This is a genomic window from Neorhizobium alkalisoli, assembly GCF_002968635.1.
Lineage (GTDB): Bacteria > Pseudomonadota > Alphaproteobacteria > Rhizobiales > Rhizobiaceae > Neorhizobium > Neorhizobium alkalisoli.
This window is the reverse complement of sequence record NZ_PVBN01000001.1, coordinates 286392-737102: the sequence shown is the minus strand read 5'-3', so window position 1 is coordinate 737102 and position 450711 is coordinate 286392. Positions and strand designations below refer to the sequence as shown.

Annotated in this window: 433 protein-coding genes, 4 tRNA genes, 3 pseudogenes and 2 riboswitches; of the genes and pseudogenes, 185 read left to right on the top strand and 255 right to left on the bottom strand. The window is 60.8% G+C overall.

Annotated features, from left to right (window positions below; all coding sequences use genetic code 11):
- Positions 1 to 56: 56 nt before the first annotated feature.
- The 3 genes from trhA to C5L13_RS03610 all read right to left on the bottom strand — a co-directional run bounded on the left by trhA (position 57) and on the right by C5L13_RS03610 (position 1595).
- Positions 57 to 725 carry a PAQR family membrane homeostasis protein TrhA gene (gene trhA / locus C5L13_RS03620; protein ID WP_105381849.1) on the bottom strand — a complete coding sequence of 223 codons (669 nt, stop codon included), beginning with the start codon at positions 723 to 725 and terminating at the stop codon, positions 57 to 59.
- Between the two features lie 123 nt (positions 726 to 848).
- On the bottom strand, positions 849 to 1169 hold the full coding sequence (locus tag C5L13_RS03615) for a TraR/DksA family transcriptional regulator (RefSeq protein ID WP_105381848.1): 321 nt from the start codon (positions 1167 to 1169) through the stop codon (positions 849 to 851).
- A gap of 15 nt (positions 1170 to 1184) precedes the next feature.
- On the bottom strand, positions 1185 to 1595 hold the full coding sequence (locus tag C5L13_RS03610; RefSeq protein ID WP_105381847.1) for a universal stress protein: 411 nt from the start codon (positions 1593 to 1595) through the stop codon (positions 1185 to 1187).
- Positions 1596 to 1791: 196 nt separating this feature from the next.
- Between C5L13_RS03610 and C5L13_RS03605 the strand changes: the two genes are divergently transcribed.
- Both C5L13_RS03605 and C5L13_RS03600 read left to right on the top strand, forming a co-directional pair.
- Positions 1792 to 2655: a VOC family protein gene (locus tag C5L13_RS03605; protein ID WP_105381846.1), complete on the top strand. Its 864-nt coding sequence runs from the start codon at positions 1792 to 1794 to the stop codon at positions 2653 to 2655.
- Between the two features lie 87 nt (positions 2656 to 2742).
- Entirely contained in the window at positions 2743 to 3903 is a 1161-nt protein-coding gene (locus C5L13_RS03600) for an AI-2E family transporter (protein WP_105381845.1), read from the top strand.
- A 5-nt stretch (positions 3904 to 3908) separates the two neighbouring features.
- On the opposite strand, the gene C5L13_RS03595 is transcribed toward C5L13_RS03600, so the two are convergent.
- Positions 3909 to 4301 carry a DUF930 domain-containing protein gene (locus C5L13_RS03595; RefSeq protein ID WP_105381844.1) on the bottom strand — a complete coding sequence of 131 codons (393 nt, stop codon included), beginning with the start codon at positions 4299 to 4301 and terminating at the stop codon, positions 3909 to 3911.
- Between the two features lie 118 nt (positions 4302 to 4419).
- On the opposite strand from C5L13_RS03595, the gene C5L13_RS03590 reads away from it, so the two are divergent.
- From C5L13_RS03590 to C5L13_RS03570, 5 genes are all read left to right on the top strand, one after another.
- Positions 4420 to 4665 (top strand): hypothetical protein, encoded by a 246-nt coding sequence (locus C5L13_RS03590; RefSeq protein ID WP_105381843.1) that lies wholly within the window; start codon positions 4420 to 4422, stop codon positions 4663 to 4665.
- A gap of 186 nt (positions 4666 to 4851) precedes the next feature.
- Positions 4852 to 6960: a S9 family peptidase gene (locus C5L13_RS03585; protein ID WP_105381842.1), complete on the top strand. Its 2109-nt coding sequence runs from the start codon at positions 4852 to 4854 to the stop codon at positions 6958 to 6960.
- A gap of 33 nt (positions 6961 to 6993) precedes the next feature.
- Complete coding sequence (locus tag C5L13_RS03580) at positions 6994 to 7506, top strand: DUF1697 domain-containing protein (protein ID WP_105381841.1); 513 nt, start codon at positions 6994 to 6996, stop codon at positions 7504 to 7506.
- A gap of 12 nt (positions 7507 to 7518) precedes the next feature.
- Positions 7519 to 8058 carry a hypothetical protein gene (locus tag C5L13_RS03575; protein ID WP_105381840.1) on the top strand — a complete coding sequence of 180 codons (540 nt, stop codon included), beginning with the start codon at positions 7519 to 7521 and terminating at the stop codon, positions 8056 to 8058.
- A 136-nt stretch (positions 8059 to 8194) separates the two neighbouring features.
- Positions 8195 to 8455 (top strand): hypothetical protein, encoded by a 261-nt coding sequence (locus C5L13_RS03570; protein ID WP_158693375.1) that lies wholly within the window; start codon positions 8195 to 8197, stop codon positions 8453 to 8455.
- A 126-nt stretch (positions 8456 to 8581) separates the two neighbouring features.
- Here the strand turns inward: C5L13_RS03570 and dmeF are convergent, their stop codons facing one another.
- The 3 genes from dmeF to C5L13_RS03555 form a co-directional block, all read right to left on the bottom strand.
- Positions 8582 to 9556, bottom strand: a complete 975-nt coding sequence (gene dmeF / locus C5L13_RS03565; RefSeq protein ID WP_105381838.1) for a CDF family Co(II)/Ni(II) efflux transporter DmeF — start codon at positions 9554 to 9556, stop codon at positions 8582 to 8584.
- A gap of 29 nt (positions 9557 to 9585) precedes the next feature.
- On the bottom strand, positions 9586 to 9858 hold the full coding sequence (dmeR, locus tag C5L13_RS03560) for a Ni(II)/Co(II)-sensing transcriptional repressor DmeR (protein ID WP_105381837.1): 273 nt from the start codon (positions 9856 to 9858) through the stop codon (positions 9586 to 9588).
- A 71-nt stretch (positions 9859 to 9929) separates the two neighbouring features.
- The gene (locus tag C5L13_RS03555; protein WP_105381836.1) at positions 9930 to 10145 is read right to left on the bottom strand and encodes a hypothetical protein; all 216 of its coding nucleotides are present in this window, start codon (positions 10143 to 10145) and stop codon (positions 9930 to 9932) included.
- A gap of 84 nt (positions 10146 to 10229) precedes the next feature.
- On the opposite strand from C5L13_RS03555, the gene C5L13_RS03550 reads away from it, so the two are divergent.
- Entirely contained in the window at positions 10230 to 10646 is a 417-nt protein-coding gene (locus C5L13_RS03550) for a MerR family transcriptional regulator (protein ID WP_105381835.1), read from the top strand.
- Positions 10647 to 10710: 64 nt separating this feature from the next.
- Here the strand turns inward: C5L13_RS03550 and C5L13_RS03545 are convergent, their stop codons facing one another.
- Both C5L13_RS03545 and C5L13_RS03540 read right to left on the bottom strand, forming a co-directional pair.
- Positions 10711 to 11073: an HVO_A0114 family putative DNA-binding protein gene (locus C5L13_RS03545; protein WP_245423218.1), complete on the bottom strand. Its 363-nt coding sequence runs from the start codon at positions 11071 to 11073 to the stop codon at positions 10711 to 10713.
- On the bottom strand, positions 11054 to 11353 hold the full coding sequence (locus C5L13_RS03540; RefSeq protein ID WP_105382072.1) for a toxin-antitoxin system TumE family protein: 300 nt from the start codon (positions 11351 to 11353) through the stop codon (positions 11054 to 11056). Before C5L13_RS03540 ends, C5L13_RS03545 begins: the two co-directional genes overlap by 20 nt.
- Positions 11354 to 11684: 331 nt before the next feature.
- Between C5L13_RS03540 and C5L13_RS03535 the strand changes: the two genes are divergently transcribed.
- Positions 11685 to 12173, top strand: coding sequence for a GNAT family N-acetyltransferase (locus C5L13_RS03535; protein ID WP_407070397.1), 489 nt, complete (start codon positions 11685 to 11687; stop codon positions 12171 to 12173).
- A gap of 54 nt (positions 12174 to 12227) precedes the next feature.
- Here C5L13_RS03535 and C5L13_RS03530 read toward each other — a convergent pair whose 3' ends face one another.
- The 6 genes from C5L13_RS03530 to C5L13_RS03505 all read right to left on the bottom strand — a co-directional run bounded on the left by C5L13_RS03530 (position 12228) and on the right by C5L13_RS03505 (position 15765).
- On the bottom strand, positions 12228 to 12602 hold the full coding sequence (locus tag C5L13_RS03530) for a type II toxin-antitoxin system toxin MazF (RefSeq protein WP_105381833.1): 375 nt from the start codon (positions 12600 to 12602) through the stop codon (positions 12228 to 12230).
- Positions 12599 to 12862 carry a type II toxin-antitoxin system antitoxin MazE gene (locus C5L13_RS03525; protein ID WP_105381832.1) on the bottom strand — a complete coding sequence of 88 codons (264 nt, stop codon included), beginning with the start codon at positions 12860 to 12862 and terminating at the stop codon, positions 12599 to 12601. Before C5L13_RS03525 ends, C5L13_RS03530 begins: the two co-directional genes overlap by 4 nt.
- A gap of 58 nt (positions 12863 to 12920) precedes the next feature.
- Positions 12921 to 13835, bottom strand: coding sequence for a cytochrome c (locus tag C5L13_RS03520; protein ID WP_105381831.1), 915 nt, complete (start codon positions 13833 to 13835; stop codon positions 12921 to 12923).
- Positions 13836 to 13900: 65 nt separating this feature from the next.
- Positions 13901 to 14344, bottom strand: coding sequence for a c-type cytochrome (locus C5L13_RS03515; RefSeq protein ID WP_105381830.1), 444 nt, complete (start codon positions 14342 to 14344; stop codon positions 13901 to 13903).
- A gap of 173 nt (positions 14345 to 14517) precedes the next feature.
- The gene (locus C5L13_RS03510; RefSeq protein ID WP_105381829.1) at positions 14518 to 14961 is read right to left on the bottom strand and encodes a c-type cytochrome; all 444 of its coding nucleotides are present in this window, start codon (positions 14959 to 14961) and stop codon (positions 14518 to 14520) included.
- 171 nt (positions 14962 to 15132) lie between these two features.
- Entirely contained in the window at positions 15133 to 15765 is a 633-nt protein-coding gene (locus C5L13_RS03505) for a LysE family translocator (protein ID WP_105381828.1), read from the bottom strand.
- 133 nt (positions 15766 to 15898) lie between these two features.
- Between C5L13_RS03505 and C5L13_RS03500 the strand changes: the two genes are divergently transcribed.
- Together C5L13_RS03500 and C5L13_RS03495 are read left to right on the top strand one after the other, a co-directional pair.
- Complete coding sequence (locus C5L13_RS03500) at positions 15899 to 16588, top strand: helix-turn-helix transcriptional regulator (protein ID WP_105381827.1); 690 nt, start codon at positions 15899 to 15901, stop codon at positions 16586 to 16588.
- An 81-nt stretch (positions 16589 to 16669) separates the two neighbouring features.
- Complete coding sequence (locus C5L13_RS03495; RefSeq protein WP_105381826.1) at positions 16670 to 17323, top strand: ThuA domain-containing protein; 654 nt, start codon at positions 16670 to 16672, stop codon at positions 17321 to 17323.
- Between the two features lie 14 nt (positions 17324 to 17337).
- Here the strand turns inward: C5L13_RS03495 and C5L13_RS03490 are convergent, their stop codons facing one another.
- The gene (locus C5L13_RS03490; protein ID WP_105381825.1) at positions 17338 to 18180 is read right to left on the bottom strand and encodes a metallophosphoesterase; all 843 of its coding nucleotides are present in this window, start codon (positions 18178 to 18180) and stop codon (positions 17338 to 17340) included.
- 183 nt (positions 18181 to 18363) lie between these two features.
- On the opposite strand from C5L13_RS03490, the gene C5L13_RS03485 reads away from it, so the two are divergent.
- A complete protein-coding gene (locus C5L13_RS03485; RefSeq protein WP_105381824.1) occupies positions 18364 to 18828 on the top strand; it encodes a hypothetical protein in 465 nt (154 codons plus the stop codon).
- An 89-nt stretch (positions 18829 to 18917) separates the two neighbouring features.
- Here the strand turns inward: C5L13_RS03485 and C5L13_RS03480 are convergent, their stop codons facing one another.
- A complete protein-coding gene (locus tag C5L13_RS03480) occupies positions 18918 to 19520 on the bottom strand; it encodes a superoxide dismutase (protein WP_105381823.1) in 603 nt (200 codons plus the stop codon).
- A gap of 172 nt (positions 19521 to 19692) precedes the next feature.
- Here C5L13_RS03480 and C5L13_RS03475 point away from each other — a divergent pair, with 172 nt between their 5' ends.
- The 4 genes from C5L13_RS03475 to C5L13_RS03460 all read left to right on the top strand — a co-directional run bounded on the left by C5L13_RS03475 (position 19693) and on the right by C5L13_RS03460 (position 21486).
- The gene (locus C5L13_RS03475; protein ID WP_105381822.1) at positions 19693 to 20016 is read left to right on the top strand and encodes a hypothetical protein; all 324 of its coding nucleotides are present in this window, start codon (positions 19693 to 19695) and stop codon (positions 20014 to 20016) included.
- Between the two features lie 89 nt (positions 20017 to 20105).
- Complete coding sequence (locus C5L13_RS03470) at positions 20106 to 20852, top strand: sulfite exporter TauE/SafE family protein (RefSeq protein ID WP_105381821.1); 747 nt, start codon at positions 20106 to 20108, stop codon at positions 20850 to 20852.
- Between the two features lie 79 nt (positions 20853 to 20931).
- Positions 20932 to 21168 carry a CopG family ribbon-helix-helix protein gene (locus tag C5L13_RS03465; RefSeq protein WP_105381820.1) on the top strand — a complete coding sequence of 79 codons (237 nt, stop codon included), beginning with the start codon at positions 20932 to 20934 and terminating at the stop codon, positions 21166 to 21168.
- A gap of 6 nt (positions 21169 to 21174) precedes the next feature.
- On the top strand, positions 21175 to 21486 hold the full coding sequence (locus C5L13_RS03460; protein ID WP_105381819.1) for a type II toxin-antitoxin system RelE/ParE family toxin: 312 nt from the start codon (positions 21175 to 21177) through the stop codon (positions 21484 to 21486).
- Between the two features lie 21 nt (positions 21487 to 21507).
- Here the strand turns inward: C5L13_RS03460 and C5L13_RS03455 are convergent, their stop codons facing one another.
- Positions 21508 to 22395, bottom strand: coding sequence for a branched-chain amino acid aminotransferase (locus tag C5L13_RS03455; protein WP_105381818.1), 888 nt, complete (start codon positions 22393 to 22395; stop codon positions 21508 to 21510).
- Between the two features lie 226 nt (positions 22396 to 22621).
- Between C5L13_RS03455 and C5L13_RS03450 the strand changes: the two genes are divergently transcribed.
- The gene (locus C5L13_RS03450) at positions 22622 to 24157 is read left to right on the top strand and encodes a phospholipase D-like domain-containing protein (RefSeq protein WP_245423217.1); all 1536 of its coding nucleotides are present in this window, start codon (positions 22622 to 22624) and stop codon (positions 24155 to 24157) included.
- 239 nt (positions 24158 to 24396) lie between these two features.
- On the opposite strand, the gene C5L13_RS03445 is transcribed toward C5L13_RS03450, so the two are convergent.
- Positions 24397 to 25290, bottom strand: a complete 894-nt coding sequence (locus tag C5L13_RS03445; RefSeq protein WP_105381817.1) for an alpha/beta fold hydrolase — start codon at positions 25288 to 25290, stop codon at positions 24397 to 24399.
- A 169-nt stretch (positions 25291 to 25459) separates the two neighbouring features.
- Here C5L13_RS03445 and C5L13_RS03440 point away from each other — a divergent pair, with 169 nt between their 5' ends.
- The 3 genes from C5L13_RS03440 (at position 25460) to C5L13_RS03430 (ending at position 28337) form a co-directional block, all read left to right on the top strand.
- A complete protein-coding gene (locus tag C5L13_RS03440) occupies positions 25460 to 26182 on the top strand; it encodes a gamma-glutamylcyclotransferase (RefSeq protein WP_105381816.1) in 723 nt (240 codons plus the stop codon).
- Between the two features lie 71 nt (positions 26183 to 26253).
- Positions 26254 to 26913, top strand: a complete 660-nt coding sequence (locus C5L13_RS03435) for a glutathione S-transferase family protein (RefSeq protein ID WP_105381815.1) — start codon at positions 26254 to 26256, stop codon at positions 26911 to 26913.
- Positions 26914 to 27014: 101 nt separating this feature from the next.
- A complete protein-coding gene (locus C5L13_RS03430) occupies positions 27015 to 28337 on the top strand; it encodes an esterase/lipase family protein (RefSeq protein WP_158693374.1) in 1323 nt (440 codons plus the stop codon).
- Positions 28338 to 28356: 19 nt separating this feature from the next.
- Here C5L13_RS03430 and C5L13_RS03425 read toward each other — a convergent pair whose 3' ends face one another.
- Together C5L13_RS03425 and C5L13_RS03420 are read right to left on the bottom strand one after the other, a co-directional pair.
- A complete protein-coding gene (locus tag C5L13_RS03425; protein ID WP_105381813.1) occupies positions 28357 to 28692 on the bottom strand; it encodes a hypothetical protein in 336 nt (111 codons plus the stop codon).
- Between the two features lie 86 nt (positions 28693 to 28778).
- Positions 28779 to 29672 carry a LysR family transcriptional regulator gene (locus tag C5L13_RS03420; RefSeq protein ID WP_105381812.1) on the bottom strand — a complete coding sequence of 298 codons (894 nt, stop codon included), beginning with the start codon at positions 29670 to 29672 and terminating at the stop codon, positions 28779 to 28781.
- Positions 29673 to 30035: 363 nt separating this feature from the next.
- Here C5L13_RS03420 and C5L13_RS03415 point away from each other — a divergent pair, with 363 nt between their 5' ends.
- The 3 genes from C5L13_RS03415 to C5L13_RS03405 all read left to right on the top strand — a co-directional run bounded on the left by C5L13_RS03415 (position 30036) and on the right by C5L13_RS03405 (position 33234).
- On the top strand, positions 30036 to 31229 hold the full coding sequence (locus C5L13_RS03415; RefSeq protein WP_105381811.1) for an MFS transporter: 1194 nt from the start codon (positions 30036 to 30038) through the stop codon (positions 31227 to 31229).
- Between the two features lie 19 nt (positions 31230 to 31248).
- Entirely contained in the window at positions 31249 to 32286 is a 1038-nt protein-coding gene (locus C5L13_RS03410; RefSeq protein ID WP_105381810.1) for an aldo/keto reductase, read from the top strand.
- Positions 32287 to 32406: 120 nt separating this feature from the next.
- Positions 32407 to 33234, top strand: a complete 828-nt coding sequence (locus C5L13_RS03405) for an aldo/keto reductase (protein WP_105381809.1) — start codon at positions 32407 to 32409, stop codon at positions 33232 to 33234.
- Between the two features lie 47 nt (positions 33235 to 33281).
- Here C5L13_RS03405 and C5L13_RS03400 read toward each other — a convergent pair whose 3' ends face one another.
- The 6 genes from C5L13_RS03400 to C5L13_RS03375 all read right to left on the bottom strand — a co-directional run bounded on the left by C5L13_RS03400 (position 33282) and on the right by C5L13_RS03375 (position 39549).
- On the bottom strand, positions 33282 to 34676 hold the full coding sequence (locus C5L13_RS03400; RefSeq protein ID WP_105381808.1) for a calcium-binding protein: 1395 nt from the start codon (positions 34674 to 34676) through the stop codon (positions 33282 to 33284).
- Between the two features lie 158 nt (positions 34677 to 34834).
- Positions 34835 to 35878 carry a magnesium transporter CorA family protein gene (locus C5L13_RS03395; RefSeq protein ID WP_105382069.1) on the bottom strand — a complete coding sequence of 348 codons (1044 nt, stop codon included), beginning with the start codon at positions 35876 to 35878 and terminating at the stop codon, positions 34835 to 34837.
- Positions 35879 to 36126: 248 nt separating this feature from the next.
- Positions 36127 to 36336, bottom strand: a complete 210-nt coding sequence (locus C5L13_RS03390) for a hypothetical protein (RefSeq protein ID WP_105381807.1) — start codon at positions 36334 to 36336, stop codon at positions 36127 to 36129.
- Between the two features lie 97 nt (positions 36337 to 36433).
- Positions 36434 to 37954 (bottom strand): winged helix-turn-helix domain-containing tetratricopeptide repeat protein, encoded by a 1521-nt coding sequence (locus C5L13_RS03385; protein WP_105381806.1) that lies wholly within the window; start codon positions 37952 to 37954, stop codon positions 36434 to 36436.
- 104 nt (positions 37955 to 38058) lie between these two features.
- Positions 38059 to 38448 (bottom strand): hypothetical protein, encoded by a 390-nt coding sequence (locus tag C5L13_RS03380; protein WP_105371760.1) that lies wholly within the window; start codon positions 38446 to 38448, stop codon positions 38059 to 38061.
- Between the two features lie 81 nt (positions 38449 to 38529).
- Entirely contained in the window at positions 38530 to 39549 is a 1020-nt protein-coding gene (locus C5L13_RS03375; RefSeq protein ID WP_105381805.1) for a YihY/virulence factor BrkB family protein, read from the bottom strand.
- A gap of 111 nt (positions 39550 to 39660) precedes the next feature.
- On the opposite strand from C5L13_RS03375, the gene C5L13_RS03370 reads away from it, so the two are divergent.
- The 3 genes from C5L13_RS03370 to C5L13_RS03360 all read left to right on the top strand — a co-directional run bounded on the left by C5L13_RS03370 (position 39661) and on the right by C5L13_RS03360 (position 44692).
- Positions 39661 to 41229, top strand: coding sequence for a helicase HerA-like C-terminal domain-containing protein (locus C5L13_RS03370; RefSeq protein WP_105381804.1), 1569 nt, complete (start codon positions 39661 to 39663; stop codon positions 41227 to 41229).
- Positions 41230 to 41507: 278 nt separating this feature from the next.
- Positions 41508 to 43319 (top strand): hypothetical protein, encoded by a 1812-nt coding sequence (locus C5L13_RS03365; protein ID WP_105381803.1) that lies wholly within the window; start codon positions 41508 to 41510, stop codon positions 43317 to 43319.
- Positions 43316 to 44692 carry a type 2 periplasmic-binding domain-containing protein gene (locus C5L13_RS03360; protein ID WP_105381802.1) on the top strand — a complete coding sequence of 459 codons (1377 nt, stop codon included), beginning with the start codon at positions 43316 to 43318 and terminating at the stop codon, positions 44690 to 44692. Before C5L13_RS03365 ends, C5L13_RS03360 begins: the two co-directional genes overlap by 4 nt.
- 72 nt (positions 44693 to 44764) lie before the next feature.
- On the opposite strand, the gene C5L13_RS03355 is transcribed toward C5L13_RS03360, so the two are convergent.
- The 4 genes from C5L13_RS03355 to C5L13_RS03340 form a co-directional block, all read right to left on the bottom strand.
- The gene (locus C5L13_RS03355) at positions 44765 to 45067 is read right to left on the bottom strand and encodes an alkylphosphonate utilization protein (protein WP_105381801.1); all 303 of its coding nucleotides are present in this window, start codon (positions 45065 to 45067) and stop codon (positions 44765 to 44767) included.
- 172 nt (positions 45068 to 45239) lie between these two features.
- A complete protein-coding gene (locus C5L13_RS03350) occupies positions 45240 to 46055 on the bottom strand; it encodes a VOC family protein (RefSeq protein WP_105381800.1) in 816 nt (271 codons plus the stop codon).
- A gap of 57 nt (positions 46056 to 46112) precedes the next feature.
- On the bottom strand, positions 46113 to 46580 hold the full coding sequence (locus C5L13_RS03345) for a DUF1579 domain-containing protein (protein ID WP_105382068.1): 468 nt from the start codon (positions 46578 to 46580) through the stop codon (positions 46113 to 46115).
- A 43-nt stretch (positions 46581 to 46623) separates the two neighbouring features.
- Complete coding sequence (locus C5L13_RS03340; protein WP_105381799.1) at positions 46624 to 47376, bottom strand: DUF899 domain-containing protein; 753 nt, start codon at positions 47374 to 47376, stop codon at positions 46624 to 46626.
- A gap of 51 nt (positions 47377 to 47427) precedes the next feature.
- Between C5L13_RS03340 and C5L13_RS03335 the strand changes: the two genes are divergently transcribed.
- Positions 47428 to 47886 carry a MarR family winged helix-turn-helix transcriptional regulator gene (locus tag C5L13_RS03335; protein WP_105381798.1) on the top strand — a complete coding sequence of 153 codons (459 nt, stop codon included), beginning with the start codon at positions 47428 to 47430 and terminating at the stop codon, positions 47884 to 47886.
- Positions 47887 to 47934: 48 nt separating this feature from the next.
- Here the strand turns inward: C5L13_RS03335 and C5L13_RS03330 are convergent, their stop codons facing one another.
- Positions 47935 to 48357, bottom strand: coding sequence for an organic hydroperoxide resistance protein (locus C5L13_RS03330; protein ID WP_105381797.1), 423 nt, complete (start codon positions 48355 to 48357; stop codon positions 47935 to 47937).
- Between the two features lie 147 nt (positions 48358 to 48504).
- On the opposite strand from C5L13_RS03330, the gene C5L13_RS03325 reads away from it, so the two are divergent.
- Positions 48505 to 48957, top strand: a complete 453-nt coding sequence (locus C5L13_RS03325; protein WP_105382067.1) for a MarR family winged helix-turn-helix transcriptional regulator — start codon at positions 48505 to 48507, stop codon at positions 48955 to 48957.
- A gap of 145 nt (positions 48958 to 49102) precedes the next feature.
- Positions 49103 to 50305 carry an MFS transporter gene (locus C5L13_RS03320; RefSeq protein WP_105381796.1) on the top strand — a complete coding sequence of 401 codons (1203 nt, stop codon included), beginning with the start codon at positions 49103 to 49105 and terminating at the stop codon, positions 50303 to 50305.
- A 7-nt stretch (positions 50306 to 50312) separates the two neighbouring features.
- Here the strand turns inward: C5L13_RS03320 and C5L13_RS03315 are convergent, their stop codons facing one another.
- The 4 genes from C5L13_RS03315 to C5L13_RS03300 form a co-directional block, all read right to left on the bottom strand.
- A complete protein-coding gene (locus C5L13_RS03315; protein ID WP_105381795.1) occupies positions 50313 to 51197 on the bottom strand; it encodes an aminoglycoside phosphotransferase family protein in 885 nt (294 codons plus the stop codon).
- Between the two features lie 55 nt (positions 51198 to 51252).
- Positions 51253 to 51975 carry a L,D-transpeptidase gene (locus C5L13_RS03310; protein WP_105381794.1) on the bottom strand — a complete coding sequence of 241 codons (723 nt, stop codon included), beginning with the start codon at positions 51973 to 51975 and terminating at the stop codon, positions 51253 to 51255.
- 217 nt (positions 51976 to 52192) lie between these two features.
- Complete coding sequence (locus C5L13_RS03305) at positions 52193 to 53017, bottom strand: L,D-transpeptidase (RefSeq protein ID WP_105381793.1); 825 nt, start codon at positions 53015 to 53017, stop codon at positions 52193 to 52195.
- A gap of 72 nt (positions 53018 to 53089) precedes the next feature.
- Entirely contained in the window at positions 53090 to 53557 is a 468-nt protein-coding gene (locus C5L13_RS03300) for an Rrf2 family transcriptional regulator (protein ID WP_105381792.1), read from the bottom strand.
- 136 nt (positions 53558 to 53693) lie between these two features.
- Here C5L13_RS03300 and C5L13_RS03295 point away from each other — a divergent pair, with 136 nt between their 5' ends.
- Entirely contained in the window at positions 53694 to 54578 is an 885-nt protein-coding gene (locus C5L13_RS03295) for an NAD(P)/FAD-dependent oxidoreductase (RefSeq protein WP_105381791.1), read from the top strand.
- Between the two features lie 245 nt (positions 54579 to 54823).
- Positions 54824 to 55663 carry an oxidoreductase gene (locus C5L13_RS03290; protein ID WP_105381790.1) on the top strand — a complete coding sequence of 280 codons (840 nt, stop codon included), beginning with the start codon at positions 54824 to 54826 and terminating at the stop codon, positions 55661 to 55663.
- Here C5L13_RS03290 and C5L13_RS03285 read toward each other — a convergent pair.
- The 4 genes from C5L13_RS03285 to C5L13_RS03265 form a co-directional block, all read right to left on the bottom strand.
- Complete coding sequence (locus C5L13_RS03285; protein WP_105381789.1) at positions 55660 to 56613, bottom strand: alpha/beta hydrolase family protein; 954 nt, start codon at positions 56611 to 56613, stop codon at positions 55660 to 55662. The two genes, C5L13_RS03290 and C5L13_RS03285, sit on opposite strands and share 4 nt — an antisense overlap.
- Before the next feature lie 85 nt (positions 56614 to 56698).
- The gene (locus tag C5L13_RS03280) at positions 56699 to 58345 is read right to left on the bottom strand and encodes a cisplatin damage response ATP-dependent DNA ligase (RefSeq protein ID WP_105381788.1); all 1647 of its coding nucleotides are present in this window, start codon (positions 58343 to 58345) and stop codon (positions 56699 to 56701) included.
- Between the two features lie 253 nt (positions 58346 to 58598).
- On the bottom strand, positions 58599 to 59609 hold the full coding sequence (locus C5L13_RS03270; RefSeq protein ID WP_170117190.1) for a ligase-associated DNA damage response exonuclease: 1011 nt from the start codon (positions 59607 to 59609) through the stop codon (positions 58599 to 58601).
- Between the two features lie 43 nt (positions 59610 to 59652).
- Complete coding sequence (locus C5L13_RS03265; RefSeq protein ID WP_105381787.1) at positions 59653 to 61176, bottom strand: MDR family MFS transporter; 1524 nt, start codon at positions 61174 to 61176, stop codon at positions 59653 to 59655.
- Between the two features lie 117 nt (positions 61177 to 61293).
- On the opposite strand from C5L13_RS03265, the gene C5L13_RS03260 reads away from it, so the two are divergent.
- Positions 61294 to 61833 carry a MarR family winged helix-turn-helix transcriptional regulator gene (locus C5L13_RS03260; RefSeq protein ID WP_105381786.1) on the top strand — a complete coding sequence of 180 codons (540 nt, stop codon included), beginning with the start codon at positions 61294 to 61296 and terminating at the stop codon, positions 61831 to 61833.
- A gap of 20 nt (positions 61834 to 61853) precedes the next feature.
- Here the strand turns inward: C5L13_RS03260 and C5L13_RS03255 are convergent, their stop codons facing one another.
- Positions 61854 to 63371: a sensor domain-containing protein gene (locus C5L13_RS03255; RefSeq protein ID WP_105381785.1), complete on the bottom strand. Its 1518-nt coding sequence runs from the start codon at positions 63369 to 63371 to the stop codon at positions 61854 to 61856.
- Between the two features lie 229 nt (positions 63372 to 63600).
- On the opposite strand from C5L13_RS03255, the gene C5L13_RS03250 reads away from it, so the two are divergent.
- Positions 63601 to 64971, top strand: coding sequence for a TIGR03808 family TAT-translocated repetitive protein (locus C5L13_RS03250; protein ID WP_105381784.1), 1371 nt, complete (start codon positions 63601 to 63603; stop codon positions 64969 to 64971).
- 104 nt (positions 64972 to 65075) lie between these two features.
- Positions 65076 to 65723: a glutathione S-transferase family protein gene (locus C5L13_RS03245; RefSeq protein WP_105381783.1), complete on the top strand. Its 648-nt coding sequence runs from the start codon at positions 65076 to 65078 to the stop codon at positions 65721 to 65723.
- On the opposite strand, the gene C5L13_RS03240 is transcribed toward C5L13_RS03245, so the two are convergent.
- A complete protein-coding gene (locus C5L13_RS03240) occupies positions 65683 to 66627 on the bottom strand; it encodes a LysR substrate-binding domain-containing protein (RefSeq protein WP_105381782.1) in 945 nt (314 codons plus the stop codon). The two genes, C5L13_RS03245 and C5L13_RS03240, sit on opposite strands and share 41 nt — an antisense overlap.
- A 104-nt stretch (positions 66628 to 66731) precedes the next feature.
- On the opposite strand from C5L13_RS03240, the gene C5L13_RS03235 reads away from it, so the two are divergent.
- A complete protein-coding gene (locus C5L13_RS03235; RefSeq protein WP_158693373.1) occupies positions 66732 to 66935 on the top strand; it encodes a hypothetical protein in 204 nt (67 codons plus the stop codon).
- Position 66936: 1 nt separating this feature from the next.
- On the opposite strand, the gene C5L13_RS03230 is transcribed toward C5L13_RS03235, so the two are convergent.
- Positions 66937 to 67560 carry a glutathione S-transferase family protein gene (locus C5L13_RS03230; protein ID WP_105381780.1) on the bottom strand — a complete coding sequence of 208 codons (624 nt, stop codon included), beginning with the start codon at positions 67558 to 67560 and terminating at the stop codon, positions 66937 to 66939.
- A 54-nt stretch (positions 67561 to 67614) separates the two neighbouring features.
- A complete protein-coding gene (locus C5L13_RS03225) occupies positions 67615 to 67971 on the bottom strand; it encodes a DUF4406 domain-containing protein (protein ID WP_105382065.1) in 357 nt (118 codons plus the stop codon).
- 125 nt (positions 67972 to 68096) lie between these two features.
- Between C5L13_RS03225 and C5L13_RS03220 the strand changes: the two genes are divergently transcribed.
- Positions 68097 to 68852, top strand: a complete 756-nt coding sequence (locus C5L13_RS03220) for a DeoR/GlpR family DNA-binding transcription regulator (RefSeq protein ID WP_105381779.1) — start codon at positions 68097 to 68099, stop codon at positions 68850 to 68852.
- On the opposite strand, the gene C5L13_RS03215 is transcribed toward C5L13_RS03220, so the two are convergent.
- Positions 68849 to 69856 carry an asparaginase gene (locus C5L13_RS03215; RefSeq protein ID WP_105381778.1) on the bottom strand — a complete coding sequence of 336 codons (1008 nt, stop codon included), beginning with the start codon at positions 69854 to 69856 and terminating at the stop codon, positions 68849 to 68851. The two genes, C5L13_RS03220 and C5L13_RS03215, sit on opposite strands and share 4 nt — an antisense overlap.
- Before the next feature lie 84 nt (positions 69857 to 69940).
- Between C5L13_RS03215 and C5L13_RS03210 the strand changes: the two genes are divergently transcribed.
- Entirely contained in the window at positions 69941 to 70678 is a 738-nt protein-coding gene (locus C5L13_RS03210; protein WP_105381777.1) for a DUF3750 domain-containing protein, read from the top strand.
- A gap of 73 nt (positions 70679 to 70751) precedes the next feature.
- Here the strand turns inward: C5L13_RS03210 and C5L13_RS03205 are convergent, their stop codons facing one another.
- From C5L13_RS03205 to C5L13_RS03195, 3 genes are all read right to left on the bottom strand, one after another.
- Complete coding sequence (locus C5L13_RS03205; protein WP_105371790.1) at positions 70752 to 70898, bottom strand: DUF1127 domain-containing protein; 147 nt, start codon at positions 70896 to 70898, stop codon at positions 70752 to 70754.
- A gap of 225 nt (positions 70899 to 71123) precedes the next feature.
- Positions 71124 to 72173 carry a class I SAM-dependent methyltransferase gene (locus tag C5L13_RS03200; RefSeq protein ID WP_105381776.1) on the bottom strand — a complete coding sequence of 350 codons (1050 nt, stop codon included), beginning with the start codon at positions 72171 to 72173 and terminating at the stop codon, positions 71124 to 71126.
- 176 nt (positions 72174 to 72349) lie between these two features.
- Positions 72350 to 73408: an alpha/beta fold hydrolase gene (locus C5L13_RS03195; RefSeq protein WP_105381775.1), complete on the bottom strand. Its 1059-nt coding sequence runs from the start codon at positions 73406 to 73408 to the stop codon at positions 72350 to 72352.
- A 135-nt stretch (positions 73409 to 73543) separates the two neighbouring features.
- Between C5L13_RS03195 and C5L13_RS03190 the strand changes: the two genes are divergently transcribed.
- Complete coding sequence (locus C5L13_RS03190) at positions 73544 to 74086, top strand: chloramphenicol phosphotransferase CPT family protein (RefSeq protein ID WP_105381774.1); 543 nt, start codon at positions 73544 to 73546, stop codon at positions 74084 to 74086.
- 57 nt (positions 74087 to 74143) lie between these two features.
- On the opposite strand, the gene C5L13_RS03185 is transcribed toward C5L13_RS03190, so the two are convergent.
- Positions 74144 to 74596, bottom strand: a complete 453-nt coding sequence (locus tag C5L13_RS03185) for an Lrp/AsnC family transcriptional regulator (protein WP_105381773.1) — start codon at positions 74594 to 74596, stop codon at positions 74144 to 74146.
- A gap of 120 nt (positions 74597 to 74716) precedes the next feature.
- Between C5L13_RS03185 and C5L13_RS03180 the strand changes: the two genes are divergently transcribed.
- A complete protein-coding gene (locus C5L13_RS03180) occupies positions 74717 to 75697 on the top strand; it encodes a nucleoside recognition domain-containing protein (RefSeq protein WP_105381772.1) in 981 nt (326 codons plus the stop codon).
- A 426-nt stretch (positions 75698 to 76123) separates the two neighbouring features.
- On the opposite strand, the gene C5L13_RS03175 is transcribed toward C5L13_RS03180, so the two are convergent.
- Positions 76124 to 77128, bottom strand: a complete 1005-nt coding sequence (locus C5L13_RS03175; protein ID WP_105381771.1) for an NAD(P)H-quinone oxidoreductase — start codon at positions 77126 to 77128, stop codon at positions 76124 to 76126.
- A 78-nt stretch (positions 77129 to 77206) separates the two neighbouring features.
- The gene (locus C5L13_RS03170) at positions 77207 to 79012 is read right to left on the bottom strand and encodes a bifunctional diguanylate cyclase/phosphodiesterase (RefSeq protein ID WP_105381770.1); all 1806 of its coding nucleotides are present in this window, start codon (positions 79010 to 79012) and stop codon (positions 77207 to 77209) included.
- 88 nt (positions 79013 to 79100) lie between these two features.
- Between C5L13_RS03170 and C5L13_RS03165 the strand changes: the two genes are divergently transcribed.
- The 4 genes from C5L13_RS03165 (at position 79101) to betA (ending at position 84276) form a co-directional block, all read left to right on the top strand.
- On the top strand, positions 79101 to 79346 hold the full coding sequence (locus C5L13_RS03165) for a hypothetical protein (RefSeq protein WP_105381769.1): 246 nt from the start codon (positions 79101 to 79103) through the stop codon (positions 79344 to 79346).
- Positions 79347 to 79391: 45 nt separating this feature from the next.
- Complete coding sequence (betC, locus tag C5L13_RS03160; RefSeq protein ID WP_105381768.1) at positions 79392 to 80915, top strand: choline-sulfatase; 1524 nt, start codon at positions 79392 to 79394, stop codon at positions 80913 to 80915.
- Position 80916: 1 nt separating this feature from the next.
- A complete protein-coding gene (betB, locus tag C5L13_RS03155; protein ID WP_105381767.1) occupies positions 80917 to 82380 on the top strand; it encodes a betaine-aldehyde dehydrogenase in 1464 nt (487 codons plus the stop codon).
- Between the two features lie 243 nt (positions 82381 to 82623).
- Positions 82624 to 84276: a choline dehydrogenase gene (gene betA / locus C5L13_RS03145; protein ID WP_105381766.1), complete on the top strand. Its 1653-nt coding sequence runs from the start codon at positions 82624 to 82626 to the stop codon at positions 84274 to 84276.
- On the opposite strand, the gene C5L13_RS03140 is transcribed toward betA, so the two are convergent.
- The 10 genes from C5L13_RS03140 to C5L13_RS03095 form a co-directional block, all read right to left on the bottom strand.
- A complete protein-coding gene (locus C5L13_RS03140; RefSeq protein ID WP_105381765.1) occupies positions 84277 to 84648 on the bottom strand; it encodes a type II toxin-antitoxin system VapC family toxin in 372 nt (123 codons plus the stop codon). It lies immediately after the preceding gene.
- A complete protein-coding gene (locus C5L13_RS03135) occupies positions 84642 to 84857 on the bottom strand; it encodes a ribbon-helix-helix domain-containing protein (RefSeq protein WP_105381764.1) in 216 nt (71 codons plus the stop codon). The genes C5L13_RS03140 and C5L13_RS03135 overlap by 7 nt, the downstream gene beginning before the upstream one ends.
- A gap of 61 nt (positions 84858 to 84918) precedes the next feature.
- Complete coding sequence (locus C5L13_RS03130) at positions 84919 to 85389, bottom strand: DUF2214 domain-containing protein (protein WP_105381763.1); 471 nt, start codon at positions 85387 to 85389, stop codon at positions 84919 to 84921.
- 10 nt (positions 85390 to 85399) lie between these two features.
- Complete coding sequence (locus C5L13_RS03125) at positions 85400 to 85783, bottom strand: DUF6152 family protein (protein WP_105381762.1); 384 nt, start codon at positions 85781 to 85783, stop codon at positions 85400 to 85402.
- 102 nt (positions 85784 to 85885) lie between these two features.
- Positions 85886 to 87247, bottom strand: coding sequence for a virulence factor family protein (locus C5L13_RS03120; protein WP_105381761.1), 1362 nt, complete (start codon positions 87245 to 87247; stop codon positions 85886 to 85888).
- On the bottom strand, positions 87244 to 88563 hold the full coding sequence (locus tag C5L13_RS03115) for a phosphatidylglycerol lysyltransferase domain-containing protein (RefSeq protein WP_105381760.1): 1320 nt from the start codon (positions 88561 to 88563) through the stop codon (positions 87244 to 87246). The genes C5L13_RS03120 and C5L13_RS03115 overlap by 4 nt, the downstream gene beginning before the upstream one ends.
- 203 nt (positions 88564 to 88766) lie before the next feature.
- Positions 88767 to 89807, bottom strand: a complete 1041-nt coding sequence (locus tag C5L13_RS03110) for a sulfate/molybdate ABC transporter ATP-binding protein (RefSeq protein WP_105381759.1) — start codon at positions 89805 to 89807, stop codon at positions 88767 to 88769.
- 15 nt (positions 89808 to 89822) lie between these two features.
- Complete coding sequence (gene cysW / locus C5L13_RS03105) at positions 89823 to 90701, bottom strand: sulfate ABC transporter permease subunit CysW (RefSeq protein WP_105381758.1); 879 nt, start codon at positions 90699 to 90701, stop codon at positions 89823 to 89825.
- A complete protein-coding gene (cysT, locus tag C5L13_RS03100; RefSeq protein WP_105381757.1) occupies positions 90694 to 91551 on the bottom strand; it encodes a sulfate ABC transporter permease subunit CysT in 858 nt (285 codons plus the stop codon). The genes cysW and cysT overlap by 8 nt, the downstream gene beginning before the upstream one ends.
- A 13-nt stretch (positions 91552 to 91564) precedes the next feature.
- The gene (locus tag C5L13_RS03095) at positions 91565 to 92599 is read right to left on the bottom strand and encodes a sulfate ABC transporter substrate-binding protein (RefSeq protein ID WP_105381756.1); all 1035 of its coding nucleotides are present in this window, start codon (positions 92597 to 92599) and stop codon (positions 91565 to 91567) included.
- Positions 92600 to 92924: 325 nt separating this feature from the next.
- Between C5L13_RS03095 and greA the strand changes: the two genes are divergently transcribed.
- On the top strand, positions 92925 to 93407 hold the full coding sequence (gene greA, locus C5L13_RS03090; protein ID WP_105382064.1) for a transcription elongation factor GreA: 483 nt from the start codon (positions 92925 to 92927) through the stop codon (positions 93405 to 93407).
- A gap of 70 nt (positions 93408 to 93477) precedes the next feature.
- On the opposite strand, the gene C5L13_RS03085 is transcribed toward greA, so the two are convergent.
- From C5L13_RS03085 to C5L13_RS03075, 3 genes are read right to left on the bottom strand one after another with little or no spacing between them, the layout of a single operon-like run.
- A complete protein-coding gene (locus tag C5L13_RS03085; RefSeq protein ID WP_105381755.1) occupies positions 93478 to 93777 on the bottom strand; it encodes a type II toxin-antitoxin system RelE/ParE family toxin in 300 nt (99 codons plus the stop codon).
- Positions 93767 to 94012 carry a type II toxin-antitoxin system ParD family antitoxin gene (locus C5L13_RS03080; protein ID WP_105381754.1) on the bottom strand — a complete coding sequence of 82 codons (246 nt, stop codon included), beginning with the start codon at positions 94010 to 94012 and terminating at the stop codon, positions 93767 to 93769. The genes C5L13_RS03085 and C5L13_RS03080 overlap by 11 nt, the downstream gene beginning before the upstream one ends.
- A gap of 57 nt (positions 94013 to 94069) precedes the next feature.
- Positions 94070 to 94528 carry an RrF2 family transcriptional regulator gene (locus tag C5L13_RS03075; RefSeq protein WP_105381753.1) on the bottom strand — a complete coding sequence of 153 codons (459 nt, stop codon included), beginning with the start codon at positions 94526 to 94528 and terminating at the stop codon, positions 94070 to 94072.
- A 360-nt stretch (positions 94529 to 94888) separates the two neighbouring features.
- Here C5L13_RS03075 and C5L13_RS03070 point away from each other — a divergent pair, with 360 nt between their 5' ends.
- From C5L13_RS03070 to cysN, 3 genes are read left to right on the top strand one after another with little or no spacing between them, the layout of a single operon-like run.
- The gene (locus C5L13_RS03070; protein WP_170117189.1) at positions 94889 to 95671 is read left to right on the top strand and encodes a phosphoadenylyl-sulfate reductase; all 783 of its coding nucleotides are present in this window, start codon (positions 94889 to 94891) and stop codon (positions 95669 to 95671) included.
- 48 nt (positions 95672 to 95719) lie between these two features.
- Entirely contained in the window at positions 95720 to 96673 is a 954-nt protein-coding gene (gene cysD / locus C5L13_RS03065; protein WP_105381752.1) for a sulfate adenylyltransferase subunit CysD, read from the top strand.
- Between the two features lies 1 nt (position 96674).
- Positions 96675 to 98162, top strand: coding sequence for a sulfate adenylyltransferase subunit CysN (gene cysN, locus C5L13_RS03060; RefSeq protein ID WP_105381751.1), 1488 nt, complete (start codon positions 96675 to 96677; stop codon positions 98160 to 98162).
- Between the two features lie 184 nt (positions 98163 to 98346).
- Here cysN and C5L13_RS03055 read toward each other — a convergent pair.
- A tRNA-Pro gene (locus C5L13_RS03055) sits at positions 98347 to 98423 on the bottom strand.
- A 254-nt stretch (positions 98424 to 98677) separates the two neighbouring features.
- Here C5L13_RS03055 and C5L13_RS03050 point away from each other — a divergent pair.
- A complete protein-coding gene (locus tag C5L13_RS03050) occupies positions 98678 to 99034 on the top strand; it encodes a hypothetical protein (protein WP_105382062.1) in 357 nt (118 codons plus the stop codon).
- Between the two features lie 134 nt (positions 99035 to 99168).
- Here the strand turns inward: C5L13_RS03050 and rfbA are convergent, their stop codons facing one another.
- From rfbA to rfbC (C5L13_RS03030), 4 genes are read right to left on the bottom strand one after another with little or no spacing between them, the layout of a single operon-like run.
- Positions 99169 to 100101 carry a glucose-1-phosphate thymidylyltransferase RfbA gene (rfbA, locus tag C5L13_RS03045; protein WP_105381750.1) on the bottom strand — a complete coding sequence of 311 codons (933 nt, stop codon included), beginning with the start codon at positions 100099 to 100101 and terminating at the stop codon, positions 99169 to 99171.
- A complete protein-coding gene (gene rfbD, locus C5L13_RS03040; RefSeq protein WP_105381749.1) occupies positions 100098 to 101033 on the bottom strand; it encodes a dTDP-4-dehydrorhamnose reductase in 936 nt (311 codons plus the stop codon). Before rfbD ends, rfbA begins: the two co-directional genes overlap by 4 nt.
- Positions 101030 to 102091 carry a dTDP-glucose 4,6-dehydratase gene (rfbB, locus tag C5L13_RS03035; protein ID WP_105381748.1) on the bottom strand — a complete coding sequence of 354 codons (1062 nt, stop codon included), beginning with the start codon at positions 102089 to 102091 and terminating at the stop codon, positions 101030 to 101032. Before rfbB ends, rfbD begins: the two co-directional genes overlap by 4 nt.
- Before the next feature lie 30 nt (positions 102092 to 102121).
- On the bottom strand, positions 102122 to 102709 hold the full coding sequence (gene rfbC, locus C5L13_RS03030) for a dTDP-4-dehydrorhamnose 3,5-epimerase (protein ID WP_105381747.1): 588 nt from the start codon (positions 102707 to 102709) through the stop codon (positions 102122 to 102124).
- 406 nt (positions 102710 to 103115) lie between these two features.
- Between rfbC (C5L13_RS03030) and C5L13_RS03025 the strand changes: the two genes are divergently transcribed.
- The 5 genes from C5L13_RS03025 (at position 103116) to C5L13_RS03005 (ending at position 107504) form a co-directional block, all read left to right on the top strand.
- Positions 103116 to 103886, top strand: a complete 771-nt coding sequence (locus C5L13_RS03025; protein ID WP_170117202.1) for an ABC transporter permease — start codon at positions 103116 to 103118, stop codon at positions 103884 to 103886.
- Complete coding sequence (locus C5L13_RS03020) at positions 103883 to 104542, top strand: ABC transporter ATP-binding protein (protein ID WP_105381745.1); 660 nt, start codon at positions 103883 to 103885, stop codon at positions 104540 to 104542. Before C5L13_RS03025 ends, C5L13_RS03020 begins: the two co-directional genes overlap by 4 nt.
- A 1-nt stretch (position 104543) precedes the next feature.
- Entirely contained in the window at positions 104544 to 105878 is a 1335-nt protein-coding gene (locus C5L13_RS03015) for an RkpR, polysaccharide export protein (RefSeq protein WP_245423214.1), read from the top strand.
- A gap of 99 nt (positions 105879 to 105977) precedes the next feature.
- A complete protein-coding gene (locus tag C5L13_RS03010) occupies positions 105978 to 107261 on the top strand; it encodes a capsular polysaccharide export protein, LipB/KpsS family (protein ID WP_105381744.1) in 1284 nt (427 codons plus the stop codon).
- 105 nt (positions 107262 to 107366) lie between these two features.
- Positions 107367 to 107504 carry a hypothetical protein gene (locus C5L13_RS03005; RefSeq protein WP_205836806.1) on the top strand — a complete coding sequence of 46 codons (138 nt, stop codon included), beginning with the start codon at positions 107367 to 107369 and terminating at the stop codon, positions 107502 to 107504.
- A gap of 12 nt (positions 107505 to 107516) precedes the next feature.
- Here C5L13_RS03005 and C5L13_RS03000 read toward each other — a convergent pair.
- A tRNA-Gln gene (locus C5L13_RS03000) sits at positions 107517 to 107591 on the bottom strand.
- 185 nt (positions 107592 to 107776) lie between these two features.
- Between C5L13_RS03000 and C5L13_RS02995 the strand changes: the two genes are divergently transcribed.
- Both C5L13_RS02995 and C5L13_RS02990 read left to right on the top strand, forming a co-directional pair.
- Entirely contained in the window at positions 107777 to 108688 is a 912-nt protein-coding gene (locus C5L13_RS02995; RefSeq protein WP_105382060.1) for an MBL fold metallo-hydrolase, read from the top strand.
- Positions 108689 to 108698: 10 nt separating this feature from the next.
- The gene (locus C5L13_RS02990) at positions 108699 to 109151 is read left to right on the top strand and encodes a thiol-disulfide oxidoreductase DCC family protein (protein WP_105381743.1); all 453 of its coding nucleotides are present in this window, start codon (positions 108699 to 108701) and stop codon (positions 109149 to 109151) included.
- Positions 109152 to 109161: 10 nt separating this feature from the next.
- On the opposite strand, the gene C5L13_RS02985 is transcribed toward C5L13_RS02990, so the two are convergent.
- Positions 109162 to 110055, bottom strand: coding sequence for a DUF1499 domain-containing protein (locus C5L13_RS02985; protein ID WP_105381742.1), 894 nt, complete (start codon positions 110053 to 110055; stop codon positions 109162 to 109164).
- A 344-nt stretch (positions 110056 to 110399) separates the two neighbouring features.
- Here C5L13_RS02985 and C5L13_RS02980 point away from each other — a divergent pair, with 344 nt between their 5' ends.
- Complete coding sequence (locus C5L13_RS02980; RefSeq protein WP_105381741.1) at positions 110400 to 110666, top strand: hypothetical protein; 267 nt, start codon at positions 110400 to 110402, stop codon at positions 110664 to 110666.
- A 36-nt stretch (positions 110667 to 110702) separates the two neighbouring features.
- Here C5L13_RS02980 and C5L13_RS02975 read toward each other — a convergent pair whose 3' ends face one another.
- From C5L13_RS02975 to C5L13_RS02965, 3 genes are all read right to left on the bottom strand, one after another.
- Complete coding sequence (locus tag C5L13_RS02975) at positions 110703 to 111479, bottom strand: molybdopterin-binding protein (RefSeq protein WP_105381740.1); 777 nt, start codon at positions 111477 to 111479, stop codon at positions 110703 to 110705.
- 11 nt (positions 111480 to 111490) lie between these two features.
- On the bottom strand, positions 111491 to 112318 hold the full coding sequence (locus C5L13_RS02970) for a cytochrome b/b6 domain-containing protein (protein ID WP_105382059.1): 828 nt from the start codon (positions 112316 to 112318) through the stop codon (positions 111491 to 111493).
- 80 nt (positions 112319 to 112398) lie between these two features.
- Entirely contained in the window at positions 112399 to 112662 is a 264-nt protein-coding gene (locus tag C5L13_RS02965) for a pentapeptide MXKDX repeat protein (RefSeq protein WP_105381739.1), read from the bottom strand.
- Positions 112663 to 112845: 183 nt separating this feature from the next.
- Between C5L13_RS02965 and C5L13_RS02960 the strand changes: the two genes are divergently transcribed.
- A complete protein-coding gene (locus C5L13_RS02960) occupies positions 112846 to 113394 on the top strand; it encodes a sigma-70 family RNA polymerase sigma factor (protein ID WP_105381738.1) in 549 nt (182 codons plus the stop codon).
- Positions 113391 to 114035, top strand: coding sequence for an NrsF family protein (locus C5L13_RS02955; protein ID WP_105381737.1), 645 nt, complete (start codon positions 113391 to 113393; stop codon positions 114033 to 114035). Before C5L13_RS02960 ends, C5L13_RS02955 begins: the two co-directional genes overlap by 4 nt.
- A gap of 33 nt (positions 114036 to 114068) precedes the next feature.
- Here the strand turns inward: C5L13_RS02955 and C5L13_RS02950 are convergent, their stop codons facing one another.
- The 6 genes from C5L13_RS02950 to C5L13_RS02925 form a co-directional block, all read right to left on the bottom strand.
- Positions 114069 to 114428, bottom strand: a complete 360-nt coding sequence (locus tag C5L13_RS02950) for a VOC family protein (protein WP_105381736.1) — start codon at positions 114426 to 114428, stop codon at positions 114069 to 114071.
- A gap of 119 nt (positions 114429 to 114547) precedes the next feature.
- Complete coding sequence (locus C5L13_RS02945; protein WP_105381735.1) at positions 114548 to 114979, bottom strand: GNAT family N-acetyltransferase; 432 nt, start codon at positions 114977 to 114979, stop codon at positions 114548 to 114550.
- Complete coding sequence (ppdK, locus tag C5L13_RS02940; RefSeq protein WP_105381734.1) at positions 114976 to 117648, bottom strand: pyruvate, phosphate dikinase; 2673 nt, start codon at positions 117646 to 117648, stop codon at positions 114976 to 114978. Before ppdK ends, C5L13_RS02945 begins: the two co-directional genes overlap by 4 nt.
- A 364-nt stretch (positions 117649 to 118012) precedes the next feature.
- The gene (locus tag C5L13_RS02935; protein WP_105381733.1) at positions 118013 to 121474 is read right to left on the bottom strand and encodes a chromosome segregation SMC family protein; all 3462 of its coding nucleotides are present in this window, start codon (positions 121472 to 121474) and stop codon (positions 118013 to 118015) included.
- Between the two features lie 36 nt (positions 121475 to 121510).
- Complete coding sequence (locus tag C5L13_RS02930) at positions 121511 to 122215, bottom strand: DsbA family protein (RefSeq protein WP_105381732.1); 705 nt, start codon at positions 122213 to 122215, stop codon at positions 121511 to 121513.
- A gap of 146 nt (positions 122216 to 122361) precedes the next feature.
- Positions 122362 to 122886 (bottom strand): DUF721 domain-containing protein, encoded by a 525-nt coding sequence (locus C5L13_RS02925; RefSeq protein WP_105381731.1) that lies wholly within the window; start codon positions 122884 to 122886, stop codon positions 122362 to 122364.
- 161 nt (positions 122887 to 123047) lie between these two features.
- On the opposite strand from C5L13_RS02925, the gene mutY reads away from it, so the two are divergent.
- A complete protein-coding gene (gene mutY, locus C5L13_RS02920; RefSeq protein WP_105381730.1) occupies positions 123048 to 124151 on the top strand; it encodes an A/G-specific adenine glycosylase in 1104 nt (367 codons plus the stop codon).
- A gap of 20 nt (positions 124152 to 124171) precedes the next feature.
- Positions 124172 to 124786: an HAD family hydrolase gene (locus C5L13_RS02915; protein WP_105381729.1), complete on the top strand. Its 615-nt coding sequence runs from the start codon at positions 124172 to 124174 to the stop codon at positions 124784 to 124786.
- 42 nt (positions 124787 to 124828) lie between these two features.
- Here C5L13_RS02915 and C5L13_RS02910 read toward each other — a convergent pair whose 3' ends face one another.
- The 3 genes from C5L13_RS02910 to C5L13_RS02900 form a co-directional block, all read right to left on the bottom strand.
- Positions 124829 to 125188, bottom strand: a complete 360-nt coding sequence (locus tag C5L13_RS02910; protein ID WP_105381728.1) for a type II toxin-antitoxin system PemK/MazF family toxin — start codon at positions 125186 to 125188, stop codon at positions 124829 to 124831.
- Positions 125185 to 125409 carry an antitoxin MazE family protein gene (locus C5L13_RS02905; RefSeq protein WP_105381727.1) on the bottom strand — a complete coding sequence of 75 codons (225 nt, stop codon included), beginning with the start codon at positions 125407 to 125409 and terminating at the stop codon, positions 125185 to 125187. The genes C5L13_RS02910 and C5L13_RS02905 overlap by 4 nt, the downstream gene beginning before the upstream one ends.
- 282 nt (positions 125410 to 125691) lie before the next feature.
- Positions 125692 to 126822 (bottom strand): site-specific DNA-methyltransferase, encoded by a 1131-nt coding sequence (locus tag C5L13_RS02900; RefSeq protein WP_105381726.1) that lies wholly within the window; start codon positions 126820 to 126822, stop codon positions 125692 to 125694.
- 303 nt (positions 126823 to 127125) lie between these two features.
- Between C5L13_RS02900 and C5L13_RS02895 the strand changes: the two genes are divergently transcribed.
- Positions 127126 to 127854 (top strand): carbonic anhydrase, encoded by a 729-nt coding sequence (locus C5L13_RS02895; protein ID WP_105381725.1) that lies wholly within the window; start codon positions 127126 to 127128, stop codon positions 127852 to 127854.
- A gap of 72 nt (positions 127855 to 127926) precedes the next feature.
- On the opposite strand, the gene C5L13_RS02890 is transcribed toward C5L13_RS02895, so the two are convergent.
- Positions 127927 to 128274, bottom strand: coding sequence for an antibiotic biosynthesis monooxygenase family protein (locus C5L13_RS02890; protein WP_105381724.1), 348 nt, complete (start codon positions 128272 to 128274; stop codon positions 127927 to 127929).
- Positions 128271 to 128600, bottom strand: a complete 330-nt coding sequence (locus C5L13_RS02885) for an NIPSNAP family protein (RefSeq protein ID WP_105381723.1) — start codon at positions 128598 to 128600, stop codon at positions 128271 to 128273. The genes C5L13_RS02890 and C5L13_RS02885 overlap by 4 nt, the downstream gene beginning before the upstream one ends.
- Positions 128601 to 128671: 71 nt before the next feature.
- On the opposite strand from C5L13_RS02885, the gene C5L13_RS02880 reads away from it, so the two are divergent.
- Complete coding sequence (locus tag C5L13_RS02880; RefSeq protein ID WP_105381722.1) at positions 128672 to 129373, top strand: ArsR/SmtB family transcription factor; 702 nt, start codon at positions 128672 to 128674, stop codon at positions 129371 to 129373.
- On the opposite strand, the gene C5L13_RS02875 is transcribed toward C5L13_RS02880, so the two are convergent.
- The 3 genes from C5L13_RS02875 to C5L13_RS02865 all read right to left on the bottom strand — a co-directional run bounded on the left by C5L13_RS02875 (position 129306) and on the right by C5L13_RS02865 (position 131212).
- Positions 129306 to 129779 (bottom strand): DUF1284 domain-containing protein, encoded by a 474-nt coding sequence (locus C5L13_RS02875; protein ID WP_105381721.1) that lies wholly within the window; start codon positions 129777 to 129779, stop codon positions 129306 to 129308. The two genes, C5L13_RS02880 and C5L13_RS02875, sit on opposite strands and share 68 nt — an antisense overlap.
- Before the next feature lies 1 nt (position 129780).
- Positions 129781 to 130365 (bottom strand): biotin transporter BioY, encoded by a 585-nt coding sequence (locus C5L13_RS02870; RefSeq protein ID WP_105381720.1) that lies wholly within the window; start codon positions 130363 to 130365, stop codon positions 129781 to 129783.
- 184 nt (positions 130366 to 130549) lie between these two features.
- Positions 130550 to 131212 (bottom strand): GntR family transcriptional regulator, encoded by a 663-nt coding sequence (locus C5L13_RS02865; RefSeq protein WP_105381719.1) that lies wholly within the window; start codon positions 131210 to 131212, stop codon positions 130550 to 130552.
- Positions 131213 to 131352: 140 nt separating this feature from the next.
- Between C5L13_RS02865 and C5L13_RS02860 the strand changes: the two genes are divergently transcribed.
- Complete coding sequence (locus C5L13_RS02860) at positions 131353 to 132042, top strand: HAD family hydrolase (RefSeq protein WP_105381718.1); 690 nt, start codon at positions 131353 to 131355, stop codon at positions 132040 to 132042.
- Between the two features lie 15 nt (positions 132043 to 132057).
- On the opposite strand, the gene C5L13_RS02855 is transcribed toward C5L13_RS02860, so the two are convergent.
- Positions 132058 to 132627, bottom strand: a complete 570-nt coding sequence (locus C5L13_RS02855; RefSeq protein ID WP_105381717.1) for a PilZ domain-containing protein — start codon at positions 132625 to 132627, stop codon at positions 132058 to 132060.
- A 128-nt stretch (positions 132628 to 132755) separates the two neighbouring features.
- Between C5L13_RS02855 and thrC the strand changes: the two genes are divergently transcribed.
- Genes thrC through C5L13_RS02835 form a run of 4 tightly spaced genes read left to right on the top strand, consistent with a single transcriptional unit; the run spans position 132756 to position 139046 of the window.
- A complete protein-coding gene (gene thrC, locus C5L13_RS02850) occupies positions 132756 to 134156 on the top strand; it encodes a threonine synthase (RefSeq protein WP_205836805.1) in 1401 nt (466 codons plus the stop codon).
- Positions 134157 to 134186: 30 nt separating this feature from the next.
- Complete coding sequence (locus tag C5L13_RS02845) at positions 134187 to 135485, top strand: M16 family metallopeptidase (RefSeq protein WP_105381716.1); 1299 nt, start codon at positions 134187 to 134189, stop codon at positions 135483 to 135485.
- A gap of 43 nt (positions 135486 to 135528) precedes the next feature.
- Positions 135529 to 136140 carry a GNAT family N-acetyltransferase gene (locus C5L13_RS02840; RefSeq protein WP_105381715.1) on the top strand — a complete coding sequence of 204 codons (612 nt, stop codon included), beginning with the start codon at positions 135529 to 135531 and terminating at the stop codon, positions 136138 to 136140.
- Between the two features lie 50 nt (positions 136141 to 136190).
- Complete coding sequence (locus C5L13_RS02835) at positions 136191 to 139046, top strand: EAL domain-containing protein (RefSeq protein WP_245423245.1); 2856 nt, start codon at positions 136191 to 136193, stop codon at positions 139044 to 139046.
- 2 nt (positions 139047 to 139048) lie between these two features.
- Here the strand turns inward: C5L13_RS02835 and C5L13_RS02830 are convergent, their stop codons facing one another.
- Entirely contained in the window at positions 139049 to 139753 is a 705-nt protein-coding gene (locus tag C5L13_RS02830) for a winged helix-turn-helix transcriptional regulator (protein ID WP_407070396.1), read from the bottom strand.
- 203 nt (positions 139754 to 139956) lie between these two features.
- Between C5L13_RS02830 and C5L13_RS02825 the strand changes: the two genes are divergently transcribed.
- Positions 139957 to 141111 (top strand): acyl-CoA dehydrogenase family protein, encoded by a 1155-nt coding sequence (locus C5L13_RS02825; protein WP_105381713.1) that lies wholly within the window; start codon positions 139957 to 139959, stop codon positions 141109 to 141111.
- A 135-nt stretch (positions 141112 to 141246) separates the two neighbouring features.
- Here C5L13_RS02825 and C5L13_RS02820 read toward each other — a convergent pair whose 3' ends face one another.
- The 3 genes from C5L13_RS02820 to C5L13_RS02810 all read right to left on the bottom strand — a co-directional run bounded on the left by C5L13_RS02820 (position 141247) and on the right by C5L13_RS02810 (position 143294).
- Positions 141247 to 142311, bottom strand: a complete 1065-nt coding sequence (locus tag C5L13_RS02820; RefSeq protein ID WP_105382056.1) for a zinc-binding metallopeptidase family protein — start codon at positions 142309 to 142311, stop codon at positions 141247 to 141249.
- 91 nt (positions 142312 to 142402) lie between these two features.
- Positions 142403 to 142594 (bottom strand): CsbD family protein, encoded by a 192-nt coding sequence (locus C5L13_RS02815; RefSeq protein ID WP_105381712.1) that lies wholly within the window; start codon positions 142592 to 142594, stop codon positions 142403 to 142405.
- A 94-nt stretch (positions 142595 to 142688) separates the two neighbouring features.
- Positions 142689 to 143294, bottom strand: a complete 606-nt coding sequence (locus C5L13_RS02810; protein WP_105382055.1) for a YqgE/AlgH family protein — start codon at positions 143292 to 143294, stop codon at positions 142689 to 142691.
- 161 nt (positions 143295 to 143455) lie between these two features.
- Here C5L13_RS02810 and C5L13_RS02805 point away from each other — a divergent pair, with 161 nt between their 5' ends.
- Together C5L13_RS02805 and C5L13_RS02800 are read left to right on the top strand one after the other, a co-directional pair.
- Entirely contained in the window at positions 143456 to 144301 is an 846-nt protein-coding gene (locus tag C5L13_RS02805) for a protein-disulfide reductase DsbD domain-containing protein (RefSeq protein WP_105381711.1), read from the top strand.
- A gap of 92 nt (positions 144302 to 144393) precedes the next feature.
- On the top strand, positions 144394 to 144879 hold the full coding sequence (locus tag C5L13_RS02800) for a peroxiredoxin (protein WP_105381710.1): 486 nt from the start codon (positions 144394 to 144396) through the stop codon (positions 144877 to 144879).
- Positions 144880 to 144938: 59 nt separating this feature from the next.
- On the opposite strand, the gene C5L13_RS02795 is transcribed toward C5L13_RS02800, so the two are convergent.
- The 14 genes from C5L13_RS02795 to coxB all read right to left on the bottom strand — a co-directional run bounded on the left by C5L13_RS02795 (position 144939) and on the right by coxB (position 156022).
- On the bottom strand, positions 144939 to 145247 hold the full coding sequence (locus tag C5L13_RS02795) for a Dabb family protein (protein ID WP_105381709.1): 309 nt from the start codon (positions 145245 to 145247) through the stop codon (positions 144939 to 144941).
- A 66-nt stretch (positions 145248 to 145313) separates the two neighbouring features.
- Positions 145314 to 146123 (bottom strand): endonuclease/exonuclease/phosphatase family protein, encoded by an 810-nt coding sequence (locus C5L13_RS02790; protein ID WP_105381708.1) that lies wholly within the window; start codon positions 146121 to 146123, stop codon positions 145314 to 145316.
- 3 nt (positions 146124 to 146126) lie between these two features.
- The gene (locus C5L13_RS02785) at positions 146127 to 146855 is read right to left on the bottom strand and encodes a class I SAM-dependent methyltransferase (protein ID WP_105381707.1); all 729 of its coding nucleotides are present in this window, start codon (positions 146853 to 146855) and stop codon (positions 146127 to 146129) included.
- A gap of 20 nt (positions 146856 to 146875) precedes the next feature.
- A complete protein-coding gene (rnhA, locus tag C5L13_RS02780) occupies positions 146876 to 147316 on the bottom strand; it encodes a ribonuclease HI (protein ID WP_105381706.1) in 441 nt (146 codons plus the stop codon).
- On the bottom strand, positions 147313 to 148293 hold the full coding sequence (locus tag C5L13_RS02775; protein ID WP_105381705.1) for a homoserine kinase: 981 nt from the start codon (positions 148291 to 148293) through the stop codon (positions 147313 to 147315). The genes rnhA and C5L13_RS02775 overlap by 4 nt, the downstream gene beginning before the upstream one ends.
- Positions 148294 to 148427: 134 nt before the next feature.
- Entirely contained in the window at positions 148428 to 149444 is a 1017-nt protein-coding gene (gene ispH, locus C5L13_RS02770) for a 4-hydroxy-3-methylbut-2-enyl diphosphate reductase (protein ID WP_105381704.1), read from the bottom strand.
- Positions 149445 to 149448: 4 nt separating this feature from the next.
- Positions 149449 to 149814 (bottom strand): DUF1304 domain-containing protein, encoded by a 366-nt coding sequence (locus C5L13_RS02765; RefSeq protein ID WP_105381703.1) that lies wholly within the window; start codon positions 149812 to 149814, stop codon positions 149449 to 149451.
- 61 nt (positions 149815 to 149875) lie between these two features.
- The gene (locus tag C5L13_RS02760) at positions 149876 to 150646 is read right to left on the bottom strand and encodes an SURF1 family protein (RefSeq protein ID WP_407070395.1); all 771 of its coding nucleotides are present in this window, start codon (positions 150644 to 150646) and stop codon (positions 149876 to 149878) included.
- 66 nt (positions 150647 to 150712) lie between these two features.
- Positions 150713 to 151588 (bottom strand): cytochrome c oxidase subunit 3, encoded by an 876-nt coding sequence (locus C5L13_RS02755; protein ID WP_105381702.1) that lies wholly within the window; start codon positions 151586 to 151588, stop codon positions 150713 to 150715.
- 50 nt (positions 151589 to 151638) lie between these two features.
- A complete protein-coding gene (locus C5L13_RS02750) occupies positions 151639 to 152244 on the bottom strand; it encodes a cytochrome c oxidase assembly protein (protein WP_105381701.1) in 606 nt (201 codons plus the stop codon).
- A 10-nt stretch (positions 152245 to 152254) separates the two neighbouring features.
- Entirely contained in the window at positions 152255 to 152395 is a 141-nt protein-coding gene (locus C5L13_RS02745) for a hypothetical protein (protein ID WP_170117178.1), read from the bottom strand.
- Positions 152392 to 153348 (bottom strand): heme o synthase, encoded by a 957-nt coding sequence (gene cyoE / locus C5L13_RS02740; RefSeq protein ID WP_105381700.1) that lies wholly within the window; start codon positions 153346 to 153348, stop codon positions 152392 to 152394. The genes C5L13_RS02745 and cyoE overlap by 4 nt, the downstream gene beginning before the upstream one ends.
- Positions 153349 to 153416: 68 nt before the next feature.
- Positions 153417 to 155120, bottom strand: coding sequence for a cytochrome c oxidase subunit I (gene ctaD / locus C5L13_RS02735; RefSeq protein ID WP_105381699.1), 1704 nt, complete (start codon positions 155118 to 155120; stop codon positions 153417 to 153419).
- Positions 155121 to 155137: 17 nt separating this feature from the next.
- Positions 155138 to 156022: a cytochrome c oxidase subunit II gene (gene coxB, locus C5L13_RS02730; RefSeq protein WP_105381698.1), complete on the bottom strand. Its 885-nt coding sequence runs from the start codon at positions 156020 to 156022 to the stop codon at positions 155138 to 155140.
- 408 nt (positions 156023 to 156430) lie between these two features.
- On the opposite strand from coxB, the gene C5L13_RS02725 reads away from it, so the two are divergent.
- From C5L13_RS02725 to C5L13_RS02715, 3 genes are all read left to right on the top strand, one after another.
- Positions 156431 to 157066 (top strand): invasion associated locus B family protein, encoded by a 636-nt coding sequence (locus C5L13_RS02725; protein WP_245423212.1) that lies wholly within the window; start codon positions 156431 to 156433, stop codon positions 157064 to 157066.
- A gap of 75 nt (positions 157067 to 157141) precedes the next feature.
- On the top strand, positions 157142 to 158557 hold the full coding sequence (tldD, locus tag C5L13_RS02720) for a metalloprotease TldD (RefSeq protein ID WP_105381697.1): 1416 nt from the start codon (positions 157142 to 157144) through the stop codon (positions 158555 to 158557).
- Between the two features lie 2 nt (positions 158558 to 158559).
- Complete coding sequence (locus C5L13_RS02715) at positions 158560 to 159000, top strand: bleomycin resistance protein (RefSeq protein WP_407070400.1); 441 nt, start codon at positions 158560 to 158562, stop codon at positions 158998 to 159000.
- Here C5L13_RS02715 and C5L13_RS02710 read toward each other — a convergent pair.
- Entirely contained in the window at positions 158981 to 159289 is a 309-nt protein-coding gene (locus C5L13_RS02710) for a nucleoside triphosphate pyrophosphohydrolase family protein (RefSeq protein WP_105381695.1), read from the bottom strand. The two genes, C5L13_RS02715 and C5L13_RS02710, sit on opposite strands and share 20 nt — an antisense overlap.
- Positions 159290 to 159414: 125 nt before the next feature.
- On the opposite strand from C5L13_RS02710, the gene C5L13_RS02705 reads away from it, so the two are divergent.
- Together C5L13_RS02705 and C5L13_RS02700 are read left to right on the top strand one after the other, a co-directional pair.
- Positions 159415 to 160206: a sulfite exporter TauE/SafE family protein gene (locus C5L13_RS02705; protein ID WP_105381694.1), complete on the top strand. Its 792-nt coding sequence runs from the start codon at positions 159415 to 159417 to the stop codon at positions 160204 to 160206.
- A gap of 79 nt (positions 160207 to 160285) precedes the next feature.
- Positions 160286 to 161356 (top strand): polysaccharide deacetylase family protein, encoded by a 1071-nt coding sequence (locus C5L13_RS02700; RefSeq protein WP_342588149.1) that lies wholly within the window; start codon positions 160286 to 160288, stop codon positions 161354 to 161356.
- A gap of 8 nt (positions 161357 to 161364) precedes the next feature.
- Here C5L13_RS02700 and pdxH read toward each other — a convergent pair whose 3' ends face one another.
- On the bottom strand, positions 161365 to 161985 hold the full coding sequence (gene pdxH, locus C5L13_RS02695; RefSeq protein WP_105381692.1) for a pyridoxamine 5'-phosphate oxidase: 621 nt from the start codon (positions 161983 to 161985) through the stop codon (positions 161365 to 161367).
- 55 nt (positions 161986 to 162040) lie between these two features.
- Here pdxH and C5L13_RS02690 point away from each other — a divergent pair, with 55 nt between their 5' ends.
- The 4 genes from C5L13_RS02690 to C5L13_RS02675 all read left to right on the top strand — a co-directional run bounded on the left by C5L13_RS02690 (position 162041) and on the right by C5L13_RS02675 (position 165407).
- On the top strand, positions 162041 to 162499 hold the full coding sequence (locus C5L13_RS02690; protein WP_105381691.1) for an RT0821/Lpp0805 family surface protein: 459 nt from the start codon (positions 162041 to 162043) through the stop codon (positions 162497 to 162499).
- A 253-nt stretch (positions 162500 to 162752) separates the two neighbouring features.
- Positions 162753 to 163832: a DnaJ C-terminal domain-containing protein gene (locus C5L13_RS02685; RefSeq protein ID WP_105381690.1), complete on the top strand. Its 1080-nt coding sequence runs from the start codon at positions 162753 to 162755 to the stop codon at positions 163830 to 163832.
- A 146-nt stretch (positions 163833 to 163978) separates the two neighbouring features.
- On the top strand, positions 163979 to 164797 hold the full coding sequence (gene fabI / locus C5L13_RS02680) for an enoyl-ACP reductase FabI (RefSeq protein ID WP_105381689.1): 819 nt from the start codon (positions 163979 to 163981) through the stop codon (positions 164795 to 164797).
- Positions 164798 to 164819: 22 nt separating this feature from the next.
- Positions 164820 to 165407: a histidine phosphatase family protein gene (locus C5L13_RS02675; protein ID WP_105381688.1), complete on the top strand. Its 588-nt coding sequence runs from the start codon at positions 164820 to 164822 to the stop codon at positions 165405 to 165407.
- 51 nt (positions 165408 to 165458) lie between these two features.
- Here the strand turns inward: C5L13_RS02675 and C5L13_RS02670 are convergent, their stop codons facing one another.
- Positions 165459 to 165719: a DUF1344 domain-containing protein gene (locus C5L13_RS02670; protein WP_105381687.1), complete on the bottom strand. Its 261-nt coding sequence runs from the start codon at positions 165717 to 165719 to the stop codon at positions 165459 to 165461.
- Between the two features lie 291 nt (positions 165720 to 166010).
- Here C5L13_RS02670 and C5L13_RS02660 point away from each other — a divergent pair, with 291 nt between their 5' ends.
- The 3 genes from C5L13_RS02660 (at position 166011) to ribB (C5L13_RS02650) (ending at position 171514) form a co-directional block, all read left to right on the top strand.
- On the top strand, positions 166011 to 169172 hold the full coding sequence (locus C5L13_RS02660; protein ID WP_342588148.1) for a bifunctional diguanylate cyclase/phosphodiesterase: 3162 nt from the start codon (positions 166011 to 166013) through the stop codon (positions 169170 to 169172).
- A gap of 132 nt (positions 169173 to 169304) precedes the next feature.
- Positions 169305 to 170402, top strand: coding sequence for a chorismate synthase (gene aroC, locus C5L13_RS02655; RefSeq protein ID WP_105381685.1), 1098 nt, complete (start codon positions 169305 to 169307; stop codon positions 170400 to 170402).
- A gap of 11 nt (positions 170403 to 170413) precedes the next feature.
- Positions 170414 to 171514, top strand: coding sequence for a 3,4-dihydroxy-2-butanone-4-phosphate synthase (ribB, locus tag C5L13_RS02650; RefSeq protein ID WP_105381684.1), 1101 nt, complete (start codon positions 170414 to 170416; stop codon positions 171512 to 171514).
- Between the two features lie 12 nt (positions 171515 to 171526).
- On the opposite strand, the gene C5L13_RS02645 is transcribed toward ribB (C5L13_RS02650), so the two are convergent.
- Positions 171527 to 172528, bottom strand: coding sequence for a Gfo/Idh/MocA family protein (locus tag C5L13_RS02645; RefSeq protein WP_105381683.1), 1002 nt, complete (start codon positions 172526 to 172528; stop codon positions 171527 to 171529).
- 208 nt (positions 172529 to 172736) lie between these two features.
- On the opposite strand from C5L13_RS02645, the gene C5L13_RS02640 reads away from it, so the two are divergent.
- From C5L13_RS02640 to glgB, 3 genes are read left to right on the top strand one after another with little or no spacing between them, the layout of a single operon-like run.
- The gene (locus C5L13_RS02640; RefSeq protein WP_105381682.1) at positions 172737 to 175991 is read left to right on the top strand and encodes an alpha-1,4-glucan--maltose-1-phosphate maltosyltransferase; all 3255 of its coding nucleotides are present in this window, start codon (positions 172737 to 172739) and stop codon (positions 175989 to 175991) included.
- 11 nt (positions 175992 to 176002) lie between these two features.
- Positions 176003 to 179308: a maltose alpha-D-glucosyltransferase gene (gene treS / locus C5L13_RS02635; RefSeq protein ID WP_105381681.1), complete on the top strand. Its 3306-nt coding sequence runs from the start codon at positions 176003 to 176005 to the stop codon at positions 179306 to 179308.
- On the top strand, positions 179308 to 181515 hold the full coding sequence (glgB, locus tag C5L13_RS02630; protein ID WP_105381680.1) for a 1,4-alpha-glucan branching protein GlgB: 2208 nt from the start codon (positions 179308 to 179310) through the stop codon (positions 181513 to 181515). Before treS ends, glgB begins: the two co-directional genes overlap by 1 nt.
- 16 nt (positions 181516 to 181531) lie before the next feature.
- On the opposite strand, the gene C5L13_RS02625 is transcribed toward glgB, so the two are convergent.
- Positions 181532 to 182722 (bottom strand): winged helix-turn-helix domain-containing protein, encoded by a 1191-nt coding sequence (locus C5L13_RS02625; protein WP_105381679.1) that lies wholly within the window; start codon positions 182720 to 182722, stop codon positions 181532 to 181534.
- Between the two features lie 108 nt (positions 182723 to 182830).
- Here C5L13_RS02625 and C5L13_RS02620 point away from each other — a divergent pair, with 108 nt between their 5' ends.
- The 3 genes from C5L13_RS02620 to C5L13_RS02610 are packed head-to-tail and all read left to right on the top strand — an operon-like array spanning position 182831 to position 184705.
- Positions 182831 to 183508, top strand: a complete 678-nt coding sequence (locus C5L13_RS02620; RefSeq protein WP_105381678.1) for an energy-coupling factor ABC transporter ATP-binding protein — start codon at positions 182831 to 182833, stop codon at positions 183506 to 183508.
- A complete protein-coding gene (locus tag C5L13_RS02615) occupies positions 183505 to 184110 on the top strand; it encodes an energy-coupling factor transporter transmembrane component T family protein (protein WP_105381677.1) in 606 nt (201 codons plus the stop codon). The genes C5L13_RS02620 and C5L13_RS02615 overlap by 4 nt, the downstream gene beginning before the upstream one ends.
- A 31-nt stretch (positions 184111 to 184141) precedes the next feature.
- The gene (locus C5L13_RS02610; RefSeq protein WP_105381676.1) at positions 184142 to 184705 is read left to right on the top strand and encodes a biotin transporter BioY; all 564 of its coding nucleotides are present in this window, start codon (positions 184142 to 184144) and stop codon (positions 184703 to 184705) included.
- Here the strand turns inward: C5L13_RS02610 and C5L13_RS02605 are convergent, their stop codons facing one another.
- Positions 184706 to 185104, bottom strand: a complete 399-nt coding sequence (locus C5L13_RS02605) for an acyl-CoA thioesterase (protein WP_158693372.1) — start codon at positions 185102 to 185104, stop codon at positions 184706 to 184708.
- 131 nt (positions 185105 to 185235) lie between these two features.
- Here C5L13_RS02605 and C5L13_RS02600 point away from each other — a divergent pair, with 131 nt between their 5' ends.
- The 8 genes from C5L13_RS02600 (at position 185236) to dxs (ending at position 194525) form a co-directional block, all read left to right on the top strand.
- Positions 185236 to 186168, top strand: a complete 933-nt coding sequence (locus tag C5L13_RS02600) for a histone deacetylase family protein (protein WP_105381674.1) — start codon at positions 185236 to 185238, stop codon at positions 186166 to 186168.
- A 2-nt stretch (positions 186169 to 186170) separates the two neighbouring features.
- Positions 186171 to 186425: an exodeoxyribonuclease VII small subunit gene (locus C5L13_RS02595; protein WP_105381673.1), complete on the top strand. Its 255-nt coding sequence runs from the start codon at positions 186171 to 186173 to the stop codon at positions 186423 to 186425.
- Between the two features lie 172 nt (positions 186426 to 186597).
- Complete coding sequence (locus tag C5L13_RS02590) at positions 186598 to 187533, top strand: TAXI family TRAP transporter solute-binding subunit (RefSeq protein WP_105382050.1); 936 nt, start codon at positions 186598 to 186600, stop codon at positions 187531 to 187533.
- A 190-nt stretch (positions 187534 to 187723) separates the two neighbouring features.
- The gene (locus tag C5L13_RS02585) at positions 187724 to 189832 is read left to right on the top strand and encodes a TRAP transporter permease (protein ID WP_105381672.1); all 2109 of its coding nucleotides are present in this window, start codon (positions 187724 to 187726) and stop codon (positions 189830 to 189832) included.
- Positions 189829 to 190188, top strand: coding sequence for a DUF1850 domain-containing protein (locus C5L13_RS02580; protein WP_105381671.1), 360 nt, complete (start codon positions 189829 to 189831; stop codon positions 190186 to 190188). Before C5L13_RS02585 ends, C5L13_RS02580 begins: the two co-directional genes overlap by 4 nt.
- A gap of 176 nt (positions 190189 to 190364) precedes the next feature.
- Positions 190365 to 191480, top strand: coding sequence for a hypothetical protein (locus C5L13_RS02575; protein WP_105381670.1), 1116 nt, complete (start codon positions 190365 to 190367; stop codon positions 191478 to 191480).
- 101 nt (positions 191481 to 191581) lie between these two features.
- On the top strand, positions 191582 to 192505 hold the full coding sequence (locus C5L13_RS02570) for a pirin family protein (RefSeq protein ID WP_105381669.1): 924 nt from the start codon (positions 191582 to 191584) through the stop codon (positions 192503 to 192505).
- A gap of 100 nt (positions 192506 to 192605) precedes the next feature.
- Positions 192606 to 194525: a 1-deoxy-D-xylulose-5-phosphate synthase gene (dxs, locus tag C5L13_RS02565; protein WP_105381668.1), complete on the top strand. Its 1920-nt coding sequence runs from the start codon at positions 192606 to 192608 to the stop codon at positions 194523 to 194525.
- Between the two features lie 6 nt (positions 194526 to 194531).
- Here dxs and C5L13_RS02560 read toward each other — a convergent pair whose 3' ends face one another.
- The 4 genes and pseudogenes from C5L13_RS02560 to C5L13_RS02545 form a co-directional block, all read right to left on the bottom strand.
- Complete coding sequence (locus C5L13_RS02560) at positions 194532 to 195113, bottom strand: YceI family protein (RefSeq protein WP_105381667.1); 582 nt, start codon at positions 195111 to 195113, stop codon at positions 194532 to 194534.
- Positions 195110 to 195700 carry a cytochrome b gene (locus C5L13_RS02555; RefSeq protein WP_105381666.1) on the bottom strand — a complete coding sequence of 197 codons (591 nt, stop codon included), beginning with the start codon at positions 195698 to 195700 and terminating at the stop codon, positions 195110 to 195112. The genes C5L13_RS02560 and C5L13_RS02555 overlap by 4 nt, the downstream gene beginning before the upstream one ends.
- A 91-nt stretch (positions 195701 to 195791) precedes the next feature.
- Positions 195792 to 196787: pseudogene (locus tag C5L13_RS02550) on the bottom strand (DUF4424 domain-containing protein).
- 111 nt (positions 196788 to 196898) lie between these two features.
- Positions 196899 to 198839 carry a methyl-accepting chemotaxis protein gene (locus C5L13_RS02545; RefSeq protein ID WP_105381665.1) on the bottom strand — a complete coding sequence of 647 codons (1941 nt, stop codon included), beginning with the start codon at positions 198837 to 198839 and terminating at the stop codon, positions 196899 to 196901.
- 153 nt (positions 198840 to 198992) lie between these two features.
- Between C5L13_RS02545 and C5L13_RS02540 the strand changes: the two genes are divergently transcribed.
- Together C5L13_RS02540 and C5L13_RS02535 are read left to right on the top strand one after the other, a co-directional pair.
- Positions 198993 to 199748 (top strand): TlyA family RNA methyltransferase, encoded by a 756-nt coding sequence (locus C5L13_RS02540; RefSeq protein ID WP_105381664.1) that lies wholly within the window; start codon positions 198993 to 198995, stop codon positions 199746 to 199748.
- On the top strand, positions 199745 to 200989 hold the full coding sequence (locus C5L13_RS02535) for a class I SAM-dependent RNA methyltransferase (protein ID WP_105381663.1): 1245 nt from the start codon (positions 199745 to 199747) through the stop codon (positions 200987 to 200989). Before C5L13_RS02540 ends, C5L13_RS02535 begins: the two co-directional genes overlap by 4 nt.
- A gap of 42 nt (positions 200990 to 201031) precedes the next feature.
- Here the strand turns inward: C5L13_RS02535 and mcpU are convergent, their stop codons facing one another.
- From mcpU to C5L13_RS02515, 4 genes are all read right to left on the bottom strand, one after another.
- Positions 201032 to 203122, bottom strand: coding sequence for a methyl-accepting chemotaxis protein McpU (gene mcpU, locus C5L13_RS02530; RefSeq protein ID WP_105381662.1), 2091 nt, complete (start codon positions 203120 to 203122; stop codon positions 201032 to 201034).
- An 82-nt stretch (positions 203123 to 203204) separates the two neighbouring features.
- A complete protein-coding gene (locus C5L13_RS02525; RefSeq protein WP_105381661.1) occupies positions 203205 to 203504 on the bottom strand; it encodes a hypothetical protein in 300 nt (99 codons plus the stop codon).
- An 80-nt stretch (positions 203505 to 203584) separates the two neighbouring features.
- Positions 203585 to 204343: a crotonase/enoyl-CoA hydratase family protein gene (locus C5L13_RS02520; RefSeq protein WP_105381660.1), complete on the bottom strand. Its 759-nt coding sequence runs from the start codon at positions 204341 to 204343 to the stop codon at positions 203585 to 203587.
- Positions 204344 to 204355: 12 nt separating this feature from the next.
- On the bottom strand, positions 204356 to 206137 hold the full coding sequence (locus C5L13_RS02515) for an acyl-CoA dehydrogenase (protein ID WP_105381659.1): 1782 nt from the start codon (positions 206135 to 206137) through the stop codon (positions 204356 to 204358).
- 210 nt (positions 206138 to 206347) lie between these two features.
- Here C5L13_RS02515 and C5L13_RS02510 point away from each other — a divergent pair, with 210 nt between their 5' ends.
- The gene (locus C5L13_RS02510; protein ID WP_105382049.1) at positions 206348 to 207343 is read left to right on the top strand and encodes a transporter; all 996 of its coding nucleotides are present in this window, start codon (positions 206348 to 206350) and stop codon (positions 207341 to 207343) included.
- 58 nt (positions 207344 to 207401) lie between these two features.
- On the opposite strand, the gene C5L13_RS02505 is transcribed toward C5L13_RS02510, so the two are convergent.
- The 3 genes from C5L13_RS02505 to C5L13_RS02495 form a co-directional block, all read right to left on the bottom strand.
- Positions 207402 to 207899, bottom strand: coding sequence for a BA14K family protein (locus C5L13_RS02505; RefSeq protein ID WP_407070394.1), 498 nt, complete (start codon positions 207897 to 207899; stop codon positions 207402 to 207404).
- 197 nt (positions 207900 to 208096) lie between these two features.
- A complete protein-coding gene (locus tag C5L13_RS02500; RefSeq protein WP_105381658.1) occupies positions 208097 to 208516 on the bottom strand; it encodes a BA14K family protein in 420 nt (139 codons plus the stop codon).
- 121 nt (positions 208517 to 208637) lie between these two features.
- Positions 208638 to 209882, bottom strand: a complete 1245-nt coding sequence (locus C5L13_RS02495) for an aromatic ring-hydroxylating oxygenase subunit alpha (RefSeq protein WP_105381657.1) — start codon at positions 209880 to 209882, stop codon at positions 208638 to 208640.
- A gap of 94 nt (positions 209883 to 209976) precedes the next feature.
- A riboswitch (cobalamin riboswitch) is annotated at positions 209977 to 210191 on the bottom strand.
- A gap of 150 nt (positions 210192 to 210341) precedes the next feature.
- Between C5L13_RS02495 and C5L13_RS02490 the strand changes: the two genes are divergently transcribed.
- Genes C5L13_RS02490 through C5L13_RS02475 form a run of 4 tightly spaced genes read left to right on the top strand, consistent with a single transcriptional unit; the run spans position 210342 to position 213819 of the window.
- Positions 210342 to 210956 carry a DUF6656 family protein gene (locus C5L13_RS02490; RefSeq protein ID WP_407070393.1) on the top strand — a complete coding sequence of 205 codons (615 nt, stop codon included), beginning with the start codon at positions 210342 to 210344 and terminating at the stop codon, positions 210954 to 210956.
- Positions 210957 to 210990: 34 nt separating this feature from the next.
- A complete protein-coding gene (locus C5L13_RS02485; protein WP_105381656.1) occupies positions 210991 to 211968 on the top strand; it encodes an L-threonylcarbamoyladenylate synthase in 978 nt (325 codons plus the stop codon).
- A 16-nt stretch (positions 211969 to 211984) separates the two neighbouring features.
- The gene (locus C5L13_RS02480; protein ID WP_105381655.1) at positions 211985 to 213418 is read left to right on the top strand and encodes an FAD-binding oxidoreductase; all 1434 of its coding nucleotides are present in this window, start codon (positions 211985 to 211987) and stop codon (positions 213416 to 213418) included.
- Positions 213415 to 213819 carry a winged helix-turn-helix domain-containing protein gene (locus tag C5L13_RS02475; RefSeq protein ID WP_105381654.1) on the top strand — a complete coding sequence of 135 codons (405 nt, stop codon included), beginning with the start codon at positions 213415 to 213417 and terminating at the stop codon, positions 213817 to 213819. The genes C5L13_RS02480 and C5L13_RS02475 overlap by 4 nt, the downstream gene beginning before the upstream one ends.
- Here C5L13_RS02475 and C5L13_RS02470 read toward each other — a convergent pair.
- Positions 213816 to 216404 carry a DUF1217 domain-containing protein gene (locus C5L13_RS02470; protein ID WP_158693371.1) on the bottom strand — a complete coding sequence of 863 codons (2589 nt, stop codon included), beginning with the start codon at positions 216402 to 216404 and terminating at the stop codon, positions 213816 to 213818. The two genes, C5L13_RS02475 and C5L13_RS02470, sit on opposite strands and share 4 nt — an antisense overlap.
- Before the next feature lie 294 nt (positions 216405 to 216698).
- On the opposite strand from C5L13_RS02470, the gene C5L13_RS02465 reads away from it, so the two are divergent.
- Positions 216699 to 217265 (top strand): DUF6101 family protein, encoded by a 567-nt coding sequence (locus C5L13_RS02465; RefSeq protein WP_105381652.1) that lies wholly within the window; start codon positions 216699 to 216701, stop codon positions 217263 to 217265.
- A gap of 84 nt (positions 217266 to 217349) precedes the next feature.
- Here the strand turns inward: C5L13_RS02465 and ubiA are convergent, their stop codons facing one another.
- The 3 genes from ubiA to C5L13_RS02450 all read right to left on the bottom strand — a co-directional run bounded on the left by ubiA (position 217350) and on the right by C5L13_RS02450 (position 222081).
- On the bottom strand, positions 217350 to 218300 hold the full coding sequence (gene ubiA / locus C5L13_RS02460; RefSeq protein ID WP_105381651.1) for a 4-hydroxybenzoate octaprenyltransferase: 951 nt from the start codon (positions 218298 to 218300) through the stop codon (positions 217350 to 217352).
- A gap of 71 nt (positions 218301 to 218371) precedes the next feature.
- Complete coding sequence (locus C5L13_RS02455; RefSeq protein WP_105381650.1) at positions 218372 to 219625, bottom strand: SAM-dependent methyltransferase; 1254 nt, start codon at positions 219623 to 219625, stop codon at positions 218372 to 218374.
- A 158-nt stretch (positions 219626 to 219783) separates the two neighbouring features.
- Positions 219784 to 222081, bottom strand: coding sequence for a Tex family protein (locus C5L13_RS02450; protein WP_105381649.1), 2298 nt, complete (start codon positions 222079 to 222081; stop codon positions 219784 to 219786).
- 224 nt (positions 222082 to 222305) lie between these two features.
- Here C5L13_RS02450 and C5L13_RS02445 point away from each other — a divergent pair, with 224 nt between their 5' ends.
- The 4 genes from C5L13_RS02445 to C5L13_RS02430 all read left to right on the top strand — a co-directional run bounded on the left by C5L13_RS02445 (position 222306) and on the right by C5L13_RS02430 (position 226583).
- Positions 222306 to 222515, top strand: coding sequence for a hypothetical protein (locus C5L13_RS02445; RefSeq protein ID WP_105381648.1), 210 nt, complete (start codon positions 222306 to 222308; stop codon positions 222513 to 222515).
- A gap of 113 nt (positions 222516 to 222628) precedes the next feature.
- The gene (gene purD / locus C5L13_RS02440) at positions 222629 to 223900 is read left to right on the top strand and encodes a phosphoribosylamine--glycine ligase (protein WP_105381647.1); all 1272 of its coding nucleotides are present in this window, start codon (positions 222629 to 222631) and stop codon (positions 223898 to 223900) included.
- Positions 223901 to 223999: 99 nt separating this feature from the next.
- Positions 224000 to 224500 (top strand): plant virulence effector HPE1-like domain-containing protein, encoded by a 501-nt coding sequence (locus C5L13_RS02435; protein WP_105381646.1) that lies wholly within the window; start codon positions 224000 to 224002, stop codon positions 224498 to 224500.
- 247 nt (positions 224501 to 224747) lie between these two features.
- Positions 224748 to 226583 (top strand): methyl-accepting chemotaxis protein, encoded by a 1836-nt coding sequence (locus tag C5L13_RS02430; RefSeq protein WP_105381645.1) that lies wholly within the window; start codon positions 224748 to 224750, stop codon positions 226581 to 226583.
- Between the two features lie 60 nt (positions 226584 to 226643).
- Here C5L13_RS02430 and glyS read toward each other — a convergent pair whose 3' ends face one another.
- The 9 genes from glyS to C5L13_RS02385 all read right to left on the bottom strand — a co-directional run bounded on the left by glyS (position 226644) and on the right by C5L13_RS02385 (position 236245).
- Positions 226644 to 228863 carry a glycine--tRNA ligase subunit beta gene (gene glyS, locus C5L13_RS02425; protein ID WP_105381644.1) on the bottom strand — a complete coding sequence of 740 codons (2220 nt, stop codon included), beginning with the start codon at positions 228861 to 228863 and terminating at the stop codon, positions 226644 to 226646.
- An 89-nt stretch (positions 228864 to 228952) separates the two neighbouring features.
- Positions 228953 to 230878: a DUF2207 domain-containing protein gene (locus C5L13_RS02420; RefSeq protein WP_105381643.1), complete on the bottom strand. Its 1926-nt coding sequence runs from the start codon at positions 230876 to 230878 to the stop codon at positions 228953 to 228955.
- A 40-nt stretch (positions 230879 to 230918) separates the two neighbouring features.
- The gene (locus C5L13_RS02415) at positions 230919 to 232178 is read right to left on the bottom strand and encodes a 3-phosphoshikimate 1-carboxyvinyltransferase (protein WP_407070392.1); all 1260 of its coding nucleotides are present in this window, start codon (positions 232176 to 232178) and stop codon (positions 230919 to 230921) included.
- A 139-nt stretch (positions 232179 to 232317) separates the two neighbouring features.
- A complete protein-coding gene (locus tag C5L13_RS02410; RefSeq protein ID WP_105381641.1) occupies positions 232318 to 232869 on the bottom strand; it encodes a LemA family protein in 552 nt (183 codons plus the stop codon).
- 98 nt (positions 232870 to 232967) lie between these two features.
- Positions 232968 to 233921, bottom strand: a complete 954-nt coding sequence (locus C5L13_RS02405) for a glycine--tRNA ligase subunit alpha (RefSeq protein WP_105381640.1) — start codon at positions 233919 to 233921, stop codon at positions 232968 to 232970.
- Positions 233922 to 234018: 97 nt separating this feature from the next.
- The gene (locus tag C5L13_RS02400; RefSeq protein WP_105381639.1) at positions 234019 to 234210 is read right to left on the bottom strand and encodes a hypothetical protein; all 192 of its coding nucleotides are present in this window, start codon (positions 234208 to 234210) and stop codon (positions 234019 to 234021) included.
- A gap of 25 nt (positions 234211 to 234235) precedes the next feature.
- A complete protein-coding gene (locus C5L13_RS02395; RefSeq protein ID WP_105381638.1) occupies positions 234236 to 235102 on the bottom strand; it encodes a S49 family peptidase in 867 nt (288 codons plus the stop codon).
- Positions 235103 to 235223: 121 nt separating this feature from the next.
- Positions 235224 to 236024, bottom strand: coding sequence for a tRNA1(Val) (adenine(37)-N6)-methyltransferase (locus tag C5L13_RS02390; protein ID WP_105381637.1), 801 nt, complete (start codon positions 236022 to 236024; stop codon positions 235224 to 235226).
- Positions 236021 to 236245: a putative signal transducing protein gene (locus C5L13_RS02385; RefSeq protein WP_105381636.1), complete on the bottom strand. Its 225-nt coding sequence runs from the start codon at positions 236243 to 236245 to the stop codon at positions 236021 to 236023. Before C5L13_RS02385 ends, C5L13_RS02390 begins: the two co-directional genes overlap by 4 nt.
- Before the next feature lie 108 nt (positions 236246 to 236353).
- On the opposite strand from C5L13_RS02385, the gene C5L13_RS02380 reads away from it, so the two are divergent.
- The 4 genes from C5L13_RS02380 (at position 236354) to moaB (ending at position 240848) form a co-directional block, all read left to right on the top strand.
- Complete coding sequence (locus tag C5L13_RS02380; protein ID WP_105381635.1) at positions 236354 to 237370, top strand: polyprenyl synthetase family protein; 1017 nt, start codon at positions 236354 to 236356, stop codon at positions 237368 to 237370.
- Positions 237371 to 237531: 161 nt separating this feature from the next.
- Positions 237532 to 239367: a tetratricopeptide repeat protein gene (locus C5L13_RS02375; protein WP_105382046.1), complete on the top strand. Its 1836-nt coding sequence runs from the start codon at positions 237532 to 237534 to the stop codon at positions 239365 to 239367.
- A 21-nt stretch (positions 239368 to 239388) separates the two neighbouring features.
- Positions 239389 to 240303 carry a 4-(cytidine 5'-diphospho)-2-C-methyl-D-erythritol kinase gene (locus tag C5L13_RS02370; protein WP_105382045.1) on the top strand — a complete coding sequence of 305 codons (915 nt, stop codon included), beginning with the start codon at positions 239389 to 239391 and terminating at the stop codon, positions 240301 to 240303.
- Positions 240300 to 240848 (top strand): molybdenum cofactor biosynthesis protein B, encoded by a 549-nt coding sequence (gene moaB, locus C5L13_RS02365; protein WP_105381634.1) that lies wholly within the window; start codon positions 240300 to 240302, stop codon positions 240846 to 240848. The genes C5L13_RS02370 and moaB overlap by 4 nt, the downstream gene beginning before the upstream one ends.
- A gap of 12 nt (positions 240849 to 240860) precedes the next feature.
- On the opposite strand, the gene C5L13_RS02360 is transcribed toward moaB, so the two are convergent.
- Positions 240861 to 241379: a glycosyltransferase family protein gene (locus tag C5L13_RS02360; protein ID WP_105382044.1), complete on the bottom strand. Its 519-nt coding sequence runs from the start codon at positions 241377 to 241379 to the stop codon at positions 240861 to 240863.
- Positions 241380 to 241510: 131 nt separating this feature from the next.
- On the opposite strand from C5L13_RS02360, the gene C5L13_RS02355 reads away from it, so the two are divergent.
- Both C5L13_RS02355 and C5L13_RS02350 read left to right on the top strand, forming a co-directional pair.
- Entirely contained in the window at positions 241511 to 242668 is a 1158-nt protein-coding gene (locus C5L13_RS02355; protein WP_105381633.1) for a PA0069 family radical SAM protein, read from the top strand.
- Positions 242669 to 242877: 209 nt separating this feature from the next.
- Entirely contained in the window at positions 242878 to 243546 is a 669-nt protein-coding gene (locus C5L13_RS02350; RefSeq protein WP_105381632.1) for a ribonuclease HII, read from the top strand.
- A 114-nt stretch (positions 243547 to 243660) separates the two neighbouring features.
- On the opposite strand, the gene C5L13_RS02345 is transcribed toward C5L13_RS02350, so the two are convergent.
- From C5L13_RS02345 to C5L13_RS02300, 10 genes are all read right to left on the bottom strand, one after another.
- Entirely contained in the window at positions 243661 to 244146 is a 486-nt protein-coding gene (locus tag C5L13_RS02345) for a F0F1 ATP synthase subunit B (protein WP_105381631.1), read from the bottom strand.
- Between the two features lie 4 nt (positions 244147 to 244150).
- A complete protein-coding gene (locus C5L13_RS02340; RefSeq protein ID WP_105381630.1) occupies positions 244151 to 244798 on the bottom strand; it encodes a F0F1 ATP synthase subunit B in 648 nt (215 codons plus the stop codon).
- A gap of 84 nt (positions 244799 to 244882) precedes the next feature.
- Complete coding sequence (locus tag C5L13_RS02335) at positions 244883 to 245110, bottom strand: F0F1 ATP synthase subunit C (RefSeq protein WP_037158317.1); 228 nt, start codon at positions 245108 to 245110, stop codon at positions 244883 to 244885.
- Between the two features lie 66 nt (positions 245111 to 245176).
- Entirely contained in the window at positions 245177 to 245929 is a 753-nt protein-coding gene (locus C5L13_RS02330) for a F0F1 ATP synthase subunit A (protein ID WP_105381629.1), read from the bottom strand.
- A 53-nt stretch (positions 245930 to 245982) separates the two neighbouring features.
- Positions 245983 to 246345: an AtpZ/AtpI family protein gene (locus tag C5L13_RS02325; protein ID WP_105381628.1), complete on the bottom strand. Its 363-nt coding sequence runs from the start codon at positions 246343 to 246345 to the stop codon at positions 245983 to 245985.
- A 264-nt stretch (positions 246346 to 246609) separates the two neighbouring features.
- Positions 246610 to 247782: a cell wall hydrolase gene (locus C5L13_RS02320; protein WP_105381627.1), complete on the bottom strand. Its 1173-nt coding sequence runs from the start codon at positions 247780 to 247782 to the stop codon at positions 246610 to 246612.
- 137 nt (positions 247783 to 247919) lie between these two features.
- Positions 247920 to 249821 carry a potassium transporter Kup gene (locus C5L13_RS02315; RefSeq protein ID WP_105381626.1) on the bottom strand — a complete coding sequence of 634 codons (1902 nt, stop codon included), beginning with the start codon at positions 249819 to 249821 and terminating at the stop codon, positions 247920 to 247922.
- A 15-nt stretch (positions 249822 to 249836) separates the two neighbouring features.
- Positions 249837 to 250808 (bottom strand): magnesium transporter CorA family protein, encoded by a 972-nt coding sequence (locus C5L13_RS02310; protein ID WP_407070391.1) that lies wholly within the window; start codon positions 250806 to 250808, stop codon positions 249837 to 249839.
- 293 nt (positions 250809 to 251101) lie between these two features.
- Complete coding sequence (locus C5L13_RS02305; protein ID WP_105381625.1) at positions 251102 to 252262, bottom strand: Mrp/NBP35 family ATP-binding protein; 1161 nt, start codon at positions 252260 to 252262, stop codon at positions 251102 to 251104.
- 377 nt (positions 252263 to 252639) lie between these two features.
- Positions 252640 to 253368 (bottom strand): LuxR family transcriptional regulator, encoded by a 729-nt coding sequence (locus C5L13_RS02300; RefSeq protein WP_105381624.1) that lies wholly within the window; start codon positions 253366 to 253368, stop codon positions 252640 to 252642.
- 379 nt (positions 253369 to 253747) lie between these two features.
- Here C5L13_RS02300 and C5L13_RS02290 point away from each other — a divergent pair, with 379 nt between their 5' ends.
- The gene (locus C5L13_RS02290; RefSeq protein WP_105381622.1) at positions 253748 to 254629 is read left to right on the top strand and encodes an SMP-30/gluconolactonase/LRE family protein; all 882 of its coding nucleotides are present in this window, start codon (positions 253748 to 253750) and stop codon (positions 254627 to 254629) included.
- 198 nt (positions 254630 to 254827) lie between these two features.
- Entirely contained in the window at positions 254828 to 255433 is a 606-nt protein-coding gene (locus C5L13_RS02285) for a PRC-barrel domain-containing protein (protein ID WP_105381621.1), read from the top strand.
- Between the two features lie 94 nt (positions 255434 to 255527).
- Here C5L13_RS02285 and C5L13_RS02280 read toward each other — a convergent pair whose 3' ends face one another.
- Together C5L13_RS02280 and C5L13_RS02275 are read right to left on the bottom strand one after the other, a co-directional pair.
- On the bottom strand, positions 255528 to 256883 hold the full coding sequence (locus C5L13_RS02280) for a putative bifunctional diguanylate cyclase/phosphodiesterase (RefSeq protein WP_105382042.1): 1356 nt from the start codon (positions 256881 to 256883) through the stop codon (positions 255528 to 255530).
- A 100-nt stretch (positions 256884 to 256983) separates the two neighbouring features.
- Positions 256984 to 258651: a response regulator gene (locus C5L13_RS02275; RefSeq protein WP_105381620.1), complete on the bottom strand. Its 1668-nt coding sequence runs from the start codon at positions 258649 to 258651 to the stop codon at positions 256984 to 256986.
- A gap of 363 nt (positions 258652 to 259014) precedes the next feature.
- Here C5L13_RS02275 and mutL point away from each other — a divergent pair, with 363 nt between their 5' ends.
- Entirely contained in the window at positions 259015 to 260829 is a 1815-nt protein-coding gene (gene mutL / locus C5L13_RS02270; protein WP_105381619.1) for a DNA mismatch repair endonuclease MutL, read from the top strand.
- 65 nt (positions 260830 to 260894) lie between these two features.
- Complete coding sequence (locus C5L13_RS02265; protein WP_105381618.1) at positions 260895 to 261128, top strand: DUF2093 domain-containing protein; 234 nt, start codon at positions 260895 to 260897, stop codon at positions 261126 to 261128.
- Here the strand turns inward: C5L13_RS02265 and lpxK are convergent.
- From lpxK to C5L13_RS02235, 6 genes are all read right to left on the bottom strand, one after another.
- Positions 261125 to 262171 (bottom strand): tetraacyldisaccharide 4'-kinase, encoded by a 1047-nt coding sequence (lpxK, locus tag C5L13_RS02260; protein WP_105381617.1) that lies wholly within the window; start codon positions 262169 to 262171, stop codon positions 261125 to 261127. The genes C5L13_RS02265 and lpxK overlap by 4 nt on opposite strands.
- Positions 262172 to 262242: 71 nt before the next feature.
- A complete protein-coding gene (locus C5L13_RS02255) occupies positions 262243 to 262974 on the bottom strand; it encodes an HAD family hydrolase (RefSeq protein WP_105381616.1) in 732 nt (243 codons plus the stop codon).
- Positions 262971 to 264290: a lipid IV(A) 3-deoxy-D-manno-octulosonic acid transferase gene (gene waaA / locus C5L13_RS02250; RefSeq protein ID WP_105381615.1), complete on the bottom strand. Its 1320-nt coding sequence runs from the start codon at positions 264288 to 264290 to the stop codon at positions 262971 to 262973. The genes C5L13_RS02255 and waaA overlap by 4 nt, the downstream gene beginning before the upstream one ends.
- A gap of 172 nt (positions 264291 to 264462) precedes the next feature.
- Complete coding sequence (locus C5L13_RS02245; protein ID WP_105374115.1) at positions 264463 to 264705, bottom strand: DUF4170 domain-containing protein; 243 nt, start codon at positions 264703 to 264705, stop codon at positions 264463 to 264465.
- A 51-nt stretch (positions 264706 to 264756) separates the two neighbouring features.
- The gene (locus C5L13_RS02240; protein WP_105381614.1) at positions 264757 to 265557 is read right to left on the bottom strand and encodes a 3'(2'),5'-bisphosphate nucleotidase CysQ; all 801 of its coding nucleotides are present in this window, start codon (positions 265555 to 265557) and stop codon (positions 264757 to 264759) included.
- A 6-nt stretch (positions 265558 to 265563) separates the two neighbouring features.
- The gene (locus tag C5L13_RS02235) at positions 265564 to 266910 is read right to left on the bottom strand and encodes a TldD/PmbA family protein (RefSeq protein ID WP_105382041.1); all 1347 of its coding nucleotides are present in this window, start codon (positions 266908 to 266910) and stop codon (positions 265564 to 265566) included.
- 110 nt (positions 266911 to 267020) lie between these two features.
- Here C5L13_RS02235 and C5L13_RS02230 point away from each other — a divergent pair, with 110 nt between their 5' ends.
- The gene (locus tag C5L13_RS02230) at positions 267021 to 268829 is read left to right on the top strand and encodes a monovalent cation:proton antiporter-2 (CPA2) family protein (RefSeq protein ID WP_105381613.1); all 1809 of its coding nucleotides are present in this window, start codon (positions 267021 to 267023) and stop codon (positions 268827 to 268829) included.
- A 50-nt stretch (positions 268830 to 268879) separates the two neighbouring features.
- On the opposite strand, the gene C5L13_RS02225 is transcribed toward C5L13_RS02230, so the two are convergent.
- Positions 268880 to 269491, bottom strand: a complete 612-nt coding sequence (locus tag C5L13_RS02225) for a TetR/AcrR family transcriptional regulator (RefSeq protein ID WP_105381612.1) — start codon at positions 269489 to 269491, stop codon at positions 268880 to 268882.
- Positions 269492 to 269571: 80 nt separating this feature from the next.
- Here C5L13_RS02225 and C5L13_RS02220 point away from each other — a divergent pair, with 80 nt between their 5' ends.
- Complete coding sequence (locus tag C5L13_RS02220; RefSeq protein ID WP_105381611.1) at positions 269572 to 270174, top strand: NAD(P)H-dependent oxidoreductase; 603 nt, start codon at positions 269572 to 269574, stop codon at positions 270172 to 270174.
- 6 nt (positions 270175 to 270180) lie between these two features.
- On the opposite strand, the gene C5L13_RS02215 is transcribed toward C5L13_RS02220, so the two are convergent.
- Genes C5L13_RS02215 through C5L13_RS02205 form a run of 3 tightly spaced genes read right to left on the bottom strand, consistent with a single transcriptional unit; the run spans position 270181 to position 273752 of the window.
- Entirely contained in the window at positions 270181 to 271062 is an 882-nt protein-coding gene (locus C5L13_RS02215) for a patatin-like phospholipase family protein (RefSeq protein WP_105381610.1), read from the bottom strand.
- The gene (gene rsmD, locus C5L13_RS02210) at positions 271059 to 271634 is read right to left on the bottom strand and encodes a 16S rRNA (guanine(966)-N(2))-methyltransferase RsmD (protein WP_105381609.1); all 576 of its coding nucleotides are present in this window, start codon (positions 271632 to 271634) and stop codon (positions 271059 to 271061) included. The genes C5L13_RS02215 and rsmD overlap by 4 nt, the downstream gene beginning before the upstream one ends.
- A 6-nt stretch (positions 271635 to 271640) precedes the next feature.
- The gene (locus C5L13_RS02205; RefSeq protein WP_105381608.1) at positions 271641 to 273752 is read right to left on the bottom strand and encodes a pseudouridine synthase; all 2112 of its coding nucleotides are present in this window, start codon (positions 273750 to 273752) and stop codon (positions 271641 to 271643) included.
- A gap of 148 nt (positions 273753 to 273900) precedes the next feature.
- Between C5L13_RS02205 and C5L13_RS02200 the strand changes: the two genes are divergently transcribed.
- Entirely contained in the window at positions 273901 to 274383 is a 483-nt protein-coding gene (locus C5L13_RS02200) for a nucleoside deaminase (RefSeq protein WP_105381607.1), read from the top strand.
- Here C5L13_RS02200 and C5L13_RS02195 read toward each other — a convergent pair whose 3' ends face one another.
- Together C5L13_RS02195 and ileS are read right to left on the bottom strand one after the other, a co-directional pair.
- Positions 274384 to 275013 (bottom strand): hypothetical protein, encoded by a 630-nt coding sequence (locus tag C5L13_RS02195; protein ID WP_105381606.1) that lies wholly within the window; start codon positions 275011 to 275013, stop codon positions 274384 to 274386.
- A gap of 130 nt (positions 275014 to 275143) precedes the next feature.
- Positions 275144 to 278122: an isoleucine--tRNA ligase gene (ileS, locus tag C5L13_RS02190; RefSeq protein ID WP_105382040.1), complete on the bottom strand. Its 2979-nt coding sequence runs from the start codon at positions 278120 to 278122 to the stop codon at positions 275144 to 275146.
- A gap of 309 nt (positions 278123 to 278431) precedes the next feature.
- On the opposite strand from ileS, the gene C5L13_RS02180 reads away from it, so the two are divergent.
- Both C5L13_RS02180 and C5L13_RS02175 read left to right on the top strand, forming a co-directional pair.
- Positions 278432 to 278845 (top strand): antitoxin Xre/MbcA/ParS toxin-binding domain-containing protein, encoded by a 414-nt coding sequence (locus tag C5L13_RS02180; protein WP_105381605.1) that lies wholly within the window; start codon positions 278432 to 278434, stop codon positions 278843 to 278845.
- Position 278846: 1 nt separating this feature from the next.
- Positions 278847 to 279461 carry an RES family NAD+ phosphorylase gene (locus tag C5L13_RS02175; protein ID WP_105381604.1) on the top strand — a complete coding sequence of 205 codons (615 nt, stop codon included), beginning with the start codon at positions 278847 to 278849 and terminating at the stop codon, positions 279459 to 279461.
- A gap of 4 nt (positions 279462 to 279465) precedes the next feature.
- Here the strand turns inward: C5L13_RS02175 and C5L13_RS02170 are convergent, their stop codons facing one another.
- The 4 genes from C5L13_RS02170 to C5L13_RS02155 all read right to left on the bottom strand — a co-directional run bounded on the left by C5L13_RS02170 (position 279466) and on the right by C5L13_RS02155 (position 283571).
- Positions 279466 to 280446: a bifunctional riboflavin kinase/FAD synthetase gene (locus C5L13_RS02170; protein WP_105381603.1), complete on the bottom strand. Its 981-nt coding sequence runs from the start codon at positions 280444 to 280446 to the stop codon at positions 279466 to 279468.
- Between the two features lie 16 nt (positions 280447 to 280462).
- On the bottom strand, positions 280463 to 281311 hold the full coding sequence (locus C5L13_RS02165; RefSeq protein WP_105381602.1) for a TIGR01459 family HAD-type hydrolase: 849 nt from the start codon (positions 281309 to 281311) through the stop codon (positions 280463 to 280465).
- A 99-nt stretch (positions 281312 to 281410) separates the two neighbouring features.
- Entirely contained in the window at positions 281411 to 282769 is a 1359-nt protein-coding gene (gene chrA / locus C5L13_RS02160) for a chromate efflux transporter (protein WP_245423211.1), read from the bottom strand.
- Positions 282753 to 283571: a chromate resistance protein ChrB domain-containing protein gene (locus C5L13_RS02155; RefSeq protein WP_105381600.1), complete on the bottom strand. Its 819-nt coding sequence runs from the start codon at positions 283569 to 283571 to the stop codon at positions 282753 to 282755. The genes chrA and C5L13_RS02155 overlap by 17 nt, the downstream gene beginning before the upstream one ends.
- 297 nt (positions 283572 to 283868) lie before the next feature.
- On the opposite strand from C5L13_RS02155, the gene groES reads away from it, so the two are divergent.
- From groES to C5L13_RS02130, 4 genes are all read left to right on the top strand, one after another.
- A complete protein-coding gene (groES, locus tag C5L13_RS02145) occupies positions 283869 to 284165 on the top strand; it encodes a co-chaperone GroES (RefSeq protein WP_004675403.1) in 297 nt (98 codons plus the stop codon).
- Positions 284166 to 284224: 59 nt separating this feature from the next.
- Complete coding sequence (gene groL / locus C5L13_RS02140) at positions 284225 to 285868, top strand: chaperonin GroEL (protein WP_105381598.1); 1644 nt, start codon at positions 284225 to 284227, stop codon at positions 285866 to 285868.
- 141 nt (positions 285869 to 286009) lie between these two features.
- Positions 286010 to 287551 (top strand): cation:proton antiporter, encoded by a 1542-nt coding sequence (locus tag C5L13_RS02135; protein WP_105381597.1) that lies wholly within the window; start codon positions 286010 to 286012, stop codon positions 287549 to 287551.
- A gap of 165 nt (positions 287552 to 287716) precedes the next feature.
- Complete coding sequence (locus C5L13_RS02130) at positions 287717 to 288166, top strand: DoxX family protein (protein WP_105381596.1); 450 nt, start codon at positions 287717 to 287719, stop codon at positions 288164 to 288166.
- 65 nt (positions 288167 to 288231) lie between these two features.
- Here the strand turns inward: C5L13_RS02130 and C5L13_RS02125 are convergent, their stop codons facing one another.
- The 4 genes from C5L13_RS02125 to C5L13_RS02105 all read right to left on the bottom strand — a co-directional run bounded on the left by C5L13_RS02125 (position 288232) and on the right by C5L13_RS02105 (position 292434).
- Complete coding sequence (locus C5L13_RS02125) at positions 288232 to 288636, bottom strand: GFA family protein (RefSeq protein WP_105381595.1); 405 nt, start codon at positions 288634 to 288636, stop codon at positions 288232 to 288234.
- Positions 288637 to 288655: 19 nt separating this feature from the next.
- Positions 288656 to 289354, bottom strand: coding sequence for an ATP phosphoribosyltransferase (hisG, locus tag C5L13_RS02120; RefSeq protein WP_105381594.1), 699 nt, complete (start codon positions 289352 to 289354; stop codon positions 288656 to 288658).
- On the bottom strand, positions 289351 to 290535 hold the full coding sequence (locus tag C5L13_RS02115; RefSeq protein ID WP_105381593.1) for an ATP phosphoribosyltransferase regulatory subunit: 1185 nt from the start codon (positions 290533 to 290535) through the stop codon (positions 289351 to 289353). Before C5L13_RS02115 ends, hisG begins: the two co-directional genes overlap by 4 nt.
- Before the next feature lie 204 nt (positions 290536 to 290739).
- Positions 290740 to 292434 (bottom strand): histidine--tRNA ligase, encoded by a 1695-nt coding sequence (locus tag C5L13_RS02105; protein ID WP_105381592.1) that lies wholly within the window; start codon positions 292432 to 292434, stop codon positions 290740 to 290742.
- Between the two features lie 192 nt (positions 292435 to 292626).
- On the opposite strand from C5L13_RS02105, the pseudogene C5L13_RS02100 reads away from it, so the two are divergent.
- Positions 292627 to 293310, top strand: a pseudogene (locus tag C5L13_RS02100) (HAD family hydrolase); the annotation flags it as partial.
- A 7-nt stretch (positions 293311 to 293317) separates the two neighbouring features.
- Here the strand turns inward: C5L13_RS02100 and C5L13_RS02095 are convergent.
- On the bottom strand, positions 293318 to 293947 hold the full coding sequence (locus C5L13_RS02095) for a DNA-3-methyladenine glycosylase I (RefSeq protein WP_105381590.1): 630 nt from the start codon (positions 293945 to 293947) through the stop codon (positions 293318 to 293320).
- A gap of 225 nt (positions 293948 to 294172) precedes the next feature.
- On the opposite strand from C5L13_RS02095, the gene C5L13_RS02090 reads away from it, so the two are divergent.
- From C5L13_RS02090 to C5L13_RS02080, 3 genes are all read left to right on the top strand, one after another.
- The gene (locus C5L13_RS02090; RefSeq protein ID WP_105381589.1) at positions 294173 to 294937 is read left to right on the top strand and encodes a L,D-transpeptidase; all 765 of its coding nucleotides are present in this window, start codon (positions 294173 to 294175) and stop codon (positions 294935 to 294937) included.
- Between the two features lie 144 nt (positions 294938 to 295081).
- Positions 295082 to 295774, top strand: coding sequence for a L,D-transpeptidase (locus C5L13_RS02085; protein WP_105381588.1), 693 nt, complete (start codon positions 295082 to 295084; stop codon positions 295772 to 295774).
- Between the two features lie 179 nt (positions 295775 to 295953).
- Positions 295954 to 296667 (top strand): outer membrane protein, encoded by a 714-nt coding sequence (locus tag C5L13_RS02080; protein WP_105382039.1) that lies wholly within the window; start codon positions 295954 to 295956, stop codon positions 296665 to 296667.
- Between the two features lie 57 nt (positions 296668 to 296724).
- Here the strand turns inward: C5L13_RS02080 and glcF are convergent, their stop codons facing one another.
- Genes glcF through C5L13_RS02065 form a run of 3 tightly spaced genes read right to left on the bottom strand, consistent with a single transcriptional unit; the run spans position 296725 to position 300670 of the window.
- Positions 296725 to 298029 (bottom strand): glycolate oxidase subunit GlcF, encoded by a 1305-nt coding sequence (gene glcF / locus C5L13_RS02075; protein WP_105381587.1) that lies wholly within the window; start codon positions 298027 to 298029, stop codon positions 296725 to 296727.
- The gene (locus C5L13_RS02070; protein WP_105381586.1) at positions 298029 to 299234 is read right to left on the bottom strand and encodes an FAD-binding protein; all 1206 of its coding nucleotides are present in this window, start codon (positions 299232 to 299234) and stop codon (positions 298029 to 298031) included. The genes glcF and C5L13_RS02070 overlap by 1 nt, the downstream gene beginning before the upstream one ends.
- Positions 299231 to 300670: an FAD-linked oxidase C-terminal domain-containing protein gene (locus C5L13_RS02065; RefSeq protein ID WP_105381585.1), complete on the bottom strand. Its 1440-nt coding sequence runs from the start codon at positions 300668 to 300670 to the stop codon at positions 299231 to 299233. The genes C5L13_RS02070 and C5L13_RS02065 overlap by 4 nt, the downstream gene beginning before the upstream one ends.
- 290 nt (positions 300671 to 300960) lie before the next feature.
- Between C5L13_RS02065 and C5L13_RS02060 the strand changes: the two genes are divergently transcribed.
- The 5 genes from C5L13_RS02060 to C5L13_RS02040 all read left to right on the top strand — a co-directional run bounded on the left by C5L13_RS02060 (position 300961) and on the right by C5L13_RS02040 (position 306344).
- Positions 300961 to 301467 (top strand): NUDIX hydrolase, encoded by a 507-nt coding sequence (locus C5L13_RS02060; RefSeq protein WP_105381584.1) that lies wholly within the window; start codon positions 300961 to 300963, stop codon positions 301465 to 301467.
- 128 nt (positions 301468 to 301595) lie between these two features.
- Positions 301596 to 303101 carry an inorganic phosphate transporter gene (locus C5L13_RS02055; protein WP_105381583.1) on the top strand — a complete coding sequence of 502 codons (1506 nt, stop codon included), beginning with the start codon at positions 301596 to 301598 and terminating at the stop codon, positions 303099 to 303101.
- Between the two features lie 12 nt (positions 303102 to 303113).
- Positions 303114 to 303851, top strand: a complete 738-nt coding sequence (locus C5L13_RS02050; RefSeq protein WP_105381582.1) for a 16S rRNA (uracil(1498)-N(3))-methyltransferase — start codon at positions 303114 to 303116, stop codon at positions 303849 to 303851.
- 136 nt (positions 303852 to 303987) lie between these two features.
- A complete protein-coding gene (locus C5L13_RS02045; RefSeq protein WP_105381581.1) occupies positions 303988 to 305361 on the top strand; it encodes a glutamate--cysteine ligase in 1374 nt (457 codons plus the stop codon).
- Positions 305362 to 305447: 86 nt separating this feature from the next.
- Positions 305448 to 306344, top strand: coding sequence for a DUF937 domain-containing protein (locus C5L13_RS02040; protein WP_105381580.1), 897 nt, complete (start codon positions 305448 to 305450; stop codon positions 306342 to 306344).
- A gap of 76 nt (positions 306345 to 306420) precedes the next feature.
- Here C5L13_RS02040 and C5L13_RS02035 read toward each other — a convergent pair whose 3' ends face one another.
- On the bottom strand, positions 306421 to 306720 hold the full coding sequence (locus tag C5L13_RS02035) for a DUF1127 domain-containing protein (protein WP_105381579.1): 300 nt from the start codon (positions 306718 to 306720) through the stop codon (positions 306421 to 306423).
- Positions 306721 to 306914: 194 nt separating this feature from the next.
- On the opposite strand from C5L13_RS02035, the gene C5L13_RS02030 reads away from it, so the two are divergent.
- On the top strand, positions 306915 to 307865 hold the full coding sequence (locus C5L13_RS02030; protein WP_105381578.1) for a LysR substrate-binding domain-containing protein: 951 nt from the start codon (positions 306915 to 306917) through the stop codon (positions 307863 to 307865).
- A 65-nt stretch (positions 307866 to 307930) separates the two neighbouring features.
- Here C5L13_RS02030 and katA read toward each other — a convergent pair whose 3' ends face one another.
- The gene (katA, locus tag C5L13_RS02025; RefSeq protein ID WP_105381577.1) at positions 307931 to 309424 is read right to left on the bottom strand and encodes a catalase KatA; all 1494 of its coding nucleotides are present in this window, start codon (positions 309422 to 309424) and stop codon (positions 307931 to 307933) included.
- A gap of 122 nt (positions 309425 to 309546) precedes the next feature.
- Here katA and C5L13_RS02020 point away from each other — a divergent pair, with 122 nt between their 5' ends.
- Entirely contained in the window at positions 309547 to 310446 is a 900-nt protein-coding gene (locus C5L13_RS02020; protein ID WP_105381576.1) for a hydrogen peroxide-inducible genes activator, read from the top strand.
- Here C5L13_RS02020 and C5L13_RS02015 read toward each other — a convergent pair.
- The 4 genes from C5L13_RS02015 to C5L13_RS02000 all read right to left on the bottom strand — a co-directional run bounded on the left by C5L13_RS02015 (position 310443) and on the right by C5L13_RS02000 (position 314656).
- Positions 310443 to 311327, bottom strand: a complete 885-nt coding sequence (locus C5L13_RS02015) for a dienelactone hydrolase family protein (RefSeq protein WP_105381575.1) — start codon at positions 311325 to 311327, stop codon at positions 310443 to 310445. The two genes, C5L13_RS02020 and C5L13_RS02015, sit on opposite strands and share 4 nt — an antisense overlap.
- Positions 311328 to 311457: 130 nt before the next feature.
- The gene (locus C5L13_RS02010; protein WP_105381574.1) at positions 311458 to 311874 is read right to left on the bottom strand and encodes an MAPEG family protein; all 417 of its coding nucleotides are present in this window, start codon (positions 311872 to 311874) and stop codon (positions 311458 to 311460) included.
- A 110-nt stretch (positions 311875 to 311984) separates the two neighbouring features.
- Positions 311985 to 313490 carry an IMP dehydrogenase gene (gene guaB, locus C5L13_RS02005; RefSeq protein ID WP_105382038.1) on the bottom strand — a complete coding sequence of 502 codons (1506 nt, stop codon included), beginning with the start codon at positions 313488 to 313490 and terminating at the stop codon, positions 311985 to 311987.
- Positions 313491 to 313666: 176 nt separating this feature from the next.
- The gene (locus tag C5L13_RS02000) at positions 313667 to 314656 is read right to left on the bottom strand and encodes an MBL fold metallo-hydrolase (protein WP_105381573.1); all 990 of its coding nucleotides are present in this window, start codon (positions 314654 to 314656) and stop codon (positions 313667 to 313669) included.
- Between the two features lie 191 nt (positions 314657 to 314847).
- Between C5L13_RS02000 and C5L13_RS01995 the strand changes: the two genes are divergently transcribed.
- Complete coding sequence (locus C5L13_RS01995; protein WP_105381572.1) at positions 314848 to 316251, top strand: MFS transporter; 1404 nt, start codon at positions 314848 to 314850, stop codon at positions 316249 to 316251.
- On the opposite strand, the gene C5L13_RS01990 is transcribed toward C5L13_RS01995, so the two are convergent.
- Together C5L13_RS01990 and C5L13_RS01985 are read right to left on the bottom strand one after the other, a co-directional pair.
- A complete protein-coding gene (locus C5L13_RS01990; RefSeq protein WP_105381571.1) occupies positions 316252 to 316989 on the bottom strand; it encodes an RlmE family RNA methyltransferase in 738 nt (245 codons plus the stop codon). It abuts the gene before it with no gap.
- 17 nt (positions 316990 to 317006) lie between these two features.
- Positions 317007 to 318563 (bottom strand): Ppx/GppA phosphatase family protein, encoded by a 1557-nt coding sequence (locus C5L13_RS01985; protein WP_105381570.1) that lies wholly within the window; start codon positions 318561 to 318563, stop codon positions 317007 to 317009.
- Positions 318564 to 318779: 216 nt separating this feature from the next.
- On the opposite strand from C5L13_RS01985, the gene C5L13_RS01980 reads away from it, so the two are divergent.
- A tRNA-Gln gene (locus C5L13_RS01980) sits at positions 318780 to 318853 on the top strand.
- Between the two features lie 326 nt (positions 318854 to 319179).
- Positions 319180 to 321102 (top strand): site-specific integrase, encoded by a 1923-nt coding sequence (locus tag C5L13_RS01975; RefSeq protein ID WP_245423210.1) that lies wholly within the window; start codon positions 319180 to 319182, stop codon positions 321100 to 321102.
- 21 nt (positions 321103 to 321123) lie between these two features.
- On the opposite strand, the pseudogene C5L13_RS01970 reads toward C5L13_RS01975, so the two are convergent.
- The 8 genes and pseudogenes from C5L13_RS01970 to C5L13_RS29210 form a co-directional block, all read right to left on the bottom strand.
- A pseudogene (locus C5L13_RS01970) lies at positions 321124 to 323093 on the bottom strand (hypothetical protein).
- 219 nt (positions 323094 to 323312) lie between these two features.
- Positions 323313 to 323624 (bottom strand): hypothetical protein, encoded by a 312-nt coding sequence (locus C5L13_RS01965; RefSeq protein ID WP_105381569.1) that lies wholly within the window; start codon positions 323622 to 323624, stop codon positions 323313 to 323315.
- Between the two features lie 400 nt (positions 323625 to 324024).
- Positions 324025 to 324951: a DUF429 domain-containing protein gene (locus C5L13_RS01955; protein ID WP_105381567.1), complete on the bottom strand. Its 927-nt coding sequence runs from the start codon at positions 324949 to 324951 to the stop codon at positions 324025 to 324027.
- A 27-nt stretch (positions 324952 to 324978) separates the two neighbouring features.
- On the bottom strand, positions 324979 to 325353 hold the full coding sequence (locus C5L13_RS01950) for a hypothetical protein (RefSeq protein WP_205836804.1): 375 nt from the start codon (positions 325351 to 325353) through the stop codon (positions 324979 to 324981).
- On the bottom strand, positions 325353 to 325709 hold the full coding sequence (locus tag C5L13_RS01945; RefSeq protein WP_105381566.1) for a hypothetical protein: 357 nt from the start codon (positions 325707 to 325709) through the stop codon (positions 325353 to 325355). The genes C5L13_RS01950 and C5L13_RS01945 overlap by 1 nt, the downstream gene beginning before the upstream one ends.
- Positions 325710 to 325834: 125 nt before the next feature.
- A complete protein-coding gene (locus tag C5L13_RS01940; protein ID WP_245423209.1) occupies positions 325835 to 326536 on the bottom strand; it encodes a hypothetical protein in 702 nt (233 codons plus the stop codon).
- A gap of 78 nt (positions 326537 to 326614) precedes the next feature.
- Positions 326615 to 328615 carry a DEAD/DEAH box helicase gene (locus C5L13_RS29215; protein ID WP_245423208.1) on the bottom strand — a complete coding sequence of 667 codons (2001 nt, stop codon included), beginning with the start codon at positions 328613 to 328615 and terminating at the stop codon, positions 326615 to 326617.
- The gene (locus C5L13_RS29210; RefSeq protein ID WP_245423207.1) at positions 328563 to 329759 is read right to left on the bottom strand and encodes a DEAD/DEAH box helicase family protein; all 1197 of its coding nucleotides are present in this window, start codon (positions 329757 to 329759) and stop codon (positions 328563 to 328565) included. The genes C5L13_RS29215 and C5L13_RS29210 overlap by 53 nt, the downstream gene beginning before the upstream one ends.
- Positions 329760 to 330006: 247 nt before the next feature.
- Here C5L13_RS29210 and darT point away from each other — a divergent pair, with 247 nt between their 5' ends.
- From darT to C5L13_RS01875, 11 genes are all read left to right on the top strand, one after another.
- Positions 330007 to 331338: a type II toxin-antitoxin system toxin DNA ADP-ribosyl transferase DarT gene (darT, locus tag C5L13_RS01930; RefSeq protein ID WP_105381565.1), complete on the top strand. Its 1332-nt coding sequence runs from the start codon at positions 330007 to 330009 to the stop codon at positions 331336 to 331338.
- Positions 331339 to 331341: 3 nt separating this feature from the next.
- A complete protein-coding gene (locus C5L13_RS01925) occupies positions 331342 to 332814 on the top strand; it encodes a macro domain-containing protein (protein ID WP_105381564.1) in 1473 nt (490 codons plus the stop codon).
- 747 nt (positions 332815 to 333561) lie between these two features.
- Positions 333562 to 335634, top strand: a complete 2073-nt coding sequence (locus C5L13_RS01920) for an AI-2E family transporter (protein ID WP_105381563.1) — start codon at positions 333562 to 333564, stop codon at positions 335632 to 335634.
- Positions 335635 to 336543: 909 nt separating this feature from the next.
- Complete coding sequence (locus tag C5L13_RS29205; protein WP_245423206.1) at positions 336544 to 336912, top strand: hypothetical protein; 369 nt, start codon at positions 336544 to 336546, stop codon at positions 336910 to 336912.
- Entirely contained in the window at positions 336909 to 337736 is an 828-nt protein-coding gene (locus C5L13_RS01915) for a hypothetical protein (RefSeq protein ID WP_245423205.1), read from the top strand. Before C5L13_RS29205 ends, C5L13_RS01915 begins: the two co-directional genes overlap by 4 nt.
- Before the next feature lie 32 nt (positions 337737 to 337768).
- A complete protein-coding gene (locus C5L13_RS01910) occupies positions 337769 to 338641 on the top strand; it encodes a lipid kinase (RefSeq protein ID WP_105381562.1) in 873 nt (290 codons plus the stop codon).
- 791 nt (positions 338642 to 339432) lie between these two features.
- Positions 339433 to 339687, top strand: a complete 255-nt coding sequence (locus C5L13_RS01895; RefSeq protein ID WP_105381560.1) for a DUF1488 family protein — start codon at positions 339433 to 339435, stop codon at positions 339685 to 339687.
- 29 nt (positions 339688 to 339716) lie between these two features.
- Positions 339717 to 339983, top strand: a complete 267-nt coding sequence (locus tag C5L13_RS01890) for a hypothetical protein (protein ID WP_105381559.1) — start codon at positions 339717 to 339719, stop codon at positions 339981 to 339983.
- Between the two features lie 49 nt (positions 339984 to 340032).
- Positions 340033 to 340290, top strand: coding sequence for a hypothetical protein (locus C5L13_RS01885; RefSeq protein WP_105381558.1), 258 nt, complete (start codon positions 340033 to 340035; stop codon positions 340288 to 340290).
- A gap of 51 nt (positions 340291 to 340341) precedes the next feature.
- Complete coding sequence (locus C5L13_RS01880; RefSeq protein ID WP_105381557.1) at positions 340342 to 340629, top strand: hypothetical protein; 288 nt, start codon at positions 340342 to 340344, stop codon at positions 340627 to 340629.
- Between the two features lie 246 nt (positions 340630 to 340875).
- Positions 340876 to 341202, top strand: coding sequence for a hypothetical protein (locus C5L13_RS01875; RefSeq protein WP_105381556.1), 327 nt, complete (start codon positions 340876 to 340878; stop codon positions 341200 to 341202).
- 64 nt (positions 341203 to 341266) lie between these two features.
- Here C5L13_RS01875 and C5L13_RS01870 read toward each other — a convergent pair whose 3' ends face one another.
- Both C5L13_RS01870 and C5L13_RS01865 read right to left on the bottom strand, forming a co-directional pair.
- Positions 341267 to 342451 carry a sensor histidine kinase gene (locus C5L13_RS01870; RefSeq protein ID WP_105381555.1) on the bottom strand — a complete coding sequence of 395 codons (1185 nt, stop codon included), beginning with the start codon at positions 342449 to 342451 and terminating at the stop codon, positions 341267 to 341269.
- 89 nt (positions 342452 to 342540) lie between these two features.
- Positions 342541 to 343581, bottom strand: coding sequence for a fatty acid desaturase (locus tag C5L13_RS01865; protein WP_105381554.1), 1041 nt, complete (start codon positions 343579 to 343581; stop codon positions 342541 to 342543).
- Positions 343582 to 344119: 538 nt separating this feature from the next.
- On the opposite strand from C5L13_RS01865, the gene C5L13_RS01860 reads away from it, so the two are divergent.
- Entirely contained in the window at positions 344120 to 345271 is a 1152-nt protein-coding gene (locus C5L13_RS01860) for a glycosyltransferase family 4 protein (protein WP_105381553.1), read from the top strand.
- Positions 345268 to 347454, top strand: coding sequence for an amylo-alpha-1,6-glucosidase (locus C5L13_RS01855; RefSeq protein ID WP_105381552.1), 2187 nt, complete (start codon positions 345268 to 345270; stop codon positions 347452 to 347454). Before C5L13_RS01860 ends, C5L13_RS01855 begins: the two co-directional genes overlap by 4 nt.
- A 231-nt stretch (positions 347455 to 347685) precedes the next feature.
- Here the strand turns inward: C5L13_RS01855 and C5L13_RS01850 are convergent, their stop codons facing one another.
- The 8 genes from C5L13_RS01850 to C5L13_RS01820 form a co-directional block, all read right to left on the bottom strand.
- Entirely contained in the window at positions 347686 to 347952 is a 267-nt protein-coding gene (locus C5L13_RS01850; RefSeq protein WP_105381551.1) for a DUF982 domain-containing protein, read from the bottom strand.
- A gap of 1126 nt (positions 347953 to 349078) precedes the next feature.
- Positions 349079 to 349714 carry a 3,4-dihydroxy-2-butanone-4-phosphate synthase gene (ribB, locus tag C5L13_RS01845; RefSeq protein WP_105381550.1) on the bottom strand — a complete coding sequence of 212 codons (636 nt, stop codon included), beginning with the start codon at positions 349712 to 349714 and terminating at the stop codon, positions 349079 to 349081.
- A gap of 112 nt (positions 349715 to 349826) precedes the next feature.
- Positions 349827 to 349973: riboswitch (FMN riboswitch) on the bottom strand.
- Positions 349974 to 350162: 189 nt separating this feature from the next.
- A complete protein-coding gene (locus tag C5L13_RS01840; RefSeq protein ID WP_105381549.1) occupies positions 350163 to 350945 on the bottom strand; it encodes a glucose 1-dehydrogenase in 783 nt (260 codons plus the stop codon).
- Between the two features lie 53 nt (positions 350946 to 350998).
- Complete coding sequence (locus C5L13_RS28615; RefSeq protein WP_158693370.1) at positions 350999 to 351160, bottom strand: hypothetical protein; 162 nt, start codon at positions 351158 to 351160, stop codon at positions 350999 to 351001.
- A 4-nt stretch (positions 351161 to 351164) separates the two neighbouring features.
- Positions 351165 to 351953 carry an SDR family oxidoreductase gene (locus C5L13_RS01835; RefSeq protein WP_105381548.1) on the bottom strand — a complete coding sequence of 263 codons (789 nt, stop codon included), beginning with the start codon at positions 351951 to 351953 and terminating at the stop codon, positions 351165 to 351167.
- A 22-nt stretch (positions 351954 to 351975) separates the two neighbouring features.
- A complete protein-coding gene (locus C5L13_RS01830) occupies positions 351976 to 353454 on the bottom strand; it encodes a sugar ABC transporter ATP-binding protein (protein WP_105381547.1) in 1479 nt (492 codons plus the stop codon).
- Positions 353455 to 353484: 30 nt separating this feature from the next.
- Positions 353485 to 354414 (bottom strand): sugar ABC transporter substrate-binding protein, encoded by a 930-nt coding sequence (locus C5L13_RS01825; protein WP_105381546.1) that lies wholly within the window; start codon positions 354412 to 354414, stop codon positions 353485 to 353487.
- A 119-nt stretch (positions 354415 to 354533) separates the two neighbouring features.
- Positions 354534 to 355514, bottom strand: coding sequence for an ABC transporter permease (locus tag C5L13_RS01820; RefSeq protein ID WP_105381545.1), 981 nt, complete (start codon positions 355512 to 355514; stop codon positions 354534 to 354536).
- A gap of 203 nt (positions 355515 to 355717) precedes the next feature.
- On the opposite strand from C5L13_RS01820, the gene C5L13_RS01815 reads away from it, so the two are divergent.
- The 4 genes from C5L13_RS01815 to C5L13_RS01800 all read left to right on the top strand — a co-directional run bounded on the left by C5L13_RS01815 (position 355718) and on the right by C5L13_RS01800 (position 359990).
- Positions 355718 to 356527 (top strand): transketolase, encoded by an 810-nt coding sequence (locus C5L13_RS01815; RefSeq protein ID WP_105381544.1) that lies wholly within the window; start codon positions 355718 to 355720, stop codon positions 356525 to 356527.
- The gene (locus C5L13_RS01810) at positions 356527 to 357483 is read left to right on the top strand and encodes a transketolase family protein (RefSeq protein WP_105381543.1); all 957 of its coding nucleotides are present in this window, start codon (positions 356527 to 356529) and stop codon (positions 357481 to 357483) included. Before C5L13_RS01815 ends, C5L13_RS01810 begins: the two co-directional genes overlap by 1 nt.
- Positions 357484 to 357548: 65 nt before the next feature.
- Positions 357549 to 359015 carry an FGGY family carbohydrate kinase gene (locus C5L13_RS01805; protein WP_105381542.1) on the top strand — a complete coding sequence of 489 codons (1467 nt, stop codon included), beginning with the start codon at positions 357549 to 357551 and terminating at the stop codon, positions 359013 to 359015.
- A gap of 21 nt (positions 359016 to 359036) precedes the next feature.
- Positions 359037 to 359990: a sugar-binding transcriptional regulator gene (locus C5L13_RS01800; protein WP_105381541.1), complete on the top strand. Its 954-nt coding sequence runs from the start codon at positions 359037 to 359039 to the stop codon at positions 359988 to 359990.
- Between the two features lie 83 nt (positions 359991 to 360073).
- Here C5L13_RS01800 and C5L13_RS01795 read toward each other — a convergent pair whose 3' ends face one another.
- Complete coding sequence (locus C5L13_RS01795) at positions 360074 to 360931, bottom strand: sigma-70 family RNA polymerase sigma factor (protein WP_105381540.1); 858 nt, start codon at positions 360929 to 360931, stop codon at positions 360074 to 360076.
- Positions 360931 to 361398, bottom strand: a complete 468-nt coding sequence (locus C5L13_RS01790) for a carboxymuconolactone decarboxylase family protein (protein ID WP_105381539.1) — start codon at positions 361396 to 361398, stop codon at positions 360931 to 360933. Before C5L13_RS01790 ends, C5L13_RS01795 begins: the two co-directional genes overlap by 1 nt.
- Before the next feature lie 213 nt (positions 361399 to 361611).
- Here C5L13_RS01790 and C5L13_RS01785 point away from each other — a divergent pair, with 213 nt between their 5' ends.
- Genes C5L13_RS01785 through C5L13_RS01775 form a run of 3 tightly spaced genes read left to right on the top strand, consistent with a single transcriptional unit; the run spans position 361612 to position 365551 of the window.
- Positions 361612 to 362859: an NAD(P)/FAD-dependent oxidoreductase gene (locus tag C5L13_RS01785; protein WP_105381538.1), complete on the top strand. Its 1248-nt coding sequence runs from the start codon at positions 361612 to 361614 to the stop codon at positions 362857 to 362859.
- A gap of 33 nt (positions 362860 to 362892) precedes the next feature.
- Positions 362893 to 364251: a glutamine synthetase family protein gene (locus tag C5L13_RS01780; RefSeq protein WP_105381537.1), complete on the top strand. Its 1359-nt coding sequence runs from the start codon at positions 362893 to 362895 to the stop codon at positions 364249 to 364251.
- Between the two features lies 1 nt (position 364252).
- Entirely contained in the window at positions 364253 to 365551 is a 1299-nt protein-coding gene (locus C5L13_RS01775; protein ID WP_105381536.1) for an NAD(P)/FAD-dependent oxidoreductase, read from the top strand.
- A gap of 10 nt (positions 365552 to 365561) precedes the next feature.
- On the opposite strand, the gene C5L13_RS01770 is transcribed toward C5L13_RS01775, so the two are convergent.
- From C5L13_RS01770 to rirA, 4 genes are all read right to left on the bottom strand, one after another.
- The gene (locus tag C5L13_RS01770) at positions 365562 to 366215 is read right to left on the bottom strand and encodes a TetR/AcrR family transcriptional regulator (RefSeq protein WP_105381535.1); all 654 of its coding nucleotides are present in this window, start codon (positions 366213 to 366215) and stop codon (positions 365562 to 365564) included.
- Between the two features lie 216 nt (positions 366216 to 366431).
- On the bottom strand, positions 366432 to 366968 hold the full coding sequence (locus C5L13_RS01765; protein ID WP_280952587.1) for a gluconokinase: 537 nt from the start codon (positions 366966 to 366968) through the stop codon (positions 366432 to 366434).
- 66 nt (positions 366969 to 367034) lie between these two features.
- Positions 367035 to 368066 carry an AbrB family transcriptional regulator gene (locus tag C5L13_RS01760; RefSeq protein WP_105382035.1) on the bottom strand — a complete coding sequence of 344 codons (1032 nt, stop codon included), beginning with the start codon at positions 368064 to 368066 and terminating at the stop codon, positions 367035 to 367037.
- Positions 368067 to 368227: 161 nt separating this feature from the next.
- A complete protein-coding gene (gene rirA, locus C5L13_RS01755; RefSeq protein WP_105374620.1) occupies positions 368228 to 368695 on the bottom strand; it encodes an iron-responsive transcriptional regulator RirA in 468 nt (155 codons plus the stop codon).
- 172 nt (positions 368696 to 368867) lie between these two features.
- Here rirA and C5L13_RS01750 point away from each other — a divergent pair, with 172 nt between their 5' ends.
- Positions 368868 to 369914, top strand: coding sequence for a Fe(3+) ABC transporter substrate-binding protein (locus tag C5L13_RS01750; protein ID WP_105382034.1), 1047 nt, complete (start codon positions 368868 to 368870; stop codon positions 369912 to 369914).
- 130 nt (positions 369915 to 370044) lie between these two features.
- The gene (locus tag C5L13_RS01745; protein WP_158693369.1) at positions 370045 to 370323 is read left to right on the top strand and encodes a hypothetical protein; all 279 of its coding nucleotides are present in this window, start codon (positions 370045 to 370047) and stop codon (positions 370321 to 370323) included.
- Positions 370324 to 370537: 214 nt separating this feature from the next.
- Here the strand turns inward: C5L13_RS01745 and C5L13_RS01740 are convergent, their stop codons facing one another.
- The 3 genes from C5L13_RS01740 to C5L13_RS01730 form a co-directional block, all read right to left on the bottom strand.
- Positions 370538 to 371602 carry a M48 family metallopeptidase gene (locus C5L13_RS01740; protein ID WP_105381532.1) on the bottom strand — a complete coding sequence of 355 codons (1065 nt, stop codon included), beginning with the start codon at positions 371600 to 371602 and terminating at the stop codon, positions 370538 to 370540.
- Complete coding sequence (locus C5L13_RS01735) at positions 371592 to 372677, bottom strand: YjgN family protein (RefSeq protein ID WP_105381531.1); 1086 nt, start codon at positions 372675 to 372677, stop codon at positions 371592 to 371594. Before C5L13_RS01735 ends, C5L13_RS01740 begins: the two co-directional genes overlap by 11 nt.
- Positions 372678 to 372844: 167 nt before the next feature.
- On the bottom strand, positions 372845 to 374341 hold the full coding sequence (locus tag C5L13_RS01730) for a CoA-acylating methylmalonate-semialdehyde dehydrogenase (protein ID WP_105381530.1): 1497 nt from the start codon (positions 374339 to 374341) through the stop codon (positions 372845 to 372847).
- 191 nt (positions 374342 to 374532) lie between these two features.
- Here C5L13_RS01730 and C5L13_RS01725 point away from each other — a divergent pair, with 191 nt between their 5' ends.
- Together C5L13_RS01725 and C5L13_RS01720 are read left to right on the top strand one after the other, a co-directional pair.
- Positions 374533 to 374847 (top strand): putative quinol monooxygenase, encoded by a 315-nt coding sequence (locus tag C5L13_RS01725; RefSeq protein WP_105381529.1) that lies wholly within the window; start codon positions 374533 to 374535, stop codon positions 374845 to 374847.
- Positions 374844 to 375725, top strand: coding sequence for a LysR family transcriptional regulator (locus tag C5L13_RS01720; RefSeq protein ID WP_105381528.1), 882 nt, complete (start codon positions 374844 to 374846; stop codon positions 375723 to 375725). Before C5L13_RS01725 ends, C5L13_RS01720 begins: the two co-directional genes overlap by 4 nt.
- Positions 375726 to 375822: 97 nt before the next feature.
- Here the strand turns inward: C5L13_RS01720 and C5L13_RS01715 are convergent, their stop codons facing one another.
- The 3 genes from C5L13_RS01715 to C5L13_RS01705 form a co-directional block, all read right to left on the bottom strand.
- Positions 375823 to 376068: a helix-turn-helix domain-containing protein gene (locus C5L13_RS01715; protein WP_105382033.1), complete on the bottom strand. Its 246-nt coding sequence runs from the start codon at positions 376066 to 376068 to the stop codon at positions 375823 to 375825.
- A gap of 318 nt (positions 376069 to 376386) precedes the next feature.
- Positions 376387 to 376463: transfer RNA gene (locus C5L13_RS01710), tRNA-His, on the bottom strand.
- Between the two features lie 126 nt (positions 376464 to 376589).
- Positions 376590 to 377036, bottom strand: coding sequence for a phasin (locus C5L13_RS01705; RefSeq protein WP_105381527.1), 447 nt, complete (start codon positions 377034 to 377036; stop codon positions 376590 to 376592).
- Between the two features lie 233 nt (positions 377037 to 377269).
- Here C5L13_RS01705 and C5L13_RS01700 point away from each other — a divergent pair, with 233 nt between their 5' ends.
- Both C5L13_RS01700 and C5L13_RS01695 read left to right on the top strand, forming a co-directional pair.
- Complete coding sequence (locus tag C5L13_RS01700; protein WP_105381526.1) at positions 377270 to 381064, top strand: ATP-binding protein; 3795 nt, start codon at positions 377270 to 377272, stop codon at positions 381062 to 381064.
- Between the two features lie 66 nt (positions 381065 to 381130).
- Positions 381131 to 382780 (top strand): ABC transporter permease, encoded by a 1650-nt coding sequence (locus C5L13_RS01695; RefSeq protein ID WP_105382032.1) that lies wholly within the window; start codon positions 381131 to 381133, stop codon positions 382778 to 382780.
- 266 nt (positions 382781 to 383046) lie between these two features.
- Here C5L13_RS01695 and C5L13_RS01690 read toward each other — a convergent pair whose 3' ends face one another.
- Complete coding sequence (locus tag C5L13_RS01690) at positions 383047 to 384999, bottom strand: acetoacetate--CoA ligase (protein ID WP_105381525.1); 1953 nt, start codon at positions 384997 to 384999, stop codon at positions 383047 to 383049.
- A gap of 182 nt (positions 385000 to 385181) precedes the next feature.
- On the opposite strand from C5L13_RS01690, the gene C5L13_RS01685 reads away from it, so the two are divergent.
- Positions 385182 to 387032: an AsmA family protein gene (locus C5L13_RS01685; protein ID WP_158693368.1), complete on the top strand. Its 1851-nt coding sequence runs from the start codon at positions 385182 to 385184 to the stop codon at positions 387030 to 387032.
- Positions 387033 to 387053: 21 nt separating this feature from the next.
- Here C5L13_RS01685 and C5L13_RS01680 read toward each other — a convergent pair whose 3' ends face one another.
- The 5 genes from C5L13_RS01680 to C5L13_RS01660 all read right to left on the bottom strand — a co-directional run bounded on the left by C5L13_RS01680 (position 387054) and on the right by C5L13_RS01660 (position 392678).
- Positions 387054 to 387872, bottom strand: a complete 819-nt coding sequence (locus tag C5L13_RS01680) for an ABC transporter permease (RefSeq protein ID WP_105381523.1) — start codon at positions 387870 to 387872, stop codon at positions 387054 to 387056.
- Position 387873: 1 nt separating this feature from the next.
- Positions 387874 to 388791 (bottom strand): ABC transporter permease subunit, encoded by a 918-nt coding sequence (locus C5L13_RS01675; RefSeq protein ID WP_105381522.1) that lies wholly within the window; start codon positions 388789 to 388791, stop codon positions 387874 to 387876.
- 17 nt (positions 388792 to 388808) lie between these two features.
- Complete coding sequence (locus C5L13_RS01670; RefSeq protein ID WP_105381521.1) at positions 388809 to 389966, bottom strand: ABC transporter ATP-binding protein; 1158 nt, start codon at positions 389964 to 389966, stop codon at positions 388809 to 388811.
- 74 nt (positions 389967 to 390040) lie between these two features.
- Positions 390041 to 391138, bottom strand: a complete 1098-nt coding sequence (locus C5L13_RS01665) for a polyamine ABC transporter substrate-binding protein (protein WP_105381520.1) — start codon at positions 391136 to 391138, stop codon at positions 390041 to 390043.
- Between the two features lie 121 nt (positions 391139 to 391259).
- Positions 391260 to 392678 carry a helix-turn-helix domain-containing protein gene (locus C5L13_RS01660; RefSeq protein WP_105381519.1) on the bottom strand — a complete coding sequence of 473 codons (1419 nt, stop codon included), beginning with the start codon at positions 392676 to 392678 and terminating at the stop codon, positions 391260 to 391262.
- A gap of 204 nt (positions 392679 to 392882) precedes the next feature.
- Here C5L13_RS01660 and aceA point away from each other — a divergent pair, with 204 nt between their 5' ends.
- Both aceA and C5L13_RS01650 read left to right on the top strand, forming a co-directional pair.
- Positions 392883 to 394172: an isocitrate lyase gene (gene aceA / locus C5L13_RS01655; RefSeq protein ID WP_105381518.1), complete on the top strand. Its 1290-nt coding sequence runs from the start codon at positions 392883 to 392885 to the stop codon at positions 394170 to 394172.
- A 71-nt stretch (positions 394173 to 394243) separates the two neighbouring features.
- Positions 394244 to 394495, top strand: coding sequence for an SMc00767 family acetate metabolism repressor (locus C5L13_RS01650; protein WP_105381517.1), 252 nt, complete (start codon positions 394244 to 394246; stop codon positions 394493 to 394495).
- On the opposite strand, the gene C5L13_RS01645 is transcribed toward C5L13_RS01650, so the two are convergent.
- Positions 394496 to 395359, bottom strand: coding sequence for a LysR family transcriptional regulator (locus C5L13_RS01645; protein ID WP_105381516.1), 864 nt, complete (start codon positions 395357 to 395359; stop codon positions 394496 to 394498).
- Positions 395360 to 395449: 90 nt separating this feature from the next.
- On the opposite strand from C5L13_RS01645, the gene C5L13_RS01640 reads away from it, so the two are divergent.
- A complete protein-coding gene (locus C5L13_RS01640; protein WP_105381515.1) occupies positions 395450 to 395716 on the top strand; it encodes a hypothetical protein in 267 nt (88 codons plus the stop codon).
- Here the strand turns inward: C5L13_RS01640 and C5L13_RS01635 are convergent.
- From C5L13_RS01635 to C5L13_RS01630, 3 genes are all read right to left on the bottom strand, one after another.
- Positions 395656 to 397497, bottom strand: coding sequence for a methyl-accepting chemotaxis protein (locus C5L13_RS01635; RefSeq protein WP_105381514.1), 1842 nt, complete (start codon positions 397495 to 397497; stop codon positions 395656 to 395658). The two genes, C5L13_RS01640 and C5L13_RS01635, sit on opposite strands and share 61 nt — an antisense overlap.
- 162 nt (positions 397498 to 397659) lie before the next feature.
- Positions 397660 to 397797: a hypothetical protein gene (locus C5L13_RS28895; protein ID WP_170117184.1), complete on the bottom strand. Its 138-nt coding sequence runs from the start codon at positions 397795 to 397797 to the stop codon at positions 397660 to 397662.
- Positions 397798 to 397936: 139 nt separating this feature from the next.
- Positions 397937 to 399133: a BaiN/RdsA family NAD(P)/FAD-dependent oxidoreductase gene (locus tag C5L13_RS01630; protein WP_105382031.1), complete on the bottom strand. Its 1197-nt coding sequence runs from the start codon at positions 399131 to 399133 to the stop codon at positions 397937 to 397939.
- Positions 399134 to 399245: 112 nt separating this feature from the next.
- Here C5L13_RS01630 and C5L13_RS01625 point away from each other — a divergent pair, with 112 nt between their 5' ends.
- From C5L13_RS01625 to edd, 5 genes are all read left to right on the top strand, one after another.
- Positions 399246 to 400685 (top strand): glutamine synthetase family protein, encoded by a 1440-nt coding sequence (locus C5L13_RS01625; RefSeq protein ID WP_105381513.1) that lies wholly within the window; start codon positions 399246 to 399248, stop codon positions 400683 to 400685.
- Positions 400686 to 400696: 11 nt separating this feature from the next.
- Positions 400697 to 401986 carry an NAD(P)/FAD-dependent oxidoreductase gene (locus C5L13_RS01620; protein WP_105381512.1) on the top strand — a complete coding sequence of 430 codons (1290 nt, stop codon included), beginning with the start codon at positions 400697 to 400699 and terminating at the stop codon, positions 401984 to 401986.
- 102 nt (positions 401987 to 402088) lie between these two features.
- A complete protein-coding gene (zwf, locus tag C5L13_RS01615; protein WP_105381511.1) occupies positions 402089 to 403561 on the top strand; it encodes a glucose-6-phosphate dehydrogenase in 1473 nt (490 codons plus the stop codon).
- A gap of 23 nt (positions 403562 to 403584) precedes the next feature.
- Positions 403585 to 404283, top strand: coding sequence for a 6-phosphogluconolactonase (pgl, locus tag C5L13_RS01610; RefSeq protein WP_105381510.1), 699 nt, complete (start codon positions 403585 to 403587; stop codon positions 404281 to 404283).
- 81 nt (positions 404284 to 404364) lie between these two features.
- On the top strand, positions 404365 to 406182 hold the full coding sequence (gene edd, locus C5L13_RS01605) for a phosphogluconate dehydratase (protein WP_105381509.1): 1818 nt from the start codon (positions 404365 to 404367) through the stop codon (positions 406180 to 406182).
- A 45-nt stretch (positions 406183 to 406227) separates the two neighbouring features.
- Here the strand turns inward: edd and C5L13_RS01600 are convergent, their stop codons facing one another.
- The 32 genes from C5L13_RS01600 to C5L13_RS29460 form a co-directional block, all read right to left on the bottom strand.
- Entirely contained in the window at positions 406228 to 406584 is a 357-nt protein-coding gene (locus tag C5L13_RS01600) for a hypothetical protein (protein ID WP_162711464.1), read from the bottom strand.
- 178 nt (positions 406585 to 406762) lie between these two features.
- Complete coding sequence (locus C5L13_RS01595; protein WP_105381507.1) at positions 406763 to 407851, bottom strand: ABC transporter ATP-binding protein; 1089 nt, start codon at positions 407849 to 407851, stop codon at positions 406763 to 406765.
- A gap of 18 nt (positions 407852 to 407869) precedes the next feature.
- Positions 407870 to 409525 (bottom strand): beta-galactosidase BglA, encoded by a 1656-nt coding sequence (gene bglA, locus C5L13_RS01590; RefSeq protein ID WP_105381506.1) that lies wholly within the window; start codon positions 409523 to 409525, stop codon positions 407870 to 407872.
- A 36-nt stretch (positions 409526 to 409561) separates the two neighbouring features.
- Positions 409562 to 410722 (bottom strand): carbohydrate ABC transporter permease, encoded by a 1161-nt coding sequence (locus C5L13_RS01585; protein ID WP_105381505.1) that lies wholly within the window; start codon positions 410720 to 410722, stop codon positions 409562 to 409564.
- A 1-nt stretch (position 410723) separates the two neighbouring features.
- On the bottom strand, positions 410724 to 411737 hold the full coding sequence (locus C5L13_RS01580; protein ID WP_105382030.1) for a carbohydrate ABC transporter permease: 1014 nt from the start codon (positions 411735 to 411737) through the stop codon (positions 410724 to 410726).
- A gap of 91 nt (positions 411738 to 411828) precedes the next feature.
- Positions 411829 to 413190 (bottom strand): ABC transporter substrate-binding protein, encoded by a 1362-nt coding sequence (locus tag C5L13_RS01575; protein ID WP_105381504.1) that lies wholly within the window; start codon positions 413188 to 413190, stop codon positions 411829 to 411831.
- Positions 413191 to 413332: 142 nt separating this feature from the next.
- A complete protein-coding gene (folD, locus tag C5L13_RS01570) occupies positions 413333 to 414232 on the bottom strand; it encodes a bifunctional methylenetetrahydrofolate dehydrogenase/methenyltetrahydrofolate cyclohydrolase FolD (RefSeq protein ID WP_105381503.1) in 900 nt (299 codons plus the stop codon).
- Positions 414233 to 414358: 126 nt separating this feature from the next.
- A complete protein-coding gene (locus tag C5L13_RS01565; RefSeq protein ID WP_105381502.1) occupies positions 414359 to 416101 on the bottom strand; it encodes a GumC domain-containing protein in 1743 nt (580 codons plus the stop codon).
- Positions 416102 to 416185: 84 nt separating this feature from the next.
- The gene (locus tag C5L13_RS01560) at positions 416186 to 416839 is read right to left on the bottom strand and encodes a hypothetical protein (protein WP_105381501.1); all 654 of its coding nucleotides are present in this window, start codon (positions 416837 to 416839) and stop codon (positions 416186 to 416188) included.
- A 176-nt stretch (positions 416840 to 417015) separates the two neighbouring features.
- Entirely contained in the window at positions 417016 to 417555 is a 540-nt protein-coding gene (locus tag C5L13_RS01555) for a hypothetical protein (protein ID WP_105381500.1), read from the bottom strand.
- On the bottom strand, positions 417555 to 417920 hold the full coding sequence (locus C5L13_RS01550; protein ID WP_105381499.1) for a hypothetical protein: 366 nt from the start codon (positions 417918 to 417920) through the stop codon (positions 417555 to 417557). Before C5L13_RS01550 ends, C5L13_RS01555 begins: the two co-directional genes overlap by 1 nt.
- A 26-nt stretch (positions 417921 to 417946) precedes the next feature.
- Positions 417947 to 418498 carry a rod-binding protein gene (locus tag C5L13_RS01545; RefSeq protein ID WP_105382029.1) on the bottom strand — a complete coding sequence of 184 codons (552 nt, stop codon included), beginning with the start codon at positions 418496 to 418498 and terminating at the stop codon, positions 417947 to 417949.
- Positions 418499 to 418658: 160 nt separating this feature from the next.
- Positions 418659 to 419060, bottom strand: coding sequence for a hypothetical protein (locus tag C5L13_RS01540; RefSeq protein WP_105381498.1), 402 nt, complete (start codon positions 419058 to 419060; stop codon positions 418659 to 418661).
- A 9-nt stretch (positions 419061 to 419069) separates the two neighbouring features.
- Complete coding sequence (gene fliR / locus C5L13_RS01535; RefSeq protein WP_105381497.1) at positions 419070 to 419822, bottom strand: flagellar biosynthetic protein FliR; 753 nt, start codon at positions 419820 to 419822, stop codon at positions 419070 to 419072.
- Positions 419823 to 419894: 72 nt separating this feature from the next.
- Positions 419895 to 421982 carry a flagellar biosynthesis protein FlhA gene (flhA, locus tag C5L13_RS01530; protein ID WP_105381496.1) on the bottom strand — a complete coding sequence of 696 codons (2088 nt, stop codon included), beginning with the start codon at positions 421980 to 421982 and terminating at the stop codon, positions 419895 to 419897.
- A 119-nt stretch (positions 421983 to 422101) separates the two neighbouring features.
- The gene (gene fliQ / locus C5L13_RS01525; RefSeq protein WP_105381495.1) at positions 422102 to 422368 is read right to left on the bottom strand and encodes a flagellar biosynthesis protein FliQ; all 267 of its coding nucleotides are present in this window, start codon (positions 422366 to 422368) and stop codon (positions 422102 to 422104) included.
- A 29-nt stretch (positions 422369 to 422397) separates the two neighbouring features.
- Positions 422398 to 422883 (bottom strand): flagellar hook assembly protein FlgD, encoded by a 486-nt coding sequence (gene flgD, locus C5L13_RS01520; protein ID WP_105381494.1) that lies wholly within the window; start codon positions 422881 to 422883, stop codon positions 422398 to 422400.
- On the bottom strand, positions 422874 to 423323 hold the full coding sequence (gene flbT / locus C5L13_RS01515; RefSeq protein ID WP_105381493.1) for a flagellar biosynthesis repressor FlbT: 450 nt from the start codon (positions 423321 to 423323) through the stop codon (positions 422874 to 422876). Before flbT ends, flgD begins: the two co-directional genes overlap by 10 nt.
- A complete protein-coding gene (gene flaF / locus C5L13_RS01510) occupies positions 423320 to 423667 on the bottom strand; it encodes a flagellar biosynthesis regulator FlaF (RefSeq protein WP_105370673.1) in 348 nt (115 codons plus the stop codon). Before flaF ends, flbT begins: the two co-directional genes overlap by 4 nt.
- A gap of 35 nt (positions 423668 to 423702) precedes the next feature.
- The gene (locus C5L13_RS01505; protein WP_105381492.1) at positions 423703 to 424812 is read right to left on the bottom strand and encodes a flagellar hook-associated family protein; all 1110 of its coding nucleotides are present in this window, start codon (positions 424810 to 424812) and stop codon (positions 423703 to 423705) included.
- Positions 424813 to 424814: 2 nt separating this feature from the next.
- Entirely contained in the window at positions 424815 to 426287 is a 1473-nt protein-coding gene (gene flgK, locus C5L13_RS01500) for a flagellar hook-associated protein FlgK (RefSeq protein ID WP_105381491.1), read from the bottom strand.
- 46 nt (positions 426288 to 426333) lie between these two features.
- Entirely contained in the window at positions 426334 to 427650 is a 1317-nt protein-coding gene (locus tag C5L13_RS01495; RefSeq protein WP_105381490.1) for a flagellar hook protein FlgE, read from the bottom strand.
- A 106-nt stretch (positions 427651 to 427756) separates the two neighbouring features.
- Positions 427757 to 428428 carry a transcriptional activator Rem gene (rem, locus tag C5L13_RS01490; protein ID WP_105370669.1) on the bottom strand — a complete coding sequence of 224 codons (672 nt, stop codon included), beginning with the start codon at positions 428426 to 428428 and terminating at the stop codon, positions 427757 to 427759.
- A gap of 279 nt (positions 428429 to 428707) precedes the next feature.
- A complete protein-coding gene (locus tag C5L13_RS01485) occupies positions 428708 to 429367 on the bottom strand; it encodes a transglycosylase SLT domain-containing protein (RefSeq protein ID WP_105381489.1) in 660 nt (219 codons plus the stop codon).
- Positions 429297 to 430754, bottom strand: a complete 1458-nt coding sequence (fliK, locus tag C5L13_RS01480; RefSeq protein ID WP_105381488.1) for a flagellar hook-length control protein FliK — start codon at positions 430752 to 430754, stop codon at positions 429297 to 429299. Before fliK ends, C5L13_RS01485 begins: the two co-directional genes overlap by 71 nt.
- Positions 430751 to 432025, bottom strand: coding sequence for a chemotaxis protein MotC (gene motC / locus C5L13_RS01475; protein ID WP_105381487.1), 1275 nt, complete (start codon positions 432023 to 432025; stop codon positions 430751 to 430753). Before motC ends, fliK begins: the two co-directional genes overlap by 4 nt.
- A gap of 1 nt (position 432026) precedes the next feature.
- Positions 432027 to 433292 carry a MotB family protein gene (locus tag C5L13_RS01470; protein WP_105381486.1) on the bottom strand — a complete coding sequence of 422 codons (1266 nt, stop codon included), beginning with the start codon at positions 433290 to 433292 and terminating at the stop codon, positions 432027 to 432029.
- Positions 433289 to 433930: a hypothetical protein gene (locus tag C5L13_RS01465; protein WP_105381485.1), complete on the bottom strand. Its 642-nt coding sequence runs from the start codon at positions 433928 to 433930 to the stop codon at positions 433289 to 433291. The genes C5L13_RS01470 and C5L13_RS01465 overlap by 4 nt, the downstream gene beginning before the upstream one ends.
- Positions 433931 to 434188: 258 nt before the next feature.
- The gene (locus C5L13_RS01460; RefSeq protein ID WP_105381484.1) at positions 434189 to 435472 is read right to left on the bottom strand and encodes a flagellin N-terminal helical domain-containing protein; all 1284 of its coding nucleotides are present in this window, start codon (positions 435470 to 435472) and stop codon (positions 434189 to 434191) included.
- A gap of 330 nt (positions 435473 to 435802) precedes the next feature.
- Positions 435803 to 437071: a flagellin N-terminal helical domain-containing protein gene (locus C5L13_RS01455; RefSeq protein WP_105381483.1), complete on the bottom strand. Its 1269-nt coding sequence runs from the start codon at positions 437069 to 437071 to the stop codon at positions 435803 to 435805.
- A 257-nt stretch (positions 437072 to 437328) separates the two neighbouring features.
- Positions 437329 to 438600 (bottom strand): flagellin N-terminal helical domain-containing protein, encoded by a 1272-nt coding sequence (locus C5L13_RS01450; RefSeq protein ID WP_105381482.1) that lies wholly within the window; start codon positions 438598 to 438600, stop codon positions 437329 to 437331.
- 255 nt (positions 438601 to 438855) lie between these two features.
- Positions 438856 to 440127, bottom strand: a complete 1272-nt coding sequence (locus C5L13_RS29460; RefSeq protein WP_105381481.1) for a flagellin N-terminal helical domain-containing protein — start codon at positions 440125 to 440127, stop codon at positions 438856 to 438858.
- 330 nt (positions 440128 to 440457) lie between these two features.
- Between C5L13_RS29460 and C5L13_RS01435 the strand changes: the two genes are divergently transcribed.
- Positions 440458 to 442395 (top strand): O-linked N-acetylglucosamine transferase, SPINDLY family protein, encoded by a 1938-nt coding sequence (locus tag C5L13_RS01435; RefSeq protein WP_158693367.1) that lies wholly within the window; start codon positions 440458 to 440460, stop codon positions 442393 to 442395.
- Positions 442396 to 442432: 37 nt separating this feature from the next.
- On the opposite strand, the gene fliP is transcribed toward C5L13_RS01435, so the two are convergent.
- Positions 442433 to 443170 carry a flagellar type III secretion system pore protein FliP gene (gene fliP, locus C5L13_RS01430; protein WP_105381479.1) on the bottom strand — a complete coding sequence of 246 codons (738 nt, stop codon included), beginning with the start codon at positions 443168 to 443170 and terminating at the stop codon, positions 442433 to 442435.
- Positions 443171 to 443535: 365 nt separating this feature from the next.
- Here fliP and C5L13_RS01425 point away from each other — a divergent pair, with 365 nt between their 5' ends.
- The 8 genes from C5L13_RS01425 to C5L13_RS01390 all read left to right on the top strand — a co-directional run bounded on the left by C5L13_RS01425 (position 443536) and on the right by C5L13_RS01390 (position 450649).
- Positions 443536 to 444777 (top strand): glycosyltransferase family 2 protein, encoded by a 1242-nt coding sequence (locus C5L13_RS01425; RefSeq protein WP_105381478.1) that lies wholly within the window; start codon positions 443536 to 443538, stop codon positions 444775 to 444777.
- Between the two features lie 86 nt (positions 444778 to 444863).
- Entirely contained in the window at positions 444864 to 445637 is a 774-nt protein-coding gene (gene rfbF / locus C5L13_RS01420) for a glucose-1-phosphate cytidylyltransferase (protein ID WP_105381477.1), read from the top strand.
- Complete coding sequence (rfbG, locus tag C5L13_RS01415) at positions 445619 to 446701, top strand: CDP-glucose 4,6-dehydratase (RefSeq protein WP_105381476.1); 1083 nt, start codon at positions 445619 to 445621, stop codon at positions 446699 to 446701. The genes rfbF and rfbG overlap by 19 nt, the downstream gene beginning before the upstream one ends.
- Positions 446698 to 447258 (top strand): dTDP-4-dehydrorhamnose 3,5-epimerase, encoded by a 561-nt coding sequence (rfbC, locus tag C5L13_RS01410; RefSeq protein ID WP_105381475.1) that lies wholly within the window; start codon positions 446698 to 446700, stop codon positions 447256 to 447258. Before rfbG ends, rfbC (C5L13_RS01410) begins: the two co-directional genes overlap by 4 nt.
- The gene (locus tag C5L13_RS01405) at positions 447255 to 448478 is read left to right on the top strand and encodes a class I SAM-dependent methyltransferase (RefSeq protein ID WP_105381474.1); all 1224 of its coding nucleotides are present in this window, start codon (positions 447255 to 447257) and stop codon (positions 448476 to 448478) included. The genes rfbC (C5L13_RS01410) and C5L13_RS01405 overlap by 4 nt, the downstream gene beginning before the upstream one ends.
- A gap of 62 nt (positions 448479 to 448540) precedes the next feature.
- Entirely contained in the window at positions 448541 to 449029 is a 489-nt protein-coding gene (locus C5L13_RS01400) for an acyltransferase (protein WP_105381473.1), read from the top strand.
- Positions 449026 to 449829 carry an NAD-dependent epimerase/dehydratase family protein gene (locus C5L13_RS01395; RefSeq protein ID WP_105381472.1) on the top strand — a complete coding sequence of 268 codons (804 nt, stop codon included), beginning with the start codon at positions 449026 to 449028 and terminating at the stop codon, positions 449827 to 449829. The genes C5L13_RS01400 and C5L13_RS01395 overlap by 4 nt, the downstream gene beginning before the upstream one ends.
- A 40-nt stretch (positions 449830 to 449869) precedes the next feature.
- On the top strand, positions 449870 to 450649 hold the full coding sequence (locus C5L13_RS01390; RefSeq protein ID WP_105381471.1) for a cephalosporin hydroxylase family protein: 780 nt from the start codon (positions 449870 to 449872) through the stop codon (positions 450647 to 450649).
- Positions 450650 to 450711: the final 62 nt, after the last annotated feature.

The following is a 450711-nucleotide window of genomic DNA, read 5'->3' as shown; positions in this document are numbered from 1 at the left end:
ACGACGGTAAGAGCTTTGACGGTATCATTGAGGATATGGCGGCCTTCGGGCCGACTTCAGAGCCCGCCGCCCGAAAGGCTGAAACAGGTCATCACCGCGCCGTAATGCACCGCGGCGGCGGCGACCACGAAGCCGTGCCAGATGGCGTTCTGAAAGCGCAGCCTCTCCCAGACGTGGAAGATCACGCCGAGCGAATAGATAAGCCCGCCGATCACGATCAGCCATACGGTGACCGACGGCAGATAGGTGGAAACAGGCCCCATGACCATCACGCCGCTCCAGCCCATGCCGAGATAGAGCAGGATCGTCAGCTTGTCGTAGCGACCGGGAAACAGGCATTTCAGCAGGATGCCGACGACCGCCGTCGCCCAGATCGCCAGCAGCATGGCGAAGATCCAGGCATCCCCCGAGCCACGCTGCAGGAAAGGCGTATAGGTCGCGGCAATCAGGATAAAGATCGCCGAGTGGTCGAGACGTCTCAGGAACCATTTGGTGCGGGAATGCGGCCAGATGTTGTAGGTAAACGAAATCGACAGGCAGAGAACAAGGCCGAGGCCGTAGACCCATGCAGCGATGATCTCGCCGTGGCTCGACCAGAGCATCGCATAAAAGATCAGCGCGGTTGCCCCGACCAGCGCAAAAACGATCCCGATGCCGTTGATGATTCCATCCGCGACAATCTCGTGAAAATCGTAACGCCGTCCGAAGTTGAAGAGTTCGCTCATCCTGCTTTCCGCCTCCCCGTTTCAGAATGGCCATAGCAGCGGCGGAAGGCAAGAGACAAGCGTTTCACATTAGGTTTTAGGTTTTAACCTTCCGGCTCAGCCTTCCAGCGTAAACCCTTCTGCCTAGTCCTCGCCGGCGCAAACCTGGCACAGCGGGGTGTGCGGCACGGCATCGAGCCGTCTTTCGGCGATCGGCTGGCCGCATTTCGCGCAGGTTCCGAAGGTGCCGGCATCGATCCGGGCGAGTGCGGCATCGATAGCGACGAGTTCCTTCTCGCCAACCTCACCCAGCTCTTCCAGTACTTCGTCGTTATTGCGCTCGACGGCGCGGTCGTCGTCATCGGGATTGCGCGGCGTGGTGAAATCTTGCTCGATCCGGCTCAGCCGGTTCTCAAGTTCCGCCTTGCGGGCCTGCAGTATGTGTTCGTATCTGGCGACATCCATCTCGGCAACTCCTTCTCAGCGGTCGATCAGCACCGAGCATTTGGCGTGGCGCACGACCCGGTCGGCGGTGGCGCCGATGAAGTAGTTCGAAATGTCCGGCACATGGGAGGCGACGATGATGAGATCCGCCTTCCGGTGTTCGGCGGCGGCCAGGATCTCCCGCGCCGGAGCACCCTGGCGTATCTCGATATCGGCGGCGAGGCCGACCTTCTCGCGCAGGCCAACAAGAAGCTGTTCGGATTCCTGGCGTGCCTTGACCATCAGGTCGACCGAGATATCGGCCACGTAGTAGCCGGGCAGGTCTTCCACCACATTGAGCAGAACCAGGCTGCCTGCAGCATCGAGAAGCGTGGTTGCCTTGCGGAAGATCCTCTCCCCTTTCTCCAGTTCAGCTACGTCCACCGCGACGATGATCTTTGCGTACATTTCACCTTCCTCTTTCTTTGCATTGTTTTTAGGACCGCAGCCGATGGACTGCGTTGATCGAGATCAAAAGGCCACCCCTCATTGTCTACTTTTTTGAAACGATGAATCGTCTTTTCGCGATCTTTCGTGAACGGCCTGCCTGCGCCATATTGCCTTCAACACGGCGCTGAAGCGCCCGACCAATGAGGATGTTCCTATGAACGGCAATGTACAACCTTTCGCGCTGACGCGCCCGGCGCATGTCAAGGGCGCCCATCTCATCGTCGGGGATCTTGCCAAAGTCTCCGACTTCTACCGGCAGATCATCGGCCTCAAGGTGCTCGAAAAAAGCCCGAGCGGCGAGGTGCTGGGTGCCGGCGGCCAGCCGTTGCTGACGCTTTCGACGGGCAACAACGTCGCCCGTGCGCCACGCAATGCCGCCGGCCTGTTCCACACCGCCTTCCTGGTGCCGAACCGGCAGGAGCTCGCCCACTGGCTGGCCCATGCCGCGCACAACAACGTCCGCCTCGACGGCGCCTCGGACCATCTGGTCAGCGAAGCGATCTATCTGTCGGACCCCGAAGGCAACGGCATCGAGATCTATCGCGACCGGACGCCGGAAGAATGGACCTATCACCAGGACGGCACGGTGGAGATGGCGACCGAACGGCTGAACCTGCAGGCGCTCTACGAGATGGCACCGAAGGAGAACTGGGGCGGCATGGCGGATGGAACCGCCGTCGGCCACATCCATCTGCAGGTGGGCGACATTCCGGAAGCCGATGCCTTCTACCGGGACGTCCTCGGCCTGAAGGTCATGGCCCGATATCCGGGTGCGAGTTTCTTCGCCACCGGCGGCTATCACCACCATATCGCCGCCAATATCTGGAACAGCCGCGGCGCCGGCGTCCGCCAGGACAACATGACCGGCCTTTCGGACTACAGCGTTGTCTTCAACGACAAGGAAACGCTGGACACGGCGCTGGCGGCTCTCGACCGCCAGGAGATCGCCGCCACGAAAACCGCCGAAGGGTGGTCTCTGAAGGACCCCTGGGGCATCGGCCTGACGCTCGCAGCGTAAGTTTTTCCCGCGTTTTCCCCGCAAGGCGGCGCTCCGGAACCGGAGCGCCGCTTTCGCGTTAAAAGGCATCACGGGGACCGCTGGAACATGGCCATATTCGGTGCGCGCGGCGCAAAGCCGAAAAAACTACCTTTGGAGCTTGCGACCAACCGCAAGGAAGCGGTCGGCATCTATCCGGAAGAAGAAGATGTGACCGAGCATACGCCGCTCGGCCGGGAGGCTCTCGATGTAGCCATGGCCTGGGCGGTGATCGGCATCTTCGGGATCGCATTCTTTGCCATCCTTCACTACATGTCGATGATCCTGATCCCGGTCACGCTCGCCATCGTGGTCGGCCTGATCCTCGGGCGTGTGGCGGACCGTCTGGGGGAAGCGGGCGTGCCGCGTTTCGGGATCGCGTTCATCCTCTCGACGCTCGTTTTCGCGGTGCTTTTCCTGATTATCAATTCACTGGCCGAACCCGTCAGCATCCTTATCAAGGAAGGCCCGAACTTCATGGAGCGGACGATCAACCGCATCATGCCCTTCCTGGAAAGCCAGCACTGGCTGAACGTCTCGCCGGCGACCTTCGAGACCGGGCCGATGTCGATGCAGGCCCTGATCGAGAACTCCAGCAACATCCTGGGCGTAATCACCGCCAACCTGACGCCCGCGATCATCCAGGGGTTGATCTTTTTCGCGGCGCTTTTGCTTTTCCTCTACGGCAGACTGAAGCTGAGGAGGACGATCATCCTGGCTTTTCCGACGCGGCGTCAGCGGCTGATGGCGATCCGGGTGCTGAACTCGATCGATCAGGTGCTGGGTTATTATTTCGCGACCGCCAGCGTGCTCTATCTCGCGCTCGGCGTGTCGATGACGCTGATCGCCTATTTCGGCGGGCTGGCCATGCCGATGCTGTGGGGCATGTTCGCGTTTCTCTCCAGCTTCATTCCGTTTCTCGGCATCACGCTGATGACCCTCTCGGTCGCGATTGCCGGGATCCTCACGCACGACGCGGTCTTCGTCGGGCTCATTCCGGCCTTCATCTTCTTTTCCGTCCACCTCGTGATGGAGAACCTGATCTTTCCTGCGATCATGGGCCGCCAATGGGAGATCAATCCCTTCGTCGTGTTTATCGCCATCCTGTTCTGGACCTGGATGTGGGGAGCGGTCGGCGCCATGCTGGCATTGCCGCTCTCCCTCATCGTGATGACGACGCTCTCCGAACTTTTCCCGGAGCGCAAGACGACGCCCAACCTGCCCGGCTGACCATCTCATTCATAGAGGTAATGCTGCTCCCACTCGTTGCGGGGCACCTTCGAACCGATCTTGTAGTCGAAGGACATGACCGTCAGGCCTTCCTCGCCGGTCTCGCACTTGTACTTCAGGCGGTACCAATCGCCGCCGCTGCGGAAAACGGCACCGGGCGCGCGGATCAAGTTGCCGGTCTCGATCGGGTCGGCAAAGGTGTAGGCGATCACCTTGTCGGGCTTGTATTCACCCTCGGCGTCTTTCTTGATGCGGTCGATCGCTTCGAGATCGCAACGCTGCTCCCGGCGTTCGTCAGGCGCAAGCGCGTCGAGCTGCTTGGCGATACGGGAGTCGAGAGCATGTGCCGGCAGGGCGGAAAGAACGAACAATGCTGCCAGCGACCAGTGTTTTTTCATGGGCATTCCCATCCAATCTGACTCGGACGGCGCGGAAACTAGGAGATGGACGACCCGTTGACCACCTACCAGAACGGGAAATAGGGTGATGTGATCGGGACTGGGGATAGCGGGATCAATGGCAGAAGAGGCGCTTTCGGATACGGAGAAAGAACAGATCAAGCTGCGCGCGACGTTTCTCAACAATATCGGCATCGGGGCAATACTCGTGGGAACTCTCACACCGATTACCCGTCTTATCTACGGGGAAAGTAACGGCGGCCTAGCCAGCGCCGTGGCTCTGGGCACGCCCGTTGCTTGTTTTATTATTGGCGTCACGCTACATTTAACGGCGATGAAGGTGCTTGAAAGGCTGAATAGATGATCGAGAACCTTATGCTGCTTCTGACCCCGATGGTGGGGCTGCTGTTGATTGCAGCTTTCGTCTATTGGCAGAACGAACGTGACGCCAAGCGCCACGACAAGAAATAACGCACCTACCTTCCCGCTTGCCTCCAGCCCAGGCGACACCTATCTCTGGCACTCCTTTCAGACAATCCGGAGTGCTTCCTTGGACACCGCCCCGAAAAAGCCGTTTGCCCATCTTCCCGCGGCCCCCGTCGCGCCGAAGAAGCCGGTCTCCGACACCCGCCACGGCATTTCCCGCGTGGACGACTATGCCTGGTTCCGTGCCGACAACTGGCAGGCGATGTTCAAGGATCCCTCGATCCTGGACCCGGAGATCCGCCGGCATCTGGAGGCCGAAAACACCTATATGGAAGCGGCCATGGGCGATACGGCCGACCTGCAGAAGGTGCTGTTTGCCGAGATGCGCGGCCGCATCAAGGAAGACGATTCCTCTGTGCCGATGAAAGACGGCGCCTTCGCCTACGGCACGCTCTACGTGACGGGCGGCGAACAGCCGCATTATTTCCGCACACCCCGTGACGGCGGCGACAAACAGGTCCTGCTCGACGGCGACAAGGAAGCCGAGGGCAAGGATTATTTCCGCCTCTCCGGCATCGACCACACCACGGATCACGCCAAGGGTATCTGGGGTTACGACGACAAGGGTTCGGAATATTTCACGCTCCGCATCCGCGATCTCTTGACCGGCGAAGACCTTTCGGACGTGCTCGAGAATACGGCAGGAGGCGGTGTCTGGGCGCCCGATGGCAAGAGCTTCTTCTATACCGTTCAGGACGAGAACCACCGGCCCTCCAAGGTCTTTCACCACATCGTGGGGACGCCGCAATCGGAAGACCGGCTGGTCTACGAGGAAGAGGATCCGGGCTTCTTCATGGGCGTCGGCGGATCGCTACTCGACGACTTCATCTATATCGACATCCACGACCACGAGACCTCGGAATACCGCCTTCTCTCGACCAGCGACCTGACGGCCGAACCGATGCTGGTCGCCGAACGGGTGGAAGGCGTGGAATATTCGATGACGGAAGGCGGCGACGTCTTCTACATCCTGACCAATGACGGCGAAGCGAAGGATTTCAAGATCGTTGAGGCGCCCGTCAACGCGCCGGGCAAGGAGAACTGGACCGAGGTCGTGCCGCACGAACCCGGCCGGCTGATCATTTCCCATATGGCGTTCGCCCGCCACCTCGTCTGGCTGCAGCGCAAGGACGGCCTGCCGCAGATCATCATCCGCGACCGGGAGAGCGGCGAGGAACACGCCATCGCCTTTGCGGAAGAGGCCTATTCGCTGGGGCTACAGGGTGCTGCGGAATACGACACCAATGTCATCCGCTTCTCCTATTCCTCGATGACGACGCCCTCCCAACTCTTCGATTACGACATGGCGACGCGCGAACGGGTGCTGCTGAAGACCCAGGAAGTGCCCTCCGGCCACAATCCGGACGACTATGTCACGCGCCGGGTGATGGCCCCGGCCCATGACGGAGAACTGGTGCCTATTTCGCTGCTCTATCGCAAGGACACGCCGCTCGACGGCTCGGCGCCCTGCCTGCTCTATGGCTACGGCGCTTATGGCATCACCATTCCCGCAGGCTTCAACACCAACAACCTCTCGCTCGCTGACCGCGGCTTCGTCTACGCCATCGCCCATATCCGCGGCGGCAAGGACAAGGGGTTTGCCTGGTACGAAAGCGGCAAGATGGAGCAGAAGCAGAACACATTCAAAGACTTCATCGCCGCTGCCGACTATCTGCATCAACAGAAGTTCACGTCCTACTCGAAGATCATCGCCGAGGGCGGTTCGGCCGGCGGCATGCTGATGGGTGCCATCGCCAACATGGCGCCGGAAAAATTCGCCGGCATCATCGCCGCCGTGCCCTTCGTCGACGTCTTGAACACCATGCTCGACGACACGCTGCCGCTGACGCCCCCGGAATGGCCCGAATGGGGCAACCCGATCGAGTCGCTCGACGAGTATCAATGGATCGCCGCCTATTCGCCCTACGACAATGTCGGCGCAAAGCCCTATCCGCCGATCCTGGCGCTTTCCGGCCTGACCGACCCGCGCGTCACCTATTGGGAGCCGACCAAGTGGGTGGCGAAGCTGCGCGAAACGGCACCGGAGGCAGGTCCCTATCTTTTGAAGACCAATATGGCGGCAGGTCACGGCGGCAAGTCCGGCCGCTTCCAGCGGCTGGAAGAAATCGCCTTCGAATATGCGTTTGCCATCAAGGTGGCGGGGAAGGTTTAGAGGGGAGGGCTACATTCCCGGGAGGTGAAAACGATGACCGTCTATGTGGCTCTGCTGCGCGCGGTGAATGTTACCGGGATGGCACTGCCGATGACCGAGCTCAAGGCGATCTGCGAGGATCTCGGGTTCGAGGACGTCAGGACCTATATTCAGAGCGGCAATGTCCTGTTCCGCTCCGATGAAAAGGAAGCGGTCGTCGCCGACAAGCTCGACGAGGCGCTCGGCAGGAAATTTGGCAGGAAGCCGGGCGTCATGGTGCGCACGACGGAGGAGCTTGAGGAGATCGCGGCGAATGCGCCCTTTCCCGATGCCAAGCCGAACTTCCTGCTGATCCATTTCCTGCAGGAAAAGGCGCCGGCCAAGGCGCTCGACGGGATGGTCGCGCCTGATAGCGAGGAAGCGGTTATCGCCGGCCGTGAGATCTATGTTCACTACCCGAACGGTTCGGGCCGCTCGAAGCTGAAATTGACGGCACTCAAAACCGGCACGTCGCGCAATCTCAATACCGTCCGCAAGCTCGCCGAAATGGCGCGGGCGATGGAATAGGCAGGCGATACGATGGCAGGTATCATCATTCCCATCGTCTGCTTCGCCATCATCGCCTATGTCGTCGGCACGATTTCCTGGTCCATATGGCGGCAGCGGAAGAACAGGGGTGCCGACTGGCCGCCCTACCCTCTCATCAACGCCAGCGAAGACGAGATGGATAGCCGCGCGGCAGAACTGCGCGACCGGCTGTCCCGCAAGCCGCTCGGCGCGGAAAGGGCGCGGCAGCTCTGGGACCAGCTGCAGCAGGCGAAAATCGGCGAAGGCCTGATCCACCAATTCCACCGCGACTTCTGCGGCCACGGACTGATCCGTACGGACGCCGGCATTATCCTTTGCGATATTCAGGACGGTCATTTTCCGGACGCGGCCATCGCCACATGGGCAACGAAGGAAGAGTTCATCGCCTTCTTCTCCCGCCAGAGCGATTTCACCATGAGCGGCTGGGCCCCGGACGAACCGGTCTTCTTCACCGAAGACAGCTGGTATCGGAACAATCAGCGGCTGACGACCGCGATCATCGACAGATTTCGCCGCGGCATGAACATATAAGGAACCGCCGCGAAGCACGGGCCGGCCACGTTTTTTGTCAAGAGTCCCTCGTCAACCCAAAACACCCGCCGCAAGCCTCGCGCAAGCTTCAGTCGTTAACCCTTCGTTAACCATTCTGAACACGGGCGTGTTTGCCATGAAGATCGATAGCGGCCTCAGCGGCTATTATTATCCCAACCGGACGCCGGAGGTGGACCGGAAGACGGAAGAAGCGCCCCAGCGCGAGACGCTGTCCATCCAGCGCTCTCCCAACGCGCTGACCGGCAGCAGCACGCTGCTTTCGTCGTCGCTCGCCAATGCCCTCTGGGTCATGGAAACCGGCGATGCCGCAGCCGAACAGCCGATGCCGGCCATTCCGCAGGACTGGGTGGAAGGCATCTACCAGGAATTCACCTGATACTCCTGACCTTCAACGACTGATGCAATTCCGGACGGAAAACCGGTTCCCACTTTTCCTGGAATTCCCCTAAAGTCTCGGCGCAATTCCGGACGGAAAACCGGTTCCCACTTTTCCTGGAATTGCTTATGCCGCATCCGCCGGCGTCACCTCCACCGTGACATGCGACAGGGTCGCGATCGCTCGGAGCTTTTCCTTGTAGAAGGAAGGCGGCCGGGGTTTTGGCGTTATCAGGGCAACGATCGCCGCATGGTGCCCCGGCCCCACCTGCCAGACATGCAGGTCGGCAATCCTATCCTCCTCCGTTTCCACAGTCCGGCGGATTTCGCCGGCGAGGTCATCGTCGTCCGGCCGCGCATCAAGCAGCACGCCGGCCGTGACGCGGATCAGCCCAAAGGACCAGCGCGCGATCACCAGACCGCCGACAATACCCATCAGCGGATCGAGCGCATTCCAGCCGTAGATGCGCCCGAGGATCAGCGCCAGGATCGCCAGCACCGAGGTCAGCGCATCGGCCAGCACGTGCAGGTAGGCCGCACGCAGATTGTGATCCTCCGCGTGATGGCCGTGGTCGTGCCCGTGATGATGCTGATGATGGCTGCCTTCGTGCTCGTGGATGGCGTGAGCGCCACGGTGAGAATGATGGTGATCCTCCCGTAGAAGCCAGGCGCTCGCGAGATTGACACCGAGCCCCAGGACGGCGACCAGAATCGCCTGGTCGAAATCGATCGGGACGGGACGGGCGAGACGGATGGCGCTTTCCCAGGCAATCAGAAGGGCGACCAGCGCCAGCACGATGGCGCTCGCAAACCCGGCGAGATCGCCGAGCTTGCCCGTCCCGAACGTATAGCGCGGATTGCGGACCTGACGACGGGCGTAAAGATAGGCGAGCGCCGAGATCAGCATGGCGCCCGCATGGGTCGACATATGCCAGCCGTCGGCCGTCAGCGCCATCGAACCGAAGATCGAACCGGCGACGATCTCCGCGACCATCATCGTTGCCGTCAGCGCAATCACCAGCCAGACCTTGCGTTCGTTGCGCTCGTGATCGGCGCCGAGAAATACGTGGTCGTGCTTCAGCTCCTCGACGGAATGAGCCATTCCATTTCTCCCTTTCGGTGTCGAACCCGTTAGCGGATATAGGTTCTGAGCGCCTCGGCGAGTTCGTCCGCCGCCTGCGCCCTCTGCTTCTCATCTGCGGCATGCAGAACATGCTCATGGAGATGATCTTCCATCACCTCGCCTGTCAGCCCGGCGAGCGCGCCGCGAATCGAGGCAAGCTGCCGCAACACCTCGCCGCAAGGCGCTTCCGCCTCCAGCGCCCGTTCGACCGCCTCCATCTGCCCCTTCAGCCGACGCACCCGCGCCAGAAGCTTTGTCTTCTCCCGAATGGTATGCGTCATGAGCGGCTCCAATTAGTATAGGGGGGTAGGCTATATGGAATGGAGCCGGGATGCAAACGGGCCATGTCCGCCTATCGCGGATGAGCATCATCCGCGCCGTTTAAGAAGAAGCTGCCGCGTTCCGGATTATCCCCCGGCCTCCGCTCTTCCCGCGAGCGCCGGAGGACCTCCATCGCCAAGATCAGCCAGAAGCCGGCTGCGATGGCGACGAGCGCCCAGAAGGCCCGGATATGACCCCTGGAAAATTCGTGGAACCTGCCGTGGCAGTGGTTGCAGCTCGTATCCATCACGTCACCTCTCGCTTGCGCCTTGTCCGGTGATCACCTAGATAATTCCTACAGTCACTAGAGCTTCAAGAGGAAATTTCGCCCATGCTGTCGATCGGCAGTCTGTCAAAGCGCACCGGGGTAAAGGTGCCGACCATTCGCTATTATGAGCAGATGGGCCTGTTGAAAGCTGCCGAACGTTCGGAAGGCAATCAGCGGCGTTACGAAAGAAGCGATCTCGAGCGGCTCGCCTTCATCCGCCATGCGCGCGATCTCGGCCTCGACATTCCGGCGATCCGCGAACTCATCAGGTTGAGCGAACATTCGCAGCAGCCCTGCGCCGATGCCGACAGGATCGCGGCCGAACATCTTGCGGCGGTGCGCGAGAAGATCGCGAGACTGAGGAAGCTCGAGCAGGAACTCGACCGGATCGTCTCCCATTGCGACGGCGGCCATTCGATCGAAGAATGTTACGTGATCCGCGCCCTGTCGGATCACGGACTCTGCGAGGGAGAACATTGACGGCGGGCTAGAGGCGAGTTCAAGGGCCTGTCATCGCAAGGCGCTGAGCCTTAAGGCGTCTTATTCAGGCTGCGGCCTCGATGTCGAATTCCAAGTGGATACGGTCATAGGGAAACACAACACCGCCGTTTTCAGCTTTGTCGATGACGCCGCTGCCAAGCAGCATCTCAACATCGGTGTGAACGCCCTTGAAATCCCGCCCAACACGGCGGGCTACCTCGCGGATGCTCAAAGGCCCTTGGCCCGTCATCGCCTGGACGATCTCTAGCCTCTTGGGTGCCAGGACACGGTGGAGGGCTTCCCAGGACGGAAAGGACAGGACGTTTTCGGCAGCTTTCCGAATGCCGACTTCCGTCGCCTTGACGGCCTCCACGACTGAAGCCATGGACTGCTCGAATGTCTCGATCTTAACCTTCAGGGTTGCCACGCAGCCATCCTCTTACATCGGCGCTGAAATCCGCAAGTAATTGCTCCACACCACGGAATGCGTAAGGTGTTTCCTCAGCTCCGAAATGTCGATGGTCCCCCTTGCCCGCCTCATTGTCGTAGCGCAGCACACAATCGCCATCCGCAACCAGAGCCATGCTGTATTTAAATTCGTGCGCGCTTCCGCGTAGCGAAACCGGCACGTTCCAGACAGTAATTTCCACAAATACGTTTTCTCGGAGATAACTGCGCCTCCTTTGAATCAGTACCGCTTTTGCCATCCGCCGCCCCGCAGCCTCTGATGTAATATACCCCATCAAAACCACTCTGCAACGACAAGATTGAAAGCTAGTCTCTCGTCGCCTTTGGACGGCTGGTCGGTGCTGTTTTTGCCGAGCATCCTTTCGCCCGAGGACACTTGACAAGTTCCGCGATCGGGAGCATTCAACACCCCATGATCAAGACGCGCACGACCACCGCCTGCTCGTATTTTTGGGCCTACCTCTAAGGGGCGGCTCGACAGATCATCATGTCAACAAGCCGCCGTCAGGCGGCTTTGTTCATGAGAAACGGCACCTGACGGCTACACAAGACCGAAAAAGGATGCCGGAAATGACTGAAGATACCGAAATTTCACTGCTTAGACCGCCCGTTGTGACCATCCGCAACGCCAAGCCGCGCGACCTGCCCGAACTCAACGAGATGATCGCGGCTCTCGCCGCCCATCACAACGACCCCGCCGCCATCACGTCTGAAAAGCTGGAACGCGATCTGTTCGGTCCCATGCCCTGGATCACCGCGCTTGTTGCCGATACCGGCTCGGGGCTGATCGGTTACGCCATCCTCGTGCCGCTCTACAGAGCCCAGGAAGGCACACGCGGCATGGACCTCCACCATCTCTTCGTGCGTGACGGCCATCGCGGCCACGGCATCGGCCAGCATCTCGTCGCCCGCGCCCGGGAAACCGCTAAATCCGCCGGCTGCGACTACCTTTCGGTCAGCGCCGCGACCGGCAACTTCGCGGCACACCGCTTCTACGAGCACATGGATTTCAAGCCGCGCCCGGTGACCGGCATGCGCTATATGCAGGCGCTGGCCTGAAACGGATTTGGCCAGGGCTTATCCGGCGGCCTTGGCCAGATAATATGCTCGGCTTCACTCCTGCTCCGGCGCGGGGTCGATGGCGCTTACGACCCGAGCGACAATCTCATCGATGGTCGACTTGTCCAGCGTTTCAATATAGCGCGCCGTCTTTTGCTGAACACGTGCCGGTATGTCGAAGCTGCGGACCTGGTTGCAGACCGCAACCCCGGTCGTATCATGTCCCGAAATCGGTACCGAGAGACCCGCACTGCGTGTGAAAGCGCCGCCACTCGTGATCGGCACCGTCATGCTCACGCCCAGCATGTTGATTTCGCGCGGCGTGATAACAACGAAACGATGCCTGTCCTTCATCTCGCGCCCGGCAACGGGATTGGGATCTACCCAGAAGACATCACCACGGTTCGGAACGTTGCTCCGAACCATCATGAAACTTCATGTCCTACGGGATCCCCTTCCATCGCCCAGGCCAATTCCGCATTCAATCCGGAAATGATCTCCTGCCCTTGAAGCAGCTCGCTCAACTTGTAACGCTTTTTGCTTTTGACGGGGCGGACGACAAGCTCTTGATTGGCAACAGCAAGAGAAAGCTGATCGCCGATCTCAACCTGCATCATCTTCAAAACCGCCGGCGGGATCGTGACGACCGCAGCACCGCCTTGGCGCCTGATCTTGGTGGTAATAGTCATGCAAAGGGATCCTTGTGTGCTATAAATGTAGCACACAAGGATGCCTTTGCAAGCACAACTACCGCCCCGGCACCGCCTTCAGATAAGCGGCGATTGCCTCCAGATCGCTCTTCGGCAAGTGCGCGACGTTCTGCTGGACCTCGACCATGGAGCCGCCGGCGCTGTCGAAATCAGGCGTGAAGCCGGTTTCGAGATAATTGGCAATGTCGCCCTCGCTCCAGGAACCGACATCCTTCGACCCCGGGGTGATATTGGGGATGCTGCCCTTGCCTTCGGGATTGGGACCGCCGGCCAGCCAACGGTCGGGCTGGAAGCCACCCATGGGATCGCGCGGCGTATGACATTCGCCACAATGGCCAGGCCCTTCCACGAGGAACTGACCGCGCTTCACCTTTTCGTCGGCCGAAGCGAGCTCGACGCGCGGCTGATCGTTGAAATAGAGATATTTCCAGACACCCACGCCAAGGCGGATATTGTAGGGGAAACCGAGCTCGTGCGGCGGGGCGATGTTGGAGTTTGCCGGCAGCGTCTTCAGATAGCCGAACAGATCGTTGACATCTTTTGCCGAAAGGCGGGCATAGGAGCCGTAGGGGAAGGACGGATAGAGATGTTCGCCGTTCGGACCGACGCCACGGGTCATGGCATTGCCGAATTGCGCGAGCGTCCAGTTGCCGATGCCTGCATACGGATCGGGCGAAATATTCGGGATATGGAAGGTGCCGAAGGGGCTCGGCAGCGCGCGTCCGCCCGACATCACCTTCAAGGCATCGCCCTGAGCCCCTTTTGCCGCGTGACAGCCTGCGCAGCCGCCAGCCCAGAACAGCTGCTCGCCGTTGCCGAGATCCGGTTCTCCGAGATTGGCCCAATAGCTTTCCGGATGCGGATCGGGCTTTGTCAGCGCCCAGGCTATCCCGGCGCCGATTGCAACGATGACCGCGCCGGCACCCAAGACTTTCGCCCACCGAGACGCCATGCTCTTCTCCTTCAATATTCCTGAAAGGCCGGCGGCGGATAGCCGCCGGCTTCCGGTCCCACCGATCAGTTCATGGGAGCCCGGTACGTCTTGTGACAGTCGGAACAGATCGGCCCGAGCCGTCCCAATGCCGCCGCCACACCGGCCTTGTCCGCCGGCAGGGTGGCGAGCAAGGCGTCGGCCTCGGACCCGAGTTTTGTCGCCAGGGCGCGGAAGTCATCCGGCTTTTCCCAGATTATCGGCAAAGCCTTGGTTTTTCCCGCATCGGAGCCGGCGGGGAATTGTTCCGGAAAGGCTTTGATATTGGTGCTGATCGTCGTCAGCGCCGTCTTCACCACCGTCGCATCGTATGGCTTCTCGCCCTTGGCGATCGCACCCAGTGCGCCGGCCGACTGTCCGTTCCCCTTCATCAGCGCCTGCCGGGTGGCGATCGGCCCCTCCTGCGCAAACGCTGCGGACAGACAGAGACACGCGGCAGCCGCCGCAATGGCATAAGACCTCAACTGCATGTGCACATTCCTCCCATGAGCCGGCAGGGCCGGTGTGTTGACAACGGCTCACGATGCGATGGGTGCTCGACGGGAGGAAGTAACAAGGCAGTGATAATATTCAACGTTCTGCGACGGACGGCCTACAGGAAGGCGGGAGCGGAAAAACAGCCGCCCGCTCCCGCGCATGGCCGCTACTTCTTCATGCGGTAGGTCTGATGACAGTCGCCGCAGGTGCCGCCGAGCGTTTTCATCGCAGCGCCGACGCCTGCCTGATCGGCCGGGACGGCGGCGAGCAGCTTGTCCGCTTCGGCAGCAAGCTTTTCCGCCTTGGCGTGGAAGTCCTTCGGGTTCTGCCAGACAGCCGGAGCAGCTTCCGAATCCGAACCGGATTCTGTCCCTGCCGGAAACTGATTGGGAAAAGCCTTCATTGTCGTGCTGATGGTGGTGAGAGCGGCAGTTACCGTCGCGGCCTCGTAGGGCTTTTCGCCCTTGGCGATGCCACCGAGCGCGCCGAGAGCACCACCGACGGCTTTCATCTGGCTCTGGCGCTGAACCTGAGGTCCCTCCTGAGCAACGGCAACGGACAAACCAAGACAGCCGACAACGGCCGCCAGGGCTATGGACTTAAGGCGCATAAAGCATTCTCCTCTTTGGCATCGAATCCGGGCGATCTCGATGATGCGCCGCACCATGACGTCCCAGCCGATGACAATGAAGTAACAAAACAGTGAGATTGTCTTAGGAATCAAATCTCTAGCCTGGCTGCCCCTGCCCGCGCGTTCGCCCGATTTCGGGCCATGCCGATATCACCCCTTCACCCCCTCCCACAGGGTGAGCAGCGAGACGCCGAGCAGCAGCAGACCGGCGATCCGTCCGACCCAGATGGTAGCATTGCTGTTGCCGACGAGAAGCGTTCGTGCCCGCCCCGCCGCCACCGCAAGCCCGCCGTAGATTGCAAGCTGGGTTGCCGCCGTCATCGCCGCCATGACCGCAGCCTGCGGCGCGAGAGGCCCGAAATCCGGCCTCAGAAACTGCGGATAAACCGCGAGCATGAAGAGATAGGCCTTGGGATTGATGAGACAGGTGACGGCGCCGCGCCTGAACGCCTCCCAGTTGGAGCGGGTGTCGGCGGGCCCCACGTGGTCGACGGTGATGGAACTGCGGATCAGGCTGATGCCGATCCAGGCCATATAGAGCGCCCCGACGATGAGGAGCGGCCTGAACAGCACCGGCATCAGGCTTGCCAGCAGCCCGACGCCGATCGCGCCATAAAGCGAATGCACCAACCCGCCCAGCATGATGCCGGCAGTGGCGGCAAGACCTGCGGTTCGGCCGCGGGTCAGCGCGTTGGCGAGCACGAAGATCATGTCCATGCCCGGCACGACGATGATGCCGAAGAGAAGGGTGAAGAAGAGCCAGAGGTTTTCCGTATAGGTCATGTCAGTTTCTCTTGTAGCACTTGCGGCCCCCTGAAAGGGAGAGCCTTGTTTTTCAACCGGATATGAAGTCCTATACGGCAGACCAACTGACAGCGTTCTGTCAGTTGCGGTCGTTTCGGCGGTGAGAAAAAGCATGCGCAAGGCCTCGCGCCTCTTCGAGATCATCCAGATTCTGCGGCTCGCCAGAAAGCCGGTGACGGCGGCCGAAATTGCCGTGCAGCTCGAGGTGACGGCGCGCTCCATCTACCGGGATATCGCAGCGCTTCAGGCCATGCGGGTGCCGATCGAGGGCGGGCGCGGCATCGGCTATATCCTTCGGCCGGGCTTCACCCTGCCGCCCCTGATGCTGTCGATCGAGGAGACGGAGGCGATCGTGCTGGCGCTGGCGCTTCTGGAGCGCACCGGCGATACCGGGCTCAAACAGGCGGCAAAACAGGTGAATCGCAAGATCGCGGGCGTCGTGCCGCCCCCGCTGGCGGGCCTGTTTTCCGACAATGCGCTGCATGCCTGGGGTTCGCCGGCGCCGGTACCGGAAGCGGTCGACCTTGCCATGGTGCGCCGCGCGATTCGCGACGAGCAGAAGCTGGCGCTCGACTACCGCGACGAGTTGGGCCGGGCGACGGAGCGGACGATCCGGCCGATCGCGCTCATCTATTATTCGCAGACGGCCAATATCGTCGCCTGGTGCGAGCTTCGGGAGGCTATCCGCAATTTTCGCGCCGACCGCGTGGAGCATTGCGGGCCGGCGGACGACTTTTTCCGCGGCGAAGGGGAGAAACTCCGAGCCTTGTGGGTTGAGGGTTGGGCGGCTTCGGCCCTCTGACAATGCCGGCCTGACAGGCGATAGCTTTACCCCTATGTTGCGCCCGCATCATCGGGAACAGCCAGCCACGGGAGCGGATCAATGCGCAAGGCGATCATCGTCTGGGGAGGATCGAGAACCCACGAGCCGGAGGAATGCGCCGGGATCGTCGGAGAGATGCTCGGCGAAGCCGGTTTTTCGGTGGATATCACCGGCGATCTCGGGATTTTCGGCTCTCCGCATATCGCCGAAGCCGATCTTCTGGTGCCGATCGTCACCGGCGAGACGATTGAAAAGACGCATGCCAAGGCTCTTGTCGAAGCGGTGCGCGGCGGGCTTGGGCTCGGCGGCCATCACTGCGCGCTGGCGACCTCCTTCAAGGAAAGCCCGGCATTTCATTACGTGGCCGGCGTGACCTGGGTTTCGCATCCCGGCAATATCATCGATTACCGCGTCAACATCACCAGGCCGAACGACCCGCTGATGCAGGGCATTCCGGATTTCAACTACCGATCGGAGCAGTATTACCTGCATTATGATCCGTCGGTGGAAATCCTGGCGACCACGACCTTCTCGGGCGAATATGACGAGGCGGTGCGGAACGTGGTGATGCCCGTCGTCTTCAAGCGGTATTTCGGCCGGGGACGGGTCTTTTATTCCGCCCTCGGCCATGTGGCGGCAGAGTTCGAACATCCGCATATGCGCACCATCCTCAAACGCGGGCTATCCTGGGCGGCGCGGGACACGCATCCCTAGAAGGCAAAACGTGCCTAGAAAGGAAGCGTGCGGCTTTCCTCGCGTCCGTGGCCGATGATTTCCATGCGGTCGGGGAAGATTTCGACGACGGCGAAGGCGTTTTCCGCCTCGGTATCGACCATGCCCTTGAAATTGACGTACCAGGTCGTGCCGTCGCGGCCGAGATTGCCGGCATGGTTGTGGCCGTTCAGATAGGCAATGACATTGCCCGAACGGGCGAAGAGACTTGTCAGTTGTTCGTGGCCCCAGAGGTTATGTTCGTTGGCCGGATAGAGCGGATAGTGCCCCGTGACCACGACCTTTTCGCCCGCAGCCCTGGCGCGTTCCAGCGTGTCTTCCAGCCAGGCGAATTGTTCTTCGCCGATGCCGCCATTCCATTCCTTGGCGTTGATGGCGCCCGCGGCCTGCAAAGCCTCCAGCTGCTGCTGCGCCAGCGCGTGGCGCGGGTGACCGCCCGGCGTCGAAAACAGGCTGATCTCGTTGCCGTCGATTACCACGAAACGGAGCCCCCCGCGGGAAAAATCATGCCAGCGGGACGGCATGCCGAGCCGCGCGTGCACATCGTCCAGCCGCTCCGGCGACAGGAAGAAATCGTGATTTCCGGGCAGAAGAAAACTTTCGTGGCGCAGCCCCTCGTAGACGGAAAGGATCGCATCGTAGTTTTCCCAGTCGCGATCGATGAGATCGCCGAGCGTCACCACGAAGGACAGATCCTCGACGTTCAGAATGCCGACGGCTTCCTGCAGCTTCGCCACGCTGTTGCGGTAGTAGCGGTCGAGTTCCGCCCAAGGCTCGGCATCGGCATATTGCGGATCGGCGATGACGCCGAAGCGGAGGAGAGGTTTTTCTTGGAGCATAGGGCGGAACCACAAATCGCGGATGGCGTGAAGGGCGGGCAACGAGGTTATGCGTTGCACAATAACGCCGCGTCAATCGCCATTGACGATCCGACACACTGCAATAACTGCAGCAAAGTCATGCTTTTGTGACAGGCACGTCGCACCTGGCGGCGAATGTCGGAAAATTTTGGGGTATCTGGCTTGGCAAGCTATCTGCGCATTCTGTGGGCGCTATTCTGGCGATCCTTTGTCATCCTCGTCGTCAATGCCATTATTACCTATAACCTCGGACTTCTGGCATACGCCTCGTTCGAGCAGACGGATTCTTCCGTCAGGACACGGATGGCGCTGGCCTTCCTGCCGGCAGCTATCCTCTTCCTGCTGCTTGCACGGCTTCGTGGAGTTGCACAACGCCTCATGCTCGAGACGCGATCGCCGGTCCCCGTCGCTCAATGGCAGCAGGCCTATCTGACGCTTTTCGCCGGAAGTGCGTTCATCGTGCTTGTCAGCGTCATCGGCCTTATGCTGCCGACGGAGCAATGGCTGGCGCTCAGATCGCTCCTGCCGATGCCCGTGTTCGTTATTCTCTGGCTGTTCCTGGCGGGACGGTTTTCACGGTCTGGAGCGGGAAGCCAGCCAATCCCCAGGCTTTCAGAAAAAAGCTGAGCATTCGCTATTTTGGCTTTACGGAATCCGAAAGCAAAAAAGCCCCAGCCATCGGCTGAGGCCTCTAAATTTTCAGTTGCGAGCGAAAATTACTTCGCTGCCGCTTCGTAGCGCTCGAGCACGTAATCCCAGTTGATCAGGTTGTCGACGAAGGCTTCGAGATACTTCGGGCGGGCATTGCGGTAGTCGATGTAATAGGAGTGTTCCCAGACGTCGACGCCGAGGATCGGCTCGGCGCCATGAACGAGCGGGTTTTCGCCGTTCGGGGTCTTGGAAATCACGAGCTTGCCGTCCTTGACGGAAACCCAGGCCCAGCCGGAGCCGAACTGCGTCGTGCCGGCGGCGATGAGATCGGCCTTGAACTTGTCGTAGCCGCCGAGATCGCTGTCGATCGCAGCCTGCAGCTTGCCCGGCAGCGAGGTGCCGCCGCCGCCCTTCTTCATCCACTTCCAGAAATGGATGTGGTTGTAGTGCTGGGCTGCGTTGTTGAAGAGGGTCTGGTGGGTGCCGAAGGACTTCTTCACGACTTCCTCGACCGAAAGGTCGCCCAGGCCGGCTTCGGCCGCGAGCTTGTTGCCCGTGTCCACATAGGCCTTGTGGTGCTTGTCGTGGTGGAATTCCAGCGTCTCCTTCGACATGTAGGGCGAAAGCGCTTCGTAGTCGTATGGGAGTTCGGGAAGTTCGAAAGCCATTGTCTTACTCCTTTTCGGCAAACACCTTGAATAGACGTCGTGCGGGAACATAGGTGCGCACTGGGCAAGAGGCAACGGTGAAACTGCCAAAAATCAAGCCGATCGAGCCAAGACCTTGCGGAATTTCGGACTTAAAAGAAAAGGGCTACATCACCGATTCGGAGCGCTCGCCATGAAGTCCCAATTTGCTCTTGCCGCCCTCGTGACCGCGGCCGGCCTTGCCGCTGCCCACGCCTCCTCGGACGATGCATGGAAAGAATTCGCCAGGGACGTGGAACAGAAATGCCTGGCAGCCGCCAAGGGCATGATCGAGGCGCCGAAAGTGGTCGTCGACCCCTTCGGCAGCGAAAAATTCGGGCTCGCCATCGTCACCGGAAAGGCGAAGGGCGCCAAGGTTCAGATCAGCCATATCTGCGTCATGGACAAGCAGACCAAGGCGGTCGAACTCGGCAGCGAACTCGGACCGGATGTGCTGAAGGTGACGCTGCCGAGGTGAGGAGTGGCCGGATGCCGATCCCGCCAAGCGGGAACCTTTGATCGCATCCACGAATTGAGAGCGACAGCCAGCGGCAAAAAGGAGGCTGCATGTCACTCGACTTTCTGGCGTCCGACTTCCTGATTTTCATTGTGATCGGCTTCCTGGCGCAGATCGTCGACGGCGCGCTCGGCATGGCATTCGGGGTGCTGACCACCACCAGCCTGCTGGCTGTCGGCGTGCCGCCTGCCGTGGCAAGCGCGATGACGCATGTCACCGAGTGCTTCACCACCGCCGCGTCCGGGCTCTCGCATCTCTACCACCGCAATGTCGACTGGAGACTGGTTGGGCGGCTGGCGCCGGCCGGCATGCTCGGCGGAGCGATCGGCGCCTATTTGCTCTCCAATATCGACGGCAAGGCGATCGAGCCCTTCGTCTCGGCCTATCTGATCGCGATCGGCCTCTTCATCCTCTACAAGGCTTTCCAGCCGAAATGGCCGAGGGACGTGCGCGACTGGATCGTGCCATTTGTCGGTGCCGGGGGCGGCGTGCTGGATGCCATGGGCGGCGGTGGGTGGGGGCCGATCGTGACCAGCAGCCTGCTCGGCCGCGGTCACGATCCGAAGAAGGTCATCGGTTCGACCAACCTCACCGAATTCGCCGTGACGACGGTGATCTCGCTGACCTTCATTCTGGCGCTCGGCTGGTCGGAGCTGTCCTCGGCCGTCGGCCTTATCATCGGCGGCGTTCTTGCCGCCCCGCTCGGCGCGCTGATCGTCCGGAGACTACCGGTGAAGCCGCTGATGATCGCGGTGTCGCTCATCATCATCGGCACGGCCGCGATCCGGCTCTTCTGAGGGAGAAAGCGGGATGGCAGGACCGCGGGTGGAGTGAACCGGTCTGGCGGCAAGCGCCGGGATATGGCAGATTGACGTAATGGAAAACAGCGCAGACATCTCTGAGGACCTGAGCCGCCGCATCGATCGACTTGCAGCGCGCTCCAAGCTGACACGCGGACAGATTATCGAAGATGCCCTGGCGCACGGGCGGTCACTTGCCTGGCAGGAGAAATGGGTTGCGGGCGTAGAAGCCGGGCTTTCCGAAGCGGAAAACGGCGTATTCGCGACGGAAGAGGAAATCGCTGCCGTGTTGAACAGATACGGTCCGGCCTAGGCAGACGTGCGCATCGTTTTCACCAGACGCTACCTTCGGGAGCTAACGAGTATCGGCGATTATATCGCCGAGCGTAATCCACGTGCCGCTGCACGTACGATCGACGACATCCACTCCAAGACAAAGCTGCTTTTGTCGTCCAATCCCTTCATCGGCAGGCCCGGTGAAATCCAGGGGACACGCGAACTCGTCATTGTCGGCACACCCTACATCGTTGCCTATCGTGTGATGGAAAACCAGATCGAAGTGTTATTCGTCCAATATGGCGCGCGCGAATGGCCGGACGCGGTTGAAAGTGAAGACGGCAACGCTCCTTAAAACCCGCCGCCGTCCCAGACCTCAGACGTCGTCGCCGCTCGTGGAACGGGCCCAGTCCATATAGACTTCCAGCGCCTTGCGGGCGACGGGACCTTCCTGCAGCTGGCGATCCTCGAACTTGTTGACCGGGACGATCTTGGAATAGTTGCCCGAGGTGAAGATCTCGTCGGCATCCATGAAGTCGTCGACCGTCAGCGTCGTTTCGCGGACGTCGAAGCCTGCCTGACGCAAAAGGCCGATGACGCGCGAACGGGTGATGCCGGCAAGGAAGGTGCCGTTGGCGACCGGCGTCATCACCACGCCGTCCTTGACCATGAAGATGTTCGAGGAGGCGGTCTCGGCGACATTGCCGTTCATGTCGCGGGCGAGCGCATTGTCGAAACCGCGGTTGCGGGCGTCCAGGATCATGCGGCCGCTGTTGGGGTAGAGGCTGCCGGTCTTGGCGGCGGTCATCGCCGCTTCCGGGTTGGGGCGGCGATAGGGCGAAACGGTAAGCGAAGACGGCTTTGCGGTGTGCATCGGCGCTTCGAAGAGGCAGAGTGCGAAACGGGTGGATTCCGGGTCCGCCGTGACGACGCTGAAGGGCATGCCATGCTCGCTCCAATACATCGGCTTGATGTAGATCGCGGTCCTGCCGTCGAACTTCTTCACGCCCTCCCAGGCGAGCGCCTCGATTTCCTCCGCCTTCACCACCGGCTTCATGCCCATGTTCCTGGCCGAGCGGTTGACGCGCTGGCAATGCAGGTCGAGATCGGGCGCGATGCCGTCGAACCAGCGGGCGCCATCGAAGACCGTCGAGCCGAGCCACATGGCGTGCGACGTCGGGCCGATCAGCTTCGGATTACCCTCGAGCCACTCGCCATCCACAAAGGTCCAGGTGCTGGTGCGGGCGGATGTATCGACGGCCATTGGCATTCTCCTTGACGTTCTTCGAATTGCGCGCCGAGTGAAGTCCCGAGCCACCGGGAAGGTCAAGGAGAAATTTGCCGACCGACCATGGCCGGGGAACTGTATCCTCATGCCAGCCCATTGAACTTGCAAAGCTTTTCCGATTGCCAGCATCGCAGAGAATGGATGCATCACAAAAAATCATGCGATTTGGGGAGGGACGCGGCAGGGAACTCCGGGGCCGGTGATGCGTTCCCGCTCCGCCGCGCGTCAAGGCAGTCACGACGCCGGCGAGACGTGGCAGGAACGAGGCTGGCTGGACATGATCTCCTTGTTGGCAGAGGGCGAAAGCTGCTGGCGGATTGCCCGGGCCGAGCGGCTTTCGGTCATCATCGACGCCGCCGATTTCTTTCACTATGCCAAGCAGGCGATGCTCAAGGCGAAGCGCTCGATCTACCTGATCGGCTGGGACTTCGATACGCGCATCGAGTTGGAGCCGGGAAGAAAAGATGCACAGCGGCCGGACAAGCTGGGGCGCTTTCTCAACGCGCTTGCCAAGAAGAACGACAAGATCGACATCCGGATCCTCAAATGGGACGTGGGCCTTCTGGCTTCGCTGACACGCGGCGAGACACCCTTCTACATTCTTCGCTGGCTTTTCAGCGACCGCATCCATCTGAAGCTCGATGCCGCGCATCCGCTGACGTCGGCCCATCACATGAAGCTGCTGGTCGTCGATGACCGCCTTGCCTTCTGCGGTGGCATCGACATGACGGCGGGCCGATGGGATACGCGGGAACATCGCGAGGGCGATCCGGCTCGGCGTTCTCCCATGGGCTTTGCGGAAGCGCCGTGGCACGACGCGACGAGTTGTTGCTCCGGTCCGCTGGCGGCGGCCCTTGGAGAGCTTGCCCGCGAACGCTGGAAGACGGCAACCGGAGAAATACTCGAACGCCATGTGGTGGAAAGCGACCCGTGGCCGGAGGATCTTAATGCCGAATACAAAGATATCGACGTCGGCATAGCACGCACCGCCCCGGAATATCTCGAGCGGAAGCAGGTGACCGAAATAGAGACCGCAACGCTCGCGATCATCGCCGCGGCGAAAAAGACCCTCTATGTGGAAAGCCAGTATTTTGCTTCCCGCCGCATCGCCGAGGCCATCGCCGGGCGCCTCCGCGAACGGGACGGGCCGGAAATCGTGCTCATCAATCCGGCCGGAGCGGAGGGCTGGCTGGAAGCCAAGGCGATGGATTCGGCCCGGGTAAGGCTCATGAAGCTCGTCCAGGAAGCCGATACCCACAAACGATTCCGCATATACTATCCGGTGAACGACGCCGGCACACCGATCTATGTGCACGCAAAACTGATGATCGCGGATGACCATGTCCTCAAGATCGGCTCGGCAAATCTCAACAATCGCTCAATGGGTTACGATACGGAATGCGACCTCATTCTGGAGGCCGGGGAAGACCAGCCGGAGCTTCGCCGAAAGATCATGGAGGAACGTGATGCGCTGCTCTCCGAACATCTCGGCTGCTCGCGAGAGGATGTTCAAAACGGACTGAAGCAGGCGCATGGGTCAGTCATCGGCGCCATCGACCTCCTGAACCGTGACAAGGGCCGCGGCCTGCGCCCGGTCCCGGTTCGCGAACTCACGCCGGCCGAAGAACTCATGGCAGAATCCGACATGGCCGATCCGGAACGCCCGGCCGGCGTGACCTATCGCACATCCGCTTTCCTGCGGAACAAGTTCCATCGCAGGCCGGCACGGTCGAAGTAAGATCGCGGCAGGACGCGAACTCTGCCTGCCTCACTCACGGATTTCGTGGCGGTGGAGCTCCCCGCAAGAGGTTGGCATGGGAAGGGTCGGCAGGGTCGAGCCGACTGTCGCTCTGGGGCCATTGGCCAGGATCGTTCATCCAGACGATACTCAGAACACAGCCGACCAGGATCAACAAAACCGCAATAAAAAGCCAACGCATCAGTTCGGGAACTCCACTTCTCCGGGACGGGACGATTTCAGGCGGCGAGGAACCGGCCCATGAAGCCGCGGATCAGCGGCACAACCTCGTCGAGGTTGGTCTCCAGCAGCCAATGGCCGCCATCGAGCAGATGCAGTTCCGCCTTCGGCAGATCACGCAGATAGGCGCGCGCGGATTTTTCCGGCATGTAGCCGTCCTGCGGCCCCCAGACGATCAGCGTCGGAGGCTGGTGGTCGCGCAGATACTGCTGGTATCGCGCAAACCATTCGACGTTCTCGCGAAGCTTGGCGATGATGCCGATGGCGATCTCGCGCCGGCGTTCGTCCATCAACGACCAATGCAGTTTCCAAAGGTCGGGCGAAATCCGTTCGGCGATCTCCGGCCGCACCTCGTTCAGGAATTCCTCCCTGAAACCCTCTTCGCTTACCGCATCGGCGATCTTCTGCCTCGCTTCAGGCGTCGGATGGCGCCAGTATTCCTGGAGCCCCGCATATTTCGGGCCGAGAACATCCTCGTAGATATCGCCGTTCTGGATGATCAGCGCAGTGATCCGCTGCGGGTCGCGAATCGCCAGGCGAAGGCCGATCTGCGAACCGAAATCATGGAGATAGATGGCAAACCTCAGCAGACCGAGCTTCCGGGTGAAGGTCTCCAGGAAGTCGGCAAAACCGTCGAAATCGTAGCGGAAGCCGTCCGGCGTGTCGGTATAGCCGCTGCCGGGGAAATCCGGCGCCACGAGGTGCCAGCGGTCAGCGAGCCGTGGCATCAACTCGCGGAATTCATAGGACGAACAGGGATATCCGTGCGGCAGAAGCAGAACGGGAGCACCTGCCCTACCCGCTTCCCGATAGAAAACCTTCATGCCCGCAAGATCGAGCCATCTGTGTTTCACCCGCATCTCGTCGAGGCTGGTGTCCGGGATCACGTCCATGATCATCCTCCGTGACGATGTTTATTTCGACATCTTTCAGCCGGATATAATCCGTGACCCTTACAGCAGAACATATTGGCGGTGATGCGGCAGCGCGGCAAAACGGATTGACTCCGGATCGCAGCGATTGCACCGTTGGGGCTTGTGCACCATCAAATCGTCTGGAACCATGCCGAAGATCCGCAGGATGTCGCTCACTCAGGAACTGGTCGATCTCTGCTTTCGCGAAGAGACCGATCCGGGGCCTCCGCCCTCATGGCAGCCGATGACCGAGGAGGATTACGCCTCGTTGACGGATCGCCTGACGCAGGAAATCGGCGACAGGCCGCTATGGATCTTCGCCTATGGCTCGCTGATCTGGAAACCGGGCTTCGATTCCATCGCCTCGCGGCGGGCAACCGCATTCGGCTGGCACCGCTCCTTCTCGCTCAGGATCGAACGCGGCCGCGGCTCGCCTACGCAACCGGGGCTGATGATGGTGCTTTCTCGCGGCGGGCGCTGCCACGGAGTGATCTACCGGGTGGCCGACGACGAAAAGCGGATGCAGATCGAGAAGGCACTTCGCCGCGAGGTCAGCAATCGCGACAGCCTGACTTCGATGCGCTGGCTGCCGGTGAGGACCGAGGACGGGGAGACTGTGCAGGCGCTCACCTTCTGGGTGGGCGGCAACAGCGAGCGGCTCGTCCGCCCGCTCTTGCCGCTTCACGACGTTGCGCCGGTTCTTGCCCGCGCCTGCGGGCATCGCGGCTCCTGCGCGGAATATCTCTACAATACCGTCGTGCATCTTGCCGAATTCGGCATTCACGACCGCAATCTCTGGAGGCTGCAGGAACTGGTAGCGGAGGAGATCAGGGCGATGCATGCCAAGGCCTCGATTCCCGAACACGCATAACCGATTGCAATGTCGAACCAGTTACGCTATGCAGAATCCGATTTCACAATGCAATCGGTTGGGAGGCCGTCATGCGTCCAGTCCTCTACTTTCATCCGTTCTCGTCCTACTGTCAGAAGGTCCTGACGGCGCTTTACGAAAACGGCACCGCTTTCGATACCCGCGTTTTCGGGCCTGACGATCCCTCGGCCTATCAGGAACTCGTCGCAATGTGGCCGGTGAAGCGCTTTCCGGTGCTGGTGGACGACGGAAAGCCGGTCTTTGAAGCGACGATCATCATCGAGTACATGCAGTTGCACTATCCCGGCCCGGTCCGGCTGATCCCGAACGATCCGGATGAAGCGCTCGAGGTCCGGATGCTCGACCGGTTCTTCGACAACTACATTTCCACACCGCAGCAGAAGATCGTCTTCAACGCCATCCGAGAGGAAGACAAGCGCGATGCCTATGGCGTGCAGGATGCGCGCGACATGCTGGACGCCGCCTATGGCTGGCTCGACCAGCGGATGGCGGGACGGGAATGGGCCGCTGGCGACCGGTTCAGCCTTGCCGACTGCGCGGCCGCTCCGTTTCTTTTTTATGCTGACTGGTCGCATGAAATTGCCGACCGGTTCGCCAATGTCCGGGCCTATCGCAGCCGGTTGCTCGCCCGCCCTTCCTTCGCGCGTGCAGTGGACGAAGCCAGGCCCTATCGGCAGCTCTTCCCGCTCGGCGCGCCGGACAGGGATTGAAGGGGCCGAAAACCCAGCCAAAAGGTTGTCTTGACGCAAGATGACTTGCCGTAGTTGTATTGCAAGTCATTCCCTCGGCAATGCGGCGCAAGGTGACTTCGATGCTCGATGGCCTGCCCTATCCGGTGATCGTCGTTCCCGGCATCACCGCCACCTATCTCGACGACCACTATTCGCTTCCGGCCGACACGATCTGGTCGGTGATCCAGAAGGATTACGACCGGGCGGCGCTGCATCCGGACAACCTGCGTTTCGAAGCGACCGAACCGGCGCTGGTGCGCGGCGGCCAGCTCTTCGAAATCTGCTACCGCGAACTTCTCGAGGAGCTGCGCTACAACCTCAGGGCAAGGGAAACCGAGCCGGTGCCGGTCTACCCCTTTTCCTACGACTGGCGGCAGCCGCTCGATGATTCCGCCGAGCAGCTGGCGCGGATGATCGATGAGGTGATCGATCGTACCTCGCTGATGCGCCACTACGACAAGAAGAACTACGGCGTCGATCCGAAGGTCAATCTTGTCGGCCACTCCATGGGCGGCCTGGTGATCACCAACTATCTGCGGAAATTCGGAAGCCAGAAGAAGGTGGCGAAGGTGGTGACGCTTGCGACACCCTATCGCGGCTCTTTTGAAGCGGTCATCAAGATCACCACGGGAACGGCTAATCTCGGCACCTCGCCGCCGAGCTCCCGCGAGCGCGAAGCGGCGCGCATGACGCCGTCGCTCTACCATCTTCTGCCGGATCTTCCCGATGCCGTCGCCATCGACGACACCTCGTTGCCGAAAAGCCTCTTCGAGCCCGCCGTCTGGCAACCCTCGATCATGGAGACGATCGCCGAATATATCCGGCTGCGCGGATTGAGGCCGGCAGGCCGGCAGCAACAGGCACGGGCGCTTTTCAAGGCCTTGCTCGACGAGGCGAAAGCGACGCGTCAGGCGCTTGCCGGGTTCAAGCTCGAGGATGCGTCCCTGACCGACGAAGATTGGCTATGCGTTATGGGTGTCGATGCCAATACCCGTGTTGCGCTGAAGATCGCGCAACGGCAGGGACATCCGGAATTCGAATTCAGCAGCAGCGACCGGGACAACAAGTGGGGCAACACGGACGAGGACCTCCGGCGCCGCACCGGAGACGGCACCGTGCCCTATGACGGCGCCATTCCGCATTTCCTTCCGCTGGAGCGGCTGGTCTGCGTTCGCCCTCACGACTACGGCTACTGGGAACTGGCCGACCGGGCTGCCACACAATTTGCCGGGTTCCATGGCATCCTGCCGAATATGGACATGCTGCACCGGCTGATCGTGCGCTTCTTCAAGAGGCAGAAGGACACGCACGGCAATACCTGGGGCTCGCCGCCCGCCGGCGTCAGCAAGGAAAACTGGCGGCCTCCGCTCGTCGGAGGCCTGGAAGCCAAGAACAGGACATAGCGCCGTCGGCGAAAAGACGTCAGAAGCTGCTGTCGGTCGCGACCGCATGGCCTTGCATGGCGGCCCAGATCATCCGGACCTCGCGCCGCAGGACCGCGCTCGGGCGCACGCCCCCGCTCGAATAGTTGCTGTATTTCTGCCGATAGGCCTCGATGAAGGTCGTCACGGCCTCCATCACATCATCATGCTGAACCACCTTGCGGCGCAGCTCCTCCCGCTCCGAATGCAGCATTTCGAAGGTCTGAACCAGCAACCGAAGGTCTTCCATGGGAATGCTGAGATGCGGGTGCTCCGCGGAAGCGGCACTGACTTCGGCGCGGAGGCGGTCAAGGATTTCGTTGAGTTGTTCGGACATGGTCAGATTCTCCTGAGCCCACCGGATTTCCCAAGAAAATCGGCCAAACCATGGCAGGAATGAGGCGATTGGGACACAGTGCATGATCAAAGACGCGCCGCCAGGAAATCGATATAGGTCCTGATACGCACCGCCAGATGCTCATGGCCGGCGTAAACCGCGTGGATTTCCTCTATATCCTCCGGGTTGAAATCCTCAAGGACCGGAATAAGGCGCCCCGCCTCGATATCCGGCTCCACATGGAAACGGCCGACACGCCCGATGCCGAGGCCGGCAAGGCAGAACTCCCGGATGATCGAACCGCTGCTGGCCTTCAAGCTTCCCGAGACGGGGAGGATGTCGCGCCGACCGCTTTTCGGATCACGGAAAGGCCAGCCCTCTACGGCTCTGCGGAAATTGAAGTTGATACAGTTATGACGGGCAAGATCGTCCGGCGTTTCCGGCGTGCCCTGCTTTTGCAGATAATTTGGAGAGGCTATCACCACCTGCCGGCTCTCGCCGAGCTTTCTGGCCATCAGGGCCGAATCACGCAACGGCCCGTGGCGGATCGCGATATCCACCCGCTCGCGAATAAGGTCGACCACGTCGTCGGTCAGCGTAATGTCGAGCTGTACCTCCGGAAAGAGCCGCAGGAATTCTCCCGCAAGGGGCAGGATGTATCGTTCCCCGAAACCGACCGAAGCGTTGATGGAAAGCGGACCGCGCGGCAGCATGCGCCCGCCGCCGGAAACGACCTCTTCGGTATCGGCGATCTCGGCCAGGATGCGCTGGGCGCGCGCCAGATAGGTCTCGCCCTCCGGCGTGAGTTGTAGCAGGCGTGTGGAGCGGACGACGAGTCGCGTGCCGAGGCGGTTTTCGAGACGCGTCACCAGCTTGCTCACCGCCGATGGTGAGAGCTTCAGCTTGCGCCCGGCGGCTGAAAAGCTTTTGAGTTCCGCGGCAAGCGCGAAAACTTCCATTTCACCGGCCCGGTTGTCCATTGTCTTCGATCCTCGCTTTCCATTTCCAAAACCGCGACCACTGTGGCTCCCGCCCCCCTCTGGCCTGCCGGCCATCCCCACAGGTGGGGAGATCGGCTGGGCGCGCGGGTTTCCTCAAACAATAAAGGCGTCCACTCGGCGCGGTCGAAGGGGAGGAGGAGCATGCCGCTTGCGATCTCCCACCTGTGGGGGAGATGGCCGGCAGGCCAGAGGGGGCGGTCTTGCTCGACCAACAACATCACCTGTGACTTCATTTCACAGATGATTATCCGCTTATGCGGCTACACAGGCAAGTCCGGCGCTACGATATTGCGGCGCATCAATCCTCCCAAGGATCACTTCCCAACCAAAGGGTTCGTACCAATGCCACTCGCACTTTATGCCCTGACGGCGGGCGCCTTCGGGATCGGCGTCACGGAGTTCGTCATCATGGGTCTGCTGATCGACGTCAGCGCCGATCTCGGCGTGTCGATCTCAGCGGCCGGCCTGCTGATATCAGGTTATGCGCTCGGCGTCGTCATCGGCGCGCCTCTTCTCGGCGCCATCGCCGGCAGATGGTCGCGCAAGACCCTGCTGACGAGCCTGATGGTGGTCTTCACCATCGGCAACCTCGCCTGTGCGCTGGCACCCGACTACTGGACGCTGATGGCCGCGCGCGTGCTGACAGCATTCGCGCATGCCTCCTTCTTCGGCGTCGGCTCGGTGGTCGCCACCGGCCTTGTCGCCCCCAACAAAAAGGCCTCCGCCATCGCCGTCATGTTCACGGGCCTCACCGTCGCAAACATCCTCGGCGTGCCCTTCGGCACCTGGCTCGGCCAGGCCTATGGCTGGCGGGCCACCTTCTGGGCGGTCACCGCGATCGGCATCCTCGCGCTCGCCGTCATCGCGCTCCTCGTTCCGAAGGACAAGGCATCCGAGGACAACGAGGAGGCTTCGCAAGGTGTGCTTGCCGTGCTCGGCCGCCGCTCCGTCATCCTCGGCCTTCTGACCACGGTGCTTTCCTGGGTCGGTGTCTTTGCGGGCTTTACCTATATCGCGCCCATCCTGACCGAGATCACCGGCTTCTCGGAAGCTGCCGTCTCGCCGATCCTGCTCGTCTTCGGCGGCGGCCTGGTGGTCGGCAATCTCCTCGGCGGCTGGCTCGCCGACCGGCATCTGATGCCGACCGTGATCGCCAGCCTCGTCGTGCTTTCCGCTGTGCTGCTTGCCATGACCGCCGCGATCCATCAGCCGGTGCTCGCCGTCATTGCCATCGGCCTCTTCGGTGCCGCGGCTTTCGCCACCGTCTCGCCCCTGCAGATCTGGGTGCTTCAAAAGGCGGAAGGCGCCGGCCAGGGCCTCGCCTCCTCCTTCAACATCGCCGCCTTCAATCTCGGCAATGCGATCGGCGCCTGGCTCGGCGGTGCAGTCATCGACCACGGTCCTGGTCTCGGCTCGGTCACCCTCGTTGCCGGTCTGGTGCCGCTCGCCGCTCTGGCCGTGGCGGTGATCGCCATCCGGCTGGACAGGCAGAAGACCGATCTTTCCTCCGCCGCGCTTGCCAGCCCGGCCGAATAACGCCTGAAAGGACAAAGCCATGGAATATCACAATCTCGGCGCATCGGGCCTCAAGGTACCGGTATTGAGTTTTGGAGCCGGCACGTTCGGCGGCTCCGGCCCGCTCTTCAGCCATTGGGGCACGACCGATGTGGAAGAAGCCCGCCGCCTCGTCGACATCTGCCTCGAAGCCGGCGTCAACCTGTTCGACACGGCGGACGTCTATTCGAGCGGCGCTTCGGAGGAGGTGCTCGGGCAAGCGATCAAGGGTCGCCGGAACGAGGTTCTGATCTCCACAAAGGCCAGCCTGCCGACGGGCGACGGGCCGAACGACTGGGGCTCCTCCCGCTCCCGCCTGATCGCTTCCGTCGAGGCTGCGCTGAAGCGTCTCGGCACTGACCATATCGACATCTTCCAACTGCACGCCTTCGACGCCTCGACGCCGGTGGAGGAGGTGGTCTCGACGCTCGACCGGCTCGTGAAGGACGGAAAGCTGCGCTATATCGGCGTTTCCAACTTCTCCGGCTGGCAGATCATGAAGTCGCTCGCCGCCGCCGAAAAACATGGGCAGACGCGCTACGTGGCGAACCAGGTCTATTATTCGCTGGTCGGCCGCGACTACGAATGGGACCTGATGCCCTTGGGCCAGGACCAGGGCCTCGGCGCACTCGTCTGGAGCCCGCTCGGCTGGGGGCGCCTCACCGGAAAGATCAGCAGGAGCAAGCCGATCCCAGCCGACAGCCGCCTGCATGAGACCGCTGACTTCGGCCCGCCGGTGGACGACGAACTCCTCTACAAGGTCGTCGACGCCCTGGAGGAGGTCGCCGCCGAAACGGGCAAATCGGTGCCGCAAGTGGCAATCAACTGGCTCGTCGGCCGGCCGACCGTCTCCTCCGTCATCATCGGCGCCCGCAACGAGGAACAGCTTCGCCAGAATCTCGGCTCGGTCGGCTGGACGCTGACGAAGGAGCAGGTCGGCAGCCTCGACGCTGCGAGCGCGGTTACCGCCCCCTATCCGCACTTCCCCTATCGGCGGCAGGAGGGTTTTGCCCGTCTGAACCCGCCTATCGCGGGGTGACGGGCGATCAAGATCGCGGTGGTTGATCCGTCGCAGAATCGGTCCATGTATTACGGGCCATCTTTCAGGCCCGGCCGCCATTTCAGACATTTTGGGCCGGGCTTCCCACAGGAGTTCAATATGTTCACAGTCAGCGCCAATGGCGCCAATATTCCATCCCTCGGCTTCGGCACCTTCCGCATGCCCGATGAAGACGTTGCCCGCGTGCTGCCGGAAGCCCTGAAACTCGGTTTCCGCCACGTCGATACTGCGCAGATCTACAAAAACGAGGCTGCCGTCGGCGACGTTCTCACGAAGTCCGGCATTCCGCGCGCCGATATCTTTCTCACCACCAAGGTCTGGGTCGATCGCGTCGGCCACAGCGCCTTCATCGCCTCGGTCGACGAGAGCCTCCAGAAGCTGAAGACCGACCATGTCGATCTCTTGCTCCTCCACTGGCCGCAAAGCGAGATGCCGCTTGCCGACCGCATCGGCGCGCTGAACGAACTCGTCAAAGCCGGCAAGGTGAAGAATATCGGCGTCTCGAACTTCTCGACCGCGCTGATGGCGGAAGCAGTGAAGCTTTCGGATGCGCCGATCGCCACCAATCAGGTGGAGTACCATCCGTATTTGAGCCAGGTGAAGGTGCTGAGCGAGGCGCGCAAACACGGCATGTCGCTGACCGCCTATTACCTGATGGCCGACGGCAAGGTGCCGAACGACCCGCTGCTCAAGGAAATCGGCGCCAAACACGGCAAGACGGCCGCGCAGGTGGTGCTGCGCTGGGCCATTCAGCAGAAGGACGTGATCGCTCTTTCAAAGACCGCCACCGTTTCCCGCCTGCCGGAAAACTTCGACGTCTTCGATTTCGCCCTGTCGCTGGACGAGATGGAAGCGATCCACGGCCTCGCCCGCCCGAACGGCCGCATCGTCGATCCGGGTCATCTAGCACCAGAATGGGATAATTAAAGCAACAGTACCGTCTCCCCCGAGCCGAGGGAGACGGTGATATACTCTCAAACGAAATAGAAGTCCTCCGCGGCAAGCAGCGTGCCGCGGTTGACGGTCGCAAAGGTCACCGCCGTCCCGTCACCGGAACCGTCCGCATCGAAGCTCAGACGCCCGGAACATGCGTCGTAGATGATCCGGTCGCCCTCGTCCAAAGCGCGCCTGCCCTCCACGAAGGCATCGGCATCGAGTGCGCCCGGAGCGGCTCCGCCAAAAATGGAGCCGGCCAGCCGGAACACATCGTCGGCAGAGAGGAAGTCTTCTATCCTGTCGCGGTTTTCCGGCTGCAGCGCGACATCGAAGAAGAAGGTGTCGCGCCCCTCCCCGCCAACCAGAACATCACGGCCGGCACCGCCGGCGATCACATCATTGCCGGCGTCACCGTAAAGGTGATCCCGTCCTGAGCCTCCGACGACTTCGTCATTGCCCGCACCGCCGCGCAAACGGTCGTTGCCCGTTCCGCCATCGATCAGGTCCCCGAACCGGCTGCCGGTAATGCGGTCGTCGCCGCCGAGTGCCGCAAGCAGCACCGGATGATCGCTGGCGTCATAGCTGAAGATATTTCTGGCATCGGTGAGCGTGATCTCCTCGGCGGGCGGTTCGATCGTGATCGTGATGGTCGCCAGATTGCTGTTGCCCTGGCCATCGGTGGCATAGACCGTGAAAGTGTCGGTGCCGATGAAGCCGGCGGCCGGCGTATAGTCGAAGACGTTGCCGTTCAGATAGGTCGAATGATGATGCAGGCTGCCGCCATAGCTGCCCTGCGGAAAGGGGTAATAACCTTCGTCGAATTGCGTTTCCTGCTCCAGCGTACCGTGGTCCGGACCATCGACGACGACAAAACTCAGAAGGTCATAGTCGATATCGGCGGCGCTGAAGCGCACGTCGATCAGGGTTTCGCCGGGTGAAAGCTGAAAATCCATGTCGGCGACGGTCGGCGCATGGTTGACGAATATGTCGGGCTCGATCGCGCCGCCTTCCAGAATGATCTGGTGCTCGCCATACTGGGTGTTCTGGCCGCCATAATATTCGTTGGCGCCTAGCCAAGTCACGGTGATGTCATCCGGGCTGGCTGCGGTGACCGAAATGACCTCGGTCGAGAGATAGGCGGCCTGAGCGGACAGGGCGCGGATGAAATTGCCCTCGTTGTCGAAGACGAAGGTTTCGAGCGTCGTGAAAAGCTCCGTCCTGCCGTCATTGGTGAAAGTGGTAACGGTAAAGAACCCGTCGAAGACATCGACCGAGGCGAGATCGACCCAGCCGTAAGGAAAATCCGTGTGTGCGCCGACTGGCCCGAGCACGTCGCCATCGGTTTCAGTGATGTTGAAGAGGATCGCGTCCGGGCTCTGGTTGTCGGTGTCTTCCCATATCTCAAGCTCACTGCCGTTGCTCAATGTGGGCATGGTATCGTCCTTCGCTGTCGGGGAAACGGATCTGCAGATGTCCCAGCCAGAAGCGACATAGGCCGGCGGGTGGGGAGATCAAGCTCTGCCGATCACGGTCGGACGTTTGTTTCGTCCGACCGCCTATTTGCGCCCTTCCCCACATCCCCGAAGGTCTGTCAGAGCCACCCTTTCCGCCTGAAATAGAGATAGGGCAGTGCCATCGAGACCACCATGGCGACGATTGCAAGGTGGTAGCCGTAGTGCCATTGCAGTTCCGGCTGATAGGCGAAGTTCATGCCGTAGATCGAGGCGACGAGCGTCGGCGGCAGGAAGACCACCGAAGCGACCGAGAAGATCTTGATGATCTGGTTCTGCTCGAGATTGATCAGCCCGAGCGTCGCATCGAGCAGGAAGTTGATCTTGCCCGACAGGAAGGCGGAGTGATCGCCGAGCGAGGTCGCATCCCGCTGCAGGAGCTTCAGGCGCTGGCGCAGTTCCTTCGAAAGCTTGCGGTCGACGCCATCGAGAGCCGCATAATAGGCGACGGCGCGCGAAACGCTGACGAGGCTTTCCCGCACGACGGTGATGAACTCGCCCTTTTGCCCGACCTCGCGCATCAGATCCTGCAGGTCGCGGGTCTTCTTGTTGGCCTTGGCTGCCTTGGCGCTGAAAACCTCCTGCGAAATCTGGTCGATCTCGGTGCCCAGCCGCTCCAGCGTATCGGCCATGCGGTCGATGATCGCTTCGATCAGCCCGGTCATGATGAGTTCGCCGTTGTTGCAGTGCAGCCCGGTTCCGTTCGGCTTGCGGGCACGCGCCATGAACGCGTCGAACGGACGCGGCTCGGAATGGCGGACCGTGATGAGAACCTGGCCCTTGACGATGAAGGTGACCGGAACTTTCCGCGGCGTGCCGGCATCGGGCCTGATCAGCACGGTCATGGTCATGAACTCGGCGCCGTCTTCCTGATAGAGACGGGCGGAAAGCTCGATATCCTCCATCTCGTCCATGGTCGGCACCGCGATACCGAGGGTCTCGCCGACGGTGCGCTCTTCTTCTTTCGTGGGATTGACGAGATCGTACCAGACGAGGGCCGGCGGGGCTTCCGCAGGCAGATCGGATGCGAGCGCATCGACAGCGACCGGCGTACGGGCGGCAACGAGCACATCGGAAGCGACCGGAACAAGGCGATCAAGGTCGTGGGCATGGATACGCAGCATGACGGCTCCTTTTTGGACCATCGGTCCCTCCGGAGCGCGTATCCTTTTTGAGAAGGATCAGAGCCCCGAAGAAACGGGTCGGTATATTGACGTCGAACTTCGACTGTCGGGGTTCATCTCTATTTGTCCTTTGAAAGAGCGAGGCCCGGACGGGCATCGCTTTGCGCCTGAAATGGGCCTTAAACCGCCAAAAGTCAATGGCTTGTTCACTGAGGCTCCGACGCGGATGAGGGACGAACCGGAAAGACTCAATTTCCGTCATTCGAACCCGGATGGTGAGGCGGAAGATCGGCCCATTGGCGCAACGAAAGATCCGCCGTCGGGTCCTCGTCGATCGTCTCCACGGCCGACAGCGCGGCGCCGATACGACGCATTCGTCCGCCAAGACCGATAAGGATGGCGGCCAGCCATGCAGGCAGGATGCGCTCTTTACGGGGCGATAGGAAACTCGTCTGCATGGCATTCTCCCGTCATCTGGTTGTCGACGAAAGATCCTGCAGCGGGACGGCGTTTTGTGTCCCAAAACCTTGCCAAAATTCCGCAAACGCCCTCCCCTCAGTCGGGCAGGCCCGCCTTTCTCACGCCCTCGATCACCAGGCCGAAGCGGGAGGCGTAACGCCCGCCGATCCGTTGCAGATCGGCAACCCGCAGGTCGGGCGCCTTCTGGCGCAATGTCGCGATGACCGCGGCCGCCTCCGCCATCCGGTCGAGATGGGCAAGACCCGCAGCCAGCGCCCAATAGGCACCGAGCCAGCCGCCGTTTATCGCGAGACTTTGCCGGGACCAGCCAAGCGATTCCTCAAACTCGCCGTCCAGGAGATAGGAGAGCGCGACGCCGACGAGAAGTTCGTAGTTTTCCAGTGCATTCGGGGAAATGCGAAGCGCCCGGAGAAAACAATCCCGGCCCACGGCAAGATCGCCGGCCATGACATTGGCGAAGGCCGAAAGCGACAGGATCGTCGGATTGTTGGGGTTTGCGGCTTGCGCCTGCGACAGCATGGCAAGGCTGCGCTCCACCGCACCGCCGACATTCAGGAACACCAGGGCGCAGATCGCCACGACCAGCGGATCGTCAAAACCGGTCTCCAGCGCCTTTTCCGCCAGTTCCAGGGAACGGCGGCGCTCTGTTCCGGTCATGCCGGAGCCGAAAGTATCCTGCCGTTCATAGGCCCAGGCCGCGTGCGCGACGGCGGTTGCGAAGCCGGGATCGCGCTCCACCGCCTGTTCCAGCAGTTCAATGGCCTGGCGGCGGTCGTCAGGTGACGTTCCCCGGAAATGCGGAAGAGCCTTCAGATAGAGGTCATAGGCGCCAAGATCTCCCGGGTGTTTGCGGCTCGCGCGGGCGATCTCCGCCTTGCGGAGTTCCGGCTCGACGATACCGATCACGGCCGCGGCGAGACTGTCCTGAAATTCGAACAGGTGGGCCATGTCGCCATCGAACGTGCCGGCCCAGAGATGCGTATGCATCCCTGTGTCGATGAGCCGGACGCCGACCCGGACGGACTGTTCGCGCCGGCGGACACTGCCTTCCAGGAGGTAACGCACGTCGAGCTTCCGGGCCGTTTCAATCCGGCTTTGCGCGGCGCCGGGTGCCGACGGAAAGGCGCTTCGGGCGATCACTGCAAGGTTTTTGAATCGCGACAGCGCTGCGGTGATGTCCTCGACGATGCCTTCCGCGAAATAGGCGTCGCCGGCGTCTCCCGACAGATCTCCGAAAGGCAGCACCGCGAGCAGCGGCACCGGATGGGCGGAGACGGCATCCGACGTCTGCCAGAGAAGCAGACGGTAACCGAAACGCGGGACGGTGATGATCCACTCCGAACCGTTCGGCGCCTTCCCCAGGATCTTGCGGAGGTGGGCGATCTGAACCGAGAGGTTGGCCTCCTCGACGATCAGCCCTCCCCAGGCGCCCTCCATCAGGGCATCCTTCGATACGGGCTCTCCGCCGGCGCGCAGCAGCAGTTCCAGAAGCGCAAGCGCCCGCTGCCCGACGGCAACCGGTTCTCCTTCCCGGCGAAGCATTCCGCCGGCCGGGTCGAAAACAAAGGGACCGAATGTATAGGGCGCGTCGCTCACGGCCGGGATTCATAGCACAGAGTCCGACTGCGACCCATGCCTCTCCCGCGGGGCGGGAGCGAGGATCGCCGGCGTTTCACGATCCGCCGGCGATCGAAGGTTTGTCAGACGAACTGGGAAAGGCCCGGAACGGAGGCGACGACCGTGTCGACCACCTCGTCGCCGGCGTGCTCGCGGGCGACAGCCATGGTTTCCTTGGCAAGCCCCGTGATCTCGCCCATGCCGAGACCCTGGCTCATCAATTGCTGGCCGAGCGCCATGACGCCGCCGCCGAAGCTCGCCATCAGGCCGCCCAGCAGACCGCCGCCGCCGGCACCTTCGCCGTTGAACTTGGCGACGAGTTCCGGCGCGCCCGGGATCGCTTCGATCATCTTCGCAACCGCGCCGTCATCCGCCTCGCGCTGCAGGAAACCCAGCATCATGCCAATCGCCTTCTCGGCGACATCGGGGGCAATGCCGACATTTTCGGCAACGCGGGAAACCAGTTCGTTCATCAATCTCTCCTCGGGTTTTGACGTTCACGTCAAGGTAATACACACAGTCGTCGCCGAAGCCAACAGGCCGGTTCGCCGATCTCACGTCTCACTGGCCGGCTCGCCCACGGTATCCGCCATATAGGCACCACGTGCCCCCATGGGCTGCGGCGGGCCTGTGGTGGAATCGCGCGCGGTCTGGTGCTCCAGCTCCGCGTTGATCTCGGCCCCGACGATGACGATAATGACCGATATCCATGTCCAGACCATGAAGCCGATCAGGGCGCCAAGCGTACCGTAGGTCGCGTTGTAATCGGCAATATTGGCCAGATAATAGGAAACCGCAACCGAGGCGAGGAGCCAGGCGATCGTCGCAAATGCCGCACCCCAGGTCAGCCATCTCAGTTTGGCCGGCTCCCGGCTCGGCCCGAACCGGTAGAGAATCACGATCCCGGCGCCGACGAACAGCATCATGATCGGCCAGCGGGCCAGGCGGATGATGATCTCTGTCCATTGATCGAGCCAGAGGTAGCGCAGAACGGCCGGCACGCCCCCCATGGCGCTCAGCACGATGATCGCGAGAACCAGCGCGCCGAACGTGAAGAGGAGGGAGACGAGGTTCAGCCGGACGAGGCTGCGCTTTTCCTGCTCCGCATAGGCGACGTTCATCGCCTCGAAGAGCGCCTTCATGCCGGCATTGGCGCTCCAGAGCGCCAATGCCAAGCCGCCGATCAGGGCGATCGACAGCGTCGCGTTGCGCTCCGAGGTCAGAGCGCGGAGCTGGTCGAGGAAGATATTGAGCGCGTCTGCAGGCATGATCGAACTCAGGAATGTGATCCTGTCGGCAATCGCCGCCGGGTCGGACACGAAGCCGTAGATGGATACGAGCGCGCTGGCCGCCGGAAAGAGCGCCAGCAGGAGATAGTAGGTGACGCCGGCGGCAATCAGCATCACCCGGTCTTCGCTGATCGCCGCATAGAGCCGCCAGAAGACGTCTTTCAGACCGCGGGCGGGAATCTCGCCGGGGCTTTCGGCCTCCCTGCCTCTCTCATCTGCGGATCGGGGAGAGTTTCTCGACCGCAGCGCCTTTTCGGTCGAGGCCATGGATTCGCTGATGCTCATGTCTGCCAACCTCCCGTGCCCTGGCTTTGGCGGATTCGTTCCCGTTGCCCGCCGCCTCGGCACATCCTATAAACAGCTGGCGAACAACGCGGCGAGGGAGCGCATAGTTGCATGGACGAGACGGGAAAGCTCTTCATCGGCGGCAGCCGCAATCCGGACGATTCGCTCAACAAGGCGGAACATCTGGAATTGAAATTCGGCAATCGCCACGGGCTGGTGACCGGCGCCACCGGCACCGGCAAGACCGTGACCCTGCAGGTGCTGGCCGAGGGTTTTTCGAAGGCCGGCGTGCCGGTTTTCGCAGCCGATATCAAGGGCGACCTTTCCGGTATCGCCGCAAAGGGTGAGGCCAAGGATTTCCTCCTGAAGCGGGCCGAGCAGATCGGCTTTGCCGACTATGACTTCGAGCAGTTCCCGGTGATCTTCTGGGATCTCTTCGGCGAAAAAGGCCACCGGGTGCGCACCACGATCGCGGAAATGGGGCCCCTTCTCCTCTCCCGGCTGATGGATGCCTCCGAACCGCAGGAAGGCGTCATCAACATCGCCTTCAAGATCGCCGACAAGGCCGGCCTGCCGCTGCTCGATCTCAAGGACTTCTCGTCTCTTCTGAACTACATGGCTGAAAACGCCTCCGAGCTTTCGGGTCAGTTCGGCCTGATCTCCAAGGCTTCCGTCGCATCGATCCAGCGAGGCCTGCTGGTCCTCGAACAGCAGGGCGCCGAGCACTTCTTCGGCGAGCCGGCGCTGAAGATCACCGACGTGATGCGGGTCAATCCAAACAGCGGCTATGGCCAGATCTCGGTGCTTGCCGCCGACAAGCTGATGATGAACCCGAGGCTTTACGCGACCTTCCTGCTGTGGCTGCTCTCCGAGCTTTTCGAGGAGTTGCCGGAAGTGGGCGATCCGGAAAAGCCGAAACTGGTCTTCTTCTTCGACGAGGCGCATCTGCTCTTCAACGACGCGCCGAAGGTTCTGACCGAACGCGTCGAGCAGGTCGTGCGCCTGATCCGCTCCAAGGGCGTCGGCGTCTATTTCGTCACCCAGAACCCGCTGGATGTGCCGGAGACGGTGCTCGCCCAGCTCGGCAACCGGGTGCAGCACGCGCTGCGCGCCTATACGCCGCGCGAACAGAAGGCGGTGAAGACGGCGGCCGATACCTTCCGTCCCAATCCGGCCTTCGACTGCGCCACGGCAATCACCAATCTCGGCACCGGCGAAGCGCTTGTTTCGACGCTCGAGGGCAAGGGTGCGCCTTCCATGGTGGAACGGACGCTCGTCCGCCCGCCCTCCGGCCGGATCGGCCCGATCTCCGATCAGGAGCGGCAGACGGTGATGGACAGGAGCCCGGTGCTCGGCCTCTATGACGAAGACCTGGACCGCGAATCCGCCTTCGAAATGCTCGCCACCCGCGCCAAGGCTGCGGCCGACGCGGCGGCCGCGAAAAAGGCGCAGGACGAACTCGCCCCCTCCCCGCCCGCCGGCTCCGGCGAAACGACGGGCTGGACGCTGCCGGGCTTCGGTACCGACAAGGACGACGACCAGAGCCGCACCCAGCCGCGCCGCGCCGGCTACCAGCGCGAGACGCTGGTCGAGGCCGCAATGAAAAGCGTCACCCGCACGGTCGCGACCCAGATCGGCCGGGCTTTGGTGCGCGGTATTCTGGGGAGCTTGAAGCGGTAGGACCGAGGATACAACTGGCGATCGAGCCGAAACAGGCTAGACCGTTAGGTTGAGGGCGATTGAGATACAACGTGTAAGTTGCATCTCAACCGGGATCCATGTAATATCCCACCCGTGTATCAAGTTCGGAGCTATCTCATGTTGAAGTCGGCTTTTGTAATCGCTTCGCTCATGGCTTTGATTACGGTATCCATGTCCGCGGGTTCGGGGATCGCCACGGCCGCCGGACCGTGTCGCCCGGGCGTTAGTACGTGCATCTGACGCCGTAGCGGCGCGTCATGTACGATCTGGTCTACTGGGGCTTCGTCACGGCTGGTGCGGTTACGCTGGTGATCGAGGCTTATCGCAACTTCAACTCGCCGAGCGCCCGACATCCCTTCGTGTTGCATCCCATCCTGAAGGACGTGGAGGTCAGGAACCTTTGCACGACCGGCGAGATCATCGCGGGCTTCGCCTTCTATGCGGTTATCTATCTGATCGCATACGTGGTCGTCCTCAGCTCGGCGGAAGTCTACGGATTGCTGATGCAGGCCAACAACGCGCTCGACCAGATCGGCGCGACCGATCAGGGCACCGTAATGCTCGACGATACTGCTACCCTTTCCGCGGCCCAGTACGACAAACCTATCTTAGTTTCCGCGCTGATCATCTCCTCCCTTTCGCTCGGTGCGGTCAAGCCGATCGAGACGACCCTGCGGTCGCTGGCCCATCGGCTTGCCGGCGTTCCGCGCGGGGTCTACCGGGTCATCAAGGACCTCGGGGACGTTCCCTATGAGAAGCTGATGGCAGGCCATCCGAAACGGCTGGTGGAACGCTTCAACCAGCGTTCGGAAGGCAAGGTGCCAGAGGAATGGCGCCGGCCCATCGTCGAATCACTGACGGCGATCGACTGCCTGTCGATCGCCACCGACCCCAACAATCGCGTGGTCTACTTTCCCCTCTACAATGTGGAGCGGCTGAAAAGCCTGTCGGACAAGCTCGGCCAGGATATCGACAGGCTGGAAACGCTCATGGACGTCCTACCCGTCCAGAACGACGAAGCACTGGAGGAGAAATACGACCAGTTCGCGGATGAGGCGGCACTGGCGCGCTCCAATATCATGGCCCTTTTTGCGGTGCTGTACATCCGCAACGACCACGCGATCTACAGTTCCCGCGGCGGCCACGGTGAAAAGGCCGACCCGATTATGAGAATCAGGAATGCACTCGAGACATCCAAGAAGGACGAACACAATTCCTTCGGGCTGAGCATCGTGATCGCCTTCGTGATCGCGTTTCTCTGCGCCTTCTTCCTCTACTATATCTGGTATTACTGGTACGCCGCTGCCAATCCCATTATCTACCTTTCCTCCGGTCCCGAAGGAACCGTCGATCCCGGCCTGCTTTCAACCTGTCAGCAGGAGAAGCTTCCGGCGAATTGTGTCGCCGCTCTTCAGGCGTGGCGCCACTCCCGGATTGACGAGATTCTCAGCCGAGCGAGCTGGGACCAGTTGCAGACGCTGCTGGTCACGACCTTCAGCGTCCTCCTCGTCATTCTCGGCCGCGAGGTCCGGATCGAACAGCAGTCCTGGCGGGAAAACTGGAAGTTCTACCAGTTTCCGTTCCTGAGAATGCTGGCCATGTCGCTCCTGTCGGGTCTTGTGGCTGTCTTTCTCACCGCCCTCGTCGAGGTCGGGGAACTGTCGTGGGATACCAACCTGACGCCGACACGGATGCAGATCATCGACCTCTTCCAGCAAAGCGGACGTTTTTTTGCCATGCAGGCGGGCGCGGGCATCATCCTGGCCATGGCCGCACTCATCATCATGGACAAGCATCGCAGCCAGAGCGTTCTGTTCACTCTGGTGATCGCGGCCATCGCCAGCCTGCTCTATTTTCTCTATCAGTGGGCGATCCTGTTCGTCACAGTCACCCCTTCCCTTCCGCCGCCGCCTACGGCCTCCTTCTCCCAGACGATACGCGACGCCCTGATCCTGAGCGTACTTCCCGTGTGCTTCCTGATCGTCTTCTCGCTTCTCCTCGAATGGAGCGAGCACGGCCGCGAATCGTCCCGGGCGGTAGTTCCTGTCGTGCAAGGAGGGACGCAATGAAATTCGCCGGCGCCGCGTTCGCGGCTTCCATCCTCCTCGCCGTCACTCTGATTCCGGCGCTCCCCGTAACGGGCGCTGCGGACGATCCGGCGCAAGCCGCCAAGCTGGCGATTGGCGTACGGAGCAAGGCGCGGCCGTTTTCCTACCGGCTCCCGGCCCGTGTCATCGAAAGCGATTCGACCCGTGGCCCCCTGAGCCGCACCGGCTACGGCGGCTACATAGTGCGGATCTGCGATGCCGCTCTTTCCGAAATGCTGATAGGCCCGTCGGGCGGAGGCCAGCACCTACGGCTAGAAGACATCATCGTCTACGATATCGACCAGCAATGTTATGCCAGACCGCCCGCCGACGGCCGCGAACCGCAATGCGAGGAGGTGCCGGATGGCGTGCTGAACACACCCGCCCGCTCCCGCTTCGAAGCACTCGGAACGCGATTCGACATTCTTTGCGATCCCGCCACAATCACCAACGAACGGCGCGACGTGATCGTCTCGCCGCCCCTGTTCCTAACCGGCATTAGCTATCTTTCGCGCAGGAATCAACCGGCACTGGAAAACCCGTGCGGCGACAGCATCCCAGTCGCAGAGGATCCGGATGGCCAGCCGAAAGCCCTGGGCACCAACACATCCACCGGCGCGAACGAGGTTGCCATTGCCGGTAAACCCGCCCTCGACGGCAACCGCCCGAATGGCGATGCGGCAGCCGCCGGAACTTCCAGCCGCAAACTGGCGCTGATCGGCCTGGTAGGCGGCACGAATGCCCAGAGCCGCGGCATAAAGGCACTGATCGACGCCAGGGAGTTGCCCCTCTTCGAAGAACAGCTCGTCAAATACCTGCGGCAGCAAAGCGGAACACTCGTTCCGAAAGATTCCCCTTGCGGCGCCAAGGGTGAGCTTGTCCATAAATATCCGAATCACGAGAAGGCGGCGAAGGCCTTCTGCGACGGCATCGATTTTAACTATTACGTCGGCGACCTGGAAATCATCCGCACCTATGCCGAGGCAATTCCGGGCTGCAAGTTCGACAACGGCATCGTCACCTATACCAACGACCGTTACGGCATATTCGGCAAGGCGATCGGCGAGAGTACGGAGGTATCAGGGCAACCCGCGCCGGACGGCTCTGGCGCTCAACGCCCGCCGCCTCGACAGGCCGGCGAAAGTCCCTCTGCCGACCGGAAACTGCTTGTGGCGCGCTTCTTTGAAATCGTCGCCCAGAAGGTAGTGTTCAACCCGTCGATCCTGGACAAGGCCTATAACGACACCTTTCCCAATCAGCCCCAGAGCCGCAAGCTCAAGCTTTTCTATTGGGCCATCCGCGGCGAGCGACTGCCGGAAACAGAGCTGCCGACGGGAAACGCAGACCAAAAATAAGACCGAAATGACGCCGGCCACCGCGCGGAGCCCTGTGGCCGGCGGTTCAGACAGGGGGATCGCCGAAAAGGCCTACCGTTTGCGGACAAATTCCGTGCGCAGGACGAGGCCCTTGATGGCGTCGTGGCGGCAGTCGATCTCTTCCGGGTTGTCGGTCAGCCGGATCGATCTGATGACCGTACCCTGCTTCAGGGTCTGCCCGGCGCCCTTGACCTTCAGATCCTTGATGAGCGTGACGGAATCGCCGTCCTTGAGGACGGTTCCAGAAGCGTCGCGAACTTCCGCAGACGCCTGCGCAGCCGCGGCGATTTCCGACGCCGGACGCCATTCGCCCGTCGCCTCGTCATAGACATATTCGTCGTCATCGCCTGCCATAGGCCACCTGTTCCTCAACCGTATTGCGCTGGTAGCCTGCCGCTTATAGCAGCCGGACCACCTGCGCAAGGTTGCGGCGGGATGGGCATTCCCATCCCGCCCCGCCGGGGAACCCCGGCCGAGGCTGGAGCCCCTGCCTGACGACGGGGGCCGGACGATAGACAGCCCAATATCAGCGCTTGGGCGCCACCAGGCAGAAGAACGCGCCCTGGGGATCGGTGCACTGGATGATCCAGCTGCCGCCGGGGACCTCCATCGGGCCGTTCACGACCTGGCCGCCGCCGCCGGTGACCCGCGAGATTGCGGCATCGATCGCTTCCACGTTGAAGTAATAGGCCCAGCACGGAACCGGAACGCTTTCAGGCCTCGTCATCATGCCGCCGATGGCGGTGCCATTGTGGGCGAAGATCTTGTAGACGCCCATCGGGCCCATATCCATGTCGTGGTCGAGCGTCCAGCCGAAGACTTTCGAATAGAAGTCGAAGGCTTCCTGCCCGTCGCCCGCATAAAGTTCCCGCCAGCCGAGATTTCCGACGGCGTCCGCAGCCAGTTCCGGCGGCGGGGTTTCCATCGGCAGGGGCGTCATGATGCAGATGACGGCGCCATGCGGATCGGCGACGACCGCGAAGCGGCCGATGCCCGGGATATCTTCCGGCTCGCGCTGCACCCGGCCGCCATTGGCGACAAAATCCTTGGCGGTCTGGTCGCAGTCGTCGACCGCGACATAACCCGTCCAGTTCGGCGGGATCTTGCCTTCGAGTTCCGGCGGGAAATTCATCATGCCGCCGATGCCCGGGCAGTTATCGCCCTCGCCCATTTCGAACAGGAAATAGGGGAAGTCGAGGTCCGGCATTTCGACCGGCTTGACCTTCCAGCCGATCACCGACGAATAGAATTTGCCGGCGGCATCGGTGTCCGGCGTCATGAGTTCGCACCATATGAATTTGCCATGGGTCTGCGAACGCGACCCAGAAACGGTCTGCAACATGGTCGTCTCCTCAAATGGTTGTCGCGTCGATCGACGCGGTGTCATTGCACGCCGGGATCAGCCCTTGCGCGCGTATTGCACGTCCATGAACTGCTTCCAGGTGCCGTCCGGCTGTTTGGCGCTGGAATTGAAGCTGCGATGATCGCTGTCCTGGAAGATGATCTGCTCGCGATATTCGCCGATCTTGCCGGGCTCTGCGAAATCAGGACCGGTCGTGTAGAGGTTGAGGGTCGTGCCGTCCTCCGAGACCTCGCCTTCATAGACCCACATGTAGTTCATCATGCTGCCTATCCAGCTTCCGACATATTTGCCGCGATCGGGATCATAGCCGAGGGTGAGCATCGTCGTTGCGGGCTCTCCACCCGGCATGTCGCCATTGCCTTCGGCAACGAACCAGATACCGCTCAGCGATCGAACGACTTCCGTCCATTTCTCGTCGCCCCCCATGGTCGAGGACGTAACGTCCCAGGTGCCGACGAGCTTTTCAAGAAAACCGTGCTCGGCCTGGGGTTTAGCCAGTTCCATACCCATGATCTTTCCTCCCTGTGATCACTCATGATGACGCCACTTAATGGCAACAGGATGAAGCTTCCCCCGTCGGCGCGGGTTCGTATTCGTCATGACGCTTGACGAAGTCCATGGTGGAGCCCTCGTTGCGACCGAAGGGAGCCCGATCGAGGATCATTAGTGTGCCGATCAGCTCTTCGCCGCCGCGCGCGTAGCTCGAATAGGTATGAAAGACCTCACCCTTCTCGTTCTTGTAGAATGCCGAAAGACCCGGCAGTTCGTCATGCGCCTGTTCCGGCGGGATGGCCGAGAAATTGTAGAATACTTTGTCCTTCGCCAGGTCTTCCTTGGTGAAGGAGACGTGGAAGTCGAAGTTGAAATCGTTGCCGAAGGACGAGACCCAGGGAAATTTCCAGCCCATCCGCTTTTTGTAAGCCTCGATCTTGTCGAGCGGCGCGCGCGAGACAGAGACCCAGGTAACGTCGTGATTGTTGAGATGCGGCAAGGCTCCGTCTATGTGGTCCGAGAGGAAGGAGCAGCCGGGGCAGCCGGCATCCCAATCCGGGCCGAGCATGAAGTGATAAACGAGGAGCTGTCTGCGGCCATCGAAAAGATCGGCGAGGTTCTTTTTGCCCGCCGGGGTGTCGAAGACATAGTCCTTGTCCATCCTGACCCAAGGAAGCGTCTGGCGTGCCGCGCGCACCTTGTCGCGCAGATGAGTTTCCTCCTTTTCAAGCGCGAGCAGCTTGCGGCGCGCTTCCAGCCATTCCTCGCGGGATACAACGGGATTTTTAGGCGATGTGGTTACGTCCATCTTAGCCTCCTCCTGATTGACAATTTAGGTTGATATCAACATATTAAGCTCATGCTGTCAAACGTCGAAACCATCGAAGTGATCCCCTTTTCCACCACGCTGCTCGTTCGCGACACGTGCCTGTGCCTTCATGTGCAGCGTGCGGCGCGGGCGCTAGCCCGCCGCTTCGACGTGGCTATGAAGCCGATCGGGCTCACAAATGGGCAGTTTTCGCTGATGATGGCGCTCAACCGGCCGCAACCGGCAACCATGGGTCAGGTGGCGAACGTGCTTGCCATGGATCGCACGACGCTGACGGCGGCTTTGAAGGTGCTTGAGCGGCGCGGGCTGGTGAAGACCGAAAACGATCCGAAGGACCGACGCGGCAAACTCCTCAGGCTTACCGACGACGGGATGGCCATGCTTTCCGCCGCCCTGCCGATCTGGAAAAGGGTGCATGCGGAAATCGACGCGGAGCTCGGCGACGGCGGACCGGAAATACTGCGCAGGACGCTGGCCTCCGTCAAATAACGAAAAAGCCGGCACTAAGGCCGGCTCTTCCTTGCAGAATTGACTGGATCAGGCGACGGAGACCGGAACTTCGGTCGAGGTGCGCATCGCGTGGCTGTAGGGGCAGACGATATGCGCCTTGGCAACGAGGTCTTCGGCTACCGACTTTTCGACGCCCGGAATATCGACCAGCAGCGACACTTCGATACCGAAACCGCCGCCGTCTTCGCGCGGGCCGATGCCGACGGTCGCCGTCACCTTGGCCTCATCCGGGATCTTTACCTTTTCCTTGCCGGCAACGAATTTCAGCGCACCGAGGAAGCAGGCGGAATAACCGGCTGCGAAAAGCTGCTCGGGATTGGTGCCGGTGGCACCGTCGCCGCCGAGTTCCTTCGGAACGGTGAGGTTCACGTCGAGGACGCCGTTCTCGGAACGGGCGTGGCCGGCGCGACCGCCGGTGGCGGAAGCCTTGGTCGTGTAGAGAATGGGCATAGGAAACTCCCTTCGAGATAATTTGTTCGCAATTCAATTGCGCGCAATCTAGTTACGCGCATTGCATTTTCCCGTCAAGCCTGCGAATATGCGGTCGAGAAAAACATAGAGCACGAAAGCGTGAAGTCAGGACCGATGAAGGAGAAAATGCCAAAGGCCGATTCTCGGGAATTCGAGATCAAGCTCGATACGCAGCTCTGTTTTGCGATCTACGGTGCCGCGCATGCGTTCACGCGCACCTACAAGCCGCTGCTCGAACCGCTTGGCCTCACCTATCCGCAATATCTGGTCATGATCACGCTGTGGGAAGACGACGACCAGCCGGTGAAGGCGATCGGCGACCGCCTCGGGCTCGATTCCGGCACGCTTTCGCCGCTCCTCAAGCGGCTTGAGCAGAGCGGCCTTGTGTCAAGAAAACGCGACCGGGACGACGAACGGCTGGTGAGGATTTCCCTTACCGAAAAAGGTTCCGACCTGAGACAGAAGGCCGTGGAGGTGACCAAAGCGATCGGCCGGGCGGTCGGCTGCGGTATGGAGGAGGCCGCGGCCCTGCGGGACGCGCTGATTACGCTGCGCAAGCGGATGAACGAGAGGGACTGACTTTCCCTGCGTGGGGGCGAACGGCCGGCCCGCGAACCCTCAATATCCATGTATTGATTTCAACTGAAGCTACCTTTAGCTCGTCGTCCTGGTTTTCAAGACAGGACCGCCTGCGAGATCGGCGGCGGCTTCAAGAGATTTGACGATGACAGCCAACACGGCTCCTCCGCGGCACCCCATCGCCATACCTCGCACCGTCTGGGTACTGGGCGTGGTCAGCCTGCTGATGGATATTTCATCGGAGATGATCCAGACGCTGCTGCCGCTTTATCTGGTCGCGGGCCTCGGCGCGTCTGCCGTCGCGATCGGATTCATCGAAGGCCTGTCGGTTGCGATCGCGACCGTCACCAAGCTCTTTTCCGGCGTGATCTCCGACTGGACCGGCAAGAGAAAACCGCTTGCCGTCCTCGGCTATGGGCTCGGCGCGCTTTCCAAGCCGATCTTTCCGCTCGCAACCTCGATCGGCTGGGTCGTCGTGGCTAAAGCCGTCGACCGCGTCGGCAAGGGGATCCGCGGCACGCCGCGTGACGCACTGATTGCCGACGTGACGCCGCCGGAGATCCGCGGCGCGAGCTTCGGACTGCGCAAGTCGCTCGACACGATCGGCGGCTTCGTCGGCCCGCTTGCCGCAATCGGGTTGATGCTCGCCACTGGCGGCGACATGATCGTCATCTTCTGGATCGCCACGATCCCGGCCTTCCTGGCGGTGGCCCTGTTGATCGTCGGCGTCAAGGAGCCGGAACAGCCGCCCTCCCCCTCCAAGGGTTTGCCCCGCTTCAGGGATGCCGGGCGCCTCAACCCCGCCGTCTGGGTCGTCATCGCTGTCTCGAGCCTGTTGACGTTCGCCCGTTTCAGCGAGGCCTTCCTTCTCCTGAAATCGCAGGAAGCCGGTCTCTCGCTCGCCTGGATCCCGATCACCATGGTGGTCATGCACGCGGTATACGGACTGACGGCCTATCCGGTCGGATATCTTTCGGACCGCATCGGACGCCGAAGCCTGATCGCGCTCAGCCTCTTGTTCCTCATCGCCGCAGACCTTGCGCTCGCAACGGCGCAAACGATGCCGGTGCTTTTCGCCGGCATCGTCCTCTGGGGCCTGCATATGGGGTTTTCGCAAGGCATTCTTTCGACGCTGATTGCCGACAGCGCACCGCAGAACCTGAAGGGCACGGCATTCGGCGTGTTCAATCTTGCGACCGGTCTGACCGTGATCCTCGGCAATGTCGCCGCCGGCTTGCTCTGGGAAACCAACGGTTCGACGTCGACCTTCCTCGCCGGCGCGTTGATGGCGCTCGCCTCACTCGCCGCCGTACCCCTGCTATCGGCTGCACGCCATCCGGCACGGTAGATCCGGGTCAGATTCCGCCGAGAGGACCGGCGACGATCCGGTTGATCCAGCGGCGATGAATATCGGCCTTCTCACGGTCTTCGTGCCGATGCGCGGCGATAGTGATGAGCGCCTTCCAAAGGCACCAGCCGCGCGCCCTCTCCCATGTTTGCCGATCAAGACCGATGCGGGCCCGAAAGGCATCGCGGGCCTGTTCGTCAAACAAAGTCCAGGCAATCACGAGATCTGAAGACGGGTCGCCGACGCCGGAACTGCCGAAATCGATGACCGCCGACAGCCGGCCGTTGCGGGCGAGCAGATTGCCCTCGGCGATATCGCCATGGACCCAGACCGGCCTGTCTCGCCAGTTCGAGGCGAGCGCCCTCTCCCAGACTTCCGTCAGCAGGCCGACATCGAGCTCATCCGCCAGCGCGGCAAGTGCATGCCGGGCCTCGCCGTCATACACGGCGAGCGATCCGCCGCGATGGAAATTGTGCGTTCCGGCGGCCGGGCCGTCGGAAGCGTCGACCTTCCGGAAGGCAATCAGGAAATCCGCGAGATCTTCGGCAAACGCCGTGAGATCGGAAATCGTATCGCGACTGGCGCGGTCGCCTTCGATCCATCCATAGATCGACCACGGCCACGGATAGCCCGCGTCGGGCCTGCCCATGGCAAGCGGTGCCGGGATCGGCAGCGGCAGATGCCCGGCCAGGATCGGAAGCCAGCGATGCTCCTTTTCCACCTGGGCGACATAGCGCTCGGCGCTCGGCAGGCGGACGGACATGACATCGCCGAGATGGAAGGTGCGGTTGTCCCAGCCGCCATTTGCCACGGCCCGCACGGGCAGTTCAGCCCATCGGGGGAATTGGCTGGCTACGAGGGTGCTGACGAGCGCGGCATCGATTTCCAGCATCCCACCGCATCCCAATCAGCCGATCATTCCGCCACGATACATCGTGACACCAAGCCTACTGCCAGACCACGATACGGGCCTTGCCGGGCACGCGATCGTAGAGGTCGATGATGTCCTGGTTCATCAGGCGCACGCAGCCGGAAGAGACTGCCCGGCCGATCGAGTTCCATTCCGGCGAGCCGTGCAGTCGGTAGAGCGTGTCCTGCCCGTTCTGGAAGATGTAGAGCGCGCGGGCACCGAGCGGATTGCTGAGGCCGGGCGGCATGCCGCCGTTGTCTGCCGAATATTTCGCAAGCTCCGGCTGGCGGGCGATCATCTCGTTCGGCGGGGTCCATTTCGGCCATTTCTGCCGCCACTGGATGACGCCGTCACCCGACCAGGAAAAGCCCTCGCGGCCGATGCCGACGCCATAACGCATGGCAGAGCCGCCGGGTTCGACGAGATAGAGGAAGCGGGACGGCGTATCCACGACCACGGTACCGGGCCGTTCGCCGGTCGGATCCACGACCCGCTGGCGATAGTAGCGCGGATTGATCTGCTGATAGGGAACGGCAGGGATGACGAAGTCGCCATCGATCACGGTGCCGTACATCTGATCCAGTTCGGGCGAGCTGCCCGGCAGGATTTCCGGCCGACGCACGCTTCCGCCGTCACGATAGGTGACGATCGTATCACCTCGCCCGGGCGCAGTCGAAGCGCAGCCGGCCAAGGTGGAGGCTGTGCCGGCGCCCAGGAGAGATAGGAAGCCCCGGCGGGAATAGGAATTGTTCAGGATCATGTGCGGCAGGACCGTTCGATAAACACGCTACAGACAGCAAAGCATAATTCAATGGAAGGATGACCGAAAGGTTCCGAATCCCCTGCCGTGGCCGCAACCATAGGCCTGCTGCATTTAAGCAACTATTCACGACCGTAACACGGGATTTCAAACCCCCGGCACCAAAAGCAAAAGAGCGGCCCAAGGCCGCTCCTTCGAATCACACATCCGGCGGATCTCAGAGGACGACGATCGGAGTGCCGGAGGGAACCCGGTCGAAAAGATCGATGACGTCCTGGTTGAGCAAGCGTACGCAGCCAGAAGACGTCGCCTTGCCGACCGACTGCCAGTCAGGCGTGCCATGCACGCGGTAGAGCGTATCCTTGCCGTCCTTGAAAATGTAGAGCGCCCGCGCCCCGAGCGGATTGTTGAGGCCGGGATCGGCACCGCCTTCGGCGGCGGCGAACTGGCGCAGTTCCGGCTGGCGCGCAACCATGTCTTCCGGCGGCGTCCAGCGCGGCCACTTGGCCTTGCGTTCGATCACGCCGCGGCCCTGCCAGCCAAAGCCCGCCTTTCCAAGACCGACTCCGTAACGGATCGCCTTGCCGCCCGGCTGGACGAAATAGAGGAAGCGCTGGCGGGTGTCGACGACGATCGTGCCGGGCGCCTCGTTGCTGCGGTAGTCGATCTCCTGGCGGAGATACCGGGCGTCGACGCGTGAATAGGGAATGGCCGGAAGCGTGTGTCCTTCGTCGCGGATCACGCCATACATGGTCCGATGCACCGGGTTCGACACCGGCAGGCCATAGGTCTGATGGAAGGTCGACGGGTAGAGCTGACGCTTGTGGGGGATTGCCCCCGGCATCGGAGGCGGCTGGTTCGTCGGGGGATCCTCATAGGGAGGAATGTAGAAGACCGGCGCCGTCTCCTGGACGAAGACATCCGGGTTCATGCGGCTCGTGTCGGTCACGAAAGGCACCTGGCAGCCCGCCAGGGCGGCAGTCGCGGCAAGCACGAAAGAGAGGCCGGGGATTCGGCGGAAAGGCTGAGAAAAGATTGGCATGGGACCCGCTTCCGGCAGATGACGTCGAAACCAGGATGGCAGGTTCGGCTGGCGCGAAGCTGGTGAAAAGATTCAGGACGCGCAGCCTGAACCGGCATGGCCGGCCAATGCGGGATGCCGCGCCATGCGGTTATCGAAGTCGGCGGCGATATCCGCCAGCGTCACATGGGCGAAACGCTCCAGAAGCAGTCTTTCCGCTTCGGCAAAGGCATCGGCAAGAGCGCTGTTGACGGCCTGCTCCACCAGGCATTCAGGCCTGTCGCAGGCAGGGCCGACGGCAAAGACCGGCGGCTCTCCGACCGCCCGATAGATATCGAGGAGCGTCATCTCCTCCAGTCCGCGGCTCAACGTCCAGCCGCCGCCATGGCCTTTTTCGGAGTGGACATAACCCTTTTCCCTCAAGCCCGCCATCGTGCGGCGAACGACGACCGGGTTGGTGTTGAGCATCTGCGCGATCAGATCGGACGTCGCAGCCCCTTTATGCCGGGCCATATGAATCAGCACATGCAGCATGCGTGAAAGGCGACCGTCATATCGCATCGGCCTCTCTCCTTCTTTCAATTGGCACATCCCATCCTAGCGGATGGAACCTTATGCAACAAGCAAAGTTACAAACTCTTGACGCGAGCGCATCATGTAACTTACGATGTAACAAGAAACGCGAGGAGTTTAAACGATGTCCTACGATGCCATCATTGTCGGCGGCAGCTATGCCGGCCTTTCGGCGGCGCTCCAGCTCGCCCGCGCCCGCAGAAGGATCCTGGTGATCGACGAAGGTATGCGCCGGAACCGGTTCGCCGCGACATCGCATGGATTTCTCGGCCAGGACGGGCGCCCACCCGGTGCAATCGCCGCCGATGCCCGCGACCAGCTGCTGCGTTATCCGACGGTCGAATGGCTCGATTCCCGCGCGCAAGAGGCGGAAAGCCAGGGCGAAGGTTTCTCCGTTCGAACCGGTGACGGGCAGCATCTTTTCGCCCGGCGGCTGGTGCTGGCAATCGGAGTGGCCGACGATCTGCCGGATATTCCCGGGCTTGCCGAGCGCTGGGGACGCTCCGCCTTCCACTGCCCCTATTGCCATGGATATGAACTCAATGAGGGCGAAATCGGCGTGATCGCCAGCTCGGAAGCCTCCATGCACCACGCACTGATGCTGCCGGATTGGGGGCGGACGACGTTGATGCTCGACGGCTGCTTTTCGCCGGACGCCGAACAGCAGGCGAAACTCGATGAGCGAGGCGTCTCGATCGAGACGGCAAAGGTCAAGGAGATCAACGGCCATGCGGACGTCGTCTTCGAGGATGACCGCACCCGCCGCTTTGCCGGGCTTTTCGTGCTGCCGAAACCCCGGCTCGCAAGCGCTATCGCCGAACAGCTCGGCTGCGATTTCGAGGAGGACGGCCTCTATCCGTTCATCAGGACCGACCTTACCAAGGAAACGAGCGTGCCGGGCGTCTTCGCCTGCGGGGACGCTGCGAGAGCTGCGGGATCGGTCGCGCTTGCGGTTGGAGACGGCAACATCGCCGGAGCGGCAGCCCACCAGTCATTGATCTTCAGGTAGGTCGCACGCCGGCTCTCGCATCACCGCCGGGATGCGAGGCGCCTCCGCACATCGATAAAGGCGCGCAGTTTGGCCCACCAGATCGGCAACGGATTTGAGCTCTCCCCTTGCCGGATGAGAAGATCGCGCATTCATATACATATCGCACAACCAATGCGAACTGAACCATATGATCGAATGCAACCTCTTGCGGCATTCTCCTGTTCCTGTCGCAAGACAAGTGGATCAACCTGCGGAGAAGGAACATGAGCAGCACAACAAACACGACCTGGTTCATCACCGGCGCCTCGTCAGGCTTCGGCATGGCTTTCGCCCGTTACGCGGTCGAGCGGGGTTACAACGTCGTCGCGACCGCCCGCACGCCTGCGAAACTCGAGGCGCTGGCCGCTGCCGCCTCGGAACGGGTTCTGGTGCAGAAGCTGGACGTTACGACTGTCGGCGACGCGGAGGCGGCGGTTGAGGCGGCGACAGCACGCTTCGGTCGCATCGACGTGCTGATCAACAATGCCGGCTACGGCATTGTCGGCGCGATCGAAGAAACGTCGGAATCGGAACTGCGTGCCCAGATGGAAACGAATTTCTTCGGCGCCGTGGCCGCGACGAAAGCGGTTCTGCCACAGATGCGGGCGCAGAAGAGCGGCGCGATCGTCAACATTTCAAGCCTCGGCGGCCAGCTTTCCTTCGGTGGGTTCAGCGCGTATTCGGCATCGAAATTCGCTCTCGAAGGCATGACCGAAGCGCTCGCGCAGGAAGTCGCACCGTTCGGTATCAAGGCGCTGATCGTCGAGCCCGGCGCCTTCCGCACCGGTTTTGCAGCGGACGCGCTTAAACATATGCCGGTCATGGACGCCTATCGCGACATCGTCGGCGGCACGCGCGACTTCGCCCATGGCCTGGACGGCACGCAGGAAGGTGATCCGGCCAAGGCGGCACGTGCCATAGACCTCGCCCTCAGAGCCGAACGGACACCACTTCGCCTGCAACTCGGCGAGGACTCGATCGCCGCCATCCGCGCCCATGCACAACAGCTCCTTCAAGACCTCGCCGCCTGGGAGACGGTGGCACTTGATACGCGGATCGACTAAGCGGCGACCTCGTTGAAAAAGCGGATGCTTTCGAGGACTGCGCCGGGGACGACGCCATTGTGGTTGCCGGGCAGGAGTTTTGCCTCGATGGAAACGCCGGCGGAGCGGGCTCGGTCGATCAGCAGCTGGTGATCCTTGTCGAAGGGTCGCTCCTCCGTGCCGCGTAGCAGAAGGGTCGGGCATTTGAGGCTTGGGCCAAAGCAGACGGAAGAGCGCATGATGAACTCCATCGGATCATCCGCGTCGAACCGGATTTCGCGATCGTAGCGGCCGAAGAAACGCCATGAATTGACGCCGGCCGAAATCGGCGCGGCGGCGCGGAATTTCCGCGTCATGGAGGCGAGGAGTGACAGCGTGCCGCCATTGCTGTGGCCCGCGAGGAAGAGGCGGCCCTTGTCGATCCCGGGCAGAGATTCCAGATAGTTCGCGGCCGCGAGCGCATCGGCGGTCTCGTCGTAAAAGCCGGAAAAATTGCCCGCCTGGCCGTTTTCCCCGCGGAAGGACGGATGGAGGACGACGAAACCCGCTTCCCAGTAGGATTTCATCAGCTCCCAATGCCCGTCCCCGGTGGCATTGCCGCCGTGCAGGAAGAGAACCGCGGGCTTCAATTTCGCCGACGGCTCGTAGTGGGAAAGCCAGGCGATCAGCTCGATCGAGCCTTCCGGGCCGCCGTGATACAAAACGCGCCTTGCGCCGGACGGCGTGCCGAGCGGTTCCGATTTTTCCGGAGCCGGGCCTTTTTTGATGAGATTGGTCCGGAAGCGCCGACGGGCCTCGGCATAGTCTCCCTTTTCGAGTGGCAGTATCTCCGGAACGGGAAAAACGGCCGCGTTCGCCGATGCCGGCAGGAGCGTCGCCGCCGACAGGCCTGCCGTTGCAGCAAGAAGTGCGCGGCGGGTCGGGCCGCCCTGGGAAAAACGCGTGGAGGAAGTCACCCGATCGTCTGCCATGCCTTCTGATTCCCGAAACTGTTAGCCTCGTGCGATCTCAGCACTCGGCCATGGCGCTGTCCACTCAATGATTTGAGATCGGCGATCAGCCTGGTCCCGTTTTCGCATCCAACATCGCCGTCAGCGTCGAAAGCCGATCGGCATCGCGTGGCAGCTTGTCCTGCCTTAGCCGGGCGATGCGCGGGAAGCGCATGGCGACGCCGGATTTGTGGCGGGTCGAGCGGTTGATGCCTTCGAAGGCGACTTCCAGCACGAAGCCGAAACCGGGCTCGGCCCGCACCGCCCTGACAGGCCCGAACCGGTCGATCGTGTTGTCGCGCACGAATTTGTCGAGCACTTCAAGCTCCGCATCGGTGAAGCCGAAATAGGCCTTCCCGACCGGCACCAGTTCTTCGCCGTCCGGCGTCTCGGCCCAGACGCCGAAGGTGAAATCGGAGTAATAGCTCGAGCGCTTGCCATGGCCGCGCTGGGCATAAAGCATCACCGCATCGATATTATAGGGATCACGCTTCCACTTGAACCACGGCCCCTTGAGGCGTCCGGCCTGATAGGGACTGTCCTTCTTCTTGATCATAACCCCTTCGATGACCGGATCGGGCGGTGCCACGCGCAGGCGGTCCAGCCCCTCCCAGGTGGTGAAAGGCACGAGCTGGGAGAGGTCGAACCGGTCGTGTGGAGCGCGCTCGATGACATCAGCCAGACGGTCGCGGCGTTCGAAGAAGGATCTGGCGCGGATATCCATATCGCCCTCAAAGAGCAGGTCGTAAGCGCGCACGAAGGCGGGGTATTCGTCCAGCATCCTGCCCGTCACCGACTTGCGGTTCAGCCGCTGCTGCAGATCGGAAAACGTTCGCGTCGGGCTGTTGGACCGGTCGGTGCCGCCGACCAGCAGTTCGCCGTCGATGACGCCTTCGAAATTAATCGCCTCGACGATATCGGGAAAGGCGCCGGTGATATCGTCGCCGGAGCGGGAATAGAGCTTCTTCGTGCCGCCATAACTCGACATCTGGACGCGGATGCCATCCCATTTCCACTCGGCGGCATAGTCCAGCGGATCGAGCTTTTCGAGATCGCCCGCTTCGACGGGATTTGCCAGCATGACCGAATGGAAGATGGCGGGCGTTGCCAGCGCCGGCTTCTCGGCCCTTCCCTCCAGCCAGGCGAAGAGTGGTTCGTAGGGCGGGGAAAGTCCGTGCCACAACGTCTCGATTTCCGTGACGTCCTTCCTGTTGTCGCCGGGGCCGCTCATGTCGGAGAGAGCCTGCTTGGCGAGCCGGGCGGACACGCCGATGCGAAGCGACCCGGTCGCGAGCTTCAGGAACGCAAAGCGGCTCGATGTATCGAGCCTGTCAAGCAGATCGCGAACGGCCGAGCGGACTTCGGTGCGCCCGAGCGAGTTCATGCGGACGACGACCTCGCCGAGACGCGGCTGATGGTCATCGTCGATGGTATCCTTCGCGGTGCCGTCCCAGACAAGCGAGATGGTCTCGGCGAGATCGCCGACATAATCGTAGGAATACTGGAAGAGGACGGGGTCCATGCGCTCCAATACCAGCTCGCGCAGCATGGCCGGCTTGACGCTTTTCAGGTCGAGCGCGCCGGCGAGCGCGGCAAGGCCATAACCCCGATCAGGATCGGGCGTATCGCGAAAATAGTCGGCAAGCAGGGTCAGCTTGCCGTTTCGTGAGGGGGTGAACACCAGCCTGTCGAGGAGGGTCGCGAAGGCTTTCATGAATTTGGCCCTCGCAGAAAATAACCGGCGTGCCGTGTCCGCCCCCCTCTGCCCTGCCGGGCATCTCCCCCACAGGTGGGGAGATCGACTCGCGGTACCGCCATTGCCCCATTGAGCCTCGTTACCTTTGCAGCAAGCGAGACGGCAGCTGTTGCGGGAAGGTCGTGCCAGATCCGATCTCCCCCCTTGTGTGGGAGATGCCCGGCAGGGCGGAGGGGGGTGTCGACGGCACGGGCAGAAAAGACCATCACCATCAATCCCCCTCGTCTTCGTAACCGACGAGATGCAGCGGCCGGGCCGGGATGTTCTTCAACTCGCACCAGCGCACCAGAGCCTCCTCGCGGCCATGGGTCACCCACACCTCGGACGGTCCGATCTCCTCGATGGTCGAGAGCAATTCCGGCCAGTCGCAATGATCGGAAATGACGAGCGGCAGCTCGACCCCGCCCTGCTTCGCCCGCTGGCGCACCATCATCCAGCCGGAGGCGAAAGCGATCAGCGGCTCGTTGAAGCGCCGCGCCCATCGATCCTGGAACGCGGATGGCGGGCCGACGACGACGGCGCCCCTGAAGGCTTCGGGGCTGCTCTTTTCGATCGTTGCCGGACGGATGTCGCCGAGATCTATCCCTTCGCCGGTATAATATTCGCAGAGTCTGGCAAGCGCGCCATGGATGAAGATCGGTTCGGAATAACCGCAATCACGGATCAGCCGGATGACGCGCTGCGCCTTGCCAAGCGCATAGGCGCCGATCAGATGGCTGCGCTCGGGAAACTGTTTCAGCGAGGTGAGAAGCTTGGCGATCTCCTCCTTGGGATTGGGGTGGTGGAAGACCGGCAGGCCGAAGGTCGCCTCGGTGATGAAGACATCGCAGGCAACCGGCAGGAAGGGTTCGCAGGTGGGGTCGGTGCCGCGCTTGTAGTCACCGGAGACGACGATGCGCAAGCCGTCCTTCTCGATGACGATCTGCGCCGAGCCAAGCACGTGTCCGGCCGGATGAAAGCTCACCCTGACGCCTTCGATGTCGATTTCTTCTCCGAAGGCGGCGGCCTGTTCCGATCCGGCGAAACCCTCGCCGTAACGTATCCGCATGATATCGAGGGTCTGACGCGTCGCCAGAACCTTCGAGTGGCCGGCTCGGGCATGATCGGAATGGCCATGCGTGATCAAAGCCCGCTCGACGGGACGTACCGGATCGACGTGAAAACGGCCGATGGGGCAGAAGAGCCCGGCCGGGGTGGGATGAAGCAGGGCCTCTGGTTTCATGTCCTTGAAGATAGGGCAAAAATGGCGCGCCGCCAGATGAGCGTCACCTTACGTCGGGCTTGTCGGCCGGCCTCGCCGGGGGAAGACGAACAGGCTTCAGGAGAAGACCGGCCAGCAGACCCGTCACGGCAATTATCGTCGCCGTCGTGAACACGGATGTGAAGGCCCCGGCATACAGATGCTGCACGGCAAGGCGGGCAGCATCCGGAAGATCCATGAGCATTTGCGGCGTCAGCGAGCCTATGTCGGTAACGCCCGGGATGTCGGTCTCCACCCCGCGCAGTCCCGCAGCGATGATGGCGCCATAGAGCGAAATCGCAATCGAAGCCCCGGCCATGCGCATCAGGGTCACGGCACCGGTCGCCGCGCCGACATCGTCACGCGGAGCCGAGTTCTGCACGCCGATGATCGGAGCCTGCTGGCCGAAGCCGATCGCAAGGCCCTGCAGGAACATCAGGCCAAAAATCACCGGCAGAGGCGTTCCGGCCGTCAGTTGCGAAAAGAGGAAGAGGGCGACGATGTTCAGCGTCAACCCCGCGACCGTGAACGGCTTGTAGCGGCCGGTGATGGAGATCAGCCGGCCTGCAGATATGGAGCCGATGACGATGCCGGAGGTCGCACCGATGAAGAACAGTCCCGCACTCGATGGCGAAAGCCCGGTCGTTGTCTGCAGGAAGAGCGCAAAATAGTTGACCATGCCGATCGCGATGCCGCCGGAACAGAAGGCGATGATCAGGAACAGGGAAAAGGTCGAATCACGGAAAAGCTTCAACGGCACGATCGGCTCGGGCACACGGGACTCGACGAAGATCCAGAGAGCGGCACAGAGCATGCCGAACGCCACGATAACCAAGGACTGCCACGCAAGCAGCGAGCCGAACAGCGTGACGCTGTCTGCCCATGCCACAAAGCTCGTGACGGTCGCTGCTAGCAGGATCGCGCCTATGTAATCGATCTTCGGCCTGCGGACGGGACGGCGATAGGGCAGAAGCAACATGATGCCGGTCAGGGCGATGATGCCGATCGGCAGGTTGATCAGAAAGATCGAGCGCCAGCCGAAGAGTTCGCTCATTGTGCCGCCAAGCAGCGGCCCCACGCTTCCCGAGGCCATGATCACCAGACTGGAATAGCTCTGGTATTTCGCCCGCTCACGCGGCTCGAAAAGATCGGCGTTGATGGAGAAGATCGAGACCATGATGCCGCCGCCGCCCATGCCCTGCAGCACCCTTGAGGCGATCAGCGAATCCATCGACCACGCAAGACCGCAGGTCAGCGAGCCGATGGTGAAGATCACGATCGCGGCGATCATCACGTATTTTCGCCCGAACAGATCCCCGAGCTTGCCATAGACGGGCATGGTCGCGCTGGTGGCGAGAAGATAGGCGGATCCGACCCAGCCGAAACGTTCCAGCTGACCGAATTCAGCGGCGATGGTCGGCAGGGCCGTCGAAACGATCTGATTGTCCAACGTCGCCATGAAGAGCGCCGTCAGGAGAAAACAGAAGATCACCAGCCGTTGGCGGTGGCTGGCAACGAGTGGCGCACTGGCCGGTCGGGTCATATCCATGAGACAATCCAGATTCCAAAAAATTTATCTGCTTTCAGCATATAATTGTCAACGGCACTTTGCTGCTGACAGCAAAGAACTATTGGAGGAACGAAAACGCTCTGATATGTTCAGACAATGACGACTGAAAGCGCCCAAAGACAGGACACTGCAGCCCCTCCCTCACCGGCGGACGTGACGCGCATCGGCGAAACGCTTGGGCGCATGCGTCTTCTGATCGGCCGGCGGATCATCGGGCGAACGGCTGTCGCCAGGATAGTTCCCGGGCTGGAAATCTCGCATCTCGACGTGCTGGAGGTGATCCGCCGCATCGAAGGCGAAGCGACCGTGGGAGCGATCGCCGAAGCGATGCGCATCGACCCCTCCCGCGGCAGCCGGCTGGTCGCGGACCTCGTCGCCCGCGGCATCCTGCGCCGCGACGCCTCGCAGGCGGATGGGCGGCGTTCGCTGCTGGTGGCGACGGATCTGGGGGAAAGCCTTTTTGCGGAAATCCGGGCGGTCAAGCGCTCGCTTCTCGCCCATGTGCTCGAAGGCTGGCCAGAAGACGATATCAACGCATTTTCCGTTCTTTTCGAGAAGTTCGTCTCCGGCTTCGAAGGGATCTATGTGATGCCGGACAAAGCTCGCGACCCAACGGAACCAACGGGTACGGAGTAATCAACGCGACGCCGAGACGACTAAATCCCCTCGCCGCCTGATACGCGCAGCTTGTCGCGGCCCATGTCCTTGGCCTCGTACATGGCGCGGTCGGCGCGGGCGAGCAAGGCTTCCGGCGTATCGCCGTCCTGCGGAAAAAAGGCCACACCCATGCTGCAGGTCGCGACAACCGAGTGCTCTTCGATGAAGAATGGCCGGGAAATCCCGGTCCGCAGTTCCTGCAGGCGGCGCAGCACGCCGAGGTCATCGTGACTCGGATTGCTGAAGACGATCGCAAATTCGTCGCCGCCGAGACGGACCAGGAGATCGCTCGCCCGGATGCAGCGGGCCATGCGGGATGACAAGGTCTTCAACACCTCGTCACCGGCGGCATGGCCGAGCGTATCGTTGATCTGCTTGAAATTGTCGAGGTCGATATAGGCGACGGTGACCTTGCGGTTTTCCCGTCGCGCCTCAAGCAAGGCACGGCTGAACTGCGTCCAGAACAGTGTCCGGTTCGGCAGGCCGGTCAGCGGATCGTGATGCGCCATATGCCGGATGCGCTCTTCGTTGCGGGCGCGCTCGATGGCGATGCCGGCGATATCGGTCGCCATGGCGGTCAACTCCCACTCGAGTTCCGTCGGCTCTCGGCCAGCCTGGGAATAAAGTCCAAAAGTACCAAGAACCACCCCATCAGGCGCCATGATCGGCGTCGACCAGCAGGAACCGAGGGAAAACGCCTTCGCAAGTTCGCGATAATCCTCCCACAGCGGGTCGGTCATGACGTCCTTGACCACCACGGGCGCGCGCCTCCAGGCGGCAGTGCCGCAGGAGCCGACCTTCGGTCCAATCTGAATGCCGTCGATCAGCTTCGTGTAGGCCGGAGGCAGGTTTGTCGCCGCGCCATGCCGCAACCGGTCCGTTCCCTCCTCCAGAAGGAGGACCGAGGCCGTGACGTCGTCAAGTTCCTCCTCGACGGTGCGGACCAATGCATCCAGCACCGCCCGCAGCGGCTGGCCGCGGGCGATCATTTCCAGGAGGCGTGCATGGCCGTGCCGGCGGTCGTCCTGGCGCTTGCGCTCGGTGATGTCCCTGGAGATGCCGACAAGGCCGACGATATATCCATCCGCGTTGCGCAACGGCATCTTCGAGGTGGTGAGCCACAACACCCGCCCGCCCGGCAGCGTAATGCGCTCCTCGCGCCCTTCCACTGCCGTTCCGGTCGACATGACCTCCTGCTCGATCGCGAAGAGTTCGCGGGCGGTCGCATGGTCCAGGATGTCGAAATCGGTCTTGCCGATCAGGTCGGAACCGTCGTGAAACCTGCTGTTGCGGCCGGCAGCGGCATTGGCGAAGACGAAACGGCCGCGCCTGTCTTTCACATAGATGAATTCGGGCAGTTGATCGAGCAGGGTGCGCGTCTCGATCTCGCGCGTCACCAGCGCAACATCCAAATCGATATCACTGTCTGTAGAAATACGCAGAAGGCGACTGCAGAGTTCATCGAGCGGATCAGCGACGGCGGGCCGAGGCAGGCCATATGACAGGGTTTCCACCATCCCCGTGTCTCCTTTCAATCCGCTTTAAAAAAGCGCAAGCCCCCATAACCACGCTGCGGCACAGAATGGCGGAAAAATCCTTAGCGGTGCTTAAGAACATTATGAAATTGCCATTCTTGAAGCCTCTAAAAAAGCCCTTTAGCACCATTCTTCCAAGCCTATTTCGTAGTACACCTATGCAAAGAACGGGTATGGCAAATGCTTTGCTAACGACGGGGGAGCATGCCGGATGATTTCGAGACGCGCCGTATTGACGACGATAGCCGGTGCGGCCGCCGCCGGAGTTGCGCCGCGCGCCTTGGCCAGTTCCTCCGGCCTGGCGCCCGTGGACCTGCGTGGTTCCATCGATGTCAGCAAGCAAGGTGTCACGCCCGGCGGAGGCGACAGACAGAGCCGCAAGCTCAACGAGATCATTGCAACGGCGGCCCGCCAGAAGATGGCGGTCTTCCTGCCGCCCGGAAACTACCAGGTATCCAATCTCGAACTGCCCGATGGCGCCCGCATCACCGGCATGGCTGGAGCGTCCCGGCTCGTCTATTCGGGCGGCGGGCACCTCATCAGGAGTGACGGAGCGCGGCGGATCGAACTTTCCAACATCGTCATCGACGGAGCAAACGGCCGGCTCGACGACCGGAGCCCGGCGCTCGTCCACCTGCGGGGCGTCGAGAATGCCGTCATCGACAATTGCGAAATCGTCGGATCGCAAAAGACCGCACTGCATCTCGAACGCTCGGGCGGCCGGATCGAACGAAATCGTGTCTCCAGCGCTGCCGAATACGGTCTTTTCGCGGTCGAAAGCAGCAGCCTTTCAGTTGCCGCCAATACGATCTTCGACTGCGGCAACGGCGGCATTCTGATCCATCGATGGAACAAGGGCACCGACGGAACCATGGTCACGGGCAACCGTCTCTACCGGATCGGCGCCACGAACGGCGGCACCGGGCAGTACGGCAATGCCATCAACCTGTTCCGCGCCGACAACGTGATGGTTGCGGGCAACCACATTTCGGATTCCGCCTTCTCCGCCATACGCGCCAACAGCGCCTCGAATGCGCAGATCGTCAACAACCAGTGCTTCGGCTCGGGAGAGACGGCGATCTACGCCGAATTCGCCTTCGAAGGCGCGATGATTTCGGGCAATATCGTCGACGGCGCGGCAAACGGCATCTCCGTCGTGAATTTCAACGAAGGCGGCCGGCTGGCAACTATCGCCGGCAACGTCGTCCGCAATCTCAAACCGACCGGACCCTATGTCCTGGACGAGGCAATCTTCGGCGTCGGCATCAGCGTCGAAGCGGATACGGCGGTCACCGGCAATGTCATCGAGAACGTCCCGCTCTGGGGATTGGCGCTCGGGTTCGGCCCCTATCTGCGCAACGTCATCGCCAGCGGCAACATCGTGCGGCAGGCGAAGGTCGGCTGCGCCGTGACCGTCGTCGAGGGCGCGGGCAACGCCCTGATCGCCGGCAACCTCTTCGACAAGGTCAGGGACGGGGCGGTGATCGGCCATCGCTGGAAACAGGCTGCCACCGCCGAACTCGGCCGTGGCGATGGCACGGGTTTTCCGCATCTGACGATCGAAGGAAACAGGATCGTCTGAGGCGTCCATCGATCTAAAACTTTCATGGCTGTTCAACGCGGATTGATCTTTTGTTTTGCGCAAGCGCGCCATAGCTTGCGCCAGCATTTCAAAAAGGAACGATCATGCTGAAAATCTACGGGGTTTATCGCTCGCGGGCCACGCGCCCGCTCTGGCTTGTCGAAGAACTTGGCCTCCCGTTCGAGCTCGTGCCGATCATCCAGGCTTACCGCCTGCCGGAGCCGATGGCCGCGGAGGCGCCGATCAATACGCTCTCGGCAGACTTCCTGGGTCTCAATCCGATGGGTTCCATTCCGTCGATGGACGACGATGGCTTCGTGCTGCACGAATCGCTCGCAATCTCGCTCTATCTCGCCCGCAAATACGGTGGAGACGTCGGCCCCAGGGACATCAACGAAGAGGCGCTGATGATCCAGTGGTCGCTCTTCGCTGCCACCAGCATCGAGGCATCTGCGCTTAAGATCCAGCAGACCAAAGCGGACACGGACGACGGCAAATCGGAGATCGAGGTCGCGGCCCGCCTGCTGAAGCGGCCATTCGATGTGCTGGAAAAGCATTTTTCCAAGAACAGCCACATGGTCGGCGGCCGCTTCACCGTGGCCGACATCAATGTCGCGGAAATCGTTCGCTATGCTCAGGGGCACGAAGCCCTCTTCGAAAACCGGCCGGCGCTGAAGGCGTGGCTCGAAACATGCCAGGCCCGCCCTTCCTTCAAGGCGATGTGGGAGAAGCGCCTCGCCGAACCGGCGTAAGGCCAGTTATCCCTCGCGTTTCCAAGGGCGGCGGCAGTTCACTCTTCAGCCACTCCCTGAACGCCTTCACCTTCGCCGGCAATCGTGCGCCGGCGCGGGTGACGAGATAGTGCCCCATGCCGGTGCGGGCGCTCACCGAAAAGGGCTCGACCAGCCGGCCCTGCTCCAGCGCATAGGTGGCCAGCGTATGCCAGGCGAGCATGACGCCCTGCCCGGCAATGGTCGCGTCGAGGCAAAGCGAGGCATCGTTGAAAACGTGGCGGGTGGCCATGCTCGATCCGTCAAGCCCTGCCTCCTTCAGCCATATGTCCCAAGAGAACATCGAGGGGCCGTCGATGATTGCCGGCAACTGCAGGATATCGCGCGGCTCTTTCAGTTTCTCGGCCAAAGCCGGCGCACAGACAGGAAACACGGTCTGCTCGATCAGAAGTTCGGCATCGACGCCAGGCCATGTGCCAGGCCCGACACGAATGGCGAGATCGATGTCGCCGGTACCGAGATCTGCAAGTCTTGTCGTCGCATCGATCCTGAGGCGTATATCCGGATGCAGCGTCGAGAACCGGTCGAGCCGATGGACAAGGAAACGGGCCGCGAAGACCGGGGCGACCGAGATCGTCAGCAACGTATCGTCCCGCCGTTTCCCGAGCCCGACCGCCTCCGACAGGAAATGAAAGCCCTCCGTCAGGCGCGCGAGCATGGGCCGAGCCCCGTCCACCGCTACCATGCCCCTCGGCAGGCGCTGAAACACTGGCTGGCCAAGCTGCGCTTCCGCCTTGATGACCTGCTGGCTGACGGCGCCGATCGAAACGCCCAGCTCTTCGGCCGCAGCCTGCAACGAGCCGAGGCGGCCGACCGCTTCCAGCGCCCTCAGTCCGTTCAGATGCACGAGGTTCAGGTTCTTCATATAGATTTTCTATACCGACCGCTTCAAGAACTCAATTGCGACGGCCCCCTCTGGGGAGGATACTCCACCTGCAAATGATCACAAATTTGCGAAAGGTGACGATCATGACACCGCTTAAGATTTTCTGGAAGCTAAGAGCCTGGCTGGAGACGGCCGAAGCGATTGCGCAGACGGAGGCGTACGACGACCCCCTCCGCCACCCAGACATCTACGCCATGGATCTGAGGCAACTCGCCGACCTGCCCTTCCCCGGCGTTTATCGCGCGGAACCGGCAACAGAGAGCACGCAGCTGGCAAAATGCGCCTGACTCAGGCGGCACTTTCCTCCGCAAACGCCTTTTGAACTGCCGTCCGCGCCTTCATGCGTTCGTAATGCGCCTGGACGCGGGGGAATTCGGAGATATCGACTTTATCGCCCTCGAGCCAACCCGCTATCGTGAAAAGATAGGGATCGGCGACCGAGTACTGTTCGCCCAGCACATAGGGACCGGCAAGAAAGTCGTTTTCGATCAGGCGGAAGCACTCACCCATGGTGTGCGGGACCTTGCGCAGCATGTCGGCATGCGAAGACGGTTCATCGGCCCAGCGGGCGCCGCGCCGGCCATGCGCATGGGCAACGTGGACGGTTGAAGAAAGATAGGCGTTGAACGCCTGCATCCGGGCAAACAGGAACGCATCATCGAGCGGTGCCAGTTTGGCCTGCGGCACAGCCTGCGCGATGAAGGCGAGGATCGCGACGGTTTCGCTCAGCACGCCCTTGTCAGTCACCAGTGCCGGCACGCGCCCCTTCGGATTGATCTTCAGATAGGCCTCGGAACGCTGCTCGTTCTCGGCAAATCTTATCCGCTTGACCTCATAGGGCAGGCCGGATTCGGCAAGCGCGATATGGCTGGCGAGCGCACAGGTGCCGGGAGCGAAATAGAGCGTGTACATGGGCATCCTCCGTTTGAGGATGCCCTTTTAGCACGGCCTGGCCTCACGGAAAGGTCAGACGACGCCCGGAACGTCCTCCAGCCGATACCAGACGGGAATGCCCCGCTCTGTCGCAATCCGGACGTCGTTGTCGGCACCCTTGGATTCTCCCGGCAGACGCAGCACGCCCTCGCAAAGTTGAAGCAGGCGCCCCGCCGTCGGGTGGAAAATCTCCTCGTAGAGATCGTCGCCTACCCTGTTGCCGCCCGCCGCATGCCAGACCGGCAGCGCGACCCATTCGCCGATCATCGGCAAGTGGCCCGCCTTGAACAGCGCATAGGACGGCGCTTCGAGCCGCTTCAGGTTATCCGCCATCTTCGCCGGATCGTCTCCCGTTCCGGAACGGTAGGGACCGGCAATCAAAATCAGCATGTTCGTTTCTCCAAACTCATCCGCATTCATCGCGGAACTACACGAAACCGCCTGAATGGTTTACTTTTCCAGCAAATCAGGCATATTCATGCTTATTCGTGTAATTTCATGCAGAGTCAAGAACCATGCTGACCAGCCAACGCAAGAGCCTCATCCTCGACATGCTGCGTCGGGAGGGGCAGGTGATCGCCAAACGGGCAGCGGAAGAATTTTCGCTGTCGGAGGACACGATTCGCCGCGACCTCAGGGAAATGGCGGCTGAGGGCCTGCTCCGGCGCGTACATGGCGGCGCCATGCCGGTATCGCCGGATCTGCCGGACTTTTCGGCCCGGCGAGCGGTCTCGTCCGGCGTGAAGCAAAGGCTCGGCGCCCGGGCTGCCGGATTGGTGCGGCAAGGCCAGATGATCTTTCTCGATGGCGGCACCTCGACTGCGGAAATTGCACGGGCTCTGCCTCGCGACATTGCCTTCACGGTCGCCACGCACAGCCCGACGATCGCAGCCGAACTCGAACATCATCCGACAGCGGAGGTGATCCTGATCGGAGGCCGGCTCTACAAGCATTCCATGGTGGCGACCGGCGCCGCGGCGATGGCCCAGATCGCGCAGATCCGGCCGGACATCTTCTTCCTGGGAGCCACCGCCATCCATCCGGCACGCGGCCTTTCGACGGGCGACTTCGAAGAGGCCGCGATCAAGCGGCACATCGCCGCCTCATCCGGGGAAACTTATGTCCTGATCACCGCAGAAAAGATCGACGCCTCCTCACCCTGCACGATCATGCCGGTTTCCGATATCGCGGGCATGATCGTGGAAAAGGGGATCGACGAGGAGCGCCTGACGCCCTATCGATCGCAGGGCGTCAACATCGTCGAAACTTAAGCGAACAGCGCGTCGGTGACGCGGATGTCGCCGACGTGGATGCCGTTCCAGTTCTTCATCGAGCGGTTCGCCATCGCCATCAGCTTGGTCTCGACCTCGCCGCCCTTTTCGAAATAGCGAGAGATCAGGGCGAAGATCATGGCCTCGGCGGCACGCGTCGTGCCGTCCTCGCATTTGACCGCCATGGCGATCCCCTGCTCCGGCAAAGCTGCGACGAAGACGCCTTCCGCGCCGGTCTTTGCGAAGATCTTGCCGGGGGCCACCTGCATCAGCTTCGTGCAGGCGCGGCTGGTGCCGGCGACATAGAAGGGCTCGGCCATGCAGGCTTCGATCAGGCGACGCGACGCCTTGGCTCGTTCGGCAGAAAGGGTGGCGCCCGTCGTCATCTTTGCAAAACCGTGGGCGAGCCCCTTCAAGGGCACCGCATAGCTCGGGATCGAACAGCCGTCGGTGCCGCAATTGTCATGACCGAGCACGGCGCCGGTCAGGCTTTCCATGACGTTGCGGATTTCCTGCTGCAGCGGATGATCGTAACCGACATAGCCCTTCACGTCCGTGCCGGTGTGGACGCAGGTGCAGACGAAGCCGGAATGCTTTCCGGAACAGTTGTTGTGGAGCGCGTTCGTTTTGTCGAGCGTGCGCGCCTGATGGATCAGCACATTCTGGTCGAAAGCCCAATGGGCGCCACATTCCAGCGCGGCGTGATCGCGGCCGGCTTTCGCGAGCATGGCGGCAGCGGTCGCCACATGGGCGTCTTCGCCGGAATGCGAGGAACAGGCAAGCGCCAGCTCGGCATTGCCGAAACCGTAGGCATCGGCCGCGCCGCTTTCGATGAGCGGCAGAGCCTGCATCGCCTTGCAGGCCGAGCGCGGAAAGACGCCCGCCTCCGCATCCCCGAAGGAAAAGAGGGTTTTGCCTTCTCCGTCCACGACGACACCGAGGCCACGGTGGCGGCTTTCGACCAGGTTGCCTCTGGTAACTTCGACGGTAACGGGGTTTTGCATGGCCTGTCCTGAAATTGCTGTTTTCAATGATCCATATCACCGGCTCATAAACCAGTCCGGCGGGACTTGCACGGGGCGCTTAGCATGAAATCCGTTAAACGGTTGTTTCTGATCATCTTCATCGTCTACCTGCTGCCGACCTTCGCTTCGGCGGGCTTGTGGGCGATCAAGGAAAGGCCCGCACGTTGGAGCGAGGCGAGATGGTCTTCGGCGGGTATATTGCCGGAAGCGGGCGGTAGCGAGGACGCGGCGGTCTACGTGTTTTCCGCCATGACCGGCGGATTGAAGGGTGCGGTCGCAAGCCATGCCTGGATCGTCACCAAGGCAAAGGGTGCGAAAAGCTACACGCGCTACGACAAGGTGGGCTGGGGGTCGCCGATCCGAAAAAATCACCGGCCACCGGACGCCTATTGGTATTCGAACGCTCCGCAACTCGTGGCGTCCGTAAAAGGCGCGGAAGCCGAACTGCTGATCCCCAAGATCGAAGGCGCGATTGCCGCCTACCCCTACGCGGAGCCGGGAGGCTATACGATCTGGCCGGGACCGAATTCCAACACCTTCGTCGCCTATGTGCTGCGCACGGTGCCTGAACTCGGCGCGGTCTTGCCGCCGCATGCGGTCGGCCGCGACTATCTTCCCGACGGAGAATTCTTCCACCTCGACGACGACTGGCGCGACCTGCATGTCACGCTGCGCGGCCTCGTCGGCTTTTCCGCCGGCGTGCGCAGCGGTTTCGAGGTGCACTTTCTGGGATTGGTGGCGGGGCTGGATTTCGCGCGCCCGGGCATCAAGGTGCCGGCAGTCGGACGTATCGGAATTTGACTATCAGCTATGCGCAAAATGCAAAACGCCCGCGGTCCAGCGGGCGTTTGACATACATGCAGTCAGATAGCGATCAGAAGCCGACGGCTTGGCGAGCAACGCGGCGGATATCGCTCTGTGCGATGCCGAGGTCGTTGAGTTCGCGCGGGGTCATACGGCCCAGTTCGGCAACCGTCTGACGGTACTTGCGCCAATTGTTGAGAGTGCGTGCGACGTTCATGATGGTTCCCCTTTCCTGGGATTTTCGAAGCCTGGCTGCCAGTCCTTGGCGCCCTCTGTTTGCTTCGATGGCTGTTATATAGGCCCGCCTCGGTTGTTCTAAAAGCGCGCACTTAGCACGCCACCCATGCGCCTGGTGCATAGGCTCGGAGGTTCGCGCCGACGGCAGGATCGGGACGAAGGAGCGCCCGCCTTGCTTGGTCCAACACGGGCGCTGCTATTTCCTTCAGGTTGCTTCGAGCACCATGTTGAGCGGCGTCTGGGCCGCCCGCCTGACCCGCGTGAAGCCACCTGACCGGATCACCTCGGTCAACCGGCGTTCTCCCGCTTGCGCGCCGAGCGCGAGCCCGGTCTCCTGCGCCAGCGAGGTGGGGACGCAGATCATCGTCGAGGCCGAGTAGTAGAGCCGGCCCACCGGATTGAGATTTTCCTCCAGCGTGTCTCCGGCCGCAGGCTCGACGACCATCCAGGTGCCGCCGTCCTTCAGCGCCCTGCGGATATGAGCCGCCGCGGCCTCCGGGTCACCCATGTCGTGCAGGCAATCGAAGCAGGTGATCAGGTCGAAGTCGCGCCCCTCGAAGTCCTGAGCCCGACCGACCTCGAAATGCAGGTTCGTCAATTCGTGCGCCCGGGCATGGGCGGTTGCAGCGGCGATCGAGCCCGGATGGAAGTCGTAGCCCGTGAATCGGGAGCGTGGGAAAGCCTGCGCCATCAGGATCGTCGACAGCCCGTGGCCGCATCCGACGTCGGCGACCGTCGCGCCCGCTTCCAGCTTGGCGATGACGCCGTCCAATGCCGGCAGCCAGTCCTGCACCAGGGCGTTGACATATCCCGGCCTGAACAGCCGCGCCACGGCGCAGAACATGCAGCCTGCCTGATCGCCCCAGGCCACCCCTCGGCCGGTCTTGAAGGCGGCCTGCACCTTCGGCTGGTTCTCGACCATGGCGGCGGCGGTATCGAAAGCGCCGATCAGGTTGACCGGGCTGTCCGGCTCCGCAAAGATGAATGACTGCTCGGGCGTCAGCGAGAACCGCCCGCGCTCATGATGCACATAGCCCGAAGCCGTTTGCGCCGACAGCCATTCGCGTACGTAGCGAGGCGCGCAACCGGTAGCCTCGGCAAGCTCGTCGGGTTTCGCCGGGCCTATCTCCTTGAGGGTCTGATAGAGACCGAGCGCATCGCCTATCCGCACCAGCGGCACGCTGACTGCTCCGCCAAGGTCGCCGAGGACGCGGCCCACGAGTTCATTCAGCGTGGTTTGGTTGAGTTCTGGCATGTCGAATTCCCTCCCGGTTTTCAGGCGGCGTCCTGCCGCCCATGAGCTGGAGGATGAGACCCGTCGCAATGGCGGGCATGATGCGTCCGTCCCGCGCAGCCGGAAAAACCAGGCCATGTGGGGGACAGATGTCCCGTCGGCGCTGCATGGGGGCGATAATCCCTCCCCGGTCGGACTTACCCCGACAATGCGATGACGATCGCCTGCGAGCGGTTGTGCACGCCAAGTTTGCTGAAGATCACCGACAGCTGGTTGCGTACCGTCTTTTCGCTCTTGCCGAGGCGTTCCGCGATCGCATGGTTGTCGAGCCCTTCGGCGACGAGGTCGAGAAGCGTCGCCTCGGCGGGCGTCAGACCCGCATCGCGAATTGCGCGCGGCCGGATTGGCCGGTCCTGCCCGAGAAAGGCCGCAAGTTCGGCCTGAAACACAGCCCAGGCCGGCTCGTCCGGCAACAGCACATGGTTCTTGCTCTCAAGCGGCACAAACCGCGCGCCGGGGATTGCAGCCGCAAGCTTACAGCCCTGGTCGAACGGAACACGCAAGTCGCCGCGACTATGGGCGATCAGCGTCGGGACGCGAAGCATCGCCGCAAGATCCAGCACATCGATCCCCTGCATCTGCCGAAGCAACTCCGCAGCGACGTCGGCCGTTGCCGTGACGCGCTCGAGATCGCCCCACCAACGATGCTGTTCGGGTGTTCCGTCAGGGATGAAGAGGTTGGTGAAGAACTGGCAAAATGCCGGATTGTCGCGTCCCCAGCCGATGCGGATGAAATTGACGAGGGTTTCGGCTTCCAGAAGTTCGGCGTCGGTCTGCGCTCTCGTCCGGGCGCCCTGAGCGTAGGCGTTCAGCAGCACCAGATGCGACACCCGTTCGGGATGCCGCAGGGCGTAGGCGATCGCGAGAGCGCCACCCTGCGAAAGACCGAGGAGGACAAAACGCTGGTCTTCGATCGATGCCGCCACGGCATCCAGATCCGCGTGCCAGGCCGCAATCGAGAGATCGGCGACATGCCGGTCCGACAGGCCGCAGCCGCGCGGATCGTAGCGCACAAACCGGTTTGTTGCCGAAAGCGTCTGGACCCATGGCCGCCACACGGGGCTTTCGAGATCGTAGTCGACATGGCTCAGCCAGTGCGCGGCGCGCAGGATCACCTGCCCCTTCCCGCACGACGCGACGGCGATACGTGTACCATCCGCCGAGGTACAGAACCTTATGGTCTGGCTGAGTTTCATCGGCTAAGAATATCTCAGCGGCAGGGCTCGTAACAGGCCTGCGGAAGATCCGCTGCTTCCGGAATACGTCGGGAGTCGTCATATTCTCGTTACGGAGCTGCAACATTTCTCCGCGTGAAGCAGGCGGAGGCTCCCATGGCACAGATCATCTTTCTTCACGGCGCATCCAGCAGCGGAAAATCGACCATCGCCAAAAAGCTCCAGGCCCGGATTGAAAAACCATTCTGGCACATATCCATAGATCACCTCCGCGACTCGGGAGTGCTCCCTTCAAGCCGTTTTCGCACCGGCGAGTTCATATGGGCAAATGCTCGAAAAGCCTTCTTCGACGGTTTTCACGCATCGCTTGCGGTTTATGCCGATGCCGGCAACGATTTGATCCTGGAACACATTCTGGATACCGAGGGCTGGCTGGAGACGCTCGACAATCTGTTGCGCCATCACGATGTATTTTTCGTCGCCGTCCATTGCCCGCTCGAAGTGCTGACCGAGCGGGAAAAAGCTCGAGGTGACCGGCCCGTAGGTAGCGCCAAGCGCGACTATGAAGCCGTTCACGTCGGCAAAACCTACGACATCGAACTGAACTCGGCCGATGGTGCGGATGCCAATGTCGAGAGGCTCCTCGCAGCGTGGCGGAGCGCTCGCCGCTCTTCGAGTTTCAACTGTCGGAAGGGTTGATGCAAAGGCGATCAGGGATGAGACGGTCGGTTCGGCAAGACACCAACTGAGTGTCGACTACAAAGGGACTGCGGTTTCATTCTTTGCAGTGCGAATGATCATCATCGTGAAGAACCTTGCCACATTTGTCTCGTCCCGAAAGAGACGATCACAAAGCGCATCGTATTCCTCCATATCGCGAAGATGCAGCATCAGGACGACGTCAACTTCCCCCGTTACGGCATAAGCCTGCGCCACCGCATCCTCTCTGGTTGCGCGATCGAAAAACTGGCGCATCTGTTGCTCGCCGTGCAGCTTCAATTCGACCGTCACCATTGCTTTCAACGCACGCCCGGTGCGGGCAGGATTGAGAATTGCGACAATCCTGTCGATGACGCCCGTCTGGCGCAGCCGCCGAATGCGACGCAGGCAGCTCGAAGGAGACAGTCCGACCTCATCGGCCACGTCGACATTGGTTCGAGATGCATCACGCTGCAGAAGATTCAGGAGTTTTCTGTCGATCCGGTCCATACGCTCCTCCAAAGCCGCGGAAGAAGAATGCAATAAAATTGCACTCTGATGCAATATTTGACCGCAAATGCGAAGGAGGTCGGGTTACACGACGGAGACAACAGGATTTGGGAAACAGTGATGTCAGCACTCGAATTTGCCGTTAAAAAGACCAGGGAAACACTGCAAATCTACTGGGAGCTCGTTCGTATCATCGTTCCGGTTACGATCGTGACCGAAGTGATGTCCCGGATTGGCCTGATCGAGGCCATCTCCCCTGCCCTAGCGCCGGTGATGGAGCTTTTCGGCTTGCCCCCGGAACTGGGGTTGGCCTGGTTGACCGGGATGCTCGTAGGGTTATGGGGTGCGATTCCGATGATCTTTACGCTGGTGCCGGCGTCATCGCTGACCGTCGCGGACATCACCGTTTTCTCGGCGCTTTTGCTTTTTGCCCATGGTCTGCCGATCGAGCAGAAGATCATTCAGAAGGCCGGACCGGGATTTGCCGTCACCACGCTGATCCGCGTCGCCGGCAGCATCCTTTACGCCATTATGCTCCATCACCTTCTTGCGGCAACCGGTTGGCTCTCCGAAACGCTGGACCCGGCCTGGATCCCGAAAACCGCTTCTGCCGATTGGATGGGGTTCCTTACAGGGCTGATGGAGGCGCTTGTCTTCATGCTCGTCATTTTGACAGCGCTCGCCTGGGGACTGGAAATTCTGAAATTGTCCGGGCTCATGGCTCTGTTGATGAAGATCCTCGCGCCCCTGCTGCGTCTTGCTGGAATAGATGCCGAGACCGGGCAGTTCACCGCCGTCGGCCTGTTTCTGGGAATTTCCTATGGCGGAGGATTGCTCATCCGCGAAGCGCGATCGGGCAAGGTGTCACCTCGCCAAGTGTTTATTTCATGCATCTTCATGGGATTTGCGCACAGTATAATCGAGGACACATTGATCGTCATGGCATTGGGCGCGGACGCTGTCGGCGTGCTCGTCGGCAGGATTGTATTCGCGATTTCTGCAACCGCTCTGATTGCATATCTCATTCGGTCAATTCCAGATCAGAGCTTTTTCGGATGGGCTTTTCGGCGAGCGGACTGCAACACGGCAGCAGGCGGCTAGAAGCGACGCCGGGCACATTGAACGGCCGCGAAGGATGGTCTGTCACTGACATCGAAGGGTTGCCAGACGTGTCCAGCATGGACATTTGCGGCGCCTAGAAATGGAAAAGGGCCGCTGCTGGCGACCCTTCCATGAGTTTTGGTCCGGTTGAACGAACCCGGGCGCTTTGTAAGCCGCCCGAAGGAAGATGAAGTTCAGGCCGAGGGCTGCCCCGTCAAAACCGTCACCTTTCCATTGCCCGTTACGCAGACCGAAATCTCATTAGACATTGGATCACCTTCCTTTCATTACGTTGATGATGGGATGAAGGTAGGGGCCAAAGCCCGAGTCTGCAAGGCAAGTTATGTGAACGATTGCGTATATAATTGAGTTGCCAATCAATTTTCTGGCGCTATCATTCGCGAGCTTTCAGTCGAAAAGCCCCCTTCAGCCATCCAATCTCAACACGATCTTGCCGATATGGCTGCTGCTTTCCATCAGCCTGTGCGCCTCCGCAACTTCTGCGAACGGCAGGACGGAGTGGATCACCGGGGCCACCCTTCCCTCCTCCAGCAACGGCCAGACCTGTCCCAGGAGATCGTCGCGGATCGCCCGCTTTTCGTCCGCCGTGCGCGGTCGCATGGTGGAGCCTGTGACCGTCAGCCGCTTCACCATGATCGGGCTCAGGTTGACCTTTTCCGCCATATTGCCGCCCAGGAAAGCGATGATCGACAGGCAACCATCCTTGGCGAGCACCGACAGGTTCTTCTCGAAATAGGCAGCGCCGATCATGTCGAGCACGACGTCGACACCCCGACCGCCGGTTTCCGTCTTGATGACCTCGGCAAAATCCTCGCTCTTGTAATCGATGCCCCTGAGGGCGCCGAGCTTTTCGCAGGCCTCGCATTTTTCCTTCGAACCCGCGGTGGCGTAAACGGTCGCGCCGAAAGCGCGCGCGAGCTGGATCGCCGTGGTGCCGATGCCGCTCGTGCCGCCGTGGATCAATACACTTTCGCCTTCGGTGAGACCGGCCATCTGGAAAAGGTTGGCCCAGACGGTGAAGAAGGTCTCGCAGAGGGCTGCGGCCTTGACCGCGTCATACCCCCTCGGCCAGCGCAATGCCTGGCTGGCCGGCACAGCGCAGAATTCCGCATACCCGCCGCCGTTCGCGAGCGCGCAGACCTTGTCGCCGATCCGGAATTCGCTCACACCCTCGCCCAGCGCGACGACTTCGCCGGCAATTTCCAATCCCAGAATGGGGCTGGCGTCCTTCGGCGGCGGATAATTGCCGCTACGCTGCGCCACATCCGGCCGGTTGACGCCAGCCGCCTCGACCTTCACCAGGATCTCTCCGGACCGCAGCCCGGGCATCGGCCCGGTCGCCAGAACCATCACCTCCGGGGCGCCGAAGGACGGAAGATCGACGAAACGCATTTGGATGGGAAGCGACATGGCAGGACTCCTCTCAGTGGCTTGCCACTGACTTAGGACAGTCCATTGCCGACGGAAAGGCGACGTTCCGCCGCGCGGTTACTTTGCCTCGCCGAAGCTCGCGAAGACGAGGCCGCCGTCATTGTCCTTGGATTCGGCCTTGACGGCGGCGATCTCGGCGCCGATGCGGCTGACATCATCGAGCAACAGGCCCTGCGGCAGCTCAAGCACGCCGATCGAGCAGCGAAGCAGCGGAAAGTCACGTTCCTCGCCGAAGCGGTCGTGCCCGCGGATTTTTCCCGCAGCCCGTTCTTCAGGCGAATAAAGCTCGATCACGTCGTCATGGAAATCGGAAAGAAGCCGCTCGAGAATTTCCGTCAGTTCATCGCGCGTCCAGTCCCGTACGCCGATGAAGAAATCGTCGCCACCCACATGCCCGAGGAAATCGTCGTCCGAAAAGAAGTAGCGCCGCACCAGCGCCGCAAACAGCGAGATCGCGTGATCGCCCATATGGAAGCCGTAATGGTCGTTGAACGGCTTGAAATGGTCGAAGTCGCAATAGCAGAAGAAGCGGGTCTGCTCGTCGTCGCGCCCGGCCTCCTGCATGAAGTCGCGGATGGCCCGGTTGCCCGGCAGGCTCGTCAGCGGGTTCTGGTCCTGCGCGATCTTCAGCTGCTTCTCGTTGACGACCTTGATGAGCGAGGCGGCCGAGACGACCCCGGCGTAACGCATGTTCTCCGTCAGGATGACGCAGGCGCTGTTGTCCATATTGGCAAACAGGCTCATCAGTTCCTCAGCTTCCGCGTCGAGCCCGATGATCGGCGCGCGGTCGACGAAATGGGCGATGGTGCGCTCGTAGACCTTGTTCTTCAAAAGGTCGCGGCCGAACGGCTGATAGATATATTCCTTGAGGTGATATTCGTTGATGACGCCGCGCGGTTCGCCATTGGCGTTGAGGACGGGGAAAAAGGCCTGGCGGGGATTGCGCCGGAAGAGTTCGAAGACGCTGTCGATGCTTTCGTTCTCGTAGACCGTCGGCAGGTGCTCGATCTGCTTGCGGATGAGGATCTCGTCGAGCGACTGGCTGGAGCGGCGCGAGCGGCCAATATCGGCAAGATAGGGAAACGAGGGCTGCAGCTCGCTGACGAAGGTCGTCGGCCGGGCGATGAACCAGCCCTGGACGAGATCGACACCATATTCGCGGCAGGCGAGAAATTCCGCCTCCGTCTCGATGCCCTCGGCAATCACCCGGATGCCGAGCACATGCGCGATGTTGACGATGTTCTTCACCAGGTGCCGCTTGCGCGGGTTGCGGTCGATGCCGGCGACGAAATGGCGGTCGATCTTCAGATAGTCGACCGGATAGTCGCACAGCAGCTTCATCTCGCCGTGGCCAACGCCGAAATCATCGATGGCGAGCTTGAAACCCTCCTTGCGCATCTGGGTCACCAGATCGGCAAATTCCGGCACGCTGGTATTGTCGAACCGTTCGGAAAACTCGAAGCAGACCGAAGACGGCGCGATATTGGCCATCCGCAGATGCTGGACGACCTTTTCGATGAAAAGCCGGCCATGCGGGATCAGACGGACGTCGAGATTGAGGAAAAGCGTGGCGGAGGAATAATCCGGAACGCTCGCGAATTTCGCAAGCGCCCGCGTCGCCATCATCTGTTCAAGCGCCAGCAGCTGGCCGATTTCCTGCGCCTGATCGAGGAGTTCGGGCGGAGAAGAAAAACCGATCCGTTCCTGGCCCCGCAGAAGGGATTCATAACCAAAGACGGAGCCGGTACCGATCTCGACGATCGGCTGGAAAGCGTTTTCGAGAACCAGCTTCCCCAGCGCGACCAGCTGATCGCTTGCATATCGACGGAAAACGCCCGGTTCCAAAATGGCCGCAGACGACATTACTCATTACCCCACGCGCAATGGCCTAAAATTGCGGTGAAGCTCCCATCAATTCCTCAAGAATCCCTTTCCCGAGGATGAAAGTTTTGTGACGGTGAAAGATGTTTTTATTCAATATTATAACGAGTTAGGTCGAGCGAGGAGACCGGGCGTTTGGTGCAAGGGCCAGCGCAATCGGCGCCCAATCCCGCATTATCAAATCGACGGTGAGGAACAGGCAAAAGACAAGCAGGCTGTCGAAGGGCTATTCCGAGGCGACGATAACATCAACGGCGCGCTTTTGGGACAGGATGGTTCGCAATCTCTTCTTGATTGGTGGCGGGATCAAAAATAACTCAATCTGGTGAGAAGACCGTCGCCTAGAGAGTCGATTCCGCCAATGACCAAACCCAATATCCTGATCATCATGGTCGACCAGCTGAATGGGACGCTGTTTCCGGATGGTCCGGCGGAATGGCTGCATGCGCCGCATCTCAAAAGTCTGGCGGCACGGTCGGCGCGATTTGCCAACAACTATACCTCATCGCCGCTCTGCGCGCCCGCCCGCGCCTCCTTCATGGCCGGGCAGTTGCCGAGCCGCACCTGCGTCTACGACAACGCGGCGGAATACGTTTCCTCGATCCCGACCTATGCGCATCACCTGCGCCGCGCCGGTTATTACACGGCCCTGTCCGGCAAGATGCATTTCGTCGGGCCGGACCAGCTACACGGTTTCGAGGAACGGCTGACGACGGATATCTATCCGGCCGATTTCGGTTGGACCCCGGACTATCGCAAGCCCGGCGAGAGGATCGACTGGTGGTATCATAATCTCGGTTCCGTCACCGGCGCAGGCGTCGCCGAAATCACCAACCAGATGGAATATGACGACGAAGTCGCGTTTCTCGCCAACCAGAAGCTTTATCATGTCGCCCGCGAACGGGATGACGAGGACCGTCGGCCCTGGTGCCTGACGGTCTCCTTCTCCCACCCGCACGACCCCTATGTGGCGCGCAAGAAATTCTGGGATCTCTATGAAGGCCGCAATCAGCTCCTGCCCGAGGTCGGGGCCATACCATTCGACCAGCAGGATGCGCATTCGAAGAGGCTGATGCTCTCCTGCGACTACCAGAAGTTCGATGTCGCCGAAGAGGACGTCGCACGGGCGCGCCGCGGCTATTTCGCCAACATTTCCTATATCGACGAGAAGGTCGGCGAGCTGATCGATACGCTGACGCGGACAAGGATGCTGGACGACACCCTGATCCTATTCTGCTCCGACCATGGCGACATGCTGGGCGAGCGGGGCTTGTGGTTCAAGATGAACTTCTTCGAAGGATCGGCGCGCGTGCCGCTGATGATCGCCGGCCCGGGCATCCCCCCCGCCCTGCATCTGGCACCGGTTTCCAACCTCGACGTCACGCCGACGCTTTGCGAGCTGGCCGGCATTTCGATGGAGGAGGTCAAGCCCTGGACGGATGGCGAAAGCCTGAAGCCGATGATGGACGGGCAGCGTCGCATCAGCCCGGTACTGATGGAATATGCCGCCGAAGGTTCCTATTCTCCGCTGGTCGCCATTCGCGAAGGCAAGTGGAAATATGTCCATTGCCTGCTCGACCCGGATCAGCTCTTCGATCTCGAAACCGATCCCAAGGAGCTGAAAAACCTTGCCGACGACCCGGAGTTTGCCGAGGTCCTGGCCGCGTTCCGCAAGAAGCGCGGGGAACGCTGGGACATGGGCGCCTTCGATGCGGCCGTTCGCGAAAGCCAGGCACGGCGCTGGGTGGTCTATGAAGCGCTGCGCAACGGAGCCTATTATCCGTGGGATCACCAGCCATTGCAAAAGGCGTCGGAGCGCTACATGCGCAACCATATGAACCTCGACAATCTCGAGGAGTCCAAACGCTACCCGCGCGGAGAATGAGATGAAAGCCCAACCGATCGCAAGCCATTTCATCGACGGCGAATATGTCGAGGACACCGAGGGCACTCTCATCGAAAGCCTCTATCCGGCGACCGGCGAGGTGATCGCGAGACTGCATGCGGCGACGCCTGATATCGTCGAACGCGCGATCGCCGCGGCAAAGCGCGCCCAGCCGGAATGGGCCGCGATGAGCCCGACGGCGCGCGGCCGCATCCTGAAGCGAGCCGCGGAGATCATGCGTGAGAGAAACCGGGAACTTTCCGAACTCGAGACGCTCGATACGGGCAAGCCGATCCAGGAGACCACCGTCGCCGATCCGACCTCGGGCGCCGACAGTTTCGAGTTCTTCGGCGGCGTCATCGCGGCGGGCATGAACGGCAGCTATATTCCGCTCGGCGGCGATTTTGCCTATACCAAGCGCGTGCCGCTCGGCGTCTGCGTCGGCATCGGCGCCTGGAACTACCCGCAGCAGATCGCCTGCTGGAAGGGGGCTCCGGCGCTTGCGGCCGGCAATGCCATGGTGTTCAAGCCTTCGGAAAACACGCCGCTCGGGGCCTTGAAGATCGCCGAGATATTGGCAGAGGCCGGCTTGCCGAAGGGGCTCTACAACGTCATCCAGGGCGACCGGAATACCGGGCCGCTGCTGGTCAACCATCCGGACGTGGCCAAGGTCTCGCTCACCGGTTCGGTGCCGACCGGACGCAAGGTGGCGGCAGCGGCTGCCGGCAGCCTGAAGCACGTGACCATGGAACTCGGCGGCAAGTCGCCGCTGATCGTCTTCGACGATGCCGATATCGAGAGCGCCATCGGCGGTGCCATGCTCGGCAACTTCTATTCGACCGGTCAGGTCTGCTCCAACGGCACCCGCGTCTTCGTGCAGAGGACCGTAAAGGATGCCTTTCTGTCGCGCCTCAAAGAGCGGACGGAGAAGATCGTCATCGGCGATCCGATGGACGAGGCGACGCAACTCGGACCGATGGTCTCTTTCGATCAGCGCCAGAAGGTCCTGAGCTATATCGACAAGGGCAAGGCCGAGGGTGCGACGCTTCTGACCGGCGGCGGCATTCCGAACCACGTCACCGGCGAAGGTTATTACGTGCAGCCGACCGTGTTCGCGGACGTGACGGACGAGATGACGATTGCACGGGAGGAGATTTTCGGGCCTGTCATGTGCGTGCTCGATTTCGACGACGAGGACGAGGTGATCGCCCGCGCCAACGCGACCGAATTCGGCCTGTCGGCCGGCGTCTTCACCGCCGACCTTTCGCGCGGACACCGTGTCGTGGACCAGCTTGAGGCCGGTACGCTGTGGATCAACACCTACAATCTCTGCCCCGTGGAAATTCCCTTCGGCGGATCCAAGCAATCCGGTTTCGGACGCGAGAATTCGCTGGCCGCACTGGAGCACTATTCCGAGCTGAAGACGGTCTATGTGGGCATGGGCAAGGTCGAGGCGCCGTATTGATGCTCTCGTTGGCTGTCGCGCAAGATCGCCCCCCTCTGGCCTGCCGGCCATCTCCCCCACAGGTGGGGAGATTGGATAGACGCACCCGTTTCCCCGAACAAGATGCCGCATCCCTGGGCAGCGGGGATATTTGGCGCGAAAGTCGAGCCGCTTGTGATCTCCCCACCTGTGGGGGAGATGGCCGGCAGGCCAGAGGGGGGCTGACACGGCACGACATCAAGAACCAGTCTGGAGAAAACTAACATGCTTCAGGCAGATTTCGTCATCATCGGTTCCGGTTCGGCGGGCTCGGCGCTGGCCTATCGTCTGTCTGAGGACGGCAAGAACTCGGTGATCGTCATCGAGGCGGGCGGATCGGATTTCGGGCCGTTCATCCAGATGCCGGCAGCACTCGCCTGGCCGATGAGCATGAAGCGCTACAACTGGGGCTATCTTTCCGAGCCTGAGCCGAACCTCAACAACCGGCGCATCACCGCGCCGCGGGGCAAGGTGATCGGCGGATCATCCTCCATCAACGGGCTCGTTTATGTTCGCGGCCACGCGGAGGACTACAATCGCTGGGAAGAGCTTGGGGCGACGGGATGGGCCTATGCGGATGTGCTCCCCTATTTCAAGCGCATGGAGAATTCCGAAGGCGGAGAGGAAGGTTGGCGCGGCACCGACGGGCCGCTGCATGTCAGGCGCGGGCCTGTGAAGAACCCTCTGTTCCACGCCTTCATCGAGGCGGGAAAACAGGCCGGCTTCGAACTCACCGACGACTATAACGGCTCGAAGCAGGAAGGCTTCGGGCTGATGGAGCAGACGATCTACCGCGGCCGGCGCTGGTCGACGGCGAACGCCTATCTGCGCCCTGCGCTGAAACGGCCGAATGTCGAGATCGTCTATGGCTTCGCCAGCAGGGTGGTAATCGAGAATGGCCGGGCGGTGGGCGTGGAGATCCAACGCCGCGGCGGGACCGAGACGATCCGCGCCAACCGCGAGATCATCGTGTCGGCCTCCTCCTTCAATTCGCCGAAACTGCTGATGCTCTCCGGCATCGGTCCGGCCGAGCATCTGAAGGCGATGGGCATCGAAGTGAAGGCCGACCGACCCGGGGTCGGCGCCAATCTGCAGGACCATATGGAATTCTATTTCCAGCAGATCTCGACGAAGCCGGTGTCGCTCTACTCCTGGCTGCCGTGGTTCTGGCAGGGGGTTGCCGGCGCGCAATGGCTGCTTTCCAAGGGCGGGCTCGGCGCTTCCAACCAGTTCGAGGCCTGCGCCTTCCTGCGCTCGGCACCCGGCTTGACGCAGCCGGACATCCAGTACCATTTCCTGCCGGTGGCGATCTCCTATGACGGCAGGGCCGCAGCGAAAAGCCACGGCTTCCAGGTGCATGTGGGCTACAATCTTTCGAAGTCGCGCGGAAACGTAACGCTCCGTTCGCCTGATCCAAAGGCGGATCCGATGATCCGGTTCAATTATATGAGCCACGCGGAAGATTGGGAAAAGTTCCGCCACTGCGTGCGGCTGACCCGGGAAATCTTTGGCCAGAAGGCCTTCGACCAATACCGCGGTCCGGAGATCCAGCCCGGCGAGAAGGTGCAGACGGACGAACAGATCGATGATTTCCTGCGCGAGCATCTGGAGAGCGCCTATCACCCCTGCGGCACCTGCCGCATGGGCAGCACCGACGACCCGATGGCTGTCGTCGATCCGGAATGCCGGGTGATCGGCGTGGATGGATTGCGCGTTGCGGACAGTTCGATCTTCCCGCATGTCACCTACGGCAACCTCAACGGTCCTTCGATCATGACCGGCGAGAAGGCCGCCGACCACATTCTGGGCAAGCAGCCCCTGCCCCGCAGCAATCAGGAGCCGTGGGTCAATCCGAGAGCGGTGGTCAGCGATCGGTGATTAGTGGCGGAGAATATAGGGAATGCGAATCCCAGGAAGATTCGCCGGGAAATCCTTGGTATTTCGTGTCACCAGCAACATGGAATGGATATCGGCGCTTGCCCAGATAATCGCGTCTGGCAGCTTCATTTTGAATTGCTGGCGTAAACTCACGGCGCGCGCTGCCACGGTTTCGTCTATCGAGATGAGATGAATACTGTCGAGAAAATCCCGTGTGGCTTCCACCAGCTCAGGTTTTGCGCCGATGAGTACTTCCATCCAGGTGATGATGCTGATGTTCTTCTCGCTATAGCGATCCCATTCATCGCGAGCTTCGGCGATGCCGTTCAGATAATCGACGAGAATATTGGTGTCGAATAGCGCCTTCACCATTCGCTGCGAATCTCGTCCTGAAATTTCAAGCCATCAACCGGGTCCCGCTTCCAAAGCCCGAAAGCCGCAGACTGCCTGTCCTTGACGTTTCGGGCGAGATAATCGCCGATTGCGACCCGTATAAGCGAAGCCCGCGATACCTTATCCTCCTTGGCGAGTCGGTCCAGAGCTGCGAGTTCGGCTTCGCCGATGTCCACCAAAGTACGCATTTACGGGCTCCGTCATCTGATATCGGCTATCGATATCATCATCTCTCATAAAAAGCCAGATTTACAAAAACCCGATCCAGCGACCGGCTATCAGCGCCCCGATCCAGAAAAGAATCGATAGCGTGGCGCCAACGCGCACGGCGGTACTCGGCCCCTCCCCGGAAAGCACCGCCCGCCATCCGCTTCCGAAATGGACGACCGCGACGTTGACGAGGGCGAGCGCGACGAGACCAAGCTTGGCCAGGAAAGCGGAGTTTCGCGCATATTCGGTCGGGCGGACGGAAAACAGGCACATTCCGGTGAGGATGGCGACAACCACGCCTGCTGCGGCGATCCGAGAAAGATAGGGGGCGATCGCGGCCAGGGGGACAGCCGGCGCAAAGCCCATCAGCCGCAGGTCGAGCGCAAGGATCGCCCCGAAAAGCACGCCGATACCGAGGATATGCGCGGCGTTGACCAAGAGATAGAGCGTCGAAGAGGTAATCAGCGCCCTTGCAAGCGGCGTCTCGGCAAGCGGCGCAAGCCACTCCATGAACACCGCCTCAGTTGGTCTTGATCCGCTCGGGATAAATGTCGAACGTCTTGCCCGCGACGACGATCCGGACCGCCTTCATGCGCTTCTCGTTGCGGTCTTCGGAGCGATTGCCGGTGGCGACAATCTCGTCGCCGACCTTGGCCTGTCCCTCCACGAAGCCTGAGCGCTGCGTCTGGTTCGGGTTGCCGAGTTCGACACGCCAGACGCCATCCTCGGCCTTGACCTCCAGCACCGGATGCGGCGGTGCGAAGGAAATCGACTGGATCGTGCCCTTCAAGTCGATCTGGTCGGCATCAGCCCAGGACCAGCCATGGTGGGCGGCAGCGGTGCCGGCCAAGGCGGCGGCAAGGGCAACTCCGGCAAAAATGCGGGTGATTGAATATCGGGTCATGGCGGCTCTCCCGGGGTTTCGCAATTCATCCTGGAAGATGTGGAGACGCTCGCGATTGACCAGAGGTTTTCACCTCTTCTTGAATGACCGGTGAGACGATGGTCAGTTTGCCGCCGTCACCGCGATCGCCCGGTCGACGATCAGTCGACTGAGCGCGCGGTAGTCGCCATCGAAGTGATGGCCGCCCTCCCGCGCCAGAACCTGAGCACCCGGCATTTCCGCGACCGCGGGGCAGGCACTGTCCTCCTCCGCAAGGCCATAGATGCACTGGATCTTGAAGGGCTCGATCGCCCTCAGATCATCGACGGGATCGCCATATTTGCCGGCTCCGGAAAAACCGAGCCAGCCGGTGACGTCGATCTCGAAATCGGCCTGATGGGATAGAGCCAGCAGCGAGACGAGCGACACGGCCTGTCTGTCCGCCTCGGGCAGAAGCCGGTAGGTGGCAGGCAGGATGTTCGCACCGAAGGAATACCCGATCAGCAGCACGTCCTCGACCTGCCAGCGGGTGCGATAGGCCGCGATGATGCGGGAAAGATCGGCGGCGGTTTGTTCCGGCGTCTTTTCGGTCCAGAAGTATCGCAGCGCGTCCACCCCGACGACGGGAATGCCGTCTTCCTTGAGATAGGCGCCAAGTTGCTGGTCGATATCGCGCCAGCCGCCATCGCCGGAATAGACGATCGCCATGGCGCCGTGCCTGGCCGTGGTCTCGATCGGCACGATCGGCAGGTTGAGCGGGGAAGCGGAGCGGGCCAGCCCCCGCATGACCGAGGCGGTGTTGATCAGCAGTGCCGCAGCTGCACTCTCCGCCGTCTCACGCAGTTCGACCTTCGGATGGGTCTCTTTCAGGTCCTCCGCATGCACACGTCCGGCCGCATCCGCCGTTCGCGTAAAGAGAATACGCACCGGATTGGGCAGATCGCCCGGTGTCAGTCCATAAACCATACCCTCGGGGACAGGCGTCTTCGGCGCGGGGGTACAGAGCACGGTCGGGAGCGAGATCGTGGTCCCGGGGTCCACTGCCAGGGTTTCCGCAATGGTGGAATCGGGGGTCTGCGCTGCGATGGCCAGCGCGAGCGTCGCCCCGTCGCCAATACCGGCGACCATTGGCGGCCGATAGTCGGAAATTTCGGCAGACCGGTGCAACTGGCGGCTCAGATCCTCGATATCGGCGACGAGATAGAGGCAGTCATCCTGCTCCGCCTCCAGCGCTGCGTAATATTCCGGAAGATCGACCCCCACCACCAGCGCGCCCTCCCCGACGAGAGCGGCGGCGGTATTCGTTTCCCTTTCCGACCAGCCTTCCCCATCCGAAAGCAACACCACGACGCCCGCGACCTTGCCATCGGGATAGGAAATCCGGTTGGTCGGCAGACTTTTGGTCTCAAGTTCGGGGCCGGATACGATATGAACGACTGCCGCAACAGCCGTGATGCTTGCCACGATGATCGGCAGAAGCCTCATCGGCGCAATAGTCCCTTGAGGCCGCCCCCAATGAGCATGGTGATGTCAAATACCGAAAGGACCGGCATGCCGCTGCCGGAGACGGCGAGATAGCGCGGATGCCAGTCCGGATCGAACTTCGACTTGAAAGCCTGCACCCCGCGGAAATTATAAAAACGTTCGCCGTTGCGGAAGATACGCTCGCCGACATGGTTCCAGAAAGGAGCCTTGCTGTGGGTCGAGAGGCCGGCAAGCGGCGCCATGCCGAGGTTCAGCGTCTTGTATCCTTCGGCCTTCATGTGCTCCATGATGCGTACGAAGAGAAGATCCATCATGCCGCGATGGGTGTCGGGGAGATGCCGCATCAGGTCGATGAAGGCGTCCCCGCCTGATGCCGTCGAGAGAATGCTGGCAAAGGCGACGATGCGGCCTTCCAGGCGGATGATTGCCACCGGTCCTGCCGCCACGTATTGCGACTGGAATGTCCCCAGCGAAAACCCTTTTTCCGCTGCGTTCTGAGCGGCAAGCCAGGTACGGGAAACGGAAAGCAGTTCGTCGAGAACGGCCGGCACGTCCTCCGCGTTCAGCATCGAGAACTCCAGCCCGTCGCGGACCGCGCGGTTGATGGAGCGGCGGAGCTTCAGCCAGGCGCCACCCTTGAGATCGAACCTGGTGAGATCGACGATCGCCTGTTCGCCGAGCTTGTAGGGTTTCAGCCCTGCCTCGACAGTCAGCGGCAGGAATTCCGGCGAGACCTGATAGAAAACCGCGCGGCAGCCTGCCTTGCGGGCCGTCTCCATGAATTTCAGCACCAGATCGGGCCAGGCCTTGCGGCAGCCGACGGGGTCGAACAATGCCACCCATGAGCGGCCCTGCTGGGCATACATGATGAAAGCCTTGCCGCAATTGGAGAAGAGGACCTTCTTGTCGCCGAGGCGCACCAGGCCAGCGCTCGCATTCGGCTGCGTCGAGAGGATCTCTACCGCAAGGCCCATCTCCTCGTCGGACGGGGGCTTGCGGCACGGCGCCGCGCGCCGCAACCGGTTGGTGGCGACCGTGCCGATCAGAAGCGTCAATGCAAGGCCGGACGGCGCATGCATCGGGTTGCCCGAAAGGAACAGCGTCCAGCCCAGTCTCGCCAGGCTCTCCTCGAGGAAGAGGTTGGCGGCGAACGCAATCGTAAAGAGGATCAGGCTGAAAAAGAGGATGACGCCTTTGCCGGGAGTAAGCCGGCTGATCAACACCTTTGCCAGGGATACGGCAAGATGAGCAGGCTGGCTTTCCGGCGAGCCTCTCTGCTGCTCGGATGTGTCGTCGATTTGGGCAGTCTCTGCCATGGAATACCTGTCGGGATTAACGATTGCGCGGCACATTAGATGTCGCGCATGGACCGAAGCTTGCGACGACCGCTATTTACCCGCACTCCGTGAAGGAAAAAATGACATGTATCAACTTTTCGTGTTTTTACTCGCTTGAGAACGACACGTCGATGCCGGGCGCAGCGGGGCGACCGGCTCCATCATCCAGCCATCCACGATCTTCAGCCGTTTGTAAAAACCTTCCACCGCGTCGGACGAAAACGCACTTCGCTGCCTAGCGCCACCGGCGCATGCAACGGCACCTCGACCTCAACGTGATAAGGCGCGTGTCCCTCATTGGCGATGTCGATCTCGGCGATGCGCGTGCCCGCCAGCCGACGGCAGGCGGTGACCTTGCCGAACAGCGCATCCTGAGCGTCGACAAGCGACACATCCTCGGGGCGGAAGAAGAGCTCCCCACCTCCCTCGACCGGTTCTGAAATGCCGATAGGCTGCCCCTGGAAGAGGACCGTTTTCTCTTTCACTTCTACCGGCAAATGCGACGATTCCCCGATGAAGGAAAAGACGAAGGGCGAGCCGGGGCGGTCGTAGACGTCGTCGGCGGACCCCACCTGCTCGATCTTGCCCTGACTCATGACCACGACCCGGTCGGCAAGCTCCAGAGCCTCTTCCTGGTCATGGGTGACGAAAACCGTGGTATGGCCGGTCCGATCGTGAAATTCCCGCAGCCAGCGCCGCAGCTCCTTGCGGACCTTGGCGTCGAGGGCGCCGAACGGTTCGTCGAGCAGCAGAATGCGAGGCTCGATCGCCATGGCGCGGGCAAGCGCCACGCGCTGACGCTGACCACCGGAAAGCTGGTTCGGGTAACGCTTCTCAAGCCCTCCGAGCTGGACCATGTCCAGCAAATCCGAGACGCGGCGGCGTATCTCGGATTTCGGCGGTCTGGATGACGACGGGCGGACCTTCAAGCCGAAACCGATGTTCTCGGCGACCGTCATGTGACGGAACAGCGCGTAATGCTGAAAGACGAAGCCGACATTGCGCTCCTGCACCGAATGGTGGGATGCGTCCTCGTCGCCGAAGAAGATCTTGCCCGCAGTCGGGAAATCCAGACCGGCGATCAGGCGAAGAAGCGTCGTCTTGCCGGAGCCGGAGGGCCCGAGAAGCGCGATCAGTTCGCCGGAGGCGATTTTCAGAGAAACGTCGTTCAGCGCCGGGAAGCGTTCGAATTCCTTGCGGATATTGTTGATGGTGACTTCCATCGATGCGTAAACCTTTCAATGCCTGCCGCCGGCGTTGCCGGCACCGAACCGAAGTTCGAGAAGTGTTTTGAGTGCAAGGGTGACGAGTGCAAGCAGTGCAAGCAGCGATGCCACAGCAAAGGCCGCCACCATGTTGTACTCATTATAAAGTATCTCGACATGCAGCGGCATGGTGTTGGTCAGCCCGCGAATGCGGCCCGAAACCACCGACACGGCGCCGAACTCGCCCATGGCGCGGGCATTGCAGAGCAGCACCCCATAGAGCAGGCCCCATTTGATATTCGGAAGCGTGACATAGCGGAAGGTCTGCCAGCCGGATGCTCCGAGCGAAAGCGCAGCCTCCTCGTCGCCGCTTCCCTGGTCCTGCATCAACGGGATCAGTTCCCGCGCCACGAAGGGAAACGTCACGAACACCGTGGCCAGTACGATACCCGGCACCGCGAAGAGGATCTCGATGCCCCAGCTTTTCAGAAGGGGGCCGAGCAGGCTGCCCGAGCCGAAAAGCAGAACGTAGACGAGGCCCGAGATCACCGGGGAAATCGAGAACGGCAGGTCGATGAGGGTAATCAGGAAGGCCTTGCCCTTGAACTCGAACTTCGCGATCGCCCAGGATGCACAGAGGCCGAAGACGAGATTGAGCGGCACGGCGATCGCAGCGACCAGAAGCGTCAGCCGGATCGCAGCCGCCGCATCCGGCTCGACCAGAGCTTCGTAATAGGCTCCCCAACCCTCACGGAAAGCCTCCACGAATACCGAGATCAGCGGCAGCAACAGAAAGAATGCCAGGAAGGCAAGCGCCACCAGGATCAGGAGGGTCTTGGCGAGCGGCCGCTCGTCCGCCGGATCGCGAAAGAACGGTTGCTTGGAGATTGTGGAGGACGCGTTCTCAGACATTGCCGTATCTCCGCCGGCTCCAGGCCTGGATTAGATTGATGACGAGAAGCATCACGAAAGAGAGAAGCAGCATGATCGTCGCAATCGCCGTCGCGCCTGCGTAATTGAACTCTTCGAGACGGATGACGATCAGCAGCGGCGCGATCTCCGAGACGTAAGGGATGTTGCCGGCGATGAAGATGACCGAACCGTATTCCCCTACTCCACGGGCGAAGGCGAGCGCGAACCCGGTGAGGATCGCGGGCATGAGGCCCGGCAGGATCACCTTGGATATCGTCTGGAAACGGTTGGCGCCCAATGTTGCGGCAGCCTCCTCCACTTCCTTGTCGATCTCCTCCATGATCGGCTGCACGGTTCGCACCACGAAAGGCAGGCCGATGAAGATGAGCGCGACGACGATGCCGAGCGGCGTGAACGCGATGCGGAACGGCATGAAGAGCGATCCGATCCAGCCGTTAGGTGCATAAAGAGAAGCAAGCGCGATACCGGCAACCGCAGTCGGCAGGGCGAAAGGCAGGTCGACCATCGCGTCGATCAGCCGCCGGCCGGGGAAATTGTAGCGCGTCAGCACCCAAGCAACGATGACGCCGAAGACGACATTCACCAGCGCGGCCAGAAAGGCGGTGCCGAACGATATATAAAGTGCGTCGAGCGTGCGCCGGTCGGTGAAAACGGCAAAAAACCCGCTCCAGCCGAGCTCGGCAGTACGCCAGAGCAGACCGGCAACGGGGATGAGAATGATCAGCGACAGGTAAGCGAGCGAAAAGCCGAGCGTCAACCCGAAACCCGGGATGATGCTCGGCTGTTTCAGTCGCCACTTCGCCGATGAGGCAGTGGCGGTATGGGTCATAAAGGATTCCGAATTACTTCCCGGGCTTGTAGATCTGGTCGAAGATGCCGCCGTCACCGAAATGTTCGGGCTGCGCCTTCTTCCAGCCGCCAAAGATCGGATCGTCGATCGTGACAAGCTTGATGTCCGGCAGAGCCTTCAGCAATTCCGGCTTTACCACATCACGTTTCGAAGGACGATAGAAGTGCTTGGCGGCGAGGTTCTGGCCCTCGTCGGAATAGAGATATTGCAGATAGGCCTCTGCCTGCTTGCGGGTGCCCTTGGCGTCGACACTGGCATCGACGACGGCGACCGGCGGCTCGGCAAGGATGGAAATCGGCGGCACGACGATATCGAAAGCGTCCTTGCCGAATTCTTCACCAGCCAGATAGGCCTCGTTTTCCCAGGCAAGCAGCACGTCGCCGATCTGGCGCTGAGCGAAAGTGACCGTCGAACCACGTGCACCGGTGTCGAGGACGGGCGCGCGCTTATAGAGATCGGCGATATAGCCCTTGATCTTCGCCTGGTCGCCCTTGAACTCTTCGTTTGCCCAGGCCCAGGCGGCGAGATAGTTCCAGCGCGCGCCGCCCGATGTTTTCGGGTTCGGCGTGACGATCTGGACGTCGCCCTTCACCAAGTCGCCCCAATTCTTGATGCCCTTCGGATTGCCCTTGCGGACAAGGAAGACGATCGTCGAGGTATAAGGCGAGGAATTGTTGGGAAGGCGCGCACGCCAGCCGGCCTTGATCTTGCCGGTCTTCTCGATGGCGTTGATATCGCTTTCGAGCGCAAGGGTTACGACATCCGCTTCCAGACCATCGATGACCGAGCGGGCTTGTGCGCCCGAGCCGCCATGCGACTGGCGGATCGACAGGTCTTCTCCCGTTTGAGCCTTCCAGGACTTTGCGAAGGCAGCGTTGACATCCTTGTAGAGTTCGCGGGTCGGATCGTAGGAAACGTTGAGAAGCTGGGTATCGGCAAAGGCGGGTGTAAACACTCCCACCGTCAGGGACAGACCGAGAGCGACCGCTCCCAATCCCTTGCCAAATCCCCGGGTAAAACTGAACATGAAAGTCCCTCCTGTGGTTTGGCCAAACTCTATCGACCAGGTCGTCTTAGTCAATCGAAGGCGAAAAGAAGGCAAAACTGTTTCCCTGGCCGTGTTCGGCAGGCAAAGAATGGGTTAACCTTACACGCGGCGGCAGAACGTGTGCATTGGGAAAACCGTCTTCAGCAAAATCATAATCCGGCCACAATCGAGATTTTGAGGCATTCGGAGAAAGATTTTTCGCCTATTCTGCAACATGACCGTTGCAGCCATGCATGGTTCCGACGGCTGCGGAACCGCGGCTGCCGCCCCAAAGATCATGCCGGACCTGAACGGAGTTTCCAGATTGAGCGTCGCCTTCACCAAGGAAGATAGTGCCGAAACCGCTGCGGAAACCCTGCTGCCCGACCGGCCGATCTCGCCTCACCTCAATCTCGTGACCGAGGCGGGCTTGAAGGCGCTGGAATTGCAGTTGGCTCAGGCGCGGGAGGCCTATGAGGCTGCAGGTCCGATCGAAGACGTGAACGAACGCCGGCGCCAGGCAGCAGGCCCGCTTCGCGATCTGCGCTACTTTGCCGAAAGAGTTCGCACGGCCCAGATCGTCACGAACCCCATCTCGACGGGTACCGTCGCCTTCGGAAACACTGTCACTTTCAGCCGCGAGGACGGGCGGGTGCAGACGTATCGGATCGTCGGCGAAGATGAGGCCGACCCCAAGACCGGATCGATTTCCTACGTGTCGCCGGTGGCAAGGGCTCTTACGGGCAAAACCGTCGGGGATGTGGTGAATGTAGGGGACCAGGAACTGGAAATAACCGCGATTTCGTAATCACGTCCTGCAGGCGGCATCATCCTCGCAGCAGCGATCTGCTGCCCGCCCTTCCCGAATGCTGCCTGCGCTAAAGATGGCGGCTCACGTCCATGCGCTGGTGGAGAATACGGATGACCTCGATACCACCCGCGCCGAGCCGATAGAAGACGAAGTGAGAGCCGATCGGATATTTCAGATATCCCTCCCGGACGTCAGTTCGGCGCCCACTCAGCTGGCCGGCCGCAAGGCCAGCGAAAATATCGAGCATCTCGCCGTGATAACGCTCTGCTTGCTCCCAGGACCAAGCTTCCACGGTGTAAGACCAGATCTTCTCCAGGTCGGCTTCCGCCAAAGGTGAAAGCCTGTAGTGCCTGGAACTACCGGCCATGGCGCTCGCGCATCCGCTTCAGGAAGGCATCGTTGTCGAAAGGTTGCGGAGCGCCGGACTGCTCACCCGCGATCAACGCATTCCGCAAGGTCTCGACGCGTGCCTCATGCTCTTCAAGCAGGCGCAGGCCAGCCCGAACCACGTCACTGGCCGACCCATACCGGCCGCTTTCGACTTGGTCGTCAATGAAGTCGGCGAAATGGTCGCCGAGGGAAACCGATGTATTGCGAGCCATGGCATATCTCCTGCCCGGCATCATACCAAAAATTGGTACACCGCCAAGAGGCAGCCTTCAAGCCGTCAGAAGCTCGCGGACCGGTGCATCCTTGATCTCGCCGGCTCCCTCGATCGCATCGGCGATGGTGGTGTTGAACAACACGTCGCGGGTGGCATCGGCCACGCGGGCGAAGACATGGCGGATCTCGCAGAGATGCTCGCCGTCGCAATCCTCGCATTTGCGGTAGGCCGTCTGGGACAAGCAAGGAAGCGGCGCTATAGGTCCATCCACGAGGCGCAGCACTTCGCCGAAGGTGATCGAATTGGCGGGCTTCAGGAGCAGATATCCGCCCTGCTTGCCGCGGCGGCTGACAACGATGCCCGAGCGCTTGAGATCGAGCAGGATCTGCTCCAGGAACTTCTTCGGGATGCTCTGCTGAACGGCAATCTCGGAGATCAGCATCGGCACGTCCGGATCGCCCTGCGCCAGAGCGGCGAGCGCCCGCAACGCGTATTTCGCTTTCTGGGATATCATCACGCAACCATTAAACGATACCGTCGCCGCGAGGCGAAAACCTCACAGCGCCGTTAAAATCAGCTTTCAGGGGCATCCACGGGTTCGCCGGAACGGCGATCAGGGGCTGCATGCCTGCAAGAGGCAGTTTTGCCTTGCAGGCATGCATCTGGATTAGCTCAAATCCCGAGAAATTACAAACCAATGCGGGTAGTTCGGACGGCAGAAAATGGTCACTTTTGGTTAAGGCGGCAGGTTTTCTGTGTGCATGCCGCTTTGGAGAGATATTTGCTCCTCATCCTGCCGTCATAGGACGGGTTTTCCTGTCCTTTCGCGCGCGATATCTGGATAATCCAGCAAATGCTTACGGAATGATATCCCATGACCCTTCATGATGCTGCCGGCCGGGACCGCTCGGCCCAAGGTCATCCAATGGCCGCCACACTCGACGCACAGCTGCAGGACCTCGATCTTGAGGGCCGCCTGGCGTTTGCAGCCGAGCTCGGCAATGCGGTATTCACGACGAGCCTCGGCATCGAGGACCAGATCATTACCGCAGCAATCGGCACGCACCGCCTGCCCATCGAAATCTCCACCCTGGAGACGGGCCGCCTCTTCAAGGAAACGCTGGATCTGATCGGCGAGACGGAGGAGCGGTATGCGATCTCGATCCGCCGCTTCACACCTGAGCAGGAGGATGTCGACGCCTATGCTGCAAAATACGGCATGAACGGCTTCTACGACAGCGTCGAAGCGCGCCACGCCTGCTGTCACGTGCGCAAGCTGAAGCCTCTCGCGAGAGCTTTGGCAGGCGCCGAGGTCTGGATCACCGGGCTTCGCCGCGGCCAGTCCGGCAGTCGCGCCACGACGCCGTTTGCCGAATATGATCCCGAGCGCAACCTCATCAAGATCAACCCGCTCGCCGACTGGGATATCGAAGCGATCCGCGCCCATGTGGCGGCCGAGGCGATCCCTGTCAATCCGCTGCATGCCCGCGGCTATCCCTCGATCGGCTGCGAACCCTGTACCCGCGCCATCAAGCCGGGCGAGCCAGAACGCGCCGGCCGCTGGTGGTGGGAAAACGATGAAAAGCGCGAATGCGGACTGCATGTGCCTGAGAATTCCGCACAACCGATCCCGCAAGCTGCCTCAATTGTCCGCTAGCCAGCATCAACCTTTGTGTTTGTTCCGATAGACTGCCCGGAGACCGAAATGCCCTTGTCAGTACAGGAAACGGAAATAAAGAACCCGCCCGTTTCCAGACCACCGCTTGATCCGCATCTCAAAGCCCTCGAAAACGAAGCGATCCACATCTTCCGCGAAGTGGCTGCAGAATTCGAAAAGCCGGTGATGCTCTATTCCATCGGCAAGGACAGCTCCGTCCTCCTGCATCTCGCCCGCAAGGCTTTCCATCCGGGCCGGGTGCCGTTCCCGCTTCTGCACGTGGACACGACCTGGAAGTTCCGCGAGATGATCGAGTTCCGCGACGAGATCGCACAGAAATACGATCTCGATCTCGTCGTCCACACCAATCCCCGCGGCGCGGAAGAAGGCATCACGCCCTTCTCCCACGGTTCGGCGCTCTACACCGACATCATGAAGACCGAAGCGTTGCGCCAGGCGCTCGACGCCGGCGGTTACGATGCAGCCTTTGGCGGCGCGCGCCGCGACGAGGAAGCCTCCCGCGCCAAGGAACGGATCTACTCCTTCCGTACGCCTGATCACAAATGGGACCCGCGCAACCAGCGGCCGGAGCTCTGGAACATCTATAACGGCATGATCAGACAAGGCGAGAGCGTACGCGCCTTTCCCCTCTCCAACTGGACCGAAGTCGACATCTGGCGCTACATCCAGGCCGAAGATATTCCGCTGGTGCCGCTCTACTACGCCGCCGAACGTCCCTATGTGGAACGCGACGGCATGATGATCCTCGCCGAGGACCCGCGGCTCGAGCTTCTGCCCGGCGAGACCGTTCGCCACGGCATGATCCGTTTCCGCACACTCGGCTGCTTTCCGCTGACCGGCGCCATACGCTCGACGGCCTCCAACCTCGAAGAGGTGATCGCCGAGCTTGAAATCGCTACCGTTTCCGAACGCCAGGGCCGCGCGATCGACCGCGACCAGTCAGGCTCCATGGAAAAGAAGAAGCGCGAAGGATATTTCTGAGATGACCGCTCCAGCCCAAACCGCTTCGGCGACCATCCTGCCCTTTGCCGAACCCTTGAAGGCCGTGCGCGACACGCGCCCGCTGCGCCTCATCACCTGCGGTTCGGTGGACGACGGCAAATCGACGCTGATCGGCCGCCTGCTCTGGGACACCAAGGCGGTCAAGGAAGACCAGGCGGCAACGCTTGCCCGCGACAGCGGCAAGCAGAACGACCTCGGCCTGCCCGACTTCGCCCTGCTGCTCGACGGCCTGCAAGCGGAGCGCGAACAGGGCATCACCATCGACGTCGCCTACCGCTATTTCTCGACCGACCGGCGCTCCTTCATCGTCGCAGACACGCCCGGCCATGAGCAATACACCCGTAATATGGCGACCGGCGCATCGACCGCCGATCTCGCCATCCTTTTGACCGACGCCCGCTCCGGCATACTCGAACAGACCCGCCGGCACGCGACGATCGCCGCACTGATGGGCATCCGCCAGTTCGTGCTGGCGGTCAACAAGTTCGATCTCGTCAACTACGACAAGGCGATCTTCGAAAAGATTTCCCACGAGTTCCGTGAATTCGCGCTTTCGCTCGGCGTGCGCCAGATCACCGCCATTCCGATGTCGGCCCTGAAGGGCGAAAACGTCGTCTATTCCTCCGACAGCGCCATGCCATGGTATGAAGGCCCGACGCTGGTCGAGACGCTGGAGCTTGCAACCGTACGCACCGCTCAGGCGGGCGGTTTCAGGCTGCCGGTGCAGCGCGTCGCCCGTCCCGGCGAGAGTTTCCGCGGCTACCAGGGCACTGTTGCCGGCGGCTCCATCAAGCCGGGCGACCCGGTCGTCATCCTGCCTTCCGGTGTGGTCGCCAACGTCAAGCAGATCGTCACCTTCGATCTCGTGCGCAATGCCGCCGTGGCGGGAGATGCGATCACCCTCGTGCTCGACCGGCAGGTGGACGTAGCACGTGGCGACGTGATCGTTTCCCTCGAAGGGCAGCCGATGACGGGTCTCTCCTTCGACGCCCAACTCGTCTCGCTGCAGCCCGGCGGCATCGAGCCCGGCAGACGCTACTGGCTGAAAAGCGGTTCGCGCCGCCAGCGCGTGGCCGTTGAGCCGCTCTCCCAGCTGGAACTTTCGACCGGCAAATGGCAACCGCATGCCTCGACGCTTCAGATGAATGCGATCGGCAAGGTGCGGCTCTCCTTCGAGGAACAGGCGGTCTTCGATGCCTACGAGCAGAACCGCTCGACCGGCGCCTTCATCCTGATCGACCCGGATACGCTGAACACCGTTGCCGGCGGGATGATCACCGCCAAGCGCGCCGAGCTCGGCGGCATCCACACGGAGGGCCAGCGCGTGCTGATGTCGCTGCCGGCGGATCTTGCCGAGCAGATCATGGCAAGCGAGCTTTTCGCCACCCGGCGCGATGAGGCCGAAATCCGCCGCCTGACGGCAAAGCAGGCCGCCGAACTTTTTTCGAACGCGGCGAGTGATATATGAGAATATTGGCAAAGCTAATCGGAAAGGGGCCGCGAAGGCCCCTTTTTCTTGCGCAACGGAGAAGACGGAAAGCGCACCTCGCCGCGACGATCGCCCCTCCGAACGCATCGCAATCGGTCCGGCAGGCCGGTCCTATTCGGAAGAATGTCGGGATGAAAAGTGAAGAGAACCAAGCTCTTTCGACTGGTCGGAGTGGAGTGATTCGAACACTCGACCCCCACGTCCCGAACGTGGTGCGCTACCAGACTGCGCTACACTCCGTGACCAGCGGCGCTTCTATAGACCAGCATCCTTCATTCCACAAGCGCTCACCATGAAAAAATTGCGATGGCATCATATCGCTTCCCTCTGCCGATTAAACGCCGCAAAGCAAGGCGTTGCAAAAAGGTGGCGCATCAAAAATTTGATCTCCGTTTGCGCCGCCTGCCTCGCGAAGCGAACGCTAAATCTGCTAGGTGCAATCCCGAAGCCCTCCTCCCCGGCACATTACCCACACTATGAAGGATTCCGAGACCATGAGCCGCCGCGTCATCGCATCGACCGCCCTTTTCGCCCTAGCCCTTTCGGCCTGCACGACAGCGGGCGTAGCCAGCAACCCAATCGAGGCTCGCTGGGTGGGCAGATCGGCCGGCGAGTTCTTCGCCAAATACAGCCCTCCGATCAGTGACAGCCAGGAAGGTTCTTCCACCATCTACAACTGGCGCGGCGGATATAACAGAATCAAGCTGCAGAACGGTCGCAGCGCGAGCGTAAGCTGCTCGGCCAAGATCACCGTGGGAAGCGACTACACGATCCGCGACCTCACGATCGTCTCGGATCGCCCCGGCGCCAACGGACCGAGCTATTGCGCAGAGCTTTTGGCCGGCACTTGAACACGAGCGCAGACCTAATTTAGGCAGCATGACCTCACGCACAGAGGGCCGACCCCGGCAACGACTTGGCTTGAGTAAATTTCGGGAGCCGCGGCCCTCCGTGGCTCTCACGACGCGCCCTTCAATCCGCGGCCTTATGCGCCGATGATTGCCGAGGCCATGCGTCTCTCCACTACTGCGGTCGCCAGACTGTGGTCTCCGCTCGCCCGCAGTACATCGATCAGGTATTTGCCGTAGGCACTCTTGCCGTAGTACCCGGCAAGTCCTTCCAGCTGATCAGGCCCTATGAAGCCGAGACGGAAGGCGATTTCTTCCGGACAGGATATCTTGAAACCTTGCCGGCGCTCGAGCGTCGAGACAAATTCGGACGCCTCCAGAAGGCTGTCGGGGGTTCCAGTATCGAGCCAGGCATAGCCCCGTCCCATGATTTCAACGTGAAGTTTGCCGCGTTCCAGATAGATCCGATTGACATCGGTTATTTCGAGCTCCCCCCGGGCCGAAGGTTTCAGCCCAGCGGCGATTTCGACGACGTCCTTGTCGTAGAAATAAAGCCCGGTCACCGCCCAATTGGAGCGGGGGATCTTAGGTTTTTCTTCGATGGAAACCGCCCTCATGTCCTGGTCGAATTCCACGACGCCGTAACGCTGCGGGTCGTTGACGTGGTAGGCGAAGACGGTCGCTCCTTCGTCCCGCGCCATGGCACTCGTGAAAAGGTCCGTTATGCCGTGGCCGAAGAAAATGTTATCGCCGAGGACGAGACAGGAAGGACTGGCACCGATGAAATCGGCGCCGATGATATAGGCCTGGGCAAGCCCGTCCGGCGACGGCTGCAGCGCGTAGGAGAGCGACAAGCCCCACTTCGAGCCGTCACCCAACAGCGACTGGAAGTGCGGCAGATCCTTCGGCGTCGAGATGATGAGGATCTCGCGTATGCCGGCCAGCATCAGCGTGCATAGCGGATAGTAGATCATCGGCTTGTCGTAGATCGGCATCAGCTGCTTGGATAATACCTGGGTCATGGGGTGAAGTCGCGTTCCGCTTCCGCCGGCGAGGATGATGCCCTTCATGAAATCAACTCCCGAATTGCATTGTGCGAAGATCCCTCAGGCTGAAGCAGGCGGCCGACGACATGAGCCGTCGATGACCTCCAGTCGGGCATGACGATATTGTGGAGCGTGGCGAGCTTCCGGCAGTCGAGCCTCGAGTTGGCGGGGCGACGGGCGGGGGTCGGATAGGCGCTTGCTGATATGCCGATGACATCTGCAGCCGACCCTCCGTTCTGCGCAGAGACCTTGAAAATCTCCCTGGCGAATTCCGCCCAGCTGGCCTCGCCCGATCCTGCTATATGGAAGACGCCCCGAAGAGACGGATCGTCAGCCGTCAGGAGGTTTTGTCCAACTCTCAACAAAGCATCCGCCAGATCCAGCGCAGAGGTCGGATTGCCGACCTGATCCTCGACGATGCGAAGCTCAGGCTGCGTGGCTGCAAGCTTCAGCATCGTGCGGAGAAAGTTCTTGCCGAATGGACTGTAGACCCAGGCGGTTCGCAGGATCACATGATTTTCGGTGGTTGCGGCGACCTGCCGCTCACCCTCCAATTTGCTCCGGCCGTAGATACCAAGCGGTGCGACGGGATCCGTTTCGGTATAGGGAGCGGACTTGCCGCCATCGAAAACGTAATCGGTGGAGACGTGGATGATCGGCACTCCGAGAATGCTCGCCGCGCGCGCCAGCTCTCCTGCCCCCGCAGCATTGACCGCAAATGCGGTTTCAGCCGCCTGTTCGGCCTGATCGACAGCCGTATAGGCTGCCGCTGAAACGATGATGTCGGGTTCGGCCGCCTCGACGGTCCGGGCGATCGTCCCGATGTCGGTCAGGTCAAATTGCGGCCGGCCGAGCCTGATGACCTCAAGGTTTTCGCACCCTCTTGCCAGATCGGAGAGCGAGAGGGCCAATTGACCCGACAAACCGGTCACGACATATCGCGTTGGCCTTCTCATGCGTTTGCACCGCTCTTCAACAGTCCAAGACGGCTGCCATCACAGCTATGGCGAAGCGGGGCCCACCACCAGGCGTTATTGAGATACCACCGTACAGTATGTTCGATACCGGTTTCGAAGGTCTGCCTTGCCGTCCAGCCGAGTTCCGTCTCCAGCTTGGTTGCATCGATCGCATATCGTACGTCATGTCCCGGCCGATCGACCACGAAACGGATCAACTGCTCGTGGGGCCTGCCACTGGGCTTCAACTCGTCCATGAGCGCGCAGACGCGCATCACGACATCGATATTGCGCCGCTCGTTGCGGCCGCCGACATTGTAGGTTTCCCCGATCCTGCCGCGCTCGGCGATCATGTCCAAAGCGCGGGCATGGTCTTCCACATAAAGCCAATCGCGAATGTTGCGGCCATCGCCGTAGACGGGCAGAGGCTTGCCTTCCAGCGCGTTCAAGATGATTAACGGGATCAGTTTTTCGGGGAAGTGATACGGGCCATAGTTGTTGGAGCAGTTGGATACGATGACCGGCAGGCCGTAGGTTCGCGCCCACGCCTTCGCCAGATGGTCCGAAGCGGCCTTCGAGGCCGAATAGGGTGAACTCGGATCATAAGGCGTGGTTTCGGAGAACAACCCCTCATCGTTCAAGGAGCCGTAAACCTCATCGGTCGAGACATGCAGAAGGCGAAAGCGGTTTTGCTCCTCCTTCGTCAAGGACTGCCAGTAGGCTCGCGCGCATTCCAGCATCGTAAAAGTGCCAAGGATATTCGTTTCGATGAATGTCCGTGCGCCGACAATCGACCGGTCCACATGACTTTCGGCCGCCAGATGCATAACGCGATCCGGATTGAAGGTGAAAAAAGCTTCCGAGACCGCCCGGGCATCGCAAATGTCCGCTTTCAAAAAACGGTACGAGGAGCGGCCTGCAACTGAATCAAGGGATGTCAGGTTTCCCGCATAGGTCAGCTTGTCGATGTTGAGCACCTCGTATCCCTTATCGAGAACGAGGTGACGAATGACCGCTGATCCGATGAACCCTGCTCCACCTGTGACGATTACGCGCATGGCGTGTCATTCCCTATGGATCCAACTGGTTTATGCGACACTCGCTCTGTCATCATCGGCCACGTAGACGAAGTTCGATTCGATATCGGTAAGCTTCGGATGCGTTCGATCCTTCTCCGACAGGATCGCGTCCTCCGACCTGATGGGCCAATCGATGCCGAGCGCGGGATCATCCCATGCAAGGCCACGTTCATGCTCCGGGCTTCGGAAGTCCGTGACCTTGTAACTGATCACTGTATCGGGCCTCAGCGTGCAGAAACCGTGGGCAAATCCCGGTGGCACCCACAATTGGCAAGCGTTCTCCGCGGATAGTTCGATCATCACTGATCGGCCGTAGGTCGATGACCCGGCCCGGATGTCAACCGCCACATCCAGAAGCGCGCCTTCCGGACATGAGACCAGTTTCCCCTGAGCCCGAGGGCGTAGTTGATAGTGTAGCCCCCGGACCGTTCCCACACGCGCCGAAAAGGAACGGTTGTCCTGAACGAAGGTGAACGGCCCAATTTCGGATTCGAAGAGATCGGCCCGGAAAGTTTCGACGAAATAGCCGCGCAGATCCCCGAATCTCTTCGGAATGATCAGCATGACACCATCAATGGCCGCCCGTTCGAAAACCACCCGTCCCCCACTGTCCGAGAGCCTCTCTCACCGGCCATCAAGCCACACGGCCCTGGGGAGCGCAATTGACGGGCCACTCATCTCATTGGCTGTGGGATCACCTATACGGAGTAGCCCGGCCTCCACCTTCGCTGCTTAGCAACGACCTTGGATCGCCACGTCAGATGTGATCCGAGAGAGACGGGTCTGGCACCCCAAGGAAGAAGGATAAGACGCAGGCGATTTGAGGCTTACAGAAGCCACGTCCGGGCCACCACAATATCGGAATTGCCCGCACCTTGCCTTCAATCGGCACGCCATAGGCATGCCATCTTCCAGTTTTATCTTATTTCTGGCATCTTCCAGCACAGCAGCCTATTTGGACAAAGCCGGCATCAGGGCATCAACGCCAGCCTCGCGAGGTTACGTGTATTATTTTCTAGTTCACCTTAGGGTGCTTTCAGCGCTGGTGATCCGTGAGACCTCCACCCGCTTCGGGACCAACCCGGGCGGCTATATCTGGGCCTTTCTCGATCCTCTCGCTCATATTGCGTTTCTCTCGGTCATATTCATGGCCATTGCTCACGCGCCTGCCTTGGGAACCAGCTTCCCCTTGTTCTTTGCGACTGGCTACATCGGCTTCCAATTTTATCAAGGTATGGCGGGTTATCTCAACGGTGCAGTCGCTTCCAACCGCTCCTTGCTGAGCTATCCAAACGTTGCTCCTATCGATACGATATTGGCACGATACATTCTGCAATTCGGGACAACCGCTGTCGTCGGCTTCTGCGTCTTCGCACTCATAGGGTTGAGCTTGCGAAGCTCAATAACTATTCAATGGCCGTTCCTCATCGAAGCGGCGTTTGCTGGTAGCCTGCTCGCACTCGGTAGCGGCCTTGCCAATAATGTGCTGTTTATAAAATATCCCCTCTATGAAAAATTCTATGGCATTGTGACGCGGCCCCTATTCATGGTGTCTGGCATTTTCTTTCTGCCTGATGCCCTGCCACACCCTGCCAGAGAAGTGGTTTTGCTGAACCCCCTGGTCCATGTGGTGATGTTATTTCGCCAAGGTTTTTACCCGGAATACCGCGCCATTGGCTTTGATGCCGGCTATCTCTATAGCGTGGCATTCAGCTTACTTTTTGGCGGTCTGCTGATATTCACCAGTTCCAGAAGTATATTGAGAGGACGATGATAAGGCTGGAAAGAGCAACCAAGCTCGTACGCATGAAAGGTGTATCGAAGGTCATCATCAATGATGTTTCCTTCGTCATTCCGCGTGGCAGAAGCATCGGCCTCCTGGGACGCAATGGTGCTGGTAAATCCACCTTACTGCAAATTATTGCGGGCACTTTGAGCCTCGACAGCGGCAAAGTCATCCGCGAGGGAAAGATTTCCTGGCCGCTCGGTTTCCAAGGCAGTTTTCAAGGCAACTTGTCAGGGGAACAGAACGTGCGTTTCGTCGCACGGATCTACGGTGTCGACACGGAAGAACTCGTTGACTATGTTGCCGATTTCGCAGAACTTGGAGCTTTCTATAAAGCCCCGGTTCGGACCTACTCTTCGGGCATGAAGGCACGGCTCGCATTTGGGGTGAGCATGGGCGTAAAGTTCGATTACTATCTGGTGGATGAAATCACGGCTGTCGGGGACACAAATTTCAAACGGAAATCGCAGCACGTCTTTAAGGAGCGGTTGACAGATTCCGATGTTATAATGGTCTCCCACAGCGCCACGACTCTTCGGGATTACTGCGAAACAGGAATGGTTCTCGAAGAGGGAAAACTAGCATATTATGACAATATCGAAGACGCGATCGCTGTACACGAGCGCAACATGAAGAGGCAGTAGGTTGACTGATCAGGCTCAAAACAGAAAAGCTGGCGCAATCATTGCTCACCTCCAGCCTGCAGAACATCCTGTCCCTTCCGTTAAGCCTCGCAATCTGCGCTTGCTGGAGAGCCTGCTCGAAAGGTCCGTGCCGGCCATTCCCGAGGTTCCGGCGCCATCAAGTGAAGTTGCATCCGTTGACAGCCAGCCTACCCGAGGGCGGATCGGAAAATTCCGACCCCGGCATTTGGTCATGGCTGCCACCTTCCTGGCCGCGGTGGTTGTGCCATCTGTATCGGCATCTCTATATATGGCATTCGTCGCAGCCGACCAATATCATAGCTCTTCCTCCTTCTCAGTCCGCAGCATCGATTCGTCTCAGCCGTCAGATATCCTTGGTATGTTCACCCAGGCATCCTCCGGCAGTACGGTATCGGACTCGTACGTGCTCCTGGACTTCATCCTTAGCGAGCGGATGGTTGAGGCCGTGGACAAGGCCTTCGGCCTCGACGCCATTTTTGCTGCGCGCGGTCTTGACTATTTCTACGGGATTGGCAGGAGCTTGCCGATCGAAGACAAGCTGGCGTACTGGAGAGACATGGTCAGCGTCAACTTCGACCATACCTCCGGCATTATGACCTTGGAGGTGAAAGCGTTCACACCAAGCGAATCCCAGAAGATCGCCTCCTTCGTCATCTCTCAAAGCGAAAAGCTAGTGAATGAGCTCTCGCTTTCGGCGCGGGACGAAGTGCTGAAGGTTGCCCAAGGCGAAGTCAGGATGGCCGAAGAGCGCCTTTCCAATGCCCGGACAGCGCTGAGAATTTATCGCGATTCCTCTCAGGAAGCCGACCCGGTCGAAGGGGCCAAGCTTGCGATGCAGTTGGTAGCGTCGCTCGACCAACAGTTGGTTGGCCTGAAAACCGAGCTATCCACGGCTCTTACTCAGATGGGCGAAAACACGCCTCGCATTCGGCTGATGCGGTCTCAAATCAACAGCCTTGAGAAGCAGATCCAGCAGGAAAGGCAGAGATTCGGGACCGGGGCTACGAGCAAGCAGGCCCGCAGTGCTGCCACTGCATTTACGGATGTGGCAGGCCGTATTCAGCAATATGAAACCTTGGAAACCGATCGGGAATTTGCCGAGCGCGCCTACACTTCATCACTTGCCGGCTTGGAAAAGGCCCGAATTGAAGCGAGCGCTAAACAGCGTTACCTCGCGGTCTTTATCAAGCCGACTTTGTCTGAAATGGCACAATATCCGAGCAGGATCTTGAATTCGATCCTGGTGCTTCTGGGTGCCCTGCTGGCTTGGGGTGTCGCGGTGATGGCATATTACAATATTCGGGACCGAAACTAACTCGGCGGCGCCAAAAGACGACCTGGGGCAAGTTAACCGCACAGTGCATACAGGGTGCGATCTAGAGCGTGAGCTGTCACGGAAGAGTTTATCTACGCAATGACTGCCACTAGGCCCGACCTCCGCGGGATGACGGTGTTTGCTCTGCATATCCGCAGGTGGAAAAGAGCAATACTTCAAGCGTATTTTCCGGAAACTCGGTTAATCTATCTGCCGCTTTACGTCAGTGCCTGCGCGTTCAATCGCGACTGGGCAGAGACAATCAGGACTTCCGAAAAACCTGCGCTTCTGGTGTGGGGTATGAACGCACCCGCTGCAGTCATCGCATTTGCAGGCCAGAATTCCATCCCAATCTATTTCCTGGAGGATGGCTTTATTCGATCGCTGGTGCCGAACGCCAGCCATAGTGCGCCCTTTTCCCTAACGCTCGATTCTCGAGCTCCCTATTTCGACAGCCGTCAAGCGACTGATCTCGAATGCATCCTGCGCTCCTACGACTTTGCTGCAGATCTGGAGCTTCTGGATCGCTCCCGAAGCGCGATCCAGAAGCTGCTTGCATCGGGGCTCAGCAAGTACAACAACGTCGGCGCCCCCGGCGCAACGCGTGAAATTGCGGGAAAGAACAGGCGAAGAATTCTCGTCATCGGTCAGGTGGAGGACGACGCGTCCATCATGTTCGGATGCGATCGTCCACTCACCAACAATGACGTGGTCAGGACCGCCGCGGCTGAAAACCCTGACTGCGAGATCCTTTACAAGCCTCATCCCGACGTGCTGAACGGGGTGCGCCGGCGCCTTTCCGATCCCGCAGAGGTCGCCCATCTGTGTAAGGTCGTAGGCTCGCCTGTGCCCCTGCCCGAGCTTTTGGGCACCGTCGACCATGTCTATACCATCACCTCGCTCGGAGGTTTTGAAGCACTCCTCCGTGGAGTGACGGCCACGGTCATGGGATGCCCCTTCTACGCGGGATGGGGATTGACGGATGATCGGCAGACCATCAGCAGACGCGACCGGAAGCTAAGCCTGGAAGAAGTTTTTGCCGGTGCATATCTGCTATACCCGCGATATTTCGATCCGCTGAACGGAACGGAGATCGATTTCGAGGAATGTCTGGAACGTGCGGCCCGCTGGAGAGCTACCGCCATGCCCGAAAGTCGCATCGTGCCGGTTCCGGTTCCGGAGAAACCGCCCTTCCAGCTTTCCGGACCTTACGGGATTTTTGGGTGGCGGCATCTTCTTACGCTGCCTGTGGCCAGTGTGATCGGAATGGTCGGCGACCGGACCGACGCGGAAGAATTCAGAAAAAACCCGATCCTCTTCTTCCGCGAGCTTTCGAATCCATTTTTTCGCAAACTTGGGCGCATCCTCTATCCGCTCGATTGAGCGTCGCCGCTAGAAAGTTGCATAGGTGCCTTGTCCGGCTTCTTAGTCTTCCGGCCAATGGTGAAGCCGCCTGATTGCACCTAAAGTACGAGGTGGGAGGCTCATATGAAGATCGCGATCCCGTCCGACATCCACGCAAACCGCGGGGCCTTCGAGGCCGTGCTGGCCGACTGCAGGGCACGCGGTGCGGATCGTACCAGGCAACGCGATGAGAGATGCAACGATGCTCATCACTTTTTCTGACATCAGAAAGCATGGCTGGGGCGCCAGGATTCGAACCTGGGAATGCCGGTACCAAAAACCGGTGCCTTACCGCTTGGCGACGCCCCAATGCTTGCGGGCGGAAAATCGGATCAAAACCGCCCCGGCAGGTGGCTTGCTCTAGCAAAGCTTGATCAGCCTCTCAACGCCTAACTTCACGATTTCCGATTTTTCCGATGCGCATTTTTGAATGCGCTGCGGCAGAAGGGGTGATAGATGCTCGCTGACGAATGATCACACACGCTGAGGCCGGCATGGCAGAGGATCTCACCTTCGATATGGAATTTTCACCTGCCTACGGCACGCCGGTGCCAATCGCCGATGGCGTCGAGCGGCTGACCGTCAACAACCCCTCGCCGTTCACCTTCCACGGAACCAATACCTACATCGTTGGAGGCTCGTCCGTGGCCGTCATCGATCCCGGCCCTGATAACGAGGCGCATTTCCAGGCGCTGATGGCAGCTATCAAGGGACGCGACGTCACCCATATCCTCGTCAGCCACACGCATCGAGATCACTCCCCCCTCGCCCGACGGCTGAAGGAGGCAACCGGAGCCGTGACGGTCGCCGAAGGACCGCACCGGGCGGCGCGGCCGCTTCATGCCGGAGAGACAAACCCTTTCGCGGAAAGCGCCGACGTCGATTTCATTCCCGATATTGCGGTTGCCGACGGGCAAACGATCGAGGGGGACGGCTGGGCGCTTTCCGCCCTGCATACGCCAGGCCATACCGCCAATCACGCGGCCTTCGCGCTCGAAGGAACCGGAGTGGTTTTTTCCGCCGATCACGTCATGGCCTGGGCGACGACCATCGTGGCGCCACCGGACGGTTCCATGGCCGATTTCATGGCCTCGGTCGACAAGCTGCTCGAGCGGGACGACCGGATCTTTTTCCCCGGTCATGGCGGGCCGGTGAAAGACCCGACGGCTTTCCTCAGAGGCCTGCGCACCCATCGCCGCATGCGCGAACGCGCTGTGCTGGAACGTATCCGCGCGGGTGACCGACTGATCCCGGATATGGTGAAGGTGATCTATGCCAGCACCGATCTGCGCCTGCACGGCGCCGCCGCGCTCTCCGTGCTGGCGCATCTGGAAGATCTGGTCGAGAAGGGCCGCGTCGTGACCGAAGGCCCGCCGTCGCTCGGCGGTGTCTACGATCTTGCCTGAGGAGAGCAAGATGATCGGCCAGTCCTACAGCTATCGTCACGATCCTGCCGTGCCGGGCTTCGACGATACCGTGCCGGTTATCATCTTCGACGGCGATTGCGTGTTCTGCTCCCGCTGGGTGAAATTCCTTCTCCAGCACGACCGGCGCGGCCGCTATCGATTCCTCACCGCACAGTCGCCGCTCGGTACCGCGCTTTACCGACACTACGGATTGGAAACGCGCAACTACGAGACCAATCTGCTGCTCGATGGAGGCCGGCCTTATTTCAAGTCGGAGGCCACGTTGCAGGTGCTCGGCTCCCTCGGCATGCCCTGGTCACTCATGCGGCTCCTGTTCGTGCTGCCTCTGCCAGTCCGCGACCGGGCCTATGATCTCATCGCCCGGAACCGTTACCGCATCGCCGGCAGACGTTCGTCGTGCTTCGTGCCGACTGCCGCGCAGAAACATCGTTTCATCGGATAAACCCGGTCCGTCAGTTCCCGGCGATCCCGAGCAGTTCGATGTCGAGACGGTCGAGGAAGTCTTCGGCAATCGCCTCGCCCATGCCGAGGTCATGAGGCCCATAACGCGACGCGACGCGGATATCAACCGAAGTGGTTTCGGCATCTTCGCGCAGACGGATGACGAGATCGAAGCGCAGTCCGAGGATCAGCGTGCGGGTCTCGCCCTGAAGCAGGACATCGCTTGCATTGCCGAAGACCGTGGTGAGCGAAGGCTCCGGGCGCGGCAGCGGAATCGGCGCCAGATCCGGCACCGGCGCCTGCTCGTCCTCCGGCGCGGGCCGCTCGGCGATATCCGGCGCGATCAATTCCACTCCCTCCCGCCGTGTTACCGAAATACGCGAGGAAAGCACCGCCTTCTGCACGCCTTCGTAGACGCGATCGAGGGCACCTTCATACCGTCGCCCGGTCAGGCCCGGATAGGCGGCAAACTGGGCGCGCCTGTCGGCCGGCGTGGCGGTGGCCGGGCGCGGCAGCCATTGCTGCTTTGCATTCGGCTCCGCAATCCATGTCGGCGGGTCGGCAATATCCGTCGAGATATCGAACAGCGGTGGCAGGGTGTAATAATAGAGGGTGCCGGCCGCGACGACCCCGAGCGGCACCGCTGCGTAGAAAAGCCCCTTGGCAGCAGCGACGCCGCCTTCCGCACCCACCTGCCAGAGCCGCGCCAGCCCGATCAACGACAACGGCACAGAGACTGCCGCGATTGCCGCGGAAAGGAAGGTTAAAGACAGGAAATCCGGCGTCGTCAGCGGGCCTAAGCGATGGGCCAGCGCCGCGATGATGAAAAGCACCAGCGCCGAAAGCCCCAGCCTTCTGGCAGCATAGGCCGAATGGGAAATGGGCCGGACGAAACGGACGGTCATGCTGGCACGAGGCTCACGACAATATGAGGACACCGGCACTTATATCTAAAGCAGCCATTCCTAAATGGAAATCGCTTTGTTCTCCCCCTTTGCAAAAGGAGACCCGCCCGTGCGCAGTTCAGCTATCCTTAGCATCATCCTGTTGTCTTTGCTTGTGACCGCTTGCCAATCCTCCACCCAAACCTCAGGCTTTTCGCGGTCAGACCGGTCCGTATTCGAACCCACGGACAATTGACGGCAGCAAGACCCGAGACAGGTTCCGACATGGTGCAGGCGGTCGTTCTTGTGTAGAAAAGGCGAAATTGGGTATTCCCTACACTGCACTCTTTATATGGAGTTTCGCCATGCGCCTTCATCGCCCTCTCCTGCTTGCCGCGCTCGTCTTGCCGCTGGCGGCCTGCCAGACCATGACCCCGGAAGAGCGCCGCGCAGCCGATGAAACCACCTGCGCGGGCTATGGCTTCAGGCGCGGCTCCGAAGCGATGGCGCGCTGCGTGCTGGACCTGGAGCTCGACCGCCGGGCGGAGTCCCGCGCCTTCCAGGCCCGCAGCAGTTCCATGATGTGGCGCCCCATGGTCGTCGAGCGGCGCGTCATCGTCGAAAGACGGTAGGCGTATGGACCTCCCTCGCCACCGCTGGAGGCTCCGTCAGATTCCCGCATACCACTCGTAACCGCGGTCTTCCCAGAAACCGCCATTGCCGCGATAGATGCCGCCGAGATCGGCCACTACCTCGATCCGGGTCAGGTATTTCGCCTGCTTGTAGCCGAGCTGACGCTCGACGCGCAGGCGCAGAGGCGCGCCATGCCCAACCTCGAGCTCGCGGCCGTTCATGGCATAGGCGAGGATGGTCTGAGGGTGAAAGGCATCGATCAGGTCGAGGCTCTCGTAATACCAGCCGGAGCCGTCGAGGCTTTTTTCGTATTCATCGGCGCAGTGGAAGACGATGTAGCGTGCTTCGGGCTTCAGGCCTGCCGTCTGCAGCAGGGCCGCCAACGGCACGCCGGTCCATTTGCCGATGGCGCTCCAGCCCTCGACGCAGTCGTGCCGGGTGATCTGAGTGCGGGAAGGCAGGGCCTTCAGTTCGTCCAGCGAAAGCTGCATCGGCTTTTCGACAAGTCCTCCGACCTCCAGCCGCCAGGTGGCGAACTGCCGGTTCATCCAGTCGATATAACGGGCGTTGTCGGGCATGCTCGTTCCGTTCGAGCGGAAGGTGGGCGAGATATCCGCCTCGGTGAACTCCCGCGCCAGCGCATCGTCGCCAAGCAACAGGCGCTGGGTCCTCATCGTCAGGCCCTCGGCGAGCTTGAGTACGGCATTCGTTCGGTCGCTCTCGACGATCGCGTCGCAGCCGTTCAGGCCGAGGGCAGATGCGGTCAGGCTGACACCGATGAGGAAGCGGCGGCGGGTAAGAATGCGGCTCATGGCTGGTCTCCCTACCTGATGGCGTAATAACCGGTAATCATCGACCGAAGATTGTTGAAGACACCCGACAGGACCACCATCGCGATATGGACGGCGACGAAGGCGACGAGCGAGAAGGCTGCAAGGAAATGCAGCGTGCGGGCGGACTGGCGCCCGCCGAAGACGTCGACCAGCCATGGCGCGATCGCATTGAAGCCGGGCGACATGGTGAGCCCCGTCAGGATCATCAGCGGCAACAAAAGGAAGATCACCGCCACATAGGCAAGCTTCTGCAACGTATTGTAGTGCCGCGCTTCCGGGCCTTTCGGGAAACGCAGCCTGGCGTGGTCGGCGATCTCGCGACCGATATGTGCGGCGGTCAGTTCGTCGCGCGCCGGCAAAAGGTCTCGACGAAAGTGCCGTGTCACCAGTCCCGAGACGAAATAGACGAGGCCGTTGATGACGAAGAGCCAGGCGAAGAAGAAATGCCATCGCCGCCCGCCCGCCAGATCCTGGTAGCTCGGAAGGGTCAGCCAACTCGGGAAAGCCCGAGCATCGGCTTCACCATCCACTTCCGAAACGCCGAGGATACCGGTGGTGTCGAAGGTCAGCGGGCCGATATGGGTCAGGCCGCTCGCCTGACCGCCATCTTCAGTGGCTTGGATCGAGATGAAGGACGGGTCGCCGTCGCCGCCGTATTGACCCCAATAGAGCGCTGGATGGGCATTGAATATCTGCAAACCGCTGAAGAGCAGCACCGTCATGCACAGCACGTTCACCCAGTGGGACAGGCGCACGGTAAGGCTGTGGCGATAGATGAGCATGCGGCCGGTCCGAACGCCGGCATCGAGCGTGGCCATTACGTTTTCTCCGATTGAAAGGCTCGTCCGAAAGAAGAGACGCGGCCGCGAAGAAAAAAGTTTCAGCGGCCGCGGCTGCATCACTTCATGGCGTCGCAGGTCTTCATCATATCGGCCTTCTTCATGCTGTCCTTTTCCATCTCCGCCTTGTGCATGCAGTCGGTCTTGGTGCTGGCCGTAGACATGCTGTCGGTCTTCATCGCATCCTTCGACATCGCGCCGCTCTGCATGTTGTCCTTCTTCATCGTGTCCGTGCCCGTGCTGGTTTGAGCCTGAGCGACGCTCGCGAAAGACAGGCCGACGACGAGCGTGCACGCTGCGAGGCTGGAAAGAAGCTTGGTCATGGATATTCTCCTCAATGGATTGGCGTGTCCGACGACTGCCTGCCGAAGGCTCACACCCCTCCATTCGGCCTCGGGGAGAAGACGTTACAGCTTCACGCTCATGTGATAGGCCTGAGCCGCCGGACAAATTTTCCAGCAGGCTGTAACCTTTCCCGCCAGGCTTCCGAATACCAACGAGACAGCATGACGATCGCCCATTCGGAAGAAGCCCTGAAGACGCTGATGCTTCTATCCCTCGATGGGGACGAGGCAGCCTACAGGCGTTTGCTGAACGCGCTACGCGTCCTGCTCGTCGGCTACTACAGCCGCCGGATGGGCGCGGCGACGAGAGCGGATATGGAAGACCTTGTCCAGGAGACATTGCTGGCGCTGCATTCCCGTCGGGCAACATACGATCGCAATCGCCCGTTCACCTCCTGGTTCTTCTCGATCGCCCGCTACAAGCTGATCGACCACCACCGCGGCCGCGGCGGACGCATGATGGCGGAGGTGGAACTCGGCGAGGAGTTGGAAAGCGGCTTCAGCGAGGACGCGTTGACCGCTCGCATGGATGTCGAGCGGCTGCTGGATGGCCTGCCGTCGAAACAGCGGGAAGTCATCCGTCGGGTAAAACTGGAGGGGCAGTCGGTGGCGGATGCGGCAGGCCGCACGGGCCAGTCCGAGTCGGCGGTCAAGGTCGGCATCCATAGGGGTCTAAAGGCACTGGCGAAAAAGCTGCGAGGCGAAACGTGAAAAAGACGGACGATATCATCGACAGCCTGGTGAAGGACCTTGAGCCGGTGTCGCCCCGTGCCCTGGAGCGGCGCCTCGGGCTTGGCGTCCTGATTGCTCTTGCCGTTTCGCTGGTCCTCATGCTGGCGATCGTGGGCCTGCGCGTCGATATGAGCGAGGCGCTGATGCTGCCTGTCTTCTGGATCAAATCCGCCTACAATGCACTGCTCGCAATCGCCGCCTTCCTGGCGGTCTACCATCTCGCCCGCCCGGATGGCTCGCAAGGGCGCTTCTTTCCGGCAGTTACCGTTATTTTCGGAGCCATGGCAGTTGTCGCCGGGATCCAGCTCATGATGTCGCCTCCCGAAACCTATCCGGTCCTCATCCTGGGATCGTCGGCGCTGCACTGCCCCTTCCTGATTTTCGCCTTCGCGCTTCCCGTTTTTGCGGGAAATATCTGGGGGCTGCGTCGCGCGGCACCCACCGATTTGCGGTTGACAGGGCTGATCGCGGGCATTGCCGCGGGGGCGGCGGGCGCCTGGGTCTATTCCTGGTTCTGCACCGAAAACGGCATGCCTTTCGTGCTGATCTGGTATTCGCTCGGCATCCTGCTGACCGGTCTTGTCGGCGCTCTCGCAGGCCCGCGCCTGCTGCGCTGGTAGGCAGGTCAGACGCCGGGACAGCCTGCCCCTCGATCAGCGCCGGTATTGCAGCTCGATCTTCACGCCTTCCGGCCCGTAGACGAAAATCTGGCCGATATCGGTGTCCGGTATTGCATCGTGTTCGAAGCGGTAGCCGGTCGCCTCGATGTCCTTGACGGCGATGTCATGGTCGTAAAAGGCGAAGGCGACGTGATCATAGACGCCAACCGGAGGATCATCCTTACGATCAACGAGGAGTAGATGAATGCAGGAATGGCCGTCGATATAAAGCCAATAGCCCGGAAAAGGGAATGGCGGCCGAAATCCTTCCTTTGCTCCCAGCACCTTTTCGAGGAACGCCTTCATCGGCTCCGCATCGCGGGTACGGATCGTCACGTGGTCCAAGCGCGGCATCTGGCCCTCCCCATCGCCCCGGTTCACTCACACGCAAATTCTGCCACAGCCGTCGCGTGAAAACGACTCCTGATTCCATTCCGATCAAGCGTCCGGCGGATGAATAGATTGGGGGTCGGTCAGAAGTTTCTCATCTCGTAGTGCGGAATGCCGACTTCAAAGAACTCGTCGCCAATGGTCTTGAAGCCGAAGCGCTCGTACATTGCTGTCTTGTCGCTCTGTGCCGACAGGCAGAAACGGTTGTCCCGCGCATCCCGATGGGCCTCCATGGCGTGGCGGATCATGGCGCTTGCAACTCCCTTGCTGCGCCAGGCAAGGCTGACGACGACACGGCCGATCCTGACGAAATCCTCCGCGTAGATCACCCGCAGCGTGCCGCAAACTTCGCCCGAGAGTATAGCGACGAAATGGAAGGCCGTGAGGTCGTCGGCATCGAATTCCATGTCGCCCGGCACGTTCTGCTCCACGATGAAGACCTCGCGGCGCAGCCGAAAGCCCTCGTTGCAGAGCGTGCTGAAAACCGGGACGGGAAGAACGGTGACAGGGTTCATGACTTTTTCCTCTCTATCGCCGCCTGGGCCGCCGCAAGCCGGGCGATCGGCACACGGAAAGGCGAACAGGAGACATAGTCAAGGCCGGCGTCCTCGCAGAAACGGATCGACGCCGGGTCGCCGCCATGCTCGCCGCAAATCCCGAGCTTCAGGTCGTTTCGCGTCCTGCGGCCCCGTTCGGCGGCAAGCCTGATCAATTCGCCGACACCGTCGAAATCCAGGGAAATGAACGGGTCGTGCTCGATGATGCCCTTGCGCTGGTAGGTCGGGATGAAGGTCGCGGCGTCATCGCGCGAAATCCCGAAGGTCGTCTGGGTAAGGTCGTTGGTGCCGAAGGAGAAGAACTCCGCAGTCTCGGCAATCACATGGGCGCGGATCGCAGCCCGCGGCAATTCGATCATGGTGCCGGCGAGATAGGCGATCGGCGTGCCGCTTTCGTTCGCGACATCCTCGGCGACCCGGTCGATGACGCCCTTCACGTAATCGAGTTCGGTGCGAAGACTGACGAGCGGCACCATGATTTCAAGTTCCACGGGCTCGCCGGTTTCCCGGGCGGCTGCCAATGCGGCCTCGAAAATGGCGCGGGCCTGCATCTCGGCGATCTCGGGATAAGAGATCGCCAGCCGGCAGCCGCGATGGCCGAGCATGGGGTTGAATTCATGGATCGCGTCGATGCGGCGGGCGAGAAATGCCGGCGGCATGCCCATGGCCTTGGCGACATCGGCAATCTCGGCCTCCGTCTTCGGCAGAAATTCGTGCAGCGGCGGGTCGAGCAGGCGGATCGTCACCGGCAGGCCGTGCATGATGGTGAAAAGCTCGGTGAAATCCGAGCGCTGCATCGGCAGGAGTTTGGCAAGCGCTGCGCGACGCCCCTGCTCGTCTTCGGCTAGGATCATCTCGCGCATCACATGGATGCGGTCGCCCTCAAAGAACATGTGCTCGGTGCGGCAGAGCCCGATGCCTTCCGCGCCGAACGAGCGGGCAGCACGCGCATCCTGGGGCGTATCGGCATTGGTGCGCACCGTCATGCGGCGGTTCTTGTCGGCCCAGGCCATCAGCTTGCCGAAATCGCCGGAGAGTGCCGGCTGGATCATCGGCACGGTTCCCTTCAGCACCTGGCCGGACGAGCCGTCGATGGTGATCGTATCGCCCCGCTTCAGGGTCATCCCTCCGACGCCGATCAGCAGTTCGTTGCGCAGGTCGACGCGCATCGAACCGGCACCGACAACGCAGGGTATACCCATGCCGCGGGCGACGACCGCCGCATGGCTGGTCATGCCGCCGCGGGTGGTGAGAATTCCTTCGGCCGCGTGCATGCCGTGAATGTCTTCGGGGCTCGTTTCGATCCGCACCAGGATGACCTTGCGGCCCTCCGATTCCGCCACTACCGCCTCTTCGGCGGTAAAGACGACTTCGCCCGTGGCTGCACCCGGAGACGCCGGAAGGCCGGAACCGACGATATGGCGTTCGACACGCGGATCGATGGTGGGATGCAGCAGTTGATCCAGCGAGGGGGGCTCGATCCGGCAGATCGCCTCCTCCTCGGCGATCAGGCCCTCCTCCACCATGTCGACGGCGATCTTCATCGCCGCACGGGTGGTGCGCTTGCCCGAGCGGGTCTGCAGCATCCAGAGCGTTCCCCGCTCGATGGTGAATTCCAGATCCTGCAGGTCGCGGTAATGGGCTTCCAGCCGGTCGCAGATCGCCTTGAACTCGGCGAACGCCTCCGGCATCAGCTTTTCCATCGAGGGCTTTTCCGAACCGGAGGCGATGCGACCCTCCTCGGTGATCGACTGTGGCGTGCGGATACCTGCGACGACATCCTCGCCCTGCGCATTCACCAGGAACTCGCCGTAGAGCGCCCTTTCGCCAGTCGACGGATTGCGGGTGAAGGCAACGCCCGTCGCCGATGACGAGCCGAGGTTGCCGAAGACCATGGTCTGAACATTGACGGCAGTGCCCCATTCTTCCGGAATGCGATGGAGGGTCCGATAGGTCAGCGCGCGCGGGTTCATCCAGCTCGAAAACACGGCGGCGACCGCCTTCCACAGCTGGATATGCGGGTCCTGCGGAAAGCTCTCCCCCAACTCCTCTTCAATGATCTTCTTGTAGAGGCCGACGACATGCTGCCATTCGACCGCTGAAAGATCGGTGTCGTAGTCGTGGCCGAAGCGAGCCTTCTCGTCCTCCAGTATCTCCTCGAACACTTCGTGATCGAGGCCCATGACGACGTCGGCATACATCTGGATGAACCGCCGATAGCTGTCCCAGGCAAAACGGGCATCGCCCGCGTCGTGACCAAGCGCCTGCACCGTCTCGTCATTGAGGCCGAGATTGAGGACGGTGTCCATCATCCCCGGCATGGAGGCGCGAGCACCGGAGCGGACGGAGAGCAGAAGGGGCTTGGCCGAGCCCCCGAAGGTGCGCCCCGTCAGTTCCTCCATGGCAGCGATGCCTTCGAGAACCTGGGCTTTCAGTTCCTCGGGAAGGGTCCGGCTATTTTCGAAATAATAGACGCAAGCATCGGCGATGATGGTCATTCCCGGCGGCACCGGCAGGCCAAGGCTCGCCATCTCGGCGAGATTGGCGCCCTTTCCACCCAACCGCTCGACGTCGACGGCGCGGCCCTCAGCCTCGCCACCGCCGAAGCGATAGACCCACTTCATCATGCTGCCCTCCACCCAACGCAGTCTGTTTTTCGCCATAACTACAGGTTTTACGACAGTTTGGAAACGCATGAGGGCAGGATTATGTTGCAGCGCAGCAAATAAACTGCCGCGGCACCGAAGATAGCAGGGCATCTCGGAGAATAAGCTTTGCGGGGCCGGATCACAGGCGGCCCCGCAAAGCCTTCCGTCCGAGACAGGAAACCCGGACGGGGGGTCTAAGACTCCGCCGCGAGCGCCGGAGCACCAGGAAGTCCGGTCGGACTTCCTCTGAATTCAACAAGACAACAATAGCCGAAAATTTCCATCACCCATATGGGTGATTCTACTTAGTAGTGAGCATTTTTCCTAGTCGCATTAAGTTTGCTCAGCTTGCCTCACGCAACAGTTCCGCCGTCTGCAAGTCGACCGACACCAGCTGGGAAACACCTTGCTCCGCCATCGTCACCCCGAACAGCCTATTCATCCGCGCCATGGTGATGGGGTTGTGGGTGATGATGATGAAGCGGGTTTCGGTGGAAGCCGCCATTTCGTCCATGAGATTGCAGTAACGCTCCACATTATGGTCGTCGAGCGGCGCGTCCACTTCATCCAGTACGCAGATCGGTGCCGGATTGGTGAGGAACACCGCAAAGATCAGCGCCATGGCGGTCAGCGCCTGCTCGCCGCCTGAAAGCAGCGTCATGGTCTGCGGCTTCTTGCCCGGCGGGCGCGCAAGTATCTCGAGCCCGGCTTCGAGCGGATCGTCCGATTCGATCAGCTGCAGCTCGGCCGTACCGCCGCCGAAGAGGTGCGTGAAGAGGCGCTGGAACTCTACATTGACCACATCAAAAGCGGCGAGCAGGCGCTCGCGGCCTTCGCGGTTCAGGCTCTGGATGGCGCCGCGCAGCTTGCGGATCGCGTCGATCACGTCGGCGCGTTCCCGCATCAATGTGTCGAGCCGGTCGGAAAGCTCCTTCTGCTCCTCGTCGGCACGAAGGTTGACGGCACCGAGCCGCTCGCGCTCCATCCGCAACCGGTCGACCTCCCGCTCGATCTCCCTGATATCGGGCATCGGCGCATCGGTTTTCAGGCCGGCAAGGCGCAGGACTTCATGCGGCGCGACATTCAGCGTCTCCCGGATACGGATTTCGCTTTCGTGACGCTTCTCCGCGGCAGAGACGAGCCGTTCCTCGGCACGTCCACGTTTTTCCCGAACTTCGGCCAGTTCGGAAAGCGCGGTAACGGCAATCCGGTCCGTCTCACGCTGACGTGTTTCGGCCTCGGCTAGCCGATCGGCGGCAGCGCGCCGCATCTCGTCGGCCTTCTGCAACTCTCCAAGCAGCGCACGACGCTTGTCGTCAAGCTCTTCGGGAGCGGCTTCGAGATCGATGATTTCCTCGCGGGCTTCATCCTCGCGCTCACGCAGGCTTGCAATGTGACCGGCGGCACTTGCCGCCCTTGTGGTCCACGCGGCGCGCTCCTGGGCGATCGCCGACAGGCGGCGCTTGCGGCCTTCCGTCTCGCGGCTCAGCCCCTCGTAGCGGGCACGCGCCTCGGCAAGCAGCCCGCGGTCGGTCGCGACCACCAGCTGCTGGTCGCGCAGCCGGTTGTCGATATCGGAAATATCCGGAGCATCTTCCAGTTCAGCGCGTGCATTCTCTTCCTGAACGCCGAGATCCTCGATCTGCCCGCTGATCTGATTGACGGCTTCGGCGATCACGTCACGCCGGCGCATCAGGTCGCCCGCAGCCCGTTCGGCCGAGGCAAGCGCATCGCGTGCTTCGGAAAGCTGGCGGGCCGCGAGGCGGCCACGTTCGCGAGCGTCGGCGAGCTGCCGCTCCCTTACACCGATTTTGGACGCCGCGGCGGCAAGCACGACCTCGGTTTCCGACAGGACGATGCGGGCCTCGTCGACCTCAGCCTCAAGTTCGGAGAGCCGGTTCTTCTGGGAAAGGCGCAACGCGGCAGCGCCGGGCGCTTCCGAACCGGTTACGTGTCCGTCCCAGCGATAGACGGCGCCTTCCTTCGTCACAAGCCGCTGCCCAGGCCGAAGGAGCCGGATCAAGCTTAAGGCATCCGCTTCGGAAACAATGCCGATCTGCGCCAGCCGGCGGGCGAGTTCCGGTGGAGCCGTAACATGGGCGCTCAGCGGCTGGGCGCCTGACGGCAGGCCGGGATCGCCGGAGCCATCGCCGTTCAACGACCAATAGGTCGGAGCTTCAGCGTCGACGGGGCTTTCGAGATCGTCGCCCAGTGCTGCTCCAAGTGCTGCCTCGTAACCGCGATCGACACGGATCATTTCGGCGACGGCAACGAAATCGCCCGAGGCGGCGCCGGCGGCAAGCATCCTGGAGATCGTGCGGGCCTCGGTTTCCAAACCGTTCAGTGCAGAGCGGGCCGCTTCAACCGGGCCGCGCGCCGCCAATTCATCCGCGCGTGCCGAAGCAAGTGCGACCTCGACATCTTCTGCAGCCGCGGCGGCATCCTCGACCGCGATTTCGGCCGCCTCCACCGCTTCGCGCTTTTCGGCCGGGTCATCGAGCCCGGACAGACGGTCGTTGATCGAATCGAGCTCTCCGTTGGAATCGGCAAGCTGCCGGTCGAGACGCTGGCGGCGCTCGGCAAGGTCCCGGATTGCCCGTTCCAGCTGGTTGCGTCCGGCAGCCGCTTCGGCTCGTTCGGCGGTGATGGCCGAAAACAGTTTCTCGCTTTCGGCAAGGTCGGCTGCCGCAGCCTCGAAGGCCGCATGCAATTCTTCAGCCTGCACGCCGGATTCGGCCAGGATATCGCTAAGCTCGGCCTCTTCCTGATCGAGCCTTTCCAGGAAGACCGCGTTGTCGGCGGCCAGCTGCTCTTCGCGGCGGATATCCTCGCCGAGCTGCGCAAGGCGGCGGGTCAGTTCATCGCGGCGCTTCAGGAGACGGTTTGCCTCCTCCTCCAGCTGCCCGCGGGCGATCTGCAGGCGCTGCAGCGCGGCCCCGGCTCTCGCTTCTTCCTCACGCAGTTCCGGCAGCTTCAGGCTGGCGACGGCCTGCTCCTTTGCCGCCTCCATCTGCGCCTGCGCCTTCTCGGCCACGACCACCGTGATCTGGTTCAGCGCGCTTTCCGCTTCGGCTTCCGCCTCCTTGGCCTGTGTCCAGCGGATATGCAGAAGCTGTGCTTCACGCGAGCGGATATCGGCGGAAAGCATCTTGAAGCGGTTCGCCTGACGGGCCTGCCGCTTGAGGCTCTCTATCTGGCTTTCGAGCTGGGTCAGCACGTCGTCGAGACGTTCGAGATTGGTTTCGGCGGCGCGCAGGCGAAGCTCGGCCTCGTGGCGACGGGAATGCAGGCCGGAAATGCCGGCCGCCTCTTCCAGCAGCTGGCGGCGGGCCTGCGGCTTTGCCTGGATGAGTTCCCCGATCCGGCCCTGACCGACCATGGACGGCGAACGGGCGCCGGTCGACGCATCGGCAAACAATAGCTGCACGTCCTTGGCGCGCGCCTCCTTGCCGTTGATGCGATAGATGGAGCCTGATTCGCGCTCGATCCGGCGGCTCACCTGGATTTCATCGGCATCATTGAAGGCGGCGGGCGCGGTGCGGTCGGAATTGTCGAGATAGAGGCCGACTTCGGCGGTGTTGCGGGCCGGGCGGTTGCCGGAGCCGGAAAAGATCACGTCGTCCATGCCGGACGCGCGCATGTTCTTGTAGGAATTCTCGCCCATCACCCAGCGCAGCGCTTCGACAAGGTTGGACTTGCCGCAGCCGTTCGGGCCGACCACGCCGGTCAGCCCGCGCTCGATGACGAATTCCATCGGTTCGACGAACGACTTGAATCCGACAAGGCGCAGCTTGGTGAACTTCATGCCGCGCCCCTCATCTTCCCCTTAAGGGAGATAAGCTCACAACAGGCTGTCGATGAGCGCTGACATGGATTCAACCGACATGTCTCCAGAATACTTCTTGCCGCCGATCAGGAAAGTCGGGGTGGAATTCACACCGAAGTCGTCAGCTCCCCGCTTTACGACCGCGTTTACTTCATCGAGAAGCTTCTGGTTCGTCAAGCAAGCCTCGAAACTCTGCTGTGAGTAACCTGCCAGTTTGACACTTTGCAGCAGCGCATTGCGCACATTTCCATCTGCCGGAGCCGCCCAGCCACGCTGCTGCTTGAAGAGCATCGAGACCATCGGGAAATATTGGGCGGGAGTGGCAAGCTCCTGCGGGTTCTGCGGATTGCAGCGCGCCAGCATGAAAGCGGCCGTCGCGACCGGATCGAACGGGAATTCGCGGATGATGAACCGCACCTTGCCGGTATCGATATACTTGGTCTTGATGACGTCGAAAGTCTTGTTATGGAAGTTTGCGCAGTGCGGGCATGTCATCGACATGTATTCGATGATCGTCACAGGCGCCTTTTCGTCGCCCAGCGCCATTTCCGCCAGCGGGCCCGGCTTGATGGCTGCGGCCATGTCCACGTCACCCTGGGACTCGGGGAGTTCCTGCGCGAAAGCTTCGGACACGCCGAGCGGCAAGGCCAGCGCCAGGGCGGTTACGGCAACGCCGCCTAAAAGCGCGCGCCGGGTCATGGTGATATCGTTCATCTGCATGGAACACCTGTAAAGCGAGAGGTCTCAATATTTTCGACATTCCGTATCGCGGCGCCCGAGCGCGAACAAGCTGTCGATAGGCAAATCTCTTCAAAGAATTGTGACAAATCAGAGATGTATCAAAGATGAACGCAAGCTTCTCGGCGTCACCGCTTGCTTTTCTTCTGAAGGACGGCCGTCCCAAGCCGCTCGACGGCCTTCTTGAGCGCCTCGCTTTCGATGCCTTCCATCATGGTTTCAAGCCGCTTGGCCGCCTCGCCCTTCAGGGGGGGTGGTTTGCGCGGATGCTTGAAGGTCTGCGAGACGGGTTTCTGGACGATACGGATCTGGCGCACAGCCGGAAAGCCGAAAAAGCCGTTGATGCGCGCAATCAGTTCGCCCTGGGCATGGGTCAGGAAAAGGGCGCGGGCGCCTTCGCAAGCGATCGTCAGGACGCCGGCCTGGTGGCCGCCCCCTGAGCCGAAGCCTTCATCGCGACGGGGCCAGGTGATTTTTTCCGGCCGCGTGCAATCGGCGAAGTCCTCGCCGGCGATTTCGTCCCAGGAACCAAGCAAGGCCGTCGAAATGCCGGCGCGGCGGGCCAGCACCGGATCGATAATGCCGTTCGCCACCTCGGAAATCTGAAATTCCCGCTTTCCTCTCTGGCTGCGCGTCTTTTCCGGGCCGTTCATTCCCAATCCGATCCAGTTGATCGAAAATCATTATAGAGATCGGAGTGCGATCGGGAAAGCGGCCGTGGGCCAGGACTTAGCGCCTCGTTTTATCCTGCTTCCCCAGCTTTCCTCCGTCAAGGCGATTGGCGAGAACTGGTGCAGCCACTATCTTCGTTCAAATGACTATCTCTCCTGCGCTTTCTGCCGACATTCGGCTTTCGCTCCCGGAAAAGCTGCTCGCCTGGTATGACCGACACCATCGGGACCTGCCCTGGCGGGTAAGTCCGGCCGCGGCGAAGGCGGGCAGCCGGGCGGATCCCTATCGCGTCTGGTTGTCGGAGGTCATGCTGCAGCAGACGACCGTGCAGGCGGTCAAACCGTATTTCGCCAAATTCCTGGCGCTCTGGCCGAAGGTCACCGATCTCGCCGCGGCCCCGGTCGAGGACGTGATGGCCGCCTGGGCGGGGCTCGGCTACTACGCCCGCGCCCGCAACCTGAAAAAATGCGCGGAGGCAGTGGCCGCCGAGCACGCAGGTGTCTTTCCCGATACGGAAGAAGGCTTGCGGGCGCTTCCCGGCATCGGCGACTATACGTCCGCGGCGGTTGCGGCAATTGCCTTCAACCGGCGATCCGCAGTCATGGACGGCAATGTCGAGCGTGTGATTTCGAGGCTTTACGCCATCGATGCGCCGCTGCCGGGCTCGAAACCCCTGATGAAAGCGAAGGTTGCGGATTTGACCCCCGCCGGTCGACCCGGGGACTTCGCCCAGGCGATGATGGATCTCGGTGCCACGATCTGCACGCCGAAGCGGCCGGCCTGTGCGCTCTGTCCCTTCCGCGAGGACTGTATCGCCTTCGCCAAACATGATCCGGAACGCTTTCCCGTGAGGGCCGCGAAGAAAGAAAAACCCGTGCGGATGGGTGCGGCTTTCGTGGCGGTCACGCCCGAGGGCGACGTGCTGTTGCGGCGGCGGATCGAAAGCGGCCTGCTCGGCGGCATGACCGAAGTGCCGACGACGGCGTGGACCTCGCGTCTCGATGGCGGCACGAGCCCCGACCACGCCCCCTTCCCCGCCGACTGGCAGGCCTGCGGCACGGTCGTTCATGTCTTCACCCATTTCGAGCTCAGGCTTTCCGTCTTCCGGACGAGAACCGAGAAAATAGCGGCAGATGACGGATGGTGGGAGCCGGTCACAAATCTTGAGGCCCAGGCACTGCCGACTGTCATGAAAAAAGTCATCGCAGAGGCTATCCCGCGAGCCTTCGAAAAACATCCGAACTGATTCCCCCCGCGAGGAGACACATGACGGCCAAGATCGACCATATCGTTTTCGACATCGGCAAGGTGCTGATCCACTACGACCCGAACATCCCTTACAGCCGCATCATACCGGACGAAGAAGAACGCAAATGGTTCTTCCTCAATGTCTGCACCCACGAATGGAACCTGGAGCAGGACCGTGGCCGCAAGTGGGAAGATGCCGAGGCCCTGCTGATCGACAAATATCCCGAACGCGAGGATCAGATCCGCGCCTTCCGCAGACATTGGCACGAGATGGTACCCCATGCCTACGACGGCTCCGTCAAAATCATGGAAGACCTGATCGACAGTGGCCAGGACGTGACGATGCTGACGAATTTCGCCGCGGATACGTTTGCCCATGCCAAGGAGCTGTTTCCCTTTCTCAACAAACCGCGGGGGGTCACGGTCTCCGGCGAGATCAACCTCATCAAGCCGGACGTGGCAATCTACGAAAAACATGCCCGTGACTTCGGGCTCAGGCCGGAAGCGACGATTTTCATCGATGATTCCGTTGCGAATGTGGAAGGCGCCCGCGCCGCCGGCTGGCAAGCCGTGCATTTCACGGATGCCGAGCGGTTGAAAGAGGATCTAAGGGTCCGGAACGTCGACATCTAGAGCAGTCGGTGGGAGCAGAACTCGCTCCTCCTCAAAGGCTCTTCATGGCTCCTTTCTCCTGCTTGTCCGGGGAGAGGCCGCCATGCCGAGGACCACGGTCATCGCCTGGTTGAGCCGCACCATGTCCTCATCATCGAGCCGCCCAATCCGCGCACCCACCTTCGCTCGGGGAACCGTGGTGATCTTGTCCACCATGAGACGGCAGACCGAACGCAGGCCGTTGCGGTCGTTCGGCTCGACAACGAGGCGAAACAGCGGCGCGTCTGTCGAGTCCGTGGTGAAAGCGCAAATCGTGACCGAGTCGGTGGCGTCGAAGCTGTCGTCCTGCACGATGACAGCCGGACGCGGCTTTGCCGCATAGTCCTTGCCTCCGGAAACAGTCCAGACTTCACCGCGCCTCATTCATCGCCCCAGCCGGACACCGCATCGATGAAGGCCTGGTCCTCACGGGCATGAGCGCTTGCGGCAACCGCCTCCGACTGTCGATGTGCCTGGTCCCGGAACGAGGGAGCGCGGACATCCGGCACCCAAATCTGGATGGGCCGCAGGCCTTGGGCGCGGAGCCGGTCGCGATGCTCGCGCACCTTTTCCCGCACGGGCTTGGACTTTGGTGCCGTCGGCATGGCCGGCCTCCTGAGCGTGGGTTACATGTAACCTACCACGATTACTTGCGGAAGGCCACCCCTTGCTTCCTGGCGTAGGAACGCGGCTAGGCCAACGCGGAAGGCGCCCGCGCCGCCGGCTGGCAAGCGGTGCATTTCACGGATGCTCGCCGTTCGCGGTGTGGAGGTCTGACCAAAAAGATATGACGCCCGGGGTCAGCCTCCCCGGGCGTCAATTATCCTCATCCGGGACTAGAGGTACAAACCGGACAAGGAACCATGGATCTGACGGGGACTGGTGGATCAGCCCAATTTTGCCAGATCATTCCGAATGATGGCTCTCAGCGCATCGATGGGCTGCAGGGACTGCCCGTCGTCGAAGTGCCAGAAGGTCCATCCATTGCATGCGTCAAAACCCTGCACCTTCGCGCCAAGCCGATGAATGGAGCCGGCCTCGCCGTTTGCCGCGAGCGTTCCGTCGGCGCGGATGATCGCGCTGTAGCGGCGGCGTTCGTCGGTCAGAACCTGGCCGGGTCGCACGAGACCTGCTTCGAGCAGCGTGGTGAAGGCGACGCGGGGTTCGGCTTTCTTGCCGGTCATCACCGTCAATTCGGCCTTGCCCAGCGGTTCCACGGCTTCGATACGGGCGGCAGCCGCGTCGATATAGTCCTGTTCACGCTCGATGCCGACGAAATTGCGGCCGAGGCGTTTTGCCACCGCACCGGTCGTGCCGGAACCGAAGAACGGGTCGAGGATCACGTCGCCGGGCTTGGTGGATGCCATGATGACACGGGCGAGCAGCGCTTCCGGCTTCTGGGTCGGGTGGACCTTCTTGCCATCCTCGCCTTTCAGGCGCTCATTGCCCGAGCAGATCGGAAAGAGCCAGTCGGAACGCATCTGGACGTCGTCGTTCGACGCCTTCAGGGCATCGTAGTTGAACGTGTAGCTCTTAGCCTTGGCGTCGCGGCTCGCCCAAATCATCGTCTCGTGAGCGTTCTGGAACCGGCGGCCCTTGAAGTTCGGCATCGGGTTGGTCTTGCGCCAGACGATGTCGTTCAGAAGCCAGAAGTTCAGATCCTGCATCATGGCGCCGACGCGGAAGATATTGTGATAGGAGCCGATGACCCAGATCGTGCCATGCGGCTTCAGGACGCGGCGGCAGGCGAGCAGCCAGGCGCGGGTGAAGGCGTCATAGGCCTCGAACGAGGCAAACTGATCCCAGTCGTCGTCGACGGCGTCGACCAGGGACTGATCGGGGCGATGCAGCGTGCCGCCCAGCTGAAGATTATACGGCGGATCGGCAAAGATCGCATCGACGGAGTGATCCGGCAGGGCTTCCAGAGCGGCGACGCAATCGCCCTTGATGATGGAGTTGAGCCAGGTGTCCGGACGGACCTGTTGCTTCAGGTCGGCCAGCGGAAGAACTGCTGCCATTTGATACTCGCTACGCTGTACTCGGTACGAATTTACTGGGTGTTATGGTTACCTACCTTGGTTACCAAAGGCTGAACGGAATTGGATAATTTTGAAAATATCTTTCCAGCGAAGCCCGGCTTCAGCTCACCTCTAATTTTAGACTTTACTTCATTAGCAACTGCCGTGCGTCAAAGTGGTATTTGATATTTGCCAATTTCAGACATACGAAACATGTAATTCTCAGGTAACGCCCGGGAGTTACACGCCGAGGCAATGTATTTCTCGCCCCGCGTGTCCTAACCTTATGAAAGGATCGCGATCATGTGCTTTGAATGCAATTCCGCCCGTCTCAACCGCCGCTCATTCGTCAAGCTCGCCGGCCTTGGCGGCGCGGCGGCTGCCTTCGCAAACTTCGGACTTCCTACCGGCGCGTTTGCCTCGGACGCTCCTTCCCCGACACCCGACGAGGCCTTGGCAAAACTCGTCGACGGCAACAGGAAATTCGTTGCGGATGCAGAAGCCTGCTCGGCAAATTTCTCTAAACGGCGCACCGAAGTCGCCAAGAGCCAGGCTCCCTGGGCGATCGTGGTGACCTGCTCCGACAGCCGTGTCGTGCCGGAACTGGTGTTCGGCGGCGTCACGCTGGGGGAATTCTTCGTGGCCCGCAACGCCGGCAACGTCATCGACACCGATGTGTTGGGGACGATCGAATACGGTGCTGAACACCTGCATTCGCCGCTCGTCGTCGTCATGGGGCACAAGCGCTGCGGCGCCGTCTCCGCCGCCTGCGAGGTGGTCACGAAAGGCACCAAGCTTGATGGGTCGATCGGCAAGATGATCCAGCCGATCCTGCCGATCGCTCTTGCGCAGGCCGATCGCGGCGACAAGTTCATCGACAACACGGTCCATGCCAATGCCGTCAACGGCGCCGAACGCATTCTTGCTGAAAGCGAGATCGTGTCGCGTCTGGTGGCGGAGGGGAAGGTAAAGGTTGTTCCCGCCTATTACGACCTCGACAGCGGCGCCGTCGAGTTCATGCAGAAGGCCTGATCACGATCGTTCCAAAGGCCCGGACACGCGTCCGGGCCTTTTCCGGCAACATAGCCTGCCCGCCTTCAGACGCTAGGCCGCATGGGCCGCGCGACTGTCGGCCGGCGCCTCGTCGCGCTCGAACATGCCGTAGTCGCGCAATACGTGGCCGATACGCAGCCGGTAGTCTGCGAAGATGCCGTTGCGCCCTGCCTGTTGCGCGGCGCGATGGACATCGAGATTGCGCCACTGGCGCACCGCCTCCTCATCCCGCCAGAAGGAGAGCGAAAGGAGTTTGCCTCGCATGGTGAGGCTTTCGAACCGCTCGATCGAGATGAAGCCGTCGATGGTTTCGAGTTCGGAACGCAGTTCGCCGGCGAGATCCAGATATTTGTGGCGTTCGCCCATATAGGGTACGACTTCGAAGATGACGGCGATCATGGCTTTACCAAAGCTCCGTGCGGCATGGACACGTTCTTCAGGAAGATGCGGTCTTCCTTCAGGATGAAGCGCTCGCGACTGGCAAACTCGTAGTTCTGCTTTCCGAGCGGATCCGCCGCCAAACGGCCGCGATAGGCCTCGTAGGCAGCCAGGCTCTCGATGTTGTAGACCCCGTAGGCGGTGGTCACCGAACCTTCATGCGGGCCGAAATAGCCGATCAGGTCGGCACCGCAGCGGGGAATGGCCTGGCCCCAGTTGCGAGCGTATTCGGCGAATTCCGCTCTTTTGAACGGGTCGATCTCGTAGCGGATGAAACAGGTGATCATGACTTTCTCCAATGCTGACAGCCGGGTTTTGCCATGTTGCGGAACGAAGATGCTTCGGTTAGGATCGAAGTATGAAAGAAGGTCCGGACATAGCCCGCATCGGCACGCTCATCGGCGATCCCGCCCGCGCCAACATGCTGACCGCCCTGATGGGCGGACAGGCGCTGACGGCGACCGAACTGGCGCAGGCCGGCGGCGTGACGCTGCAAACCGCCAGTTCTCATCTTTCCAAGCTCGAGGACGGCGGACTGATCTCTCAACGCAAGCAGGGCCGGCACCGGTATTTCACGCTGGCCGACGGTGCCGCCGGAACCCTTCTCGAGAACATCATGGGGTTTGCCGCGAGCCGGGGGCATCTGAGGCATCAGCCCGGACCGAGGGACCCCGCACTGCGCAAGGCACGGATCTGCTACGATCACCTTGCCGGCGACTACGGCGTGCGGATGCTCGACAGTTTCGTGAGCCGCGGCGTCATCCGCACCGACGGCGAAAACCTGATGGTGACCGAGCAGGGCCGGGCCGATATCGGCACGATCGGCATTGATGTCACACCGCTTGTCTCCAGCCGGCGGCCGCTCTGCAAATCCTGCCTCGACTGGAGTGAGCGCCGGTCGCATCTTGCCGGCACGCTCGGCAAGGCGCTGCTTTCGCATTTCCTGGAAAAGGGCTGGGCACGCCGCAGCAGCGAAAGCCGCGCCGTGCTTTTCACGCCGGAAGGGGAGCGCAAGTTCCTGTCGCTGTTTCCGCTGGAACGGCCGAGCCCAGAACCTTGACGCCGGAAAAACCGGAACCGGCGACGGTCGAGCAGAGGTTCGACCATGAGCACCCTCGACAAGCTATCCGGATGGTTCCTTCCTGGAAAGCCTCCCTCAGCCGCCTCACGAGTACCCGGCTCAGCCGAAGGCGATCGCCCAGACGAACCGGGCGACCCAGCAGGCGGGCAACGGCCTTCGCCGCCAGCTCGTCCCGGGCAGTTACACCATGCTCCCGGCAATGCGCTTCGGGATCGTTGAGGAGCGGTCGGCAGATATCGTCCGGCCCGGAAACGACCTCGATCTCCTCACCGTCGGAAAGCCGCCGCGCGATGGCCGTGTAGTTGGCCACAAACGCGGCGTTATAGCCCTTTCCGACAAAGGTCAGCATGCAGAGCAGGTGATGCGGCCGCAGCCGGACGACCAATTCAGGCGCCCTTGGCACGAAACTGCTGCAGGCCCTTGAGCAGCGCTGCCGCAAGTGCGGATTTCAGGCCGGCGCCGAGAATGAACGGTGCGACGCCGAGAAGCCATGCCTTTTCCGCGCCGAGCAGATAGGCGAGATAAGCGCCGCCAATGGCCAGGCAGAGGATATTGGCAGCAAGGTGAGCGGCAAAGCTCCTGACATAACGTTCGCCGGTCCAGCCCCTTTCAGCGAGGTAGCCCGCCACCGCGGCGATGAACGGGAAGGCGGCAAGATATCCTGCCGTTGGGCCGGCAAAGGGGGCCAGACCGCCCGAACCATTGGCAAGAACCGGAGCGCCAAGTGCCGCTTCGCCGAGCCATACGAGAACCGTCAGAGCGCCGAGCCGCCATCCGTACAGCACGCCGATCATGGTGATTGCGAAAGTCTGCATGGTGACCGGCACCGGATACATCGGCACCGCGATTTGCGAGGCGAGCGCCAGTGCCAGCGTGCCGGCGAGGACAAAAAGGGCCTTGGTCAGGACCGAGCGGCCGGCAAGCCGCAAAGGATCGGAGACAAGGAACTGGCGGGATTCTATGGCGGGCATCGAACTCTCCTTCAAATTATAGATAATTTTGATTCCGATCTATTTTATGAGATGGATTTTTACTCGAGACAAGCTCTTTTAGGCCTAGGATGCGCGAAAATTGCCCCGCGCTGCATTTCATGCGCCAGAAACCGGCCAAATCGCCGTTCAAGCGGCGCAACAAATTATCTATAATTCTTGATTTTCAGCCGACGATCGCGAAAGTTTCGCGAGAAGGTCCGACCGGCTGGGGGCCGCGGCCGATCCATTGCACGTGCTTCTGGAGGATACTGGCCGCCTCTTCCGTCCGGCCCTGCCGAAGCGCAGCCAGGATTGCGCGGTGATCGTGATCGGTGCGCTTTTCCCAGCCGGATTGCCATGCGGAAAAAAGGAAACGGGCACTGGCTGCATGCAAGTCATCGATCGACGCCAGCAACCGTTTCATGCCGCAGGGCGTCAGAATCAGCCGGTGGAAACGGCGGTTCGCATCTTCCCAGGCATGTACGTCGGCGGCAGCATCACCCTCACGGGCCGCGTCCTCCGCCGCGTCGAGAATGGCTGGCGTGAGGTGGCGGGCGGCATGTCGCAGCGCCAGTACCTCCAGCACGGCCCGCATTTCCGCCACTTCGCGAACTTCGGCGAGATCAAAGGAGGCAACCCGGACGCCGCGGCGAGGCTCGCTGATCGCCAGTCCCTGCGCCTCGAGCCGACGAAAGGCCTCGCGCACCGGCACATGGCTGGTCTGGAATTCCTCGGCAATATGATCCTGGCGGAGGCGCGCGCCGGGAGCGAGCTCGCCGCGCACGATGCGATCGGCAAGCGTCCGGCTGATGCGGCTGGCTATGGTGTCTTCCGGCTCCTTGCCCATGCTGCTTCCATAGAGTGGCGCTTGGGGCTTGTCGAGAGCCGCCCGCCCTGCTCGTTTCAGCCATGCATCCTGATTGGTTGAGCTTGCCGCCACTGTCGTATAAAAGGCCGGGCCTCACCTCCGAAATAAGGCAATCCTTCATGAGCGGTTTCGACCTCATCATCTTCGACTGCGACGGCGTGCTCGTCGATTCCGAAATCATCGCGGCACAGGTCGAATCGCGGCTTCTGACCGAGGCCGGCTACCCGATCAGCATCGAAGAAATGGGCGAACGCTTCGCCGGCATGACCTGGAAGAACATATTGCTGGCGGTCGAGAAGGAAGCGAACATTCCGCTTTCCGCCTCGCTGCTCGACAAGTCGGAACAGTTGCTGGATGCCCGCCTCGCCCGCGATGTGAAGATCATCGACGGCGTGAAATTCGCGCTGGCGCGCCTCGCCACGCAACGATGCATCTGCTCCAATTCCAGCAGCCACCGGCTCGACATGATGCTCGAAAAGGTGGGGCTCAAACCTTATTTCGCACCCCACATATACTCCGCCAAGGATCTGGGGGCGGACCGGGTAAAACCGAAGCCCGACATCTTCCTGTACGCAGCCGAGCAATTCAAGGTTTCGCCGGACAGGGTGCTGGTACTCGAGGATTCCGTTCACGGCATCCACGGCGCCAAAGCAGCCGGCATGCGCGTCGTCGGCTTCACCGGCGCCTCGCACACCTATCCGAGCCATGCCGACCGGCTGACCGATGCCGGCGCCGAAACGGTGATTTCCCGGATGATGGACTTTCCGGCGGTCGTCGCAGCGCTCGGCGAATGGGGCGGGTCGCTCTGAAGAGCACTTTGCCCGTCACCCCCGGCGGGCAGGCTTTTTGGCCGGGCCGGTATCAAAGCCGAGGCGGACACGCGTGAAGCGGGATGCACCGCCCTGGGCGTTCGGGATCTGCACATCCGGCTTGTTGAAGATGAACTGAGTGCCACCGGCAGGCATATCGACCGGGAACGCCACCTTCTGTGAATAGATGACGTTGTCGCCGTCGACCACTTCGACCAGAACAGGCAGAGTGACCTGGCCGGGCTGCCCGGCAGGGCCTTGTACGACACGGCCCTGCGCGACCACATTGATCGTCAGGGTGGTCTCGTTGGCGGTGCACTGACGCGTCACGTCACCGAAGGAAGCCTGATAGAGCAGCTTTTCCGGATTGTCCTGACCGCCGCGAGCATAGGCACGGTGGACGGCCGTCTGTTCCAGCATCACAACCTGCGGGCAATAGGCCTGCACAACAGGGGTTACCGGCTGCTGGGAGGACGCAGCCTGTGCGGTCGGCGACAATCCCTCGGCGGTCGAGGATGAATTGCAGCTTGCGAGAGCTGCGACGAGCGATACTGCCAGAACACCACGCGAAATCTTGCCAAACACCGTACTCAACCCTCTTCCATCCCAATTGCTGGGTCACGTCTTCTGAAGAACCGAAGCGTCACTTTCCGGTCTTTCACCACCCATTTTCCTGGTCTATATCAGCGGCGCGAATAAAAATCGATTGGGGATTGAAGGTCGTGGACTACATTTCTACCCGGGGCGAAGCCTCGTCCCTCCGTTTCCGGGACGCCATGCTGGCAGGACTTGCACGTGACGGCGGTCTCTACGTGCCGCGCGAGTGGCCTACGCTGACGAAGAAGGACATCCGTTCGCTGCGCGGCAAGCGCTATCAGGACGTTGCCTTCGAAGTGCTGAAGCATTTCGTCGAGGATGAAATCCCCGCCGACAAGTTCAAGGCCATGATCGAAGAGGCCTATGCGACATTCCGGCATCCGGCGGTCGTGCCGCTCGTGCAGACGGGTCCCAACGACTTCGTGCTCGAACTCTTCCACGGCACTACGCTCGCGTTCAAGGACGTGGCGATGCAGTTGCTGGCGCGGCTCATGGATCATGTGCTGGCAGAGCGCGGCGAACGCGCCACCATCGTCGGCGCGACCTCGGGCGATACCGGCGGTGCGGCAATCGACGCTTTTGCCGGCCGCGAGCGCACCGATATCTTCATCCTTTTCCCGCACGGCAAGGTCTCGCCGGTTCAGCAGCGGCAGATGACGACCTCCAATGCGGCGAATGTGCACGCGCTGGCGGTCAACGGCAATTTCGACGACTGCCAGAACCTCGTGAAGGAAATGTTCAACGACGCGGCCTTCCGCGACCGGTTGAAGCTTTCGGGCGTCAACTCGATCAACTGGGCCCGCATCATGGCGCAGGTTGTCTATTATTTCACGGCCGCGCTGTCGCTCGGCGCGCCGGACCGTAAAGTCTCCTTCACCGTGCCGACCGGAAATTTCGGCGATATTTTCGCCGGCTACGTCGCCAAGAAGATGGGCCTGCCGATCGACCGGCTGGTGATTGCCACCAATGACAACGACATCCTGGCCCGCACGCTGAAGACCGGCCGCTACGAGATGAAGGATGTGAAGGCTACCACCTCGCCTTCCATGGATATCGGGATTTCATCCAATTTCGAGCGGCTGCTGTTTGAATCCTACGGCCGCGATGCCGCCGCCGTGCGCTCCGCAATGGCGGGTCTCAAGCAGTCCGGCGCCTTCGAAATCCAGCCGGATGCGCTGAAGGCGATCAAGCGCGAGTTCCGCGCCGGTCGCGCCACCGAAAAGCAGGTCGCGACCACCATCCGCGAGACGCTGGCTGCCACCGGCTACCTCATCGACCCCCATACGGCGACCGGCGTTTTCGTCGCTCAAAAGAATTTCAGACCCGCAAGTCCGATGGTCACGCTCGCCACCGCGCATCCGGCCAAATTCCCGGCGGCGGTAAAATCCGCTTGCGGAATTGATCCGGGGCTTCCATCATGGCTAGCTGATCTTATGCAAAGGGAGGAGCGCTTCGATATCTTGGAGCCTGAGCTTAAGGCCGTCGAAACCTTCATCGGCCAGCATGCCCGCGCTTAAAGTTCTCGGCGGCGCCGGAAAGACGTAAACATGAATGTAGAAATCACCCGGCTTTCTTCCGGGTTGACAGTCGTCACCGAGACCATGCCTCACCTGGAGAGCGTAGCCCTCGGCGTCTGGATCAAGTCGGGATCGCGTAACGAAACCCAGGACGAACACGGGATTGCTCACCTCCTCGAGCATATGGCCTTCAAGGGCACAAAACGGCGCAGCGCCCGCGATATCGCCGAGGAGATCGAGAATGTCGGCGGCGAATTGAATGCCGCCACCTCCACGGAAACCACGTCCTACTATGCCCGCGTCCTCAAGGATCATGTGCCGCTCGCGGTCGACATCCTCGCCGACATCCTGACGGAATCGGCATTCGACGAAGAGGAACTCAGACGCGAGAAACACGTCATCCTGCAGGAGATCGGCGCGGCGAACGACACGCCCGACGACGTGATCTTCGACCGCTTCTCGGAAGTCGCGTTTCGGGGCCAGACGATCGGCAGGCCGATCCTCGGCACGCCGGAAACCGTCAACGGCTTCACGCCCGGCCAGATCCGCAACTACCTCTCGCGCAACTACACGACCGACCGGATGTTCGTGGTGGCGGCGGGCGCCGTCGACCATGCCTCCTTCTGCCGCCAGGTGGAAGAACGGTTTGCCACATTGCCCATGACGCCGAGCGCGCCACCCGTTATGGAAACGGCCCGTTACCTGGGGGGCGAGGTTCGCGAGGAGCGCGATCTCATGGACGCACAGGTCCTGATCGGCTTCGAAGGCAAGGCCTACCATATGCGCGACTTCTACTGTTCGCAGATTCTTGCGAACATCCTGGGCGGCGGCATGTCGTCGCGCCTGTTCCAGGAAGTGCGCGAGCACCGCGGGCTTTGCTATTCCGTCTATGCCTTCCATTGGGGCTTTTCCGACACCGGCATCTTCGGCATTCATGCGGCGACCGGAGGAGACGACCTGCCGAAGCTGATGCCGGTGGTGATCGACGAATTGCACAAGGCGTCTGAAACCATCCACCAGCAGGAAATCGACCGCGCCCGCGCTCAAATTCGTGCGCAGCTGCTGATGGGCCAGGAAAGCCCTGCGGCGCGCGCCGGCCAGATCGCGCGGCAGATGATGCTCTATGGCCGGCCGATCCCCAACCCGGAAATGATGGAGCGGCTCGAGGGCATCACCACCGAGCGTCTTACCGATCTTGCCGGAAGGCTGTTCTTCGATACAGTTCCGACATTGTCCGCCGTAGGTCCGATCGAACAGCTCGCGCCGATGGCCGATATTGCAGCGGCGCTTTCGTCGCCGAACGTCCAGACCAAGAAAGCCGCCGGTTAGGTCGAAGACCCTTCCGGCTGCCCTGCCCCGGAGCAGCAACAGCATGGCGAAATCGGTGTTTCGGTTCCTGTCAAAACAGCCGGACACCCCTGAGCTATACGGAGAAAAACATTTGCTCCGGCTGCCGCGGTTTTCCGACTACAAACAGTGGTACACGCTGCGCTCCGAAAGCCGGGCTTTCCTGCAGCCGTGGGAGCCGATCTGGCGGTCGGACGAACTCACCGAGAGTTCGTTCCGGGCGCGGGTCGTGCGGAGTGGCCAGGAATATGCTTCAGGCCTCGCCGTTCCCCTCCTCCTGTTCCGTCGGCAGGACAATGCGCTGCTTGGCGGGCTCACCATCGGCTATATCCGCCGGGGTGCGGCGCAAAGCTGCATGATCGGATATTGGATGGGGGAAAGACATGCCGGCCAAGGCCATATGTTGGCCGCATTGCAGGTGGCTATCCCGTATGTCTATGGCGGACTTCAGTTGCACCGGATTGAAGCAGCCTGTATTCCGGAAAACTGGAAAAGCGTCCGGCTTCTCGAAAAAGCCGGCTTCGAGCGAGAAGGTTTGTTGAGGAAATATCTCAAAATCAACGGCGAGTGGCGCGACCATCTGATGTTCTCCCGGCTGCCGGAAGACGGCGATTCGGGGAAGACGTCGAAGCCATGAGCGTGCCTGTATTGCGTTTCGCGTCGTTGATCCGCTGGCTGCCGGCGCTGATGCTGACCCTTGCCGTCGCGATGCTGGCTTCCGCCCCCTCGGCCGGTGCTGCCGAACCGGTGAAGATTTCCCGTGACGACACCGCGCTCGACCTGACCAAGACCACCGATATCTATACCAATCAGGGCGAGGCGTTTCAGGTCTCGACCGCGGCCGGTGCGGACGGCATCCGTCGTCGCATCGAAGTGCGGGCGAGTTCGCCGCGCCATCAGGGCGACTGGGCGGTTTTCGCACTTGCCAACGTTTCGGAAGAACAGCTCGAACGGGTCATCGTCGCGCCGCATTTCCGGCTGGCGAATTCCAAGATGTTCTGGCCGGATCTCGGTTCGCAGCGCATCATCTCGATCACGCCGTCGGAAGGCTTCGCGCTCGACCGGGTGCCAAGCGCGGATGCAGACGTGTTCCGCATCACGCTCAATCCCGGAGCGACGATCACCTTCGTGGCGGAACTCGCGACGCCGCAGCTTCCGCAAATCTATCTCTGGCAGCCGGACGCCTACAAAGACACGGTGAACTCCTTCACACTCTATCGGGGGATCGTGCTAGGCATCGCCGGCCTGCTCGCCGTGTTTCTGACGATCCTGTTCGTGGTCAAGGGCACGTCCATGCTGCCCGCCGCGGCCGCGCTTGCCTGGGCGGTCCTTGCCTATATCTGCGTGGATTTCGGCTTCCTCGACAAACTCATCACCATCACCTCCAGCGACCAGAGGATCTGGCGGGCCGCGGCGGAGGTGGCGCTTGCCTCCTCGCTCGTCATCTTCCTCTTCACCTATCTCAACCTCAACCGCTGGCACGTCCATCTCGGTTATGCGACGCTTGCCTGGGTCGTCGGCCTCGTACTTCTCGGCGGCGTGGCGATATACGACCCCTCGGTTGCCGCGGGGATTGCCCGCATCTCCTTCGCTCTGACCGGCACAGTCGGCATCCTCCTGATCATCTATCTCGGCTTCAACCGATATGACCGCGCGATCCTCCTCGTGCCGACCTGGGCGCTGATCCTCGTATGGCTGTTCGGCGGATGGCTGACGGTGACCGGCAAGCTCGACAACGACATCATCCAGCCGGCGCTCGGCGGCGGCCTCGTCCTGATCGTGCTCCTCATCGGCTTCACCGTCATGCAGCACGCATTTGCCGGCGGCGCCTACCAGCAGGGCCTGTTTTCCGATCTCGAGCGGCAATCGCTGGCGCTTACGGGCAGCGGCGACACCGTGTGGGACTGGGACGTGGCCCGCGACCGCGTCGTCACCACGCCCGATATCTCCGCCCGCCTCGGGCTCGATCCAGGCACGATGCATGGCCCGGTGCGCAACTGGGTACCGAGGCTGCATCCTGACGACCGCGACCGTTTCCGCGCGACGCTCGACGTGCTTCTCGAACATCGCCGCGGCCGTCTGCATCACGAATTCCGTATCCGGGCGGAGGATGGGCATTTCCACTGGCTGCAGATTCGCGCCCGGCCGGTGCTTGGCTCCAACGGCGAAATCATCCGCTGCGTCGGCACGATCATCGACGTCACGGAACAGAAAAATTCCGTCGAACGTCTGCTGCAGGATGCGCTTCACGACAACCTGACCGGCTTGCCGAACCGCCAGCTCTTTCTGGACCGTCTGCAGGCGGTTCTGACGCTGGCCCCCGGTGGGGATATGGTCCGGCCGACCGTGATGACGATCGATATCGACCGCTACAAGCAGGTCAACGACAGTCTCGGCATCGCGGCCGGCGACAACATCCTGATCGCGCTGACCCGGCGGCTTCGCCGCCTCCTGAAACCGCAGGACACGCTGGCGCGCATCGCCGGCGACCAGTTCGGCCTGATCCTGGTTTCCGAGCGAGATCCCGCCAAGGTGGCGGATTTTGCGGATGCGGTGTCGAAGGCGATCATGGTGCCGATCAATTTCGCCAACCGCGAAATCATTCTCACCGCCTCGATCGGGCTCGCCTCGTGGGTGGACCAGCAGGAAAGCGCCGCCGGCTTGCTGGCCGACGCGGAACTCGCGATGTATCGGGCAAAGCGCGCAGGCGGCAACCGGGTCGAGCCCTTCCGCCCGGCCTTCCGCGCCTCCGGCACGGACAAGCTGCAGATCGAAACGGATCTCCGCCGCGCCATCGAGCGCAAGGAGCTCTCGCTTGCCTACCAGCCGATCATCCGGCTGAAGGACGGCGAAATTGCCGGCTTCGAGGCACTGATGCGCTGGGACCATCCCAAACGCGGCGGCATTCCACCATCGGAATTCATCCCGATCGCCGAGATGTCGGACCTGATCGGTCCGCTCGGCTTGTTCGCCCTGGACCGCGCCGGCTCCGACCTGATGAGATGGCAGAACCAGACGGGTGAACTGCCGATCTTCGTCTCGGTGAACCTTTCAAGCGCGCAACTCCTCAATGCCGACCTCTACAACGACGTGAGAGCCCTGTTGCAGAAGACCCAGGTCAGTCCGCACCAGCTCAAGCTGGAGCTCACCGAGTCGCTGATGATGGAAAATCCCGAGCAGGCGCGGCTGGTGCTCGCCAAGCTCAAGGAAACGGGCCTGGGCCTCGCACTGGACGATTTCGGCACCGGTTATTCTTCGCTCGCCTACCTGACGAAGTTTCCGTTCGATACGATCAAGCTCGACAAGGCGCTCGTCAAGGACGCCACGGAGAAACGCGCCGTGCTGCTGCGCTCGGTCATCGCGATGGCCCGCGCGCTCGAGATGGCGGTGGTCGCGGAAGGCATAGAGACCGACGAGGATGCCGCCGAACTCGCCAAGATGGGTTGCCATTTCGGCCAGAGCTATCTTTTCGGCCCCCCGGCGGCGGCAGATGCGGTGCTGAAGCTGTTGAAGGAACGTTTTCCGCTGACCAAACGAGCGTAACATCACGCCGCCTGGCCGGTCCTCTGACGCTCGCGGGCAAAGGGACTAAGCCCCAGCCAATGCTGCATCGAGCTTGCCAGGTCGGGATTGCCGTCAAGCTCCAGCCGGCCCGCCCTTACCTCCGCCCGCACGGTCGCGATGCCCATCCAGATGGCCGTCATGATACGCAAAGGGCAAGTCACGTAGAGATCGACTTCAAAGCCGGGATCAGTCGAACAGACGTCGACGTCGCCCCCGTCGATGACAAGCCAGTATCGCTGCCGCGCCGGCGGCTGGTCCGGGAAAAGAAATTGCACCGTGCACCGGCTGGGAGGCAGCGGTTCCGGATCGAGATGGCGACGCATATCCCACATCAGCAGCGAAGGATCGAGTTTTTCGAGGGCATGCTGGGTTTCCACCCAATGCTGCCCCCAGAAACCGAGCGTCATCACCACGTCGCGAAGCTCTTCGCCCGCAGGCGTCAGATGGTACTCGATGACGCCATCGGACGCCTTGCGTGTCTCGATGACACCCGCCTTGGCAAGCTCCTTCAGCCGCTTTGAAAGCAGGGTCGGCGACATGCGCGGCACCCCTCGCCGCAGATCGTTGAACCTGCGGCTGCCACAGAGGAGTTCCCGCAGTACCAGGGGGGTCCAGCGCGTACAGAAAACCTCGGCAGCCATGGCAACGGGGCAGAACTGGCCGTAACTTCCGGTCATTTCCGGCATAGGTAAAACCCTGCGTCGTTAGACCGAACAGAATAGGACTATCGCCTATTTGGGCCAAGTACACTTTTTGTACTAGCCCAGGCCCGCCTTGCGGCGTCTCGACAAGATCTAGGCCGCCCTGCGTGCAGTACACTTCCTGTACTTGCGGCTTTTCGATCGTGAGCCAACACTCTCCGCATTCTCAATAGGAGGAGGATTGGAACATGACGACAGCAACCGGAACCTTGCCGTTCACCAAAGTTCATCCCGAGCTCGCTGGCATTGCCCGCTCGCTTGGAACCGTCTTCGCCGAGCGCGCAGCTGCGGCCGACGACAGCGACGCCTTCGTGGCAGACAATTATCGCGACTTACGCCATTCCGGCCTTGTGGAGGCCGGCGTGCCGGCAGACCTTGGCGGCGGCGGCGCCGAAATCGCCGAGCTTTCGGCGGTGATCAAGGAGCTCGCGCACCATTGCGGTTCCACTGCGCTCGCCTTTTCCATGCATACGCACCAGGTGGCGATCCCGGCCTGGCGGTGGACGCATCAGAAGGCGCAGCCGGTCGTACCGCTGCTGAAACGCGTCGCAGCCGAGCGTATCATTCTGCTTTCGAGCGGTGGATCGGACTGGATCCGCGGATCAGGCAAGGCTGAAAAGGTCGATGGTGGCTACCAGATCACTGCACGCAAGATCTTTACCTCAGGCTCCCCGTTCGGCGACGTGCTGATGACAGGTGCCGTTGTGGACGAGCCGGACGGACCGAAGGTGATCCATTTCGGCCTGCCCATGAAATCTCCGCATGTCAAAGTGCTCGACACCTGGAAGACGATGGGCATGCGCGGCACGGGCTCTCATGACGTGATGGTCGACGGCCACGTGGTGCCTGAAGAAATGGTCGCCCTGAAACGCAATCAGAGCGAATGGCACATGCTCTTCCACATCATAACGATGATCGCCTTCCCGCTGATATATTCGGCCTATCTCGGCGTTGCCGAAAGCGCCCGGAACATTGCCATAGACCTGGCAAAGAAACGCGAGCCGGACGCGCATGTGATCAGCCTCGCCGGGCAGATGGAGACTGAGCTGCGCGCCGCTCAATATGCGCTTGGCAACATGATCGCAGCGGCGGAGCGGGGTGAACCCTCTCCGGCGACGACGAACGAGATCATGATCGGCCGCTCGCTGGTTGCCCGCCACGCAATCGCTGCGACCGAGCTTGCGATGGAAACGGCGGGCGGTGCCGCCTTCTATCGCGACAACGGTCTCGAACGCCGGTTCCGCGATGTCCAAGGCGCACGCTATCATCCGATGAGGGTGGGCGCGCAACAGGAATTTGCCGGACGGACGGCCCTCGGCCTCGACACGTCAAAGACCTTCTGACCACCGTTTTGAAACGGTCTTGCCGGACCTGCACCTTTCGAGGAGCAGGTCCCACCGGCGAGGCGGGAGAATATGCCCGTCTCGTCCCCGACTGGATGCCGTGCCTGCTCCACTTCGGACTGGCCTCCGGCTCGACTAACGGTTCCGGTGGACGAGTTGGTGGACGAATTCCAGCTTCGTCACGACGGCCGGTGTCAGAATGAACGGGTAAAGATCCGGCACCCCCATCGAGCGGTGGACGCTGTTGATCGCGAGACTGAGGGGCACCCATGCCGCAACGAGCTGTTCGGCGCTTTCGGCCTTATAGGGATTAAAGGCGACTTCGGCCACGAGCTCCTCATGCCGGCGCGGCTCCACCGATATTCCGTAGGACCTGGCGGTCTCCAGCGTATCGACGATGTGGAGATAGTGAGCAAAGGTTTCTGCGAAATCTTCCCACGGATGGGAGCTCGCATAGGTGCTGATGAAGAATTCCTGCCAGTCCGGCGGCGGCCCTTCTTCGTAGTTTCGTTTCAGCGCCTCTCCATAATCCGCCGTCTCGTCGCCAAAGACCTCCCGAAACTCGGCCAGCTTGCCGCCATCGCGCACGAGTTTATCCCATATGTAGTGACCGGTCTCATGGCGGAAATGGCCGAGCAGGGTGCGATACGGCTCGTTCATCGAGACCCGGATCTGTTCCCGGGTCACGTCGTCGGCCTCGGCCGCGCGAATGGCGATCAATCCATCCTCATGGCCGGTCACCGCCGGCACCACCGTACCGTCCGGCCGCACCTCGTCCACCAGGAAATCGAAGACAAGACCGCCTTCCGGGTCCTCCTCGCGCGTGGTGCGGGGCAGGTTCCAACGCATCAGAGAATAGAAGAGATGCCGCTGCGCCTGGCTGATCCGGCGCCACTGACTGAGGCCGGCATCGGTCGAGGCATCCGGAACCAGACGGTTATGCCGGCATGCCGGACAGAAGGGCTGCAGCTCATCTGTCAGCACCGTCCAGTTGCAGACATCAATGGCCGCGTTGGCGCAGAGCCGAACCTTGTGGTTCGGCCTGGCGACCAAAGCCCACATTCCCTCCCCTTCCCTCTCAGCAAGCGCGTGCATCGCCAGCAGTTCCGGCACAAAAGCGAGCTTGTGACCGCAATTGACGCAGGAGCGGTTGTCGAAATGGATAGGTTGACCGCAATGGTCGCAGTCGTAGAGACGCATGGAGATATCCGCGGAAAGATGGAATGAATAGAGAAAACCTGCCCCGACCAAAGCCGGAACAGGTTCGAATTCGCCGGGTGCCGCAGCCCGCTTAGGCGCGGTCCACTACATTCTTTGCAGCGTCCTTGAGATGGCCCTTGGCCTGCTGGGCATCGCCCTTGGCTTCCTGAGCCGATCCCTTGGCACGCATCTTTTCGTTGTCAGTCATGTCACCGGCTGCCTGCTTGACCTTGCCAGCCATTTCATTGGCCTTGCCGGCCATTTTGTCACTGGTGCTGCCCATGGTGTTTCTCCTTGTTCTTTTGACGCGTCCAGCGTCTTGAAACAGGAGAACGCCGCTTCCGCGAGCTTCGTTCCGGATTGCTCCAGATTTCCCTTCAGGCGTGGCCGGCTTCGCTCGACAGCATTTCCGGGCTGACACCCATCAATGCCAGCGCCCGCTCATATTTCCCTTCGAGCGCGCGATCGAAGATCAGGTCGTCGTCAGCGGGGCAATTGAGCCAGCCGTTGCTGGAGATTTCCAGCTCCAGCTGACCGGCTCCCCAACCGGCATAACCGAGGAGCATGGTGGCTCGTGTAGGTCCACGCCCGTTGCAGATCGCGCGGATGATATCGAGCGTCGCCGTAAGCGATATCTCGTCGCTGACGGGGATCGACGACTCGCTGACAAAATCATCCGTATGGAGGACGAAGCCGCGGCCCGTTTCTACCGGTCCACCGGACAGAATGGGAAAATCGCGGGTATCGCTCGGCAACATGATTGCTTCGGTCTGGTCCAGAAGCTTCAGGTGAAGCAGAACGTCGGTGAATGAAATCGGCTGCGGTCGATTGATGATGAAGCCCATCGCTCCAGCGGCCGAATGGGCGCAGATATAAACAACGGCTCGGGCAAAATTGCCGTCCTTCATGCCCGGCATGGCGATCAGGAACTGGCCGTCCAGGAAGCCCCGTTCGCTCTTGTCCCTCAAGGTCGAGAAAACCATCATGCCTCCAACCTGCCTGCCGGCCCGGCCTCCGGGCGAGTGAGGCTTCAATCTATCTTTATCAAGATGGGGCAGTATACCCAATCAATCAACCGAAAATGATCGGCTTTTGCACGCCCGTGACTGGTCCGGCCCCGCTTGATCGATTAAATGCTTGCCGCATGAAGATAATTTCGCTCCGCCATTTTTCTGATCGCACATCTGCCGCGCTCGCCTGTCTCGTTGCGGGCGCAGCGCTGGCTTCGGCTACCCCTGGTATCGCGGAGATAACGCCCTGGGCCACCAATGAAGGCGGTCGTATGCGGATCGTCGCCTTGCCGCCCGAGCCGGACGGCACCGTTCGCGGCGCTCTGCAGATCGAGCCGAAAGCGGGCTGGATCACCTATTGGAGGGAACCGGGTGACGCGGGCATTCCGCCGCAGATGGTGCTGTCCGAGGCCGACGGCGTCAAGCTGAGCCACATCTCCTTTCCGGTGCCGAAGCGGATCAACAACGGCAAGCTGCGCGATATCGGCTACGATCATTCGGTGGCCCTGCCCTTCGAACTCAAGGCAGAGGCACCTCAGAGGCCGTTGACTATCGGAGCTTCCGCTTTCGTCGGTCTCTGCCGCAATATCTGCATTCCTTTCCAGGCGGAATTTTCGCTGGCGCTTGCGCCCACCAAGGGAACACCGGTCGAGGAAGCGATGATCCTCAATGCGGCAGCCTCGAAACTGCCGGAAGCTCCCTCGGACGATTTCGCCGTCACCCAATATGTGATGACCCGCGACCGACTGAGCCTCAAGCTGAGGCTGCCCGCCGGAGCGGTCGAACCGCAGGTGATCGTGACCGGGCCTCAGGGGCATGTGCTTTTGGAGAGCGTCAACGGGCGGCGGGACGACGACGGCTATGCACTCGACATGCCGATCGGCAAGCTGCCAAAAAACTACGACATCAAGGGCAAGCGCTGGGGCATTCTCGTCATTGCCGGCAACCGGGCCATGGAAACCTCCCTCGCCTTCGAGTAAGCCGGTCCCTCACTTGTCTTGTATCAAGCCACCACTATAGTGCCGGCAAATGGCGGGCTGAGATGGCCCGGTCCCAACCGAGGAGAGCTCCCATGACCATCACCATCGGCGACAAGCTGCCAGAGGCGGCATTCAAGGAAAAGACCGCTGACGGCGCGGTAGAAACCACCACCGAACAGCTTTTCAAGGGCAAGAAGGTCGTGCTCTTCGCCGTCCCCGGCGCCTTCACGCCCACCTGCTCGCTGAACCATCTGCCCGGGTATATCGAGAACCGCGACGCGATCCTTTCCAAGGGTGTGGATGATATCGCGGTCGTTGCGGTCAACGATTGGCATGTGATGGGCGCCTGGGCACAGCAGTCCGGCGGCATGGGCAAGATCCACTTTCTTGCCGACTGGAACGGCGCTTTCACGAAATCGCTAGGCCTTGAGGCCGACCTCTCGGCCGGAGGTCTCGGCGTGCGGTCCAAGCGTTATTCCATGCTTGTCGAGGACGGCGTGGTAAAGTCGCTCAATGTCGAGGAAACGCCCGGTCAGGCGACGGTTTCCGGCGCGGCGGCGATGCTGGAACAGCTCTGAACCATTGAATATGCTTCAAGGGGCGCCTCGACGGCGCCCTTTCTTTTTCGCCTGTCAACTCAAACGGCGAGATCGAACACCATCAGGCCCGACAATCCACCGTCGGCGGATGCGACGATCCGCTCGCCGACCACCAGGTGTTCGGGATGAACGAGATAGGCATCCCGCACCTCCGGATTCTCGAACGTCACCACGAAACCATCGAGAAAACCGCCGTTCAGCCCTTCGGGCGAGACGTTGGGGCCGTATTTCAAGTCGAGGATGCCAGGGATGACGTTCTTCAACGCGGCAATTGCATCGTAGATCGCCTGCTTGTCGGCATGCTGAAGTGCCGCCTTGAATCGAACGAATACGCAGTGCAGGATCATTGACTGGTCCTCCCGGATTATTGTTTGCGGCAGAATAGTGGCTAAGACGGCAAGCGCAACGGGGGCTCAGGCAATTTCGAGCAGAAGGGCGCGGTGATCCGATACTTCGGGGTCCGCGACCACATCGAACTTTTCGACCTTCACATCTGGCGTCACCAGCAGATAGTCGGCGTAACGTCCTTCCTTCGGGTACCAGGACGTGCGTGTGTCGGCAAAGCCGTGGGCCGTGACGAGATCGGTCAGACCGAACCTCCCCAGGATCGAAAAGGTCTCGCTGTCCGGCAGCAGGTTGAGGTCGCCGCAGACGACGAGCGGGTCGCCGGGCTGCCAGACCTTTTCGATCAATGTGGCGAGAGCTCGCGCTTGCGCCAACCGGGCCGGCGTATCCCCCTTGCCAGCGAGATCGCGGAGCCCGTGCATCTGCACGACCGTCACTGCAGACCCCGTGTCGTAGCGGAACATGCGGATGCCATGGGCATTGCGAGAGCGTGGATGCGGCCCCCAGCCATCGGCGGAGAATTGCGAATGCACGAAGTCGAGCACCTGGCCGATGACCGGGAGCGTGCCGCGGACGAAAGTGCCGAGGCCGAATTCGGACGTCACTTCCCGCTCTCCTTCGAAAAGCGTGCCCCGCGCCACCGGCGCAAACGTCGTCTCGTGACGGAGCAGGATCGCCTTCACATCCTCATAAAGGTTGGCGCGCTGCGGCAATTCGAACGTGCCGTCGCGATAGGCGAGCCAATCGGATACCGCGTCCGGCGAGCGGGTGACTTCCTGAAGGCAGAGCACGTCCGGATCGGTCTGCTTCAGATACCGCATCAGAGGCTCGTATACCCGACCGCCCCAGGCATTGAGGGAAATGATCCTGAGCGACATCGATCAGCGCTCTGCCGAGATCATCAGGATCATCGGACGGTCCATTTCCTCTAGCAGATCCGGAATGGCCGCGATCTGATCGGGTGTCGGGTGCCACTCGAGCAAACGGCGGATAACAAAGCCTTCGTCCAGCAAGGTATTCACAGTCGTACCGATCGTCCGATGGTATTTGACGACGCCTTTGGCGAGCCAGTCGGTCATGCGCCGGCCCTCGACGGAATAGCCATCCACGGGCCAAAACCGATTGCCGTTCTCGTCCGTCCGCCATCCGGGATTTGCCGAGGCAATGTAGATGGGGTGCTCTATGGTGAAGACGAACGTGCCGCCCGGCACCAAAGCTTTGTGCACTTGCCGCGCCAATCTGCCGAAATCTTCGAGGTAATGAAAGGCCAGCGAACTGTAGGCGAGGTCGAAGCCTGCTTGCGGCAGTTCGACATGCTCCAGGTCCGAGCGTTCGTAGCTGATGACGGGATGGGCATTTTCCGTTGTTGCACGGGCAATCATGTTTTCGGAAAGATCGAGGCCGAGCACGGCTGCCGCGCCTTCATCCGCCGCAAAACGGGAAAACCAGCCGAAACCGCAGCCGAGATCGACGATCCGCAAAGCCTTCAACGGCGGCAGCAGCGTGCGTATGGCTGGCCATTCGGCAGCTCCTGCAAGACCCTGCACGGAGCGGCCGAGTTGGCTGTAACCGGCAAAAAACTCTGGCGTATCATAGACGTTCTGAGCCACGGTCCCTCCTGGGTCAGTCGCTATCTCTTCTTGAACGGCGCCATGCCGAGACGGGCGAGTTCATCGGCCCGCTCGTTTTCCGGATGGCCTGCATGGCCCTTGACCCAATGCAGCGTCACCTTGTGCTTATTGCGCGCCTCTTCCAGCTGCTGCCAGAGTTCGGCGTTCTTCACGGGCTTCTTGTCAGCGGTCTTCCAGCCGTTTTTCTTCCAGCCGAAGATCCACTTGGAAATGCCGTCCTTAACGTAGGCGCTATCCGTATAAAGGTCGACTTCGCACGGAGTCTTCAGGGCACTCAGCGCCTGAATCGCGGCCATCAGCTCCATTCGGTTGTTGGTGGTGTCGGCCTCGCCGCCGAACATTTCCTTTTCCGTCTCGCCGTAACGCAGGATAGCGCCCCAACCACCGGGTCCGGGATTTCCGGAACAGGCACCGTCGGTGAAAATATCGACGCGCTTCATGATAGGGCCGCTTCCGGTGCCAGCCCGTATTCCGCAGCCGAACCGATCTGCCGGTGAAAACGCAGCTTGCGCAGGTATTCGAGGGGATCCTTCTTCACCACCAGCGCGCCGGCTGGCGTTGTCAGCCAGTCATAAAGTCTGGTCAGGAAGAAGCGCAGGGCAGAGCCCCGCGCGAGAACCGGCAGGGCCGCGATCTCGTCCTTCGACAACGGGCGGACGCTCCGATAACCCTCCAGCAACGCCTTGCCCTTGGTGAGATTATAGGAGTGGTCCTTCTCGAAGCACCAGGCGTTCAGGCAGATCGAGACGTCGTAGGCAAGCAGGTCGTTGCAGGCGAAATAGAAATCGATGAGGCCGGAAAGCTCGTCGCCCAGGAAGAAAACGTTGTCCTGGAAAAGGTCGGCATGGATGACGCCGGCCGGCAGGTCCGCCGGCCAATTGCCCGCCAGGAATTCAAGCTCCGAGGAAATCTCGTCCTGCAGACCTGCCTCCACCTCGTCGGCACGATCGGTGGATTTCGCCCAGAGGGTCTTCCAGCCTTCGAGCGACAGCGCATTCGGGCGCGTCAGCGAAAAACCATCCCCGGCGAGATGCATCTGGGCCAGCGCCTTGCCCACTTCACGGCAATGCTTCGCCTCGGGCTTTCTCAGCCACATGCCTTCGAGGAAGGAGATCAACGCCGCGGGCCGGTCCGAGAGTTCGCCGAGCAACTGGCCATCCCGCCGCGGCAGCGGAAGCGGGCAGGACAGGCCGCGCGCCGAAAGATGCTGCATCAGCCCCAGGAAGAACGGCAGGTCGGCTTTTTCCACACGCTTCTCGTAAAGCGTAAGAATCAACGGGTCACCTGTCGTATGCAGCAGGAAATTCGAATTCTCGACGCCTTCGGCGATGCCCTTGTAGGAGGTCAGTTTCCCAACGTCATACTCTGCCAAGAAACGCTTCAGGTCGTCTTCGGTGATATCGGTATAAACGGCCAAGGCGGTCTCACAGTCGGTGGAAAGGCAAACTAGTCAGTTCAAGGGGATACCCCCCTCTTCCCTGCCGGGCATCTCCCCCTCGAGGGGGGGAGATGCCCGGCAGGGAAGAGGGGGGTGCTCCAGGCTGCACTCGCTCAAACAGGAACCCCATTCACCCAGGCCATGTCCTCGATCGTCAGTGGCACGCTGCGAAGCTCGCGGTTGACCAGGAAGTTTTCGGTTTCCTCCGCCGTGATCGCCAGCTCGATCTCTGCATCGAAACGCTCCTTGAAGGCGGCAATGATCTCATCGACGATCACTTCCGGAGCCGAGGCGCCGGCGGAAAGCCCGAGCGTGTGGATCTCGCCGATCTCGTCCCAGTCCAGTTCGGAGGCACGCTGCACCAGCAACGAGCGTTTGGCGCCGGCGCGCAGGGCGACTTCCACCAGACGCTTGGAATTGGAGGAATTCGGCGCTCCGACAACGAGGAAGAGATCGCAGCCGGGGGCTGCCTGTTTCACCGCCTCCTGGCGGTTGGTCGTCGCATAGCAGATGGAATCGGCAGCCGGTGCCGTGAGGTTGGGGAAGCGTTCCATCAGCCGGGCGATCACGCCTGCGGTATCGTCGACCGAAAGCGTCGTCTGGGTGACATAGCCGAGGTTTTCTGGATCGACCGGCTCATAGCGATCGGCATCCTCTATGGTCTCGATCAGCGAGACCGTACCCGGGGGAAGCTGGCCCATCGTGCCGATCACTTCCGGATGGCCGGCATGACCGATCAGCACCACATGGCGACCGAGCCGCTGGTGGCGCATGGCCTGTTTGTGGACCTTCGAAACCAGCGGGCAGGTTGCGTCCAGATAGAACAGATTGCGCGCTTGCGCATCCTCCGGCACGGATTTCGGAACCCCATGCGCGGAAAAGACAACCGGCTGCTCCCGATGCTCGGCCGGAATCTCGTCCAGTTCCTCGACGAAAACCGCGCCCTTGGCTTCCAGCCCTTCCACGACATAACGGTTATGGACAATCTCGTGGCGGACATAGACCGGAGCGCCGTAGGCCTTCAGCGCCAGCACGACGATCTGGATGGCGCGGTCGACGCCGGCGCAAAAGCCGCGCGGGCCGCAGAGGCGGATCGAAAGCGGACTTTTTGCAGAGAAGGAGGATGCCATCAGATCAGGACGCCAAGAATGTCAACACGAGAGCGAATATCGCCGGACCGCCCTGAACCAGCAGGATCCGCGGCTTGACCGACCACGCGCCATATATAGCGGCAATGATGACGCACACAAGGAAGAAGAGCTTCAGTTGGAGGGCGAAAGCCGGATCTGTATGGAGCAGCGACCAGAACAGCCCGGCCGCAAGAAAGCCGTTGTAGAGCCCTTGATTGGCGGCAAGCACCTTCGTGGCCTCCGCCCGCTCCTCAGACATGCGGAACATCTTTCTTCCCGTCGGGCCGGTCCATAGGAACATCTCCAGGACCAGAAACCCGACATGCAACAGCGCCGTCAGCGCAACGAAAATATTTGCCAGCAAACTCATCCCTACCCCCTGTTCAACCCGGCTGTAACATAATGCGGCTCAAGCACTGGCGCCAACCGTTTCAAATATGCTTGCGCCGAAACCACACCCCGACCACGACCGCAACGAGCGCTGCAGCCAGTCCGTACCACGTGACGGCGTATTGCAGATGGCTGTTCGGCAGGTCGAACTGCGTCACACCGCCTTTCGGCCAGCCACCGGGATTGGCCACCGACGTATCGGCATCCACGAAGAACGGTATGGCCCTGGAAGCGTCGAGACCGGCGCTTGCGACCATCGCGTCGAAATCCTTCCAATAGAAGATGTTCTTCGCGATATCGTTGTCCGGCACGATCGTCGACGGTTTCGCGGAAAGTCGGCTGCGGGCATAACCCGTCACCGTCTGCTCCCCCGTCACTTCGCCGGCCGGCCGCGTTCCCGGCTCCTTCATCTCATAGGGCACGAAGCCGCGATTGACGAAAAGGATACGGCCATCCGCCAGCGTCATCGGGGTATAGACGTAGAAGCCGGTGCGGCCTTGGAATGTCGCGAAGAAATGCCGCTCCTTTTCGTGATCGAAGGTACCGGTTGCCGAAACACGGCGATATTCGATATCGCCGCCGGCCCTCAGGAGCGTCTCGATCTCGGAAAGCGCCACCGGTGCTGCAGCCCGGCGCTCGGCGATATCGGCAAGCAGCCCTTCTTTCCATTGCAGCCGTTCCACCTGCCAGGTGCCGAGCGACAGAAGTGCAGCGAGCGCCAGAAGAACGACAACGACACTGGCGATCCTCCAGCCGCGACTGCGCCGCCGCCCGAAGGCGGGCGTGGTTTCGGAGGAAGACTTCATCGCCATGGAATTCCAATCCTTAAAAACAGAAGGGCGGCTTTCGCCGCCCTCCCCGAATTCATGCCCGGCGCCTCAGTGGGCGAGCGGTGCGCCCCAACCGCCCCAGATGTAGATCGAGAAGAACAGGAACAGCCAGACCACGTCGACGAAGTGCCAATACCAGGCAGCCGCCTCGAAGCCGAAGTGCTTCTGGGGCGTAAAGCCGCCGCGCAGGGCGCGGACCAGGCAGACCAGCAGGAAGATCGTGCCGATCAGCACGTGGAAGCCGTGGAAGCCGGTCGCCATGAAGAAGGTCGCGCCGTAGATCGAGTTCGAGAACGCGAACGGAGCGTGCATGTACTCGTAGGCCTGGACGAAGGAAAACAGGATGCCAAGCGCAACGGTCAGCGACAGGCCGGAGATGAGGCCCTTGCGATCATTGTGCAGCAGCGCATGGTGCGCCCAGGTCACGCAGGTGCCCGACAGCAGCAGGATGATCGTGTTGTAGAGCGGCAGGTGCCATGGATCGAGAACTTCGATGCCCTTCGGCGGCCATTGGCCACCCACGGCCTCGACACGGCTCGCCTGGATGGCTTCGTTAGCAAAGAGGCTGGCATCGAAGAAGGCCCAGAACCAGGCAACGAAGAACATCACTTCGGAAGCGATGAACATGATCATGCCGTAGCGCAGATGCAGCGAAACAACGCGGGTATGAGCGCCTTCGCGGCCTTCCTTGATGGTGTCCGACCACCAGCCGATCATCGTGTAGATGACGATGGCGAGGCCGATGAAGAAGAACCAGGGCGTAGCGAGGTTCAGGCCGAAAAGCTTGAATTCGCCGCCATGCAGATAACGCATGTAGCCTACGCCGCCGAAGGTCAGGATGAAGGCGCCGAGCGAAGCCAGAATCGGCCACGGGCTCGGATCGATGATGTGGTAGTCGTGCTGTTTCTGATGCGCATCGGCCATGTCAGAATCCCCGGATGAATGCCTGCTTCGCCGGAAACCGGCGAACCCTCTTAAAGTTTCTTGTCCACGGTCTTGCCACCTTCCGGCAGAGCGGCGACCGGTTTGCCGGGCGCACTCGGATAGAAGGTGTAGGACAGTGTGATCGTCTTGATATTCTTGGTCTCTTCCGCCTTGGCAATCTCCGGATCGACGAAGAATACCACCGGCATGGTGACCGACTGGCCGGGCTGCAGCGTCTGCTCGGTGAAGCAGAAGCACTCGACCTTGTTGAAGTAGGCGCCAGCTTCCATCGGCGTGACGTTGAAGACGGCGGTGCCGGTCGTCGGCTGCGAGGAGCGATTGGTGGCCGTGTATTCGACCTGCAACGTCTCGCCGATCCTCGGATCGACCGCCTTGGCAGGCTTGAAGTCCCAGTTGAGGCCGGACGAGACATTGGCGTCGAAGGTGACTTTGATCGTCTTGTCCAGGATCTTGTCGGAATACTGCTCGACGCGCTGCGTCGTGCCGTTATAGCCGGTGACCTGGCAGAACAGCCGGTAGAGCGGCACCGACGCATAGGCCATCCCCACCATGCCGGCGACGAAAACAGCGCACCCGGCAAAGATTGCGCCGTTGCTTACCTTTTTTGTCTTCGCGTTCAGACCAGCTTCCGTCATCGCCCCGCTCCTAGTTCCCAAGCCCGCCGATTTTCACCAGCGTGATGACGTAGAAGAGGACAACAAGGCCAGCCAGCAGCAGGCCCAGTGCGATATTGCGGTTGCGGCGTGATTTTTTCTGCGCCTCGTTGAGCTTGACGGTCTCGATCACAGCAGGCCTCCAATGAGGGTTGGCAGCCCTTCGAACATCCGATCGGCCAAAAGGGCCGAAAAGATAGCGAAAAGATAGAGGATCGAATAGGCGAACATCTTCTTCGCCGGGATCATCTTCTGGTCGCCGTCCGGCATCCGCCAGACGGCGATGGAACAGTAGACGAAGACTGCGCCGAGCAGCGATGAGAAGATGCCGTAACCGAACCCGGCGAGCCCCGTAAAGGTCGGCGCGACGGCGGTCGCGGCCGTCAGCACGGCGTAAACGACGATCTGCGTCTTGGTGGAAGCCTCTCCCGCCACATTCGGCATCATCGGTATGCCGACCGAGCCGTAGTCGCGCATCTTGAACAGAGCCAGCGCCCAGAAATGCGCCGGCGTCCAGAGGAAGATGATGAGGAACAGAAGGATGCTGTCGAGCGATACGCCGCCGGTGACGCAAGCCCAGCCGATCATCGGCGGGAAGGCGCCCGAGGCGCCGCCGATGACGATATTCTGCGGCGTCGAGCGCTTCAGCCACATCGTGTAGACGACGGCATAGAAGAAAATGGTGAAGGCAAGCAGACCGGCGGCAAACCAGTTGACCGCAAGCCCCAGGATCGCGACGGAGAAAACCGACAGCGTCAGCCCGAAGGCGAGCGCTTCCTGAGGCAGGACGCGACCGACCGGGATCGGCCGCTTCGCTGTCCGGCTCATGACGGCGTCGATATCGGCGTCATACCACATGTTCAGCGCGCCCGAGGCGCCGGCGCCGACGGCAATGCAGAGAATTGCGATCGCGCCGAGCACGGGATTGATGTGACCGGGCGCGAGGATCAGACCGGCGAACGCCGTAAAGACCACGAGCGACATCACCCGCGGCTTCATGAGTTCGAAGAAATCGCGCGCGCCCGCTTCCGAGAGGCGGACGCCTCCATCGGAGCCGAGAACGTCGTGATTGCCTATAACCGTCATTGAACCGTCCTGCTTAACATCTCAGGGCATCGCGGGTGCCGCGATGCCCAATCTTATTCTGCTGCCGCTTAACGGATGCGCGGCAGCTTTTCCCACTGGTGGTAGGGCGGCGGCGAGGAAAGCTGCCACTCGAGCGTGCTCGCGCCCTCGCCCCAGGGGTTGTCGCCGGCAACACGCTTCTTGGCGAAGGCCTCCCAGACACCGAAGAGGAAGATGATCACGCCGGCGAAGGAAACGTAGGAGCCGATCGAGGACACATAGTTCCAGCCGGCATAGGCGTCCGGATAGTCGATGTAGCGGCGCGGCATGCCGGCGAGACCCAGGAAGTGCTGCGGGAAGAACACCAGGTTGACGCCGATGAACATGACCCAGAAATGCAGCTTGCCGATGAACTCGTTGTACATGTAGCCGAACATCTTCGGGAACCAGTAGTACCAGGCCGCAAAGATCGCGAAGACGGCGCCGAGCGACAGAACGTAGTGGAAGTGTGCCACCACGTAATAGGTGTCATGCAGCGACCGGTCGAGACCGGCATTGGCCAGCTGGACGCCGGTGACGCCACCGACGGTGAACAGGAAGATGAAGCCGATCGCCCAGACCATCGGGGTCGTGAAGGTCAGCGAGCCGCCCCACATCGTCGCAATCCACGAGAAGATCTTGATACCCGTCGGAATTGCGATGACCATCGTCGCGAAGACGAAGTAACGCTGCGCATCGAGCGACAGACCGACCGTATACATATGGTGGGCCCAGACGATGAAGCCGACGGCACCGATCGCGACCATGGCGTAGGCCATGCCGAGGTAACCGAAGACAGGCTTCTTCGAGAAGGTCGATACGATGTGGCTGACGATGCCGAAGCCGGGCAGGATCAGGATGTAGACTTCCGGGTGACCGAAGAACCAGAAAAGGTGCTGGTAGAGGATCGGATCGCCGCCACCTTCCGGCGCGAAGAAGGTCGTACCGAAGTTGCGGTCGGTCAGAAGCATGGTGATGCCGCCTGCCAGAACCGGCAGCGAAAGCAGCAGCAGGAAGGCAGTGATCAGAACGGCCCAGGCAAACAGCGGCATCTTGTGCAGCGTCATGCCGGGAGCACGCATGTTGAGGATGGTGGTGATGAAGTTGATCGCACCGAGGATCGAGGAAGCACCGGCGACATGCAGCGAGAAGATCGCGAGGTCGACGGCCGGACCCGGATGGCCCATGGTTGCAAGCGGCGGATAAAGCGTCCAGCCGCCGCCGACGCCGAACGCGCCGGCCGGACCTTCGACGAACATCGACAGGACCAGCAGGAGGAAGGCGGGGACGATCAACCAGAAGGAAATGTTGTTCAGGCGCGGGAAAGCCATGTCCGGCGCACCGATCATGATCGGCACCATCCAGTTGGCGAAACCGCCGATCATGGCCGGCATGACCATGAAGAAGATCATGATCAGCGCGTGACCGGTGGTGAACACGTTGAACATGTGCTTGCCGCCGTCAATGGCAGCGTCGCCCTGAAAACCGTAGACCATGGAAGCCAGACCATGGAAGATCTGAATGCCGGGCTCTTGCAGCTCCATGCGCATGGCGACGGAGAGAAGACCGCCGACGATGCCCGCCATGATCGCAAAGATCAGGTAGAGCGTTCCGATGTCCTTGTGGTTGGTCGAAAACAGCCAGCGCTGAGCAAAAGTCGGCGTGTGCGAATGATCATGATGATCGTCGTGACCATGCGCATCGTGAGAGGTGCGGGTATGAGCGTGATCGTCGTGAGCGGAATGTCCAGCCATTATCCTCACTCCTCTAATTACTTGGATACGTTTTCGGCGACGGCAAAATTGCCGGCCGGCGTGTCGACCGCAGCTACGAGCGTCTTGTAGGCACCCGGCAGGTCGGAAGCCGCCTGTGCGAGCCAAGCCTTGTACTTGTCTTCCGAGACGACTCGGATGGCGATCGGCATATAGGCATGGTCCTTGCCGCAAAGCTCGGAGCACTGGCCGTAATAGAGGCCTTCACGCTCGGCCTTGAACCAGGTTTCGTTGAGACGGCCCGGTACGGCATCGATCTTGAGGCCGAAAGCCGGCATCGCAAAGGCGTGAATGACGTCCGACGGAGCAGCAGTCACGAGCATGCGGACGGTCTTGTTGACCGGAACCACCATTTCGTTGTCGACGGCCAGCAGGCGCGGATAGGCGCCGATATCGGTCTTGCCGGCAGCTTCGCGATCCTGCTCCTTCAGCATGAAGCTGTCGAAGGCAACCGGAGCCTGCCCGCCTTCATATTCGTAGTTCCACTGCCACTGCGTTGCCGTCGCCTTGACCGTCATGTCCGACTGCGGAATCTGGAGCTGGGCATTCAGGAGATTGAAGGACGGAATTGCGAGGCCAAACAGGATGAGAACCGGACCAAGCGTCCAGATGATCTCGATCGCCGTGTTGTGGCTGGTGCGGGACGGCACCGGATTGGCGCTGGCGCGGAACTTCACCACGACGACGACAAGCAAAACCAGAACCAGCAGCGTGACCGGCACAATATACACCAGGGTATAATGGTTGAACCAGCGGATCTGGTGCATGATCGGCGTGGCCGCCGCCTGGAAATCGATTTGCCACGGATGCGGCTGGTCCGCATAACCGGCGGAAGCAAAGAGCAGACAGATGAGCGCCGTCATCACTGCAAAAGCTCTGTTCATCACTAATTTCTCCCCATGCGTTTGATCCAGAACAAACCCAACGCAGAATCCAAGCTATATGGTGTGCTTCAATCACAGTTTGCCTGCCGCCGCAATATCTGGCAGGAAAAGCCCGTGCGGCATTTTTGCGCCTCGCGTGGAGCGCTGAATCACGCCACGATAGCCAGCTTGAGGGACCGAAACTCCGGCGTGATTGGCAATTGTGCCGAGGCTTTCACGCTCTTGTATGCACAGTACCTTATGTTCCCTCGGCCGCGCACAGATTTATGAATCTGTGAATCAATATAAAGAGCGCACGGGGGAAGGAGTCCCATTTTCGCCGTACTCCACTGGAAAGACGGCGGGGCTTTTCATTTGGTCCGGCCAGCGACAAGAATAGCCGCACTGATTCGTCTTACCGAGGTTTCCATGGGTCGTCCCTCCTTGATCCGCGCCAGTCTTGCAGCAATGCTCGTGACGGCCGTATCTCTTCCGGCATTCGCGCAGCAGCCTGGCCCGCGCCCGACGCCCCCATCTTCGCAGGGTTCAACTTCGCCGGCGGCCCCGCAGCCGCCCGGGCCGGCCCAGTCGGTACCGGGAGTTCAGCCGCAACCGGCCCCGAAGCCGCAGCCGCCCGGCAATGTTCGGGAAAATCACGGTGCCTGGTCGATCATCTGCGACCGGCCGGCAGGCGCTTCCGCCGAACAATGCGCGCTGATGCAGAACGTGATCGCCGAAGACCGGCCGGAAGTGGGACTGTCCGTCGTCGTCCTCAAAACGGCCGACCGCAAGGCGAAGATCCTGCGCATCCTCGCGCCGCTCGGCGTTCTGCTGAAGGACGGCATGGAGCTTTACGTCGACAACAACAATATCGGTCGCGCTTATTTCACCCGCTGCTTTTCTGAGGGCTGTTATGTGGAAGTGGAGATCGACGACGAGCTGATGCGCATCTTGCGCGCCGGCAAGAACGCCGTCTTTGCACTGCGCGAATCGGCCGATCAGGATCGCGTCGGCATTCCGATCGAACTGTCCGGTTTCAGCCCGGGATACGACGCCCTCCCCTGACACTTGCCTCCGGCGCCCCGGGGACCTACATCGGACCGAACAGAGTTCGGGTCCGCCCCGGCGAAGGAGCCTTCCATGAATACCGATCTTCTCAACCTTTTCGATTGCGACGAGGCCAAGTTGCGCTCGATCCTGTCCGAGACGCTGTCCGGCGCCGACGACGGCGAGTTGTTCGTGGAGCATGCACAGGCGGAATCGCTGACCTTCGACAATGGACGACTGAAGGGCGGCTCTTTTAATACCGACCAGGGTTTTGGCCTGCGCGCGGTGGCCGGCGAGGCCGTCGGTTATGCGCATGCAGGCGAGCTTTCCGCCGCAGCCCTTTCACGCGCCGCCGATGCCGTGCGGGCCGTCACGGCCGGGTATTCCGGCTCCTATGCGGCCGCCCCGCAGCGCACCAACAAGAAATATTATGGCGACGAAAACCCGATCGGATCCCCGAGCTTCGAGGAGAAGGTCAAGCTGCTGACCGACATCGATGCCTACCTGCGCAACAAGGACGACAAGGTGCGGCAGGTGACGGCCACCGTTTCGGCGAGCTGGCAGGTGGTGGACATTCTTCGTGCCGACGGCCACCGGGTGCAGGACATCCGGCCGATGACCCGTATCAACATTTCCGTCGTGGTCGGCGAAGGCGACCGGCAGGAATCGGGTTCTTTCGGCACCGGCGGGCGCATCGGCTTCGGCGATTTCGTCACGGCCGGCAACTGGCAGACCGGCGCCGACGAGGCGCTTCGCCAGGCTCTGGTGAACCTCACCGCGATCGATGCGCCGGCCGGCACCATGGACGTCGTGCTCGGCTCCGGCTGGCCGGGCGTGATGCTGCACGAGGCGGTCGGCCACGGGCTCGAAGGCGATTTCAACCGCAAGAAGACATCGGCATTCGCCGGGCTGCTGGGCGAGATGGTCGCAGCACCCGGCGTCACCGTTGTCGACGACGGCACGATCGACAACCGCCGCGGCTCGCTCACCATCGATGACGAAGGCACGCCTTCCGGCTACAATGTGCTGATCGAGAACGGCAAGCTCACCGGCTACATGCAGGACCGCCAGAATGCGCGACTGATGGGCGTCGAACCGACCGGCAACGGTCGCCGGCAGGGCTACGCCTATACGCCGATGCCGCGCATGACCAATACCTACATGCTCGGCGGCGACAAGACGCCGGAAGAGATCATCGCCTCGGTCAAGAAGGGCATCTATGCGGTTTCCTTCGGCGGTGGACAGGTCGATATCACGTCCGGCAAGTTCGTGTTCGGCTGCACCGAAGCCTACATGATCGAGAATGGCAAAATCGGACCTGCGATCAAGGGCGCCATGCTGATCGGCAACGGTCCGGATGCGATGAGGCGGGTGACCATGGTCGGCAACGACATGAAACTCGACACCGGCATCGGCAATTGTGGCAAGGGCGGCCAGTGGGTGCCTGTCGGCGTCGGCCAGCCGCATTTGAGGATGGACCAGATCACCGTGGGTGGTACAAAGACTTGACGCTGCACCGCTCCAACGCGCTGATCCCCGAGCTCTCCGTCAGTAATTGGCGGAAAAGCAGAGATTTCTACTGCGACTTGATTGGTTTTTCGGTCGTCTACGGACGTCCCGACGAGGGTTTCGCCTTCCTGGCGCTCGGTGAGGCGCAACTGATGATCGACCAGATCGGCCTCGGCCGCGATTTCGATCTTCCCGGCGCGGCGCGCGAACATCCGTTCGGACGAGGTCTCAACCTGCAGATCGAGGTGCCGGCGCTCCGTCCGATCCTTGCCCGGCTCGCGGCGGCGGAGGTCCCGCTCTACCTTGCGCCGGAAGAGAAATGGTACCGCCGGGACGAGAGGGAAGTCGGCAATCGACAATTCATCGTCGCCGATCCCGATGGTTATCTGCTGCGATTCTTCGAGGATCTTGGCGAACGTCCGCTCAGCTGGCATCCGGTCTGAAAAGCCATTTCCGTTCGATCGCTGTGGCGAGATCGATTTGGTTGCGGCGGGCGAAAAGCAGAACATGGCCCAGCAGATCGGCGGTTTCATCTGCAAGGTCGCGGCTTAACTCCTCTTGGCTCCGCCCCTTCGTCCGTCCGCGGCCGGTCGCCCGGTTCCAGGCCTGGGTCAGTTCTCCCATCTCCTCCTGGAGCTTCAGGAGAAACCAGTCGGAATCGCGCTCAATGGCATGGGTTTCGGCATAGCCTGTGGAGGCGGCCTCGAACTGATCGGCGAGTCTGTTCAGCATGGTGTTCTCCATTCGTACCTGTAACAGACAGCGATTCCACGTCGCCGTCCAGGGCGATTGCTTGACAGCCCGGCGCAAATTCCGGCAGGTGCGGCCTTGGTTCAATCCCGCATCACGGCCTCCCGATGGAATCCGAAGACCCGCTCGCCGTTTTCCTGGGCTCATGGCTTCCGGGTCATTCGCCTTATCAGCTCGCCTTTGTTTTGCTGGCAGCGATGATCGCGGGCCTCGCACGCGGCTTTTCCGGCTTCGGCGGGGCGCTGATCTTTGTGCCGCTGGCCGGCGCCGCGATGGGCCCCAAGATTGCGTCCGGCCTGCTCCTCGTTATCGACAGCATCATGACGCTCGGCATGGTGCCGGATAGCTGGCGGCGGGCCAATCGGCGGGAGGTGGCAACCATGCTTGCAGGTGCCGTGGTGGGTGTGCCGACCGGCACCGCCCTGCTTGCCCTTCTGCCCTCGGTTACGCTGCGCTGGATCATCTCTGTCGCCGTTCTCTGTCTGCTTGCCTTCCTGATCTCCGGCTGGCGCTATCATGGTCGCCCGAAGACCTATTTGACTGTCGGCGTTGGCGGCCTCGCCGGTCTCTTTGGCGGTGCCGCGCAGATGTCGGGGCCGCCGGTCGTCGCCTATTGGCTCGGTGGCGCCATTCCTCCGCTGATCGTGCGAGCCAATCTCGTCCTCTATTTCGCGCTCTCGACCGTCATCTCAGCCACATCCTATCTGATCGGCGGCATCCTCACCGTCGAGGTGCTTTTGATCGCACTTCTCGCGGGTCCCGGCTACGGCCTCGGTCTGTTTGTCGGGTCCAGGCTTTTCGGCGTCGCCAGCGAAGCGACGTTCCGGCGGATATGTTTCGTCCTGATTGCGACCGCCGCTGTCATCGGCCTGCCGCTCTTCGATAGCCTGCGCCCCTGACAGCAATCTTGCCCGTCTTTCTTCAGCAAGGTTTAACACGTCACACGGTAGGGTCGCGCTTCTCAGAAGTAACGTGGGCGTGATCACCGTGCGGAACACGAGGGAAAGGCTGAAGGCGCTCTGGCGCCGGGACGTCAAGCGCCGCCTTGTGGCCGGTGGCCTCGACATGGCGGCGGCTCTTGCCCGCGCCGGAATGCTTCCCAACGCACGCGGTCGGGGCGCAATCTTCACGCTCCACCACGTCCGGCCGAAAAAAAGCCGACCGCTCCAGCCGAGCGGCCATCTGGAAGTGACTCCGGATTTCCTGAGCGATGCGATCGAAAGGCTTTCGGCGGAAGGCTACGAGTTCATATCGCTCGCGGAGGTGCCGGAACGTCTTGCGGCTCCGGCCAAGCAACCCTTTGCGGCCTTCACGCTGGACGATGGCTACAGAAACAATGCCGAACACGCCCTCCCCGTCTTCGCCCGGCACGACGTGCCGTTCACCGTCTTCGTGACGCAGGGCTTTGCAGAGCGGACCCATTCCATGTGGTGGGAAACGCTTGCCGAACTGCTCGGCAGGGAACGGGCGATCACCTTCGACTTCGGTAATGGAGCGGAAGCGATGGATCTTACTTCCGAAGCGCGCAAGTTCGATGCCTTCGACCGCTTTTCCGCTTATGTCGCCGATGTCGACGAGGCGGCGGCGGTTGCGAGGATCGATGCGCTGGCAAGGAAGCATGGCATCGATCCGCTGAAGATCACCGGCGACCTGACAATGGAGCCGGAGGAATTGCGTTCACTTGGCGCGCATCCGCTGGCGTCGCTCGGGGCGCATACGATCAGCCACCGGGCAGTGGGCCGTCTTTCCCCGCAGGAAGCCCGCGAGGAAATGCGGCAGTCGGCTGACTACGTGGAGCAGCTGACCGGCAAGCGGCCTGCTGCGATCGCTTATCCCTACGGCACCCGACAAGCCGTTTCCGAGCGTGATCATCTGATTGCAAGCGAACTCGGCTTTTCGGTCGCGGTGACCACGCAGCCCGGCACGCTTTGCGACAACAGCGGGCAACGCCTCACGGGGTTGCCGCGCATTTCGCTCAACGGCTATTACCAGGAACCGCGCTACGTTTCCGCGCTCGCTTCGGGTATCCCCTTCGCCATGGCCCGGTGATCTTCCCGTCAGGGGTACATTCGCACCTTTTCCCAAGGCCCATCCGCGACCGCGCGGCGGAACTCGACGCGGTCGTGAAGGCGGAACTGGCGGTCGTGCCAGAACTCGATCGAGATCGGCTTGATGCGGAAACCGGACCAATAGGGTGGCCGCGGGATCTCGCCGATCGCATATTTGGCCGTATATTCGGCAACCGCCTTCTCCAGGGCGAAACGGCCCTCCAGCGGCCGGGACTGTTTCGACGCCCAGGCGCCGATTCGGCTGCCGCGCGCTCGGGAAGCATAATAAGCATCAGCCTCGGCGTCGCTCACCACCTCCACTTCACCCCGTAGCCGAACCTGGCGGCGCAGCGACTTCCAGTGAAAGCACATCGCCGCCTTCTTCTGACCGAGGACCTCGCGTCCCTTTTGGCTCTCGAAGTTGGTGTAGAAGACGAAACCGTGCTCGTCGAAGCCCTTGAGAAGCACCATGCGGACATTCGGCATGCCATGATCGTCGACGGTCGCGAGAGCAACAGCGGTCGGATCATTGAGTTCCGATTTTTCCGCTTCCCTCAGCCAGGAGCCGAAGAGTGCAAAAGGTTCGTTCTCCTCGGTGAAGTCACCGGATGTTAACCCGCTTTCGGACATATTGAATAAAATACTCCCTAAAGTGCCCCGAATTTTTGGCCGTACAGGACGCAAGGTGGTAGTGATAGCAAAGTCGAAGAGCCGCACAAAGAGGTCCATCACGCTTGGTCGATCTGCAGCCGTGGTCTGCCTCACCGGGCTGTCTCTTACAGGATGCACCAGCAGCCTGGACCTCTTCGGCAGCTCCCCCAAGGTCGACCGCAGCATCGCAACCGGAACCGTTCCCGGCTCCAAGCAGGAGTCCGGCGAGAGCCTTTCCGACGAAGCGACGGTACGCAACGCGGTCACCTCCGCCGATCTCGCAAAGGTCGGCGATGCCTCGGTTCCGTGGGCGAATGCCGTGACCGGCAGTGCGGGCGTCGTGTCCCAAATCCGCGAGGCGCGCGACCAGGGTCATCTCTGCCGCGCCTTCACGACCACCCGGCATTCCTATGAAGGCATCGCCATCTTTTCCGGCCAGGCCTGCATGACAGGCAGCGGCGACTGGATGTTGACTGCCTTCGACCGGCAATAAGGCCCTTTTCGCCAATATTCCTACCGATGCCTCGCTGCCATCAGTCCCCGGTCGAAATGATTCGTTTACCTTAACGAATGCGAATTTTGGCCTGTAACCTCTGATTCATGAGTTCCGACCTAGATTTCCTCGAACAGGCACGCCGTAAGCAGTGACGCAAGGAACTGACGAAAGCTGTCGGAGTTGTGACGAGTATCGGGGGGTCCAAGGATTTAGCGGGGGCCCGCCGCTTCAGGTAACCGGTGGTCCCACAATGCGTGATCCCTATTCTCTTCTTGGTGTGAAGCGTAGCGCCGACGCTGACGAGATCAAGGCGGCGTGGCGTGCCAAGGCAAAGACCGTACATCCCGACGCCAACCAGGACGATCCGTCCGCCGCGAGCCGTTTTGCCGAAATCGGGCAGGCTTATGAGGTGCTGAAGGATCCCGACCGCCGCAAACGCTACGATCGAGCAGCCGAGATGCACCAGACCATTATGCAACAACGTCAAGCCGCGCGTGAAGCGGCCGAGCGGGCCAAGGCCGCCAAGGCCAATGCCGAAAAGGTCATGGAAGAGCTTGCCCGCGCCAATGCCCAGCGCGCGCAGAGCCAGGGCGAAAACCCCCAAGGCGCGGCGGGCGAGACCCCGGAAGACATGATCGAGCGCATATTCGGGGCTGCGGCTGCCGAGCAGGTGAAGGCCCATAACCAGGCGCGAGCCTCCGATGATCCTTCCGAGCCGGCCAAGACCGAGCAATCCGGCGAAAGAGCTCCCCTGCCCGTCATGGCGGTCGACCTCATCGCCTCGCTCGTACGGCGCTTTCGCGGCACGGCTCCATTGCCGGAAAAGGCCCCGGATCTTTCCGTGGACGCCACGGTCGCCATCGCCGATTTCCTGAAGCAAAACTGGATCACCGTAAAGCTCGCCGACGAACGCGACGTCCGGTTTGCCCTGGAAAAGGGGATGACGGAAGGGCATGTGGTGCGGCTGAAGGGCCAAGGCCTGAAAGTGGCCGGGATGAAGCAGGGCGACCTCCTCGTCACGCTCAAGGCCGCCCGCGATCCGCATTTCCACATCGAAGGTTTCGACCTCCACACGACCCTGCCGATCTCGCTCGAGGATGCGGTGCTGGGTACGGATGCGACCGTGGAAACACTGGACGGCAGCCGCAGCCTTTCCGTTCCCGCCTGGTCCGGCTCGGACCAGACGATCAGGATGAGCGGGCTCGGGCTGCACGACGACGCCGGCGGCCGCGGCGACCTGGTGGTCGAATTGCGGATCATGCTGTGGGAAAAGCCGAACGAGAAGGTCACCGACCTGATGCGGCACATGCGCCACGGGCTCTACGTCTGACGGGTCGCCGAATATGACAGTTTTGCGTCGGTTTTCACCGGCGCGCACCCTTGGTTACGCCCTTTAACATGAGATGATCCAAGTCAGCTTGAACCCTTGGGCTGCCTATGTCATAGGCAGCATTCGTAAAGTTCAGGGGACAATGTATGGTTCAGGCTTCCGGCCTCATGGCAGGCAAACGTGGCATCATCATGGGCGTTGCCAACAACCGCTCCATCGCTTGGGGCATTGCCAAAGCCATTCACCAGCAGGGCGGCGAAGTGGCGTTCACCTACCAGGGTGATGCGCTGAAGAAGCGTGTCGAGCCGCTCGCGGCAGAACTCGGCGCCTTCATGGCCGGCCATTGCGATGTCGGCGACGAAGCTTCCGTCGACGAGGTTTTCGCCAATGTGGAGAAACATTGGGGCAAGATCGACTTCCTGGTGCATGCGATCGGCTTTTCCGACAAGGACGAGCTGACCGGCCGCTATGTCGACACCTCGCCGGAAAATTTCGCCAAGACCATGCAGATCTCGGTCTATTCCTTCACCTCGGTCGCGCGCCGGGCGGAAAAGCTGATGACCGACGGCGGCTCGATGCTGACGCTCACCTATTACGGCGCTGAGAAAGTCATGCCGAACTACAATGTCATGGGCGTTGCCAAGGCCGCGCTCGAAGCGAGCGTGAAATATCTCGCGGTCGACCTCGGCCCGAAGAACATCCGCGTGAATGCGATTTCTGCAGGGCCCATCAAGACGCTGGCGGCCTCGGGGATCGGCGATTTCCGCTACATCCTCAAGTGGAACGAATACAATGCGCCGCTGCGCCGCACCGTCACCATCGAGGAAGTCGGCGATGTCGGGCTCTACATGCTTTCTGACCTGTCGCGCTCGGTGACCGGCGAAACGCACCATGCGGACAGCGGCTATCATGTCGTCGGCATGAAGGCCGTCGACGCTCCGGACATCTCGGTCATCAAGGACTGAGCGACACCAGGAATCGTCTGCCGTGCTTATCTACATGATCCGCCACGGACAGACGGACTGGAACGCCGAAGGGCGTCTGCAGGGACAGCAGGATATTCCGCTCAATGCGCTGGGCCGGTCGCAAGCCAGCCGGAATGGCGAAAAGCTTCGGGAACTGATCGGGGCGGCGGAAAATTTTGCTTTCATCGCCAGCCCGTTGTCGCGAACGCGCGAAACCATGGAACGGCTTCGCGCCGCCATGGGGCTCGATCCGAACGCTTACCGGATCGACGAGCGGCTGAGGGAACTTTCCTTCGGCGATTGGGAAGGCCACACGCTGGCGGAAATCAGCCTGTCGTCGCCGGACCGCCTCACGGCTCGTGCACAGGAAAAGTGGAGCTTCATTCCCCCGGGGGAATTTGCCGAAAGCTACGAGATCCTCTGCTGGCGCATCGGCGCCTGGCTGCAGGCCGTCGAACAACCGACCGTGTGCATCAGCCACGGCGGCGTCATCCGCTCGCTCTACCGCCTGATCGGAAATCTGTCTGAAGATGACGCGGCAGCCGCACCGACGCCGCAGGACCGCATTCTCAGGATCGACAGAGATTGCGGCCGCCTGGAATGGCTTTGATCAATCGAGCCGCGGCTTAGCGGATCATAACCGCCCAAATAGATTTCAAAACTACTGGACGATCTCGAGGTCGTCCACGACCCGATGGCCGTCCACTTCCGTGTAGAAGACGAGAACTTTAACGCCGGCTTTGAGACCTTCGAAATTAAATTCCTCGGGCACCTTGTAGGTTTTTCCGTCGTCCAATGTCAGGCTCAGCGCCTTCACATCGACCGTCTTGATCGTTGCCTCGACGTCAGCGCTCTGCGCCCAGCCATTCAGGGGCGAAAAGATGCTCGCCGTGGCAAGCAGAGCAGCAATCAGGATACGCATGATCTTCGGCCTTGATGGAGTCGATGTTGTCTCGTTACGACGCACAGATAGCCTCCCGATTGTGGCGAAAATCGCCCGCTACCATGACATTTTCCGTACAAGTAATGACTTGATAGTTAACGCTTTTCAAGAGCTCCAAGGCGCTCGGCTCCATCGCCTGGAGTTACCCGGGGTGTTTACGCCAGCCACTCGCTTCCAGATTTTGCCGGCGGCCGGGGCAATCGGAAATTAACTCCCATCCTCTAGGCTTTTCCTGCACGTCACAAAAGTTAACGACAAAGGTTCGGGCGATTGAAATTCCCGCGTTCCTCCGCTTCTCAAGCTTTGCGCCTTTTTCGGCATCCGAAGGCTCCCGCCGCAATCGCCCTCGTCATCGCGCTGATGGTTATTGCGATCGCGGTGATCATAGACAAGCACCATACCGAAAGCTATCGCGCTGAGCTGCGAGGGACGACGGAGCGGGTGGCGGGGCTGCTGGCGCAGCGTTTTGCATCCCAGGCCGAAACGGACATCCTGGCCGCCGATCATTTGGTCCACGTCCTGCGAGAGGATTCGGACGGCTCGGTCGAAAGGTTCCAGCACTACGTCGACAACGCCTTCAAAAACGGGCGGCACTTTTTTGCCGTCGCGGTCGCGCCCAATTTCGAACTGAGCCAGGTCATTACCCGCGATGGGATCGTTAGCGGCACATCGGGCCGGATCGGCAATGTCGACCTCGCGCGTCTTGCAAGCGGTCTGAAGTCGGTCGACGGCCGCGGCCGTCTGTCTTTCCTCAGTGGGACGCAGGAAGACCACCTGACGCTGGTCATGCCTGTGCCTAAAACCGAAGAAGGAGGAGGTCTATGGGGTGCAATTGCCATCCTCATAGAGGAGAGAGCCTTCATCGAAGCCTCCGGCGTGACCTTTTCGCCAAATCCGATTGCGCAGACGAACCTTATCAATCTTGATTGGCTGAACATTGTCCTTCGCGACGCTGACCGGCCCGAATATTTCGCCTTCTACGGGGACGATTCCATCGAAGAACAGTCCCCGATGAAATGGGCGATCCCGCTCAAGGGCGCCAACTGGACCATGCTTGCCACGCCCCATTCCGGCTGGAACATAACACCACCGAACCAGTCACGCTTCCGCCTGGGAATAGCTCTGGCGGTATGCATGGTCATCGTGCCGATATTCGTCGCCGCGTCACTCATCTCGGAGCGCAACCGCCACATCACGATATTGAAGGCGCGCGAACTCAACCTCATGGAGCTGTCGCAGCGCTTCCACCTCGCCATGGAAGCCTCCAATATCGGCATATGGGAGGTGGCCGGCGAAAGCCACGAACTCTTCTGGGACGATCGCGCAGCCCAATTGCACGGTCAGGCTCCCGCGGGGAAAGGCACTCGCCTCGACGACTGGCTGAGCTCCGTCCACAAGGACGATCGGGCAGCCGCCGAGAAACACTTCTTCAACTGCACCTTCAGCAACAGCCCCTGCAACGAGACCTACCGTGTCGAACTTCCGGACGGTACGGTCCGCTACCTGAGGTCCGCAGGTGCCAACTATCGCAATGCGGACGGCACCCATAGAACGACCGGCATCGTTTGGGACGTAACCGCCGATACCGTGATGACCCAGACCCTGCGGAGCGCCAAGGAAAACACCGACATCAAGAATGCGGAACTGGAACTCGCGCTCGACGAACTTTCAAACCGCGAGCAGGAACTCGAAGAGCTCTCCACCCGGTTCGACCTCGCCCTCGCCTCCTACAATTGCGGCATATGGGAGTCCGACCCGCTCACGCATACGGAGATCTGGGATGCCCGCATGTGCCAGTTGCACGGCATTCCCTACACCGACGGCATCGTCTACGGCGACGAATGGATCAACCTCCTCCATCCGGACGATCGCGAACTGGCAAAACAGGGGTCGCATCATTTCAACGAGGATTTCCAGCCGGAACCGCTCGTCGCCCGGGTTCTGCAACAGGACGGATCGGTTCGATATATCCGCTCCATCGGGAAGTTGCATGTGACCCGCGACGGAGCGAAGAAGATGGTCGGCATCGCCTTCGACGTCACCCAGGATGCGATCCTCACCCAGCAGCTCAAGGCTGCCAAGGATGAAGCCGACGCCAAGAACGCGGAACTCGAGCTTGCCAAGAGCCGTATCGAGCACAATTCGCTGCACGATCCGCTGACGCTGCTCGCCAACCGCCGCAAGCTCGACGTGGAACTGGACAGGCTCTCCCGTTCAAGCCAGATCGAACGGCAGAAATTCTCGCTCCTGCACCTCGATCTCGACCGCTTCAAGCAGATCAACGATACGCTCGGCCATGCAGCAGGAGACGCCATGCTGGTGCATGCCTCACGCGTCCTGTCGCGCAATGTCCGGGGCACGGACGTCGTAGCCCGTATCGGCGGCGACGAATTCGTCATCCTGGCGATCGACAATGCCAGCGCCGAGGAGATGGCACAGCTCGCCCAGCGGATCATCGTCGAATTCCACCAGCCAATCGATTTCGAAGGCTTTTCGTGCCGTTGCGGCGTTTCGATCGGCATCGCCCAGGCAAGCGGCATGAATGTCGATGCCCGCCGCACTCTCGTCAATGCAGACCTCGCGCTTTATCGGGCGAAGGGCCTTGGCCGCAACCGATACGAATTCTTCACCCAGAACCTGCAGGCAGAAATCGTCAGCCACAAGCGCACCGCCGACGAGGTGCTTGCCGGTATAGACAACGACGAATTCACAAGCTGGTATCAGCCGCAGTTCGACGCGCGAACCAACGAGCTTGTCGGCGTCGAGGCGCTGATCCGCTGGAACCATCCGCATCACGGGATTCTCGCTCCGGATAAATTCCTGAAGATCGCTGAGGACCTGAACGTTTCGGCGACCCTCGACCAGATCGTGCTCGAGACCGCCATGAGGGACAAGCTGCGCTGGCTTGCGCGCGGCATCAAGATCCCCAAGGTTTCGGTGAACGTTTCTTCCAAGCGCCTGCATGACGAGCGGTTGATCGACAGATTGAAGCCCTTGGAAATCATTCCCGGAGAGATTTCCTTCGAGCTCGTGGAATCGATCTTCCTCGACGAAAGCGAGGACGTCGCCACTGAAAACCTGCAGCGCATCAAGGACCTCGGGATCGATATCGAAATCGATGATTTCGGAACCGGCCATACGTCCATCGTCAGTCTTCTGAAGCTGAAGCCGAAGCGCCTCAAGATCGACCGCCAGCTCGTCATGCCGATCCTCCATTCGCCGCAGGAGCGTGCGCTTGTCCGCTCGATCATCGACATCGCCCGGTCGCTCGGGGTCGAGACGGTGGCGGAAGGCGTCGAGACGATGCAGCACGCTGCGCTCTTGCGCGAACTGGGTTGCGATCTCCTGCAGGGTTACGCCTTTTCGCGACCGCTCTCCTTCAACGATTTTACTCAGGCAGCACTCGCGAACTGGCTGAAAGCGGCAGCCTAGAGATCATCGTTCACTCGGGCGGTCCAACCGTTCAAATAAGAAAGGCTTGTCGCCCGACGCCCTTTTTCATATGACAACCGCGTCAGCAGTCGGCGGGAGGCCAACTCCCGCCACAAACGGTTCCGCATTGCCATGTCGCACAATACGTTCGGTCACCTCTTCCGCGTCACCACCTGGGGCGAAAGCCATGGTCCGTCGCTCGGCTGCGTCGTGGATGGCTGCCCGCCCGGTCTCCGTTTCACCAATGCTGAAATCCAGGCCTGGATGGACAAGCGCAAGCCCGGCCAATCGCGTTTCGTCACGCAGCGACGCGAAGATGACATCGTCAAAGTGCTTTCGGGTGTCATGATGGATGCCGACGGCGAAACCATGATCTCGACCGGCACGCCGATCTCCATGCTGATCGAGAACACCGATCAGCGCTCCAAGGATTACGGCGAGATCGCCCAGCGATATCGCCCCGGGCATGCGGACTTTACCTACGACGTCAAATACGGCGTCCGCGACTATCGTGGCGGCGGTCGCTCCTCCGCCCGCGAAACCGCCGCGCGCGTCGCCGCCGGGGCGCTTGCGCGCAAGGTCGTGCCGGGCGCCAGCGTTCGCGCCGCGCTCATCCAGATCGGCAAGCACAAGATCAATCGCGCCAACTGGGATTGGGAGCAGGTCGACCGCAATCCCCTCTTTTCGCCGGATCCAGAGATCGTGCCCGTGTGGGAGGAGTATCTCGATTCGGTCCGCAAGAGCGGATCCTCGATCGGCGCCGTCGTGGAGGTCGTCGCCGAAGGCGTGCCGGCGGGTCTCGGCGCGCCGATCTACGGCAAGCTCGATCAGGACATTGCGAGCTACCTGATGTCCATCAACGCCGTGAAGGGCGTCGAAATCGGCGAGGGTTTCGCCTCCGCAGAACTCTCCGGCGAAGAAAACGCCGACGAAATGCGCATGGGCAACGACGGCAAACCGATCTTTCTGTCCAACCATGCAGGTGGCATCCTCGGGGGAATCTCGACCGGACAGCCGCTGGTCGCCCGGTTTGCCATCAAGCCCACCTCCTCGATCCTCACCGAAAGGCAGTCGATCGATGCGGCCGGCAACAATGTCGAAGTGCGCACCAAGGGCCGACACGATCCCTGTGTCGGCATCCGTGCCGTGCCGATCGGCGAAGCCATGGTTGCCTGCGCCATCGCCGACCATTATCTCCGTCATCGGGCCCAGACCGGGCAGACCCTTTAGGAAGACCGTCCATGACCTATGACCAGAAGCGCGTTGTCGATGCCATCCGGGCCTTCGAAGCCGGCGAAATCATTGTGGTTACGGATGATGACGATCGCGAGAACGAGGGAGACCTGATCGTCGCCGCCGTGCATTGCACACCGGACAAGATGGCCTTCATCGTGCGCCACACATCCGGCATCGTCTGCGCGCCCATGCCGCGCGAGGAAGCCAAGCGGCTGAACCTCAATGCCATGGTGGCCGAAAACGACAGCGCCCATACGACGGCGTTTACAGTTACCGTCGATTTCAAGCACGGCACGACCACCGGCATTTCCGCCGACGACAGGACGCTCACCGTCCGCAACCTCGCCAACCCGAATGCCGGCCCTTCGGATTTCGTGCGGCCCGGCCATATCTTCCCCCTCATTGCCCGCGAAGGCGGCGTCCTGATGCGTTCCGGCCATACGGAAGCGGCTGTCGATCTCTGCCGGCTCGCCGGCCTGCCGCCGATCGGCGTGATTTCGGAACTCGTCAACGACGACGGGACCGTGATGCGGGGCCAGCAGGTCGCCGACTTTGCGGTGAAGAACAGCATCAAGCAGGTCTCGGTGGCAGATCTGATTGCCTACCGCCAGCGCAAGGAAACGCTGATCGAACTGCAGTCCGAGTTCCAGATCGAAACGCCACACGGCAAGGCGAAGGCGCACGCCTACTCGCTTCCCTGGGATCCGATGCAGCATGTCGCCATCATCTTCGGCGACATTCGTGACGGCGTGGAAATTCCGGTCCGCCTGCATCTCGAAAATGTGGCGAGCGACGTGTTCGGTGCCCGCCGGCCGCTTGAAACCTATATGGCGAAAATCGCAGAAGAAGGCCGCGGCGTCATCATCTATCTCCGGGAAGGCTCAGTGGGCGTCGGCCAGACGGACCACGGCCGCAAACTCCGGCAGGATCAGGAGGCCCACGCGGAAGCTCAGGCGCGCGAAAGCGAATGGCTGGAGATCGGCCTCGGTGCACAGATCCTCAAGGATCTCGGCGTCACCTCGATCAAGCTTCTGACCCGCAGCGAGCGCCATTACGTCGGTCTGGAGGGCTTCGGAATCCAGATCGCCGAGACCATCATCTGCTGACGGAAGCTGCTGCTACCGCCCGGCGGCCAAGATCGCCTCAATGAAACGGTGAGCGTTCAGCGCATCCTCGCCCGTGACGCGCAGGCTCGCCGCGTTGCCGATGGCGTCGCAGAAGTTTTCGATGAGGGCACGGTGCAGTTCGTGCCCGAAGGCCATCGGATCGGCACCTGCGCCGCTGCCTGAATTGTCTCCGCCGGCGCTAACCCGCGTGCCGTCCGTGAACGCAGCCTGAAGCGTGTCGCCCGAGAGGACCGCAGTTCCCTTGGTGCCGATCAATTCGACCCGGTCCGGCAAGCCTGGATAGGCGCAAGTCGTGGCGTTCAGGGTTCCGATCGCCCCGCCTTCAAACGAGAAGGTCGCCGCCACCAGATCTTCGGTTTCCATGGAATGAATGGGGCTGGTCCTGACAAAGGACGCGACCTCCTGGGGAAGACCTGCAAAGCTCAGCAGCAAATCGATGGTGTGAATGCCCTGCGTCAGCAGGACCCCGCCGCCATCCCGCGCCCGCGTACCTCGCCCTTCCACGTCGTAATAGCTTTGGGGGCGCCAGTTGCGGATCGCGGCAGACGCTTCGACCAGGCTCCCGAGCCGACCGGTCTTGACGATCTCGTCGAGCGCCAGCACCGCCGCCCGAAACCGGTTTTGCAGCACGACGCCGAACAGGACACCAGCCTGCTCGGCAATGCGGACGATCGTTTCGGATCTTTCGAGCGTGATATCGAGCGGCTTTTCGAGAAGGATATGCTTTTTTGCGGCGGCGGCACGCCGGGCGAGTTCGAGATGGGTGTTCGGCGGCGTCAGGATCAGCACGGCCTCGATTGCCCCATCGTCGAAGATGGCATCGAGGTCACCGCAGGTGGGGATGGGGTGCTGGGCAGCGAAAGCTTCCCGCCTCGCCGCGGTCGGGCTGTAGGCCGCCACGCATTCGATCCTGTCGGAGAGGTCGAGCAGGCTGCGGGCATGATGGCCTGCTGCCATGCCGAGCCCAATCATCGCCACTTTCAGCTTTGTCATCCGTGCCTCCCCAAAGCGCTTCCTCAGGACCTGTTTATCGAGGCGGACGGCTTTTGCGAAGCGGGAACATCGCAGGTTTTCTCCCGGTCACACCTATTCCATCCGGACGAAGTGTCGCTCGCAACTTGGCGATATCGCCAATTTTAGGGGAACAAGCCGGCCCGGCTTGCAGTTACACCGCAAACCTTTCACGGCGAGGGCCCCACCGATGAATACCCGTCCCCAATTCGCATCGCGAATCTCGCTCTCGCAATTGCCGCCTCAGATCTATTACGTCCACCCCCTGATGCTTAAGGGGCTCGATGCCTGGCGCGAAGTCTTTGCCCACGCGCGAGATCTAGGCTTCGACACCGTACTGACGGCACCTCTCTTCGAACGAGGGACCAACGCAAGTGTCTTCGTGACGAAGGATTTCGACCGGCTGGACCCTCATCTGGGGCTCGGGCAATCGCCTGAAGACGGCTTCAAGGCTCTGGTTGCCGCCGCACGCCAAAACAACATCAGGCTGATGCTCGACATCGTGATCGACCGCGTTGCTGTCGACACCGAGGAGGCAAGGCCGACCATTGCCGACCCGCGTGTGGCGCCGCAGGAAAGCTGCAGCCGCCGCATCGATTTCCTGAGCGAAGCCCGCCATATCGAAGACTGGCGGAACCGCCTCGCATGGCTGGCGGGGCTCGGGATTGCGGGTTTCCGCTGCCTCGGCATTGGCCGTATCGCTCCGGAAGCCTGGTATGATCTAATTTTCTCGACCCGCAAAGCCACGCCGGAAACGACCTTCCTCGCCTGGACACCCGGCAGCGCATTCGAGGACCGCAAGGCGTTGCAGGGAACGGGTTTCGACGGCAGCTTCTCCTCCTTCGCATGGTGGAACCTGGAAGAACGCTGGATCATGGACGAATACCAGGTCCAGCGGGAACTCGGCTATCAGGTCACATTCCCGGAGGCTCCCTTCGGCAAGCGCATGGCGCACGGGACGGACAGCTGCGAAGTGCTCCAGCGCAAGGCCATCCGGGCACTGAAGCTGGCATCGACCTTCGCCAGCGGCCTGATGATCCCCATGGGTTTCGAATATGGCGCGGCGGTTCCCCTGGATCCCCTGCACGGCGACGGGCTCGGCCTGCGGGGGCTGCGGGAACGCGGATCCTTCGATCTCTCGGGCGATATCCGCGCGACCAACGCAAGCACCAACAAGACAGCCGCCGGTTTTGCCCGCCAGCCACTCAGGCTCATTTCCACCAGCCAGGCACCCGCCGTTGCGCTTCTGCAGACCGACAGCGAGGACCCACGCACCTCCGAACGGATCAGGGTCGTGGTCTTGAACCGGGATGTGCGCCGCGTGGCAAACGCGCCGTACAACGTGTTGCGCGAGGCCGCCGCCCCCTTCCTGCCGCTGACATCGCGCGAGGACGAGAACGAAATCTTCGCCCCTCAGCTCAAACTGAAGCCCGGAGAGTTGCGCGTCTTCGAGGGACGGGCGTCGATACCCATTATCGATGCAGTCCCCGTGCCGGAGATCAACACGGCAGCGGCATCTCCGCGACTTGCCATCGAGAAGATCACTCCCTCTGTCGACGACGGCCGCTTCGTGGTGAAGCGGGTGGTCGGCGAAACGGTGAAGGTGGAGGCCGACATATTCGGCGACGGACACGATCCGCTTTCAGCGGCGCTGCTCTGGCGCACTGCGGACGATACGGCATGGCAGCAGACGCCCATGCAGCTGGTACTCAACGATCGCTGGCAGGCGGAATTTCCCCTAAAGCGCGTTGGGCGACACGAATTTGCAATCGAGGGCTGGCGCAATCCCTTCGCCATCTTCCGCTACGAGTTCACCAAGAAACATGAAGCGCGGCTGGATCTTCGGCTGGAAATCCAGGAAGGGATCAATCTCGTCCTGGATGCGCTCGATTATGCGGAGGGCAAGATCAAATCCCGCCTGCAGAAGCTCTTCGACGAGTTGACGGCGGCTCAGGATCAGCGGCGAACGGAAATCCTGCTGGCGCCAGACACCGCCGAGCTGATGGCGGAGGCGGACCGCCGACCCCATCGCGTCCGCTCGCAGGTGATCCCCGTCGATGCGGAACGGACCGCTGCCGCCTTTGCCAGCTGGTACCAGGTTTTCCCGCGCTCCCAGAGCGGCGATCCAAATCGGCACGGCACCTTCGACGATGTCATCCGCCGCCTGCCGGCAATCCGCGCGATGGGCTTCGACGTGCTCTATTTCCCACCGATCCACCCGATCGGCACGACAAACCGCAAGGGCAAGAACAACACGCTCAACGCGGGGCCAAACGATCCGGGCAGTCCCTATGCGATCGGCTCGGACGCCGGCGGCCACGACGCGATCCATCCCGAACTTGGTACATTCGACGATTTCCGGCGCCTGGTAGAAGCCGCCGAGGGAGAGGGTCTGGAGATCGCGCTCGATCTGGCTATCCAGTGCTCGCCCGATCATCCCTGGCTGAAGCAGCATCCGGGATGGTTCGACTGGCGGCCGGACGGCACGATCCGATATGCCGAAAACCCGCCCAAGAAATACGAAGACATCGTCAATGTCGATTTCTACGCGAGCAATGCGATCCCCTCTCTATGGGTGGAGTTACGCGATGTCGTGCAGACGTGGGTCGACAATGGCGTCAAACTTTTCCGGGTCGACAATCCCCACACGAAACCCTTCCCGTTCTGGGAGTGGCTGATCGCCGACATCCGCTCGCGGCATCCGGAGGTCGTTTTTCTGTCGGAAGCCTTCACCAAACCGAAGGTCATGTACCGGCTGGCGAAGATCGGCTTCTCGCAGTCCTACACCTATTTCACCTGGCGGAACGCCAAGTGGGAACTCGAGCAGTATATGCGCGAGATCACCACGGAAGAGCCGAAGGATTTCTTCCGACCGCACTTCTTCGTCAACACGCACGATATCAATCCGGACTTCCTGCAGAACGCGCCGCGCCCGGCCTATCTGATCCGCGCAGCGCTCGCCGCCACGCTTTCCGGTCTCTGGGGCGTCTACAACGGCTTCGAGCTCTGCGAGGGCCGGCCGGACGTCAAGCGCAAGGAATATGCCGATTCCGAAAAATACGAAATCCGCGCCTGGGACTACGACCGGCCGGGCAACATCAAATCCGAAATTACCCTGCTCAACCGGATCAGGAGCGAGAACCCGGCGCTCCATTCACATCTCGGCCTGCAGCTCCTCGCGGCCTGGAACGACAACATCATGTTCTATGAGAGGACGAGCCCCGGACGCGAGAATGCTCTGCTCATTGCCGTCAACCTCGATCCCCATAACGCTCAGGAGGCGGATGTCGAAATTCCGCTCTGGTCATGGAACCTCCCGGACCATGGCGCACTTGACGTCGAAGACCTGATTACCGGCCAGAAATTCACATTGACCGGAAAGGTCCAGCGCATCCGGCTCGATCCGCATCATGGCCTGCCATTTGCGATCTGGCGCGTGAGGTAAGGGAGGAAAAGATGGATATGACGGGTAACCGCGGCCAGTCGCAGAACCAGGCTCATCCCCACGAGGCGGATCCGCTGTGGTACAAGGACGCGATCATCTACCAGCTTCACATCAAGTCGTTCTTCGACGCCAACGGCGACGGAATCGGCGACTTCAAGGGGCTGCACGAGAAGCTCGATCACGTCGCTTCGCTGGGAGCCAATACGATCTGGCTTTTGCCCTTCTTCCCCTCTCCGCGCCGCGACGACGGTTACGACATCGCCGACTACACGAATGTCAGCCCCGACTATGGAACCATCGAAGAATTCACGGCCTTCGTGGAGGCCGCCCATCAACGGGGCCTCAGGGTCGTCATCGAGCTTGTCATAAATCACACCTCCGATCAGCATCCGTGGTTCCAGCGGGCGCGGCATTCGCCGCCCGGCTCGCCGGAACGGGATTTCTACGTATGGTCGGACAACGATCATAAATTCCCGGAAACCCGCATCATCTTCCTGGATACGGAAAAATCGAACTGGACCTGGGATCCTGTCGCCGGAGCCTATTACTGGCACCGCTTCTATTCGCACCAGCCGGATCTGAACTTCGACAACCCGCTGGTGCTGGAGGAACTGCTCGGCGTGATGCGGTTCTGGCTCGAGACCGGCATCGACGGGTTCCGGCTCGATGCCATTCCCTATCTCATCGAGCGCGAGGGGACCATTAACGAGAACCTGCCCGAGACGCACGATATCCTGAAGAAGATCCGCGCCGCCCTGGATTCCAGCCATCCGGGCCGGATGCTGCTCGCCGAGGCGAACCAATGGCCCGAGGATACGCGGGAATATTTCGGCGACGGCGACGAATGCCACATGGCCTTCCATTTTCCGCTGATGCCCCGCATGTACATGGCGATCGCCAAGGAAGACCGCTTCCCGATCACCGACATCATGCGGCAGACCCCTGAAATCCCGGAGAACTGCCAATGGGCCATCTTCCTTCGGAACCATGACGAGCTGACGCTGGAAATGGTGACCGACGAAGAGCGCGATTACCTCTGGAACATCTATGCCGCGGACCGGCGCGCGCGCATCAATCTCGGCATCCGTCGGCGGCTCTCGCCACTGATGGAACGGGACCGGCGGCGCGTGGAGCTGATGAACGGGCTGCTGCTGTCGATGCCCGGCACGCCGGTCGTCTACTATGGCGACGAAATAGGCATGGGCGACAACATCTATCTGGGGGACCGCGACGGCGTTCGCACTCCCATGCAGTGGTCGCCGGACCGCAACGGCGGTTTCTCCAAGGCGGATCCCGCCCGGCTCGTCCTGCCACCGATCATGGATCCGCTCTACGGCTATGAGGCCGTGAATGTCGAAGCCCAGGGAGCAGACGCGCATTCGCTGCTCAACTGGACGAGGCGAATGCTGGCGCTGCGCAACAAGCACATGGCTTTCGGACGCGGCTCCTTAAGGTTCCTGTCACCCGGAAACCGCAAGATCCTCGCCTATCTTCGCGAGCACGACGGCGAGACGATCCTCTGCGTCGCCAACCTCTCGCGACTGCCGCAGGCGGTGGAACTCGATCTCGCCCAATTTGCAGGCCGCGTGCCGATCGAGCTGACCGGCATGTCGCCGTTCCCCCCGATCGGGCAGCTTACCTATCTGCTGACACTGCCACCCTACGGCTTCTTCTGGTTCCAGCTCGCGGTCGAAGCAGACGGCCCGGTCTGGCGCACGGAGCCGCCCGAGCAGTTGCAGGACATGGTGACGATGGTGATCCGCCGGGATCTGCAGGAACTGATGGACGAGCAAAGGCTGACGAATACGTTCTCGCAAGAGGTTCTGCCGGCCTATCTCGGCAAGCGTCGCTGGTTCGGCTCGAAAGGCGAGATCTTGCACTCCGCCAGGTTGACGACGGCAACCCCGATCGCCTTCGCCAACAACATCCTTCTCGGCGAACTGGAGGTCGATCTCGGCGGCCGCACGGATACCTATCTTCTACCGCTCGCCGTCTCGTGGGACGAGAACCAGCCGAGCGCGCTTGCCCAGCAACTTGCGCTGGCGCGCATTCGTCAGGGCCGCCGTGTCGGCTTCCTGACGGACGGTTTTGCGATGGAGGGTCTGGCCCGCGGCGTGATACGGGGGCTTTGCGAACGAGCGGTGATTTCCGGCCGGGCCGGCACCCTGGAATTCCTTGGAACCGATCATCTCGACTGCGTACACGTCAACGACGATATGCAGGTCCACTGGCTTTCGGCGGAACAGTCCAACAGTTCGCTCATCCTCGGCGACATGGCGATGGTGAAACTCATCCGCCACATCTTCCCGGGCACTCACCCCGAAGTGGAGATGACGCGATATCTGACTGACGTCGGCTACAAGAACACTGCCCAATTGCTCGGCGAGGTGGCTCGGATCGCGCCGGATGGCAACCGGTATACGTTGATCATCGTTCAAGGCGCCATTCGCAACCAGGGAGACGCCTGGAACTGGATGCTCAGCAACCTTCGCCGTTCGATCGACGAGATCGTGGTCACCGGTCTGGATGGCGACGCCGTCGACGACCATTTCAAACCGCTCGTCGATTTCGTCACCATGATCGGGACGCGGCTCGGCGAACTGCATGTGGCCCTGGCGCAGCAGACGGACGACGAGGCATTCAAGCCGGTACGGGCCACCGATGCGGATGTGCACAAATGGCGCGAGTCGGTCGTCCGCCAGATTGCCCACAGCCTGTCGCTGCTCGAAGCAAAGACGGAATTGCTCGAAGGCGAGGCGCAGCGGGAAGCGAAGGCGCTGCTTGAACGCCGTGACGACCTGCTGAGCGTGGCCGCAAATCTGGCGGAGGCTGCCAAGAACACGGTGATGACGCGCAACCACGGTGACTTTCACCTCGGCCAGATCCTGGTGGCGGAAAGCGACGCCTACATCATCGACTTCGAGGGCGAGCCGACCCGGGATCTCGCCGACCGCCGCGCGAAGGCCAATCCACTGCGCGACGTTGCCGGGCTCCTCCGGTCGCTGAGCTATCTGGCCGCTTCCGCCGATCTTCACAGGGAGGTGGTGAACGAAGTGGACCACGATCGCCACAACGCGCTCGTCACCCGCTTTATAGAGAGGGCGGAGCCGGCCTTCCTGCAGGCTTATTTCGACGCCACCGAAGCGTCCGACGCGTTGCGGATCCCCAGTGAGGCCCGCGACCGTATTCTCAACCTCTTCCTGCTCGAAAAAGCGGCCTACGAGATCGCCTACGAAGTGCGCAGCCGGCCGCACTGGCTCCCTCTTCCGCTTGCCGGCTTCTCGGCAATCGCGTCAAGACTTCTGGAGAACGCCTGATGAGATACGAGCGTACAGACCTGATGATCGGCACGGTCCGCGAGGGCCTGCAGGCCCTGGTGGAAGGTCGGCATGGCGATCCCTTTTCCATTCTCGGCCGTCACCAGTATGGCGATCTGACGATCGTCCGCGCCTTGCTGCCCGGAGCCGTCGCGGTGGAAGTCGTTGAAGCGGCGACCGGCAAGATACTGACGCAACTCGAATCCATCCACGAGGGTGGTCTGTTTGCCGGCGTCACCGGCAGCACAGCTCCGTATTTCTTCAGAATTGCCTGGCCGGACACGGTCCAGGAAATGGAAGACCCCTATGCTTTTCCCCTGCTGCTCGGCGATCTCGACCTGCATCTGATCGGCCAGGGTACCCACTACGACCTGGGCAGAACGCTCGGCGCAATCCCAATGGAGGTCGAAGGGGTGGCCGGGGTGCGTTTTTCCGTTTGGGCACCGAACGCCCAACGCGTCTCCGTGGTGGGCGACTTCAATGTCTGGGACGGCCGCCGTCACCCGATGCGGCTTCGTCCGCAAGCCGGCGTTTGGGAGCTTTTTATCCCGCGCCTCACCCATGGCGAACGGTATAAATTCGAACTTGTCGATGCGCACGGCAATCTGCTGCCGCAGAAGGCAGATCCGGTAGCCCGCGCCAGCGAGGCGGCGCCTTCGACGGCCTCCATCGTGGCGTCGTCAAAGCCATTCCGCTGGACGGACGAGGAATGGATGCGCGCGCGCCGCGCCGACCGTTCCGGCGAAGGCGCGATCTCCGTTTACGAGGTGCATCTCGGTTCATGGGTAAGGGTCAGCGAAGAGGATAACCGGGTACTGGACTGGGTCGAGCTCAGCCAACGGCTGGTCCCCTACGTGCAAAACCTCGGCTTCACCCATATCGAAATGCTGCCGATCATGGAACATCCGTTCGGCGGATCCTGGGGATATCAGCCGCTCGGGCTGTTTGCCCCGACGGGCCGCTACGGAACTCCGGAGGATTTCGCCTATTTCATCGACCGTTGCCACGAAGCCGGCATCGGGGTCATCCTGGACTGGGTTCCGGCGCATTTCCCCACCGACGTCTGGGGGCTCGCGCGCTTCGACGGCACCGCGCTTTACGAACACGCGGATCCGCGCGAGGGTTTCCACAAGGACTGGAATACCCTCATCTACAATCTCGGCCGCAACGAGGTGAAGGGTTTTCTGATCGCCTCGGCACTCGAATGGCTCGAACACTACCACGTGGACGGGCTGCGCGTGGACGCCGTAGCCTCGATGCTCTACCGGGACTACAGCCGCAACGAAGGCGAATGGATGCCCAACCAATACGGGGGCCGGGAAAACCTGGAATCCGTCGAGTTCTTCAAGCACCTGAACAGCATCATCCATAACCGCTGCCCGCATGCCTTCACCGTGGCGGAGGAATCCACGGCCTGGCCCGGTGTCACGAAGAAGCCGGAAGACGGAGGCCTCGGCTTCGACTTCAAGTGGAACATGGGCTGGATGCACGACACGCTGCACTACATGCAGGACGATCCGATCTATCGCAAATACCATTACGGGGCGATGACCTTCGGCATGATCTATGCCTATTCCGAACGCTTCATGCTTCCGATCTCCCACGACGAGGTCGTGCACGGCAAAGGCTCGCTGCTCGGGAAAATGCCGGGCGATCATTGGCAGAAGCTTGCAAACCTCCGCGCCTATTACGGGTTCATGTGGGGGCATCCGGGAAAGAAGCTGCTGTTCATGGGCTGCGAGATCGCGCAGGAAACCGAGTGGAGCCACGACGGCTCGCTCCATTGGGACCTGCTCGACAGGCCCGAGCATGCCGGCGTGCAGAAACTGATCGCGGACCTGAACCGGCTCTATGCGCAGGAGCCAGCCCTGCAGTACAGCGACCTGCACCACGAAGGCTTCGAATGGGCTGTCGCCGACGATTCGGAAAACTCCATCTACGGCATGTTGCGCAGCACCGCAGACAGATCATCCCATATCCTCGTCATGTCGAACATGACGCCGGTCCCGCGGCACGGCTACCGGGTCGGCGTACCCGCGGAGGGGCGATGGGGAGTCATCCTCAACACGGATGCCGGTCTCTATGGCGGCGCCAATCTGGGACAGACGGAAGCCTGGACCGAAAGGCAGTCTTCACACGGAAAGGAATTTTCGATCCCGCTGACGCTGCCGCCGCTCGCCACCGTCTTCCTGCGATGGAAAGGCTGACGCGTCGCGCGAGAAGCTAGTCGCGCCAGCCTGGCTGATACGTGATCTTCTCCACGCCGGCAAAGCGCGCGACGCGGAGAAGTTCAGCCTCTAGCTTTTCCAGCCGACCAGCTGACGGGCGAATGCCTTTTTCCAGCCACAGGCGCTTCACGTCGAGTACATCCGATTTCCGGTCGGCCTTCATGTCGATCCGACCGATCATCCGGTCACCCTCCAGCAGCGGGAAGACATAATAGCCGTATTGCCGTTTCGGCTCCGGCACGAAGACTTCAATGCGGTAGAAGAAATTGAAAAGACGCTCCGCGCGGTCTCGGTTGCGCAGCAGCGGGTCAAATGGGCTGAGCACGCGCACCCGGGCCGGCGGCTCGAGAAGATCGCCCAGATTTTCGGGAAATCCCGCAAAGGCAAAGGATGGCCGCGGCTTGCTGCCGTCGGCGGGTTCCACCAGAACCTCCGTCAACTCATCCCGATGGTCCGTAACCCATCCCTTGGCTTCCTGGGGCGTCACGATATCCCAGAAAGCGGCAATCTCGCCGGATGTCGCGAATCCGAGTTTCTGGAGTGCCGTGCGGCAAGCCCAGTCGATAAACTCTTCGTGGCTCACCTCCGGCTCGTGGTGATGCGGTGGAATGACGCGTTCAGCGAGGTCATAAACTTTCTGGAAGTTCACTCGTCCGGCGATCGCGAGCTTTCCGATATGCCAGTAGTATTCGAGCGCCGTCTTGTTCGGATGCCAGTTCCACCAGCCGCCCGACTTGTGATCCTCGACCTTCATGTCCCGCGACATGATCGCGCCATTCTCCGCGATATGCCGGAAGGTGTCTTCGAAGGCGGAATCGAAACCCTCGCCGTGCCATTTCCTCCATCGCTCCGCCAGGACCGGCTCGCGACGGCGGAAGCGATGTTTCCAGTAACGAAACATCCGCGACGGGATGATCGAGGCATCGTGCGTCCAGTGCTCGAAGAGTTCGCGATCCTTCTCGAGGAGCGCAGTCAGATGGTCGCGCCTGTAAGTCTGGTTGCGCGAAAAGAGGATCATGTGATGGGCGCGCTCGACGGTCGCGATACTGTCGACCTGCACGAAGCCCAGATCATCGATGAGCTGCAGGAGCCCCGCCTTGGTAAGAGCACGCCCGGGCGGCTCGGAAAGCCGCTGCCGTTCGAGGAATATCTTTCGGGCCTGATCGTTCGGAATGAGAATCGCCATGGATGTTAGACTAGGATGCCATCGCGACGGATTCAATGTTCACGTTCGGTTCCGAATTCCCCTTCCTCATTTTCCGGTCTATAGACCGCTGAAAAGCGAGGGACCGGCTTGGATATTCGTTTCGAGGAAGCAGAAGCGCGTTTCGAAGGGCGTACCGTCCTCCATCCCCTCACCCTTTCGCTGAGCGAGCGGCGCATCGGGATCATCGGCCTCAACGGTTCCGGCAAGACGACCTTCGCCCGAATGATCAACGGGCTGGTCGCCCCGTCGGCGGGTTATGTCGTCGTCAACGGCTTCGACACCGTCCAGCACGGCGAAAAGGTCCGGGCGGAAACCGGTTTCATCTTCCAGAACCCCCAGAACCAGATCATCCTGCCGATCCTGAAGGAAGACATCGCTCTTGGCCTCAAGAGCCGAAAACTCTCCAGACAGGAGAGCGACGCCGCCGTGGATGCGGTGCTTGACCGTTTCGGGATCGGCCATCTCGCCGCCCGCCGGGCTCATGAGCTTTCCGGGGGCGAATTGCAGCTGGCGGCGCTTGCCTCGGTTCTGGCGACGGAACCCGATATCCTGATCATGGACGAGCCCACCAACCAGCTTGACCTGAAAAACCGCGAGTTGGTGAGGCGCACGATCGAAGGCCTGGACGAAAACATCATGGTAATCAGCCATGATCTGGAACTGGTCGAAGATTTCGACCGCATGTTGCTTTTTCACGAAGGCCGGCTTGCCGCCGATGGTCCGCCTGCCGACACGATCAGGCTTTACCGGGAGCTTGCCCGATGAAGACGCTTTACGTGGAAGGCGACAGTGTCCTGCATCGGCTTCCGCCGCGCGTAAAACTTCTCGGCCTTGCAGCTGCAGGCATCGCACTGTTCTTCTTCAGGTCGATCCCGCCGCTGGCGGTGGCCGCACTGATAAGTGCCGCGATATATGCGTCGCTCGGCATCGGCCTGCGTCACTCGCTCGCCCGCCTCCGGCCGATCTTCCTGACCATTGCGGTCGTTGCCCTGTTCACCCTGCTCGTCGGCTCTGCTGAAGAGGCTGCAACCGTACTCCTTCGGCTGACAAGCCTGATGCTCCTGGCAGCGGCGGTGACGGCCACAACCGGGATCGGCGATTTCATCGACGAAATCACGCTCGCCGCCCGGCCTCTAGAACGGCTCGGCCTGGTCAAGGCCGCCGATATCGGCCTGTCGATCGGCCTGGTTATCCGTTTCGTGCCGGAAATCCTGGACCGCTACCGTGCTATCAAGGACGCTCATCGGGCCCGCGGCTTGAAGCCTCGCATATTGACGCTCGCGGTCCCGCTGATCATTCTGACGCTCAAGAATGCCGACGAGATCGCCGCAGCCATTGACGCCCGGGGCATTCGTGCGCAGAAATGATCCGTCATCCGGAATTAAGGAATCGCAAACCATGACCACTCGTGATCTCGTTCTGGCAGCCCTGTTTGCCGCAATCATTGTAGCGCTCGGATTGCTTCCGCCCATCACGCTCGGTTTCATTCCGGTGCCAATCACCGCTCAATCGCTTGGCGTCATGCTTGCGGGCGTGGTGCTCGGTTCCAAGCGCGGTACCGTGGCCGTGCTTCTGGTTCTCCTGCTTGCCGCGATCGGCCTGCCGGTGCTCTCCGGAGGTCGCGGCGGCCTTGCGGTCTTCGCCGCACCGACCACCGGCTACCTCATCGGCTGGGTCTTCGCGGCTTTCGTGACCGGCTACATCGCCGAACATTTCGTCGACCGGAGCCAAACCGGCTTCGTCCAGGGCGTGAATTTCTTCCTGGCCGCTCTGATCGGCGGCGTCGCGGTGCTCTATGCTTTCGGCATCACTTATCTGGCGCTCGTCACCGGGCTTGGTTTTTCCAAGGCTTTCCTCGGATCGCTTGCCTTCATTCCGGGCGATTGCTTCAAGGCCGTGATCGCAGCGCTTGCAGGCCGCGCCGTAATGGTCGGCTATCCGCTGCTGCCGCAGCGGGCCTGATCAATCCAGAAAACCGTAGAGCCAGTCGCGCAGGTCTTCCGGAAGCGCGACCGGCTCCTTGCTACGGGGATCGCAGGCAATCCAGACGACTTCAGCCTCTGCCACTGCTTCTTCGCCGCGCAACATATGCACCAGGAAGCCCGCCGATTTTCCGCCGATCTTGCTCACACCCACATGAGTCTGCACAAGATCGCCAAACTTCAAAGCGGCGTGGAACGTACAGGTGATCTTGCCGATTGCGAAGAAAGGATCGTCCTTCTGCGGCTTGCGGCGGCGCCAGAACTCGGTGACCGCTTCCTCCGCGCGAACGACATAGGCCGCACGGAACATCTCCCCATTCATGTCCACATCGCGAAAGGGCACCCGGAATTCCTGCGATTTTACTGTGTCCTTGGCCACCTTGCCTCCTCGGTTGCATCCCCATGTAAGACCATTCTTTCGTGCGAGACAAGCTCCGAGGCAAAAGGAGCATGCTTGAAAAATCACACCATCTGCGCCATGTCGGGCAGACAACCTCATGAGGCCGCCACATGACCACGCGCCTTTACGAACACGACATCTTCCTCGAACACCGCACTCCCGAGGGGCATCCCGAACGCGCCGACCGGTTGCGGTCGCTGGCGATCGCCCTGCAGCATCCGAACTTCGAAAAACTGGATCGCAAGCAGGCTCCCCAAGCGAACGAGGATAACGTCCTGCTCGTCCATCCGGAAAACTACCTGCGCGCCGTGATGCGGGAAATTCCCGAGGAGGACACCATTCGCCAGATCGAGGCGGACACCTATGTCGGGCCGAAAAGCCTGCAGGCGGCGCTGACGGGCATCGGCGGAGCCATGGCCGCCGTCGATGACGTGCTTACCGGCAAGGTGGACAATGCCTTCGTCGCGGCGCGTCCTCCGGGCCACCACGCCGAAAAAGACAAGTATATGGGCTTCTGCCTATTCAACAATGTCGCTATAGCAGCACGGCATGCGCAGCAGAAATATGGGCTGGAACGGGTCGCAATCGTCGACTGGGATGTGCATCACGGCAACGGCACACAGGACATCTTCTGGGACGACCCTTCGGTGCTGTTCTGCTCGACGCATCAGATGCCGCTTTATCCCGGCACCGGCGCCAAGGACGAAAGCGGCAAGGATGGCAATATCGTCAATGCTCCGCTCTCGCCCGACACCGGCAGCGAACACTTCCGCGAGGCCTTCAAGAGCCGCGTGCTGCCGGCGCTCGAAAATTTTCGCCCCGATTTCATCCTGATTTCAGCGGGCTTCGATGCCCACCACCGCGATCCTCTGGCGCAGATCAACCTCGTCGGCGACGATTTCGACTGGGCAACAGGGCGGCTGATGGAAATCGCCGGCAAATACGCGAACAACCGGGTCGTAAGCCTGCTGGAGGGCGGCTATGATCTCGAAGGGCTGGCCGAATCGGCCGGCATGCATATCTGCAGACTGATGAGGGGATAGAAATGACCGAGAGCAACGAGACCGTCGATGTGAGCGGCTATTCCTTCGAAAAGGCGGTGGCTGAGCTCGAAAGCATCGTTGCGCGGCTCGAACGCGGCGACGTGGCGCTCGATGAATCGATCGCCATCTACGAGCGCGGCGAAGCCCTGAAGAAACACTGCGAGAAGCTGCTGACTGCGGCGGAAAACCGCATCGAGAAGATCCGCCTGGACCGCGCCGGCAAGCCGCAAGGCGTCGAGCCGCTCGACGGCGAGTAGGCTTCAAGGGGCGAACGGCGAGTACAACCAAAGTCTTACGACCATCGCCACGATCGCGCCACAAACCGATTGACGCTCCATGACCACCTCCCCATGATAGCCGCCATCTGAATGGTTGCTTTGGGAGGAGACAATCGTGACGCTTGGTGTGAAATCCAGTAAAATCAATCTGATGTTTGCCGCAACGATGGCGGTGTCGACGGTCCTTTCGGCTGGCGGCGCGAAGGCTGCCGAATTCATCAACGTACTGACCGGCGGCACCTCCGGCGTGTATTACCCGCTCGGCGTCGCGCTTTCTGAGATATACGGCCAGGGCATCAAGGGCTCCCGCACGCAGGTGCAGGCTACCAAGGCGTCGGTCGAGAACCTCAACCTGCTTCAGGCCGGACGCGGCGAGATCGCCTTCTCGCTGGGGGATTCCGTTCAGGAAGCCTGGAAGGGCAACAAGGAAGCGGGCTTTCCCGCCAAGCTGGACAAGCTGCGCGGCATCGCTGCCATCTATCCCAATTACATTCAGGTGGTCGCCAGCGCCGATTCAGGCGTGAAGACGCTTGCCGATCTCAAGGGCAAGAGCCTGTCCGTCGGTGCCCCCGCCTCGGGAACCGAACTCAATGCCCGCGCCATCTTTTCGGCCGCCGGCATGTCCTACAAGGATCTCGGCAAGACCGAATACCTGCCATTTGCTGAATCGGTCGAGCTCATCAAGAACCGCCAGCTCGACGCCACGCTTCAGTCCGCCGGGCTCGGCGTCGCATCGATCCGCGACCTTGCAACCTCGGTGAAGATCAACGTGGTGGCGATCCCGAAGGCCGAGGTGGACAAGATCGGCGCACCTTACGTGTCGGTGAAAATCCCGGCCGGGACCTATGAAGGCCAGACGGCGGAGGTGGAAACGGCGGCTGTCGGCAACTTCCTGATCACCCATTCCGGCGTCTCCGACGAAACTGTCTATCAGATGACCAAGCTGCTCTTCGAAAACCTGCCGAAGCTGACCGCCGCCCACGCGGCAGCCAAGGCGATCGACGCGAAGAAGGCGCTCGACGGCATGCCGGTGCCGCTACATCCGGGTGCTGAGCGGTATTACAAGGAAGCGGGATTGATGAAGTAACGAGCACGCAGTCCGTGTTCCTTGCAAGTCCCCTCTCCAACCCCTCCCCACAAGGGGGAGGGGTTTAGCCTGCCGTACCCCTCCGCCGAATAGAGCATGGAGGGTGCTGCGAGTCCTCTCCCCCCTGTGGGGGAGATGGCCAGCAGGCCAGAGGGGGATTTTCAAAGACCAAAGCGATCCCGGAGCAAAAATGTCCGAATCCGCAATGCATCATCCGATGACGCCGCAGAGTGCCGAAGAGCCCATCGAGGGGCTGCCGGCGGGCTGGGGGGAAGGCCTGGGCGCCAAGATCACCTTCGGGATCGCTCTTGCTTTTTCCGCCTTCCAGCTGATCACCGCCGCCTATGCAATCCTGCCGAGCCAGGTCATTCGCGCGATGCATGTGGCCTTTCTTCTGCTGCTCGGTTTCGGCCTGCTTGCGCAGCTTCGCGCCAAGACGACAGTCGGCAGGAGCTGGTTCTGGCTGCTCGGAATCCTGGGATTTGCCACCGGCATCTACAACTGGGTGGAATATGCGCCGCTCCTGCAGCGCAGCGGTTTTCTGACGACCACCGACCTCGTGGTGGGCACAGTGCTGATCGTGGTCGTTTTCGAAGGCGCCCGCCAGTTGATGGGGCTGCCGCTGACGATCATGTGCGGCGTCTTCCTCGCCTACTGCTTCCTGGGCCAATATGCGCCAGGCGCGTTGCAGACACGCGGTTATTTCTTCGACCAGATCATCGACTATTTCGCCTATGGCACGGAAGGGATATACGGCACGCCCGTCTATGTCTCGGCCGCCTACATCTTCATCTTCGTGGTGTTTGCCGCGTTCCTCGAGCGGGCGGGAATGATCGCGCTCTTCAACGACGTGGCGCTCGGGCTCGTCGGCGCCTGGCGCGGCGGCCCGGCTCAGGTCTGCGTGCTCTCATCGGCGCTGATGGGGACGATTTCGGGATCCGGCGTTGCGAATGTCGTTGCGTCCGGCCAGTTCACCATTCCGCTGATGAAGCGCTTCGGATTCAAATCGGCCTTTGCCGGCGGCGTCGAGGCAACATCCTCGATGGGCGGACAGATCATGCCGCCGGTGATGGGGGCGGTCGCCTTCATCATGGCCGAGACGCTCAACATCCCCTACGCGGAAGTCGTGAAGGCCGCGATCATTCCAGCGGCCCTCTATTTCGGCGCCTGCTTCTGGCAGGTGCATCTGGAAGCCGGCAAGGCGGGCCTGCGCGGCATGGACGAAAGCGAGCTGCCGAGCGCCTGGGGCGCCATCAAGCAGCACTGGCCGCTGATCCTGCCGCTTGCCGCCCTCGTCTATCTCCTGTTTGCCGGCTATACCCCGATCTTCGCCGGCACCATGGGCCTTGCGCTCACCATCGTTCTCATCCTGGCGACGCCGATTGCGGCTCTGATCGGCCCGACCGCCTTCCGCATCGTCTTCTGGTTGGCGGTCGGCATCGCTTCTGCCAGCTTCTTCGAATTCGGCGTCACCTTCCTGGCCGGCCTGCTCGTGCTGCTGATCGCCGCCTGCCTTTTCTTCAAGGGCGGCCGCGAGACGCTGATGATCTGTGTCGATTCGCTCGCGGAAGGCGCCAAGAACGCGCTGCCGGTCGGGATTGCCTGCGCCATCGTCGGCATCGTCATCGGCACGCTGACGCTCACCGGAATTGCCTCGATGCTGATCGGGGCGATCATCGAGATCGGCAAGGACAACCTGTTCATCTCGCTCATCCTGACGATGATCACCTGCCTTATTCTCGGCATGGGTATCCCGACCATCCCGAACTACATCATCACCTCCTCGCTTGCCGGCCCGGCGCTGCTCGAACTCGGTGTGCCGCTGATCGTCAGCCACATGTTCGTCTTCTATTTCGGCATCATGGCGGACCTGACCCCGCCGGTGGCGCTTGCCGCCTTCGCGGCGGCGCCGATCGCCAAGGTCTCCGGCCAGAAGATCGGCTGGGCGGCCACCAAGCTCGCGATTGCCGGTTATGTCGTGCCTTTCATGGCGGTCTATACGCCAGCCTTGATGCTGCAGGATCCCGGTCCGCTTTCCGCTTATGTCGGCTATTGGGGCGAAGTCGCTTACGTCTTCACCAAGGCCTGCGTCGGCATCGTACTCTGGGGCGCCTGCGTCGTCGGGTTCCTTTTTGCGCGGCTGGCGATCTGGGAACGGGTGCTCGCCTTCCTCGCCGGCGTCCTGCTGGTGCTGGCGCTGCCATGGACCGACGAGATCGGCTGGGCGATCACCGTTTTCTGGATCGGCTGGCATTGGTGGCGGACCCGCAACGCGCCTACCGCATCAGCGCTTACATGAGCCTCTGCATCATTGCAGCGAGCAAGACGGCTACGCTTGCCGTCTCGCTTTTCACGCTGTCCTGGAGCCACTCCGTGCAGAAGACGGAATGGCGGGAAACTTGGGCGGTGACGCCGAAGGGACTGGAAATTCGTGAAGCTGCAGTCAAAGGTTCCGGCGCCGGGATGGAACCGGGACCGGACGCCAGACTGCGGAACGGCTGGTGGGTGTGGCATCCGGCACTGCCGCCGCAGCCGCGTCTTTCGCTCGCGGGATCCGGCGCGACGAACGGCGGATGGTTGCTCTGCCACGAGGGCGGCTGCCTCACGATCGGCGAGGCGTCTGGAGATGCGGCAGTTCTTTCGCCCTGTCCGTGAGAGGCGCATCTGAAGCCGCTCTGAAAAGAACCAGTTCTTTAAAGGTTTAGCTTCCCGCTTGAACCTCTTTTTACCTAATGGCGCTATCAACGGCTTTGCCAACACGGTGAGGACGCGCCGGCTGCCCACAGCGGGTTGCGGCCGATCGGATGCCGGCCGAACCCGCGAGAAACTGGATGGGTCATACACGTCCGCTGACAGTCACCGATATTCCGGTCGTGGCCGATCTGTTCCAGCGCATATTCCGCAGGTCGGACGACGCCCCCTCACCTGATTTCGTCGATTATCTCGGGCAACTCTACATCGAGGATGACGCCTGCGCAGCGGACCTTCCCTCTCTCGTCCACGTTGCCGAAGGCGGGGAAATTTCCGGATTTGTAGGACGGCATGTTCTGCCCATGCAGCTCGGTGGTCGACCTGTCAGAGCGGCGCTCCTGAGTTCCATCATGGTCGACGAGCGCTCGGGCGATCCACTCGCGGGGGCAAAGATCCTCAAGACGGCCTTGAACGGCCCGCAGGATTTCTCTTTCAGCGAAACCGCCAGCGAAGTCTCGATGCGGATGTGGAAACACCTCGGTGGAATTGCCTTGCCATCCTACAGTCTCGACTGGATCCGCGTCATCCGGCCGGCCGCCTTCGCGCTGGAGAATGCCGGGAGCCGTTACCCAAGACTCGGCCTTTTCAAGCGGTTCGCGTCTCATACCGACAATCTCTTCCAGCGCCGCATGTCCCCCGACCGGCTGCGCTGGCTTGGTGTTTCGGCGAAGCCGCTTACAAAGGGTGGGATTTCCATACGGGAAATCGACCATGAGGCCTTTGCAGATCTTTTTGCAATGATGACGGAACGCTTTCTCCTGAGACCGGGCTGGTCTCACGAGGAGGTCTTGCGGGTGATTTCGAAAGCGTTGGAGAAACCCGAGTTTGGGCATCCGGCTTTTTGCGCGGTTCTCAATCGCGTGGAGGAGCCTGTCGGAGGCTTCTTCTACCACTGGCGCCCACAGATGACCGCCCGGATCATTCAAATGCTTGCCGCTCATGGGTATGAAGAGACGGTGCTGGATGCGGCAGTCGCGCATGCAGCGATGAAGGGCGCAAGCGCGGTGCGCGGGCGAACGCAGCCCTTCCTGATGGAGGCGATGCTCGGCAAGCGGATTGCATTCATCAACAGCGCATCAAGCGTGCTTCATTGTCGGGATCCTCACATCAGGCAGGCCATCCAGTCTGGCGACAGCTTCCTGAACGGACTGGCGGGCGAGCAGTGGAGCCGCCTCATCGGCGGGCGATTCGGCTGAACCAGACCGTGGGATGACAAACACACTGTTTCTCCGGTTCCGGCTGTTCGAACCCTCGATATCGGACTAGGTTCTCCGTCAATCGAGACGGAGATCAGCCCATGTCCTTTTTTCCCGGAACAGACCCGGTTGCGGGCGACGCCTTTGCCTGCGACGCAATCGAGAACCTGATCATCCCGCGATCCAGCGATATTGGCGGCTTCGCCGTCAGGCGTGCCCTGCCGACCCGGCAGCGGCGGCTGGTAGGACCGTTCATCTTCTTCGACCGGATGGGACCTGCGCTGCTGCGCGCCGACGAGGCTCTGGACGTCAAACCGCACCCGCATATCGGGCTTTCGACCGTTACCTACCTCTTCGACGGCGAGATCAAGCACCGCGACAGCCTCGGCACCGAACTCGTCATCCGCCCCGGCGACATCAACCTGATGACAGCCGGTCGCGGCATCGTTCATTCCGAGCGCACGCCGGAAAACCTGCGCGGCCATCCGCTCTCGGTGTCCGGCCTGCAGACCTGGCTGGCTCTGCCGGACGACAAGGAGGAGATCGATCCGGCCTTTGCCCATACCGACAAAGAAGCCATGCCCCTGATCGACGTGGACGGCGCCAAGGGGCGGGTGGTGATCGGTTCGTTCGAAGGGCTCGGCTCTCCGGTCTCGACTTTTACAGATACGCTCTATGTCGACCTGCGGCTGGAGGCAGGCCGGCGCTTCCCCTTCGCCGCCGCGCACGAGGAAAGAGCCATCTACATCCTGTCCGGCGAGCTTGTCGTCGCGGGCGACCGGTTCGCGGCCGACCAGCTCCTCGTCTTCCGTCCCGGCGACCCGATCACGCTCGAAGGCGGCTCTCAGGGCTGTCACCTGATGTTGTTCGGCGGCGCCGCTCTCAATTCCAAGCGCCATATCTGGTGGAACTTCGTTTCCTCCTCGAAAGAGCGAATTGAAAAGGCGAAAGAGGAATGGCGTAGCGGCCGTTTTGACATCGTGCCGGGTGACGAGGAGGAGTTTGTCCCCTTGCCGACGGGTTAAAATCGGTTAGAACCGGGGTTTGAACAACTTGAAAAAGCCTGTTTTCTTCTCATCTTGTGGAAGGCAGACTTCCGGACAAGAGCAGAAAAGGCCAGCCCCTGTGACATCAACGCCCATCACGCCGTTGCTCGACAAGGTCATGCTTCCCGCTGATCTTCGCGAGATCGATGACCGCGACCTGCCGCAGCTTGCCCGTGAAGTGCGCGATGAGATGATCGATGCGGTGTCGCGGACCGGGGGGCATCTCGGCGCGGGTCTCGGTGTCGTGGAGCTGACCATCGCGATCCACAAGGTATTCAACACACCGGATGACCGGCTGATCTTCGATGTCGGACACCAATGTTATCCGCACAAGATCCTGACCGGCCGGCGCGAGCGTATCCGGACGCTGCGCCAGGAAAACGGACTTTCGGGCTTCACGCGGCGCGCCGAAAGCGAATACGATCCGTTCGGGGCAGCGCACTCGTCCACCTCGATTTCCGCCGGCCTCGGCATGGCGGTTGCGGCCGATCTCTCGAAGTCGAAGCGCAACGTCATTTCTGTCATCGGCGATGGCGCGATGTCGGCTGGCATGGCCTATGAGGCTCTCAACAATGCCGGCGCGCTGGACGCCCGGCTGATCGTCATCCTCAACGACAACGACATGTCGATCGCGCCGCCGACCGGCGCGATGAGCGCGTACCTCGCGCGGCTCGCCTCGGGCCGCACCTATATGGGCTTCCGCGACCTCGGCAAGAAACTGACCGCCTATCTCGGAGGCCGTATCGACCGGGCGATCACCCGGGCCGTCGAGCATGCTCGCGGCTATGTCACGGGCGGCACCATGTTCGAGGAGATGGGCTTCTACCATATCGGCCCGATCGACGGTCACTCCTTCGACCATCTTCTGCCGGTGCTGCGCAACGTGCGCGACAACGCCCGCGGTCCCGTACTGATCCATGTCTGCACGCAGAAGGGCAAGGGCTATGCCCCGGCGGAAGCCGCAGCCGACAAGTATCATGGCGTCAACAAGTTCGATGTCATCACCGGCGCGCAGGCAAAATCAAAGCCGAATGCGCCGAGCTATACGAGCGTCTTCGGCGAAGCACTGGTGCAGGAAGCTGGGTTCGACGAGAAGATCGTCGGCATCACCGCCGCCATGCCGAACGGTACCGGCATCGACAAATTTGCAGAAGCCTTTCCCTCGCGTACCTTCGATGTCGGCATCGCCGAGCAGCATGCGGTGACCTTCGCGGCCGGTCTTGCGGCGGAGGGCTACAGGCCGTTCTGTGCCCTTTATTCGACCTTCCTGCAGCGCGGTTACGATCAGGTCGTGCATGATGTGGCAATCCAGGGTCTTCCCGTCCGCTTCCCGATCGACCGTGCCGGTTTCGTCGGCGCCGACGGGCCGACCCATGCGGGCTCCTTCGACACCACTTTCCTAGCCACCCTGCCCGGCATGGTGGTGATGGCCGCCGCAGACGAGGCGGAACTGAAGCACATGGTGCGCACTGCCGCAGCTTACGATCAGGGCCCGATCTCGTTCCGTTATCCGCGCGGCGAAGGCGTCGGCGTCGAATTGCCGGAGCGTGGTCAGATCCTCGAAATCGGCAAGGGCCGTGTGGTGAAGCAGGGCTCGAAGGTTGCCATCCTTTCCTTCGGCACGCGGCTCAAGGACTGTCTGCTGGCGGCAGAAGACCTTGACGCAGCCGGCCTTTCCACCACCGTGGCGGATGCGCGTTTCGCCAAGCCGCTCGACCATGACCTGATCCGTCAGCTCGCCCGTCATCACGAGGTGCTGATCACCATAGAGGAAGGTGCCGTTGGCGGCTTCGGCAGTCACGTGCTGCAGTTCCTCGCCACCGAAGGCTTGCTCGACAACGGCCTGAAGATCCGCTCCATGGTTCTGCCGGATATCTGGATGGAACAGGCGAGCCCGGACGCCATGTACGCCAAGGCCGGTCTCGACCGCGCCGGTATCGTCTCCACCGTCTTCAGCGCGCTGGGACAGACCAGGATAGGCGTCGGATTCGCGGGTTGAGCCCTTTCACCCGCGCCGTCCTTCGATCGTCATGTCGAACTGAACGACATTGGAATAGATCGGCGTTCCGACATCCATCGCATAGCGAGAACGGAAAATCCTGCCGCTGACGTTGAAGGCGATCCTCCGTCCGCTCCAGGCGGTGAGCTTCACGTCGAAGCTCTCGGACGCACTGCGTCCCTTTGCGGTCAACGTTCCGGTAATGCGAGCGCTGTCCTGCCCCGTCTGCTCCACCCGATCCGAGCGGAAAGAGATCGTATCGAAGTGGCCGGAATCGAAAACCGCGCCTGACCGGAGGAACGCATCGACGCGGTCCTGACCGGTGCTGACGCTTTCCGGCTTCAGATCGAAGTTGACCGTCGAATGGGCCAGGTCCCCGGCCTTCAGGTTGAAGGTGCCGGAAAACTTGCCGAACCTGCCGCGGATCCCCCCGCCTCCCACCTGATCGACGCGGAATGCGATGATCGAACCTGAGGAAATGGCATAGCGCCCTGCTGCTTCGGCGAGACTTGGAAGCTCGGCGGCGCGTGCGGCTGGCGCCAGGGATGCAGCGAACATCAGGCATACAAGAAAGGCGTGCCGGATCATGATGTCGGCTCCTTGGCTGATGGCTCGATCAATCGGCGTTCTCTGTTCAGCATGCGGGTCAGGACGTCATCGCGTCGCCAGTAGTGGTGATAGAGCGATGCGCTCGAATGCAGGAATACCAGCGCCAGAGTGGAATAGGCGAGCACGGCATGAGCGGTCACCCACCAGATCTCTGCTGCATCGGATTTCGGAACCGGCAGATGCGGAACGACAATCAGATTGAAGGCAAAAGTGGGGATCTCCAGCGGGGAGACCGAAGCGATCAGCCAGCCGGCCAGCGGGACCAGGATCGTCAGGGCCAGGAGAATACCGTGCGTGATCTTTGCCAACAGATGCTCGAACGGCTTCATGCCGCCAACCGGCCGGACGCGCACCCAGATCACCGAGTAAACGAACCTTACGACTGCAAACAGCAGCGCCAGCATGCCGAGCGACTTGTGCCACTGGAAAAGCGAGAACTGCAGGACCGGGTCGATAGATGGCCTGGTCATGACGACGCCAAGCGCGATCAGGCCGAGAATGAGGATAGCGATCAGCCAGTGCAGGATGATCGTCAGGAGGTCAAAACGATGGACAGGACGGCGCATGACTGGCTTCCCGCAGTCTCCACGCGCCGATCATGCTCTTCGTCGGCCCCTCCGGCAAGTCGCCAATGGCTCACGCCCGCTCATCAAAACTTTACTGATCCCCCGCGATCAGAAACAGGATGTGCAGATCCTTCTCCGGGTAGAAGTCGGTCGCTGTCATCTCGAAGGTCGTGGGACCGACCTTCTTCACGCCATTGCCGCAGAAGCTGACGTAGTCCTGCGGGCGGCCCTTGTCGACCGTCAGCTTGAACTTGCCGATCGGCCCATTCCAGTTAGCGCCGGTGGTGAGAATGTACGACACCTACTGTTCGGTATAGTGCGGCCCGGACTTGCCGGCGGCCGCTTCAAGCTTGGCGGCAGTCTTCATGAAGCCTGCATCGAGGCAATAGCGATCGGTGTAAGTCGCGTGGTTGAAGCCCGGCTTGCCGCCCTCGATGAAGCTCATGGCAACCGTGCCGCCGACGCTCGGCTTGTAGCGGTGGCTGACGCGCACCGGTTTTCCGGCGGGAAACGTCGTTTTCCACCAATAGACCGAACGCAGCGTCCAGACCGGCCGCAGATCCTCTTGCCAACCCTTTCCGGCATCGTAGCGATCGACATAGACCAAGCCTTCGGAGATCCAGCGTTTCTTGACGTCCTCGGGCAGGTTCTTGAGCGCGACACCCGTCTTTTCGCTATAGGGCAGAAGCGGAACTTGCTGCGCCAGCAGTTCCTCGGTGCGATCTATGCCCATCGCGATCACCCGCTGCTGCAATTGCGGCGTGATCTGCCTGCCATCCTGAACGACGGAAAATCCGAGGAAGTTGTCGCTCTCGGGATCACCGTAAGCGATATCGCTTTGAGAACCGCCCACGACATCCGGCATGGGAAAGGCGATGATGCTTTCGAAATCCGACTTGCCGGCATTCCTGAAGACATAGTCCACCAGAACCTCTTCCCGGGAAATGTAGAGGTTTTCCTCCTCCATCGTCACTTCGGAGGTCTGCGAATAGATGAGCCCGCCGGTCGTCAGTTCGGCGGTCGTATCATTGGCGAATACCGGATTGGAGGCAAGCAAAAGCCCGCCCAATAACAAGGTCCACCGCATTTTCGTCCCTCCAGCCTGGTTGGGACGGACGATAGACTGGAACCTTGAAGCAGAAAAGGCAGGCCGGAACTCATTCCGGCCTGCCTTGGCAATATAAGCGCGCTGGACGGATCAGAATTCCGACCAGTCTTCTTTCACGGCGGCTGCGGTCGCGGTCTTGCCGGAGAAGGCGCGGGCGACCGTCGAACGCAGCGCGTTGACGGGCGATGCCGCTGGGCGGGCTTCCGCCGAAGCGGTCACCGGCCGTGCAATGCGGCCCGTGGACGGCCCGCCGAGATTGAACTGCTTCAGGAGTGCATCCAACGCCTCGGCTTCATGCGCGAGCTTATGGCTCGCGGCAGTCTGCTCTTCCACCATGGCAGCATTCTGCTGCGTGCCCTGGTCCATGGTGTTGACGGAGGTGTTGATCTCCTGCAACCCGGTGGACTGCTCGCGGGTGGAGATGACGATCGCGCTCAGATGCTCGTTGATCTGCTGCACTTCACCGACAATTGCCTCGAGTGCCTGACCGGTTTCGCCGACCAGAGCCACGCCGGCATCGACCTGCTGGCTGGAGGTGGTGATGAGCGACTTGATCTCCTTCGCAGCGTTGGCGGAACGCTGGGCAAGTTCGCGGACTTCCTGCGCGACGACGGCAAAGCCCTTGCCCGCATCGCCCGCACGGGCCGCTTCGACGCCGGCGTTCAGGGCAAGCAGGTTGGTCTGGAACGCGATGTCATCGATGACGCTGATGATGTTGCTGATCTCGCCGGAGGACTTGGCGATCTGTTCCATGGCGGAGACGGCGCGGCGAACCACTTCGCCCGACTTCTCGGCACCGACGCGGGCGCGCTGTACACGCTGACCGACATCTTCAGCACGACGAGCCGATTCCTTGACGGTCGTCGTCACCTCTTCGAGTGCAGCCGCGGTTTCCTCGACGGAAGCGGCCTGTTGTTCGGTACGGCGGCCGAGGTCGTCGGCAGCGGCACGGATTTCGACGGCTCCGGCGCTGATTGCCGATGCATTGTCACCAACCGCGCGCAGCGCAGCCTGGAGCTTTTCGAGCGCCTGGTTGAAATCGGTCCGCAGCCGGTCCAGACGTCCGGAGAACGGCTTGTCGAGTCGATAGGCGACATCGCCATTGGCGAGGCTCGCGAGACCCGCAGCGAGCGAGTCCATCGCGAACTCGATCTCGGCGGCTTCCTTGGCCTTCTGTGCGTCGTTTGCGAGACGCTCGCGCTCGTTGGTTTCGCGCAGCGCATCGGTGTCATGGGCAAGCCGCTGCTTTTCGATGGCCGCATTCTTGAAGACTGCGACGGCCTTGGCCATCAGGCCCACCTCGTCACCACGATCAAGGGCGGGGACGTCGATGTTATGGTTGCCACCTGCGAGCGAGGTCATGGCTTCGGTCATGCCGACGATCGGCGTAACGATCGCCCGTGACAGCGCCCAGACGAGCGCTACCGCGATCGCGCCGGCAAGGCCGCCGCCTACGAGCAGCGCCATCAGCAGGTCGCCAAAGGCGTCGGCCTGCTCATGGCGTGTACCCGCCGTCAGGTCCATTGCCTGTTTCTTGATCTTGGCCGCTGCATCCCGGAAGCCGTCGAGCTGGCCCTTGGCCTGGTTGCGGCCGATCTCGATCACCTGGTCGATCGGCATGTCGGTATTCTTGCGCGCAGCAAGCTGGGGCTCGGTCAACTGGGTGTGGAAGACGTCGGCCGTGGCACGCATGGCATCCAGCGATGCAAGGAGATCCGGCATACCGGCCGCCGGCTTCTTGGCAGCGTCGATCGCAGCGATCATCTTCTCGCGGTTGGCGAACACGTCCTTGTAGGTGCTGTCGCTCTTGAAGAGCAGGAAGCCGCGCTGGTTGACGGCCTGCTCAAGCATCGCTTCGAGCGCCGCATCCACATTCATCATGATTTCCTGCGCAGCAATCTGCTGCACGGAGGCGCGGTTCGACCTCAAGGACTGCCAATAGACGCCCGCCGAAGCGAGCAGGCAGACCGACATCAGAGCCACGAAGGTAATGATCAGCTTTTTATTGAGGGAAAGATTTTTCAGTGACATGACGACTTTCGCTTTTTCCGGATGACACAGCCTGGGCGTCTCCTCCATCTGCAGAAAACCGCAAGTCGATTAAAATTGCGTTGAGCTGCCCCCAAAGTTTTCATAGGCAATGGTCTTGCCAGCACCCCGCGGGGCGGGCATTGACATAGCACCATGTCCAAAACCGTAGAAAACCAACGCCTCGACCAACTCCTGGTGTCCCTTCGACTGTTCGACAGCCGCTCCCGGGCGCGCGATGCAATTGCGCGCGGCACGGTTACGGTGAACGGCCAGGTGGTGACCAAACCCGGTCAACTGCTCTCGCCGCACGCGACGATCGCTGTCGATGATCCTGCCAAGGGTTACGTATCCCGGGCGGCGCTGAAGTTGGTCGCGGCGCTCGATCATTTCGCACTCGATCCGCGTGGCAGGAATTGCCTCGACGTGGGGGCCTCCACGGGCGGCTTCACCCAGGTATTGCTCGAACGCGGGGCCTTCCATGTCACGGCGCTCGACGTCGGCCATAGTCAGATGCACGAGAAGATTGCCACCGACCAGCGCGTGACGAACATAGAGGGGCTGAACGCGCGCAATCTCACCGCGGACGACATCGACGGCCAGGTGATCGATTTCATCGTCTCTGACGTGTCGTTCATTTCGCTGAAGCTCGCCCTGCCGCCGGCATTGAACCTTGCCATGCCGGGGGCCATATGCGTGCTTCTCGTCAAGCCGCAATTCGAAGCGGGACGGGACGCGGTCGGCAAGGGAGGCCTGCTGCGGGAGCCCGAGACGGCGCCGCAGGTAGCGGCCGAGCTGGAGCGCTGGCTTACGGAGGACATGGGCTGGATGAGCCTCGGCCTCATTCCCTCTCCGATTTCAGGCGGTGACGGCAACGAGGAATTCCTGCTCGCAGGAAAAAAAGCAGAATGAGCACAGAAACAGTCAAGATCACCCGGCTCGGAGCGCAGGGCCATGGCATTGCGGAAAGCGACCAGGGGCCCATCTACGTGCCGCATGCGCTGCCGGGCGAGACGGTGGCGATCGCCCGCAACGGCAGCCATGGCTCGTTGATGTCGATCGGGCAAGCTTCGCCGGACCGCATCGCCCCGCTCTGTCGCCATTTCGACCCCGATCGGGACGCCTGCGGCGGCTGTTCGCTCCAGCACCTGGCCGATGCCCCCTATCGGACCTTCAAACGTGAACTGGTGGTCGAGGCGCTGAAATCCAAGGGTCTCACGCCGGAGGTGGGCGAACTTGTCGTCGCGCAGGCCGGTGAGCGGCGGCGGACGGTCTTTTCGGCCCGCAAGACGGAAAAGGATTTCCTGCTCGGCTTCAACCGTGCCGAGACCAACCATATCGTCTCGATCGAGGAATGTCCGATCGCCTCGCCCGGCATCATGGCGCGGCTCGAGGCCATCCGTGCGGTCGGACAAGCGCTGGCGGCCGGTTCCGATACCTTCCGCATCACGGTCCTGGAAACTCTTTCAGGGCTTGATCTTGCCGCCGATGAATTGAAGCCGCTTTCCGACAAGCAGCGCCGCGCGGTGACGGAAACCGTTCTGGGCCTGAAGGGGATCGCTCGCGTCTCGGTCAATGGCGAGGTCGTCATCGAGCCGCAGAAACCGCTGATCGACTTCGGCGGCGTCAAGGTCGCGCCGCCGCCAGGAGCTTTTGCGCAGGCGACCAAGCCCGCCGAAGACGCCATGGCCGAGCTGGTGCTTTCCCATCTCGGAAAGGCCAAACGCGTGCTCGATCTCTTCGCCGGCTCCGGAACCTTTGCCCTGAGGCTTGCCCGTATTGCCAAAGTTCATGCGGTTGAAGGCGAGGAGAAGTCGCTGAAGGCCCTCGATCAGGCCGCTCGAAACACACAAGGCCTGAAGCCGGTGAGCGTGGAAAAGCGCGATCTCTTCCGCCGGCCGATGACGCTCCTGGAGTTGAGGAACTACGACGCGGTGGTCTTCGATCCCCCGCGTGCCGGAGCCGAGGCGCAGGTCAAGGAACTTGCCCGCTCCGGCATCAAGAGCATTGCTGCCGTCAGCTGCAATCCGGGCACGCTTGCCCGAGATCTTCGGATCCTCGTCGACGGTGGCTACCGCATCAAGTCGGTGACGCCGATCGATCAGTTCCTCTGGTCGTCTCACGTGGAAGCCGTGGCTCTGCTCCAGAAATGAAAATGCCCGCCTTTCGGCGGGCATTAATCTCAAATCAGGCAATCACGCCGCGTAGCGTTTGTCTTGCGACCTCCTACCGGTCCCTTCGCCGCCGCCAAGATTGAATTGCGAGAGCAGTTCCATCAGCTTTGCCGCTTCCGCCGCAAGCCCATGGCTTGCCGCCGTCTGCTCCTCGACCATTGCGGCATTCTGCTGCGTACCCTGGTCCATGGCGTTGACCGCGTGGTTGATCTCGTTGAGGCCCGTGGACTGTTCCCGCGTTGCCGTAACGATCGCGCCGACATGCCGGCTGATCTCCTGGACCTGGGTCATGATGCTCTTCAACGCCGTGCCGGTATCCGCGACCAGCGTCACGCCGGAACGGACCTGCGTATTGGACGCGCTGATCAGCGCCTCGATTTCCTTGGCGGCCTGAGCCGAGCGCTGTGCAAGTTCGCGCACTTCCTGGGCCACGACGGCAAAACCCTTGCCGGCCTCTCCCGCGCGGGCAGCTTCGACGCCGGCGTTGAGCGCCAGAAGATTCGTCTGGAAGGCGATATCGTCGATCACTCCGATGATATTGGAAATCTTGCCGGAAGATTCCTCTATCTCGTTCATCGCCGAGACTGCCTTGGCAACGATATTGCCGGATTGCTCGGCGCCGTCGCGGGCTCGCGTCACCAGTGCACCAACCTCTTCGGCTCGATGAGCGGTATCACGGACGGTGGTGGTGATTTCCTCCAGCGCTGCGGCGGTTTCCTCGACGGAGGCCGCCTGCTGCTCGGTGCGGTGAGCAAGCCCGTCGGCCGCATGGCGAATTTCCGCCGCACCTGCATCGATCGTGCGGGCATTGGCTCCGACCGTCTGAAGCGCCGAGCGCAACTGGGCGACGGAGGTATTGTAATCATCCCTAAGGCGATCGAGATGTTGCGGGAATGGTTTTTCGATCCGATAGGCGAGATCGCCGGCAGAAAGCGCCTTCAACGCCTCGGCCAAACCTTCGACGACAGAACGTATCTCGGCGTCCTCGCGGGCCTTCTGCGTTTCCCGTTCACGCCGCTCGCTTTCGGTCAGACGGCGGCCGCTTTCCGCCTCGCCTTCCAACCGCTCACGTTCCATCGCGTTGGCCTTGAAGACGGCGACGGCGGCTGCCATGGCACCGATCTGGTCACGGCGCTCTTCGCCCGGAACGGCGATGGAGAGCTGCCCGGCCGCGAGCTTTTCCATGGCTTTCGTCATGTCCGTCACGGGGCGGACGACGAACTGGTTCAGGACCCACGCCATCGCGGCCATCATCAAGGCAACCGCCAGGATGGTCGCAACAATCGCGCTGTTTCTGAAATCACGCAATGAAGCATAGGCTGCGTCGCTGTCGACCGCAAAGCCGAGGGACCATTCGACGCTCGGCAGGCCGGCAACGGGGACGAAGCTCACCAGCACGTCCTTGCCCGCAAGGCGCGTATCGACAAGGTCCGCACCGAGCCTCGGCGTCCCCTGCGGGAACATGTCGGCAAGCGTTTTTCCAATCAGCTTACTGTCGGGATGAATGAGGATGGTGCCATTCTTGTTGACCAGGAAGGCGGTCGCCTCAACGCCGACATCGACGGACTTGATGAGATTGACGATGGCATCGAGCGCAAAATCGCTTCCGACGACACCTGCCAGTTTTCCCTCCGCCTTGACCGGCACCGCGGCGCTGATGATCAAATTGCCGCTCGAGGCGTCCACATAGGGCTCGGTCAACACCGGCCCATTTGCGGAGACGGCGTCCTTGTACCACGGGCGTTTGCGCGGATCATACCCCTCCGGCATCGGCAGTTTCGGCCACATGGTGAACACGCCCGCTTCGTCGCCGAAATAGGTGCTCACGAACTGCTTCGTCAGCACCTGATTGTCCAGGACCTTGAGAACCTCGCCGGAATTTGCTGCAACGGCATCAGCCACCATGCTCGTCAGCACGATGCGGCCATTCATCCAGTTCGCAAGACTTTCCGCTGCCTGCCGGCCCGAAGAGCTCATGTTGTCATGGACGGCTTTTGTCGTCGCGGTTTGCTGGACCCAATAGATGTGCGTCGAAAAGGCCGCCAGCGCGACCATTACAACGACTGACGCCGCAACCAGGATGCGGGTCATCAGATTCGTTCTCTTATGCATGCACGTCCCCAATTCTTGCTCCGCAACAAGAGTTAGAGACCGCTTATTAAGATTTAATTGAAGTTAAAAAACCGATACTTACTCAATAGTCCAGATCAAGACGCCCGTTACCGACGACGTTCGGGCAGCGGCAGCGTCCGCCGACCCGTCCGGCGTCGGCGCGGCACACATAGGGCCGGTTGCGATCATCGCTCTCCCGCGGCGGAACCACGCAGACATAACGCTGGGGCCGCGCAGGCCGGTCGTCGGTCCGGGCATGGCTGTTGCCCTGATACTGGGCCACGCTCCAAGGCGTCTGCGAATCCGCAGGCGGCAATACTCCGGCATGTGCCGTTGAATAAGCAACCGTCAGGATCATCAGGCCAAGCAAGACAATGCGCATGAGTTTTCTCCTTGCGGCACAATCTATTCCTGGCCGTGCCCCAAAAGAAGGCGGGATACTTGCTCTCTTGGTTGTCAGCGTTAACGCCGCATGAACGCTTCGAAAGCGGCGCGGGCTTCTGCGCTTCTCAGCTGCGCGGAGAAATGCACCAGCTCCTCATCAATCCGTGCAAGAACAGCCTCCCGCGGCCCGCGCACCAGATCGCGGGCGATCTTCAAGGCTTGTGGCGGCTTCTTGGCGAGGGCTGCTGCGAGCGAGAGCGTCTCCGCCTCCACTGCATCGGCCTCGACAATCTTCCAGATCAGCCCGGCGTCGAGTGCGTCCTGCGCCGAAAAGCCCTCCCCCGCCGCCAGCATGGCAAAAGCGCGCTGATGGCCGATCACCTTCGGAGCAAGCAGGCTGGAGGCTGCCTCCGGCACCAATGCCAGATCGACGAAAGGCGTCTTGAACAGGCTGCGGCTCGACGCAACGGTCATGTCGCAATGAAGATTGAGGGTCGTGCCGATGCCGATCGCCAGCCCATCGACGCCGGACACAAGCGGCTTTTCCGCAACCGCCAGTGCCTTGATGAAGACGGCGGCGGCCGGTGGTTCCTTCGAACCCGACATCGCATAGGCAAGGAAGTCGCCCATGTCGTTGCCCGCCGAGAAACATCCTTCCGTGCCGAGGAATGCGACGGCCCGTACCGCTTCGTCCTCGTTTGCCTCGTGCAGCGCTGCGGTCATGCGGCTGTACATGGCCGAGGTGATGGCGTTCTTCTTTTCCGGTCGGTTGAACCGGATGACCATGACGCCCGGCTGGGCTTCCGGACGCTCGACGAGGATATGGGTGTCGCTCACGGAAAAGCTCCTTCAGGCGAGGATTGCGCGGGCAGCTTGAAGGCTTGCAGCGCCGGAGACGACGCGGTCCTTCAAGGCCGATGTTTCGGACAGCAGGTTTTCCGCCATGAAGCGGCATAGCGCGACGCGCTTTTCAGCTCCGCCGTCACCGGTATTGGCAAGCGCGCCCTTGGCGAGATAGCAGCCGGTCAAGGTCAGGCCGAAAAGGCGCTGATAGGGGGTCGCGCCGGCCAGAGCATCGGTTGCATTTCCGGCGGCCTGGGCCTCCAGCAGCCAATGAGTGGCGGTTTCGAGTGCGGCAATCGCGGCACGCAGCCGATCGCCGGTTTCACCAAAAGCCGTGTCGTTCGACGCAGCGACGCTCTCGGCGATCTGCTTCAATTCGCCGAGGAAACCTTGCACCTGCTCGCCGGAAGAGAGCGGCAGCTTGCGTGTCACCAGATCGATGGCCTGGATGCCGTTGGTGCCTTCGTAGATCGGGGCGATACGGGAGTCGCGCAGATAGCGGGCAGCGCCGGTCTCCTCGATGAAGCCCATGCCGCCATGCACCTGAATGCCGAGCGAGGCGACCTCGACACCCACGTCGGTCGCGAAGGACTTGGCAATCGGCGTCAGAAGTGCCGCGCGCTCGGCCCAGTGGCGAGCATCATCGCCTTCCGTGTGATGCGACATGTCGGTCGCATGGGCGCAGGCGTAGCAGATGGCGCGCGCACCTTGGGTCAGGGCCTTCATGGTGATCAGCGTCCGCGCAATGTCGGGATGTTCGATGATCGGACTCATGCCCGATCCCGACCATCCGGGGGCTTTGCCCTGGGTACGCTCATGGGCATAGGACACCGCCTTCTGGGTTGCGGCTTCCGCGATGGCAACGCCCTGCATGCCGACGGCGAGGCGGGCGTTATTCATCATCGTGAACATGCAGGCGAGCCCCTTGTTCTCCTCTCCGACGATCCAGCCGATGGCACCCTTCTCTTCGCCGAACCTGCCGTCGCCGTAGATCATCGTGCAAGTCGGCGAGCCGTGGATGCCTAGCTTGTGTTCGATCGAGTGGCAGAAGACGTCGTTGCGAGGCCCGAGCGAACCATCCTCGTTCACCAGGAATTTCGGGACGAGGAAAAGCGAAATGCCGCGTGTGCCGGCCGGTGCATCGGGAAGCCGCGCCAGCACCAGATGGATGATGTTGTCCGCCACATCATGCTCACCCCAGGTGATGAAGATCTTCTGGCCGAAAATGCGGTAGGTGCCGTCGTCACTGCGTTCGGCGCGGGTCTTCAGAACGCCGAGATCGGAGCCGGCATGCGGCTCGGTCAGGTTCATCGAGCCGGTCCATTCGCCGGAAACCATCTTCGCGAGATATTTTTCCTTCAACGCGTCGCTGCCGTGCGTGACGAGCGCCTCGATCGCCCCCATGGTCAGCGTCGGCGCAAGCGCGAAGGCCATGGAAGCGGAATTCCACATTTCGAGCGCCGCGACATTCAGCATATGCGGCAGGTTCTGGCCGCCGAAGGCTTCCGGCGCCGTCAGTCCGTTCCAGCCCCCCTCCCGCCAGTGGCGATAGAGTTCCGGCCAGCCGTCCGGCGTCTTTATTTCCCCGTCGGTCAACCGCGCGCCCTGTTTGTCGCCGATCTCGCCGAGTGGCGCCATTTCGTTGCCGGCAAAACGGCCTGCCTCTTCCAGGATGGCTTCGACAAGATCCGCGCTAAGATCGCCGAACCTGCCGATTTCCACCGCGTCGGCCAAACCTGCGACGTGATTCAATGTGAAAGCGATCTCTTCGACCGGTGCCTTATACATGATGCTCTCCTCCCAGGGCAGCTCCGCCTGCCCAATGCTACCCGATTCCATCGCGGCGGCATGCCTGTTTGCTTTTTACGTAAACGTAAATGTAATTGTCAATCGCTGCTGCGATTCCTGCTTGTGCGAAGGCGCTTCAGGAAGTTTTGTTGAACTGGCGTTACAAAGGGAACTTATGGAGTGATTTTCATGCGTCCGGATGCCACGCCGATGTCTCTTATAACGCCCGCCGTCCCCGGTCTGGTCTGGGCCTACCATTTCCGCTCCGGTACTGCGCCATGCACCCGGCTGCCGCTTGATATGGCCCGCAGCGACCTTGAAGTAAGCGACGGCTTCCTTTGGCTCCACCTGAACCTCGCAGACTCCCGGGTCGCTGCATTCCTGGAAGGCTTCCCCGACCTCCCGCCACCCGCAGTCGCTGCACTCACCACCCATGACACTCATGCGGCCATAACTCTCGACGAACAGGTCGTTTACGGGACGCTCGTCGACTTCCAGCGGGAATTCGACAGCGAGACGCGCGACATCGGCTGGCTGCATTTCTTCGCATCCGGCAAGGTAATCATCACCACACGCCTGCAACCGTTGCGATCCGTGGACCGAGTTAGGGCGGCGATCGAGAAGAACGCGTCGCGTTACCAAAAGCCTATCGACGTGTTCGAGACGCTCGTCGCCGAGTTCCAACGGACGATGATCGGCCTGGTGATGGAGCTCACAGAAGAGCTGAACCTGATCGAGGACTTCGTCTACGACAATGCGCCCCGCGACGAGCGCCGAAGACTGGCGCCGGTGCGGCGAACGGTTGTCCGGCTGCATCGCCATCTGAGAACCGTGCTGACCCTGATGCGCCGCGCGGCGGCTGTCGACGACGACGAAATGCCGGCGGGTTTCGACGATGCATCCTCACGGCTCATCTCTCGGCTCGAGGCAGTGGATCACGATGTTTATGCCCTGCAGGAGCGGGCCCGGCTGCTTCACGAAGAAATCGATTCGAAGCTGTCGTCGGAAACCAACAGGCACCTTTACATCCTGTCGCTGATGACCGCATTCCTGTTGCCGCCATCGCTGGTGACCGGCTTCTTCGGCATGAACACCTCGTCCCTTCCTTTTGCGGAAGGGTCCGGGGGCACGATCTATGCATTCAGCCTGATGGGCGTTTCTGTTTTCGCCGCGTGGTGGCTGTTGAGACGGGCAGGCATTCTCTGACGCGCCTCGATAACCCGTCCGGCAGGTACCGAACGGGCTCAGACGTAGGAGGCCGCTATCAGTAGTACGGCGACAGGCAGGTCTGGCGCGGGCCGTAGTTTGGCTGGAACGTGTTCGAATAGCTATCGTATGAGCGGTAGCGGTCGGCGCACCATTCGTAGTGGCGTGGATTGATGTCGCTGCGCTCAACATAGGTCGGAGCAGGTTCGACATATCGCGGCGCGGGTTCCACATAACGCGGCTGAGCCGCAATCGCGCCCCCGATGATGGCGCCCGCACCAAAGGCGGCAAGCGGGAACCAGTAGCCATTGTGGTAACGATAGCCATGCCGGCGCTCGCGGTAGCCGCGGTGGCCGTTGTAATACCCATCCCGGCGCCACTCGCGACGCTCCCAGCGATCGCGCTCCCAGCGGTCGCGTTCCCGGTATTGAACCTCGGTGACAGCCGGGCTTCCCACAGCCGGCGCGGCTGGAAGCGGCATGGCCTGAGCCTGCCCCAGTGAGCCCATGAGAACTGCGGCGGACATCCCCGCAAGCACCATCTTCTTGAACATCATATTGGAACTCCCATTCCTTATTTGGATGTATTCAAATTTCTTCTGCGGCCGATGAACCCTATACTGGAGAGGCCGGTCTTTCGGCAATCCTTAGGAAATTGATCCTGAATAGGCGATTAACGTTCCAGACGTAAATAACCCGACCTCGGGCATCATGCCCGAGATCGGGTCGCAATCGATAACCTGATGCTATCGGATCAGTAAGGCGACCGGCAGATCCGACGCACACCGGCACTGGCGACATAAGTATTGTCGGAGGCGCGATAGGTACGGTAGCGGTCTTCGCACCAGGCGTAGTGACGGCTGCTATAACCGCCTCGATCGGTCGCTACAGCGCCACCGATGATCGCGCCTGCACCAAAGGCGGCAAGCGGGAACCACAAGCCGTTATAGTAGCGATAGCCGGGCCGGCGGTCGCGATAGCCGCGATGTCCCCTGTACCAGCCGCGACGTTCGCCGCGCCAGTCACGGCGGTCGCGATACTGGATATCGGTGACGGCGGAAGATGCCGAGAAAGCAGGCGCCGACGGCATCTGAAATGCCTGGGCAGGCGCGAAGCTGGTCAGCGTGGAAGCAAGGGCAACTGCCATTGCAGTCAGGCGAAGACGATATTTCATTGCGGTGTTTCCTCTGTTCGTTGTCGAGGAAAGCAACGTCAGATCGAGGACTTTGTTCCTAGTGGCCCCGCCGAGGACACAGAGCGGCCGATCACGAATAGGAGATCGGCCGCTCGCCGACTTACGCGACGATCGAAAGCTTTGCCTGATCTCCCTGCAGGCGATTGACCATGAAGTTCGAATACCATTCGACAAACTGCATGACGCCGCCCTCGTGTTCGGCCGAATAGGGCCCCGGCTCATAGGCCGGCGAGCGGATGCCGAAGGCGTTTTCCTCGACGATCTGGCGGTCCTGGTCGTTGGTCATGTTCCAGACATGCGTCAGCTCTTCGAGATTGTAGTCGACGCCCTCGACCGCGTCCTTATGGACCAGCCATTTGGTCGTAACGGCGGTCTCCTCCGGCCCGAGGGGCGTGACCCGGAAGGAAATCGCGTGGTCGCCAAGCATGTGATTCCAGGTGGTCGGATAGTGGAAGAGCAGCATGGTGCCGATACCGTCGATCGTCACGTCGTCGGACAGCTTTCTCTGCACGGCATTCCTGCCGGACATGGTGTAGCTCTCCGCCCCCTCGATCAGCGGCATGCGGGCGACACGGAACTGGCCGTCCGGCGAAATCTGGAACCGACTCGGCAGATTGGCGGCCTCGCAACGCTGCCAGTGCTCGATGATGACAGGATCATCGATCGCACCGGCGACGCCGGTGACCGTCGGCGCTTCCGGGAAGGTGCGGCAAAGCTCTGGATGATTGCCGGCACAGTGGTAGCATTCCCGGTTGTTTTCCCAGACGAGCTTCCAGTTGCCCTTCTCGATGATCGTCGACTGATGCGCAACCTTGGCCTCCGACAGGCCGTGCGGCGCCACATAGGGTTCGATCGCGGCGCGGACAGGTGCGAAATCCGGCGCCTCCTGGGCCAGGCAGATGAAGATGTAGCCGGCGACGCTTTCGCAATGCACCTTCTTCATTCCGAACTGGCTCTTGTCGAACTCCTTGCCCATATGGCGTCCGATCAACAGCGAGCCGTCCAGTTCGTAAGTCCATTGATGATAGGGACAGACCAGGCGTACGGCCGACCCGCTTTCCTTGGTGCAGACGCGGCTGCCGCGATGGCGGCAAGTGTTATGAAGAGCGCGAATCTGGCCATCGCGGCCGCGCACCACCACGACCGGATAGTCGCCGATCTGAAGCGTGAAATAGCTGCCGTTCTTCGGCAGCTCGCAATCATGGCCGACGAACAGCCAGTCGCGATACCAGATCATCTCGAGATCGAGCTTGTAGTAGTTCGGATCGGTATAAAACGCCTGTTCGAGGCTGAAGCCTTCGCGGCGGTTCTTGAGCTGTCGCAGCGCCTGGTTGCGAATTTCCATCTTGCCTTCCTCGTGTTATGGCATGCGGAAGGACATGGAAAAACAGGCCGGCTTACGCCTGCCAGCCCCCTGCCCCGAACGCCCGCCGCGATCGGTAACCTCTTTCCCCAAGGCTGGTTTCCGGGCTCAGGAGTTGTCCCTTTCGAGACTGGTCGGGCGCCTTCCCGGGCGGCCGTTGCGGCTCTTTCCCAGTGGCTTTAGCCAAACCTTCGAACTCCACCACCGTTGCGGGGGCAGCGCCGGGCTTCGACCGGCTTCCCAATTCTCCGCCCTCCCTAGCCGGGCGGCACCTTGAGCTTGATGCGGATATAAACATCCGCCCCGGCTGTCGCATAGACGACATTGCGACATCGGCAACCGCATTGACGACGACGCGAAAAGCCCTTCCAGCCTCGCATAAGGGAAACCTGTCATTAAGAGCTAAATTCTAAAATACCGGCATCAACCGGAGCGGAGCCAGTGCAGGCCAAGGAAAAGATCCGCTACTTCGAAACTCCCCCGCCAAGCCCCCCGGTGCCGGCGGCAACGAAATCCGCTGCCCATTCCGAGTTTCTCAGAACCGGCCGGATTGTCCGGCACAAGCCCATCTGGCTGCCGGAGGAACGCCGCTATATCAGCCACGAAGAGGTCGCCGAGCGAACCGGCAAGCGGCTCGAAACTGCTGGCGAGAAAAGCCACGAGCGCATCAACGCCTTTCATCGTTCCATCCAGTTTCCGAAGATCGTCTTCCACCGCACGCTCGAGGGAAAACCCCATCTCGGCTATTGCCACGTGACGGCAGCGCGAACCCTTCTTGCGCGCCGCGTGCCTGTCAGCTGGTCTTTCTACATTGCGAATTTCTTCTGTGAGATCGGCGAAGAGGAGAGATTCTTCGAGCGCATTCACACCTCCTATTCGCGCATGTATTTCGCCGTCGCGATCGAAGGCGAGCCAGGCCAGCCGTTTCAGATCAGCCGCACGATCCGCAGGAACGGGTTGCTTTTCCAGACCAGCGACCCGATGGAAGCGATCAAGAACGTGCTTCTGCTCGGCGCGTCGAACGATGCGCTTCGCGAGATCATCAAAAAGCTTTGAAGCAGACCCCTGTCCGCGCTATTGACGAGCGGACATGACGGCAGAGATCATCGACATCACCACGGACCACGAGAACGCCATCGCGCACGCCTGCACCGTGCTGGCGGATGGTTTTCCGGTGGCGATCCCGACGGAAACGGTCTACGGGCTCGCCGCGGATGCCACCAATCCCGCCGCCATCGCGCGCATCTATGAGACCAAGGGCCGGCCTCGCTTCAACCCGCTTATCTGCCACATGGCCGATATCGCCATGGCGGAGCGCTACGCAGTCTTCGACCCCATCTCGCGAAAGCTCGCCGCAGCGTTCTGGCCGGGGCCGCTGACCTTGATCCTGCCCCTGAAGCCGGAAAGCGGCATTCATTCGCTGGCGACGGCGGGGCTCGACACGGTGGGCGTCCGTCTTCCCAAGGGCTTTGCCGCCGAACTCATCCGTGCTTTCGGAAAGCCGCTGGCGGCGCCCAGCGCCAACACATCCGGCAAGGTCAGCCCGACGAGCGCGAAGCACGTGGCGGAAGACCTGGGCGACAAGCTGAAACTTGTTATCGATGGCGGTGCGGCCCCGGTCGGCGTGGAGTCGACCATCCTACGGGTCGAGGACGGCATCATCCGCCTCTTGCGGCCCGGCGGCGTCGCAGCCGAGGAGATCGAGAAGGCAACCGGCCTTGCGGTGACGCGACCTGAGGGCCCGGCGGCAATCATCGAGGCACCCGGCATGCTCGCCTCCCACTACGCTCCGGGAGCCCCGGTGCGGCTGAATGCCGAGCATGTGGAAAGCGGTGAGGCCTTGATCCGGCTCGGTTCGGCTCCGATAAAGGGCATCGAGCTTGCAAAGGAAGTCTTTAATCTCAGCCCCTCCGGCGATCTTGCGCAGGCGGCGGCAAATCTGTTCGACTACCTGAAGCGCGCCGATGCAACCGGTGCGGCGCGCATTGCCGTCACCCCGATACCGGATCACGGGCTGGGTGAGGCGATCAACGACCGGCTGGCCCGCGCAGCAGCGCCGCGGGGATAACGAGGAGGAGACGCCGATGGACATTTCCGGGCCAAAACCCGAGCTTCTCGCCCGCTTCGCGGCGATCGTCGGCGACAACCACGTTCTACGGGACCAGCAAGACCTCGCGCCGCATCTCGTGGAAGGCCGCGGGCTCTATTTCGGTTCGTCGCCGATGCTGTTGAAGCCGGGCTCGACGGAGGAGGTTTCCGCGATCCTCAAGCTTGCGAGCGAGACAGGCACGCCGGTGGTGCCGCAGACCGGCAATACCGGGCTTGTCGGCGGTCAGACACCGCGCAGCGGCGGCAGCGACCTGATCGTCTCGCTGGAGCGCATGAACCGCATCCGGGACGTGGATCCGGTTGCCAACGTGCTGGTCGCGGATGGCGGCGCAATCCTCGCCGACGTTCAAAGGGCCGCCGAAGCCGTGGGCCGGCTGTTTCCGCTGTCGCTTGGTTCCGAAGGATCCTGCCGCATCGGCGGCAATCTCTCCACCAATGCCGGCGGCACCTCGGTGCTTGCCTATGGCAATATGCGCCAGCTCTGCCTCGGACTCGAAGTCGTGCTGCCGACCGGCGAAATATGGGACGGCCTGCGGCGTCTCAAGAAGGACAATACCGGCTATGACCTGCGCGATCTCTTCATCGGCGCGGAAGGCACGCTCGGCATCATCACCGGTGCCGTGCTGAAGCTTTTCCCTCAGCCGGTCGGGCATCAGGTCGCGCTTGCCGGTCTCGATTCCCCGCAGGATGCGCTGAAGCTGCTCGAACGGGCCTCCAACCTCTGCGGCACGGCATTGACCGGGTTCGAGCTGATGCCGCGCATCGGCATCGAGTTCACCACGCGCCATATCGAAGGTGTTCGCGATCCGCTTTCCGAACCGCATCCATGGTATGCACTGATCGACATCTCGACATCGGATTCGGCAGAAACGGCGCAATCCATGGTGCAGTCGCTGCTGGAGCAAGGCTTTGAGGCCGGCCTCATCCGCGACGCGGTCATCGCCGCGTCGGTCGCCCAGCAGAAGGCGCTCTGGCATATGCGCGAAAGCCTTTCAGACGCGCAGAAGCCGGAAGGCGGGTCGATCAAACACGACGTTTCCGTACCCGTCTCGAAGATTCCCGCCTTCATGGAGGACGCGGGCAAGGCGGTGTTGGCGGCTATTCCCGGCGCGCGCATCTGCGCCTTCGGCCATCTGGGCGACGGCAACATCCACTACAACATCTCGCAGCCGGTCGGCGCCGACAAGGCGGCCTTCATCGGCCGCTGGCGCGAGATCAACGAGATCGTCCACGGAATTGTGCTGGCAGCGGGCGGGTCGATTTCGGCCGAACATGGTATCGGCCAGTTGAAGCGCGACGAGCTCGCTCACATCCGTTCTCCGATCGAACTCGATCTGATGCGGAGGATCAAGAAGGCCTTTGATCCCGCAGGCATCATGAACCCCGATAAAGTGGTGGCAATCCCTTGAGCCAGACACCGAAAACTACGATCCGCATCGATCTCGGCAACGGCGTGCGGCTTGGGCCTGGCAAGGCGCAGCTTCTCGAGCTCATCGCGGAGCATGGATCGATCCGCGCCGCCGGAGCCGCGATCGGCATGTCCTACCGGCGCGCCTGGCTGCTTGGCGATGAGATCAACCGGATGTTTCAGGAACCCTCGATCTTCACCCGCCACGGCGGCAAGAGCGGTGGCGGCGCCGGGCTCACGGACTTCGGCCAGGAACTGCTTTCGCGCTACCGAAGGATGGAAGAGGAAAGCCGGAACAGTATCCAAGAGGACCTTGACTGGCTGGCTGCCAATACCGCCCCGGATTTCGATGTCGCCGGGACAACCGCGGATACCGAAGATGGCGCTGGAGACTCCGCTTAACCCATCCTGATCTGGGACAGTGCCCAAAGCGTATCCGCGCTGACGCCGCCCGAACCGCCGCCAAGAATGGTGGCAGCCGACGCTGTAGCCGACAAGTCGTTTTCTATGTCGTACATGATCGTGAAGCGCTTGATCAGCTTGTCGAGCTTTTCCGGATCCGCCAGGTCTTTAAGCTCGAGTTTCTGCTCGATCAGCTTTGCCTGCTGATCGACCTCCATGTTGCCGATCTCGGAAGGCAGACTGAAGGTGATACGAAAAAACTCCATCAGGGCCTCGTCGCCGAGGATCACGTAAGGATCGGTGATGGTATCGGCCATACGCTGGAAATAGAGCGCCAGGCGGACGCCGGCGTTTTCCTCGCCCTGCTGCGTCTCCAGAAGCTGCCGCACATAGAGGCTCTGGGTTGCCGCGACCTCGCCGCCGTTCTGGGCCAGTCCGGCCGTGCTGCGATCGACATCGCCCTTCGCATCGAAATTGAAGGTGCCGACGATCTGGGCGAGCCGTTTGTCCGGCTGGCTGTTGACGAAGCTTTTCGGATCGCTGAGATCGGAAGTAAATGCCTGCTTAAGGACGTCATTGGTTATCGTCGCGGGATCGATGCCCTTGGAGATGAGAAGGATATCCAGGAGCTTGCGGTCGGCGAGCAGCTCATCGCGGCTGTCGATCCGCTGCATCGTATCCGTGTAATACTTGGCTTCTTCCTGGGCCTTCTTCTTAACGACGTCCAGCTCGTCGCCTTCCAGGAAGCGGGTCTGGCGCAGAATGTAGTCCTTGGCCACATTGGTGATCGCCGAATTCGACTGAGCCAGAACGGGCGCTGTAACCTCACCCTCCTTGGTGAAATTGAACAGTTTGGCGAGCGTGATGAACCGTTCGTCCTCGAGCTTGTAGATGTAGCTCTCCGGGTCTGACAGATCGCTCTTGAGCGCGTTTTTTACCGTCAGTTTCGAAACCGACGAGGGGTCGAGGCCGACTGCCGTCAGCGCGAAGTCGTAGCTCGTCTCGGCATCGCTGCTTAGAAAATCGTTGAGCGTTTTGACGGCGGCCAGATCCAGTTTGTAGAATCTGACCGCCTTCTCGTATTCGTCTTCCTGCTTGTCATCCCAACGGCTCATGTAATTGTCGCGGGTGCGGTTGGTCTGCAGGCTCGTCTGTGCCTCACCGGCTACGACCGTCCCGTCCGTCTTGAAGTTGAAGGCCTTGGCGAGTTCCAGATATTGCGGGTTGCTGGCGCCGAATTTGTTCGCATAGCTGTTGGGGTCGCTCAGATCGCTCGTGAGGATCTGCTCTATGGTGGATTTGACCACGGTGACCTTGTCGAGATTAAAAGCGACCTTGATATATTTCATAAGTCGGTCATCGCTCGTGAGATCGGTGACGTTCGTTGCGGTCGCGATTGTCTCTTCAAACAGTTCCTGATTGAACATGGCTTCGGCATGCGTGACGCGCGTCTGCTTGTTGAAGAAGCCGGCCACAATTTCTTCCAGCTTGTCGTCAGTCACTGCGCCGCCGGCCGGCACCGTGCCGTCGGCATTGAAACTGAAGTCCTCGGCAAGCGCCTTCATCACTTCGAGATAGGCTGTATCGTCCTTTACCGCGTTCATGATTTCCGCGAGTGCCAGGCGCCGTTGGTTGGTTTGGTCGAGAGGCACCAGGCGCCCGTTCAGCTCGTTAAGCCGGGGCTGCTGTACATTGAGTTTCCCCTGGTCCGTCTGAAGAAGCTGCTCGGTTTGCGTCAGCTGCGTTTGAAGGGCGGTAATCTGCGGTTGGATGACCGCAGGGTCGCCGCCATTGGCCAACTCGTCCTGTTTGGCCGCGATCTGGGTTTGAAGATCGGTTTTTCTTTGCTCGCCAAGCGTGATCGAGTCCTGCAGCTGCGGGACGGTCGTGGCGAGGCTCTTTCGCTCGACCAGTTCGGCGTCTTCGGTCTTGGCGGCATCATACTGGTTGAGAGAGTTGCCATAGGCGGTATTGTAATAGCTGGTCGGATCAGCCGGATCGCTGGTCAGCACGCCTCGAATGGCCTCGTAGTTGTAGTATTTCGCATCGATCCCATAGGCCGTGAACAGATAGTTGCGCAGGCGGTCATTCCGGAGGAATTGGTCGACGTTCTTGACGTTGCCGGTTTCGCTCAGCATCACCCGGAAGTACCGGGTGTCCTCCTCGATCTGGTCTTCCTGGGCGGCGATCGTCTGGTCGTAGGTTTCGAAAAGCTCATCCATCTGGCCGTCCGACTGGGCAACGGCCGTGTCCGACGCGGACGACGCGAAATTGAAGGATGCCGCGAAATTCTTGTAGCGATCATCCGTCAGGCGGTTCGCGAAGCTGTTTTCGTCGCCGAGATCGCTTTCCAGCACCTGCTTCATGAAGGCCTTGGCGTAGATCATTTCGTCAAGGCCGTGGGCCGTCATCGCATAGGAATAGAGCCGGTAGTTATCCAGGAACTCGTCGACGGTTTTCACCTTGCCGATATTGTCCTGGTAGTACTTGGTATCGTTCGCGACCGTCGTCTGCCCGGAAATCTGCTTCAGGCTCTTCAGGATGTCGCGATTGACGAGATCGAAGGTGAGATAGGTCGATACCATGGGCTGGCCCCGCAAGTCGGAATGATGCTGGTGCAATCATCCCCGACTTGCCTTGCACGGGGCTTTTCCCTCGCCGGCCCGCCTCTTGTCCCGCCTCCGCACAGGTTCTTGCGATTCACCTTCCGGAAACCCAAAAGGGTTCGTTTTCGCTAACCATCAAGTCAGGCAAACCTTCTTTAACCGCAATTTTTAAGCAGTCTCGAACATGCCCGCCCTATGCTCTGGCTATCAGAGGACAAAAGTCCCGTGGAGAAACCGGTAACGGCTCTCAGGTAAAACAAGGGTAGCATATCGATGAACAATACCGTTCTGAAGCCCGTTTGGGCAGGGTCGACATTGAGGCTCGATCCGTCTCGTTTCCCGCAGCAGGTTACCTATGCGCTGCGCGAGGCATCAGGAGATGTCACCATCACCATCGACAAGCGCGGTGCCGTTCTCCGCAAGATACTTCCGGCCAGCGGCCTGCCGCTGTCCGTCGCACTTCCCGCTCGGGCCTTCAAGGGTGTGGCCGCCCGGGCCATCGATCATGGCGACGGGGAAGTGACCGTCACCCTGGAACTGCACCACGAAGACCCGGATCTCTGCATCCCGCTTCTGGTCGCTCACGATCTCTGCGACATCGCCGCCGACTGGCGGAGCTGGGCGAATGCCTTCCGGATCCCCATGCTGATGGTGGAGGCCGACGGCGTTGCCCGACCGCTGGAAACCCACCTGGGTGAGGTCCGATCCGAGGGAGCCAAGCAGCGCCGCCGCCATTCTTACTTCGCAGCCCGCCGGCCGCGCTTCCTGGTGCGCAGAACCACCGGCAGCCTGGGCATCTCGATGAAAATCGAAGGCAAGGAAATTATCGCGCGCCGCTAGGGCTTTGTTTGTCCCTTTGTCCACCGCTTCTCGCGATAACGAAGAAGCCCGATCCTCAGCCGATCGGGCTTCTTGCTTGTTGAGCTATACGATCATGGACAGGGTAAGGCCCATAAACAGGATCGCACCGATGCGGGTGTTGAACTTGAAGAGCCTCAGGCACTGGTCGGCATCCTCGATATCGAGGATTACGACCTGCCAGGCAAACATCACGGCCGCAGCCAGAAGGCCGGCATAGGCGAAGAATCCAACGCCGGCGGCGGCGAAGGCAAACAGCAGGAACACGAGGGTCAGCCCGTAAAGGCCAACGAGCCAAGCCTGGGTATCCTCGGCAAAGAGGCGCGCCGTGGAGCGTACCCCGATCAGCTCGTCGTCCTCCTTGTCCTGATGGGCGTAAATCGTGTCGTAACCGATCGTCCAGGCAATGGCGGCGAGGTAAAGCCAGATCGCTCCCCAAGAAAGGCTGCCGAAGACGGCGGCCCATCCCATCAACGCTCCCCAAGAAAAGGCAAGCCCCAGGAAGAACTGCGGCCAATCCGTAAACCGCTTGGCGAAAGGATAGATCGCGACAACCGCCAGCGACAGGATGCCGAGCACGATCGTAAAGGAGTTGAACTGGATCAGCACAAGAAGGCCGACCAGCGCCTGGACGGCTAGAAATGTCTTCGCCTCGAAACGGGACACGCGGCCGGACGGCAGAGGCCTGGAACGGGTGCGCGCCACTTCCATATCGATGTCGTGGTCGACGAGGTCGTTATATGTGCAGCCGGCCCCGCGCATCGCAACCGCACCGACGAAAAACAGGATCAGGTGGAAGAGGAAAAGCCCGACGGAAAATAGCTCCTCATTCCGTGCCGCGTTGGCGGCGAGCGCCGCCGACCAGAAACAGGGCCACATCAGGAGTTGCCAGCCAATCGGGCGATCCCAGCGCGCAAGCTGCGCATAGGGCCAGGCCGACCGCGGCAGAACGCGGTAGACCCAGTTGTCCGAAGGGGCGTCGGCCACGCGGCCGCTAAAATTGTCGGCGTTCGTCATGGTCGAGGTTCTAGCTCCCGACCATGACGACGGTCAAGCAGGACACCCCCCGGACCCGCCCGCTGTTTCACCTAACCCGCAATCTGGTCCAGCGGAATGCGGCTCTCTTCGAAAGCCTTCAGCTCCGCCTCGCGTTCATGGATGTAGTTGCGGTTGTCGGGAACCGCCGTCCGTTTCTTGACGATCTGCATCTGGAAGATGAAGAAGTTCTCGTGTGTGAAGGCCATTTCCGAAGCGGCAAGGTAGAATTCCCACATCCGCACGAAACGCTCGTCATAAAGGGCAGCGGCTTCCGTTTTGTGGGCCATGAAGCGCTCCCGCCAATGACGGAGCGTGTGAGCATAGTGCATCGGCAAGATTTCAATGTCGGAGACGAGCAGGCCCGCCTTTTCGACCGCCGGCATGACTTCGGCTATGGAGGGAATGTAGCCCCCCGGGAAAATGTATTTCTCGATCCACGGGTTGTTGATCAGTGCCGGATCGGGCTGGCCGATCGAGTGCAGCACCATGACGCCGTCATCGGCCAGCACGTCGTTCACCTTGTTGAAGAACTTGCGGTAGTTCATCCGACCAACATGTTCGAACATACCGACCGAGATGATACGGTCATATTTGCGCGGCGGCAGGTAATAATAATCCTGCAACTCGAACCGGACGCTGCCGGCCAGGCCACGCCTGGCTGCGCGTTCCCGCGATACCTTGAGCTGCTCCTCGCTGAGTGTGATCCCGGTTACATCGACGCCACAGAACTCGGACAGGTACATGGCCATACCGCCCCAGCCGGAACCGATCTCCAGCGCCCGCTGGCCAGGTTCCGCCCGCAGCTTCGCCACGATGTGGCGCTTCTTGGCGATCTGGGCTTCATCGAGAGAAATCCCCGGCGGGTTGAAATAGGCACAGGAATACTGCCAGTCCTCGTCCAGAAACAGCGAGAAGAGCCTGGCATTCAGATCGTAGTGATGAGCGACATTGTGCCGGTTGTGGTTGATCGGCACACGGTTGCGAAACTGCGCAATCGCGATCCGCACCAGGGAGCGCAGCAGGATGCCGAAGGTCAGACCTTCCTTCAGCGTGTTGTCCTTGACGAGCGCGAGGAACTCGTAGATGTCGCCTTCCTCGACGAGAAGCCGGCCATCCATATAGAGCTCTCCGAGCTTAAGCTGCGGGTCGGCGACCAGATCCCGTTCGGCTGCCTCGTCGGTGATCCGGATCGTGACGGAGCGCCCCCCTCCTCCACCATATCGCTGCTCGCCACCGGAGCCTTTGACGACAAGCGTGCCTGTTCTGATGATCTTGCTAAAGAGATTGTGAAGGGACGAGGCCATAGACTCACCTCCGTAGATACTAAGCCTGCCTTACTAACTCAAAATCTAGTGGTTTATTTCCGACTTGCAAGCGCATTTCAGACATGAAAATGACATAAAAAAACAGGCCGTCAAACTTGTTGACGGCCTAAACCTCGCTGGAGATATTGCCCGGAATCCTATTTGCGCTTCAGGGCTTCGGCGAAAGCTGCACCGAAAGCACCTTGAGAGGAAGGCTTTTCGGTCTTCGCGAACTTGGGATTGGCGGACCTCTCCCGAGCATCGCCACGTGAAGCCGGGGCCGCCTCGCCGCCGTCCTTGCGCATGGTCAGGCCGATGCGTTTGCGCTTGACGTCGACCTCGACCACACGAACCTTCACGACATCGCCGGCCTTGACCACCTCATGCGGGTCCTTGACGAAACGATCGGCGAGTTGCGAGACGTGCACCAGTCCGTCCTGGTGCACGCCGATATCGACGAAGGCACCGAAGGCGGCGACGTTGGTAACCGTGCCTTCCAACAGCATGCCGGGCTTCAGGTCGCCGATCTCATCGATACCCTCCGCAAAGGTCGCCGTCTTGAAGCCCGGACGAGGATCGCGCCCGGGTTTTTCGAGTTCGGCGATGATGTCCTTCACCGTCGGAAGGCCGAACTGCTCGTCGATGAACCTGCGCGGATCAAGGCCCTTCAGCGTTGCGCTGTCGCCCATCAGGGTTCGCAGATCGCGGCCACAGGCGGCGACGATCTTCTTGGCGACGCCATAGGCTTCCGGATGGACGGCCGAGGCATCCAGCGGCTCCTTGCCGTTCGGGATGCGCAGGAAGCCAGCCGCCTGCTCGAAAGTCCGGTTGCCGAGCCGGGCGACCTTGAGAAGCTCCCTGCGGCTCTCGAACGCACCATTCTGATCCCGATGCACGACGATCGCTTCAGCGATCGACCTGCTGAGGCCGGCAACGCGAGAAAGCAGCGGGGCCGAGGCCGTATTGAGGTCCACGCCGACGGCATTCACCGCGTCTTCCACGACCGCGTCCAGTGAGCGCGAAAGTTTCGTCTGGTCCACATCGTGCTGGTACTGGCCGACGCCGATCGATTTCGGCTCGATCTTGACGAGTTCGGCCAGCGGATCCTGCAGGCGGCGGGCGATGGAGACCGCACCACGCAACGACACGTCGAGGTTCGGGAATTCGGCCGAAGCGGCTTCCGAAGCGGAATAGACCGACGCGCCAGCTTCCGAGACGATCACCTTCGTCGGCTTGGGAGCCGGCAGGTTGGCGAGCATATCCGCCACCAGTTTCTCCGTTTCGCGGCTGCCCGTGCCGTTGCCGATGGCGATCAGTTCCACCTTGTGCTTGCGGACAAGGGAGGCAAGCTCGGCCTGGGTGCCGCGAATATCGTTCTTCGGCGGGAAAGGGTAGACCGTCGTCGTTTCGAGCAGCTTGCCGGTCCCGTCGACCACGGCCACCTTGACGCCGGTGCGGATGCCGGGATCGAGCCCCATCGTCGCGCGGGAACCGGCGGGAGCCGCAAGCAGCAAATCCTTCAGATTGCGGGCGAAGACATGGATGGCATCCTCCTCGGCGCGCTCGCGCAATTCCCGCATCAGGTCGAGCGACAGGGATACGGAGAGTTTGACGCGCCAAGTCCAGCCGGCGGCTTCCATCAGCCAGCGATCCGCAGCGCCCCGGTCGCGGATGTCGAAAGCAAGCGCGATGATGCGCTGCGCCGGCTTCATCGGCGACGGATCGTCCTGATCCACTTCGATCGAAAGCGTCAGGAATTCCTCGTTCCAGCCGCGCAGCATGGCGAGCGCGCGATGGCCGGGCGCCGTTGCCCAGCGTTCGGAATGATCGAAATAGTCGGAGAACTTGGCGCCGGCCTCCTGTTTACCATCGACCACCTTGGCCCTCAACGTCGCGCCGTTGCGCATATGCTGCCGCAGCTTTCCGAGCAGGTCCGCATTTTCCGAAATCGTTTCGGCAACGATGTCGCGCGCACCGTCGAGCGCCGTCTTCAGATCCGGCACCTCGCCCGCCACATAGGCTTCCGCCAGCTTTGCGGGATCGGCGGTCCGGTCGGCCCATATAGCGTCGGCGAGCGGCCCGAGACCCCGCTCGCGGGCAATCTCGGCGCGGGTGCGGCGCTTCGGCTTGTAAGGAAGATAGAGGTCTTCCAGCTCAGCCTTGGTCGCGGCCTTCGCAATCTTCCCGCCAAGCTCGTCCGTCATCTTGCCCTGCGAGGTGATCGATTCGACGATCGAAGCGCGGCGGGCTTCCAGTTCGCGCAGATAGACCAGACGTTCGGAGAGCGTACGCAGCTGCGAATCATCGAGCCCGCCGGTCACCTCCTTGCGGTATCGCGCGATGAAGGGCACGGTCGCGCCATCGTCGATCAAGCCGATCGCGGCAGAGGCCTGCTCCGGGCGGGCGTTGATCTCCGCAGCGATCGCGGCGGCAAGAAATCGGATATCGGCGGCCATGAGCTTCCCCTTTGAAAACCGGAGGCGTGACCATAGTGAAAGTTTGTGGCAAGGCAACGTGGGCAACGACGGGTCCACAATTTGCCGAGGATGTGCCAAATCGGTACGGACGTTGGAAGACCGCTAACCATGGACCTGTGGAAAAGAACGAGGACTCTCTCACCCGCCGCAATGAGCACCTAAATTCCGACCGCCGCATGATGCGGCCAGGAATGGAGGTATGAATGCCCAGGAAAGCTGCCAGAGTGCTGGCGTTCGACACGGCGGTTGCAGATGAAGAGCTCGAAGCCGCCATTTCCTATCTCGACGAAAAACTCGCCAATGCGTCTTCGAGAGACGAGCCGGTGCCCTTCCTCGCGTACCGAAACAGGATGATCTTCCAGACGACATTGAACATCCGACGCGGCACGGTGTCGGCTCCGTCGCATCGCTAGGGTTTGGTCGTAGTGGTCGGGCCACGGGGTGATCGAACATCTCGTGGCCCGGCACTTGACCTTTGCCGTCCCGCCCCTTAACCGCCGGTCAGGTTAAAAAACGAGGGCGAGACATGAAGGTTCTCTTGATCGGTTCCGGTGGACGCGAGCATGCGCTGGCCTGGAAGCTTGCCCAATCCCCAAAACTCACCGAACTCTATGCCGCCCCGGGCAATCCCGGCGTTGCGGAACATGCGACGCTTGCGACGATCGACATCGAGGATCATCGGGCCGTAGAAACTTTCTGCCTGGAAAAGAAGATCGATCTGGTTGTGATCGGTCCCGAGGCGCCGCTCGTTTCGGGTCTTTCGGATGCTTTACGGGCAAAAAATATCGTCGTTTTCGGCCCATCGGCCGCGGCGGCGCAGCTTGAAGGCTCGAAGGGCTTCACCAAGGATCTCTGCGCGCGCTACGATATCCCGACCGGCGCCTACCGCCGCTTTTCGAATGCCGCCGAGGCCAAGGCCTATGTGCAGGAACAGGGCGCGCCGATCGTGGTCAAGGCGGACGGCCTTGCGGCGGGCAAAGGCGTCACCGTTGCCATGACGGTCGACGAAGCGCTTGCCGCCATCGACGACTGCTTCGACGGCGCATTCGGCGCAGCCGGTGCCGAAGTCGTGGTGGAAGCCTTTCTCGATGGCGAAGAGGCCAGCTTCTTCTGCCTGTCCGATGGCAAGACCGCGCTGGCGCTCGCAACCGCCCAGGATCACAAGCGGGTGGGCGACGGCGATACCGGGCCGAATACCGGCGGCATGGGCGCCTATTCGCCGGCACCGGTGATGACGCCCGACATGGTGTCCCGCACGATGAAGGAGATCATCGAGCCGACGATCCGCGGCATGGCCGAAAGCGGCTATCCGTTCGCGGGTGTCTTTTTCGCTGGGCTGATGATCACGGCAAAGGGGCCGGAGCTGATCGAATACAACGTGCGCTTCGGCGATCCGGAATGCCAGGTCTTGATGATGCGGCTGAAAAGCGATCTGCTTGATCTCCTGTACGCAGCCGCGACCGGGACACTCGATAAGGTCTCCGCGGAATGGAGCGACCAGGTGGCTCTGACGGTGGTCATGGCGTCGAAGGGCTATCCCGGCGCCTACGAAAAGAACACGCCGATAACGCACCTGCCGCAGGCATCCGCCGGAGAGAAGATCTTCCATGCGGGCACGGCGCTGAAGGATGGCGCGCTGGTTGCGACCGGCGGGCGGGTCCTCAATGTCACGGCGACAGGCAAAACGGTCGCCGAGGCCAAGGAGCGCGCCTATGCGCTGGTCGACCGGACCGAATGGCAAAACGGTTTCTGCCGTCGCGATATCGGCTGGCAGGCGGTCGCGCGCGAAGAGAATTGAGCCGCCGCTTCCGGGATTCATTCAAAATTTACCGATTGTCCTGACGGGATCGAAAGGAAACCGCGCTACCCTTCCGACGATCAGGGAAGGATTCCGGTTATGCGTCTCGTTCTGACTACGGCTCTCGTGTTTGCAAGCGGTGCAGCTTTTGCATCTTCCATCACGCCGGTCGGCGGTGTGCATCCGTCCAGCCCCAGCATTGTCGAGAAACGCTGCGCCGACTGCCCGGACCTTACGCGGAAAGCGGACGAACCCGCCTACAAGGTGCCGGAACTCGCGCAAGGCACCCAGAAGATGGAAATCGTCGATATCAACGGCGAGAAGAAGCTCGTCCGTACCGAAGCCTGGCTCGGCGGCTCGCCGGTGATCCATGTCAGCAAGCTTCCCGAGTGGATGGCCGAAGAAAGGGCCATCGCCGCGCTCCAGACCAGCGCCGGCGGCTCGACCGAAACGCAGCTCGCCACGATCGACGCCTCCAGGGACGGCATCGACATCGAAGCGACGACCGGCGCCGTTATCGGGCCAGATCAAAAGATCGATCAGGCGGCTATGGCTAGCCAGCCTCTTTCGCTGGATGGATTCGAACTTCGGCTGCGCTGATAGCAGCCGAAGCCGTCGGCCGCCTCACCCTCTATCGAACATGGCCGAGGGTCGAAAAGCTGCGGCAACAGTAGCTCTCCGCCAGTGCCAGATCCTGGCCTGATAATTAAAATTTGTTCAATCATTTCGACGCATGGTCGCCTCGTGCGATGCGAGCACGTGACCAGCGCAGGAAGCGCACTCCCCCTCCGTTCATATACTCCGCTCCGGCTCCATCAGGAGCCCGGCCGGGTGAAAGCGCGCGAACATGAAGAACCTAAAAATTTCCCATCAGTTATTGACCGTGGTGGCTGTCCTTATGGTGGCCTTCGCCACCGTCACCTATTACCAGATCCGGACCTCGATCGCCTCGATCTACGCCGAGCGCTACGACATGCTGCGCACGCAGGTGGAGTCCGCGATCTCCATACTTCAGAACTATTATGAACAGGAAAAGGCGGGCAAGCTGACCCGTGAACAGGCGCAGACGCAGGCTTACGCCACCGTCGCCGCCATCAAGTTCGAGCCGGCTGGCTATATTTTCGGCATGACGAAAGACATCGTCATGACCTTCCACTTCAACTCCAAGAATGTCGGCACCTCCCAGAAGGGCCAGCCCGACAAGATGGGCAAGCTCTTTCGCGAAGAGATCGTCGCCAACGCACAGGCGGGCGGCGGCATTACCGAATATCATTGGGAAAAACCCGGCCTTTCGGCTGACGACGTCTACAAAAAGGCCGTCTATTCGCGGACGTTCCAGCCTTGGGATGTGGTGGTTGCGACCGGCGTCTACGTGGACGACCTCGAAGCCAAGATCCAGCGGACGATCCTGGAGGTCATTTCCTTCGGGCTCATTGCCTTCCTTGCGGCCCTTGGCGTCGCGATCCTCGTCATCCGCAACATCACCAAGCCTCTGACTGCGGTGCATTCGGCGCTGGAAGCGGTCGCCGACGAGAATGTGAGCATCGCCATCCCGCATACCGAAATGTCCAACGAAGTGGGCATGATGGCCAAAGCGACCCAGGCCCTGCAGGAAAAGATCCGCGAGCGCCAGGCCATGGCGGAGCGGGAAGAGAAGCAGAAGCTGGAGCTGGACCAGGAACGCCAGCGCAACCTCGGGCAGCAGCAGCAGGACGCCAAAGCCCAGACGCAGGTCGTTTCCGCCATCGGCGAGGCGCTGGAAGCTCTCGCCACCGGCGACCTTACCATCCGCTGCGGCGATCTCGGACCGCGTTACGAAACGCTGCGCTACAACTTCAACGAAGCGCTCGGCCAGCTCGAAGCAGCGATGGCGAAGGTCAATGCGAAGGGCATCGACATCAGCGGTTCGAAGGAAGAAATCCGCCGCGCCTCCAACGAACTCTCGCAGCGCACCGAACGCCAGGCCGCCAACCTCGAAGAAACCTCCGCAGCCCTCGACGAGCTGACCGTCGCCGTGCGTCATACCGCGGAAGGTGCCCATGAAGCGTCACAGCGCGTCAGCTCGGTCAGCACCGAGGCTGCCCGTTCCGACCAGATCGTCGCCCAGGCGATCGAAGCCATGGGGGGTATCGAACATTCGTCGGGCGAGATTTCCAAGATCATCGGCGTGATCGACGAGATCGCCTTCCAGACCAACCTTCTGGCGCTCAACGCCGGTGTCGAAGCCGCCCGCGCGGGCGAATCCGGCAAGGGCTTTGCCGTGGTTGCCCAGGAAGTGCGCGAGCTTGCACAGCGTTCCGCAGCGGCCGCCAAGGAGATCAAGGACCAGATTTCCCGCTCCTCCGGTCAGGTGCAGAACGGCGTCCGTCTCGTGGGCGAAGCCGGCGAGGCGCTGAAGCGCATCTCCAGCCAGGTCAAGGACGCGAGCGAGATCGTCGGCAAGATCGCCCATTCCGCATCCGAGCAGGATACGACGCTACGGTCGATTTCATCCTCGCTGAACCAGCTCGATGCTGCGACCCAACACAATGCGGCGATGGCGGAAGAAACCACGGCTTCGGCCGAGGCACTGGCGACCGATACGGACGAGCTCCTGAGCCTGATCCGCAGCTTCCGCGTCGGGCATGGCAGCGGCGGCGGCGCGCTCCACCGCACGGCGCAGAAGATGCGCAAGGCGAGCTAACGGACCCTCGGGGGCCGGGGACCGGAGACCGTCGGGCGAAGGCCCGGCGGTCTTTTTTTGTTACGAAACGATCTTGGAGAAGTCCGCAACGGTCGCCGTTGCTTCACGAATGGCTTTCAGAAGCGCCAGACGGTTGGCCCGGATCGCCGCATCCTCGTCGTTGACCAGCACCTCTTCGAAGAACCGGTCGACGGGCGCACGGAGCTTCGAGAGTGCTTCCATGGCCGAGCGGAAATCTTCCTGGGCAATAGCGTCCGAGGCTTCCTGCGATGCCGACCGGATCGCCGACCAGAGCGCCTTTTCCGCATCGAGCCGCAGCAGTTCGTCTGCCACGCCATCGGCAACCACGGTGCCCTTCTTCTCCTCGGCGGCGAGAAGCTGCACGGCGCGCCTGGTGCCGGCGAGCAGGTTCTTGCCGTCTTCCGAGGTGATGAAAGCGGTGAGCGCTTCCGCACGGCGCGCGATCATCAAGAGGTCGTCTGCATCCGGCGTAAGCACCGCATCGATGATGTCGTGCCGCGCGCCCATGTCACGCAGATAGACTTTGAGGCGGTCGTGGAAGAAGGAGAGGAGGTCGGGCTTATAAGCGCGATCATAAACTTCTTCCGGGTTCGCGGCTGCCGTTCCATAGAAGGCGGGGTTATCCGCCGCCGCAAATGTTTGCGAAAGACTCAACGGAACCTTCCGCTCCAGCAGGATACGCACGACGCCCAGTGCGGCCCGGCGGAGCGCAAACGGGTCCTTCGAACCCGTCGGCTTTTCGTCGATCGCCCAGAAGCCGACGAGCGTATCGAGCTTGTCGGCGAGCGCCACGGTGAGCCCGACCTTGTCTTCCGGAAGGCGATCCGACGGGCCGTTCGGTTTCCAGTGATCCTCGATCGCAGACGCGACGGACGCGTCTTCGCCTTGGAGCAAGGCATAGCGGCGGCCCATCAGGCCCTGCAGTTCGGGGAATTCGCCAACCGCTTCGGTGCGAAGGTCCGCCTTGGCAAGCACAGCGGCACGGTCCACCAGCGCCGGATCGGCACCGGTGACCTTGGCCAGTTCCGCTGCCAGCGCGCGGATGCGGGCCACGCGCTCACCCTGCGTGCCGAGCTTGGCGTGGAAGGTGACGTTCAGCGCGTCGAGCTTCGCCATGCGCTGGTCGAGCGGTTTATCGAGATGAAGACCGAACTTCGCGGCCGAGTCCTTCAGCGTTTCGAGGTCCGGAAGGTTGCCCTGGTCGCGGGTCCAGAAATGCTTGGCGTCCGACAAACGGGCGCGCACCACCTTTCCGTTGCCGTGGATGATCTCCTTGCCACCGTCCTTCGCCTCGATATTCGAAACCAAGATGAAGCGGTTCGAGAGGCCCTCGCCGCCTTGCGGCCGCGTGACGAAACATTTCTGGTTCGTCTTGATGGTGAGCCGAATGATTTCGGCCGGGATTTCGAGATAATCCTGTTCGAACTCGCCCATCAGCACATGCGGCCACTCGACGAGACCGGAGACCTCTTCCAGGAGACCCTCGTCCTCCACCAGATCGAGGCCGTTGGCGAAGGCGAGGTCGCGCGCATCGTGCAGGATGACGTCCTTGCGGCGATCGGCATCCAGCATGACCTTCGCCTTTTCGAGGCTCGCCACATAGTCCTCGAAGCGCCGCACCGTGATCGGCTCGGGCGCATGGAAACGATGGCCGTAGGTGATATTGGCAGCGACCAACCCGTCGATCTCGAAGGGGATGACCTGCGTCTCTTCGTGTTCCGGGCCGAAGACGCAGACGATCGATTGCAGGGGGCGAACCCAGCGGAGGCTTTCCGATCCCTTGCCTTCGACTCCGGAGAACCGCGCGCCCTTCGGCATGGAAGCCGCACCCCAGCGCATCGACTTGGGCCAGGGGAAATTGCGGATGATGCCGGGTATCGCCGCGGCGATGATCTGTTCGGCGGGGCGGCCCGGCTTGGAAATGACCGCGACGTAGAAATCGCCCTTCTTCGGATCGTTGACGATCTGCGCTTCGGAAACGTCCGAAAGACCCGCCTTGCGCAGGAACCCCTGAACCGCCTGCTCCGGCGCTTTGGTCGACGGCCCCTTGATCTCCTCGCGCTGATCGGCGGAACGCGCCGTCAGGCCCCGGATATCGAGGGTCAGCCGGCGCGGCGTCCAATATTCGCGCGCACCCTCATAGGTCAGCCCCGCCTCCACCAGCGCGTCGGTGACGAGCTTTTTGAGATCCCCCGCCGCCTTGCGCTGCATGCGGGCCGGGATTTCCTCCGAGCGGAGTTCGAGAAGCAGATCGGGCATCGATAATCAACTTTTTGATGATTGTTCAACAGGGGGTGGCCTTAGCAAGCCCACCGCAAAAAGTCATCAGGGGGATTGGGGAAAGTGGTTTACCACCCTCCTCCGCCGCCACCGCCTCCGCCACCGCCGGAGGAGCCGCCGGAAAAGCCGGAGGAGGACGAGGAGGATTTGGGTGCGGGAATGGTCGAGGCGATGGTGGAAGCCATGGAGGAGGCAAAGCCGCCGATGCGGTCGCCGAAGCTCGAATGGGAAGTGCCGCTGTACCAGCCAGGGGCATAGGACGCCGCCGCAGCACCTGCGGCCGCCGTGGCGAGCCAGGCTTCGAAGGCGCGGCTCCAGGGCTTTTCCACGCCGAGTGCCACCGCATAGGGCAGAAGCTTCTCGAAATGCTGCGGCGACATGGTCGGTGCGTCCGCCATGTTCATGCGGTCCTTTTCCGCAAGCGTGAGATAGGTGCGCAGGCCCTCGATACCGTCCATCAGCTTGCGGCCGAGCGGCGTCGGTGCGCCCATCAGGAAAAAGAACATCACGTTGGCAAGAACGATACCGCCCACCGCCGCCAGCACCGGCCAATGTTCGCTGCCGGTCAGTTCCGAGGCCAGCCCCACAATGATGCCCGAGAGCGTGGAAATCGCCACCAGACCGAAGAAGCCCACCATCAGGATCGCCATGAATTTCGAGGCCAATGTACCCTTGCGCTTCATGGCCCTGCCAAAATTCACGGCAAAGACGCCGAACACGGCGGCAAAGAAGGTCGGCGCGACAAGGATGGCAATCATGTCAGGCTCGATATTGCCGAAGACGAGTATGGCCCCGATTGCAAGCAGGCTGAGCGCCAAGCCACCGATGACATAACCCGTATTGGCCTTGTAATATTTGCCGCGATGCTCCTTTTCGATCGCCTGGCGGAAGCCGGCGCCGACCGACTGGACCGTCGTTCCGTTCGCCTCGTCAATGACGAGGCTTCCGCCCTTGCCGCCGATGGAGCCGAGGATCGAGGCCTGACCGATCGGCAGATCCCGCGGCACGGCCTTCTCCGTCCGGCGCAGAACGATCTTCTCCTTAAGATCGTCGAGCACCACATATCCCTTGACCGCGAGATCGAGCACGCCAGCCGAAAAGGCGGTCCAGCCGCCGCCCGAAAAGCCCTTGTTGTCGATGTAGTTGACGAGGGCGGGGGAAAGGCCGTCCGGGGCATCCCAGCGCGGCACCATGACCCCGCCGGCCGGATCGCGACCGATGCGATTCCAGAACACCGAGTAATAGGCGACGACCAGGATCAATCCGCCGACACCCAGGAAGACATTGAGGTTGTCGCGGAGCCACCAGTCGAGCTCCTGATCGGCTGAAGGCAGCGCGACCACGCCTTTGGAGAAGCCGACGACGATCGTCAGGCCCTCCTGTTCGCCGAGCGGGCGGGTGGTCGCAAAAGCCGCCTCGCTGCCGTTTGCCTGCATGCGGGCGTTGCGCTGGGTGGAGCCGAGCGGACCGGTATAGGCCGCGGTCTGAGTTACCCTGCCCCCCGGCAGCGTCACGCGCGCCGAAGCCTGCGCTATGCGGAACTGCCAGCCATTGCCGGTGACGTTCCAGTAGAGTTCGTCATGGTCGTCGAAGTAGCGGATTTGGCGGTCGGTCCTGTAGGTAAAGACATAGGTGTGCTCACCGTCTCGAAGAAGCACATCCTCCGACCCCGCATAGATACGGATGCCGCCGGCCACCGTTTCCGTATGATGAGGTTCGTCCCGCCCGTCGCGCGTGACCGATACGACATCGAAGCCGACACGCACCGTGCGTCCCGCCGCGTCCTGCATGGTCAGCGGAAAATCGCGGAAGATGCCGCGCCGGATCCGGTTGCCTTCCGCGTTGACGGTGATCGTTTCGGAGACGGTCAGTCCGCCATCGGCGGCAATCTGAACATCGGAATGATAGGCGCGGATATATTCCTCCGCCCGTGCCGGCAATGCCGCGAACAGGCCGAGGAGAAGCGAGAGCCACAAACCGGAGAACCACCGCATCACGACATATCTCCCCTCGGCCTCCGCCGATTTTCACAGTTTATTGGATGTCGGTGTAAGTCACGCCCAGCGAAGCCAGCACGTCCCAATAGGTCGGGAAGGTCTTGGCGACGCAGTCGGGATCGAGGATGGTGATGCCGCCGATCTTCAGCCCCGCCAGGGCAAAGCTCATGGCTATGCGATGATCGGCGAAAGTGTCGATCTCCGCCGGCAAGGTCTGGCCTGCAAGCGATGGATCAGACGCGACGAGGAGATCGTCCCCCTCCTCTGTCGCCAGACCCTCGCGGATATTGTTGAGGCCGAGCGAAAGTGCCCGCACGCGATCGCATTCCTTGACCCGCAGGTTGGCGATGCCGGTAAACCGCACCGGCGTCTCGTTGAAGGCGGCCAGCACGGCCAGCGTCGGGACCGCATCCTGCATCTGCGAGCCGTCGATCTCGGCGGGCAAATGCGGGAATTGCGAGATGAGATCGTAGGCCTTGGCATCCGGCTGGGTGAAGGCATCTGCCGGCACGCCGAGATCGATCGCGCCCCCCGTTAGCACTTCCGCCGCCCAGAGATAGGTGGCTGCAGAGGCATCCGGCTCGATGACGAAATCGGTCGCATGATAGCCTGTCGGCTCGATCTGCCACGTCACGGCGCTGGTACGCTCCACCTTTGCGCCGAAAGCCCGCATCGCAGCCACCGTAAGATCGATATAGCCTAGCGCGCCGATATGTTCGCCCAGCAGTTCCACGACGACCGGCCGATTTCCGCCGGCCGCCATCATCAGCAGCGCCGAAACATACTGGCTCGACAGACCGCCATCGATACGAACGCGATCCGCGTCGAACCGACCGGTGCCGTTGACCGTCACGGGAGGGCAGTCGGTTGCTGTGGACGCGTCGACGCCGAGCGAACGGAGCGCCTCGACCAGCGGTCCGATCGGCCGTTTGCGCATGTGTTCATCACCGTCGACCACGACCTTGCCGTCCACCAGGGCGGCAGCCGCCGTCAGGAAGCGGGTTGCCGTGCCGGCATTGCCGAGGAAAAGCGGGGCCGCCGGCGGTAGAAGCCTGCCTGTGCCAGTGACGACGAAGGTCGTTGCATCCGGCTCATCCACCTGCACGCCCATGGCCCTCAGTGCTTCTGCCATATAACGGGTGTCGTCGCTCTTCAGCGCGCCGGTGAGACGGCTCGTACCCTTCGCAAGTCCTGCCAGGAGCAGCGCCCTGTTGGTGATCGACTTCGATCCAGGCGGCATGGCGCGGCCGGAAAGCGGCTTGCCGGGCGGCAGGATGGTGAGTTTGGCTCTGCCCATGATGATCGTCTCTTACGTCATCTGCAGCGCTGCCGTGCCGCTTCGGCACGGCAAAGACGCCGCAACATTTGATTTTACGCCGCAAAAGCGCGGCCAACCGCGCTCATAAACCGTTGCGTCCGAAAGGCCAATGGCGATTTCAGAACTTGACGGCCGGCACGGCGCGGTCCGCTTCGTTGGTGATCTCGAAATATTCGCGCTTGGAAAAACCGAACTGGCCCGCAATCAGATTGGAGGGGACGCTTTCGACCTTGACGTTCAGGTCGCGGGCGGCACCGTTATAGTAACGCCGAGACATCTGAATCTCGCTTTCGATCGTCTCCAGCGAGGCCTGCAACTCGGAAAAGTTCTGGTTTGCCTTGAGGTCCGGATAGGCTTCCGCCAGCGCGACGAGCTTGCCGAGCGCCTGGCCGAGCAGCCCTTCCGCCTGGGCGCGGCCCGCCACGTCGCCGGCCGGTATCGCCTGGGCCTGGTTGCGCAGCTTGACGACCTCTTCGAACGTACCCTTCTCGTGGGCGGCGTAGCCCTTTACCGTTTCGATGAGGTTCGGGATCAGGTCGGCGCGGCGCTTCAGCTGCACGTCAATGCCCGACCATGCCTCTTCGGCCATCTGCCGAGATTTGACCAGGCCGTTGTAGAGCATGACGACGTAAAGGCCGACGAGAACGACTATGCCGAGCAGAATATACATTGCTTAAGAATCCCCCAGAGACGCTTTAATTCCGGGGGACACTAGCCATACTTCTCTGGGGTCGTCAAACCGCCGGGTAAAAGGCCAAAGCCGGCAGGTCAGGCAGCCTTGCCGAAATTCAGGCCGCCGGCTTCCGTCAGCAGGAATGCCTCGCCGCAGGCTTTGGCGAGCGTGCGCACGCGCAGGATATAGCTCTGGCGCTCGGTCACGGAAATCACCCCGCGTGCGTCGAGCAGGTTGAAGACATGCGATGCCTTGATGCACTGGTCATAGGCCGGGAAGACGCATTTGTGCAGCATCTGATTGGCATTCGCGCCGGGAGCGCCTGCCGCGAGCAGAGCCTGGCACTCCTTTTCAGCATCGATGAAATGGCGATGCAGCATGGCGGTGTCGGCGAATTCGAAGTTATGGCGCGAATATTCCTGCTCCGCCTGCAGGAAAACATCCCCATAGGAGATCTTTTCCTCGCCTTCGCGACCGTTGAAGTTCAGGTCGTAGACGTTGTCGACGCCCTGGACATACATGGCGAGGCGCTCCAGGCCGTAGGTCAGCTCGCCCGCAACCGGTGAGCATTCGATGCCGCAGACCTGCTGGAAATAGGTGAACTGCGAAACCTCCATGCCGTCGCACCAGCATTCCCAGCCGAGACCCCAGGCGCCAAGCGTCGGGCTTTCCCAGTCGTCTTCGACGAACCGCACGTCATGCAGCAGCGGATCGAGCCCGATCGCCTTCAGCGAGCCGAGATAGAGCTCCTGCAGGTTGGACGGGTTTGGCTTCAGGATGACCTGATACTGATAGTAATGCTGCAGACGGTTCGGGTTTTCGCCGTAACGGCCGTCGGACGGCCGCCGGGAAGGCTGCACATAGGCTGCTTTCCAAGGCTTCGGCCCGAGGGCGCGCAGCGTTGTCGCCGGATGGAAGGTCCCGGCGCCGACTTCCATGTCGTAAGGCTGCAGCACCGCGCAGCCCTTGTCTGCCCAATAATTATGAAGCGCGAGGATCAGCCCCTGAAAGGAGCGGGTCGGGGACATATGGTCGGGCAGCTCGGTCATGGCGATATCAGGTTCGGTTGGAGGGATGCGGACGAGTGCCACGCATGAGGGGCACGGGTCAAGGATTAAAGGTCCGGGACGTCGCGCGGCTCTGCGCTTATTCCTCGTCCCTCTTCACCCGGTATTCACCCGTCACCGGATCTTTTTCCAGCGTGCCGACTGCGCCGGTCCGGCGCTCCTTCTCGTGCTGGCGGGAGCGCTGAGAAAGCCGTTCGGCGTCCTTGATGAACTTTTTGTACAACATCCAGCCACCGCCGATCAGGATGATCAAGAATATAAGCTGCGCCATTTCCCCCTCTCGCGTTTTCGGCCGTTCAAAGGCCGTAGCGGCTCCACAATGCCTTTTCCTCGAGGCCGGCGGCAAGTCCCGTGGTCAGCCCTGCGGCGATTTCGCCAGCCTTGCCTTCCCCAAACACCACACCCGGCACCCGACGTCCGAAGAGCGTGCGGGCACTGCCGATCAGCTCCAGCCTGGCATCCTTGCCATAGCGACGTTTCAGCACGTCTCGCATGTCGCCCAATCCATCGACCAGACCGAGGTCAACGCCGCGTATGCCGCTCCAGAAGAGACCGGAGAAGATCGTCGCATCATCGGCCAGCCTTTCACCGCGGCGCATCTTCACCATGTCGATGAAGACCTGGTGGATTTCGAGTTGCAGCGCCTTCAGGTACTCGATATCGCCTTCCTTTTCCGGCTGGAAGGGATCGAGGATCACCTTATTTTCGCCGGCGGTATAGACACGGCGTTCGATGCCGATCTTGCGGAGCAGTTCAGGGAAGCCGAAGCCGCCGGAGACAACGCCGATCGAGCCGACAATGGAAGTCGGATCAGCAAAGATCTCGTCACCGGCGAGCGCGATCATGTATCCCCCGGATGCCGCGACGTCTTCGACGAACATCAGCACCTTCTTGTCCTTTTCCTCGGCGAGTGCCCGGATGCGCTGGAAGATCAGACGGGACTGCACCGGCGAACCGCCCGGCGAATTGATGGCAATGGCAACGACGGGTGCCTCCTTCTTCGCGAAGGCCTTGTCCAGCATCGGTGCAACGCCGGCGAGATTGAGGGGCTGCTTGAACTGGCTGCCACCGGCCATGATCGCCCCGTGCAAGCGGACGACGGGGATCGTCACACCAGTCTTACGGAACCGCTTCGGCGTCAGCCTATTCCAAAACCCGCTCATTTCTCTTCCTTCTGTCGCGTTGGGCCTGCCACAGCATGTATGTGTCGGATTCGCAAACACAATGGCCGCGCCCCGAAAACCGGGCGCAAAACGGCCGATGCGCGCATCGCTGATCCAGAGTTCACGCCGTCGGCAGATTTCTTTTCGGGCCTATTCGCCGATAGGCGGCACGGCCGTTGTTGAGATCATCCACGAACGGGGTGAAGGCGTGTCCGTCCGCGCCGTGCACGAAGAGCGGCGCCCGCAATGTCAGTCGGGCGCGGGAGCCCTTGATGGCGGTGACCAAAATGCGCGTGGCACTTTCATCCGGGCGCGGATGGAGCGCGGTCATCTCCAATCCACCGAATCGTTTGCCGCAGGCCTCGACAATTTCCACGATCGATTGCGGCCGGGCGATCAGGGACAATTGCCCGCCGGGTTTCATGATTGCCCCCGCTGTGCGAATCCAGCCGTCGAACAGACCTTCGGTCATGGCATGGGCCTCGGCCTTCAACGCATCCGGCGTCCGGCGGTCGGCGGCATCGTTGAAGGGAGGATTCATGATGACGTGGTCAAAGATCTCGTCCGGGAGCCCGGCGACCACCCGTGGCTTGCCTGTCAATGTCACATCGGCTTCAAGGACTTCGACACGCGCCACCACCGAAATGTTTTCGGGCAGGGCAAGGGTCCGGCGGGCATAATCGGCCATCAACGGCGACTTTTCGACCAGCAGCACCCTCGCTTCCGCGAGCCGTGCGGCGACGGCAAGCCCGGCGGCGCCGGCACCGGAGCCGAGGTCTGCGACCTTGACCGGCCTGTCGGATGCCACCAGAGAGGCGAGCAGCATCGCGTCGACGCCGGAGCGATGTCCGCCGCCCCTCGGCTGCATCACATGGAATTTGCCACGATGAAACGCGTCGATGGTAAAGGCCGATGCCGTCATATAGTCCGAAGCTCCGCCTCCAACCCGGCATCCTTCAAAATCTGCCGCGCCTCCTCAACCCTCTCCTCATCCACCAGGAAGCGGCGCGGCAGCAGCCCGAGCGAGCCCTCCAGCACGCTCATCGACTGATCGGCGATCATGCAATGGATGCCTGCGTCTTTCATCAGGCTTTGCGCCAGCGACAGGATCACGACGTCGTTGGTGCGAATAATCTCCAGCATGACTCTTTTTTGAACTCCATTAGATCAGACAGCATACGATTTGCGCTTGCCGCACTATCCGCCTCTTTCTATTGTCGCCCAAAAGATTTCGCTAGGGAGACCTCATCGTTGGGCGTCGTCATACCGCTTGAAGAAGGCAAAAACAAACTCGCATCCGTCAAGCCTCTGGTGGATCTCACCAAAGTGGACATGGACCGGGTCAACCAATTGATCCTGTCCAAGGCCGGCTCCGACGTGCAGATGATTCCCGAGGTGGCCAATCATCTTATCTCGTCCGGCGGCAAACGGCTGCGGCCGATGCTGACGCTCGCATCCGCTTCGCTGTTCGGCTACCAGGGCGACGCCCACGTGAAGCTCGCGACCAGCGTCGAGTTCATGCACACGGCGACCCTGCTGCATGACGACGTGGTGGACGAAAGCGATCTGCGCCGCGGCAGATCCACCGCCCGGATGATCTGGGGCAATCAGGCAAGCGTGCTGGTCGGCGATTTTCTGCTGGGCCAGGCCTTCAAGATGATGGTCGAGGTCGGTTCGCTCGACGCGCTCGACGTGCTGTCGACCGCCGCCTCCGTCATCGCCGAGGGCGAAGTGCTGCAGCTTTCCGTCGCCAAGAGCATGGAAACGACAGAAGACGACTATCTCTCCGTCATCCGCGCCAAGACCGCCGCTCTCTTCGCCGCGGCCGCTGAAGTCGGCCCGATCATCGCCAATGCCGACAAGGCGGGACGTAACGCACTCAAATCCTACGGCATGAATCTCGGCCTGGCGTTTCAGCTTGTCGATGACGCACTGGACTATGGCGGGAAGGCCGCCGATCTCGGCAAGAATGTCGGCGACGATTTCCGGGAAGGCAAGATCACGCTGCCCGTCATCCTCTCCTATCGCCGCGGCACCGAAAGCGAGCGCGCCTTTTGGCGGCAGGCGATCGAGCAGGGTGAAAGCAGCGCCGAGAACCTGGAGAAAGCGCTCGGCCTGATGAACAAATACGGCGCGCTGAACGATACCATTGCCCGCGCTCTGCACTACGGCACCATCGCGCGGGACGCGCTGGCGCCGTTGCCGCACTCGCCGATCAAGGCCGCGCTTCTCGAAGTCATCGACTTTTCGATCCAGCGCGTTAACTAGAAACAGTACCGATCCACAAAGGTTTGACCGGCGCTGCCCGTTGCGGCGCTGGAGATTTCCTTGCGGACCTGCTTCAAAAAAGCCATTCTGTCGTGAATCAAATGGGCGCGAACGGCAGCGGCATTTATTGCTGCGCCATGCTCTACACGAAAGGCATCTTCATGCGGCGGACATCCAGCCTTCTTCTGCTTTCCAGTGCGGCAATTGCGACCATCCTCCTGTTCAGCGGGGCCGCAAATGCAGCAACGGAAGAGCCAAAACCAGCCGCAACAGAGGTCGTGACCTTCAGCCCCGGCGACGTCCAATCCTTTTCCGGAGCCTTTCTTGCCGCCCGCACCGCGGATGTGGATCATGACTATCCGACCGCCATTACGCTTTACCGCAAGGCGCTCACCTTCGATCCGGCCAATCTGGAAATCCGTGAACGACTGATGATCTCGCTGCTGCTCAACGGCGACTTCGACGAAGGACTCCAGGAGGCGGACGCTCTGAAGAGTGATTCGGCCGTCGAGCGGATCACCAAGATCGTGCGGGGCCTCGATGCGTTGCGCGACAAGAAGTTCGACACGGCCAAAAAAGTCCTCGCTTATGATGGCCCGAACGATCTCGACCGGTTGACCCATCAGCTTCTCCTCGCCTGGGCGCAGGTCGGCGCCGGCAAGGGCAAGCAGGCCATATCGAGCGTCAGCAGCCTGAAGGGCCCGCCCTGGTTCAAGGTATTCACCGACTACCATCTCGGCGCCATGGCACTGGTGGCCGGCGACATCGGAACCGCCCGGCAGCATCTCAATACGGCCGTCACCAACAAGGAAGCCGTGGCAACCGCGCCCGATACCTTCATGCGTGCCGTGATGGCGCTCGCGCGGCTGGAAGCCAGCGCCGGCAACAGACAGAAGGCACTCGACGCAATTGCCGTCGGCGACGGCATGGTCTCCAACTATGCACCGCTGAAAGCACTGCGGCAGAGCATTGAAAAGGGCGAGAAGCCGGTGCAGCAGGTGACCAATGCAGCGGAAGGTGCTGCAGGCGTTCTGTTCTCCATCGGCGGCGCATTGAACCGCCAGGGCGCCGAGGACATGGTTTCGCTCTACCTGCAGATCTCCAACGCCCTTGACCCGAAGAGCGCCGATACGCTGATCCTGCTCGGCGGCATTGCCGAAAAGCTCAAGCAGCCCGATCGCGCCATTCAGTTCTACGCAAGCGTCCCGACCGATTCGCCGATGCGGCGGATTTCTGAGCTGCAGCTGGGTGTGACGCTGTCGGAGACCGGAAAGGTCGACGAGGCCAAGCAGCATCTGAAATCGCTGATCGATTCCGACCCTACCGACATCCGCAGCTATATCGCCTATGGCAGCGTGCTTTCCGAAGCCAAGGATTACAAAGCCATGGCGGAAACCTACGACAAGGCGATCGGCGTTATCGGCCCCGTGCCGAAGGCCGGCGACTGGACCATCTTCTTCCAGCGGGGCATCGCCTACGAGCGGCTCAAGCAGTGGGACAAGGCCGAGCCGAATTTCCGCAAGGCCTTGGAACTCAATCCCGAGCAGCCGCAGGTGCTGAACTATCTCGGTTATTCCCTGGTCGACATGAGCAAGAACCTCGAGGAAGGCCTCGACATGATCCGCCGGGCGGTAGAGGCGCGGCCCGACGACGGCTATATCGTCGATTCGCTCGGATGGGCCTATTATCGCATGGGCAAGTTCGAGGAATCGGTCACCGAACTCGAGCGCGCAGTGCAGCTTCGTGCGGGTGACGCGACGATCAACGACCATCTGGGCGATGCCTACTGGCGCGTCGGGCGCAAGCTGGAAGCCGTCTACCAATGGAACCGGGCGCTGATCTCGGAGGGCGAGGATATCAACCGCGAGCAGATCAAGGCCAAGGTCGAGAATGGTTTGGCGCCTATCGATCCGAATGCCACGACTGCCGACCGCAGCCAGATCGCACCCGTTGCCCCGGCCCCACCGGCACCCGCCAACCCCGACAAAAAGTCCTGACGCATCATGTTTGCCGATGGCATGCCTTTTGAAACCGGGCTCGCCGAGGAGGCGGGCCTTTTCGAACTGGCCCCGGCCAAGATCAATCTCGCTTTGCATGTGACGGGGCAGCGGTCCGACGGCTATCACTTGCTCGAAAGTGTCGTCACCTTTGCCGATGCCGGCGACCGCCTGAACTTCGCCGCGGCCGAGACCGATGAATTTACCGTTTCCGGACGATTTGCGCATCTTCTGCCGGCTGAAGCCGAAGGCCAGCCTGGCAATCTGGTGCTAAAGGCTCGCGATCTGCTGCGGGAGAAGCTGGAAACCGCCGGCTTTGCCGCTCCAGCGGTCGCAATCCATCTTGAAAAGAACCTGCCTGTAGCAGCCGGAATCGGAGGCGGGTCCGCGGATGCCGCCGCTACCTTGCGGGGTCTCCTGCGCTTCTGGAACAGCCGGCCGCCGGAGGCGGAAGTCCAAGCTCTTGCCCTGGCGCTTGGCGCCGACGTACCCATGTGCCTCAAGGGCCAGGCCCTGGTCGCCAAAGGCATAGGCGAAGACATTGCGGCCTTGCCCACCCTGCCCTCGCTGGCGCTTGTGCTCGGCAATCCGCTGGTGGGCGTGTCCACACCAGACATCTTTGAGCGGCTCGCCCTCAAATACAATCCGCCGATCGGTCCTCTGGATGCGGATTGGATTCCGTTTCTCAAAAGGCTGCGCAATGATCTCGAGCCCCCGGCGCGCTCGCTGGTGCGCGAAATCGACCAGATCTCCAACATGATCGGCGCGGAAGGCGCCGTGCTGACGCGGATGTCCGGTTCGGGCGCCACCTGCTTCGGCATATTTCCTTCCGCCGAGATGGCAGAAAGAGCCGCGGAAAACCTGACAGCCCAGAGGCCGGACTGGTATTTTCAGGCGGTGCAGACCGTTGGCCAAAGCCCTGGAAAGACATCATGAACCGGATCGACGAAACCCGCTCCTTCATCCCGGTCGGCATTGCCGTGCTGACCGTCTCCGACACCCGCAGACTGGAAGACGACAAATCCGGCGACACGCTTGCCGCCCGAATTGCGGAAGCAGGCCATCAGCTGAAGGCCCGCGCCATTGTGACCGACGACAAGGACAAGATCGCGGCCCAGGTGCGGGAATGGACGCTCGATCCTGAGATCGACGTGGTGATTACCACCGGCGGTACGGGCTTCACCGGTCGTGACGTCACCCCGGAAGCGCTTGAACCGCTCTTTGAAAAACGTATGGACGGCTTTTCCGAAGTCTTCCACCGCATTTCCTACGACAAGATCGGAACCTCCACGATCCAGTCGCGCGCGACCGGCGGAGTGGCGAATGCGACGTTCATCTTCGTGCTGCCAGGCTCGCCCGGCGCATGCAAGGACGCCTGGGACGGCATATTGAAGGCGCAGCTCGACTATCGGCATATGCCGTGCAATTTCATCGAGATCATGCCACGGCTCGACGAGCACCTGAAGCGCGGCGGAAAATAGCAAGGCACCGCACTATCGCGTCGATGCGGCGACCCAGGCGGGAACAATCTCGCTGACGAGCCTGAAGGCTTTCTGCCCTTTCGCCAGCGTTTCCAGATCCATGCCCGACTTTACAAGCGCGATTGCCTGGCGTTTGGAAAGCAGCAGGCCATACTCCAATGGAGGAACGGCCCGGCCGATGCGCCTGAAGAATGGCCGCCGATAGGTGCGAGAGGGTGCGAATCGGGCCGGCTGCCTGCCGAGCGCGACATATTCCATGACCTCGTCGATCCAGCCTGCCTGCAGCCGGGCGCCGGGCTCCAGCAACAGCAGCCACTCGCCCCGCGCCGAGCGCAAAATATCCTTTATGTCCCAATGGGTGTGGAAACGGCAGCCGGCCGCATCGGCCACGTGGGAGGTGCCATCCCGCGAGCCGTGATCAAGAACCACCACATCGCTCACGAGCCCTTCCACCGCCCCGGAAACGAGCAGCGAGAGCGTCTGCGCCAGCTCTGATTCCTGGTCGCGGCATTCCATGATGACAGTCAGCATTCCCGACATTTACCGCATCGCACCACAGAAGGCCAGAAACGCATTGCCGAATTTTGTTCTTGCAATGTTCTTATTTTGCAGCTAGGAATTTAATCATCAGGAACGGGCGGAATACCCGTCAGGAGCAACCCATGAACGAGCTGTCCCATTTGAGGCAGAGCGCTTTGGCGCCTGCTCATACGGCCGATATTGCAGATGCACTGGTGAAGTCCTCCGGTCTCAGGATCGAAGTCGACCGCAGGCGCGGACGCGGAGCCGGGCTCAATCCGAGCGGCCGTTTCGAGGAGGAACGCCGTGAGGTGTTCGATGACGGGTGGCAGACCATCGAGGAACTGGAACCGTTCAAGACCGAGGTGCAGGTGGAGAAGCCGCGCACCGCAATTACCCGGAATGAATCCCCCGACCTCTCTTTCGATCGCTCGATCAATCCATATCGCGGCTGCGAGCACGGCTGCATCTATTGCTTCGCACGGCCGACCCACAGCTACATGGGCCTCTCGCCGGGGCTCGATTTCGAATCTAAGCTGTTCGCCAAGCCCGACGTTCCGAAGCTGCTCGAGCGCGAGCTCAGCAAGCCGGATTACAAGGTGCGTGCAATCGCCATCGGCACCAATACCGATCCCTACCAGCCGATTGAGCGGGAATGGCGCATCATGCGGCAGATCCTCGAGGTCCTCAACAAGGCCAATCATCCGGTCGCGGTCGTCACCAAGTCCGCACTCATCACCCGCGATATCGACATCCTTTCCGAAATGGCTTCGAAAGGGCTCGCCAAGGTCGGCATCTCCGTCACCACGCTGGACCGCAAGCTTGCCCGCACCATGGAGCCGCGCGCCTCGACCCCTCCCAAGCGCCTCTCCGCCATCAAGGCGCTGACCGATGCCGGAATTCCGACCGCGGTCATGGTGGCGCCCGTGATCCCGGCGCTCAACGATCACGAGATAGAGCGCATACTCGAGGCCGGCCATGCGGCGGGCGCCACCGAAGCGAGCTATGTGCTCCTACGCCTTCCTCTGGAAGTGAGCCCGCTGTTTCGCGACTGGCTGCTGCAGAACTATCCCAACCGCTATCGGCATGTGATGTCGCTGGTTCGCTCCATGCGCGGCGGCAAGGATTACGACGCGGAGTTCGGAAAGCGGATGAAGGGAGCCGGGCCTTATGCCTGGCAGATCGGCCGGCGTTTCGAAATGGCGACGAAGCGGCTTGAAATGGTCCGCCGCGGCCTGCCGCTCCGGGACGATTTGTTCATTCGGCCGGATGGCGGCGGTATCCAGCTTTCTCTGCTTTGAACTCGCTCGCGAGGGTGTTCGAGGCGCGCCACAAGGGCCTTATAAAGTCAGGCATGAGGCCTTGAGTGTTTTAATTCCGTTTCCGGCGCTTGCCCGTCCTGTCGAGCGCCGGATCCTCCCCGGTTCCACCGCCGCCCCTCGGTGGATAGCGACGCCGCATCGCCCGCCGGGGGTTGCAGGAGATCGGGTCGACGTGCGAGGTTGCCGCCATGTTACCTCGCACGTCACCCGATTCTCCGATGCTCTTCGAAGAAGTGCCGCTCATCCCGGACTTCAGCCTGGAACTTCTAGCGCGGAAAGCCGGCCACTGGCCGGTTGCCGGCACAGACGAGGCCGGACGGGGGCCATTGGCGGGACCGGTCGTTGCCGCGGCGGTGATATTGGACCCCGACAATATTCCAGATGGCCTTAACGATTCCAAGCAGCTGACGGCTCTCCAGCGGGAAACCCTGTTCGAGGCGATCATGGCAACCGCAGAGGTGTCGATCGCCGCCTCCGGGCCGCGTCATATCGATGAGCGCAACATCCTGCGGGCCAGCCTCGACGCCATGCGCCGGGCCGTCGCGGGTCTCGCGGTCACGCCAGCCTATGTCCTTGCCGATGGGCGCGACGTGCCGCGCGGCCTCTGCTGTTCCGGCAAGGCGGTCATCCAGGGCGACGCCCGTTCCGTATCGATCGCCGCGGCATCCATCATCGCCAAGGTGACCCGCGACCGGATGATGACGCGTGCCCACCATGTCTATCCCGTCTACGGTTTCGCCAACCATGCCGGTTACGCCACCCCGCAGCATCGTGCGGGCATAGAGGCACACGGTCCCTGCTCATTGCACCGCATGAGTTTCCGTCCGCTTCGCAAGGATGAGTTGCCGGAGGTATAGAGGCCAATTTTGTCCTCCCGTACGTTCTTCTCAGGCATTTTGTTGCGGCTGTATCTCGGACGCCAAAAAGGCCGGGTTTTGCCCGGCCTTCTCGAAATCCTCGTCTGACTGAAATCAGTTCAATCGCGACTGCACCTGGCCGACGGCGTCCTTGAAAAGGGTGTCCTGGGTGGAGGTGTCGGCCTTGTTGGCAATGACGCGCTCGGCGGCAGCGATCGCAAGATCGACGGCCGCGGCGCGAACGGCGCCAATCGCGTCGGCCTCGGCCTGGCGGATCTTCTGCTCCGAAAGCGCATTCCGCCGTGCCACGAACTCCTCCGTCTTCTGACGGGCTTCCTCGGTCAAGGCGGCGGCTTCGCGTTCGGCAGCAGCCACAATGTGGGCGGCTTCCGCTTCGGCTTCCTTGCGCTTGCGCTGGTATTCGGCGAGCAGAGCTTGAGCCTCTTCACGCAGCCGCTTGGCTTCCTCAAGTTCCTTGCGGATATTGTCGGCACGTTCGTCGAGCGACTTCGCCATCATGCCCGGAACCTTGAGATAGGCAATCAGAGCAAGAAAGAGAACGAGGCCGACGAAGGCGAAAAATGTTGCATCGAATGCCATTGTATCAGGCCTCCGTCTTCGCGGCTGCGACCGCAGCCTTGATGTCGTCGCCGGATGCCTTGGCGCCGATCAGCTGGTCGATGATGGCGGAGGCGGTTTCTTCGGCAATCTGGCCGACCTGAGCGAAAGCCTGGGTCTTGATCTCGCCGATGCGGGTTTCCGCCACGGAGAGCTTCTGAGCCAGTTCCGTCTCGATCGCAGCGCGATCGGCGGCAGCCTTGCCCTTGGCCGCTTCGCGAGCGGTTTCGGCAATGGTATGTGCCTTGGAACGGGCGGCAGCCAGCTCCCTTTCATAGGTCTCGACAGCAGCGTCGGCCTCGGACTTGAGGCGCGAAGCTTCATCGAGATCCTGGGCGATCCGGTCGTGGCGGTGTTCGAGAATGCCGCCGACGCGCGGAACGATGACCTTCTTCATCAATAGATAGAAGAGGCCGAAAGTGATGACGAGCCAGAGGATCTGCGACGGGAAATAGGTCGCATCGAATGGCGGGAAGGTGCCGCCACCGTGCTCGCCGCCATGGGCGACGCCGGTTTCGGTATGCACTTCGCCAGCCGGTGCGGCATGCGGATCGCCCGCGGGAGCGGCGCCCGGTGCTGCAGGCGTTTCAGGAGCGGCCGGCGCGGTCTGCGCATATGCCGAGGTCACGAACATCATCACCTCCAGGTGTATTCCAAATGCGAAGGATCACGGCGCGCTATCTTGCAAGCGGCCGCGATCCGGATGCCTGGTCAGGTCTTAGACTGCGTAGAGCAGCAGGAGAGCGATGAGCAGCGAGAAGATGCCCAGAGCTTCCGTAACGGCGAAGCCGAATACCAGACGGCCGAACTGGCTGTCAGCGGCGGACGGGTTGCGCAGAGCGCCCGAGAGGTAGTTGCCAAAGATGTTGCCGAGGCCAAGAGCCGTACCGGCCATGCCAAAGCAAGCCAGACCTGCACCGATGAACTTTGCTGCTTCCGCTTCCATGAGAAACTCCTTCGAAATGGTTGTTGCGGCTGTAGACTGACGCCTAGGACGCCAATGTCGTTATCCTTAGTGCCCGCCAGGATGGATCGCGTCGTTGAGGTACATGCAAGTCAGCACCGCAAAGACGTAAGCCTGGAGGAAGGCGACGAGGAATTCGAGACCGGTCAGGGCGACGGTCATGATGAGAGGCAGGACGGCTCCGCCGATACCCAGCGCACCCATGGTTCCGAGCGAGGCGACGAAGCCCGCGAACACTTTGAGTGTGATATGGCCGGCCAGCATGTTCGCAAACAAACGAACGGAAAGCGAGATCGGGCGGGACAGGAACGAGATGACTTCGATCGCGACAACAAGCGGGATCAACAGGCCTGGAATGCCGCTTGGCACGAAGAGCTGCAGGAAGTGCAGGCCGTGCTTATAGAAGCCGTAGACGAGAACCGTGCCGATGACGAGCAGCGCCAGCGCGAAGGTGACGATGATCTGGCTGGTGACGGTGAAGAAATACGGGAACATGCCGAGCAGGTTCGCGGTCAGCACGAACATGAACAGCGAGAAGACCAGGGGAAAGAACTTCATGCCATGGCTGCCGGCGCCCTCGCGCAGCATGCCGGCGATGAATTCATAGGACATTTCCGCCACCGACTGCGCCCGGCCGGGGATCAGCCCGCGCTGCGAGGTGGAGAAATAAAGGAAGCCGGCGGCGCAAGCTACCGTGGCAACCATGAAGAGAGAGGCATTGGTGAAGGAGAAATCGATGCCGCCGATCTCAATCGGAACGATCTTGCTGATCTGGAACTGATGGATCGGATCGTTTGCCACCGTCTACCTCTTTCATTGCCGGGCCAGCGGCCCAAATCTTCTTGCGGGAAGCGTCAGAGACCGCTTCCTTTTCCATTCTCGTCGCCCCGCTTGTGCACGGTCGGCGGCGGAGCCACCATACCTACTGCGCGAAGCACATTCAGAACACCGGCACAAAAGCCCAGAAGAAGAAGGACGATCATCCCCCAAGGCGACGTACCGGCAAAACGGTCGAGCATAAAGCCCAGAATGGCACCAACAGCGACGGCGGAGATGAACTCGGAGGAGAGTTTGAAACCAAGGGCCATGCCCTTGCGGCTCTCTTCAGATTGCGCGTCCCTCTTCGCCTCTGCCGCGTCTTCAGCCTTCCTGCCCGCAAGTTTTGCAGACAGGCGCTTCCGGCGCTCTTCCAGACTATGGTCCCGATCATCCGTCATTCACGTCATCCCTATTCCCGCTTCCGGGCAACCGGTTCTTAGAACCGGCCGACCGCCAAAAAGTGCAGCCAGCGAGGGATTTCGCGCCTTCAGGCCCGTTTTCAAGTCGCGCGCAACATAGTTTTGAGCGCCCCCATAGTCAAGGCGTACACGGTGCTTCATGCAAGGTTAATTAACCTTGGAAATTCAAATTGTTAGTCGCGATGCAACCGGGAGCGGGCAAAACTGTCGCGGGAATCGCTTCGCATTTGCGAGCAGAAGCCCTCAACTCCAGCCGCCGCCGTAGGTGCGGTAGAAGACATGCAGGCCAATGCGGCCTACCTTCTTCATCGTGCGTGCCCAGGCAGGGCGCACGTAGACTGCATGATAATGGGTGGACGAGCCAACCTCCGCAAGCCAGATCTTGCCGGCGGTAACAGCCATCGCCACCTCGCGCGCCATTTTCCAGTGATATTCGGAGCGGATACGGTCCTTGATATTGTCACAGGCGAAGGAGAACTGGCAGCGATTGCGCCAATCTTCGTTCTGGTAGACCACATCGCATATGGTGTCCGGATAGGCGGGATTGCGAACGCGATTGAGGATGACCTGAGCCACCGCAGCCTGGCCGCGGGCAGTTTCCCCGCGCGCTTCGAAATAGATGCCCGATGCGAGGCATTGCTGTTCGCGGGTGGAAAAGGCCGAGGGCGGCAAGGGCGTTGCGGCCCATGCGTGATCATCCGGTCCGATCGGCGGTATGAAACGTCCCCCTTTCGGTTTTTCCGTGAGGATTGCGTCGAAGGGTGATTCTTCGGCGAAATCAGGCTCCGGCGGCGCATAGGCGGTGGCAAGCACATCAGCCTGCTGATTGGTGATAAGGCCGGCGATCATCGGCATCAGATCATCCTGCGGCTTCGGCTCTTCCTTCTTCCGGAAATAGAACGAGGCAAGCTCGACAGGCTTCTGAGCCTTTCCGGGCCTTGCGAAAGCGGCCAGTTCCTCGCGACGTTCAATCGGCAGAGTGAGCGCGCTCGAGCGCTGCAGGACGGAACCGGCGGAGAATGCCTTCGGCGGCTGCATGGGTTCCACTGCGACGATGCGGCCCTTCTTCGCACTCCGGTTGACGCGGTCTTCGTCGGGTCGCGGATCTGCGGATTGTTTTTCGTCGACCAGAGCGATCTTGCGGCCGTCCGCAAGCGTAATGCCTGCATTGCCGGAAACGGCATCCTTCAACCCAGGGAATGCCAGCGATGCCTGGTGGATCGAACCCGCAGGAGAATCCGTCAGGACCATCCGCCACTGATCGGTCCGATCCGGCCCCGTCAGAAGATCGGCCAGATCGCCATGGGCGGGGGCGGACGGAAAGATAAGCCAGCAGGCCAGGCCGAAGACGGCCGGGGAAGTCCACGCATCCCGACGGGATGCGGACTTGCGACGCAAAACGCTCTTCGAACGCAAAACCGTAACTCCACAAGGCAACGACGACCCCGTGAAGATCAATCATTAACCTTGATGAGCGGTTAACGCCGACAGCCGAAACGCCTGCAAACCGGACCGAATTAGGACATTCACATAAATGTCAGCCGGCCGGCACGTCAGATGATGACGTGCGAGCCGAGTTCCACCACGCGGTTGGCCGGCAGGTGGAAATAGTCCGACGGGTCGGTCGCGGTGTTGGCCATGGCGATGAACAGCCGGTCCTGCCACATAGGCATGCCCGATTCTGCATCCGGCACGAGTTTGCGGCGACCAAGGTAGAAGGAGGTGGACATGATGTCGAACTTGAATCCGGTCTTGCGCAGATAGGCAAGCGCTTGCGAGACGTTGTGCGACTGCATGAAACCGAAACGCAGTTCGATCAGCGTGAAGCGTTCGGACACCTTTTCGATGGTGTAGCGTTCTTCGAGCGAAACGCGCGGCTTGTTGACCGTCACGATCGTCAGGATGACGTTCTTATCGTGCAGGACATGGTTGTGCTTGATGTTGTGCAGGAGAGCCGCCGGGGCGGTTTCCGGATCGCTGGTCAGGAAGATCGCCACGCCCGGTACGAGGGCCGGCGCGTGATCGCTCTTCTTTTCGACCATCGGGATGAAAGTCGCGAGCGGCACGTCGATTCGGCGTGTCTTCTCGAACAGGATCGCGGTGCCGCGTTTCCAGGTCCACATGACAATGGTGAAGATGATCGCCATCATGACCGGCACCCAGCCGCCGTCATGCACCTTCAGCAGGTTGGCTCCGAGGAAGACCAGTTCCAGCGCCAGCAATGGTGCAAGCACGCCGATTGCAAAGCTTTGCGGCCATCTCCACCTCAACCGAACGAATTCGTAGGCCATCATAGTGGTGACGACCATCGCCCCGGTCACCGATATGCCATAAGCCGTCGCGAGGGCTTCGGAGCTTTCAAACCCGAGAACCAGCGCAATCACGCCGACCAGAAGCAGGGTGTTGACCGATGGCAGGAAGATCTGGCCGGTATTGGTCTCTGAGGTGAAAAGTATCTGCATGCGCGGCAGATAGCCGAGATGGATCCCCTGGCGCACGAGAGAAAAGGCGCCCGTAATCACCGCCTGGCTGGCAATGATCGTCGCAGCGGTCGCAAGAATAACGACCGGCAGCAGCGCCCATTCCGGGAACATCAGATAGAATGGATCGGACATGGCCTCGGGCCGCTTCAGCACCAACGCCCCCTGCCCCAGATAATTGAGCGTGAGCGCCGGGAATACGAGCAGAAACCAGGCCCACTGAATAGGCCTGCGGCCAAAGTGACCAAGATCGGCATAGAGCGCTTCCGCGCCGGTAACGGTCAGGAAGACGGCACCAAGCACGACAATGCCGACAAAACCCTCATGCAGCATGAACTGGACTGCGTACCACGGATTGAACGCCGACAGGATGCCGTAGTCGTCGGAAATATGGGCGATACCGCCCGCGCCCATGACCAAGAACCAGACAGCGGTGATCGGCCCGAAGAAGCGGGAAACCAGAGCCGTGCCCTTCGATTGGATGGCGAAGAGGCCGATGAGAATACCGACCGAGATCGGCAGTACGGCGCTATCCAGGGCCGGAGTGACGAGCTTCAGCCCTTCGACCGCCGACAGAACCGACAGCGCCGGCGTGATGATCGCGTCGCCGAGAAAGAGTGCGGCGCCGATCAGCCCAAGCAGCATCAGGAATGCTCGGTGGCCGTTGGCCGATTTCGTGAGGAGCGCCAAGAGAGACAGCGTGCCGCCTTCGCCGTCGTTGTCGGCCCGCAGCAGGAAGAGTACGTATTTGAGCGTGACGATGATCGTCAGCGTCCAGATCATCAGGGAGATCAGGCCGATGATCTCCACTTCGGTGACGCCGTCATGAGCAATCGGCTTCAGCGCTTCACGAAAGGCATAGAGCGGACTGGTGCCGATATCGCCATAAACGACGCCGACGGAACCGAGCGCGAGTGCAACGAGGCCTTGGACCTTGGCGGTCTCGGCGGCGGGATGTTCAGCAGGGTGACCCATGGGATGTCTGGCCTGCTACAGCCAGCCTTTCCAGCGAAAGATGAAAAACGGGACGATGGCTGAGAGAACCATCGTGAAGATCGCAAGCGGATATCCGAGGTGCCAATCGAGTTCCGGCATGAAATGAAAGTTCATGCCGTAGATGGAAGCGACCAGCGTCGGCGGCAGGAAGACCACCGAGGCGATCGAGAAGATCTTGATAATCGAGTTCTGCTCGACGTTGATCAGGCCGAGCGAAGCGTCAAGCAGGAAGGCGATATTGCTGGCGACGAATGCCGCATGCTCAGAAAGAGTTTCGATATCGTGGGCGATGGTGGCGCAGAGGCTGCCGTCGCTCTTGTCTTCGTGCATGAGCGGCACGTTCATCAGGAAGGTCAACAGCCGCGACAGGGAGCCCAGGCTATCTCGTACCTTTCCCACCAGCCGATGACATTCGGCAATGTCTGCCAGTTTTTTCTCGAGGAATTGCGGCGGACGCCGCTTGCCGCGATCGCGGAAGATGTCCGTGGACAAGGTATCGACCCGATCGACGGCATTCTCGAGGATTTCCGCCGTGCGATCGGCGATGGTTTCGAGGAGCCTGGCCAGCAAGGTCGTACCGTCTCGCGCCTTGTCCGGAGTACGACCGAGCGCGGCGATAAAAAGCTGGAAGCTCTTTGGATCAGCGTAGCGGACGGTGATCAGCCGATTGCCGGACAGGATGAATGCTACGTCGGTGAGCTCCGGATTCGTCCGATCGGCGTGCCAGACCAGCGAAGCCGTCATGAAGGCGGAGCTCCCCTCGATATAGAGCCTGCTCGAGGGTTCGATGTCCTTCAGATCGTCGCGGGTGGGGATTTGAACGCCCACCAGACTCTCGACATAGGCATCCTCCTCCGGCGTCGGCTCGACCAGATCGATCCAGACGACATCATCAGAGAGCTGGCGCTGCGCCTCGACGGGCGCAAGCGTCTTCATCGACCCATTGGCGCTATAGGCATTGATCAAACGTGGTCTCCGACCGAAACATCGGCCTTAGCGAGAAACGGATTTGCCGGTTCCCAGATCCGGGACCGCCAACGGCCCCGGCGGGACGCGCCTATAAAGACACCCATAGTCAAAATCAAGAGGTACCGAAATCCAGATACCGCGCTGCAACATGACCCCGGCGGACCGGATGTTCAAGAGGAGGCCGTATCGTGAGCCCGTTTCATGACCGGTATCAAAGCCTTGACGGAAGCGCAACGCCCGCAGGCGCCCGACCAAAGTCGAAGCGCTTCCGCAAACCCCTTCGCGCCGATTTATTCAAAAACGATGGCAGGCGCCTGCCTCGGCGTGCGGCCGCCCAGCTCCGCCCACATCTTGGCAGCGATATCCCGATAGATCCCGGCCGACGCTCCCTCCGGGTCGGAGACTACCACAGGCGTGCCTGCGTCCGAGCGCTCGCGGATATCGATCGTCAGCGGCACTTCACCGAGGAAAGGCACGCCGATGCGCTCGGCTTCCGCGCGCGCGCCGCCATGGCCGAAGATGTCGTAACGCTTGCCGGTATCGGGTGCCAGGAAATAGCTCATGTTCTCGACGATGCCGAGCAGCGGCACCTCGACCTTGCGGAACATGGTAATAGCCTTGCGGGCATCGATAAGGGCGAGATCCTGCGGCGTCGAAACCACGACGGCGCCCGCCAGCGGCACCTGCTGGGCCATAGTGAGCTGGGCATCGCCGGTGCCGGGCGGCATATCCACGACCAGGACGTCCAGGTCGCCCCAGGCGACTTCCCGCAGCATCTGCATCAACGCCGACTGGACCATCGGTCCGCGCCAGATCATCGCCGTCTCCTCGTCCACGAGAAAACCCATCGACATGGCCTTCAGCCCATAGTTTTCCATCGGCTTGATGATGCGATTCTCGATCTGTTGCGGGCGACCGGATATTTTCAGAAGCCTCGGCACGGACGGGCCATAGATGTCCGCATCCAGGATGCCGACCCTCAGGCCGTTTGCCTGAAGTCCGAGCGCAAGGTTGACGGCCGTTGTGGATTTGCCGACGCCACCCTTGCCGGACGCGACCGCGATAATCGCGCCGACGCCGGGGACGCCTGCCTTCTCGCGCTGCGGAGGATGGGCGTGGCCATGACCGTGGTCATGCGCCGGCCCGGCAGCGGCAGGCCGAGGCGGCGCCTGCTGGGGACGCGGCGCGGGCGAGCCCGCCTTCCGGTCTGCCGTCAGCGTCACCAGCGCGCCCTTGATCCCGGGCATGGCTTTGACGCTGCGTTCCGCCGCGATACGCAGCGGTTCCAGTTCCTGCGCCCTCTCCGCCGGCACCGTAATCGAGAAATAAACCTTGTTGTCGGAAATAAAGACGTCCGAGACCATGCCGCGCGAGACGATATCGCCTTCCAGATCCGGCCCGCGAACTTTCGCCAGCACCGCCAGCACCTCTTCCTTGGTCACCTCGGACATAACGCTCAAGACTCCTGCTTCGTCAGATCAGCATTCACCTGGCAATCAGGCCAGCCGCATTCGGCGATATATAGGAGTTCAATATTGGTGGGAGCAAGGAAAGAAGCGACCACCGTTCGACCGGCGGCCATATGGCGCACAGGCCGAACGGTGGCTTTTCTTGTCACGCCTCTTGGGGCGCTTTGACAGTCCCCTCTGGACCTGCCAACAAAGAAGCACGAAACGTGCCACTCGGGAAGATGCTTCTTTTTATTGAGTATTTTCAACAACTATTGCGTTTTTTCGCCGCTGCGGCGCAGCAAAGGCCAGGATCGGCCTGCCTTTAACGGCGCCAACGACTTGGGCGACGATGAAATGTTGTGCAGTGCAGCACATTATTATTTGATCAAACCGATCCGCAACGCCTTGGCAACCGCCTGCGTGCGGTTGACCGTATCCAGCTTCTTCGCAGCGCGGTTGAGATAGTGGTTCACCGTATGCTCGGACAGTCCCAGAATTTCTGCGATCTCTGCACTGGTCTTGCCGGCAGCCGTCCAGTTTAGGCAATCGATCTCCCGTTCGGTCAGGACATCCGTGCCGCGCACATCAAGATTGCGGATTTCCGCCAGCCGCTCGAACACATGGATGGAGATATACATCAACTCCATCATCTGCTGCCGATTGAAGAGGGGACCATCTCCGGCGAAGGACACCGCCGCCCGAACGCTGGAAGAGTCGTGAACGGGGAAATAGGCGCCGCGGACAAGGCCGAACCGCCCGAAAATACTCCGAACCAGCGGTCCCCTGTCGGAACTGGCGCTCTCCAGATCGAAGGTGAAAGGCAAGGTAGACTTACGGAGCCTGCGGAGAACGGGGCTCGACCGCAACAGACCTTCCCTGTCGAAATGCGATATCAACTCAGTCGGCCAGTTCGTGATGATGGTATTGCCGGACAGTTCGAGCGACGTCGCATGAGGAAGATTGACGACCATGAACGTGCGGCAGCCATAATATTCCGTCACCCGCTTCATGAAGCGGAATACATCGAACTGGGTCTTGAGGGCTGCGATCTCCTCGACGTTTCCGTCGAAAGCCCAGGCCTCGCCAACTTTCTCGGTTTTGGACATCACTTACTTCTTTGCTCGGCCGCTCATCTGAGCAAATGCTGGCATCCCAGCTGGATTCACACCGACGGGCCGTTCGTATTGAGAATATCTGCGCAACCGGCCGAACTCCGCGTGGAAACTGCGTGATCGTCGCCGCGACATCCCATGAGCCATCCACTCATGACAGGGCTTTACCTTCGATCCGCAGATGTTTTCAAGCTTTTACTAATAAACACTTCCGAAAATGATGACATCTGCTCGGTTTTGATGTCTTCTCGCATGGTTCCGGCCCTTTGTCAGGAGATAATTATTGGGGATCAAATTAGCTATGCCGAGAGTTTGCGGACTCATGCCGGAATGATACAGAGTAACTACCTCTGACTGCAATTGGAGATTTTGCATGACCGCCGCCTACAATTTTGAAGGACAGATACTCTCCTCCTCCCTCTGCGCACTTGGAGAAGGGCCCGCCTTCGAAGCAGCGACTGAGACACTCTGGTGGTTCGACATTCTCGGCAAGGCGCTTCATCAGTTGCACCTGCCCACCGCAAGCGAGACCGTGCACCAGTTGCCGTTCATGGGAAGCGTTCTCGCGTCCATCGATGCGGACCGGCAAGTGCTGGCGAGCGACAAGGGACTCTTCATTCGGGACCGCGCCACCGGCGAGCTCTCGCTTTATCGGGAACTGGAGCCGGAAAAGCCTGGAAACCGTTCAAATGACGGCCGGGTGCACCCCTCGGGGAGCCTCTGGATCGGTACGATGGGGAAAAAGTCCGAAGACGGCGTCGGTGCGATTTATCATGTGGCCCAAGGCGTGGTCACCAAGATCTTCGACAATATCAGCATCCCGAATTCGATCTGCTTTTCGCCGGACGGAGCGACTGGCTACTACGTGGATACACGCGTGAACAGGCTGATGCGGGTTCCGCTCGATCCCAACACCGGCCGGCCGAACGGCGAGCCGTCCGTACTGGTGGATCAGAACGGCCAACCGGGCGGGATTGACGGCTCCATCTGCGCCAGCGACGGCACGATCTGGAACGCCCGGTGGGGCGAAGGGGCAGTCGACCACTACGACGCCGATGGAACGCATCTCTCCCGGCACCTCCTGCCGGCTCGCCGGACGACGTGCCCGGTGTATATCGGGGACGGGCGTCTCGCGGTCACCTCGGCATGGGAAGGTCTTGACGAGGCAGCTCGTGCCGCTGATCCGCTGGCCGGGGCGCTGTTCGAGATCGCGGTGCCTATCCGCTGCGAACCGGAGCCCGCCTATCGCCTTTAGCCGATCAGAAAGCGATTCTTTCGAACTGCGCCGGGAACAAAATGTTCCCGGCAAATCGGCCTAATATTTCAGCACGATAATCGGGAACTATTCCCTTTTCATAACATTTTCCCTTCGAACCGACGCGGGCAAGGAGACTCCAGCCCGGAGGGAACCGCGTGTTCGAACACACAACCTTAGCAGGAAGGTAGGAACGTTATGAAAAAGACCATGAGTATGATGGCCGCGGCAGTTCTCTTGGCTTCAACCGCCATTGCTCCCGCATTCGCCCAGACACAACCTGCCGCACCGGCATCCCCGGCTCCGGCAGCACCCGCTGCTCCGGCCGATCCGGCTATGAAGCCTGCAGACAACGCTGCAACGCCCGCTCCCAAGACAGGAAGCGACTCCGCTGCAGCTTCCGGCAGCTACATAACCGAACAGACCGAAACCCAGATCAGCGCCAATGACTACATCGGCAAACCGGTTCACAACGCCGAAGACAAGAGCATCGGCGATGTAAACGATCTGATCATGGAAGAAGACGGCGGTATCGTTGCTGCCGTGATCGGCGTCGGCGGCTTCCTCGGTATCGGCGAAAAGGATGTTGCCGTACCGATGGACAGGCTCACGATGACGCGCGATGCGGAAAACAACAACGAGGTCCGCCTGACGACCACGGAAACCGCCGAAGCGCTCCAGGCGGCTCCCGAGTTCAAGACCCTGAAGGACAAGCAGGCTGAAACCGATGCGACGACCACGTCGTCCACCGGCGCCCAGACCCCTGCAGCCGGAGGCACCAACCCGCCGGCTCCAAGCAAGTAACAGCTTAGGACGCATGATACGTCATCAGCTGAAAACGAGGCGGCACCGCATGTGCCGCCTTTTTTTTTACAGGCAGCAAAACAGTTAGGGCGCGTCAAACCCGCTCGATGGTGACGAATTCGCGGAAGTGGTCGTTCAGATAGCGCAGTGTCGCTGCCCCGTCCGCTGGTCTGCCGTAGTAATAGCCCTGACCCATGCCGCAGCCGAGCTCCTTGAGCTTGTCGGCGTCTGCGCTGGTTTCGATGCCCTCGGCCACCACCTGCAGATCGAGGCCTTCGCACATGGCGATGATCGCCTTGACGATGTGTTCCGAAGCACGGTCGGTGGTGATACGGGAGACGAAAGCCCGGTCGATCTTCACCTTGTCGAAGGTGAAGTCGCGTAGCCGCCCGAGGCTCGATTGACCGGTGCCAAAATCGTCAAGCGAGATGCGGACACCCTGATGTCTGAGGTCGGTGATGATCCGTTGCGCGGTATCGGCCGAGGTCATCACCGCCGTCTCGGTGATTTCCAGCTCCAGACGGTAGGGATCGAGGCCGACGCGGGCAAGCGTTGAGAGAATCGTGTCGGTGGTGCCGGGGTCCATCAGCTGCGCGGAAGACAGGTTGAAGGACAGGAAAAGTTCGCGCGGCCATGAGAGCGCAGCCTCGGCAGCCTTGCGCAGTAACGTTTCAGAAAGCGCGTCAATAAAACCGCGCTCCTCGGCAACCGGCACGAAGACAGCCGGGGAGACGAAGCCGAGATCAGCATCGATCCAGCGTGCAAGGGCCTCGAAGCCGACGACGCCGCCATCCTTGATACGCACGATCGGCTGGAAATGCACATCCACCGCATCGGCGATAATGGCATTGCGCAGCGCCTGTTCGAGCTGTGTCGCCCGCTTCATCTCCTGCGCAATTTCGCGCGAGTAGACGGTAATCTGGCCTCGCCCGCGCCGCTTGGAGCGATAGAGGGCAGTCTCCGCGCTTTTCAGCAGCTCCTCGAAGTCCTCACCCGCAAAAGGATAGATGGCGAAGCCGAAGGAGGCCGAGAGACGCACGTTGCGGTCTCCCAGGTCGTAGGGAGCGGAAAGCACGTCCTTGATCATCTGCCCGATGCGTTCGGCACCGTTGCGTTCGAACACAAGCGGCAGGACGAAGGCGAATTCGTCTCCGTCATGCCGGGTCACGGTCGCGCCGTCCGGGATGCAGGCCTTCAGGCGATGAGCGACCTGACATAGAATTTCGTCGCCGGCCTCGGCACCAAACAGGTCGTTGATCGGTTTGAAGCCATCGAGATTGGCGATGCAGACGGTAAAAGGCGCCGGATCCTGCGCACGCTCGGCAGCCAGCAGGCGCACCTTGTCGCGCAGGCGGTATCGGTTTCCCAGACCCGTCAGTGGGTCGCTATAGGCCATCGCCTGCAGTTCATTCTGGCTGACCTGCGGCAACGGGTTTCCCGCCGACTTCATGAACAATCCCATTACGCTTCACAAACGCAAGCAGGATGGGCGAAAAAGATTAAAAAATCATGCGGTGATCTTAACATATGTCAAGGAACCGATTAATCGGTTAAGCATACGATCTTTTCACCGTCACACCGAGATAACCTTCGAACACAGCCTCGAGAGCCTCCGGGCTGATGGGTTTCAGGATCACATCATTCATGCCGGACGCGAAGCACTGATCTCGATCTTTGTCGAACGCAAAGGCAAGTACGCCGATGATCGGGACGGAATTGTCGATCGTTTCAAGAGCCCGAATCCGAGCGCTGGCCTCGAAGCCGTTGAGTTTCGGAAGCGTGACGTCCATCAGGATGAGCCGCGGGGCGTGTTGCTGCCAGAGCCGAACCGCCTCCTCTCCGTCAGCCGCGATCGCATAACGATAGCCGAGGCCTTCCAGTATCTGTGAGAAAACGATCTGATTTACGTCGTTGTCCTCAGCGACGAGGATATCGATGTCCTTACCTTCGGCGCGGGAGTCGAAGGTTATCTGCGGATTTTCGTCATCGACGCGGCAACCATCTTTGTCGTCGAGCGCGTGAGCGACCGCCGCAGCAAGCTCCTGCCCCATGCTGTTGGCATTTATCGTGATGGCGGCAATGCCGTAATCGGCGGCGATCTCCAGGCATTGGACATGCATCTCGGCATCAACGACGATGAGATCGACACCGATCCCCGCCTCTCCGGCAAGGCGCAGGAAAAGGGCCAGCTCCTCCGCGCTCGATACCGAGGAGATGTCGAGTTGGAGAGCGGTAAGGATCGACAGTGCTTCCTGTTCCGTCCTTGGGTCGGCGGAGACGACGAGCACCTTGCGGCTGAATGCATCTTCCGCCGCTGTTTTCAGATCCGGATCCGACCGATGCTCCGAGAGACCGAGCGAGGCGGAGATCAGGTCGACAGGATAGACATGCGAGCTGACCGGTCCTTTTTCGCCGTTGATATCAACTCGGGCCGTGACATCTTCCATCGCCGTGACAAGGTAATAACGGCCCGGTTTGCCGATGCGATATTTGCTGGCGCCGATGACGATTTCGGTTCCATCCCGCCGCTTCACCCGTTCTGCAATCTGCACCGGTTCGCCGGTCTCGAAAAGCTGGCGGTTGACGTCTGCGAGACGCTGCTCCAATTCGGGCGGATGAATGTCCGATCCTTTTCGGCCCAGCACCGCTTCGGGCGGCAGATCGAAAAACCGGCAGGCCGCCTTGTTGACGGCGACGAAGGTAAAATTCCTGTCCTTGACCGTGATCGGGAACGGCAGATTGTCGAGCACTTCTTCGGTAATCTGGACACGTTCCATATCGCCGCGCCATTGCTCCTCCCGCTTCTTGTGGTCGGAGACGTCCTTGATGACGCAGACGCCGTAGCCGGAGGGAAGGCGCCGCCTTGAAAGGCTCAGCCATCGGTCGGTGCCCCGGCGCTCCAGCGCGTCGGTGCGCTCTTTCCACAGCGTCGCAATCTGTTCCGCGATCCAGTCTTCGCGATTCAACATCCGGCGCGACCCGGCACTGTCGGTGGAAAAACGCCCACCGCTATCGTGAACGGCGCCGAGCAGGTCTCTGAGACGGGTGCCGGGCGCTAGAAAGCTCTTTGGGACCGACAGAAGATTAAGCAAATGCTGACTTGCAAAAACGATTACGTCATTCTTGTCATATATGAGCACGCCGCCCGAAACGCCTTCGGATATGGCTTCGAGCATGGCAGTTTGAATGTTCGCGTCCGCGGACCACAAATCATTCATAGGATAAAACTCCCTGTATGCTTTTTCGGACACGGGATCAAAGCCGGACCGTTATGCCGATTGTTTTCCTCTCGGCCTAATTCCTTCTAGTTTCAGTCGTGTCGGGTCGGGAACATGCTGGTTCCAAGTCCTCAACGGGTGATCGGGCCCTGCATGGCGGCGCCCAGCGAACCGCCATCCTGATCACCTGCGGGGAGCGGGCGCTCCTCCGGTTTCATTCAGTTTCAATGCCGGTCAAATTATCGGCTTTGTCTTAAGGCGCAATTAATGGACAACCACGCACCCGCGGAAGATGTCTTCAAAAGGGGTTGAAACCGCCCGGAAAGGCTTTCCTTCACGCGGCGAATCCCGGACAATAAAAGAATGTCCGTCAAACAACTGCCTGAGACGCTGATCAACCAGATCGCCGCCGGCGAGGTCATCGAAAGGCCCGCCAGCGCCGCAAAGGAACTGATCGAAAACGCCATCGACGCCGGCGCGACCCGCATCGAAATCGCCACCGCAGGGGGCGGCAAGAGCCTCATCCGCATCACCGACAACGGCAGCGGCATGAATGCGGGAGACCTCGACCTTGCGGTCCGGCGCCACTGCACCTCGAAGATATCCGAGACGCTGGACGACATCCGCACCCTGGGTTTCCGCGGAGAGGCGCTGCCTTCGATCGGTTCGGTCGCCAAGCTCACCATCACCAGCCGCAGAACGGGCGATGCAGCCGGTTCGCAAGTCGCCGTCATCGGCGGCAAGGGGACGGGGGTCAAACCCGCCCCCGCCAATCCCGGCACCGTCGTGGAGGTGCGCGATATCTTCTTCGCAACACCTGCCCGTCTGAAATTCCTGAAAACGGAAAAGGCCGAAGCGGGCGCGATCACCGAAGTGGTCAAGCGGATGGCGATTGCCTTTCCCAAGATACGCTTCGTTCTTTCGGGCAGCGATCGGTCGACCCTGGAATTCCCGGCAACGGGCGACGACCATCTGGCCCGCATGGCTCAGGTTCTGGGTGCCGAATTCCGCGACAATGCCATCGAGATCGATGCGATGCGCGAGGATGTGGGGCTCTCCGGCTTCGTCGGCGTGCCGACATTCCACCGCGGCAATTCGGCACATCAATATGCCTTCGTCAACGGTCGGCCGGTACAGGACAAGCTGATCCTTTCGGCAATCCGCGGCGCCTACGCGGAAAGCGTTCCCTCCGGGCGCTATCCCGTCGCCGTCCTGTCGATCACGCTCGATCCGGCATTCGTGGACGTCAACGTGCACCCGGCCAAGTCGGACGTTAGGTTCCGGGATCCGGGCCTCGTGCGTGGTCTCATCGTCGGAGCGATCCGCGAGGCGTTGTATCGGGAAGGCGACCGCGCGGCAACGACGGGGACCTCAGGCATGATGAGATCCTTCCGCCCCGGTTTTTCTCCTCCCCCGACTGCGTCGCGCACGCCCTGGGGTGTCGCCACCTCACCTTCCAGGCCTCTTGATCTGCAGCCGTCTCGCGATTTTTCCGAACGTCTGCAATCGGACTTCGACGTCCTGACGATGCCGGCGGCGCGGGCGGATGCGGTCATTTCCGAGCCCGTCTCCCGGACAGCAGCCGATGAAGCGCCACGCTACCGCCTGGGCGCTGCGCGGGCGCAGATCCACGAAAACTACATCGTCGCGCAGACGGAAGATGGCCTCGTCATCGTCGATCAGCATGCGGCCCATGAGCGCCTGGTCTTCGAGGCCATGCGCAAGGCACTCGACAACAAGCGGCTTGCCAGCCAGGTCCTCCTCATTCCGGAGATCATCGACCTGCCGGAAGAGGAATGCGACCGGCTGATGGCGCATGCGTCGGACCTCGATCGACTGGGGCTTTCGATCGAACGTTTCGGTCCCGGAGCCGTTGCAGTCCGCGAGACGCCTGCAATGCTCGGTGAGATGGATGCGGGCTCGCTGGTTCGCGATCTTGCGGACGAGATCGCCGAATGGAATACAGCGGGCGGGCTTCGCGGAAAGCTCGAATACGTCGCCGCCACCATGGCCTGCCATGGATCGGTACGCTCCGGCCGGCGGTTGAAGCCTGAGGAGATGAATGCGCTGCTAAGGGAGATGGAGGCGACGCCCGGCTCCGGAACCTGCAATCACGGCCGACCGACCTATATCGAACTCAAGCTGTCCGACATCGAGCGGCTGTTCAGCCGGAGCTGAAAGGTCTGGCATTTGGAAACCGCGGGGTGTAGAGCAGTCCGATGTTTTTCCGCAGGAGACGAAAGATGAACCGGTTCGAGGGAAGCGGTTTCCGCGAAGCGAAGATCCGGTATCTCGACGGCGACTATCAGATCCTGACTTCAGGTTCCTATGTCGTCTGCGCCATGACAGGGAAGCAGATCCCTGTCGATGAGCTTCGCTACTGGAGCGTGGCAAGGCAAGAGCCCTATGTGGACTGCGCCAATTCGCTGGAGGCGGATAAACGCGCCGGCATCCTGCCGAATCAAAGCCGGGGTTAGCTTTTCGCCCCACCGCCATTCTTCAGGCGCCGCTGCCGGTAATTGGCAATGGCCATATCGATGATCTTGCCGGGCGCCTGCGGATCGTCGAAGACCATGTCGACCTCGACCACCCTTACCTTTTCCGCTAGCTCTTCCGTGCGGCCGTGATGGCCGGTCAGCCGCACCGCGTCCTTGGCCGTGGTGACCAGCGCAAGATCGTCTCTTGCGGCATCATCAAGCAGATCCGAGATTTCGTCTTCGCTGAAGTAGTGATGATCCGGAAAGGCGCGACTGATCGCGATCACCCCGCCAAGCTGCCGGACGGTGCGGTAGAACTTCTCAGGGTCCGCGATGCCGGCGAAGGCGAGCAGAGCATTGCCGGCAATCTCGTCCGTTTCCCGGGGTTTCAACGATGCGACATAGACCTGCTTGCCGGCACGCGCGGCCTGGCGAACGAGAGTGTCGGCCGCCACACCATCGCCGACCTTCAGGATGGCGGAAAGCTGGCGCATCTGTTCGGCAATCGGCGCCCTCACCGGTCCACCGGGAACCAGATGGCCATTGCCGATGCCGCGCACCGTATCGATGACGACGAGCGCAAAATCCAGCGCCAGTCGCGCGCTCTGGAAACCGTCGTCCATGATGATCAGGTCCGCGCCCTCCTGAACAAGCTTGCGGGCCCCATCGGCGCGGGTGCGCGAGATCACTGTCAACGTCTCACGGCAAAGCAGCAACGCCTCGTCGCCCACGGCTTCGGCACGATGGTGATCAGGGTCGACCACGGTTGTGGCATCGATGGACCCGCCGTAGCCGCGGCTCAGAAAGCCGGGCTTCAGTCCCTTCTGCTTGGCGGCACGAGCAAGCGCGATCGCGGTCGGCGTCTTACCCGCTCCGCCGACCGTGAAATTGCCGACACAGATAACCGGTACGGGAACGCTCGCCCGCCGTGCTCGCGCCATCCGGCGCCCGGCAATCCGGCCGTAAATGAAGGAAAAGGGCGAGAGACCCCAAGCGCGCCAATCCGCTTTCGTCCACCAGAATGGCGGTGCTTCCGATACCATACGCTAATCCATCATGAGACTGCCCGCGCAGAAAATGGGAGTTTTTCCAAAAAGGCAAGTCTTCAGGGGACTTAGAGTCGTTCAGCGGTTCGGGAAAGCAGACTTTCGAGCAGGGTGATGTCGTCAAGGCAGATGTCGGAGGCAGCCGACAGGGTCTCGCGGGAACCGGTGCCGGTCAGTACCGCAACTTTCAAGCCGACCCCGGCATTCCTTCCCATATGCATGTCATGGTTATTGTCGCCAACCATGGCGACTGCAGAGGGTTCCAGCCCAACGGCACTGCAGAAGCCAAGAACCATGCCGGGCTCGGGCTTCACGCCATGGCCGCTATCATAACCGGCGATGAAATCGAGACATTCGATAAAGCCGAACCGGATGGCCGTCTGCCGGATGGCCTCCTCGTTATCGCTCGAAGCCACTCCCAGCTTCAGGCCCCTCGCCTTCAGCCGCGAAAAGAGCGCCGCAAGATCGGTAACGGGCACGGAGAATTCGGCGGAGCGAATAAAGAGATCGTCGAGCAGTCGGGTCAGTTCGCCAACTTCGACCGGCGAACCCGCAGAGACGAAGCCTGCGGCAATCTCGGCAGCGTTGCCGGCGGCGAGCAGGCTGTCCGGCCGCGTATGACCCGAGACAGGATCCATGCCGCCCGAAAACAGAAGCTGAGGTTCCAGGTCGGCGTCACCTGCCGCGGCAATGCGCGCCGCCTCACGGTTTACCGGTCCCCAGCTCTCGTCGTAGCGGAGCAGCGTTCCATCCTTGTCGAAGAGGATGCCGGCGATCTTGTCAAAACCCGCAGATGTCATCGGACGGCAGCGGCCTTCGGCTGCAGCCGAGCGCTAACGGTCAGCGGATTGATGTAGGGCTCCAGCGCCTTGATGGTCTTCGACAGCGCGCCGCGCATCTCTTCCATCGCGTCGTGCCCGGAATCCACCATCTTGCGGCGGGCAAGATCGTTGATCATCAGATAGTAAACCGCCTTGGCCAGCATTTCGGCATCCTTGATGATGCGAGCACCACCCTTGCGCACGAGATGCTGATAGGCGTCGCGGAAATTCTGCACCTGCGGTCCTGAAAGGACCGCGCAGCCAAGCATTGCCGGTTCGAGCGGATTTTGCCCGCCTTGCTGCGACAAGGACTTTCCGACGAACGCGATCTCGGTGAGCCGCAGATAGAGGCCCATTTCGCCGATCGAATCCCCGAGGAAAATATCGGTCTCGGGCGTCAGGGAGTCGTTTCGGGAGCGGCGCGCCACGGTGAGACCCGCTTCCTTCAACATCGCCTCGATCGCATCGGCGCGGTCCGGATGGCGCGGCACGAGAATGGTCAGCTGACCGTTCTTCGGCTTCAGCGTCCGATGCACGGTCCCGACGATCTTCTCCTCGCCGTCGAAGGTGGAGATCGCCGCCCATGTCTTGCGGTCGCCGATTTCCTTGCGATAGCGGGCCAGCACATCCTCGTCGCAGGGCGGCGGATCGGTATCGCTCTTGAGGTTGCCGGAAACGATCACAGGCCAGGCGCCGAGGTCCCGGAACCGCTCGGCATCGAGGTCCGACTGCGCGATGACCAGCGCCATCTTTTCGAACAATGCTTCTGCAACGGAGCCGTAGTTGCTCCAGCGTGCGAAAGAACGATCGGAAATGCGGGCGTTGACGCGGATCTGTGGGATGCCGCGCCGTGCGAGTTCGGATAGCGTCGTCGGCCAGATCTCGGATTCCGCCGTAATGCAGGCATCCGGCTTCCAATAGGCGATAAAGCGCTTGATCGGAAATTTGACGTCGAGGGGAACATACTGGTGGATCACCTCATCGGCGAGGCGCGACTGCACTAGATTTGCCGAGGTGACGGTACCGGTGGTGAGGAGGATATGAATCTCGCGGCGGCGGAGTTCGCGGATCATCGGCATGATGGCAATGGTTTCGCCCACACTAGCCGCATGCACCCACACCAGCGGGCCGCGCGGACGCGCCAGACTGGCATAACCGAGCCGCTCCAGACGTCGCGCCCTGTCTTCCTTTCCCTTCATGGCGCGGTAGCCGAGATAGGGACTTGCCAGCGGATAGAGCGCAACGCCCGCCAAGCGATAACCGAGAAGAGCTGTGCGCGCCAAGCCGCTGGTCATCGCATCTGTCCCCGATCCATCATGGCTGCCGTCAATGTGATAGCCCCTCCGATTTTAATATCCGTAGCCGAGTTTTATGTGTTTTACAAATGCGTCAAAATAGGGTCCTGGCGCTCGCGCCAAGGCGGGAGAACCGGCGTTCCAAGACACAATCTATCGCGCGTGGCTTATCTCAGACCGACTTGCTATCCGGGTCGAGCAGCCGGTGCATATGCACGATAAAATAGCGCATCTGGGCGTTGTCGACCGTCTGCTGAGCCTTCGCACGCCAGGCGACCAGGGCGCTGGCATAATCGGGATAGATGCCGACGATATCCAGGGCGGACAGGTCCTGGAATTGGAGGCTTTCCAGGTTCTTGAGTTCGCCGCCGAAGACCAGGTGCAGGAGTTGTTTCTTTTCGCCTGTTTCCGTCATTTTCCGTTATCCGTCTATTTTGCTCTCCTCTGCTGCATTCTGCAGTAAAGGTCAACCCGCGGTCCCCTCGGCAAGGTGCGGCAAAAGGCTTTGCAAGGCATGGGTCGCGCCCGCGACCAGCATCTCATGGCTGACGCTCTCGCGATTGTAGACGAGCCGATTGCCGTCGAGGTCATGCAAGCGCCCGCCGGCTCGTTCCAGGATCAGGTCGGCGGCAGCGAGGTCCCAGTCATGGGAACTGCGCTTGACGACTGTGCCGTCGATCCGGCCATCCGCCACCATGGCCAGCCGGTAGGCAAGCGAAGGGACATGGCGTACGCGCCGCACCTCGGCACGAAAATCGGGGGCGAACTTCTTGACGAGATTTTCGTCGGCCGCAATCACCAGCTCGCCATCGGTGCGGCCGGCGCTGACGGTAATCGATTGCCCGTTCTTGAGCGCAGGCCCGTCTTTCACGGCAGCGAACTCTTCCCCCAGCGCCGGAGCGAAGAGGACGCCCGCGACCGGCCGACCGCGATGCACCACGGCCACCGAAACGCACCAGGTCTTCTCGCCGTTGATAAAGGCGCGGGTGCCATCGATCGGGTCGATCACGAACAGCGTTTCGCAGGAGAGCCGCGCGTCGTCGTCGTCCGTTTCCTCCGAAAGCCAGCCGTAGTTCGGCCGCGCCTTTAAAAGCAGGCCCTGAAGTCGGTCATTTGCAGCGAAATCGGCAGCGCTGACCGGCGACTTGCCTTCGTTTTTCCACCAGACTTCAGGGGAGCGTCCGAAGAAGCCGTGCGCGACCTCGCCCGCCTGATGCGCAGCCTGACGGATAAGTTCGAGGTCTTCCTGCCAACTTTCTCTTTCCATCGGGAATCAGCGTCCCGCCAGCGTCATGCCCTCGATGGCAATCGTCGGCGACGCGACGCCGAACTTTCGGTCGATGTCGTTTGCCGGCGTGATCCGCATGAACATGTCCTTGAGATTGGAGGCGATCGTCACTTCAGAAACGGGAAACGCAAGTTCGCCGTTTTCGATCCAGAAGCCGGTCGCGCCGCGACTATATTCGCCGGTGATCATGTTGACGCCCTGACCAATCAGCTCGGTGACGTAAAAGCCCGTGCCGATGGACCGGATGAGTTCTTGCGGAGAAATGTCGCCCGGTTCCAGAGCCAGATTGGTGGATGCGGGCGTCACGGCGGTTCCGCCGCGCACGCCGCGGCCATTGGTGGAAAGCCCAAGTTCGCGGGCGGTCGAGGTCGACAGGAACCAATGGTTCAGCACGCCGTCCTCGATCATCACCATACGCCGGCCCGAAACGCCTTCTCCATCGAAAGGTCGGGAAGACGAACCGCGCACCACCAGCGGGTCATCGGTGATGTTCAGTCCCGCCCTCAGAACCTGCTGGCCCATCTTGTCGCGCAGGAAGCTCGTCTTGCGCGCGACCGAGGCCCCATTGATCGCGCCGGCGATATGGCCGACGAAACCGCGGGCGATGCGCGGATCGAAAACGACGGTGACATTGCTGCCCGTATCGACCTGGCGGGGATTGATGCGCTTCACCACCCGCTCGCCGGCGCGGCGGCCGATCAGGTTCGGATCGTCCAGATCCGCAGCATAGATGCGGCTGTCAAAATCGTAGTCGCGCTCCATCTTCGTGCCTTCGCCGGCGATCACGCTGACGGAGCGGCCGAAGCGGGTCGCCATATAGCTGCCCGAAAAGCCATGCGAGGTCACGAGAACCAGGCCGCCCATGCCGGCGGATGCGCCGGCGCCGGATGAATTGGTAACGCCGGAAACATCGAGCGCGGCCTGCTCCATTGTCAGCGCCGCCTCTCGCAGATCGTCGGTCGGAAGGTCGGTCGCATCGAAAAGCTCGAGATCGGGGTAGGATCTGGCGAGATCGGCGTCGTCCGCCAGGCAGGCGAACGGATCTTCCGGAGAGACTTTAGCCATGGCGACGGCGCGTTCCGCCAGCGTCTTCATGTCGAAGCCGGGATTAGCCGAAACGCTCGCGACCCGTTTGCCGATGAAGACACGCAGCGAAAAGTCGTCGCTTTCTGAGGCTTCGGTACCCTCGACTTTGCCGAGGCGGACACTTACAGAGCGGGAGCGGGAGCGCACGACCACCGCATCCGCCTGATCCGCCCCCGCGGCCTTGGCTAGATCGATAAGTTCGCTGGCGCGGGAAAGCAGGGAGGCGGAATCGATTTGGGAGGTCATGATTGCAAGCCTTTCATTCTCGCTCCATTTATTGTGCACTGTCGGAAGCATCAAGGCCGGCTCGCCGATTCTTGAGAAGACCATCGCCTATCTAATTCGAAAGTATCCTTATGGCCGCGCCGGATTCCATGTTTTCCCAAATGCTGCTTCTCCTCGGTGGAGCTGTGATCGCAGCACCGTTGTTCAGGAAGCTCGGTCTGGGTACGGTACTCGGGTATCTCGCCGCGGGCGTCGTCATCGGTCCCATCCTGCAGCAGATCGTCGAGACGGAAGAGGTACTGCATTTTTCCGAATTCGGCATCGTTTTCCTGCTGTTCATCATCGGTCTCGAGCTGAAACCTTCGCGACTTTGGCAGATGCGCGGCGACGTCTTCGGGCTTGGCCCCGCACAGGTCGTGATCTCCGGCCTCGCGCTGACCGGGCTCGGCTATCTCGCAAACATGGCGGACTGGCGCGGCAGCCTGATCATCGGCTTTGGCCTGGCACTGTCGTCGACGGCCTTCGCGCTGCAGATCCTGAACGACGACGGCGACATGAACAGCCGTTACGGACAGCGATCCTTCTCCGTCCTCCTGTTCCAGGATCTGGCGATCGTCCCGCTTCTCGCCATGATCACCATCCTTTCTCCCGGAACGGTGGAGGCGGAGGCGACGCCGCTCCTCGACTTTGCGATTGCGGTCGGCGCCGTCGGTGCCATGGTGCTTGCGGGGCGGTACCTTCTGACCCCGATGTTCCAGGTGATTGCTCGCACCGGCGCGCGGGAAGTGATGATCGCCGCGGCCTTGCTGGTCGTGCTCGGATCGGCTGCGGCCATGCAGGCTGTCGACCTTTCCATGGCAATGGGCGCCTTTCTTTCCGGCGTAATGCTTGCCGAATCCTCCTACCGTCATGAACTCGAAGCGGATATCGAGCCCTTCCGCGGCCTGTTGCTGGCGCTGTTCTTCATGGCGGTCGGCCTGTCGCTGGAAGTCGGCGTCATTTTCGACAATCTGCTCTTCATCCTGCCGGCAGTGCCGCTTTTCATGGCGGTGAAGGCATTGATCATCTACGGGCTCTGCCGGCTTTGGGGCTCGCCGCACCAGGATGCGGTGCGGATCGCCGTCCTGTTGCCGCAAGGCGGCGAATTCGGATTTGTGCTGTTCACCACGGCGACCGCGGCCGGCCTTCTCTCCTCCGCCACCGCATCGCTGCTGATTGCGGCAGTGACGCTCTCCATGGCGCTTACGCCGCTCGGAGCGGCACTTTCAAGGCGCTTCCGCAGTGCCGAAACGCGCGAAGAACTCGCAGAGGATTTCAGCGGCGCGGGTGCCGACGTCTTGATGATCGGCTTTTCGCGCTTCGGCCAGATCGCCGCGCAGATCCTGCTTGCCGGCGGTCGCGAGGTCACCGTCATCGACGATTCCGCAGACCGCATCCGGCAGGCGGCGAATTTCGGCTTCCGTATCTATTTCGGGGACGGCACTCGCCGGGACGTGCTGATCGCTTCCGGCATCGAGCGGGCAAAGATCGTCGCGGTCACCACCCAGAAGCGTGAAACGACAGATCATATCGTCGATCTCATTCGCTCGGAATTTCCGGACGTGCGCCTCTTCGTACGGTCCTACGACCGCATCCATTCGCTGTCGCTCCGGGCGCGCAATGTCGACTACGAGCTGCGTGAAACACTCGAATCCGGCCTGCTTTTCGGACGTCATTCGCTGGAAGCCCTCGGCATGAGCGAAAACGAGGCGGAGGAAATCGGCGACGATATCCGCCGGCGGGACGAGGAGCGGCTGCAGATTCAAGCGGTCGAGGGGCTTGGTGCCGGCCGCGAAATGCTGCTCAACCGCCCGGTCCGGCCGGAGCCGCTGATCAAACCGAAGCGAGCAGCCGTCGTGGAAGATGTGAGCTCGGAAACAGCGGTTACCGAGGCCGGTTAGCCTGCGAGATGCCGGATCGACGGCCCGGCGGCTGCGCGGGAAATGGTCCTTTACGTGTTGCGACCGACCATGCCGATGATCGTGTCAAGAAGTTCCATCTTGGCCTGTGAAGCCGTGATCTCCCCGGTCGCAGCAGCATGGGACAACGCTTCTGCCGCGCCAAGCATCGCCCATAGACCCGCCGATCCGATCGCTCTGCTTTTTGCAAAAGGAGCAAGGGCGAGCCGGCATTTTTCCATGAAAACAATTTGATGCGCGCGCTTTATCTTCTCGAGTTCAGGTGAACTTGCCAGGGCCGCGATGACACCAGGTATCTCGCGCCCCTGCGAGAGGACGCAATCCACGTACGAAGACGCGATAACCTCCGCCCGATCGCGCATCTCGGCCTTACTCGCCTGCAATGCGGCGTCGATGATCGCCGTCTGCCGGGCATCGAAATCCAGGTAAAGCGCCGTCAACAGTGCGGGGCGGGTTGGAAAGTGATCATAGACGACCGGTTTGGCGACCCCGGCCCGCTCCGCCAGCCTGCCCAAAGTCAGGGCTTCGGTGCCCTCCTTGCGAACAATTTGCCAGGCCACATCCAGCAACTGCTCGTACCTCGCTTCACGCGTCAAACGCCGACGAGAGCGTTGCGCAGCGTCCTGCTCTATCTCACTTGACATAGCTATATACCAAAAGTAACTTACGAAAAGTATATAACACCATGGCAGTCAGCCACAAGCCTCGTTAACAGGAATCGCCCATGCACGCTCTTATTGTTGTCTCGCATCCCGATCCCAATTCACTCACTCACGCTATCGCCGCCAGCGTCGGCGAAGGCATAGCCTGCGATAAGGCGAATTCTTTTGAAATTGCAGATATCGCGGCGGAGGGATTCGACCCTCGGTTCACGGCTGTGGACCTCGCCGTACACCGACGGCAAGCAACGGCGCCGGGCGATGTCGTGGCAGAGCAGGCGCGGATCGACCGGGCTGACGCCCTCGTGCTGGTCTACCCCGTCTATTGGTGGTCTATGCCGGGTCTCCTGAAAGGATGGATCGATCGTGTTTTCAGCAACGGCTGGGCCTATGACGAACGCGCCGATATGAAACTCGTCAAGAAGCTCCATCACCTTCCCGTGCATTTGGTAGCCGTCGGCGGAGCGGATATGCGCACCTATGCCCGACATGGCTATTTCGGCGCCATGAAGACGCAAATCGACCACGGGATTTTCGGCTATTGCGGTGCGAGAGTGGTGACCTCGGAGCTTATTGTGGAACAGTCGGGACGTGAGGATAACCGGCTGGAAACGGCGCGCTCGATCGGATGCACCCTTTTCAGCAAGCAGACCTCTCGAGCCGCCTAGCGGATTTCAGCCGTCGACAGCGGCAGAGTGAAGCGCGTCGATGGCGCGCTTCAGCTCGTCTTTCACGCCCTCGGACTCGTCCAGGATTTCGCGTGCCCTGAGAAAATCCAGGACCCGGAACCGGTTTACCGAGGGCCGCAGGAAAATCTGCGGCGGATTAAGCTTCAGCTTCAGGGAAATACTCGCCTGCATGGTGAGCTGGCTCGCTCCGAAAAGGCTGTCGATGCGGTTGGGCGGATGCGTGCCGTCGCCTTCCGGCGCGCCGACCACATCGACGCCGATCACCACATCGGCGAGTTCCATCAGCTGCTCGTACGGCACAGGATTAAAGACGCCGCCGTCGATCATGATCCGGCCATTCACCCAGATCGGCATGAACAGGCCGGGAATGGCGGCGGACGCGGCGATCGCCTGGCGCAATTCGCCCTTCTCCAAAACCACCTCGGCCTGGCCATAATAATCGGTGGCCGAGATTTTCATCGGGATTTCGAGATCGGCGAAATCTTTCGGCACCTGAGGCGGCAGGAAAGCATCGAGAATAAGTTCGAGATTGAAGTGACCGAAGCGGAAGCCACCCCGCTTGTCCCGCATGGTTGCCGGACCAAGGCTCCACAGCTTGTTGAGCAGCGTTCCGCGATGACCGACCGTTTCCAGCGTATAGTCACGGATTTCGCGACCGCTCATGCCCGATGCCATGCCAGCGCCCATGATCGCGCCGATCGAGGACCCGGAAATCGCCACGGGGCGAATACCCAGCTCGTCGAGCGCCTCGATGATCTGGATGTGGGAGACACCCCGCGCGCCGCCGCCTCCGAATGCCACGGCAAAAGTCGGATCACCTTTTCGCTCTGTGGCCTCGAGGTCCGGAAAGGCAAGCCGGGTATTCATTCCATTTCCTCTCCGATCGGCTGATAGCGGAAGAAACCAACGCGGGTATCGCCGAAGACGCGGTTTTCGAGCGGCCTGAACACCGGATCGAGCGCCGGCGTCACGTCGGCCCGCTCCTCCAGCACCACAAGCGCTCCGGGAACCAGCCAGCCGCCGGCATGTGCCGAAAGCAGGGCGGCTTCACCCAGCCCCTGACCATAGGGCGGATCGGCAAAAAGGAAATGGAATGGCTCGATGGTGCCGACCATTCCGAGTTTTGTGGCATCGCGACGAAGGATACGCGCCCGGCCATGGAGGCCGAAATTGTCGATGTTCTCCCAGAGGAGGCCACGTCCCTCGACGCCGTTTTCGACGAAAAGCGCATTTCGGCAACCGCGCGACAGGGCTTCCAGGCCCACCGCACCGGTGCCGGCAAAAAGGTCGATCACCCGAGAGCCGTCGATCGCCTCCGGATAGACGTGTCCGATGATATTGAACAGGCTCTCGCGCGTCCGGTCGATGGTCGGCCGGATGTCGTTGCTTTTTGGCGTCGCAAGAGCGCGGCCGCGGAATTCACCACCAACGATCCGCACTGCGGCTTACCCTCTCGGCGTGCGCGGCTTGCCGCCGGGCCTTGCACCACCCGGACGGCCGCCGGGTCTGCCGCCGCCGGGCTTGTCTCGCCCGCCGGACGGTTTCCCGCCAAAACCTTTCCCGCCACCCGGTTTTCCGCCGAATGACTTTCCGCCGGGCTTTCCGCTGCGCGGCTTGTCGCCAAAGGGCCGGTCACCGGCGGGGCGCTCGCCGCGGGCCGGCCTGTCACCAGACGAACGTTCACCACGGGGGCGTTCGGAGCGCCCCTCACTCGAAAACGATCGTGCCGGACGATCGCCATCCTCCCGAGGCTTGCGGTCACCGCGTGGCCTGTCGCTGAAGGGCCGGTCGCCGGCGGGCCGTTCCCCGCGGGCCGGCCTGTCACCAAACGAACGTTCACCGCGGGGGCGTTCGGAGCGCCCCTCGCTCGAAAACGATCGTGCCGGACGATCGCCATCCTCCCGAGGCTTGCGGTCGCCGCGAGGCCTATCGCTGAAGGGCCGGTCGCCCCTCGGCTTGTCGAAAGACCGCTCGCCACGCGGCGGACGATCACCGAAAGCACGGTCGCTGCGCGGACGCTCGGTGCGGCCTTCGCCTTCCGCGCGCGGCTTGCGGTCGCCGCGCGGCTTGTCGCCAAACGCGCGATCGCCCCTGGGCCGATCTCCGAAGGAACGATCACCGCGATCACCGGAAGACCGCTTGCGGCCAAAATCGTCTTTTTCCTGTTTGGCCGGGGCGTCGGCGCGGATCCAGTCGCTGTCCTCTTCGGCTCGCTTGACCACGACGCGGCGATCGTTTTCCGGAGCAGGCTTTTTGAACAGCTGTTCTGCCTCGGCACGAGCAGACGTTTTCTTCACCTTGCCATCGGCGGTCGGCCGGGCACCGGGTGCCATCCAGACATTGGCCGTACGGCTCGTGCCCATCGGCGGCCGCTTCTTGGGACGCTCCTCGCCGAAGTCACGGTCATTGCTCTTGGCGCCGCCCTTGCCGCGCGGCTTGTCGCCGAACTTGCGGTCTCCGGGCCTGGTATCGAGGCGGCCAAGCGCCTTCTCACGACGATCCTCGGGTTTGCCGGATCGCGGACGTTCCGTCCTTTCCGGCTTCTCGGCCCAATCGGGCCGTTCCGCGCGGGCTGGCTTTTCGTCTTCGGCTTCTCGATCGTTATAGATCGGCGCATCGAAGTTCGCCTTGGATTCCTCGATCAGCCTCGGACCGAGCTGGTCGCGCAGCATGCGGCCGCGCACCTCGACGGCACCGCCCTCCGGCAGATCACCGAGCTGGAAGGGGCCGTAGGAAATGCGGATCAGCCGGTTCACCTCGAGGCCGAGCGCTCCGAGGACGTTCTTGATTTCGCGGTTCTTGCCTTCGCGAAGGCCCATGCTGATCCAGACGTTGCGCCCCTGGGTGCGATCGAGCGTCGCGTCGATGGAGCCGTAAAGCACGCCATCCACGGCGATGCCTTCCTTCAGCTTGTCGAGCGCCTCCTGATCGATCTCGCCGTGAGCGCGCACACGATAGCGGCGCAGCCAACCCGTCGTCGGCAGTTCGAGGACGCGCGAAAGACCGCCGTCGTTGGTAAGCAGCAACAGACCTTCGGTGTTGATGTCGAGGCGGCCGATCGACATGACGCGCGGCAGACCTTCCGGCAGATTGTCGAATACGGTCGGACGGCCTTCCGGATCGGAATTGGTGGTCACGAGGCCAGCGGGCTTGTGGTAGAGCCACAGGCGGGTGCGCTCGATACCGCGGATCGGCACACCGTCGACTTCGATCTTGTCGTCGAGCGTCACATTGACGACCGGCGTGTCGAGCACATTGCCGTTCAGCGCGACACGGCCTTCCATGATCATTCGTTCGACATCGCGGCGGGAAGCGACGCCGGCGCGCGCCAGGATCTTCGATATGCGTTCCGCCTTGCCATCGGTGGCAGTGGATACGGTTGCGATCGGAGCGGGCTTGCGCGCCGCCTTCACAGGCTTTTCCTGGGCTGCCTTCGGCGCAAACTTTTTCTTTGCTCCCGCCATGTCGGCAGACGCAGCCTTGGGAGCCGATCTTGGCTTGGTTTCGCGAACGAAGGTCCTGCCTTCGCCGCGCTTCGGCTTGTCTTTTGAATTCATTTGTTGTTTGCCTGAAGCGTGATGTCTAACGGAGCGATCCGGACATTCTTGTTCGTGTTGACTGAGACGGGTTCACGCCCGCAAATCGGGCTCTGGTTGGATGCTTCCTACCAGTTCACGCGATCCGGGTTAAGAGGAAATCGCCGAAATGCCTAATAGCGACGGGTTCATGGATGCGGCACTCGCCGAGGCAAGGGGCGCTGCGGCTCGCGGCGAGGTTCCGGTTGGAGCGGTACTGGTGCTCGACGGCGCAATCATCGCACGATCCGGAAACCGCACCCGCGCCGACAACGACGTGACTGCCCATGCCGAGATCGCCGTCATCCGCGAAGCATCCGCAGCGCTCGGCCAGGAGCGGCTCGCCGGTGCGGATCTCTATGTGACCCTGGAGCCCTGCACGATGTGCGCGGCGGCGATCTCGTTCGCGCGCATCCGCCGCCTCTATTACGGCTCGGAAGATCCCAAAGGCGGAGCGGTCCATAGTGGCGTGCGCTTCTTCCACCAGCCAACCTGCCACCACGCCCCGGACGTCTATTCCGGCCTGGGCGAAACCGAGGCAGCAGACCTGCTCACCGGCTTTTTCAAATCCAAAAGAGATGCGGGCGCGCCCGCCGAACCCGATGAGATCTGATTAGAACAGCTTCCACCAGTCGCTGGACTTCTTCGCGTCCGCGGCTTCCTTGCGACGGCGCTTTTCCTTCTGAAGCTCGGGCTCGCCGACATCGTTCAGATTGGCCGCATCGGTGGAGCGGAACTCCGCCGGCGGTTCGACGAGCGAGCGGCGACGGGCCGAGACATCGACCGTCTCGGCGTCCTGCTTGGCCTTGCGGAAGGCCTCCCATTTTTCGGACTCGGTCATCTGCCCCGCTTCACCCTTGCCGGCCAGCAGCGGAGAACGATAATTCGGATCCTTCTCATTGGCCGCGGCCTCGTCACGCAGGCGCTGACGGGTCTCTTCCGGAGATTCCACCCAGTTCGGGTTGTTCTCGCGGTTGGCGAGCGACTGCTGCGGCGGCGGCAGGTTCGCAGCGTCTCCCTTGGCCACGACCAAAGCCGGGCGGGGATTGTATTTCAGATTGCGCTTCGCTTCGTCATTCTTGCCGCCGAGCGAAACGGACTGACCGAGGTCGTCGGTCAGCTGCTCGAAAGCCGTCTTGTCGGTACCGTAGGTCGGCCCGCCCGCGCAGCCCGAAAGGGTCAATGCCGAGGCGAGGATGCCGGCCACGCCCATGCCGACACGAAACGCAGATGTGGTTATCATCAAAACCCTTCCAGCGGCGTCCGTCCCGACGCCTCAGTCTACTTGCACCCCAAGTGGCGGGAAAATCCGGCCAATTTCAGGCAGAAATACCGGATGACGCGGCAAAGCGCAATCATCCGGCTATTTTGGATCAACCGAGGCGGCCAAGGCTCGCAAGCTCGCGAAGCGCGGCGGCATCGCGGGCCGAGACATCAGGATATTCAGGATCGGACCCTACATCCTTCGTCACCCGCCAGGAGCGGGCGCATTTCAAGCCCTCTGCCAGCGCCGGATCGACAACCACACCCGGCACTTCCGGCAGCCGGAACGCGTCCTGCGGCCCCTCGCCCGCCACGATGGCGATGCCTGACGTGATGCAGGTTTCTTCGAAATCGTGCCCCTCCAGCGCCTTCAGAAGCTCCGGATCGGTCACGTAGACCACCGGTGCCGCCTCGAGCGAGGAGCCGATGCGCTTGTCCTTGCGCTCGATTTCCAGTGCGCCGGTCACGACCGAGCGGACCTTGCGGATCTTCGCCCATTTCTCGGCGACGGCCTCGTTCTTCCATTCGGCCGGGATTGCCGGGAACTGTTCGAGATGCACGGAGACCGCCTGTGGATTGCGGGACAGCCAGGCCTCCTCGGTCGTGAACGGCAGCATCGGAGCAAGCCATGTGACCGTGCAGTTGAAGATCTTGCGGATCACGGCCAGGGCCGCACGCCGGCGCAGCGAAGACGGTGCATCGCAGTAGAGCGCGTCCTTGCGGATGTCGAAATAGAAGGCCGACAGCTCGATATTGGCAAAATCGATGAGCGCGCGGGCGATCTTCTTGAATTCGAAGGCGTCATAACCCTCACGCACGACCTTATCGAGTTCCGCCAGACGATGCAGCATCAGCTTCTCGAGTTCGGGCAGGTCGCCATAAGCGATCTCCTCGCCCTCGTCATGGGCGAGCGTGCCGAGCATCCAGCGGATGGTGTTGCGCAGCTTGCGGTAGGCATCCACATTGGTCTGGATGATCGTCTTGCCGAGGCGCTGGTCTTCCCAATAGTCCGTGGTCATGACCCAGAGACGCAGGATATCGGCACCGGCGTCCTTCATGACGTCCTGCGGCGCCACCACGTTGCCGAGCGACTTCGACATCTTCTGGCCCTTCTCATCCATGGTGAAACCATGAGTGACGACCGTGTCATAGGGCGCGCGGCCGCGGGTGGCGGCGGATTCCAGAAGCGAGGAATGGAACCAGCCGCGATGCTGGTCGGAGCCTTCCAGATAGACGTCGGCCGGCCATTTCAGGTCCGGGCGGTCTTCCAGCGTGAAGGTATGCGTCGAGCCCGAGTCGAACCAGACGTCGAGGATGTCCATGACCTGCGTCCAGCCTTCGTTGGCGCGAGAGCCGAGGAAACGCTCGCGGGCGCCTGCGGCGAACCAGGCGTCGGCGCCTTCGGCATCGAAGGCATCGAGGATGCGCTGGTTGACCGCTTCGTCCTGGAGGATTTGGCCCTCGTCATCCACGAAGACGCAGATCGGTACGCCCCAGGCGCGCTGGCGCGACAGCACCCAGTCCGGACGCTGCTCGATCATGGCGCGCAGACGGTTCTGGCCGCCTGCAGGAACGAAACGCGTGTCATCGATCGCCTTGAGCGCACGCGTGCGCAACGTCGTGCCGTCCTTGAGGTCCTTGTCCATATAGACGAACCACTGCGGCGTATTGCGGAAGATGATCGGCTTCTTCGACCGCCAGGAATGCGGATACTGGTGCTTCAGCCGGCCGCGGGCGAAAAGCGCGCTCCTCTCGATCAGCGCCTTGATGACGCGGTCGTTGGCATCGCCCTTCTTACCGTTGTCGTCCATGACGCGCACGCCGTCGAAACCAGGCGCATCGGCGGTATAGGTGCCGGAATCGTCGACCGGGAACGGGATCTTCGTGTCGATGCCGCGGGCTTCCAGTTCGCGGACGTGATGCGTCCACGCCTCGAAGTCCTCGCGACCGTGGCTCGGGGCCGTGTGCACGAAACCGGTACCGGCATCGTCGGTGACGTGATCGCCGGCGAGCAGCGGGACGGGGAAATCATAACCACCTTCGAGCCCCTTCAGGGGATGATTGGCCGTGATCAAGCTGAGTTCATGTGCCGAGACCTCACCAACACGCTCATACTTGAGTTTAGCTTTGGCAAAGCTTTCGGCAGCCAACGCATCCGCGAAGATCAGCCTCTCACCGGGCCGTGGACCAAAATCGTTTTCGGCAGTCGTGACCTCGTAAAGGCCGTAGGCAACCTTTGGCGAATATGCAATCGCGCGGTTGCCGGGGATGGTCCAAGGTGTAGTAGTCCAGATGACGACATAACAACCGGCATATTTATGCTGAGTAAGCGCCCATTCCGGAGTTTGAACACCTTCTTGATCTCTGCCGACTTGGGGAGCCATGTAGCGTGATTCAGGGATCGGGAACTTCACCCAGATCGTATCGCTCTCGTAGTCCTGATATTCGACTTCCGCTTCCGCCAGCGCGGTGCGCTCGACGACCGACCACATGATCGGCTTCGAGCCGCGATAGAGCTGGCCGCTCTTGGCGATCTTCAGAAGCTCGCCGGCGATGCGGCTTTCCGCGTGAAAATTCATCGTCAGATACGGATTGTCGAAGTCGCCGACGATGCCGAGGCGCTTGAATTCGTCGCCCTGAACCTTGATCCACTTTTCCGCATAGGCGCGGCACTCGCGGCGGAACTCGATCATCGCGTCCGGCTGTTTGAGGTCCGGCTTCTGCTTGCCCTTGGAGCGGTAATTCTCCTCCTCGATCTTCCACTCGATCGGCAGGCCGTGGCAGTCCCAGCCGGGAACGTAGTTCGAGTCGAACCCGCGCATCTGGAACGAGCGAGTGATCACGTCCTTGAGGATCTTGTTCAGCGCGTGGCCGATATGGATATTGCCGTTTGCATAAGGCGGGCCGTCGTGCAGCACGAACTTTTCGCGACCGGCGGCGGAGGCGCGCAGTTGCTTGTAGAGGTCCATCTGCTGCCAGCGGGCAACCAGTTCCGGCTCCTTCTGCGGCAGTCCGGCGCGCATCGGGAAGTCGGTTTCAGGCAGATAGAGGGTCTTCGAGTAGTCGAGCTTTTCGGCGGTATCGGTCATATCGGTCATGGGCGGGTAATCGTCTCTGGCAGCGCTCAAGGGGCGCATCTTGGATGAAAATTCGGTGGCGGAAGGCGCTTCGTGCAAGCGCCGAAAACCCGGACCCTCCGGCCGCTCCTAAAGCGCGCGGAAGGCCGGGCCTATAATTCGAATGATCTGAGCCAGCCGGAATTCTTTCATAATGGGGTTCCTTAAGGGTTTTTGCGGCGGAAAGGAAGGGGATTCCCGCCGTCAATTTCGTCCGAAAACCGGATTTGATTTTGATGCCATTTGCGCATATATTTTGTGGCAAATGGCACGGAGCTCCACATGGCACACGCGTTGAATCGGAACGAAGGCGTAAGCTCCATCCACAAACTCATTGAGATGGCGGCCAAGGGCCGATTTCGCCGCTTTGACGGAAAGTCTATCGAAACTCTGAAAGAACACGGCTATTCGATAGACGAAATACATAGATTTGTGGCACCTCGGCGAACTCTTGCGCGTCGTATTGAGAAAGAAGAGCCTCTTACTGTCTCGGAGAATGATAGCGCTCAGCGTCTATTGAATATCGCTGAGCTTGCGGAACGTATTCTGGGCGACAAGGAGAGGGCGCAGAGATGGCTGCGGACACCCTCTCGCGCACTCAACAAAGTGGTTCCTCTTGATTTGCTTGAGTCCGAAACGGGAGCACGGCTCGTAGAAGAAGAGCTTTTACGTATCGAATACGGCATTTATTTCTGAGATGCATCTTTGGCGGATTTCCAAATATGCGGATTTGACGGGCCGCGGCGGCGTCTTGCTGGAAGGCCGCTGGCATCGAAAAGGAATACCGGTCGTATATTGCTCGGATCATCCGTCTACATCGTTGCTGGAGATTTTGGTTCATTTCGAGCCCGATCAGATCCCACCCTCTTTCCAGCTGATTAAGATCCGCTGCCCGGATGAAGTATCGATTTTCAATCAGATCGAAAGAGGACCGGAGCTCGGTCGTAGAGAAAAAGAACTCTGGGAACTGATCGCGACAGGAACGCCGGTAGAAGTGCTGGCAGACCAGCTCGGCATTTCTTTAAAGACAGTAGAAGCGTATATAAAATCAATCCAAGATAAAATGCCGGCCGCCTCAGATCTGCCTACTGCGCTCGCGGACGTAATGCAGAAGCCAATTGAAAATAAACAGCTTTCGCAGTCAATTGGCATGAAATGGCTTGAGAACGGCCAATACTGCCTTATGCGCGTCCCGTCATTCGTGATGCCCGCAGCCAACAACTATCTGATAAACCCGCGCCATTCGCAGGCAGCCGAAATTATCGTCGAGGACGTCATCTCCTACCCCTTCGACAGCCGGCTGCTCCGCTAGCCCATCAAAACGCGATCTTTGCGTCCAGCTCGCCTAACGGCCTCACGCCGGAAAGTAGCGCGCGCGCCTCTTCCTCATCCCGTTTGATCTGGGCGACCAGCGGGTCGAGGCCGTCAAATTTCAATTCGTCGCGCAGATGCCCGAAGAAAGAGACGGAGCAGATTTCGCCATAAAGGCTGCCGGAGAAATCGAAGACATAGGTTTCGAGCAGCGGCACACCGTTTTCCGTCACGGTCGGGCGGCGTCCATAGCTCGCTACACCGTCATAGAGCCTCCCGTCGGCACGGCGAAAGTGGACGGCATAAATGCCGGGCTTCAGTTCCGCTTCCGGTGGAAGCTGCATGTTGGCGGTGGGAAAGCCGAGCTGACGGCCGAGCTTTTCGCCGCCGATCACTTCGGCCTCCACTGTATATCTATAACCAAGCGAACCAGCTGCGGCGGCCACATCGCCTTCGCCCAGCAGCGCCCGGATGCGGCTGGAGGAAATGACCTCGGCATTCTCGTCACGGAACGCGTCCATCAGGGAGACCGTGAAGCCGTGCCGTTCTCCGGAAGCCATCAGGAAGGCGGGGCCGCCTTCCCTGCCCTTGCCGAAATGGAAGTCGAAGCCGGTGACGACGGCGCTGGCATGAAGCCAGTCGACCAGGATCGTCTGGATGAACTCTTCCGCCGAGCGCGTCGAAAATTCACGATCGAAAGGATATTCGATCACCGAACGGAAGCCCATCGCCTCCAGAAGGCGGGCCTTCATGGGCGCGGGCGTCAGGCGGAAGACCGGTTCTTCGGGCCTAAACACCGTTCGCGGGTGCGGCTCGAATGTCAGCACCAGCGCCGGAACGCCCCGCTCCGCTGCAAGCGTCAGCGCGCGCTCCAGCACGCTGCGGTGACCGCGGTGCACCCCGTCGAAATTGCCGATCGCCACCACGCCGCCCTTCAGCACTTCGGGCAGCGGTTCCTTTTTCTCATTGCGATGAAATACGGTCATCGATGCAATTTCCGCTTCAGGCCAGACGCGGCATCCAGTATTTCGGCGTCGCATTCTCGCGCTTCAGCCACGCGTTCAAGATCGCCTCGTCCGTTTGACCGTTGATCGTATATTCCGCCACATGGATGCCGCTGCTGATATAAAGCAGGTCGAGACCGTAGGCGAGAGCGCCGCGCACGTCGGTCGGCATGCCGTCACCGATGGCCAGAACCCGGCTCATGGGGAAATCGCCGCGCACTTCGCGAGCCGCATCCAAAGTCGCCTCGTAGATCGGCCTGTGCGGCTTGCCGGCGACCCGGGTCTTGCCACCCAGCTCTTCGTAATAGGCCGCGACTGCCCCCGCACAGGGAATGATGCGATGGCCGCGCTCGACCACCAGATCAGGGTTGGCACAGATCAGCGGCACGTCGCGCTTGGCAAAGCCTGTCAGCATGTCGGTATAGTCTTCCGGCACTTCCTCTTCGTCGTCGAAGAAGCCCGTGCAGACGATGCAATCCGCCTGTTCGGCAGAAACGACTTCCACGCCGAGGCCATCGAACAGGTTGAGATCGCGGTCCGGGCCGATCAGGAAGACCTTCTTCGGGCCGTCGACGATCAGGTGCTGCGTCACGTCACCGGACGTCACGATGCGGTCGTAGGTTTCATCCGGCACACCGAGTGCGCGCATCTGCTGGATGACACCGGGCGCCGGGCGCGGCGAATTGGTGATGAGGACAACGGTCGCCCCCGCTTCACGAGCGGCGGCGAGCGCCTTGCAGGAATGCATGAACGGGTCGACGCCGTTGTGAACGACGCCCCAGACGTCGGAAAGAACCACGTCATACTCGCCGATGACTTCGCTCAGATTCTGGATGCGCTTTGCCATACCTGCCTGCCTCGTGATTTCGATTGGCGCTGATGTCGCAAAGCTTGCCCGCGAAGGCAAGGAGATTTGCGTTCCACGTCCGTCGATTTCACCGCAGCGTCACAGAAGCGCCGGAAGCTTGAGCGCCAGACCGGCGAGAGCGCATATGGCCAGCACAGGCACCATGCCAACCTTCATCCGGAACAACAGAAACGCCGAAAGCAGGAAAAGCAGGAAGGCGACGAGGTCGAGGCTCGTCCAGACAGGCCAGGAAACATGAAGTCCGGCCGCCTGCCACAGTGAGATCTCTCCGACCTCGCGGAACAGGACATGCATGCCGAACCAGACGGCGAGATTGAGGATGACCCCGACTACAGCGGCCGTGATCGCCGAGAGGGCCGCGGAAAATGTCGCATTGCCGCGGAGCCGCTCGATGAAGGGTGCTCCGGCAAAAATCCAGATGAAGCTCGGCACGAAGGTGGCCCATGCGACCAGCAGGGCGCCGACGACGCCGCCCGCGACAGGCCCAAGTCCCGCAGCCTCGCGGAAGCCGACAAGGAAGCCAACGAAGGAAAGCACCAATACCAACGGCCCCGGCGTGGTTTCGGCCAGGGCAAGTCCGTCCAGCATCTCGCCCGGCTTCAACCAGCCGTAGTCCTGGACTGCGACCTGCGCCACATAGGCAAGCACCGCATAAGCGCCGCCGAAGGTGACCAGTGCCATCTTGGAGAAGAAAGTGAACATGGCCGACAGCGCTTCGGTGCCCGAAACCAGCCAGAGGGCCAGGAGCGGAAGCTGCCAGACACCGATCCAGAAGAGAAGCGTCGCAATCGCCTTCAAAGCCGGCGGACGTTTTGGAAGATCGATAGGCGCGGCTGTTCCGGTCGGCTGGCCGCCGGAACGGGCGGAGACGAAGCCCGCTATGCCCGCCATCAGCACGACCAGCGGAAACGGCAGGCTGAAAAAGAACAGCGAGATGAAGGCCAGAGCCGCGATGGCGAAGAGGAGCCGGCTCTTCAGCGTCTTGCGCCCGAGCCGGATCACCGCCTCGACGACGATCGCCAGCACCGCCGCCTTCAGACCAAAGAAGAGACCGGTCAGCCAGGTCGTGTCCTGATAGAGCGAATAGGCTGTCGAAAGTGCAATAATGACCGCCAAACCAGGCAGCACGAAGAGCAGTCCGGCGATCATGCCGCCCCGCACGCCGTGCTTCAGCCAGCCGATGTAGGTTGCAAGCTGCTGTGCCTCCGGTCCTGGAAGCAGCATGCAGTAGTTCAGCGCATGGAGAAACCGCTCCTCGGAGATCCAGCGTCTCTCATCGACCAAGATCCGATGCATCAGGCCGATCTGCCCCGCCGGTCCACCGAAACTCAAAAACCCGATCCGGGCGAAAACCGACGTCATTTCGGAGAATGTCGGCTCCGCCGAAACGTCTTCCCCTGCCATCTGCTCGATCACCGTTTCATTTCCTTGGGCCATGCACCACCCAATCATGTTTTTCGTCCGTCGCGTCGCGTGCCCAGCGATAAAGCGCATCATAGATCAGCATACCCTGCTCCAACTGCTCCAGATCGTCGGAATACATGCGCGACAGACCGAGTGAAATCGCCAGAAGGCCCGCGGCCTGTGGCTCCAGGTCGGGGCGATCGGTGTCAGCGCCGCGGACGATGCGGGCGAGATGTGCGAGCGCCGGAAACACAAGGCCAAACTCTTCAACCATGATGTCGAAGCTGCAGAGTTCGCCGCGATGGCTCCAGAAAACGCCTTCGACATCGAAAGGCGTCGCACCGAAGCGCTCGGCGACGGCTTCGACCTCCGCGGCCGAGACGAACAGGAAAGCGGCGTCGGGATCGACGAAGCGGCGGATCAGCCAGGGACAGGCAATGCGGTCGATCTTCGGCCGGGCTCGCGTTACCCAGAGTGTCGCGCCGTTGGTTTTCCTTTCGGGAATCTTTTCCAGAGGCAGGAGCGGCAGCCCGAGCTCCCGCCAGCTTTCGAAACCTCCCTCCAGAACCTCCGCCTCGGCACCCGCTATGCGCAGGAACGCCGCAACGCCTTCGCTTAGCTTGCGGCCCTTCTGGCAAACAACTACTACCCATCGCCCTTTGAACGACGGCGCCCAATCAGCGACGTCGTCGTGGGCCTTCTTCAGCGAAGCCGGCAGCAGGAAGGGGCTCTCGGCAAAGTCGTCCCGATCGCGGACGTCGATAATCACCGGCGCCTTGGGCGTGCCGATGAGTCGTGCCAATTTCTCAGGTGAAATCGCGTTATAGGTCGCCATGGTCGTGCCCTCTAAGGTTCATATGTGATAGTCATATGAAGGACGCGAATTTCGGCATGGCGCCTCGTGGGGCACTCGCAGACCCCATGCTTCATTTAGACGAAATTGCGTCTCAAGAGTCAAGCTTCAGCAATCAGCCGGCTCTGTCGCAAAGCGTGGTTTTTTCCATCGCGATCCTTGACTCTTTCCCTTGCCGGGCCTACATCCGCGGCGCTTAGCACTCCCTGGAGGTGAGTGCTAACATTCCAGCGGATCATCACGTGATCCGTCAATGTCATTTGATCGAGGGATTAGACAATGGCAAGCACCAATTTCCGCCCCCTGCACGACCGCGTCGTCGTTCGTCGCGTCGAGTCTGAAGAGAAGACCAAGGGCGGCATCATCATTCCGGACACCGCCAAGGAAAAGCCGCAGGAAGGCGAAATCGTCGCCGTCGGTTCGGGCGCCCGCGATGAGTCCGGCAAGGTCGTCGCTCTCGACGTCAAGGCCGGCGACCGCGTTCTCTTCGGCAAGTGGTCCGGCACTGAAGTCAAGATCAACGGCGAAGACCTTCTGATCATGAAGGAAGCCGACATCATGGGCATCATCGGCTGATCTCAGTCCGATAGCTTTCACTGAAATATCGCTGACACCCCTTTTCAGGAGTTCTCAAAATGGCAGCTAAGGAAATCAAGTTCGGCCGCACCGCGCGCGAAAAGATGCTGCGCGGCGTCGACATTCTCGCTGACGCAGTCAAGGTAACGCTCGGTCCGAAGGGCCGCAACGTCATCATCGACAAGTCCTTCGGCGCTCCGCGCATCACCAAGGACGGCGTATCGGTCGCCAAGGAAATCGAACTGGAAGACAAGTTCGAGAACATGGGCGCCCAGATGGTCCGCGAAGTCGCTTCGAAGACCAACGACATCGCCGGTGACGGCACCACGACTGCAACCGTTCTCGCCCAGGCGATCGTTCGCGAAGGCGGCAAGGCCGTTGCAGCCGGCATGAACCCGATGGACCTGAAGCGCGGCATCGACCTCGCCGTTGCAGAAGTCGTCAAGGATCTCCAGGCCAAGGCCAAGAAGATCAACACGTCCGAAGAAGTTGCCCAGGTCGGCACGATTTCCGCAAACGGCGAGCGCCAGATCGGCCTCGACATTGCAGAAGCCATGCAGAAGGTCGGCAACGAAGGCGTCATCACGGTTGAAGAAGCCAAGACCGCCGAGACCGAACTCGAAGTCGTCGAAGGCATGCAGTTCGACCGCGGCTACCTGTCGCCCTACTTCGTGACCAATCCGGAAAAGATGATCGCCGACCTCGACGACGCTTTCATCCTCCTCCACGAGAAGAAGCTCTCGAACCTGCAGGCGATGCTTCCGGTTCTGGAAGCCGTCGTTCAGACCGGCAAGCCGCTCCTCATCATCGCTGAAGACGTCGAAGGCGAAGCTCTTGCAACGCTCGTCGTCAACAAGCTGCGTGGCGGCCTCAAGATCGCTGCCGTCAAGGCTCCGGGCTTCGGCGACCGCCGCAAGGCCATGCTCGAAGACATCGCCATCCTGACGGGCGGCACTGTCATCTCCGAAGACCTCGGCATCAAGCTCGAAAATGTCACGCTCGACATGCTCGGCCGTTCCAAGAAGGTTTCGATCTCCAAGGAAAACACCACGATCGTCGACGGCGCCGGCTCCAAGGCCGACATCGAAGGCCGCGTCAACCAGATCAAGGCGCAGATCGAGGAAACCACCTCGGACTACGACCGCGAAAAGCTGCAGGAACGTCTTGCCAAGCTCGCTGGCGGCGTTGCCGTGATCCGCGTCGGCGGCTCCACGGAAGTCGAAGTCAAGGAAAAGAAGGATCGCATCGACGACGCGCTCAACGCGACCCGCGCTGCCGTTCAGGAAGGCATCGTACCGGGCGGCGGCGTCGCTCTGCTGCGCTCTTCCACGAAGATCACCATCAAGGGCGCCAACGACGACCAGGAAGCCGGCATCAACATCGTCCGCAAGGCGCTGCAGTCGCTGGTTCGCCAGATCGCCGAGAACGCCGGTGACGAAGCTTCGATCGTCGTGGGCAAGATCCTCGACAAGAACGAAGACAACTACGGCTACAACGCCCAGACCGGCGAATATGGCGACCTGATCCAGCTCGGCATCGTCGACCCGGTCAAGGTTGTCCGCACCGCTCTGCAGAACGCAGCTTCGGTTGCTTCGCTGCTGATCACCACCGAAGCCATGATCGCCGAACTTCCGAAGAAGGAAGCTGCAGGCGGCGGCATGCCAGGCGGCATGGGCGGAATGGGCGGAATGGACATGATGTAAGACCTTCGGGTCTGACATCTGGGCCATCCGGTTCAGTTCAGGAAGGGCGGTTTTCGAACCGCCCTTTTTCTTTGCTCTGGTCCATGCAAGACGACCGAAACCACCGCTGACAAAAGCCGCGACGGGAACTACAGTCGCCACATGAGCTTCTTTGAGAGCCTGCTTGTCCTCTTGCTTGTCGCGGTCGTGCTGTTGCAGGTCTCGCGCCGTCTTTCCGTGCCCTATCCGTCCATGCTCGCACTGGCGGGTGCAGCGGTCGCGCTGGTGCCGGGCATGCCTTACATTTCGCTGGAGCCTGCGACGGCTCTTGCTCTCTTCATCGCGCCGGCGCTGCTCGATGCCGCTTTCGATTTTCCGGTCGGAATCGCGCGCCGCTTCTGGTTACCGCTCCTCGTCTTTGCGATCGGGGGCGTGGCCGTCACTGCCGCTGCCGTCGCCTTCGTCGGCTGGGCCGTCGCCGGTCTGCCGCTGGCTGCAGCGCTTGTTCTCGGCGCGATTGTCGCACCGCCCGATGCGGCGGCTGCAACGGCAGTGCTTTCGTCCATGGCCATCCCACGCACGACCGACACCGTGCTTCGAGGCGAGAGCCTATTCAACGATGCCGCAGCCCTGCTGATCTTCGATGCGGCCTTGGCGGTGCAATCCGCAGGCAGCCTCAACACGCCCGTCGCTCTGCATCTCACGCTCGCAGTGCCGGGCGGCATCCTGCTCGGGATCGCCGCCGCATTGCTGGTCAGACGCCTCTACGGTCTTGTCAGCGGCACACTTGGCGGCAATCTCCTGCAGTTCGTCCAAACGTTCCTGCTCTGGATCGCCGCCGCGCGGCTGGGGCTTTCGGCCGTACTTGCCATCGTCGCCTTCGCGATGATGCTGGCACGTAGCGACGGGACGCGGTCTTCGGCGCGCATGCGCGTTCAGTCCTACGCAGTCTGGAGCGCCGTCGTCTTCGTGCTCAACGTGATGGCTTTCCTGCTGATGGGCATGCAGGTGCGCGATATTGTCGGCGACATGCCGGCCGATCATCTCGGTGAAGCGATCCGTTTTGCCCTGCTCACTGTGGTTATCGTCATCGTTGTCCGTTTTGTTATCTGCGTCGGCTTCAACCGGATACAGGCCTTATACGCCCGGTGGCATGGTCAGCCCGAACCGGCAACGATAAGGCAGGCGCTGCTCGCCGGCTGGTGCGGCATGCGCGGGCTGGTGACGCTCGCTACCGCTTTCGCCCTGCCTGAGAATTTTCCGCAGCGCGACATGGTGGTCCTCACGGCCTTCGCCGTCGTTCTCGCAACCCTCGTGGTTCAGGGACTGACACTGGCGCCGATCATTCGCCTGCTCGGCCTCGATCGCCGGGCTGCGGGCAGCGGTGAACTGGCAGCACGGCGGAGCGAAATTGCCAGCGCCGGTCTTGCTCCGCTCGAAGGGCTGCAGGAACCGGAAGCCCAGTTGCTGCAATCAAAGTTCCGGCTCGAACAGCAGGCGATAGCTGACTCGGCGGGTGCCGCGTCTCTCGAAACCTATCGTCGGCTGGCGTTGATGGCGATCGCCGCCCAACGCGACGAGCTCGACCGGTTGCGGGTGAACCACAAGGTCAATGTCGACGAATACAATCTTCTGCTTGAAGAGATCGACTGGCGTGAGCTTTCCGTCCTGCCGGAAGAGGCCCGGCGCATCGAGGAAATCTGATCGCTTTGTCAAAGTCCGTGAAAGCGTTCGGCGCCGCTCCGTTCACTTTTCGTAGACAAAGCGTCTATCATTGTTCATCTTCCGAACACAGTCGAAAACGGGCAAATAGACGTTCAGCAAATTCAACCGTCTGTCGACCCACAGACCCACTGATCGGAGATTAAAATGTCCACCACTTCTACCAATTCCCTGCTTCTCGTCAGCCGCCTTCTCCTGTCCGGCATGTTCGTCATTTCCGGCTTTCAGAAGCTCGTCGATCCGGCCGGCACCGCCGGCATGATCACCGGCGCCGGCCTTCCCGCCGCCACCTTGCTCGCCTATGCCGCCGGCATCTTCGAACTTGTCGCAGGTCTCGCCGTGCTGACCGGCTTCCAGACCCGCATCGCAGCGCTGCTGCTGGCTGGCTTCTCGCTGTTCACCGGACTGGTCTTCCATTCCGGCGCCATCGCCATCCCCGGCTTTCCGGATGCGGCAAACGGCCTGCTCACCCTCTTCAATAGCCTGATGATGATGAAGAACATCACGATCGCAGGCGGCTTCCTGGCCCTCGCTGCCGTCGGTGCCGGCGCCTACTCGATCGACGCCCGCCGCGGTTCTGTCGCAATCGCTGCCTAAGCTTTGCGAGTTCCCTGCCTTTTACCTGATCCGCCGGACATCCGTCCGGCGGATTTTTTTTCGGCTCAATCCGTCTCGCGTGACGGCAACTCGCCGAGCTTGGAAAGCCACGGAGCCGCCGAACGGCACCAGACCTGACGCTGCGGCTTCAGTTCCATCCGCTGATCGATGCTTCCCCAGCGAATACCCCAGATTTTCGCAGCATCCCCCTCGCCGTTGACGAAAAGCTGCGAGCCGCATTCCGGGCAGAAATACTGGAGCCGACCGCGGCCGCTTTCCGCGGTCTTGCGATATTGCTTCGGTGGCTTGCCGGTGAGTTTGAGGTCGCTTTCCGGAACAACGGCGGTGACCCTGAAAGGGGAGCCCGTGAGCTGCTGGCAATCGGTGCAATGGCAGATGGAAACCCTCTGCGGGTCAAGCTCGGCTTCGTAGGTTACATGCCCGCAATGGCATCTGCCGGTGATATGCATCGATCTTCCTCCTCATCGATCAGAGGGCCGCGCGGACTGCCTCCACGATCCTTGCCACCCTCGGGTCTTCGTCGTGCGTCGCCTTCCGGGCCCGCACCAGGCAAGCTTCGGATTTCAGGATCACCCCGTCCGACAGGATCTTCAAGTGGTTTGCCCTGAGCGTCGAGCCGGTCGAAGTGATATCGACGATGATATCCGCCTGTCCTGCGGCCGGCGCGCCTTCCGTGGCGCCCAGGCTCTCGACGATGCGGTAAAGCTGGATGCCATGCTGCGACGAGAAGAATTGCTGGGTCAGCCGCCAGTATTTCGTGGCGATCTGCAGCCGCCTTCCGTGCCGGGCGCGGAAATCGGCCGCCACGTCGCCGAGATCGGCCATGGTTTCCACATCCAGCCAGATTTCCGGCACGGCGACCACGACGTCCGCCTGACCGAAGCCGAGACGGGCGCAGAACTCGACCTTCTGATCGGGACCGGCCATGCCTTCGCGGACGAGATCCTCTCCCGTGACGCCGAAATCGACCGCGCCGTTCGCAAGCTCACGGGCGATTTCAGAGGCGGACAGAAAGGCGATCTCAACCCCTTCGATGCCTTCGACCCGGCCGCGATAGGAGCGATCGTTGCCGACTGCGGAAATGGCAAGTCCGGCCTTTTCGAAGACCTCGACGGTGCCGTCCTTGATACGGCCCTTGGACGGGAGGGCAATTGTAAGGGCGTTCATTGTGAAGTCTTTTCTTCGCGCGGCGGGTCCGCCCGAAAACCGGTTTCCACTTTTCCGCCCGCCACACCAGACCTCGCCGTATCGATACGATCGAGCCAGAGCGAGAAGCCGACGGCCGGAATACGCTCCTTCGCGCCGAGCAGCGTCAGCAACCGGTCGAAACGGCCACCGCCGGCGAGCACCGCAGACGAGCCCGCTTGCGTCACCTCGAAGACGAGGCCGGTGTAATAGTCGAGCGGCCGGCCGAAGGCGGCGCGATAGGTCATGGCCGAAAGATCGGCACCGGCATTGGCAAGCGCTGTCAGGCGGGCGTCGAAGAGGGCGATCGCAGACCCCAGCTTCAGATCGGCAGCATCGGCAAAGCCCGCCAGAGCCGCCGGCGCTTCCGCCAGCGGAAGCTGCAGTGTCAGGAACTCCCGCAGCAGCAACAGCGCGCCGCCATCGAGCCGCGTCTCGGCAAGCTCGAGCTTTTCCTTCAGGCGCCTTGCGATCTCGGTCGGCGACCGGCTGGCATTGGTGGAATAACCGGTCTCCTCCATCGTGCGGTCGATCCGCGCGATGAGTTCGGCTTCGTTGCCGGAGGCGATGAGTTCGGTCACCTCCCGATCGAGCCCCGTCACCGGCTGCGGCCGGGCAAGCCGATCCAGCAGAGCCTCCAGATGCGCCATATCCCCGAAGGCGTGGATCAGCCGCTTCTGCCAGCCGAGCGGCAGGCCGAGCGCCCTGACCACCGCCTCGAACACGGCCTGGTCGCCAAGCGTCAGTTCCAGTCTGCCGGCGGGCAGCAGCGCTTTCAGAATGCCTGTCGCGTCGACGATCGCACGGGCATCGGCGCCGGCAATGTCGGTGTCGCCCAGATCTTCGATGCCGGCCTGATAGAATTCGTGGCTGCCCTCGCGGCGCTGACGGAAGACCTCGCCGAGATAGGAATAACGCTTCGGCGTGCCGGTTGCGGTCTCGATGTGGCGCAGGCAGACGGGAATGGTGAATTCCGGGCGCAGGCAGAGATTGGCGCCGGTCTCGCTCTCCGTCAGGAAGATGCGCCGGCGCAGATCCTCGCCCGCCATATCGAGGAAAGGTTCGGCCGGCTGGATCACCGGCGTGTTGACCCGCTCGGTGCGCCGGGCGGCGAATTCGTTGAGGAGGTCCGTCGAGAAGTCGGGCATGTCGATCAGGGGCATGGGGCGGCTCCAGACCAGCTCGCAAGCCCCCCTCTGCCCTGCCGGGCATCTCCCCCACAGGTGGGGAGATCACAAGAGGCACGACCGCCGCTTTCAAATCGGCACTGCGGAGGAAGAGACGTCAGATTAAACCCTATGCACGAGCCACCTGCCGATCTCCCCCCTTGAGGGGGAGATGCCCGGCAGGGCAGAGGGGGGCGAACCTTACGCATCCTTCGCCCGCCGCCGATCTTCCGCCTGGGCCGCCAAAATCTCCTTCACCTTGGCGACCAGATCCGCCTCGGGAACCGTATCCTGCGCCACGCGCGCTTCCCGCCAGGTCGCATTGTCCTCGATCTCCCCGGAAAGCCGCTTGCCTTCGATCAGGTCCTTCAACTGCACGACGCCTTGCGCCCGCTCGTCGCCGCCCTGGATGATGGCGATCGGGCAGCCGCGGCGGTCGGCATATTTCAGCTGGTTGCCGAATTTCTTCCAGTTGCCCTGGTACATTTCGGCGCGGATGCCTTCGTTGCGCAGCGCCTGAGTGAAACGCTGGTAGCGGCCCATGCTCTCGACATCACCGTCCATGACGGTGACGAGAACGGGTGCAATCACCTCGTCCTGCCCGAGCTTGCCGAGGTTCTTCAGCGCCGTCATCAGACGTGAAACACCGATCGAGAAACCCGTCGCCGGCACCGGCTGGCCCATGAAGCGCGATACGAGCCCATCATAACGACCGCCGCCGCCGACGGAGCCGAAGACGACCTTCTCGCCCTTTTCGTTGGTGACGTCGAAGGTGAGTTCGGCTTCGAAGACGGGGCCGGTGTAGTATTCGAGGCCGCGGACGACAGAGGGATCGATCCGCACGCGCATAGGCTCACCTTCGCGATTGTAATCAGCTGAATACGCCAACGACGCGATTTGAGAGAGTTCTGCATAACCTTCGTAGGCCGTTCCACCGCTGGCGAAAATCGATTTCCTATCCGGGAAGGTGATTTCGATGCGCTGAAACATTGCTTCGAGGTAGCCAAGTGAGATCGAGTTCTCCAGGCCGACGCTTTCAGGCTTATGTCTATCACGCTCCGAAATTGCAGGATGAATCGGCGCGACCTGCTTTACAAAATCCGGACTGGAACCGGGCTGACCCGCTACGGCAAAAGCGCCGGGCTGATACTCCATCAGCGGCTCAAGGCAATAGATCTGCTTTTCGTCCAAGCCCGCACCCTTGGTGAAGTCTCCCGACTCGTCCTTTCGCCCCTCACCAAGAAGAAGCTTGACGCCGGCAAGACCGAACTTGTCGAGCTTGTCGATGGCGCGCAGCACGTTAAGTCGGCGCCCGGCATTCTCATCTCCGCCGAGGCCGATCGCCTCCATGACGCCGTCCAAAACCTTGCGGTTGTTCACCCGGATCACGTAGTCGCCGCGCTTGATGCCGAGCGCTTCCATCGTGTCGGCCATCATCATGCACATTTCGGCATCCGCCTGGACGCCGGGCGCGCCGACCGTATCGGCGTCGAACTGCATGAACTGGCGGAAGCGGCCCGGGCCCGGCTTTTCGTTGCGGAAGACGTAACCGGCGCGATAGGTGCGGTAGGGAAGCTGGATCTCGTTGAAGTTTTCCGCCACATGGCGGGCGAGCGGGGCCGTCAGGTCGTAGCGCAGGCTCATCCACTGGTCGTCGTCGTCCTGCAGCGAGAAAACGCCCTCGTTCGGGCGGTCGCTGTCGGGCAGGAATTTTCCGAGCGCGTCGGTATATTCGAACAGCGGCGTCTCGACCGGATCGAAACCATAGCGCTCATAGACTTCGCGGATCTTTGCGATCATCTCGTTGGTGGCATGGATATCGGCAGCGGAACGATCGACGAAGCCCCGCGGCAGGCGGGCCTTCAGTTTCTGCGGTTTTTGTCTCTTGTCGCTCATGATCGGATTCCATTGCCAACGGCCGGATGAGGCCGGATTTGTGTGCGGTTTCTTAGAGGATAGAGGCCGGAGCGGCAAGGGCGGCGGCTGGCGAAGAATCGTTGCCGCCGGTATAACAATTGGCGCTTGGCAGGCTCGCCGCTTGTCCGGCGGCCAGCGATCCTCCATATGAACGGCTGGAGGCAATTTGTCATGCGCCCGATTACCGCGATCGGCTTCGATGCCGACGATACGCTCTGGCAGAACGAGCAATATTACCGTCTGACGGAGGCTCACTTCCAGACGCTGCTCGGCGACTTTGCCGAGGGCTCGCATATTTCCGAGCGCCTGCTCGAGGCCGAAAAGCGCAATCTTGCGCAATACGGCTTCGGCATCAAAGGCTTTACGCTGTCGATGATCGAGACCGCAATCGAGATCACCGAGGGCAAGGTGCCGGTGAATACGATCAGCGAGATCCTCGACATTGGCCGCGATCTGCTGCGCCACCCGGTCGAGACCCTCCCGCATGTGGAAGAAACGCTGGCAGCTCTCAACGGCGAATATCTTCTGGTGCTGATCACCAAAGGCGACCTCTTCGACCAGGAGCGCAAGCTGGCGCAATCAGGACTGGGCGACTATTTCGATGCGATCGAGATCGTCAGCGACAAGAATGCCACGACCTACCGGCGCATCTTCTCGAAACTGGCCGACGGCCCGGAACGGGCGATGATGGTCGGCAATTCGCTGAAATCGGATATCGTGCCGGCCATCGCTGCGGGAAGCTACGGCGTCTTCGTGCCGCATGAGCTGACCTGGGTGCTGGAGCATGTCGAAAAGCCGGAAGCCGCTCCGCGGTTCCGGCAGATCCAGAACCTCGGGGACCTGCAGCAGATTCTGATCGAGATTACGGACGCCGGAACTTCAGCCGCAATTCATCGACCTCCTGTCGGCAAAAGCAACCGTCGAGGTGGTCGTTGACGAGACCCATGGCCTGCATGAAGGCATAAACCGTGGTCGGGCCGACAAAGGTCCAGCCGCGCTTCTTCAGCGCCTTGGAGAGCAGCACCGAGACCGGCGTCGTCGGATTGGCTCGCAGCGTCGCCAGGTCCATCACCTCCGGACGACCTTCTGAGCCCGGCTCGAAGCTCCAGAAGAATTTTGCCAGCGATCCGACCTCATCCCGCAATTCCTGGGCCCGTCTGGCGTTGTTGATGGTCGAGACGATCTTGCCGCGATGGCGGATAATGCCGGCATCGGCCAGAAGGCGGACGACATCCTCTTCTCCGAACTCGGCCACCTTGTCGAAATCGAAACCGGCAAAGGCTGCGCGGAAATTCTCCCGCTTGCGCAGGATCGTCAGCCAGGACAATCCCGACTGGAACCCTTCGAGGCAGATTTTTTCGAACAGGCGCGAATCATCCGTCACAGGCCGGCCCCATTCTTCGTCATGATAACGACGATAATCCTCCAGGCCGCCGTGCCAGAAGCAGCGCCCCCTGCCGTCATCGCCGACGATGATTCCCGCCTTTTCCATCCCAAACCCCGATTCTTAACAGCGTTTGCCGCCGCTTTAGCACTGGTCAACCATGTTTCAAAACCGGCCGGTAACCCTGCCAAAAGGTTTATAGGCCAGACGCGTTTCCGTGTTCCACCCGTTTACCATTCGCTTTCACCTCGCGCTCACCATGCCGTCAACACGAGTGCCGCCCTCGTCTTCCACGATGGCGCCCGTCGGTGATTGTAACGAGTGGATCCGACCATGAAGAAAACCCTGTTTCTGGCGCTTGGCCTCGCGGCCGCCTTTTCCGGCGCCGCCCTCGCAAACGACCGCTACCGCGAACGCCCGCCGGTCATCGTCAGCCCAGACCTTGCCGCTCCGTGGGTGATGCAGCTCGCCGGCCCGAATGCCCGACCGGTCGTTTATCCCCGGCAGGCTGCTCAGCCGCGTGTCATCTATCGTCAGCGCGAATACCAGCAGCCGCGCGCCGTCCAGCGGAGCGGGATTTTCGGAGAAAGCCGCGTGGAGCCCGCAGCCGTCCGCCCGAACAGGCCGGTCCGCAGCCAGATCGAACCGCAGTTCCTGCCTCAGACGGTGACCTACGACACCACGGAAAAGCCAGGCACCATCATCATCGACACCAACAACCGCTTCCTCTATCTGGTGGCGGGCGACGGCCAGGCCCGTCGTTACGGCGTCGGGGTCGGCAAGCCGGGCTTCGAGTGGGCCGGAGAACATCGGATCACCCGCAAGGCGGAATGGCCGAATTGGACGCCGCCGAAGGAAATGATCACCCGCGAGGCGGCCAAGGGCCACTACCTGCCGGCGCGCATGGACGGCGGCCCGGAAAATCCGCTCGGCGCCCGTGCCATGTATCTCGGCTCGACGCTTTACCGCATTCACGGCACCAACGCTCCCTGGACGATCGGCAGCGCCGTCTCCTCCGGCTGTATCCGTATGCGCAACGAGGACGTGGTGGATCTCTACGAGCGGGTGAACATCGGCACGAAAGTCGTCGTCATGTGACCGATCCTCTCAAAAGTGAGGTGGCGGCGACACAGTCACACCTCCTTCTGACCCTCACAACTCCTTTATTAGCTATCTACGGTCTTGCTTTGGCGCCGGAGTCAGCTAGCTTTCCGCAATTCTGAATTGAGAAGGACTGCGGGAATGAGGAGAGGCATGACCGTCGCGATGGCCATGGGGATGGCTGGCGCGATATTTCTGACGGCCGGAAACGCCAGTGCGTTCACCACGGCCGCATCGCAAATCGAACGTCCGGCAAGCGACGTCACACTTGTGGCCCAGCCCCGGGAAGTACCGGAGAAATACAAGCGCCGCATGGTGCGTTTCTCGACGAGCGAAAAACCCGGCACGATCATCGTCGATACCGACAACAAGTTCCTTTACTACATCGAAGGCCCGAACCGTGCGACGCGCTACGGCATCGGCGTCGGTCGCGAGGGCTTCGGCTGGTCCGGCATCGTCAATGTCGGCCGCAAGGAGGAATGGCCATCCTGGAGGCCGCCGGCGGAAATGCGCGCTCGCGAAGCCCGTAACGGCCGAATCCTGCCCATTGTGCAGGACGGCGGCATCGACAATCCGCTCGGTGCCCGTGCGCTCTATCTCTACAAGGGCGGTCGCGACACCATCTTCCGCATCCACGGCACCAACCAGCCCTGGACAATCGGTCTCAACATGTCGTCGGGCTGCATCCGCATGATGAACAAGGATGTGGAGCACCTTTACTCCCGCGCCGGGATCGGCTCCAAGGTGGTCGTCATCGGCCCCGGCAACCGCCATGGCAAGGTCGACTACAAGGACCGCGGCATCGATATTTTCGGCACGATTTTCGGCGGCTGAGAACACCCTGGAATGGAAAAAAAGGCGGCGAAAGCCGCCTTTTTCACGGGTTTACGCTTCATTAACCATAACGGGTCTAGCTTCGCAGGTGACTGGTGCAAAAAAGGCACAGACCGGCGCCACATCCGCCGCTAATGTGCACCGCAAAAGCCAATATCCTTTTCCTGCAGGCTGATTCCATGCGCGAGCTTCTTTCTCTTTCTTTGATTTCCGCGGCCCTCATCGCCGGTGTTGCATTCACCCCCGCTTATGCTGCCGATCCGACGCAGGCCGAAGCGCCGTATGTCGCTCCGGTCGAGACCGGCGGATGGGAAATCTCCGGTTACGGCGGCTACCAGTTTGCGCCGCATTCCGACATCGAGGTTTCCGACCAGGCCGACTTCACCGCCGGCTGGGACACCAAGCCGTTCCAGATGCCGCCTTACTGGGGTGTGCGCGGCACCTACTGGTTTGACGGCGGCGCGCTGTCGAACTGGGGTATCTCGCTCGACTACACCCATGCCAAGGTCTATGCGGATGACGACACCCTGACCAAGTCCGGATGGTCGCATTTCGAATTTACCGACGGCCTGAACCTGCTGACGGTCAACGCCCTCTACAAGTTCCCGATCGAAGGCAGCAAATTCACGCCTTACGTCGGCGCCGGCGTTGGTATCAACGTCCCGCATGTGGAAGTCACGCGCGCCTCCGGCCGCACCTTCGACTACCAGTTCGGCGGTGCGACGCTGCAGGCGCAGGCCGGCGTGAAGTACCAGATCACCGACAACTGGTCGGTGTTTGCCGAATACAAGGGCAACTATTCCTGGGTTGATGTGGACATCGACAGCGGCGCTTCGCTGAAGACCAACATCCTCACCCATGCCGTCAACTTCGGTGTGTCCTACAAGTTCTGAGGCTTTAAACCCTCTCACGAAAAGCCGGCGTCACCGCCGGCTTTTTTATTTGCACCCTTACCTGGCTGAGAGCTTTTGAGGCTCAGGGCCGCCATAGGCCCAATCGAGCAGCTCCACGGTATGGAGGATGGGGATGGCGGTGCCCGTTGCGATCTGGGTGATGCAGCCGATGTTCCCGGTGGCGATCACATCCGCTTTGGTCGCCTCGATATTCCTGACCTTTCGAGCCTTGAGCTGGGCGGAGATCTCCGGCTGCAGGATGTTGTAGGTACCCGCGGAACCGCAGCAGAGATGCCCTTCGGCAGGATCGCGGACAGTGAAGCCGGCAGCCTTCAACAGGTTCTTCGGCGCAAGCGTGATCTTCTGCCCGTGCTGCATCGAACAGGCGGAATGATAGGCGACGTTGAGGCCTTTCGGCTCCAGCTTCGGCAGATCGAGGGTCGAAAGATATTCGGTGATATCCCTGGCGAGCGCCGAGACCTTTGCCGCCTTTTCCGCATAGGCCGGATCGAGCCGCAGCATATGCCCGTAGTCCTTGATCGTGGTGCCGCAGCCCGACGCGGTGACGATGATGGCATCGAGGCCGCCATTGTCGATCTCGCGGATCCAGACATCGACGTTGCGGCGAGCAAAATCCAGGGCCGGCTCCTCGCGGCCCATGTGGTGCACCAATGCGCCGCAACAGCCCTCGCCTTCAGGCACCACTACTTCGACGCCAAACCGCGACAGGAGGCGCAGCGTGGCTTCGTTGATGCCGGGATCGAGCACCGGCTGGGCGCAGCCGGACAGGATCGCCACCCGCCCCCGGCTTTCGGCTTGCGGCACAGGCCTGCCTGGAGTTGCAGCATCCGAAGGTCTCGCGATGGATGCCGGGGCTAGATCCAGCATGGCGCCGAGCGGCTTCAGTGCCGAAACCCGCTTCAGGAGCGGTGCGAAGGGGCGACCGAGCTTGGCCAACACGACGGCGGTGCGGAAGCGCGCCGGATAGGGGAGCACGGCAGCCAGCAGGTCGCGGATCAGCCGGTCCATCAGCGGGCGCCGATAGGTCTTCTCGATATGAATGCGGGCATGATCGACCAGATGCATGTAGTCCACGCCCGAAGGGCAGGTGGTCACGCAGGCCAGACAGGAAAGACAGCGATCGATATGGGTGACGACTTCCTCGTCCGCCGCGCGACCGTTCTCCAGCATGTCCTTGATGAGATAGATGCGGCCCCGCGGGCTGTCGAGCTCGTTGCCGAGCGTGACATAGGTCGGACAGGTCGCCGTGCAGAAGCCGCAATGCACGCAGCGGCGCAGGATCTTTTCGGATTCGGCCACATGCGGATCGGCAAGCTGCTCGGGCGTGAAGGAGGTTTGCATCAGAGGGCTCCCGCCATCTTGCCCGGGCTGAAGATGCCGGCGGGGTCGAGTTTATGCTTCACGCGGGCCGAGAGTGCCGCAACGGCGTCGGATTGCGGCTCGAAAGCGGCCGAGGCCGCCCTCACCTGTTCCGATGCCCGCATGAGCGTCGCATGGCCACCGCCGAGCGCTTTGATGTAACGGCGTAGAAGCTCGGCCTCCGGGTCGGCCTCCATGCGCATCCAGATCAGCCCGCCCTGCCAGTCGTAGAAGGCATCCACGCCTGCTTCGAGGCGAAGGGCGGCGACGAGCTGATGGCCGACCGACGGCGCGACGGAAACACGCCAGAGCGGTTTCTGGGTGCCGTCGGCATAGGGATGGACGTCGCGGATCTCGTGCCAGAGGGCCAGGCTCTCACCCGGACCGAGCCGGGAGACCGGGCCGAAGGCTGCCATGGCGGCTGCGAGCTTTTCGGCCCGCACCGAGACGGAGGCAGCAAGTCCTTCGAGACGCAGCACGGTCGCCTCCCCTTCCGGCAGAGCGCCGCCGACAAAGCGGCCCTTGACCGTTTGCGGCAGGTGCGCCGCGCCCGACACCTCAACCGGCAGCGCCAGGGCCGATGCCATGGCGTGCGCCGCGGCCGCGTCGTCCAGCCCGGAGATGACGATCGTCTCAACAGACTGCGGCACCGGCAGCACCCGGAAGGTCACTTCCGTCAGGAAGCCGAGCGTACCGTGCGAACCCGCGAGCAGCTTCACCAGGTCCAGACCCGTCACGTTCTTCATGACCCGGCCGCCGGCACGGATCACCTGCCCCTGGCCGTTGACGAAGCGAACGCCGAGCAGGCTGTCGCGCGCAGCCCCCGCCACGAACCGGCGCGGACCGGAGACGTTCGCGGCAAAGATGCCGCCGATCGTCGGTTCACCTGTTGTCCCCATAATACCGCGGTGGTCCATCGGCTCGAACGCCATCATCTGCCGGTTGGCGCCAAGTGCCGCTTCGATTTCCGCGACAGGCGTACCGGCTTTTGCCGTCATCACCATTTCGGCCGGCTCGTAATCGACGATGCCCGAGAGCCCACGAGAACTCATTGCCTCAGCCCCTTCGACGGGATCGCCAAAACCGGAGCGGCTATTACCGCCGCAAAGTGCGAGCCTCGTCCCCTGTGCAGCGGCATTGCGGATCACGTAAGCCGCGTCCGTCTCGGTATGCGGTATCAACGTCATGCAGCGGGCCGTCCGTCCAGCGGGAAAACCTTGGAGGGATTGAGGATCCACCCCTCGTCGAAGGCCGAACGCACGGCCATCTGCTGGGCGAGATCGGCATCGGAATACTGATGCCGCATCAGGTCGCGCTTTTCGATGCCGACGCCGTGCTCGCCTGTCAGGCAACCTCCCGCGTCGACGCAGAGCTTGAGGATCTCATTACCCGCCGCTTCGGCCCTGGCGGCATCTTCCGGATCGTTCGCGTTGAACAGGATCAGCGGATGCATGTTGCCGTCGCCCGCGTGGAAGACATTTGCGACCCGCAGGCCGAAGCTGTCGGTAATCTCGGAGGTCTTTTTCAGCACATAGGAAAGCTTGCCGAGCGGCACCGTGCCATCCATGCAGATATAGTCGGCGATACGGCCCGTCGCTCCGAAGGCGGACTTGCGGCCCTTCCAGATCAGCGCTGCCTCGGTCGCAGACTGGCTTTCACGGACGGTTTTCACCCCGTGACGGCGAGCGATCTCGACGATGCCTGCCAGCGTCGCATCCATTTCCGCCTCGGAGCCTTCCACCTCGACGATCAGAAGCGCGCCGACATCAAGCGGATAACCCGCATGGGCAAAGGCTTCGCAGATTTCGATCGCCGGCTTGTCCATGAATTCGATGGCCACAGGAATGATGCCCGAGCCGATGATATCGGTCACACACGCGCCTGCCTCTTCCGAGGTTTCAAAACCGAAGAGCACCGGGCGGGCGCCTTCCGGCTTGGCAATCAGCCTGACCGTCGCTTCGGCGACAATCCCGAGCTGGCCTTCCGAGCCGCAGACGAGGCCGAGCAGATCGTAACCGGCGCTGTCCAGATGCTTGCCGCCCAGATCGACGACCGTACCGTCGACCAGCACCATCTTGACGCCGAGCAGGTTGTTGGTCGTGACCCCGTATTTCAGACAGTGGGCACCGCCGGAGTTCATGCCGATATTGCCGCCGATCGTGCAGGCAAGCTGCGAACTCGGATCGGGTGCATAGAAGAAGCCGTCCACCCCGACCGCTTCCGAGATGCTGAGGTTCGTGACGCCGGCCTGAACCGTCGCCGTGCGGTTGGCATAGTCCACTTCCAGGATGCGCGACATCTTGGAAAGGCCCAGGACGATTGCGTCCTCTTGCGGGATCGCGCCGCCAGAAAGCGAGGTGCCCGCGCCGCGCGGCACGACGGGAATGCCGTAGCGGTAACAGTATTTCATGACCGCGGCCACCTGCGCCGTCGTTTTCGGCAGTACTACGGCCAGCGGCAGACGCCGGTAGGAGATAAATGCGTCCGTCTCGAAAGGAACGAGTTCGCGCGCTTCATGAATGACACATTCCGCCGGCAGAAGGTCAGCCAGATCGGCGACGATTGCCGCCCGCCGCGAAAGGACCTCAGGCCGGGGCGGCAAAAACTCTATCGCTTCGGACACGGTAACCTCCCTATATCGCCAAAGCCGGCTGTTCTTCGTTTCCGTATTCCACGATCCCGTCGCCCCTTCAATGTTCTTGTCGCATTTGAGCGATACCGGTTCGCAACGGTACAATTGTTGAACAGGTGTGCAAACTACGTATTGACGTGAAACCAAGCCAAGTCACAATTGTTATGGCTGTTGCGAACCCGTCCATCATGATTCTCTTAAAAAAGGTTGTGGATGGCTCGTTAAGCTTCACGCAATCCCCATATTAGCAAAATACGAATCACTCGGAGGTACGGCAGAAATTGGGCTTCATGGATCGGGTAAGCAGCAATCTTCGGTTGATGTTGCAGCGGCCACCGCGGCAGCAATATGCGGCGCTGTGTTATCGGATCAAAAAAAAGCAGGGTCTGCTCGAGGTTCTGGTCGCCACCAGCCGCGATACCGGTCGCTGGGTCATTCCCAAAGGCTGGCCGATGACCGACAAGAAAGCCCATCAGGTTGCCGAACGCGAGGCCTTCGAAGAGGTCGGCGTCAAGGGCAAGGTCGAGAAGGAGCCGTTGGGCTTCTATCACTACCGCAAGATGCTCGATAACGGCCTGAAGATACCGGTGCGGGTGCAGGTGCATGCGCTGGAAGTCGTGGATTGTCTCAAGGTCTTTCCCGAAAAGGGCTCCCGGACGCTGGAATGGGTGTCTTGCGAGGAAGCGGCCATGCGGGTCAACGAACCGGAGCTGAAGATCCTGCTCCTCCAATTTGCGGAAAAAATGCAGCCGCCCATTCCATCTCAACCGACCAAGGCTGCAAGCTGAACATTTTGCAATTCCGCGACATTGCCATCGCAATTTTCTGCGACTAAGCGACAAGCCACGATTTTCGCCGCAAGAGGGGAAATGGCTGCACGCCATCCTTTGCTTGCTTCTCATTCAAGGACGGAGATATGGGCCAAAAACGGCCGCGCCTGGCGAAGCCGACGCTGGACAAGGACCTGGAGAAATTCTCTTCGGTGGAGGAAGCCGCGCGGCAGATGTCACGCCGGTTTGCGGCCCCGGGCACGGCGGTTCTCTTCATCGTCCTGGTCGGCATCTTTGCCGCCTCCTATGTGACGGGGCAGCCAGGCACCTTCCTTGTCATCGCCGCTTCCGGGCTCGCGGCCTATATGGCGATGAACATCGGCGCCAATGACGTGACCAACAATATCGGCGCGGCCGTCGGCGCGCGCGCCATGACGATGACCTTCGGCCTTGGGCTTGCCGCGGTCTTCGAGGTTGCGGGCGCGGTCATCGCGGGCCGAGGCGTCGCCGACACCATCGCCAACGGCATCATGCAGGGCAGTATGATGGCCAGCCCGGATGTATTTATCTGGGCGATGATGGCGGCACTCCTTGCCGCAGCCATCCTCATCAATGTCGCGACCTGGTCGGGCGCACCGATCTCGACCACCCATTCGATCGTCGGCGGGGTGATGGGCGCCGGAATAGCCGCTGCCGGCCTTTCCGCCATCAACTGGGGGACGATCGCCGGCATCACCGCAAGCTGGGTCTTGTCGCCCATCCTTGGTGCGGTCATCGCAGCAGCCTTCCTCGCCCTCATCAAGGAAACCATCATCTATCGGGAAGACAAGATTGCCTCGGCGACGAAATGGGTGCCGATACTCATCGGCACCATGACCGGCGCTTTCGCGGGCTTTCTCTCTCTGGTCGGGTTGGGCCAGCTCGTGGACGTGTCGGCGCCGGTCGCCACGTTGATCACGCTTGTGACTGGCCTCGTCGCCTGGCGGCTTCTCATTCCCGTCATTGCAAGGCAGGCGGAAGGGCTTGAAAATCGCAACCAGTCGCTTCGCAAGCTGTTTCGCATTCCGCTCGTCTTCTCGGCCGCCCTCCTCTCCTTCGCGCACGGCGCCAATGACGTCTCGAACGCCATCGGACCGCTCGCAGCCATCGTTTCGGTGGCGCAGCAGGGTGCAGGAGCGAATATCCATGTGCCGTTCTGGGAACTGGTCATCGGCGGGCTCGGGATTTCGCTCGGGCTGCTGCTCTACGGGCCGAAACTCGTCAGGCTCGTGGGTGCCGAGATCACCAAGCTCAATCCGATGCGGGCATATTGCGTATCGCTTTCCACCGCTCTCACGGTGATCGTGGCCTCCTGGCTCGGCCTGCCTGTTTCCTCGACGCATATCGCCGTCGGAGCGGTGTTCGGGGTCGGCTTCTTCCGCGAGTGGTACACCAGCCACTCCCGGCGTCGTTACGAATACATGCGCGTGCGGGCCGGCAAGGAATTCGACCCGGAGGAGCCTTTCGAGCGCAACGACGACGAATTGAAACGCCGCTATCTGGTACGGCGTTCGCATTTTCTCAGCATCATCGCCGCATGGTTGATCACGCTGCCGGCCGCCGCCGCTCTTGCGGCGCTGATCGCAACGGCTATGTTCGCCCTGTTCGCCTGACACAGGATATTCATGCGCGCCAATTTCCGGATGCAGAGACTGTTCATCAACGCGCCGCTTGCTCTCGGCGAGCGGCACGAGGCGTCCGCGGAACAGTTCAATTACCTGGCCAATGTGCTGCGGCTGGCGGAGGGAGCCGAAATTCTCGCCTTCAACGGCCGCGACGGCGAATGGCGGGTCAAAGTCACCTTCCCCAGCCGCAAAAAGATTGTGCTTGAGGCCGTGGAACAGACCCGGTCGCAGCCGCCGGCATCCGATCTGCATTACCTCTTCGCGCCGCTGAAGGTCGGCAGGCTCGACTATCTGGTCCAGAAGGCGGTGGAAATGGGCGCCGGGGTCCTGCAGCCGGTCATGACCCAGCACGTCCAGGGCAAGATCACCAGCCTGGAACGGCTTCAGGCGAACGTCATCGAGGCGGCCGAGCAGTGCGGCATATTGTCAATTCCCGAGGTCATGCCACCGAAGAAGCTGGGCGACCTCCTGGGCCAGTGGCCGGAGGACCGCCGCATCATCTTCTGCGATGAGGGCGACGAGGGCCAGAATCCGCTTCCCGTTCTTTCCGCCGTCCAAGAGAGGAAGTTGGCGCTTCTGATCGGTCCCGAAGGGGGATTTTCCGAGGAAGAGAGGGGTAATTTGCGTGAATGCCCCTTCGTTACCGCCATCCCGCTCGGTCCGCGGATTCTCAGGGCGGACACGGCAGCAGTCGCCGCGCTAGCGGTCATCCAGGCGACGATCGGCGACTGGAGATGACGCGCATGACACGGTTGACACAGCGGCTGTGAAATTCTGAAGATATCTTGAAAGAAATTCACTTGCACCGCACATCAATCCGGTTCAATCAGCCGGACATTCGTCCAGATCAGGCATTCCGCACAAGGTAGTTTCTATGGCGCGTGACACCATCGACCAGACACCGCTTTCTTCGGTGTCCGAGCTTTCCGCCTACCTGGCGAAAGGGCCGCGGCCGAAGGACCAATTCCGCATTGGCACGGAGCACGAGAAGTTCGCCTTTTTCCGGGCGGACAACAGCCCTGTCCCCTATTTCGGCGATGCCAGCATTTCCGCCCTGCTCAAGGGCATGCAGGAAAAGCTCGGCTGGGAGCCGATCATGGACGGCGAAAACATCATCGGGCTCGGCGAGCATTCCGGCATGGGCGCCATCTCCATCGAGCCCGGCGGACAGTTCGAACTTTCCGGTGCGCCGCTGGAGACCATTCACGAGACCTGCCGGGAATCCAATCGGCACCTTGCCGTCCTCAAGGAGATCGCCGAGCCGATGGGCATACGCTTCCTCGGCATCGGGGGCAGCCCGAAATGGACGTCTGTCGAGACTCCGCGGATGCCGAAATCTCGCTACGAGATCATGACGCGCTACATGCCGAAGATCGGCTCGCAGGGTCTCGACATGATGTATCGCACCTGCACGATCCAGGTGAATCTCGACTTCTCCTCGGAAGAGGACATGGCGGCCAAGATGCGGGTCTCGATGAAGCTGCAGTCGATCGCCACCGCCCTCTTCGCCTCGTCGCCCTTTACCGAAGGCAAGCCGAACGGCCTGCTCTCCTGGCGCGGCGACATCTGGCGCGACACCGACAACCAGCGCTCCGGCGTCCTGCCCTTCGTCTTCAAACCGGATTTCGGATTCGAGGACTATGCGGAATGGGCGCTTGACGTGCCGATGTATTTCATCGTCCGCGACGGCAAATATCACGACTGCACCCATCTCACCTTCCGCCAGTTCATGAACGGCGCGCTGAAGGGCGACATCAAGGACTGGGAGCCGACGATCGGTGACTGGACAAATCATCTCTCTACCCTGTTCCCGGATGTCCGGCTGAAGCGGTTCCTCGAAATGCGCGGCGCCGACGGCGGGCCGTGGCGGCGCATCTGCGCCCTGCCCGCGTTCTGGGTCGGACTGCTTTACGACGACACGGCGCTTGCAGATGCCGAAGCACTGACCAAGGATTGGTCTTTCGAAGATGTCGTCGCCATGCGCGATGCCGTGCCGGCAAAAGGCTTGAAGGCCGAGATCCGCGGCAAGGCAGTGCTGGATGTCGCCCGCGACGCGGTGGCGATCTCCAAGGCCGGCCTGAAGGCGCGAAACCGCCTGAACGGCGAAGGCCAGGACGAAAGCATTTTCCTGCAGCCGCTCGATGAAGTGCTCGCCAAGAAGACAACCATGGCGGAAGACATGCTGGCGCTCTACCATGGCCGCTGGAACGGTTCCATCGAACCGGTGTTCGAGGAATATCAGTACTAGGAAATCGAGACCGGTTCTAAAAATCGGTTTCCGTCAATCACTTTCCGGATATAGTGTCGTCACACGCAAGCCGGAAAGGATTGGTCATGGTGCCACTGTTCGATATGATGCTCAGAGCTCAGAACGGCGCTGGCATTGAGGCCATAGCCAAGCAATTCAACCTGGCACAGGAACAGGCGACGCAAGCCATGGCGGCGCTGATGCCGGCCTTTTCCTCCGGACTGAAGCGCAGCACGAGCAATCCCTACGACTTCAGCGCTCTCATGAGCAGCATGTTCTCCGGCTCCTACGCCAAGTATTTCGAGGACATGACGAAGGCTTTCACCCCGCAGGGCCTGACGGACGGCAATGCGGTCCTCGAAAAGCTGTTCGGTTCGAAAGAAGTCTCTCGCGCCATTGCCCAGCAGGCGGAGCAATTCACGGGCATCGGCCAGGAAATATTCAAAAAGATGATGCCGGTTATGGCGGACACGCTGATGGGCGGTCTTTTCAAGCAGATGACGGGGCAGATCTCCGGCGCAAGCGACGCCTTCTCCGCTTCGCCAATGGGTCAGATGACGCAGCAATGGCTGGAAGGCTTGGGGCTCCAGCCCAAGGCCGCGCCACAGCCCGCTGCAAACCCGTTCGACAACCCCTTCACGCAGGCAATGCGCTCGATGTGGGGACTGGACAAGGCGGAACAACCGCAGCCGGCGAGCGGCAATCCGTTTACGGACAACCCGTTCGCCAAGGCTGTTCAGGACATGATGGCCGGCAATTTCGGCGGACAGGCGACAGCTTCACCGGGAAAGCCCGGTGAAAAACCGGCGCCTGAAGCGAACCCCTATCGCGACGTCCTGAACAACATGTTCGACAGCGGGCTCGAAGTGCAGAAGAACTATCAGAAGAGCATGGAAGCGATCTTCGACAACTATCTGCGCAGCACTTCCGGCGACAAAGGGGAGCCGGCTCCTGCTCCGCCCGAGACGAAGCCAGCCAAATAAAAAAGCCCGGCGCGGATCGACCGGCCGGGCAAGAGGCAGGGCTATTGGCTATCACCCTGCGGGGAAAACGGTAAGGTCAGCGATTGGCCGGCCTTGCAAAGCGTGTACGAGCCCGCTCGCGAGCTGCGCGCGACAGGAGAAGCGACGGATCGTCCAGAACGCTGGAACGGTCGAGGGCTTTCACCAGATCATGCCGGGTAATACCGATGTCATTGAGCTGGCGGTCGTCGAGATCATGGAGGCAGTTGGCTGCCAGACGATTGCGAAAAGCGCGCCATACGGATTTCGTTCGCTGCACCAGACCAGCCGAGCGGCCTTTCGTGGCGCGCTGTCCGTGAAGAAGGTCGAGTTCAGTTCCGCAGTCGGTCGTGCTCATCGGTCTATCCTTTCGCAGGCACGAGAAAGGCTGTCCCTTCCGTGGAGGTCCGCGGAAAGGCTGCCTGATTGGGCGCCTCAGGGAGAAGACGGCCCGTCGAACTTGATTTACGATCTCGTTATGCTGAAAATCTATTGATCAGTCCAACGAATGTTCCTAATGATTAGTATCAAACCTTCTGATGGATCATCACCATGTCTGCTCCACTCGATATAGATCAGTTGCATACCTTCCTCGCGATCGTGGACACCGGCAGCTTTACCAAGGCTGCAGATCGGGTTTTCAAGACCCAGTCGGCGGTCTCCATGCAGATGCGCCGGCTCGAGGAGAGGATCGGCAAGCAGCTTTTTGCCAAGGATGGCCGTGGCAATCGGCTGACCGCCGAAGGAGAGAAGCTGTTGAATTATGCGCGGCGCATCATCCGGCTGAATAACGAGGCGATCGCAGCCTTCGACGATAACCGGCTCGAGGGCACGCTTCGCATCGGCACACCGGACGACTATGCGGACCGGTACATGCCGGAGATCATCGGGCGCTTTGCAAAGACCCATCCGAACGTCGAGCTCTACATCGTCTGCGAGCCCTCCGTGAGCCTTGCCGAGAAAATGACGCGTGGCGAACTCGACATAGCGCTGGTCACCCATAATCCCCGCCAGCGGATTTCCGACGTGGTGCGGACGGAGCCGCTGTGCTGGGTCGGCTCGGCCAACCATCCGCTGAAGGACGATGCACCGGTACCGCTCGCCGTCGGCCGCCGCGACTGCCTGTGGCGGCAGCTTGCCTGCTCCGCACTCGACGCCGATGGGCGGGAATATCAGGTTCTGTTCACGAGCTGGTCTTCGACCGTGGTCGCGGCTGCGGTTCTGGCCGGCATGGCCGTTTCCGTATTGCCGGAATCAGCGCTGCGGACGGGCATGAAAGTGCTTACGGCATCCGATGGTTTCCCGCCGCTGCCGCCGGTGCAGATCGGCCTCATGAAGCGCCCGGGCCTCTCGCCCTCGCTGATGAACGCCATCACCGATCATATCACCGCCTGCCTCGACAACATCTCGCCCACCATCATTCCCGATGATCTGGACGGCGAGTCGAAGGTGTTCCCGAGGCTTGCCCGCGCCAGGGCCGGCGCTGTCATGCCGGGCTGGTAAAAGCCGCCGAGCCCAAAAAAAGCCGGGGCAGGACCCCGGCTTTTCTGTTTCAAGACTTCACCTAATTACTCGGCTGCGCTCGGCGTGGCGCTGATCGTATCGACCTTGTAGCCGTGCTGCTTTTCGAGCGCTGCACGGACGCCTGCTTCGTAGTCCGGGTGGATCAGGTTGAAGTGGGCAAGCTGACGCTCGATGATCTCGCCGGGCACTCCGCCCATCGCCGCTCCGATATTGGAGAACAGGCGAGCCTTCTGACTGTCGTCGAACAGGTTGAAGAGCGCGCGCGGCTGCGAGTAATCGTCATTGCCTTCACGATGATTGTAGCGGCTCATGTCGCCATCGATCTTCAGCGGCGGCTCCTTGGCCGACGGCTGTTCAACCGGGCCGTTGACCGAATTCGGCTCGTAGTAGGCATCCGGATTGCCGGACATGAGACCGCCATAAGTATTCATCTGGCCATCGCGATGATAGTGATGGACCGGGCACTTCGGCTGGTTCACCGGAATATGCTCGTAGTGAGTACCGAGGCGGTAGCGGTGAGCGTCCGCGTAGGAGAAGACGCGAGCCTGAAGCACCTTGTCCGGCGAATGGCCGATGCCGGGTACGATGTTCGACGGCGAGAACGCGGCCTGCTCGATCTCGGCGAAGTAGTTTTCCGGGTTGCGGTTCAGCTCCATGACGCCGATGTCGACCGGCGGGAATTCCGCATGCGGCCAGACCTTGGTCAGGTCGAACGGGTTGTAGGATGTCGCCTCCGCCTGGGCCTCGGTCATGATCTGGACCTGAACCTTCCACTTCGGGAACTCACCCTTTTCGATCGTTCCGAAGAGAGCTTCCTGGTAACCCTCGCGGGTCTTGCCGATGACCGTCTCGCCTTCCTCGTTCGTGAAGTGCTTGTGGCCCTGCTGGGTCTTGAAGTGGAACTTGACCCAGAAGCGCTCGCCCGCATCGTTCCAGAAGGAATAGGTATGCGAGCCGTAGCCATTCATGTTCATCGGCGTCTGCGGCAGGCCGCGATCCGACATCAGGATGGTGACCTGGTGGAGGGCTTCCGGCGACAGCGACCAGAAATCCCACATTGCGGTCGCGGAACGCAGGTTGGTCTTCGGATGACGCTTCTGGGTGTGGATGAAATCAGGGAACTTGTAAGGGTCGCGGATGAAGAAGACCGGCGTATTGTTGCCGACCAGATCCCAGTTGCCTTCCTGCGTATAGAACTTCAGCGCAAAGCCGCGAACGTCGCGCTCGTGGTCGGCCGCTCCCATTTCACCGGCTACCGTCGAAAAGCGGGCGAGCATCGGAGTGACCGCGCCCGGCTGCAGACACTTCGCATTGGTGTATTTGGAGATATCTCCGGTGATGGACAGCGTACCGTAGGCACCCCAGCCCTTGGCGTGCACGACGCGTTCCGGGATACGCTCGCGATTCTGGTGAGCGAGCTTCTCGATCAGCTGGTAGTCCTGCAGCATGACGCCGCCACGCGGGCCGGCGGTCATGGAGTTCTGGTTGTCCGGTACCGGCGAACCGGCAGTCGTCGTCAAAATCGGACGATCGGTCATAATTATCTCCCTAACCTGAAAACTTTGTGGAACCTTTCCAAGATTCGACGGGTTGAACATCCCACCCGCAATCGATAATTTCTAATCGTATTTCGTTAATTCTTCGATAGGAAAAACTTATCGTGCTGACATTGCGGCAAATGCGGTATTTCGGGGCGCTCGCATCCACCCGTCACTTCGGCAAGGCTGCGGCGCTGGCGAATGTCAGCCAGCCGGCTCTTTCGGCTCAAATCATGGAAATGGAGGAACACCTCGGCTGCAAGCTCGTCGAGCGCAACCGTTCCGGCGTCCTTCTTACCCGCAACGGGATGGAGGCGCTGCGGCGCGTTCAGGCAATCCTGGCGGAGGTGGAACGCCTGGAAGACGCCGTCCGCGAAAACGGTGGCATACTGCATGGTCTTGTGCGGATCGGCATCATCCCGACGGTCGCTCCCTATCTCGTCCCCCGGTTGGTGCCGCATCTGCGGCGAGACCATCCCGACATTGAAATCGAGTTGAGAGAAGCCGTCACGGACCGCCTGGTGACGGATCTTCTCGACGGGCGGCTGGACACGGTCATCGCGGCCCTGCCGATCGAGGCGGACAATGTCGAGGTTCAGCCGCTGTTTTCGGACCGGTTCTTCATGGCAATGGCAAACAACGACCGGGACGTACTGATGTCGCCGCTGACGGAAAACCAGGTGGACGCAGATCGGCTCCTGCTCCTCGAGGAAGGACACTGCCTGCGCGACCAGGCGCTTGCCGTCTGCGGCACCGCGGGCAAACGGAGCCTCGTCAATTTCGGCGCGACATCCATGACCACGCTCCTGCAGATGGTGTCGCACGACATGGGCATGACGCTCATTCCCGAAATGGCGATACCCACCGAAACCGCGCGCAACGATCTCAGAATCGTACCCTTCGCCGAACCCGCGCCATCACGCGAGATCGGCCTGATCTGGCGGAAATCGAGCGGCCGGGCCGAAGACATGGCCGCCTTGGCGCAGGCGATAGCCGCCTGCGTTCCGGCAAACGCCGGTTAGGCCAGGTTCTTCTTGAAGAAAGCGACCGTGCGACCCCAGGCGAGATCGGCGGCCGCCTTGTCATAACGGGCCGAGGACGTATCGTTGTTGAAGGCGTGGTTCGCGCCGTCATAGACGAAGATCTCGAAGGTCTTGCCGTTCTTCTCGAGGGCTTCCTTGAAAGCAGGTATGCCTGCATTGATGCGCTCATCCAGCCCGCCATAATGCAGCATCAAGGGTGCCTTGATCGCGGGAACATCTTCCGGCTTCGGCTGGGAACCGTAATAGGCGACACCGGCATTGAGACCGGGAAATTCCACGGCGAAATTGTTCACCGTGCCACCGCCCCAGCAGAAGCCGACCGCACCCACCTTGCCATTGGCACCGCTGATGCCGGCCAGATAGACCCTGCTCGCCTCGGCGTTCGCCGCGACCTCGCTGGGATTGAGCGACGAGAACATCTGACGGGCCTTTTCCTCGTCTTCAGGCGTGCCGCCCTCGGGGGACAGGAAGTCGACGGCCAAGGCGTTGAAGCCTTCGAGCGCCATGCGCCGAGCCACGTCCTTGATGTGATTGTTGAGTCCACGATTTTCATGGATGACGATGACACCGCCCAATGGTGCGGAAGCGTTCTTGGGCCGGACCAGGTATCCCTTCATCGTGGCACCGTTTGCCCCGGGATAGGTAACATCCTCCGCCGTCAGGCGGTCGTCATTGGCGGGAACGATCTCCGCCTTGGCACCGCTGGCCGCAAGCATCGGCGCAATTGCCGCAGCCGCCGCGCCGGACCCTGCAAGCTGCGTCAGCTTCTCCATAAAGCGGCGGCGATCGAGGGTGAGATGCGTATATTCGTCATAGGCGTTGATCATCGCCTGGGTGATCTTCGGCGTTTCGTTGTCCATGTTTCTCTCCTCCCGGCTTTTCAACCAGGCCGAAATCTAACGCCGCGAGCGCTCCCTGAAGATGAAACAATCCGTGAAAAGGGGGCCGAAAACTACACTTGTTCGTGAGAAGGAGGCCGGCGGCGGTTCCCTAAGCCAGCGCCAGCCATAAAGCGAGCCAGGCCCACATCGCCGCCAGCGCTACGAAACCGACGATGAACAAGGGGCGGCGATACCGAAGACGATTGCTGGTGATGTGTATGTAAGAGTGCGCGCACCGCGACAGAATGAAGATCCAGGCCAAAGCGACCGTCGCCCAGTTGTCCGCGGTCGAGACATACAGCGCGAGACAGACGGCATGGAACAGGACCGGCAGCTCGAACTGGTTCCTGAGATTGTTGTGGACCAGCAGACTTTCCGGCGGTTCCTGGCGATTTTCCCGAAACTGGCCGGCTTCGGCGCTGCCTGAACGGACAGCGGTAAAACGCCTTCTCGACAAGAGCCAATAGAGAAAGAAGACGAGCGCGGCATGCGCAATCATGGGCCAGAGCGTGGCATTCGACAGCATATTTCCTCCCGATCCGAAGCGATCCGGCGAACCTCTGGAAGTTTCGATGGCGCGGAAAGCAGCGCCATTGAAGTGATTTCAGGTGAACGAAATGTCTTGGCTGTTGGGTATCAAGCCCCGGCGCCCGGATAGTTCGGGCTCTCACGGGTGATGGTCACGTCGTGAGCATGGCTTTCGCGAAGGCCGGCGCCCGAGATCCGCACGAAGGTGGCGCGCTCCTGGAACTCCTTGATGGTCGCCCCGCCAACATAACCCATGGCTGCCTTCAGGCCGCCGCCGAGCTGATGCAGCACGCCCGATACCGGACCCTTATACGGCACCTGGCCTTCGATACCTTCCGGTACGAGCTTCAAGGTGTCGCGCACCTCCGCCTGAAAATAGCGGTCGGCGGAGCCGCGAGCCATGGCGCCCACCGAGCCCATGCCGCGATAGGCCTTGAACGAGCGGCCCTGGTAGAGATAGACCTCGCCCGGGCTTTCGTCGGTGCCGGCAAGCAGCGAGCCGACCATCACGGCCGATGCACCGGCGGCAATTGCCTTCGCCAGATCACCCGAAAACTTGATGCCGCCGTCAGCGATGACAGGAATGTTTCGCGCACGGGCAGCATCCACCGCCGCCATGATCGCCGCGAGCTGCGGCACGCCGACGCCCGCGACAATGCGGGTCGTGCAGATGGAACCAGGCCCGATACCGACCTTGACCGCATCCGCGCCGGCATCGATCAATGCCAGGGTGCCGTCGGCGGTCGCGACATTGCCGGCCATGACACGGACCGAGTTGGAGAGCTTCTTCACCCGCGTAACAGCGTCGAGGACCCTCTGCGAATGACCGTGGGCAGTGTCGACGACCAACAGGTCGATACCGGCATCGATCAGACGTTCGGCACGCTCGTATCCGTCGTCGCCGACGCTGATCGCGGCAGCGGCGCGAAGCCGGCCCTGCGCGTCTTTCGACGCGTTCGGATTGAGCTGCGATTTTTCGATATCCTTGACCGTGATGAGGCCGACGCAACGGCCGTCGCCGTCGATAACCACCAGCTTTTCGATGCGGTGCGCGTGAAGCAGACGCTTGGCTTCGGCCTGATCAACGCTTTCCTTGACGGTGATGAGGTTTTCCCGCGTCATCAGCTCATAGATGCGCTGGCTCGGGTCGGAGGCGAAACGGACGTCGCGGTTGGTGAGGATACCGACAAGCCGGCCGATCGTATGTCCACCGGAACCGCCATTCTCCACGACGGGGATGCCCGAAATGCCGTGCGACTTCATCAGCGACAGCGCGTCTGCGAGCGTGGCATCCGGACCGATCGTCACGGGATTGACGACCATGCCGCTTTCGAACTTCTTGACCTGCCGGACTTCCTCGGCCTGCTCGACGGGGGTCAGATTGCGATGGATAACACCGATGCCGCCCGCCTGAGCCATGGCGATCGCCAAACGGCTTTCGGTCACCGTGTCCATGGCGGAGGAAAGGATCGGCAGGTTGAGGTCGATGTCCTGGGCGATGGTCGTCGAGATGTTCGTCTGGCCCGGCATGACTTCGGAGTGGCCCGGCTGAAGCAGGACATCGTCAAAGGTAAGCGCATCCGCGCCGGTTGCCGTTTCAATGATGCGTGCCATGGCCAATTCCTCGATCAGAAAATGCAGATCATGCTCCGGAACGTGATATCCGCCCGGGCGGTCTTGCAAGAGTTGCTTGGAAGTTGGCGAGGGCTGGTAACACGTTCATGACAGGAAGGGAATAGCAAAAACCCGGCAAGCCGTTCTGCCGGGTTTTTCCAAAGCTTTTCGATAAATCAAATATCGAACTGGTAGGTCTTCGGCACGAAGCGATAACCCGTTTCCTGCCGCTCGGCGAACCCCACGGCCGGGAATGGCATGTGATAGCCGAGGAAGGCGATCTTGTCGGTCGTGATCATGTCGTAGACTTTCTTTCTGGTCGCGGCAGCCTGGGCCTTGTCCATGTCGAAACGGACTTCCCACTCAGGGCGCTCCAGCGAAAGAATGTAATGATTGGCGGTATCGGCCGTCAAAACGAGCCGCTTGCCCTCCGACTCGATGTTGAAGATCAGATGCCCGGGTGTGTGGCCGGGGGCGGTCATCGCAGTTATTCCGGAAACCACGTCGCCGCCGTCCTTCAGGAACGTCATCTTCTCCGCATGCGGCTTGACGTTCGCAAGCACAGCCTTGTGGTTTCCTTCGGCGGGCGTTCCCGCACGCGCCGCATCGCTCCAGAAGTTGTATTCCGTCTCGCCGGCCACATAGCGGGCCTTCGGGAAAGCGGGTTTGCCGTCCTCCATGATGCCGCCGATGTGGTCGCCATGCATATGGGTGATAACAACAATCGAAATATCCTCGGGCATGTATCCGGCGGCGGCCAATCCTTCGATCAGACGCCCGCCACCCTGGGCACGGGCGGCCTTGCCGAGACCGGTATCGAAGAGGATGACCTCACTGCCCGTATCGACAAGTGTCGGCGAAAAGCTGTTGACGAACTTGTCGGCGGGCAGAAAATTCTCGTTCAGCAAAGTGCCGACCGCTTCTGCAGATTGGTTCGTTCCGAAGGTTTCCTGCGGGTTTCCAGAGGGGCGGGCGCCGTCTTTGACCACCAGGACCTGAAAACCACCGACCTTGAACTTATGGATATCCGGAGGCGTCACCCGGTCGATAGCCTGCGGTTTGCTCTCCTGCGCGAAAGCCCTGCCACTGATGATGGCCGGTGAGGCGATAATCCCGAGGCCCGCCGTTCCAAGCAGTGCCCGCCTGTCAAATTTAATCGACGTCATTCTTCAGCTCCCTATGACTTGCCCAAAACCCGGCATCGAGCCCGCGGCGACTTGGAACATAACCAAGCTCGGGAACAAGAAAATCGCCTCTCACGCAGACGTGACCCAAACAGGAAAAAGGTGAAATTCGCTCATTGGCAGAAGGAGCCCGGAGGTTTACAGGAAAACCGTTCCGCGCACCGCAGGCCGACATGAATCGCGTCATTCCACTTATTCTCGCTGTCGCTCTTTTCATGGAGCAGATGGATTCGACCGTTATCGCCACGGCGCTTCCTGCGATCGCCGCCGACCTGAATGTCGGGCCGATCACACTCAAACTGGCACTGACGTCCTACATGGTGGCGCTGGCGGTGTTCATTCCCATCAGCGGCTGGATGGCAGACCGGTTCGGCGCCAAGAAGATTTTCCGGCTGGCAATCCTGGTCTTCGTCATCGGCTCGATCTTCTGCGCGATCTCCTCGTCGCTGATCGAATTCGTGCTGTCCCGCTTCCTGCAAGGCATGGGCGGAGCGATGATGACACCGGTCGGTCGCCTCGTTCTCCTGCGCACGACGAAACGCAGCGAGCTCGTTTCGGCCATGGCTTTGTTGACTATACCCGCCCTTGTCGGCCCATTGACCGGCCCTCCGATCGGCGGCTTCATCACCACCTATTTCAGCTGGCACTGGATTTTCATCATCAATGTGCCGGTGGGCCTGCTCGGCATCTATCTTTCGAGCATTTTCCTGCCGGAGATAGAAACGGCCCATCCACCCTCGATCGACTGGATCGGCTTCCTGCTGACTTCGATCGCGGCGGCGGGAACGGTGTTCGGCCTCTCGGTAGTCGGCCTGCCTGCGCTGCCACCTGCCGTCGGCATCTGCTCAACCGCGATCGGCCTTGCCTCCGGCCTCATCTACCTTCGCCACGCGCGGAGACATCCTTCGCCGATCCTCAATCTCTCGATCTTCAGGAACGACGCCTTCCGCGCCGCCACCTCGAGCGGCACGCTCTTCCGCATCTCGACCGGCGCCATTCCCTTTCTGATGCCGCTGATGCTGCAGCTCGGGTTCGGGCTCAACCCGTTCCAATCCGGCCTGATCACCTTTGCGGGCGCTCTCGGAGCGCTTGCCGTGAAGTTCGTGGCGCGGCGCGTCTTTGCGGCAACGGGCTTCAAGGTGACCCTTCTCATCGCGGGCGTTCTTGGGGCCGTCACCACGGCCGCCAACGGGTTCTTCACGCCGGAAACATCCCATGCCCTGATCGTCGCGTTCCTGGTGGCGTCCGGCCTCTGCCGCTCCTTCTTCTTCACCGGATCCAATGCGCTCAGCTATTCGGAAATCAGCGACGAGCAGGCCAGCCAGGCAACGTCGATCGCCTCGGTGCTTCAGCAGGTCAGCATGGCTCTCGGCGTGGCTTTTGCGGCCTTTATCCTCGAGGTCTCGGCGGCCTTTTCCGGCACGTCCCTAGGGCTTGCCGACTTCCACCTTGCCTTCTTCGTGGTTGCCGCTCTGTCGCTCTTCGCAATCGGTCCGCTGCTGAAACTCGACCCGATGGCGGGATCAGCGGTTTCCGGCCATCGCGGCGGCAGGATCCAGCCGGAAGCGGGCGAGTGATCAGGCCTCGGTTTCGGCTTCGGCTTCCACGGCCGGGGGTTCTGCTCTGCGGCCCTTGAAGTGCTTGGCAAGCAGGAACATTTCGACGGATTCCGAGCGCGACGCACCGGGCTTCACATGGATAACCTGCCGGAAGTTCTGCTTCAGCATGTTGAGCAGGTCCCGTTCGGTCCCGCCCTGGAAGGTCTTGGCAAGGAAGTGACCGCCTTCGCCCAATACCTCGACCGCAAAATGGGCGGCGACTTCGCAAAGATGCATGGTGCGCAGATGGTCCGTCCTCTGGTGGCCGGTGGTCGGCGCGGCCATATCGGAAATCACCAGATCCGGCGTCCCACCGACCGCGTCGATGAGCATCTGCGGCGCCTCAGGATCAAGAAAGTCGAGCTGCAGGAATTTCACGCCCGGCAGCGGCGCCATCTCAAGAAAGTCGATCGCTGCGACGCGGATATCCTCGTCCGTCGAATCGGTCACCTTCGCGGCGATCTGCGACCAGCTTCCGGGTGCCGCCCCAAGATCGATGATGCGACGGGCGCCCTTCAGGATGTGGTGCTTTTCGTCGATCTCGAGAAGTTTGAACGCGGCGCGGGCGCGATACCCCTCCAGCTTGGCACGCTGCACATAGGGATCGTTGATATGGCGCTCCAGCCAGCGGCGCGAAGACGCCTTCAGCTTGCCCTTCTTGACCTTTTGACCGAGCTTTCGGCCCGTACGATTGCCGCCCACCGGTGGTTTCGCCATCGCCCTGCTCCTGATTGTTACTGTCCGCCGGTTGCCGGCCGGCGCTGACGCGCGCGGCGCCAGACGCCGTCGTCCGCCATCATATCGGTCAACAGCCCTTCGCGGAGCCCCCGGTCCGCCACCCGCATGCGCGGGCTCGGCCAACGGCGGCGGATCGCTTCCAGAATGGCGCAACCCGCAAGCACCAGATCGGCGCGGTCCGGTCCGATGCACGGATTGGCCGCACGGCCGGCGAAATCCCACGACAGCAGCTTTGCCTGCATGGCGCTCACTTCCGCATCGGTCAGCCAAAGACCGTCGACCTTGCGCCGATCGTAGCGCGGCAGGTCAAGATGAACTCCGGCTAGCGTGGTTACCGTTCCGGACGTTCCGATGAGGTGGAAATCCTCCGCGCCCTGGCGCCGAACGGCTTCGAGCGGCGGGCATTGGAAATCTGCCAACATGCCTTCGACTTCCGCCACCATGGCGGAGAAAACGTCCGGCGTGACATTGCGTCCGCCATGGCGCTCCGACAACGTCACCACGCCGACCGGCAGCGAGGTCCAATGGGTGATGTGATTGGCGAGCCGGCTTGAGCGATTTTCGCCGATGCGGATGACGGCGATTTCCGAAGACCCGCCGCCGATATCGAACAACACCACGGAGCGGGCTTCGCGGCCAACGAGCGACGCACAGCCGGAAACGGCGAGACGTGCCTCCGTTTCCCGGTCGATGATCTCCAATTCGAGCCCGGTTTCCGAAATAACGCGACCGAGAAACTCTTCGCCGTTCTCGGCGGCGCGGCAAGCTTCCGTCGCGATCAGGCGCATGCGGCGGACCGGCTTGTTGGCAAGTTTGGCAGCGCAGATGCGCAGGGCATCGACCGCACGGTCCATGGCCTCCGCCGAGAGCCTTCGGCTCGCCCCCAGCCCCTCGCCCAGGCGCACGATGCGCGAGAAGGCGTCGACGACACGAAACTGTCCGGGCCGGGTCGGCTGCGCGATCAGCAGGCGGCAATTGTTGGTGCCGAGATCGAGTGCTGCGTAAAGATCGTTGACGAAGGGAAACCTGTCTCCCCGCGGCTCGGAAGCTGGGGCATCGCCGCCAAGCTTGTTCCGGCCATCCTTGGCAGGCGCCGGCGCAGACGGCACTGCTTTTGCGACATTCGGCTGCGTCTTGGCTGGAGCCAGCGGCCGACCCTGCAGTCCGCGGCCACCGCGATTCTTCTTCCGCCGGTGGCGCGACTTGCCCGAGGGTGACTGTGATTCGCCTGAACGGACAGGTTCCACCGCCGCGACGTCGCTTGCTGCCGGCGCCGCCTGTTGAACGCCACCGGATTTCCCCCGTCGACGCTTGCGCTTGCGGGCCGGCTGACCGGTATCCTGGATATGGGAACGTGCGGCAGGGCCGGCAGAATCAGCCGAACCCACATGTGCGAACGACGCCACGTCGCGGCTTTTGCCCCGTCGCTTCGCCTTCCGACGCCGAGAGGATCTTTCCTCCCCGCGCGCTGCCGACGCCCCGCCTTCCGGCGTCTTCGCGCCGCTATCGGGGTCCATCACTTCTATGTCCATCTTGCCGCGCAACACCTTCATGAGGCATGCCGCTGGCGTTTGTTTGTTTCGTTGGCGTGAAGATAACAGCCCGTTGCGTTTTCGCCAACGGCTTTTTGCCGACTGTTGTCCTCCAGAAGGCCTCTGTTGGGGCAGGCTGCCGGCTTTCTATTTTTTTCGAAATCGGTATTTGCAATTCGCCCGCTTTTGTTTATAAGCGCCGCACATCAGCCGAGCCGGTTTACCGGTTGAGCCTGCTGGGGAATAGTTCAACGGTAGAACGACGGACTCTGACTCCGTTAATCTTGGTTCGAATCCAGGTTCCCCAGCCAATTCTCCCTAAAGGCCCTTAATTCCTTGATTTTCCAGTCGTGCCGGATATCGTTTTGGCATCATTGGCGACCTGATGCCCAGAACTGTAGCCCACAGGTGATGCCCACGCGAAATATGCGCGGCGGCAACGCCGGTGGTAGGCAAGGGCAACAACCTGATGGCGGTCCGCCACGACGTCGAAAACCTCACCCGCCGCGGCAATATCTTCTATTGGCGCGCGCGCGTCCCAAGCGCCTTCGGGCAGTGCCGACCAGGCAGCCGGCTTTCACTGAGCCTTCACTGTTCTGATCATAAGAAAGCGCAGGCGATCGGCCGCAAGCTCAACATGCTGGTCGCCGAACTGAAGTTGAAGCAGAAGGAACCCATGTCCAAGGCGCAGCTCCAAAAGCTTTGCGAACACGAACGAGACATGATGCTCATGCATCTGGAAGATGTCTCGATGGTAGCGCGGCGCTATGGCCGTCCCGCCGACATTTCAGAGCTGGAAATGGACCTCGAGAATGGCTGGGCCTATCGCCTGATGGGGATGTTCGGCATCACCCATCACCTGACGTTGAAGGAAAATTGCCGCGGCTTAGCCTACCTCAGGCAAAACGGGGTTCCCGCCGCCCACGTCTTCGCGATCAACTCGAACTACCTCGAACTTCTCCAAGAAGCGAACTCGCGCGGCTTCAAGGAGGGCATTCGAAGATTGATGCACCTCTTCGAAATCAATTCCCATCCGCTCAACGAGGAAAAGGCCATGAAGGCCTATTTCAGCGGACGGGCGGAAGCGCTCTTCGATGTCGCGGAACGGCATCCTCTCGCCGATCGTGACCTGAGCGAACTCACCGGCGGTCCGGCTTCGACACCACAGCCTGCATTTATCGAGGTCGCCGCACCCTTGAAAATGACGCCGCCATCGTTGGAGATCGCGGTTCCCGCTGAAGATGTTGTCGGGCCCTCCGCGCCCGCTGTGCCGCCGGTGAGGCTGCTCGATCTCACTCCCTCGCCGCGGCTCGCTGTCAGTGAGCCAATTGACGAAAAGCCCCGCCGCGTCATTGCCGTCGCGGATTTCGAATCTGCGTGCGAAGGGCTCGTCAAGAACATGAAGGACGCTTGGGATGAGACGACCGCACGTGACGCTCGTGCGCTCGTTCGCATGTTCATGGGCGTGCTCGAAGAACACGAAGTGGAACACACCGGGCAGATTACGCAATACCATCTCGGCGAGCTTCGCCAGCACTTCAACGACATCCCCGTTAACTGGGGAAAAAGCGCCAGAATGAGGGCGATGTCCGCGCCCGAGCTTCGCGCTGAGGGCGAGAGGCTACGCGAGCGGGCCAACGCGGAGGGCAAAAAGGCGAAGGTGGGCCTCAAGGCAGCCACCATCCGCAAACACATCGGGAACCTCAACCATTTTCTGACCTATGTCCGCGCTCGCGGGTTCGAAGTTGGCGATTGGACTTTCCAGGGCTTGAGGCCGAAAAAGCCTAAGGCCGGGCTTATTCGTACACAACAGCACAAGCCGACGCCCGACGAGATCAAACCGATTTTCTCAAGCCCGATCTACACTGGCTCGCTGAACCACGATCGAGGCCGCAAAAAGCCTGGACCGCACGTCTTTCATGACGCGGCTTACTTCCTGCCTATTATGTTTTCCTATCTCGGTGCACGCAGGCTCGAGTTTGCAGGGCTTGCATTGGACGACATCGCCGAAGACGATGATGGTCTTGTGCTCATCATTCGGACAAACAAGTTCCGGCGGCTCAAGACTGTGCAATCAGCGCGCGTTTTGCCACTGCCGGATGAGCTGGTTCGCCTGGGTTTCCTGGACTATTGTGCATTGCTACAGGAGCTGGGGTATGAGGCCGTGTTCCCTGAACTCTTCTCCGACAAGACGTTGAACGATCCCGGCGACCGCTTCTACGACGTCTTCCTCCCGATCATGAAACAGTGCCTCGGAGAGAACATGTGGGAGCGCGCTTTACACGCGTTCCGCCACGGCATGGCAGATACCCTCCTTCAGGCGGGGGTCCCGCCCCTGATTATCGATGACATTTCCGGACGCCTTAGCGAGGGAAGTGAAACCAACACGCGCTACACCAACCCCGCTGGTCTGCCATTGATGCGCGATGCTCTTAGCAAGTATCCAATCATCACCGCCGGCATCGACCCGAAGCCGATCAAACTACTGCCATGGATTGAAAAACGGCTGCCGCCGCCGTGGGCGCGCGGAGCGAAGAACGAGGCGAGACGCCGGAAATAATTTCCGACGCCTCCTTATCCATTAAGCGGCTTCCCAGACCTGATTCAGGATACGTGCCGCAAGTGCGGCCTTGTCCTGCGGGAGAAAGCGCCCGTAGTGCTTGGCGACCATTTCGGCGGTGTCCTGGATGGCGTAGCTCGCCTGCTCGTAGGAGCCTGTCTGCTTCAGGATGTGGGTCGCCAGCACGTCACGGACATTGTGGGGGCCGTGCGGGAGCAGCCCCTTGATCGCGCCTCGTCCGGTATAGGGGTTGTATATGCCGTAGCGCTGAATGGTGTGACGCCAGGCCTCGTAGAAACTCGTCGTGTCATAGGCCGCGTTTGTGCTGGTCGTCTTGACAGTCTTGACGAAGAACGTGCCGGGATCCGCAGGCGAATGATCTCCTCGGTGATCTTGCGATACTCGCCAACGGGGCTTGCCGCCTCAAGGACCGGCATGATCGGCTCGAAAGGGTCGCGATGGACGCGAGCAATCCGTTGGATTTCCTTGACGCGGTGGGCAGCATGCTTGTGGAAGTCTTCGCAGGCACCGTGCCAGTCCGCATTCGCATAGTCGATCTCATTTTGCGAAACGAGGCCGGCAATCGGTTGAACGCGTGCCAGCAGCTCCGGATGCTGCCGGAGCCATCCGGTTCCCTCCTTGGTAATCGCCAAGGCGATCCGCAACATGTCGACTTCCCAAGCGGTGAAGAAGCCGCGGCGCGTCTCCCGCCACTGCAGATACCAATCCCAGACGCCGGGGAAAATGAGGAGTCCGAACGTCAACTGCCGGACCGGCACCCCGTAGCCCTTCACCTCTCCATCTCTCGATGCTGTAAGGGCACCGAACATCAGCCCGAGATGCTCAATCTTCTGCGAGGCGGTTTCTTCACCCCAGACCCCGTTTCGCTGAAAGCCGACCGACGTCAGAGCTGACGTCTTGAAGCGCACCAAGTCGGCCATTTCCATTGCAAGTGACGGCGGCGCTTCTATCACGCCTGACAGCAAGTCAGGATCCTCGACCCAGGTCTGCTCATAGTTCGCAGGAACGACGATTTTCCCGTCGCGTGGCGCCCGCCCACCATAGGAGACGCCGGGGAAGCGGATGGCGTAACGCTGCTTGGCGGCGGCTGCTTGGTATTTCCGGTAGTCCGTCGTGCCGCTGATAATAACCCGCCGTACCCAATCGATGATTTCCTCTCTCTTCTGGAAGGACAGCGTGTTGAAATCCTCAGGGAGATGCCAGGCGATGCGACGCCGTTCGGCAGGCTCTATGCCGGACAGCTCAAACCCTGACGCCGATCGTGAAGGGTGTGGAAGCTTGGCTTTGAAGTAGCCAGCAGGAAGCCGGTACCGTCGCTCGATCCGTGACAAGATCTCGAAACTCTCGATACTCCGCGGCACTTTCCGGCCTTCGATCCAGCTTAAAAGCGTATTCTTGTCTGTGACGTCATCTGGACCAATGATGCCGCGATAAAGCGTCCAGTACGGTTCGCCATGGCGCCGGAGCTGGAGCTGTAACGCCTCGGAAAAGTCCGTCGGATCTTCGCTAACGTCGAACAACGGTTCTGGGAATTCGAGACCTGTGCGTGGACTTGGTGCTGTAGCGCCCGATGCTGGTTTGGGCTGGTTCTGCGGTGGGCGAGCTGGTCGGGGACTTGTGGGCACCGCCTTCGTCCTCAGCGTCTTTCGTGGTCGAGGGACTTCGGGGTCTGCGGCCGTGGCTAAGAGGCGCGTGTCCCGGATCCAGCGAACAATGGCGTCAAAGGCTGGGTCGATCTGACGCGCGTTGCCCGCAAGCAGATCGGTGTCCAGGCCGCAGGCTGCCGCGACAACGTGCCAGTCTGTCTTGCCGCTGGTTCTTGGCGCCGGTCTCCTCGTCTGAATGAGCGTGTGCAAATACCACTTCAGCCGGGGAAGTTCGTCGTCCTTGAAAAGCGGCGCCAGCCGCAGTTGGCAGAAGGCGTCGATCTTGCGTTGAAAGGCTTTGGCAGAAAATTGGTTCATTTCCATTCACGTAGCTGTTGTTGGTCGTTCCCGCAGACGCGGGGCACGCGAGCTATGCGAATGGAGTTAACCTCCGGTAACCGAGAGTTTCCGCAGGCGAAAGCTTCATAAAAACGATTCAGTTGCAAACGGCGTTTCACGAAGTAACGGGGGGACGAAGTCCCCAATGATAACGCCGTTTGCACAAATAGTTAGTGATCAGGCAGAGCAGATGGCCAGAGATCGTCAGCCCCGCAGGTGAGGCTTACTTCGGAAGGGCTGGTCGTCGCGGGCATAGCGATCGACGAGATCATCGAAAACCTCGTCCGCTGCCCGCTCGTCAAAGCCTTGGTCAACGAGAACCCCGACAACGGCGTCGCCCAGCTCCTCTATCCAGTCCTGCCGTCCCTGGTCGAGATAGCTGGTGATCGTCCAGAACAGCATCGCTCGCGCGACGTCGTCACGATCCGGGCGCCGCTCGGCCCGATGCCGGTCCCTCAGCCGCTGCTGCCGCTCACGCTGCTTCGCGTTCCGCTCCTCCAAGGTCTGTCGCGCCATAACATCCTCCCCCTGTTTTCGTTGATGGCACTCTTATGGTCAGATGACCGGCGGCATGGCGCAAGGCGTTTGTCGCCGAAACGGAATCATCGTGTTTTGAATCGGAATTTTCGAGTTTGGAATCGAATGAGCGCAATTTTTGTCAGGTTGCAGGCGCGTCGAAACAAGTTGCCGGCAATCCCGCGGCTATGTTGACGCCGCCGGATGCACGATCTCCGGCTCTTTCGATAGGACGGGAATCGGAAATATCGAAAAACGAAACGTTTGCCCCGAGCTTGGAAACGTTGCCCTCAACTTTCGAATCGTTCGCCTGGAAGTTCGAATCGAATGAGCGCAATTTGTTTAGAGTTGCCGGCGACCTGTATCAGCTTGTTCTAAGGTAGATCAACGTGCGGGAGACTTAAGCCTGCTGACCGAGGATCCAGCCTTCCCATGTTCTGACATCATCAGCTTGCGGTAGGCCTTCACCCCGTCGGCCGTCGACGACGTCGATCATGCCGAGCAGGCCGACTGTCGCGTCGAACCGGTCTTCACCGTCCCTGCTGTTTCCGAAGCCATCGCTGATCAGACTTTGGAGTTCGCTCCCGTCGACATGTGGCCTGTTTTCCAGCCACCGCATCAGATGACTTGCCACGGACCGGCGTCCGTCTTGCTGTCGCTTGCTCCATACCGGACGTCGGGGAATTCCAATCTGCCCATAGACGTCGCCGGGATAGGTCTCGGCGACAACAGTGGCGCCCGGCATCATCAGTTCATGGAGCGGCCCGTCGAACGGCCAAAGCAATAGCTCCTCCAAGTTCGGCAGTATAATCTCACGCCAGCCGGCCAAGGCGGCCTTGCCCACCTGATTGCCGCCGAGCGTCCAGAACAACATGCAGGCGTCGCCGCGATCCGGCGTCGCCCGCTCGCAGAGGCGCAGAAGATCATTGCCGCTCAGCGCTAAAGCGTCGAAGAGGTGCTGACGCTGTGTGCCCCCCGGCCGCATCGGATAAAAGGGGCGGTCGATGGAGATTTCGCTGCGATGCTCGGCAACGTCGAACCACCGCGCAAAGCGTGTGTCCCCAGATGAACGCAAAAAGCAACGGAAGTCAGATCCCCCCAGCACTCTGCCGTAGGCGGCAGGAAGCCCGATCGGGAAGTCGAAACCCATCAGCACTGCCGCGTCTGCTACTATCCGCCGCCGCAGCCGGTGGATGAGGTTCTGTGTGTCGCCGACAGCCTCCGGCGCCGACAGGGCCCATGTATCGCCCTGCCGAACCGCCACGCACATCCATCGCTTCTTGGCTTCAATACTCCAGTCGCAATGCGCGATGACCGTTACAGACATTTACGTCCTCCATCCCTCGCTCTGGATTTACGAGGCGGCGACCAGGATGTCGATGACCGCTGCCCCATCAAGAGCCTGGGGCGTGCCATCTTCATTCGCAAAACGCCGCGTGAAATGCGCCGGCCACACCGGCACGGCCGGGACGAGAACGGGGCGGCCGTGTCCGTCCTGCGGGGCATCGATCAGAAAGCCTGCGAGATGATCCCGCACCCACTGACGGTTCTGTTCGAACTCGCCGGTGAGATGGGAGGGATCGAAGGCTGGGCTAAAGCGGCCGACAACATGACCATCGACGATGCTGGTGCTCATCGTCAGCAGGCCGTTGCGGACCGCGAGACGCCGAACGGCACGGCGCTCGACATGGGCCAAGTGCCGGAGTAGGAAAGAAGACAGACGATCCATCAACGATCCTCCTTCATAGCTGGGTGAACGGAAACAATTTCCGGCGACAAGCCCTGACGCGTAAACGTCCGATAATTGGCGCCGACCCTTCTCTCGAGGTAATCGAGAACGAGCCGGCAAGTGGGATCTCCGGATTCTGCCAGTTGCCGGAGTGGTTCGAGCACCACCGAGGGAATGGCGCGCTTGTCCGATGACCCCTGCTGGGCAAACGCAAGAGCGAGGCCGATGATCAGAGCTGGGTCGTCCTGCGGACGCTGATCAACAAGGGGCTGATTGGGCTTGGAAGCTTTCGAGCTGCCTCGCTTGAGGCGGGCAGATGTCGATGGTGCTTGGGTGGACATGATGTCTGCGGACATGCAGGATCTCCTCGCCGGTCCGGCTTCATCGGACGGCGTCTTCTCAAGGATGATGGGAACGGCAAGAGGCCGCCGCGGCGTCACGCGCCGCAGCTATCTCCTCTTTCGAGCGGGGGTCGATCGCCTCAGGCGTCGAGCAATCGCCGGGCAAAGCCAATGCGGATGTGCTCAGGTGGCCAGGAGACCACCTCATCTGCCAGCGCCTCCGGATCATCGCGGCCGTCGTCGTCATCATCGAAGCTCGGCTCTTCACAGGAGCCGCAACGGCATCCGGCTCCATGATCCTTAGTGTCATCGGTGACGTCATCGCAGATCTTCACGCGGGGGATCGCCCGCAGCGTCCCGAAGCGACGCTGATGGAGCGACGTCTCGGAGCCGGCAGCCGCGAGCGGTAGGGTCGCCGCCGGCATCTCGGGGAGACCGAGCGCCCGGCACGCCTCGACCTCAAGAAGCTGCCGCACGCGGCGCCCGAAGCGAACACGCAGTTCCGCCATGCAGGCAGCGGCACCATCGATCTCAAGAAGATCGTCGATTTCGGAGAGCGCCCAGACGCCTGCCGGATGATCACTCGGACGGCTGGCGCCATCGATGATCGCAACGCCGACGGTCTCGACCATCGTTCGCTTCTGGGTCTTGTAGAGCCAGTCAGGCAGCACCATGGCCGACGCCAGCATTTTCAGCTTCAGCTCCTCGAGCCGGCTTGTATCGCCGTAGGATGCGAGCGACCGTTTCAGATCCAGCACGAAGGCAGTGCGCATGGCGCGGTTCACGACGATCAAGTCCGGCGTGTAGCTGCCTCTAGCCGGCGCCTCGCAATCAAGCCGCACGCCCTCGAGCGCCCGCCAGTCATTTCCGGCAATGTGAGCGAGCCGGCGCAGCGTTCGCTTGAAGCGGCCCGGATTACATCAATCGACCCCGCCCGCGTTGACGATGACGCGGAAGCTGGCGTCCGTGGTCTTCTTCAAGAAGAGCTCCGTAGTCGCCAGCAACTGAAGGATGGGAACGGTCACGCTGTCGGCGTTGGCGCCGGGCTGTACGAGAACGACCTCGAACTCGACCCGCGATTTCCGAGCCTTCTCCTTGAAGTACGAGAGCTCGCGCTGTCCGCCCTTAAGAAACCGGGTATTCCCTGTCGCCGTCCACTGCGCCTCGCGCCGTTTTAGGTCTCTGACGAGACGCTCTACACCCTTGTGCTTCTTGGTGATGCACTTCTGAGCTTGGCCGCAGACGAAGTAGAAGTTGTCGATGAGAGCGGAGACTCGGCCCCCGATGGCGCCTTTGCAGTGGACCAGCGTCAGCTTGATGGTGCTCTCATCGATGTCCTTTAGGCACACGAGGTCACCGGCCTCTGCCTTACCGTCATCGTTGAAGACCAGATTGTACTCGTCACGCACGTGCTCGAAGGCGCGGTACTGGATGGTCGCCGTGTCGCCGGCCTTACCGATGGATTCCTTGTTGAGCGGCACGCCCGTGAAGTCCCAAGCCTCCAACTGGTCCTTGGGATAGACACCCACTTCGAGGTTCGTCGGGATGTGATAGCAGTTGTACGAGTGCGTGCCGTCAGCGTAGCGGATCACGACCGGATCGCGCTGAAGGTAGACCTCCAGCGGTTCGGCTTCCTTTGTCACGCGCTTGAACATGACGGCGGGACCGGATCTGCGCTCGTACGCGTATCCGCCGGGAAGGCTTTCCGAAATCTTGAGCTGATATACGGCCTGCGCGTCCTCAGCTTCGAAGCTGACGTTGATCGTGCCGTCACCCTCGATAGAATCGATGCCGACATCGACCTCGTAAAGCAGCTTCTCGACCTTGCCGAACAAGATGGCTTGCCGTTCGCTTTGGTTCTGCTGTGCCTGCTCGCCCCATTCGGCGGAGATGGCATGCGACGTATGCGGAGCAGTTAGTTTGATAGGTTTGAGGAAGCCTTTGATGATGTTTTTCACGTCGTCGTCGTCCGACGTGACCTTGTCCCATGTCGACTTTGTCCAGGCGACCCAATCCGCGACCGAACCGGACGTACGTTGCTGCCAGACCTTGCCACGACGCTTTGCTCCACCCCAAAGGACTCGGTCGCCGTCCTCGTACCCGACACAGGCGATGTTGTTGAGCTCGGCCTCGGACTTGTCGATGTGCCCAAGGCCTTCCGTGACGTTTGTCCCGAAGTAGGTCGTGAAGCTGATCGCGCCAACACGGCGTGAACCGAGATTCTTTACGAGGGGCAGCTCCACGCCATTCAGAATGTTGAAGATGGCGTCGCCGCTGAAAAGCTCGACGTCATCGCCCGCAATCACTTTCGCCATGCGCTCAGTGCGCATCCGATCGTAATCGCTGGCGTAAATGGACAGCACGCCCTCGTCCTCTTCCCAACGCGCGATGACGAGGTCATAGAGGGTGTTCACGACGTTCTGGTAATCGCCCCACTTGACCTCTTCCGTCTGTGCGACCACCGCAACGAGGAGTCTATCCTTATCGTCGAGGGCATACCAGGTCTCGGCAGCCGTCGGCAGGACGCCGGCGTATTCGAGCGGAGTCCAATCTTTGCACTTCGTTCTGTAGAACTGAGCCGAGATGGCTGGGCGGAGGTTCCAGAGCGAGAGCTCCGCTGCAAGCGTACCGTTCAGTTTCAATTGTTCGATGACGTTCTGCAGCCGGAGTTCATCATCGATGCGCTCCTCACTGAGACGGCGGATCAACAGGTCCCAATCCGCGCCCTCCGCGTAGAGCGAGGCGAGCTTCTTCTCCGCGCCGGGGTCCGCGATATTCGTGACGACGGTCGCGTCGCCCACGTCCTTAGGCCCTTTGCGCGTGAAGCGACCGATGAACTGGAGCGTGATAGCGAGCGACTTGTGCGTGTCATGCAGCGCCGCAAGCTTGAGCTGCGAGAAATCGAAGCCCTCGCCGAGCATGTGCCTGCGTTTCGGTGCGCGCCATCAGAATGTGGTCAAGCTTCTGCTCATTGACATCCCGTCGCAGGGCCTCAATGGCCGCGCGGGCGACGACTTCGTCGCGCGCTTCTTGGTCGCCATACTCCTCAACGGTCCTGAGGTTGATTTTCTTGTAGTAGTCGGCGCGCTGGGCGTCCCCGAGTTTGTAGTTAAAGATGATCTTGCCATCTACGCGCTGGTCGTCCCGACGGAACGGCGTCGCCGTAAATTGAATGACCTTCCCGCCACTGAAGCGGTCGCGGACCGAGCGCCAAGTCCGCGCGGTTATGTGGTGCGCCTCATCGACGAAGAGGTGCGAGCACCCAGCGGCGAGTGTCGCAACGGCGTCGGTGTCGGACGCCGCCAGTGAGTTCGGCAGCGCGATGATGATGTTCGCGTTCCTTAAAAGCTCTTCGGCCTCATTGACGCTTCGGATGCCGCCGGAGATGAGCGCCACCCGCGGTCCGAACAACTCGACTGGAATCGCTTGCGCCGTCGGCAAATAGCCGAGGGTTGCAAACTTATCCTCTATCTGGTCACGAAGGGGCACGCCCGACACCAGCACCAGCGTACGGGCCGGTCGAAGATAGACCTGGGCGGCAAGCATGGTCTCGGTCTTGCCGGTCCCCGTCGGCAAGACGACCGTCGCCGGCTCGAACGTGTCGCCCACGGCGAAGTGGGCGGCAATAGCATGAAGCGCGCCGATCTGCGGAAGGCGCAGGCCGGGCTCGTCGTTTGGACCTTCCAGCCGGAAGAAGAACTGGTTCTCCCACGTGGTCAACAGCTTTTCTGGTGTGTCGACGCGCCGGGTAAGCGCTTCCACCACGTCCCACTGAACGGTCAACGTCTCGGGGATGGCTGCGTCACGTGCCAGGTCGGCCGTGAGCACAGGCAGATCCGTCTCACGGTGCTTCGCGCCTTTGCGGCGGATATAGAGCTGGTCGTAGGGCGGTTTTAGTTCGGTCTTGACGAGGTCGTGACCTGGCATGTCGTTGAGGAAGATGCGGGCGCGTGTTGTGGCCCCGCGGAACACGACCTGCCGGACGGCATTGCGCCCGATCTTCACCCGAAGCGCCGACAAGGGCGGCAGCGTGAGTCTGCCCCTCCAGTCCTCGAACATGTTCATCATACCCCCCGTGTGACGGCAGCCATTTCGTGCGCTGCATCTTGTAGGCTAAACGGTTGCGATCAAGTTTTCAACCATAGCGAGAGACGGCGAATAATCTACGCCAAGCCCGGCGTGCTTTACTTTCGGTTGCAGTCGCAAGGAAGGTTGTAATTTCGGTGATCGAGCACCATATCGCTCGCCAGCGTCGCGAAGCTTCGGGCGAGAAGCACGCGGGACGCGAATTGGGGTTTTAACGGGGGCATCTATGCCAATTCCTGCCGAGCATGCGCGTCGCTACGTGTATCATTTTTCCCATATTGATAATTTGCCCGGATTACTGCAGCACGGCTTCCTGGCGAACAATCATGCGCAGTTTCCCATAAAGCATCGCTCGATCGCGGCGGAGGGTATCCAAGGCCGCCGAGCGCAGATGAAGGTGTCATGCGGGCCAAAGGGCTGCGTCCATGACTATGTGCCCTTCTATTTCGGCTCGGTAAGCCCGATGCTGCTGGGCGTCGTGAATGCCAAGAATGTCGATCAATACGACATTCTCTATTTTGAGTTTCCCATCGCCTTAATCGAACGTGCGGATGCAATCTTCACCGGCGCGTCTGCGAATACGACGGTCGCACCGAATTTCTACCACGATCCGGCGGATCTCGCACAACTTGACTGGGCCGCGATCGACAGCAAAAAGTGGGGGAATCCTGACGAGGACTATCGCCACAGGCGCATGGCGGAACTGCTCATCCACGGCCAATTGCCCGTGACTGCGGCGGCGCGCTGCGTCGTGTGGAGCAAAGAGACCAAGAAGCGTGTCGAAACTATTGTGGGCACCAAGCCGTTTCCGCCCATCGAGTTTCAAGACCCATGGAACCGACCTCACTGGTTTACGGATTTCGCGAGCGGTGGAAAGAGCAGCGTCGTGAAGGGACCCGGCGAGATAGCAAGCATTTTCGAGGCTGCGTGCGCCTATGTCGAGGAGCATGGCGGCGATCATGTAGATACTGCGGAGTTCAAAAACTTGAAGCGCCTGCGCGAAGGTCTCCGGGCCGATTTCGGATGTCTACCGCATACTGCCGAACTGGTTGAACTGCGCTCGGAGAACGGCGTGCATAAACGCACGGTTGATGTCCACACGAAGGAGGTGGTCGCCCAGCTTCTGGCACTTGATGAATTTAATGCGCTCGACGAGAAAAAGCAGATGCTGATCGAGATCGCGGCCTATTTGCACGATATCGGCAAGGGGCCGCGCTCGCGTTGGGACGGCAATGGCGGCCTGCAGAAGGTCGACCCCGACCATCCTGTTGGCGCGATGCCGATGATGGCTGAGATCCTGACCAAGCATGTTGGCAGCGTCAGCTTGCCGTCTGCGAGAAGATTGATGAAGCTTGTATGCTATCATGACCTTGTAGGCGATGTCCTCGGGCAAGGACGCGACGAACAGCAGATCCTTGATGTCGTGGACGACGTGGCGGAACTGGATATGCTGTTCGCGATCGCTAAGGCGGACGTTAGCGCGTTAGTCCCGCATTGGTGGGACGGGGACAAGGCGGATATGTTATATCAACGCTGCGTAAAGGCGATAGAAGAGTAGGTCATGCTTGAGTTTGTTAAAGGCGACATGTTCGATTCTCCCGCGGATATACGCGTCAACACGGTCAATTGCGTTGGCGTGATGGGAGCAGGTGTCGCTCTGGCGTTCAAGCAGCGCTATCCAGAAATGTTCAAGGAGTATCAACGCGACTGCAAGGACGGTCGCGTTACCCCTGGGAAAATGCACGTCTGGAAGTCCCTGACCGGGGACTGGATCATCAATTTTCCGACCAAGCGCGACTGGCGCGAACCATCGCGCTACGAAGACATTGCCGCTGGCCTGGACGATCTGCGCTGCTATCTGGACGGGTTCGGTCCGGTGACTGTCGCGCTCCCCGCATTGGGCTGCGGACATGGCGGTTTGGACTGGGATCGCGTGTCGCGGATGATCGGCGACAAGCTTGATGGCGTCGATGCCCATGTGCTTGTCTTCGAACCTGCAGCGTCGCGGCAGGCTGGCCGCACAGCGACTGAGCAGCCGAACGAGGACGAACGGAAGAGTGCCGAACAGCTCGGCTACGAGCTTGTCCAACGCGGCAGCCTGCCAGCCTTGGAGGCGCCCGGCCCGCTTTATGTTCTGGGAGATCCGGAAGCGCTGTCGCGGCGTTGGATCGGGATGCTGCCCTCACGCAGTCCCGGTGAGCGTGAATTGCAGGCCCTGGAGGCGATCGCGGCTGAACTGAAGCGTTCGGCCGCCGGCAAGACCGTCGCGCTGGTTTATGGTACTCGCGTCAGCGAAGACTTAGCAAGGATTTTCCTAAGGCAAGGCGTCGACGTCGTGATGTTGCTGCCTTTCGGCGTCCTCACTCGCAAAGTTTTGGCGAAGCAGGCCGGCCGGAATGGAGCCGGGTCGCTGAGCCTTGCATCCGCGGCGCCGGCAAACGGGAAGTGGAGCCGGCAGCTTTTTGCGCAGACGATGAATATGCTGCGGCAGAACGCTGAAGCGCTCCTTTTGTCCGATCCGGAACCTGAATGGCTTGCAAGCAACGGACTCGTTAAGTGGGGGCAAACGACGATTTCCTATGTCCGCTACGAGACGACGCCGGCCGCGATGCGCGATGCACTGGGACGCGCGGGAGCACGCCCCATCGGCAGACGCAGCGAGGAAGGCGCACCCAATATCGATTTCCTCATCGGAAAGGACAGCACGGCATCAGCATCGGGTAATGACGCCGTCGTTAGGCTGTCGAGTGCGCCTGCCGAAACTCCAAAGATATCCACAAGCGATGACGCATTGTTAGCCAGTGACATCCTTACGCTGACGCTTCACCAAGGCACTGAGACGAGACGAGTCGAGATTTTTGATCTCTTGGCACAGCTTTCTTCTACCCAGGTGGATCTGACAGTCAGATTATCTCCTAATGTCAGCGATGCTAACCGGCAACATTTGATTGAGCTGGGTTTCACGACACACAAGATTAGCGACGCGATTGAGCCAACGGCAGGTTTTAGGCATCGCGAGCTCGATCCCGAATGACCGCAATGAGGGCGCAAAGCTGCCGGACGCTTTGTGCCGCCTCACTGCAGCCTGAACCTCGGAAAGCGGAAATTATTGCCGTTCGACCGTCCAGTTGACTGATGCCCAAAGCCAGGGCACAAAAGCGGCATCCACGGTCGCTCGCGATGGGAAAACAGAGGGAATTTCAAGGTTTTTACACTAAGTAATTGAAATCATGTGAGAATCCAGGTCACCCAGGCAAGCCGTTTTTGACCGATTTTTTGGATCCAGATTGGCGAATTTCTCAGTACGGAAAACTGGCGTCTTCTCAATAAATTGGGCGACCTTTGCCCGCATTTTGTTGGCATCCGTTGTGTTCCAAGGCGGCCAGGAAAATTGGCTGGGGACCCGCGGCAATGACCGGAACGAGGCCTTTCGCGGATCGTCCGTGCTTGAAGACTATCAATGCGGGAAGCAGAGATCCGAGGCGTCGTGGATGCCCCGGCCGAAGCTCCATCCACTCCGTGTTCTTCACGGTGAGTTCAGGTGGGTTGCGAACTGACCCTGAATATACCGTAAGCTCAATTAGGGAGTTCCACCTCTGGCCCGACATATGGACGTCCGCGTCCTGGGTTTTCTTGGCAACTGGACTGGACGCTTTGGAATGCGGCTGACGGTCTGTGCTTTGTGATCATCTGCCTCGCAGATCGGCGCGGATGAGCTCCCCCATGCGGTCGCGCACCAACACTCAGCCACTGCTGAAGTCCTCTATCATTGCCGAGGTGGATGAGCGCCCCATATCCTAAAGTAGAGACGGCCGACTCGTCGACCTGTTCGAGCTACGCCGAAAGCGCGGAGGCGAAAGTGCTAAATGACCTCGGCGGCCCCCGCCGCGTTTATTCGATCTCGACCTCTTCTCCGTCATCAAGCCTGCCTGCCTTTGTAAGCGTGCTTGCAGTGATCGCTATTCTCTATTTCGCCAAGGACGTGCTTCTTCCTCTGGCAATTGCAGTCCTGCTGACGTTCGCCCTCGCTCCGATTTCTTCACGTCTGCGGAAGTTGGGTCTCCCGCGCACTCTCGCCGTTATAATCACCGTCGTGCTCGCCTTCCTTTTTCTCGTCATTTTTGGGCTCGTCGTGGCGGGGCATGTCGCCGAGGTGGCTCAGAAGCTCCCGGAATACCAAGGCAACATCATAGCCAAGATCCGGGCGCTTCAAGATAGCGGAACGGACAACGGCTTCATCCGACGCCTGACGTCCGCCATCGAGAGCGTCGGCCGCGAACTCAACAACGATGGACAGCCACATGCTGGCCCAAGTGCTGGCCCGACACCACGCGAACCGCTTCTGGTTGAGATATTTGCGCCTAGTCGTCCAATCGCCACTCTCACGAGTCTGATCGGTCCCCTGCTTGGCCCCATAGCCTCACTAGGCTTGGTCATAGTCGTGGTCATTTTCATGCTCTTGGAGCGAGAAACGCTTCGCGACCGCTTTATCCGCCTCGTCGGCTACGGAGATCTGCATCGAACGACAGAGGCCATCCAGGAGGCCGGCAGCCGGGTTGCCCGGTATCTGCTCATGCAATTGGTGGTAAATTGCACTTACGGCGTCCCGTTGGCGCTCGGTCTATGGGTGGTGGGGGTTCCGAACGCGGCGCTCTGGGGAATGCTGGCGATCATCCTCCGTTTTGTCCCCTACATTGGACCCGTCATAGCGATGGTTCTGCCGCTGTTCTTGGCGTTCGCGGTCGACCCAGGCTGGAGCCTCGTTCTGTGGGTTGCGGCCATATTTCTCATTTTGGAATTGACTAGCAACAATATCGTGGAACCGTGGCTTTATGGATCTCGCACTGGGCTGTCCCCCTTGGCAATCGTCGTCGCTGCGATTTTTTGGGCGTGGCTTTGGGGACCAGTCGGCCTGGTCCTATCGACACCACTGACCGTCTGTCTTGTAGTCCTGGGCCGATACGTCCCGCAGTTCGAGTTCCTGGAGGTTCTATTTGGGAGCGAGCCGGTGCTCGATCCTAAGGAGCGCCTCTATCAACGGCTACTCGCAGGAGATCCCGATGAGGCAACTGACTACGCGGAGGAGCTTCTTGAGGAGGACTATCTGGAGGACTACTACAGCCAAGTGGCTATTCCGGCCCTTTTGCTTGCTGAGAAGGACCGGCGTCGTGGTGTCTTGAGGGCGGAACAAATGGATCAGGTTTATGAAGCTGCCATTGCTCTGGTCTCCAATCTTGCCGACATCGCCCAGGAAGAAGAGCAGGAGGAGCAAGCTCCCAAAGATGAAGCCAAGGTAGATCAGCGCCCTGTGACGCCGATCAAGGTGAGCGATGATGCAGCGGAACTACCGGACGGGAGTGGCAAAACAGTCTTCTGCATCGGCGGCAGGGGCCCGCTGGACGATGCGTCAGCAGCCATGCTCGCTCAAGTGCTCCAGGTCCAAGGAGCCGAGGTGGTGGTAGCAAGGCACTTCGATCTTTCCGATCGCCGTGGCACCAATTTGGTGCCGGAACGAACAAGCGCCATTGTCGTCTGCTTTCTAAATGAGGACTCGGGCAGGCACGCCCGCACGGTTGTCCGCAGGCTCAAGCGTCTGTACCCGGCGGCGCGGGTGGGCGCGGCGCTATGGACGGAAGGCGAGGACGACAAGATATCGCTTGATCTCGAAGAGGCTGACTTCGTAGCCTTCAATCTGACCTCGGCCGCTCGGGAAGCGCTCTCTGATACGCAACCGCCACTGGTGGCCCCGCCGCGTAAGATCCGCATCAGGCGCCCCCTAAACAAGACGGCACCGCCGCCGGACAGTCTAAGTCGACCTGAATCGACCCCAGACGCACCGTTGTTGCCCATATGATCGGCGACGGAAGGAACCTCATGTTCGACGTCAGCCCTGTCGCAAGCAGTGCCACATCCGCCACCGTTGGCTTGCCAGTGCGGCGTTTCAGAAACGCCGAATGGCGTCTGCGCGTCGGCACGCTTCATCCCGAACGATTCGTCAGGAAATGACGTCAGTCACAGCAAGAATTGCCATAGTCGTCTGATTCGCACATTAGGTGATTAGATCCGAGCACAGTTCTCAAGACTATATCGCCGCTGACTTCGGGCGTCGCCTGCAATAACTAGCCGATGTGATTGCTATATCTACGTCGGCAGGGACAAAAGTGGCGGAGCACCGCAAGTCGCGCTATCCTTCTGGCGCGTTTGCTGTTCAGCGTGGGGAAGTATCCCGCATGGGGAGGGACCTGGCATGAGAGGCTGCTTCGCTAGGATAGGAGAAGTCGGCAATCCGACGGGCGCCATCGTAAACCTCAAATGTGGGGCCCTCTACCTCTATGATCTTGTACCCGTTTACATATTCAACCTTCGGCGTTTTCCAGCCCATGTTGCTCTCCCGAGAACCTGTTCCCGTGCCTGACCTGCAGGGACCACGTATCACATCGTGCTGCAACCTCTTCGTTACAAGTGAAGCGCGCATAATTGGAGACACACATGCACCAAAAGCGGTGCATGCATTAAATATCGGCGGTGGTTGAGAACGGCCACTTACCTCGCCACCGAAGCTCCGAACGAAAGTGCTGCACAAGCAGCGTACGCAGGTGGGCACGTGACGACATTCGGAGCTTCGCCAGAGCTGGACAGGTCAATGTCGCCACATTGCACAGCTACGACAGGCACGACGCGATCATGGCTTAGACCAGATACCTTCGGCCGCGGTGCTAGAGTAGATCATGGCTCCCGCGCCGTTTTCAACTGAGGATTTTTAATGCGGCTCAAGCAGGTGCACGACGCGAGTTGCACTGACTCTTCAACCCACGTGAAGACACGAGTTGTTTTGCATTTTCCAGGCTTCGAGCCGCTGAATTCTCGTGAGCACCATGCCCGGTACAGGCGATCCGCGGCTCAGAGTGCCCAGACATGGGGGCTTCAGTTGGCTGTGGGTGAGCTTGTGCAGCATGAGTCGTTCACCTGGTTCGATGTCTTCTGCCAGGACGGATTGCACGGAACGAGAAGCCGCATCTATATGCTCGACCATTTCTCGCTGGTGGCCGCGCTAACCAACAAAAGCCTCTGGAAACAGATCCTCTCCGGGTACATCAGTGCGGCACGTGTCGTCTGGGAGGGGGGGTGGTGAGCTATTTCCGACACGCGTGGCGATTTGGCCTGTTCTTTCTCTTCCCCTTTTTACTCATGACGAGCCTCCTAGCCGTAGGTGCTCTCGCAGCGTCGTTGCCTGCCTTGCTGCATTTGGAGCCTCAAAACTATCTCTGGAGCCTCCCAATCGCGCTTGTCTTATTGACGTTCATCCTTCCTCCTGTGCTAGCGCGGTTTCATCCGCTCCACTTGTTTGCTGACTGGACGCTGGCGGTAGCTGTCGCTCGCCTCAACGATCCAGAGGTCAACGCTTGGTTGGACGCATGTCGTGCAATGGCTAGAGAAGCGTTACAAGGGGACACCGATGAGCACGTGATAAGCTCCCACAGCATGGGTTCGGCCATAGCCGCTCACGTGATTGGGACGCTGCTTTCCGAGAATCCAAACCTGTTCAAGGGTAAGCGAGTTGTGTTTGTGACGCTCGGTGGCGCAATCCTCCAATGCTCATTCTTGAAGTCGGCTACTGTCCTGAGGGCTTGCGTCGGCCAGATCGCCCGCGCCGCGGAAGTGTTCTGGCTGGAGATCCAGTGCCTGACCGACAGCATCCATTTCTACAAAAGCTGTGTCGTCAGCCTGGCCGGGCATCCCGATGCCAAACAAGCCTCTATCGAATTCATTCGCGTCAAGCGGCTTGTCTCGGCAGAGCGTTATCGCCGGATCAAGCGCGACTTTCTCAGAGTTCATCGGCAGTATGTGCTCGGCTCCGACAGGAGATCCAACTTCGATTTCACGGTGATGACTGCTGGGCCACTTCCCGCCTTCCTTAGTGGAAAGTATGCACCCATCGATGGCTCGGCGGGATGACACCATGCCCACGCCCTCACAGGAACACGCAGATGACCATCAAGCCGGCGTTGCTGCTCGTCAATCCCAACTCCAGAAGCGGAAGGACTGCACTTCCACAGGTGCGGCGTCTCCTTCACGAAGCGAACATCAGCTATCAGGAGCTGCCGCCAAACAGCAAGGAGAAGCCGTCAGACGCGATCCTCAGGCGAGCGGCAGACATCGGACGTGTGATCGTTGGCGGAGGCGACGGTAGCTTGAACGCGGTGGCATCCGGGCTGCTCGGAACGAGTCTCCCTCTTGGCGTGCTGCCGCTCGGTACTGGCAACGATTTTGCCCGTACCATCGGCTTGCCGCTAGACTTGGCAGAGGCCATCAACGTTATCGCCTCGGGGAAGACCTCGTCGGTCGACCTTGGGATGGCCAATAACTATCCCTTCTTCAACGTAGCGAGCATGGGGTTCAGCGCCGACCTTGCTGCTTCACTCACAGAGAGTGCCAAGAAGCGTTGGGGAAAGATGGGTTATGCGATTGCCGCCGCTAAACTGTTTGCGGACTCCCGCCTGTTCACCGCCACACTCGAACATGATGGTCGCATCGAGAGGTTCCGCACCTTTCAAATAGCGGTTGGTAACGGACGTTTCTATGGGGGTGGAATGACCGTCCACGCTGATGCCACGGCTATAGATGGCTTGCTCGACTTTTACAGCCTGGAGGTGGACCATTGGTGGAAGTTGCTCGCCCTGCTTCCAAGTCTGAGGAAAGGGACCCAAGGCGGCTGGAAGGACGTGCGCGCCTTTTCCACGAAAGATCTAACGATTGGAACACGGAAACCAAGAGCGGTGAATTTGGACGGTGAACTCAAGGTCAAGACGCCAGTGCGGTTCACGATCCGCGAGCAAGCCGTATCGGTGTACGTTCCTTAGTATTAACAGGCGCTCAATGCGGCGAACTCAATAAGCCTGACCCGCCGTCTTGTAACTCGGAGATTCATGGCCATATCTATGTGACGTTGCAGCCTTTTTGGCCACCTGATCCTCCCGGCACAGCCGGTTGCTTGGCTAACCTCGATCTTTGTAGACGTTAAGAACTCCGCCGTCGGCTAGAGTGCGCAAAGGCACGTGTGTCTTGCCCGAACCTGAGGACGTCAAATGATCAGAAGTAACTATTACTCCATTGAGCAACTGTTCAACCAACCCACTGCTGAACAGGGTTCTAATGCCGCCAAGCTTCAAGACATAAGAGGCAGGCTTGCTCTGCGCGATCGGGAGGCACGGTTAGATGAGCGGCAAGTTCGGCTAAGGAAACGTCAAGAGAACCTTTCTCTCGCCGTCTTTCCGCAATGACTAGCCCCTCCCAGTTGGTATCTTCAGCCAAACCAGTGGCCGTCCCATTCAGCAGCAAGTCCCGGTTCAATTATAACGCGGGGGCGGGCTTTTATCCGTGCCGGAGCAGGCAACGAGCCAGCGGCCACCGTTACCGGCGCTTTGAGACCGCTGCCGAAGCTCTGCGCTTTGCCATCGAGGAATTCCCGAGCTCACTGCTTCGCGGTTCAGTGTTAGAAGTGGATGAAGCGCGGTTCGACGGCGTTCAGATGCAAGCACTTTATGACGGTGATGCCTACCCACTGACGCGGCGCACCTAAGTCGTCCACGACGATGGCAGCCTCGTATACGGTACCCCTTGGATGGCCGTCAGACCCAAATTGGAACATCCAATGTCACTAGCATTTCCAAACGCGAGCAGAAGCTTCGATGACGTCAGGAACTTGATCCGCTTCACCGGCTATGACGGCATGTTCGAAGTCAAGTTTTTTGTCGACGCTGCCGCTCTTTCAGCCACCAGACTGTCAGAACAAGATTATCTGCGTGCCTTTGATGCTGCTCGATCGAAAATCCAGCAGATTGCACTGAAGCTCTACAATCCGAAACACGGCATGACCTACACGCTCAGAGCTGCCGATTTACGCTAGCCTGAACGACACTGTTGGAGGAGCTAATCATGAACATAAAGACAAGCGTCAGGCGGGTTGCCTTCCAGAACGCCTTCATGTTGCCAGGAATGGATAAGGCACATGCGCCTGGCGAATTCGATGTTCATGTCGTCGAGGAGCCGCTGAATGTGATGTGGGAAGGCTACCACCGAACACTCACGCTCATGGTGACCTCAGGTGCCTTCACAGAAGCCATTGCGGTTACCGAAGCCGCCCTCGATGAGGCTTTGGCTAAGGATACCCAACCTGCCCAGCGTCCCGCCTCCTCAACATGACGGGAGCACTCGATCTGGCCAGCTTCCACAACCAACGGGAACAAACGAAATGAACAACCTACAACAGTTTTCTTCCAGCTCGAACGGCGATCGGTGGTTCCTGCTCACCGAGGAGGCTACTCAACAAGCTTTCGTTCTTCATAAAGCAAACGAGCCTTCGGGGGGCCACCAGACACAAATGCCCGTTGCGGACTTCCTCAACCAGCAACCGTTCGGCCCGGAAAGAGAGGCGCTCATCAACATCCTTGGTGTGGGTGACGACACCGCAGACGCCGCGCAGGATAGTTACACCTCGTCGTCCCTATGACCCTTTAAACAGGCTGCCTTGGTCAATGCCATGGCGTCGCTGGAGGACAACATGCGCATAACCAAAACCATACTCTATGACGGCATCGGCCACATCGGCGTCTTCTTTGAAGGGCTGCCAGAAGCGACGCTTCTTGGAGTGTACAGCACACCTCCTCAAAGCTCCTATCATGCAGACGAAGTTGAGGCCTTTGTTGCCTTCGACGTCCTTGGCACCGATGCCGCTGTTCTCGAGCTAGTCGCTATAACCGGCCATCCGGAAGACGGCGTCCGTCAAGCGGTTGGGCAATACAGAGAGGAACTTCGCAGAAAAGCGGACGAAAACTCGACACCGAATTAAACCCGAGCCCATAACAGCAGAAGAAGCAAAGCCCATGAAACCGAGTATTGAGAGTGAAGCCGCACGGAGCGGCGAAGATGCGGACAAAAACCGAGATAAGCTCATCAAACAAGCAGAGAAGACCTTGGAAAGTTCTAGGTCAACAAGCGACCTTACTGACGGATCTCGAGACGACCAAAAAAACGGCTGCGCGACCCACACCCAACCAAATAGCTGAGAGCAAGCGCGCTTTTGAGGAGCATCAGAATGACCAATCATCATCCCGACGACGCCATCGTATCTGAAATAGAGACAGTGCGCCTTGCCCTGCCAACCTGGGTCATAAGCACTGTTGAACTTGTTGAACTGGCTGAAAATGCCGAACGGGCCGCAAGGGATGTCAATCCTGAAACAGCGGATCGTTCGCGTAAGCTTATTGTTGAAGTAGCCGAATGGCAGCAGAAACTGCACGACTGGCAGAGCCAAGATCTAAGTCCCCGCCTACTTGCCGAGCTCAGAATTCTAAAGGCGACGTTGGACGCTGCAATGGATGAGGCCAACGCTGCTGCAGGTAAGCTAAGGCTTTTTGATTAACAGCGGCTTCGCTGCCGCTCTGATTATGGCTAAAGCAGGAGCGAAGTGCTTAGGAAGTCGCAGCTTATCCAGCCGCCGGCTCACGGCCGCCGGTCGGCGGGAATCGCGATGCATCGGAGAAGGCTATCGTTACAGTCACGCCGGCGTCACCTTGTATTTCCAACTCACCGCCGATCTGTTTCACGAGGGAGCGGATTAGGCCATACCCGAGGGATCCTTCCCTGTAGTTCGTCATCCCAATGCCGTTGTCACGGACGATGATTTCAACCCGCCCCGGCCCACTTCGCTTGGCCTGAACCACGATGGTGCCGGAACGGTCACCGGGGAAGGCGTACTTAACAGCATTGGTGATGAGCTCGGCCAGCACGATGCCGAGCGGGAAGGCTACGTCGGCATCTATTAGAACGTCTTCCTCCGTACGCGCCCTCAGTGAGATCCGCTCGTCCCCGGCTGTGAGGGATTTGAGCGCCTCGCAAAGCTCCGAAACATAAGTCGCTACATCAACGCGCTGCCCTTGTTCCGAACGGCTTAGCATGTCGTGAACTCGTGCCATCGCGCTTAGCCGGTCAGCAGACTCGACAAAGAGAGCCCTCATCTGCGGGTCCGCCTGACGTCGCCCCTGCAGTTGCAGCAGTGATGCTCCAACCGACAAGCTGTTCTTGGCCCGGTGGTTGACCTCAACGAGAAGCATTTCGCGTTCCGCGTCTGCCTTCTTAAGTGCAGCATTAGCTGCCTCCAGGGTACGGGTGCGCTCCTCCACTCGTTGTTCTAGTTCTGCATTGAGCGCGCGCAGTGCCTCCTCGGCTTCATAACGGCGGCTTATGTCGAGATAGGACATGAAGTGATTGGTGACACGCCCCTGGTCGTCATCCAACGGTGTTGCAAACAGCATGCTCTGGAAGGTCGAGCCGTCCTTGCGGTATTGCAGGATTTCGAGGGTGGTGTCACGCCCCTCCTTCATGGCAGCCTCGTATTCCGCGATCGCCTCGGGATCGGTCTGCGGGCCATTCATGAAGTGAGGGTGCTGACCGAGCAGTTCGTCGGGGCTGTAGCCTGAAAGATGTGCGAACGCCGGGTTTACGAAGGTGATTGGGTTGCCCGGAAGCGTGGCGTCGGTGACGACCATCGGCATCCGCGTTACGCGAACCGCCTCAACGAATACACCGCCTCGTACTCGCACGGTTTCAAGTTTTTGCTCAGATGCAGTGCGCGCGGACGTGTCCTCCACGTCTGCTTGAAACTCGTTCATATATTCACCTCCAGCCAGGAGCCTCAGTTGAAGACCTTCACCGTGTCACTAAGAAACCACCCTAGACGAGGCTGATCTCACAAAGGGTTTCAACGACTGAAGGACGGAAGCCTCTTCGCCTCCCGGAGGGAAATCAGCCGCTGTGAGGCCTCGTCCCAAAGGATGAGTTTGACGCAGGCAAAGCTCTCGCGCAGGCTGATGCGGCCAAGTTCCGCTAGCTCGGGGTGATCCCTTAGAACTTCCGGCAGTCGGTAAAACGGCACCCTGCTCGAAAGGTGGTGCACATGATGCATCCCAATATTGCCAGTGATCCATCTTAGTGGCCTTGGTAGATCATAGTGTGATGCACCATGCATGGCAGCATGCGGGAACGACCACTCCGGCGGCTTCGACCAATGAGTGTCTTCAAACTGGTGCTGGACATAGAACAACCACACGCCAGCCGATCCCGCGAGCAAGACGATGGGCAGGTGAACAAGAAGGAAGGGCGTCAAACCAATTACCCAGATCAACAGGGCGGCCAGTACAGCTACAGCGATGTTTGTCGCCATTGTCGAGAGCCAGGGCAGGACGCCCGATCGCATCATCCCAAAGGGGAGGCGTTGCTTGAACAAGAAAAGAAAAGCGGGACCGATGCCGAACATCACCAGGGGATGCCGGTATAGACGATAGCCTAGTTTCCCCCAGGGAGTGAGGGCATGATATTCCTCCACCGTCAGCGTCGTAATGTCGCCGACGCCTCGTTCGTCGAGATTTCCGGCGAAGGCGTGGTGCTCAGCATGTGCCCGGCGCCAGTAGTCGTATGGCGTAAGCGTCAAAACGCCAATCGCACGTCCCGTCCAGTCGTCCCAGCGACGTCTTCCGAAGAACGAGCCATGCCCACAGTCATGCTGCAACATAAAAAGGCGCAGCAGGAAACCGGCTGCTGGCACAACGAGAATCATCCCTATCCAATACCCGAGATGGATGGCCAGCCATGCCGCTGCCCAAAGAAGCACGAAAGGAATGAGGGTTACTGCGAGTTCATAGAAGCTCCGGCGTAACGCGGGCTGACGATACCCCGATAAGATCTTGAGCCATGCCTTTTCCGAGAAGCCACCATGAGAGGCGGCCGAATTGGTTGCAGTCATAGCTGATCAATGTCTTTCTGTTTGGCAGCACTTTGAAAAGCTGTCGTAATGCTAGGGGTGGCTTTCTGCGCCTGATCACCTGCTGATATCCGTAGCCGGTGAACCTGAGTGCTGCCCTCAAAGTTCCAGCAGTCGCTGGCGAACGCTTTGAGCTTGTTTGAGTAACACTATATCGTGTCTACTCCACCAAGTTCTTCTCGGTTGGCAATGGAAGACATGACGTCCTCCTTCGTTGGGGCACAAGCTTGGTAGCCCGCAACAGCAGCGCCCCTAAGACGAGCTACTATCTCTATACAAGTCGTGCTACCCGATCTTCTTTACAAGTGGCGCGGCTGCCACGTGGCAAAATCATTACAAGTTAAGAGCTGAGCGCGCCACGCCTCGTTAATGAATGAACGGACCTAGCCAAACCCGCTGGCTGCTCCATATACCATTCTTCGCTGTCCCTGTGCACTAGCAACGCCCTCGTGAGCGGATGCCGGCGGTCCCTACGAAAATTCGTGCTGGACTGACGCTTGGCGCAACAGAGAACAATCAAATGCGTATCGCGCAAGTCGCACCCCTGGCGGAATCCGTTCCGCCGAAACTCTATGGCGGCACCGAACGTGTCGTCTCATGGCTCACGGAAGAACTCGTCCAGCAAGGCCACGATGTCACGCTCTTCGCCAGCGGAGATTCCGAAACTTCCGCTGAACTCGTGCGAGCAGTCCCCGAAGGACTGAGGTTGGGGGGCATACGCGACCACACTGCGAGCCTCCTCGTCATGCTGGAAGAGGTCCGGCGGCAGGCCTCCTCGTTTGACGTCATCCATTTCCACGTCGATTTGCTTCAGTTTCCAGCGTTCCGAAACTCCTCGGCACACTGCCTGACCACGCTGCACGGGAGGCTGGATCTACCGGATTTCCATCCCGTATATCGTGCATTCACGGAGATGCCGCTCGTCTCAATCTCCAGGAACCAGCGCCTGCCGCTTCCCAATGCCAATTGGCAGGCCAACATCCAGCATGGCCTTCCCCCAGGTCCCGCGCCTTTTGAAGTAGCAAAGCGGGATTATCTTGCATTTCTGGGACGTATTGCCCCGGAGAAACGGCCGGATCGGGCAATTGAGATTGCAAAGCGAACCGGTATTCCGCTGAAGATCGCCGCGAAGGTTGACCCCGCCGACCAAGACTACTTCGACCACGTCATTCGACCACAGCTCGATCATCCCCTGGTCGAGTTCGTCGGTGAGATTGGTGACCACGAGAAACGAGACTTCCTCGGGAATGCGATCGCGCTCCTGTTTCCCATTGATTGGCCCGAGCCATTCGGCCTGGTCATGATCGAGGCCATGAAGGAAGGAACACCGACGATCGCTTGGCGTCGCGGCTCGGTCCCGGAGGTTATCGACGAGGGCGTAACTGGTTTCACTGTCGAATCCATCGAGGAGGCAGTTGAGGCAGTCGGTAAGGCTGCGGATCTCGACCGGCAAGCGGTCCGGCAGCGGTTCGAAGAACGGTTTACCGCTGCACGCATGGCTCGCGACTATGTTGCCGAATATAGCCGTCTGGCAGCAACGTCGGCGATGATTGTGCCGCACCACCGTCGCAACGCAAATAATGCGCTATTGCCCTTGGAGCCTGTCGTTGCTGCGGCGAAGGTTTCCGGCGCCGCTGCTGGGGCAGCCTCGCGCAATCAGAGGTCAGTATGATGGTGCTTGATACTAATCCGACCATCGAGGATGCCGGGAGCTTCGACACCGTTCGGTATGATCTGGAAGTAGACACTTCTCTTGTGGATCGCCCACTTCAAAACCTTAAGGATGGAGATGCGTTCGCTGTCTTAAACAGCCATGGCGACATTGCCGGGAGCAACTCGGTGGAAGGCCTGTTTTACCGTGACACACGGTATCTGTCTGAGCTGGAACTGCGTGTTCAGGGGCGAAAACTCCTGCTACTGAATTCGTCTAACCACGACGACAAGGCAGCGCTTTCTGTCGATCTTACCAATCCCGAGGTCGATCATAATGCTGAGACCTTGCCCCGCGAGACCATCTTCTTCGAGCGTACGAAGTTTCTCCATAACGGGGTCTGTTACGAACGACTGAGTGTCCGAAACTTCACGACAATTGAACGCCGGTTGACCATCGACTACATATTTGACGCCGATTTCTGCGACCTTTTCGAAGTGCGCGGAATGAAGCGGGAGATGCGGGGCCGGGAGAACTCCAAGCTCGTCGCTCCCGACAAGGTGGAATTTCGCTATCGCGGCCTTGATGACGTGGAGCGTTGCACCTCGATCGCCTTCACACCTGTTCCGAAACATCTCGAGTCACACCGAGCGACCCTGGAGGTAGCGATCGCGCCGGGGGAAAAGACATCGATCTTCGTGACGGTTGCCTGCGAGGAAGGCGGGCCTGCTGTCGTGCTGGATTTCTTCCGCGCCTACCGCGAGAGCCGCCGCGTCAGACGCAAACAGACGCGGCACATTGCTACCGTGCGGAGCTCAAGCGATCTGTTCAACGAAGTAGCGTGTCGAGCCACCTCTGACGTCTACATGCTTACCACCCCCACCCCGTTCGGCTCATACCCCTATGCAGGCATACCCTGGTTCAGCACGATCTTCGGGCGCGATGGGATTTTCACGGCGATGTTCATGCTGTGGATGGATCCGTCAATTGGGCGGGGTGTATTGCGAACGCTGGCGGCAATGCAAGCCCAGCATACTGACCCCAATGCCGATGCGCAGCCCGGCAAGATTCTCCACGAGATGCGTCACGGAGAAATGGCCAACCTTGGCGAAGTTCCATTCGGCCGCTACTACGGAAGTGTCGATTCAACGCCGCTGTTCGTCATGCTGGCGGGCATGTATCTCGACGCCACGGGCGATATGGACACCGTCTCCGAGATCTGGCCAAACATCCTTGCTGCGCTACGGTGGATCGATGACCATGGCGACCAAGACGGCGATGGCTATGTGGAGTATCAGGCAGAAAGCAACGGCAGCCTAAAAAACCAGGGCTGGAAGGACTCCCACGACTCGGTTTTCCACGAAGACGGTACGGACGCGGTAGGGCCAATCGCCCTATGCGAGGTTCAGGGATATGTATTCGCGGCAAAGCGTTCTGCGGCACGTATGGCTGAGCGCCTTGGGCATCAGCAACTTGCAACTGATCTCACAAGGGCCTCTGAAGACCTGCGCCACCGTTTCGAAGCAGATTTCTGGGACGAAGAACTCGGCACATACGCACTGGCCCTTGATGGAAGGAAGCGACCGTGCCGCGTGCGGAGCTCCAATGCGGGGCATGCCTTGTTCACCGGAATTGCCTCTCCGGAAAGGGCTAAGCGCGTAGCGGCAACACTTCTCAGCAAGGAAGGGTTCAGCGGCTGGGGTATCCGTACACTTGCGCAGGGCGAGGCCCGATTTAACCCCATGTCCTATCATAACGGTTCCGTATGGCCCCACGACAACGCCGCAATCGCAATCGGCTTCGCCCGCTACAATCTGAAGCATGAGGCAGCGCGCGTGTTCGAAGGTCTGCTTGATGCTGCAAAACAGCAGGAGATGCGGCGCCTGCCGGAACTCTTCTGCGGCTTCATTCGGCGCCCCGGTCGAGGGCCAACGCCTTATCCAGTCGCGTGCTCACCCCAGGCTTGGGCGGCTTCTGCCGTGTTTGGCGTTCTGGGAGCCTGCCTTGGCCTTGAGCAGGCTCATTCCGAGAATGAATTCCGGATCCGCAACCCGATCATGCCTGCATTCCTGGATGAGATCGTCTTGCGCAACGTGCGGCTCGGTTCATCGCAAGCGGACTTTCGTATGCATCGCTATGGAGATGATGTGTCCACGAATGTTCTGGATCGGAAAGGGAACGCGAAGATCCTTGTTGTGAAGTGAACCATTGGTCGTCGAGGGAGTGGATGCGGCCGGAACCTCTCTGACTGTCCACCATCGGCCGTTCGGAAGTGGCAGCCCCTTAGCTGAGGACTGCGTCCCAGTGCAGAACCGCCTAGACTAAAGGGGGACACCTCTAACGTCGCATTGACCTCTGCGCGCTCCACCCAGCCTCGCCGTGCTATCCACGAAGCGTCGGCTTCGTGCATCACAGGCACTGACCGTTATGCATCCCTAAGGATGCACCCGCACCATATATTCGGCGTAAGCAACGATGAAACGGGTACGGGCATCCTCTATATCGCCGCGGCCAAGCAGTGCCGAGATACATGCTCCGACTGCCGTCCAGTAGGCTTGGCCCGACCGCATTTCCAGTTCCTCTTGCAGGTACTTCAACGCTACTCGCGGCCCAAGGATAAGCTTGTCGTTGATGGGACCATCTCTTACGCTGACCGGGAACTCCCATTCGGCGCGAAAATCAACGTTGATCACCGTTAGCATCGACTACCCCTTCTGAGACAAGAGGCACCGCGTCAGTCTTCAAAAGCGTACGGTTGAACGGCGGCCATGCATTCAGTGGAGGCTTCTCCCTAGCATTATGCTTCTCATTCACGATGGCGCAGCAAATACGCGCCTCGCGGTTTGATAGACCTCCGACCGACCACCCCAACGCGATTTCTGGTTCGCTGCTGTAGGTATCATAGACAGTCCAGGAGCTATTTGCTTCCTGCCTCATTTCGTACCGGCATAGGTGTGAGGCGTTGTCATCTTGGATCGTCGTGCACGATGGATTACTCATCCCTGACACCATTCGCGACCGAACCGATCTGGGTGTCACGGCGCTCGCTGAGAGAAACGCTGGAGTGCGCGCCCCCTCCTGGAGTGGGACCAGTGCCCCATAAATGGTTCTGGAGCCTGCGGATCAAGTAGCTCGCATGGCTTCGCCGGGTAAGTGCAGTTTCATTGAGAGCGGTCTCGTCGGCGACACGCCGAAGTAGCTGCGCGAGGGCAGCCGCTTTCGATGACCCTGCTTCTGGTGCTTCGGAAGACATGTCTGTCCTTCCTTCGCTTGGGGCACGGGCTGTGTCGCTCGCAACGGTAGTGCCCTGAAGGAAGCCTACCGATAAAACACCATGCGCTCATTCGGCGACATTGCAAGGAAATCTTTGACACAGCCCAACGCTCAGGCTGTCAGCAGCCTCTAAGGGCAGAAGCCAACGAGGTTAAGCTCTTCAAAAGGTGGTGCACGAACCAATTCGTCCGCGATAATTTCGGCGCAGTAAGCGGAAATTATTGCCGCTCGCCCGTCCTGTTGACTGATGCCCAAAGCCAGGGCACAAAGGTGGCATCCAGGGTCGCTCGCGAGAGGAAAAGATAAGGAAAATAAGGGTCTATCCTCTAAGTATTTGAAATCATGTGAGAATCCAGGTTCCCCAGCCAATTCTCTCTGATTTCTCATCTCCCCAGACCCGCCGAATCCGGTGGCGTCATCGACGGCCTGATGCTCACCGTTTCCAGGTCGGGGATCATCGCCAGTCCAGCAGAGCCGCCATCGCTCATGAGGCCTACTCCCCGCCTTCCGGAGAGGAGTGCGGGGAGAAAATAGGTTGAGTATCGGTGAAAATCGTCAGGCGGCGTAGGCGTCGCTCGCGCTTCCCAGGCCCTTCACATGCAAGATCAGGTCCGCGATGGTGATCAAGGGCATCCCGTGCTGTGCGGCAAATTCCAAAAGATCCGGCAGCCTCGCCATGGTGCCGTCTTCCTTGGCCACTTCACAGATGACGCCGGAGGGTTCCAGGCCTGCAAGGCGGCAGAGATCCACGGCGGCTTCCGTGTGTCCGGGACGGGCAACCACCCCGTTCGGATGCGCACGAAGAGGGAAGATATGGCCGGGGCGGGCGAAGTCGTCGGGCTGTGTGCGAGGGTCGACCAGAGCCTTTACGGTGGCCGCGCGATCCGACGCCGAAATGCCGGTGGTCGTGCCGGGGATATAGTCGACGGAAATCGTGAAGGCCGTCTTGTGGGACTCGGTGTTGCGGGGGACCATCAACGGGATGTCGAGTGCGTCCAGGCGATCGCCTTCCATCGCCACGCAGATGAGACCGCGCGCGTGATTCATCATGAAAGCGATCGTCTCCGCAGTCACGGATTGCGACGCCGCGATGATGTCTCCCTCGTTTTCCCGATCTTCGTCGTCGACGACAACGATCATCCGACCGCGAGCAAGCGCCTCGAGCGCATCTTCGATTTTTGAGATTTTCATTTCACTGCCTTTCAAGGGTTATCCGCGTTAGCGGCCAAACCACGGCCTTGTGAGCCGCTATTTATCCCTTGGGCGAACAAGCCGATACGTTCCCCGAACCGGGGACGTTCCAGCGTGTTCTCTTCCATCCGGACTATGACCGTCGGCTCCGGCATCTCACCGGATCTGCTGACCTTCCACTTTCGCAGAAGCGCTCGCGGGCTCCGGGATCACTCCCGATACCGCCGGTGGGGAATTACACCCCGCCCTGAGAACAGGTCTAAAATAGTGAATTTCCTGGAGGAAGTGCAATAGCCCTTACGCCAATTCGATGTCGCAACAAGGAAAAAGCCACTATCCATTGCGGCTGGCGAGGGTGGATTTTCTCCTAAAGCCGTCGACCGGAAGACGGCAACTTCTGGCGGGACCTGCCCTTGGATGAAAGCCGCTGAGATTGCCGACAGCAATCTCACGACATGATCAGGCCGCCGTCCACATTGATCGTCTGCCCGGTAATATAGGCGGCGTCCTCACTCGCCAGGAAGGCTACCAGACCGGCCACGTCCTCTCCCGACCCTGCCCGCTTCATGGGAATGCCCTGGACCCATTCCTTCATCAACTCACCGGGCGCATAGTTGCCGAGCAGCTTGCCCCACACCTCGTCATTGTAGGCCCACATGTCGGTCTCGATGATACCCGGGCAGAAAGCGTTGACGGTGATGTTCTCGGTGGCGACTTCCTTGGCGAGACTTTGCGTGATGCCGACAACTCCCATCTTCGAAGCCGCGTAATGAGGCGTGTAGATGAACCCCTGCCGGGCCTGACCGGATGCCGTGTTGATGATCCGGCCGCCGCGCTTGTGCTTGCGGATGCGGGCAATCGCCTCCTGGGCGCAGAGGAAGACGCCCTTGGTGTTCACCGCCATCACCCGGTCCCATTCGGACTCCGTCATGTCCTCGATCCGGGCAATCGTGATCACGCCGGCGTTCTGGACGGAGATATCGACCGTGCCGAAGGCCTTTTCCGCGGTATCGAAAAGCTCCACGACGCTGCGCTTGTCCGTAACATCTCCCACGAACGAGACAGCCTTGCCGCCCAGATCGCTGATGTCGCGGGCAACCACCTCCACGGACTCCTCGTTGGCCGAAACGACCACGTTCGCGCCTTCTCGGGCGAAGCGCCTGGCGATCACCGCTCCGATACCCCGGCTTGCTCCCGTGACGACGACAGTCTTTTCTTCGAAACGCTTCATCAAAGTCCTCCAAACAGCAAAATATGAAACCGCCGCAAGGCGTCCCGCGAAGATCAGGCCGCAAACGCCTTTACGGTTCGTTCGATCAGCGTGAAGGGCGGGCGGACGGCGATATCGCACGCCGTACCGCCCGCTGGCTCCTTCAACGCCACGGTCTCGGCCAGGGAGGCAGCCAGACCGATCACGTTCAAATTGCCTGCCACAATCGCCCTCATGGGATCACCAGCAACAGAAACCACCGTCGACGAGCAGATCGACACCCGTTACGAAACTTGCGGCACCGGAGAGCAGGAAGACGGCGGGGCCTACCATTTCGTCGACGGTCGCCATGCGCTGCATCGGGGTCTGCTCCTCGAAGAGCTTGGTCTGGTGGACCATTTCGGGGCGGGTGTTCATCGGGGTCGCGGTGTATCCCGGAGAAATCGTATTCACCCGGATACCGTTGCCGACCCACTCCATGGCCAGTGATTTGGACATATGGATCACCCCGGCCTTCGAGGCATTGTAGTGGCATTGGCTGAGGCCGCGGTTGACGATTACGCCCGACATCGAGGCGATGTTCACGATCGATCCCCTGCCATGCTTCAGCATGGCGCGCGCCTCGGCCTGGCAGGAGAGGAAGACGCCCTTCAGGTTGATGTCCATCAGCGTCTGGTATTGCTCTTCTTCCATCTCCTCGGCCGGATTGGCATTGGCGATCCCCGCTGCGTTGACTGCCAGGGACAGGGCGCCGAGTTCGGCCTCCGTACGAGAGACGGCCTCGGCAAGCGATGTCTTGCTGGTGACGTCCGCCGCGATCTCAATCGACCTGCGGCCGGCTGCCCGGACATATTCGGCCGTGCGCGAAAGCCCGTCGTCGGTACGGCGATCGAGGAGCGCAACGGCGGCGCCACACTGGGCGAGCCCGATGGCGATCCGCTGGCCTATTCCGCTTCCCGCACCCGTGACGATGGCGACTTGGCCGGAGAGATCGAAAAGCTTCGGAGCGTTCAGAGTGATGTCGGACACCGCTCTTCCTTTCTATGTTCTGCTAGATCGTTGCCAGTTCCATGACCGAGACGTCGTTTGCCTCTTCACGGTCGAGAATGCCCGCCTGTTTGCCCTGCGCGAGCACGAGAATGCGGTTGGATACGCCGAGCACCTCTTCGAGATCGGAACTCACGACGATGACGGCGACGCCTTTCTTCGCAAGGTTCACGATGATGTCGTAGATCCCGGCGCGCGCGCCGACGTCGATCCCGCGTGTCGGTTCATCGAGGATCACGACCTTCGGATCGCGCATCAGCCACTTGGCGATCACCACCTTCTGCTGATTGCCGCCGGAGAGGTCCGAAGCATATTGTTCGGCCCGCCCCTTCACGCCGAATTTGGATATCGCCTGCTCGGCAAAGGTTCGTTTCATCTTGGAGGTGATCCAGCGACGTCCGAACATGTCGAGGTTCGGGTAGACGACGTTTTCGCTTATCCGGTGGGTGACGACGATACCCTGATCCTTCCGGTCTTCCGGCACCATCACAATGCCTTTGGCGATCGCGTCCGCGGGACTGCGGAGCCTGAGTTCTTCGCCGTTGAGCTTGATCGTTCCCGCGCTGATCGGGTCTGCACCTGAAATCGCCCGGACCAGTTCGGTTCGGCCTGCGCCGACAAGCCCGGCGATGCCGAGGATTTCTCCCGACTGCACCTCAAAGGAGACATCGCGGAAGGAGCGGACGGGCGAGGTCAGCCCCGAGACCTGCAGGACCGGTCGCCCGCTCGGCTCCGGAAGCGGCGGGAACATCCGTTCAAGGGGCCGCCCCACCATGCTTTCGACGATCGTGCGCACCGGTGTCGCACTGTCGGCGAACTCCTGGACGCGTACGCCGTCACGCAGCACCACGATACGGTCCGTGATCTGCTTGATCTCCTCCATGCGGTGGGAGATGTAGACGATGCCGACACCTTCCGATCGCAGCTTCCTGACCTGGTTGAAAAGAGCTTCAGTCTCCGCGCCGCCCAATGCGGCGGTCGGCTCGTCGAGAATGAGCAGCTTTGCATCGAGCGCCAGTGCCTTCGCGATCTCTATGAGCTGCTGATTGGCGGTCGAAAGACCCGCCACCTTGCGGGTTGCGGGGATATGAAGGTTCAGACGCGACAGTTGTTCCTGGGCGCGGCGAACCATTTCCGCTCGGTCGATGACGCCGTTCTTCATCGGCCAGCGGCCGATGAAGACGTTCTCGGCAATGGAGAGTTCCGGGAGAAGCTGCAGTTCCTGATGGATCAGAACCACGCCCTTGTCTATGGCTTCTCTTGGAGTGGCCGGGGCATAGGGCTGCCCCAGCCATGTCATGGTTCCCTCGGACGGTGCGCGGGACCCGGCGATGATGCCTGATAGCGTCGATTTACCTGCGCCGTTTTCGCCAAGAAGTGCCACGACTTCCCCGGCATAGACATCCAGGCTCACGTTCTTGAGGACCTGGAGCGGTCCGTAACGCTTCGATATGCCTCTCAGTGAAAGAACCGGTTCAGTCACAACGCACCTCCTCAAGTGGCAGAAAACCCGTTACGGATGGTTGGCGATGAAGCCTGCCACGTTCTCCTTCGTTGTCAGCGTCGCGTCCATGAGCTGCACCGGAGGCACCTTCTCGCCGGCAACAAGCTTCACGGCATTGGCGACTGCGTCGCGGCCCATCTTCTGGGTCTGCTGGGTCGCCGTCACGTTGAACACGCCCTTGCTGAGAGCCTCAAGCGCGGCGGTATCGCCGTCAAAGCCGCCGACCACGATCTTCTGGGAAGGATTGGCGACCTTGATCGCCTGCGCGGCACCGAGCGCGAGCGCGTCCGCCTGTGCAAATACGATCGAAACATCCGGGTTCGCCTGCAGCATGTTCTGCATGATCTGGAAGCCTTCGTCCTGGCTCCAGATGTTGGAATACTGCTCAGCTACCACCTTCACATCGGGATAGGCCTTGAGGGATTGCGCGCAGCCCTTCGAGCGGTCGACCTCGGGCGTCGTCCCCTTCTGGCCGTGGATGATCACCATCTTGCCCTTTCCGCCGGCCTGCTTGAGGATATAGTCACACACGGCTTTGGCAGAGGTTACGGAATCAGTCGCCAGGAAGGTGTCCCCCGGTGCGCCTTCCGCGTTGCGGTCAACGTTGATGACAGGGATGCCGGCGCTCTTTGCGAGCTTTACCGGCACGGTGGCAGCCGCAGCGCCTGCTGGAATGTAGATCAGAGCGTCGACGTTCTGCGTGAGCAGATCCTGAACCTGGTTGACCTGGGTCGGGCCATCACCCTTGGCATCGACGGTCACGACCTCGATGCCGCGTTTCTTCGCTTCGTCTTCGACGGCCTGCTTGATCTGGTTGAAGAAATTGGCCTGCAAGTTGGCTACGGCAAGGCCGAGTTTCTTGACTTCGGCAGCATGAACAGAGCCGATCGTCAGACCAAGCATGGCAGCCGAAGTCAGGAGAATGCGCGCGAGTTTCATTTCATTTTCCTCCGTTGTTAAACTGAACCCTCGAGTATCCTCCACCCTTGGGCCGCTGATCCGCTCCAACCGTTTCGGAGAGGAATTCATGAGAGGTCCGCGCTGTCGCGGACCTGATGTCAGGCTCGCCGGCGGCGAATGGTTTCGGCGCCAACTGCAAGCACGATGACGATGCCGATGATGACCTGCTGAAGGAATGGCGAGACGTTGAGCAGGTTGAGCCCGTTGCGCAGGACGCCGATGATCAGGACGCCAATCAGGGTGCCGCCTATACCGCCTGCCCCACCGGACAGAGACGTACCGCCGATAACCACCGCGGCGATCGTGTCGAGTTCGTAACCGAAGCCGCTCGACGGCTGAACCGAGTCGAGGCGGGCCGCCAGAACGATACCTGCAAGACCTGCAAGGACCGCGCTGATGACGTAAACGCCGATCGTCACGAGCTGGACATTGATGCCCGCAAGGCGCGCGACTTCAGGATTGCCGCCGACGGCATAGAGCATCCGGCCTTCGGATCGGAACTTGAGGAACAACCAGGCAATCAGCACCACGACCAGCATGAGAAAGACCGTGGCGGTGAGGATGCCGAAATGGCGGTCGATCGCGAGCATCATGAACCAGTCGGGAAACCCGACGATCTGCTGGCCATCGGTAATCATGTTCGCCACGCCGCGCGCGGCCGACATCATCGCAAGCGTGGCTATGAAAGCGGGAACCCTGAAGATCGTCACGAGGAGGCCGACGATCAATCCGCTGACGGCGGACGCGATCAATGCAACCCCGATCCCCACTCCAAGCGGCATCCCTGCGACATTTGCCGTCCAGCCCATCACCATCATCGCCAGCGCGAGCACCGAGCCTACTGAAAGGTCGATACCGCCGATCAGGATGACGAAGGTCATGCCGACGGCCATGATCCCGAGCACGGTGATCTGGTCCAGAATGTTCAAGCCATTGCGAAGTGAAAGAAACGCATCCGTGGCAAAGCTCAGGAAAACGCAAAGCGCGAGCAGACCGAGAAGCGGGCCAGTGGCTCCAGCCAGGCGCCTAAGCCAGACGCCAGAGGGGCGGCTTTGTTCAGTGATGTCGATCGCCACCATCGTTCCTCCCTAGATACGAGGGGTATTTCAACCCTAAGAATATTTATTCATGCCTGTTGGAAAATTCATTAACAAGCTATCTTAAACGAGTCAAGAAAATTTGCGCCGAAGTCTCACAGCCGTAAAAGCCAGTTTCCGCTTGACACGAATTGGTTCTGTGCAAAAATATGTATATGTGAATAAATATTCAGATCGAGGACCCAATGGAGCCCATAGAACTCGAGCGTATCGCGCGCCAGATCCGGCTGCGCGATCTTCAAGCGGTGTACGAAGCCGGCGCGGGGCATATCGGCGGCGAGATGTCGGTCATCGACATCCTCACGGCGCTTTATTTCCGCGTGCTGCGCGTATGGCCGGATCAACCGAAGCATCCGGAACGCGATAGGTTTGTCCTTTCGAAGGGCCATACGGCCTGTGCGCTATACGTCACGCTGGCCAAGCGCGGCTTCATTCCGGAGGAAGAGATCTCCACCTTCCTTCAGCCTCACTCCCGGCTGAACGGCCATCCCAACAACAACAAGGTGCCGGGCGTCGAAACCAACACCGGACCTCTCGGCCACGGGCTTCCGGTCGCGGTGGGCATGGCCAAGGCCGCAAAGCTGTCCGGTGCGAAATACCACACCTATGTCATCACCGGGGACGGCGAGATGCAGGAAGGCTCGAACTGGGAAGCCATCATGGCGGCCGCCCAGTTCGGCCTGGACAACCTTACCCTTGTCATCGACCACAACAGGTTCCAGCAGGGGGCGGCACTTGCCGATACCAATGATCTGGCCCCGCTCCGCCCGAAGCTCGAAGCTTTCGGCTGGGAAGTGACCGAAATCAACGGCAACGTCATGAACGAAGTGGTCCCGGCCCTGGAGTATCGGGGCTCCCGCCCCCATTGCATCGTCGCGCATACCAACAAGGGCCACGGCATTTCCTTCATGCAGGACCGCGTCGACTGGCATCACAAGGTGCCCAGCAGGGAACAATACGATCTCGCGGTGGCAGAACTATCGGAGGCAATTTGATGAACGCGCCAGTAACCACCGCCAAACTCCATGATTGCCGTGATGCATTTGCGGCCACGCTCGAGAAGCTTGCAACAAACGACGAGACCATCGTTGCGGTCTGCAACGACTCCGTGGGGTCTTCAAAGCTCGGCGGGTTCAAATCCAAGTTTCCCGACCGCCTCGTCAATGTCGGCATCGCCGAACAGAACATGGTGGGCGTCGGCGCGGGTCTCGCGAATGGCGGACGGCTGCCGTTCGTCTGCGGCGCCTCGCCATTCCTGACAGGGCGCGCCCTCGAGCAGATCAAGGCCGACATCTCCTACTCGAATGCCAATGTGAAGCTCGTCGGCATCTCTTCCGGCATGGCCTATGGCGAACTCGGCCCGACGCACCACTCGATCGAGGACTTTGCATGGACGCGTGCGCTGCCGAATCTTCCGGTCATCGCTCCCTGTGATCGGATCGAGACGGCGGCCGCCGTCGAATGGGCTGCAAGCTACGATGGGCCGTGCTTCCTCCGCCTTTCCCGCGTTGGCGTTCCCGATCTGCTGCCTGCAAATCACAAGTTCGAACTCGGCAAGGCGAACCTGCTGCGCGACGGCTCCGATGTCACGCTGATTGCCAATGGCACTCTCACACACCGCATGATGAAGGCTGCGGAAATCCTTGCCGGTCAGGGCATCAGCGCCAGGGTGCTCAATCTGGCGACGGTGAGGCCGATCGACGAGGAAGCGATTATCGCCGCGGCCCACCAAACCGGAGCGATCGTCACTGCGGAAGAGCATACGATTTTCGGAGGGCTCGGGTCGGCGGTGGCGGAAGTGATCGTGGAACACGCGCCGATCCCGATGAAGCGCCTCGGCGTCCCTGGAGTCTTCGCGCCGACCGGTTCGGCCGAATTCCTTCTGGATGAATTCGGCATGAGGCCCGCCTCTATCGCCGAAGCTGCCGTCGCGGTTATCAAGAGGAAATAAGCCTCCGGCCGCGCGCGTTGGCCGGGGCAAGATATTGCCGTGGCCGTTTTTCAAGGGAGGACATGATGCGGGCTATTCTGGCCATCGACCAGGGCACCACCAATTCCAAAGCGGTCCTGGTTTCGGAGAAGGGAGAGCTCATCTCTCGTGGCTCGGCCCCGGTTGGCATCGTTTACCCGAAACCCGGCTGGGTGGAGCAGGATCCGCAAAGAATCTGGAAGTCCGTCTGCGAGGCGGTTGCGACCTGCCTTAACGCAGCGCCCGGTGTCAGCGTTGAAGCCGTCGCGATCTCCAACCAGCGCGAATCCGTTACCATTTGGGATGCCGGAACGGGCGAGCCGCTCGGCCCCGTCGTCAGTTGGCAGTGCCGCCGCACCGCGGCCGATTGTGAGCGCCTGGCTCGCGGAGGACACCTCAATCGCGTCCAGTCGATCACAGGGCTTCCTCTCGATCCGATGTTTCCTGGGCCGAAGTTTCGCTGGCTCCTCGACCGGGCTCCGGAAGGCCGAAGGCTCAGGGTCGGAACCGTCGACAGCTGGCTCGTTCACTGCCTGACGGGCGGGCGACGCCATGTCTGCGACGCATCGAATGCCGCGAGAAGTCAGCTATTCGATCTGCAGAGGCAGGCGTGGAGCGAAGAGTTATGTGAAATCTTCGGCGTCGACGTTTCGGTCCTGCCGGACGTGCTCGACAGCTCGGCCGATTTCGGAACGACCCTGGGGCTTCGGGGCGTTCCCGACGGCACGCCTATCAGGTCGGCGATCGGAGATAGCCACGCCGCCCTCTTCGGACATGGCGCATTCAACCCGGGCGACGGCAAGGTGACATTCGGCACCGGCTCCTCCGTCATGACGACCCTGCCCCGTTTCATTGGTCCCAAGAACGGAATCACAACCACGATTGCATGGCGCATTTCCGGAAATCCCACATTCGCCTTCGAGGGAAACATCCTGGTGTCGGCGGCAAGCCTGCCCTGGATGGTCGACATCCTCGGACTGCCCGATGTCGCGGCTCTGATCGATCTTGCCGCCACGGCTGAACCGGACGGGCCTGGTTTCGTACCCGCCTTCGTAGGCCTCGGCGCTCCACACTGGAGCTCTGATGCGCGCGCACTCTTCTCGCAGATAAGCTTCAATACGACGCGCGCCCAGATGGCGCGGGCTGTCACCGACTCCATTGCTTTTCAAGTGTACGACGTCTTCTCAGCCATGCAGAACCAGAGCGGCGGCGTCATCGGCGCCCTCTACGCGGACGGTGGCCCCAGCCAGAACAGATTCCTGATGCAATGCGTAGCCGACGTGCTCATGCGCCCTGTCATGCAGTGCAAAGCGCCCGAGGCCTCTGCTCTTGGAGCGGCCTATCTTGCCGGACTGTCGGTGGGAATGTGGCCCGACCTTGAAACGATCAGCCGCCTTCCGCGGGAATCCCAGCTCATCAGCCCCGAAGCCAACGATAGTGCAAAGCGTAGAAAGACTTGGAGTGACGCCGTGGCCCGCTCGACGTGGAACCCGGTAGCCGCTAAAGGTGAATAATAATTCACGCCCGGAACGGTCATGAGTCGCTTAAACGAACTTCGTCTGATCTCGCGAGTTGCTCAGATGTACCACATCGAGCGGCGTCGGCAGGCGGATATCGCACAGCATCTTCGCCTGTCACAGGCGACCGTTTCCCGGATGCTGAAGCGGGCGGAGGCGGAGGATATCGTCCGCACCAGCGTCATCCCTCCCGTAGGCACCTATGCGGACCTCGAGAAGGCGCTTCGGGAGCGGTTCGGAGTCCCTGAAGCAGTCGTCGTGGAATGCTCCGAAGATCGCGACGGCGCGATCATGGCGCGGATCGGCGAAGCCGCTGCCCATCTCCTCGAGGTTACGCTTGCGCCCGGCGAGATCATCGGCGTATCGAGCTGGAGCCAGACCATCTTCAAGATGGTGGAGAACATCCATCCCCAGAAAAGCGCCCAGGCAAAATTCGTCGTCCAGACGCTCGGCGGGATGGGCGATCCTTCCGTCCAGACGCACGCCACCCAGCTCACGACGCGCCTGGCACGCCTCACGGGCGCCGAGCCGAAACTGCTTCCGGTACAGGGGGTGACCTCATCGAGGGAAGCGAAACTTCTGATGATGGCCGATCCGTTCGTCCGGGAGACGATAGATCTGTTCAGCAGCATTTCGCTGGCAATCGTCGGCATCGGAGCCGTCGAACCGTCCGAATTGCTGGCCCGTTCCGGCAACATCTTCTCTTCCCGGGAGCTTGCCGACCTGGCTGACGCGGGAGCGGTAGGCGACATATCGCTCCGGTTCTTCGACAAGGAGGGCAAGGCGGTCAAAACGCCGCTAGACGAACGAGTAATCGGCCTCCCGCTCGACGAGCTTGCGAAGGTTGACAGGGTGATCGCCCTGGCAGGCGGCACGAAGAAGACGGTCGCCATCGCCGGAGCCCTGCGGACCGGCGTAATCGATATGATCGTCACGGACAAGTTCACGGCCCAGCGGCTGATCGAACTTTAGTGTCGCTTCACGCAAAGCGGCAGAAACAGCCCAACCAAGAGTCATAGGACGACCATTCAAAGTCGCCCTCCGCGCACGGGCCGCTAATGCAGATGCCTCAGCTTGTCAGGGTTCCGCACCACATAGATGGCCGCGATTTTTCCGTCCTCGATATCGAGCGCAGTCGTCTGGAGTTCGCCATCGGCCTCGAGCGTGATGAAACCGGGCAGCCCATTGACGAACCCGGCACGAACGAGTTTCGAGCCGCTTTTCTGAAATTGATCTGCGAGATAGGCGTGCACCTTCATCACTGCGTCGAAGCCGAAGATCGGCTCCATGGCCGCCGGACGTTTCCCGCCACCATCCGCGTGGACGCTGACATCGGCCGCCAGCATCGCACCGAGCGCCTTCATATCGCCGCTGCGTGATGCCGCGTAGAAGGCTTCGGCGAGCTCGACGCCGCGCTGCTTGTCCACCTGAAAGCGGGCTCTCGCCTCGCGAACATGGGTACGCGCCCGGGCGGCAAGCTGGCGGCAGGCGGCCGGATCGCGTTCGATGGTCGCGGCGACTTCCTCAAACCCCAGTCCGAAGACGTCGTGCAGCAGGAAAGCCGCCCGTTCGAGTGGCGAAAGGCGTTCCAGGGCAAGCATCAGCGGCAACGTGACGTCCTCCTGCTCCTCTTCTTCCACGACGGGATCGGGAAGCCATGGACCGACATAGGTCTCGCGCTGACGTCGCGCCGACTTCAACTGATCGAGGCAAAGCCGTGTCACCGTGCGGCGGAGGAACGCTTCCGGCTCAAGCACCGCGTTGCGGTCGGCCTTCATCCAGCGGATGAAGGCCTCCTGCACCATGTCCTCGGCGTCGGTTACCGATCCGAGCATGCGATAGGCGACGCGCATGAGCTTCGGACGCAGCGGATCGAAACTCGCCGCTGCGTCTTCCTGGTTGAAGCCGGTCATCAGGCAGCCGCCTGGGCAGCCTTTGCAGCTGCCGGATCGACCCAGAGGCCGAAGCCTACCGCGAGGCGATTCCAGCCGTTGATGACATTGATCATCAGTGTGAGCTTCACCTGTTCTTCCTCCGTGAACTGAGCCTTGAGGGCTTCGGTGGCGCTTTCGTGCGTGTGGCCTTCCGACAGCCGAGTCAGAGCCTCGGCCCAACCTAGCGCGGCGCGTTCGCGATCGGAATAGCAAGGAGCTTCCCGCCAGGCGGACAGCAGATAGATGCGCTGTTCGGTCTCGCCCTTCGCACGCGCTTCCGCCGTGTGCATGTTGATGCAGTTGGCGCAGCCGTTGATCTGCGAGGCGCGGATCTTCACGAGTTCGATGACGTTCCATTCGAGGCTCGATTGAACGTCGACAGACAGGCCCATCCACTTCTTCATCAGCGAGGGAGCGGCGGCGAAAGGATCAAGTTTGGCACTCATGGTTCGTTTCCTTCTGTTGGTTACGACACCATGACGAGGCAGGATTTGCCGATGTGACATGCCCGGAAATTTATTTGTCCGCACTCCGGTCACATCGGTGGGTGCCGCGACAAAAATCCCTGCGCACAGCTTGATTTTTCATTTGCGCCGCAGCATCGGGGGCGGCATGCTCGAACCTCGAACTATAAAAGAAATGGGAATGGAAATCAGATCATGACAGCGGATGCGATCGTGCTCGGAGCCGGCATCATCGGCGTTTCGACGGCACTGCAATTGGCCCGGCGGGGCAAATCGGTGGTGCTCGTCGACCGGAGAGAACCGGGCATGGAGACCTCCTACGGCAATGCCGGGCTGATCCAGCGCGAAGGTGTGGTGCCTTACGGCTTTCCGCAGCAGTTCGGCCTGATCTTGCGTTATGCACTGAACAACCGCATCGACGCCCACTATCACTGGCGGGCAATTCCTTCGGTCACATCGTTCCTCGCGAAATACTGGTGGCATTCCAACCTGACCCGCCATCAGCTCATCGCGCGCGCCTATGCGCCGCTGATCGAGCATTCGATCTCGACCCACAACGAACTGATCGAGGAAGCCGGCGCCGAGGGGCTGATTGCCAAGGACGGCTGGACGGAGGTTTTCCGCAGCAATGCCAAACGGGACGGAGAGTTCGGGGAGGCCGAACGTCTGGCCGGCGAATACGGCGTTTCGTTCAAGAGGTTGACGCCCGCCGATCTCGCCGCCCAGGAACCGCATCTCTCCGGTGATTTCGTCGGCGGCCTGAAATGGGAAGATCCGTGGTCGGTCAAGGATCCGCTGGCGCTCACCCGCGCCTATATCGCACTCTTCGAAAAGCTCGGCGGCCGTGTTCTGAAAGGCGACGCAAAGAGCCTGTCACAGACCAAAACCGGCTGGCGGGTGGTTGCCGGTGAGGGCACGGTGGAGGCCAAGGACGTGGTCGTCGCCCTGGGACCGTGGTCGGATACCGTGACAAAGCCGCTCGGCTACAATTTCCTGGTCGGCGTCAAGCGCGGTTACCATATGCATTACGGGACGAAGGGGAACGCGAAACTCAACGGCTGGACCATGGATGCGGAGCGCGGTTATTTCCTCGCTCCGATGAACCAGGGCATCCGGCTGACCACCGGCGCGGAATTTGCCCGCCGCGACGCGCCCAAGACGCCGGTGCAGCTGGAGCGGGCGGAAGCCGTCGCCCGGACGATCTTTCCGCTCGGCGAGAGGCTAGACAAGGAGCCCTGGATGGGCGCGCGCCCCTGCACGCCGGATATGATGCCAGTGATCGGCAAGGCGCCGCGTCACGACGGCCTTTGGTTCGCCTTCGGGCACGCGCATCATGGCCTGACTCTCGGGCCGGTGACGGGTCAGGTGATCGCCGAAGCCCTTACCGGGCAGAAGACGCTCATCGATATCTCCGCCTATCGTCCCGAACGCTTCAACGCCTAGCCCAAACGGAGAGACTGGGCTATCTGGTGCTCCATGGATGATATCAGTTCCGCCCAGATCTTCTTCGAAAGCAATCCCGATATCGAGGTCCTCGAAGCCTTCGTCATCGACGTGAACGGCGTGCCGCGAGGCAAATGGATCCCGAGGGAGCGTGCGTTGGACGTGCTCGCCAAGGGCATGGCCATGCCGCGCTCCGTCTATGCCCTCGACGTCTGGGGCCGCGACGTCAATGCCGCAGGCCTTGCGGAAGGCACCGGCGACCCGGATGGCATCTGCCTCCCCGTACCCGGAACACTCTCCCGGGTTACCTGGCTCAATCGTCCGACCGCGCAGGTGTTGCTCGGCATGCAAGATACCGACGGCGACGGCTTCTATGGCGATCCGCGTCAGGTGCTCGCCAATGTCATCACCGGATTTTCAAAGCTTGGTCTGACGCCGGTCGTGGCAACCGAACTCGAGTTCTACCTGATCGACCCGGTGCGCTCGGCGCTCGACCCCGTCCGCCCGCCGAATTCGCGCGAAGGGCGGTGGCACACGGGCCAGACACAGGTGCTGTCGATCTCGGAGCTGCAGGATTTCGAAGACGTCTTCCACGGCATCGCCAGCGCGGCTCGAGCACAGGGCATTCCCGCCGATACCACGCTGCGCGAAAACGGACCCGGCCAGTATGAGATCAACCTCAACCACGTGCCGGATGCCCTGAAGGCCGCCGACTATGCGGTGCTCCTGAAGCGCATCGTCAAGGGCGTCGCACGCGCCAACGACCTCGACGCGACCTTCATGGCCAAACCCTACGGCAGTCAGGCCGGCAGCGGCATGCACGTGCACTTTTCGCTGATCGACGAGGCCGGACGCAATGTCTATGTCGGCGAAGACGGGCCATCGGAGATGCTTTTCCATTCGGTCGGTGGGCTTCTCGAAAACATGGGCGAGAGCATGGGGGTCTTCGCGCCGCATGCCAATTCCTATCGCCGCCTTCGGCCGAGCGAACATGCGCCCACCTATGCCTCATGGGGTTTCGACAACCGCTCGGCGGCGGTGCGTGTTATCACCGCCTCAAAGCCCGCGACCCGCATCGAACATCGCGTCGCGGGTGCCGACAGCAATCCATATCTGGTGCTGGCGATGATCCTCAACGCAGCTCTCACAGGCATCAAGGAGAAGCGAAATCCGGGCGGAGCGATCACCGGCGACGACCACGCCATCAGCCACGAGCCGCTGCCGACCAACTGGGACTACGCGCTACAGCAATTTGCCCGGTCTACCTTTGCCTACGCGACGCTCGGACCGAAATATCGGGCACTCTACACGGCCTGCAAACAACAGGAGCTTGCGGAGTTTGCCACCCGGGTGACCGACGTCGAATACGATGCCTATATCCGGACGGTGTGAGATGGTTTTCAAAACGAGCGACAATCCGCGCCATGCAAATTCCTGGTACGCCGCTTCGGCCGGCGACAGGAAAGTCCGCCCTGCCCTCGATGGCGAGATCTCGGCGGATGTGTGCGTGATCGGTGCCGGCTTTACCGGCATCTCTGCGGCGCTGGAACTTGCCGAACGCGGCTACTCTGTCGTCGTACTGGAAGCCGAACGCATCGGCTTCGGCGCTTCGGGGCGCAATGGCGGCCAGATCGTCAACGGCTACAGCCGCGACCTTGAAACGATTGCGAGGCGATATGGTCAAGAGAAGGCCATCGAGCTTGGGAAAATGTCGCTCGAAGGTGGCGAGATCATTCGTACCCGCGTCACCAAATACGGAATCGACTGCGATCTCGTCCATGGCGGTTTTTTTGCCGCCTTTACGGAAAAACAGATCCGCGAGATGGAGGTCCACAAGGACCAGTGGGAAAAGCACGGACATGCCGGGCTGGAAATGGTCGCCAAGCGGGATGTCGGGAAATATGTGAAGACCGACCGTTATGCCGGCGGCATGATCGACAAGCTCGGAGGCCATATACATCCGCTCAATCTGGTGCTCGGAGAGGCTGCCGCCCTCGAAAATCTCGGTGGGCGCATCTTCGAAGGCTCGCGTGTCGTGGACTTGGACCTCAGCGAAACGCCCGTGGTCCGTACCGCCAAGGGTTCGGTCCGAGCGTCCTACGTGCTCGTCTGCGGCAACGCCTATCTCGCGCCGCTGCTGCCGGAGGTTCACGGGCGGATGATGCCCGTCTCCAGCCAGGTCATGACGACGGAGCCGCTTGATCCTGCGCTCATCGAAACCCTGCTGCCGGCCAATTATTGCGTCGAGGATGCCAACTATATCCTCGACTACTATCGCCGCACCTCTGACAATCGTCTGCTCTATGGCGGCGGCATCGGCTACGGCGGGCACGATCCGAAGGATCTGACCGGCATCATCCGCCCGAATATGCTGAAGACATTCCCGCAGCTGAAAAACGTCAACATCGACTACGCCTGGAGCGGCAATTTCGCGCTGACGCTGACGCGCATCCCGCATATGGGCCGGCTTTCCGACAAGGTCTACTTTTCCCACGGCGACAGCGGCCATGGAGTGACAACCACGCATCTGCTCGGAAAGATTCTGGGTGAGGCTGTCGCGGGGCATGCCGAACGCTTCGACATATGGGCTTCGCTGCCCAATCTGCCTTTTCCTGGCGGCAAGACGCTTCGCGTGCCGCTGACCGTTTTGGGGGCATGGTGGTACGGGTTGAGAGACAAGCTCGGACTATAGGTCCGCGGCCTCAGAAACTCGGATAACTTCCCTTCATGAACTGCCCGAGCTGGATCTTTGCCGAGGCCTTAAAATCCTCGATGATGCTTTCCGCCTCCGGTTCCGGAACCAGCAGCGCCAGGCGCACGGCGCTGGCCGCGAGGTGAAACATCATGAAAACCAAGCGGACATATCGGTCGTGCAGGCCGTCCGCAACGAACGCGCCCGTCGCATCCGCAAAGATCCGGCTATGCACGCGGGACTCTGCGATATCCATATCCGCAAGAGCCTTGTCGGCCTGGATCGCATTGATGAGATCCTGGACCGGTGGGTTGTTCCTGACATTCGCATAATAGAGGTCGATCAGCCTGTCGATGGCGCCAAACGCATCCTGTTCCGTCTGCAGGTCGGCAACGCTTTCATTGACGAAACTCAGAACCTGTTCCGCATACTTCTCATAGAGCATCGCGATGATCGCGGACTTGTTTGGGAAGTATTGATAAACGGAGGCGATCGGACCACCTGAAAGCGCCGCGATCTCTTTCATGGTCACCGCATCGATACCCTTCCGGCCGATCAGTTCCATGGATACCTTCAAGATTTCGTCGATACGCTCGCGGCTTCTTTCCTGTTTCGGTATCCGGCGAAGGGTGCCCCGCCCTGGCCCTTGCGTCGACTCTGGCATTTCGCGAACCGTCTCCTTCTAACAGCGCCCCTCGCGGTGCATCTGGCGGCGCTTCTATCGACGCCCATCAATGCACCTACATAGATTTTGTCTTTTTATACGACGGGTGGAGATATTCGGATCAAGCTCGATAGAATTTTTTTACAATACTTCCCGAAACTTCGCCAAAAAGACCGCGAAGTGGCCGGGAAATACCGTAGTGCGATGGGGTTTTGCTTACCGCCACCGCTCGACAAGCTCTGCCAAGGCTCTGTCGACGATCGTTTCCACGCTGGCGTCGATATCCACCGTGACGACACCCTCCTCGTTCGCGGGGCTCTCCAGGGTCGCAAGCTGGCTCTGCAACAGGGAGGTCGGCATGAAGTGACCCTTGCGCTCGCCCATGCGCTTTTCCAGCACTTCCGCCGCGCCGGTGAGGAAAACAAAATTGAGCGATCCGCCGCTCGCCTTGCGCAAACGTTCGCGATAGACCTTTTTCAGTGCCGAACACGTCACCACGATGCTTTCGCCGCGCAGCCGGGCTGCGGCCAGCTCGCCCCCCACGAGATCGAGCCACGGCCAGCGGTCCTCGTCGGTCAGCGGAATGCCTTTCGCCATCTTTTCTACATTCGCCTCGGGGTGCAGGCGATCGCCCTCGACGAAGGCGCAGCCGAGCCGTTGGGCAAGCAGTTGCGCGATGGAGGTCTTGCCAGCCCCGCTTACCCCCATGACAACGATTGTTCGGGGGGACTGTCCGTGCGTCTCGGTGCTCACGTCGATGTTTCCTTTCACGATTGTCCTATCGCAATATCTGTCCAAACATGGGTTTCACAAGCCTGCTCAGCGCTTACGTGCATCTTTGCCAAGGACCAAGGGCATCAGCACGGAAAGAACCATCAGCCGCAAAACATGGTGAGCACCGACATAGGTGGGATCTGCGTGCAGCATGACAGCCATCGCCGCCATGGTCTCGAGACCGCCGGGCGCAAAGGCTATCAGAGCGGCCGCGAGGGGGACCCCCGTGATGTGGGAAACGGCGAAAGCGATTGCCGCAGCCAACGCCGTCACCACGACAGTCACCACGCCGCCGGCGACGAACGCCATGCGTATCGCTCTGATCGATACTCCGCTGAAGCGCGTACCGATGATCGATCCGAGAGTGACATAGGTCGGAATGAGCAGCCAGTTCGGCACACCGCCGGTGACGAACCCGGTTACATGCGTGCTGATCGAAACCACGACACCGCCCAGAAGAAGCGCGGCAGGAAACTGCCAGCGCAGGAAAAGCAGGCCCAGTACCAAGGACACGCAAAGCGTGGCAAGCAGGATAGGCATGCTCATGACTTCCGCCGGCATCACCGGGGCACCACCTACCAGGCCGAAATAGTCGACGATAAGCGGAGTGGTGATGGTAAGCGCCAATACCCGCACGCTTTGGGCGACGCTGACGGTGCGCAGGTCGCCGCGCGTTTCCGCCGCGAGGCTGAGAATGTAGCTCAGATGGCCGGGGGACGAAGCCAGAAGCGCCGTGGTCCGGTCATAATGAAATATCCGCTGCAGCACCCAGCAGCTGGCGAAGAGCAGGATGACGAGCGCAATCGGCACCATGACGAAGCTCAGCGGCCAGGTGCGTGCCGCCACGATCACATCCGGCGTCACGCTTGTCCCCATCGAGACACCGATGATGACGAAGCAGATATTGCGGAGCTCTATCGGTACCCGGAGGGTCAATCCAAACAGTCCGGCAATGGTGATGACGACGGCGGGACCAATCAGATAGGGGGCCGGAAGTCCGACAACGGCTGCCGCCACGGCGCCGGCGGTCCCGATCAGCGCAGTCAGCGCGTAAGCGCGCAGTTCCGAAAAGGGCATGGCTTGGTCCTGAAGGCGCCACAGGAAGAATGGCTGCAAAGCCGAAAACGCCTGCCGTCCTTCTATTGCAAATGCAGCGAAGGTCAACCATCAGGACATGACAAAAACTCAAAAGGCGCCGTCACTGCAGACGACGCCCTTGAAACAGCAAGCAATCGGAATCAGGCAGCCGGCGCTACGATCTTCGGCATATGCGTGTCGATACCGAGCAGGAAGTTGATCTGCGGGCGGGCCTTCACCAGGTCATCGATCGTGTAGTCGGCAAGTACATCGAAGAACGCATTGAGCGCCTTGCGAAGCGCCGAATTCAGGCCGCAGCTATCGACGAGCGGGCATTCGGCGACGCCATCCTCGAAACATTCGGCCATCGCGAAGCTGTCTTCAGTGACTTTGACGACATCAAAGAGAGTGATGCGATCAGCGCTGCGGCCAAGCCTCACACCGCCGTTGCGGCCGCGCACGGTTTCGACCAAACCAGCCTTGTTGAGCGGCTGCAGGATCTTGAACAGGAAAAGTTCGGAGACCCCATAGGCCCGGGCGATCTCCGGGATGCGGCTCAGGCGGCCCTCATTAGCGGCGCAATACATGAGCATTCGTACTGCGTAGTTCGTCTGTTTGGTCAAACGCATGCTGGTCTCCCAAGACTCGTACCTACCCTATATAGAGACTTCCCTAGTTTTGAACAATTCCAAAATAAGGAAATTGTGATCAAGTTTTCTCACCTGCCTGAAACTCCCCCATTGACGCCGGATTGAGAACATGACTTTGGTCGTCAACAAACAACCTCAGGAGGATTTTTCGATGCCTATCCGCAGCCCCCTTCGGCTCCTTGCACTTCTGGGTGCATCCGTGCTCGCCACAGCCTCAACGGCATGGGCCGATGGCGAGGTGAACATATACTCATATCGTCAGCCGGAATTGATCAAGCCGCTGCTCGACGCGTTCACCAAGGAAACCGGCATCAAGACCAATGTGCTCTTCCTCGACAAGGGGCTCGTCGAGCGCATCCGTGCCGAAGGCGCCAATTCGCCGGCCGACGTGATCATGACCGTTGACATCGCCCGCTTGACGGAAGCCAAGGAAGGCGGCGTTACCCAGGCCGTTACGGACAACGCGACCATCAGCAAGGATATTCCGGCCAATCTTCGTGATCCTGCAGGCGAGTGGTTCGGACTGACGACGCGCGGCCGCGTCGTCTACGCCTCAAAGGAGCGCGTCACCCAAACGGCAATCACCTATGAGGAACTGGCCGATCCGAAGTGGAAAGGCAAGATCTGCATTCGCGACGGCCAACACTCCTACAATATCGGCCTGTTCGCCTCGATGGTCGCCGTTCATGGCGAAGCCTATACGGAAACATGGCTGAAGGGCCTGAAGAACAACCTCGCCCACAAGCCGAGCGGCGGCGACCGCGATCAAGCCAAGGCAATCCTTGCCGGTGAATGCGATATCGCGCTTGGCAACACCTATTATGTCGGCCTCATGCAGACGAACGAGAAGGAGCCGGAGCAAAAGAAGTGGGCCGAGGCAATCAAGATCATCTTCCCGAACTCCGCTGATCGCGGCACGCATGTCAACATTTCAGGCATGGCGCTCGCCAAGAACGCGCCAAACAAGGCCAATGCGGTCAAGCTGATGGAATTCCTGGCTTCCGGCAACGCCCAGAAGATCTATGCCGAGCAGGTATTCGAATATCCGGTTACGCCGGGTGCCGAACCTTCGAGCATCGTGAAGGCTTTCGGGCCGATCAAGCCGGATACGCTGTCGCTTGCCGACATCGCCGCCAACCGCAAGAAGGCCTCCGAACTCGTCGACAAGGTCGCTTTCAACGAAGGTCCCGAGAGCTGAGTTCAGCCAAACCTCGCCCTAGAGGCCACAACAAAACAAAAGCCGGCTTCGACGCCGGCTTTTGTCATTGTCGGGATAACGCGCCCGGAGACCCGCTGGTCAGTCTTCGCGTTCCGTGACAGAATATTCCATGCTTTCGCGCGATCTGCACATCGTCCTGACGATCCTCTATGAAGCAGGCGCTTCCCGCGTTCCGGCCTCGCAGATAGCTTGGACAAGCGACATGACACCAGCCCTGAACCGGGCACTGAACATGCAGTATATCGTCCATCGCGACGGCAAATCCGAACGGCTCTTTTCACTGACCGAAGCCGGCTATGCCGCGATCGATCGGCAGCCTCCCGCTTACATGTCGATTTCTCGCACGATGCGGCTGTTATTCCGCATTGGCGACGGTTCAGTGAAATAAGCTTGTATTGGAATTTAGCTTGCCATCGAAACGGCGAGCCAAGCCGGTACTGCCAATGCCGCCAGGACCACAAGCAAACTGATGCCCATTTTGGCCAAATACGCGCGGCGGGCGCGCCTTGCATCCCACTCGTATACCATGAACTCCCACTCCTACTCAGCGAGCTAAATTAGATCAGTCTTCACAGACGTCAACAGTCCGCTATGAAACACGGCTACCTTGCGCCAGACCGACTTTTTAGCTCTTGCGAATATTTGCGGATATCCTGCTGGCGCTGCGGCGTGCCCGGATGGCTCGACAACATGCTCGTATCACCGTGATCGCCAAGCTTTTCCTCCAGAAGCGCGAAGAAGCGGGCGAGCGCCGCCGGATCGTAGCCGGCAGCATTCATGAATTCGACCGATCGGCGATCGGCTTCCGCCTCTGCCGAGCGCGAATAGGACAGCGCCACCAAGGCGCCCCCTTGCGTGAGGATGTCCTCGACGCCGGATCCGACATCCCCGGCGATCAGCATGACCAGCGCCGCGACACCGGCAACGCGATAAAGCTGGCGGAGACTGTGCTCCCCTTCCACATGGGCAATCTCGTGGCCGAGTACGCCAAGGATCATCTCGCGGTCGCCCGCGGCAAGCTTCACCAGATCATCGGTCAGAATGAGGTTTCCATCGGGAAGGGCCAAGGCATTCGGGCCAATCACCCCCCCATCGCGGAAATTCAGGGTATAGGCCTGTTTGCCGCCTTCTGAATGAGCGGCCAGTTTTTCAAACCCTTCGGAGATCGCCTGCCGCTCCGCTTCCGGCAGTTCCGTTGGTTTCAAGACGGTTTTGTCAAGCGAGGCAAGCGTGCCCGAACCGATCATCTCAGGCACGAAGGGTGGAGTCACGAGGATCGCGACTTCCACAAGTGCCGGCAAAGCGAAACGATAGATGGAGGCAGCCAGCACGATGACCGCGATGGTGATGGCGATCAGACGCGGATGGAACTGCTCGAGGCGATGAACAAAACCGCTGCGCGCACCCCGCTGAGTGCGCAGATAAGCATCGATCGCATCGTTGTCGCGCGTTTCCAGCACCGAACCGTCGGGAAAGGTCAAACGCCGGGGAATCGACCCCACTCTCGGGCTGATCTCCACCCTTTCCGGGACCGCCATCGCAAGTACCGTCCCCTCCCCTTCCGCAACCAGCCGGCCATTCTCGGCCCGCAGGACGGACGGTGTCGCGTGGCTCGAATTGGCGGGATGCCATTCGCCCCTCGCTATGACGGCAGGATCAGAAGCCAAAATCGAAACCTTCCATATCCATGTACTCGGCGCTGATCGCCGCACCTGTCGCCTCGATCGACGACATGACTTGGCCAGGGTCTCCATGGATGCGGATGCCTGTGTGCTCGTTGACATACCTCGCCAGGCGTACCGCCGCCCAGGGACGCATCAGTCCGAGCGTAAAGATCGTGACGATGACGTTGGAAATTGCAATCCAGGCGAAACGCCACCGGGAGAGATCGCTCAGCAGTTCGTGACGGCCGTCCAGTTTTGCTGCCGACCAGGCCACATTGCGCACGCCCGCACGATAGAAGAGGCCGGCAAGGCCGTAAAGGAGAAAGGCAAGAACGACGGCCGGGAACGCGGCAAATGCAAACCTGCCGATCGTCTCTTCGCTTGATACCCCATCGCCGCCCGAGAGCGCCCCCGAAGCGACCGCGATGGATATGATAATGGCCGTGGAAACAAAGGCTCCGAAGAGGAACATCAGTGCCGGCAGAATCCAGACGCGATAGAGCGACCCCAAAGAGGGATCCGTCGAAAATGCCCGGTCACCATAACGAAGGTTGTTGAAGACGTAACGCCAACTCCAGCGGCTTGCCAACGGAGCAAGGATACCGAGGGAAATGAAGGCCACGATGCTGCCGAGCATGATGGCCACGAAGGCACCACCTGCCGAGCCCACAAAATCGAAGCGCACGTTGCGATAGCTCGTGACGCGGGCATTGAAGCGCAGGCCGCGCATGATCAGCCAGGGCAAGGCGACGAGGATCAGGACGGTCGTCACAGCCGAGAACAGCGGGTTGATGGCGGTAAGCAGGTTGACCACGATCAGGAAGGCAAAAACGATCACGCGTCCGATAAATATCTGCTTGCCGGTGGCGTGATATTCGAAGGCCCGTCCGAGAATGACGGTATTGCCGTTGAAATAGCGCTTACGTCGCACTTTTGCCCAGGCGGAATAGATGCCCAAGGTAATGATCGTCAAAAGAACGTTGACGATCCAGATGCCGAAATATTCGCTGGCATTGCCGGTGAAGGATGCGCGCTCGAATTTTCCCGCCTCCACCGGAGGTTTCGCCTGAAATTCCATGAAACAATATCCCCGTTGAACCCTTCAGATTCGATTTGGCCGAATCCAGAAGCATCTTAAGGTGAACAGTTGTCATTTCAACTACAGGTAAGGGCGCCGATTCAAATCGTCATAAACGGAAACGGGCCTCCGAAGAGGCCCGTTGACACGTTGAACTGACTTTTCGCCTACTTCATCGTCGGCATGACGAATTCGGCTCCATCCTTGATGCCGGACGGCCAGCGGGCGGTGATCGTCTTTGTCTTGGTCCAGAACTTGATCGAATCCGTGCCGTGCTGATTGAGGTCTCCGAAGCTCGAAGCCTTCCAGCCGCCGAAAGAGTGATAGGCGAGCGGAACCGGGATGGGCACGTTGATGCCGATCATGCCGATATTGACGCGGCTTGCAAAATCGCGGGCAGCATCGCCGTCACGGGTGTAGATGGCAACGCCGTTGCCGTATTCGTGCTTCATCGGAAGCGAGAGCGCATCCTCGTAACTCTTGGCACGAACGACCGACAGTACCGGCCCGAATATCTCCGTCTTGTAGATATCCATCTCCGGCGTGACGTGGTCGAACAACGTGCCGCCCACGAAATAGCCGTCCTCATAGCCCTGCAGCTTGAAGCCACGGCCATCCACGACCAGCTTGGCACCTTCTTCAACACCGCGGTCGATCAGGCCATTGATGCGGGCATGTGCCTCCTTGGTGACGACCGGCCCCATGTCGGCCTTGTCGTCCGTATAGGGGCCGATGCGCAGCGACTCGATCTTGGGCGCGAGTTTTTCGACCAGAAGGTCGGCCGTTTCCTCGCCAACCGGAACGGCAACGGAAATCGCCATGCAACGCTCGCCGGCAGAACCGTAGCCCGCACCCATCAGGGCGTTGACCGCCTGGTCCATGTCAGCGTCCGGCATGATGATCATGTGGTTCTTGGCGCCACCGAAGCACTGAGCACGCTTGCCGTTCATCGCCGCCGTGCCGTAGACGTAGCGCGCAATCGGCGTGGAGCCGACAAAGGTAACTGCACCGATATCCGGATCGGTCAGGATCGCGTCGACAGCAGCCTTGTCACCGTTGACGACATTCAGGATGCCGGCCGGCAGACCTGCCTCGATCATCAGTTCGGCAAGGCGCAGCGGCACGGACGGATCGCGTTCGGACGGCTTCAGGATAAAGGCGTTACCGCAGGCGATCGCCGGGGCGAACATCCACATCGGGATCATGGCCGGGAAGTTGAACGGCGTGATGCCGGCGCCGATGCCGACGGGCTGGCGCATCGAATACATGTCGATCGCAGGGCCGGCGCCTTCGGTGAACTCACCCTTCTGCAGATGCGGGATGCCGCAGACGAATTCGCAGACCTCAAGACCGCGCACGATGTCGCCTTTCGAGTCCTCGACCGTCTTGCCGTGTTCCTGGGAGAGCAGTTCGGCAAGCTCGTCCATGTGCTTGTTCAGCAATTCGACGAATTTGAAGAAGACGCGGGCGCGACGCTGCGGATTGGTTGCCGCCCATTTGGGCTGCGCTGCCTTGGCATTCTCGACAGCGGCACGAAGTTCCGAAACGCTGGCGAGAGAGACCTTCGCCTGGACCTCACCGGTCGCCGGGTTGAAAACGTCCGCGGTCCGGCCGCTGGTGCCGGCGACGTGCTTGCCGCCAATGAAATGCCCGATCTCACGCATGGGATGCTCCTCCTGTTTTTTTGGATGGCGAACAATCACACTTCAATTTGCACAAATCAATGAGCCGAGATAAGCAACCGTTGTGCGGAAATTAAAGCCCGATCATTGAACCGGCGCTTTCTCTCAAGCTTCTTGGGACTTGGGGCGGGCACCGCGACGGACAAGACAACTCAATAAGAGGAGGCCTATGAATGAGCGGGAAACATGTCCTCAGAATGGCAGAGCTTGAGGTCGATCCGGCTCAGCTTGACGCCTATTGCGCACTTCTGGCCGAGGAGATCGAGGCATCGATTTCGCTGGAAGCTGGCGTCCTTTCCCTGAATGCGGTCGCCTTCAAGGACAGTCCGCACAGAATCCGCATCCTTGAGGTCTATGAAAGCCGGGAAGCCTATGAGGCGCACCTGCAGACGCCGCATTTCCTGAAATACAAGGATGGGACGATGAACATGGTGACGTCTCTCACGCTTGTCGATGTCGAACCCGTCATGATGCGCAGCAAGCCATGAACTGGGACGATGTGCGCATGTTCCTTGCCGTTGCGCGAAGCGGCCAGATCCTTGCAGCCTCCCGGCGGCTCGGCATCAACCACGCCACATTGGGGCGGCGGGTGACCGCACTGGAAGAAGACCTGCGGACGCGGCTGCTTATCCGCCGCACCAATGGCTGCGAATTGACTGCGGAAGGCGAGATCTTCTTCCGGGCCGCCGAGCGCATGGAAACGGAAATGCTCGCAGCACAGGCGAGTACGGGACGGATAGACACAGCAGTCGCGGGGACGGTGAGGATCGGTGCGCCGGACGGATTCGGTGTCTCGTTCCTGGCATCGCGGCTCGGACGATTGACCCGCCGGCATCCGGACCTGAAGCTGCAACTCGTGCCGGTGCCGCGCTCCTTCTCGCTGTCCCAGCGGGAGGCGGATATCGCCATCACGATCGAGCGGCCGGAACAGGGCCGGCTCGTCTCATCGAAACTTACCGACTACACGTTGGGCCTCTATGCCTCCAAAAGCTATCTCGACCAGGCCGGGACACCAGAAACCGTCGAAGCATTGAGAGCGCATCCCCGCATCGGTTACGTGGAAGACCTGATTTTTTCCCCCTCGCTCAATTTCACCGGCGAGGTAATGCGCGACTGGGATGCAAGTTTCGAGATATCGAGCGCGATCGGGCAGACGGAAGCCGTGCGGTCAGGCGCCGGCATCGGCATTCTGCACGACTACGTGGCGCGGCAATCTTCCGAACTGAGGCGCGTGCTGTCGGATATCGTCATCCGGCGCTCCTATTGGACCACATATCATGAAACCACGCGCGACCTGATACGTCTGCGCACCGTGGTGGATTTTCTGAAGGAACTGGTCGACGAGGAGCGACACATCTTCGTGTAGTCGGTGCATCGACCTTGAAGGAGGGAAGCGGCTCCACGGACTATTCCGCGGATGGAAGAAAGAGGACCGGCCGCCGAAGCGGCCGGACACCTGAACATCAGGTAAGCAAGAAGGTGGAAACCGGAACCTGCAGGGCTGCGGCAATGCGTTTCAATTTTGCCGGATCCGCATCCATGCCATTTTCGACACGGAGGATCTCATCGCTGACGAGGCCGGTCGTGACGGCAAGTTCGTCGATACTATAGCCCATCGCACGTCGGGCTTCGGCAACTGCGGAGGCGATGTGCTGCGGAGAAAGCGTAGTTCCGTTCGCAGATGCGAAATTATTGATGGAAATTGTCATCCTCATGACTCCTTCTAAAAAGGCCTGTCGCGCAGGGCGAACAGGTGAAGGGGGCCAAAGCCCAAGACGCAGATGTCCAAAATTTTGGGCACCTGCTGCCACAAACATAGGCATGTCAGCAATTGTGACAAGACCTGATAGTGCAGTGCACAAGATTGTGTCCGTTTCCGGACCATACAAGGGCGAGGCATCCAGAAACCGTCGAATGTCCGAAGAATTTGTCCGTTTAGCGTTTTTCGGCCAGCCGAAATAAGACTGAGAGAGCTGCTCCAGTCGAGATAAGGCCTCTCCCGGCGATCGACTTGTCTTGAATAGAAATGGTACGGTTGGGGGGTCTCGAACCTCCGACCTCAGGTGCCACAAACCTGCGCTCTAACCAACTGAGCTACAACCGCACAAAAACCGCCAAAGCGGTATTTCGGGTCACATACGGTGATCGGACTCGTTTTGCAAGTCCCTTCTTCAAATAGAAGAGGGCCGGAACCTGCTCCAGCCCTCTTCTTGAAATCAGCGCGTAGAAATCAGGCGACCTTGAAAGTCGCGATAACCTTTTCGGCCGCGACCTTGCTCGGCTGCGAGACATTTTCGGCGAGCTTGCGGGCTGCATCCTGAATGGACTTGGCCTGCTCGACCGTAACTTCGGCCTGCTTGCGGATGAAGGCGGTCTGCAGCTCGAAAAGCTCCGACACGGACTTGACGCCGAGCAGCGCCTCCATGTGGGACAGCGACAGGTCGGTATTGGTACGCCACGCGTCGATAGCCTTAAGGCCGAGTTCTACCGAACCTGCCTGGGCCGACTGCAGTGTGGATTCCACCGTCTTGGTAGCTTCCTCAGCGGCGGTTTTCATCTTAGCATAAGCGTCGCGTGACTGGGCGCCGCCCTTTTCAGCAAACTCGCGGAAGCTCTCGGTGAGCTTGGCCGGATCGAAAGCGGAGAAGGAAAAGATGTCGTCTGTCTTGTATGCCATCGTTTCTGGTCCTCGTTGGCGTTTTCTTCGGCAGATCCGAAGATGTGATGCCTCTTATATAACCCATTCCATTGTGCATTGCAATATATTGTGCACCGCACAATGAAAATTTCGAAATTAACCCTATCAGCGGTTTGAGAAGCGCCGCTCTCGACCGGCAGGCGGGGGGGAGTTATTAATAATCCGTTAAACGCCGCAGAAATGCGGTTAAATTGACTCTGCAGGTTCCGCCTATGTCCGCAGTCCAATACCCGTTCATCGACATCGCCGTGCACGAACATGTGCGCGATCGTTTTGCGGCGGGTGAAGCGATCATCCTGTTTTCCCGGGATAGAATGGACCCGTTGTGGTGCAACGGCCGTGGCGCCGATCTTTTCGGCTTTGATTCCATCTATGACTTTCTCGATCAGGGGCCGAACCGCAATGACATCGCCTTCCGTCAGATAGAGACGGCGGCACGCCAGCTCGGCGCGGCCGGCGATGTTCGCCATCTCATGATCCGCATAGCCTCCGGATTCCAGCGCGTACCTATCCAGGCTGCCTGCGAGCTCATCCGGATCCAGGGGGAAACGGCGGTGCTCTTCAGCGCACCCGTTGAAAAGTCTCGCCTTTCCCTTTCAGCCCGTGCCGTACGAATGATCGAAGGTTTCGACGACCCGGACACGCATATGGCAGTGCTTGACAAGGACGGTGAGGTGCTTGCCGCTTCCGCAAAGTTTGCCGGCCTCGGCATTTCCAGTCAGACGGCAAGGATGCTGGCGAGCATGGCCGGCAACGACCCGAGCCGGCTGGTCAAGCGACCGATTCCGACAGCCAAGGGCTATCTGCCGGCCGCCATCGGCCGGCTTTCCGACGAGCCCGCATTAAATCTTCTGTTTACCGTCGAAACCAACGCGCAAGACCGGACTGCCATTGACGATGGCCTCAAGCCGGTGAACGCAGCGGCTCATGCAGGTGAAACAGATACGAACGAGGCGTCCGTTTCCAACGCCGATGAACCTGACGAGGATTTCACGGTGGAGGCCGTGCCTGCCGCCGGTTTCGAGGATGTGATCGCCGCCGTCTCCGAAATCGAGGACACGGAAGAACTGGAGGAGGAAATCTCGCTTCAGACAGATGAAGTGTCGGAAATTTCCGCGCATGCATTTGGCGACAACCAAAACGATGAGGCGCTTGCCGAAGAGACGAGCGATGCCGTGCCGGCAGCGGTTGTCGAGCCCGAAATCAGCGTTCCCGCTGAGCCCGAACCCGTTGCGACGACCGACGAAGCCTCGACGCAGGATCCAGCCGGCTTCGTGTTCCGCCGCGACGGACGCGCGATCCGATTCGTATGGAAGATCGATGCGACCGGCCGGTTCAGCGAGGTTTCCAGTGAATTCGCCGATGCGGTCGGCCCGAATGCCGCCAACATCAACGGCATGGGCTTTGGCGATCTAGCCGCTCTCTTCGGCCTCGATCCGGACGGCAAGATCTCCGAGTTGCTCAACAAACGCGATACCTGGTCGGGCAAGACGATCTGGTGGCCCGTCGAGGGCACGTCGCTTGTGGTGCCTGTCGATCTCGCGGCTCTGCCCACCTATACCCGCACCCGGGAATTCGACGGTTTTCGAGGTTTCGGCATCGTGCGCATCGGCGATGCGGCGGAAGATCCGAATGCCATCGGCCTGACCCTCACGCCCAACCTGCCGGAAGATGTGGCCGGTCCGGCGGAGGATACGATATCTCAATCCTCCGGTTCGCCGACCGTCTTCGAGCTGGAAAACGATGAGTCGCCGGTCCAGCCGGAAGAGGCCGGCGTGCAAAGCGCGCCTGCCGTTTCGGCTGCAGACGAGCAAAGCCCCGTCGACGACGTGGCGGAGACCGCTGAGGAACCCGCCGAAACCGAAGTCACAGTCGCCGGGGACGATCAGCCCGCCGATGAGCCGAAGCCGGTATCGCTGTCCGGCAGGCAGGCCCCTTCGTTGCTCGACTGGCCCGAAGGCGAAAAGCCGGCGCTTCGAATCGTGGAAAATCCCGGCCGCCGTTATTCCGACAAGGTCATCCAGCTTGAGGAACACCGTTCCACGGGCCGGGAGCGGCTGACTCCCGTCGAACAGGCCGCCTTTCGCGAGATTGCCCGCCAGCTCGACAGCTTCATCGACCGGCGTATCGAAGAAAAGGCGCCGGAACCACCGATCGCCCCACCCGCTTCCGAAGCAGCCGAAACCGAACCCTTTGCCATCGATCCCGCTCAGGATGCGGAACTCTCGCAGGATGAAAAGCGCGACGTTATCCAGCAGGACAGCATCGATACGCCGCCGGCAAATCTGCCGGAAACACCTGATGTGATCGAAGAGCAACCTGTCGCAGCGGCAGAAGATGCCTCCGATGACCAGGCCCCGATTGCCGATGAACCGAACCAGAGCGCCGCCGAGACGGAGGATGAACCCGTCGACGGCAGCGAAGAGGAGGCGATCGGCCCGGGGCTGGAGCTTTCCGACCGCGAACTTCTCAATCGGATGATCCCGGTGCGCGAGCGGATCGGACTTTCGGCGGAGATCGTCGATCAGATGCCCGTTGCACTGCTTATCCACAACGGCGACCAGTTGATCCACGGCAACCCGGAATTCCTCAGACTGACCGGCTATGCCTCGCTTGACGAACTGGTTGAAGTTGGCGGCCTGGACGCGCTTCTGCAACGCCAGGATCTCGAGGGCAAGACGGCGGAGGCAGGCGGCATGGTCGTCGTGCGTTCGGACGATGCCGTAGTCCCGGTGACGGCACGGCTGCAGTCGGTCCGCTGGGGCGATTCGACCGCCCTGATGCTGGCGCTGATGCCGGTCGTCGCGGAAAGCGCGATATCTGATAGCACCGATGCGGCAGAAATCATCCCCTTGCGTCCCCGTCGTCCGGCCGATCAGCTCGCCAAACTGCAGGTCGAGGTGGAGGAACTGCGCGCCATTCTGGAGACGGCAACCGACGGGGTGGTGATCATTGGTGCCGAAGGCGACATCCGCTCGCTCAACCGTGCCGCAAGCGGGCTTTTTAACTACGACAACGAAGAGATCGACGGCAAACCCTTCGTGACCCTCTTCGCCCATGAAAGCCAGCGCGCCATCCTCGACTATCTTGGCGGGCTATCCGGCCACGGTGTAGCCAGCGTCCTGAATGACGGCCGGGAGGTGATCGGCCGGGAAGCGTCCGGCGGCTTCCTGCCGCTCTTCATGACGATCGGCAAGCTCACTTCGTCCAACGGCTATTGCGCGGTCATACGCGACATCACCCAGTGGAAACGCACCGAGGAAGAGCTGCGTACGGCGAAGCGCTCCGCCGAGACCGCGAACGCGCACAAGAGCGAGTTCCTTGCGCATGTAAGCCACGAAATCCGCACGCCACTCAACGCGATCATCGGATTTGCGGACATGATGGCGACAGAACGTTTCGGGCCGATCGGCCATCCACGTTACGTGGAATACGCCAACGACATCGGCCGTTCCGGGCGGCACGTGCTCGACATCGTCAACGACCTGCTTGATATTTCGAAGATCGAGGCGGGCGAGATGGAACTCGATTTCATCGCCGTTGGTCTTAACGAAACGGTTTCCGAGGCCGTATCTCTGGTGCAGCCGCAGGCAAACAGCCAACGCGTCATTATCCGCACCGCGCTTTCGCATGCCGTGCCGCAGGTCGTCGCCGATCTCCGCTCCGTGAAGCAGATCGTCCTCAACATCCTGTCCAATGCCATCCGCTTCACGCCTTCGGGCGGGCAAATCGTCGTATCGACGGCCTATGAAGCCAATGGCAACGTGGTGCTTCGCATTCGCGATACGGGCATCGGCATGACGCGCCCGGAACTCGAACTCGCCATGAAGCCGTTCCGCCAGGTGGCGGGCGGCACCCGCAAGCGCGGCGACGGCACCGGCCTCGGCCTGCCGCTCACCAAAGCGATGGTGGACGCAAACCGCGCCTCCTTCTCGATCACGTCGGCTCCGAACGAAGGCACACTGGTGGAAATTACCTTCCCTTCGCCGCGAGTGCTTGCGAACTGACTGTCCGATGATTAGCACTCCTCTTTGAAAGAGGAGTAGAGCTTGCAGGTTTCGACGACACCCGCCATGCCGGGGCGGAAAGCGCGGCAGCCGCGCCGACCGCTCTCGTGGACCGCCATGGGGGTGGCCACCGTGATCGCGTGGCCGATCCTCGCCATCTTATGGATTGCCGTCTCCGGCGAGGATGGAACCTGGCAGCACATCATCGCCAATGTCGTGCCGCGCGCAACCGGCCGCACGCTGCGGCTTCTGCTTCTGACTGGTTTGGTGACCGCGTCTTTTGGCGTCCTCACTGCCTGGCTGGTTGCGAGTTTTGACTTCCCCTTCCGCCGGCTTCTCTCGGCCGCCCTGGTGCTGCCGCTGGCTATTCCTTCATATCTTGCCGCGTACGCTTTCGGAGAGTTCCTCGATTTCACCGGGCCGCTGCAGACCTGGTACAGGCAGATCTTCGGTTACCAGACTGCCCGCGAATACTGGTTTCCAGATATTCGTTCGCTGGGTGGAGCGGTGCTGGTGCTCTCTTCCGTCCTCTATCCGTATGTCTATCTGGCCTGCCGGTCGATGTTCATGATGCAAGGCCGGGCGGCGGCCGATGTCGCCCGCACCCTTGGCGCCGGCCCGCTTCGGGTATTCTTTCAGGTGCAGATTCCCATGGCGCGACCCGCGATCATGATTGGGCTGACGCTCGTCATGATGGAAACGCTGAACGATATCGGGGCGGTGGAATTTCTCGGCGTCAACACTCTCACTTTCTCCATCTACGACACCTGGCTGAACCGCGGCAGTCTTTCCGGCGCAGCGCAGATCGCCGCGGTGATGCTGTTGGTCGTCTCGATCCTGATCCTCGTCGAACGAGCAGCCCGACGCCAGCAGCGCTTTTCCGGCAACAGGACAACCACGCTCGCCGACACGGCAATGCGGCCACGGCTGACTGGCGCAAGAGGCTGGCTTGCGGCGGTCTTCTGTGCCCTGCCCGTCACCATCGGCTTCTGCCTTCCATTCGTGGTGCAGGGCCGCTTCGCGCTGGCGCGGATCGAGGACTTTGCCGATCCCCGCCTCCTTGATGCGCTATGGAACAGCATTACCGTCTCTACGGCGACTGCTCTCTGCTCCGTTGCTCTCGGCTTTATCCTTTCCTACGCGGCACGCAGCGAACGGTCCGGGCTCGTTGCCTTGTCGAACCGGCTCGCCTCGCTTGGTTACGCGATACCGGGCACCGTCCTTGCAATGGGCGTGCTGGTTCCGCTTGCAGCCTTCGACAATGCATTGGACGGAATCCTGCGGGAGAGCGTGGGGATTTCGACTGGCCTGCTGCTTTCCGGCACCGGCTTTGCGATCGTCTATGCGTGCACCGTTCGTTTCATGGCCATGGCGGAGGGCAATCTGGACGCCGGTTTTCAAAAACTCTCGCCACATCTCGACATGGCTGCGCGTGCCCTTGGCCGCAACCGGCGGCAGACGCTCTGGTCGGTGCTGCTCCCCAACATGCACCCCGCCATGCTGACAGCCGCTCTCTTCGTGTTCATCGAGACAATGAAGGAACTGTCGGCAACGATCCTGCTCCGACCCTTCAATTTCAACACGCTGGCAACGCTTGTCTACGAGGATGCATCGCGCGCCCGGATAGAGGATTCCTCCGTCGCCGCAATCATCATCATTCTCGCCGGATTGGTCCCGGTGGCGCTGGTGTCGCGCTCGCTCAACAGATTGCAATAGTTATTGCCGCAATCTTGAGCTGCAGGAACGGCCAAAAGAAAGGCAGCAAAAGCTGCCTTTAAATTTAAATGCTGTCCAACGAGGGTTGGTGGAGACATCATGTCCATAAAAGCTCGCGGCTACGCGTCTTCATACACCGGATGAGTCCCTATTGCGCCACTCTTGAGCATTTCGACTTAACAGCCGGTAAACGGTGCCCACTTTTGGGAAACCTGATTTCTGATGAGTTGTCATGATACACATCAGCGGCTTCCAGCGGGATATTCTCAGTTCTCAAGCTCTGCCAAACCGGCAAAAAGATCGAGCGCTTCCGGATTTGCGAGTGCTTCCTTGTTCTTGACCGGGCGGCCATGAACCACGTCACGCACGGCCAATTCGACGATCTTCCCGGACTTGGTGCGCGGGATGTCGGCAACCTGGATGACCTTGGCAGGCACATGCCGCGGCGAGGCACCGGTGCGAATCCGGGCCTTGATCGCCTTGACGAGATCGTCATCGAGCTGCCGGCCATCGGACAGACGCACGAAGAGGACGACCCGCACATCGTCCTCCCAATCCTGGCCGATACAGATGGCTTCCGCGACCTCCTCCATCTGTTCGACCTGATTGTAGATTTCGGCAGTGCCAATGCGCACGCCGCCCGGATTGAGAGTGGCATCGGAGCGGCCATGGATGATGATGCCGCCATGTTCGGTCCATTCGGCGAAATCACCATGACACCAGATGTTCTCGAACCGCTCAAAATAGGCCGCGCGGTATTTCCTGCCGTCGGGGTCGTTCCAGAACATGATCGGCATGGAAGGGAAGGCCTTGGTGCAGACGAGCTCCCCTTTTTCCCCGCGCACCGGCTCGCCGTCGTCATTCCATACATCGACCGCCAGACCCAGTCCGGATCCCTGGATTTCGCCCCGCCAAACGGACTTCAACGGATTGCCGAGTACAAAACATGAGACGATATCCGTGCCGCCGGATATGGACGCAAGATGCACGTCACTTTTGATGCCTTCGTAAACGAAGGAAAAGCCTTCCGGCGAAAGCGGAGAGCCGGTCGAGGTGATCAACCGCAAGTTCTGGAGATCGTGGGTCTCCTTCGGGAGGATGCCGCCCTTGCGGACCGCGTCGATATATTTTGCCGAGGTTCCGAATACGGCAAATTTCTCGTCCTGCGCATAGTCGAAGAGAACATTGCCGTCCGGCGCGAAGGGCGAGCCGTCGAAGAGGCAGAGCGTGGCACCGACGGCGAGGCCGGAGACCAGCCAGTTCCACATCATCCAGCCGCAGGTGGTGAAATAAAACAGTTTCTCCGCGGGCTCCAAACTGCAGTGAAGGCGATGTTCCTTCAAATGCTGCAGAAGCGTGCCGCCTGCCGAGTGGACAATGCATTTCGGCACGCCGGTCGTACCGGACGAGAAAAGGATGTAGAGCGGATGCGAGAAAGGCAGCGGTTCGAACTCGACCGATTTCGCCTCATAGGGCGCAGTAAATTCACCGAGCGTGCGCCCGTCGGAAAGCGAGGCGGCGAGCGCCGGGGCATCTCCGGCATAGGGAATGACCAAGACCGGTGTCTTCAGCGCCAGGGACACCGCCTTCACCTTGGCAGCGACATCCTGACGTTTGCCGTTATACCAATAGCCGTCGCAGGTGATGAAGAGCTTGGGTTCGATCTGGCCGAAACGGTCGAGAACGCCCTGCTCGCCGAAATCCGGGGAACAGGAGGACCAGATCGCGCCGATAGAGGTCGCCGCCAGCATGCAGGCCACGGTCTCCGGCATGTTGGGCATCATCGCCGCAATCCGGTCGCCTTTCTCGATGCCGAGAGCCTTGAACGCCTGCTGCAGGCGGGAAACTTCCGCGTGGAGCCTATCCCAGGACCAGCGGTCGCTCGCTTTGTCCTCTCCGCGAAAGACAAGTGCATCGCCCGCGCCGGTGCCGGTCAAAAGGTTTTCTGCAAAATTCAGCGTCGCATCGGGAAAGAACCGGGCTGCGAGCATATCGTCGCCATCCACAAGCGAACGCTCCCCACGCTCGCCCTTTACGCCGCAATAATCCCAGACTGCGGACCAGAACGCCTCCCGCTCGGCAATCGACCAGGCGTAAAATGCGTCATAATCCGCAAAGCTCTTCCCATGGCGCTCGCCGCACCAATCGATAAAGTGAAAAAGCGGGGTCTTCTGCTGGGCTTCCTGCGAAGGACTCCACAGCGGCTGTTGGTTGGCCATTCCCATTCCTCCATCCCAGAGAGCCGTCTGACCAAACGAGCTCTTGCCATAGCCTCTCAGACTTGAATTCAAGCTGAATTGCCTTGGTCTGTATAACATGCTGCACTGCATGATAAAGAGGAGTGCCGGGCAAGAAGGCGCAGATTTGCGCGACCTTGCCATTTCCTATATTCGCGTGGAACATGCTGACCCTGGGGATCAAAAATCTGCCAAAACACCTGAAGCGCCCGCTCAGCCGGCGGATCCGCAATCTGCTGATCGGCGCTCTCGCAGGTTTGGGCCTCTTCGCCCTTTTCCAGATCGTCGCTCCCTTCCTGATCTCCTCGACCCTGGTGCGGGCAGGCATGGAGGAGGCCGTGGCCGAATGGACGGGCCACGACGTTACGATCGAAGGATCTCCGGACATCCGGTTCTGGCCTGAGCCGAGGATTACGCTCCGCGACATCACCATCCGCAAGCCGGTGGACGGCGGCGAGCGGGTGCTCGGCCGCGTCGCGCGCCTGTCCGCCTCGTTCGACCTCCTTCAAACCCTGATCGGGCAGCCCGAATTCAAGGATTTCCGCCTCACCGATCCGCAAATCTACGTGCTGCGGGAGCCGGACGGGCGGCTTGATTGGACGAATGACGGACTTTTGAGCCGGGCGGTGCGTGAAGCAAAACCCGACGCCAGCGGCCAGCTGCTCGCCGCAGATGCCGACGCTCCTATGGGGGAGGTCCGCATCACCAACGGAACTCTCGAAATTTCGGACGTCTCGAGCGGTCGCACCGCGCGATTTGCCGCCATCGAAGGGGACCTCCACTGGCCCTGGCTTTCCCGAGGCATGGAAATCAAAGCCAGGGGCGAACTCAACGGCCGCAAGCTTTCCCTCGATTTCAATTCGGCGCAGCCTCTCCTGCTCCTCGCAGGCGGAAGCGGCAACGCATCCGGCGTTATCGTATCCGACATTTTCCAGGGGCGCTTCCAAGGCGTCGCCAACCTTGCGACACATGCCTTCCTATCCGGCGATGCCGAACTGACGATTCCCGACCTTGCAACAGTCATGGCGTGGTCGGGCGTGAATTTTCCAGGCGCGGAGCGCATCAAAAGCCTCTCTCTAAGTGCGCACCTCGTGACCAATGAGAATACGCTGCGCTTCGAGAACCTATCGCTCGGCCTCAACGACGACAAGGCAACCGGCATTCTGGATCTGATGGTCCCCGAAGGCCGGCTACCGCGTCTTACCGGCACGCTTGCCTTTGACCGGCTGGACTTGTCGGGAATCGTCGACGTGCTGACGCCGGCCGCCGATGAAGCAAACAACAACAGCAACGTGCAGACGGGGATAGAATTCGACCTGCGGCTCTCGGCGGAACAGGCGATGCTCGGTCCTCTCCGTCTCTCCGAAGCCGCCGTAAGCGTGTTGGATACGCCGACCCAGTCCCGAGTGGACATCGTCGACAGCGATTTCGAAACGGGCCGGCTGACCGGACGCCTTGCCACGGCAGCGGTCGATCGGCAGGACGAGATGGCCCTGCACATCGCGGTGCAGGGCGCCGACTTTGGCAATGTCATCAAGAACCTCGGCCTCGGTGGCCCACTGCCGGTTGCCCACGGCTCCCTGGACTTGTCGCTCAACATCCGCCGGCCAATAACCTCGCAGGCGTGGCGCGAGGCGGAGGGACATTTGCGTTTTCGCGGGGAAAAGGGTTTCTTCCCCGGCGTCGACATTAGAGGCGTCAGGCAGCTTGCGACCTACAAGCCATATTTCTCGCTAAGGGATGCCGGCAACGGCAATCTGCAGTTCGATAGCATCGACCTCACCGCGCGTATCGCCAATGGCTCGGCCGAAATCGAGGATGGGAAGATTACCGGCAGCGACGATACGTTGACGATTTCCGGGGTGATACCTTACGCCAGCAACAGCCTCGCGCTTTCCGCCACCATTCACCCGGCACTTCAAGACCCCGCACAGCTGACGGTCTTCATCGGAGGCTCCTGGCCCAATCCGGTGATTTGGCCGGTTTCGCAAGCCGCGCCAAAACCGGCGGAATAGCAAGCAAACTCCTGACCCTGATCAGGTCGTACCCCGCAGGGCGACATGCTCATCGCGGATGCGATTGAGTTCCGCCCGCTTGGTGCCTATCGATGTGGCGATCACGCCGATGGTCACGAAACCGATCAGGATGGTGCAGATCGCATTGATTTCCGGCGTCACGCCCAGGCGCACCTGCGAATAGATCTTGATCGGCAGCGTCGTCGCGCCCGGGCCGGTGTTGAAGCTCGCAATGACCAGATCGTCGAGCGACAGCGTGAAGGCCAGCATCCAGCCCGCGATAACGGCCGGCAAGATCAGCGGCAGTGTGATCTTGAAAAAGGTCTTGACGGGCGGGCAGCCGAGATCGAGTGCCGCTTCTTCCAGACTGCGGTCGAAAGTCATGAGGCGCGACTGAACGACGATCGCGACATAACACATGGTGAAGGTGGTATGGGCGATGATGACCGTCCAGAAGCCGCGGTCGATATTCAGCGCAACAAAGAGCAGCAGCATGGAAAGGCCGGTGATCACCTCCGGCATGACGAGCGGCGCGTAGATCATACCGGAAAACAGCATTCGCCCGGGGAATTTCTGGAAACGGACGAGGGACAGAGCGGCGAGCGTGCCAAGCGCGGTGCCGAGCGTGGCGCTGAGGACGCCGACACGCGCTGTTACCCAGGCAGCATCCATCAGCCCCTCATTGGACCACATGGTGCGATACCATTGCAACGAAAACCCGCCCCAGACCGTCACCAGCTTGGATGCGTTGAACGAATAAACGATCAGAATGATGATCGGGATATAGAGAAAGGCGAAGCAGAGCGTCAGGACGGTGGCGTCGAAGCGGGACGATTTCATCTCACACCACCTTTTTCTGCTGGTTCTGGAAAATTGCGATCGGCACGACCAGCATGATCAGCAGGACGACCGCTACGGCCGAGGCGAGCGGCCAGTCGCGATTGCCGAAGAACTCCGTCCAGAGCGTCTTGCCGATCATCAGGGTATCGGCGCCTCCGAGGAGATCGGGGATGACGAATTCGCCGGTAATCGGAATGAAGCAGATCATCGACCCGGCAATGACGCCCGGCAGCGACAGCGGAAAGGTGATCTTCCAGAATGCCTTCCACGGCGGGCAACCGAGATCGCTCGCGGCCTCCAGCAATGTATTGTCCATCTTCTCCAGCGCCGAATAGAGCGGCAGCACCATGAACGGCAGATAGGAGTAGACGATACCGATGAAGACGGCGATGTCGGTCCTGAAAATCTGGATCTGCTCGTTCGGTTCCAAAAGCCCAGTCGTCTGGAGAAGCAATGTCAGGAGGCCGTCCGGCTTCAGGATGCCGATCCAGGCGTAGACCCGGATCAGGAAGGAAGTCCAGAAGGGCAGGATGACCAGCATAACCAGCGTTGGGCGCAGGCTGGAAGGCGCCCGCGCCATGGCGAGCGCCATGGGGTAGCCGATGAGAAGCAGCAGGAACGTGGAGATCACCGCGATCCTGAGCGACGACAGATAGGCTTTTATGTAGAGCGGGTCTTCGGTGAGGAAGAGGTAATTTTCGAAGTCCAGTTCCGAAATGTAGTCGCGGATCGCACCGAAACCGGGGAAGACCGGCGTATAGGGCGGCATGGCGATCGCCGTGTCCGACAGCGAGATTTTGAAGATGATCAGGAACGGCGCCGCGAAGAAGAGCAGCAGCCAGAGATAGGGCACGACGACCACAAGCCAGCGCGCCGGGTTCGGCGTATTGGCGGCCTGGGTTTCGGAAACGCTCGCCATTTCGCCTTCCTCCTCGCTCAGCGCGTCAGCACCAGGCCAGCATCGAGGGGCCAGGTGAGCCAGACCATGTCCCCAAACGTAATCGGCCGGTCTACGAGGCGAGATACGTTCGCCTGCGCTGCACGAACGATGCGGCCGTCGGCCATCTTGACCAGGAAAACCGAGAAGTCGCCGAGATAGCCGATATCCCAGACCTCGCCATAAACGGCATTGAAGGACGTGTCGGCCGGCTGGTCAGGAGATATCCGCACCTTTTCCGGGCGGATCGCGAAGGCAACCTTGTCGCCTTTCACCGCCTGGCACTCCTGCTCGACGGCAACCGCAACGCCGTCGCAATCGATCCGCACGGCCCCCGGCGCTCCAAGCGCGCTTTCGGTGGTGGAGACCGTGCCTTCGAGAATATTGATGTCGCCGATGAAGTCCGCGACATATCGGCTGTTCGGGGCCTCGTAGATCTCTGCCGGTGTTGCCACCTGCATGATCACGCCCTTGTCCATGACGGCGATGCGATCCGATACGGTCATCGCCTCTTCCTGATCGTGGGTGACGATCAGGAAGGTGAGGCCGAGATTGGTCTGGATATCCATCAGCTCGAACTGCGTCTCCTCGCGCAGCTTCTTGTCCAGGGCGCCGAGCGGCTCGTCGAGAAGCAGCACTTTCGGACGCTTGGCCAGCGAACGCGCCAAGGCGACGCGCTGGCGCTGTCCGCCTGAGAGCTGGTTCGGCTTGCGTCTGGCAAAGGTTTCCAGCTTCACGAGCTTCAGCATTTCTTCGACTCGAGCGGCAATCTCCCCTTTCGGGAGGTTATCCTGCTCCAGCCCGAAGGCGATGTTCTTCTCCACCGTCATGTGCGGGAAGAGCGCATAGCTCTGGAACATCATGTTGGTGGGGCGACGATAGGGCGGCACGCCGGAGATATCCTTGCCCTGAAGCAGGATACGACCCTCCGTCGGCTCCTCGAAGCCTGCCAGCATACGCATCAGCGTGGTCTTGCCGCAGCCCGAAGGACCCAGGAGGGAAAAGAACTCGCGCTCGTAGATATCCAGCGTCAGGTTATCGACGGCGGTAAAATCACCAAAGCGCTTGGTGATGTTTTCGAAGCGGATGAAAGGAACCGCCGAAGGATCGGTCCAGGGAGAGAATTTGCGTTTTACCGGCCCGAGAGATTTCGCCATGCCTTACCCCGTTTCGCCCACCAAAGCCCGATAGCGTTCGGGGCAGACGTTTCCGCCTGCCCCGCTCTCTTGTGTTAGCTGCCGGTCTTGATCTGCGTCCAGACCCGGTTCAGTACGCGCTGCTCCTTGGAGCCGTAAGGCGAGATCGTGAAGAGCTTTTTGACGACATCTTCGGGCGGATAGACGGAAGGGTTGTCGAGAACTTCCTTGTCGAGGAACTTCTGCGAGGCAAGATTGCCATTGGCATACTGAACGTAGTTCGATGCCTTGGCGATGATTTCAGGCTTCATCAGGTAGTTGATGAAAACGTGTGCTTCTTCGACATTCTTGGCGTCTGCGGGAATGGCCAGGTTGTCGAACCACATGTAGGTCCCTTCCTTCGGGATCACGAACTCGACCTTCACGCCGTTGTTCGCCTCCTCGGCCCGATCCTTGGCCTGCAGCACGTCGCCCGACCAGCCGATCGAAATGCATGTGTCGCCGTTCGCGAGCTCATCGATATAGGAGGAAGAGTTGAAGGTCTTCACATAGGGGCGGACCTTCATATAGACGTCGCCGCCCGCCTCCAGATCCGCGGTCGCCTTGCTATCCGGGTCCTTGCCGATATAGTTCATCGCAATTGCAAAGGTCTCGTCGGATGCATCGAGGATGTTGATGCCGCAGGCCTTCAGTTTTGCCGCGTTTTCAGGCTTGAACAGCACGTCCCAGCTGTCGACCGGCACGCCCCCCAGCGCAGCCTTCACCTTCTCGACGTTATAGCCGATGCCGGTGGTGCCCCACATGTAGTTGACGGCATATTGGTTGCCGGGGTCGTATTTGGCGAGGCGCTCCATCACCTGCGGCCACATGTTGGAGAGGTTCGGCAGCTTCGATTTGTCGAGTTTCTGGAATACCCCGGCCTGGATCTGGCGAGCCAGGAATGGGCCGGTCGGAACAACCACATCGTAGCCCGAGCCGCCGGCGAGAAGTTTGGTCTCGACCATCTCGTTGCTGTCGAAGACGTCATAGACGACCTTGATGCCGGTTTCCTTGGTGAAATCTTCCAGGATCGACTCGTCGATATAGTCGGACCAGTTATAGACATGAACCACGCGCTCCTGCGCCATGGCTGTGGTCGCCGCAAATGCCGTCGCGGCAACGGCGGCGGCTAAGCTGAGCAAATGGTTTTTCATGATCTCTCCTGTTCCAGTTTTTTCTGCGCGAATGCGAAACGCGCTTAATTCCCTTATCTTTTTCGGGAGAGTAGAAAGGAATTTTTCCCACCACAAGGGGAAATGTGCACCGCCACAAAGGTCACTGAAAATCGAAGGCACTTAAGCCGGTGACCATCTCGTCCAGACCGAGCGGACGGGTGATCGGAGGCTCGGCACGGGAGAGGCAGCCCTGCCGCTCGCAAAGGCGACAGGCCGTACCGGCGAGCACCGTTCCCACCGGCCCCGGCAATGCGCCGTCGTAGACAACATCGCCCGCATTGGACAGGTCGCAGCCAAGCAGAACGGCCGTGCGCCGTACCCGTTCACCGAAACCGGCCTGGGGACCATCAAGCGTTCGCGACATCGTGACGAACGCGGCGCCATCAGGCATTTCGACCCGGTCGATCAGGATTTGTCCCGGCTGAGCAAACGCGGCGTGAATGCCGAGCTTCGGACAGTGTCCTCCGAAACGTGCCAGGGGAAAGCCCTGCGCGCCTGCACGCCGGATCACGTTGCCAGCATGATCAAGCTCCATCAGGAAGAACGGAATTCCGACGGCACCTTGGCGCGCAAGCGATGTCAGGCGGCTGGCCGCCTGCTCGAAGGAGACTTCGAAACGGGAACGCAGCACATCGAGGTCGTAGCGGGCGCGCTGGGCCGCAGACAGGAATGCACCATAGGGCATCATCAGCGCGTGGGCGGCATAACGCGCGAGTTCGAACCTCCCGATCCGGCGAGCTTCGTTGGTCGAGAAGGCCAGATCATCGAGTTCTGTCGCGATTTCCTGTCCCAGCGCGAGCAGCGCCACTTCCATCGCGAGTTCGCGGGTGCGATCGAAAGGCGAGAGGCGTTCGGACAGGAACAGACGCATCGAGTGGCGGTCATAACGGCGCCGCAGGTTCGGCATGGCGTGGACAGGAAGCGTACGCACCACGATACCGTGCTCACTCTTCAGCCAGGCCTTCAATGCGCCCGGCAGTTCGTCGCCGGTGCCCAGCCTTTCTGCAAAAGCCTCGGCCGCATCCTCGATGCGCCCGAAAAAATTCGGACGCCGTTCCAGAACCTCGCGCACTTCGTCGATCGGAAGGCGCGCACCCGCGATTGAGGTTTCATGACCCTCGCGGGCAAGGAGGTCGGCGAGGTCGGAAAGCCGCGCCGCCTGCTCGCGATAGGCCCGATAGAGTTTCATCAGGCCGAGCGCTGCGTTGGGAGCCGCCTCGACAACTTCGAGAATTTCCTGATCGCCCGGAATTTCGCCGGCCAACAGCGGATCAGCAAAGACTTCGCGAAGCTGGCCCGTCAGGCCTCCCGCCTCCCCCTGCAGCGCATCGAGATCGACCTTGTAAACGGAGGCAAGCTTCAGAAGGAGCTGGACCGTCAGCGGCCGCTGGTTTCGCTCGATCAGATTGAGATAGGACGGCGAAATCCCGAGTGCATCCGCCATCGCCGTCTGGGTCAGCCCGAGCCCCAGCCGTACCCGCCGGACCCGGGGACCTGCGAATATCTTCCGCTCAGCCATTTTGCCCCTTTTACAAAATTTCTACAAACGCGACTTTTACAATTTTGACATTTTCACAGAAGCCTTTGTTAAAGGCAATACATCATAACCCTTTTCCAGCCGCGGTTTTTGCTTCTTTTCTGGCAGTGCAGCATTCTTCTCTGTAAATCTAGTCACACCAGATCGCGGTTGAGCGCAGTGGTTACTTTGTATGGGAGAATGACAATGACAGATTTTTACACACTCGTCCCTGGCGCACCGAAGGATCGCTTCGAAGGCATCCAGCGGCCCTATTCGGCGGACGATGTGAAGCGGCTACGGGGCTCGGCCGACATCCGCTATTCACTGGCGGAACTTGGAGCCAACCGGCTCTGGTCATTGCTCCACAAGGAGGATTTCGTCAACGCGCTCGGCGCCATGACCGGCAACCAGGCGATGCAGCAGGTTCGTGCCGGCCTGAAGGCAATCTACCTCTCCGGATGGCAGGTCGCAGCCGATGCCAACACGGCATCCTCCATGTATCCCGACCAATCGCTCTATCCGGCCAATGCGGCCCCGGAACTTGCGCGCCGCATCAACCGCACCCTGCAGCGTGCCGACCAGATCGAAACCGCCGAAGGCAAGGGGCTTTCGGTCGATACCTGGTTCGCTCCGATCGTCGCCGACGCGGAAGCCGGTTTCGGCGGACCGCTCAATGCCTTCGAGATCATGAAGGCCTTCATCGAAGCCGGTGCTGCCGGTGTTCACTATGAAGACCAGTTGGCTTCGGAAAAGAAGTGCGGACATCTCGGCGGCAAGGTTCTGATTCCGACCGCTGCCCATATCCGCAACCTGACCGCGGCACGTCTTGCAGCCGATGTCATGGGCACGCCGACCCTGGTCATTGCACGCACGGATGCCGAAGCTGCCAAGCTTCTCACCTCGGATATCGACGAGCGCGACCAACCCTTCGTAGACTATGACGCCGGTCGCACCGTTGAAGGCTTCTATCAGGTCCGCAATGGGCTCGAGCCCTGCATCGCTCGCGCGGTGGCTTACGCACCCTATTGCGACCTCATCTGGTGCGAAACCTCGAAGCCGGATCTCGAGCAGGCGCGCAAGTTCGCCGAAGGCGTCCACAAGGCTCATCCGGGCAAAATGCTCGCCTATAATTGCTCGCCCTCGTTCAACTGGAAAAAGAACCTGGACGACGCGACGATCGCCAAGTTCCAGCGCGAACTCGGCGCGATGGGCTACAAGTTCCAGTTCATCACGCTCGCCGGCTTCCACCAGCTGAACTACGGCATGTTCGAACTTGCCCGCGGCTACAAGGACCGCCAGATGGCAGCCTATTCGGAGCTGCAGGAGGCCGAATTCGCGGCGGAAGTCAACGGCTACACCGCAACCAAGCACCAGCGCGAAGTCGGCACCGGTTATTTCGATGCCGTCTCCGTGGCGATCACCGGCGGCCTCTCGTCCACCACTGCCATGAAGGAATCCACCGAGCACGACCAGTTCCGCCCGGCCGCGGAATAACGATGCCCCCTGCCCTTCTCGGAGGGCAGGGATCTTCAAAAACCCCGACCCAGAAAAAGAGGAGAAATGCCATGAATATCGAGAGCCCCGTCAAAACCCATGTCAAGGAACGCGCCGAGGAACAGTCGTCCTCCATGACACCCGAACAGCAGGCCGCGATCCGTACGCTCGCCAACGACCTTCACCGCCTCAACCACGCCATCATGAAGGCGGTCGAAGCCGGCGTTTCGGTTGAACTGGTACGTTCCGCCCGGCACCATGGCGGCGACGGCCATTGGGGAGACCTGATGATCCCGGTCGTCGTAACGAACCGGGTTCAGTGATTAGGAACGCTTTCCGGCAAAGAGATCCGCACTGCCTTTGACGAACCTGACCATGCGATCGACCACCGTCCGGATTTCCCGGCGGTGGCGATCGTCGTTGTTCATGACTACCCACTGGGTATGCCGTAGGGTCGCGATCTCGTCTCCGACACGTTCGAGACGCATGTCCTGATCACCGACGAAGCAGGGAAGAACCGCGGTGCCGGCACCGGCAAGGGCGAGGTCGCGCAGGGAGCGTGGCCGGTTCACGGTGACCACGATCTGATCGGACCTCTCTTCATGAGGCCAGCGCAGATAGGCGGAAATGGCATCCTCCTCCGAAACAGCAAGCCATCGGTCCGCCATGGAGGGGTGCGCACTTCGGGCGCGATAGGCGGCATAGGCGACGTCGCCGAGTTTTGTTGCCGCCAGGTTCGGCTCCTGCGGCTCAAAGGCACGAATGCCGATATCACTTTCCCGGTGCGCAAGGCTCGCACGCCGCTCCGCCACATAAAAGTCGAGGCGAAAGTTGTCCTGCTCCGTGCGGATGAGAGACAGGTTGCGGGTAAACATCCAGGCAAGCCAGGTGCCGCATGCCACACGGACGAGAGGAGACGTAACGCCCTCGCGCTTCCAGTTTTCGATCCGCCGGATCGTCCCCTCCATTTCCATGATCTGGGAAAACAAGGTCGATCCGTCGGGCGTCAGACGATAGCCTGTACGGCTGCGGACGAAGAGTGGCCGACCGACCGCTTCCTCCAGATCAAGCATGCGACGGCCAAGGGTTGCTGGACTGAGGCCGCTGACGGCCGACGCCCCGGACAGCCCTCCATGGCGGGCGACCTGCATAAAAAGTTCGTAAGCATCCCAGGCGACGTTTTTCATGAGTGAAAAACATAAGCGGTTTTTTGCGCTACAAGAAGCAGTTTTTTATGTTTAGAGAAGGAGACGGCTTTCCAGAAGGAGCAATTCCCGATGTATGAGAATGTCGTCGCCCTCATCCTTTCCCGCCCTATCTACCCCGCCGAGAAACGTGGCAGCCGGCGGGCAGAGGAGGCTTATTACGAGCATTTCGGCTCACCGGTTCCCCGCTGGCTCGAGGGGGTACTGCATCTCGTCGGCAAGCTGAAAACAAAGAAGGGCGGCATCGCTGCCGCCCCACGGATTTCCGACAAGAAACCTCAAGCCGCGCGGGAAGCCTGCGGGCGCGAATGCCTTACGCCGTCGATGCGGAACTGCTGAACAAGTTGAAGCAGGGCGTCAGCCTCTTCGGCAAGACGCCGGCTCGCCTCGGTGGTTTCACCGACCATCGCACCGTTCTGCTGGGTCATCTGGTCCATACGGTTGACGGAGTTGTTGATATCCTGAAGCGCTGCCGACTGGTCCTGGCTGGCGGTCGCGATCATGTCGACATGCTGGCTGACGCCGGTGATCTGCTGACTGATGGCCGCGAGCACGGCACCCGCCTGCTGCACCAGACCGGCGCCGGAGCTTACTTCCTGGCTAGACTGCGTGATCAGATCCTTGATCTCGTTCGCCGCTCCAGCGGAGCGTTGCGCAAGTTCGCGAACCTCCTGAGCCACGACAGCGAAGCCCTTGCCGGCCTCCCCCGCGCGCGCTGCCTCGATCCCGGCATTCAGCGCCAGAAGGTTGGTCTGGAAGGCAATGTCGTCGATCACCTCGATGATCTGTTCGATCTTTCGCGATGCTTCCTCGATACGTCCCATGGCAGCAACCGCGTTGTTGACCACGGTTCCGGAGCTGTCGGCGCTCTTCTTGGTCTCCGAAACGGCGTGATTGGCTTCGCGGGCACGCTCAGCCGAAGACCGCACTGTTACCGTGATCTCGTCCACTGCGGCGGCGGTCTCTTCCAGCGAGGCCGCCTGGGTTTCGGTTCGGCGCGAAAGTTCGGTCGACGAATGGCTGAGACCGGCGCTGCTCTTCTGGATGGAGAGCGTGCTTTCGCGAATGTCGGAAAGAGTGTCACGCAACCGGACGATAGAGCCGTTAAAGTCGTTCCGCAGCTGTTCGAGCCTGCCCGAGAAAGCCGTCTCGATGGTGGTCGAAAGATCGCCCTGCGCCAGACGGGAGAGAGCCGCTGCCAGTTCGCTGACCGCAAGATCGATCTGCTGATCGACATGCTGCTTTTCCGCGTCGTTCCGTCGACGTTCGGCCTCCGCTTCGGAGCGCTCCTCGACGCTTCGGTTCTCGATCAGCCGCTTTTCCCGGGCAGCGTCGCGGAACACTTCCAGCGCGCGGGCGATGTTGCCGAATTCGTTGCGGCGCTCGGTGTAAGGGATTTCGACGGCATCATTGCCGCCGGAGAGTGTCCTGACCGTGCTTGTCAGCACACCGAGCGGGCGGAGCAAGCTCTTCAGAGCCAAAAAGCTCACCAAACCGACCAGCACGAGCGCGGCAATCGAACTGCCGACGATAACGTAGGCCGAGGAGGCGATATGAGCGAAGTAGACCTCCATCGGGATGCCGATGAACAGGAGGCCGGTAACAGCGTTGGAGGCGTTGGTAATCGGGAAATAGCCGGTCATGAAATCCCGGCCGAACAAGACAGCGGGGCCGAAATAGGCTTCTCCACGGGCGAGGAACGGCTGCGCCGGGTGCTCGGCGGCAAGTTTCGTGCCGATGGCGCGTTCGCCCTTCTCCGTTTTCACGTTGGTCGAGACACGAACGTAGTCGCTGCCGCGCTTTTCGAAGAGGGTCGCAACGCCGCCGATGGCGCCGGCCGTACGATCGACCAGATCGTGATCGTTCAAGGCTCCCTCGCCCTGAAGCACGCGTGACACGAGACCATCACGGAGCTCGCTCTTGGCGCCAGGCAACTCAAGTTCATAAAGCAGGCTCATGGTCCGAACCGCCTTGCGGGCATCGGTCATCGCCGTTTCCATAATGTCTCCGCGCAGATGGGCGTAGGCGAGACCGCCAACGGCCGCTATCGCGACGAAAATCATGAACAGACAGAAAAATGCAATCCGCGACACTACGGACGATGGAAACAATCTCGACACGAACCAAGCCTTCCCTGTGGGACCTAGACAGTCGGATTATTATTAGAAACCTGTAAAATTTTACTGAACCGATGGAACTCCAGATCCATCACTAAATCCAGTTGGGTTCATGCAGCGCCTCGCGGCTGCAGCGAACCAGTCTCCTAGAATGACTGCGAGCGATTAATGAAAAAACGCCGGAAGCGAGAGAAGAGCTGCCATAGCGCCGATCGAGATCGCCAGAAGCCGCAAACGCTTCTGCTTGGCGTCGTCCTTGACCAGTGCGATTGCAATTGCGCGGGCACGGCGGGTTTTCTGCATGAATCCTGAACCCCAAAAACTGTTGCTTTCGACGTCCTGCCGCGACCCGGCAGGCTGCGTATACCAGCTCTTAACCACAGGATTTTGCTGGCATTAAGGCAGGATGGGGGACGCATATTAACAAGTACTGAATCAAGCACTATGACAATGCTTCCCCACAAACATGGCCAGAGGCCCACGCCCACTGGAAATTGTAACCGCCGAGCCAACCCGTCACATCCACGCACTCGCCGATGAAATAGAGCCCCGGCACCGCCTTCGCTTCCATGGTCTTGGAATCCAGTGCCGAGGTATCGACGCCGCCGAGTGTGACCTCTGCCGTTCTGTAACCCTCCGAGCCGGCGGGTCGGATCGCCCAGCTCTGAATGGCGGACGCAAGTCCGTCAATCACCTTGTCGGAAAGATCGGCCAGATGTCCCGTCACGCCTCTCGTCTCGACGAAGAATTGCGCCAGCCGCTTAGGCAACGCCTCCGCGAGCACCGTCTGCGCTGCCTGCCGGCCGTTGACCTTGCGAGCGCCCTTGAGCATGGACGCAATATCCAGATCCGGCTCGAGCACCAGAGTGATGTCGTCACCCTCTCGCCAGTAGGAGGATATCTGCAGGACGGACGGACCACTCAAGCCGCGATGAGTGAACAGCAAAGCTTCCCTGAAGGCCGTCTTGCCGTGCCGCACCTCCGCCGCAACAGAGACGCCGGATAGGGGCGATAGCTTCTCCAACAGGTTCGGATCGAGCGTCAGCGGCACGAGTGCCGGACGCGGTTCGGTGATCTTCAGACCGAACTGTCTAGCGACCTCGTAGGCAAAGCCGGTCGCCCCCATCTTGGGGATCGATTTGCCACCCGTCGCGATGACGAGCGCCGCAGTTTCCACCGGGCCTTCGGAAGTCGCTATGCGAAAGCCATCAAGAGCCTTTTCGACCGACGTGACCTGCTTCTGCAGTTCAAGGATCACCCCCGCCGCCTTCATTTCGACGAGCAGCATGCGGATGATGTCCTTGGCGCTTTCGTCGCAGAAAAGCTGCCCGAGCGTCTTCTCGTGCCAGGCGATCTTGTGCGCCTCTACCATATCCAGGAAATCGCGCGGCGTGTAGCGGGCGAGCGCGGACTTCGCGAAATGCGGATTGGAGGACAGGTAATTCTTGGCGCCGGCATGGATGTTGGTGAAATTGCATCGTCCACCTCCGGAGATGCGGATCTTCTCTCCCGGCGCCTTCGCATGGTCGAGCAGCAGGACCGAACGCCCGCGCGCGCCGGCTCGGATCGCACACATCATCCCCGCGGCGCCTGCGCCCAAAACCACCACGTCGAATTTCCGCGTCACCCGGCGCTCCATCATTTCCACGGTGGCTCTTCGCTATCCTCGCCTCAAAGTCAATGAGGCCCCCTCGCCAAGCGCCAATCCGTAGTTATGATGGGAACTCCGATCAACCTCACTCCGGTGTGTCATGCCGCGCAAAAAAGCCAATCCCGCCCCCGCAACCGGCACCGTGCTCAAAGCAGCCGCTGCCCAACCGACGCTCACCTCCCTTCGAGGCGTGGCGGACTGGCGGGAGGCCACCGCGTGGCTGAGGGCGCGGGGGATCGAGGATGTCGAATGCATCACGCCCGATCTGGCCGGCGTTCCGCGCGGCAAGATGATGCCATCTTCGAAATTCACGTCGAACACATCGCTCGCCCTGCCTTCCGCTCTCTACCGGCACACGATCTCAGGTGAATATCCCGAGGAAACCGGCACTTTCCGTTACGAGCCGCGGGACAGCGACCTCAAGCTGATGCCTGATCTTTCCACCCTGTCCGTCGTCCCCTGGGAAACCGACCCGACTGCTCAGGTGATCTGCGACATCGTCGATACGAATGGCAAAGCGGTAGCCTATACGCCACGCAACGTGTTGAAGAACATCGTCGGGCTTTACGGAGAACGCGGCTGGAAACCCGTCGTGGCACCGGAAATCGAATTCTATCTCGTCGCCAAGAACGACGACCCCGACTACCCCTTGCACCCGCCGAAAGGCCGGTCCGGGCGCTCGATCCTCGGCGGCCAGGGCTATTCGATCGCCGGCATCAACGAATTCGACGAGCTGATCGACGATATCTACCACTTCTCCGAAAAGCAGGGGCTGGAGATCGACACTCTCATTCACGAGGAAGGTCCGGCCCAGCTCGAGATCAACCTGCGCCACGGCGATCCGATCGAGCTCGCCGACCAGGTCTTCATGTTCAAGCGAACGATCCGCGAAGCGGCGTTGAAGCATGGCATCTACGCCACTTTCATGGCCAAGCCGATGCAGGGCCAGGCAGGCTCGGCGATGCACATTCACCAGTCCGTGGTGGACATTAACACCGGCAAGAACGTCTTTTCCAACCCCGACGGCTCGGCCTCGCGAGAGTTCTTCCATTTCATCGGCGGCATGCAAACCTATGTGCCCAAGGCGCTCGTCATGATGGCGCCTTACGTCAATTCCTATCGCCGACTGACGCCTGATATGTCTGCCCCGGTCAACAATGCCTGGGGTTACGACAACCGCACCACCGCCTTCCGCGTTCCGGTGTCCGATGCCGCCGCCCGCCGTGTCGAAAACCGGCTGCCGAGCTCGGACGCCAATCCCTATCTCGCTCTCGCGGCGTCGCTCGGCTGCGGCCTGCTCGGCATCATGAACAAGATCGAACCGGCACCACCAACGGAAGATACCGCCAACGAAGGTTCGATCGAGCTGCCGCGCGGCCTGCTCGAAGCCCTCTCGCTGCTCGAATCCGAACCGGCGCTCGCACAAGTCTTCAGCCCTGAATTCATAGGCCTCTATGCGGGCGTGAAGCGTGGGGAATTCGAGACCTTTATGCAGGTCATCAGCCCGTGGGAGCGGGAATTCCTGCTTCTCAACGTGTGAGGGCTCGTGTTTTGGATGAATGGCAGAGCCCGATAGCGCCGGGTGTTTCCTGGTATCAGGCAACCGTTGGGGAGCGGCCGGCCTATCCGGCACTCGACGGGTCGAAGGCGGTCGATGTCGCGATCATCGGCGGCGGCTATACCGGGCTTCAAGCCGCCTACAACCTCGCCAGGAGCGGTATTTCTACCGCCCTGATCGAGGCATATCGCCTCGGCGACGGCGCTTCCGGACGCAATGGCGGGCAGATGGGCACCGGCCAGCGCTGGTGGCCGGAGGAACTCGAGAAGGATTTGGGCTACGAACGCTCGAAGGCGCTCTTCGATATGGCGGAGCATGCCAAGCGCCATCTTCTCGATTTTGCTGATGTTCACGGCATCGACATGGATTACATGCCGGGACAGATGAATGTCGCCCACAAGCCGGGACACGAGAGGGAATATCGCGCGAATGCCGAGATTGCCGCGGAGCGTTACGGCTATCCCCATATCTCGTTCATGGACGCCAAGGAAACTGCCGGACGGCTCGGCACCGGGGATTATTACTGCGGCGTCCGGGATATGGGCACCGGCCATATTCACCCGCTAAAGCTGCTGATCGGTCTTGCGGGTGTCGCCAAGGCGGCCGGTGCCCAAATCCACGAAATGACAAAGGCGACGGCCATTCGGCAGGGCGGTGGCAAGATCAAGATAGACACGCCGTCCGGAACGTTGACGGCCGATCGGGTGCTGATCGCCACGAATGCCTATATCGGCGAGCTGGAGCCCACGACCGCCGCGCATATCATGCCGATCGGCTCCTTCATCGCCGCCACCGAACCGCTCGATGATTTTCCGACGATCATTTCAGGCGGGGAGGCCGTAGCCGATTCGCGATTCGTCGTGCGCTATTTCCGCAAGTCGCGCGACAATCGTCTCCTCTTCGGCGGGCGCGAGGTTTATTCCTCCCGCGATCCGAAAAATACCGCGGAGGCCATCCGCCAGCAGATCGTCGCGACCTATCCGAGCCTGAAAAACGTTGCGATTACGCATGCTTGGGGCGGCAATGTGGGGATCACCATGCCGCGCCAGCCCTTCGTGCGGGAAGTCATGCCCGGCGTCACCTCGATCGGCGGTTATTCCGGTCATGGCGTCATGCTGTCAAACTATTGTGGCAAGCTCTATGCAGAGATGATTTCCGGCAAAGCGACCGAGCTGGATCAACTTGCCGCACTGGATGTTCCCGCCTTCCCCGGCGGGCGTCATATGCGAACGCCATTGCTTTTCCTGGCCTTAACGTGGTTTGCGCTGCGCGACAGGCTCTGACAAGCAAGCGACCCTACGTGGTCCTCAACATCAATTCGGGCTAGCCTTTTTAAATCGATTAGATTAAGTATGCCCCCAACCATCCAGGACGAAAGAACAGAGATGAGCAGCCAGATCATCCCAGTCGAAGCCTTTGATTGTATCGTGTTCGGCGGAACCGGCGACCTTGCGGAGCGCAAGCTCCTGCCGGCCCTTTATCACCGGCAGGTGGAAGGCCAGTTTACCGAGCCGACCCGCATCATCGGCGCTTCCCGCAGCAACCTTTCGCACGAAGACTATCGGAAATTTGCTCAGGACGCGCTCAAGGAACACCTCAAGAAGGGCGAATACGACGAGGCCGAGGTCCAGAAATTCTGCGAGCGGCTCTACTACGTCTCGATCGATGCGAAGTCGGATCAGGGCTGGGATACGCTCAAGAAACTCATCGACGACGGCAAAGAGCGCGTGCGCATCTTCTATCTCGCCGTTGCGCCCGGCATCTTCGGAGCAATTTCCGAAAAAATCCGCGATCACAAGCTGATCACGAAGGCCACCCGCATCGTCGTGGAAAAGCCTATCGGCCGCGATCTTGCCTCGGCGCTGGAACTCAACGATACGATCGGCAAGGTTTTCCGCGAAGAGCAGATCTTCCGCATCGATCACTATCTCGGCAAGGAGACGGTGCAGAACCTGATGGCGCTGCGCTTCGCTAACGCGCTCTACGAGCCGCTATGGAATGCCGAGCATATCGACCACGTACAGATCACGGTTGCGGAGGCCGTCGGGCTTGAAGGCCGGGCCGGCTATTACGATACCGCCGGCGCGCTGCGCGACATGGTCCAGAACCATATCCTGCAGCTTCTCTGCCTTGTCGCCATGGAAGTCCCTTCCTCGATGAATTCGGAGTCTGTGCGCGACGAAAAGCTCAAGGTGCTGCGGGCGCTGAAGCCGATCACCGAAGCCAATGTCGAGCAGTTTACCGTTAGAGGTCAGTACCGCGCGGGTGCTTCGGCCGGAGGCCCGGTCAAGGGCTATCTCGACGAGCTGGAGGGCGGCGTCTCCAATACCGAGACATTCGTGGCCATCAAGGCCGAGATTGGCAACTGGCGCTGGGCCGGCGTTCCCTTCTATATCCGCACCGGCAAGCGGCTCGCGAGCCGCGTCTCCGAGATCGTCATCACTTTCAAGCCGATCCCGCACAATATCTTCGACAATGCCGCGGGCCGGATTGCCGCGAACCAGCTCATCATTCGCCTGCAGCCGGACGAAGGGGTAAAGCAATCGCTGATGATTAAGGACCCGGGTCCTGGCGGAATGCGGCTTCGCGAAGTTTCGCTCGACATGAGCTTTGCGGAAGCATTCGCCGTCCGCAACCCGGATGCCTATGAACGGCTCCTGATGGATACGATCCGCTCCAACCAGACCCTGTTCATGCGACGCGACGAAGTGGAAGCCGCATGGCGTTGGGTCGATCCGATTCTCAAAGGTTGGGAAGCGACCGGCCAGCAGGTGCAGGGTTATACTGCAGGCACCTGGGGACCGAGCCAAGCGATTGCGTTGATCGAACGAGATCACCGCACCTGGCACGAAGGCTGACGATAGGAAGGGCGAGACGGGCAATGACCGCAAACCTGCATGAATTTCCCGATGCCGCAACGCTTGCTGCCGCCCTGGCGGACGAGGTTGCGGCACGCCTTGCCGCTGGGATCCGCGAACGGGGGAGCGCGTCCATCGCGGTCTCGGGCGGCTCCACGCCGAAGAAATTCTTCGAGACGCTGTCGGCGCACGATATCGATTGGAGCAAGGTAACGGTGACTCTGGTCGACGAGCGTTTCGTACCGGCCGACAATCCGCGTTCCAACCACCTTCTAGTCGCGACGCACCTCATGAAGGAAAAGGCCGCAGCGGCGAAATTCATCCCGCTCTATTATGACCGCCCGTCGATCGACGAAGCTGCGGTTGCGGCAACGGAAAGGACGGCGGACATCGGCAATCCTTTCGATGTCGCCATCCTCGGCATGGGAACCGACGGCCACACGGCCTCGTTCTTCCCGCACGGCAACAATCTCACGAAAGCGCTCGATCTTTCCGGCTCTCGCGGTGTCCTGACCATGGAGGCGGAAGGCGCTGGCGAAGAGCGGTTGACTTTCTCTTTCGCAAGCCTTTCGGACGCGCGTTTTCTCGCCCTGCATATAGAAGGCGAGAGCAAACGGGACGTGCTTGAAAAGGCGAAAGCCGGTTCCGACGAAGCGGAGATGCCGATCCGCGCCGTGCTCAATCGCGCCGCGTCGCCGCTAGAGATCTACTGGGCGCCATAAAGGCGCAGGATTTTCAACATGAGCAATCCCGGTCGGCTTTCGCCACTCCCAAGCCGGGGTTGACGGATGAGGACAAGACCCATGGCTGCGCATTCCAGCATCGAGGCTATCACAGCCCGCATCGTAGAGCGATCAAAGCCCCATCGTGAAGCCTATCTCGACCGCGTCCGGAGGGCGGCATCGCGAGGCCCGCACAGATCGACGCTTTCCTGCGGCAATCTCGCCCACGGTTTTGCGGTCTGTTCCCCCGCCGAGAAGGAGGCGCTCGCAGGAGATGTTATTCCAAATCTCGGCATCATCACCGCCTATAACGACATGCTGTCCGCCCACCAGCCCTACGAGACCTTCCCGTCGATCATCCGGGAAGCGGCGCGGGAGGCAAGCGGCATCGCGCAGGTCGCGGGCGGCGTGCCGGCCATGTGCGACGGCGTTACGCAAGGGCAGCCGGGCATGGAATTGTCGCTGTTCTCACGCGATGCGATCGCCATGGCGGCCGGCATCGGTCTTTCACACAACATGTTCGATGCGGCGGTCTTCCTCGGCATCTGCGACAAGATCGTACCCGGCCTGGTGATCGCAGCCTTGAGCTTCGGCCACCTGCCTTCCGTCTTCATCCCGGCAGGCCCGATGACTTCAGGTCTGCCGAACGACGAGAAGTCGCGCATCCGGCAGCTCTATGCGGAAGGCAAGGTCGGCCGCGCAGAGCTTCTCAATGCCGAGTCCAAATCCTACCATGGCCCCGGTACCTGTACTTTCTACGGCACAGCGAATTCCAACCAGATGCTGATGGAGATCATGGGCTTCCATCTGCCCGGGGCTTCCTTCGTCAATCCGGGTACGCCGCTGCGCGAAGCATTGACCCGCGAAGCCGCCAAGCGAGCACTCGCCATCACCGCCCTCGGCAACGAATTCACGCCAGCCGGCGAGATGATCGACGAGCGCTCGGTGGTCAACGGCGTCGTTGGCCTGCATGCCACGGGCGGCTCGACAAACCACACGCTCCATCTCGTCGCCATGGCGCGCGCTGCCGGCATTCATCTGACCTGGCAGGACATCTCCGACCTCTCGGATGTCGTTCCCCTGCTCGCGCGCGTCTATCCGAATGGCCTGGCAGACGTGAACCACTTCCACGCCGCCGGAGGCATGGGTTTCCTCATCAAGCAACTCCTGAAGCAGGGCTTGCTGCATGACGACGTCCGCACCGTCTTCGGCCACGGTCTCGAGGCTTATACCGTCGAAGCAAAGCTCGATGCACAGGGCCAGGTGGTGCGGGAACCGGTACCGGAGGAGAGTGGGGACAAGAAGGTCCTGTCGGCGATAGAGACACCGTTCCAGTCCACGGGCGGACTGAAGATGCTGACCGGCAATCTCGGCAAGGCCGTCATCAAGATTTCCGCCGTAAAGCCGGAGCGCCATATCGTCGAAGCACCGGCTGTCGTGTTCAACGGTCAGCAGGAGCTGCAGGACGCCTTCAAGCGCGGTGAGCTCAACAAGGATTTTATCGCCGTCGTCCGCTTCCAGGGCCCGAAAGCCAACGGCATGCCGGAGCTCCATCGCCTTACGCCCCCTCTCGGCGTGTTGCAGGACCGTGGTTTCAAGGTGGCGCTGGTGACTGACGGGCGCATGTCAGGTGCCTCGGGCAAGGTGCCGGCGGCGATCCATATTACGCCCGAAGCCTCGGATGGCGGGGCGATCGCCAAGATCAAGGATGGGGACATCGTTCGGCTCGATGCTGTCGCCGGTACGCTGGAAGTGCTGGTGGATGCCGCCGAATTTGCAGCGCGGGCACCTGCCGTCGTCGACCTTTCCGACAACGAGTTCGGCATGGGCCGAGAGCTCTTTTCCGCCTTCCGCCGCAATGTCGGCCATGCGGACCAGGGTGCAAGTGTGTTTGCATAAATGGAAAGGGCGGCTTGAGGCCGCCCTGTAAGAAACGTCCGGCTTTCACCAGGACCGGATGTCGAGCGTCCGGTCGCGATGGTTGGGATGCGTCGAGAACACGAAAATCCGGTCCATTTCCTTCTGTGTCAGAAGACGCAGGAAGCGGACTTCGATCGTGTTGTTGGCATTGGTGCGCATCAGCAGGCAGCCGACCTTCGAAATCCGGGCATCCGGAATATCGAGATAAAACTGCTGGGGCAGGTTGTACTGGGTCAGGATACCGATAACAGCGCTGCTCTGGGAAATGCGCAACACGTCGCAGCGGCGCTGCGCCATGTTCATCACGCCCTTTTCCGTATATTCGATGCGCGCCGCATTCATGGTGTCTTCCATCTTAAACCGGGCTTCCCGGTCGTACATGAAAGACTCTTCCTTGCTCAAAAAGTGATTTTTGTTTTTTGGAGCCGCGCTCACGACATCCCTCCTTCGTTTATGAGAAGAAGGCTAGCCGGCGAAATTTAACAGAGCGTTTTGAAGTCTCAATTCGGAACAATTCCGAACAACGCTCGCTGATTCATAGTAAACAGCGGATTATCTTCTATTTCCGATAGGTCTTACCTTCTGCGTCAAAAAGGTGCAGCTTCGCAGGGTCGGCGGCAAAGCGCATGGCGTGCCCCTTCTTGGCGCCGAGAATGCCGGGAATCTTGGCGATAATCGGTTCCTGATCGGCAAGGCCCTCAATGTAAAGCAATGTTACTTCGCCCAGAGCTTCGACGATCGAGACCTGCCCTTCGAAAAGATATTCTTCGCCGGTCGCGATCGAAAGATCCTCAGGGCGCACGCCGAAGCTTGCAGCCTTGCCCTTTTCAGTTGCCGCAGTTGCGATCGGGAGGCGCACCAATTTACCTCCCCTCAGCGATACGGCAGTGGTCTCGCCGGTCTCCGTTATCGTCGCGGGAATGATATTCATCGCCGGCGAGCCGATGAAGCGTGCAACGAAGAGGTTGTGGGGACGCTCGTAAAGTTCGAGCGGTGCCCCCACCTGTTCGATACGTCCGGCCGAGAGCACAACGATGCGGTCTGCAAGCGTCATCGCCTCCACCTGGTCGTGCGTGACGTAGATCATCGTCGTATCGGGCATCGCTTCGTTGAGTTTGGCGATCTCGATACGGGTCGCCACCCGAAGTGCGGCGTCGAGGTTGGAGAGCGGCTCGTCGAACAGGAAGACTTTCGGATTGCGGCAGATGGCCCGGCCGATCGCCACACGCTGCCGCTGCCCGCCCGAAAGCGCTTTCGGCAACCGGTCGAGATAGGGCGTGAGCTGCAGGATTTCGGCTGCCGAGCGGACGCGGCGGTCGATCTCCTGCTTGCTCTCCTTGGCGATTCGCATGCCGAAGGCCATGTTGTCGTAGACCGTCATGTGCGGATAAAGCGCATAGGACTGGAAAACCATGGCGATGCCACGGCGCGAGGGCGGGACCTCGTTCACCAGCTGACCGTCGATATGCATCTCGCCGCCGGTGATGCTCTCGAGACCGGAGATCATCCGCAACAACGTGGATTTTCCGCAGCCCGAAGGGCCAACGAAAACCACGAACTCGCCCTGCTTGATGTCCAGGTCGATGCCGTGCAGCACCTTCACCTGACCATAGGCCTTGCGGATATCCTTAAGCACGACACCAGCCATGTTTCCCTCCCGTTTTCGTTAGGCGTGACGGGCGAAGAACGCCCCCCAGGCCGGTAGTTCCACGCGTCGGCCTTCGAGGCCGTTTTCGAAGCCATGCCCCGTCAAGACCTCCCAATCGCCCACAGGCAATTCTGTCGAGGTCTCGCTCGGGCTCATGTTGAACAGGCAAAGCACGGTCTCGTTGCCGTATTGCCGTTTGTAGCCGAGTACCGTGCCATCCTCGGGCAGGAAGGCGATATCGCCCTTCGCAAAGGCCGGATGCTGCTTGCGGAAAACCAGGAAGCGGCGGTACTGCTCCAGCACGGAAGCCGGGTCGCCATATTGGGCACCTACCGCGCGAAGCTGATGTTCGACCGGGATAGGCAGCCAGGTCCTCTCGGCAGTCGAAAATCCCGCCTGCAGCGCCTGTGCATCCCAAACCATGGGAGTGCGGCAACCATCCCGTCCCTTGAATTCCGGCCAGAACTGAATGCCGTAGGGGTCTTGCAGATCGGCATAGGCGATATCCGCCTCGGTGAGGCCGAGCTCCTCACCCTGGTAGATGCAGACCGAGCCGCGTTGCGTCATGAGGATCGCAGCCGACATCCTTGCATAGCCGTCACGGTCAAGAAGGTCGTGGCCCCAGCGGCTGACGTGACGCACGACGTCGTGGTTCGAAAAGGCCCAGCAGGCCCAACCATCCGGCGCGGCGACCGAAAAGGCGTTCTGCACCTCCGCGACACGCGCAGGCGTCAGCGGATCGGGTGCCAGGAACTCGAACGCGTAGCACATCTGCATCTTGTCGGTGCCGGACGTATATTCGCCCACGATCTCGAGGCCCCGTTGACTGTCGCCGACCTCGCCGACGGCAGCAATCGCCGGGAACTCGTCAAGCACGGCCCGGAATCGCCTCAGGAACTCCAGGTTCTCTGGCCGGTTCTTGTCGTAGACATGCTCCTGGAAGTTATAAGGGTTCACCGCCGGTGCAGTGGAGGCGTTGCGCCGCGACGGATCAAGCGCCGGGTTGTCGCGCAGTTCCTTGTCGTGGAAATAGAAATTGATCGTGTCGAGCCGGAATCCATCGACGCCGCGCAGCAGCCAGAACCGGGTCATGTCCAGCAGCGCATCCTGCACTTCCGGATTGTGAAGGTTGAGGTCCGGCTGCGAGGTCAGGAAGTTGTGCATGTAATACTGCATGCGCGTCGGATCCCAGGCCCATGCGGATCCGCCGAAGATCGACAGCCAGTTGTTCGGCGGCGTTCCATCGGGTCTTGCATCGGCCCAGACGTACCAATCGGCCTTGGGATTGAACCGGCTCGAGCGGCTCTCGATGAACCAGGGATGCTGATCGGAGCTGTGCGACATCACAAGGTCGATCATCACCTTGATGCCAAGCCGATGGGCTTCCGAGATCAGACCGTCGAAATCCGAGAGCGAGCCGAACATCGGATCGACATCGGTGTAGTTCGAGACGTCGTAGCCGAAGTCCCTCATCGGCGACGGGAAGAACGGCGATATCCAGATCGCATCCGCACCAAGCGCTGCGACATGCGGCAGACGGGCGGTGATACCCTTCAGGTCACCGATGCCGTCACCGTTCGAATCCTGGAAGGACCGCGGATAAATCTGATAGATGACCGCCCCACGCCACCAATCCTTGTCCAGCTCCGCGGGTTTTTCGTGCGAAATGATCATTCAATATCCTGTAGTTGACACAATTTAAGCCGCGGCTCAGCCGCCCTTGACAGAGCCGGCAAGCAATCCGCGGACGAGATACCGTTGAAGTGCAAAAAAGACGATAATCGGCACGACAATCGTGATGAAGGCAGAGGCGGTGAGGATTTCCCACTTTCCACCCATGGAACCCAACAGCGCATTGAGCGCGCCGGTCAGGACAAGCTGATCCTTGCCCGTACCGAGGAAGACCATCGCGACTAGAAGGTCGTTCCATGTCCACAGGAACTGGAAGATGGAGAAGGATGCCAAAGCCGGGAATGATAGCGGCAGAATGATCTTCACGAATATCTCGAAGTCGCTCGCGCCATCCACGCGGGCGGATTCGATGATCTCCCTCGGCAAGCCTGCGATGTAGTTGCGCAGAAGGTAGATCGCGAGCGGCATCCCGAACGCCGAATGGGCCAGCCATATGCCCGCATAACTGCGTGACGGCACGCCGAACAAGTTGCCGATCTCGTTATACATCCTCAGAAGCGGAATGAGCGACATCTGCAGGGGTACGACGATCAGCCCCACCACCATGGCGATGATCAGGGCGCGCCCGGGAAACTCCATCCAGGAGAGCGCATAGGCGGCAAAGGCGGAGATCAGGATCGGGATGATGGTCGCGGGGATCGCGACCGTCAACGAATTGACGAAAGACTGGCCGATGCCCTGCGAGGTCAGCACGGTCCGGTAGTTGTCGAGGGTAAATGAAGGCGGCGCCGCAACGGAGAGATAGACGCGCTTTCCACGCTCGCCGCCAAAGGGAGCGTTCTTCGTATAGACGTAGCTGCCGTCCTCGTTGATCGTCAGCGTCTCACCCTCTCCGAGGTCGGCCGCCTGCCCCACTTGAAATTCCGTGGGCGCCGCGACGCGCGTGCCGAAGGCCCGCACCGCTCCGCTCCGACCCTGTTCGAAGACCGAGCCGGAGATGACGTAATTCGTCCCCTCCTGTTTTGCCGTGGACGGCTCGCCAAGCCGGGCGGCGCTCGTCTCGGCCGCGCCGGTAAACGCCGTCCACCAGCCCGATGCGGAAATCTGACCCGCATCACGGAAGGAGGTGACGAGAATGCCGAGCGTCGGGATAAGCCAGATGATGCAGATCACCAGGACGGACAGATGGACGATAAGGCGCGGTAGCCCGATGCGGCGGAGGCTTGAGGCAGCGTTCATCTCAATGACCTCCCATTTCCTTGTTCGCCTGGCGGATGTTCCAGATCATGATCGGCGTTACGGCCGCCATGATGACGAGCGCGATCACCGCGCTTCGCCCGCTGTCACCGCCGCCGCGGAACATCCAGTCGAACATCAGGTTCGCCAGGACCATGGTGTTCCACTGGCCGTTGGTCATGGTCAGCACGATGTCGAAGACTTTCAGGACGAGAATGGTGATCGTCGTCCAGACCACGGCAATCGTGCCCCAGATCTGCGGCACCATGATCTTCCAGAAAATCTGCCATCCGCTGGCGCCGTCGATGACCGCGGCCTCGATCGTCTCCTCGGGGATACCACGAAGTGCGGCAGACAGGATGACCATGGCGAAACCGGTCTGTATCCAGATCAGGATCGCCATGAGGAAGAAGTTGTTCCAGAAGGGCAGCGAGATCCATACCTGCGGATCACCGCCGAAGAACTGCACGATAGCGTTCAAAAGACCGATCTGGGTATCGCTGCCGCCGCGATATTCGTAGATGAATTTCCAGATGACGGAGGCGCCTACGAAGGAGATCGCCATCGGCATGAAAATCAGGCTCTTGGCCAGATTGCCCCACCAGATGCGATCGGTCAGCACGGCGATGACGAGGCCGAAGAAGGTGCAGGCCGCCGGTACCACCGCAAGCCACAATATATTGTTGAAGATTGACTGGCGGAACTGCGCGTCCTGGATGGCCCAGCGATAGTTCGAGAGGCCCACGAAATTTCCGCCCGACCGGTCGTGGAAGGACAGGATGAACGTCGCGACAACCGGATAGACCAGATAGACGACCAGCAGGATGAGGGCCGGCGCCAGGAACAGCCAGGGGCGTATCATGGCCCGCCGGTTGAGATTGACCGAGGCGGCGTGGACATTGTCCACCGGCACGGGGAAAACGACTTGCAGGATTTTGTCGGAGAGCCAGTAATACAAGGCACAGACGAAAACGCCGGCGATCACAACGCCGACGGCTGAAACGACCTGCGATATCATGCCTCTCCCCTTTTCACCGATTTTTCCGGATTTTTCTGCAGACACCGCGCCGAAGAGCCGGCGCGGCGAAGTGTGGATCATGCGCGACGGGTTACTTCAGGCCGTCCCAGGCCTTCTGAATGTCGGTTGCGACCGTCTTGGCATCCTTGCCGCCGACATAATCGACCATGCCGGTCCAGAACGCGCCAGCGCCGATCTTGCCTGGCATCAGGTCGGAGGCGTCGAAGCGGAAGGTCGTCGCGGTGGTCAGAAGCTCACCCTGCTTCTTCATGACCTCGTTGGCGTAAGCATCCGGACTGGCGCCCTTGAACGGCGTCAGGAACGATGATTGCGCCATCCAGACCTCATGGGCAATCGGCGTCTTCAAGAACTCGATGAATGCCTTGGCGGCTGGAGAATCCTTGGTGATGGCAAACATCGTGCCGGCGCCGAGGACCGGCGTTCCCAGCTCGGGCTTCGAAGCATAGGTGGGCAGGTAGAAGAAGTCGGCATCGGTGCCGAGTTTCGTATCCGGCGGAAAGAAGGACGGCACGAAGGATGCCTGGTGATGCAGGTAGCACTTCGGTGGAATGCCGAAGAGGCCTTTCGGGCTGTCGCGGAAGTCGGTGGAGGAAACGGCTGCAACTCCACCGCTGACATATCTGGCATTCTTGGCGAATTTGCCGAATTCCTCGATCGCGCCCACTACAGCCGGATCGTCAAACTTGATCTCGTTGCTTACCCACTTGTCATAGGTTTCCGGGGTCTGGGTGCGCAGCATCATGTCTTCAACCCAGTCGGTTGCAGGCCAACCCGTTGCGCCTCCGGAGCCGAGACCGATGCACCACGGAACGCCGCCGTCCTCGACGATCTGGTCGCTGAGCTTGATCAGCTCCTCCATGGTCTTCGGAACCTCATACCCCGCCTCCTCGAAGTTCTCGGGCACGTACCACACCATGGATTTGAAATCGGCCTTGAACGGGAAGCCAAAATAAGCCTCCTTTCCGTCCTTGCCCTTGTAGGTGCCGTAGCGGATCCAGTCCTCGCCCGAGCCGTAGTTGGTCTTGACCCAGTCGGAGTTCTCCTGGCCGAGCGGCGTCAGGAACCCCTTGGTGGCCAGATCAGCCAGAAGGCCGGGCTGCGGAATGATGGCGATGTTCGGCGGGGAGCCGGCCTGCGTATCGATGACGATCTGCTGCTCGTAGTTTTCGGAAGAAGAATAACGGCCGTTGATGCCAGTCGCCGCATTGAAAAAAGCGAGAACGCTGTTGAAGAGCACCTCGTCCTCACCGCGCCACGGACCGAAAAGCGTCAGGTTCTGCCCCTTGAGATTCCCATTCGCCGCCTTGAAGTCTTCGTAGCTCTTCCAGTTGAAGCGCGCGTCCTGGCCCGGCGCAAACTTGAGTTCCTGGGCGACCGCGCTGCCGGCGAGAACCACCGCGAGTGCGGTGCCTATCCAAAATGAAGTCTTCATGAAATCACCCTCCCATTGTCCCGGCGTTTTTTCTACCCAGCCGGGAGTTCCAAAACATTGAGAGAGATTTAACGCTCTTGCTGAGGAGTCAACCCCTCCGGTCGCGGCATCCAGAATATTGGAAAGCTTATATCTAAATCGATTAGAATCTGGGAGCGGTTTTTCCGGCAGTGCGATAGGCCGCGACCACCGTGTTGGCCATCAGCATGGCGATGGTCATAGGACCGACACCGCCCGGTACGGGCGTGATGGCGCCGGCGATGTCTGCCGTATCCGCATACGAGACGTCCCCAACAAGACGGGTCTTTCCCTCACCCTTGTCCGGGGCGGGCACGCGGTTGATACCGACGTCTATGACGGTTGCGCCGGGCTTCACCCAATCCGCCTTCACCATCTGCGGTCGTCCCACGGCCGCGACGAGGATATCGGCGTTGCGGCAGACGGAGGCGAGATCTTTCGTCTTGGAATGCGCCATGGTTACGGTCGCGTTGGCGGCGAGCAGCAACAGGCCCATCGGCTTGCCGAAAAGGTTGGAGCGGCCGATGACCACGGCGTTGAGGCCCGAAAGATCGCGGCCGTGGATGCGATTGACGAGCAGCATTGCGCCAGCCGGGGTGCAGGAAATGAGACCAGTTTCCAGGTCGCCGGTCGCGATCTTGCCGGCATTGACGACATGCAGTCCGTCAACGTCCTTTTCCGGCGAAATCGAGAGGATCACCGGTTCCGCCTTCAGATGTTTCGGCAGAGGAAGCTGCACGAGAATACCGTGGACAGCCGGATCGGCATTCAAGCCAGCGACGAGCTCTTCAAGCTCTTCCTGCGTTGTCTCTTCAGCAAGGCTGTGCTGGATCGAATTGAACCCGCACTGCTTGGCCATCTTGCTCTTGGAATTCACATAGGCATGGCTCGCCGGATCGTTGCCTACGATGACGACCGCTAGACCCGGCTTGACGCCCGTTTCCCTCTCAAGAGAAGCGGCCGCCTCGGTTACGGCTGCAATCACGGATGCCGCCGCCTCTTTGCCATCGATCACTACAGCCACGCGTCAACCTCCCGCTTGAAACCGCCGTCAATCTACAAAGCGGGTATCAGTCGGATTTGCCCGCCAACGCCCTATGCTGGTCGCAGACGGCAAAAGCAAGCTGATTCGGTGTCGCAGGCGCCCTTATTATCGGGCGGAGCCGCGACGGGCGGAATAGGACTGAACCCTCTCCCGAAGCTCCGTCATGTTACGGCGCAGTTCGCGAACCTCTTCCGCTTTCCGGACATGCTGCGGCGACGATCGTGCCACGCTGTAAGATGGGGGGGGAGCGCTGCCGCCCGACATCACGGCCGCAACCAGCGGCGGCAGGTCGATCTCGCGCGATGGTCTGCGGTTGGCGATCAGCATTTCGCGGATCTGCTCGGCAAGCGGCGCATCGTTGGCCGGCACCGTGTAGCGGGGATTTATGCGAGATGCCGGAAAGTCTCGAGCTGGCTCGTAATAGTCGGGATCCTCCGGATCGTCGAACATCTCGACAGGATCGACAGCTTCCGTTGACCATCGGCGAGCCGGCGCGGCCTCTTCGGCATGATCAAATGCGGGCTCATCATCCATGCCGCCCAATGCCGACTTGCGACGCGCGAGGCCGGCGAAGGCAAGGCCAAAGCAAAGGCCGATCACAGCGCCGGCACCCGATACCTCCATTATCGACAGCCCCACGGTCTGCGCGGCTTCCGCCGTGGCAGGGCTCAGGACTTCTACCTTGGCAGTCGGCGGGGCCGCTTGCACTTCCGATCGATGAAGGGCATCAAGATAGTTCTGGCGCGCTTCTTTTGCCGTCCCCTCTAGCGCAGCAAGTCGTGCAGCGGAATCGGCTATTTCCTTGTCATCCGGTTTTCGGACCTGCTTGTTCCTCAGCTCGGCCAGATTTCGGCCAGCCGCCGTCTCCTGCTGACGCAGCGTCGCCGAAAGTTGCTTCAGCGTCTTCTGGATGTCCAGCCGAACCTCCTGCAGCGCAGCCTGCGCGGCGAGAAGGCGCGGATGGCGCGGGCCGAGATTGCCTGAGAGTTGATCGACGGCGAGCTTCGCCTCGACATGCCGTTGGCGCTGATACTCAAGGCCCGTATAATCCAGACTATCGGGCAGCGGCTTGTTAAGCACGTCTTCCAGCGTCATGGCGGATGCCCGCGCGGCCCTCGATTTGAGGTCCGCGAGCTGCGCTTGCGCCTCGACCAGTTCTGCGGCCAGTTGCTCTTTTTCACTTTGACTTCGGCGCAGTTCGGCAAGCTTCTGTCCGCCTGTCTCCTCCGCGAAACCGGCAAGCGCTGCCTCCGCGCGTTCAAGGGTCTGGCGAAGCTTTTCGACCACAGGCTCCGACATCGTGGCGCCTGCGGCCGTAAGTTCGTTACGGAATGTATCTCCCAGCATGTTGGCGATCTTTGCGGCCTCACCCGCATCCACCGCGGCAGCCGAGATCACAACCCGATCCGCCCCTCGATCGTAACCGGTGGTAATCGCCTGCGAGAGGCGTTCACGCAGCCGATTTTCCGCCTGCGAAACGGTCATCTCGTTGCCGGAGACGATATCCGACACGACCCGAACGACACTCGGGCGGTCCACGGCAAATTCGCCGTCACGCCGAAGGTTCAGCGCGCGGGCAAGGTTGTCGAGAACCTGTTTGGAACGGAGCGCAGTCAGGGCACCCTCGACCGCACTTTCGCTGGCCGCCTCGACTTTCAGCCGGGTGGCTGCCTCGTAGGTTTGCGGGAGGCTATCGCTGAACAGCAGAGGCAAAGCTCCGCCAACCAGCATCGCAGCGCCCGTTTTCCACAGTGACCATCGCAAGCGGGAAACGACAGAGCCGAGACCGGATCGCGAAGCGTCCGGTTTGAAATCCTGCTCTTCATCAAAATTCGCCGGTTGATACATGGGGCGACCGCAATAACCGTGCTTTCGGCATCCCGGAGGTTGCCGCTGATTAAGGCAGTCTAAATTTTTACGGCAAATAAAGAGTTAACTTCTCACGCCGATGAGGGATTGGGGTAGCAGGCCGCCGCTTCTCCGACGGGTTCGAACCGGCTTGTTCTTCAGAAGGCCAAAGAGGCCCGACCCTGCAAATATCACCAGCCCAGCATGAGCCGGCATAAGCCAGCGCTCGATCCGGCCTTCCTGTGCCGTCGTCTCCGCATCCACGACGACGAAGTCGAGGTCCCGAGGCGGTTCCAGTCCCGGATTAACCACGACGATCTCGTGCCACGGGGCATGACGAGCAAAGTGGTCTCGAAGAGACGTCAAGCGAGCAACATCCCCACCGGCAATACCGATCCGACAGCTCTTTTCGAGGAAAGTCAGGAGCGCAGGAAGGAAAGTGGCTGCTGAGAACCGCGCCGGCGGAGCCTTCTCCCGCAAGCCCTTCGAAAGCATCCCGAGGACGCGGCCCCCACTCGGCAAGATCAGGCGACGGTCAAGCTCGCTTCGATAGGCCGGATCAATGAGCTGGCGCAGGACGTTGCGACTATCCAGAAACGCGACTGTCGCCCGGTTGCCTCGCAGCGAGACCAGCCCCTCGACAAAGCTGAGCGCAGCATTCCAGCCAAGGTCGCACACCCGCAATCCAAACAGGTTCTCGGACGAAGCGGATGTCGGGAATTCTCCGGATGCGTTCATCACTGCGCTCAACAAAGGGAAGGTCCAATCTCGGTCGACCAATAACAGGGCGCGCTGAAGCCGCATTTAAATCGATCGTTAAAATGCGAGAGACCCGTGCGTTTTCGGGATTTTGAGCAATAAAAAAGGCCGGCACATCGGCCGGCCCGTTCTTCAATCACTTGAGTGGTATCGGGCTAGTGCCCTGTCGATTTCGGCTCCTCGACCTTCACCCCTTCAACAATCTTCTTGCCGGGATTGGGGTTCTTGTTGCCGCGCGAGGCATTGTTGCGGATGTCCTCCTTGGAAAGGTAGTCGAGCTGCTCGACCAGCACTTCCGCCACAAGGCCATCGCCCAGTTTCTTGTTCAGGTCGTCCTTGATGCTCGAACGAAATTTCTCGAGTTCGAAGGCGCCTGGCTTGCTGAGATCGACCATCTTGTTGCCGATCAGCAGCGTGAAAAGCTCGTCGGTGGTCAGCTCCGTCATCGGAAGCTTGACGCCCTTGATCTTTTCCTTGTCCATCATGAACGAGACGCGGCTCAGAAAGTAGCCGCTGATCGCTCCATCCGAAATCACCGGAATGGTGATCGATTCTCCACGGACCAGTTCGAGGAGCTCCTTCTTCCTGGCTTCCTCATCGACCGGCGCAGGCGCGGCCGACATCTGGACGGAGAAATACACCGCTCCGAGCGTGACGACGCAGACCCATAAGCCGGTAAGAAGGAGTTTGACCATCAGACTTCGCCGTAAGTGAACTGTTCCTGAGTGTAGGTACCGTCGCCATCGGCATCCCGAGCGGCGCTCTTCAGGAGATCGGCAACCGTCCGCACCGCGTGCAGATGCGCTTCGACCCGCCGCGCGTTGAGCGCCAGCTTGGCTTTCAACCCATGCATCTGGTCGATATAGCCGAGCGCAAGCTCTCTTGGATCCGTGCCGCGGAACAGCATCGTCAGTTCATAGAGGCAGCGGCTCTTGTGAGCATTCGACACCTTGAGGTCGAATTCGGGATCACGACCGATCCGCTGATTCTCGTTGTCGATTATCATCTCCAACCGGCCAAGCACGGTCTTGATGCGATAATCATTCGAAACGACTTCCATATCTTCTGCCCCAGTCTGAATCATTGTCAGGCCTCGTTCGTCTTGCCGACGCCGAGAACCTCACGTTCGAAATCTGTAATCATGCTCATGGCGCGGCTCCGGTCGTTTTCATCGGTGGTCGCGTTGACCGCGCCCTGCCGTTCGACCCGGTCAAGTGCCTGCGAATACATCTGTTCGGCGATGCCGATGCCGCCCTTCTGGGACATTTCGTCCGCGATCTTTTCCGCCATCATGCTCTTCCAGAATTCACCGGCGGAGCCCTTGCCGTAAACCTCTTCGGTTTCCTTCGGCAGCATGGAATTGACGAAGTTCTGCAGGATGGAGGCTTCGAACTTGCGATATTCGTCCGGCATCTCGGCGGCACGCTTCGGCGCTTCCGCATTGCCGAGGCCTGCCTCGGTGCCGGGCATATCGATCCTGTTCATGGCGGCGCCGAAACCCTTGCCCACTTCCGCCAGGCTCGTCGCGGCGAAAGCAGCCTTGTTCGCCTTCAGTTTGGCCTGTGCCTCTTGAACGGCGGTCGGGTTCGCCGCACGTACGACGTCCAGGACCAGATCGGTCGGAGGTGAAATCGCCACGTGAGCTCCTTTCATGAACGCCGCGAGACGCATTCCGAGGAATGCGTGCATCGACGGCAGCAATTTGAAACAGTGCAGCATCCCGTCCGGACTGAATTCGTGCCGGGTCATCTGCGCAATGAGGAGACTATGGCTCGCGAAGCTTGCTGGAGGCTGGCGCCTATTTGATCATCTGCGAAGCGAGAGTGATCTCGATGAGTTCATATATCGAATTGTCGGCGGCTTCGCGGTCCTCGTCATCGCGCGCATCCTTCATATTGTCCTGCAGACGGTCCGCCTTGGTCCGCTCCTTCAGCACCTTCATTTCCTGGAGCTGCTGGACGCCGGCAAGCTGGCGTTCCTTGGTCGTCAGACGCCCGAAGCGCTCCGCATATTGCTGCGAAAACTGGCGGTGGATGGGGTGCATGGAACCGATCGCATCGATCACTTCTTCCATGGACTGGTTGACCTCGGCGCGATGGCGAGTGGTCGCCGCGAGTTCGTGCTCCGCCATCTTTTCGATATGCCGCTGGACCGCCACGAGGCGCTTGAGCTTTTCAGAACGTTTGACTGGACCGGCCATACCGCTCCCCTAGAAAGACAGGAAGATCGGCGCGAACCCATCCGCATACTGGCGGACAAGAGCAGCGATCGACAGATAGAGAAGGAAAAGCCCACCCATGAGAAGGAAAGGCGTCGAGATGAAATACACCGGGATCTGCGGCGCGAGTTTGTTGACGAGGCCAACCGCCACGTTGAACATCAGGCCATAGATCAGAAACGGACTTGCCAGTCTCAGCATGATCATGGTCGAGGCGCGCAGGGTGTCCGTCAGAGTGATCAGCATCTTTTGCGAATCAATGACCGCGCCGACAGGCGTCGCCGTGTACGAATCGATCAGCGCGCGGAACACCACGTGGTGGAAGTCCATCATGAACAGCAGCAGCAGACCGCTCAGCGTGAGCAGGTTCGTGAGCTGGTTCTCGTTGGTATCTTCGAGGACGTCATGGCCCCCAGGTGCCGTGAAGCCGATCGCCATGGTCAGGATCGAGCCCGTAAACTGCATGCCGAGCGTATAAAGACGGGCAATCAGCCCGTAAACAATGCCGATCATCGCTTCCGTAAAGATCAGACCGATGAAGGTAGCACTCGGGGAAGAGGCCTTCGGATAGATCGTATCCCACAGGACCGGCAACATCGCCATGGAAAGCGCGACGGCTGCAAATAATCTGACCTGCGGCGGTACGCGCGCGCTTCCAAACCCCGGAAGCACCATGACGCACCCTCCCATTCGGCAGAATGCCAGGAAAAGTGCGAGTATGGTCCCTTGCGGGTCGGTTATCATGTGAGAATCGTCCTTTGCGGACAGTCTAGGGGTTTTCGGGGCGGAATAAAACGTCCGCCCCGAAACGCTTCATCACGAAATGGCCCCGAGGATTTTGATCTCGAGCCCCTTGGCCAGTTCCACATGGGAGAGGACCGGCAAAGTGGCGAACAACCGTTCGATGATCATGCGGACATAGGAACGGGTTTCCGGCGACGTCACGAGGACGAAGGGCAGGCCTCGGTCCATGAACTCGCGGATGACCTTGGTGGCCTGCTCGCTGAACTCTTCGAGCGTTCGCGGATCGATATCGAATTCGACCACCTCGCCCTTGTTGTCGCGCTTGAGCGCCTGATGGAAGAGCATATCCCACTTGTTGCCGAGACGAAGCACACGCAACACGCCGTTGTCGGCAAGATCGCCGCACAGCTGCTGCGCCATGCGCACACGCACATGCTCCACGATCTGCTCGGTCTTGCGAACGTGCGGCGCGAGTTCTGCCACGGCTTCCAGGATGAGATGCAGGTTGCGGATCGATACGCGTTCAGCCAGGAGCAGTTTGAGCACTGCCTGCAGGCCCGAATAGGACATGTGCGACGAGCAGATCTCGTCGGCCAGCTTCTTGTATTCCGGATCGAGACGCTCGATCAGGATTTTGACGTCCTTGTAGGACAGAAGCTGTGGCAGGTTGTTGCGAATAACCTCGGAGAGGTGGGTCAGCACGACCGAAACGTTGTCGATCGGATGGAAGCCTTCGCGCTTCAGATCTTCCGCAAAGGTTTCCAGGATCGAAACCGCCGGCATGCCGAAAGCCGGTTCGCGGATTTCGTCACCCGGGATGCTCGGCTTGCGGCCGGAGCCGGTGACGACCAGGACGTCGCCGACACGCAGGGTGTTCGACGCGATCGTCGTACCGTGAATACGGATGCCGTAGGACTTTTCCGGTATGGCGATGTCGTCGGTTACCTTGATTTCCGGAACCACGAAGCCGTATTGGGTGGCGAACTTCTTGCGCATCTTGCCGACGCGGAAAGCGAGTTCCTGATGGGCACCGAGGAGACGCGTGGAAACCTGCTTGCCGAGCGCAAGCTCGATTTCCGCGGTCTTGAGAACCGACTTGACGGAATCCTTTTCCGCTTCCTTGGTCTGGACGACCTTCTTTTCCTCGTCTTCGCGACGGGCCTTGTTTTCCGCTTCGATGCGACGCGGAACGAGCCACGCACCGAAGCCCATGAGGGCACCGAGCGTCATGAACGGCAGGAGCGGCAGGCCGGGGACGATGGCGAGAAGTGCCATAAGGCCGGCGGATACGGAAAGAGCGCGCGGATAACCGGCCAACTGATCGACGACGGCCTTGTCGGTCGATCCCGCCGTACCGCCGCGGGTGACCAGAAGGCCTGCTGCAAGCGAAACGATGAGGGCCGGGATCTGGGAAACGATACCGTCGCCGACCGACAACTTGACGAAAACGTCGGCCGCTTCGCCGATTTCCATGCCGTGGCGGAAGTAGCCGATGATGATGCCGCCAAAGATGTTGATCGCGGTGATGATAAGGCCGGCGATCGCGTCGCCGCGTACGAATTTCGACGCACCGTCCATGGCCCCGAAGAAGGAGCTTTCCTCCTCGAGCTCGGAGCGGCGGCGCTGTGCCTCTTTCTCATCGATGATGCCGGCCGAGAGGTCCGCGTCGATCGACATCTGTTTGCCGGGGATGGCGTCGAGGGTGAAGCGCGCGCCTACTTCCGCGATACGGGTCGCGCCCTTGGTGATGACGATGAAGTTCACTGTAACCAGGATCATAAAGACGATCACGCCGATGACGAAATCGCCCGACATGACGAGGCTCGAGAAACCCTGGATGACGTTGCCCGCCGCCCCGTGCCCTTCATGCCCATGCGACAGGATCACACGGGTTGTCGCGATGTTCAGCGACAGCCGCACCATGGTCGCGATCAGCAGGATGGTCGGGAACGAGGAGAAATCCAACGGCCGCTGGATCCACAGCGAGACCATCAGGATCAGCACCGAAAAGGCGATCGAAAAAGCCAGTCCGACGTCAATCAAGAACGGCGGTATCGGCAGGAATAGGATACAGAGGATGGCGACGATGCCGAGAGCAAAGCCGACATCGCGGCCACTCGGGGTTACCTTCGGAATGGATAAAGCAGGTGGTTGCGCCATGGACGTCCCGTCTCTTCATGAGATGGCGGCAGGACATGCTCCTGCCAGTTTCACGTCATGACTAAACGGCGAAGCTTGCGCGAAGGTGGGGAAGACGAAACAGAAGCGGGTGCAGCCGGTCAGAAACCGGATTGCACCCGTGAAAAGACCAGATTGGCGAAAAGATTGATCTGGCCGCCGATGAACGGCGCCGTGATGCCGATCGTTACCATGATGGCAACGATCTTGGGCACGAAGGTCAGCGTCATTTCCTGGATTTGCGTCAGGGCCTGAAGAAAGGCGATCGCGACGCCGACGACCATGGCCACGAGGACGGCCGGACCGGAGGCGATCAGGACCGTCCAGATCGCCGCCTGCATGATATCAAGGGCATCCGCCTCATTCATCGCGCTCGTCCGATTCGCGTGTGACTCGATCAGGTATTATTATCGGTATCGTCGGTATCCGTCGAGCTATCGGCGGTGTCTTTGGTACCAGTCGTCAATGGCGTGTCGGAAAACACAACGCCGGCCTGGAGCAGAATCTTCTCGTTTTTCTCGGTGATGGCGACAACGCCATCCGCGTAGACCTCGACTTCCTTGACCTTGCCGGTGAGGGTATCGTCGGCGCTCTTGACATATTTGCCGATGAGATCGGTGGCGCGGGTCAGAGCTTCGGCCTGAAGCATGCTCTTCAGATGGGTATTCGTCTGGATCGACTGCTCGACCTGCGAGAACGTCGCAAGCTGCGCGATCTGCTCGCTCGCGTCCATCGGGTCGGTCGGGTCCTGATACTTCATCTGTGCAATGAGGAGCTTCAGGAAGTTATTGTAGTTCAGGCTGGCATTGTTCGAAGCATCGGTCGACGAACCCGCATTCGCCCATGGATTGGCCGTCGCCGACGAAATTGGATCTACCGCCATGGTGCAATCTCCTTGCGGATGCGTTCGACGGTTGCCGGCGCAATTTCCTGATTGTTCAGAATGCGATCTTCCGTCGGATAGAGGGCGCGGATCGCCTTGAGAGCGTCGAAGGCCCGGCCGGACGCGACCATGCCGTCGATCCGCTTCAGTTCCGCCAACACCTCATCGTCATGGAAGCACGTGAGCAGCATGGCCACCGATTTGCGGAACAGCGTCATCGACTGTTCCTTGCCTTCAGGGTTGATCAGCATCATCTGGGCGATGAAATAGAGCTGCCTGAGCGGCGTGGTCGCATCCTCCGGCTGAAGAACGTGGTTTTCCAGCAAGAACGTGACGTCGTTGAGGAATTCCAGCGCGACCTTTCGATCAACGCGCAGCACAGCGCCGTTGATGAAGATCCTCTCGCCGGACTTCAAAGAGATGCGAAGCGTACTTTTCATTTAAGTCCATCCCTGATGATGGTGGTCACGTCTATAATGCCCTGGAAATTGGTCGACTCGCGCTTCCGGATCTTTTCGCATTCCTTCAATATCCAGATAGCGATAGAGATCAGGTCGGCGCGCAGTTCCGTCGCCAGCTCGTTGTCCGGCTGCTTCAGGTCCTCGATGAACCTGATCCACACGCGCCGGGTATAAAAGAGAGCCTCGACGGTCGTGCGCGTATAGTGGCCATCGTCGCGGGCTGCCGCCAACAGTTCGATCGAACGATCGAGGGCCTGCCGTTCACGATCCTTGGCGTTTGCAACGCCATCCTCCATGATCTCGGCATATGAAAACTGGTACATTCATGTATCCTTCTTCATGAGCCTTCCTTTAGTCATCAAAGGAAGTTGGCAAGGCTCAACTGCTGTATCTTTGCCGTTACCGTATATGCGGTTTCCAGGAGCGTCTTCAGTGCGTTGAGACGAGTTGCAGCTTCCTCCGGATCGACATTCTCGAGGCCTATGAGGCCCTTCGTCAGAATGTCTTTCTGCGCCTGCAACCTTTCCTCAGCCTTGGAGACGCGTTCGGTATAAATACCGATTGTAGTCCGCTGCTGGTTAATACTATCTACACCGTTCATCGCTTCACTGATGACAGACCGTGTCCGCGCGCTGACCGCCTGGCGGGCCAAGTCGTTCATGTTCGGCTGCAGCAGCTCCAGCGACACGATCGAGGCGAAAGCGAACTTGCGCATGCCTGCCTTGTTGGCGTTGGTGGAGCTTTCGACCACTTCGCTCTGGCTGATGCGGCTCTTCATGTTTTCGTCGCTGGCGTCGGAAAAGAAGGTCGTCCAGAAATCCTGACCGGCAAGACCCGCCGGATGCGGCGGGCTTGTAAGCGGGGCCGTGCCATCGAACTTCTTCCCGAGGTCATCGAGGAAGGTCTTCATCTGGGTTTCTGTCATTACCGACAAGCTCGGGATGACCGGAACCTGCGTCGACATGAAGTGGTTCAGCTCGGTATCGAATGCCGCCTTGGCTGGCGATCCCGGTGCGAAATAATCTTCCATCGGCTTCACATCGGTATTGATGCCGGCGAAAATGTATTCGCCCTGGACGGATGTGTTCGCGAAATTCGTGAAGGCGTCGAGGGCGGACTTCATGGTCGTGCGGGCCGTGGCTAGGCTCGTTGCGTCCGTGGAATTGCCAAGGGTGAGGATGGCGCCCTGGATATCGAGCCCGAGTTCGTCCATCTTCGACAGGGCAAGTTCAGCGCTTTCCAGCCGCTGCGTCGCGAGCGACGCGGTGTTGTAAAGCGACTCGATGCGGGTGATATCGCGAGAAAGATCGATAGCGCGAGACGTATTGGCCCCGAGCGCGACGCCAAGGTCCGCATGTTTCTGCGTGACGGCTTCCTGGTTCGCCTTCACCATCTCGCGCTGAACGCCCGAAATGGCGTTTCGCATGGTCGTCTGAATGGACAATGTTGAAACAAAAGAGGTTTTCATAATCAGCTCGCAATATCCAGCAGGGCCTGCATCATCTCATCGACCGTTGCCATCAGTTTAGTACCGGCCTTGTAGGACTGTTCGATATCAAGCAGCAGCGACAGTTCTTCGTCGAGACTGACGCCCGTGCTGCTGGAATAGGCTTCGAGGGTACGGGTCAGAAGTGCCGTCTTCGTCTCATCGGACGAAGTTGCGGTGCTGCGAAGCTGTTCCAGCCAACCCATGGAATCTGCGGCGAAAGAGAGAAGATCCGGCGCGTCCGCGATTTCCGTGTCATTGTCAAAGGTCATCGGACCTTCGAGAGCCTGGTTATACTTGTCCAGCAGGTCGCGGTAGCTGCTGCCGCCGCCAGTGTTGACGACGTAAGCGACACCGTTGATGCCGCCGTCTCGGAACTTGTCGGGGTTGCCTGCCGGAGGAACAACGACCGGGTTGACGAAAATCCGCGATGCGATTCCCGGAACGGTGGTGCCGGCGGCCGGGATAGCGGTCTGTTGGACGCCAGCCGCGTCCTTGTAGGTGAAAAGACCGGTCTGGGGAACGAGCGCGCCGGTTGGTCCGGTCTCCGCAAAGACGGTGATCAGGGTACGGGCAATTTCGTCGAGCTGGCTCTGGAAGATGGGGGCGACCGTGTCGCGAACCTGCATCAGCGCCTGAATCGAGCCCTTGGCAGTGGTGTTGCCGGATACGCCGGGCTTCAGCGCCACTCCGTCGATATAGACGCCGTTTCCGACCGTCGAGGCGTCGAAAGCAGCCGTTGCCTGGAACGTAACCTTGCGGGGCACGGCCTCGAACAGCGTCACACCGTCCGAGGTGTAGAGCACCATGTCGTTGTCGCCGCGAACATAGGAGGTTACGCCGACGATCTCGGCTATCTTCTTGAGAAGACCGTCGCGTTCATCCAGCGCATCGTTCGCATCGGCGCCGCTTGCGGTCGCGTTCTTGACCTGGTTGTTGACCGCCTCGAACTTGGCAAGCAACGCGTTCAGCGTGTCGACGTCCTGCTTGATCTGGTCGTCGGCATCCTTGCGGATCTTTTGAAGCTTGTCGGCGGCCGTATTCAGGCCGGACGCCAGATCCTGCGCCGTGGAAATGACCGCACCACCGAGACCGGTATCGTTCGCCTTGGATGTAAAGGCATCCAGGTTGTTACGGAAGGCAGTGATGAGCTTGGCGGGGGAGATTTCGTTGTTGTTCCCCCCCATCAGGTTCTTGATCTCGGTGAGACCAGCAAGGAGTGTCGCCTGACCGTTTGCAACAGAGGTGCTTTCGATCGTCTGGCGCAGAAGCGGAGAGTTCTGGGCGCGAACGATGTCGTCGATCACTGCGCCGTTGCCGCCGGTCACGACCACCGCGGAGCGGCGGACGTAGTCCGGGTTCTGCGCATTGGCAATGTTCTTCGACACCACACCGGACTGCGTGCCGGAGTTGGTGAAGATGGACTGAGCCGTGGACAATGCTGATGCAAGCGACATTTTTTACTAACCTCTTGAGACTTATTCTCTCGATCGTCCCGTCCGGTTACCTCTTCAGGTTGATGAGGACGTCCATCAAGTCTGAGCCGGTCTGAAACACCTTGGAGTTCGCCGTGTAGACGCGCTGCGATTCGATCATTTCGGTCAGTTCGCTGGCGATATCGACGTTGGAGCTTTCCAGAGCGCCGGAATAAACCTGGCCGAAAGAGCCGCTCTGCGGGAAGCCGATGGTGACGACACCGGAGTCATTGGTCGGCAGATAAACGTTGCCGTTCTGCGGCAGCATCTTGTCGATCGCCGGAACCGTGGCGAGGGCCACCTGGTAGATCGCGCGGCGACCGCCGTCCTGATAAACTGCGGTGACAAGACCGTCGCCGCCGATTTCCACGTCGGTGATCGGGCTCGGCGCATTGCCGTCGATGATGCCCTTGCCAGGGGTAAAGTCGCTGGCAAACTGGGTCATGGCGGAAAGGTCGATCGTAATCGCCTGCGCCGGAGTGGCGCCGTCATTGGGATCGGTGATGACGATATTCTTCATCGATCCCGTCGACGGCGGGCCAACAACATAAGGAGCGGCCAGCAGCTTGTTGGTATTGGGATCGAAACGCAGGATTGATGTCTGCTTTACGAGCACTTCTGGCGCAGTCACCGTATATGGGAAACCGCCGTTGGTGGACTGATCCTGGCGATAGACTGTAACTTCCCACTCGTTATTGGCAGTCTTGGTGTAATAAAAGTCGTAAAGAACCTTGGCACCGGCATGGTCGTAAGCCGTAAGCGAGCTCTTGTTGGTGATCACGCTGGTGGCGACGTTGTCGCTCGGACGGCTAAGAGCGGGCACGATCGCCGCTTCCTTGTCCAGGTTGGCCGGGAAGCTGCCTTGCGTGGACGGAGAGGATACGAGACCGAAGTCGTTGATGTTGATCGCCTCAAGCCCGTTGAAGCCGTTGACGACTGCAGCCGGCGGGTTGGAGCCGTAAGGATATCCCATCAGCTGGTAGCCGGCTGTATTGACGAGATAGCCGTTGGCGTCCTTCTGGAAGGCGCCGGCGCGGGTCAGATAGGGAGAACCATTCTGGTCGCTGACGATGAAGAAGCCTTCGCCCTGGATCGCCAGGTCGGTATTCGACGTCGTGTACTGGATACCGCCCTGTTCGGCGATGCTGTAGCGGACATTGGTTTCCACGCCACCCGACGAATAGGAACCCTGGGTAGAAGGCAGTACCAACGAAGAGAATGCCGTTGACGCACGCTTGTAGCCGGCTGTGCTCGAATTGGCGATGTTGTCGCCGACCGTGCCGAGGCGATTGGCCTGGGCATTCATACCCGAGACGGCCGTTTTCATCGTGCCGAAAATGCTCATAGGAAATCTCCGCTTTATCTGATGAAGAGAGTAAGATGCGGGCCTTGCGTGAAGCTGTCTGCTTTCCGTGTCCGCTGAAAATAAGCGGCAAGGCCCTTCTGAAAAATCAGTTCCAGTCGATGCAATAGCCAAGGAAACGCTTGGAATCGACGGGATCAAAGCCGAGCTTCTTGCGCAGTTTCTTGCGCAGCTTGCTGATATGGCTTTCGACGACGTTCTCTTCGACTTCTTCGTCGAAGATGCCGTAGATGGCATTGAAGATCTGCGTCTTGGAAACACGCCGGCCGCGGTTGGAGACCAGGTATTCCAAAATGCGCCGCTCGCGACGTGGAAGTGCGAAAACTTCCCCTTCGATCTCCGGATCACGACCATCGGAGAAAACCCGGATGGGACCGATATCGGTAAAGTTCGCGATTGCCTTCAGACGACGGCGGATTGCCGCCGCACGTGCCAGGATTTCGCGGGGATGAACCGGCTTACGCACTACGTCGTCGACGCCGCTGTCGAAGAAGGCAAGGGTTGCCTCCAGGGACGGAGCGTCGCTCACTGCGATCACCGGCGCCATGGACCGGTCGCGGATGGCCCGCGGCAGTTCAAGCGTCCGCTCGCCCTGCCCGATCAGAAAGGCCTCAACCGCAGCGATATCCGCATCAGCCGCCGTATTGACCCATTCGCCGAATTCTTTTGGATCAAACCCTGTGGACGGAATTCCTTCACGTCCAAAGAGAGAAGTGTATCCGTCTTTCACGAGCTCACGCTCATCAACCACTACGATCATTCGCCGCCTCCGAATCAGTTGTGGTACCTCGATTGATCTATGGGTACGAATCGCGGGAATCGGAGACAAGCTGTGTGAAATTAACCAAACAAATTAATAGTTGATTAACCATTGGCTTGCGATTTGCACTAGATGTAGTGGGTATGCGCTTAGACAGCACAAATTTTTAGTGGAAAAATTAACACCTCTTCAAAGAGTGCTTGCGCTGCCATTTTCGCCATATTTCGTCAACGGCACAATTTTGCGATTCTTTCGGCGAAGGATTCAGCCTAAGGTTGCTTAGCTGTTACAGAAGCGTGAGGCGTTGGTCGTCCAGTTTCCGTAGCCCGTGGCGACCAGATTGCTGATCACACGGCAGACATATCTCTTCTGCGCAGGATCGTTATTGGGGCCGGCATGGTATCGTGCTACCGCCATTGTCCATGTCTCGTGCCGGTCGTGGAGGTTGCGCAGGAACTTCGCCGCATACTCCACATTGCGCCTCGGATCGAACATCTCTTCCGGAGACGAAAAATTTTCGCCGTGGAAATGGTGATTGATCTGCATGCAGCCGATGTCGATCAACTTCATCCCCTGCCGCCTTGCCGCTTGGAAGGTGGTGATTGCCTCCTGTTGCGAAGCCGAAAAATGGGCCTTGCCTTCCACGTTCATCGCGAATGGGCTCAGGCTCCCCTTGCGTCCCGTCTCGGTCAATCCGACTGAATAGAGAATGCCTTCCGGAATCCCGTATTTCGCAGCCGCAGCTTGAATCTCGCGTTCACAAGCTCCGGGGTTGACCGGCGCCCGGGGAGCGGCCGGAGCGCTAGCGGTTATCGGAGTTCGGGGAGCAGGCTGTGTGGATGCGCTGAAAAGGGAACCGGCAGGCGCCTCAGAGGTAGAGATCGCCAGGGCGAGTGCCGCCAGAAGGCGTACCTGCCGTGTTGTCCGTAGCCGCGTCATTCGTATTCCTCGCACCTAACTCAGCCGACTGACGGTTTCCCGCCTGCTCATGGCCGCGTCCGGCAGCAGAACCCTGCCGCCCGCCATCAGCCTGAGCTTGCGGACCTGTCTGACCCTGCTGCCCTTGTTGACCGCCGGCCCCTTCCGAATCTGCCGTCGGAGCAATGCTGATGGTCACCTGTTCGACGGCAAAGCCCTGGGCGCGAAGCGCGTCGAGGATACCGCTGCTGTCTTCGCTGAGCTGCATATAGGCGGCTCGCGTTTCGACGGTGAGGTGAACGTTCAGCGCTTCGCCGTGAAGCCGCAGCATGGCGGTCACCGACCCCAGATCATGCGGGTTCATCTGCAGCTTGAGCGTATTGACCACCGTGCCGGTGCTGCTCTGCGCCGCGACGTTGGAGAGCTCCGAGCTCGGATGCATGGCTGCCGCCCATTCGGAATCGCCTGATAGCATTGCCGTCAGATTGGCGCTGTTCGAATTCTGCGCGAGGCCCAGGAATCGCCGCGACTCGAGAACGGTGACATTTTCAACGGTTGCGTTCGATGAAGTCTTGAACTCCACGCTCGGTCGCTCGCCACTACGCTCGTCCACGGTCATATTGAGGCTCTGACCGTCCCCACGGGCATTGGTGAAGCGAAACTGGCCGGTCCCGGGAACGCTCGCCTCACGATCGGCCGGCATAGAGAGCGAATCCGAGGACGCGCTGGCCAGGCTAAAGCGACCGGTTTCCCCGGCATCGTTGGCGCCGACGGTCTGGACCCGGTCCTCCGCATCCTTCTGCCGTTTGCCCTGAGGCCCGCCCGCGTTTTTCGGCATCGCAGCCTGAAGCTCGCTCGCGGCCACCTCGCCGCCCAACAACGACAGGACATCGGCGATCTTGCTGTCGTCGGCATCCAGAATGGAGAGATCGAGACCTGCGTCTACCTCTTCGGGCTCCGCCTGCTCGCCGTTGGCTTCGGGTTTGCGGGCAGCTGCCAGCTCATCCGACTTCCGGACGATGGCTTTGGCGGTGGCGAGCGCATCGCGAAGTTTCTTCTCCGCCGGCGTCAGCTGTTTCTCATCGTTTGCGGCGACGACCTTGGCGACCGCATCGAGCACGCTTTCGCTTCTCTCCAGAGTGCGCCGAAGGCTTTCCGGTCTGAGATCGATGATTGGTTTGCGCGTTGCCGGCTTTTCGCCAGCACTCAGGCGATCTTCCTCGGAAGGCTCGCCATCATCCAATACGTCTTCCTTGCCCTGCGAAGGCACGTCTTGATCCAAATCCGAAAGGGCGTCGGAGAAGCCGTTCGGTGAAGCCTCGGCGCCCTTCCGGCTGCCGATAGCTTGTTTTGCCGACGAAGCCGCATCGGCTGCACCGGTCTTGCCACCCAGAATGTCGGTAATCATTTGGACGGACTCTCCTCCTTCAGCATTTCATCGATAGCATTCAATTTCGAACGACCACTATCGACGTATGTCTGGAAGGCCGGATCGAATTTGACAGCGGTGCCGGCCCTCGGATCTTCCGCGGCGGAGGCAGGCCCAGCGATCTCATTTCTGGGCAACGCGACTGGGGACTTCGCGTCTTCTGTATGGTTCACATTGATTGCTTCGTCTTGCGCGAAGCTTTCCTCTATCGGCTTGCTAATGACTTGTTCGGCAATAGCTTTTGCCGCCTGGCGCAGAGCTCTGTCACGCACCGAAAGCGTTTCTTCGGGAACGTCGCTTATCGCCTTCATGGCCGCACGAATGTCATTGGTCGGAATATCGGCGAAGCCGCCATAAAGCCGCGCGAGCGCCTCGGGCGCAGGATTTCCCGCCAATGCTTCGGCTTTCGCGGAGGCGACGCGAGCGAGATCGTTATTGCCGGCGATGGCGGCTGCGCGGGCAATGCGCAGAAAGACCTCCCGGCGACGGTCGGCATCCATAAACTCGATCGCCCCGTCGATGTCTTCTTCGGTGATCGCACCGAAATGGGCGACGACAAGCTGCACGAAGAAATCGGCGAACTGACTGGCATAAGGGGAATGAATAAAACGGCGGGCGTATCGGCGCGAATAGGAAAGCGCCTCTTCAACCATATTGGCGTCGACTGTAATAGCCACCGAACGGCGAAGAGCAGCTTCTTCGATGATGGTACCAGGCGCTGTCAGCCGTGCCCAATCGTAAAAGCCGAGTGCCGCCTTCGGATCATTCACCACCGCCACATTGCCGCTGACCAGGGCAAGATACGGGCCGAGCTTCTCGTCGCGGTATTCCTTCGTCATCTCTCCCAGGCTCTTCGCGACCAGGGTCCCCTTGCCGCTCAGATATTTTCTGAGCGCTTCAGCGACGCGATTGTCGAAATTGCCGGCGATGTCGCGGGAGGCGAGATATTCGAGCGTTTCGGGATTGCCGCCGCTCATGGCATACACCAGTGCAGCATCGACATTGCGCGGATCCTCGAAGACCGAGGGATCGGCGGTTCTCAAACGTTGGTCGATCGTTGCAAGCATGAAGCGCTGCATTTCCGCGGCAGAATGGTCGCCGAGGACAACGGAATCCTGCACGAACTGGAGCGAACGCAGCATGGCATAGGGCGGCAGGTCGGTACGATCCTGCGCAAACGCCGGATGCGTAAGAGCCGTCCCCAGGACCAGAGCAGCCGTGAACAGAGACCGTATGCCCGCAAGCGCCATATTATCCCTCGTCCGCCTGGAGCAGGATTTCGATGCGGCGGTTTGCCGCCGCAAGGGGATCATCGGCCACCTGAAGCCGCCTGTCGGCAAAACCCGAGACCTGCTTGACGCGATCCTCGGTCAACCCGCCGTGCACCAGCATGTAATAAGCGCTATGGGCGCGGGCCATGGAAAGACGCCAGTTGTCGTTCTGGCCGCCCTTGAACTGGCGGCCGTCCGTATGGCCGCGCACAATGACGCTGCCTTTACGATCCTTGAGAATCTGGCCAAGCTTCTCCATCGCCAGGACCATTTCCCGACGAGGCACGGCCGAGCCGACGTTGAACATCGGATCATTGGCCTGATCCGAAATGGTGACGAGCAGGCCGCCCTCCGCCGGCGTCACGACGAGCCCTTCGGCGAGTTTGCCTGCGACGCCGGAAATCTGCTCCTGGATTTCCTCTCGGAGCTTCTCCGCTGCCTGTTGTTCCGCCGAGCCCTTGGCGGTTTCCTGCGCCTCGAGTTTCTCCGGTTTATCGGCTTGCGCCTTGTCGAGTTTGGCCGGATCAGGCCGTGGCATGGGGAGTGCTACAGCCATCTCAACCGGGGGCACGCCCGGATCCTGCTGCGGCGCAGTTTGAACGGCCTCCGCGGTCGGATCCTCGACCGGAGTTCCCTTCACGGCCTTGTCGGAACCGTCGGCCCGCGCGACCTCGATCTGCCGCGTCCAGAAATCCGGGTCAAAGGGGTCGCGATAGGCTTCGCCGCCATCGGCACCGGTCGCAGGGCCGGATTCGCTTGCTCCGCCCTCACCTTTCGCGCTGACATTGGCCTGCTGACCGACTTCCTGTGCGATCTCGGCGAGAACGGAATAGGGGTTTTCAAAGAAATCGGCTTCGGAGTAGTTGGGCTCGTCGCCGGAAGTCGAGGTCATATCCTCGCCGGTCGCCGCCGCCGAGCCTTGCACGTCCGCATCCGCCTTGACCCGCGAGCGCTCGCCGCTCTCCTGTCCCTCTGCCGCGTCGACGGGCTTTTCGAGCCCCTTCTCGGCCGGGGTTTCGTCTGAAAGCTTGATCGGGTTGAAATAGCTCGCCATCGAGGCTTTCGTTTCCTCGTTGGCGGCATTGACGAGCCACATGACGAGGAAGAACGCCATCATCGCGGTCATGAAGTCGGCATAGGCAATCTTCCAGGCACCACCATGGTGACCCTCATCGTGCCCGCCGCCATGCCGCTTGACGATGACGACCTCGTTCTTGCCGTGATGGTGATTTTCGCCCTCGCTCATGCCAATACCTTTTTCAGACTTGCAGCCCACGCGGACATGCGGGTTACAAGCGCGGTCTCACCGATATCGACCGAGATATCCAGATCGGGCGCTTCGACGTGGCGCAGAAGAGGCGCTGACCCTCCCAGCGCGGCCTGGAGTTTTTCAAACAGATGCAGCGGCCCGCGAATGTTGACTGTTCCGACATCGCCTTCGAGCATCGCATCTCGAATAAGGTCGGCCATGTCCGAAACCGCTTTTGCCACGAGCGCTTCGTCGAGAAGCGGCGCAAGAATCCTTGCCGTCTGATCGCTGACCGCCTGGGCCGTTGCCCCGGCGATTTCCTGAAGTCCGGCGGCGATCGAGGCCGCGGCCTCAGCCTCGTATTTTTCGCGGAGCGCCGCCATCTCCTCCGCATGCGCTGCGACAAGTGCCTGGCGCTCTTCGCCGAAACGCTGCTGCAATTCCTCGGAAGCCGTCCCGTAACCCTTTGAATAGGCTTCCGCGCGCTCGGCCTCGATATCTACGGGAGCCTCAACCATAGCGGGAAGCGCCAGATCCTCGTCGAGGCCACCGGCAAGATCATCCACCATCAACGGCAGGGGCACGGACTGCGGCTCGCTGAAGTCTTTCAAATAGCGTGCGAGAGAAGCGCTCATCGAAACACTCCCTGCCCTGCCGTGCTCCTTCGTGCGCCGCTCGTCATGAGCAGGCGGAAGAAGCCAAATGTCGCCGCTGCAATCATCGTATCATCCCGATAAGGTTGCCGTTCGTTCATCCGCAGCAGGACCTCGCAAAATCCGCCGGATCGTAGCGAAACGGTAGGCAATCAAACTTGCGCGAGGATGAAGATGGCGCATCGCGTCAGCCTCAAACGACCGGTTCGACGAGACGTCGGGCGGATCAATCTAGACGTGCTACTGCCGGAACAGCTGGAGAATGTTTTCAGCGTTGGTATTGGCGATCTGCAGCGACTGAATGCCGAGCTGCTGCTGTGTCTGGAGGGCCTTGAGGCGGGTCGATTCCTCGTTCATGTCCGCATCCACCAGACGGCCGACGCCCTTGTCGATCACGTCCGTCAGGGAGGCGACGAAACCTTCCTGCAGATCGATACGCTTCTGGATCGAGCCGAGGCTGGACGCCGCGCTGGTCATCGCCAGGAGCTGCTTGTCCAGGAAACGTTCCAGCATATCGAGCACCGCTTCGTTATCGGGAGCAGAACCCGGCACCATCGTGTTCATCTCCGACGCGACATCCGCCAACTTGTCCAGATCGACGGTCACGACGGAAATGTCGAGCTTGCGATTGTCGAGGTTGTTGGCGGGTAGAACGACGAAGTAGTAGCTCGTGCCCCCGTTCTGGTGAACAGCGGTCGTGACCGCCGGTGCGGTGGCAGGGTCCGTCGTCGTCACACGAGCCCACTGGCCCTCGGCGACCTTCATGTAGGAGTTGCCGCCGACTGTATAGATGCGCGCATCGGCAACGTTGGTATCGGCGCCCAACGCCGTCAACTGGCTTTCGGTGAAGAAAGGAACGGCGTAGTCCGCTTCGGTAGAAACGCCGGCATTCGTGGTGACGACGGTGACGGCCGTTTCAGTTTCGGCCACGAAGCGGACGGAGGAATCGAGAATCCCGAGCTTTCCTCCGTTCAGATCGAAAAGGACGGTGCTCGAATCCAAGGTATAATCGACGGTCTTGACGGCGACTTCACCCGACGCGGTTCGCGTAAACGACGCAACCACCTGTTTGACGACCGGCTTTTCCTGGGCATTGGTGCCGCCGTCGCTGATATAGTCCTGCAACCAGTTCTCACCGGAAAAGGTGGCGGAGTCGGCAATGCTCTTCAACTGCTCCTGGAGCTGGGTGATTTCTTCCTGAATCTTGTTGCGGTTGGCGCCGACGCCGTAGGCGGCAACGATCTTGGATTTGATTTCCATGACCGTGTCGATGGCGCTTTCCATTGCGGCATAGGCGGTGTCCACCTTTGCCGCGCCAAGGCCGAGCGCATCCTGGATCGTCGACAGCGCGTGGTTGTCGGAGCGCATCGTCGTAGCGATGGACCAATACGCCGCATTGTCCGCAGCCGTCTGGACCCGCATGCCGGAAGAAACCCGTGCCTGGGTGATTTCCATGTTGCGGTCGATGCCGCGCAGGGTCTGCAGTGCCGCCATCGCGGCAGTATTGGTTAGGATACTGGTCATTGGCCGTGCCTCGGTCAGATATTCTGAGGGATCCGGAGTACTTCACCGGAAACGACGAGAGGCATCATGCTTACCGCCTGTCAGCATCAGGGATGCGAGGCGGCCTGTCGTTCTTAACAAATCGTTAACGCGACAGTTATCAAAGGCAGTCGTGGATTGGCAAGCTGTTAAAGCGGTATCGAGGCCCCCGCCCGACAGTCGTGCAGGTTTCGCGCAAGCCCCACGGCGAAAAGCGAAAAACCGCGCCTCTTTCGAGACGCGGTTTTCTTTCCTGAATATTGCTGCTGCCGTGTCAGAGCGGGACGAACCGCTCCTAGCCAAGAGCGCCGCTTACTGACGGAAGAGCGACAGAATATTCTCGGAATTGGTGTTGGCGATCGAAAGCGACTGGATCGCAAGCTGCTGCTGGGTCTGCAGGGCCTTGAGCCTGGTCGATTCCTCGTTCATGTCCGCATCGACGAGACGGCCGATGCCGCTATCGATGGAGTCGGTGAGCTTGGAGACGAAGTCTTCCTGCATCTCGATGCGCATCGAGATCGAGCCGAGCTTCGCAGTCGAACTGGTGAGCGCTTCGAGCTGGGCGTCGACGAAGGAAATCAGTGCATCCATGATGTTGGCGTCATCGACGTCAGTGCCCATGCCGAGATAGGTCGCTGCCGCGCTGTTGCGATAGTCGTCGAGCATGGTGATATCGAGTTCGGAGACCGAAACACCCTTGGTATAACCGATCGTGGCATTGGTTGCGACGAGGGCATTGGTGTCGATGTCGTAGCCGCCGGCGGTGCCGTTGTAGACCGCATCGACAAAGCCGCCGCCGATCTTGATCAGGTAGTCGGCGTTGGTGCCGCTCAGCAGGCTTCCGGCCGTGTCGGCCTTCGCCCAGACATTGCCTCCGATTTCCACCCACTTGGCGGTGGTATCGCTCATGGCGTTGGTATTGATCTTGGCGTAGCGATCATTGCCGAGCGTGTCCTGAACTTCGCGGAAGCCCTTGAGCATGTTGGCGTCGAGCAGACCGGCGTCACCGCCTGAAAGGTCGAAGAGAACCGTGGTTTCGTCGAGCTTGATCGGGATGGGCTGCACGGCGACATTGCCGTTTGCATCGCGGGTGAACGAGCCGATCACCTGCTTCATCACAGGATCGCTGGCATAGATTTCGCCATTTGTGGCGTTGGTGCGGCCACCGATATCCGCCTGCAGCCAGTTTTCACCGGAGAAGGAAGCGGACGAAGCGATGCTGCGCAGCTGGTCCTGCAGCTGAGAGATTTCGGACTGGATCTTCGACTTGTCGACACCGGCTTCGGAAGCAGCAACGAGCTTGCTCTTGATTTCGGTGACGACGTCGACGACGGTTTCCATGGCAGCGTAAGCGGTGTCGACCTTGGCAGCACCGAGACCGAGGGCGTCCTGGACGGCGGAAAGAGCGCCGTTGTCGGAACGCATGGTGGTCGCGATCGACCAGTAGGCGGCGTTGTCGGAAGCGGTTCCAACGCGCAGGCCGGTGGAAACGCGCTTCTGCGTATCTTCCATGTCGACGCCAAGCGAGCGGAGGGTCTGGAGAGCAGCCATAGCTGCGGTGTTCGTAAGAATGCTGGTCATCTTGTGTGCCCCTTGATTTGGCTAGAAGAAAGGGACATTCCGGATTTCACCGGTGAACGAAGGCTCGGCCTGATGCCTGTTAACCTCTTTTTCGTCTTGGTTAACCCTTCGTTTCGATGAGCCCAGTTAAGGGACAAATGGTTAACAAAGGTTAAACCGTCTTTACCGAAGTTAATAAAAAAATACCGGACGCATAAAAAAACCGCGCCCCCGGGGGGCGCGGCCTTTCAAGCGGTAACTTTCCGAGGCTTTCCGGATTAACGGAAGAGCGACAGGATGTTCTGCGAGTCCGAGTTGGCAATCGAGAGCGACTGGATCGCCAGCTGCTGCTGGGTCTGCAGGGCCTTGAGCTTGGTGGACTCTTCGTTCATTTCTGCGTCGACGAGGCGGCCAACACCGCTGTCGATCGAGTCGGACAGCTTGGAGACGAAGTCTTCCTGCATGCCGATACGCATGGAGATGGAGCCGAGCTTTGCAGCAGCGCTCGTCATCTTCTCGAGCTGACCGTCCGTGAAGGAGATCAGGTAGTCCATGAGCTGCTCGTCGGAGACGTTCGTGCCGTCGCCCATGCCGAGGTTCTTGGTGTCACCGGCCTTGCGATAGTCGTCAAGCTTGGTGATGTCGAGTTCGGAAACCGACAGACCCGAGGTCAGGGTGATCGAAGCGTTGGTGGCGATCAGGGCGTTGGTGTTGACCTGATATTCGTTGGCCGTTGCGCTGAACACCGCATCGACGAAGCCGCCGCCGGTCTTCATCAGGTAGGTGCCGTTCGAACCGTCGCTGTAGACGCCGAGCGTGTTGCCCTTCTGCCATACGTCGCCGCCGATGTCTCTCCAGACAGCGGTGGTGTCGTTCATTGCCGCGGTGTTGACCTTGGCGTAACGATCGGCACCGAGGGAGTCCTGAACCTGACGCATGCCCTTCAGAGCGTTTGCGTCGAGGATGCCGGCGTCACCACCCGAAAGGTCGAACAGGATGTTCGTTTCGTTGAGGACAACGTTGACCGTCTTGACCGAAACGTTGCCTTCAGCGTCACGGGTAAAGGAACCGACGATCTGCTTGTTGATGTCGTCAGAAGCGTAGACAATGCCGGTAACGGCGTTGGTCTTGCCGCTGATGTCGGCCTGCAGCCAGTTTTCACCGGAGAAGGAAGCCGAAGAGGTGATGCTCTTCAGCTGCTGCTGCAGCTGAGTGATTTCTTCCTGGACCTTGGACTTGTCAACGCCCGGCTCGGAAGCAGCAACGAGCTTGTTCTTGATTTCCTGGACGACGTCGATAGCCGATTCCATAGCGGCATATGCGGTGTCGACCTTAGCGGCGCCGAGGCCGAGAGCGTCCTGAACGGCAGAGAGAGCGCCATTGTCCGAACGCATGGTGGTTGCGATCGACCAGTAAGCGGCGTTGTCGGAAGCAGAACCGACGCGCAGACCGGACGAAACGTGAGCCTGCGTCTTCTCCATGTCGGAGCTGAGCGAGCGCAGGGTCTGGAGTGCAGACATGGCTGCAATGTTGGTGAGAATGCTAGTCATTTATGAGTGCCCCTTGAGTGGCTGATTACGAAAAGGGACATTCCGGAAACACCGGGAACGGCGGGCAGCATCATGCTTGCTAACCAGTTAATTTGTTTGGTTAACTCACCGTTTCGATGGCTCTAGGTAACCTCAATATAGTTAATGAAGATTGAAGCCGATTTGGAAAAATAAAAAAGCCGCGTCCGAATTCGGACGCGGCCCTTTTTCGGGTCCATGGCGCGGTCAGCCTCCGCGCCATTTTTCCTGTTTCGATTAACGGAAGAGCGACAGGATGTTCTGCGAGTCCGAGTTGGCAATCGAGAGCGACTGGATCGCCAGCTGCTGCTGGGTCTGCAGGGCCTTGAGCTTGGTGGACTCTTCGTTCATGTCGGCATCGACGAGGCGGCCTACACCGCTGTCGAGCGAGTCGGAGAGCTTGGAGACGAAGTCTCCCTGCATCTCGATGCGCTTGGAGACTGCACCGAGCTTTGCAGCCGCGCTCGTCATCTTCTCGAGCTGGTTGTCGACGAACGAGGTCAGAGCGGCGATCAGGTCGTCGTCGGAGACGTTCGTGCCGTCGCCCATGCCGAGGTTCTTGACGTCGCCGGACTTGCGGTAGTCGTCAAGCTTGGTGATGTCGAGTTCGGAAACCGACAGACCCGAGGTCAGGGTGATCGAAGCGTTGGTGGCGATCAGGGCGTTGGTGTTGACCTGATATTCGTTGGCCGTTGCGCTGAAGACCGCATCGACGAAGCCGCCGCCGACCTTCATCAGGTAGGTACCGTTCGAACCGTCCGTGAAGGCACCGAGCGTATTGCCCTTCTGCCATACGTCGCCGCCGATGTCCTTCCAGACAGCAGAGGTGTCGTTCATGGCCGCGGTGTTGACCTTGGCGTAACGGTCAGCACCGAGCGAGTCGGTAACCGTACGCATGCCCTTCAGGAAGTTTGCGTCGAGAATGCCGGCGTCACCACCCGAAAGGTCGAACAGAACGTTCGTTTCATTGAGCGTGACGTTGACGGTCTTGACCGAAACGTTGCCTTCGACGTCGCGGGTGAAGGAACCGACGATCTGCTTCGCGATGTCGTCAGAAGCGTAAACGACGCCGGTAACAGCGTTGGTCTTGCCGCTGATGTCGGCCTGCAGCCAGTTTTCACCGGAGAAGGAAGCCGAAGAGGTGATGCTCTTCAGCTGCTGCTGCAGCTGGGTGATTTCTTCCTGGATCTTCGTCTTGTCGGCGCTGGATTCGCCGGCGGTTACGAGCTTGTTCTTGATTTCCTGAACAACTTCGATCGCAGCTTCCATACCGGAATATGCGGTGTCGACCTTAGCAGCGCCGAGGCCGAGTGCGTCCTGAACGGACGAAAGAGCGGCATTGTCCGAACGCATGGTGGTTGCGATCGACCAGTAGGCGGCGTTGTCGGAAGCAGAACCGACGCGCTGGCCAGTAGAAATGCGGCTCTGCGTGGATTCCATGTCGGAGCTGATGGACCGCAGCGTCTGGAGAGCGGCCATTGCGTTAACGTTAGTAAGAATGCTTGCCATGATTCTAGTTGTCCCTTTGAACGAAATACTGTGGGGGGACATACCGGGCTAAAAAATATACCGGTCACTTCGGTCCGGCATCATGCCAACTCGGTTCCTTCAGCGAAGAGATACCAAACCCGTCGTGTGAGGAGAAATCTGGCAGCCAATCCTTGCCAAGTTCTTTAATTTGGAACCCGGCACCAATCCCTCTGTTCCCATGGTTAACGGGCGGTTATCACGCTCCTCACCCTCCGGCAGGACGGCCTCAAGCAAGCTTCGCAAGTCATCATGAACAAGGAGGCCGATCCGCCCTTGCGGCTGCGCGGCTGTTATTTGGAGTGCGAAGACTTGAAAAGCCTGAAGACACAACGGGAATATGTGGCCGCCCAAAAGAGCTTCGACAAGGCCGAATATTATCACGTGCTGGGCATCCTGAACCGATTGCTGGACGTGGACAAGGATCCGAGAAACTACGCATTGCTGGGCGCAACGCTAGTCAAGCTGCGCATGAAGACGGAGGCCGCACAGGCATTCCAGCTCGCAGGCGAACAGGAATCCCGTCATCGGCTGAAATATCTTCGCGAAGCGATGCGGCTTCATTTCGCCAACAACGACGACATCAGCCTTTTGCGAATCGGCGCCAAGATCCTCAACGAAGCCCTCGCTGACCCCGACATGGCGATGTTGATGTCCGGCGCGCTGATGCGCCAGGAGATGGAAGGCATCGAGGCGTTCCAGAAAACGCTTGCCGAAAGCGACAATGCCGAGCATCGCCGGTTCTCTATCCGCTCCATCCGCCTTGCGACCAGAACGGAAGCCGAGCACAAGCTCATCGTCGATACATTCGAAAGAGAGCCGGACGACAAGATCCTGCGCAATTACTACCTGACGGTGATGCGCGACGTGAACAACTACGAGGTCATCGACAAATACGATCCGATCCTCGAGGAGGAGATCGAGGCCGGCCAGATCGACCCGTTCTTCGACGAAATCTCGCTCTACAACATCCGTTGGTGCACCAACGAAAAGGTCAACGCGATCGCCGGAGCCGCGCGCGTCAGGAAGCCGGGGGGTGTTACAGCAAGGCGGCATGCGATGCCCCATAGCTGGGGTGACAAGATCCGCGTCGGCTACCTTTCGGCCGACCTGTGGACCGATCATGCGGTGATGAAGGCTTTCCGCGGCGTGCTCGAAGCACATGACCGCAGCAAGTTCGACATCACGCTCTTCTGCAACGCCAGCGAGAAGACACTTAAAGACAGCAATGCCGCCGTGCGCGAAAACTGGGGTCGTATCGTTTCCATTCGCAACATGACGGATGACGAAGCGGTAGAGGCCGTCAAGGCGGCCAACATAGACGTCCTGGTCGATCTCCAGGGCCACACCGCCGAAACCCGCGTCCCGATCATGAACCAGCTGACAGCACCTGTTCATGTCACTTGGCTTGGATATCCCGGCACAGTCGTCAACGTCGACATCGACTACCTGATTGCAGACCGCACCGTCGTGCCGGAAACATCTTTCCCCAACTACTACGAGAAAATCTGCTGGATGCCCGAGTCGTTCTTCCCGAACGACGCGATCCACCGGTCGTTGCCCCGAAAGATCGACCGCAGCATGTGCCGGATGCCGCAGAATGCCTTTATCTTCTCGTGCTTCCATACGCACTGGAAGATCAGCCGGACGACGCTGGATCTCTGGATCCGCATCCTCAAGCAGACGCCAGGCAGCTACCTCTTCCTGATCTGCAAGGAGACTTTCGGATCACGCAAGAACCTGCTCAAGGGCTTCACCGACGCCGGCATCGCCAGCGAGCGCATCCTTTTCGGTGACCGTGTACTGGACTATTCCGCATATCTCGACCGCATCGCGCTCACCGATCTCGGATTGGACACCTACCCCTACAACGGCCACACCACCACCTCGGAAAAACTCTGGTGCGGGTTGCCCATGCTGACCTTCAAGGGCGTAAACTTTGCCTCGCGCGTCAGCGAAAGCCTGCTTAACGCCGTAGGCCTTCCGGAAATGATCTGCGACACGACGGACGACTACGTGAACCGTGCCGTGCACTATTTCAAGAACCGCGAAGAGCTTGGCGAAATTCGCGCGCGGCTCGAGACGAACCGTTTCATCAAGCCGCTCTTCGATGCGGAGCGCTTCTGCCGCCACCTGGAAACGGGCTATGAAATGATGGTCGACCGGGCGAAGGCCAAGCTGAAGCCGGATCATTTTGCGGTTCCGGCGTTGCCCCCGCGCGAAACGCCATTCAGCACGCGCACCGAGTAAGGCAAAATGGCGGGGATTGCTCCCCGCCATTTTTCTGTCACCCGAAAGAGCGGATAAGGCTTCCGACAAGCAGGTTCCAGCCGTCAATCAGGACGAAGAAGAGAATCTTGAAGGGCAGCGAGATCGATGTCGGCGGCAGCATCATCATGCCCATCGCCATGGTGATGGCCGCGACGATCATGTCGATCACCAGAAACGGCAGGATGATCAAAAAGCCGATTTCGAAACCGCGCCGGATTTCCGACAGCATGAAGGCCGGGATCAGGACGCGATAGTCTATCGCCTCCGGCGTGCCGACCGACTGGCCACGCTCGCGGGCAATCTCGACAAAAAGCTCCAGGTCCTTGTCTCTCGTATTGGCGGACATGAAAACCCGGAACGGCTCGGCGATGCGCTGCACCGCCTCCGCTTCCGTTACCTGGTTCTGGAGAAGCGGCTGAACCCCTTCGTTCCAGGCCCGATCGAAGGTCGGCGACATAACATAGAACGTCATGAACAGCGCCATCGAGATCAGCACCATGTTGGAGGGCGCCGTGGCGAGCCCCATACCTGACCGAAGAATCGAAAACGCGATCACGAAGCGCGGGAAGCTCGTGACCATGATCAGGATGCCGGGCGCGACGGACAGAACCGTCAAAAGCCCGAAGGTGCGGATGATCCACGCGGCAGCGGAACCATCCACCGGCAGATTGAGAAGATCCGCGGGTGATTGCTGGGCGAGCGCAAGCCCGGGTGCCGCGATCAGCGCGACGAGCAGATAGATCAGCCGAATCATGCGATCACGAAGGTCCTTTACACTCCCTTCGATAGTCACCGTCGCCAACTGCGGTCAACAGATTACCGGCCGATCCGTGCGATCGTGAACAGGAAGATGGCGCTATTCGGCTGATTGCCGCCGCGCCCCTCTATTTTGTGACCCCGCGAGGCTTCAGTTTTGCACAAGTCTCGAACGTTAGCGTCCTGTCAGAAATCTCATGATGGCGGGAGCCTGAACACGAATCAGTCTGCGGAAAATACTGCCACCGGCAAATCTCAACGCAGCGAGAACGAGCCGCAGGCCCGCATCATGTCAACATCGCCAAACCGCTTCGGTTCAGCACGAGACCAAGCGGCTTGAAAACCCCGACCGAGGAAATCTAAGTGAATTCCATCAAGCTCAGCATCTGCATTCCCACATACAATCGCGCCCCGCATCTGCGCGCATGCCTGGGGCGCATCAAGGAATTTCAGTTCGACTTTCCCTACGAGATCGTCATTTCGGACAATGCTTCGACCGACAACACTGCCGAAGTGGTTCAGGAACTCTCGGCCGACCTGCCCATCCGCTACTATCTGCGGGCGGAAAACAACGGCCCGTTCGTCAACGTGAACGGAACTTACAGACGTGCCCACGGCGAGTACTCCGTCTATGTCGCCGACGACGACCGCCTGATCTACGAGGGCCTCATGAACGCGCTGACGTTCATGGACGAAAATCCCAGCGTGAATGTCTGCCACGCCCCGTGGTACACGTATGACGGCATCCTCGAGAAGGACATGGATCTCTTCTACAAGATCGAGGAGAACACCGTCTTCAAGCGCCGCACTTTCGGCGAGGTGTTCAACTTCATCTACAACAAGCACATCTTCCCGGAAATCGCCGTCTTCCGCACCCGCGCGGTCAGAACCGCCTGGGTACCGCGCGACATCTGCTTCTATGCCTTCCCGCTTCTTGCGCATTTCCTGGATCAGGGCGATATCGCCTTCCTGAAGGAACCGTTTTATCGGCAGGTGATTCGCTCCGAAATCGGCCGCGACCGGCCGCAGGGCGGTCACGAAATCGCTATGTCCGGCTGGGACCAGTATCGCGGCGGTCTCGAATATTTCCTCTATTTCGGCATCAAACGGGGGCAGATCTCCCGTGACGAAAACGACAAATATACCCAGGAATATATGTGCCGGATGTTCACCCTCATCCGCATGACGGTCGCACTGCGGCTGCTCGTCGCATCGAGGGAATTCGTCAAGGCGTACGAAATCTACACGAGGCTGTTCTTCGGCGGCATGGACCATCACCCCGAAGTCACGGCGGTGCGCGACGGACTGACGCTGGCTGCGGCGCTGCAGACCCTTTCCTGGCAGGTGAACGCGGCCGGCGGCCTCGAATACCTCGTGCTGCACGGCTTCCTTGATACGGTGATCATCAAGGAGCGAATCGGCAAGGTGAATTTCCCGGCGCGAATACAGATCGTCGACGAACCCGAGGAGCACACGTCCGATTTCGTGAGCAAGGCTGCCGTTCTGGTCTTCTCTCCCGAACAGCGTGAACGTTTCCTCCAACTCGGCTATGAACCCAACCTGGTCTTTTCCCAGGACGATCTTGTCCAGACCATCCTGATCTAAAATTGCGGTTGCCGCGAAGGGTGGCGTAGAATTGATGCGGGGCTTCCGATAAGAGAGGTCCCGCCCCTGCGGCAGGGAGAGAAAGAGTGAAAGCTGTTATTTTGGCCGGCGGGTTGGGAACCCGCATTTCGGAAGAGACACATCTCCGGCCCAAGCCGATGATCGAAATCGGTGGCCGCCCGATCCTCTGGCACATCATGAAGCTCTATTCCGCCCATGGCGTGAACGAGTTCATCATCTGCTGCGGGTACAAGGGATACGTCATCAAGGAGTATTTCGCGAACTACTTCCTGCACATGTCGGACGTGACCTTCGACATGGCCTACAATGAAATGCAGGTCCATCGCCGCAGTGCGGATCCATGGAAGGTGACGCTGATCGACACCGGCGAAGCGACCATGACCGGCGGCCGCCTGAAACGCGTCGAGGACTATCTCCGCAACGAGGAGAGCTTCTGCTTCACCTACGGGGACGGCTTGAGCGACGTAAATATCACGGAGGTCGTCAAATTCCATCGCACCCACGGGAAGATGGCAACGGTCACCGCGGTTCATCCGCCGGGCCGTTATGGCGCTCTGGAACGTTCCGGCAACCAGGTCACGGGCTTTGTGGAAAAGCCGCGCGGCGACGGCGGCCTGATCAATGGCGGCTTCTTCGTGCTTTCGCCGAAATGCATCGAACTCATCGAGGGCGACAATGTGCCCTGGGAATCAGCGCCCATGTCCACCCTGGCTGCGATGGGCGAGATGATGGCCTATGAGCATGAAGGCTTCTGGCAGCCGATGGATACGTTGCGCGAAAAGAACCTGCTCGAAGATCTCTGGGCATCCGGGGATGCACCGTGGAAGATCTGGTCTTGACTGGTGGTGCGCTCCCAAGCCCCGGCTTCTGGGCAGGCAAACGGGTCCTTCTGACGGGACATACGGGCTTCAAGGGCGCCTGGCTTTCCCTCTGGCTGAACCGCCTCGGCGCGAACGTGACCGGCATTTCGTTGCCTCCGGAAACGCAGCCGAACCTGTTCACGCTTGCCCGCGCCGATCTTGCGGCAAGTCATTTCCAGGATATCCGGGACGCAGCAAAGCTCGCCGAACTCGTTCGGGCGGCTTCGCCGGAAATCATACTGCATCTCGGTGCCCAGGCACTGGTTCGTCCGAGCTACCAGGATCCACTCGGCACTTTCGCGACCAATGTGCTGGGGACAGCAAACCTGCTCGATGCGGTTCGGTCCGTGGAACCGGCAAGGGTCGTCGTGGCGATCACTACCGACAAGGTCTACCGCAATCTCGAACATGCCTTCCCCTACCGGGAAACAGATCATCTGGGCGGCCATGATCCCTATAGCGCCAGCAAGGCCGCGTGCGAGATCGTAATTTCCAGTTACCGCGATTCCTTCTTGAGCGAGAAAGGCGTAGCGGTCGCCAGTGCGCGTGCGGGCAATGTAATCGGCGGCGGCGACTGGTCAGCGGACCGGCTGCTGCCGGATGCCGTCCGCGCATGGCAGTCGGGCAACGTCCTTCACGTAAGACGGCCGGAGGCGAAACGTCCCTGGCAGCATGTGCTGGAACCCCTAAGCGCCTATCTGGTCCTTGCCGAACGGCTCTGGAGCGATCCATCGCTCGCCGACGCGTTCAATTTTGGCCCGGTCAGCCACGAAGCGGCGCCGGTCCGCCAGGTCATTGAAATCGCCCGCGCATCCTACGGTCGCGGCGATGTGCAATATGGCGACGGTACGGAAGGTCCGCACGAAGCGGGTTGGCTTGCACTGGAAACCGCCAAGGCTCGGCATATCTTGGATATCGAGCCGCGCTGGCCGCTGACGGAAGCTGTCGATCGGACCATGAAATGGTATCGCGCGCATCGGGATGGCGCCGATGCCCGCGCGCTCTGCGAAACCGAAATTGCCGACTATGAGGCACGCATTTGAGCCGCTTCACCATCACCGATCTGCCGCTCGCCGGCCTGAAGCTCGTCGAGCGTCAGAACCTCGGTGATTCGCGGGGCTTCCTATCGCGCATGTTCTGTGCAGAGGAGCTGGCGCCCGCCGGCTGGATCAAGCCGATTGCCCAGATCAATCTCACCATGACCGCGCGCAGAGGCACCTTGCGCGGCATGCATTTCCAGCAACCGCCGCATTCGGAAATGAAACTGGTCAACTGCATCCGCGGCGCAGTGTTTGACGTGGCCGTCGACCTGCGGGCTGGGTCACCCACCTTCCTGCAATGGAACGCCGAGGAACTTTCGGCCGATAACCGCCGATCTTTTCTGATCCCCGAGGGTTTCGCGCACGGCTTCCAGGCTCTCACCGATGACTGCGAGCTTCTTTATCTTCATTCGATGCCCTATGTTCCTGGTTCGGAGGGTGCGCTGAATTCGCAGGATCCAACACTCCGCATAGATTGGCCGCTTGCCGTTACTGAAATGTCGGAGCGGGACCGAAACCATCCATATCTGACAGAGCAATTTACAGGACTGATCTCATGAAATGCCGCCACTGCGGTAGCGCGCTTCGCTGCGACTTCCTCGATCTCGGCTTCGCGCCGCCGTCCAACGCCTATCTGGCAGCCGAAGACCTTTCCAGGCCGGAAGTCTATTTCCCGCTGCGGCTGAAGGTCTGCGAAGAATGCTGGCTGGTGCAGACGGAAGATTACGCCTCCGCCGAATCGCTCTTCAGCCCCGAATACGCCTATTTCTCCAGCGCATCCACGAGCTGGCTCGCCCATGCGGCCCGTTATGTCGAGATGATTTCTGGGCGCCTTGGCCTCGGCAAGGACAGCATGGTCATCGAGGTCGCTTCGAACGACGGATACCTGCTCAAGAACTTCGTGGCCGCGGGCATTCCCTGCCTCGGCGTGGAGCCCACCGACAGCACGGCCGATGCTGCCGAAAAGCTCGGGATACCGGTGCTTCGGGAGTTCTTTGGGGAAGCACTCGGCAAGCGGCTCGCCGATGAGGGCAAAAGTGCCAACCTCATCCTTGGAAACAACGTCTACGCCCATGTTCCCGATATCAACGATTTCACGAAGGGGATGAAGGCGGCACTTAAGACGGGCGGCACGGTCACCCTCGAATTTCCGCATGTCATGCGGCTGATCGAGCAGAACCAGTTCGACACCGTCTATCACGAACATTTCTCCTACCTTTCCCTGTTCACCGTCGGAAAGATCTTCGAAAGCACCGGGCTGCGGGTATTCGATGTCGAGGAATTGCCGACCCATGGGGGGAGCCTGCGCGTCTATGGTTGCCATGCGGAAGATCCGCGTCAGACGACCGACGCCGTCATGACACTGCTTGCCGAGGAAGAAACGCGCGGCCTGCGCAGTTCCGCAGTCTATGCAGACTTCCAGGTGAAGGCCGAGAAGGTCAAGAACGACGCGCTCGCCTTCCTCATCGAAGCAAAGCGCGCCGGCAAGACGGTGGCGGCCTATGGCGCTGCCGCCAAGGGAAACACGCTTCTCAATTTCGCCGGCGTGAAGCCGGACCTGCTGCCCTTCGTCTGCGACGCGGCGGCGGCCAAGCAGAACAAGTTCATGCCGGGCAGCCATATTCCGATCCTCCATCCGGACGTAATCTCGGAGAGGCGGCCCGACTATGTCATGATCCTGCCCTGGAATATCGCGACAGAGGTTCGTCAGCAGCTGGCGGCTCTTGCCGAGCAAGGCACCAAGTTCGTCACCGCCGTGCCGGATCTGAAAATTCAATAACGCCACTTTCCGGTACCTCACCTATAGGCTAGGCACCGGAAACGCTCACGAAGGTTGAGACCGTGATCGAAATCCACCCGTCAGCACGAGTCAGCTCACTTGCGGATATCGAGGATTCGACGCGCGGCACGAAGATCGTGGTCGGCGAGAACAGCGTGATCGACAGCTTTGTCAAGATCAAGCCCGCCGGCGGCAGCGGCGACCTCACGTTCGGCCGGTTCTGCTACATCAATAGCGGCTGCGTCTTCTATACCGGCAATGGCATCGAATTCGGCGATCACGTGCTCGTTGCGGCCAACTGCACCTTCGCGCCCGTGAACCATGCCTTCAAGGACAAGGATCGCCTGATTCGCGAACAAGGCTTTCAGCCAACCCGGGGCGGCATCCGCGTCGAGGATGATGTCTGGATCGGCGCCAATGTGGTGATTCTGGATGGTGCACACCTGCGCAAGGGCTGCGTGATCGCGGCAGGCTCGATCGTTCGGGGCGAAGTGGCATCCTACGCGATCGTCGGCGGCAATCCGCTCAAGGTTCTGGGGCATCGCGAATGAGATTCACCGTTTTCGGCGCACCGGGATTTGTCGGGCGGCACGTGGTCCGATATCTGCGCGCGGCCGGTCACGAGGTGATGCCCGTTTCGCGGGACAACTTTAACGAGGTGCATGGGGATCTGGGGCACTGCATCTATGCCATCGGGCTGACTGCGGATTTCCGCACCCGTCCCTTCGATACCATCGAAGCCCATGTTTCACTCGCGGCGAATCTGTTGCGCGATGCAGACTTCCAGTCGTTCCTTTACCTCTCCTCCACGCGGATCTACGCAAACAGCAGCGATACGCTGGAAGACGGCCTGCTTTCCGCGCGTCCTTCCAACCCGTCCGATCTCTACAATCTTTCCAAGATGACCGGAGAAGCGATCTGCCTGTCGTCCACGCGGCCGGGGGTTCACATTGCGCGGCTTTCCAACGTCGTGGGCCCGAACGAGGCAGGATCGGACACGTTCGTCGGAGAACTTTGCCGTGAAGCGCAGCAAGGGCATATCCAGCTCCGCACCGCGCTCAATTCGGCAAAGGACTATATCTGGATCGACGACGTATCCCGCCTGCTTGCAGAGATCGCGGTCGGCGGCAGGCAAACAATATATAATGTCGCGAGCGGCGTCGATCTCAGCCATCAGGCGTGGGTATCCGCCATCACCGCTGCAACGGGCTGTTCTTTCGCCGTCGACGAGAGTGCCCCGACCACCAGTTTCCCCACGATCTCCACGGCCAGGATCAGAGACGAGTTCGGTTTCACGCCCTCCTCCGTCCTCGGTTTCTTGCCATTGGTCCTCAACCGCGAAGCAGCGTAATAGTTGCCACAAGGCGCACGATACGGAAGGTAGATTACACATGAACCCGATCGAACAATTTCAGCAGGAGCGCGAGGCGACGGCGCAAGGTTATGCCAATGACCAGGAGTTTCTGGGGCTGAGCTCCGCCTGGCGCGAAATGTCCATGGCCAAGCGCTATGTCTATAACTTCGATTGGCTCGGGCGCCCGATCATTCAGTATCCGCAGGATATGCAGGCGATCCAGGAGCTTATCTGGGCGACCCGCCCGGACCTCGTGATCGAAACCGGCATTGCCCACGGCGGCTCGCTGATCCTCAGCGCATCGATGCTTGCCCTGCTCGATATGTGCGACGCCATCGAAGCCGGCACGACGATCGATCCCAAGAAATCAAACCGAAAGGTCATCGGCATCGATATCGACATCCGCGCCCATAACCGCGAAGCGATCGAGACACACCCGATGGCAAGCCGCATTCAGATGTTTGAAGGATCGTCCGTCGCCAAGGAGATCGTCGATGCGGTGCGCGAAGCGGCGGCTCCCTACAAACGCGTCATGGTCTGCCTTGATTCCATGCATACCCATGAGCACGTCCTTGCCGAACTCGAAGCTTATGCCCCGCTCGTAACGCCCGGCTGCTATTGCGCAGTGTTCGACACGTTCGTCGAAGACCTGCCGCGCGATTTCTTCAAGGATCGCCCCTGGAACCCCGGCGACAATCCCAAGACGGCCGTGTTCGAATATCTGAAGAGCCATCCCGAATTCGAGATCGACAAATCCGTCGAAAACAAACTGCTCGTCACAGTCGCTCCGGATGGCTTCCTGAAGCGGGTGCGATAATCCGCCCTACGTTTCTTCCGGGCCCCCGGAAGAAACGTCCCGAATGCGTATTCCTTCACAAA

What these genes read in the sequence shown, in the direction of transcription:
- trhA (WP_105381849.1), bottom strand. Translation starts at nt 725, where the DNA reads ATGAGCGAACTCTTCAACTTCGGACGGCGTTACGATTTTCACGAGATT.
- C5L13_RS03615 (WP_105381848.1), bottom strand. Translation starts at nt 1,169, where the DNA reads ATGGATGTCGCCAGATACGAACACATACTGCAGGCCCGCAAGGCGGAA.
- C5L13_RS03610 (WP_105381847.1), bottom strand. Translation starts at nt 1,595, where the DNA reads ATGTACGCAAAGATCATCGTCGCGGTGGACGTAGCTGAACTGGAGAAA.
- C5L13_RS03605 (WP_105381846.1), top strand. Translation starts at nt 1,792, where the DNA reads ATGAACGGCAATGTACAACCTTTCGCGCTGACGCGCCCGGCGCATGTC.
- C5L13_RS03600 (WP_105381845.1), top strand. Translation starts at nt 2,743, where the DNA reads ATGGCCATATTCGGTGCGCGCGGCGCAAAGCCGAAAAAACTACCTTTG.
- C5L13_RS03595 (WP_105381844.1), bottom strand. Translation starts at nt 4,301, where the DNA reads ATGAAAAAACACTGGTCGCTGGCAGCATTGTTCGTTCTTTCCGCCCTG.
- C5L13_RS03590 (WP_105381843.1), top strand. Translation starts at nt 4,420, where the DNA reads ATGGCAGAAGAGGCGCTTTCGGATACGGAGAAAGAACAGATCAAGCTG.
- C5L13_RS03580 (WP_105381841.1), top strand. Translation starts at nt 6,994, where the DNA reads ATGACCGTCTATGTGGCTCTGCTGCGCGCGGTGAATGTTACCGGGATG.
- C5L13_RS03575 (WP_105381840.1), top strand. Translation starts at nt 7,519, where the DNA reads ATGGCAGGTATCATCATTCCCATCGTCTGCTTCGCCATCATCGCCTAT.
- C5L13_RS03570 (WP_158693375.1), top strand. Translation starts at nt 8,195, where the DNA reads ATGAAGATCGATAGCGGCCTCAGCGGCTATTATTATCCCAACCGGACG.
- dmeF (WP_105381838.1), bottom strand. Translation starts at nt 9,556, where the DNA reads ATGGCTCATTCCGTCGAGGAGCTGAAGCACGACCACGTATTTCTCGGC.
- dmeR (WP_105381837.1), bottom strand. Translation starts at nt 9,858, where the DNA reads ATGACGCATACCATTCGGGAGAAGACAAAGCTTCTGGCGCGGGTGCGT.
- C5L13_RS03555 (WP_105381836.1), bottom strand. Translation starts at nt 10,145, where the DNA reads ATGGATACGAGCTGCAACCACTGCCACGGCAGGTTCCACGAATTTTCC.
- C5L13_RS03550 (WP_105381835.1), top strand. Translation starts at nt 10,230, where the DNA reads ATGCTGTCGATCGGCAGTCTGTCAAAGCGCACCGGGGTAAAGGTGCCG.
- C5L13_RS03540 (WP_105382072.1), bottom strand. Translation starts at nt 11,353, where the DNA reads ATGGCAAAAGCGGTACTGATTCAAAGGAGGCGCAGTTATCTCCGAGAA.
- C5L13_RS03535 (WP_407070397.1), top strand. Translation starts at nt 11,685, where the DNA reads ATGACTGAAGATACCGAAATTTCACTGCTTAGACCGCCCGTTGTGACC.
- C5L13_RS03530 (WP_105381833.1), bottom strand. Translation starts at nt 12,602, where the DNA reads ATGATGGTTCGGAGCAACGTTCCGAACCGTGGTGATGTCTTCTGGGTA.
- C5L13_RS03525 (WP_105381832.1), bottom strand. Translation starts at nt 12,862, where the DNA reads ATGACTATTACCACCAAGATCAGGCGCCAAGGCGGTGCTGCGGTCGTC.
- C5L13_RS03520 (WP_105381831.1), bottom strand. Translation starts at nt 13,835, where the DNA reads ATGGCGTCTCGGTGGGCGAAAGTCTTGGGTGCCGGCGCGGTCATCGTT.
- C5L13_RS03515 (WP_105381830.1), bottom strand. Translation starts at nt 14,344, where the DNA reads ATGCAGTTGAGGTCTTATGCCATTGCGGCGGCTGCCGCGTGTCTCTGT.
- C5L13_RS03510 (WP_105381829.1), bottom strand. Translation starts at nt 14,961, where the DNA reads ATGCGCCTTAAGTCCATAGCCCTGGCGGCCGTTGTCGGCTGTCTTGGT.
- C5L13_RS03505 (WP_105381828.1), bottom strand. Translation starts at nt 15,765, where the DNA reads ATGACCTATACGGAAAACCTCTGGCTCTTCTTCACCCTTCTCTTCGGC.
- C5L13_RS03500 (WP_105381827.1), top strand. Translation starts at nt 15,899, where the DNA reads ATGCGCAAGGCCTCGCGCCTCTTCGAGATCATCCAGATTCTGCGGCTC.
- C5L13_RS03495 (WP_105381826.1), top strand. Translation starts at nt 16,670, where the DNA reads ATGCGCAAGGCGATCATCGTCTGGGGAGGATCGAGAACCCACGAGCCG.
- C5L13_RS03490 (WP_105381825.1), bottom strand. Translation starts at nt 18,180, where the DNA reads ATGCTCCAAGAAAAACCTCTCCTCCGCTTCGGCGTCATCGCCGATCCG.
- C5L13_RS03480 (WP_105381823.1), bottom strand. Translation starts at nt 19,520, where the DNA reads ATGGCTTTCGAACTTCCCGAACTCCCATACGACTACGAAGCGCTTTCG.
- C5L13_RS03475 (WP_105381822.1), top strand. Translation starts at nt 19,693, where the DNA reads ATGAAGTCCCAATTTGCTCTTGCCGCCCTCGTGACCGCGGCCGGCCTT.
- C5L13_RS03470 (WP_105381821.1), top strand. Translation starts at nt 20,106, where the DNA reads ATGTCACTCGACTTTCTGGCGTCCGACTTCCTGATTTTCATTGTGATC.
- C5L13_RS03465 (WP_105381820.1), top strand. Translation starts at nt 20,932, where the DNA reads ATGGAAAACAGCGCAGACATCTCTGAGGACCTGAGCCGCCGCATCGAT.
- C5L13_RS03455 (WP_105381818.1), bottom strand. Translation starts at nt 22,395, where the DNA reads ATGGCCGTCGATACATCCGCCCGCACCAGCACCTGGACCTTTGTGGAT.
- C5L13_RS03450 (WP_245423217.1), top strand. Translation starts at nt 22,622, where the DNA reads ATGCGTTCCCGCTCCGCCGCGCGTCAAGGCAGTCACGACGCCGGCGAG.
- C5L13_RS03445 (WP_105381817.1), bottom strand. Translation starts at nt 25,290, where the DNA reads ATGGACGTGATCCCGGACACCAGCCTCGACGAGATGCGGGTGAAACAC.
- C5L13_RS03440 (WP_105381816.1), top strand. Translation starts at nt 25,460, where the DNA reads ATGCCGAAGATCCGCAGGATGTCGCTCACTCAGGAACTGGTCGATCTC.
- C5L13_RS03435 (WP_105381815.1), top strand. Translation starts at nt 26,254, where the DNA reads ATGCGTCCAGTCCTCTACTTTCATCCGTTCTCGTCCTACTGTCAGAAG.
- C5L13_RS03430 (WP_158693374.1), top strand. Translation starts at nt 27,015, where the DNA reads ATGCTCGATGGCCTGCCCTATCCGGTGATCGTCGTTCCCGGCATCACC.
- C5L13_RS03425 (WP_105381813.1), bottom strand. Translation starts at nt 28,692, where the DNA reads ATGTCCGAACAACTCAACGAAATCCTTGACCGCCTCCGCGCCGAAGTC.
- C5L13_RS03420 (WP_105381812.1), bottom strand. Translation starts at nt 29,672, where the DNA reads ATGGACAACCGGGCCGGTGAAATGGAAGTTTTCGCGCTTGCCGCGGAA.
- C5L13_RS03415 (WP_105381811.1), top strand. Translation starts at nt 30,036, where the DNA reads ATGCCACTCGCACTTTATGCCCTGACGGCGGGCGCCTTCGGGATCGGC.
- C5L13_RS03410 (WP_105381810.1), top strand. Translation starts at nt 31,249, where the DNA reads ATGGAATATCACAATCTCGGCGCATCGGGCCTCAAGGTACCGGTATTG.
- C5L13_RS03405 (WP_105381809.1), top strand. Translation starts at nt 32,407, where the DNA reads ATGTTCACAGTCAGCGCCAATGGCGCCAATATTCCATCCCTCGGCTTC.
- C5L13_RS03400 (WP_105381808.1), bottom strand. Translation starts at nt 34,676, where the DNA reads ATGCCCACATTGAGCAACGGCAGTGAGCTTGAGATATGGGAAGACACC.
- C5L13_RS03395 (WP_105382069.1), bottom strand. Translation starts at nt 35,878, where the DNA reads ATGCTGCGTATCCATGCCCACGACCTTGATCGCCTTGTTCCGGTCGCT.
- C5L13_RS03390 (WP_105381807.1), bottom strand. Translation starts at nt 36,336, where the DNA reads ATGCAGACGAGTTTCCTATCGCCCCGTAAAGAGCGCATCCTGCCTGCA.
- C5L13_RS03380 (WP_105371760.1), bottom strand. Translation starts at nt 38,448, where the DNA reads ATGAACGAACTGGTTTCCCGCGTTGCCGAAAATGTCGGCATTGCCCCC.
- C5L13_RS03375 (WP_105381805.1), bottom strand. Translation starts at nt 39,549, where the DNA reads ATGAGCATCAGCGAATCCATGGCCTCGACCGAAAAGGCGCTGCGGTCG.
- C5L13_RS03370 (WP_105381804.1), top strand. Translation starts at nt 39,661, where the DNA reads ATGGACGAGACGGGAAAGCTCTTCATCGGCGGCAGCCGCAATCCGGAC.
- C5L13_RS03365 (WP_105381803.1), top strand. Translation starts at nt 41,508, where the DNA reads ATGTACGATCTGGTCTACTGGGGCTTCGTCACGGCTGGTGCGGTTACG.
- C5L13_RS03360 (WP_105381802.1), top strand. Translation starts at nt 43,316, where the DNA reads ATGAAATTCGCCGGCGCCGCGTTCGCGGCTTCCATCCTCCTCGCCGTC.
- C5L13_RS03355 (WP_105381801.1), bottom strand. Translation starts at nt 45,067, where the DNA reads ATGGCAGGCGATGACGACGAATATGTCTATGACGAGGCGACGGGCGAA.
- C5L13_RS03350 (WP_105381800.1), bottom strand. Translation starts at nt 46,055, where the DNA reads ATGTTGCAGACCGTTTCTGGGTCGCGTTCGCAGACCCATGGCAAATTC.
- C5L13_RS03345 (WP_105382068.1), bottom strand. Translation starts at nt 46,580, where the DNA reads ATGGAACTGGCTAAACCCCAGGCCGAGCACGGTTTTCTTGAAAAGCTC.
- C5L13_RS03340 (WP_105381799.1), bottom strand. Translation starts at nt 47,376, where the DNA reads ATGGACGTAACCACATCGCCTAAAAATCCCGTTGTATCCCGCGAGGAA.
- C5L13_RS03335 (WP_105381798.1), top strand. Translation starts at nt 47,428, where the DNA reads ATGCTGTCAAACGTCGAAACCATCGAAGTGATCCCCTTTTCCACCACG.
- C5L13_RS03330 (WP_105381797.1), bottom strand. Translation starts at nt 48,357, where the DNA reads ATGCCCATTCTCTACACGACCAAGGCTTCCGCCACCGGCGGTCGCGCC.
- C5L13_RS03325 (WP_105382067.1), top strand. Translation starts at nt 48,505, where the DNA reads ATGCCAAAGGCCGATTCTCGGGAATTCGAGATCAAGCTCGATACGCAG.
- C5L13_RS03320 (WP_105381796.1), top strand. Translation starts at nt 49,103, where the DNA reads ATGACAGCCAACACGGCTCCTCCGCGGCACCCCATCGCCATACCTCGC.
- C5L13_RS03315 (WP_105381795.1), bottom strand. Translation starts at nt 51,197, where the DNA reads ATGCTGGAAATCGATGCCGCGCTCGTCAGCACCCTCGTAGCCAGCCAA.
- C5L13_RS03310 (WP_105381794.1), bottom strand. Translation starts at nt 51,975, where the DNA reads ATGATCCTGAACAATTCCTATTCCCGCCGGGGCTTCCTATCTCTCCTG.
- C5L13_RS03305 (WP_105381793.1), bottom strand. Translation starts at nt 53,017, where the DNA reads ATGCCAATCTTTTCTCAGCCTTTCCGCCGAATCCCCGGCCTCTCTTTC.
- C5L13_RS03300 (WP_105381792.1), bottom strand. Translation starts at nt 53,557, where the DNA reads ATGCGATATGACGGTCGCCTTTCACGCATGCTGCATGTGCTGATTCAT.
- C5L13_RS03295 (WP_105381791.1), top strand. Translation starts at nt 53,694, where the DNA reads ATGTCCTACGATGCCATCATTGTCGGCGGCAGCTATGCCGGCCTTTCG.
- C5L13_RS03290 (WP_105381790.1), top strand. Translation starts at nt 54,824, where the DNA reads ATGAGCAGCACAACAAACACGACCTGGTTCATCACCGGCGCCTCGTCA.
- C5L13_RS03285 (WP_105381789.1), bottom strand. Translation starts at nt 56,613, where the DNA reads ATGGCAGACGATCGGGTGACTTCCTCCACGCGTTTTTCCCAGGGCGGC.
- C5L13_RS03280 (WP_105381788.1), bottom strand. Translation starts at nt 58,345, where the DNA reads ATGAAAGCCTTCGCGACCCTCCTCGACAGGCTGGTGTTCACCCCCTCA.
- C5L13_RS03270 (WP_170117190.1), bottom strand. Translation starts at nt 59,609, where the DNA reads ATGAAACCAGAGGCCCTGCTTCATCCCACCCCGGCCGGGCTCTTCTGC.
- C5L13_RS03265 (WP_105381787.1), bottom strand. Translation starts at nt 61,176, where the DNA reads ATGGATATGACCCGACCGGCCAGTGCGCCACTCGTTGCCAGCCACCGC.
- C5L13_RS03260 (WP_105381786.1), top strand. Translation starts at nt 61,294, where the DNA reads ATGACGACTGAAAGCGCCCAAAGACAGGACACTGCAGCCCCTCCCTCA.
- C5L13_RS03255 (WP_105381785.1), bottom strand. Translation starts at nt 63,371, where the DNA reads ATGGTGGAAACCCTGTCATATGGCCTGCCTCGGCCCGCCGTCGCTGAT.
- C5L13_RS03250 (WP_105381784.1), top strand. Translation starts at nt 63,601, where the DNA reads ATGATTTCGAGACGCGCCGTATTGACGACGATAGCCGGTGCGGCCGCC.
- C5L13_RS03245 (WP_105381783.1), top strand. Translation starts at nt 65,076, where the DNA reads ATGCTGAAAATCTACGGGGTTTATCGCTCGCGGGCCACGCGCCCGCTC.
- C5L13_RS03240 (WP_105381782.1), bottom strand. Translation starts at nt 66,627, where the DNA reads ATGAAGAACCTGAACCTCGTGCATCTGAACGGACTGAGGGCGCTGGAA.
- C5L13_RS03235 (WP_158693373.1), top strand. Translation starts at nt 66,732, where the DNA reads ATGACACCGCTTAAGATTTTCTGGAAGCTAAGAGCCTGGCTGGAGACG.
- C5L13_RS03230 (WP_105381780.1), bottom strand. Translation starts at nt 67,560, where the DNA reads ATGTACACGCTCTATTTCGCTCCCGGCACCTGTGCGCTCGCCAGCCAT.
- C5L13_RS03225 (WP_105382065.1), bottom strand. Translation starts at nt 67,971, where the DNA reads ATGCTGATTTTGATTGCCGGTCCCTACCGTTCCGGAACGGGAGACGAT.
- C5L13_RS03220 (WP_105381779.1), top strand. Translation starts at nt 68,097, where the DNA reads ATGCTGACCAGCCAACGCAAGAGCCTCATCCTCGACATGCTGCGTCGG.
- C5L13_RS03215 (WP_105381778.1), bottom strand. Translation starts at nt 69,856, where the DNA reads ATGCAAAACCCCGTTACCGTCGAAGTTACCAGAGGCAACCTGGTCGAA.
- C5L13_RS03210 (WP_105381777.1), top strand. Translation starts at nt 69,941, where the DNA reads ATGAAATCCGTTAAACGGTTGTTTCTGATCATCTTCATCGTCTACCTG.
- C5L13_RS03205 (WP_105371790.1), bottom strand. Translation starts at nt 70,898, where the DNA reads ATGAACGTCGCACGCACTCTCAACAATTGGCGCAAGTACCGTCAGACG.
- C5L13_RS03200 (WP_105381776.1), bottom strand. Translation starts at nt 72,173, where the DNA reads ATGCCAGAACTCAACCAAACCACGCTGAATGAACTCGTGGGCCGCGTC.
- C5L13_RS03195 (WP_105381775.1), bottom strand. Translation starts at nt 73,408, where the DNA reads ATGAAACTCAGCCAGACCATAAGGTTCTGTACCTCGGCGGATGGTACA.
- C5L13_RS03190 (WP_105381774.1), top strand. Translation starts at nt 73,544, where the DNA reads ATGGCACAGATCATCTTTCTTCACGGCGCATCCAGCAGCGGAAAATCG.
- C5L13_RS03185 (WP_105381773.1), bottom strand. Translation starts at nt 74,596, where the DNA reads ATGGACCGGATCGACAGAAAACTCCTGAATCTTCTGCAGCGTGATGCA.
- C5L13_RS03180 (WP_105381772.1), top strand. Translation starts at nt 74,717, where the DNA reads ATGTCAGCACTCGAATTTGCCGTTAAAAAGACCAGGGAAACACTGCAA.
- C5L13_RS03175 (WP_105381771.1), bottom strand. Translation starts at nt 77,128, where the DNA reads ATGTCGCTTCCCATCCAAATGCGTTTCGTCGATCTTCCGTCCTTCGGC.
- C5L13_RS03170 (WP_105381770.1), bottom strand. Translation starts at nt 79,012, where the DNA reads ATGTCGTCTGCGGCCATTTTGGAACCGGGCGTTTTCCGTCGATATGCA.
- betC (WP_105381768.1), top strand. Translation starts at nt 79,392, where the DNA reads ATGACCAAACCCAATATCCTGATCATCATGGTCGACCAGCTGAATGGG.
- betB (WP_105381767.1), top strand. Translation starts at nt 80,917, where the DNA reads ATGAAAGCCCAACCGATCGCAAGCCATTTCATCGACGGCGAATATGTC.
- betA (WP_105381766.1), top strand. Translation starts at nt 82,624, where the DNA reads ATGCTTCAGGCAGATTTCGTCATCATCGGTTCCGGTTCGGCGGGCTCG.
- C5L13_RS03140 (WP_105381765.1), bottom strand. Translation starts at nt 84,648, where the DNA reads ATGGTGAAGGCGCTATTCGACACCAATATTCTCGTCGATTATCTGAAC.
- C5L13_RS03135 (WP_105381764.1), bottom strand. Translation starts at nt 84,857, where the DNA reads ATGCGTACTTTGGTGGACATCGGCGAAGCCGAACTCGCAGCTCTGGAC.
- C5L13_RS03130 (WP_105381763.1), bottom strand. Translation starts at nt 85,389, where the DNA reads ATGGAGTGGCTTGCGCCGCTTGCCGAGACGCCGCTTGCAAGGGCGCTG.
- C5L13_RS03125 (WP_105381762.1), bottom strand. Translation starts at nt 85,783, where the DNA reads ATGACCCGATATTCAATCACCCGCATTTTTGCCGGAGTTGCCCTTGCC.
- C5L13_RS03120 (WP_105381761.1), bottom strand. Translation starts at nt 87,247, where the DNA reads ATGAGGCTTCTGCCGATCATCGTGGCAAGCATCACGGCTGTTGCGGCA.
- C5L13_RS03115 (WP_105381760.1), bottom strand. Translation starts at nt 88,563, where the DNA reads ATGGCAGAGACTGCCCAAATCGACGACACATCCGAGCAGCAGAGAGGC.
- C5L13_RS03110 (WP_105381759.1), bottom strand. Translation starts at nt 89,807, where the DNA reads ATGGAAGTCACCATCAACAATATCCGCAAGGAATTCGAACGCTTCCCG.
- cysW (WP_105381758.1), bottom strand. Translation starts at nt 90,701, where the DNA reads ATGTCTGAGAACGCGTCCTCCACAATCTCCAAGCAACCGTTCTTTCGC.
- cysT (WP_105381757.1), bottom strand. Translation starts at nt 91,551, where the DNA reads ATGACCCATACCGCCACTGCCTCATCGGCGAAGTGGCGACTGAAACAG.
- C5L13_RS03095 (WP_105381756.1), bottom strand. Translation starts at nt 92,599, where the DNA reads ATGTTCAGTTTTACCCGGGGATTTGGCAAGGGATTGGGAGCGGTCGCT.
- C5L13_RS03085 (WP_105381755.1), bottom strand. Translation starts at nt 93,777, where the DNA reads ATGGCCGGTAGTTCCAGGCACTACAGGCTTTCACCTTTGGCGGAAGCC.
- C5L13_RS03080 (WP_105381754.1), bottom strand. Translation starts at nt 94,012, where the DNA reads ATGGCTCGCAATACATCGGTTTCCCTCGGCGACCATTTCGCCGACTTC.
- C5L13_RS03075 (WP_105381753.1), bottom strand. Translation starts at nt 94,528, where the DNA reads ATGATATCCCAGAAAGCGAAATACGCGTTGCGGGCGCTCGCCGCTCTG.
- C5L13_RS03070 (WP_170117189.1), top strand. Translation starts at nt 94,889, where the DNA reads ATGACCCTTCATGATGCTGCCGGCCGGGACCGCTCGGCCCAAGGTCAT.
- cysD (WP_105381752.1), top strand. Translation starts at nt 95,720, where the DNA reads ATGCCCTTGTCAGTACAGGAAACGGAAATAAAGAACCCGCCCGTTTCC.
- cysN (WP_105381751.1), top strand. Translation starts at nt 96,675, where the DNA reads ATGACCGCTCCAGCCCAAACCGCTTCGGCGACCATCCTGCCCTTTGCC.
- C5L13_RS03050 (WP_105382062.1), top strand. Translation starts at nt 98,678, where the DNA reads ATGAGCCGCCGCGTCATCGCATCGACCGCCCTTTTCGCCCTAGCCCTT.
- rfbA (WP_105381750.1), bottom strand. Translation starts at nt 100,101, where the DNA reads ATGAAGGGCATCATCCTCGCCGGCGGAAGCGGAACGCGACTTCACCCC.
- rfbD (WP_105381749.1), bottom strand. Translation starts at nt 101,033, where the DNA reads ATGAGAAGGCCAACGCGATATGTCGTGACCGGTTTGTCGGGTCAATTG.
- rfbB (WP_105381748.1), bottom strand. Translation starts at nt 102,091, where the DNA reads ATGCGCGTAATCGTCACAGGTGGAGCAGGGTTCATCGGATCAGCGGTC.
- C5L13_RS03020 (WP_105381745.1), top strand. Translation starts at nt 103,883, where the DNA reads ATGATAAGGCTGGAAAGAGCAACCAAGCTCGTACGCATGAAAGGTGTA.
- C5L13_RS03010 (WP_105381744.1), top strand. Translation starts at nt 105,978, where the DNA reads ATGACTGCCACTAGGCCCGACCTCCGCGGGATGACGGTGTTTGCTCTG.
- C5L13_RS03005 (WP_205836806.1), top strand. Translation starts at nt 107,367, where the DNA reads ATGAAGATCGCGATCCCGTCCGACATCCACGCAAACCGCGGGGCCTTC.
- C5L13_RS02995 (WP_105382060.1), top strand. Translation starts at nt 107,777, where the DNA reads ATGGCAGAGGATCTCACCTTCGATATGGAATTTTCACCTGCCTACGGC.
- C5L13_RS02990 (WP_105381743.1), top strand. Translation starts at nt 108,699, where the DNA reads ATGATCGGCCAGTCCTACAGCTATCGTCACGATCCTGCCGTGCCGGGC.
- C5L13_RS02985 (WP_105381742.1), bottom strand. Translation starts at nt 110,055, where the DNA reads ATGACCGTCCGTTTCGTCCGGCCCATTTCCCATTCGGCCTATGCTGCC.
- C5L13_RS02980 (WP_105381741.1), top strand. Translation starts at nt 110,400, where the DNA reads ATGCGCCTTCATCGCCCTCTCCTGCTTGCCGCGCTCGTCTTGCCGCTG.
- C5L13_RS02975 (WP_105381740.1), bottom strand. Translation starts at nt 111,479, where the DNA reads ATGAGCCGCATTCTTACCCGCCGCCGCTTCCTCATCGGTGTCAGCCTG.
- C5L13_RS02970 (WP_105382059.1), bottom strand. Translation starts at nt 112,318, where the DNA reads ATGGCCACGCTCGATGCCGGCGTTCGGACCGGCCGCATGCTCATCTAT.
- C5L13_RS02965 (WP_105381739.1), bottom strand. Translation starts at nt 112,662, where the DNA reads ATGACCAAGCTTCTTTCCAGCCTCGCAGCGTGCACGCTCGTCGTCGGC.
- C5L13_RS02960 (WP_105381738.1), top strand. Translation starts at nt 112,846, where the DNA reads ATGACGATCGCCCATTCGGAAGAAGCCCTGAAGACGCTGATGCTTCTA.
- C5L13_RS02950 (WP_105381736.1), bottom strand. Translation starts at nt 114,428, where the DNA reads ATGCCGCGCTTGGACCACGTGACGATCCGTACCCGCGATGCGGAGCCG.
- C5L13_RS02945 (WP_105381735.1), bottom strand. Translation starts at nt 114,979, where the DNA reads ATGAACCCTGTCACCGTTCTTCCCGTCCCGGTTTTCAGCACGCTCTGC.
- ppdK (WP_105381734.1), bottom strand. Translation starts at nt 117,648, where the DNA reads ATGATGAAGTGGGTCTATCGCTTCGGCGGTGGCGAGGCTGAGGGCCGC.
- C5L13_RS02935 (WP_105381733.1), bottom strand. Translation starts at nt 121,474, where the DNA reads ATGAAGTTCACCAAGCTGCGCCTTGTCGGATTCAAGTCGTTCGTCGAA.
- C5L13_RS02930 (WP_105381732.1), bottom strand. Translation starts at nt 122,215, where the DNA reads ATGCAGATGAACGATATCACCATGACCCGGCGCGCGCTTTTAGGCGGC.
- C5L13_RS02925 (WP_105381731.1), bottom strand. Translation starts at nt 122,886, where the DNA reads ATGAACGGCCCGGAAAAGACGCGCAGCCAGAGAGGAAAGCGGGAATTT.
- mutY (WP_105381730.1), top strand. Translation starts at nt 123,048, where the DNA reads ATGACTATCTCTCCTGCGCTTTCTGCCGACATTCGGCTTTCGCTCCCG.
- C5L13_RS02915 (WP_105381729.1), top strand. Translation starts at nt 124,172, where the DNA reads ATGACGGCCAAGATCGACCATATCGTTTTCGACATCGGCAAGGTGCTG.
- C5L13_RS02910 (WP_105381728.1), bottom strand. Translation starts at nt 125,188, where the DNA reads ATGAGGCGCGGTGAAGTCTGGACTGTTTCCGGAGGCAAGGACTATGCG.
- C5L13_RS02905 (WP_105381727.1), bottom strand. Translation starts at nt 125,409, where the DNA reads ATGCCGACGGCACCAAAGTCCAAGCCCGTGCGGGAAAAGGTGCGCGAG.
- C5L13_RS02900 (WP_105381726.1), bottom strand. Translation starts at nt 126,822, where the DNA reads ATGGCAGCAGTTCTTCCGCTGGCCGACCTGAAGCAACAGGTCCGTCCG.
- C5L13_RS02895 (WP_105381725.1), top strand. Translation starts at nt 127,126, where the DNA reads ATGTGCTTTGAATGCAATTCCGCCCGTCTCAACCGCCGCTCATTCGTC.
- C5L13_RS02890 (WP_105381724.1), bottom strand. Translation starts at nt 128,274, where the DNA reads ATGATCGCCGTCATCTTCGAAGTCGTACCCTATATGGGCGAACGCCAC.
- C5L13_RS02885 (WP_105381723.1), bottom strand. Translation starts at nt 128,600, where the DNA reads ATGATCACCTGTTTCATCCGCTACGAGATCGACCCGTTCAAAAGAGCG.
- C5L13_RS02880 (WP_105381722.1), top strand. Translation starts at nt 128,672, where the DNA reads ATGAAAGAAGGTCCGGACATAGCCCGCATCGGCACGCTCATCGGCGAT.
- C5L13_RS02870 (WP_105381720.1), bottom strand. Translation starts at nt 130,365, where the DNA reads ATGCCCGCCATAGAATCCCGCCAGTTCCTTGTCTCCGATCCTTTGCGG.
- C5L13_RS02865 (WP_105381719.1), bottom strand. Translation starts at nt 131,212, where the DNA reads ATGGGCAAGGAGCCGGAAGACACCATAGCCAGCCGCATCAGCCGGACG.
- C5L13_RS02860 (WP_105381718.1), top strand. Translation starts at nt 131,353, where the DNA reads ATGAGCGGTTTCGACCTCATCATCTTCGACTGCGACGGCGTGCTCGTC.
- C5L13_RS02845 (WP_105381716.1), top strand. Translation starts at nt 134,187, where the DNA reads ATGAATGTAGAAATCACCCGGCTTTCTTCCGGGTTGACAGTCGTCACC.
- C5L13_RS02840 (WP_105381715.1), top strand. Translation starts at nt 135,529, where the DNA reads ATGGCGAAATCGGTGTTTCGGTTCCTGTCAAAACAGCCGGACACCCCT.
- C5L13_RS02835 (WP_245423245.1), top strand. Translation starts at nt 136,191, where the DNA reads ATGCTGACCCTTGCCGTCGCGATGCTGGCTTCCGCCCCCTCGGCCGGT.
- C5L13_RS02830 (WP_407070396.1), bottom strand. Translation starts at nt 139,753, where the DNA reads ATGCCGGAAATGACCGGAAGTTACGGCCAGTTCTGCCCCGTTGCCATG.
- C5L13_RS02825 (WP_105381713.1), top strand. Translation starts at nt 139,957, where the DNA reads ATGACGACAGCAACCGGAACCTTGCCGTTCACCAAAGTTCATCCCGAG.
- C5L13_RS02820 (WP_105382056.1), bottom strand. Translation starts at nt 142,311, where the DNA reads ATGCGTCTCTACGACTGCGACCATTGCGGTCAACCTATCCATTTCGAC.
- C5L13_RS02815 (WP_105381712.1), bottom strand. Translation starts at nt 142,594, where the DNA reads ATGGGCAGCACCAGTGACAAAATGGCCGGCAAGGCCAATGAAATGGCT.
- C5L13_RS02810 (WP_105382055.1), bottom strand. Translation starts at nt 143,294, where the DNA reads ATGGTTTTCTCGACCTTGAGGGACAAGAGCGAACGGGGCTTCCTGGAC.
- C5L13_RS02805 (WP_105381711.1), top strand. Translation starts at nt 143,456, where the DNA reads ATGAAGATAATTTCGCTCCGCCATTTTTCTGATCGCACATCTGCCGCG.
- C5L13_RS02800 (WP_105381710.1), top strand. Translation starts at nt 144,394, where the DNA reads ATGACCATCACCATCGGCGACAAGCTGCCAGAGGCGGCATTCAAGGAA.
- C5L13_RS02795 (WP_105381709.1), bottom strand. Translation starts at nt 145,247, where the DNA reads ATGATCCTGCACTGCGTATTCGTTCGATTCAAGGCGGCACTTCAGCAT.
- C5L13_RS02790 (WP_105381708.1), bottom strand. Translation starts at nt 146,123, where the DNA reads ATGTCGCTCAGGATCATTTCCCTCAATGCCTGGGGCGGTCGGGTATAC.
- rnhA (WP_105381706.1), bottom strand. Translation starts at nt 147,316, where the DNA reads ATGAAGCGCGTCGATATTTTCACCGACGGTGCCTGTTCCGGAAATCCC.
- ispH (WP_105381704.1), bottom strand. Translation starts at nt 149,444, where the DNA reads ATGGCATCCTCCTTCTCTGCAAAAAGTCCGCTTTCGATCCGCCTCTGC.
- C5L13_RS02765 (WP_105381703.1), bottom strand. Translation starts at nt 149,814, where the DNA reads ATGAGTTTGCTGGCAAATATTTTCGTTGCGCTGACGGCGCTGTTGCAT.
- C5L13_RS02760 (WP_407070395.1), bottom strand. Translation starts at nt 150,646, where the DNA reads ATGGCGATGAAGTCTTCCTCCGAAACCACGCCCGCCTTCGGGCGGCGG.
- C5L13_RS02755 (WP_105381702.1), bottom strand. Translation starts at nt 151,588, where the DNA reads ATGGCCGATGCGCATCAGAAACAGCACGACTACCACATCATCGATCCG.
- C5L13_RS02750 (WP_105381701.1), bottom strand. Translation starts at nt 152,244, where the DNA reads ATGACGGAAGCTGGTCTGAACGCGAAGACAAAAAAGGTAAGCAACGGC.
- cyoE (WP_105381700.1), bottom strand. Translation starts at nt 153,348, where the DNA reads ATGACGGTTATAGGCAATCACGACGTTCTCGGCTCCGATGGAGGCGTC.
- ctaD (WP_105381699.1), bottom strand. Translation starts at nt 155,120, where the DNA reads ATGGCTGGACATTCCGCTCACGACGATCACGCTCATACCCGCACCTCT.
- coxB (WP_105381698.1), bottom strand. Translation starts at nt 156,022, where the DNA reads ATGAACAGAGCTTTTGCAGTGATGACGGCGCTCATCTGTCTGCTCTTT.
- C5L13_RS02725 (WP_245423212.1), top strand. Translation starts at nt 156,431, where the DNA reads ATGGGTCGTCCCTCCTTGATCCGCGCCAGTCTTGCAGCAATGCTCGTG.
- tldD (WP_105381697.1), top strand. Translation starts at nt 157,142, where the DNA reads ATGAATACCGATCTTCTCAACCTTTTCGATTGCGACGAGGCCAAGTTG.
- C5L13_RS02710 (WP_105381695.1), bottom strand. Translation starts at nt 159,289, where the DNA reads ATGCTGAACAGACTCGCCGATCAGTTCGAGGCCGCCTCCACAGGCTAT.
- C5L13_RS02705 (WP_105381694.1), top strand. Translation starts at nt 159,415, where the DNA reads ATGGAATCCGAAGACCCGCTCGCCGTTTTCCTGGGCTCATGGCTTCCG.
- pdxH (WP_105381692.1), bottom strand. Translation starts at nt 161,985, where the DNA reads ATGTCCGAAAGCGGGTTAACATCCGGTGACTTCACCGAGGAGAACGAA.
- C5L13_RS02685 (WP_105381690.1), top strand. Translation starts at nt 162,753, where the DNA reads ATGCGTGATCCCTATTCTCTTCTTGGTGTGAAGCGTAGCGCCGACGCT.
- fabI (WP_105381689.1), top strand. Translation starts at nt 163,979, where the DNA reads ATGGTTCAGGCTTCCGGCCTCATGGCAGGCAAACGTGGCATCATCATG.
- C5L13_RS02670 (WP_105381687.1), bottom strand. Translation starts at nt 165,719, where the DNA reads ATGCGTATCCTGATTGCTGCTCTGCTTGCCACGGCGAGCATCTTTTCG.
- aroC (WP_105381685.1), top strand. Translation starts at nt 169,305, where the DNA reads ATGTCGCACAATACGTTCGGTCACCTCTTCCGCGTCACCACCTGGGGC.
- ribB (WP_105381684.1), top strand. Translation starts at nt 170,414, where the DNA reads ATGACCTATGACCAGAAGCGCGTTGTCGATGCCATCCGGGCCTTCGAA.
- C5L13_RS02645 (WP_105381683.1), bottom strand. Translation starts at nt 172,528, where the DNA reads ATGACAAAGCTGAAAGTGGCGATGATTGGGCTCGGCATGGCAGCAGGC.
- C5L13_RS02640 (WP_105381682.1), top strand. Translation starts at nt 172,737, where the DNA reads ATGAATACCCGTCCCCAATTCGCATCGCGAATCTCGCTCTCGCAATTG.
- treS (WP_105381681.1), top strand. Translation starts at nt 176,003, where the DNA reads ATGGATATGACGGGTAACCGCGGCCAGTCGCAGAACCAGGCTCATCCC.
- glgB (WP_105381680.1), top strand. Translation starts at nt 179,308, where the DNA reads ATGAGATACGAGCGTACAGACCTGATGATCGGCACGGTCCGCGAGGGC.
- C5L13_RS02625 (WP_105381679.1), bottom strand. Translation starts at nt 182,722, where the DNA reads ATGGCGATTCTCATTCCGAACGATCAGGCCCGAAAGATATTCCTCGAA.
- C5L13_RS02615 (WP_105381677.1), top strand. Translation starts at nt 183,505, where the DNA reads ATGAAGACGCTTTACGTGGAAGGCGACAGTGTCCTGCATCGGCTTCCG.
- C5L13_RS02610 (WP_105381676.1), top strand. Translation starts at nt 184,142, where the DNA reads ATGACCACTCGTGATCTCGTTCTGGCAGCCCTGTTTGCCGCAATCATT.
- C5L13_RS02600 (WP_105381674.1), top strand. Translation starts at nt 185,236, where the DNA reads ATGACCACGCGCCTTTACGAACACGACATCTTCCTCGAACACCGCACT.
- C5L13_RS02595 (WP_105381673.1), top strand. Translation starts at nt 186,171, where the DNA reads ATGACCGAGAGCAACGAGACCGTCGATGTGAGCGGCTATTCCTTCGAA.
- C5L13_RS02590 (WP_105382050.1), top strand. Translation starts at nt 186,598, where the DNA reads ATGTTTGCCGCAACGATGGCGGTGTCGACGGTCCTTTCGGCTGGCGGC.
- C5L13_RS02585 (WP_105381672.1), top strand. Translation starts at nt 187,724, where the DNA reads ATGTCCGAATCCGCAATGCATCATCCGATGACGCCGCAGAGTGCCGAA.
- C5L13_RS02580 (WP_105381671.1), top strand. Translation starts at nt 189,829, where the DNA reads ATGAGCCTCTGCATCATTGCAGCGAGCAAGACGGCTACGCTTGCCGTC.
- C5L13_RS02575 (WP_105381670.1), top strand. Translation starts at nt 190,365, where the DNA reads ATGGGTCATACACGTCCGCTGACAGTCACCGATATTCCGGTCGTGGCC.
- C5L13_RS02570 (WP_105381669.1), top strand. Translation starts at nt 191,582, where the DNA reads ATGTCCTTTTTTCCCGGAACAGACCCGGTTGCGGGCGACGCCTTTGCC.
- C5L13_RS02560 (WP_105381667.1), bottom strand. Translation starts at nt 195,113, where the DNA reads ATGATCCGGCACGCCTTTCTTGTATGCCTGATGTTCGCTGCATCCCTG.
- C5L13_RS02555 (WP_105381666.1), bottom strand. Translation starts at nt 195,700, where the DNA reads ATGCGCCGTCCTGTCCATCGTTTTGACCTCCTGACGATCATCCTGCAC.
- C5L13_RS02545 (WP_105381665.1), bottom strand. Translation starts at nt 198,839, where the DNA reads ATGTCACTGAAAAATCTTTCCCTCAATAAAAAGCTGATCATTACCTTC.
- C5L13_RS02540 (WP_105381664.1), top strand. Translation starts at nt 198,993, where the DNA reads ATGTCCAAAACCGTAGAAAACCAACGCCTCGACCAACTCCTGGTGTCC.
- C5L13_RS02535 (WP_105381663.1), top strand. Translation starts at nt 199,745, where the DNA reads ATGAGCACAGAAACAGTCAAGATCACCCGGCTCGGAGCGCAGGGCCAT.
- mcpU (WP_105381662.1), bottom strand. Translation starts at nt 203,122, where the DNA reads ATGCATAAGAGAACGAATCTGATGACCCGCATCCTGGTTGCGGCGTCA.
- C5L13_RS02525 (WP_105381661.1), bottom strand. Translation starts at nt 203,504, where the DNA reads ATGCGCATTGTCTTGCTTGGCCTGATGATCCTGACGGTTGCTTATTCA.
- C5L13_RS02515 (WP_105381659.1), bottom strand. Translation starts at nt 206,137, where the DNA reads ATGTATAAGGCACCGGTCGAAGAGATCGCTTTCACATTGAATCACGTC.
- C5L13_RS02510 (WP_105382049.1), top strand. Translation starts at nt 206,348, where the DNA reads ATGTCTCTTATAACGCCCGCCGTCCCCGGTCTGGTCTGGGCCTACCAT.
- C5L13_RS02505 (WP_407070394.1), bottom strand. Translation starts at nt 207,899, where the DNA reads ATGATGTTCAAGAAGATGGTGCTTGCGGGGATGTCCGCCGCAGTTCTC.
- C5L13_RS02500 (WP_105381658.1), bottom strand. Translation starts at nt 208,516, where the DNA reads ATGAAATATCGTCTTCGCCTGACTGCAATGGCAGTTGCCCTTGCTTCC.
- C5L13_RS02495 (WP_105381657.1), bottom strand. Translation starts at nt 209,882, where the DNA reads ATGGAAATTCGCAACCAGGCGCTGCGACAGCTCAAGAACCGCCGCGAA.
- C5L13_RS02485 (WP_105381656.1), top strand. Translation starts at nt 210,991, where the DNA reads ATGACGGCAGAGATCATCGACATCACCACGGACCACGAGAACGCCATC.
- C5L13_RS02480 (WP_105381655.1), top strand. Translation starts at nt 211,985, where the DNA reads ATGGACATTTCCGGGCCAAAACCCGAGCTTCTCGCCCGCTTCGCGGCG.
- C5L13_RS02470 (WP_158693371.1), bottom strand. Translation starts at nt 216,404, where the DNA reads ATGGTATCGACCTATCTCACCTTCGATCTCGTCAATCGCGACATCCTG.
- C5L13_RS02465 (WP_105381652.1), top strand. Translation starts at nt 216,699, where the DNA reads ATGAACAATACCGTTCTGAAGCCCGTTTGGGCAGGGTCGACATTGAGG.
- ubiA (WP_105381651.1), bottom strand. Translation starts at nt 218,300, where the DNA reads ATGACGAACGCCGACAATTTTAGCGGCCGCGTGGCCGACGCCCCTTCG.
- C5L13_RS02455 (WP_105381650.1), bottom strand. Translation starts at nt 219,625, where the DNA reads ATGGCCTCGTCCCTTCACAATCTCTTTAGCAAGATCATCAGAACAGGC.
- C5L13_RS02450 (WP_105381649.1), bottom strand. Translation starts at nt 222,081, where the DNA reads ATGGCCGCCGATATCCGATTTCTTGCCGCCGCGATCGCTGCGGAGATC.
- C5L13_RS02445 (WP_105381648.1), top strand. Translation starts at nt 222,306, where the DNA reads ATGCCCAGGAAAGCTGCCAGAGTGCTGGCGTTCGACACGGCGGTTGCA.
- purD (WP_105381647.1), top strand. Translation starts at nt 222,629, where the DNA reads ATGAAGGTTCTCTTGATCGGTTCCGGTGGACGCGAGCATGCGCTGGCC.
- C5L13_RS02435 (WP_105381646.1), top strand. Translation starts at nt 224,000, where the DNA reads ATGCGTCTCGTTCTGACTACGGCTCTCGTGTTTGCAAGCGGTGCAGCT.
- C5L13_RS02430 (WP_105381645.1), top strand. Translation starts at nt 224,748, where the DNA reads ATGAAGAACCTAAAAATTTCCCATCAGTTATTGACCGTGGTGGCTGTC.
- glyS (WP_105381644.1), bottom strand. Translation starts at nt 228,863, where the DNA reads ATGCCCGATCTGCTTCTCGAACTCCGCTCGGAGGAAATCCCGGCCCGC.
- C5L13_RS02420 (WP_105381643.1), bottom strand. Translation starts at nt 230,878, where the DNA reads ATGCGGTGGTTCTCCGGTTTGTGGCTCTCGCTTCTCCTCGGCCTGTTC.
- C5L13_RS02415 (WP_407070392.1), bottom strand. Translation starts at nt 232,178, where the DNA reads ATGGGCAGAGCCAAACTCACCATCCTGCCGCCCGGCAAGCCGCTTTCC.
- C5L13_RS02410 (WP_105381641.1), bottom strand. Translation starts at nt 232,869, where the DNA reads ATGTATATTCTGCTCGGCATAGTCGTTCTCGTCGGCCTTTACGTCGTC.
- C5L13_RS02405 (WP_105381640.1), bottom strand. Translation starts at nt 233,921, where the DNA reads ATGACCGAGCTGCCCGACCATATGTCCCCGACCCGCTCCTTTCAGGGG.
- C5L13_RS02400 (WP_105381639.1), bottom strand. Translation starts at nt 234,210, where the DNA reads ATGGCGCAGCTTATATTCTTGATCATCCTGATCGGCGGTGGCTGGATG.
- C5L13_RS02395 (WP_105381638.1), bottom strand. Translation starts at nt 235,102, where the DNA reads ATGAGCGGGTTTTGGAATAGGCTGACGCCGAAGCGGTTCCGTAAGACT.
- C5L13_RS02390 (WP_105381637.1), bottom strand. Translation starts at nt 236,024, where the DNA reads ATGACGGCATCGGCCTTTACCATCGACGCGTTTCATCGTGGCAAATTC.
- C5L13_RS02385 (WP_105381636.1), bottom strand. Translation starts at nt 236,245, where the DNA reads ATGCTGGAGATTATTCGCACCAACGACGTCGTGATCCTGTCGCTGGCG.
- C5L13_RS02375 (WP_105382046.1), top strand. Translation starts at nt 237,532, where the DNA reads ATGCGGCGGACATCCAGCCTTCTTCTGCTTTCCAGTGCGGCAATTGCG.
- C5L13_RS02370 (WP_105382045.1), top strand. Translation starts at nt 239,389, where the DNA reads ATGCCTTTTGAAACCGGGCTCGCCGAGGAGGCGGGCCTTTTCGAACTG.
- moaB (WP_105381634.1), top strand. Translation starts at nt 240,300, where the DNA reads ATGAACCGGATCGACGAAACCCGCTCCTTCATCCCGGTCGGCATTGCC.
- C5L13_RS02360 (WP_105382044.1), bottom strand. Translation starts at nt 241,379, where the DNA reads ATGCTGACTGTCATCATGGAATGCCGCGACCAGGAATCAGAGCTGGCG.
- C5L13_RS02355 (WP_105381633.1), top strand. Translation starts at nt 241,511, where the DNA reads ATGAACGAGCTGTCCCATTTGAGGCAGAGCGCTTTGGCGCCTGCTCAT.
- C5L13_RS02350 (WP_105381632.1), top strand. Translation starts at nt 242,878, where the DNA reads ATGTTACCTCGCACGTCACCCGATTCTCCGATGCTCTTCGAAGAAGTG.
- C5L13_RS02345 (WP_105381631.1), bottom strand. Translation starts at nt 244,146, where the DNA reads ATGGCATTCGATGCAACATTTTTCGCCTTCGTCGGCCTCGTTCTCTTT.
- C5L13_RS02340 (WP_105381630.1), bottom strand. Translation starts at nt 244,798, where the DNA reads ATGTTCGTGACCTCGGCATATGCGCAGACCGCGCCGGCCGCTCCTGAA.
- C5L13_RS02335 (WP_037158317.1), bottom strand. Translation starts at nt 245,110, where the DNA reads ATGGAAGCGGAAGCAGCAAAGTTCATCGGTGCAGGTCTGGCTTGCTTT.
- C5L13_RS02325 (WP_105381628.1), bottom strand. Translation starts at nt 246,345, where the DNA reads ATGACGGATGATCGGGACCATAGTCTGGAAGAGCGCCGGAAGCGCCTG.
- C5L13_RS02315 (WP_105381626.1), bottom strand. Translation starts at nt 249,821, where the DNA reads ATGGGTCACCCTGCTGAACATCCCGCCGCCGAGACCGCCAAGGTCCAA.
- C5L13_RS02305 (WP_105381625.1), bottom strand. Translation starts at nt 252,262, where the DNA reads ATGTCCGAGGTGACCAAGGAAGAGGTGCTGGCGGTGCTGGCGAAAGTT.
- C5L13_RS02300 (WP_105381624.1), bottom strand. Translation starts at nt 253,368, where the DNA reads ATGTCCAAAACCGAGAAAGTTGGCGAGGCCTGGGCTTTCGACGGAAAC.
- C5L13_RS02290 (WP_105381622.1), top strand. Translation starts at nt 253,748, where the DNA reads ATGACCGCCGCCTACAATTTTGAAGGACAGATACTCTCCTCCTCCCTC.
- C5L13_RS02285 (WP_105381621.1), top strand. Translation starts at nt 254,828, where the DNA reads ATGAAAAAGACCATGAGTATGATGGCCGCGGCAGTTCTCTTGGCTTCA.
- C5L13_RS02280 (WP_105382042.1), bottom strand. Translation starts at nt 256,883, where the DNA reads ATGAAGTCGGCGGGAAACCCGTTGCCGCAGGTCAGCCAGAATGAACTG.
- C5L13_RS02275 (WP_105381620.1), bottom strand. Translation starts at nt 258,651, where the DNA reads ATGAATGATTTGTGGTCCGCGGACGCGAACATTCAAACTGCCATGCTC.
- mutL (WP_105381619.1), top strand. Translation starts at nt 259,015, where the DNA reads ATGTCCGTCAAACAACTGCCTGAGACGCTGATCAACCAGATCGCCGCC.
- C5L13_RS02265 (WP_105381618.1), top strand. Translation starts at nt 260,895, where the DNA reads ATGAACCGGTTCGAGGGAAGCGGTTTCCGCGAAGCGAAGATCCGGTAT.
- lpxK (WP_105381617.1), bottom strand. Translation starts at nt 262,171, where the DNA reads ATGGTATCGGAAGCACCGCCATTCTGGTGGACGAAAGCGGATTGGCGC.
- C5L13_RS02255 (WP_105381616.1), bottom strand. Translation starts at nt 262,974, where the DNA reads ATGACATCTGCGGGTTTTGACAAGATCGCCGGCATCCTCTTCGACAAG.
- waaA (WP_105381615.1), bottom strand. Translation starts at nt 264,290, where the DNA reads ATGACCAGCGGCTTGGCGCGCACAGCTCTTCTCGGTTATCGCTTGGCG.
- C5L13_RS02245 (WP_105374115.1), bottom strand. Translation starts at nt 264,705, where the DNA reads ATGACGGAAACAGGCGAAAAGAAACAACTCCTGCACCTGGTCTTCGGC.
- C5L13_RS02240 (WP_105381614.1), bottom strand. Translation starts at nt 265,557, where the DNA reads ATGGAAAGAGAAAGTTGGCAGGAAGACCTCGAACTTATCCGTCAGGCT.
- C5L13_RS02235 (WP_105382041.1), bottom strand. Translation starts at nt 266,910, where the DNA reads ATGACCTCCCAAATCGATTCCGCCTCCCTGCTTTCCCGCGCCAGCGAA.
- C5L13_RS02230 (WP_105381613.1), top strand. Translation starts at nt 267,021, where the DNA reads ATGGCCGCGCCGGATTCCATGTTTTCCCAAATGCTGCTTCTCCTCGGT.
- C5L13_RS02225 (WP_105381612.1), bottom strand. Translation starts at nt 269,491, where the DNA reads ATGTCAAGTGAGATAGAGCAGGACGCTGCGCAACGCTCTCGTCGGCGT.
- C5L13_RS02220 (WP_105381611.1), top strand. Translation starts at nt 269,572, where the DNA reads ATGCACGCTCTTATTGTTGTCTCGCATCCCGATCCCAATTCACTCACT.
- C5L13_RS02215 (WP_105381610.1), bottom strand. Translation starts at nt 271,062, where the DNA reads ATGAATACCCGGCTTGCCTTTCCGGACCTCGAGGCCACAGAGCGAAAA.
- C5L13_RS02205 (WP_105381608.1), bottom strand. Translation starts at nt 273,752, where the DNA reads ATGAATTCAAAAGACAAGCCGAAGCGCGGCGAAGGCAGGACCTTCGTT.
- C5L13_RS02200 (WP_105381607.1), top strand. Translation starts at nt 273,901, where the DNA reads ATGCCTAATAGCGACGGGTTCATGGATGCGGCACTCGCCGAGGCAAGG.
- C5L13_RS02195 (WP_105381606.1), bottom strand. Translation starts at nt 275,013, where the DNA reads ATGATAACCACATCTGCGTTTCGTGTCGGCATGGGCGTGGCCGGCATC.
- ileS (WP_105382040.1), bottom strand. Translation starts at nt 278,122, where the DNA reads ATGACCGATACCGCCGAAAAGCTCGACTACTCGAAGACCCTCTATCTG.
- C5L13_RS02180 (WP_105381605.1), top strand. Translation starts at nt 278,432, where the DNA reads ATGGCACACGCGTTGAATCGGAACGAAGGCGTAAGCTCCATCCACAAA.
- C5L13_RS02175 (WP_105381604.1), top strand. Translation starts at nt 278,847, where the DNA reads ATGCATCTTTGGCGGATTTCCAAATATGCGGATTTGACGGGCCGCGGC.
- C5L13_RS02170 (WP_105381603.1), bottom strand. Translation starts at nt 280,446, where the DNA reads ATGACCGTATTTCATCGCAATGAGAAAAAGGAACCGCTGCCCGAAGTG.
- C5L13_RS02165 (WP_105381602.1), bottom strand. Translation starts at nt 281,311, where the DNA reads ATGGCAAAGCGCATCCAGAATCTGAGCGAAGTCATCGGCGAGTATGAC.
- chrA (WP_245423211.1), bottom strand. Translation starts at nt 282,769, where the DNA reads ATGGCCCAAGGAAATGAAACGGTGATCGAGCAGATGGCAGGGGAAGAC.
- C5L13_RS02155 (WP_105381600.1), bottom strand. Translation starts at nt 283,571, where the DNA reads ATGGCGACCTATAACGCGATTTCACCTGAGAAATTGGCACGACTCATC.
- groES (WP_004675403.1), top strand. Translation starts at nt 283,869, where the DNA reads ATGGCAAGCACCAATTTCCGCCCCCTGCACGACCGCGTCGTCGTTCGT.
- groL (WP_105381598.1), top strand. Translation starts at nt 284,225, where the DNA reads ATGGCAGCTAAGGAAATCAAGTTCGGCCGCACCGCGCGCGAAAAGATG.
- C5L13_RS02135 (WP_105381597.1), top strand. Translation starts at nt 286,010, where the DNA reads ATGAGCTTCTTTGAGAGCCTGCTTGTCCTCTTGCTTGTCGCGGTCGTG.
- C5L13_RS02130 (WP_105381596.1), top strand. Translation starts at nt 287,717, where the DNA reads ATGTCCACCACTTCTACCAATTCCCTGCTTCTCGTCAGCCGCCTTCTC.
- C5L13_RS02125 (WP_105381595.1), bottom strand. Translation starts at nt 288,636, where the DNA reads ATGCATATCACCGGCAGATGCCATTGCGGGCATGTAACCTACGAAGCC.
- hisG (WP_105381594.1), bottom strand. Translation starts at nt 289,354, where the DNA reads ATGAACGCCCTTACAATTGCCCTCCCGTCCAAGGGCCGTATCAAGGAC.
- C5L13_RS02115 (WP_105381593.1), bottom strand. Translation starts at nt 290,535, where the DNA reads ATGCCCCTGATCGACATGCCCGACTTCTCGACGGACCTCCTCAACGAA.
- C5L13_RS02105 (WP_105381592.1), bottom strand. Translation starts at nt 292,434, where the DNA reads ATGAGCGACAAGAGACAAAAACCGCAGAAACTGAAGGCCCGCCTGCCG.
- C5L13_RS02095 (WP_105381590.1), bottom strand. Translation starts at nt 293,947, where the DNA reads ATGGAAAAGGCGGGAATCATCGTCGGCGATGACGGCAGGGGGCGCTGC.
- C5L13_RS02090 (WP_105381589.1), top strand. Translation starts at nt 294,173, where the DNA reads ATGAAGAAAACCCTGTTTCTGGCGCTTGGCCTCGCGGCCGCCTTTTCC.
- C5L13_RS02085 (WP_105381588.1), top strand. Translation starts at nt 295,082, where the DNA reads ATGAGGAGAGGCATGACCGTCGCGATGGCCATGGGGATGGCTGGCGCG.
- C5L13_RS02080 (WP_105382039.1), top strand. Translation starts at nt 295,954, where the DNA reads ATGCGCGAGCTTCTTTCTCTTTCTTTGATTTCCGCGGCCCTCATCGCC.
- glcF (WP_105381587.1), bottom strand. Translation starts at nt 298,029, where the DNA reads ATGCAAACCTCCTTCACGCCCGAGCAGCTTGCCGATCCGCATGTGGCC.
- C5L13_RS02070 (WP_105381586.1), bottom strand. Translation starts at nt 299,234, where the DNA reads ATGACGTTGATACCGCATACCGAGACGGACGCGGCTTACGTGATCCGC.
- C5L13_RS02055 (WP_105381583.1), top strand. Translation starts at nt 301,596, where the DNA reads ATGGGCCAAAAACGGCCGCGCCTGGCGAAGCCGACGCTGGACAAGGAC.
- C5L13_RS02050 (WP_105381582.1), top strand. Translation starts at nt 303,114, where the DNA reads ATGCGCGCCAATTTCCGGATGCAGAGACTGTTCATCAACGCGCCGCTT.
- C5L13_RS02045 (WP_105381581.1), top strand. Translation starts at nt 303,988, where the DNA reads ATGGCGCGTGACACCATCGACCAGACACCGCTTTCTTCGGTGTCCGAG.
- C5L13_RS02040 (WP_105381580.1), top strand. Translation starts at nt 305,448, where the DNA reads ATGGTGCCACTGTTCGATATGATGCTCAGAGCTCAGAACGGCGCTGGC.
- C5L13_RS02035 (WP_105381579.1), bottom strand. Translation starts at nt 306,720, where the DNA reads ATGAGCACGACCGACTGCGGAACTGAACTCGACCTTCTTCACGGACAG.
- C5L13_RS02030 (WP_105381578.1), top strand. Translation starts at nt 306,915, where the DNA reads ATGTCTGCTCCACTCGATATAGATCAGTTGCATACCTTCCTCGCGATC.
- katA (WP_105381577.1), bottom strand. Translation starts at nt 309,424, where the DNA reads ATGACCGATCGTCCGATTTTGACGACGACTGCCGGTTCGCCGGTACCG.
- C5L13_RS02015 (WP_105381575.1), bottom strand. Translation starts at nt 311,327, where the DNA reads ATGGACAACGAAACGCCGAAGATCACCCAGGCGATGATCAACGCCTAT.
- C5L13_RS02010 (WP_105381574.1), bottom strand. Translation starts at nt 311,874, where the DNA reads ATGCTGTCGAATGCCACGCTCTGGCCCATGATTGCGCATGCCGCGCTC.
- guaB (WP_105382038.1), bottom strand. Translation starts at nt 313,490, where the DNA reads ATGGCACGCATCATTGAAACGGCAACCGGCGCGGATGCGCTTACCTTT.
- C5L13_RS02000 (WP_105381573.1), bottom strand. Translation starts at nt 314,656, where the DNA reads ATGACGTCGATTAAATTTGACAGGCGGGCACTGCTTGGAACGGCGGGC.
- C5L13_RS01995 (WP_105381572.1), top strand. Translation starts at nt 314,848, where the DNA reads ATGAATCGCGTCATTCCACTTATTCTCGCTGTCGCTCTTTTCATGGAG.
- C5L13_RS01990 (WP_105381571.1), bottom strand. Translation starts at nt 316,989, where the DNA reads ATGGCGAAACCACCGGTGGGCGGCAATCGTACGGGCCGAAAGCTCGGT.
- C5L13_RS01985 (WP_105381570.1), bottom strand. Translation starts at nt 318,563, where the DNA reads ATGAAGGTGTTGCGCGGCAAGATGGACATAGAAGTGATGGACCCCGAT.
- C5L13_RS01975 (WP_245423210.1), top strand. Translation starts at nt 319,180, where the DNA reads ATGCTGGTCGCCGAACTGAAGTTGAAGCAGAAGGAACCCATGTCCAAG.
- C5L13_RS01965 (WP_105381569.1), bottom strand. Translation starts at nt 323,624, where the DNA reads ATGGCGCGACAGACCTTGGAGGAGCGGAACGCGAAGCAGCGTGAGCGG.
- C5L13_RS01955 (WP_105381567.1), bottom strand. Translation starts at nt 324,951, where the DNA reads ATGTCTGTAACGGTCATCGCGCATTGCGACTGGAGTATTGAAGCCAAG.
- C5L13_RS01950 (WP_205836804.1), bottom strand. Translation starts at nt 325,353, where the DNA reads ATGGATCGTCTGTCTTCTTTCCTACTCCGGCACTTGGCCCATGTCGAG.
- C5L13_RS01945 (WP_105381566.1), bottom strand. Translation starts at nt 325,709, where the DNA reads ATGTCCGCAGACATCATGTCCACCCAAGCACCATCGACATCTGCCCGC.
- C5L13_RS29215 (WP_245423208.1), bottom strand. Translation starts at nt 328,615, where the DNA reads ATGCTCGGCGAGGGCTTCGATTTCTCGCAGCTCAAGCTTGCGGCGCTG.
- C5L13_RS29210 (WP_245423207.1), bottom strand. Translation starts at nt 329,759, where the DNA reads ATGAACATGTTCGAGGACTGGAGGGGCAGACTCACGCTGCCGCCCTTG.
- darT (WP_105381565.1), top strand. Translation starts at nt 330,007, where the DNA reads ATGCCAATTCCTGCCGAGCATGCGCGTCGCTACGTGTATCATTTTTCC.
- C5L13_RS01925 (WP_105381564.1), top strand. Translation starts at nt 331,342, where the DNA reads ATGCTTGAGTTTGTTAAAGGCGACATGTTCGATTCTCCCGCGGATATA.
- C5L13_RS01920 (WP_105381563.1), top strand. Translation starts at nt 333,562, where the DNA reads ATGAGCGCCCCATATCCTAAAGTAGAGACGGCCGACTCGTCGACCTGT.
- C5L13_RS29205 (WP_245423206.1), top strand. Translation starts at nt 336,544, where the DNA reads ATGCGGCTCAAGCAGGTGCACGACGCGAGTTGCACTGACTCTTCAACC.
- C5L13_RS01910 (WP_105381562.1), top strand. Translation starts at nt 337,769, where the DNA reads ATGACCATCAAGCCGGCGTTGCTGCTCGTCAATCCCAACTCCAGAAGC.
- C5L13_RS01895 (WP_105381560.1), top strand. Translation starts at nt 339,433, where the DNA reads ATGTCACTAGCATTTCCAAACGCGAGCAGAAGCTTCGATGACGTCAGG.
- C5L13_RS01890 (WP_105381559.1), top strand. Translation starts at nt 339,717, where the DNA reads ATGAACATAAAGACAAGCGTCAGGCGGGTTGCCTTCCAGAACGCCTTC.
- C5L13_RS01885 (WP_105381558.1), top strand. Translation starts at nt 340,033, where the DNA reads ATGAACAACCTACAACAGTTTTCTTCCAGCTCGAACGGCGATCGGTGG.
- C5L13_RS01880 (WP_105381557.1), top strand. Translation starts at nt 340,342, where the DNA reads ATGCGCATAACCAAAACCATACTCTATGACGGCATCGGCCACATCGGC.
- C5L13_RS01875 (WP_105381556.1), top strand. Translation starts at nt 340,876, where the DNA reads ATGACCAATCATCATCCCGACGACGCCATCGTATCTGAAATAGAGACA.
- C5L13_RS01870 (WP_105381555.1), bottom strand. Translation starts at nt 342,451, where the DNA reads ATGAACGAGTTTCAAGCAGACGTGGAGGACACGTCCGCGCGCACTGCA.
- C5L13_RS01865 (WP_105381554.1), bottom strand. Translation starts at nt 343,581, where the DNA reads ATGACTGCAACCAATTCGGCCGCCTCTCATGGTGGCTTCTCGGAAAAG.
- C5L13_RS01860 (WP_105381553.1), top strand. Translation starts at nt 344,120, where the DNA reads ATGCGTATCGCGCAAGTCGCACCCCTGGCGGAATCCGTTCCGCCGAAA.
- C5L13_RS01855 (WP_105381552.1), top strand. Translation starts at nt 345,268, where the DNA reads ATGATGGTGCTTGATACTAATCCGACCATCGAGGATGCCGGGAGCTTC.
- C5L13_RS01850 (WP_105381551.1), bottom strand. Translation starts at nt 347,952, where the DNA reads ATGCTAACGGTGATCAACGTTGATTTTCGCGCCGAATGGGAGTTCCCG.
- ribB (WP_105381550.1), bottom strand. Translation starts at nt 349,714, where the DNA reads ATGAAAATCTCAAAAATCGAAGATGCGCTCGAGGCGCTTGCTCGCGGT.
- C5L13_RS01840 (WP_105381549.1), bottom strand. Translation starts at nt 350,945, where the DNA reads ATGAAGCGTTTCGAAGAAAAGACTGTCGTCGTCACGGGAGCAAGCCGG.
- C5L13_RS28615 (WP_158693370.1), bottom strand. Translation starts at nt 351,160, where the DNA reads ATGAGGGCGATTGTGGCAGGCAATTTGAACGTGATCGGTCTGGCTGCC.
- C5L13_RS01825 (WP_105381546.1), bottom strand. Translation starts at nt 354,414, where the DNA reads ATGAAACTCGCGCGCATTCTCCTGACTTCGGCTGCCATGCTTGGTCTG.
- C5L13_RS01820 (WP_105381545.1), bottom strand. Translation starts at nt 355,514, where the DNA reads ATGGTGGCGATCGACATCACTGAACAAAGCCGCCCCTCTGGCGTCTGG.
- C5L13_RS01815 (WP_105381544.1), top strand. Translation starts at nt 355,718, where the DNA reads ATGGAGCCCATAGAACTCGAGCGTATCGCGCGCCAGATCCGGCTGCGC.
- C5L13_RS01810 (WP_105381543.1), top strand. Translation starts at nt 356,527, where the DNA reads ATGAACGCGCCAGTAACCACCGCCAAACTCCATGATTGCCGTGATGCA.
- C5L13_RS01805 (WP_105381542.1), top strand. Translation starts at nt 357,549, where the DNA reads ATGCGGGCTATTCTGGCCATCGACCAGGGCACCACCAATTCCAAAGCG.
- C5L13_RS01800 (WP_105381541.1), top strand. Translation starts at nt 359,037, where the DNA reads ATGAGTCGCTTAAACGAACTTCGTCTGATCTCGCGAGTTGCTCAGATG.
- C5L13_RS01795 (WP_105381540.1), bottom strand. Translation starts at nt 360,931, where the DNA reads ATGACCGGCTTCAACCAGGAAGACGCAGCGGCGAGTTTCGATCCGCTG.
- C5L13_RS01790 (WP_105381539.1), bottom strand. Translation starts at nt 361,398, where the DNA reads ATGAGTGCCAAACTTGATCCTTTCGCCGCCGCTCCCTCGCTGATGAAG.
- C5L13_RS01785 (WP_105381538.1), top strand. Translation starts at nt 361,612, where the DNA reads ATGACAGCGGATGCGATCGTGCTCGGAGCCGGCATCATCGGCGTTTCG.
- C5L13_RS01780 (WP_105381537.1), top strand. Translation starts at nt 362,893, where the DNA reads ATGGATGATATCAGTTCCGCCCAGATCTTCTTCGAAAGCAATCCCGAT.
- C5L13_RS01775 (WP_105381536.1), top strand. Translation starts at nt 364,253, where the DNA reads ATGGTTTTCAAAACGAGCGACAATCCGCGCCATGCAAATTCCTGGTAC.
- C5L13_RS01770 (WP_105381535.1), bottom strand. Translation starts at nt 366,215, where the DNA reads ATGCCAGAGTCGACGCAAGGGCCAGGGCGGGGCACCCTTCGCCGGATA.
- C5L13_RS01760 (WP_105382035.1), bottom strand. Translation starts at nt 368,066, where the DNA reads ATGCCCTTTTCGGAACTGCGCGCTTACGCGCTGACTGCGCTGATCGGG.
- rirA (WP_105374620.1), bottom strand. Translation starts at nt 368,695, where the DNA reads ATGCGTTTGACCAAACAGACGAACTACGCAGTACGAATGCTCATGTAT.
- C5L13_RS01750 (WP_105382034.1), top strand. Translation starts at nt 368,868, where the DNA reads ATGCCTATCCGCAGCCCCCTTCGGCTCCTTGCACTTCTGGGTGCATCC.
- C5L13_RS01745 (WP_158693369.1), top strand. Translation starts at nt 370,045, where the DNA reads ATGCTTTCGCGCGATCTGCACATCGTCCTGACGATCCTCTATGAAGCA.
- C5L13_RS01735 (WP_105381531.1), bottom strand. Translation starts at nt 372,677, where the DNA reads ATGGAATTTCAGGCGAAACCTCCGGTGGAGGCGGGAAAATTCGAGCGC.
- C5L13_RS01730 (WP_105381530.1), bottom strand. Translation starts at nt 374,341, where the DNA reads ATGCGTGAGATCGGGCATTTCATTGGCGGCAAGCACGTCGCCGGCACC.
- C5L13_RS01725 (WP_105381529.1), top strand. Translation starts at nt 374,533, where the DNA reads ATGAGCGGGAAACATGTCCTCAGAATGGCAGAGCTTGAGGTCGATCCG.
- C5L13_RS01720 (WP_105381528.1), top strand. Translation starts at nt 374,844, where the DNA reads ATGAACTGGGACGATGTGCGCATGTTCCTTGCCGTTGCGCGAAGCGGC.
- C5L13_RS01715 (WP_105382033.1), bottom strand. Translation starts at nt 376,068, where the DNA reads ATGACAATTTCCATCAATAATTTCGCATCTGCGAACGGAACTACGCTT.
- C5L13_RS01705 (WP_105381527.1), bottom strand. Translation starts at nt 377,036, where the DNA reads ATGGCATACAAGACAGACGACATCTTTTCCTTCTCCGCTTTCGATCCG.
- C5L13_RS01700 (WP_105381526.1), top strand. Translation starts at nt 377,270, where the DNA reads ATGTCCGCAGTCCAATACCCGTTCATCGACATCGCCGTGCACGAACAT.
- C5L13_RS01695 (WP_105382032.1), top strand. Translation starts at nt 381,131, where the DNA reads ATGCCGGGGCGGAAAGCGCGGCAGCCGCGCCGACCGCTCTCGTGGACC.
- C5L13_RS01690 (WP_105381525.1), bottom strand. Translation starts at nt 384,999, where the DNA reads ATGGCCAACCAACAGCCGCTGTGGAGTCCTTCGCAGGAAGCCCAGCAG.
- C5L13_RS01685 (WP_158693368.1), top strand. Translation starts at nt 385,182, where the DNA reads ATGCTGACCCTGGGGATCAAAAATCTGCCAAAACACCTGAAGCGCCCG.
- C5L13_RS01680 (WP_105381523.1), bottom strand. Translation starts at nt 387,872, where the DNA reads ATGAAATCGTCCCGCTTCGACGCCACCGTCCTGACGCTCTGCTTCGCC.
- C5L13_RS01675 (WP_105381522.1), bottom strand. Translation starts at nt 388,791, where the DNA reads ATGGCGAGCGTTTCCGAAACCCAGGCCGCCAATACGCCGAACCCGGCG.
- C5L13_RS01670 (WP_105381521.1), bottom strand. Translation starts at nt 389,966, where the DNA reads ATGGCGAAATCTCTCGGGCCGGTAAAACGCAAATTCTCTCCCTGGACC.
- C5L13_RS01665 (WP_105381520.1), bottom strand. Translation starts at nt 391,138, where the DNA reads ATGAAAAACCATTTGCTCAGCTTAGCCGCCGCCGTTGCCGCGACGGCA.
- C5L13_RS01660 (WP_105381519.1), bottom strand. Translation starts at nt 392,678, where the DNA reads ATGGCTGAGCGGAAGATATTCGCAGGTCCCCGGGTCCGGCGGGTACGG.
- aceA (WP_105381518.1), top strand. Translation starts at nt 392,883, where the DNA reads ATGACAGATTTTTACACACTCGTCCCTGGCGCACCGAAGGATCGCTTC.
- C5L13_RS01650 (WP_105381517.1), top strand. Translation starts at nt 394,244, where the DNA reads ATGAATATCGAGAGCCCCGTCAAAACCCATGTCAAGGAACGCGCCGAG.
- C5L13_RS01645 (WP_105381516.1), bottom strand. Translation starts at nt 395,359, where the DNA reads ATGAAAAACGTCGCCTGGGATGCTTACGAACTTTTTATGCAGGTCGCC.
- C5L13_RS01640 (WP_105381515.1), top strand. Translation starts at nt 395,450, where the DNA reads ATGTATGAGAATGTCGTCGCCCTCATCCTTTCCCGCCCTATCTACCCC.
- C5L13_RS28895 (WP_170117184.1), bottom strand. Translation starts at nt 397,797, where the DNA reads ATGCAGAAAACCCGCCGTGCCCGCGCAATTGCAATCGCACTGGTCAAG.
- C5L13_RS01630 (WP_105382031.1), bottom strand. Translation starts at nt 399,133, where the DNA reads ATGGAGCGCCGGGTGACGCGGAAATTCGACGTGGTGGTTTTGGGCGCA.
- C5L13_RS01625 (WP_105381513.1), top strand. Translation starts at nt 399,246, where the DNA reads ATGCCGCGCAAAAAAGCCAATCCCGCCCCCGCAACCGGCACCGTGCTC.
- zwf (WP_105381511.1), top strand. Translation starts at nt 402,089, where the DNA reads ATGAGCAGCCAGATCATCCCAGTCGAAGCCTTTGATTGTATCGTGTTC.
- pgl (WP_105381510.1), top strand. Translation starts at nt 403,585, where the DNA reads ATGACCGCAAACCTGCATGAATTTCCCGATGCCGCAACGCTTGCTGCC.
- edd (WP_105381509.1), top strand. Translation starts at nt 404,365, where the DNA reads ATGGCTGCGCATTCCAGCATCGAGGCTATCACAGCCCGCATCGTAGAG.
- C5L13_RS01600 (WP_162711464.1), bottom strand. Translation starts at nt 406,584, where the DNA reads ATGTACGACCGGGAAGCCCGGTTTAAGATGGAAGACACCATGAATGCG.
- C5L13_RS01595 (WP_105381507.1), bottom strand. Translation starts at nt 407,851, where the DNA reads ATGGCTGGTGTCGTGCTTAAGGATATCCGCAAGGCCTATGGTCAGGTG.
- bglA (WP_105381506.1), bottom strand. Translation starts at nt 409,525, where the DNA reads ATGATCATTTCGCACGAAAAACCCGCGGAGCTGGACAAGGATTGGTGG.
- C5L13_RS01585 (WP_105381505.1), bottom strand. Translation starts at nt 410,722, where the DNA reads ATGAACGCTGCCTCAAGCCTCCGCCGCATCGGGCTACCGCGCCTTATC.
- C5L13_RS01580 (WP_105382030.1), bottom strand. Translation starts at nt 411,737, where the DNA reads ATGATATCGCAGGTCGTTTCAGCCGTCGGCGTTGTGATCGCCGGCGTT.
- C5L13_RS01575 (WP_105381504.1), bottom strand. Translation starts at nt 413,190, where the DNA reads ATGAAGACTTCATTTTGGATAGGCACCGCACTCGCGGTGGTTCTCGCC.
- C5L13_RS01565 (WP_105381502.1), bottom strand. Translation starts at nt 416,101, where the DNA reads ATGTATCAACCGGCGAATTTTGATGAAGAGCAGGATTTCAAACCGGAC.
- C5L13_RS01560 (WP_105381501.1), bottom strand. Translation starts at nt 416,839, where the DNA reads ATGAACGCATCCGGAGAATTCCCGACATCCGCTTCGTCCGAGAACCTG.
- C5L13_RS01555 (WP_105381500.1), bottom strand. Translation starts at nt 417,555, where the DNA reads ATGGTCAAACTCCTTCTTACCGGCTTATGGGTCTGCGTCGTCACGCTC.
- C5L13_RS01550 (WP_105381499.1), bottom strand. Translation starts at nt 417,920, where the DNA reads ATGGAAGTCGTTTCGAATGATTATCGCATCAAGACCGTGCTTGGCCGG.
- C5L13_RS01540 (WP_105381498.1), bottom strand. Translation starts at nt 419,060, where the DNA reads ATGGCCGGTCCAGTCAAACGTTCTGAAAAGCTCAAGCGCCTCGTGGCG.
- fliR (WP_105381497.1), bottom strand. Translation starts at nt 419,822, where the DNA reads ATGATAACCGACCCGCAAGGGACCATACTCGCACTTTTCCTGGCATTC.
- flhA (WP_105381496.1), bottom strand. Translation starts at nt 421,982, where the DNA reads ATGGCGCAACCACCTGCTTTATCCATTCCGAAGGTAACCCCGAGTGGC.
- fliQ (WP_105381495.1), bottom strand. Translation starts at nt 422,368, where the DNA reads ATGAATGAGGCGGATGCCCTTGATATCATGCAGGCGGCGATCTGGACG.
- flgD (WP_105381494.1), bottom strand. Translation starts at nt 422,883, where the DNA reads ATGGCGGTAGATCCAATTTCGTCGGCGACGGCCAATCCATGGGCGAAT.
- flbT (WP_105381493.1), bottom strand. Translation starts at nt 423,323, where the DNA reads ATGAAAAGTACGCTTCGCATCTCTTTGAAGTCCGGCGAGAGGATCTTC.
- flaF (WP_105370673.1), bottom strand. Translation starts at nt 423,667, where the DNA reads ATGTACCAGTTTTCATATGCCGAGATCATGGAGGATGGCGTTGCAAAC.
- C5L13_RS01505 (WP_105381492.1), bottom strand. Translation starts at nt 424,812, where the DNA reads ATGAAAACCTCTTTTGTTTCAACATTGTCCATTCAGACGACCATGCGA.
- flgK (WP_105381491.1), bottom strand. Translation starts at nt 426,287, where the DNA reads ATGTCGCTTGCATCAGCATTGTCCACGGCTCAGTCCATCTTCACCAAC.
- C5L13_RS01495 (WP_105381490.1), bottom strand. Translation starts at nt 427,650, where the DNA reads ATGAGCATTTTCGGCACGATGAAAACGGCCGTCTCGGGTATGAATGCC.
- rem (WP_105370669.1), bottom strand. Translation starts at nt 428,428, where the DNA reads ATGATCGTAGTGGTTGATGAGCGTGAGCTCGTGAAAGACGGATACACT.
- C5L13_RS01485 (WP_105381489.1), bottom strand. Translation starts at nt 429,367, where the DNA reads ATGACGCGGCTACGGACAACACGGCAGGTACGCCTTCTGGCGGCACTC.
- fliK (WP_105381488.1), bottom strand. Translation starts at nt 430,754, where the DNA reads ATGATTACCGACATTCTGGGTGGCAAGACCGGTGCAGCCGATGCGGCT.
- motC (WP_105381487.1), bottom strand. Translation starts at nt 432,025, where the DNA reads ATGGCGCTTGCGGGCATACGGTCTCTGTTCACGGCTGCTCTGGTCCTG.
- C5L13_RS01470 (WP_105381486.1), bottom strand. Translation starts at nt 433,292, where the DNA reads ATGAGCGAGGGCGAAAATCACCATCACGGCAAGAACGAGGTCGTCATC.
- C5L13_RS01465 (WP_105381485.1), bottom strand. Translation starts at nt 433,930, where the DNA reads ATGAGCGCTTCTCTCGCACGCTATTTGAAAGACTTCAGCGAGCCGCAG.
- C5L13_RS01460 (WP_105381484.1), bottom strand. Translation starts at nt 435,472, where the DNA reads ATGACCAGTATCCTAACCAATACTGCCGCGATGGCGGCACTGCAGACC.
- C5L13_RS01455 (WP_105381483.1), bottom strand. Translation starts at nt 437,071, where the DNA reads ATGACCAGCATTCTTACGAACACCGCAGCTATGGCTGCTCTCCAGACC.
- C5L13_RS01450 (WP_105381482.1), bottom strand. Translation starts at nt 438,600, where the DNA reads ATGACTAGCATTCTCACCAACATTGCAGCCATGTCTGCACTCCAGACC.
- C5L13_RS29460 (WP_105381481.1), bottom strand. Translation starts at nt 440,127, where the DNA reads ATGGCAAGCATTCTTACTAACGTTAACGCAATGGCCGCTCTCCAGACG.
- fliP (WP_105381479.1), bottom strand. Translation starts at nt 443,170, where the DNA reads ATGATTCGGCTGATCTATCTGCTCGTCGCGCTGATCGCGGCACCCGGG.
- C5L13_RS01405 (WP_105381474.1), top strand. Translation starts at nt 447,255, where the DNA reads ATGAAATGCCGCCACTGCGGTAGCGCGCTTCGCTGCGACTTCCTCGAT.
- C5L13_RS01395 (WP_105381472.1), top strand. Translation starts at nt 449,026, where the DNA reads ATGAGATTCACCGTTTTCGGCGCACCGGGATTTGTCGGGCGGCACGTG.
- C5L13_RS01390 (WP_105381471.1), top strand. Translation starts at nt 449,870, where the DNA reads ATGAACCCGATCGAACAATTTCAGCAGGAGCGCGAGGCGACGGCGCAA.